We start from the raw sequence: 461,373 nt of genomic DNA, 5'->3' as shown, positions 1-461,373 counted from the left end.
TTTACTGGATGAGCATCAGATTCACGGCCTGATGTATGTTGATGACGCTATGCTTTACGAACACCCAACTGGTCACGTCGTGCGTACCTCCCGGTGGGCGCAGACCTTGCCGCCGGAGCAACGTCCGACCTTTACACAGGTCTCTTCGTTGGCGCAGGCGGCGCGCGACGTGAATGCCGTGTGGAAGTTTGCGCTTACCAATGAAGATATTCCCAGGCTACAGCGGTTCGGTCAGCATGTTGAACAGGCGCTTGGCCTGGAGTGCGAATGGTCATGGCACGATCAGGTGGATATTGCGCGCAAAGGCAACAGTAAAGGCAAGCGCCTTACCCAGTGGATAGAAGCGCAGGGAGGGTCAATGAAAAATGTGATCGCTTTCGGCGATAACTACAACGACATCAGTATGCTGGAGGCGGCAGGCACCGGCGTTGCGATGGGCAACGCCGATGAGGCGGTGAAAGCGCGCGCTGACGTTGTGATCGGCGATAACACTACCGATAGCATCGCCAAATTTATTTACACCCACCTGCTATAGTCAGGCGGTGATAGAAACGCTTTTCACCTGCGCGTAAAGCCACAGGCCAGGCTTGATATTCAGCTCATCCCTGGCCCACGGGCTTATTCGCGCCCACAGCGTTCTGCCGCCTATCTCAAGCTGGACTTCCACCTGCCCGTTATCGTCATAACAATTCGCCACTTTTGCCCGCAATACGTTGCGGATACTGGTCTGCTGCGGCGGCTGTAGTACCAGCGAGACATCCGACGCCTGTATACGAATACGCAGTGTGGATTGCAGCGGCTGATTGAGTTTATTTACCCACAGGTGCTGGTCGCCAAGCGCCAAAGCGGTCATGGCATAATGTGGGTGATGCTCCAGCACGCTAACTTTCAGAATACTGCTCTGTTGCTCTTTCGGCAGCCACGGGTGCATAACGCTGCTTCCCCAGACCTCCTCCAGCGGGCCAAACGCTTTAACCTGTCCATCCTCCAGCACCATGACTTTATCCGCCAGGTGGAGAATTTCATCGAGAGAATGGCTGACATACAGCATGGGAATATTGATTTCTCGCGCCAGCCGTTGCAGGTACGGCAGTAATTCGCGTTTACGCGGGATATCCAGCGAAGCCAACGGTTCGTCCAACAGCAGCAACTCCGGGGCAGTGAGCAATGCCCGGCCTATCGCTACGCGCTGTTTTTCTCCGCCGGACAAGCTCCCCGGCAGGCGATCAAGCAACGCTTCAATTCCCAGCAGCGACACCAGCTTATCAAACTGACCGGTCATGCTTTTCGCCATGCCGTAGCGCAAATTGCCGCGTACTTTGTAATGGGGGAACAGGCGCGCATCCTGGAAAACATAACCGATGCGGCGCTTTTCCGGCGTTAAACAGATACCGTTTTCCGCGTCATGCAACACCCGGCCATTCAGCGCGATGCGTCCTTTTTGCGGGCGAGTCAAACCGCTGATGGCATTAATCAGCGAGGTTTTTCCCGCGCCGGAGACGCCAAAGATAGCCGTGATCCCACTGGCTGGCAGCGTTTCGTTGAGGGTTAAACAGTGCGTTCCCAGCGTCTGGGAAAAATTAAGCTCCAGCATGGTTAGCGCCCCGTCCGTTCACGGCTCATCCGCGCCAGCCATTCAGAAATCAACAGCGAAATCAGCGCTAATACAATCGAAATCACGCACAGCCTCGCCGCCGCGCTCTCCCCGCCCGGCGTCTGGATCAAGGTATACATGGCGGAAGGTATGGTGCGGGTTTCGCCCGGAATATTGGAAACAAAGGTAATGGTCGCGCCAAATTCGCCAAGCGAACGGGCAAACGCCAGCACCGTACCGACAATAATGCCCGGCAGGGTAAGCGGTAAGGTGATAGTCAGAAAAACGCGCCAGCGCCCGGCGCCCAGCGTTCTGGCGGCCTGTTCGAGCTTGATATCCACCCCCTCCAGCGCCAGCCGAATAGCCCGCACCATCAGCGGGAAGGACATCACCGCCGCCGCCAGCACGGCGCCGCGCCAGCTAAAGGCAAACGTGAGACCGAACCAGTCATACAGCCACTGGCCAATAAATCCGCGTCGCCCCATCGACACCAGCAGCAGATAGCCGACCACCACCGGCGGTAGCACCAGCGGCAGATGCAGGACGCTATCAAGTAAGGCTTTGCCCGGAAACCGGCATCGCACCAGTAACCAGGCAAAAAAGATCCCAAACGGCAGGCTAAACAGCACGGCCAGGGAAGACACTTTCAGGCTAAGAAGGACAGCCTGCCATTCTGGATCGGTCAGTATCATTACTTCGTCGTAAATCCATAACGTTTAAAGATTGCCGAGGCCTGCGGTCCTTTCAGGTAATCATAGAACGCGCTGACGGTCGCATTTTTATGCCCCTCCACGATAGCGATGGGGTATTCCACTTTTTTATGTGAATCTTCCGGGAACGTCGCCACCACGTTGACCCCCTTGCTGGCGACCGCATCAGAACCGTATACAATGCCCAAAGGCGCTTCGTTACGTTCGACCAGCGCCAACGCGCCGCGCACATCCTCGCCCGGCGCCAGTTTCGGTTCAAGCGTTTGCCATGCGCCCAACTTTTGCAGCGCTTCTTTGGCATAAATTCCCGCCGGTACGTGTTGCGGATCGCCCACCGCCAGACGCCCGCCGTTCAGCAGACGAATCCAGTCCGTTTTGTTGTCGATGGTAAACGGTTTCTGCTCGCTGGCTTTCGGCGCTACCACCACCAGGCTATTGCCAAGCAATGTTTCGCGCGTCGTGGTATCCACCGCTTTTTTATCGGCTGCGTAATCCATCCATTTCTGGTCAGCAGAGATGAACAGATCCGCCGGCGCGCCCGCTTCTATCTGGCGCGCCAGCGTTGAAGAGGAGGCGAATGAGGAAACCACATCCACATTTTTCTCTTTTTTATATTCTGCCGCAATGTCTTGCATCGCGTTCGTTAGCGACGCGGCGGCGAATACGGTGATCTTGCCTTCATCCGCCAGCGCATGACCAGCGATGACGAAAGATAATGTCGCCCCTGCGACCAGGCGTAACCAGGAATGCGCCATCTGTAACTCCTTGTGCGTTTCGTTATGTAAGCGACAATATAACGATAATCTCAGGGGTTTCCCAGCGGTTATTCATACCCATTAACGATTAAACACAGAAAATATCGGCAGGAAAAGCAGGATCTTGAGTAACAAAAACGCCCGACTGAGCGGGCGTTTGGGGAAATCAGCGGTTCTGTCTGGACTGGTCTTTCTGACCGATACCGGAAAAAATGTTGAACACCTCACCCAGACCGTAAATCAGACCGAGGATGATGGCCATCACTACCGGTACCATGATGACGGCGAATACCAGACTTTTTAATAACTCTAACATGGGCAACTCCAGATATAGTCCTTTTTGTATTTTAACCGCATCACACAGAAAAGCACTCCCCTTTTGTGCGGTCGGCTTTGCGCTGACGCGCTTTTCAGTCACAATAGTCTTTTTACCAGGAGCTGGTTATGCAGGCCGAAATCCTTCTTACCCTGAAACTTCAGCAAAAGCTTTTTGCCGATCCCCGACGTATCTCTCTGCTGAAACACATTGCGCTTTCCGGCTCGATTAGTCAGGGCGCGAAAGACGCGGGAATCAGCTATAAGAGCGCCTGGGATGCGATAAACGACATGAACCAGCTTAGCGAACATATGCTGGTTGAACGCGCAACGGGCGGCAAAGGCGGCGGCGGCGCGGTATTAACCCGCTATGGCCAGCGTCTGATCCAGCTTTACGATTTGCTGGGCCAAATTCAGCAAAAAGCGTTCGATGTGTTAAGCGACGATGACGCCCTGCCGCTTGACAGTCTGCTGGCCGCTATCTCCCGCTTTTCACTGCAAACCAGCGCCCGAAATCAGTGGTTCGGCACCATTACCGCCCGCGATCGCGATCAGGTGCAACAGCATGTCGACGTGCTGCTGGCCGACGGCAAAACGCGGCTCAAAGTCGCGCTGACGGCGCAAAGCGGCGAGCGTCTCGGCCTGGAGGAGGGAAAAGAAGTGCTGATCCTGCTAAAAGCGCCGTGGGTTGGCATTACCCGGGATGCAGCCGTTGCGCGCGCCGCTGACAATCAGTTGTCGGGAACGATCAGCCATATTGAGCGCGGCGCGGAACAGTGTGAAGTGTTGATGGCGCTACCGGACGGTCAGACGCTGTGCGCCACGATACCGACTTCAGATGCCGCCACGTTAAAGGAAGGCGATGACGTGATTGCCTGGTTTAATGCGGACAGAGTGATTATTGCAACGTTGTGCTAAGCACATTGACATCCGTTGCCGAAAGACGTATCCCTGTCATTCATCGCTGCAAAAAATGGGATGCAAAATGTCATCGTTGCAAATTTCGCAAGGCACGTTTCGTCTGAGCGATACAAAAACACTTCATCTGGATTCGCTGACGCTCAATGCGGGCGATAGCTGGGCATTCGTTGGGGCTAACGGGAGCGGGAAGTCGGCGCTCGCCCGCGCGCTGGCGGGTGAACTGCCGTTATTAACAGGCGAGCGCCAGTGTCAGTTTACCCGCATTACTCGTCTGTCCTTTGAACAATTGCAAAAGCTGGTCAGCGATGAGTGGCAACGTAATAACACCGATATGCTCAGTCCTGGCGAAGACGATACCGGGCGCACTACCGCGGAAATTATTCAGGATGATGTTCACCATCCTGCCCGCTGTGCGATGCTGGCGCAGCAGTTCGGCATTTTCGCTTTACTCGACAGGCGTTTTAAATACCTTTCTACCGGCGAGACGCGAAAAGCGCTGCTGTGTCAGGCGCTGATGTCTGAGCCGGAGTTATTGATCCTTGATGAACCGTTCGACGGACTTGACGTGACCGCCCGTCAACAACTGGCGCAACGCCTGACGGCGTTGAACCAGGCGGGTATGACCCTGGCGCTGGTACTCAACCGTTTTGATGAGATCCCGGACTTCGTGCAGTTTGCCGGCGTGCTTGCCGACTGTACGCTGGCGGAGACCGGAACGACGGCAGAGTTACTGCAACGGGCGTTGGTCGCTCAACTCGCGCACAGCGAGCGTCTGACCGACGTACAATTACCCGAACCGGACGAACCTTCCGCCCGCCATGCGTTACCCGATGGCGAACCACGGATCGTACTTAACGATGGCGTAGTCTCGTATAACGATCGCCCTATCCTCCACCACCTAAGCTGGCGAGTCAATCCGGGCGAACACTGGCAGATCGTCGGTCCTAACGGAGCGGGTAAGTCTACGTTGCTTAGCCTTATTACTGGCGATCATCCGCAAGGCTACAGCAACGATCTTACGCTGTTCGGGCGGCGGCGAGGAAGCGGCGAAACAATCTGGGATATCAAAAAACATATCGGCTACGTCAGCAGCAGTTTACATCTGGATTACCGCGTCAGTACCACGGTACGCAATGTCATTCTCTCCGGCTATTTCGATTCTATCGGCATTTACCAGGCCGTTTCAGACAGGCAACGAAAACTGGCGCAACAGTGGCTGGATATTCTGGGAATCGATAAGCGTACGGCGGATGCCCCCTTCCACAGTCTCTCCTGGGGACAGCAGCGGCTGGCGCTGATCGTGCGCGCGCTGGTTAAACATCCGACAGTGTTGATTCTGGATGAGCCGCTGCAAGGGTTGGACCCGCTGAACCGCCAACTGGTACGCCGTTTTGTAGATGTATTAATTCGCCAGGGAGAGACCCAACTGCTGTTCGTTTCCCATCATGCAGAGGATGCGCCTGCCTGTATTACCCACCGGCTGGAATTTGTACCAGAGGGCGAACGTTATAAGTACGTTTCCGGACGATGCAATAATTAAATGTATTATCAGAATGGCGCCGCGCGCCATTCTGGAACCACTCTCCTTTTATTAAGAATAATAATAACGGTCGATAAGCTTACTATCTCTTGAATCGCTGACCGCCTCATTGTCATAATAATCCTGAAATTTTCGACAATGATGTCGTATGTGAATATAAGGGATTCATTATGGCTTTTCGTTTTCCACAAATAATACTATTTTTACTGGCAGCTATTTTATTTTGCCCCAGCAGTTATGCTGAGCAAAAGCCGACCGCTGCGCAGGAAGCGCGTAAAACCGCCGTTGAGGTCGCTGTTGAAGGCATGAGCCGCGCCGCCGTTGCGGGTCCGACAAAGATTAGTTTAGGTGACAAAGCCACGCTTAATCTACCGGAAGGATTTACCTGGATACCCGCAAAAGAAGCGGCGGTATTTATGCGTGAAATTGGTAACTATGTTGACGATGAATATTTTTACGGTCTCGTATTTAAAAAGGAAATGAATGGATTTATTTCTATCGAATATGATGATTCTGGTTATGTAAAAGATGATGATGCAAAAAATTGGGATGCCGATGAATTAATGGATAACCTGCGCAAAGGCACAAAAGAAGCGAATAAAGATCGTATTGCAAAAGGCATTGAGCCGATAGAAATTATTGGCTGGATCGAGAAGCCTACCTACGATGCAACCAATCATCGTCTGATCTGGTCCGCCGCCATCCATGATATCGGCACCAACGAACCACTGAATGAACAAGGCGTGAACTACAACACCTATCTGCTGGGACGTGAAGGCTATTTTTCTTTAAATCTGGTGACCGACAGAGGTTCTGTTGACCACGAAATCCCTCTGGCGAAAAGAATTCTCAGTTCCGTCAAGTTCAACGCTGGACAACGCTACGCTGACTTCAACGAATCAACGGACAAAATAGCGGAGTATGGGCTCGCCGCGCTGATTGGCGGTATCGCGGCCAAGAAAGTAGGACTGCTTGCTATGCTCGGTATCGCGTTACTTAAATTCTGGAAAGTGACCGCCATCGGCGTCGTCGCTGTCGGGGCGCTCGCCAGGAAGCTACTCTCGCGTAAAAAAGACTGACAGCTCCTGCCCCGTCCGTTTCATTCCCAGGCGCGTAACGCGCCTTTTTTTCGGATAAAAAGCAGAAGCATTCTCAAGCCAGATGATTTGTAATCATTTAATTGATATAAATGCGTAAAATCACCAGTGTGTAAACGATTCCACTAATTTATTACATGTCACACTTTTCGCATCTTTGTTATGCTATGGTTATTCCATACTATAGGCTTAACGGAGCGAATTATGAGAGTATTGGTTACAGGTGGTAGCGGTTACATTGGAAGTCATACCTGCGTACAATTGCTGCAAAATGGTCATGACGTCGTCATCCTCGATAACCTCTGCAACAGCAAGCGCAGCGTGCTGCCCGTTATTGAACGTCTGGGCGGTAAGCACCCGACCTTTGTCGAAGGCGATATTCGCAACGAAGCGCTTATAACCGAAATTCTGCACGATCACGCGATTGATACCGTGATTCACTTTGCCGGCCTGAAAGCCGTCGGCGAATCGGTCGCCAGGCCGCTGGAGTACTATGACAACAATGTCAACGGTACGCTGCGGTTGGTCAGCGCCATGCGTGCGGCCAACGTTAAAAACCTTATTTTTAGCTCCTCCGCCACCGTTTATGGCGATCAGCCCAAAATTCCTTACGTCGAAAGTTTTCCTACCGGCACGCCGCAAAGCCCCTACGGCAAAAGTAAATTGATGGTAGAACAGATCCTCACCGATCTGCAAAAAGCCCAGCCGGAGTGGAGTATTGCGCTGCTGCGTTATTTCAACCCGGTCGGCGCGCACCCGTCGGGCGACATGGGAGAAGATCCGCAAGGTATTCCGAATAACCTGATGCCCTATATCGCCCAGGTCGCCGTGGGTCGTCGCGAATCGCTCGCCGTTTTCGGCAACGATTACCCGACCGAGGATGGCACCGGCGTACGCGATTACATTCACGTTATGGACTTAGCCGACGGGCACGTCGTGGCGATGGAAAAACTGGCGGACAAATCCGGCGTACATATTTATAACCTCGGCGCGGGTGTCGGCAGTAGCGTCCTGGATGTGGTCAACGCCTTTAGTAAAGCCTGCGGCAAACCCATTAATTACCACTTCGCGCCGCGTCGCGACGGCGATCTCCCGGCGTATTGGGCAGATGCCAGCAAAGCCGATCGCGAGCTGAACTGGCGCGTCACCCGCACGCTTGACGAAATGGCGCAGGACACCTGGCACTGGCAGTCACGCCATCCGCAGGGATACCCAGATTAAGGACGTTGTTATGACCCCATTTAATCCCATCGATCATCCGCATCGCCGTTATAACCCGCTTACCGGCCAGTGGGTTCTGGTTTCGCCGCATCGCGCAAAACGCCCCTGGCAGGGGGCGCAGGAAACGCAGTCTCAGCAAATGCTGCCGGCCCACGACCCGGACTGCTTCTTGTGTGCGGGCAATACGCGTGTCACTGGCGATAAAAATCCCGATTACAAAGGGACTTACGTCTTTACTAACGATTTCGCGGCGCTGATGGCCGACACGCCGGATGCGCCGGACAGCCACGATCCGCTGATGCGCTGTCAGAGCGCGCGCGGCACCAGCCGCGTGATCTGTTTTTCTCCCGATCACAGTAAAACGCTGCCGGAGTTGAGCCTGCCCGCGCTGACGGAAATCGTCAGAACCTGGCAAACGCAGACCGCCGAGTTAGGCAAAACCTATCCGTGGGTGCAGGTCTTTGAAAATAAAGGCGCGGCGATGGGCTGTTCGAACCCGCATCCGCATGGCCAGGTCTGGGCCAACAGCTTCCTGCCGAATGAGGCCGAACGCGAAGATCGTTTACAAAAAGCCTATTTCGCCGAACAGCGCTCGCCAATGCTGGTGGATTATGTCCAGCGGGAACTGGCGGACGGCAGCCGCACCGTGGTCGAAACCGAACACTGGCTGGCGGTGGTGCCTTACTGGGCGGCGTGGCCGTTCGAAACGCTACTGTTACCCAAAACGCATGCCCTGCGCATTACCGATTTAAGCGACGAGCAGCGCGACTCTCTGGCGCTGGCGTTGAAAAAGCTGACCAGTCGTTATGACAACCTGTTTCAGTGTTCCTTCCCCTACTCAATGGGCTGGCACGGCGCGCCGTTTAACGGTGAAGAAAACGCACACTGGCAGTTGCACGCACACTTTTACCCGCCGCTGCTGCGCTCTGCGACCGTCCGTAAATTTATGGTCGGCTATGAAATGCTGGCGGAAACCCAGCGTGATTTAACCGCAGAACAAGCGGCTGAACGCCTGCGCGCGGTCAGCGACATCCATTTTCGCGAATCCGGAGTATAAAAATGAATCTGAAAGAGAAAACGCGCGCGCTGTTTGCTGAAATTTTCGGCTACCCTGCCACCCACACGATTCAGGCGCCAGGCCGCGTCAACCTGATCGGCGAGCATACTGATTACAATGATGGTTTCGTTCTGCCCTGCGCTATCGATTACCAGACCGTAATTAGCTGTGCGCCGCGCGACGATCGTACCGTACGGGTGATTGCCGCCGATTACGACAATCAGGTGGACGAATTTTCACTGGATGCGCCGATCGTGACCCACGATAGCCAGCAGTGGTCTAACTATGTGCGCGGCGTAGTGAAACACCTGCAACAGCGTAACAACGCGTTTGGCGGCGTGGATATGGTCATCAGCGGCAATGTGCCGCAGGGCGCCGGGTTAAGCTCCTCCGCCTCGCTGGAAGTGGCGGTGGGCACCGTCTTCCAGCAGCTTTATCACCTGCCGCTGGACGGCGCGCAAATTGCGCTCAACGGACAAGAGGCCGAGAACCAGTTTGTCGGCTGTAACTGCGGCATTATGGATCAGCTCATCTCTGCGCTCGGCAAAAAAGATCATGCGTTGCTGATTGATTGCCGTACGCTCGGCGCCAAAGCGGTTTCCATGCCGAAAGGTGTCGCAGTGGTGATCATCAACAGTAACTTTAAGCGCACGCTGGTGGGCAGCGAGTATAATACCCGCCGTGAACAGTGCGAAACCGGCACCCGTTTCTTCCAGCAGCCGGCCCTGCGCGATGTCAGCCTTGAGGCGTTCAATGCCGTTGCCAGCGAACTGGACCCGGTAGTCGCAAAACGCGTTCGCCATGTATTGAGCGAAAATGCGCGCACCGTTGAAGCGGCAAGCGCGCTGGAGAAAGGTGATTTGCAACGTATGGGCCAACTGATGGCGGAGTCCCATGCCTCAATGCGCGATGATTTCGAAATTACCGTCCCGCAGATAGACACGCTGGTAGACATTGTCAAAGCGACCATCGGCGATCAAGGCGGCGTGCGCATGACCGGCGGCGGCTTCGGCGGCTGTGTTGTCGCACTGATCCCGGAAGATCTGGTTCCCGCTGTTCGGCAGGCCGTTGCGCAACAGTACGAAGCGAAAACCGGAATCAAAGAAACCTTTTATGTATGCAAACCGTCACAAGGAGCAGGACAGTGCTAAATGAAACGCCCGCACTGGCCCCCGATGGTCAACCGTACCGCCTGCTAACCCTGCGCAATAGCGCAGGGATGGTGGTAACGCTGATGGACTGGGGAGCCACTCTTCTTTCCGCCCGTATTCCGCTGTCTGACGGCAGCGTTCGGGAAGCATTGCTGGGCTGCGCCAGCCCGGAACACTACCCTGAACAGACGTCATTCCTCGGCGCCTCTATTGGCCGTTACGCGAACCGTATCGCCAATAGCCGTTATACGTTTGCCGGCGAAACCGTACAGTTAAGCCCAAGCCAGGGCGAGAACCAGCTACACGGCGGACCGGAAGGCTTTGACAAGCGCCGCTGGCAAATTGTGAACCAGAACGATCGCCAGGTATTATTCGCGCTCACCTCTGATGACGGCGACCAGGGCTTTCCTGGCCATCTTTGCGCCACGGCGCAATATCGTCTGACCGATGACAATAGAATCTCCATCACTTACCGGGCAACGGTCGATAAGCCCTGTCCGGTGAATTTGACCAACCACGTCTATTTTAATCTGGACGGCGATCGGACCGACGTGCGCCAGCATAAGCTGCAAATTCTGGCGGATGAGTATCTGCCGGTAGATGAATCCGGTATTCCACGCCAGGGGCTAAAATCGGTAGCCAATACCTCGTTTGACTTCCGGATGCCAAAAGTCATTGCCAGTGAATTTCTCGCCGATGACGATCAGCGCAAGGTTAAAGGCTACGATCATGCTTTCCTGCTACAGACGCAGGGTGATGGCAAAAAGCCGGCGGCCCGTCTGTGGTCACAGGATGGAAAGCTACAAATGATGGTTTACACCACCGCCCCGGCGCTACAGTTTTATTCCGGCAATTATCTGGCGGGTACACCTTCCCGCGGACCAGAACCTTATGCCGACTGGCAAGGGCTGGCGCTGGAAAGCGAACTGCTGCCGGACAGCCCGAATCATCCTGAATGGCCGCAGCCTGACTGTATCCTTCGCCCTGGCGAGGAGTACGCCAGCCTGACCGAGTATCAGTTTATTCCGTTCTAACGATATGCCGCTACATGCCCGATGACGCAAGCTTATCGGGCCTACGCGCCATTGCCCTGCTCAAACCTCCACCACTTAAAGACAAAATCGCAACTCTGAGTTCACAAGAACCTTACACTGCGCCACTATTTTCGCTATGGTTATGCGTAAGCATTGCCGCCAACACCTCGCGGCAATATAATGAGAATTATTATCATTACATATGATTTATAGGAGTGAGAGTATGGCTGTAACTAAGCTGGTTCTGGTACGTCACGGTGAAAGTCAATGGAACAAAGAGAACCGTTTCACCGGCTGGTATGATGTTGACCTGTCTGAAAAAGGCGTAAGCGAAGCAAAAGCAGCGGGTAAACTGCTAAAAGAAGAAGGTTTCAGCTTTGATTTTGCCTACACTTCCGTACTGAAACGCGCTATCCATACGCTGTGGAACGTACTGGATGAACTGGATCAGGCGTGGCTACCGGTGGAAAAATCCTGGAAACTCAATGAACGTCACTATGGCGCGTTGCAGGGGCTGAATAAAGCGGAAACGGCAGAAAAATATGGTGACGAGCAGGTTAAGCAGTGGCGCCGCGGTTTTGCCGTGACGCCGCCGGAACTGACCAAAGATGATGAGCGTTATCCGGGTCACGATCCACGTTATGCCAAACTGAGCGAGAAAGAGCTGCCGTTGACCGAAAGTCTGGCGCTGACCATCGACCGCGTTATTCCTTACTGGAACGACACCATCCTGCCGCGTATGAAGAGCGGTGAGCGCGTGATCATCGCCGCTCACGGTAACTCATTGCGTGCGCTGGTGAAATACCTGGATAACATGAGTGAAGATGAGATCCTTGAGTTAAACATCCCGACCGGCGTGCCGCTGGTGTATGAGTTCGACGAAAACTTCAAGCCGATCAAACATTACTATCTGGGCAACGCTGACGAAATCGCCGCGAAAGCGGCTGCCGTGGCGAATCAGGGTAAAGCGAAGTAATCACCTTTGCCGGATGGCGATATAACTGCCTTATCCGGCCTACGAGCAATGGGTAGGCCGGATAAGCGCAGCGCCATCAGGCAATATGTCTTAAACAGCGATCACGCCGTCCAGCACCATCTGCAATTTCCCCTGCGAACAGCGCTCCACGCGTCCTCGTACCCGGTACACTTCAGCCAGACGCTCCGCAGTAATCACCGTCTCCGGCGCGCCGCTGGCGACCAGCCTGCCGTCTTTTAGCATCAGGACATGGTCACCATGACGCAGTGCAATATTAATGTCATGCGCCACGACTATCGTCACCCTATTTTGCGCCTGGGTATCCCGACGCACGAGATCCATTACGTGAAACTGATAGTTTAAATCCAGCGCGCTGAGCGGCTCATCCAGCAACAGAAGTTCAGGGCGACGAATCAGCGATTGCGCCAGACCCACTAACTGCCGCTGACCGCCGGAAAGCTGGTCGAGATACTGCAACGCCAGATGCGTTATGCCCAATTGCTCAAGGATAGCCAGTATCTGCGCTCTGCCCTGCGCATTGTCTCTGCCGCCTGATGCCCGCAGTACCACGATAATCGACTCCAGTACATGCAGATGTACACCCTGCGGTAATGACTGCGGCAAAAATACAACTTTCTGCGCCCGCTCGGCAAACGATAACGACATGAGATCTTCGCCATCAAGCAGCGCCTCGCCGTCGGCGTTATTCAGCCCGGCCAGCGAACGTAGTAACGTCGATTTACCACAGCCGTTCGGCCCCAGCAAAATGGTAATTTTCCCGCGCGGCAGTAAGGGAACGTTGAGATCTGCAATAACCGGCTGAGTGGAATAGCCGGCGCTAAATGAGCGGAGCATTAACCCGCGCATCAGAGACTCCCCCGATGTCGCAATACAATGCTTAAAAAGAACGGAACCCCGACCAGCGAGGTGACAATCCCCACCGGCACCATGACGCCCGGAATACTATTTTTCGCCGCAATAGAGGCCAGCGATAACACCAGCCCGCCTATCAGCACGCTGCCCGGAAGGTAGAAACGGTGATCTTCCCCCAAAAGTATTCGCGCAATATGCGGCGCAACGAGACCAATAAAACCAATCGGCCCGACGAAAGCTACCGCCAGCGCTGATAACAAGCTGATACGCAACAATGACAGCAGGCGTAAACGGCGGACATGAATCCCAAAGCTCATCGCCCTCTCTTCGCCCAGACGTAATGCCGTGAGTTGCCAGGCGCTTCGTAACGCGCAAAAAAGCACAGCAATAAACACCACGGCCAGTACGCCCAATTTTTCCCACGACGCGCGGACCAGGCTCCCCATCGTCCAGAATACCAGCCCCTGCAGCGTATCTTCATCAGCCACAAACTGCATAATGGCGACCAACGCGTTAAAGGTGAATACCAGCGCAATACCGAACAATACCACTCCGGATGCGGCGACGCCTGTCCAACGGGTAATACCGTCCAGGAGTAACGCGGATAAAAGCGCAAAGATGAACGCATTGGCCGGGATAAACCAGGCAGCAGGAATACCGGGAATACCGATCCCCAACACAATCGCCAGCGCAGCGCCAAAAGCCGCCGCGGACGATACGCCGAGGGTAAACGGCGTCGCCAGCGGATTATTTAAAATGGTTTGCATTTCGGCGCCCGCTAACCCTAACGCCATGCCTACCAGCAGCGCCATCAGGGCATAGGGTAAGCGGATATCCCAGACAATAACGTGTATGCCCGCATTCACTTTTTCCGGCTGGAAAAGCGCCTGCCACAGCGCACTGAGCGGTAAACCAGAAGACCCACAGGTTACATCCACCATCAGTGAAGCCATCATCGCCAGCGCAATAGCTAACATGAGCACGGCCCGTTTGCGTATGAGCTGGCGATAGCGTGGAATGACGGGCGTGGAAGCGAGAGCGGGGGCTAAAAGTGATTTGTCCTGACAGGTCATGGTTCGGGCTACGTTATTAATCAGAGGAGAATTATAGCGCCGAATTATTTCGTTATATATTTATTTATATTTCGATTGATGGCACGGTGGCCTATCTCACCGGTTTCCAATAAACATCCTCCGGCATAGCCCTGTCTCTTGATCAGATCTCCTGATCAAGAGACAGGGCCTGGCTGGGGTTTTTCCATAGACAAAAAAAGCGTGGAGCCATCCACGCTTGAGGCTGCTGACAACGTGTAACCAGGTGGCAATGTTCCAACCACGGACCTACAAAAAGTACGTAATCTGTTGATATTCTCATTTCGTAAGTCAGGCAAAGCGCTAGCTGCCTCTCGCAGAAATGCCAACACAACAGATAATTGTCAGCAGTCCTCATTTTTCAGTCAGCAAATATCGGTCCGGCAGGGAATTTCGCCAGAAACCCGGTGACGGCCAGCAGCGACCATAGCCCGGGCCACTCAATCTGGCGCTCCCGCAGTTCATCATCCAGCGTCATAAGCGCAAACTCACCTTTATCGCCCAGCACGCCGCCCTGCCAGAGCAGCCGCTGCGCCTGCTGCCGCGCCCAGGGAGAATCGCTCTTCCAGGCCAGCAGGTGCAGCAGAGCCTGCTGCAGGCAGACACCGTGAGAATGTTGATCCCGCAACAGCCGCCGGTAAACCGGCAGCGATATGCTGCGCACGGTATAAAAACCGCTGCGGGTTTCGCTGTCAACATCTGCCATGCCAGCACAGAACTGACTGGCCAGGTCACATAAACGATTGTGCGTCAGCGGCTGGCGCAGGGCATCCAGACGACCTGCTGCGGCACACAGCAGCCCGCTCCTTTGCCGTTCTTGTGGCAGCGAATCAGGCAAAACCGCTACCGTTTCAGCCGCCCCGGCCTGCGCATGCTGTACGCCCGCGTCATAACAACGGACAAAGAAATCATGGCTGCCACGGACGATTGACGGGTGCGCCAGCAGATTCAGCGCCGGGTGCAGTTGTTCAAGCTCGTCCAGTGACGCCAGCGTGTAATTGACAACCACATCTTTTGTCGACGCCCGGCCTTCCGGACGAAATGCTATGGTTTCATTCATCAAAGTCTCCTTATGGGACATTCCGGGAGACGATGCTGCGCATCTGTTCGGGCTACAGATCCATGCAATCCGGTAGCCCGGACAGGCGCAACGCGCCGCCTCCGGGAAAGGAACAGATTTACATCGCCAGCACGTACTTGAGCATCACCCCGGCGGCTATCGCCGAGCCAATCACCCCCGCCACGTTCGGCCCCATCGCGTGCATCAGCAGGAAGTTCTGCGCGTCCGACTCCAGGCCCACCTTGTTCGACACCCTGGCCGCCATCGGCACCGCCGACACCCCGGCTGAACCTATCAGCGGGTTGATTTTGTTCTTACTGCACAGGTTCAGCAGCTTCGCCATCAGCACCCCGGCCGCCGTCCCGATACCGAACGCAATCACACCCAGCAGCAGAATGCCCAGCGTCTGCGGCTGCAGGAACTTGTCCGCCACCAGCTTCGCGCCCACCGACAGTCCGAGGAAGATGGTCACGATATTAATCAGACCGTTCTGCACCGTGTCGCTCAGACGCTCCACCACGCCGCTTTCACGCATCAGATTGCCAAAGCAGAACATCCCCAGCAGCGGCGCGGCGTCCGGCAGCAGCAGCGCCACCAGCAGTAACAGCACCACCGGGAAGAGGATTTTTTCCCGCTTACTCACCGTGCGCAGCTGCACCATGCGGATTTTGCGCTCTTTCTCGCTGGTCAGCGCGCGCATAATCGGCGGCTGGATTAACGGCACCAGCGCCATATACGAGTACGCCGCCACCGCGATGGCCCCCAGCAGCTCCGGGGCCAGCTTGCCCGACAGATAAATCGCCGTCGGGCCGTCCGCGCCGCCGATGATGCCTATCGCCGCCGCCTGCGGCAGGGTGAAGCTGATAAGGCCGAAGTAGTTCAGCGTCAGCGCCCCCAGCACGGTGGCGAAGATACCGAACTGCGCCGCCGCGCCGAGCAGCAGGGTGCGCGGGTTGGCCAGCAGCGGGCCGAAGTCGGTCATCGCGCCCACGCCCATAAAGATGACCAGCGGCGCGACGCCGGAGCCAATCGCCACTTTATAGAACAGCGCCAGCACCCCCGGCGTGTAACCCATGTCCACCGCCAGGTTCTCCATCTGGCTCTGCACCGACGGCAGCGCCAGCGCTAATGCCTCTTTAATGGCGTGCACGTCCGGCGCGCAGTTAAGCTTCGCGGCAATCACCGCCAGCTGCCCGGCGTCGTGATGCGCCAGCAGGCTCTCCAGCGCGGTCAGCGCCATGCCCGCTTCCGGGATGTTGGAGAGCAGCCCGCCGAAGCCAATCGGCAGCAGCAACAACGGCTCGAACTTCTTCGCTATCGCCAGCCACAGCAGCAGCAGGCTGACCAGCAGCATGATGGCCTGGCCCGCGCCAAGGTGCATCAGCCCCATGCCCTGAAGCAGGGCGTTCAGACTTTCCATTTCAGTTCTCCGTTACGCCAGCGTCATCAGGGTGTCGCCCACGGAGACCGCGTCCCCGGACTTCACCGCGATGCCGCGTACCGTACCGGCCTGTGCGGCGCGGATTTCGGTTTCCATTTTCATGGCTTCCAGAATCAGCAGCACATCGCCTTCGGCCACGCTCTGGCCTTCAGCGGCAATCACCTTCCAGATGTTGCCCGCCAGCGGCGCGGTGACCGGGGTGCCGGCGCCCGCCGGAGCAACCGGGGATGCCGCCTGAACCGGCGCAGACGAAGCCGCCGTCAGCTGGCTGATATCGCCGCCGTCGCTGACCTTCACCACAAAGGCTTTGCCTTCCACTTCCACGGTGTAGATACCGGAGGCGGCAGGCTTCTCTGCTTTTGCCACCGGCTGCGCGGCTTCCGCCTGCGGTACCGGCTCAAACGCCGCCGGGTTATTGCGGTTCTCAAGGAATTTGAGGCCGATTTGCGGGAACAGCGCCACGGTGAGCACGTCGTCGATGGCGTTTCCCGCAAGCTGAATGCCCTTCTCCTGCGCCTGGCGCCTGATGTCCGCTTCCAGTTCAGCCAGTTCCGGTTTGAGTAAATCCGCCGGACGGCAGGTCACCGGGGCGCCCCCTTCCAGCACGCGGGCCTGTAACGCGGCGTTCACCGGCACCGGGGTGTGGCCGTATTCGCCTTTCAGAATGCCGGCGGTTTCTTTGGCGATGGTTTTGTAGCGCTCGCCGGTCAGCACGTTGAGCACCGCCTGGGTGCCGACAATCTGCGAGGTGGGGGTCACCAGCGGGATAAAGCCGAGGTCCTCGCGCACGCGGGGGATTTCCGCCAGCACCTGGTCGAGTTTGTCCGCCGCATTCTGCTGCTTCAGCTGGCTTTCGAGGTTGGTGAGCATGCCGCCCGGCACCTGGGCCACCAGAATACGGCTGTCGTAGCCCTTCAGCTGGCCTTCAAAGGCGTGATACTTTTTGCGCACCTCGCGGAAGTACGCGGCGATGCTCTCCAGCTTCAGGATATCCAGCCCGGTGTCGTGCTCAGTACCTGCCAACGTCGCCACCAGCGCTTCGGTGGCCGGGTGGCCGTAGGTGGCGCTCATGGAGGAAATCGCCGTGTCCACGCCGTCAACGCCCGCCTCGATAGCCTTCAGCAGGGCCATCTCCGCCATCCCGGTGGTGGCATGACAGTGCAGGTGCAGGCGCACCTCAAAACGTTTTTTGATTTCGCTGACCAGCTCATACGCCGCCATCGGCGTGAGAATGCCGGACATATCCTTGATGGCAATCGAGTCGACGCCGGTTTCCAGCAGCTGTTCGGTTAAATCCAGCCAGGTCTGCAGCGTGTGCGCCGGGCTGGTGGTGTAGGAGAGTGTGCCCTGGGCGTGGGCGCCGTGGCTGCGCACCGCCTGCAGTGCGGCTTTCATATTGCGCGGGTCGTTCATGGCGTCGAAGACGCGGAACACGTCCATGCCGTTTTTCACCGCGCGTTCGACGAAGCGTTCCACCACGTCATCGGCGTAGTGGCGGTAGCCGAGCAGGTTCTGGCCGCGCAGCAGCATCTGCAGCGGGGTTTTGGGCATGGCTTTTTTGAGTTCGCGCAGGCGCAGCCACGGGTCCTCGCCGAGAAAGCGGATGCAGGCGTCAAAGGTGGCGCCGCCCCAGCATTCGAGGGAGCCGTAGCCCACGTCGTCGAGCTGAGCGGCAATCGGCAGCATATCGTCAAGGCGCAGGCGGGTGGCGAACAGGGACTGGTGGGCGTCACGCAGGACGACGTCGGTAATGGCAATGGTCATGGATTCCTCCGTAAATTAAGGGTTAAGGCGGCGATGGTGGTGGATAGCGGCGGCAATCACCGGCTTGAGGCGGGCAAAGTCGTCAGCGGGCGCGGCGGCGGCAGGTGCCGCCTTCGGTACCGGGACCGGTTCAGGGAAGAAACGGTTGACGGCGGCGGACATGCCGCGGATGGCGAAAATCAGCAGGAACAGAAACGCCAGCACGAACCCCATGCCGAGGAACATCAGAGTGAAGCCTTCACCTAATAGCACCGAACTATTCATAATAAAGTCTCAAATTTAATAATCTAAAATAGAAAAGTAATATCAGGCATTAATAGAAGGGATAAAATACCGGTAGTAAAATCATACTAACGATAAAACAAACCAAACTAATCGCCAGTCCGGGTTTTAAGAAATCTTTAAATTTAACATTCCCCGGGCCAATAATCATTGAGTTTGCTGGAATAGCCATTGGGGTACAAACAGCAACACTACTCGCAATAAAAACAGCAATAACAACTGCACGAGGGTCTGCGCCAATAGATTGTGCGATAGTCCATCCTACCGGGCATAACAACGTACATGCTGCAGTGTTACTCATTACTTGAGTCAAAGCCCATGTAAGTATCCACAATGACGCCATAATAATCATAACGCCAGAATCTCCGGTTACTGAAATAACGGCATTGGCAATCATTTCTCCAGCACCAGTAGAATTAAGCGCGGCACCTAAAGGCATCATAAACGCAAGCATGAAAACAGTTAGCGTTTCAAAAGAATTAAAAGTTTCCTTTTGTGTTAAAACGCCAGCGAATACAAGAACAATAGCCGCACAACATGCAATAATATGCATTGGAGGCAGAAACTTAATATAATCAGTTGCCACCATTCCAGCGATAGACAGAATAAAAACGGCTAAAGTTAAATTTCTATGCCAGGCCGGAATTTGGCTATAATCCATTTGAGAATCAGATTGTGTATTTCCATCACGATCTGCGATGAGTTTTGAACCGAAGAAATAGAGAAATATAGAGCATGCAATCAGCAAAGGAATACCAATTTTAGCGTATTCGAAAAATGGCACCGACAGACTTCCCTTACTAAAAGTTTCAATAGTATTTTTAGCAATCAGATTTCCTGGCGAACCGATAATAGAAATGTCAGCACCGATTGTTGCCCCAAAAACCAGAGGCATAAGAAGTTTAATAGGCTTAATCTGACTACTGGCGGCAATACCTAAAACAATAGGAATTAGCACAGCAACTGTTCCGCTATTAGAAACAAAGGCAGACATAACTCCACCAATAAGAAAAATCAATACACTAAGGCTTCTTTCTGTTTTAGCATATTTTAGTAAAATTTTACTTGATTGCCATGCCAAACCTGTTTTAAAAAATGCCGCACCGAGTACACACATGGCGACGATAAGAATAACATTCGCATTTACGATTGAAGCAAAAATATCCTTAGCATCGATAACACCGGTAAAATAAAGTGCCATTGGGACCATAAATGCAACTAATCCCATAGGAAGACGATCGCTAACAAAGATAATTATTGCAACCACTAAAACCAACAAAGTAATAATCGCTGGTGACATGTATACGTCCTTATATTATTAGGGTACAAAAACAACTCATTACAGTCATGAATACAACTGCAACAAGCATAAATCACATGTTATACTAAAATTACATCTAATTAATTTCTATTGAGAAAGAATACACTCACATAAATAACAACACTTACCCGACAAAGGCATAACATATTCTTACTGCTTTTGTTTCTGTTTAATCAAATAATTTCCTCTTAAAATCTGTCTGTGTATAATGCTACTTATATAAATGAAACTCATCCAATGCTAATAAGGTTGCAGCTTATGCAATATCGGCATCACCTCGAACTAACATGGCTCGAAGACTGTCTGGCTCTAAAAGAAACGTTGAATTTCTCAAAAGCGTCTGCCTCAAGATATGTGACTCAACCCGCATTTAGTCGTCGGATACAATCTCTCGAAGAATGGGTGGGTACGCCCCTTTTTGAAAGAAGTAAACGGGGAGTCACCCTTACCAAAGCCGGAGAAGTATTTACAGACCAGCTTCCCGAACTGATCCACTCCTTGTACACATTGAAAAGTGATACCCTTGAGGCCGCAGGTAATAAACAACCTAGTCTTGTTTTTTCAGCAACGCATGCTTTGTCTTTCTCTTTTGTACCACATTTGTTAAAACAAAGTGATAAAATTGCAAAATTTGGTTCATTTCGTCTTTTATCTGACTCATTGAATGCGTGCGAAAAAATGATGCGGCAGGGAGATTCACAATTTTTGCTGTGTCACCATCACCCACATATGCATCTAAATTTAAATAAAAATAACTTTATGAACATTCGTCTTGGGTTTGATACATTAATTCCATTCAGTAAACCAGACTCAGAAACGTTAAAACCGTTGTGGAATATAAATAATAAGATTCAATTCCCTTACCTTTCTTTTTCATCACAATCAGGTCTGGGAAGAATAATAGCAAATACAGCGTCTATTAACAGAATTACCCATAATATAAATGTTGCCTTTGTGGCCGATCTGGCAGCAACACTATTGGCAATGGTCAGATCTGGCGATGGTGTTGCCTGGATACCTCAAAGCCTTGCCAGGCAAGATATAGAGGCTAAAACTATTGTTACTGCAGCGGAAAAAGAAAGCAATTTATGGGTCCCCATAGAAATAAGACTTTATAGACCAGCCAAGAGAATGCCTCCAGATGCCGAAGAGCTATGGGAAATTTTTGTTGAAGAACAAATATAATTATTTAATTGTAAAATGTTCTTTAATATAATCCTCAATAAATTTAATTAACGCTCTGGTTGCATATGATAAATATTTATCTTTCTTCCAGGCCAAACCAATCGTAACATAAGTCGGCTCAGTCATGGCCTTGGTTATTACTTTTTCGGCTTTAAGATCGACAGCGTCCAAAATGAAAGAAATTCCTTCATTTTTAGCAACCAGATCTATGTTGGTTTGAACCCTGTTTGATGATAGAAAAATATGAGTATGAATTCCTCGCTTTGTACATTCTTCAATAATCGTTTTTCTATGCCAGGAATCTTTTTTCATTAGTATCAATGGCTCATATTGTAGATCTTCCCAATCGATACTATCCTTTTTTGCCAGGGGATGTTTATCTGACATACATACCACGTGCTGCTGAGTCATTAATGGTACCGTAACTAATTCTTTTGGACAGTCATTAATAATAACAATAGCAAGATCCAGCTCTCCAGCAGAAAGTTTATCATGTAAACCAAAAGTCCCCTCTTCAACAAGAGAGAGTTCCATCTCTGGATAAATCTCCCGGAAATGCTTGAAGAGCGGTGAAAAAAGAAACAAACTTATCATCGGTGGGATCCCCAAAGTTACTATGCCACCATTTTCATTACGATAATCTTTCATTTCCGCTACGCTATTTTTTAACGCAATAAGGATAGGTTCAATTTTTTGTAAGAAAAACATGCCCTCCTCAGTAAGGACAAGTTTATTTTTCTTTCTATCAAATAATGTCACCCCTAATTCAGTCTCTAACTTCTTAATAGCAATGGTGATATTAGGTTGAGAAACAAAATGCCGCTCAGCAACTCTGGTTAAGTTACCTAACAAAGAAGCGCTTACAAAATATTCTAATTGTCTAATTTCCATCTATTTTTCACTACTATAAATAAAATTTATCATTTAATAAAAATAACATATTTCCTTCCTACAATGAATACGAATATCATGAAAATGTGATCAATGGATAAAACAATGCAACATAGCACTGGAGGGAGTATGAGTCGTATATTAAATACAGAAATTATCATTCCGGTTATCGAAAAACTTGTAAAAAAAGCTTGTTATGAACTGGATGATAATCTCATGTGTTCTTTTCGTAAAGCATATGATAAAGAAGAGTCAAAGATCGGCAAGGAAACCATTAAGATATTAATTGATAATGGAGAGTATGCAAAAAAAGAACAACTTGCATGCTGCCATGATACCGGCACTTGTATCGTTATAATGGAAATTGGACAACATGTATGCTGGGAAGGTAAGCCGCTTAAAGATCAGGTGAACCAGGGTGTTCGCCAGGGCTATGAAAATGGATACTTAAGAAAATCCATGGTTGCAGATCCATTAGAACGTATTAATACTAATGATAATACTCCTGCAATTTTACATACTGAAATTGTTGATGGTGACCGAGTGACAATTACCGTTATGCCAAAGGGCGGCGGTAGCGAAAATATGGGAACTTTTAAAACATTGCTTCCCGGCGATGGTATTGATGGTATAAAAGATTTTGTTCTGGAAACTGTCCGTCGTGTAGGAGGCAATCCATGCCCTCCTTATATTATTGGTATCGGCGTTGGCGGTACAATGGATCACTGTTCGTGGATGGCGAAGAAAGCATTATTACGCCCTCTTGGTGAGTTCAATGCTAAACCACTTTATGCCCAGCTCGAAGCTGAATTATTAGAGGCCGTGAATAATACAGGGATCGGCCCTTTAGGTATGGGCGGGCGTATTACGGCGTTAGGCGTGCATGTCGATTACTATCCTTGCCATATCACTGCACTGCCAGTCGCAATCAATTTCCAATGTAATGCAAGCCGCCACGCTAGTGAAATCATTTAATACCTGGAGAAGCTATGATGGAATTAACATTACCATTGACTAAAGAGAAAGCGAAAACTCTTAAGGTCGGCGATATATTATTTCTCACTGGATTTGCTTACACCTGCCGTGACGCCGCGCATAAAAAAATCGAAGTAGCGCTTAGTAACGGAGAAAAATCACCAGTCGATTTTCAAAACCAAACGATTTACTATGCTGGCCCCTGCCCTGCCAGACCTGGTTTACCTATTGGCTCCAACGGTCCTACAACGGCCGCGCGTATGGACCCATTTGTAGAAATGATGTTTCAACAAGGGGCAACTGCGTTTCTTGGCAAAGGCGATCGTGCTGATTATGTCGCTGAGCTTTGTAAAAAATACGGTGGGGTTTCGCTACTCGGGATTGGAGGAGCGTCTGCAATTAATACAAAACATGTTAAATCAGTAGAAATTGTTGCCTACGAAGAATTAGGAACAGAATCCATTAAGAAGTTATATTTTGACCGCTATAGAGTCATTGTAGGAATTGATTCGGAAGGAAATACTCTCCAGAAGCAGGAAGTACCTAAGTACGCCAAATAATAATACATTAATATTGGCAATATCGGTCCGGTAGACTGTTACCGGACCGATATGTTTTCTATCCTGCGCTTCACCACAGGATAGAAAATAAACTTAGCCGCGACGGGCTTTTACCGCTGCCGACAACTGACGAAGCAGCGCATCGGTATCTTCCCAGCCAATACAGGCGTCAGTAATGCTTTTACCGTAGGTCAGCGGCTGACCGCTTTCCAGACTCTGGTTTCCTTCTACCAGATGACTCTCTACCATCACGCCAATAATCGCTTTTTCACCGCCCGCTATCTGCTGGCAGACATCGGCGCAAACCTCCATCTGCTTTTGAAATTGCTTACAGGAGTTGGCATGGCTGAAATCGATCATGACCTGCGGCGTCAGTCCCGCTTTGGTGAGGCCTTCTTTCACCTCAGCAACATGCTGCGCGCTATAGTTTGGCGCTTTACCTCCGCGCAGAATGATATGGCAGTCGCCGTTGCCGCTGGTATTCACAATCGCCGAATGACCCCATTTAGTGACGGAGAGGAAGCAATGCGGCGCGCCGGCGGCGTTGATGGCGTCAATGGCGACTTTAATCGTGCCATCAGTACCATTTTTAAAACCGACCGGACAAGAGAGGCCAGACGCCAATTCGCGATGAACCTGGGATTCAGTAGTCCGCGCGCCAATGGCGCCCCAGCTCATCAGATCGGCCAGATATTGCGGCGTGATCATATCGAGGAATTCGCCGGCGGCAGGCAGGCCGCTGTCGTTAATATCCAGCAGCAGTTTGCGCGCAATACGCAGACCGTCGTTAATCTGGAAGCTGTTATCCATGTGCGGATCGTTAATCAGCCCTTTCCAGCCGACGGTGGTACGCGGTTTCTCAAAATAGACGCGCATGACAATTTCAAGCTCGCCTTGAAGCTCATCGCGTAGCGCCAGCAAACGGGCGGCATACTCTTTCGCCGCTGCCGGATCATGAATTGAACAAGGACCGATCACCACCAGCAGACGATCGTCATTGCCTTTGAGAATTTTATGGATGGCTTTGCGCGCGTGAGCAACGGTATTCGCTGCATTTTCCGTAGCGGGAAACTTTTCCAGCAGCGCGACCGGAGGTAATAACTCGTTGATTTCTTTAATGCGTAAATCGTCGTTCTGATAATTCATGTTTATTCCAGTGTTGCCGTGCTTATCCCAATGAATGCAATCCCTCCAATCTATCTCTTCAATTAAATAGTGTAAACGGGCTTTTACACTTTGAACGGAATAATCCTGGAATTCAGGAAAAAAACGCACAAATGTAGCGAAAAATGGGATCTAACCTACACTTTTTAACTGTAACCACTCTGTTTATGAATTATTGCAAGATTCTCTGCTGCGTTAACCCGCGGCGGCGAACGTTTTTTATCCCTTATTTGAGGATTTGACTGACACGTGCACTGTTGGAAGAGGTTATCCGACATATCCACCATAACAGGAGCATCTTATGAAAATGACAAAACTGACTACGCTTTTACTCACCGCTACCCTCGGCCTTGCCAGCGGCGCAGCGTTAGCTGCTGAATCTAACGCGCAATCCAGTAATGGCCAGGCGAACTCGGCGGCAAATGCCGGTCAGGTTGCCCCGGACGCCCGCCAGAATGTAGCGCCGAATGATGTGAATAACAACGACATCAATACCAACGGCAATACTAACAGCACGATGCAGCATCCAGACGGTTCAACCATGAATCATGACGGAATGACCAAGGATGAAGAGCATAAAAATACCATGTGTAAAGACGGTCGCTGCCCGGATATTAATAAAAAAGTGGAAACCGGTAATGGCGTCAATAATGACGTGAATACCAAAACCGACGGTACCACACAGTAATGCAGAAAAAAGTCTGATAACGGGAGAGCTTTCGCTCTCCTTTTTATTTTGTCAGCGAAAAATCAGTATGATGTCTACAGTATTGATGAGAATAACAAAGGAATGACGTTATGGCGCACTCACACTCTCATGCCGATTCACACCTGCCGAAAGATAATAATGCTCGTCGCCTGCTTTTCGCCTTTATCGTCACTGCCGGATTTATGCTCCTTGAGGTGGTGGGCGGGATACTCTCCGGCTCTCTGGCGTTGTTGGCGGATGCGGGACATATGCTCACCGACGCGGCGGCCCTTCTCTTTGCGCTGCTGGCGGTTCAATTTTCCCGTCGCCCCCCGACTGTTCGCCACACTTTTGGCTGGCTAAGGCTCACCACACTGGCGGCCTTTGTGAATGCCATTGCGTTGGTGGTCATTACCCTTCTCATTGTCTGGGAAGCGATAGAGCGCTTTTACACGCCACGTCCGGTGGCGGGCAATCTGATGATGGTGATTGCGGTTGCGGGTCTGCTGGCGAACCTGTTTGCGTTCTGGATTCTCCATCGGGGAAGCGATGAAAAAAACCTGAACGTGCGCGCTGCCGCGCTACATGTGATGGGCGATTTGCTGGGTTCCGTCGGCGCAATAGTCGCCGCGCTGATCATTATCTGGACGGGCTGGACGCCAGCGGACCCGATTCTCTCTATTCTGGTTTCGGTACTGGTGCTACGCAGCGCCTGGCGTTTGTTAAAAGATAGCGTCAACGAATTGCTGGAAGGCGCGCCGGTTTCGCTGGATATTAATGCCTTACAGCGCCATTTAAGCCGGGAAATCCCCGAAGTCCGCAACGTACACCATGTGCATGTCTGGATGGTCGGCGAAAAACCGATCATGACATTGCACGCTCAGGTCATTCCGCCACACGACCATGATGCGCTGCTGGAACGTATCCAGGATTTCCTGATGCACGAATACCATATTGCGCACGCCACGATTCAGATGGAATATCAAGTGTGTCACGGCCCGGACTGTCATCTGAATCAGACGCCATCCGGGCATGTTCATCACCATTAACGGGAAAGCGCGCGCGATCCTCGCTCCCGCGCGCTGTTTATCCACAGGCGGCTACCGTTCACGGCGATAAATGTCAGGATCAGATATTCCAGCGACATCGCATAGACGCCCTGCAAAGCAAAAATCACCACACTGATCACGTTGATTACCACCCACAGGAGCCAGTTTTCGACATATTTGCGTGTCATCAGAATCATCGCCGCGATAGACAGCACCATCATGCAAGAGTCCCAGAACGGGAAAGCGTCCGGTTGCAGTACAGGCATTGTCACCTGTAACCCCAGCATCTGCATAATGGCGACGGCCACGCGCGTCAGGACGGCGAATACGGGATCGATATATCGCGTCATCAAACCGATAACTATCACACATATCGCCAGCCATGCCATTGCTTTTGGCAACGGCAGCCAGCGGATTTTAAGCTCGGCTTGATTATCCTTTGTTTGCCGCGACCACGCATACCAGCCATAAATATTGGCGGCAAAGAAAAAGAGTTGCAGCAACAGGCTGGCATAAAGCTGGATCTGAAAGAAAATAATCGCAAACAGGGTGACGTTAACCAGTCCAAAAAAGTAGTTGCTGATCTTCTCCAGACTGGCAAGCCAAATACAGAGCAGGCCGGCGATGGTTCCTACCGCTTCGATCCACGAGAGATCGTACCCGCCAGCGCCAATCGGAATATGAATCAGTATGTTGTGCGTACTAAAAAAATCCATTCTCTCCCCCAAAGATTTCCGTCTTTACGCCCGAAGTGTAGCCGCAAAATCCAGCATCCGGTTGAGCGGCAGTAATGCGCCTTCGCGTAGCGCCGCATCAACCTGTATTTCATGCGCCGCGCCTCCCTGCTCCAGCCCTTCAGCAATGGCTTTCAGGCCATTCATCGCCATCCACGGACAGTGCGCGCAGCTACGGCAGGTCGCCCCCTCGCCAGCCGTGGGCGCTTCAAGCAGCTCTTTTTCAGGCACCGCCTGCTGCATTTTGTAGAAGATGCCGCGATCGGTCGCCACGATAAGCTGTCTGTGCGGCAGCGTTTTTGCCGCCTTAATAAGCTGACTGGTGGAGCCCACCGCATCGGCCATCTCGACAATGGACTGCGGCGATTCAGGGTGAACCAGAAGAGCGGCATCGGGATAGATTTTTTTTAAACGGGTCAACGCCTGAGTTTTAAACTCGTCATGCACGATACACGCTCCTTGCCAGCACAGTACATCGGCCCCGGTCTGTTTTTGCACGTAATTCCCCAGGTGTCTGTCCGGCGCCCAGATAATTTTTTCCCCCAAACTATCCAGATGCTCAATCAGTTCTACGGCGATACTGGAGGTCACAACCCAGTCCGCACGCGCTTTAACAGCAGCCGAGGTGTTAGCATAGACCACTACGGTTCTGTCAGGGTGCGCATCACAAAAAGCGCTAAATTCGTCTATTGGGCAGCCTAAATCCAGCGAACATTCCGCCGCCAGGGTAGGCATAAGAATGGTCTTTTCCGGGCTGAGGATTTTGGCGGTTTCCCCCATAAACCGTACGCCCGCTACCAGCAGCGTGGATGCGGCGTGCTTCGCGCCGAAACGGGCCATTTCCAGCGAGTCGGAAATACAGCCGCCGGTTTCTTCTGCCAACTGTTGAATTTCCGGATCGGTGTAGTAGTGCGCCACCATGACGGCATTGCGCTCTTTGAGCAACCGCTTGATTTTCTCACGATAAAATTGCTTTTCGTCGTCGTTCAACGGCGTTGGTTTCGGCGGGAACGGGTAGATTGCGGCTTGTGGGTCAAACATTACGCTCATCGTGGCTTCTCGTTTTACTGACTTAACGGAATGCGCGGTTTAAGGTGTATATTCACCATTACCACGGAAATATGTTTTATATGCTAAACAAGATAGCCGATTGTGGGAGAAATGTCGTGATGAATCTTTTGTTCCCTTCCGGAATCGGTGCTTCGCACCGATTCCGCGCTACCCTAATCTATCCATCCGCCAGAATAATAGAGTTGATAGGCGAGAACTTCGTCCTGCCAGCTCTGTTCGTGCCCGCTAAAAAAATCAATATTGCCTGTATAGAGATTGGTATAGTGAAGACCATTATCTCCGTAAAGAGTCAGCGGCCCTCGGAATGGCGCTTCTAAAGTCGATTTAGATAGTGCCTGTCGTAAAAAATCATAGATGATTTCGGGGCTAACTCCTTTGGAACACTTACCGGAATAACTCATCGACCAAACAGAATTCCCCTTTTGGTAAATAACCTCCTGACCAGTGAACTGCAGGGAACCAAAATAGAGATCCCGATAAAACAGCTCACCTTCTTCATACTCCAGAATTTTTGTTCCGTTAAATGGAGAAACTTTGTTTGTGATGCCACCCGAACTTGCGTAGGTGCATTGTTTCGCCTTCAGAAGAAAACTAAGTAATTGCCGCAAATTTTCTGTCATCAGAATTCCCTCCAACAGCCATGTGTACATGTATATTTGATCAGGTGTTGTGAAATGAACAGAGCCGAAATCGTACCTATTTGGCTCCAGGAGAGAGGATGGAATAAATGACTGATAGCAAAAAAGCGCCTTTAGGGCGCTTTTTTACATTGGTGGGTCGTGCAGGATGACTCGGCTTCGCCTCGCCCTACGGGCCGTCGCCGTAAACGGCTCCGTTGTCTCACTGCGTTCGACCCGAACCTGCGGCAGGTTCGAATCTTCCATATCGCAGATAGCAAAAAAGCGCCTTTAGGGCGCTTTTTTACACTGGTGGGTCGTGCAGGATTCGAACCTGCGACCAATTGATTAAAAGTCAACTGCTCTACCAACTGAGCTAACGACCCCTTGGATAAGGGTTACTGCTTCAATCATTCAGGATGGTGGGTCGTGCAGGATGACTCGGCTTCGCCTCGCCCTTCGGGCCGTTGCTAAAGCAACGTTATCCTTCACGTTCTCTACCAGTTACCACCTTGTATATTGGTGGGTCGTGCAGGATTCGAACCTGCGACCAATTGATTAAAAGTCAACTGCTCTACCAACTGAGCTAACGACCCATACGGGTGCTGCCTGAAAGATTTTACTCGGACCATCTAAAGATGGTGGGTCGTGCAGGATGACTCGGCTTCGCCTCGCCCTACGGGCCGTTGCTGACGCAACGTTATCCTTCACGTTCAACATCTGAGTTTGATGTTAAATTGGTGGGTCGTGCAGGATTCGAACCTGCGACCAATTGATTAAAAGTCAACTGCTCTACCAACTGAGCTAACGACCCGAGTGGTGGGTGATGACGGGATCGAACCGCCGACCCCCTCCTTGTAAGGGAGGTGCTCTCCCAGCTGAGCTAATCACCCGATACTACGCTGGATATTACTGACTAACCGAAGTTAGTGGTGGGTTGTGCAGGATGACTCGGCTTCGCCTCGCCCTACGGGCCGTTGCTGACGCAACGTTATCCTTCACGCTTTATTCTCGTTTCCACCGAACGATTGGTGGGTCGTGCAGGATTCGAACCTGCGACCAATTGATTAAAAGTCAACTGCTCTACCAACTGAGCTAACGACCCACTTTTACGTTGCTTTCGAGTTGTTTAATATCCCGTGGCAACGGCGGCATATATTACTGATTTCAGATTTGAGCGCAACAAAAATTTCGACGCAGAGGGCTCAACTGCTTAGGAATCGCACGACGCGACCAGAAAAAAGGCGTTTTCTGGTCGCATGGTACGCATTACATCGCGTTAAGACGCTTCTGCGCCTGTTTCGCGCCATCAGTGCCAGGATATTTGTTAATCACCTGCTGATAAACCGCTTTCGCTTTTGCCGTATCACCTTTGTCCTGCATGATAACGCCAACTTTGTACATCGCGTCCGCAGCCTTCGGCGACTTAGGATAGTTTTTTACTACCGAGGCGAAATAATAGGCGGCATCATCTTTTTTACCCTTGTTGTAATTCAACTGGCCCAGCCAATAATTGGCGTTCGGCTGATAAGTAGAATCAGGGTATTTCTTGATGAAGTTCTGAAACGCCACAATCGCATCATCCTGGCGAGACTTATCCTGCACCAGCGCAATTGCCGCATTGTAATCGGTATTCGCATCGCCACTTTGTACCGGCGCCCCTGAGGTTGCCGTACCGGCATCCGGAGCGGAGGTCGCAGCGGTTGCCGCCCCGCTCTGGTCGCCAGCCGCTGGCTGCGCTGCGCCGCCATTATTTAAACTCCCCAGCTGCAGCATAATTTGCTTCTGGCGCTCCATCACCTGATTCAGTTGATACTGATTTTCCTGGATTTGGCCGCGCAAAGAATCGATATCAGACTGATTATCGGAGAGCTGCTGCTGAAGTTGGGTTAAAAGCTGGCTGTGAGCGTTAGAGATACGCTCAAGTTGAGTGACGCGGTCTTCGACCGAGCCTGAGCCGACACTACTGATTGGCGCCTGAGCAAAAGCGGCCCAGGGGGCCGCTATGCCAACCAGTAACGACAGACTCAACAGGTGATGTCTGAAGTTACTGCTCATGCAATTCTCTTAGTAAACCAGTACAGCGCGACGGTTCTTAGCGTAAGCCGCTTCGTCGTGGCCCAGTACGGCAGGTTTCTCTTTACCGTAAGAAACGATGGAGATCTGGTCAGCGGAAACGCCTTTACCCTGCAGATACATCTTAACAGCGTTCGCACGACGTTCGCCCAGGGAGATGTTGTACTCAGGCGTACCGCGTTCGTCCGCGTGACCTTCTACGGTAACTTTGTAAGACGGGTTGCTACGCAGGAAGTTAGCGTGCGCATCCAGCATTGCCGCGAAGTCAGAACGGATATCGTACTTGTCGAGATCGAAGTAAACGATGTTGTTCTGCTGCAGCTGCTGCATCTGCAGACGCGCTTGCTCTTCAGATGACATGTTGCCGTTGCCGTTAGCGTCCATACCAGTGCCGGCGCCGTTCAGCATGCCGCCTTCGCTACCGTCATTGCTGGCGTTCTTGTTGGAAGAACATGCCGCGATTGCCATAACAGGCAGGGCAATCATCAGGCCCTTCAGCACTTTGTTCAGTTGCATTTCTTTAATTCCTTTAGTAATCAATTAATTATTATCACAGATACGGCGACCAGGCAGGCGATTTCACCTGACCATCAGTTGCCGGAAGACGCGCTTTGAAACGCCCATCTGTAGAAACCAAATTCAGCACAGATCCCATCCCCTGAGAAGAGCTGTAGATTACCATCGTGCCGTTAGGTGCCAGACTTGGCGTTTCATCCAGGAACGTTGACGACAGAACCTGTACGCCACCCGTCACCAGATCTTGTTTGGCAATGTGCTGCTGCCCGTTATTTGAGCTTACCATTACCATAAATTTACCGTCGCTGCTGACATCCGCATCCTGGTTTTGCGAACCTTCCCAGGTAATACGCTGCGCCGCACCGCCGTTAATGTTCATTTTATACACTTGCGGACGTCCAGCCTGGTCAGAAGTAAAGGCCAGAGTCTGGCTGTCCGGGAACCAGGTCGGCTCCGTATTGTTGCTACGGCCGTCCGTTATCTGACGAATCTGGCCGGAAGCAAGATCCATAACGTACAGGTTCAGACTTCCGGTTTTCGATAACGCGAACGCCAGTTTCGTCCCATCCGGCGAGAAGGCCGGCGCGCCGTTGTGACGCGGGAAGGACGCAACCTGACGCACTGCGCCGTTTGCCAGCGTCTGGATAACCAGCGCGGAGCGACCGCTTTCAAATGTCACGTAAGCCAGTTTTGAGCCGTCCGGAGACCACGCCGGAGACATCAACGGCTGCGGAGAACGGTGCACTACGAACTGATTGTAGCCATCGTAATCCGACACACGCAGTTCATACGGGAACTGACCGCCGTTAGTCTGTACCACATAGGCGATACGAGTACGGAACGCGCCCTTAATGCCCGTCAGTTTTTCAAAGACTTCGTCACTGGCGGTGTGGCCTGCATAACGCAGCCACTGCTTGTTCACTTTATAAGAGTTTTGCGCCAGTACAGTCCCCGGCGCGCCGCCAGTGTCAACCAGCTGATAAGCAACATTGTAGGAACCGTCCGGATTCGGCGTTACCTGCCCAACGACGACGGCATCAATACCCAGCGCAGACCATGCGGTAGGCTGAACTTCCTGAGCGGTGGCTGGCTGCTGCGGCAGTCGGGACCGGTCTAACGGATTAAATTTACCGCTATTGCGTAAATCTGCCGCCACGATGCCGCCGATATCTTCAGGCGCAGCGCCCGGCCCGGCCCATTTAAAAGGCACAACGCCAATCGGTCGCGCCGAGTCCACCCCCTGGGTGATCTCGATACGGACTTCTGCGTGCAGCACTGCCGCCCACAGCATCAGAAAACCAAATGCTACTCGTAATGCCTGCTTCATCATATCTCCCATACCTGGGCCTGCGACCCACGATAATTTAGCAGAATGTTAACAAACTCAAATACACAAAACCACCAGGACCAGTAACAACTCAACCGCTCCAACTTCCATAAAGAAAAGTATCTACAGTTTAAAGTCTAGTTTGGCATCCTTTATTTTCTCATAAACAGCCTGGCTTGGCGGTTTAGGAATTTTCGCGGTTTTTGCCGCCATTAACGCCGCCTGACAAAGCGCCGGATCGCCGCCCTCAGACGTAATGCTTTTTAATGAGCCATCCGGCGCCAGGCTAATATGCAAGACACATTGTTTGCCCTGATACAGGCTCGCATCATACAGACGGCTCTGAATCGCGACCTGAATCTGTTTCGCGTAGGCGCTGATATCAGCGCCTGTCGCCCCACCGTTAGCGCCCGATGTACCGCTATCTTTCGATGGCTGGCCATTCCCTTTCGCGCCGCCGCCGGTTTTCGGCGCATTCTTACCCGAGCTGAGATCGCCAAGCAGATCGTCGACGCCTTCTGCGGCGGCCGCTTTTTCGGCAGCCGCTTTCTTCTTAGCGTCCGCCGCTGCTTTCGCCGCCGCGGCATCCGCTTTCTTCTTCGCCTCCGCCGCCGCTTTCGCCGCCTCGGCATCCGCTTTCTTCTTCGCCTCCGCCGCTGCTTTCGCCGCTTCGGCTTCCGCTTTCTTCTTCGCCTCCGCCGCTGCTTTCGCCGCTTCGGCCTCTGCTTTCTTCTTCGCGTCCGCCGCTGCTTTCGCCGCTTCGGCTTCCGCTTTCTTCTTCGCGTCCGCTGCCGCTTTTACCGCCTCGGCCTCTGCTTTCTTCTTCGCGTCCGCCGCCGCTTTCGCCGCCTCGGCCTCCGCTTTCTTCTTCGCGTCCGCCGCCGCTTTCGCCGCTTCTTCGGCCTGTTGCTGCTGCTGTTGCGCCAGTTTTGCCGCTTCTTCAGCCTGCTTTTGCTGCTCCTGAGCCGCTAAACGTTCTTTCTCAAGTTGTTTCAACCGCTCCTGTTCAGCAGCCTGCTTCTGCTGCAGCTCCTCTGCTTGCTGCTGTTGCAGCTTTTTACGCTCTTCTTCCGCGCGTCTGGCGCTGGCCTGTTGATCCTGCTGACGGTTGTACTGCTGCACAACGGCGCCAGGATCGACCATCACCGCGTCGATAGCGGAACCACCGCCGCCGCCGGCAGAAGCCTCTATATGCTCATCAAACGAACTCCAGATCAGCACTGCAAATAAGATGATATGCAGCACGGCTGAAATAATTATCGCCCGTTTGAGCTTGTCGTTTTGTTCGGTTGCCTTTGACACTCTCGGTTCCCAAAAAACTGTTCGCCTGTTACTCGCCGTCTTTCAAGCCAACGGGACGCAGACTTCAGATTGGCTGCGTCATTAAGCCAACCGATTTTACGCCCGCGCTGTGTAACAAGTTCAGCGCTTTAATTATTTCATCGTACGGCACCTCTTTCGCGCCGCCGATTAAAAAGACTGTTTTCGGATTAGCCTGCAGATGACGCTTTACTTCTGCGATCACCTGTTCAGACGGCAGTTGATCCATTCGATCTTTATCAACCACTACGCTGTATTGCCCTACTCCGGAAACCTCAATAATGACCGGTGGATCGTCGTTACTACTGACCGCCTGCGACTGATTCGCCTCCGGCAAGTCGACTTCCACGCTCTGGGTAATGATCGGCGCGGTTGCCATAAAGATCAGCAGCAGCACCAACAGTACGTCGAGCAGCGGTACAATATTGATTTCGGACTTAAGTTCGCGACGACCTCGTCCACGCGTTCTGGCCATGGCTTACCCCTTGTTGCTTTCGCTTACGGTAAACGCCTGGCGGTGCAGAATCGCGGTGAACTCTTCCATAAAGTTGTCGTAATTCAGTTCCAGCTTGTTCACGCGCTGATTCAGTCGGTTGTAAGCCATAACCGCAGGGATGGCGGCAAACAGACCAATCGCCGTGGCAATCAATGCTTCGGCAATACCCGGCGCAACCATTTGCAGAGTCGCCTGTTTTACCGCGCCCAGGGCGATAAACGCATGCATAATCCCCCATACGGTGCCAAACAGACCGATATAAGGACTGATAGAGCCTACCGTGCCAAGAAACGGGATATGCGTTTCCAGCGTTTCCAGCTCTCGGTTCATGGAGATGCGCATCGCACGCGACGCCCCCTCTACCACTGCCTCCGGCGCATGGCTGTTGGCGCGATGGAGCCGGACAAACTCTTTGAACCCGCTATAAAAAATTTGTTCCGAGCCCGACAGACTATCGCGTCTCCCCTGGCTTTCCTGGTACAGACGCGATAGTTCGATTCCGGACCAGAACTTATCTTCAAACGCTTCCGCCTCACGCGCAGCGGCGTTCAGGATACGCGTTCGCTGGATAATGATGGCCCAGGATGCTATTGAAAAACCAATCAAAATCAACATGATAAGTTTAACCAGAAGGCTTGCCTTCAGGAACAAATCAAGGATATTCATGTCAGTCACTGCTTAAACTCCGCGACAATAGACTTAGGAAGCGCACGAGGCTTCATTTTGAGTGGATCAACGCAAACAATCAGAACCTCTGCTTCATTTAGCAGCGTGTTCTCTGCGTTGACAATGCGTTGCGTGAAAACCAAAGCGGTGCCACGCATTGACGTAATTTCTGTTTGAACTTCAAGCATATCGTCGAGCCGCGCAGGCGCATAGTATTCCAGCGTCATCTTGCGCACCACAAAGGCGACCCGCTCCGCCAGCAGCACCTGTTGGCTGAAGTGATGGTGACGCAGCATCTCCGTGCGCGCTCTTTCATAAAAAGCGACATAGCTGGCGTGATAAACCACACCGCCGGCGTCCGTGTCTTCGTAATAAACTCGAATTGGCCATCGAAACATATACTTATTCATCCCTGCAGCCTCTTTGTTGGCGTCATCCGCTTGCCGCCGTAATGCCTCAAGAATGCCGTTGTATATCGCCTTGTATTCACTTTACATCCCGGTAATGCAACAAAAGTAGAGCTTTTAAACGTTGCTACTATACGCGTGGGAATGAGGCTTGGGAATGGGGGGAAGTTAAGGGAGAGTAAAAATATATGGGCTTATGCAAGCCCCTATATTTTTAAGGAGGTTTCTTATTCACAAGAAGAAGAAAATCAGGCCGACGATAAGGACGATATCCGCAAGGAGCGGACAAAAAATTCCTTGCCAGTGTACGGATTCAGGGCGAAAACCCACGCCGTGGATTATGCCTGCGCAAACCGCCCACATCAGCAATAATCCGTGCCAGATTTCAAGCGTGCTGGTCCTGGCGGCAAACCGTGACGGGTCCCAGAACATACATCCTGCCAGCACTATCGCCATCACGAAGGAAAGCGCCCTTAAGGGGCGCTTGTCCATTACCGCATAAATATACTTCATCCTCTAAGCTGCCTCTTTGTTGGCTGCGGCTGCACACCCCAGTCACTTACTGATGTAAGCTCCTGGGGATTCGCAGCCTTGCCGCCGCGATGCAACTTAAATGATTTTGTATATTGCATAGCGACAATATGGGTCATTAGCTTTCTTCTTGACCGGTTTTACCCGCTTCAACGTGCTCAAGCGCCAGGGCGGTAATGATCCCGAATGCACAGGCAAGAAGCGTTCCCAGAATCCATGCGAAATACCACATTTTAAGCTCCTTACTTAGTACAGAGAGTGGGTGTTGCTTTCAATATGTTCTTTAGTGATACGACCGAACATTTTCCAGTAACACCAGCTGGTGTAGATCAGAATGATCGGTACGAACACCGCCGCAACCCAGGTCATCAGGTTCAGCGTCATCTGGCTGGATGTCGCATCCCACATGGTCAGGCTGGCATTCATCATCGTGCTGGACGGCATCACAAATGGGAACATAGCGATACCCGCCGTCAGAATAATGCAGGCCAAGGTCAGCGAAGAGAACAGGAATGCCCACGCGCCTTTCTCCATACGGGAAGTCAGGATAGTCAGCAGCGGCAGAACCACGCCCAGAGCCGGAACCAACCACAGGATCGGAGCATTATTAAAGTTCACCAGCCAGGCGCCAGCTTCACGCGCCACTTCTTTAGTCAGCGGGTTAGAGGCGGCATGATGGTCAATCGCGGATGTCACGACATAACCATCAATACCATACATTACCCAAACGCCCGCCAGCGCAAAGCACACTAATGTCACCAGCGCCGCAATCTGCGAGGTGGCGCGCGCGCGCAGGTGCAGTTCGCCAACGGTGCGCATTTGCAGGTAAGTCGCCCCCTGCGTGATGATCATCCCAACGCTTACGATACCCGCCAGCAGACCAAACGGGTTCAGCAACTGGAAGAAGTTACCGGTGTAGTACAGACGCAGATACTCATCCACGTGGAACGGTACGCCCTGCAACAGGTTGCCAAAGGCCACGCCAATCACCAGCGGCGGCACAAAGCTACCGATGAACACGCCCCAGTCCCACATGTTGCGCCAGCGCGGGTCTTCAATCTTGGAACGGTAATCAAAACCGACCGGACGGAAGAACAAAGACGCCAGCACCAGGATCATCGCTACATAGAAACCGGAGAACGCCGCGGCGTAAACCATCGGCCAGGCAGCAAACAACGCACCGCCCGCGGTGATCAACCACACCTGGTTACCGTCCCAGTGCGGGGCGATAGAGTTAATCATAATTCGACGTTCGGTGTCGTTACGACCGAGGAAACGGGTGAGCATCCCCACCCCCATGTCGAATCCATCGGTGACAGCGAAACCAATTAGCAAAATGCCAACCAGCAGCCACCAGATAAAACGTAGTACTTCATAATCGATCATTTGACGACTCCTGTCTTAGCGTGCCGGCTGAGAAGTCACGGTGGACTGCTCAAAGTGATAGCGACCGGTTTTCAGGCTGCTTGGGCCAAGGCGTGCAAATTTGAACATCAGGAACAATTCTGCCACCAGGAACAGGGTATACAGGCCGCAAATCAGGAACATGGAGAACAGCAGATCGCCCACGGTCAGCGATGAGTTCGCCACGGCTGTCGGCAACACTTCGCCGATCGCCCACGGCTGACGACCATACTCGGCGACGAACCAACCTGCTTCAACCGCAATCCACGGCAGTGGAATACCGTACAGCGCCGCGCGCAGCAGCCATTTTTTCTCACCGATGCGGTTACGAATCACGCTCCAGAAGGAAAGTGCGATGATCGCCAGCAGCAGGAAGCCGCACGCCACCATGATACGGAAAGCGAAGTACAGCGGCGCAACGCGAGGAATGGAATCTTTCGTCGCTTGCTGGATCTGCGCTTCGGTCGCGTCAGTCACATTAGGCGTATAGCGTTTCAGCAGCAGGCCGTAACCGAGATCTTTCTTCATGCTGTTAAACTGGTCGCGAACGGCCTGGTCGGTAGAACCGGCGCGCAGCTGCTCCAGCAGTTCATAGGCTTTCATCCCGTTACGGATACGCTCTTCATGCTGAACCATGAGATCTTTCAGACCAATAACCGGCGTGTCCACGGAACGCGTAGCGATAATGCCGAGCGCATAAGGGATCTGAATCGCCAGATGGTTTTCCTGTTTGTCCTGGTCAGGAATACCGAACAGGGTAAAGGAGGCCGGAGCAGGTTGCGTTTCCCATTCTGCTTCAATCGCAGCGAGCTTGGTTTTCTGCACATCGCCCATTTCGTAACCGGATTCGTCACCGAGTACGATAACGGACAGTACGGCAGCCATACCGAAGCTGGCAGCAATAGCAAAGGAGCGTTTAGCAAAGGCGAAGTCACGACCTTTCAGCATGTAGTAAGCGCTGATACCGAGGATGAACATCGCGCCGGTGACATAGCCGGACGCCACAGTGTGAACAAATTTCACCTGTGCTACCGGGTTCAGCACCAGTTCAGAGAAGCTCACCATTTCCATACGCATGGTTTCGAAATTGAAATCCGCAGCGATTGGGTTTTGCATCCAGCCGTTCGCTACCAGAATCCACAACGCGGAGAGGTTGGACCCCAGAGCCACCAGCCAGGTGACGCACATATGCTGAACTTTACTCAGACGATCCCAGCCGAAGAAGAACAGACCTACAAAGGTGGATTCGAGGAAGAAGGCCATCAAACCTTCGATGGCCAGCGGCGCACCGAAGATATCCCCAACATAGTGGGAGTAGTACGACCAGTTTGTCCCGAACTGGAACTCCATGGTCAAACCGGTAGCCACACCCAGAGCAAAGTTGATACCAAACAACTTGCCCCAGAACTTGGTCATATCTTTATAAATCTGTTTGCCGGAAAGGACGTATACCGTTTCCATAATGGCCAGCAGGAACGCCATACCGAGCGTTAGCGGCACAAACAGGAAGTGGTACATCGCGGTCAAGGCAAACTGTAAGCGCGACAGTTCGACTATATCTAACATCATGACTCCTTGCTCATCGCATGAAGACTCCGAGAGTGAACCCCGTTAGAAAGGGTCACACGCATGCCCCAATACAAATTTATTTGCGGCCTTCCATCGTACTATCCCCTCGGGAAGGAAACAGTAATGATGAAAGGTTACAAACATGTTAATAAAAAACCCAAATTGATCCCGCAAATATATTACGCCGTAAAACCCTTACAATAAACAGGTTTTTAGTGGGTCAGATTTGCTTTTTTCGACAGCGATCAATTTATGGCTAATCTATCGCTTTTCAGGGAATTTGATCACGGACAATTTAACCAGTTTTGATGCTCTTTTCCAACATTTAAATATTGATTAAAATCAATTTTTGAAGTTAATGTTAATAATGTTTATTCATTGAATGCATGGTGAATTTTTTGTTAACTTTTTGTTTTTGCAAAGAGTAACTTCAAACCCCCTGTAAAAAGAGGCTTATTCGATAAGGCTAAACATTTTGTGCGTTTTTTACTGCCCCGCATCCCGTAAAAAACATTCCACATTGATGTTCAATTATTGCTAAATAGCTCACAGATTTTTTCTGCAGATTATCAACACTTATTATTTTATACATTTAGTCTATTTTTATTTTACTTATAATTAACACCGCAAAGAAACTATCTCATTGCACACGCGCCATCATCCCACCGGGATTACCCTGTCCCAACTTCCCTTTCCCGACGACTAACGGCCAGGATCATCTTGCCAGGTTATCGTCTTAATTATCGCTAATAAGCTTTCCAGATAGCCAGAAACAAACATTTTATTCGCTAATTTTTCTTTATTTCAATAACACCGTATTTGCCTCTCTATAATTATTATAGTGAAGATTCTGTTATCACCTTCACAGATTTACCCTCAATTTCTACGTCACTCATAGTGATAATTCTGTTTATTCGCAGCCATAAATACCCTTTAAACATGATTAATCACGAACGAATAGTGTCAATAAGTTCTTAATAATTTTTAAAGTTAACCTCTTTTAACCAGCAAAAGTTCATATGATTTATTAAACGATATCTTTAATACTTCAGGGAAATAATGCTGGTACTCTTATGATTAAAATAGCTGTTTTATTCTGCCATTAAACAAGCAGTCTGTGTAAGCGCGATACATCTGAGGAGACGTGTAGTTCGCGCTCAGGCAAACATGCGCGGCCACAGAGTCAAGCGTCAATTTACTATAGAGGTTAGCGTCAACATAGTGTAATGCTGCAATGCGTTTTTTTCATGGAGAAAAGCGCATAATCCGTCTCCAGTGAGGTCGGCAGGTCTTTCACTAAGACAGCATCTATATTTGCTGAAAAAGAGTTAACCGGCAAACTGAGTAAATTTACTGCCGCTGCCAGACGGTTATTATCAATTATTTTTAGACTCCACCATGTTTTTTTACTGAGGCATCATTTTCCTATAGCTCAATATTTACAAAGCCAATAATTTTATATCCCGGATGCTTCACCCGTACTTTGCCACAAACAATAAAGCCATAAAAAAGGCCACCGTAAAGGTGGCCAACCATGTCGAAAACGGACATTTATCTGTTCCCGCAGGAACAGCGAGTTTTATTTTATAATTGCTTTCAGCGCTTCGCCGATATCGGCCAGGCTGCGAACGGTTTTCACGCCCGCGGCTTCCAGCGCGGCGAATTTTTCATCCGCAGTGCCTTTACCACCGGCAATGATGGCGCCAGCGTGGCCCATACGCTTGCCTTTCGGCGCGGTAACGCCCGCGATATAGCCAACAACCGGCTTGGTCACGTGATCTTTAATGTAAGCCGCCGCTTCTTCTTCTGCGCTACCGCCGATCTCACCGATCATCACGATCGCTTCAGTCTGCGGATCTTCCTGGAACAGTTTCAGGATGTCGATGAAGTTAGAGCCCGGAATCGGGTCGCCGCCGATACCCACGCAGGTGGACTGGCCGAAACCGTAGTCGGTGGTCTGCTTAACCGCTTCGTAGGTCAGCGTGCCGGAACGGGAAACGATACCCACTTTACCCGGCTTATGAATGTGACCCGGCATGATGCCGATTTTGCATTCGCCCGGGGTGATCACACCTGGGCAGTTCGGGCCGATCATGCGTACGCCTGCTTCGTCCAGCTTCACTTTCACGGTCAGCATATCCAGCGTCGGAATACCTTCGGTGATGGTGATAATCAGTTTGATGCCTGCGTCGATCGCTTCCAGAATGGAGTCTTTGCAGAACGGCGCCGGGACGTAGATAACGGATGCAGTCGCACCGGTAGCTTCTACCGCTTCGCGCACGGTGTTGAACACCGGCAGACCCAGATGCGTAGTGCCGCCTTTGCCCGGCGTTACGCCGCCGACCATTTGCGTACCGTAAGCAATCGCCTGTTCGGAGTGGAAAGTCCCCTGGCTACCGGTGAAGCCCTGGCAGATAACCTTGGTATCTTTATTAATTAAAACGGACATTATTTCCCCTCCACTGCGGCAACAACCTGCTGAGCTGCATCCGTCAGACTTTTCGCTGCAATAATATTCAGGCCACTGTCAGCCAGTTTCTTCGCGCCGAGTTCGGCGTTGTTGCCTTCCAGACGCACCACCACCGGAACATTCACGCCCACTTCTTCCACCGCGCCGATGATACCGTCGGCAATCAGGTCACAACGGACGATACCGCCGAAGATGTTAACCAGAACCGCTTTCACGTTGTCATCCGAGAGGATAATTTTAAACGCTTCAGTGACGCGCTCTTTGGTTGCGCCGCCGCCTACGTCAAGGAAGTTAGCCGGTTCGCCGCCATGCAGCTTAACGATGTCCATGGTGCCCATCGCCAGGCCCGCGCCGTTCACCATGCAACCGATGTTGCCGTCCAGCGCGACGTAGTTCAGTTCCCACTGTGCCGCCTGCGCTTCACGCGGGTCTTCCTGAGACTGGTCGCGCATTTCGCGCAGATCCGGCTGGCGGAACAGCGCGTTGCCGTCAGCGCCCAGCTTGCCGTCGAGGCAAATCAGATCGCCCTGCTTAGTGATCACCAGCGGATTAATTTCGATTAGCGCCAGGTCGCGCTCAAGGAAAATGGTTGCCAGGCCCATAAAGATTTTGGTGAACTGCTGCACCAGTTTACCTTCCAGACCCAATTTGAACGCCAGTTCCCGTCCCTGATACGGCATCGGGCCGGTCAGCGGATCGAGCGCGACTTTATGGATCAGATGCGGGGTTTCCTCCGCGACTTTTTCGATCTCTACGCCGCCTTCGGTAGACGCCATAAAGACCACGCGACGAGAACTACGGTCAACCACCGCGCCGAGGTACAGTTCTTTGCCGATGTCGGTCGCCGCTTCAACCAGAATCTGGTTTACCGGTTGGCCATTAGCGTCTGTTTGATAGGTCACCAGACGTTTGCCCAGCCAGTTTTCCGCAAAGGCGCGAATCTCTTCTTTGCTTTTTACTACCTTCACACCGCCCGCTTTGCCGCGGCCGCCAGCGTGAACCTGACATTTCACTACCCACGGGCCGGCACCGATTTTAGACGCGGCTTCTTCGGCTTCACGCGGAGTAGTACAGGCATAACCCACCGGCGCCGGTAAGCCATAGCGGGCAAAAAGTTGTTTTGCCTGATATTCATGTAAGTTCATGTGTTCTGTCCATCCTTCAGGTAATCGTTATCTTTAGACCTGTAGGCCTGAAAGCTGCGCGCCATCAGGCATTACACCATCGCCGGATGGCGGCGTGAACGCCTTATCCGGCCTACAGGTAGCAGGTGATGCTCTTGCTGACTACACGTCCAACAGCAGACGGGTCGGATCTTCCAGCAACTCTTTGATGGTAACCAGGAAGCCCACGGATTCGCGACCATCGATCAGGCGATGATCGTAAGAGAGCGCCAGGTACATCATCGGCAGGATTTCCACCTTGCCATCCACCGCCATCGGCCTGTCTTTAATAGCATGCATTCCCAGAATCGCGCTCTGCGGCGGGTTGATGATCGGGGTAGACATCAGCGAACCGAATACGCCGCCGTTGGTAATGGTAAAGTTACCACCGGTCAGGTCTTCTACGGTCAGCTTGCCGTCGCGGCCTTTGACAGCCAGTTCTTTAATTTTTTTCTCGATGTCAGCCATGCCCAGCGTATCCACGTCACGCAGGACCGGCGTGACCAGGCCGCGCGGCGTAGACACCGCCATGCTCACATCAAAGTAGTTGTGATACACCACGTCATCGCCGTCGATAGAGGCGTTTACTTCCGGATAACGCTTCAGCGCTTCCACTACCGCTTTCACGTAGAAGGACATAAAGCCCAGGCGGATACCATGACGTTTTTCAAACACTTCGCCATACTGCTTACGCAAATCCATAATCGGCTTCATGTTGACTTCATTGAAGGTCGTCAGCATGGCGGTGGAATTTTTCGCTTCCAGCAGACGCTCGGCCACGCGCTTACGCAGGCGGGTCATTGGCACGCGTTTTTCGCCGCGCGCGCCCAGAGCGGGTTGTGCTGCAGGTTCAACAGCGGGTGCTTTAGACTCGCCTTTCGCCAGATGTTTTTCCACATCTTCACGGGTCAGACGCCCACCCACACCAGTGCCTTTAATGGCGCTGGCTTCCAGATTGTGTTCAGCCAGCAGGCGACGGATCGCCGGGCTGAGCGCATCGTTGTTTTGTTCTTCCAGCGACGCCTGCTGGCGCTGTGCCGGCGTAGACGCTTTCTCTTCAGATTTCGCGCTGGTCTCTTTACCCGCGCTGTTGCCTTCACGCAGGCGACCCAGGATCTGGCGAGAGGTGACAGTCGTCCCCTCTTCTTCCAGAACCGCATCCAGAATGCCGTCCGCTGATGCCGGTACTTCCAGTACCACTTTGTCAGTTTCGATTTCTACCAGCACTTCGTCACGAACAACCGCATCGCCCGGTTTTTTATGCCAGGTGGCGACGGTCGCGTCCGCTACGGACTCAGGCAGGTCGGGAACAAGAATATCTACGCTACTCATTATTTATCCTTTATTTAATCGACGTTCAGCGCGTCATTAACCAGATCTTGTTGCTGTTTCTGGTGAACGGACATATACCCTACCGCCGGAGAGGCGGAGGCCGGGCGACCTGCATAACGCAGAGCGGCCCCAAACGGAATCACTTCACGGAAATGATGCTGGCTGCAGTACCATGCGCCCTGGTTGAGCGGCTCTTCCTGGCACCAGACAAAATCATGGACGTGAGCGTATGGTTGCAGCGCTTCCTGCACCGCTTTATGCGGGAACGGATAGAGCTGTTCGATGCGCACGATAGCGACATCTTTCTGGTCGTTTTTGCGACGTTGTTCCAGCAGGTCGTAATAAACCTTACCAGAACACATTACCACGCGTTTTACGGCTTTAGGGTCCAGCTCGTCAATTTCGCCAATGGCCGGCTGGAAGGAACCGTTCGCCAGTTCATCAAGCGTGGAAACCGCCAGCGGGTGACGCAGCAGCGATTTCGGCGACATCACCACCAGCGGACGACGCATCCCGCGCAGCGCCTGACGGCGCAGCATATGGTAGACCTGCGCCGGGGTGGACGGCACGCAAACCTGCATATTCTGCTCGGCGCAAAGTTGCAGATAACGTTCCAGACGCGCGGAGGAGTGCTCCGGGCCCTGCCCTTCATAGCCGTGCGGCAACAGCATCACCAGACCGCACATCCGGCCCCATTTCTGCTCGCCGGAGGAGATGAACTGGTCAATCACCACCTGCGCGCCGTTGGCAAAATCGCCAAACTGCGCTTCCCAGATAGTCAGGGTACGTGGTTCCGCCGTGGCATAACCGTATTCAAAAGCCAGCACCGCTTCTTCAGACAGCACGGAGTCCCAGACTTTAAACTGTCCCTGACCGCTGTGAATATGCTGCAACGGCGTATACGTTGAGCCGTTCGTCTGGTTGTGGATCACCGCATGACGATGGAAGAAGGTGCCGCGACCAGAGTCTTCCCCGGACAGGCGCACCGGAATGCCTTCATCGACCAGCGTGGCGTAAGCCAGATTTTCCGCGCCGCCCCAGTCAAACAATTTCTCGCCTGCCGCCATTGCCTGACGGTCGCCATAAATTTTCGCCACGCGAGACTGCATTTCAATGGCTTCCGGCACGGTGCTGATACGTTTTGCCAGTTCCTGCAGGCGCTTCATTTCTACCTTGTTCGGGTATGCTTCATCCCATTCGTGGTTTAGATACGGCGACCAGGTGAACGAGTGCATATTCATCGGACGCCACTCTTTCACCACGCATTCGCCTGCATCCAGCGCATCGCGATAGAGGTTGACCATTTCAGTGGCATCTTCCAGCGTTGCGACCTTATCAGCTTCCAGTTTGTCGGCGTAGATTTTACGCGGCGTCGGATGCTTTTTGATTTTCTGGTACATCAGCGGCTGGGTTGCGCTTGGCTCGTCGGCTTCGTTGTGGCCGTGACGGCGGTAGCACACCAGATCGATAAAGACATCGCGTTTAAAGGTATTACGGAAGTCCAGCGCCAGACGGGTCACAAAAGCGACGGCTTCCGGATCGTCCGCGTTGACGTGGAAAATCGGTGCCTGGACCATTTTACCGATATCGGTGCAGTAAGGCGTTGAACGCGCATCCAGTGGGTTAGAGGTGGTGAAGCCCACCTGGTTGTTGATAACAATACGTACCGTACCGCCCACTTCGTAACCGCGCGCTTTCGACATGTTCAGGGTTTCCTGAACCACGCCCTGGCCGGTCACCGCGGCGTCGCCGTGAATAGTGATCGGCAACACTTTGTTGCTGCTCGGTTCGTCCAGTCTGTCCAGACGGGCGCGCACGGAGCCCATCACCACCGGGCTCACAATTTCCAGATGCGATGGGTTAAACGCCAGCGCCAGGTGAACCAGACCGCCTTCGGTTTCGATATCTGACGAGAAGCCCATGTGATACTTCACGTCGCCGGTACCCAGATGTTCTTTATGCTTACCGGCAAATTCGTCGAACAGATCCTGCGGTTTTTTACCCAGTACGTTGATCAGCACGTTCAGGCGACCACGGTGCGCCATCCCCAGCACCACTTCGCGAGTGCCGCTGTTACCCGCATGGCGAACCATCTCTTTCAGCATGGGTATCAGCGCATCTCCCCCCTCAAGCGAGAAACGTTTCGCACCCGGGAATTTGGCGCCCAGATAACGTTCCAGCCCTTCAGCGGCGGTCAGTTCGTTCAGGAAGCGTTTTTTCTCGTCAGCGCTAAAGGCCGCACGACCGGATTCGATGCGCTGTTGGATCCAGCGTTTCTCTTCGGTGCTGGTGATGTGCATATACTCAGCGCCAATCGGGCCGCAGTAGGTCTGTTTGAGCGCGTCGAGCAGCTCGCCCAGCTTCATCGTCTCTTTGCCGCTGGCAAAGGAGCCGACATTGAAGGTTTCCTGGAAATCGGCCTCGGTCAAATCATGGAAAGAAGGATCCAGATCCGCCACGCGTTCTTGCTTCCACAGTCCCAGCGGATCGAGGTTTGCATGTTGATGGCCACGGAAACGATAAGCGTTGATAAGCTGCAGGACTTTAACCTGCTTCACATTGGTGTCAGGGTCGGAAATCGTAGAAGAGTGACGTGAGCCAGCCAACGCCTGCCGCCGGAAATATTCACGTGTTTTTGAATGGAGTTGATCCGGTTTGACTCCGGTACCAGGTAACTGCTGGAACGTCAAACGCCAGTTAGCGTCTACCGAGTCAGGATCGGTTAAGAAGTCTTCATAGAGCTGTTCTATCCAGCTCTGATTCGAACCAGAGAGGTAAGAAGAGTCCAACCAGGCTTTCAAAGCGCTGTTCTGCATCGTGATCCCTTAAGCATCTTTTCTGCTTATTTAATACTCTAAATAGGTCACGTTTCAGGAAGGCGGCAAGCTTGCGAATCCCTGGGAGCTTACATCCAGTAAGTGACCGGGGTGAGCAAGTGCAGCCAACGCACATGCAACGTGAACTATGACGAGTATTTCGCCGTGGATACTAACCACGCATACGCTGTATGCGTGCCGGGGTTCACTTGTTGCGGACTGTCGTGTCATCTGCGTCCGCTAAGGAACCTTTAAAAACTGTCTAATAATCTTCGCTGTTCAGGCTACGACTGCGTTGCGACCTTCGCTTACTCCGGTCACATAGTTAACTATGCTCCCGAAGATTCGTTCAGACCGCGCCTTGTCTCGCTCTGAACATCTCGATTATTACTAATCATATGGCAGTTTTTAGAGGTTTCCTGCACTTCTATTGCCTGATGGCGCTGCGCTTATCAGGCCTACGGGGTTGCGCCTGTAGGCCGGATAAGACGGTACGTCGCCATCCGGCAACCACTACAACTACTTATGCGCTACGCTGCAACAGCATCGACTTAATATGGCCGATAGCGCGCGTCGGGTTCAGTCCCTTAGGACATACACTGACGCAGTTCATAATGCTGTGACAGCGGAATACGCTGAATGCATCGCTCATCCCTTCCAGACGACTATCGGTCTCGGTATCACGACTATCGATCAGGAATCGATACGCCGCGAGCAGCCCCGCCGGACCGATAAACTTATCCGGGTTCCACCAGAATGACGGGCAGGATGTTGAGCAACAGGCGCAAAGAATACATTCATACAGCCCATCGAGTTTTTCACGCTGCTCCGGCATCTGCAGATGCTCACGAGCCGGTGGATTTTGCCCATTATTCAATAAGTAAGGCTTAATCTTCTCATATTGTGCGTAGAATTGCCCCATGTCTACCACCAAATCGCGGATCACCGGCAAACCGGGCAGCGGGCGAATCACAATCTTCTTACCCGGCTGAGTCAGCGCCGAAATAGGGGTAATACAGGCCAGACCATTCTTACCGTTCATATTCAAACCATCAGAACCGCACACACCTTCGCGGCAGGAACGGCGGAAAGAAAGGCTGGGATCTTTTTCTTTAAGCTGGATTAACGCATCCAGCAGCATCATGTCGCGCCCTTCTTCGCCTTCCAGGGTGTAATCCTGCATACGCGGAGCGTTATCGACATCCGGGTTATAACGATAAATCGAAAATTCGAGTTTCATCATCCTGTCTCCGCAATTAATAAGTACGAATCTTCGGCGGGAACGCCGGACGCAGTTTCGGTTCCATATTGACGCTTCGGCGCGTCATGGATTCCGTTTGCGGCTGATACAGGGTATGACACAACCAGTTGGCATCATCACGCTCCGGGAAATCGAAGCGGCTATGCGCGCCGCGGCTTTCCGTCCGGAAGTTGGCTGATACGGCAGTGGCGTAAGCGGTTTCCATCAGGTTATCCAGCTCCAGACACTCAACACGCTGGGTATTAAACTCGCTGGACGTGTCATCCAGACGGGCGTTTTTCAGACGCTCGCGGATCACTTTCAACTGCTCAAGCCCTTTCGCCATCGCGTCGCCTTCACGGAATACGGAGAAGTTATGCTGCATACACTCCTGCAACGCTTTGCGGATAGCCACCGGATCTTCGCCATTGCGGTTATTGTTCCAGCGATTCAGGCGCTCCAGAGAACCTTCAACGTCAGACTCGCTGGCGTCGCGCAGCACGCCCTGCTCGGCGATGGATTCCTGTAAATGCAGCCCCGCCGCGCGGCCAAAGACCACCAGATCCAGCAGTGAGTTACCGCCCAGACGGTTGGCGCCGTGAACCGATACACAGGCGATTTCGCCTACCGCAAACAGCCCCGGAATGACCACGTCTTCGCCCTGCTCGTTCACGGTCAGCGCCTGACCGGTCACTTTAGTCGGAATACCGCCCATCATGTAGTGGCAGGTCGGGATAACCGGAATCGGCTCTTTCACCGGATCGACGTGAGCGAAAGTGCGGGACAGCTCCAGGATACCCGGCAGGCGAGATTCCAGCACCTCTTTACCCAGGTGATCCAGTTTCAGTTTAGCGTGCGGCCCCCACGGACCGTCGCAGCCGCGGCCTTCACGGATTTCGATCATGATGGAACGCGCCACCACGTCACGACCCGCCAGGTCTTTGGCGTTCGGCGCATAACGCTCCATAAAGCGCTCGCCGTGTTTGTTCAGCAGGTAACCGCCTTCGCCGCGGCAGCCTTCTGTCACCAGCACGCCCGCCCCGGCGATACCGGTCGGGTGGAACTGCCACATTTCCATGTCCTGCACCGGGACACCGGCACGCAGCGCCATACCGACACCATCACCGGTGTTGATGTGAGCGTTGGTGGTGGACTGGTAGATACGGCCTGCGCCGCCGGTCGCCAGCACCGTCGCGCGGGCTTTGAAGTACACCACTTCACCGGTTTCGATGCACAGTGCGGTACACCCCACCACCGCGCCATCCTGGTTTTTCACCAGATCCAGCGCATACCATTCGGAGAAAATCGTGGTGTGGTTTTTCAAATTCTGTTGATACAGCGTGTGCAGCAAGGCGTGACCGGTACGGTCAGCCGCCGCCGCGGTACGTGCCGCCTGCTCGCCGCCAAAGTTTTTCGACTGGCCGCCGAACGGGCGCTGATAGATACGTCCATCATCAAGACGGGAGAACGGTAGCCCCATGTGCTCCAGTTCCAGAATCGCTTCCGGTCCGGTCTTACACATATATTCGATGGCATCCTGGTCACCAATGTAGTCCGACCCTTTTACGGTGTCGTACATGTGCCATTCCCAGTTATCTTCATGGGTATTGCCGAGCGCCACGGTGATACCGCCCTGCGCGGAAACGGTATGGGAACGGGTCGGGAAGACTTTCGAGAGCAGCGCACAGGTTTGGCCGCTCTGGGAAATTTGCAGCGCCGCGCGCATACCTGCGCCACCGGCGCCAATCACAACAGCATCAAATTCTCTGACTGGCAGTTTCATTACACACCCCACACCACAACAAATCCATAGATGACGTAAACCACCAGCGCAACAACAATAACGAGTTGCAGTATCAGACGCACTGCCAGTGGTTTAACGTAGTCGGTTAACACCTGCCACATGCCGATCCAGGCATGAATCAAGATGGAAAAAAGCGCCAGCAGGGTGAAGACTTTGGTGAAGGCCGATGAGAAGAAACCGGTCCAGGCTTCAAAGGTCAGCTCGCCGCTCGTGGCGAAAAAACCCACCATGTAGATGATGTATAACGTCAGAACGATAGCGGTAGCACGGACCAGGATGAAGTCATGTACGCCATTGCGTCCTAATGCGGAGGCGTTGCTTACCATACGAGGACTCCTGCGAGAAGTGAAAGCACGACAGTGATAACAAAAGAGATTTTGGCAGAGCGTTGACCCGCTTCGAATGTTTCTTCCAGATAACCAAAATCCATTAACATGTGACGAATTCCCACGATGACGTGATACGCCAGCGCGGTAAGGATGCCCCACATGATAAATTTAACGATGAAGCCGTCCATGATATCGGCGGCCTGCTGGAATCCTTCCGGAGAAGAGAGGCTGGTGCCCAGTAGCCACAGTAGTATGCCGACGGCGATGAAAGTAATCACACCGGATACGCGATGGAGAATGGACGCTATCGCTGTGATGGGGAACCGAATCGTTTGTAGATCCAGATTGACAGGTCTTTGTTTTTTCACATTTCTTATCATGAATAACGCCCACATGCTGTTCTTATTATTCCCTTAAGACTTCGGTTACAGAGGTGAATCTACCTGTAGCCAGAAAGACGACGGGATTTCCTTCCTCCGGTCTGCGTGCGGGTCAGACAGCGTCCTTTCTATAACTGCGCGTCATGTAAAACACTGCTTCCAGTAGCTAAAACGACACGTTACAACGCTGGGTGGCTCGGGATTGCAGGGTATTCCGGAGACCTGGCGGCAGTATAGGACGTTCACAAAATCATTACAATTAACCTACATATAGTTTGTCAGGTTTTATTCTGAACAGTGACACAGGTCACGATAACAACATTTTTTTAATTTTCAATCATCTGATTTGACAAACATTAAACAAAATTGTTACAAACAACACCAGAAAAAGCATATAATGCGTAAAAGTTATGGGGTCACTCTTTCACCTGTTAATAAGTTATGCAACAGTACAATGATATTGACCCATTCTTTCAGGACAGTTATTAGTGATAGACAGGTTACATTACTCGGATTGCTACGTTCCTGATTTGCTGCTAATTCGAAATTAATCAAGCCGTTACCTGCAAGCGCCCATTGCTCTGTACCCAGGTCATCCCCTCTTTCACAGAGCGGCGAGCCAAATAACAAACTGGTAACGGTTGATTGATGCATACACAGAATCTTCCCTGCACTAACGACGAGGAAGATGACGTGGAGAAGGCAAGTCTGAGTTCCGGCAGTCTTAAGCAATAAGGCGCTAAGGAGACCGTAAATGGCTGATACAAAGGCAAAAATCACCCTTACTGGTGACACTGCTATTGAACTGGATGTGCTAAAAGGTACACTCGGTCAAGATGTTATTGATATTCGTAGTCTCGGTTCAAAAGGAGTTTTTACTTTTGACCCTGGTTTCACCTCTACCGCATCCTGCGAATCTAAAATCACCTTCATCGACGGCGACGAAGGCATTTTGTTGCATCGCGGTTTCCCGATTGACCAGCTTGCTACCGATTCCAACTATCTGGAAGTCTGTTACATCCTGCTGTACGGCGAAAAACCGACGCAGGAAGAGTATGACGAGTTCAGAACGACAGTCACCCGCCATACGATGATCCATGAGCAAATCACTCGCCTGTTCCATGCTTTCCGTCGCGACTCACATCCGATGGCGGTAATGTGCGGGATCACTGGCGCGCTGGCAGCGTTCTACCACGACTCGCTGGATGTGAACAATCCGCGCCACCGTGAAATCGCGGCGTTCCGCCTGCTGTCCAAAATGCCGACCATGGCGGCGATGTGTTACAAATACTCAATCGGTCAGCCGTTTGTTTATCCGCGCAACGACCTTTCCTACGCCGGTAACTTCCTGAACATGATGTTCTCCACGCCGTGTGAAACCTATGAAGTGAATCCGGTACTGGAGCGCGCAATGGACCGTATTCTGATCCTGCACGCTGACCATGAGCAGAACGCCTCTACGTCAACGGTACGTACCGCAGGTTCAAGCGGCGCCAACCCGTTCGCCTGCATTGCCGCCGGGATCGCCTCCCTGTGGGGACCCGCGCACGGCGGCGCCAACGAAGCCGCGCTGAAAATGCTGGAAGAAATCAGCTCTGTTAAACACATTCCGGAATTTGTTCGCCGTGCGAAAGACAAGAATGATTCTTTCCGCCTGATGGGCTTCGGTCACCGTGTTTACAAAAACTACGATCCGCGCGCCACCGTGATGCGTGAAACCTGCCACGAAGTGCTGAAAGAACTGGGCACCAAAGACGATCTGCTGGAAGTGGCGATGGAGCTTGAGCACATTGCGCTCAACGACCCGTACTTCATCGAGAAGAAACTGTACCCGAACGTAGACTTCTACTCCGGCATCATTCTGAAAGCGATGGGCATTCCGTCCTCCATGTTCACCGTGATCTTCGCCATGGCGCGTACCGTTGGCTGGATTGCACACTGGAATGAAATGCACACTGACGGCATGAAAATCGCCCGTCCTCGTCAGCTGTATACCGGCTACGATAAACGCGATTTTAAATCGGTGCTGAAGCGTTAATTGACAACCGGATGGCGACGCAACCCTCGCCATCCGGTACATTTTCCCTTTTTCTTATCCTCATTATTTTATTCTTATCCCGTTACTCTCTATGATTAATTAAGGTTTCGCTAAATATCATTCAGGGAGCATGGAATGCCGATTCTGCAGTGGTTTTTGTTGTTCCTGTTATCGCTGCTCATTTCCCTTATTTTTCTCTATCTGCACCTTCCGGCGGCAATGCTGCTCGGTCCAATGATTGCGGGTATCGTGTTGAGTTTGCGAGGTAGTACGCTACAACTTCCGCGCGGTATTTTTCTCGCCGCGCAGGCAATTCTCGGCTGTATGATCGCCCAAAATCTAACCGGTTCGATATTGACCACCCTCGCCCTCTACTGGCCGGTCGTGCTTTTAGTGTTGCTGGTGACGCTGCTTTCCAGCGCGGTAGTCGGCTGGCTGCTGGTACGTTACAGCTCGCTGCCCGGCAACACCGGCGCATGGGGGTCTTCGCCGGGCGGCGCGGCGGCAATGGTAGCGATGGCGCAAGATTACGGGGCGGATATCCGCCTGGTGGCGTTTATGCAGTATCTACGGGTACTGTTTGTGGCTGGCGCGGCGGTGCTGGTGACACGCCTGATACTCGGCGACAGCGCGGCAGCGGTCAGCCAACAGGTGATCTGGTTTCCGCCACTTAGCGGTAATTTATTGACGACGCTGTTATTAGCGATCGTGGCGGGCATTGCCGGTCGCCTGATGCGTATCCCTTCCGGCACGATGCTGCTCCCCATGTTGGCAGGCGCGCTTCTCCATTCGCAAGGCATCATTGAGATTGAATTACCCGAATGGCTGCTGGCCGTGGCGTATATGGCGATAGGCTGGCGTATTGGGCTGGGTTTTGACAGACAGGTGTTTTTTATGGCGCTGCGGCCATTGCCGCAAATCTTATTGTCAATTTTCGCGCTGATGGCGATTTGCGCCGCGATGGCGTGGGGAATGGCTTACTACATGCAGATTGATTTTATGACGGCTTATCTTGCCACCAGTCCCGGTGGTCTGGATACGGTTGCCGCGATCGCGGCAGGAAGCAGTGCCGATATGGCGCTCATCATGGCAATGCAAACCCTACGGCTGTTCAGCATTCTGTTAACTGGGCCAGCAGTGGCCCGTTTTATATCAACCTATGCGCCCAAACAACCTTTGTAGGGCTGATAAGCGTCGCGCCATCAGGCAATAGCCGCTCGCCGATGGCGGTTCCGGCTATTTCTGGCAATGCGGGCACCAGTAAAACGGGCGTGAGGACAGTGTTGTCTTTTCAATAATGCCGCCGCACCGCTCGCACACTTCGCCGTCACGGTGGAAAACCTTAAAGCGAAACAGTGCGCCATGATGCTTGTTCTCATCCGCCTGACCGCGAGTCGTGTAGGAAAGGCGCGGAATATCCAACAGCGCGTGAGAAAGCGCATTCAGTTGCGCCTCGTTGAGATCTTTCGCTTTATGCTGTCCGGTTAACCCTACCTGCCAGAGGATTTCAACGCGCAGATAATTCCCCAATCCCGCCAGAAAGGCCTGATCCAGCAACAGTCCGGAAAATTGTCGGTTGCGAAAACGCGGCGACAGCAATCGAGCTTTAACCTCTTCCGGAGTAAGACGCGCGTCCAGCACATCCGGCCCGACTCGCTGTAAAAAGGGGTGCGTCGTGAGCTGCTCTGCTGTCAGCATTTCGATATCAGACGCGCTATAAAGCAGAATAGTTTTATCTGCCGTTTGTAGCCTGACGCGCAATATACGCGTGGTCTGCGGTATTTCACCAGTATCGATCACCCGCCATACGCCATAGAGTTGGTTGTGGCTGTAGAGCGTCAGGCCATTTGAAAAGTGGGTCAATAACGCTTTTCCCCGCGTCTCTATCCGGGTAACAAGTTGACCGGTAAGCTGCGATTCATACGGTTTTAACTGTGCAAAGGCAAACCAGACATCGGTTAAGGGTTTGCCTTTGATTGCCGCCTCCAGATTATCCGCCGCACGACGAATTTCCGGGCCTTCAGGCATGATAATATCCTTTGTTAACAGTTGATTAATGGACTACACCGCCTCTGACTGTCTGGAATGCACATCGAACGCCATAATGAACATCCACAGCCGTAATATAATAACTTCAATCGTCGGGCTCTCAGGCAATAACGTGTATATTACGCGCATTGAACGCGGCGCGTAACCTGCGAGCGAATGCAAGCGCATACTCGCCGTCGCCATGAATGCACACCGTTTGCGCCGTGACAGTCGTCCACACGCCAGTAACGCTTTTCACTCTCCCGGCTTGTACCATATCCAGCGTTTGCGCCAGCGCCTGCTCTTCGTCGTGAATCAGCGCGCCAGGTTGCATGCGCGGCACCAGGCTACCGTCGGCCTGATAGCCGCGATCGGCAAACACCTCCTGCCGCGTCACCAGGCGATGGCGCTCACCGGCCCGGATCAGCTCACTTCCCGCCAGTCCAACCAGTATCAGTGACGGATCATAGTCGTGTACCGCTTTCGCAATCGCCTGTGCCAGATGAGGATCTTTCGCCGCCTGGTTATAGAGCATACCGTGCGGTTTGACATGGCGCATCACGCCGCCTTGCGCCTGAACAATCGCCCCCAGCGCGCTGATTTGGTACAGCGTCTGGGCGTATACCGTTTCCGGCGGCAAAACCATCGCCGTCCGCCCAAAATTATCCCGATCCGGAAAGCTGGGATGCGCGCCGATCGCCACGCCGTTTTTCAGCGCCTCGCGCACGCTGGTCAGCATGGTTTGCGCATCACCGGCGTGAAAACCACAGGCGATATTGGCGGAGGAGACCAGCGTTAATAATTCGCTGTCGCTGGCGCAGCCTTCGCCCACATCCGCATTTAAATCAATGTTCATGCTGAAGCCGCCAGGTGAGCTGTTCCAGATAGCGCTGACGCTCGCGGCGCGCGTTGAGCGCCTCTTCCAGCGAACATTGCACAAAATGGATCGGTTGCCCTAGCGGGATCTGCGCCAGATGGTACATATCTGCCTCGATGATGCAGGCAATGCGCGGATAGCCGCCAGTTGTCTGGGCATCATTCATTAACACAATAGGTTGGCCGTTGTAAGGCACCTGTACGACACCGGGCAGCAAACCGTGCGACAGCAGTTCGCGATCCGTTGTCCGCGTTAACGATTGTCCCTGCAAACGATAGCCCATGCGATTACTTTGCGGACTGAGTTGCCACGGCGAACGCCAGAATGCTTCTTGCGAGGCGCGATCGAACTCACGGTATTCCGGCCCCGGCAGCGCACGAATACGATTCCCCCACAGTAACTGCTTCACGCCCTGCGGCCCGCTAAACTGTCGCGATGGTTTACCCGTCGCCAGCCGATCGCCATCTTTTAGCAGCCGGCCTTCCAGCCCACCGATACCGGACTTCAGATCGGTACTACACGATCCCATCACCTCCGGCACAGCAATACCGCCCGCCACCGCCAGATAGCTACGCATCCCGTGAAGCGGTCGATGCAGCGTAAGACGCTGACCCGCTTTTACCGGCAATCGCCAGCCTGTCCAGACCGGTTGATCATCCAACTGCGCCTCGCAGCCTGCGCCGGTAAGAGCGAACCAGGTCTCATTTTCAAATTCGACAACCAGTTGACCGAGAGTGATTTCCAGCGCCGGGGCATTCGCATCGTTCCCGACCAGGAGATTAGCGGTCTGAAAGGCGGGTTTATCCAGCGCACCGCAGTGACTCAGCCCCGACTGACGAAAGCCGTGACGCCCGCTATCCTGCACGGAGGTGTAAATCCCCGCGCGAATAATATTCAGCATATTCCCTCCTTTTGCGGCACAAAGCGTACGCTATCGCCAGGGCGTAGCAGAACCGGAGGCTCCCGCATCGGATCGAATAACTTCAACGGCGTGAGGCCGATCAGCTGCCAGCCGCCCGGCGTGGATAATGGATAAATACCCGTCTGCGCGCCGCCGATGCCGACAGAACCGGCCGGAACCTGCAGGCGCGGCTCCGCACGTCTGGGCATATGGAGCGGTTCTGGTAAATTCCCAAGATAGGGAAAGCCAGGCTGAAAGCCTAAAAACCAGACGACATACTCAACGGAGGCATGTAGCTCCACGACCTGCTTTTCACTCAAACCGCTGTGCCGTGCCACCGCCGCCAGATCCGGCCCGCCTGCGCCGCCATAGATCACCGGGATCTCAACCGAACGCGAGTCCGGTTCCAGCGCCTCGCTCTCTTCCCACCAGCGCTGCAGACGCTCAATCGCATCCAGCGCCAGGGTTTGCGGTTCCCGCAAGATCACGGTGATATTGTTCATCCCGGGAATGGCTTCCACCACGTTCGGCATATCGACCAGACGCTGCGTCAGACGCCAGATGCGTTTCTGGCTCGCCAGCGTAATCGGCGGTTCAAGTTCCAGGACGACCGCCGTTTCGCCTAACAGATAACAACGCGCTCGCTGCACTTTATTACCTCTCAGTTATGCCGGGTTAGGGATATCAATAAACGTCACATCCAACGCCGTGTTTTCGTTCAACCATTCGCTCAGGGCGCGAATACCGCCGCGTTCAGTGGCATGGTGCCCGGCGGCATAAAAATGCAGCCCCTGTTCGCGCGCGGAATGAATGGTCTGTTCAGACACCTCGCCGGTAATGAAAGCATCCACGCCGAAGCGGGCGGCGCTATCAATAAAACTTTGCCCGCCGCCAGTACACCAGGCGACACGCTGCACATTCTCTGGCCCGGTATCGCCGCACCATAGCGGTTTACGCCCCAGACGCGCTTCAATCCATGAGGCCAGTTCCAGCCCCGGCACCGGCATTGAGAGCTCTCCCCACGGCACCAGCGGCTCAATTTCTCCTTTCACGGTAATGCCCAATAGCGCCGCCAACTGCGCATTGTTGCCCAGCTCAGGGTGCGCATCCAGCGGCAGATGCCAACCGTAAAGGTTAATATCATTTGCCAGTAACGTTTTTAAGCGACGGCGTTTCATGCCGCGAATAACCGGAGACTCGCCTTTCCAGAAGTAACCATGATGAACAATAACCGCATCGGCCTGCAAACGCACCGCCTCATCGAGCAGCGCCTGACTTGCGGTCACGCCGGTAACGATTTTCTGTACCGTCTCTTTTCCTTCGACCTGTAAACCATTCGGCGCATAATCGCTTATTGCCGCACTGTTCAGCTTGTCGTTAATCAGTTGTTCCAGCTCGGTGTTTTTCATCATCGCTCCCTTTAACCCACGTTCTACTTTCCCGTTACGGGTTCAGTCTCCGTTAACATAGCCTTCCGTTAGCCGTTCGTCGATAAACATTTGTTTGACACATCAAGAAACAATCACCTCCGGGTTTGGCGCAAATTACTTATCAAAACACGATCGGTTTCATGTATATTTATGCAATCAGAACGCATATTGCAGAAAAAATCAGTTCTGTATCATGTTGGTAACTTTAAGGAAACACGGCGATACGGCAGGCTTAATAAGCCCACAAAGAAAGGCATTATCTGAGAATGCCGCGTTCTTGCCGCAGCGTCTCTATCCCGGAAATACGATGAATAAACAAGCATCTCAACCCCGCGCTATTTACTACGTTGTCGCCCTGCAAATTTGGGAGTACTTCAGCTTTTATGGTATGCGCGCCCTACTGATTCTTTATCTCACCAATCAGCTAAAATACGACGATAACCACGCCTATGAGTTATTCAGCGCTTATTGTTCGCTGGTCTACGTAACGCCAATTCTCGGCGGCTATCTGGCGGATAAGGTGCTTGGCAACCGAATGGCAGTCATGCTGGGCGCATTTTTAATGGCTATAGGTCATTTAGTGCTGGGCGCCAGTGAGATCGCGCCGACATTCCTTTATCTGTCGCTGGCGATCATTGTCTGCGGCTACGGCCTGTTTAAATCGAATATTAGCTGCCTGCTGGGCGAACTGTACCAGCCGGAAGATCCGCGCCGCGATGGCGGGTTCTCGCTGCTTTACGCAGCGGGTAATATTGGTTCGATCGTGGCGCCTATCGCCTGCGGCTATGTGCAAGAGGAGTACAGTTGGGCGATGGGCTTTGCGCTCGCCGCCATTGGTATGCTGGCAGGGTTAGTGATCTTCCTGTGTGGAAATCGTCATTTCACCCACACTACCGGCGTGAATAAAGCCGTGTTGTGCGCCAGAAACTACCTGCTGCCGAACTGGGGCTGGCTGTTAATTCTGCTGGTAGCGGCACCGTTGCTGATTACCGTTCTGTTCTGGAAAGAATGGTCTGTCTATGCCTTAATCGTGGCGACCGCGATCGGCCTGGTCGTGCTGGCAAAAATTTATCGTCAGGCGCAAACGGCCAAACAGCGCAAAGAACTGGGGCTGATTGTCACCCTGACCCTGTTCAGTATGCTGTTCTGGGCGTTTGCCCAGCAGGGCGGCAGTTCTATCAGCCTGTATATCGACCGCTTTGTGAACCGCGATATTCTGGGCTATTCCGTTCCTACCGCCATGTTCCAGTCGGTGAACGCCTTTGCCGTGATGCTGTGTGGGGTCGTCCTGGCCTGGCTGGTTAAAGAGAGCGTAAGCGGTAATCGCACCGTGCGTATCTGGGGCAAATTCGCGCTGGGTCTCGGTCTGATGAGCGCCGGATTCTGTATTCTGACCCTGAGCGCACGCTGGTCCGCCGCTTACGGACACTCTTCAATGCCGCTAATGGTGCTGGGACTGGCGGTGATGGGCTTTGCCGAGCTGTTTATCGACCCGGTCGCCATGTCGCAAATTACGCGCATTGATATCCCCGGCGTCACCGGCGTATTAACCGGAATTTATATGCTGCTGTCCGGCGCGATAGCTAACTATCTGGCAGGCGTCATCGCTGACCAGACCTCGCAAAGCGCCTTCGACGCCAGCGGCGCGGTTAATTACGCCATCAACGCCTATGTGGATGTTTTTGAACAGATCACCTGGGGCGCGTTAGCCTGCGTAGGGGTTGTCCTGCTGATTTGGCTGTATCAGTCCTTCAAATTCAAAAGCCGCGCGCTGGCCGTCGAATCCTGATAGCAGAATGCCCGGTAGTTTGCGCTATCGGGCCTGTATCACGCCCCTTTTCTCGCCGCCTCATAGGCGGAAAGCGTTGCGATTCTCGCCTGTTTGTGTTCAACAATAGGCCGAGGATAATCAAGCACGACTCCCGCTTTTTCTGCCCACCGCCACGGCTCGTGAATCGCTTTTCCAGGGATATCGCGTAATGCCGGTAGCCACTGGCGGATAAATTCGCCGTCGCGATCGAACCTCTCTCCCTGAGTCGTGGGATTAAAAATACGAAAATAAGGCGCGGCGTCAGTACCGGTTGAAGCGGCCCACTGCCAGCCGCCATTATTGGCGGCAAGATCGCCGTCAATAAGCTGCGACATGAAATAGCGCTCCCCCAACCGCCAGTCAATCAGCAGATCTTTTACCAGAAAGCTGGCTGTAATCATGCGTAAACGGTTATGCATCCAGCCCGTCGCGTTAAGCTGGCGCATCGCCGCATCGACAATGGGATAACCGGTTTCGCCTTTCTGCCATGCCTGAAAATAGTGCGGGTTTTCCTGCCACGCGACGCGTTTTGTCCAGCGGATAAACGGCTGGTGTTTGCATAATGCCGGATACCAGGTCATTAAATGACGGTAAAATTCCCGCCAGATGAGCTCATTCAACCAGACGCTTCCCGGTCCGCCGTCCAGCGCCTGCGGCTGCTCCGCCAGTAATCGGTGCAGGCACTGTCGCGGCGACAGGCCACCCGTCGCCAGGCTGGCGGAAAGCCGACTGGTGCCGTCGACCGCAGGGAAATCCCGCTGTGACTCATACCCGTCTGCGCCCTGCGCGCAAAACTGACGTAGCTGCGCGATGACCGCGTTTTCTTCCACCGGGAAAAGCGCGGCGTCAAACGCCTGTTGCGGGTAGTTAAGCGAGACTGGCGTTAAGGGTGTAGAAAGCGCGCCGCTCACCCGGATCTTCGGGGCCGGAACGCACGGCGGGATATCCTCTTTTAGCCGTTTCAACCAGGCGTTTTTAAACGGCGTAAAAACTTTATACATTTCATGATTGCCGGTCATCACCGCGCCGGGCGCCAGAATCACGCTATCGTCAAAGCCTTCGCAGATGACAGAGGGCAGCGTTTTTTCCACCGCCGCATCACGCTGACGCTCGTTAAACTCATACTGATAGTTATAAAACAGATGGCTGACGTCATGCTGTCGGCAAACGTTTTTGACCGTTTTAATACTGGCGTTAAAATCCGCCACTTCATGAAACAGCAGCGGAATGCCTTTCTCTGCAAGGGCCGTCTGTAGCGCATTGAGCTGCGCGCTGATGAATGCCGCCTGCCGCGGCGCCATATCATGGGCCTGCCACTGCGCGGGGGTGGAAATATAAAGCGCCAGCACCCGCGCGGATGCATCGCGGCAGGCGGCGGCCAGCGCAAGGTTATCCTGTAAACGCAGATCGCGCCTGAACCAGACTAAATGGGTGGGCATACAACTCCTGAAAGATGAAACGTCACGGCGAATAGCGTTAAACAGTGTAGACCCTGGCGCATAAAAAAACCGCCAGCGTGGCGGCTGACGGTTTTTCAGGCTGGTCGCGATTAATAAAAGTCGCAGGTGGCTTTTTCAGCCTGCGCCATCCATACCGGCTTATCACTGGTTTTCGACCAGACACGGTGCAGATAACTATAAAAACGCGCGCGGTCTTTCCAGAAGAGCATCACCGGCAGCGCCAGCACGCCTGCGATCACCGCGAAAGCACGACGGACAAAAATGACATGCGCCGGATAGTCTTTATAGTGTTCCATACATTTCCCCCCTTTATACCGACGCTACCCGCCCCGGTATAGATTGAATCAGTGAATAGCACCGAAACATTGAACCTCGTTACCTGATTAAAATAGTACCGCTTTCGGTGTAATTTTACTACTCATCCGACCACTTATTTTCACGCTTTTCCAGCAGATTTACATTCAAAGCGTAAATTAGTTACAAAAAAGTTAAATTAATACTAACCATTAGTTAAATAATGGTCTTTGCCATTTTTATACTTTTTTTACACTCCGCCCGCCAATTTTTGCGAAATCTTTGCAGCCAAAAAATTACCTTTCTCAGGAGTAAAACAATGCCACTGGAGGTGCTCTGTGAGTGCAGGCGTGATAACCGGCATCGTGCTGGTTTTCTTACTTTTAGGTTATCTGGTCTATGCCCTGATTAATGCGGAGGCGTTCTGATGGCCGCGCAAGGATTTTTACTGATCGCCAGTTTTTTACTGATTTTATTGGTACTGGCGAAACCGTTGGGTTCGGGCCTGGCAAGGCTCATCACCGCCGTTCCGTTGCCGGGCGTGGCTGGCATTGAGCGTATCCTCTGGCGGACTCTTGGCATTACCGACCACGAAATGAACTGGCGTCAGTATTTACTGGCGCTACTGACGCTCAATCTGCTGGGACTGGGCATCCTGTTTTGCCTGCTATTCTGGCAGGAGTGGTTGCCCTTAAATCCGCAGCGGCTACCGGGGCTGTCCTGGGATCTGGCGCTGAATACCGCCGTCAGCTTTGTCACCAATACCAACTGGCAAGCCTACAGCGGCGAAAGCACGCTGAGCTACTTTAGCCAGATGGCCGGGCTGACGGTGCAAAATTTCCTGTCGGCGGCGACCGGGATTGCGGTGGTTTTTGCGCTTATCCGCGCCTTTACGCGCCAGAATGTGCACACGCTGGGTAATGCCTGGCAAGATCTGGTACGCATTACGCTATGGATATTATTTCCTGTCGCGTTAATTATCGCGCTGTTTTTTATCCAACAGGGCGTACCGCAAAACCTGTCGGCTTATCAGCCCATCACCACTCTTGAAGGCGCTAAACAACTCTTGCCGATGGGTCCGGTTGCTTCGCAGGAGGCGATCAAAATGCTTGGCACCAACGGCGGCGGTTTCTTTAACGCCAACTCTTCGCATCCGTTCGAAAACCCCACCGCGCTCACTAATCTGGCGCAGATGCTGGCGATATTTTTGATTCCAGCCGCGCTCTGTTTCGCCTTTGGCGAAGCGGCGGGCGATCGCCGTCAGGGACGCGCGCTACTGTGGGCAATGTCATTCATTTTTGTGGTCTGCGTAGCGGTAGTGATGTGGGCGGAAGTTCAGGGAAATCCACATCTGTTGGCGGCGGGCGCGGACAGTAGCGTCAACATGGAGGGTAAAGAAACACGCTTTGGCGTGCTGGCCAGCAGCCTGTTTGCCGTCGTCACGACCGCGGCGTCCTGCGGGGCGGTAAATGCCATGCACGACTCGTTTACCGCTCTGGGCGGTATGGTGCCGATGTGGCTGATGCAAATTGGCGAAGTGGTCTTTGGCGGCGTCGGTTCAGGCCTGTACGGCATGTTGCTGTTTGTCCTGCTGGCGGTGTTCATCGCGGGGCTGATGATCGGTCGCACGCCGGAGTATCTGGGGAAAAAAATCGATGTGCGCGAAATGAAAATGACCGCGCTGGCGATTCTGGTCACGCCGATGCTGGTCTTGTTGGGTTCGGCGCTGGCGATGATGACGGATGCCGGACGCAGCGCAATGCTGAACCCTGGCCCGCACGGTTTTAGCGAAGTGCTATATGCCGTCTCCTCTGCCGCCAACAACAACGGTAGCGCCTTTGCGGGTCTGAGCGCTAACTCGCCTTTCTGGAACTGTTTGCTGGCGTTCTGCATGTTCGTCGGACGTTTCGGCGTGATTATTCCTGTCATGGCCATCGCCGGATCGCTGGTCAGTAAAAAAGTACAGCCGGCCAGTCAGGGAACGCTGGCGACCCACGGCGCGCTATTTATTGGACTGCTCATCGGCACGGTACTGCTGGTCGGCGCGCTGACGTTTATTCCTGCCCTGGCGCTTGGCCCGGTAGCGGAACATTTCTCTTTACCTTGAGCGATGTGGAGTACATTGATATGAGTCGCAAGCAACTGGCGCTGTTTGAACCTGTTTTACTCGTACAGGCGCTAACGGATGCCGTAAAAAAATTAAGCCCACGCGCCCAGTGGCGTAACCCGGTGATGTTTGTGGTCTGGGCCGGCAGCGTGCTAACCACTCTGTTAACGCTCGCTATGGTAACAGGACAAATAGCGGGAAGCGCCTTGTTTACAGGGGTGATCAGCCTGTGGTTATGGTTCACCGTACTGTTCGCCAATTTTGCCGAAGCGCTGGCGGAAGGCCGCAGCAAAGCCCAGGCAAACAGTCTGAAAGGAGTGAAAAAGACCGCGTTCGCTCGCCGCCTGCGCGCCCCGCGCCATGATGCGCAGGCCGATAACGTGCCCGCCGCTGAACTGCGGAAAGGCGACATTGTCCTGGTCAAAGCGGGCGATATTATTCCCTGCGACGGCGAGGTCATCGAAGGCGGCGCCTCGGTGGATGAAAGTGCGATTACCGGCGAATCCGCGCCCGTGATCCGCGAGTCCGGCGGCGATTTCGCCTCTGTCACCGGCGGCACGCGAATTCTTTCCGACTGGCTGGTGATTGCCTGTAGCGTCAATCCTGGCGAAACCTTTCTTGACCGGATGATCGCGATGGTGGAAGGCGCGCAGCGGCGGAAAACGCCTAACGAGATTGCCCTGACGATTTTGCTCATTGCCCTGACCATTGTCTTTTTACTGGCGACCGCCACCCTGTGGCCCTTCTCCGCCTGGGGCGGTAACGCGGTCAGCGTCACCGTGTTGGTGGCGTTGCTGGTGTGCCTGATCCCCACTACCATCGGCGGGCTACTCTCCGCCATTGGCGTAGCCGGAATGAGCCGAATGTTGGGCGCGAACGTCATCGCCACCAGCGGCCGCGCCGTAGAAGCCGCGGGCGATGTCGACGTGTTACTGTTGGATAAAACCGGCACTATCACGCTCGGCAACCGCCAGGCGTCCGATTTTATACCCGCCCGAGGGGTGGACGAACGCACGCTGGCTGACGCCGCGCAGCTCGCTTCGCTGGCCGACGAAACGCCGGAAGGCCGCAGCATTGTGATCCTCGCCAAACAGCGCTTTAACCTGCGTGAACGCGATGTGCAGTCGCTTCATGCCACCTTTGTTCCGTTTACCGCGCAAAGCCGCATGAGCGGGATTAATATCGATAACCGGATGATCCGTAAAGGCTCGGTGGACGCGATTCGGCGTCATGTCGAGAGCAATGGCGGCCATTTTCCCGCCGATGTCGAGCAAAACGTCGAGAACGTGGCGCGTCTGGGCGCGACGCCGCTGGTGGTCGTGGAAGGCGCGCGCGTACTGGGTGTTATCACCCTCAAGGATATCGTTAAAGGCGGCATTAAAGAACGTTTCGCCCAGCTACGAAAGATGGGCATTAAAACGGTGATGATCACTGGCGATAACCGCCTGACGGCGGCAGCGATTGCCGCCGAAGCCGGTGTGGACGATTTTCTTGCCGAAGCCACGCCGGAAGCCAAGCTGGCGCTGATCCGTCAATATCAGGCGGAAGGACGGCTGGTCGCCATGACCGGCGACGGCACTAACGATGCCCCGGCGCTGGCGCAGGCTGACGTCGCGGTGGCGATGAACTCCGGCACCCAGGCGGCAAAAGAAGCCGGTAATATGGTGGATCTGGACTCTAACCCGACCAAGTTGATTGAAGTGGTGCATATCGGTAAGCAGATGCTGATGACGCGCGGCTCGCTCACCACCTTCAGTATCGCGAATGATGTAGCGAAATATTTCGCCATTATTCCCGCCGCGTTTGCCGCTACCTATCCGCAGCTAAACGCGCTCAACGTGATGGGGCTACATTCGCCGAACTCCGCCATTCTGAGCGCGGTGATCTTTAACGCCCTGATTATTATTTTTCTGATCCCGCTGGCATTAAAAGGCGTGAGTTATAAGCCGCTTTCCGCATCGGCCATGCTGCGCCGTAATTTATGGATCTATGGTCTGGGTGGTCTGGTGGTGCCGTTTATTGGTATCAAAGTGATTGATGTGCTGCTGACCCTGCTGGGTCTGGCGTGAGGTGTATGATGATCGGTTTACGTCCTGCTTTTTCGACAATGTTATTTCTGCTGTTATTGACCGGTGGCGTGTATCCGCTTCTGACCACGGCGTTGGGGCAGTGGTGGTTTCCCTGGCAGGCTAATGGCTCGCTGATTCATAAAGACAATGTGATACGCGGCTCAGCGCTTATCGGACAATCGTTTACCGCCGCGGGTTATTTTCATGGCCGGCCCTCCGCCACCGCCGATACGCCTTATAATCCATTGGCGTCGGGCGGAAGCAACCTGGCCGCCAGCAATCCCGAACTGGATGCGCAAATACAGGCCCGCGTCGCCGCGCTACGCGCCGCTAACCCCCAGGCGAGTTCCGCGGTTCCGGTTGAGCTGGCGACGGCCTCGGCAAGCGGGCTGGATAATAATCTGACGCCCGGCGCCGCGGCATGGCAAATCCCCCGCGTGGCGGCGGCTCGCCAGCTTCCCGTTGAACAGGTCGCGCAACTGGTTGCAGAATATACGCACAGGCCGCTGGCGCGCTTTCTTGGGCAACCGGTGGTGAATATTGTTGAGCTTAATCTGGCGCTGGATGCGCTACAGGGACACAGAGCGAAATGAACGACGAACCCTTGCGTCCTGATCCGGATCGCTTGTTGGAACAAACGCCCCCGCCCCACCGGGGGAAGTTGAAAATTTTCTTCGGCGCCTGCGCAGGCGTCGGAAAAACCTGGGCGATGCTGGCGCAAGCGCAGCGGCTGCGAGCGCAGGGGCTGGATGTGGTGATCGGCGTGGTAGAAACGCACGGCCGTAAAGAGACCGCCGCGCTACTTGACGGGCTGACCATTCTGCCGCCAAAACGTCACTCGCACCGGGGGCGGCAAATCCGCGAATTTGACCTGGATGCCGCCCTCGCCCGGCGTCCGGCGCTGATTTTAATGGATGAGCTGGCGCACAGTAACGCGCCTGGCTCACGCCATCCTAAGCGCTGGCAGGATATTGAAGAGCTGCTGGAAGCGGGAATCGACGTTTTCACCACCGTGAACGTACAACATCTGGAAAGTCTGAATGATGTGGTGAGCGGCGTCACGGGGATTCAGGTGCGCGAAACCGTCCCCGATCCCTTTTTTGATGCCGCCGATGAAGTCGTACTGGTCGATCTGCCGCCCGACGATCTGCGCCAACGGCTCAACGAAGGTAAAGTGTATATCGCCGGTCAGGCGGAACGCGCTATTGAACATTTTTTCCGCAAGGGCAATCTGATCGCCCTCCGCGAGCTGGCGCTACGCCGGACAGCCGATCGCGTGGACGATCAGATGCGCGCCTGGCGCGCGCATCCGGGCGAAGAAAAAGTATGGCATACCCGCGATGCGATTTTACTGTGTATCGGGCATAACACCGGCAGCGAAAAACTGGTGCGTACCGCGGCGCGTCTGGCCTCCCGGCTCGGCAGCGTCTGGCACGCCGTCTATGTCGAAACGCCAACGTTACACCGCTTACCGGAAAAACAACGGCGGGCCATTTTAAGCGCGCTGCGCCTGGCGCAGGAGCTTGGCGCGGAAACCGCCACCCTGTCCGATCCCGCCGAAGAGAAAGCGGTCGTGCGCTATGCCCGCGAACATAATCTGGGGAAAATCGTCATGGGCCGCCCGGCGTCGCGACGCTGGTGGCGACGTGACGCTTTCGCCGACCGTCTTGCCAGGCGCGCGCCGGATCTCGATCAGGTGATCGTCGCGCTGGAAGAGCCACCAGCGCGCGCGTTGGCGCAAACGCCTGATAACCGACCTTTTAAAGAGAAATGGCGTGGGCAGATTCAGGGTTGTCTGGTCGCCGTGGCGCTTTGCGCCATCACCACGCTTATCGCTATGCAGTGGCTTGTCACCTTCGACGCCGCCAATCTGGTGATGCTCTATTTACTGGGCGTAGTGGTGATTGCGCTGCTTTACGGACGCTGGCCGTCGGTGGTAGCGACGGTGATTAACGTGGCGAGTTTCGATCTCTTTTTTATCGCGCCACGCGGTACGCTCGCCGTTTCGGACGTGCAGTATTTGCTGACCTTTGCCGTGATGCTGACGGTTGGTCTGGTGATTGGCAATCTTACTGCCGGGGTGCGCTATCAGGCGCGCGTCGCCCGTTATCGGGAACAGCGTACCCGCCATTTATATGAAATGTCTAAAGCGCTGGCCGTCGGGCGTAGCGAACATGATATCGCCGCGACCAGCGAGCGGTTTATCGCCTCGACGTTTCAGGCGCGCAGCCAAATTTTATTACCTGATGCTAGCGGTAAGTTGCTGCCTCTCACCCACCAGCAAGGCATGACGCCGTGGGACGACGCAATTGCGCGCTGGAGTTTTGATAAAGGCCAGCCTGCCGGCGCAGGCACCGATACCCTCCCTGGCGTGCCTTATCAAATCCTGCCGCTGAAAAGCGCCGATAAAACATACGGTCTGGCTATCGTCGAACCGGGTAATTTGCGTCAGTTAATGGTGCCGGAGCAGCAACGCCTGCTGGAAACATTTACTCTGCTTGTCGCCAACGCGCTGGAACGACTGACGCTGACCGCCAGCGAAGAACAGGCGCGTCTCGCCAGCGAGCGAGAAAGTATTCGCAACGCTCTGCTGGCGGCGCTGTCGCATGATTTACGCACGCCGCTGACGGTATTGTTCGGCCAGGCGGAAATTTTGACGCTGGATTTAGCCAGCGCAGGATCGCCCCACGCGCGTCAGGCCAGTGAAATCCGCCAGCATATTCTCAACACCACCCGGCTGGTGAATAATTTGCTGGATATGGCGCGTATTCAGTCCGGCGGGTTTAATCTTAAAAAAGAGTGGCTGACGCTGGAAGAGGTCGTCGGGAGCGCGTTACAGATGTTAGAGCCGGGTTTATTGCATCCGATTACATTGTCGCTGCCGCAACAGTTAACGCTTATCCATGTCGATGGCCCCTTATTTGAGCGCGTCCTGATCAACTTGCTGGAAAACGCCGTTAAGTACGCCGGGCCGCAGGCCAGTATCGGCATTGATGCTGCGGTTAAGGACGATCGTTTACAACTGGATGTCTGGGATAACGGGCCGGGTATTCCTGCGGGGCAAGAACAGAAAATTTTCGATAAGTTCGCCCGCGGCAACAAAGAGTCCGCCGTCCCCGGCGTGGGGCTGGGGCTGGCGATTTGCCATGCTATCGTAGAGGTACACGGCGGCACGCTTACCGCCTATAATCGACCGCAGGGCGGCGCCTGTTTCCGTGTGACGCTGCCGCAAGGAAAGCCACCTGAACTTGATGATTTTCATGAGGATATGTGACAAACGTTCTGATTGTTGAAGATGAACAGGCCATCCGCCGCTTTCTGCGCGCCGCGCTGGAAGGCGACGGCCTGCGCGTGTATGAAGCTGAAACATTACAACGTGGTTTACTGGAAGCCGCCACGCGAAAGCCCGATCTGATTATTCTCGATCTCGGCCTGCCGGATGGCGACGGAATCGATTTTATTCGCGACCTGCGTCAGTGGAGCGCAATACCGGTGATTGTCCTTTCCGCCCGCAGCGAAGAAAGCGATAAGATTGCCGCGCTTGACGCCGGAGCTGATGATTACCTGAGCAAGCCATTCGGCATTGGCGAGTTGCAGGCGCGTTTGCGTGTCGCGCTGCGACGGCACGCCGCCAGCCCTTGCGCCGATCCGATCGTCCGCTTTTCCGGCGTGACGGTCGATCTCGCCGCACGGTTGATCCACCGTGGCGACGAAGAAATCCATCTGACGCCGATTGAGTTCCGCCTGCTGGCGGTATTACTCAATAATGCCGGCAAGGTATTAACCCAACGGCAGTTATTAAACCAGGTCTGGGGCCCTAACGCCGTGGAGCATAGCCACTATTTGCGCATCTATATGGGACATTTACGCCAGAAACTGGAACAAGATCCCACCCGCCCACGCCATTTTATTACCGAAACCGGAATTGGCTATCGCTTTATGCCGTGAATAGCTATTCATTATTTTTAAATAACTTCTAATTTTTATGTCATTTATTTTCGGCGTCGCGAATAATTATTTTCGCGGCGATATTATATTTTATGGAGAATATAAAAAACATATAATTAACATTTAAGAAACAATCCGTTATTTCACAGCACGATATGCATAATCGCCGACTAATTATTTTTCAAATGATCGTTTTTTGTTGATCTGGTTCACAGATTGCTGGCGCTTCCTGGATAAAATATCCATGCTTTCAATAAATCAATGAAAGGACCTCAAAATGGAAAATAATAATCGTTTTATGCCCCATATAAGGCGGACAACGCATATTATGATGTTTGCCCACCGTAATAGTTTCGACTTTCATTTCTTTAATGCCCGGTAGTTTTTCTGCTACGGGTACTTCAGCATACAGGTCTTTCCGACCCTTATGTCATTCAGGTCTATTGCCTAAATAACTCGAATTGTTAAAAGCGACAGTACGGTAATTCCTTTACGCCCAGCCAGCTAACCATGTGGTTTGACAGAAGAAATTCCGACTCAGCGCAATTTTAGTTATCACGGTTTCTGCCTGTATATCGTAGTACTCAACTCCTTAAATCCTGAATTTCCTGCAACCGGACGGGTTGGGATTTATTACATCTAAAATAAAGCTAATTTACTGATTTTTTTATCAGCGGGATAGCTTTGATTTTTTCCGGAAGAATCAGTTTCTCATGCGAGAAATTGAGGGCCTGCTATTACCTGAAATAAAGAGATGAAAAATGTCAGAATTAAAAATTGCCGTTAGCCGTCATTGCCCGGATTGTTTTTCTACACACCGTAATATTGTAAATGTTGATGAGAGTCGTTTCATCGACGTGGCTGCCATCGTGTTATCCATCGACGACATTGAACACGGAAAACTCGATGAAATCGACGCAACGGGTTACGGTATTCCCGTGTTTGTCGCGACTCATGACGAAGGGCGCGTACCGCCTGAGTATTTGCCGCGTATCTCTGGTGTATTCGAATATAATGAATCCCGTACTGCCTTCTATGGTCGCCAGTTGGAAACCGCAGCAAGCCACTACGAAACGCAGTTACGTCCGCCGTTTTTCCGCGCGCTGGTGGATTATGTCAACCAGGGCAACAGCGCATTTGACTGCCCGGGGCATCAGGGCGGCGAATTCTTCCGCCGTCATCCTGCCGGTAATCAGTTCGTGGAATACTTTGGCGAAACGCTCTTCCGCTCCGACCTATGCAACGCGGACGTGGCGATGGGCGATCTGCTGATTCACGAAGGCGCGCCTTGCATTGCGCAGCAACATGCGGCGAAAGTCTTTAACGCCGATAAGACCTACTTTGTGCTGAACGGGACCTCCTCCTCTAACAAAGTCGTACTCAACGCGCTGTTAACGCCGGGCGATCTGGTACTGTTTGACCGTAACAACCACAAATCTAACCACCACGGCGCATTATTGCAGGCGGGCGCAACGCCAGTTTATCTGGAAACCGCGCGTAACCCGTATGGTTTTATCGGCGGGATCGACGCTCACTGCTTCGAAGAAGATTACCTGCGCGAGCTGATTAGCGAAGTCGCGCCGCAGCGTGCCCGCGAAGCACGTCCATTCCGTCTGGCCGTCATCCAGTTAGGCACCTACGACGGTACCATTTATAACGCCCGTCAGGTCGTCGATAAAATTGGTCATCTGTGCGACTACATCCTGTTTGACTCCGCCTGGGTCGGCTATGAACAATTTATTCCGATGATGGCCGATTGTTCGCCGCTGCTGCTGGAACTGAACGAAAACGATCCGGGTATTCTGGTGACGCAGTCCGTTCACAAACAACAAGCCGGTTTCTCCCAGACCTCGCAGATCCATAAAAAAGATAGCCATATCAAAGGGCAATCGCGCTACGTTCCGCATAAGCGCATGAACAACGCCTTTATGATGCACGCCTCCACCAGCCCGTTCTATCCGCTGTTCGCCGCGCTGGACGTTAACGCCAAAATGCACGAAGGCGTCAGCGGTCGCAATATGTGGATGGATTGCGTGGTTAACGGCATCGATGCCCGTAAATTGATCCTCGAAAACTGTCATCACATCCGTCCGTTCGTACCGGAACTGATTGATGGTAAGCCGTGGCAGTCATACCCGACGTCAGAGATCGCCAGCGATCTACGCTTCTTCCACTTCGTTCCGGGAGAACACTGGCATGCGTTTGAAGGCTATGCCGAACATCAGTACTTTGTCGACCCTTGCAAACTGCTGCTCACCACACCGGGCATTAATGCAGCGAGCGGCGAATATGAAGACTTTGGCGTTCCTGCCACGATCCTCGCCAACTTCCTGCGCGAGAACGGCGTTGTGCCGGAAAAATGCGACCTCAACTCCATTCTGTTCCTGCTGACGCCGGCAGAAGACATGGCGAAGTTACAACAGCTTGTCGCCCTGCTGGCTCGTTTCGAAAAACTGCTGGAAGCTGATGCGCCGTTAGCGGAAGTATTACCGTCCATCTACAAACAGCATGAAGCGCGTTATGCCGGCTACACCCTGCGTCAGCTTTGCCAGGAGATGCACGATCTCTATGCGCGGCACAACGTGAAACAGCTGCAAAAAGAGATGTTCCGTAAATCGCATTTCCCGAAAGTCAGTATGAATCCGCAAGAGGCCAACTATGCCTATCTGCGCGGCGAGGTCGAACTGGTTCGCCTGCCGGAAGCGGAAGGTCGTATCGCGGCTGAAGGCGCTCTGCCTTACCCGCCGGGAGTGCTGTGTGTAGTTCCGGGTGAAATCTGGGGCGGTTCTGTCCTGCGTTACTTCAGCGCCCTGGAAGAAGGGATCAACCTGCTGCCAGGCTTTGCGCCTGAACTGCAGGGCGTTTATATCGAAGAACACGACGGCCGTAAGCAGGTCTGGTGCTACGTCATTAAACCTCGTGACGCGCAGCGCTCCCTGCTGAAGGAGGAAAAATTATGAGTAAACCTAAATCCAATAAAATGGGTGTCGTGCAGCTCACAATTCTGACTATGGTCAACATGATGGGCTCCGGGATCATCATGCTACCGACCAAACTGTCTGAAGTCGGCACGATATCCATTATCTCCTGGCTGGTCACCGCCGTCGGCTCGATGGCGCTGGCCTGGGCGTTTGCGAAATGCGGTATGTTTAGCCGTAAATCCGGCGGCATGGGCGGTTACGCCGAATATGCCTTCGGTAAATCCGGCAACTTTATGGCGAACTATACCTACGGCGTCTCGCTGCTGATCGCCAACGTGGCTATCGCCATCTCCGCTGTCGGCTATGGCACCGAACTGTTCGGCGCCGCGCTGACGCCGCTCCAGATCGGTCTGGCGACTATCGCCGTATTGTGGGTTTGTACCATCGCAAACTTTGGCGGCGCGCGTATTACCGGACAGATCAGTAGCGTTACCGTTTGGGGCGTCATCATTCCGGTTGTCGGCCTGTGCATCATTGGCTGGTTCTGGTTTAGCCCCAGCATGTACGTAGCGTCATGGAACCCGCACCATGTTCCGTTCTTTAGCGCGGTCGGTTCTTCCATCGCCATGACGTTGTGGGCATTTCTTGGACTGGAATCCGCCTGCGCCAACGCAGACGTGGTCGAGAATCCGGAAAAGAACGTCCCCATCGCGGTACTGGGCGGTACGCTGGGCGCGGCGGTCATCTATATCGTTTCGACTAACGTGATTGCCGGGATTGTGCCGAACATGGATCTGGCGAACTCCACGGCGCCGTTTGGTCTGGCGTTTGCACAGATGTTCACGCCTGCGGTAGGTAAAGTGATCATGGCGCTGATGGTAATGTCCTGCTGCGGCTCGCTGCTGGGCTGGCAGTTCACTATCGCTCAGGTCTTTAAATCCTCCGCTGACGAAGGCTATTTCCCGAAAGTCTTCTCTCGTGTAACGAAAGTCGACGCGCCGGTACAGGGGATGCTGATTATTGTGATTATTCAGACTGGCCTGTCGCTGATGACCATTAGCCCGTCGCTGAATAGTCAGTTTAACGTCCTGGTTAACCTGGCGGTGGTGACGAACATTATTCCGTATATTCTGTCGATGGCCGCGCTGGTTATCATTCAGAAAATGGCGAATGTGCCGTCATCAAAAGCGAAAGTCGCTAACTTCGTGGCCTTCGTTGGCGCCATGTATAGCTTCTACGCGCTATATTCCTCCGGTGAAGAAGCCATGCTGTACGGCTCAATTGTGACCTTCCTCGGCTGGACGTTATACGGCCTGGTCTCACCGCGTTTTGAATTGAAAAATAAACACGGCTGATGGCGCGCCCGGGCTGCAGTAACGGTAGTCCGGGCATTTTCACCCTTTGAATAAGATAATAGAAATGAGTAATCCAGAACGGGAAGTCACTGATATAGCAGAAATACTGGCTATTCTCAGTAAACACGAAGTGTGTCGGATAGGGTTTAACGACAATCTCTGTCCGTATGTTGTCCCCGTAAATTTTGGCTACGAGTATCAGAACGGACGCTGGATATTTTATTTTCACGGCGCACGCACCGGGAAAAAGATGCGTCTGTTACGTAAGAACCCGGCAGTATGCATTGAAATGGACGGCGACCATGCATTACTACGTGCCGATGACCCCTGTGATTATAGCTACGCCTACACCAGCGTTTTCGCCACTGGACTGGCATCGATATTGCAAACGCGCGAGGAGATGCGCCACGGCCTGGACGTCATTATGCGCCAGACCGATCCGGGAAAAACCTTCAATTATCGGGAAGATATGATGAAAGCGGTTTGCGTGGTGCGTATCGAATGCGACGCCCTCACCTGCCGCCGACATCTGGCGACTCAGAGCGAATAAGTCAGATATCACAAGCGCCTTATCCGGCCTGGAGGCGATTTACAGGCCTGATAAGCGCAGCGCCGTTAATACAAAAAAGGAGCCTTACGGCTCCTTTTTCTTCCATATCGCCCATCAGGCGTTTTTCAATACTTCGCTAACGATTTCAACGGCTTCTTTCTCAATCTGCTTGCGATGCTCTTCCCCCAGGAAGCTTTCGCAATAGATCTTGTAAGCGTCTTCCGTACCGGATGGACGCGCGGCGAACCAGCCGTTGTCGGTCATTACCTTCAGGCCGCCAATCGATGCGCCATTACCCGGCGCTGCGGTAAGACGCGCGGTGATCGGGTCGCCTGCCAGCGTGCTGGCGCTCACCATTTCCGGAGACAGTTTAGACAATGCCGCTTTCTGGGCCGAGGTCGCTGCCGCCTGCAGACGGTTATAGCTCGGCGCGCCAAAACGCGCTGCCAGTTCATTGTAATGCTCTTGCGGGTTTTTCCCGGTAACGGCGGTGATTTCCGCCGCCAGCAGGCACATGATGATACCGTCTTTATCGGTAGACCACGGCGTACCGTCGAAACGCAGGAACGAAGCGCCCGCGCTCTCTTCCCCGCCGAAACCAAAGCTGCCGTCGAACAAACCGTCAACAAACCATTTGAAGCCTACCGGCACTTCCACCAGCTTGCGTCCCAAGTCATTCACCACGCGGTCAATCATCGCGGAAGAGACCAGCGTTTTACCGACAGCCACGTCTTTGCCCCACAGCGGACGATGCTGGAACAGATAGTTAATGGCGACCGCCAGATAATGGTTCGGGTTCATCAGCCCTGCAGGCGTCACGATGCCATGACGGTCGTAGTCCGGGTCGTTGGCGAAGGCCAGGTCAAACTTGTCACGCAGCGCCAGCAAACCCGCCATCGCACATTCGGAGGAGCAATCCATACGGATCGCGCCGTCTTTATCAAGGTGCATAAAGCGGAAGGTTTGATCAACCTGATCGTTAACTAACGTCAGGTTAAGTTTGTAATGCTCAGCGATACGTTTCCAGTATTCAATACCGGAGCCGCCCAGCGGATCGACACCCAGCGTCAGACCGGCTTTCTGAATCGCCGCCATATCAACGATATCCGCCAGCCCTTCGACAAACGGCTGTACCAGATCTACCGCTTTAACGTGGCCCGAGGCCATTGCCGCATCCAGAGAGATGCGCTTAACGCCTTGCAGGCCGCCCGCCAACAGCGCATTGGCGCGATCTTCTACCACTTTAGTGACGTTGGTATCCGCCGGGCCGCCATTGGGCGGATTATATTTAATACCGCCATCTTCCGGCGGGTTGTGCGACGGCGTAATGACAATACCATCAGCCAGCGGGCCGCCTTTTTTGTTATGGACCAGGATAGCATTTGACACGGCAGGCGTTGGCGTAAAGCCATTATTTTCCTGCACGATAACGTCTACGCCGTTTGCCGCCAGCACTTCCAGCACGGAAATGAAGGCCGGTTCCGAGAGCGCATGGGTGTCTTTCCCCACATAGCAGGGGCCGGTAATGCCATTTTTCGCCCGCTCTTCAGCAATCGCCTGGGCGATCGCCAGAATATGCGGTTCGTTGAAACTGTGACGACCTGCGCTGCCGCGATGGCCGGAAGTGCCAAATTTCACGGCATGTTCTGCATTCCCTGCCTCCGGTTTCAGTACATAATACTGCGCCGTCAGTTGGGCGACGTTAATCAAATCACTCTGTTGCGCGGGTTGTCCTGCGCGGTTGTGGATTGCCATTGCCTGGTCCTTCTAATGCAAGGATTAAATTGTTCCGCAAACCTTTTCAATCAATTCCGCCGGGAATTGCATTGACTGCATGATGTGTTCGATCATGCTGCATTTACGGCCGGTGTTGGTGTTGGTGATCACCCAGTACGGCGTGCCGGGAACGTGCTTAGGTTTAGTTTGATTCCCATTTTTCAGCAGCGTTTGTTCATCCGCCGCAAAATAGACGCGCGTGCGACCATGCAACGACTCCGTCGCCTCCGCAAACGCGTGGTGATCCAGTGAATAGAGTGTAGTCAGAATCAGCATAAAGCGGTTGACCGCTTTTTTCTGCTCGGCATATTCGTCAGACAACAGCAGCTCACGCATCGCGCGAACTTTGTCTTTTACCGGGTTAACCGGTTTCGCTTCGGCAACGGGTTGCGCCGCAGGCGTCCCCTTCACCGCTGAAGCCGTTGGCTGTGTCGTGGCGGAAAACTTCAACATACGCCGTAAAATGTCGGATGCGCTCTCGCCGATATGCTTGGTGTGGCTGGCAATATAGCTATAGAGTTCATCATCAACTTCAATCGTTTTCATCTTAATCCAGTGCGATGTCTTTGCTGAATACAAGTCATTGGGATTATAGGAACAAATCCCAACAGCGGATAGCGTTAAGCCCGGCTGACAAAAAAACTCGGAGTAAACCTTAGAGGTTGCAGCCCAGTGGCAGAATGGTCAACATAATACCCTAACCCGACAGAGCGAAAAAAAGAACTTTGCCATGAAATTAAACATCCGAGCGCAATCTGCACAAAACCTGCACAATAATTCCCCCATCGTTCTCGTTCATGGCCTGTTTGGCAGCCTGGACAACCTCGGCGTACTGGCGCGCGATCTGGTGACCGATCACGACATTATTCAGGTCGATATGCGCAATCATGGTTTATCGCCGCGCGATCCGGTCATGGATTATCCGGCAATGGCCCAGGATCTTCTGGATACGCTTGACGCGCAGCAGATTGAAAAAGCGACGTTTATTGGTCATTCCATGGGCGGAAAAGCGGTAATGGCGCTGACGGCGCTGGCGCCCGATCGCATCGATCGTCTGGTCGCGATTGATATCGCCCCCGTGGATTATCACGTTCGCCGCCACGATCGCATTTTCGCGGCCATTAATGCCGTCAGCGAATCCGACGCGACATCCCGCCAACAGGCGGCAGGGATTATGCGCCAACACCTCAACGAAGAAGGCGTGATCCAGTTTCTGTTAAAATCCTGGGCTGAAGGTGAATGGCGTTTTAATGTTCCGGTATTATGGGAGCAGTATCCGCATATCGTCGGCTGGGAAACCATTCCGCCCTGGGAACATCCGGCGCTGTTTATTCCAGGCGGTAACTCGCCGTACGTGACCGAAGCGTACCGCGACGCGCTGCTGGCGCAATTCCCTTTGGCGCGCGCGCATGTGATCGCCGGCGCGGGCCACTGGGTACATGCCGAAAAACCAGAGGCGGTTCTGCGCGCCATCCGCCGTTATCTGCACGATAAACGCTAACTGATTAAAAACTCATCGCCTGTGCGCGATTACGCGCGCGGGCGTTGGCGTCGCTTCCTCGCTGATGTATGATGGCGCGCTATCCATCCGGGCATAAGCCTGGCTGATTGTTTCCCCCGAAGTCACCAAAATCATGGCCAAAGAACAAACGGACCGTACGACATTAGATCTGTTCGCGCACGAGCGTCGCCCGGGACGACCTAAAACGAATCCGCTTTCGCGCGATGAACAGTTACGCATCAACAAGCGCAACCAGTTAAAACGCGACAAAGTTCGTGGCCTCAAGCGTGTCGAATTAAAACTCAACGCACAAGCGGTTGACGCGCTGAATGAGCTGGCCGAAGCGCGCAACATTAGCCGCAGCGAGCTCATTGAAGAAATATTAATGAAGCAGCTTATGGCGCTGCGCGGCCAGGGTTTAGTCTGAAAATAAGTTTTGTTTCATATTTCGTGTAGCAGAGCGTGCAGTCCCGCGTGATTGCTGTTTCCGCATATCTGCCTGTTCTGCTATGATTGCCCTTATCCGTGGGCAATTCGCCACCACCATTTCAATAAGTTTCAAGAGGTTATTTTACTCATGGCAATCACTGGCATCTTTTTCGGCAGCGACACCGGTAATACCGAAAATATCGCAAAAATGATTCAAAAACAGCTTGGTAAAGACGTTGCCGATGTGCATGACATTGCAAAAAGCAGTAAAGAAGACCTGGAAGGGTATGACATTCTGCTGCTGGGCATCCCAACCTGGTACTATGGCGAAGCGCAATGTGACTGGGATGACTTCTTCCCGACTCTCGAAGAGATTGACTTTAACGGTAAGCTGGTGGCGCTGTTTGGCTGTGGCGATCAGGAAGACTACGCGGAATACTTCTGTGATGCGCTGGGCACGATTCGCGACATTATTGAGCCGCGCGGCGCCACGATTGTGGGTCACTGGCCAACTGCAGGCTATCATTTTGAAGCCTCTAAAGGTCTGGCTGACGACGATCATTTTGTCGGTCTGGCGATTGACGAAGACCGTCAGCCTGAACTGACCGCCGAGCGTGTTGAAAAATGGGTTAAGCAAGTTTCGGCTGAATTGCACCTCGACGACATCCTCAACGCCTAATCTTATGCGGCGCAGCGTTATATCTGCGCCGCATCAATAGACAAGACCAATCAAAATAATTGCTACAAATTTGTAACTTTCGCACCCATCCCTGTACAATGTCCGGGTGTAATCAGGTGGCGCCAGAATTTGCAGGCAAAACCACAGTTTTATTAATATCTGCGAGAGACTTGCGGTTTTCATTTCGGCATGGCAGTCCTATAATGATACGCATTATCTTGAGTGCAATTTCTGTCACTTCTCTAATGAAGTGAATCGTTTAGCAACAGGACAGATTCCGCATGACTGACAACAATACCGCATTAAAGAAGGCTGGCCTGAAAGTAACGCTTCCTCGTTTAAAAATTCTGGAAGTTCTTCAGGAACCAGATAACCATCACGTCAGTGCGGAAGATTTATACAAACGCCTGATCGACATGGGTGAAGAAATCGGTCTGGCAACCGTATACCGTGTGCTGAACCAGTTTGACGATGCCGGTATCGTGACCCGCCATAATTTTGAAGGCGGTAAATCCGTTTTTGAACTGACGCAACAGCATCATCACGACCATCTTATCTGCCTTGACTGCGGAAAAGTGATTGAATTTAGTGATGACTCTATTGAAGCGCGCCAGCGTGAAATTGCGGCGAAACACGGTATTCGTTTAACTAATCACAGCCTCTATCTTTACGGCCACTGCGCTGAAGGCGACTGCCGCGAAGACGAGCACGCGCACGATGACGCGACTAAATAAGTGTAAATCTTTCGAAGAGCCAACCGCCCGGTTGGCTTTTTTATATCCTCCTCTTTCCTGCCGCTTGATGTTGATTTAATGTAAAAAACGCTATCGCATCTCAGGAGAGCAGGAATGGAGCTTCGCCAGTTACGCTATTTCGTGCGTATTATTGAAACCGGCAGTATGGGCAGCGCCGCACAGGATCTTGATATTGGCGTTTCAGCATTAAGTCAACAGATGTCCCGTCTGGAAAACGAGCTTGCTATCCGTCTGCTGCAGCGCACCTCGCGCGGCGTAACGCCAACCAACGCCGGGCTGGCCTTTTATTCACAGGCGCAACTCGCCCTGCGTCATGCCGACGACGCGATTCTCGCCGCCAGAGAAGCGCGCCTTTCCGGTCATGTGAGCGTAGGAATGGCCCCCAGTACCGCCTCCATACTGGGTATACCGTTTATCCATGCCATGCAGGAAAACTATGCCGATGTCCGACTGCATGTGGTGGAAAGCTTGTCCGGTAATCTGGAAAGAATGATCAATACCCGCCAGATTGATTTAGCCGTTGTCTTTCAAAAAGATAAAATCCTGCGCTGGAGCGCCAGACCGATCCTTGAAGAACAGCTTTTTCTGATTGGCTCCCATGCCCTGCTGGCGGCGCTTCCTGATAACCCGATCACACCTGAACAACTGGCAGGCATTCCGCTCATTATGCCAAGCCAGGGACACGGGCTGCGCGGCAGGCTGGACGCTGTCTGCCAGGAACATGCGCTTAACGTTGAAATCGTCGCGGAAATTGACGGCCTGGCGTTGTTGATGCGCGCCGTGCGCGACGGTCTTGGCGCCACGTTGCAGCCCGGCGCGGCGATTTCTCATCTGGATAACGACGCGCTACGCGTGATCGGCGTCCATAATCCGGTACTCAGCCGCCCCAATTTTTTAGTCAGCCTGTCGGATGATGAACTGACGCCCGCCGGCCTTGCCGCCAGAGTAGTCCTTACCAAAATTATGCGTCAGTTAGTCGACGCCGGTGAATGGCCAGGCGCAACCCTTTACGCTTACTAAACCCCTGTTTAGCGCTACCTGATAGCGCGCCGCTTATTTATCCGTATACATTCCAATTACAAATTTAACAAATAGTTAAATGGTACGGGAGTATAAGATGGTTGATGTACTGGTGATAGGCGGAGGCAATGCCGCATTATGCGCCGCCCTGACCGCACGGGAAGCGGGCGCATCGGTTCTGCTGCTGGAGGCTGCCCCGCGGGAATGGCGCGGCGGAAATTCTCAGCATACACGAAACCTGCGCTGTATGCATGATGCGCCGCAGGATGTGCTGGTAGAAAGCTATCCTGAAGAGGAATTCTGGCAGGATCTGTGGCGAGTCACCGACGGCAACACCAACGAGGCGCTGGCGCGGCTGGTCATTCGCACCTCTTCGCAATGCCGCGACTGGATGCGCAAACATGGCGTTAACTTTCAACCGCCACTATCTGGTGCGCTCCACGTTGCGCGCACCAATGCGTTTTTTATGGGCGGCGGGAAAGCGCTCGTCAATGCCTATTACCGTAGCGCCGAACGGCTGGGCGTACAGATTCGCTATAACACGCCGGTTCACGCGCTTGAACTTCATGACGGCGAATTCGTGGCAGCGCTGGCGGGTAGCGAACGTATTACCGCCAAAGCCTGCGTATTAGCGGCTGGCGGTTTCGAATCAAACCGTGAATGGCTGCGGGAAGCCTGGGGAGAAAACGCCCGCGGCGAATGGCCCGCGGATAATTTTCTGATTCGCGGCACGCGTTTTAACCAGGGCGTATTACTCAAATTTATGATGGATGCCGGCGCGGATATCATTGGCGATCCGTCCCAGTCGCACTGCGTAGCGATTGATGCCAGGGCGCCGCTGTACGACGGAGGTATTTGTACTCGCGTGGATTGCGTATCGCTGGGTATTGTCGTGAATCGCGACGCCGAACGTTTTTATGATGAAGGCGAAGATTTCTGGCCGAAGCGTTACGCCATTTGGGGGCGGCTGGTGGCTCAACAGCCAGGACAAATTGGCTATTCGATTATTGACAGCAAAGCCATCGGCCACTTTATGCCGCCGGTTTTTCCTGGCGCGCAGGCCAATACGCTGGCTGAACTGGCCTGCCAGTTGGGGCTGGACGCGGAAAAATTTACCCATACCGTCACGCAGTATAACCAGGCCTGCCAACCCGGTCATTTTGATCATACCTTGCTTGATGACTGCGCTACTAAAAACCTGACGCCGGCGAAAACCCACTGGGCGCGCCCGCTTGATGCGCCGCCCTACTACGGTTATGCGCTGCGACCCGGCATCACGTTTACCTACCTGGGCCTGAAAGTCAATGAACGTGCCGCGGTGCATTTTGCCGGTCATCCAAGCCGCAACCTGTTTGTTGCCGGCGAGATGATGGCAGGAAATGTTCTGGGCAAGGGGTATACCGCAGGCGTAGGCATGTCTATCGGCACAACCTTTGGCCGCATTGCGGGAATAGAAGCCGCCCGCGCGGCGCACAAGGAGGCGCAGCATGAAACAGCTTGAAAAATTAATCATTGAGGCCACCGTGCTTACCGAACCGGAAGCCGAGGTCGAACGCGTCATGCAAGTATGTAACGCGTGTCGCTACTGCGAAGGTTTTTGCGCGGTATTTCCGGCGATGACCCAGCGACTCGAATTCGGTAAAGCCGATATTCATTATCTGGCGAATTTATGTCATAACTGCGGCGCCTGCCTGCACGCGTGCCAGTACGCGCCGCCCCATGAATTTGCCATTAACGTGCCGAAAGCGATGGCGCAAGCCCGCCTGGAGACATATCAACAGTATGCCCAGCCCGCTGCTTTTGGCGCGTTATACCGCCGGGCGGGGATCACCGTCGCGCTGGCGCTGATAGTCGGTCTGACGCTCTTTTTATTACTGGCGATGGCGCTGAAAGGGTCGCTGATTCATCCGCCGCTGGCCGGTGACTTCTATCAAATTTTTCCGCATAGCCTGCTGGCATGGATGTTTGGCTCAGTTTTTGTGCTGGCAATCGGTTTGCTTATGGCGGGCGTAATTCGCTTCTGGCGTGAGATCTCGCCGGGCGTACCGCGTTCGGTGGAGATTGCCGAAGCGTCGCACAATGCGTTAACGCTGAAATATCTCGACGGCGGTCACGGCAAAGGCTGTAACGAAGCGGACGATGCATTCACGCTGCTGCGCCGTCGCTTTCATCACTTTACCTTCTACGGTTTTATGCTCTGTTTTGCCGCCACGGTCGTGGCGACGGGCTATCACTACGTCGCCGGTTGGGAAGCGCCCTACCCGTTCTTTAGCCTGCCGGTCATGCTCGGCACGCTGGGCGGTATCGGTCTGCTTATCGGCCCGGCCGGGCTACTGTGGCTCAATCTGCGGCGGTCGCCGTTACATGGCGATGCGCGCCAGAAACCCATGGATCGCGGCTTTATTCTGCTGCTGTTCTTAACCAGCCTTACCGGGCTGGCGCTGCTGGCAGGCAGAGACACCAGCGGAATGGGCATACTGCTGGCGCTCCATTTAGGCGTGGTGATGGCGCTCTTTCTTACCCTTCCCTACGGAAAATTCGCCCACGGATTTTTCCGCTGCGCGGCCTTACTCAAATGGGCAGTTGAGAAGCGACGCGGAAAACATGCGGGGGATACAGGCAACTGACCCGCAACATCTTACCCATAAAACAATAAAGACAGTGGAGAGCAAACCCTATGGCACAACACACACCTGCAACATCGCGCGCCGGCACGTTCGGCGCAATACTGCGCGTGACAAGCGGCAATTTTCTTGAACAGTTTGATTTTTTCTTGTTCGGATTTTACGCCACCTATATCGCCAGAACGTTTTTTCCGGCGGAAAGCGAATTTGCCTCATTAATGTTGACCTTTGCCGTCTTTGGCTCCGGTTTTTTAATGCGCCCCGTCGGCGCGATTGTGCTTGGCGCCTATATTGACAGAATCGGACGCCGTAAAGGGCTGATGGTGACGCTGGCGATTATGGGCTGCGGTACGTTGCTCATCGCCCTCGTCCCCGGCTACCAAACGATCGGCCTGGCAGCGCCTGCGTTGGTGCTGTTGGGCCGGTTATTACAAGGATTTTCTGCGGGCGTTGAGTTAGGCGGCGTCTCAGTCTATCTGTCCGAAATCGCAACGCCAGGCAATAAAGGGTTTTATACCAGCTGGCAATCCGCCAGTCAGCAGGTTGCGATCGTTGTCGCCGCGTTGATTGGTTATAGCCTGAATATCACGCTGGGACACGACGCGATATCGGAGTGGGGCTGGCGAATTCCGTTCTTTATCGGCTGTATGATCATTCCGCTGATTTTTGTTTTACGTCGTTCATTACAAGAAACAGAAGCGTTTTTACAACGCAAGCATCGCCCCGACACCAGGGAAATTTTTGCAACTATCGCCAAAAACTGGCGCATTATTACAGCCGGAACGCTGCTGGTGGCGATGACCACCACAACATTTTATTTTATCACCGTTTATACGCCGACCTATGGCAGAACCGTGCTTAATCTCAGCGCGCGGGACAGTTTGATCGTCACCATGTTGGTGGGGGTATCCAATTTTATCTGGTTACCCATTGGCGGCGCGATTTCCGACCGGATTGGCCGTCGCGCCGTGTTAATGGGCATTACGTTGCTGGCGCTGATCACCACCTGGCCCGTCATGCAGTGGCTGACCGCCGCGCCCGACTTTACCCGCATGACGATGGTACTGCTGTGGTTCTCTTTCTTTTTTGGCATGTATAACGGCGCAATGGTCGCGGCGTTAACCGAAGTGATGCCAGTCTATGTGCGTACCGTTGGTTTCTCGCTGGCCTTTAGCCTGGCGACGGCGATTTTTGGCGGCCTGACGCCGGCCATCTCTACCGCGCTGGTAAAGTTAACCGGCGATAAAAGCTCGCCCGGCTGGTGGCTGATGTGCGCAGCGTTATGTGGACTTGCCGCGACGGCGATGCTGTTTGTACGTCTGAGTCGCGGCTATATCGCGGCAGAAAATAAAGCCTGAAAAAACCACGGGCGGAAAACATTCGCCCGTGGGTGGCAAGGCAGGGTTTTATTGCACGTTATTATGACTGCGAATTTCCTGCCAGACCTTATCGCAGTCAGCCTTGACCGCCTGATCGTTACCCGTGCGCGTCGCCTGAATGCACTGCTGATAGTCCAGTACCCGCACGCTTTCTTCGTTAGCAAATTGCTGATGTTTGCGCTCTTTTTTAAGGACATTCAGTACACTTTGGCAGGCCTCTATCTTCTCAGGCGAGCCCTGTGCGGTATTGATACAGGCGCTGTACGCCTCTTTCAGCCGACTATCTTCTTCCGGCGCGGGTGATGACGCGCAGGCCGTCAAACCGGCGGTCATGCTGGCGATGAGTAAAATTTTTTTCATAGGTCGTTCCTCAACAGCGCGGCAGACCGGCAGCCTGCCGCATCTGACATCAGAAAATAGTGAATGGCGCAATAACGATAAATTTCACGTCACGTTCATCCTGGAAGATGTTGCCGTAACCACCGCCCCAGCTTGGAATATTGGAGTGGTTGTCATATTCGGTGAAGTGCAGTTTGAACATGGTGCCTTTGGCACGCCCCTCCTGCAGGGTATAGACCGCATCCAGACTGTATGAGGACTCTTCGATAGTGCGGTTTTTGTCGTAGTAAGCATCCGGGTTACTTTGCCAGGTTGCCGGTTTAGCATCCCAGGCGTAAACGTAAGACGCGCCCACAGCCCAGCCCGGCAGATTCCAGTTTTTCAGGTCATACATCGCGCCGAAGAAAACCGCCTTTTCACCGTTAGCGTTAAAGTCGGAGCGGTTATCCCACCAGATATCCAGACGACCGTTTGAAGAGGCGTAGGTTGGCGTCATACGTTGCAGAAAATAGCCCTGCTGACCGTCCGCTTTCACCCAGGTACCTTCCAGACGCAGGTCAACCACTTCCGCGACTTTGTAGCCGAAGGTCAACGCCTGCAGCCAGGCCGTACCGTCGTAAATATCATTCACGCTGCGATCGTCTACTTTGTCGCGCGCGCCGTAGAACTGGTAACTGGTGGTGAACGGATTGCCGCCTAAATCAAATTTATAGCTGGCCTTCGCGAAATATTGATCGACATAGCCTTCGGACTGACCAAACGCCGCTTCCAGCACCAGATCATTTTTGAAGTCGTACTTCGCGCCGATGGAGTGGAGGTAGTCCACATTGGTTTTTTTATCCGCCTGATAAAACTTATCCATTTCGGTATGCCACGGCGCTTTATATTCGTTAGTCCACATGTAGGAAAAACTTAACGCGCCCGCATCGCCATAGTCAAAACTGGCGCCAGCTTCCGCACCCTGATAGGTACCCGGCATAAAACTCCAGTGCGGCGCTAACAGCGTCTGACCGGTAGGCTGAATATAACCGGCGCGCGCCCAGACCGGGCCATATTTAAATTTCGCTGCGGCTTTATAAAGACTGATACCGCTCTTATCGCCGGAATAGTCTTCGTCGTAGCCTTTATTCTTTTTCGAGAAGGCAATTTCGTTTGGATGACCGCTGTCGCCGTTTTCTGCCATTTCAATCGCGGTAAACGCCGCGATATCCAGACCGAACATATCCGCAGCGTAACCAGACTGAAAATCCAGGTTAGCGTTCCAGGTCGCATGAGAAAGGTTAGTTTTATATTTGTCGCCGTCGGTCACATCTTTGCGATCGCGTTCACGCTGCCAATAATAGATGCCGCCCGTTAACGTGGAGTCGTCGAAAAAGCCGGAGGCTTGCGCCTGCGGAACAACGATCCACCCCGACATTGCTGTGATACCGGCGATAGCCAGAGCCAGCGTACTACGTTTGCCACTAAACGTACGCATAAGTTAATCCTCTTTGACGTATAAATTGCTGCCGACAAAAGCGAACAGCGAAAAAATAAAAATAAAAAGTAGCGCTGAGAAATCTCATTTACTACGTTAAATAGACTATTTTTCGCGATGCGAATTATCAATCTCTTTCTGTAACCAGTATGTAATAATATGAGCAACCGCACATATTTAATTGCTTTCTGTTACATTCGACTGCTGGTGGGGGAAGCAGACCGCCAGAAAGAAAATTGACTTGTTTTCCATAGGTATGAAAATAATTGTCTCCTGTTGACCTGACGCTTATAACATTTAGATTAATAATCATTTATCAGATCAATAATTTTCAGAGAATAATTAATTCGCCTCGCAAAAAAGAGAATCGACTTGGAAATGCAGAGAAAAAACGCCGCAAAACGCGGCGTTGATAAGGTATTTTTACAGCATTCGCCTGTAGGCGCAGTGCTTACTCGCCCGCTTTCGCCCAGGTATCACGCAGGCCCACGGTGCGGTTAAAGACCAGCTTATCGGCCGTTGCATAGCGGCTGTCGAGGCAGAAGTAGCCTTCACGTTCAAACTGGAAAGCTTTTCCTGCTACCGCCGCTTTCAGCGACGGCTCGCCATACCCCTGCTTAATCACTAATGATTCGGGGTTGATAACGGACAGGAAGTCCTCCGCGGCGCCTGGATTCGGCACGCTAAACAGACGGTCGTAGAGACGAATTTCAATCGGCAACGCATGTGCTGCGCTAACCCAGTGGATTACGCCTTTCACTTTACGCCCGTCAGCCGGATCTTTACTCAGCGTATCGGCATCATAGGTACAGAAGATGGTGGTGATATTCCCTTCGGCATCCTTCTCTACGCGCTCCGCTTTAATGACGTAGGCATTACGCAGACGCACTTCTTTGCCCATCACCAGACGCTTGTACTGCTTGTTCGCTTCTTCGCGGAAATCTGCGCGATCGATCCAGATCTCACCGCTAAACGGCACTTCACGGCTGCCCATCTCCGGTTTATTCGGATGGTTAGGCATGGTAACCATTTCGCTCTCACCCTGCGGGTAGTTTTCGATAACCAGTTTTACCGGATCGATTACCGCCATTGCGCGCGGCGCGTTTTCGTTCAGATCTTCGCGAATGCAGGATTCCAGCGACGCCATCTCAATGGTGTTGTCCTGCTTGGTGACGCCGATGCGTTTGCAGAACTCCCGAATGGAGGCCGCGGTATAGCCGCGACGGCGCAGACCGGAAATAGTCGGCATACGCGGATCGTCCCAGCCTTCGACGTGTTTGTCGGTCACCAGCAGGTTCAGCTTACGCTTGGACATCACGGTGTATTCCAGATTCAGCCGCGAGAATTCGTACTGGCGCGGGTGAACCGGAATGGTGATGTTGTCCAGCACCCAGTCGTACAGACGACGGTTATCCTGGAACTCCAGCGTACACAGAGAATGAGTAATGCCTTCCAGCGCATCGCTGATGCAGTGAGTAAAGTCGTACATCGGATAGATGCACCACTTGTTGCCGGTCTGATGATGCTCGGCGAATTTAATGCGATACAGCACCGGATCGCGCATCACGATAAACGGCGACGCCATGTCGATTTTAGCGCGCAGACAGGCTTTACCCTCTTCAAAACCGCCGGTACGCATTTTTTCAAATAGCGCGAGGTTCTCTTCGACGCTGCGATCGCGGAACGGGCTGTTTTTACCCGGCGCGGTCAGCGTACCGCGGTATTCGCGGATCTGCTCCGGCGTCAGCTCATCAACGTAGGCCAGGCCTTTATTGATCAGCTCGACCGCATAGGCGTGCAGTTGGTCAAAGTAATCGGAGGAGTAGCGAATATCGCCAGACCAGTGAAAGCCTAACCACTCGACGTCGTTTTTGATCGAATCAACGTACTCGATATCTTCTTTTACCGGGTTGGTGTCATCGAAACGCAGGTTGCACTGGCCCTGATAATCTTGCGCAATGCCAAAGTTCAGGCAGATAGATTTCGCGTGGCCGATGTGCAGATAGCCATTCGGCTCCGGCGGAAAACGGGTATGGACAGTGGTATGTTTACCACTCGCCAGATCTTCATCAATAATCTGACGAATAAAGTTAGTCGGGCGGGCTTCAGCCTCACTCATCGTGGATTCCTCAAAGCGTAAACAACGTATAACGGCATATGATCTTATAAGCCGGACAGACTGACAACCTTTAGTTACTTAAAAAGTGGCTTTGCAGAAAATATTGGGGCTAATTGCGGTAAAAAAAAGCGGCGAAGGTTTCCCTCTGCCGCTTATGTTTTCTGTGATATCGCCGGATGGCGTCTTACGCCTTATCCGGCCAGGAAGCGATTATTTGCTCTTGATCTCGTACAGCGGCGTTTTACCCGCTACCACGTGACCATCCGCTTTGATGACCAGAGCGCTGAAGTCATCGCTGTTGCTGCAAACAACCGGGCTTATCATGGAGCGCGCATTGGCATTCAGGAAATCCAGATCCAGTTCCAGCACCGGCTGACCCGCCGTGACTTCCGCACCCTCTTCTACCAGACGCTTGAAGCCCTGACCGTTCAGCGCGACGGTATCGATACCCATATGGACAACGATCTCCGCGCCTTTTTCGGTTTCCAGACAGAACGCGTGGTTAGTGTTGAAGATTTTCACGATAGTACCCGCCGCCGGAGAAACCACGGTTTTATCGGTGGGTTTCACCGCCACGCCGTCGCCGACCGCTTTGCTGGCGAAAGCTTCATCCGGTACCTGATCCAGCGCCACTACCTCACCGGTAATCGGAGAGACCAGTTCAGCGATAGTCACCGCATTCGGCACCGCCTGGGGTTTGGCCGCCGGAGCAGGTGTCGCAACGTGAGCCGCATCAGCAGACGCTGCCGCGACCGGTCCCCGCGCCACCACTTTCTTCATTTCATCGCCAATCGATTCCGCTTTCGCGCCGACAATAACCTGAATGGTCTGTTTGTTCAGTTTAACCACCCCGGAAGCGCCGAGGCGTTTGCAGGCCGCATCGTTGACGCGAGCAGAGTCATTCACGGTCAGGCGCAGACGGGTAATACACGCATCGATCGCTTTCAGGTTGTCCGTACCGCCAACCGCAGCAATATAGCTGGTCGCCAGTTGCGTTAACCCTTCTTCGGTGTTGCTGTTGGCTTCTTCCGTTACCATCTCATCAACTTTATCTTCGCGGCCCGGCGTTTTCAGGTTAAACATACGAATAACCGCGCTGAACAGCAGGAAGTAGATGATAAAGAATACAACGCCCATCACCAGCAACATCCAGACGTTATTGCTGGCCGCTGGCAGGTTATACATCAGAACATAGTCGATCGCGCCTGCCGAGAAAGAGAAGCCCGCATGGATACCCAGCAACGTCGCGACAAACAGGCTGATACCGGTCAAAATGGCGTGCAGGAGGTACAGCAGCGGCGCCAGGAACATAAACAGGAATTCCAGCGGCTCGGTTACGCCGGTCAGAAACGCGGTGATCGCGACAGACAGCAGCATACCGCCCACCATCGGACGACGTTCTTTCGGCGCGGCGAAATACATCGCCAGAGCGGCGCCCGGCAGACCAAACATCATGATCGGGAAGAAGCCGGACATAAACATCCCCGCCGTGCCGTCGCCAGCATAGAAGCGGTTGATGTCGCCGTGGAATACAGTGCCTGCGGCATTGGTGAATTCGCCAATCTGGAACCAGGCGATGGTGTTCAGTACCTGATGCAGACCGGTTGGGATCAGCAGACGGTTGATGAAGCCAAAGATACCGGAACCCAGCGCGCCTGCGGAAACGATCCATTCACCGCCCGCATGGATGCCATGCTGTACCGGCGGCCAGACGTAACCGAAAATAGCGGCCAGCACCAGACAGAAAAAGCCTGTTGCGATCGGTACAAAACGTTTTCCACCGAAGAAACTGAGAAAATCAGGCAGTTTGATACCAGACCAGCGATTATAAACCGCGCCGCCAACCAGACCGGTAATAATCCCCGCCAGCACGCCCATGTTGATTTCCGGGTTAATCGTCACCATCGCTTTGGTCATGACGAAGTAGCCCACGGCTCCCGCCAGCGCTGCCGCGCCCGCGCTATCTTTAGACCAACTGGAGGCCACGCCGATAGCGAAAACCAGCGCCAGGTTATCGAAAATAGACCCGCCCGCTTGCGCGATAAACGGCATATTCAGCAAATCTGGTTGGCCGAATCGCAGCAACAACGCTGCCACCGGCAACACGGCGATAGGGAGCTGCAACGCCCTACCCAGCCGCTGGAAAAAACCTAAAATATTCATCTTATTCCCCCTACGAGACGCCGATATGGCTTCTTTGAAGCCGTTTTTTATTGTGCTGCAAACGTTAAAAACGTGATGTTCTGTAATCGAACGGTGAGATCATCTTCTGCAGAGTGTGTGGAAAATTAATTCGCCTCGCAAATTAAACGGGTGTTTTTTGTGATTATAATCACTAAATATCGTAATCACCCCTACCATCCACTGGCTAACACGGAAAACTTATTTTATGATTCAAAAAATCAGGACGGATTGAACACGAACCCTGGATATCCAGGTTACGCTTAATACGATCCGCCAAATTTTGACATTGATTATTGAGGTGAAGAATGAGACTGATCCCCCTGAGTACCGCAGAACAGGTTGGCAAATGGGCCGCTCGCCATATCGTTAACCGTATTAATGCGTTCAAACCGACCGCCGATCGTCCGTTTGTCCTTGGACTGCCTACCGGCGGCACGCCGCTAACGGCGTACAAAGCGCTGGTTGAGATGCACAAAGCGGGCGAGGTCAGCTTTAAGCATGTGGTCACCTTTAATATGGACGAATATGTTGGCCTGCCGAAAGAGCACCCGGAAAGCTACCACAGCTTTATGCATCGTAACTTTTTCGATCACGTTGATATTCCAGCAGAAAACATCAATCTTCTCAACGGTAACGCACCGGATATCGATGCAGAATGCCGTCAATATGAAGAAAAAATTCGTTCTTACGGTAAAATCCATCTGTTTATGGGCGGCGTCGGCAACGACGGTCACATCGCCTTTAACGAACCGGCTTCTTCCCTGGCTTCCCGTACCCGTATCAAAACGTTAACCCATGATACTCGCGTAGCGAACTCCCGCTTCTTTGACGGCGACGTAAACCAGGTGCCGAAATACGCGCTGACGGTAGGCGTAGGCACGCTGCTGGATGCGGAAGAAGTGATGATTCTGGTGCTGGGCCATCAGAAAGCCCAGGCGCTGCAGGCGGCGGTTGAAGGCAACGTTAACCACATGTGGACCATTAGCTGCCTGCAACTCCATCCGAAAGCGGTTGTGGTATGCGATGAGCCTTCCACAATGGAACTTAAAGTTAAAACATTGAAATATTTCAATGAATTAGAAGCAGAGAATATTAAAGGTCTGTAATGTTGTCTCCGCCCCGCCAGTCAATGCGGGGCGGTAAATTTTTGATATCGGGGGTCGGAATGTATGCTTTAACCCAGGGCCGGATCTTTACCGGTCACGAAATTCTTGATGACCATGCGCTTGTTGTCGCTAATGGCCTGATTGACCGCGTTTGTCCGATGGCTGAACTGCCGCCGGGAATAGAACAACGCTCATTGAATGGGGCCATTCTCTCCCCCGGTTTTATTGATGTGCAGCTAAACGGCTGCGGCGGCGTGCAGTTTAACGATACCGCAGAAGCCGTCAGCGTTGAAACGCTGGAAATTATGCAGAAAGCCAATGAAAAATCGGGCTGTACTAACTTTCTGCCAACGCTTATCACTACCAGCGACGAATTGATGAAACAGGGCATTCGCGTCATGCGCGAATACCTGGAAAAACATCCGCACCAGGCGCTGGGTCTCCACCTGGAAGGCCCCTGGCTTAATTTGGTAAAAAAAGGCACCCATAATCCTGATTTCGTGCGTAAACCAGACGCTGCGCTGGTTGATTTCTTGTGCGATAATGCCGACGTCATCACCAAAGTTACACTCGCGCCGGAAATGGTGCCTGCTGACGTAATCGCTAAACTGGCGAATGCGGGCATTGTGGTTTCCGCAGGCCACTCCAACGCGACGTTAAAAGAGGCAAAAGCGGGCTTCCGCGCCGGGATTACCTTTGCGACTCACCTGTTTAACGCGATGCCGTACATTACAGGGCGTGAGCCGGGCCTTGCTGGCGCCGTTCTGGACGAAGCGGATATTTATTGCGGCGTTATCGCCGATGGTCTGCATGTCGACTACGCCAACATTCGCAATGCCAAACGCCTGAAAGGCGACAAACTTTGTCTGGTGACAGACGCCACCGCACCGGCGGGGGCCAATATTGAGCAGTTCATTTTCGCAGGTAAAACAATATACTACCGCAATGGACTGTGTGTGGATGAAAACGGTACGTTGAGCGGTTCGTCCTTAACCATGATTGAAGGCGTACGTAACCTGGTCGCGCATTGCGGCATCGCGCTGGATGAAGTGCTGCGCATGGCAACGCTCTATCCGGCACGCGCTATCGGCGTTGATAAACATCTCGGTAGCATTGCGCCGGGTAAAGTCGCCAACCTGACCGCGTTCACCCACGATTTTAAAATTATCAAGACCATCGTTAATGGTGACGAGGTCGTTGACTTGAGTAAGTGAGAATATGACACCAGGCGGACAAGCTCAGATAGGTAACGTTGATCTCGTAAAACAGCTTAACAGCGCGGCCGTTTACCGCCTGATTGACCAGCATGGTCCTATCTCGCGCATACAAATTGCCGAGCAAAGCCAGCTTGCTCCCGCCAGCGTAACGAAAATTACGCGTCAACTCATTGAACGCGGGCTGATCAAAGAAGTCGATCAGCAGGCCTCTACCGGAGGCCGCCGCGCTATCTCTATCGTCACGGAAACCCGTAACTTCCATGCCATTGGCGTTCGCCTGGGCCGTCATGACACCACTTTAACGCTCTACGATCTGAGCAGTAAAGTGGTCGCTGAGGAGCATTATCCGCTACCGGAGCGCACCCAGGAGACGCTGGAACATGCGCTGCTCAACACCATCGCCGTCTTTATTGATAGCTGTCAGCGTAAAATTCGTGAATTGATCGCTATCTCGGTGATCCTGCCAGGGCTTGTCGATCCGGAAAGCGGCGTGATTCGTTACATGCCGCACATTCAGGTTGAAAACTGGGGACTGGTCGAAGCGCTGGAAAAACGGTTTCACGTTACCTGTTTCGTGGGACACGATATCCGTAGCCTGGCGCTGGCGGAACACTACTTCGGCGCCAGTCAGGATTGCGAGGACTCGATTCTGGTGCGCGTTCATCGTGGTACAGGCGCCGGGATTATCTCCAACGGACGCATCTTCATTGGCCGTAACGGCAACGTCGGCGAAATTGGGCATATTCAGGTGGAGCCGTTGGGCGAGCGCTGCCACTGCGGTAATTTCGGCTGTCTGGAAACCATTGCCGCCAATGCGGCGATTGAACAACGGGTGCTGAATTTGCTTAAACAAGGGTATCAAAGCCGTGTTCCGCTTGACGACTGCACGATTAAAACCATCTGTAAGGCGGCAAACCGGGGTGACAGCCTGGCCTCGGAAGTCATTGAGCATGTTGGTCGCCATTTGGGCAAAACGATCGCCATTGCTATCAACCTGTTTAATCCGCAAAAAATCGTCATTGCCGGCGAGATCATTGAAGCCGATAAAGTCCTGTTGCCCGCTATCGAAAGCTGTATCAATACTCAGGCGTTAAAGGCATTTCGCAAAAATTTGCCGGTGGTACGCTCCACGCTGGATCACCGTTCTGCTATCGGCGCATTTGCCTTAGTTAAACGCGCCATGCTCAACGGAACATTGCTGCAACGTTTGCTGGAAAGTTGATGCGCTCTTATAGTATCGGATTATTCACAAATTCCCTGGGTAGTTCATGACCATCAAGAATGTAATCTGCGATATCGACGGCGTGCTGATGCACGACAACGTAGCCGTACCCGGTGCGGCGGAATTTCTGACGGGGATTCTGGAAAAAGGTCTGCCGCTGGTGCTGCTGACCAATTACCCGTCGCAAACCGGCCAGGATCTGGCGAACCGTTTTGCTACCGCTGGCGTTAACGTGCCGGACAGCGTGTTTTATACGTCAGCAATGGCGACAGCCGATTTTCTGCGCCGTCAGGAAGGTAAGAAAGCGTATGTCGTGGGCGAAGGCGCGCTCATTCACGAGCTCTATAAAGCGGGTTTTACCATTACCGATGTGAACCCTGATTTTGTCATCGTTGGAGAGACCCGCTCCTACAACTGGGACATGATGCATAAAGCAGCATTTTTCGTCGCCAATGGCGCGCGCTTTATCGCCACCAACCCGGATACCCACGGTCGCGGCTTTTATCCGGCCTGCGGCGCGCTGTGCGCAGGCATTGAAAAAATTTCCGGCCGGAAGCCGTTTTATGTCGGCAAACCCAGCCCGTGGATCATCCGCGCGGCGTTAAACAAAATGCAGGCGCACTCGGAAGAGACCGTTATTGTCGGCGATAACCTGCGCACCGACATTCTGGCGGGGTTCCAGGCCGGTCTGGAGACCATTCTGGTGCTTTCAGGCGTATCAACAATCAATGATATTGACAGTATGCCGTTCCGCCCAAGCTGGATTTACCCTTCCGTCGCTGAGATCGACGTTATCTAAACCTGTCCCCTGCCTGATGACGCGCCGCTTTCAGGCCTACGGTTCGAACAACATTGTAGGTCTGATAAGCGAAACGTCATCAGGAAAAACATAATTCAATTAAACCACGATAAAAATGAAGATCCATCAATAAATCCGCGCAATACGTAATCATTTTTCACTAATCAACAATGACGATTGCATTTTTCATTTTTCAGACCGTAATCCCCTTGCGCCTTCCACGCCTTTGCGGCATTTTTTAGTCAAGCAAACACAAAAAGTACGACGCAACAGATTAACGGAGAAGGCTATGTGTTCTATTTTCGGCGTATTCGATATCAAAACAGATGCAGCGGAACTGCGTAAAAAAGCCCTTGAACTGTCACGCCTGATGCGCCATCGCGGCCCGGACTGGTCCGGCATCTACGCTTGCGATAACGCGATTCTCGCACATGAACGTTTGTCGATTGTTGATGTTAACGCCGGCGCCCAGCCCCTGTATAACGCCAGAAAAACCCACGTGCTGGCGGTGAACGGTGAAATTTATAACCATCAAACGTTACGCGCGGAGTATGGCGATCGTTACGCGTTCCAGACAGGCTCCGACTGCGAAGTTATTCTCGCGCTATATCAGGAAAAAGGGCCGGATTTCCTTGACGATTTACAGGGGATGTTCGCCTTCGCCCTGTATGACAGCGAAAAAGACGCTTATCTGATTGGTCGTGACCATATCGGTATTATTCCGCTCTATATGGGCTATGACGAATTCGGCAACTTCTACGTAGCGTCAGAAATGAAAGCGCTGACCCCGGTCTGCCGCACCATTAAAGAGTTTCCGGCGGGCAGCTACCTGTGGAGCAAAGACGGCGAAATTCGTCAGTACTATCAGCGCGACTGGTTCGATTACGATGCGGTAAAAGACAACGTCACCGACAAAAACGCGCTGCGTCAGGCGCTGGAAGAATCCGTGAAAAGCCACCTGATGTCCGACGTCCCTTATGGCGTGCTGCTCTCCGGCGGTCTGGACTCGTCGGTTATTTCGGCAATCACCAAAAAATTCGCCGCCCGTCGCGTCGAAGATCAGGAGCGCTCCGAAGCCTGGTGGCCACAGTTGCACTCTTTTGCGGTCGGTCTGGAAGGTTCGCCTGACCTGAAGGCGGCCCAGGAAGTGGCTAACCACCTCGGCACCGTGCATCATGAAATTCACTTCACCGTGCAGGAAGGCCTTGATGCCATTCGTGATGTTATCTACCACATTGAAACCTATGACGTGACCACTATCCGCGCCTCAACGCCAATGTATCTGATGTCGCGTAAGATCAAAGCGATGGGCATCAAAATGGTGCTCTCCGGCGAAGGTTCCGATGAGGTGTTTGGCGGCTACCTGTACTTCCATAAAGCGCCGAACGCCAAAGAGTTACATGAAGAGACGGTCCGTAAGCTACAGGCGCTGCATATGTATGACTGCGCCCGCGCCAACAAAGCGATGTCCGCCTGGGGCGTGGAAGCGCGCGTACCGTTCCTGGATAAAAAATTCCTCGACGTGGCGATGCGTATCAACCCACAGGATAAAATGTGCGGTAACGGCAAGATGGAAAAACACGTGCTGCGCGAGTGCTTCGAGTCTTATCTGCCAGCAAGCGTCGCGTGGCGTCAGAAAGAGCAGTTCTCTGACGGCGTAGGCTACAGCTGGATCGATACGCTGAAAGAAGTGGCGGCGAAACAGATTTCCGATCAACAACTGGAAACCGCCCGCTTCCGCTTTCCATACAACACGCCGTCGTCTAAAGAGGCGTATCTGTACCGCGAAATTTTTGAAGAGCTGTTCCCAGTGCCGAGCGCGGCGGAATGCGTACCCGGCGGCCCGTCCGTGGCCTGTTCTTCCGCCAAAGCCATTGAGTGGGATGAAGCATTCAAAACGATGGATGACCCGTCAGGCCGCGCGGTCGGCGTGCATCAGTCGGCGTACCAGTAAATTAACGATGACGAAAGAGCCCTTAGGGGCTCTTTTTTTATAGCAAACTACTTTCGGAAAAACGATTAATAACCAATAATTGCCGAATATTGCGCCACGCTGTTCGCAACCTAACCAAACAGACACTTTCCGACGTTTTTCGATGAAAAAGAGGTTGACGCTTCAAGGCTCAATACGCATAATGCGCCCCGCAACGCCGATAAGGTAACGCGAAAAAAAGATGGCTACGTAGCTCAGTTGGTTAGAGCACATCACTCATAATGATGGGGTCACAGGTTCGAATCCCGTCGTAGCCACCATCTTTTTTGCGGGAGTGGCGAAATTGGTAGACGCACCAGATTTAGGTTCTGGCGCCGCAAGGTGTGCGAGTTCAAGTCTCGCCTCCCGCACCATTCACCGATAAGCGTTGTACGGATGGGGTATCGCCAAGCGGTAAGGCACCGGTTTTTGATACCGGCATTCCCTGGTTCGAATCCAGGTACCCCAGCCATATTTCTTCGAGTTTGCGGTTCACCGCGACGGTATTGGGGTATCGCCAAGCGGTAAGGCACCGGTTTTTGATACCGGCATTCCCTGGTTCGAATCCAGGTACCCCAGCCATCGAAGAAATCATCTGGCTACGTAGCTCAGTTGGTTAGAGCACATCACTCATAATGATGGGGTCACAGGTTCGAATCCCGTCGTAGCCACCATATTCAGAACGCGTCGAGGTATTCGACCGGTTCGAAAATAATTTGTTGGGGTATCGCCAAGCGGTAAGGCACCGGATTCTGATTCCGGCATTCCGAGGTTCGAATCCTCGTACCCCAGCCAGTTTTAAAGACGCTCTGCTAATGAGCGCAAGAAGTACGACAATTGGGGTATCGCCAAGCGGTAAGGCACCGGATTCTGATTCCGGCATTCCGAGGTTCGAATCCTCGTACCCCAGCCACCTTTAAAAAGCTCGCTTCGGCGAGCTTTTTGCTTTTCTGCGTTTATAAATTCCGAAAGAGGTTTCCCCCTCAATGCCCTGCTATCAGTAAAACGCTATGATAAAGCCTTACAGGGATCGTTCGGTAACCTCACAATGAATTACCAGTTTTGTTGGTATCTCTTTTTGCGGCCATTAACATTTTTTATGGTCGTCTTGCTCTGCGCTTTCACCTTCATTGATATCACGGCCAGCGCCGCCTGGTTGATTATTTTGGGTCTGATTTACCCCGTGGCAGTGTCAATGAGGCTACATATACTGCACCAGAAAAAGGCGGTCATGCTACGCCAGAATAGTGCGGAATGGATAGTGTATCTGCCAGGGATCCCTGTGCAAGAAAAACAAAGCGCGCTGATTAATGTCGCGTTTTCCTCGAAAACGGCGCTGCGTGGATTCTATATTCGCGCCCTGTCCAGCAAAGTCATTCTTCACATCATCACTTTTTATATTCTGTGGTTTGATGTCCAACATGCAACACTGACGTGGTATCGGATTATCGCCGCATTAATCACCCTGGCGATTCTTGTAAAATCAATGAGTTCCACATTACTGATGCTACATAAAGTAGTACGTTGCCAATACAACGTATGCACAATTGAAATGGCGTCACCTTGGTATGAGTTTGATTTAAAAGGAAAATTAGGTTTATGTGCTTTATTTGCAGTAAAGTAAGATGTCAATACGCTTACCCGACCTGCAATTGAGCGTTTTTACAAACCGGGTAAGGCATTCAACGGGTTACAACCCCAACGCATATTTCAGCGCCTGACGTTTTAGCACGCCTGCGCGCTGCGCCGCCATCAGCCCCATATTGCGTAAAATACGCAGTGGCGGCAGTTCATTGCTGAACCCGGCATAAAACAGATCCATTCCACTTTGCATCATAAAATTATCTGCCATGCGCCGCGTCTGATAGCGTTTCAACACCGAATGGCTGGCCCAGGACTCGCCATAGCTACGGGCACTCGCCAGCACATCAATCAACGCATCAACATCCCGATACCCCAGGTTGACGCCCTGCCCGGCCAGCGGATGAATGGTATGCGCCGCGTCGCCTACCAGCGCCAGCCCCGGTTGTACATACTGCAACGCGTGACGACGGGTTAGCGGAAACGCGCCCGCCGCGACAGGCATCACCGCCCCCAGACGCGCCGGAAAGTGCTGATTAATTTCCACCTGTAATTGCGTCATCGATAAACTCTGTAGCTGGCGAATACGTGCCGGAGCGTCATACCACACCAGCGACGCCCAATCGTCGAACAGCGGCAAAAAGGCGCGCGGCCCCGTTGGCGTAAACTGCTGCCAGGTGCTGTCGCCTGGCGCATTTTCACATTTGACGGTGATAAGCATACACGACTGCGCATATTGCCAGGCATGAATGCCAATTCCCGCCAGTTGCCGAACCTGCGAATTCGCGCCGTCGGCGCCAATCACTAACTTCGGCGTTACCCATTCGCCGTCGGCCAGTTCCAGCGCATAACCATCGTGGCGGCGGTGCAATGCCGCCAGTGAAGCCGGAACGCGCAGCGTCACGCCGGGGTGCGCTTCCAGCGCCTGCCACAGCGCCTGTTGCAGGACGTTGTTCTCTACCATATAGCCTAACAGCGGCAGCTTGAGTTCAGCGGCGTCGAACACCACATGGGCGTTTTCCCACTCCCAGGTCTCCAGTCGCCGATAAGGATGGCTACGCATCCCCTGCACCGCCTCCCAAACGCCCAGTCCCTTGAGCAGCGCCACGGATGCCGCGCTAATGGCCGAAATCCGCACGTCAGGCTGGCTGTCAGCCACAAACGGCGCAGGCGCGGCATGTTCTATTACCATCACCGTAAACCCTTGCTGCGCCAGACCCAGCGCCAGCGCGCCGCCGACCATTCCCCCGCCGACAATGGCAATTTCCGTTGGTTGATTTGTCATGGTCATTCATCCTGTTACGTTTTAGACAAGTTTACAGGATTTTTTACTCATTAGGGCTGACGTCAGTCATACTGGTCACAACCGCGCCAAAGCATTACACTATGCGCCCTGCTTTTCAGCCACTATTTCGCAAGAGCAAGTCGATGACTAAAAAACTCCATATTAAAACCTGGGGCTGTCAGATGAACGAGTACGATTCATCGAAGATGGCCGATCTGCTGGACGCCACCCACGGCTATCAACTGACCGACGTGGCGGAAGAGGCGGATGTGCTGCTGTTGAATACCTGCTCAATCCGCGAGAAGGCTCAGGAAAAAGTCTTCCATCAATTAGGTCGCTGGAGACTGTTAAAAGAGAAAAATCCCGATCTGATTATCGGCGTCGGCGGCTGCGTGGCTTCCCAGGAAGGCGAGCACATTCGTCAACGCGCCCATTACGTCGACATTATTTTTGGCCCGCAAACCTTACACCGCCTGCCGGAGATGATTAACTCCGTGCGTGGCGACCGTAGCCCGGTGGTCGATATCAGCTTCCCGGAAATCGAAAAGTTCGACCGTTTGCCGGAACCGCGCGCAGAAGGCCCGACCGCTTTCGTTTCTATCATGGAAGGCTGCAATAAATATTGTACTTACTGCGTGGTACCGTATACCCGCGGTGAAGAAGTCAGCCGTCCCTCAGACGATATCCTGTTCGAAATCGCCCAGCTAGCGGCGCAGGGCGTGCGTGAGGTCAACCTGCTGGGCCAGAACGTTAACGCCTGGCGCGGAGAAAACTACGACGGCACCACCGGCACCTTTGCCGATCTGCTGCGTCTGGTTGCCGCCATCGACGGCATTGACCGTATTCGCTTTACCACCAGCCATCCGATTGAGTTCACCGACGATATTATCGAGGTGTACCGCGATACGCCGGAACTGGTCAGTTTCCTGCATCTGCCGGTACAGAGCGGTTCCGATCGCGTGTTGAATCTGATGGGGCGCACCCACACTGCGCTGGAATATAAAGCAATCATCCGTAAACTGCGCGCGGCGCGGCCGGACATTCAGATAAGCTCTGACTTTATCGTCGGTTTCCCTGGCGAAACTACCGATGATTTCGAAAAAACCATGAAGCTTATCGCTGACGTCAACTTTGATATGAGCTACAGCTTTATCTTCTCTGCGCGTCCGGGAACGCCGGCTGCCGATATGGTTGATGACGTACCGGAAGAAGAGAAAAAGCAGCGTCTGTATATTCTGCAAGAGCGTATCAATCAGCAGGCGATGGCATGGAGCCGCCGTATGCTCGGCACGACACAGCGCATTCTGGTGGAAGGCACGTCGCGTAAAAACATTATGGAACTGTCTGGCCGTACCGAAAACAATCGGGTGGTGAACTTTGAAGGCACGCCGGAGATGATTGGTAAGTTTGTCGATGTGGAAATTACTGACGTCTATCCGAACTCCCTGCGCGGAAAAGTGGTGCGTACCGAAGATGAAATGGGGCTGCGCGTCGCCGAAACGCCGGAGTCCGTCATTGCCCGTACCCGTAAAGAAAATGAGCTGGGCGTAGGATTCTACCAGCCTTAATCCTGCACAGGAAAGGCAATAATGCCCGATGGCGCTACGCCTGTCGGGCTTCCTGGTCATGGCCTGTCGCCCGACGGGCCTTGCAATTTTCTCTCTTCATCCCCATCTTCATTGCAATGCTTGCGCCTTTTCCCTATGGCGTGAATAATTTCCTTAGATGCCGGTAAATGTTCAGCGTCCGGCGATACAGACACAAGAGGAACAGTTTGAATATAGACACTCGCGAAATTACCCTTGAGCCTGCAGACAACGCCCGTCTGTTGAGCCTTTGCGGGCCGTTTGATGACAATATTAAACAGCTCGAACGTCGTCTCGGTATTGAAATCAACCGCCGTGACAATCACTTTAAACTGACCGGTCGTCCGATTTGCGTGACCGCGGCGACAGATATTTTGCGAAGTCTGTATGTCGATACCGCACCGATGCGCGGCCAGACTCAGGATATCGAACCGGAACAAATTCATCTGGCGATCAAAGAAGCGCGGGTGCTGGAACAGAGCGCGGAAAGCGTGCCTGACTATGGCAAAGCTATTAATATCAAAACCAAGCGCGGCGTGATTAAACCGCGTACCCCGAACCAGGCGCAGTACATCGCCAATATTCTCGATCATGATATTACCTTTGGCGTCGGCCCAGCGGGTACCGGTAAAACGTATCTTGCGGTCGCCGCTGCGGTAGACGCCCTGGAGCGCCAGGAGATTCGCCGTATTCTACTGACCCGTCCGGCGGTGGAAGCGGGCGAAAAACTCGGCTTTCTGCCAGGCGATTTAAGTCAGAAGGTGGACCCGTACCTGCGTCCGTTGTATGACGCGCTGTTCGAAATGCTCGGCTTTGAAAAAGTCGAGAAGCTGATTGAGCGCAATGTGATTGAAGTCGCACCGCTGGCCTATATGCGCGGACGCACGTTAAACGACGCCTTTATCATTCTGGATGAAAGCCAGAACACCACTATCGAACAGATGAAGATGTTCCTGACGCGTATCGGCTTTAACTCGAAAGCGGTGATCACCGGCGACGTGACGCAGATTGACCTGCCACGCAACACCAAATCCGGCTTGCGTCATGCCATTGAAGTGCTGGCGGAAGTTGATGAAATCAGCTTTAACTTCTTCCACAGCGAAGACGTGGTTCGCCATCCGGTCGTTGCCCGCATTGTGAACGCCTATGAAGCCTGGGAAGAGGCCGAACAAAAACGCAAAGCGGCGTTGGCGGCAGAGCGTAAGCGTGAAGCCCAGGAGCAGGAACAGAAATGAACCAGGTGATCCTCGATTTACAGTTGGCCTGTGAAAACCACGCGGGCCTGCCGGATGAAGCTCAGTTTCAACGCTGGCTGGACGGCGTTATTCCGCAGTTTCAGGAAGAGGCGGAAGTCACAATCCGTCTGGTGGATGAGGCCGAAAGCCACGACCTTAATTTGACGTACCGCGGGAAAGATAAACCCACTAATGTTCTCTCCTTCCCGTTTGAAGCGCCCCCCGGCATTGAAATGCCGCTACTGGGCGATCTGATTATTTGCCGTCAGGTCGTGGAGCAGGAAGCGCAAGAACAGAGCAAGCCGCTGGAGGCGCACTGGGCGCACATGGTCGTGCACGGTAGCCTGCATTTGCTGGGTTACGATCATATCGACGATGACGAAGCAGAAGAAATGGAGTCTCTCGAAACGGAGATTATGCTTGCTATGGGCTATGAGGATCCGTACATTGCCGAGAAGATTGCAGAATAGTAGCTTGCCGGATGGCGGCGCTTGCGCCTTATCCGGCCTACATTCATGCCTTTTGTAGGCCTGATAAGCGTAGCGCCATCAGGCAAAACATGCCGTCACAGCTGAGTATACGCATGACGAGCTTTGTATTAACTAACATGAGAACCCATACGACGCCATGAGCGACGACAATTCACACAGTAGTGACACAGTAAACAGTAAAAAGGGATTTTTTTCCCTGCTACTCAGCCAGCTTTTCCACGGTGAACCTAAAAACCGTGATGAGTTGCTGGCGCTGATCCGTGATTCCGGGCAGAACGAGCTTATCGATGAAGATACGCGCGATATGCTCGAAGGCGTAATGGACATCGCCGACCAGCGCGTTCGCGATATTATGATCCCGCGCTCCCAGATGATTACCCTAAAACGCAACCAGACGCTGGACGAATGTCTCGATGTTATCATCGAGTCCGCCCACTCGCGTTTTCCGGTGATCAGCGAAGATAAAGATCACATTGAAGGGATTCTGATGGCCAAAGATTTGCTGCCGTTTATGCGCAGCGATGCCGAAGCCTTCAGCATGGACAAAGTGTTACGCCCCGCGGTTGTCGTACCGGAAAGCAAACGGGTTGACCGTATGCTCAAGGAATTCCGCTCCCAGCGCTACCATATGGCCATCGTTATCGATGAGTTTGGCGGCGTTTCCGGCCTTGTGACTATCGAAGACATCCTCGAACTGATTGTCGGTGAAATTGAAGATGAGTATGACGAAGAAGACGATATCGACTTCCGTCAGCTTAGCCGCCATACCTGGACGATTCGCGCGCTGGCGTCGATTGAAGACTTCAATGACGCTTTCGGCACCCACTTCAGCGATGAAGAGGTCGATACCATCGGCGGGCTGGTGATGCAGGCGTTCGGCCATTTACCGGCCCGCGGCGAAACCATTGACATTGATGGTTACCAGTTCAAAGTGGCGATGGCCGATAGTCGTCGTATTATTCAGGTGCATGTCAGGATCCCGGATGACTCGCCCCAGCCAAAACTGGACGAATAACAGCAATAGTGGACTAAAAATGGCATTTGCCTCGTTAATTGAACGCCAGCGTATTCGCCTGCTGCTGGCGTTATTATTCGGCGCCTGCGGAACACTGGCTTTCTCTCCGTATGACGTCTGGCCCGCAGCGATAGTGTCGCTTATCGGGCTGCAGGCCTTAACGTTTAATCGCCGCCCGCTCCAGTCTGCCGCCATCGGCTATTGCTGGGGACTCGGACTTTTCGGTAGCGGGATTAACTGGGTTTATGTCAGTATCGCGCAGTTTGGCGGCATGCCGGGCCCGGTTAACGTTTTTCTGGTGGTGCTGCTTGCAGCTTATCTCTCGCTGTATACCGGACTGTTTGCCGGGATTTTGTCGCGCCTGTGGCCAAAAACCAACTGGCTGCGCGTCGCTATCGCCGCGCCTGCAATATGGCAAATCACCGAATTTTTACGCGGCTGGGTGCTGACCGGCTTCCCCTGGCTGCAATTTGGCTATAGTCAGGTCGACGGCCCGCTAAAAGGCCTGGCGCCGGTAATGGGCGTCGAAGCGATCAACTTCCTGCTGATGATGGTCAGCGGCCTGTTAGCGCTGGCACTGGCGACGCGGAACTGGCGTCCGCTGGCTGTCGCCGTGATTCTGTTTGCTTTGCCCTTTCCGCTACGTTATATCCAGTGGTTTACGCTGGAACCGGCCAAAGCGACCCAGGTATCGCTGGTGCAGGGCGATATTCCGCAGTCGCTGAAGTGGGACGAAAACCAGCTACTGAATACGCTAAAAATTTATCTCAACGAAACCCGCCCAGAGTTAGGCAAATCACAGATTATTATCTGGCCTGAGTCGGCGATTCCGGATCTCGAAATCAATCAGCAGCCCTTCCTTCGTTCGCTGGACGAGATGTTACGCGAAAAAAATAGCACGCTGATCACCGGTATTGTCGATGCGCGTCTCAATAAACAGAATCGATACGACACCTACAATACGATTATTACGTTGGGCAAGGATAATCCATACAGTTATGACTCGCCCAATCGCTACAATAAAAATCACCTTGTACCCTTTGGCGAGTTCGTTCCGCTGGAGTCTATCCTGCGTCCGCTGGCGCCGTTCTTCGATCTGCCCATGTCCTCCTTTAGCCGCGGCCCTTATATCCAGCCGCAGTTACATGCGCACGACTATAAGCTGACGGCGGCAATCTGTTATGAAATTATTCTTGGCGAACAGGTTCGGGATAACTTCCGCCCGGACACCGACTATCTGCTGACGATTTCTAACGACGCCTGGTTTGGTAAGTCCATTGGCCCGTGGCAACATTTCCAGATGGCGCGGATGCGTTCGCTGGAGCTGGCGCGTCCGTTACTGCGCAGTACTAATAACGGTATTACGGCGGTGATTGGCCCGCAGGGCGAAATCCAGGCGATGATCCCGCAGTTCACACGCCAGGTACTGACCACCCACGTCACGCCAACCACGGGGTTAACTCCCTATGCTCGTACCGGCAACTGGCCGCTATGGGTACTGACCGCGCTGTTTGCTTTTGGCGCGGTAGTGATGAGTCTGCGACAACGACGGAAATAATCTCTCCCCAGGCCGGATAGCGCTTCATTTATCCGGCCTGAAAATTCTCCTTTATCCCCCATTCTGGCACGTCTATTGCTTTGTTAAACATGGCAAACCTGTTCTGGCTGCTTGTGCAACCTGGTCGCACCAAAATCGATCATCGGTAGCACCTGAACGGTGCAATGTAGGATTTTTGCCTCTGAACGGTGCGGCGCACTTCGCAAAAATAAACAATATCGCAGCAAAATATTTACAACAAGCCACACTAAATGTTAACAAACACACATAACACTGCACGCGCAAGTTGCAGGCAATAACAACATCACAATAGCTATCAATGCGTCGACGGCGCAGATGATAAAGGAGTTGGATATGCAATTACGTAAGCTAACCACAGCAATGCTGGTCATGGGACTGTCTGCGGGCCTTGCGCACGCAGAAGATGGCGCGCCTGCCGCTGGTAGCACCCTGGACAAGATCGCTAAAAATGGCGTGATCGTCGTCGGGCATCGCGAATCTTCTGTGCCCTTTTCTTATTACGACAACCAGCAGAAAGTGGTCGGCTATTCCCAGGACTACTCCAACGCCATTGTGGAAGCGGTAAAAAAGAAACTTAACAAGCCCGATCTGCAGGTGAAGCTGATCCCGATCACCTCGCAAAACCGTATTCCGCTGTTGCAAAACGGAACCTTCGATTTTGAATGTGGTTCAACGACTAACAACCTTGAGCGCCAGAAACAGGCCGCCTTCTCCGATACGATTTTCGTCGTCGGGACGCGACTGCTGACTAAAAAAGGCGGCGATATTAAAGATTTCCCGGATCTGAAAGGCAAAGCGGTCGTCGTCACCTCCGGGACGACCTCTGAAATTCTGCTGCATAAGCTTAACGAAGAGCAAAAGATGGGGATGCGTATTATTAGCGCGAAAGACCACGGTGACTCGTTCCGCACCCTGGAAAGCGGTCGCGCCGTCGCCTTTATGATGGATGACGCGCTGCTGGCCGGCGAGCGCGCCAAAGCCAAGAAACCGGATAACTGGGAGATTGTCGGTAAACCGCAGTCCCAGGAGGCCTACGGCTGTATGCTGCGTAAAAACGACCCTGAGTTTAAAAAGCTGATGGACGATACCATCGCCCAGGCGCAAACCTCCGGCGAAGCGGAAAAGTGGTTTGATAAGTGGTTTAAAAATCCGATCCCACCGAAAAACCTGAACATGAATTTCGAGTTGTCTGACGAGATGAAAGCCCTGTTCAAAGCACCGAATGATAAAGCGCTTAACTAACTAAAACTAAATGGGACGGGACTCCTGTCCTCTCGATTGTCGCTCAGCACGGACAGACTATAAGCCTGATGGTCGTTCCCCATCGGGCCTGAAGCCGCAAATCGCCGGGCAACAATCTTCGAGGGTAGCGCTGCTACCCTTTTTTTTCGGAGTAGATGTATGTCAATAGACTGGAACTGGGGTATTTTTTTACAGGAAGCCCCCTTCGGCAATACCACCTATCTCGGCTGGCTATGGAGTGGTTTTCAGGTCACCGTCGCCCTTTCGATTACCGCCTGGATTATCGCTTTCCTGGTAGGATCTATTTTCGGCATTTTACGTACCGTTCCCAACCGTTTCCTCTCCGGACTGGGCACGTTGTACGTAGAACTGTTCCGTAATGTGCCGCTGATCGTGCAATTCTTCACCTGGTACCTGGTGGTGCCTGAACTGTTGCCGGAAGATCTTGGCATGTGGTTTAAGGCGGAACTCGATCCCAATATTCAGTTTTTCCTCTCCTCAATGATCTGTCTGGGACTGTTTACCGCCGCCCGCGTTTGCGAACAGGTGCGCGCCGCGATTCAGTCTCTGCCTCGCGGGCAGAAGAACGCGGCGCTGGCGATGGGGCTAACGCTGCCGCAGGCTTATCGCTATGTCCTGCTGCCGAATGCCTATCGCGTTATCGTACCGCCAATGACGTCAGAGATGATGAACCTGGTGAAAAACTCGGCCATTGCCTCAACCATCGGCCTGGTGGATATGGCGGCGCAGGCAGGCAAACTGTTGGATTACTCGGCGCACGCCTGGGAATCCTTCACGGCCATTACGCTGGCCTATGTGCTGATTAACGCCGTTATCATGCTGGTCATGAGCCTGGTTGAACGCAAAGTCCGCCTGCCGGGCAACGTGGGGAGCAAATAATGTACGAATTTGACTGGAGTTCGATTATCCCCTCACTGCCTTACCTGCTGGCCGGGTTGGTCATCACGCTGAAGATTACCGTCACCGCCGTTGTCGTGGGGATAGTCTGGGGAACCATTCTGGCCGTCATGCGCCTCTCAAGCTTTACCCCTATCGCCTGGTTTGCTAAAGCGTATGTTAACGTTTTCCGTTCCATCCCGTTGGTGATGGTGCTGCTGTGGTTTTATCTGATTGTACCCGGCTTTCTGCAAAACGTGCTGGGACTATCGCCGAAAACCGATATCCGCCTGATCTCCGCGATGGTGGCATTCTCTATGTTTGAAGCGGCCTACTATTCCGAGATTATTCGCGCCGGTATTCAAAGTATTTCCCGCGGGCAGTCCAGCGCCGCGCTGGCGTTGGGGATGACCCACTGGCAATCGATGAAGCTCATTATTCTGCCGCAGGCGTTTCGGGCGATGGTGCCGCTGTTGCTTACGCAGGGCATCGTGCTATTTCAGGACACCTCTTTAGTTTATGTACTCAGCCTGGCGGACTTCTTCCGCACCGCGTCGACTATCGGCGAGCGTGACGGTACTCAGGTCGAAATGATTCTGTTCGCCGGCGCCGTTTATTTTGTTATCAGCCTGAGCGCGTCGTTGCTGGTCAGCTATTTGAAGAAAAGGACAGTTTAATGATTACCCTGAAAAATGTTTCAAAATGGTATGGTCACTTTCAGGTGCTGACCGATTGTTCAACAGAAGTGAAAAAAGGTGAGGTGGTGGTAGTCTGCGGGCCATCGGGTTCCGGTAAATCCACGCTGATTAAGACCGTCAATGGTCTGGAGCCGGTGCAAAAAGGCGAAATTACCGTTAACGGCATTATTGTGAACGACAAAAAAACCGATCTGGCGAAACTGCGTTCCCGCGTGGGCATGGTATTCCAGCACTTCGAGCTGTTTCCCCACCTGTCGATCATCGAAAACCTGACGCTGGCGCAGGTGAAAGTACTGAAACGCGATAAGGCCGCCGCCCGCGATAAAGGCCTGAAGCTGCTGGAGCGCGTTGGCCTGTCTGCACATGCCAACAAGTTCCCGGCGCAGCTTTCCGGCGGTCAGCAGCAGCGCGTGGCGATCGCCCGTGCGCTATGTATGGACCCTATCGCCATGTTATTCGATGAACCGACTTCCGCGCTCGATCCGGAAATGATCAACGAGGTACTGGACGTAATGGTCGAGCTGGCGAACGAAGGGATGACCATGATGGTGGTGACGCACGAAATGGGCTTTGCCCGTAAAGTGGCTAACCGGGTGATCTTTATGGATGAAGGTAAAATCGTCGAAGATTCGCCAAAAGAGGAGTTCTTCGCTAACCCCAGCTCCGATCGCGCAAAAGACTTCCTTGCGAAAATCCTGCACTAATCTTCCCGGCGCGCACGTCAGAGTGCGCGCTATCTCACGCTTTACTTCTTCGCTTCTCGAAACGTATCCAGCCGGGCGTTAACCTTGTCACAAAGTACCGCTTACAAGGAGCCACAATGGCACTGCCCATTATTATTGATTGCGATCCGGGTCATGATGACGCGATCGCCCTCGTTCTCGCCCTCGCCTCCCCTGAACTGGAAGTGAAAGCGATCACCTCTTCCGCCGGTAACCAGACGCCGGAGAAGACCCTGCGCAACGTGCTGCGGATGCTGACACTGCTCAAACGCCCGGATATTCCGGTGGCGGGCGGCGCGGTGAAACCTCTCATGCGCGAACTGATTATCGCCGATAACGTTCACGGCGAAAGCGGCCTCGACGGCCCGGCGCTGCCCGAGCCGTCATTCGCCCCGCAAAGCGGCACTGCCGTTGAGCTGATGGCAAAAACACTGCGTGAGAGCTCACAGCCAGTCACCATCGTCTCCACTGGCCCACAGACCAACGTAGCGCTGCTGCTGAATAGCCATCCGGAACTGCATACGAAAATCGCCCGCATTGTGATCATGGGCGGCGCGATGGCGCTGGGTAACTGGACGCCCGCTGCGGAATTTAATATTTACGTCGACCCGGAAGCGGCAGAAATTGTCTTCCAGTCAGGCATTCCGGTGGTGATGGCCGGGCTGGACGTCACTCATAAGGCACAGATTCACGCCGCCGATATCGAACGCTTTCGCGCCATCGGTAACCCGATTTCCACCATCGTCGCCGAACTGCTGGACTTCTTTATGGAGTACCACAAAGACGAAAAATGGGGATTTGTCGGCGCACCGCTGCACGACCCGTGCACCATCGCCTGGCTGCTCAAGCCCGAGATTTTCACCACCGTTGAGCGTTGGGTCGGCGTGGAAACCCAGGGGAAATACACCCAGGGGATGACGGTGGTGGATTATTATTTCCTGACGGGGAATAAGCCGAATGCGACGGTGATGGTCGATGTAGACCGCCAGGGATTTGTCGATTTGCTGGCGGAACGGCTGCAATACTACGCATAAAGCGCAAAGTAGAATCCAGGGATGAATAGCGATGTTTTGGCGTAACAATAGACCTGAAATCAGCCTGCTACAGCACGACGTAGCCCATATAACGTTTTCAGTACGTAACGGAAAAGCATTGCTTCGTCCCTGCGTTATCCACGATCCCGACTCTTACGCCGGTATTCATACGCTCTCCTGGCATGGCTCGCCGCTGATTCGTTTTTACACTGAAGCCTGGTGCCCAACCTGCGCAGAATTTGTTTATGCCGGTTTTAGCAATGATGATGAAGGCGCTGCGCAGTTTTTATCCTCACTTGCCGAGTGGAATCAGCCAGGAGTCGGGTTGAACGAAGCATTTACCGCCCTGACGCCGCTGTTTTCACTCTTTGCCGATGGCTATTACCGGCTGGAAGAACGCGAACTTTATCCCACAGATGGCAACGGACATTTTTTCTGGGCGGTGGGTAACGAAAAACAACCGAATCCCGCGACCACAGGGCAGTGGATTGCTGACGTGGACTATCACTACCAGTCCGGCGAACCCTGTTTTTTACTGCCAGGCCAGCCCCCATCGCGATTTAACCCACAACGCGCCGGGTATTACCGCGATAAGCCAGAGAGCCACGCGCTGGCCTGGCATATGAATGACACCTGGCTTTGCGTCCTGCTTGATGGTCACCATAAAGCCACCGCCGCCGCGCTGGAAGGCCGGCCCGTGAAGACCTGGGTCATCAGCCAGCCGGTGGCGATGACATGCTACGAGACGCGACAGCAATACCTGCGATTTTATGACGGCGAGCGCCTGGAAGAAGCCCAGTTTCAGCGCCGCATCCCCCTGAAAATACAGTACGAAAAACTACCGCCATCCCTTTGGGAGGATTACTTTACTCGCCATGACGGACGCTATACCCACGTCAACTGGCCGAACGCATTGGCTAACTGCGCAACGCATTATCCCGATCTTGCGGCCTGCGCAGATATTATTGCCGCAGGCGATCTGAGCGAAGCCGGCCTCAACAAAATCATGGCGCAAGGGATCACCGAAGAGGGATTTCCCGCCGTACTGTTACGCGCGCTGTTTTATACCCATTCCCCCTTGTTGATTGATTTTGTCCGTTTTCTGACTCGCGCACCCGGTTATGCTTGCCACTACCCGCTGGCGTTTCGTTTACTGGCCCAAAAACGCACGCCACAAGCCGATGCTTTTTTCCTCGATTTCGCCATCAATGATGACGGCGAGCGCCCGGAGTTGACGAACATTATGGATGAATACTTTCGCCAGGCGTGACATTGATAAAGATCACCACGCCAGAGGGTGGTGTTCTTTATTCTATAAACTCTCTTTCCCGATAAATTAAACGCAATGGATAATGCAACGTTAGCGATTGGTATCGATCTCGGCACCACTAATAGTTTAATCGCCGTCTGGCAAGACGGAGCCGCACAATTAATACCTAATAAATTTGGTGAATATTTAACACCATCCATAATTAGTATGGATGAAAATAAACAAATTCTGGTGGGAAAACCTGCCGCAGCCCGTAAAACATCTCATCCAGATAAAACCGCTGCCTTATTTAAACGCGCAATGGGCAGTAATACTCACTGGCATTTGGGTGAAGAGTCGTTTAATGCGCCGGAATTATCTTCGCTGGTTTTACGCTCGCTGAAAGAAGATGCGGAAGACTACCTTCAGCAGCCAATCAAGGATGTCGTGATCTCGGTTCCGGCTTATTTCAGCGATGAGCAGCGTAAGCATACACGCCTTGCCGCTGAGCTTGCGGGGTTAAACGCCGTGCGCTTGATCAATGAACCCACGGCGGCGGCAATGGCTTATGGCCTGCATACGCAGCAAAATAGCCGTTCGCTGGTTTTCGATCTGGGGGGCGGAACCTTTGATGTGACCGTTCTGGAATACGCTACGCCGATTATCGAAGTTCACGCCTCCGCTGGCGATAACTACCTCGGCGGCGAAGATTTCACGCATTTGTTGCTTGATGAAGTGCTGAAACGCTGGAATCTCGATAAATCAGCGCTGACGGATAGCGATCTGGCTGCGCTGTATGCCTGTGTTGAAGCCGCAAAATGCGCCAGCGGCTCCCCGCTGCGCATGAGCTGGCTTTATCAGGAGCGCGCGCTGGAAAGCACGTTTTATGACGATGAGCTGGAAGCCCTGTGGCTACCGTTGCTCAACCGGCTGCGCACGCCCATTGAGCAGGCGCTGCGCGATTCCCGACTCAAACCGGAGCAAATTGACAGCCTGGTGCTGGTCGGCGGCGCGTCACAGATGCCGCTGGTGCAACGCATCGCGGTGCGCTTATTCGGTAAATTGCCCTATCAAAGTTACGATCCCAGCACCATCGTGGCGCTTGGCGCCGCAACTCAGGCCGCCTGTCGCCTGCGCCATGAAGACGTTGAAGAAGTGATCCTCACGGATATCTGCCCCTACTCGCTGGGCGTAGAGGTCAACCGACAGGGCGTGCCTGGCATCTTCTCGCCCATCATTGAACGCAATACCACCGTTCCGGTGTCAAAAGTGGAAACGTACTCCACCATGCACCCTGAGCAGGACTCTATTTGCGTCAGGGTATACCAGGGCGAAAGCCATAAGGTGAAAAATAATATCCTGATCGATTCTTTTGACGTCATGCTGAAGCCGAACGGGCACATTCAGGCCATTGATATTCGTTTTAGCTACGATATTAATGGTCTGCTGGAAGTTGACGTGCTGCTGGAAGACGGCAAGAGTGAATCCAGAATCATCAGCCATAATGCCACCTCACTGACGACGCAGCAAATCGACGCCAGCCGCGAGCGCCTGCAGGCGCTGAAAATTTATCCCCGCGATATGCTGATTAACCGGACGTTTAAAGCGCAGTTAGAGGAGCAGTGGTCACGCGCGTTAGGCGATGAGCGCGAAATGCTGGGGGAGATTATTACCGATTTCGACGCGGCCCTGCTGTCTAATGATATGCAGCGTGTCGATGACGTACGCCGTCGCGCCTGTGAATATCTGGGTATTGACGAGCCGAAAGCGCCGTAACGGCGCTTTCACTGCCCCTGTTCAGAAAAAATGGAAGAATCGATTTAACGCGCAGACAATCAACGCGATCAAACCGACAATCTTCATGATTTTCATCACCCCGCCAGATTCCGCCTGACGGGGTGCTTCGGTTTTCGCTTCAGAAGACAATTTTTTCTCAGCCGCCAGCCTGAGCTCTTCCGCCAGCTCCTTTTTGTCGCGAATATCGCCTGGCTTCATGGCAATTTTAGATGACAATGCCTGCGTTATCAGCGCCTCCAGCGGACAGGCTTGCCCCTCCTCCAGCCGGATCAGCAGGCGAAAAAAGGGCTTTTCTTTGGGAAACGCTTCCAGCACCACCTGCTCCGCCGTCCGGTACAGATCCAACAGCGGCGTTTCGGGTTCCCCCTGGGTACTCAGCCGTGAATTTGCCCACGCCATCGCTTTTCGCTTATAAAACAGGGAGTCAACAAATGAACGCCCCAGCGGTGATAACCTACCGCTGTGCAAAATGTCGGCCCACAGTAAACGCGTGCGCGCACTTTCACCGGGCACATATTCGGCATCCGCCATACAGCGCGCTTCGACCGCCATCACCGCCAGCGGGAAGAAATCAGGCCGGTGCTGGCGGCACCAGCCCAGCAACAGGTCGTCCGCCTGCGTGGAGGGATAACGCTGCCAGAAATCGCAAAGATCGGCTAACAGGCTTTCCCCCTCGCCGCAGAGCAAACGCTGTTTGCACAGGTAATAGTGCGCATCTTCGTTATCCGGCTCTGCGGCCTGCCAGCGACGAGCAATATCGACCAGTTCCTCCATACCCCACTGCTCGGCGCTAAACCAGTGTAATAGTTTACGATGCAGCTGTTTATCATCGGGAATTATCCAGGCTCCCTGAACCTGCAGAGCGTCGGCAAAATGTTCGGGATAAAAGCGCCAGATATGCTCAAGCTTAAAAAAGTAGGCGTCAGTTTGGTCTTGAACAACAAGAGGCAATTTGGCCAGACTTAGCAGATCAAACGCATCGCCCCGCTTTACGGTCTCCAGAAATGCTTCCAGCTCTTCTCCCTCAGCATCATCTTCTGCTTCCTGCGGTTGCCAGTTCAGACGCTGCGCCAACAACGCCAGGCAAGACAGAGAGATCGTTTCCGTTTCCAGGGCGATATCGCACAGCGGCCAGCGCAGTTTATCTATCTCATCCATTGAACACTGGTTCAATTGCTGAATAAATTTCTGCCATGCCGAGGTCTGAAAGCGATCGCGCTCTGATGCCAGCAATTCTCTGAACGCCAGCAGTATTTCATGTTCGTCGCTCACTTCTTCCGTTTTTGCGTCCTCCGCAGGCGAGGCGGCCCATTGCTGCGCTTCTTCATAGGCCTGGCGCAATCGCTTAAAACCCTGCGGATCGCTCTCAGGGTGGAATGAGGGCAACAGGGCAAGATAAGCCTGACGAATGGCGTCAAGGTCGGTCGTTGGCGCAATATTGAGAATGTCCCAGCAGCTTTTCATAAGTCACTCACCTCCTTGAGCGTTTCCGGACAGGCAGGCTGTTCAGTCAGCGCCCGCCAGGGCAATTGCGCATAAAAACCTTTGGTACTTGCGACCAACTCATCAAACATCCGTTCGCCCGAAGCATCGTATTGCAGCAGGGTAAAATGCTCCTGTATCTCTTCATCAGCCTGCCAGTACAGCCGACCCAATGAATAGGCGGCAAAATATTGCATCCAGCCGTGGTAAAAATAGTGTGCCCGCTCATAAACTCGCGATTGCAGCCACAGGCTTTCTTCTTCCGTCAGCCATTGATTCAACACCCCCATCCGGCATAAAAAGCCCACACGCACATAGTCCCAGGCTTTGATGCCACCGCGCCCGCAGCATAGTGCGGTTTCGGCGACAAATCGCGCATAAATCTGGCCCTGTTCGCTAAGCTGTGCGGTGAATTCGCGCCATTGATGAGGAGATAGCGTAAACCAGCGGATATAAAAGGGAGCCAAATCTGCCGCATGGCCGTCGTCCGTCATCCGATAGATGGTTTGAATAAGATCTTCACGGTTATTAATATCCCATGAATCAGAAAGGTCGACACGGGGAATTCCGGTATACATTGCCGGAGAGGAATGCGAAGGTTTATTGCCGCTATAAAGCACCTCCATCGGCGTGGAGAGCGCAAAAAGTAAATATTGTTCTTCCTTGTCCATATTCGATATCCCTAATGCATAAACCGACTCAACACATGGCCGACAACGCCAATAAATAAAATGATTTTAATCACCTGCCAGAGGCCAAAGCCGCCGCCAGATTCCTCCGTACTCGGCGAAGTCACTGTCGTCACCGGTTCTTCATCTGCGACTACAGCTTCACACGGTGTGGCGATAGCCGCAGCCCACCCCAGCAACCCGCGAATAACCAGCGCTTCCAACGGGCAGATATCCGGCGTATCAAGCTTCGTTACCAGACTCTGTAACAATGCCGCTGACGGCTCCTCGGCGCACGCCAGGCTATCCGCCACCTGATACAACAGCCAGTATGGATGCTGACTATGCGCCTCACTCATCGCTGGCGCGCCATAATTCAAACGCCGCGCAATAAAACTTTCGCTTAGCGGCGATAATGCGCCGCTGTGCAGCGCCTCGGCCCACAGCAAGCAGGTACGCGCGCTTGAGCCGGGAATATACAGCAGCTGTTCAGCGTTAATATCCACCTGCTCACGCCCCTCAACCGCCATCACCAGCAGCGGAAAAAAATCCGGTCGATGCTGACGGCACCAGCGCAGCAACAGATCGTCAAGCTGGGTAGAAGGATGCGCCCACCACTGCGCGTAAAGTTCTGGCAGCAGGCTATCGCCTTCACCGCAAAATACGCGCTGGGCTAAGTAGTAATAACCCGGCGTTGCGTTATCGGGTTCGGCTTCCTGCCATGCCAGGGCGACAGGCAGCAGCTCCGCAATACCCCAGTGCAAGGTGCTGAACCAGCGTAACAGACGTCGTTGAAAGCGTAGATTGTCCGGGATAATCCAGGTGCCGTGCTGCGCCATAAGTTGGGCGAAATAGAGAGGATGCTCGAAAAAGGTGTTGTCCAGGGCATCATAAAAAGCAATGGTCTGGTTTTGTACCGCCACTGGCAAATGCAGCAATAGCGAATAATCAAACAGGTCGCCACGGCGGATTTCAAACAAAAGATCCTCCACCTCCTCGGCATCGACATCTCGATTATCACTCCCCTGTTCCCAGGCCAGGCGATCTGACAGCAGTTTCAGACACGAGTACGAAATAGGAAAGGTCTTCATCGCGATAGCGCACAGCCACCAGCGCGATTTTTCGACCTGTGAAATCGATAATTTATTGATCTGTTGGATAAACTCCTGCCATGCCTGCGGCTGAAAGCGCCGTTCGCCATCCGCCAGCAAATCACCGAATATCTCCCTGAGATAATTCACCCACGGGGTATCGGGATCCTCATCAACCACCGTAATGGCGGGCGATGTTGTCCCCTGCAATGCATTCTCATAGGCCTCTCGCAATTGCTTAAAACCCTGCGGATCGGTTTCCGGATGAAATGACGGCAGCAGCGCCAGATAAGCCTGACGAATGGCGTCGGTATCCGTGGTGGCCTCAATACCAAGGACTTGCCAACAGGTTTTCATAGATCGCTCACCTCCTGAAGCGTGTCCGGGCATTCAGGGTAATGGGGCAGGTAGCGCCACGGCAGCGTGGCGTAAAAACTGTCCTTCCCTGCGATCAGCTTATTCATCATACGTCGCCCCGCATCGTCAAACTCCTTACGGGCGAATGTCTCGCGTAGCAGCGGTAGGTTATCGCCATTCCGTAACTGCCAGTACAAACGCCCGGTGTAATAAGCGCTGAAATATTGCAACCAGCCGGAATAATAGCTGAGCGCACGAAGCTGTATCCGCGACTGCAGCCACAGGCTCTCCTCTTCCGTCAGCCATTCATTGAGCACGCCCATGCGGCAGAGAAATCCCATCCGCACATAATCCCAACTGCGAATACCACCTTCGCCGCAACACACGGCGGTATCAGCGACGAATCGGGCATAAATGCGATCTCCCTCGTCCAGCGCGTCGGTATACTCCTGCCACTCCTGCGGCGCATACCTAAACCAGCGGCGATATAGCCATTCCAGTTGCGTGGCATGACCGTCATCCGTCATGCGGGAAATGGTCTGAAGCAGTTCATCGCGATTTTCAATACCCCACGACGATTCAAGATCGAAACGTTTTACACCTAAATACATTTTCGGTGACGAATGTGAAGGTAAACAGTCCTCGTTCAATACTTCCATCGGCGAGGAAAGTGCAAAGAGTAAATATTGTGATTCTTTATCCATAATAAATCGCCAAAATATATTCACACCACAAATAAAAACGCAATTGAAAACTAAAATAGAGTACAACAAAGCCAAATCGCAATATATTATTAATCTAAAAAACAATGGCGGGATAAATTAAAAAATGAATCATTCCATAACCAGTCATCCCTGCGACAACGTATCTTTAGCACAATTAACCGAACTGGCGCAGTCAGGAAATAGTGAAGCTCAATATATATTAGGCCGTTTATATAATGACAACCGTATAGATGGCAGCGAAGAAGATAAGCTCTCTTTTTACTGGCTACAGCAGGCGGCTGAACAAGGACACTGCGAGGCGCAATATTGGCTCGGTTTACGATACAAAGACACGCCTACCGAAATGAAAGATAACACTCTGGCTTTATTCTGGTCAGAAAAAGCGGCCCTGCAAGGACACCGTCACGCTTTCAATACATTAGGCTGGGTCCAGGAAGGAAAGACCGGGATGGAGTCAGACTATACTCAGGCCGTCATCTGGTATCGCAAAGGGGCAGAACAGAGCCACTGTTATTATGCGCAAAATAATCTCGGCAGAATGTATGAAGCGGGTCTGGGCATCGAAAAAGATTATAACCGGGCGCTTTACTGGTATAAACAAGCGGCGTTACAGGGTAATGCCACCGGTCAGATGAATCTGGCCGATATGTATTGGGGCGGTCGCGGCACGACAAAAAACCTACGCCTGGCTACCCTATGGTATTTGAGAAGTGCGCTACAAGATAAAGCTCATTCCCAGTTCCAGCTTGGCTACGCGTATAACGAAGGGGAAGGCGTCAAGCAGGATTATCAGCAGGCAATACACTGGTATCAACAAGCTGCGGCGCAGGGAAATAGCAATGCTTGCGTTAATATCGGCTGGATGTACAAACAAGGACACGGTGTCGAGCGTGACGATGAAGAAGCGCTTAGCTGGTTTCATCGGGCGGCGGAAGCAGACAACGTTACCGCATGGTATAACCTTGGCTTTATGTACCGCGACGGGCGCGGTACCGCAGTGGATGTGAAGCAGGCGCTCTACTGGTTCCAGAAAGTGCAGCCCACGGGCGAATGGGACGTCGACGAAGAGATCCGCAAACTGGAAGCCCAACTGCACGCTTAACATGGCGGACGGCAACCGTCCGCTCACGATAATGAACCTTACGGCTCAAACGGCCTGCGCTGGAACTGATCGTGGCCACACTTCGGGCAGAGCGGCAACACATCCGGCGTGTAAACCGCCAGATGATAGTGGCATTTCTCGCACACCAGATTCCCCAATCCCACCACTTCGCCACTGTGATACACGCCGTGGTGATTCAAATCCTGGAAGACTTCACGCCATTCCAGCTGGGTTTTGTCGGTAATGTCCGCCAGTTCCTGCCAGAGACTCTCTTTAATCACCCGCAAGAAGACGCTATCTTCCTGGCTCTCTTCGTAGCTCATGGCGAACTCTTCCAGATCGCGTCTGACAGCGCGCGTCAGTTCGTCCACCTCGGTTCGCGTTAACTCCCCTGTTTGCATCACGCGCTGGCGCGCCTGCTCCACCAGCGCATCAATGTCGCGCTCGCCATTGCGTAAACGCTCGCTTAATGAGGCCACCAGTTCACGGTAATATTGAGCAACCTTGTTCATCACTTCACCTCTTGGATCGTTAACTGCCTATAATAATAGACGTTATTTGCGTTACGCTTTGCAAGGCTGTCCACAGAGTCTGTAAATTCTTGTCAGGCCGACTCACGTATCCAGCGCGTCAGCGAGGTACGATCGACATTTAATCGTTTCGCCACTAACGATTTATTATCCCTTTCCGCCTCTAATAATTTTCTCAAAATACGCAGGCGAATCGTTTTATAATCGCCAGCCAGCATCTGGCAGTCGTGGCAGGTACTTGGCTCGCGTCGGCTCCCCTCTTCCAGATCGTCCAGCAAGAGGCGGCCCTCATCCAGCGTTGCCGGGGAGTGATCAATAGAGAGCACCAGCCGTTCGATAATATTGCTTAACTGCCTGACGTTTCCGGGCCAGGCGAAGCGCTGAAGCTCTTGCCACAGCGCCGGGGTTAACGTTAGTGCCGGGCGTTTATAATGCTGGCTGAAACTAGTAAGCAGCGACAGGCCGATGGCTTTGATATCCTCCGGACGTTTGCGTAGCGGGATGGTGGTCACTTTTAATACGTTAAGCCGATAGTAAAGATCTTCGCGAAATGTCCCGTCCGCAATGAGCTTCGTTAACGTCTGATTGGTCGCCGCAATCACGCGAATATCAACAGGTATCATCTGGTCTGAGCCCAGCCGCATAATCTGCCGCTCCTGCAATACCCGTAATAAGCGCGTCTGTAGCGGTTTATCCAGTTCGCTAATCTCATCCAGAAAAATGGTACCGTGGTGCGCTAATTCAAACAGGCCTATTTTGCCTTTCGGCGACGCGCCGGTAAATGCGCCGGCGACATAGCCAAAGAGTTCGCTCTCCAGAATCTGAGGGGCCATCGCGCCGCAGTTAATGGCGACAAACGGGCCGTTGACGCGTTGGCTGGCATTATGAATACTTTGCGCCAGCACCTCTTTTCCCGTCCCGCTTTCGCCATTAATTAAGATAGTCGCGTCCGTACCGGCATAATTTTTAATGATCGCCAGACGGCGCAGCATTTCCGGGTTTTCGGTAAGCAGATCGTCGAAATGATAGCGGGCGCTCAAGCCGCGGCGAGACAGTTCCTGACGGCGAACATGATGTTCCGCCCCCTGTAAACTGGAGACGGTTTGCATCGTCAACACTACCCGGCTTAACTGTCTGGCCGCAAATACCGGATACAGATTAACCACCATCGCGCCTTGCGGCGTATCGACGACTTTCGCGCTGACGGTTTTTCCCTCACGTAATGTATGCCGCTCCTGGAGCAATACCTGTTTCAGAAAAGACGCGTCATAAATTTCACCGGAGGCGTTAACCTTAAAAAGTTGGCTCGCATATTTATTGTAGTGCAGTAACGCGCCGGTATCATCAAGCGTGATAACAGCTTTATCAAACTGATCGAGAATCAGCTGCAGATGATGGCGCTCCAGTAATTGGCTGCGAAAAGCCAGATATAATGAGCGGGCTTCTTCCAGAGCTTCGGTTATTGAGGCTGGGCTGGAATCAAGTAAACGGAATTGCGATCCCAGCGGTGAAAAATAATCCTGACAAACGGTATCGCCAACAATGCAATCTAATGGCGTGGACGCTAATTGTTGCTTCAGGCAAGAAATCGTTTCTTTATCATTTCCCTGTAAGGTAAAAATTTTATAGTTAATATTTAACTGTTCCGCTACGCGCGCGCATCCTTTGATCACACTGGAAAAGCCGACAATACCGACAGTGCCTTTTTGTCCTTTAAAAGGGATAAGCGCATCAAGAATGTCGTAGCCGGACATTTTAATTTCGACTACCGGTAATTTACTGTGCTTTTTTAATATTTCCGCACAGCCGCCACGACTAATCAGTACCTGGTGCCCACGGGACTCTAATAAAGGTAGCTCATCCAGGATACGATTAAGCGTCGTTTGATGAATAGTGACGGCGTAATCCAACTGCGCGACCAGCGCCTCGGCAGCCTTTGCCAGTTGAGGGTAAGGAGAGACAAAACAGAGAGGAGATGCGGCTATATCTTTCGTCTTATTCATCACTCACCATCCTGTTGGTTTATGAACGGGCGAGACCGCCCGTCGTGATTTATTTTCCGCCGAAACGCTAACCGCCTGCGGCGGCTGGGTTCAGTTTACGATCGTAGCGTTTTTTTATCCATACAGTCAGGAAGGGGGCGCACAGAGCGGTAATAATCGTCGAGGCCGCCACCTGCGCCGCCGCCGTCGACGCCAGGTCGGTAAAATGCGGATCGAGCAGCGCGATTGCCGCTGGCGTCGCGACGGCGTTGCCAGAGGTGGTGGAGACCGCCGCGCCTGCCACGCCGCTGCCTCCCGTCAGACGATCGGCGAAAATATTAAAAAATCCGCCAATCGCCACCGTCATGAGCCCCAGTAAAATGCCTGAAGAACCTGCCGTGATAAGTCTTGCGAAATCAATACCGTATCCTAACCCAAAGGCAAAAAAGGGAATCGTTACCACGCTGCCCTGTTTAAGAAACTTGCGCATGTCCTCATCCAGATTGCCCAAAATCATGCCAATGATAATGGGAATAATAACCGCCACCAGATTCATAAAGGGTATCGACACCATGCCTGCCGACCCTAACGCCAGCATGGTGAAAAAGGGACCATCGTTCAACGATATTACCGCAATCGCGCCGCCGTCGGTTTCATCGCCGTACTCCCCCACCAACGCGGCATATAACCCACTGTTTGAGTTGGTCATCGCCGAAATAATCGCTAAAGCCGACAGACCTAATAACCCATCCGGGCCGCAAAATTTCCCGACCAGAATGCCAATAATCACGCCGCTGGCAAATTTCGCAAAGGTGATCGCAGCGCCTTTTTTCAGCGCTTTCGGCGCGGCTTTAAACTGGATATCCGCGCCCATACAGACTAAAAACATGCCTAAAATCGCCATTGCGCCATGCGAAATAGAAGTGACAAAACCGCCTATTTCCAGCGCCTCCGGCGCAAAGGTTTTAAACAATGCGCCGATGATTAGCGGTACAACCATCATACCACCAGGAAAACGTTCCAGTGTTTTTTTAATTTTCATAGCTTATTCCCAGGAGATAACCGGACAGCTTGTGCTGCCCGATTTGATATCAGAACGTCGGCGCGATCTTATAAATAGAGAATTCGTTATGACCTAAATCTTCTGATTTAGTCGTTTTCCCATTCGCGACGCGTAAAATTTCCTGATAAATTTCCTCGCCCATTTGCGTAATAGAAGCCTCGCCAGACATAATGGCGGACACATCAATATCAATATTGTCCTGCATCATTTCCCACGTTGCTTTATTACCCGTAATTTTTATTACCGGCGCTATTGGGTTACCGGCAGGCGTTCCGCGACCGGTAGTAAAAATAACGATCTGCGCTCCCCCCGCCACCATGCCGGAAATAGATTCAATATCCTGCCCCGGGGTATCCATAATCCACAGGCCCGGATGCGTTGGGCTATCGGCATATTCCAGTACGCCCTGTAACGGCGCATGACCCGCTTTATGCATACAGCCTAACGATTTTTCTTCAATGGTAGTCAACCCGCCTTTAATATTGCCCGGCGTCGGCTGTCCCCCGCGAATATCCTCGCCCAGCGCTTTTGCTCGCGCCTCGCAGCCGACCACTAAATCAATAAGTTGTTGACCAACCTCCGGCGTCACCGCGCGTTTCGCCATCACATGCTCGGCGCCAATAAATTCCGTCGTTTCAGAAAGAATTGAGCTTCCGCCGCAGCGTATCAGCTTATCCGAGGCGACCCCGCAGGAAGGATTAGACGCCAGCCCCGATGTCGTATCTGACCCGCCGCACTCCATCGCCAGCAGCAGCTCGCTAACCGGTGCTTGCTGCGGTTTTTGCATGGAGAGTTGTTGCGCATAGTCGCGGGCCAGCGAAATCCCCCTGGCCTGACATTTAAGCGTGCCGCCCTCTTCCTGAATGGTAATGCAGGAGGTCGGTTTGCCAAATGCGGTAATCTCTTCTGCGATGCGCAGCGGCTCCGCGCCTTCACAGCCTAAGCCCACAACCACAATAGCGCCGACGTTGGGATTATTCGCCACATTAATCAATGTCTTTTCCGTCAGACGCGCATCGCCTGCTACCTGGCAGCAGCCAAAATCGTTATTCACCCATGTCGCGCCTTTTACCTGCCGGGCAATATCCTGGGCAACTTTATTCGCACAAACGCTGGTAGGTAAAATCAGTACATAATTACGGATGCCAAAACGGCCGTCAGGGCGGCGGAACCCCAAAAAAGTCTCATTGCTCATAATCATTTTCCCTTGTTTTATATTATTTCCAGTCACCACGTCCGCGTTCACTTTCCACATTGTGGACGTGCACATAGTCGCCACTTTTTATTTCCTGAGTGGCGCGGCCAATGGATTCGCCATATTTATAAACTTCGCCATGAAAAGGCACATCGCAGATGGCGAATTTGTGGCCAAATGGCACATCCTGATGTAACACAACGCTTATCTCGCGTTCGGCAATGAACATTGTGGCGGTTTCGCCGGCCTTGAGCGCCGTAATAGCCGTCGCGACGCAATCCTGAGGGTGAATCACCACTGCATTTTTTTTCACGATTAACTCCTTTGCTTTAGTCCTGTCTTCCCTAATCAAAAGACGTGCCACTTTTTAACAACATGATTTATATGACTTTATTTTCATGAGATGATCTGGCGGTGACAGGAACTGCGGTAATTTGCCTCAGTCGTGTCGCATTTTGCGTCACCTGCTCATGGACGCCTGGCGCGACAAATGTTCTACCCCCTGTTTTGACGTGCGTGTTTGGGCTATGCTATGCGGATCTAAACACCACCTCTAAAGCTACATTTGTAGCTGTATCGAAAACAGGACTACTGGCTGCCATGCAAGAGCAATACCGCCCGGAAGAGATAGAATCCAAAGTACAGCTTCACTGGGATGAGAAGCGCACATTTGAAGTGACCGAAGACGAGAGCAAAGAGAAGTATTACTGCCTGTCGATGCTTCCCTATCCTTCTGGCCGACTACACATGGGCCACGTACGTAACTACACCATCGGCGACGTGGTTGCCCGCTACCAGCGTATGCTGGGCAAAAACGTGCTGCAGCCAATCGGCTGGGACGCCTTCGGCCTGCCGGCGGAAGGCGCGGCGGTGAAGAACAACACCGCGCCGGCGCCGTGGACGTACGACAACATCGCGTATATGAAAAACCAGCTCAAAACGCTGGGTTTTGGCTATGACTGGAGCCGTGAAATCGCGACCTGCACCCCGGAATACTACCGTTGGGAACAGAAGTTCTTCACCGAGCTGTATAAAAAAGGCCTGGTGTACAAGAAGACTTCTGCCGTTAACTGGTGCCCGAACGATCAGACCGTTCTCGCCAACGAACAGGTGATCGACGGCTGCTGCTGGCGTTGCGACACCAAAGTTGAGCGTAAAGAGATCCCACAGTGGTTTATCAAAATCACCGCTTACGCAGACGAGCTGTTGCGCGATCTGGATAAGCTGGACCACTGGCCTGATACCGTAAAAACGATGCAGCGCAACTGGATTGGCCGCTCTGAAGGCGTGGAAATCACCTTCGATGTGAAGGGTTACGATAACACCCTGACCGTCTATACCACCCGTCCAGATACCTTTATGGGCGCCACTTACCTGGCGGTGGCCGCCGGTCATCCGCTGGCGCAAAAAGCGGCGGCGAACAACGCCGAGCTGGCGGCGTTCATCGACGAATGCCGTAACACCAAAGTGGCCGAAGCCGAAATGGCGACCATGGAGAAAAAAGGCGTCGACACCGGCTATAAAGCGATTCATCCGTTAACTGGCGAAGAGATCCCGGTCTGGGCGGCAAACTTTGTCCTGATGGAGTACGGCACTGGCGCGGTGATGGCCGTTCCGGGTCACGATCAGCGCGACTACGAATTTGCCTCCAAATATGGTTTGACCATCAAGCCGGTAATTCTGGCCGCTGACGGTTCCGAGCCGGATCTTTCCGAACAGGCGCTGACCGAAAAAGGCGTGCTGTTTAACTCCGGCGAGTTCGACGGTCTGGCCTTTGAAGCGGCGTTTAACGCCATTGCCGATAAACTGGCGGAAAAAGGCGTCGGCGAACGTAAAGTGAACTATCGTCTGCGTGACTGGGGCGTTTCCCGTCAGCGTTACTGGGGTGCGCCGATCCCGATGGTCACCCTGGAAGACGGCACCGTGCTGCCGACGCCGGAAGATCAACTGCCGGTTATTTTGCCGGAAGACGTCGTCATGGACGGCATCACCAGCCCGATCAAGGCCGATCCTGAGTGGGCGAAAACCACCGTTAACGGTATGCCGGCGCTGCGTGAAACCGACACCTTCGACACCTTTATGGAATCGTCATGGTACTACGCGCGTTACACCTGCCCGCAGTATCAGGAAGGAATGCTGGATTCCAAAGCCGCCAACTACTGGCTGCCAGTCGACATCTACATCGGCGGTATTGAACATGCCATCATGCACCTGCTCTACTTCCGCTTCTTCCATAAGCTGATGCGCGATGCGGGCATGGTCACCTCTGACGAGCCGGCTAAACAGTTGCTGTGCCAGGGCATGGTACTGGCGGATGCGTTCTATTATGTCGGCGAGAACGGCGAACGTAACTGGGTTTCGCCAGTTGACGCTATCGTCGAGCGCGATGAAAAAGGCCGCATTGTCAAAGCAAAAGACGCAGCGGGTCATGAGCTGGTCTACACTGGCATGAGTAAAATGTCCAAGTCGAAAAATAACGGTATCGACCCGCAGGTAATGGTTGAACGTTATGGCGCGGACACGGTACGCCTGTTTATGATGTTCGCTTCTCCGGCGGATATGACTCTGGAATGGCAGGAGTCCGGCGTAGAAGGCGCAAACCGCTTTATTAAACGCGTCTGGAAGCTGGTTTACGAACACACCGCTAAAGGTCCTGTCGCGGCGCTGAACGTCGATGCGCTGAGCGAAGATCAAAAAGCGCTGCGTCGCGATGTGCATAAAACCATTGCCAAAGTGACCGATGATATCGGCCGCCGTCAGACGTTCAACACCGCCATTGCGGCGATCATGGAGTTGATGAACAAACTGGCGAAAGCCCCGCAGGAAGGCGAACAAGACCGCGCCCTGCTTCAGGAAGCGCTGCAGGCCGTCGTGCGTATGCTTAACCCGTTCACCCCGCACGTCTGCTTTACCTTGTGGCAGGAACTGGGCGGCGAAGGTGATATCGACAACGCGCCGTGGCCGGTTGCCGACGAGCAGGCAATGGTGGAAAACACCACGCTGGTTGTCGTGCAGGTTAACGGTAAAGTTCGCGGTAAGATCACCGTTGCGGTGGATGCCACCGAAGAACAGGTGCGTGAACGTGCAGGCCAGGAACATCTGGTGGCAAAATATCTTGATGGCGTTACCGTGCGTAAAGTGATTTACGTTCCGGGTAAACTCCTCAATCTGGTTGTTGGCTAAGCGCGGGAGGAAGCGTGCGATATCTGGTAACACTGTTGTTATCTCTGGCGGTGCTGGTCACCGCCGGATGCGGCTGGCATCTGCGTAGCACTACGCAGGTTCCGGCTTCAATGAAAACGATGATCCTCGATTCCGGCGATCCGAACGGTCCGCTAAGTCGTGCGGTACGTAATCAGTTACGGCTGAATAACGTAAACCTGCTTGATAAAGACACAACGCGCAAAGACGTTCCGTCTCTGCGGCTTGGAACGGTGACTATTTCGCAGGATACGGCGTCAGTGTTCCAGGACGGCCAGACGGCGGAATATCAGATGGTGATGACCGTCAATGCCTCGGTATTGATTCCGGGCCATGACATCTATCCTATCAGCACGAAAGTGTACCGTTCGTTCTTCGATAACCCGCAGATGGCGTTGGCGAAGGATAACGAGCAGGCCATGATCGTTCAGGAGATGTACGACAAAGCCGCTGAACAGTTGATTCGTAAGCTGACCAGCGTCCGCGCGGCGGATATTCAGGCGACGAAAGAGGAGGCTACCGCCGACAATGAGACGGCGGCGCCCGCCTCTACGCCAGCACGCGTCTCCACTACGCTGAGTAACTAATGATCAGGTTGTATCCTGAACAACTCCGCGCGCAGCTCAACGAAGGGCTGCGTGCGGCATATCTATTATTGGGCAACGATCCGCTGCTGCTGCAGGAAAGTCAGGACGCTATTCGTCTGGCGGCTGCGTCGCAAGGCTTCGAAGAGCACCACGCTTTTACTCTCGATCCCAGTACCGACTGGGGATCGCTTTTCTCACTCTGCCAGGCGATGAGCCTGTTCGCCAGCCGTCAAACGCTGGTGCTGCAACTGCCGGAAAACGGGCCTAACGCGGCAATGAATGAGCAACTCGCCACCCTGAGCGAGCTGCTGCATGACGACCTGTTATTAATAGTACGCGGAAACAAGCTCACCAAAGCGCAGGAGAACGCCGCCTGGTATACCGCGCTGGCAGACCGTAGCGTTCAGGTCAGTTGTCAGACGCCGGAGCAGGCGCAGCTTCCCCGCTGGGTGGCCGCCAGAGCGAAAGCACAGAATTTGCAACTGGATGACGCCGCGAACCAACTGCTGTGCTATTGCTATGAGGGCAATCTGTTGGCGCTGACACAGGCGCTGGAACGGCTGTCGCTGCTTTGGCCTGACGGTAAGTTAACGCTTCCTCGCGTGGAGCAGGCCGTCAATGACGCCGCCCACTTTACCCCTTTCCACTGGGTGGATGCGTTACTGATGGGGAAAAGCAAACGCGCGCTGCATATCCTGCAACAGCTACGCCTTGAAGGCAGCGAACCGGTTATTCTGCTGCGCACCCTCCAGCGAGAGCTGCTGCTACTGGTAAATCTCAAACGTCAGTCCGCGCATACGCCGTTACGCGCGCTGTTTGATAAACACCGGGTCTGGCAAAACCGTCGCCCCATGATCGGCGACGCGTTGCAGCGTCTCCATCCTGCGCAGCTTCGCCAGGCCGTGCAGTTACTGACGCGTACAGAAATTACGCTCAAACAGGATTATGGTCAGTCGGTATGGGCAGATCTTGAAGGGCTGTCGCTCCTGCTCTGCCATAAGGCGCTGGCAGACGTATTTATTGATGGGTGATATGAAATCGTTACAGGCTTTATTCGGCGGCACCTTTGATCCGGTGCATTATGGACATCTTAAACCTGTTGAAACGCTGGCGAATCTGATCGGCTTATCGCGGGTGATTATTATGCCTAACAATGTGCCGCCGCATCGCCCCCAGCCGGAAGCCTCCAGCGCGCAGCGTAAATATATGCTGGAGCTGGCTATCGCCGATAAGCCGCTTTTTACGCTGGATGAACGCGAGCTACAGCGAAACGCGCCCTCTTACACTGCGCAAACGCTGAAAGCATGGCGCGAAGAACAGGGTCCCGAAGCGCCGCTGGCGTTTATTATCGGCCAGGACTCGCTACTTAACTTCCCCACCTGGCATGATTACGACACCATCCTTGATAACACTCACCTGATCGTTTGTCGTCGTCCGGGCTATCCCCTTGAAATGACGCAGGCGCAACACCAGCAGTGGCTGGAACAGCATCTGACCCATACGCCGGACGATCTGCACCAGTTGCCAGCCGGTAAAATTTACCTGGCGGAAACGCCCTGGCTTAATATCTCCGCAACCCTCATCCGCGAACGGCTGGAAAAAGGCGAATCCTGCGACGATCTGTTGCCGGAAAACGTGCTGAACTACATCAATCAGCAGGGGCTATACCGGTAAGCACATTGCGCAGCGCCGCCAGCAGACGCTCGTTTTGCGCAGCGCTGCGTATCGCCACACGATAATAGCGGCTGTCCAGCCCCGGGTAGTTAGCGCAGCTACGGATTAAAATCCGCTGCGTCAGCAACCGTCGCTGCAGATCAATATCCTCTCGCTCACAGCGTAACAACAGATAGTTTGCCCGCCCGGGATAAACCGTCAGCAGGGGGAGCTGACAAAGCGCCTGATAAAACCGGGCGCCCTCCTCCCGTAACCAATGCCAGGTCGCCTGTTGCCAGGCGCTATCCTGTAACGCTACCTCACCGGCAAGCGCCGCCAGCGCGTTAACCGACCACGGCATTTGTTGGCGACGCATCCGCGCCATCGCCGCGTCATCGCTATTGACGAGATATCCCAACCGCAGGCCGGGAATGGCATAAAATTTGGTCAGCGAACGCAGCACCCAGATATGCGGATTATCTTTAAGAGCAGGAATAAAGCCCGTCTCATGCGGAATAAAATCGATAAACGCTTCATCCAGGATCAGGTTAATGTTCAGCGATTTGCAGCGATCGGCAATGGCCTGTAATAACTGCCGCTCCGGCAGCAGGCCGGTAGGATTATTGGGCGTACACAGAAACAGGCAGTCCAGATCGGGCGTCAACGCCTCAAGAATGGCATCGGTAAGCTGCCAGCCATCCGCTTCGCGTAGAGACCAGCGACGAATTTCACAGCCACTTTGCGCCAGCGCCCGGCCATACTCCGCGAAACCTGGCGTGACAATCATTGCACAACGCGGTTTAAGACCGCTCGCCACGGTAAAGATTGACTCCGTCTCGCCATTTCCCGCCAGTATCCACGATGCTGGCACCTGATGATGACGCGCCAGCGCCTGGTGCAAATGAAAATAATCAGCGTCCGGGTAGCGCTCAATGCAGTCCAGATTGTCGATAAGCGCGCGTTTCACGCTGACAGGCATACCCAGTGGATTAATGTTTGCGCTAAAATCCAGTAACTGGTCAGGCGAGATGCCCAACACCGTCGCGGCTTCCCGAATATTACCGCCATGCGCGCTGTTGAATAACGCCATTATGCCTCCGGCCAAAAAACGCTATTTTAGTGAAAAAAACGTTGCGCAATCAGGGGCATTATCATGTTTTGCGCATTTAACCTCATGAGGAATACCATGCGATTGTGGCTGGTGCGTCATGGCGAAACTGAGGCCAATGTCGCCGGGTTGTATAGCGGACATGCTCCCACGCCGTTAACGGAAAAAGGGATTGGCCAGGCGAAAACGCTACATACTTTATTGCGCCACGCGCCATTTGACCGGGTGTTATGCAGCGAGCTGGAGCGCGCGCGCCATACCGCCCGGCTCGTACTGGAGGGCCGGGATGTACCGCAACACATCTTACCTGAGCTTAATGAGATGTACTTTGGCGACTGGGAAATGCGCCATCACCGCGACCTCACCCATGAAGATGCCGAAAGCTATGCCGCCTGGTGTACGGACTGGCAGAATGCGGTTCCGACCAACGGCGAGGGTTTTCAGGCTTTTACCCGGCGCGTAGAGCGCTTTATCTCGCGACTCGACGCGTTTAGCGATTGCCAGAACCTGCTGATCGTCAGCCATCAGGGCGTACTCAGCCTGTTGATTGCCCGTCTGCTCGCAATGCCCGCCGCCTCGCTATGGCATTTCCGGGTAGAACAGGGATGCTGGAGCGCAATCGACCTGTGCGAAGGGTTCGCCACCCTGAAAGTATTAAATAGTCGTGCCGTCTGGCGGCCTGAGTGATGAATTTTCCGTTTTTTCTCGCCGCAGCGGTTTCGCCCATTGACAGCCCCCGACAGGCTGTTATTCTCCGCAGCCAGGCTTTTTTCACCTTGCAGAGCTTTGCAGAAATTGTTTTACAAAAATGGCGATGCTTTCTGTGACGTGGGATGGGATGATAATCTGGTTTTAAACGCCGATCCGGCGACATAAGTCCCGGTATCGCCGCTGATTCAGGTATACTACACGGCGTCCCGCCGGAAGGTTAGCGTTAACTCGCAACGCCTTACCGGTCCAGCCTGTTGGCCTTTTTCTATCGTTATAACGCAATTATTCACCCAGGGGGAAAACTTGCAGGGTAAAGCACTCCAGGATTTTGTTATCGACAAAATTGATGACCTGAAAGGTCAGGACATCATCGCCTTAGATGTTCAGGGTAAATCCAGTATCACCGACTGTATGATTATTTGTACCGGCACCTCCAGCCGTCACGTTATGTCTATTGCCGACCACGTGGTGCAGTCGTCGCGCGCGGCCGGTATGCTGCCGTTGGGCGTCGAAGGCGAGAATGCGGCTGACTGGATTGTCGTCGATCTGGGCGATGTGATTGTGCATGTCATGCAGGAAGAAAGTCGCCGCCTGTATGAACTGGAAAAACTCTGGAGTTAATGCGTGAAGCTGCAACTTGTCGCTGTCGGCACGAAGATGCCCGACTGGGTTCAAACGGGATTTACGGAATATCTGCGTCGTTTTCCGAAAGATATGCCCTTTGAGCTGATCGAAATCCCTGCGGGCAAACGCGGCAAGAACGCGGATATCAAACGCATTCTCGACAAAGAGGGCGAGCAGATGCTGGCCGCCGCCGGTAAGAATCGCATTGTTACCCTGGATATTCCAGGCAAGCCGTGGGATACGCCGCAGTTAGCCAATGAGCTGGAGCGCTGGAAACAGGACGGGCGCGACGTCAGTTTGCTGATTGGCGGCCCGGAAGGATTATCTCCCGCCTGCAAAGCGGCAGCGGAACAGAGCTGGTCGCTCTCGGCGTTAACGCTCCCTCACCCGCTGGTTCGGGTTCTGGTCGCGGAGAGTTTGTACCGGGCGTGGAGCATCACAACCAACCACCCTTATCACCGTGAGTGATCGTGAAGTCTTGAGAAGATTAAGCAGCGGATGAAACGACAAAATTCTTTTCGTGACTATACGGCTGAGTCCGCACTGTTTGTGCGTCGGGCGCTGGTCGCCTTTTTGGGTATTTTGCTGCTGACCGGCGTACTGATCGCCAATTTGTATAATCTGCAAATTCTCCGTTTTACCGATTACCAGACCCGCTCGAACGAAAACCGTATCAAGCTGGTGCCAATTGCGCCAAGCCGCGGGATAATCTACGACCGTAACGGCATTCCCCTTGCGCTGAACCGCACTATCTATCAGATTGAAATGATGCCGGAAAAGGTGGATAACGTTCAGCAAACGCTGGATGCGCTACGCAGTGTGGTCGATTTAAACGACGACGATATCGCCGCCTTTAAAAAAGAGCGCGCCCGATCCCATCGCTTTACTTCTATTCCGGTGAAAACAAACCTGACGGAAGTTCAGGTCGCGCGCTTTGCTGTCAACCAGTACCGTTTTCCGGGCGTCGAAGTCAAAGGCTATAAACGCCGCTATTATCCATACGGATCGGCGCTGACCCACGTTATCGGCTACGTATCGAAAATCAATGATAAAGACGTCGAGCGTCTCGACAGAGAAAACAAACTGGCGAACTACGCCGCCACCCATGACATCGGCAAGCTGGGCATTGAGCGCTACTATGAAGATATTCTGCATGGGCAAACCGGTTATGAAGAGGTTGAAGTCAACAACCGCGGTCGCGTTATTCGCCAACTCAAAGAGGTGCCGCCGCAGGCCGGACACGATATCTACCTGACGCTGGATCTCAAGCTCCAGCAGTATATTGAAACGCTGCTGGCAGGCAGTCGCGCGGCGGTGATTGTCACCGATCCGCGTACCGGCGGCGTGCTATCGCTGGTCTCCATGCCAAGTTACGACCCTAACCTTTTCGTGGACGGCATCTCCAGCAAAGATTACTCCGGGCTGCTTAACGACCCGAACACGCCATTAGTGAACCGCGCGACTCAGGGTGTCTACCCACCCGCTTCTACCGTTAAGCCTTACGTCGCCGTATCGGCATTAAGCGCTGGCGTCATCACCCGTAACACCAGTCTTTTCGACCCTGGCTGGTGGCAGTTGCCGGGGTCTGAGAAACGCTACCGCGACTGGAAAAAATGGGGCCACGGGCATCTGAATATCACCAAATCCCTTGAAGAGTCGGCGGATACCTTCTTCTATCAGGTGGCCTATGACATGGGGATCGATCGCCTGTCAGAATGGATGGGTAAGTTCGGCTATGGTCACTATACCGGAATTGATCTCGCAGAAGAGCGCTCTGGTAATATGCCGACCCGCGAGTGGAAACAGAAACGCTTTAAAAAACCGTGGTATCAGGGCGATACGATTCCGGTGGGCATCGGCCAGGGCTACTGGACGGCAACGCCGATTCAGATGAGTAAGGCGCTGATGATCCTTATTAACGACGGTGTAGTTAAAGTCCCGCACCTGTTAATGAGCACCGCGGAAAACGGTAAACAGGTGCCGTGGGTACAGCCGCATGAGCCGCCGGTGGGCGATATTCACTCCGGCTACTGGGAAATTGCGAAAGATGGCATGTATGGCGTCGCCAACCGCCCTAACGGCACGGCGCATAAATATTTTGCCAGCGCGCCCTATAAAATCGCGGCGAAGTCGGGCACCGCGCAGGTCTTTGGCCTGAAGGCCAACGAAACGTACAATGCGCATAAAATCGCCGAGCGCCTGCGCGACCATAAATTAATGACCGCCTTTGCGCCGTATAACAATCCCCAGGTCGCCGTCGCGATCATCCTTGAAAACGGCGGCGCAGGCCCGGCTGTAGGCACAATCATGCGCCAAATCCTTGATCACATCATGCTGGGCGACAACAACACCCATTTGCCTGCGGAAAACCCGGTGGTTGCAGCGGCGGAGGACCAATAATCATGACGGATAATCCGAACAAAAAAACCTTCTGGGATAAAATTCATATCGATCCCACGATGCTACTTATTCTGCTGGCGTTACTGGTTTACAGCGCATTGGTCATCTGGAGCGCCAGCGGCCAGGACATCGGCATGATGGAGCGTAAAATCGGTCAGATTGCGATGGGGCTGGTGGTTATGGTGGTGATGGCGCAGATCCCGCCGCGCGTGTATGAAGGCTGGGCGCCCTATCTCTATATCATTTGTATCATTTTGCTGGTCGCCGTTGATGCCTTCGGCGCAATATCCAAAGGCGCGCAGCGCTGGCTCGATCTGGGAATCGTTCGCTTTCAGCCTTCGGAAATAGCCAAAATCGCCGTGCCGCTGATGGTCGCCCGCTTTATTAACCGCGACGTCTGCCCGCCCTCGCTGAAAAATACCGCCATCGCCCTGGTATTAATCTTTATGCCTACCCTGCTGGTCGCCGCCCAGCCGGACCTGGGGACGTCTATTCTGGTCGCCCTTTCCGGTCTCTTTGTCCTATTTTTGTCTGGTCTGAGCTGGCGCTTAATTGGGGTCGCCATTGTATTGATCGCTGCATTTATTCCTATTTTGTGGTTTTTCCTGATGCACGATTACCAACGCCAGCGCGTCATGATGCTCCTTGATCCGGAGACCGATCCGCTGGGCGCGGGCTATCATATTATTCAGTCTAAAATCGCCATTGGCTCAGGCGGCCTGCGCGGTAAAGGCTGGCTCCACGGCACCCAGTCGCAGCTGGAGTTTTTACCCGAGCGCCATACCGACTTTATCTTCGCGGTACTGGCGGAAGAGCTCGGTCTGGTGGGCATCCTGATTCTGCTCGCGCTCTATATTTTGCTAATAATGCGCGGCTTGTGGATTGCCGCCAGAGCGCAAACTACATTTGGTCGCGTGATGGCTGGCGGATTAATGTTAATATTATTCGTTTATGTCTTCGTAAATATTGGTATGGTGAGCGGTATTCTGCCTGTGGTTGGAGTACCTTTACCCCTGGTCAGCTACGGGGGCTCCGCACTGATTGTGCTGATGGCCGGGTTCGGGATTGTGATGTCGATCCACACCCACAGAAAAATGTTGTCGAAAAGCGTATAAGGGGTGCGCAATGCGTAAGCAGTTGCCTGTAATCTGCGTCGCGGCAGGGATAGTACTACTCGCGGCATGTACTAATGACGGCGGTCAGCAGCAAACCACCGTCGCGCCGCAACCTGCGGTATGTAATGGTCCGACTGTGGAAATCAGCGGAGCGGAACCGCGTTATGAACCTCTGAATCCGACCGCAAACCAGGATTATCAGCGTGACGGTAAAAGTTATAAAATCGTTCAGGATCCGTCCCGCTTTAGCCAGGCTGGCCTGGCCGCTATTTATGATGCGGAACCCGGCAGTAATTTAACCGCCTCCGGGGAGATGTTCGATCCGATGCAGCTTACCGCCGCCCATCCGACACTGCCTATCCCCAGCTATGCGCGAATCACCAACCTGGCCAACGGTCGCATGATCGTCGTGCGTATTAACGATCGCGGCCCCTATGGCACCGATCGGGTCATCTCCCTGTCCCGCGCGGCGGCGGATCGTCTGAATACCTCGAATAATACTAAAGTACGGATTGACCCCATTATCGTAGCGCCGGATGGTTCGCTCTCCGGCCCGGGGATGGCCTGTACGACGGTGGCGAAACAGACCTACGCTCTGCCCCCGCGCCCTGATTTAAGCGGCGGAATGGGAAGCGCCTCTTCAGCGCCTGCGCAACCGCAAGGCGACGTTCTTCCGGTCAGCAATGCCACGTTGAAAAGTGACGATACCACCGGCGCGCCGGTGAGCAGCAGCGGCTTCCTCGGCGCGCCGACTACGCTGGCGCCTGGCGTGCTGGAGAGTAATGAACCGACGCCGGCACCACAGACAGCGCCGGTTTCCGCGCCGGTGACGGCTCCAGCGACTGCGACGCCGGTGAGCGCGCCTGCTGCCGCGGCCCCGGTATCTGCCCCGGTGAGCGCGCCTGCCGCCGCGGCGAGCGGTCGTTTCGTCGTCCAGGTCGGCGCCGTCAGCGATCAAACGCGTGCGCAGCAGTACCAACAGCGTTTAAGCCAGCAGTTCAGCGTACCAGGACGCGTAATACAAAACGGCGCGGTCTGGCGTATTCAACTGGGGCCTTTTGCCAGTAAAGCCGAAGCCAGCGCATTACAGCAACGTTTGCAAACAGAAGCACAATTACAGTCCTTTATCGCCAGCGCGCAGTAACCGATCGCAGGTATCTGTACTGTCAATTTCTGTAAATGACATTAACAAAGTCACGCGGAAAGTCAGATGCCTGCCAGTTATGCTTTTGCTATAGTAGGGCTCTTTTTTTAATTTCATCACGGACGTCGTAGTTCAGACCATGAAGACCACTTTTTCCGCTCGTTTTATGCAGCGCATGGCGCTCACCACGGCGCTTTGTGCCGCGTTTATCTCAACCGCACATGCCGATGACCTGAATATCAAAACTATGATCCCGGGCGTTCCGCAGATCGATGCGGAATCCTACATCCTGATCGACTACAACTCCGGCAAAGTTCTGGCGGAACAAAACGCCGACGAACGTCGCGACCCGGCTAGTCTGACGAAGATGATGACCAGTTACGTCATCGGACAGGCAATGAAAGCGGGTAAATTTAAAGAAACCGACCTGGTTACCGTCGGTAATGACGCCTGGGCCACCGGCAATCCGGTATTTAAAGGCTCCTCGCTGATGTTCCTCAAGCCGGGAATGCAGGTACCGGTCTCTCAGTTGATACGCGGCATCAATCTGCAATCCGGCAATGACGCCTGTGTGGCGATGGCTGATTTCGCCGCCGGTAGCCAGGATGCTTTCGTCGGACTGATGAACAGCTATGTGAACGCGTTGGGGCTGAAAAATACCCACTTCCAGACCGTACACGGCCTGGACGCCGACGGACAATACAGTTCAGCTCGCGATATGGCGCTGATTGGTCAGGCGTTAATTCGCGATGTGCCTAACGAATATGCCGTTTATAAAGAAAAAGAGTTCACCTTTAACGGCATTCGCCAGTTAAACCGTAACGGTCTGCTGTGGGATAACAGCCTGAATGTGGACGGCATCAAAACCGGCCATACCAGCAAAGCGGGCTATAATCTGGTCGCTTCCGCAACCGAAGGCCAGATGCGGTTGATTTCCGCCGTAATGGGCGGACGAACCTATAAAGGCCGTGAAACAGAAAGCAAAAAACTGCTGACGTGGGGCTTCCGTTTCTTTGAAACCGTTAATCCGCTGAAGGCTGGTAAAGAGTTCGCCTCTGAACCCGCCTGGTTTGGTAATACCGATCGCGCCTCGCTGGGCGTTGATAAAGACGTTTACCTGACGATCCCTCGCGGCCGCATGAAAGATTTGAAAGCGAGCTATGTACTGAATACCGCAGAACTGCACGCGCCGCTGCAGAAAAACCAGGTGGTCGGCACCATCAACTTCCAGCTGGACGGTAAAACCATCGAGCAGCGTCCGCTGGTCGTACTGCAAGAGATCCCGGAAGGGAACTTCTTCGGTAAAATCATTGATTACATTAAATTAATGTTCCATCACTGGTTTGGATAAAAATTGAACGCTTGAAAGTGTGATTTTCGTCCCCATATACTATGCATCAGTAAAACTCCCGCCCTGTGGCGGGAGTTGTTATTTTTTTACGTAATGCCGGAGCTGACATGAAAACCAAACTTAACGAACTGCTTGAATTCCCTACGCCATTTACTTACAAAGTAATGGGGCAGGCGTTACCTGAGCTGGTTGATCAGGTGGTTGAAGTGGTACAGCGCCATGCGCCTGGTGATTACTCTCCGACGGTAAAACCGAGCAGCAAAGGCAACTACCACTCGGTCTCTATCACCATTAATGCCACCCATATTGAACAGGTTGAAACGCTGTACGAAGAACTGGGCAATATTGATATCGTGCGAATGGTATTGTAATACATCCAGACGGTTACCCGGTCTTATCCGGGTAACTCCCCGCCTCCCCCGCTGTGATATACTTTCCTCTCTTTTTTCATTCTCTACGGAGATGCCGTTTTGTATCAGGATAAAATCCTTGTCCGCCAGCTCGGCCTTCAGCCCTATGAAGCTATCTCTCAGGCCATGCATAACTTTACCGATATGCGCGATGAAAACAGCCATGATGAAATCTGGTTGGTTGAGCATTACCCGGTGTTTACCCAGGGCCAGGCCGGTAAAGCGGAACATATATTGATGCCTGGCGATATTCCCGTTGTGCAGAGCGATCGTGGAGGACAGGTGACCTATCATGGTCCGGGCCAACAGGTAATGTACGTTTTACTTAACCTGAAACGACGTAAACTGGGCGTGCGTGATTTAGTCACCCTACTTGAACAGACCGTGGTGAATACGCTGGCTGAAATTGGTATTGAGGCGCATCCGCGCGCCGATGCGCCGGGCGTCTATGTGGGTGAAAAGAAAATCTGCTCGCTGGGTTTACGTATCCGTCGCGGCTGCTCATTCCACGGTTTAGCGCTAAACGTTAACATGGATCTTTCTCCTTTCCTACGCATCAACCCGTGTGGTTATGCCGGCATGGAAATGGCCAAAATAACGCAGTGGAAGGAAGACGCTACCACGGATAATATTGCGCCCCGCTTGCTGGCGAATATTTTAGCTCTGCTAAATAATCCACCGTATGAATATATTGCTGCTTAATGCGTAAAATATAATGGCCCAAGAAATTTATGGGTCATTAATCATATATGATTTGAATGCTTTACTTCTCCCCCCGCTTTCTATATTTTCGTTATATCCCTGCTGTAGCCGCCAGGCGGCATGGCCTCTTCAGTCCTCATGATGAGGAATTTTCCGTGAACAAAATCCCGGCCTTGCTGTTACTTATCTTATTGAAATGACTAAAAATACATTCATAAGAGTAATTTTAAAACCAACCCATAAATGCAAAATATACTATTTCATCTATTATTCATAATACGAATGAATTCGGAGCCAGAGCGTGAGTGATAATAATCAGGCAGAAAGACAACCGGCCGATCAACACCTACAGGACAAACCGCAAATTTTCAGAACACTGAGAAATATTGACCTCAATCTGTTGACGATTTTCGAGGCCGTATATGTCCATAAAGGGATCGTCAATGCAGCGAAAATTCTTAACCTGACGCCGTCAGCCATTAGCCAGTCCATTCAAAAATTACGGACTATATTTCCCGATCCGCTGTTTATTCGCAAAGGCCAGGGCGTAACGCCCACGACGTATGCTACGCATCTGCACGAATACATCAGCCAGGGGCTGGAATCTATTCTTGGCGCCCTGGATCTTACGGGCAGCTATGATAAGCAACGCACCATTACAATTGGCACGACGCCTTCGGTCGGCGCGCTAGTGATGCCGATTATTTACCAGGCCATCAGGCCGCGTTATCCTCAGCTTTTGCTGCGCAACATTCCGGTAGACGATGCCGAAAGCCAGCTTAGTCAGTTTCAGACCGATCTCATTATCAATACCCATAGCTATAACAACCGGAGCATTCAGCATCACGTCCTGTTTAGCGATACGCTTGAGATTGTCTGCCGCCAGCATCATCCGTGTCTGGCGAACGCCATTACTGAAGAAAGACTGAACAGCGCGGATCACACCTTTCTGATGCTGGAGGGACAACATCTTTCCCTGCTGCGCCAGCGACTGCAGGAGACATTTCCCGATCAGCAAATCAGTTTTAGCAGCTACAATATTTTTACCATTGCCTCGCTGATCGCCAGCAGCGATCTGCTGGGACTGATGCCCACCCGCTTCTACGACTTATTTAGCCGTTGCTGGCCGCTTGAACGCCTTCCCTACGCGCCGGTGAATAGTGAACAGGTCGAGTTCTCGCTGCATTACAATAAACTGAGTCTGCGCGATCCGGTGCTGGAGAACGTCATTGATATCATCCGTGAGGCGTTCTGACAAAAATGTTGCATTCAGGTCACGGAAGATATGGGCAAACAGCACAAAACAACAACTATTTTACATTTTGCCGGGCTGTCAGGCTGCTTTATGGCCCTTATCAATGATATACTGCGTGTCACAAATTCAAAAATAGTTGATAAATACAACTTTCCCTTGAATTGAAACGCTTTCCTTCGTTATTCGCAACTGGAACACGCACGCTATGAGTAAACCCATTGTGATGGAACGCGGTGTAAAATACCGCGATGCCGATAAGATGGCTCTTATCCCGGTTAAAAATGTGGTCACAGAGCGCGACGCTCTACTACGTAAACCGGAATGGATGAAAATAAAACTTCCGGCGGATTCTACCCGTATCCAGGGCATCAAAGCCGCAATGCGCAAAAATGGCCTGCATTCTGTCTGCGAGGAAGCGTCTTGCCCAAACCTGGCTGAATGTTTCAACCACGGTACCGCTACGTTTATGATCCTTGGCGCCATTTGCACTCGCCGCTGTCCGTTCTGTGATGTCGCCCATGGCCGCCCCGTTGCGCCGGATGCGGAAGAGCCGCAGAAACTGGCGCAAACGATCGCCGACATGGCGCTACGCTATGTGGTCATCACCTCTGTCGACCGTGACGATCTGCGTGACGGCGGCGCCCAGCACTTTGCTGACTGCATCACCGCCATCCGCGCCAAAAGCCCGGAGATAAAAATAGAGACCCTGGTGCCAGACTTCCGTGGACGTATGGATCGCGCGCTGGATATCCTTAACGCGACGCCGCCGGATGTGTTTAACCACAACCTGGAAAACGTGCCGCGTATTTACCGCCAGGTTCGTCCGGGCGCCGATTACAACTGGTCGCTGAAATTACTGGAACGCTTCAAAGAAGCACACCCGGAAATTCCAACAAAATCGGGTCTGATGGTGGGCTTAGGCGAAACCAATGCGGAAATCATTGAGGTTATGCGCGACTTACGCCGTCACGGCGTTACCATGCTGACGCTTGGTCAGTATCTACAGCCAAGCCGCCATCACCTGCCGGTACAGCGTTATGTCAGCCCGGAAGAGTTTGACGAGATGAAAGCGGAAGCTCTGGCGATGGGCTTTACCCATGCCGCCTGTGGCCCCTTTGTACGTTCTTCGTACCATGCTGATCTCCAGGCCAAAGGCATGGAAGTGAAATGATCGTGTAATAGACGCTTACATTTCAGGCAAAAAAAACCGGCAACTTGCCGGTTTTTTTACTCTGCGGAGCAAGCGCGTTGCGCTATTACTCTTTATGCGAGAGTTTTTCAGCCTGAACGCTACCGTCGACGTCTTTCTTAACGCCCGCGTCTTCATCGTTCATTGCTTTCTTGAATCCTTTAATCGCCGTGCCCAGGTCTCCGCCCAGCGTACGTAACTTCTTGGTACCAAACAGCAGAACAACCAGTGCGGCAACCACCAGCAGTTTGGTAATACTAATCTCACCCATAGATACCTTCTTCACTAAAAACAGGCTGCGTAACGCGCCGGATTAACCTGAGAATATTAACGGTCTTTCGACGCGCGCACACAATAGCAATCTGTAACAAGGTGAATCAAGCTTTGCGTAAAAAAACATCATAATAATTGCGGTGGCGCAAATCGTCGTTGCTGCAAAAGAGGAAGTTGCTCCCGCACCTGGTCTATTCGTTCTCTGAATATTTCCGCGACGATCAGCGCCGGACGATCGGCTGCCGCGGCTATCGTTACCCCCAACGGATCGATAATACGACTTTGACCAATATTACGATTACCACACTCCCCGGCCGCAATCATATAGCAGGTGGAATCCAGCGCTCTCGCCGCCAGCAGCGTCGACCACTGCTGCTCTTTCAACGGGCCGCGAACCCAGCCCGTCGGCAGCGCCAATACGTCAGCCCCCTGTAAAGCCAGCGCTAACGCCATATCCGGAAAGCGCAGGTCATAACAGGTCATAAGCCCCACCTTAACCCCCTCCACGTCCAGCACAGGCGCGATAACGGTTCCGGCATCAATACTTTGGGATTCTTGCATCGAAAACGCATCATAGAGATGCAGCTTCGCGTAACGCGCGACAATGTGACCCGCCCGTAGCGCCACCAGCATATTAACCGCCCGTCCAGGCGTTGACGGGACAAGGATAGTGAATATCGTCGTCATATTATTATGAGCGCTTTCTTCCAGAAGCCGCGTCATAAACGCGCCATCCAGCGGCTGCGCGGCGCGAATCGGCAGGTCAAGGTCGATGTCATCTCGCGCTAATATCCCCTCAGGCAACACCAGAAGCGATACGCCGCGGCCCGCCGCCTGAGCCATTAACGAAACGCAAACTTGCGCATTCTCTTCCCATACAGAACTCACCACAAACTGCCCGGCTGCAACGAACATATCCCCTCCCACACCTCTGTCAGGACTCGCCAATTATGCGTGTTCGGCGTTACACTCCTCTTGTATAGCAATTAAATAAAGGATTCGGCAGTGTTACAGCTTCTTTTAGCAGTTTTTATCGGCGGTGGAACGGGGAGCGTAGCCCGGTGGATGCTAAGTATGCGTTTTAATCCGCTTCATCAGGCGATTCCCATCGGTACGCTAACAGCAAATTTGCTTGGCGCGTTTATTATCGGCATGGGGTTCGCCTGGTTTAACCGCATGACACATATCGATCCGATGTGGAAAGTGCTCATCACAACCGGCTTTTGCGGCGGCCTGACGACCTTTTCTACTTTTTCTGCCGAAGTGGTATTCTTGCTGCAAGAGGGGCGCTTTGGCTGGGCGCTGCTGAATGTGCTGATTAACCTGTTAGGTTCGTTTGCCATGACGGCGCTGGCATTCTGGCTATTTTCCGCCGCAGCGGCGCGTTAAGCGCAAAAAAAACCCGCCGAAAGGGCGGGTTTTGAAATCTTGCTGTCGGACGTATGCTTACAGAGCAGTTACGTTTGCAGCGGAAGGGCCTTTGGCACCGTTAGTGATTTCGAACTCTACGCGCTGACCTTCAGCCAGAGTTTTAAAACCATTGGTCTGGATTGCAGAGAAGTGTACGAACACGTCTTTGCTGCCATCTTCCGGAGTAATGAAACCGAATCCTTTGGATTCATTAAACCACTTAACGTTACCTTTAATCTTAGACATCAAAATTACCTTTACATGAAAAATAGACACAAATGCTGTGTCGGATACCAGTACAACAATTGTGATGCATTTTGTCCAGTCGAACTTTGCGAAAAAGTGATAAATATCGCGTTAATTTTTAGCTAACTCTATCTACTTATTGTTTTTTAAGGCTTTTTAATTCACAACAGAACAATGCCCTTCCCCGTCAAAACTGGAAACGCATCCAGGCGAAATAGACGTTTCCGTTGTTATACGAACCCGGAATGTAGGTCATCTGAAAGGTAGCGGGACCATAGCCTATCGACGCTAAAGGCAACAGCACAGGGATGGGAATATAATTCCAGTTGTCGCGCGCGGTAACGCCTGCGGTAAAGCCCAGTCCCAGACGAAAATTATCGTCTTCCAGCGGTCGCCAGGTTTTTTCCCAGCCATAACCGCCTATGGGTTCCCATTTGTTAAATGAATCTTTAAAGGCCATCATATAGAGGCCATGCCAGTTGCCTTTATCGTCCCAGCGCGACTGACCAAAACCAACGCCCCACGGCCGCTCGTTATAGCGATCCGTTTTCTCTTTATCGTAGGCAAAGCGCGCATGCCAGGTAATGGCGGGGACATACAAATCATAATGCTCAGGCTGTCGCCACGTTTCTGCGACGTTATCGGTAAACGTGTTAAACCACCCTTTATCCGCCGCAGAGACTGAAGGAATAGCCAGCCATGGCATAACAAGGAGAGCAATAATAAGAAAATACTTTCTGATAATCATCACAACAGCCATACCGTTCAAAAATTCGACTGTGATAATAACAACATTAACCTGAATAAAATCTTAACAAACTATAAACAGAGAATAATCTGAGAGAGTATCGGGTTAACGGCGTTTGATTTAGCACTCAGAACCGTCGCGCGCTCCTTAATAAGCTTTCACAAAAAACACAAAACAAAGCACAACAAATAAAACAATAAAATAACAATAAATTAATACTTATAGCGCTACAGAAAATTCGTATAAGCATATTTCATCTTTAGCGATGACATGAAAAAATAACCGCGCCGTGATTTTAATCAGTAAGGCGCCATCCTTTATTCGGTACATTTTTATACCGCTTTTGTGGCTCTTATTTTTACTCTGGGTGTCGATAAGACAGGGGAAACAATGCTAACAGTTATAGAACTCCTTATCGGAGTCGTCGTTATTTTGGGTGTAGCGCGCTACATCATTAAGGGATATTCCGCCACTGGCGTTTTATTTGTCGGCGGTCTGGTTCTGCTTATTATCAGCGCGCTGATGGGGCATAAGGTATTACCTGCCAGCGAAACCAGTACCGGCTATACCGCAACAGATATTGTTGAATACATCAAAATTTTGCTTATGAGTCGCGGCGGCGATCTTGGCATGATGATCATGATGCTGTGCGGCTTTGCCGCCTATATGACGCATATCGGCGCGAATGATATGGTCGTGAAGCTGGCGTCGAAACCTTTACAGTACATAAACTCGCCCTACCTGTTGATGATTGCCGCCTATTTTGTCGCCTGCCTGATGTCGCTGGCCGTCTCTTCCGCGACGGGGCTTGGCGTACTGCTCATGGCTACTCTCTTCCCGGTGATGGTCAACGTCGGCATTAGCCGCGGCGCGGCGGCGGCTATTTGCGCCTCTCCGGCCGCCATCATCCTCTCGCCAACGTCTGGCGATGTGGTTTTAGCCGCAAAAGCGGCGGAGATGCCGTTAATCGATTTTGCGTTCAAAACCACGCTGCCGATTTCCATCGCCGCCATTATCGGTATGGCGATTGCGCACTTTTTCTGGCAACGCTATCTGGATAAAAAAGAGAACATTTCACATGAGATGCTGGACGTGGCGGAGATTACCACCACGGCCCCGGCGTTTTATGCCCTTTTGCCGTTCACGCCCATTATCGGCGTACTGATTTTTGACGGTAAATGGGGGCCGCAGTTGCACATTATTACCATTCTGGTGATCTGTATGCTGCTGGCCGCCGTGCTGGAATTCGTGCGCGGCTTCAACACGCAAAATGTGTTTTCCGGCCTGGAAGTGGCTTATCGCGGCATGGCGGATGCGTTTGCCGGCGTTGTGATGCTGCTGGTCGCGGCGGGCGTTTTCGCCCAGGGGCTGAGCACCATTGGCTTTATCCAAAGTCTGATCTCGATTGCCACTTCTTTTGGTTCCGCCAGCATTATTCTGATGCTGGTATTAGTGATTTTAACCATGCTGGCCGCGATGACCACCGGTTCAGGCAATGCGCCTTTTTACGCCTTTGTTGAGATGATCCCTAAACTGGCGCACTCCTCCGGCATCAACCCAGCCTATTTATCTATCCCAATGCTGCAAGCCTCAAACCTGGGGCGCACGATTTCGCCGGTCTCCGGCGTCGTGGTCGCTGTCGCCGGGATGGCTAAAATATCACCGTTTGAAGTGGTGAAGCGCACGTCCGTTCCGGTCATCGTCGGTCTGTTGATCGTCATTATCGCCACGGAAATTATGGTGCCAGGCGCCTCTTCCGCCGTTACTGGCGGCTGATAGCCCGTAAGCCGGGGCGAGGGAAAACATCGCCCCGGCATCTTAAACCAGGCTTAGCCGCCGTGGTAAATACGCTGCGGCCTGCCCACTTTGCCATGAATAATCTCTGCGACAATCAGGTGCCGACTCGCGCAATATTCCAGGTAGCGTCGGGATGTGGTGCGGCTTATCGTTAAGGCCTGCGCGACCGTTTCAGCCGTATGGCGTACGGTTGGATCGGCAAACAGCTTCATCACCGCATTAAGGGTTAAGGCATCAATACCGGTCGGCAAATCCCCTTTCGGTTCGCCGCGCGCATAGGCGTTGAACATTTCATCTATCTGCTTCTGACTTGCGCTATCCGCGCTCGCCAGCATACGTCTGCGCTGTTGATAGCGGGTCAGCGTCTGCCCCAAACGCTCATAAGCAATAGGTTTGACCAGATAATCAAACGCACCGCTACGTACCGCTTCCGCTACCGTCTCCATGTCACTGGCGGCGGTCGTAAACACGACGCCGCCGGGATAGCGCGACTGCATTAATTCATGCAGCAGCGTAATCCCCTTCCCATCCGGCAGATAATTATCCAACAGAATTAATCCAGGTTTGAACCGGTCAATCATCATTCTCGCCTGCGCCAGATTGCCCGCCAGCCATATCTGGTTAAAGCCAGGAATATGGCGGATATATTCTGCGTGCATTTCCGCCAGCAGCGTTTCATCCTCAACGATCAATAGGGTTAATGGTTCTGTCATCGTTTTTTTTCACTTTCGGAAGGAATAAAGAAAATAAGGTGCCACAAGGATCATTGTCTTCCAGCGTAATGACCCCGCCACAGCGCCCCACATAACTTGCAATCAGATATAACCCGATACCATGCTCACCGGGTTCGTCGGTTCGGGTACTTACGCCCTGTTCAAAAATTTTTTCCCGCAGCGCTTCAGGAACGCCGCAGCCCTGGTCGGCGACCTCTATCACCACCTCGTCGCCCTCGTCGCTCAGGAAAAGTTCGATGGTATTGTCGCCTTCCTGTGTACGTAAACTCGCCTCAAACGCGTTATCCAGCAGATTCCCGACGATGGCGGCGAACTCCGTGCTATCCAGCCCCTCCGGCAGTTGATGTAGCTGGCTGCCGGGAACAATCACCATCTTGAGCCCCAGTTCACGCGCGCGCTGAACTTTGCCAAACAGCAAACCGGCCACCTGACGATCGGCGAAGGCGCCGCGTAAACTATCAATAAGTTGCTGCTGCGCCTGCGACTCACCCTGCACCATCTCTCTGACCCGATCATACTCTTTCATTTGCAGCAGGCCGTTCAGAGTCGACATCCAGTTCAGGTGCTCATGGCGTAGCGTGCGCAGGCTCTCAACATACTGTTTAATCTGGGTTAGCTGCGCGTTCAACGTCGCGATTTCATCTTTGCTGCGAAAACTAATAATAGCGCCCAGCAGCTCCTCGCCGGAACGGATAGCCTCACGATTGGCGATGACGCTCAGGCCATTGAAGTTGGCCATCACGTCCTGGCGTCTTTCTGCGATCTGGCAGGTAAAAAAGTCTGCCGGATTGACGACTTCCGCTATCAGCTTGCCCAGCCACTGACGCCCCGGCGACGGCAGCCCCAACATTTTTCTCGCATTGCGGTTAATCGCAGTGATATGTCCCTCCGGATCAACGGCGATCAGCCCTTCATAAACCGAGCTAAATAACGCCTCCTGCTGGCGTACCACGCGCGCAATCTGTTTCGGCTCCATGCCCAGCATTTGTCGGCGGATATGCGCGGCGAAAAACCAGGAAAGCAGCATTAATACCACCAGCAACAGGACAAAAACCCCCGCCATCGGTAATAAGAAGTCCAGCCGCCAGGAGTCGATTTTACTGACCAGATAGCCAATTGAAACAACGCCGATCACGTTGCCTTTATTGTCAAAGATAGGCGTTTTGGCGCGCATCGCCATCCCTATTGAGCCCTTACCGGTAATGAAATAACTTTCTCCTCTTTCCAGCGCGCCGGGTTTCGTAAACTGCATGGGATAGCCGATTTTTTCCGGATTCGGATGGTAAAGCCGGATCGAGTGGCGATCGCCTATCACCACATAGTCAAAATCCGTCCCGCGCTGCAGTTTATTCGCAATTATCGCCAGGCGTTTATAGTCCCGGTTTTTTACGGCAGCGATAATGCTGTCGTTAGAAGCAATAATTTTTGCCTGATTCATCGCCATATCACGAACATGGGACGCCAGATAATCTTCGAAACTGGCAGACAAATATTGTGCTAACGCTGCCACGATGAAAACAGAAACCACCAGAATGAGCAGAAAAATACGTAACGGAAACGCGAGTTGCCGAAAAAAAGGAAACAGCTTTTTATTTTTCTGATAGGACATTAAGGTTCCTTATGGGCATTTCTCTTCAGATTTATCGCAAATGTAATAAAAATGTTTTCAGCATCTTGATGCATATAAAAACCAATCGTTACAGATTCCCCACATTAAATCAATTAAACAACTAAAACCCACCGCCGGAATGGCGATTAAATTAATTAAAAAACTTAAAACCATAAAACACTTAAAAACCATCTAACGCTTTGTGAAATAAATCAAAATTTACCACCAAAATACTCCTTACGATGTATACGTCAGAGAGAAAAATAAATAACTCGTCATAAAAAAACTCCCACTCTGACTGAAAAGAAAAAGTTATCAAGTTGCAACACAGCGCAACATATACAGAAAAGTGGCAACAAGCATATCACCAGGATATTTCTTACTATGTTTGGCAATAATGTATTCACTCGGGTAAAACGCTCTGAAAATAAAAAAATGGCGGAGATCGCTCACTTTCTCAAAGAGAATGATTTAAGCGTCGATACCACTGTAGAAGTGTTTATTACCGTCAGCCGTGATGACCGTCTTATTGCCTGCGGCGGTATTGCCGGAAATATCATTAAATGCGTGGCCATTAGCGAATCAGTACGCGGCGAAGGCTTAGCGTTAACGCTGGCGACGGAATTGATTAATCTCGCCTGGGAGCGGCACTGCACCCATCTTTTTATTTATACCAAAACGGAATACGAAGCGCTGTTTAAACAGTGCAGCTTTTCGACGATAGCCAGCGTCCCTGGCGTGATGGTCTTAATGGAAAATAGCGCGACCCGGTTGAAACGGTATGCGGAATCGCTGGCGACATTGCGTCACGAGGGAAAGAAAATTGGCTGTATTGTGATGAACGCCAATCCTTTCACGCACGGCCATCGCTATCTGATCCAACAGGCGGCGGCACAGTGCGACTGGCTGCATCTGTTCCTGGTCAAAGAAGATACATCACGCTTTCCCTATGAAGACCGACTCGATCTGGTCCTTAAAGGGACTACCGATATCCCGCGCTTAACCGTTCACCGCGGCTCCGAATACATTATTTCTCGTGCGACGTTCCCCTGCTATTTCATTAAAGAGCAGAGCGTCATTAATCACTGTTATACCGAAATCGACCTGAAGATTTTCCGCCAGTATCTGGCGCCCGCGCTTGGCATCACACACCGCTTTGTCGGTACGGAGCCGTTTTGTACCGTTACCGCCCAGTACAACCTTGATATGCGTTTCTGGCTGGAGACGCCAACGCTTCCCGCCCCACCCATTACGCTGGTGGAAATAGAGCGGCTTTGCTTCCAGGAGACGCCGATATCCGCCTCATGGGTACGCAAGCTGCTGGTTAAACACGATCTCACGGCTATCGCGCCGCTGGTTCCCGACGCCACCCTGCGCTATTTGCAGGGCATGGTCGAACGCCATCCGGGCAGCGCGGCAGCCCGTCAAAAGTCCCCCGTATTAGCAACAGGTGAAAAATGAAAATAAACCAGCTAGCCGTCGCAGGCACGCTTGAGTCCGGCGATGTGATGATACGCATTGCGCCGCTCGATACGCAGGATATTGACCTGCAAATCAACAGTAGCGTTGAAAAACAGTTTGGCGAGGCCATTCGCGCCACCATCCTGGAGGTGCTTTCTCGCTACGACGTGCGCGGCGTACAACTGAACGTCGATGATAAAGGCGCTCTGGACTGCATTTTGCGCGCCCGACTGGAAACGCTACTGGCGCGCGCCAGCGGTATTGCCGCTCTGCCCTGGGAGGATCGCCAATGATTTCCGCCTCTCTGCAACAACGTAAAACCCGCACCCGCCGCAGTATGTTATTCGTACCGGGCGCCAACGCGGCGATGGTGAGCAATTCGTTTATCTACCCGGCCGACGCGCTGATGTTCGACCTGGAAGACTCCGTTGCATTACGCGAAAAAGATGCGGCGCGCCGTCTGGTATATCACGCGCTGCAACACCCGCTTTACCGTGACGTCGAAACCATCGTCCGCGTGAATGCGCTGGACTCCGAATGGGGCGTCAACGATCTGGAAGCGGTCGTGCGCGGCGGCGCGGACGTGGTGCGTTTACCGAAAACCGACACCGCGCAGGACGTCATTGATATCGAAAACGAAATTCTGCGCATTGAAAACGCCTGCGGTCGCGAACCGGGCAGTACCGGCCTGTTAGCCGCCGTGGAATCGCCGCTGGGTATTACCCGCGCGGTAGAAATCGCCCACGCCTCTGAACGGTTGATCGGGATTGCGCTGGGCGCGGAAGACTATGTTCGCAACCTGCGCACCGAACGCTCTCCGGAAGGCACCGAACTGCTGTTCGCCCGCTGCGCCATTTTGCAGGCCGCGCGTTCCGCCGGTATTCAGGCCTTCGATACCGTCTATTCCGACGCCAACAACGAAGCCGGTTTCCTGCAAGAAGCCGCCCACATTAAACAGTTGGGCTTTGACGGTAAGTCACTGATCAACCCCCGCCAGATAGAACTGCTGCACAACCTTTATGCGCCGACGCGTAAAGAGGTCGCCCATGCGCGTCTGGTCGTTGAAGCCGCAGAAGCCGCCGCCCGCGAAGGTCTCGGCGTCGTTTCCCTTAACGGCAAGATGGTCGACAGCCCGGTGATTGAACGCGCCCGTCTGGTGCTCTCCCGTGCAGAACTTTCCGGTATTCGCGAAGAATAAGGCAAAAAAATGACGCAGAAAAATGAATCTCAACGCCAGGATCGCGTAGCCGCCTGGAGCCGTCACGCTGAAAGCGAACTGAGCGCTTACCAAAGTGCGGCAAAATTGGATCTACAAGCGCAAAAACCGCGCGACCACAAACTGTGCGCCAGCCTGGAAGAGGCCATCCGCCGTTCCGGTTTACGCGACGGCATGACGGTCTCCTTTCACCACGCGTTTCGCGGCGGCGATCTGACGATTAACCGGGTGATGGAAACCATCGCGAAGATGGGCTTCAAAAACCTGACCCTGGCCTCCAGTTCGCTGAGCGACTGCCACGCGCCGCTGGTTGAACACATTCGTAACGGGGTGGTCAGCCGCATCTACACGTCAGGCCTGCGCGGCCCGCTGGCGGAAGAAATTTCTCGCGGCCTGCTGGCTGAGCCGGTTCAGATTCACTCCCACGGCGGTCGTGTACATCTGGTACAAAGCGGCGAACTCAATATTGATGTTGCGTTTCTTGGCGTGCCCTCCTGCGATGAATTCGGTAATGCTAACGGTTATACCGGCAAAGCCTGTTGCGGTTCACTGGGCTACGCGATGGTGGATGCCGACAGCGCGAAGCAGGTCGTGATGCTGACGGAGCAACTGCTGCCGTATCCGCATAACCCGGCAAGCATCTCTCAGGATCAGGTTGATCTGATCGTGCAAATCGAAGAAGTCGGTGATGCAAACAAAATCGGCGCTGGCGCGACCCGCATGACCACTAATCCGCGTGAACTGCTGATCGCCCGCAGCGCGGCGGAAGTCATTGCTCACTCCGGCTACTTCAACGAAGGTTTCTCCCTGCAAACCGGCACCGGCGGCGCATCGCTGGCGGTCACCCGCTTCCTGGAAGACAAAATGCGTAGCCGCAACATTGTGGCTAATTTCGCGCTGGGCGGTATCACCGCCACCATGGTCGACCTGCATGAAAAGGGCTTAATCCGCAAACTGCTTGACGTGCAGAGCTTCGATCGTAACGCTGCGCAATCTTTGGCCCGCAACCCGAACCATATCGAAATCAGCGCTAACCAGTACGCCAACTGGGGCTCTAAAGGCGCTTCCGTCGACCGTCTGGACGTGGTGGTACTGAGCGCGCTGGAAGTAGACACCCACTTCAATGTTAACGTGCTGACCGGCTCCGACGGCGTTCTACGCGGCGCGTCCGGCGGCCACTGCGATACCGCCGTCGCGGCGGCGCTGTCCATCATCGTCGCGCCGCTGGTGCGCGGTCGCATCCCAACGCTGGTTGATAACGTCACCACCTGCGTCACACCAGGCTCCAGCGTCGACATTCTGGTCACCGATCACGGTATCGCCGTCAACCCGGCGCGTCCGGAGCTGGCTGAACGACTGCAAGCAGCGGGAATGAAAGTGGTATCGATTGAGTGGCTGCGCGAACGCGCGCAACTGCTTACCGGTCAGCCCCGCCCTATCGAATTCACCGACCGCGTGATTGCTGTCGTGCGTTATCGCGACGGTTCAGTGATCGATGTGGTGCATCAGGTGAAGGAATAAGCCATGCGCCTGTTTCCTGAACTCGCCACCTGTCACGACGTTTCTATTCCTGAGCTGCTCGCCAGCCGGGATGAGAGACAAGCAAGACAGCGCGCCTGGCTAACGCGCCACGCCACTCCACTGGTCTCCTTTACCGTGGTGGCGCCAGGCCCGATAAAAGACAGCGCGTTAACCCGCCGGATCTTTAATCACGGCGTGACTGCCCTGCACACGCTGGCAGAAGAGTATGGCTGGACCATCCGGGAGCAGGCTGCACTGGCTTCCGCCAGCGGGCCGGAAGGGCTGCTGGCGATTGACGCGCCCGCTCAGGCGCTCAAACAGGCGACCATCGCACTTGAACAGCGTTATCCACTGGGGCGCCTGTGGGATATCGATGTCCTGACGGCGGAAGGCGAAATACTCTCCCGCCGCCATTTCGCGCTTCCCGCCCGCCGCTGTCTGCTGTGCGGGCAAAGCGCGGCTGAATGCGCGCGGGGTAAAACCCACGCGCTGACTGATTTACTGACTCATATGGAGGCGCTGCTGCATGATGCCGATTCCCGCCAACCCGACTAACGCCTCCATTCAGCCTCAGTCGCTGTATGACGCCTGGGCCGATTTGGCCTGGCGCGCCATGCTGACCGAGGTAAATTTATCGCCAAAACCCGGTCTGGTAGACCGACTAAATTGCGGCGCGCACAAAGATATGGCGCTGGCGGATTTTCACCGCAGCGCGGAGGCGATTCGACACTGGCTGCCGCGCTTTATGGAATATGGCGCCAGCTGCACGCGCCTGCCGCCAGAGTCAGTTCTGGCGGGCCTGCGTCCATTGGGGATGGCCTGTGAAGCAGCGATGTTTCGCGCAACGGCGGGCGTCAATACCCACAAAGGCAGCATTTTCTCGCTGGGGTTACTGTGCGCCGCCATTGGCCGCCTGTATCAGCTACGCCAGCCGATCGCCGCAGAAACACTCTGCGCTACCGCCGCCGATTTTTGCCGCGGCCTGACCACGCGCGAACTGCGCCAGAACAACCTACAGCTCACCGCAGGTCAGCGGCTGTATCAGCAACTGGGATTAACCGGCGCGCGCGGTGAAGCGGAAGCGGGCTATCCGCTGGTCATCCGCCACGCGTTGCCGCACTACCGCGCATTGCTGGCGCAGGGGCGCGATCCCGAACTGGCGCTGCTTGATACCTTACTGCTGCTGATGTCGCTTAACGGCGATACCAACGTCGCGTCGCGCGGCGGGGCGGACGGTCTGCGCTGGTTACAGCAGCAGGCTGCGGTCTTATTACAGCAGGGCGGCATACGGACGCCTGACGATCTCGTTTATCTCCACCGGTTCGATCAGCAATGCATTGAACGCAATCTCAGCCCAGGCGGTAGCGCCGATCTGCTGATCGTGACCTGGTTTTTAGCGCAAATTTCGCAAGTTAATCATTAACACAATTATAGAAAATATCCTTTCCGGAGAGTCATTTATGTCTTTATCCAAAGATAATATATGGAAGTTGTTGGCCCCATTAGTGGTGATGGGCGTCATGTTGCTAATTCCTGTTCCAGATGGTATGCCGCCGCAGGCCTGGCACTATTTTGCGGTTTTCGTCGCGATGATTGTCGGTATGATCCTGGAGCCGATCCCGGCGACAGCGATCAGTTTTATCGCCGTAACCATTTGCGTGATCGGCAGCAATTACCTGCTATTTGACGCTTCAGAACTGGCCGATCCGGCGTTTAAAGCCAGTAAACAGGCGCTGAAATGGGGGCTTGCCGGTTTCTCCAGCACCACGGTCTGGCTGGTTTTCGGCGCGTTTATTTTCGCGCTGGGCTACGAAGTGACCGGGCTGGGGCGCCGCATTGCGCTGTTTCTGGTAAAATTCATGGGTAAACGCACGCTGACGCTCGGCTATGCGATTGTCATTATCGATATTTTGCTGGCGCCGTTTACTCCCTCCAATACGGCTCGTACCGGCGGGACTGTCTTCCCGGTCATCAAGAACCTGCCGCCGCTGTTTAAATCGTTTCCAAACGATCCTTCCGCACGCCGCATCGGCGGTTATTTGATGTGGATGATGGTGATCAGTACCAGCCTGAGCTCTTCGATGTTTGTCACTGGCGCGGCGCCAAACGTGTTAGGTCTGGAGTTCGTCAGCAAGATCGCCGGCGTCCAGATTAGCTGGCTGCAGTGGTTTCTCAGCTTTCTGCCGGTAGGGATTATTTTACTGATCGTTGCGCCGTGGCTCTCCTATGTGCTTTATAAACCTGAAGTGACCCACAGTGCGGAAGTCGCAGCCTGGGCTGGCGGCGAGTTAAAAAACATGGGGCGTCTGTCCCGCAAAGAGTGGACGCTGATTGGCCTGGTGCTGCTTAGCTTAGGATTGTGGGTTTTTGGTGGAAAAATCATCAACGCCACTGCCGTGGGTCTGCTGGCCGTCTCGCTGATGCTGGCGCTGCATGTTGTGCCGTGGAAAGACATTACGCGCTACAACAGCGCCTGGAACACCCTGGTAAACCTCGCTACGCTGGTGGTCATGGCCAATGGCTTAACCCGCTCCGGCTTTATTGACTGGTTCGCCAATACCATGAGTACGCATCTGGAAGGTTTCTCGCCGGATGCAACCGTGATTGTACTGGTACTGGTGTTCTATTTCGCGCACTACCTGTTCGCCAGCCTTTCCGCTCACACCGCGACCATGCTGCCGGTCATTCTGGCGGTGGGTAAAGGCATTCCGGGCGTTCCGATGGAACAACTGTGTATTCTGCTGGTGCTGTCTATCGGTATCATGGGCTGTCTGACGCCGTATGCCACCGGCCCTGGTGTGATTATCTACGGCTGCGGTTACGTGAAATCCAGAGACTACTGGCGGCTTGGCGCAATCTTTGGCGTTATCTATATCGCGATGCTGTTGCTGGTGGGCTGGCCGATTCTGGCAATGTGGAATTAAACATTACGCCAACGTAGGTTAAAAATGATGCCGTTCAGGTTCACCTGAGCGGCATTTTTTATGATTAAATGGGTAACATTCATAATGTGTATAAATTATCGAATTCATCATGAACACAATATGGCATTACAGTCCGCTGCTGGCTGCCCTCTTAACTCCAATTTTTGCCGCCAACGCCGACGAACTTCAGGCGCAACAGTACGGTGATTTCACTGACTATGTGCTGGCGCTTTCCTGGCAAACCGGTTTTTGTCAAAGCCAGCATGAACGCCGCCATCGGGAACCCGATGAGTGCCGTCTGCAAAAAGAGCCAGTCAACAAAGCAGACTTTCTGACCGTCCACGGCCTGTGGCCAGGATTACCCAAATCTATCGCCGCACGCGGTGTTGACCAGCGACGCTGGCAGCGCTTTGGTTGTGCGACGCGGCCAATCCCGAATCTGCCTGAAGTCAAGGCCAGCCGGAAATGCTCCGCCCCCGCCCCCGGACTTTCGCCTGACATCGCGGCAGCGCTTAAGGAAGTGATGCCCGGCGCGGGGGGGAATTCCTGTCTGGAGCGCTACGAATATGCCAAACATGGTGCCTGTTTCGGGTTTGATCCCAATGCCTATTTCGGCACCATGATACGGCTGGATAAGGCGATAAAAGACAGCGCGCTGGGGCAGTTTCTGGCGGATAATTACGGCAAAACCGTTAGCCGCGCTGAGTTTGATAGCGTCGTCGCACAAATGTGGGGCCAGGATAATGTCAAAGCCGTTAAAGTAAACTGCCATGGCAATCCCGCCTATTTAACAGAGATTCAGTTTTCATTAAAGGCGTCGATGATTAACGCGCCGCTCTCCTCTGCCTCATTCCTGCCGCAGCCGCATCCCGGCAACTGCGGGAAACAGTTTATTATCGATAAAGCCGGTTATTGACGAAGCAGAGGTTTAAAACCGTAGCCACATTTGAGAACACGCCCGAATGTAGACTAAAATTCACTCAGGGCTATGACGTTTGAGGATTTACCCGAATGTGAACTAAATCACTTCAAAGACGGGGTAAGTCTCAGTATCATCATGAGAGTTAAACCCTCGCCGCCAGACGGTGAGGGTTTTCTTTTGGGACCATTTACCTGCACTACTCGCAGTATCGATGACATGGAGTAAGAAATGTCCAGACCCACTATTATCATTAACGACCTTGACGCCGAACGTATTGATCGTCTTCTGGAACAGCCTGCGTATGCGGATCTGCCGATTGCCGACGCGCTCAACGCCGAACTGGATCGCGCGCAAATGTGTTCCCCACAAGAGATGCCGAACGATGTCGTCACCATGAACAGCCGCGTTAAATTCCGCAATTTGAGCGATGGTGAAACACGCGTGCGGACGCTGGTGTATCCCGCCAATATGACGGATAGCAGTACCCAGCTTTCGGTAATGGCGCCCGTCGGCGCGGCGTTGCTGGGACTGCGCGTCGGCGACACCATTCACTGGGAACTGCCGGGCGGCGCCTCCACCCATCTCGAAGTGCTGGAACTCGAATATCAGCCTGAAGCCGCGGGCGACTTCCTGCGTTAAACCATCTGCATAAGCGTTAATGCGTTTACACAGAGGATGCCTGCGCATCCTCTTTCCGTTAGCCCTTTCATTGCTGCCTGTTTCAGACAACGCCGCCTGGCATCGGGTTGATTACTCCCGTCGCCTGTTTCTGCGCCGCTTGTGCCGACGTCGCTCCCGGCACCAGGATAACCTTCCGGCACTCTTCTTCGCGTTTTTCGAAAATTTCGTAGCCGCGCGCCGCCTCTTCAAACGGCATATAGTGCGTGACAATCTCCTCCGGCTTCAGCAACCCTTTTTCAATAAGCGGTAATAATTCCCCCAGCCACGCGTGAACATGGGTTTGACCCATTTTAAAAGTTAGCCCCTTATCAAAGGCGTCGCCAAATAAAAAGCCGTGAATAAAACCGGCATACACGCCGGGCACGCTGACCACGCCGCCGCGTCTGACCGCCGCGATACATTGTCGCAGCGCTTTGCCGCTGCTGCCTTCCAGTTTAAGGTTCGTCAGCACCGTCTCCGTCATGCTGCCTTTCGCTTCAAAGCCTACGGCATCAATTACCGCGTCCACGCCGCGGTGTCCTGCCGTCTGCTCAATGATTTTTTCCGCCGGATCGTTCTCATCATCGAAGTTGATCGGTATCGCGCCGTAACGTTCTTCGGCGAAACGCAGGCGCCAGGCATGGTGATCAACGACGAAGATCTGCTCCGCGCCCAGCAGTCGCGCACAGGCGATAGTCAGTAATCCTACCGGCCCTGCGCCAAAAACCGCCACGCTGGAACCTTGCTGAATCTGAGCATTTTTTGCCGCCTGCCAGGCGGTAGGCAAAATATCAGAAAGAAACAGCGCTTTATCGTCAGATAACAGCGGCGGCACCTTAAATGGACCGACATTACCTTTTGGCACGCGAACATATTCGGCCTGTCCGCCGGGAACGCCGCCATACAGATGGCTATACCCAAACAGCGCCGCCGGTGGCGGGATCTGTTTTTTATTCATCGCCGCGCCGTGTCCGTCGTTAGTGTTTTCACACGCTGAATATTGCTGTAGCCGACAGAAAAAACAGTCACCACAGGCAATGACAAACGGGATAACGACCCGATCTCCTTTTCGAATATTCTTCACATCATGTCCGGTTTCCACCACCTCGCCCATAAACTCATGGCCGAAAATATCGCCATGTTTTACCTGTGGGATCTTGCCGCGATAGAGATGCAAATCAGATCCGCAAATCGCGGTGGCGGTAACACGCAAAATGATATCGTCAGGCTGCTCAATGCCAGGATCGGGTACGTTTTCAACCTTTACGTGATGTGGACCGTGATACGTCAATGCTTTCATGCAGCCTCCGGAGTAACGGTGAATGTTGCGTTCGACTATAAAAGGGTAGCTATCCCGGAGAGACTGCCGGAAAAACAGGCGGCTTTAGGATTTTTCCTGGAAAATACACGACTTTTTTAACGTCAGGTTGTCGCAATATTTAAAATTGCCAGACAAATAGCAGAAAGAAACATTATTATATGCTTGAATAAATTCAGTATTGATTAACAGGGAGTAACGGGTATGTATAAGACAATCATTATGCCGGTTGATGTTTTTGAAATGGAACTTAGCGATAAAGCCATTCGCCACGCTGAGTTTCTGGCGCAACAGGATGGCGTCATTCATCTGTTGCATGTACTGCCTGGGTCCGCGAGCATGAGTCTGCACCGCTTTGCCGCCGACGTGCGTCGCTTTGAAGAACATTTACAGCATGAGGCGGAAACGCGTCTGCAAACGATGGTGGGACACTTCAGTATCGATCCTTCACGAATTAAAACGCATGTTCGCTTTGGTAGCGTGCGCGATGTCGTCAATGAGATGGGCGAAGAACTGGATGCGGATGTCGTGGTAATCGGTTCGCGTAATCCGTCCATCACGACACACCTGTTGGGGTCTAACGCCTCAAGCGTGGTGCGCCATGCAACGCTGCCGGTATTGGTTGTGCGTTAACTCTGGCGGCTAAAAACTGACACGCCCTGCCAGGTCACGCCTGGCAGGGCTTTTTACTGCATCATCGTTAGTACAAATGCCCGATATTCACAATAGTACTCACCGTGTCGCCAAAAAAGACCAGCCGACTCAGAAATACGCCAACGAATAACAAGACGAACAGGAGTTTCGAGCGCGAATCACCGTGACGGCTGGCGACAAAAGCGAGCGCAAGGCAGACCAGGCTTGCCAGATAAAACGGGGAAGCCAGCCATGAACGAGCCGTCATCTGCATTACCGTTCCACCGCTTAACCACACCAGCGGCGCCGCGATAAGTACCGCGATACACACCACAATTCCCTGGCGTAACGCAGGAACGGCAGGCCTGAGTTTTAACAGCGGAATCGCCGCGCAACCCATGACCCATACCGTAATAAAAAATAACAGCATGGTAAATCCATTAGCGATAGCTACCATCGCTGGCGCGGCGTAGGTCATCCCCTGCACCGCCACCAGTAACACGCCGAACACGGAGGCGATAAGAGCCATCGCTTTATGTCCCTTTGCCAGGAACGTTACGCCGACCGCTGCGCCAAACAACGTGGCGCCAAGGATTTCCCGACTTAACCAGGCATGTCGCAGGTTAATCAGCGCATTATAAGCGCGATCGGGATGCGCCAGATGCAGAATCGCGGCAATAGACGCCAGTGCCAGCACCAGCCCGGTGACCAACCAATAGAAACGCTGGCCTTCCACTTCACCACGCAGCGTACGCCATGTCAGTACCAAAGCCATCCCGACAGACATCTGGCTTAATACCGTAAAAAACACCAGCGGCAGTTCATATTTTTCCATTACTTGTCCTCCGGCTGCTTAGGCTGGCGCGCCAGAATAAAGCGCGTTCCTGGATTAAGCTGTGGCATATGCGGGAACCCTGGCGGATACTGCACCGCATTATCGGGCACAGGATCGGCATCCAAATCGATAATCGACAAGGCACCCACCGGACAGGCGTTTACGCACGCCGGATTCATACCGATATCAAGACGCTCGTAGCACATACTGCATTTTTCCGCTTTACGTGTCTCTTCATTAAAACGCGGCGCGCCATAAGGACAGTTACGAATACAGTTTTTGCAGCCAATGCAGCGCTCAGGGTTATGCACCACCACCCCATCTTCACGTTTGGTATAGGCTTCGACCGGACAGGCGGCGACGCAGGCCGGATGTTCGCAGTGGTTACAGGCCAGCGAGTAAAACGCCCGCTCTTCATGTGGATAGATGTCTTTATCCAACGGATAAACGTAGCGCCAGAAGCGATCCGGCTCCAGTTGGTTAAAGCTTTTACACGCCATAGCACAGCCGCGGCAGCCGATGCACTTATCGCTATTCACTAAAAACGCACGTCTCATGCTACGGATTCCCCTTTACCGATCAATACAACGTCAGCAAACTGACTGTGGATAGCGGCGCCCGGCGCGCCAGTTTTCATCAGCCCCATATCAGCAGGCGTATCGGCCACGACGTTTTGCACGTTGTACTGCCGTTTCGGGAACCACGCTTCATACATCACCAGAAAATCTTCCGGCACGTTGGTGGTGACTTTTGCCCGCAGCTCAACTTCACCGGTGCCATTGAAAACTTTGACCAGATCGTTCTCACTGATGCCCTTTTTCTTCGCGGAAGAAGGATGGATATAAACGAACGGTTCCGGGTAGAACACCTGCATCCAGTCCAGGTTGATAAACTGCGAGTGCAGGCCAAACTGCACGTGCGGCGTAAACAGATGGAACGGCAGTTTGCTCTCGGCTTCCGGTTTGTATTCCGGCAGCGCGGTGTGGCCGTTTTTCTCCGCCAGTTCAGATTTAAATTCATACTTGCCTGACGGCGTTTTGAACTTGCGGTCGTACCAGGCGGCAGAACTTGGCAGGATCGCTTTTTTTGGCCCGTCCAGCAGATCGTCCCAGGAAGAGATGCCGAACATTTTCGCCATACCGTCGTTGAACTCCTGATCCAGCCAGCGCTTGTGATCGAACTCTTGCGGGAAGGTACAGGAACCCGGCGCCATCTTATTAATGGTGCGCGACAGCATGGTAGCGATTTCGAGATCGCATTTTGCTTCATACATCGGCTTAATCGCCGGCTGATTAATGGAAAGCCAGTAGTGCCAGTAAGAAGCATCCACGTTCCACTCTTCAAACGCGGTGGTAACAGGCAGCACGATATCAGCGTGTTGCACCGTTTCGTTGAAGAACTGATCGGCGCAGACCACCATTTCCAGCTTTTCAAACGCTTTTTTCATCTTGCTGCGATCGAAATCCTGGGCAAACGGGTTTTTACAGGCGACCCACAGCATACGAACCGGCGGATCGTTGGCCTCCAGAATCCCCTGCGCCGTCTGGTTGATATTCAGAGAGCGATCGGAGTACTGCACGGCGTCGCTGCCAGCGGCAGCCCCGAATTCACTGGTGGTGCCCGCCGCTCCCGGTATGCCAATAGCGCCCACCGGCGGCTTCTGCAGCATGGCGTTATAGTTAAAGCCCCAGGTATGCAGATGGCCATAACGCGCGCCGCCGCCTTCGACACCGATGTTGCCGGACATAGCGACAAAGGCGTCGATAGCGCGAACGTTGGCGCCGCCGTTGACATGACGCTGCATCCCGTAACCAATCCAGACCGTGGCCGGCTTAACCGCCGTAAACTCTTCCGCCAGCTGGCGAATGACATCCGCAGACAGGCCGCAGATTTCTGCCGCCCATTCCACGGTGACGTTATTGCGCAGATAGGCTTCAAATTCCGGATAGCCATGAGCATCGTTGTTGACAAAATCCTGATCCACCAGGCCTTTATCCACCAGATGACGCGCCATTCCCAGCGCCAGCGCGCCGTCTGAGCCAGGCCGCACGCGCAGGTAGAGATCGGCTTTGGCGGCAGTCTGCGACAGCAGCGGGTCGATAACCACGACCTTCGCCCCTTTCTCGCGCGCCTGATAGATATACTTCATGCTGTGCATTGAGCACCAGGCCGGGTTGGCGCCCCAGATAATGATGTATTTCGCTTTCACCATATCTTCCGGGTCGTTACACCACATGTCGCCCATGTCGTAGTTTTGCGCGTCGATACCGGCAGGCCAGCACGGCGTACCGGCAAAACGGGTGGTGTAGCCAAGCGAGGACATCATCCCTTCAACGGCATAGTTCAGCACGCCAAACTTACCGGAATATTTGGTCAGCGCCAGACCGAGCATAGAACCGTCTTTTTTCTTAATCTCCAGCATTTTGGCGGCAATGCGCTGCATCGCCTCTTCCCATGAGATGCGACGCCAGTTGCCGCTACCGCGAACGTCCTGCGCCATGGGATATTTAATACGATCGGGGCTATAAACCCGGCGCGGATAGCTTAACCCTTTGACGCAAGGGGTACCGTGAGTAAATGTTGATTCCGGCGCGCCTTCCACGAAAGTAATGACCCCGTCCTTTACCCACGTCTTGAGGCTACAGGTGTCATAGCAGTTACGCGGACACGCGTTACGATAAATTTTGTACGTTTTAGGGTTAAAGGGAACAGGCGGCTGCGCAAGCGCGCATCGGGAGGTCAGTAATCCTCCGGGTAAAGCCGCAACGGCGCCCAGTGCCACTATCCCCTTTAAAAAAGAACGTCTGTTCAGATGTCCTGTCTCATTACTCATATTGATACTCTCGTTTTAATTCATCAAGCCAATAAAATAAGATGTCCGCCACCGTATATAACGTGGTCGTTTGTGCATGAGTTTTTATTTTTTCGATATATAATGGCACCCACTTTGTTAAATAGTTATTGATATATTGAGTGAGAGTAGAGCGGTATGGTGACGTTTGCCGGGTATTAGCCAGTAATAGTGTGGTCAATTCCAGCACGCAGGAAATATGATCGTCAGGAATATTGCTCTCCTGATTAACCGATAATCCCAACGCTGCCATAAACTCCCGTATCTCCAGCGTCGCCTTTCCCATCACCAGCGCATCATCTTCCAGATACACTGAAGCGAAAGGCGCAGCCAGCAGCTTGCCAGGGCCGACGAATAGCGCATTAAAGTCATACTCCGCTTCCAGCCACGCCCGGTCGGTAAGGTTTACCGCAGCAGAGGGATTTAATCTCACGTAGGCAGATTTCAGTGAATGACTATCATGAGAATTAAAAAAATCACGCAATGTAAGCCCTGTTTTTTCTAATTCCGTCAGTGATTCATAGATTGAATCCATGAATAAATAACCTCACATACAAATGCAATATAAATCAAGAAAAAAGAATGGGCATGTTAACGGAAGCGCTTAATCTTTCTTTGATAAAAAAACAGAAAAATTCCAGTTAAATCCGTAGAAGGCTTTTTTATTGTTTCAAAGTTTAAAAACAGAAGACCGTTGAAATAAAAAACCGTCTGTTATTAACAGACGGTTTCAGAGTATTGATAATGAAGAAGGTGTTTTACCCGGTGACGTTCCCCAGGCATAAACACCGCAGGCCCGAATAGCTTACACTATCGGGCCATTTACGATGGCCAGTTAACTGACCTTGCAGGTGTGCTTACTTCTTTTTATGCGATTTTGGTGCGAATCAGATAATCAAAGGCGCTCAACGAGGCTTTCGCCCCTTCGCCTGTGGCGATGATAATCTGTTTGTAAGGAACAGTGGTACAATCGCCTGCGGCGAAGACGCCCTTAACGCTGGTTTCACATTTGGCGTCAATAATGATCTCGCCCATGCGGTTACGCTCAAGCGCGCCTTCCAGCCAGTGGGTATTCGGCAACAGACCAATCTGCACAAAAATCCCTGCCAGCGCGACGCTATGAATATCGCCGCTGACACGGTCACGATACTCCAGCCCCACCACTTTCGAACCGTCGCCCTTCACTTCTGTCGTTTGCGCATTCAAAATGATATCGACATTTTTCAGGCTACGCACTTTGTCCTGTAGCACCTGATCCGCCTTCATCTCCGGCGCGAACTCCAGCAACGTAACATGTTCTACAATACCTGCCAGATCGATAGCCGCTTCAACGCCAGAGTTGCCGCCGCCGATGACCGCCACACGCTTCCCTTTAAATAACGGACCGTCGCAGTGCGGACAATAGGTGACGCCTTTGGTGCGATACTGATCCTCGCCCGGCACATTCATATTGCGCCATTTCGCGCCGGTGGCGATGATGATACTACGCGCTTTCAATACTGCGCCGGACGCCGTTTCAATCTGATGCAGGCCGCCTTCTGTCGCGGCCGGAACCAGTTTACTTGCGCTCTGGCTGTCGATAACGTCAACGTCGTAATCGCTGACATGCGCTTTCAGCGCGCCCGCCAGTTTTTGGCCTTCGGTTTTCGGCACCGAGATATAGTTTTCGATATCCACGGTATCCAGCACCTGACCGCCGAAGCGCTCGCCCATCAGACCGGTACGGATGCCTTTGCGCGCCGAGTAGACCGCCGCCGCCGCGCCCGCCGGGCCGGAGCCGACAATCAGTACGTCATACGCATCGCGTTTGTTCAGCGCTTCCGCCGCGCGTTTTTCTGCGCCAGTATCCACTTTAGCGACAATCTCGGTCAGAGTCATACGTCCCTGGCCGAACTCTTTACCGTTAACAAATACCGCCGGAACGCCCATCACGTTACGTTCGGTGATTTCGTTCTGGAAGGTGCCGCCATCAATTGCCGTATGTTTAATACGCGGGTTCAGCACCGCCATCAGGTTCAGCGCCTGCACTACGTCCGGGCAGTTATGGCAGGAGAGTGAATAATAAGTTTCGAATTCAAAATCGCCGTCAATATCGCGAATCTGCTCCAGCAGCGACTGCGCTTCTTTTGACGGATGACCGCCGGTCCACAGCAGCGCCAAAACCAGCGAGGTAAATTCGTGGCCCAGCGGAGAACCGGCAAAGCGCGGCCCCTGCTGAGAACCTGGATTCGTAATCAGGAAAGACGGCTTGCGCACCGGCAGAGTATTGTCTTCTTTAAACGTGACTTTGTCGGACAGCTCGGCGATTTCAGCCAGCAGTTCCTTGATTTCCGCCGATTTAGCGCTGTCATCCAGCGTGGCAATCAGCTCAACAGGTTTGGTCAGTTTCTCAAGGTAAGCCCTGAGCTGGGTTTTCATATTTGTGTCGAGCATTCTTCTTCCCTCTCTGAAAACATCATCATGCAAGCCGACTTCGCGGGACTGCATTAATGCAACTTGCGTCATGGTGCTGAAATGAAATGGGCGCAGGTGCGCCCATGACTGAAACAATTTCCAAAGTATTTCACGTCAGAGTAAGACGGCTAGCCTGAGAATCCCCGGGAGCTTACTGAAGTAAGTGACCGGGGTGAGCAGGCGACGCCAACGCAGCTATGGCGTGAAAGACGACGGAAATTTAGATTTTACCGACCAGGTCTAAAGATGGAGCCAGAGTCGCTTCACCTTCTTTCCATTTCGCCGGGCATACTTCGCCTGGGTGAGCGGCAACGTACTGTGCTGCTTTAATTTTACGCAGCAGGTCAGACGCGTCACGGCCGATACCTTCAGCGGTAACTTCGATCGCCTGGATAATACCCTGCGGGTCAACAACAAAGGTCGCACGGTCTGCCAGACCTTCATCTTCACGCATGTTGTCGAAGTTACGGGTCAGGGCGCCAGTCGGGTCGCCGATCATCGCATATTTGATTTTTGCGATAGTTTCAGAGCTGCTGTGCCATGCTTTGTGCGTGAAGTGAGTATCGGTTGAGACGGAATAAACGTCTACGCCCAGCTTCTGCAGTTCTTCGTAATGGTCGGCAACGTCACCCAGTTCAGTCGGGCAAACAAAGGTAAAATCGGCCGGGTAGAAGAAGAAGACGCTCCAGCGGCCTTCGGTATCTTTCTCGGTGACTTCAATGAATTCACCGTTTTTGAACGCCTGGTTTTTGAAAGGTTTGATTTTGGTGTTAATTAAGGACATCTATACTTCCTCCGTGTTTTCGTTGAGGAGTAAGTTAACGAAATTTTGCTGATTCGGCTAATGCGTTTCCATTATCAAATCAATAAGCGTTAACTAACAACCCGATTCGGGCGACATTGTGAACACTGCGCCCTGTCAGCCATCTAAAGTAAAAAGGCCGCCTGACAGGCGGCCCCATTACCTGAACTACCCGTAGGTAACTTCAGAGCCAGTACGACTCGTCTTGCAAATTACAGACGTATTGTCTGCAACTCGAAATCCATAGCGTATATGCTGGCTAAGTGTTGCGCTCTACATTACCTTAACAAAGGCTGTAACAGCGAAAAGGATTACATCACCCCAGCATAGAAAGGGCAATCCCGGCACGCCAGCTCTTACCTATGTCTGTGATAGGCATCATCATTAATACTCTTTTCGCTTTGATCTTAAAAGGAAAAAATATGATTAAACGTACATTGCTGCTTGCTATGCTGCCCATTCTCGCCCACGCGGAAGAACTGCCTGCGCCGGTTAAAGCCATTGAAAAACAGGGCATAACTATCCTGAAATCCTTCGAGGCGCCGGGGGGCATGAAGGGCTATCTCGGAAAGTATCAGGATATGGGCGTCACGATTTACCTGACGCCGGACGGCAAACACGCGATTTCCGGCTATATGTATAATGAAAAAGGTGAAAATCTTAGCAACGCCCTGATAGAAAAAGAGATCTATGCACCGGCCGGACGTGAAATGTGGCAGAAAATGGAAAAAGCGTCATGGATACTCGACGGTAAAAAAGACGCGCCGGTGGTGCTGTATGTCTTCGCCGACCCTTTCTGCCCCTATTGTAAGCAGTTTTGGCAGCAAGCTCGCCCGTGGGTCGAATCCGGCAAGGTACAATTACGTACGTTACTGGTCGGCGTGATTAAACCGGAAAGCCCGGCCACAGCCGCAGCGATTTTAGCCGCGAAAGACCCGGCGAAAACCTGGCATGACTACGAAGCCTCCGCAGGAAAGATGAAGCTGGAGGTTCCGGCGTCCATCCCCCCGGCGCAGATGAAAGTCATTAATCAGAATCAGCAGTTAATGGACGATCTTGGCGCTAACGCGACGCCAGCAATTTATTACATGAATAAAGATAAGATTTTGCAACAGGTTGTGGGTTTACCGGAAAAAGCGCAACTGGACGCCATGATGGGGCAGCCTTAACGCAGAAATTAGCAAGGCAGAAGCTTAACCGTACCCCGCCCGATAGCGCTGCGTTTGTCGGGCCAACCTCTTCCTGGCATTAACGCGACGCCAGACCAGCATGTCATCCGGCACAGCCTTTTTAGACTAACGGCGTGATTATAAAAGTGTACGTTATGTCCGCCTTTACTGTGATTATTTACTCGCTAAAATATTCATAACTGTGGTATTTTAGTTTAAATAAACTCTACATTAAGTTTAATAAACATAACTCTGGTAAATTATTGAGATTAAGTCATAATCATGAAAGATACCATGATTATGCCAGGAAGATACTATGGCTAACCTTTACGACCTTAAAAAATTTGATCTTAACTTGTTGGTTATATTTGAATGTATCTATCAACATTTAAGCATTAGCAAAGCAGCAGAAACACTCTATATTACACCTTCTGCCGTAAGCCAGTCATTGCAACGCCTGCGCACGCAATTCAACGATCCTCTATTTATTCGTTCAGGTAAAGGAATTACGCCTACCGTAACAGGCATTAATTTACATTATCATTTAGAAAATAACCTTAACAGCCTGGAACAAACTATTAATATAATGAATCAGTCCAGCCTGAAGAAAAAGTTTATTATCTACAGCCCACAGCTGTTGATCACCCAATATGTGATGAGATTAGTTAAATATATCCGCAAAGATCCACAGGTTGAAATTGAACATCACGACATTTTGACCACTGACGAACAGCCTGAAGATCTGCTTGCCTACCGCAAAGCAGATGTTGTGGTTTCATCGGCCCCACTGAATAATCGTTCTATTGTTTGTTCTCACTTTAATAGGATGGAATGTATCCTTGTTTGCAGTGAAAACCATCCCCGACTAGGCGACACCGCCACTATCGACGAAATTCTACAAGAGTCATTTACGCAACTCGTCGCCCGGGCAAGCGGTATAAAAGAGTATCATTCACTTATAGATGATGTGCTGGGGGAAAGAATAATTGGTTTCAGAAGCAAATCGCTGATGACCATCGCCAACGCCATCAGCTCCACGGAGCTTATTGGTTTTTTACCAGAATCACTTGTTGACTATTACTCTTCCTCTATCAAACTTAAAAAAGTCACTACACCTTTTACCATTGCTCCCATACAGCTCTATCTTATGTATAATAGAGCTTCGCTGAATAATAGTGGATTTGCTGAGCTCATTGAGCACATCACAAAAAAGCATTAATAAGAAGGTCAGATAACAGGTGTTAATATAAATTCAATGTATATATTTATGGGATATATTTATTTTACAAATATAATAAAGCATTGCAAGTTCATCTAATCCGCTTATCCTTTATGTTAATTATTTCGAATATACTGTAGTTAACACATCGGAGACTATCCAGAGATGTCGGTTTATAAAGTTCCACTTGAGCAAAATGTTCTGGAAGCGGCTCAAGAGCGTATAATGTGGACCCTGGAAACCTTACCCCGGGTCTGCGTCTCATTTTCTGGTGGTAAAGATTCAGGACTTATGTTGCACCTGACGGCAACGTTGGCGCGCAAAATGAATAAAAAGATCCATGTTCTCTTCATTGACTGGGAAGCGCAATTCTCCTGTACCATCGCCTATATTGAATCGTTACGTGAATACTACGCGGACGTTATTGAGCGTTTTTATTGGGTCGCATTACCCTTAACCACACAAAATTCCCTTTCACAATACCAGCCGGAGTGGCAGTGTTGGCAACCGGGTGCCGACTGGGTACGACAACCGCCAGAAGATGCGATTACCGATCCGGCCTTTTTTTCCTTTTATCAACAAGGCATGACCTTTGAACAGTTCGTTCGCGATTTTGCCGACTGGTTTTCAGAAAAACGTCCTGCCGCTATGCTGGTCGGTATTCGTTCCGACGAATCCTATAACCGATTTGCCGCTATCGCTAACTCGCATAAGCTGCGCTTTGCCGACGATAAGCCCTGGACCACGTTAGCCCCTAAGGGGCACACCTGGTATATCTATCCCATCTATGACTGGAAAACCGCAGATATCTGGACCTGGTTCGCCAAAACAGGTAAACCCTGTAACCCTTTGTATAATTTGATGTATCAGGCTGGCGTACCACCCCGTTACATGCGTATTTGCGAACCGTTCGGCCCGGAACAACGACAGGGGTTATGGCTGTATCATGTTATCGAACCTGAGCGCTGGGCGGCCATGTGCGCCAGAGTCAGCGGCGCACTCAGCGGAGGAATATACGCCGGACAAGACAGCCATTTTTATGGCCACCGGAAAATTTTAAAACCCGATCACCTTAACTGGGAAGAGTACGCGCTGCTCCTGCTACACAGTATGCCTGAAGTCACTGCCGAACATTACCGTAATAAAATCGCCGTTTATTTGCAGTGGTATAAGAAAAAAGGCATGAACACTATTCCACAGACGCAGCATGGCGATATCGGATCGCGCGATATTCCGTCATGGCGACGGATCTGCAAAGTATTACTGAACAATGATTACTGGTGCCGGGCGCTGTCATTCAGTCCGACAAAACCTAAGAATTACCAGCGTTATAACGAACGTATGAAAGCTAAACGCCAGGAATGGGGGATCTTATGCAACACCGACTCACAACCGAAATAACTCACTTTCTCTCTGAACTGCCTGAAGAGGAGAGGATCGCCGCCATTAATGAATTTAGAATGGCGATACATAGCGTTAGTCCTTTTCGCGATGAGCCTGTCGATTGTGTCCTGTGGGTGAAAAACGATCATATTTCACCTAATGACTACAACCCGAATAACGTTGCGCCGCCGGAGAAAAAACTGCTGCTTAAATCGATTGAACAAGATGGGTTTACGCAGCCGATCGTGGTGGTAAAGGCCGATGCCGAGGAGTACGAGATTGTGGACGGTTTTCACCGCCATGAGCTGGGCAAAGGAAAAGCGGCCCTGAAAAGGCGTCTGAAAGGCTACCTGCCGATAACGTGTCTGGACAGAGAACGTCACGAACGTATGGCGGCAACCATTCGGCATAACCGCGCGCGCGGGCGTCACCAGATCCACGCCATGTCAGAAATCGTGCGCGAACTTTCTCTGCTAGGCTGGGACGAGAGCAAAATCGGCCAGGAGTTAGGTATGGACGCCGATGAAGTCCTGCGCCTGAAACAGATCAACGGCCTGCAGGAGCTTTTTGCAGACCGTCGATTCTCCAGAGCGTGGACGGTTAAATAACTACAGTTTACACAGGCGCTCTGCGGCGGCCAGCAGCGTTGATTCCTGTTTAGCGAAACATAAACGTATAAGCTGATGCGGGAAAGAGGCGGCGCAAAAGACAGAAAGCGGAATAGCGGCGACACCGACTTCTTCGGTTAGCCACTGACAAAACTCAACGTCATTTAGCGTCGACACTGCGCTGTAATCGATTAACAGAAAATAGGTACCTTCACAGGGCAGCACTTTTAATCGGCTTTGCGCCAGCGCGTTAACCAGCACATCGCGTTTTTTCCGGTAAAAATCGGGTAACGCGCGATAGTGTTCCGGCGCGGCGCGCAGCATATCCGCCAGCGCCAGTTGCGCCGGCGTATTGACGCAAAACGTCAGGTACTGATGAACTTTGCGTATTTCGGCGCTAATGGCCGCAGGCGCAACGCAGTAACCAATCTTCCATCCTGTCATATGAAAGGTTTTACCAAACGATGAAACGGCAACCGCCCGCTCTCGTAACTGAGGGTGCGCCAATACGCTGGCATGACCTTCGACGGCAAAACAAATATGTTCGTACACTTCATCGCTTAACACATAAATTTCCCGCTCGCCGATAGCCTGCCACAGCGCCTCGATATCCTCCTGACGCCAGACGGTAGCGGTGGGATTATGCGGCGTATTGAGGATCACTAGCCGCGTGCGCTCGCTAAGCAACGCCGAAAACGCCTGCCAGTCGACGCGAAAATGCGGCGGCGTAAGCGCTATGCGTTTTAACACGCCGCCGGAAAGCGCCACGGCCGGGGCATAGCTGTCGTAACTGGGATCGAAACAGATAACCTCATCCCCTGCCCGCACCAGCGCGGTAATCGCCGCATACAGCGCTTCTGTCGCGCCCGCCGTGACGGTGATATCACTTACGTCATCGGGTCGATAACCATATATTTCCGCCGTTTTATCGGCTATGGCCTCCCTCAGCGCCTGCGCGCCTGTCATCGGCGCATATTGATTCGCGCCCTGCGCGACATGATAAGCCAACCGCTCGTGCAAATAAGAAGGACCATCAAAATCAGGGAAGCCTTGCGACAAATTTATTGCCTGATGTTTCTGCGCCAGCGCGCTCATTTGCGTAAAAATCGTGGTGCCAAGATTGGGCAATTTGCTTTTTGGAATCAGTGGGTTATTTCTCATTATCTTCATACCCGCCAGTGATGTGGTTATTGACACACTATCACAGGGTGTTAGTATTTGGCAATCAAGACGTTTAGATGTCTAAATATAATAACAACGGTGAGAAGACCCTGAGGACAACACAACATGAACCACACTGAGATCCGCGTCGTTACCGGCCCGGCGAATTATTTTTCCCATGCAGGAAGCCTCGAAAGACTGACCGACTTTTTCACGCCGGAACAGCTTTCCCACGCCGTTTGGGTGTACGGCGAACGCGCGATTGCCGCCGCCCGGCCTTACCTGCCGGAAGCGTTTGAACGTGCTGGCGCAAAGCATCTGCCGTTTACCGGCCATTGTAGCGAACGCCATGTTGCCCAACTGGTGCACGCCTGCAACGACGATCGTCAGGTGGTGATAGGCGTCGGCGGCGGCGCGCTGCTCGATACCGCCAAAGCGCTCGCCCGCCGTCTGGCGCTGCCGTTTGTCGCTATCCCGACAATCGCGGCAACCTGCGCCGCCTGGACACCGCTTTCCGTCTGGTATAACGACGCGGGACAGGCGTTACAGTTCGAAATTTTTGATGATGCCAATTTTCTGGTGCTGGTCGAACCGCGCATTATTCTGCAGGCGCCCGATGACTATCTGTTAGCTGGCATTGGCGATACGCTGGCGAAATGGTATGAAGCCGTTGTGCTTGCGCCGCAGCCTGAAACATTGCCATTGACCGTAAGGCTGGGCATTAACAGCGCGTGCGCTATTCGCGATCTCCTGCTGGACAGCAGCGAACAAGCATTAGCGGATAAACAGCAGCGTCGGCTGACCCAGGCATTTTGCGACGTGGTGGATGCGATTATTGCTGGCGGCGGTATGGTCGGCGGCCTTGGGGAACGCTATACCCGTGTCGCCGCCGCCCATGCGGTACACAACGGTCTGACCGTCCTGCCGCAAACGGAAAAATTCCTGCACGGAACGAAAGTGGCTTATGGCATTCTGGTGCAAAGCGCGCTACTGGGACAAGATGACGTGCTGGCGCAATTGATTGCAGCATACCGGCGATTTCATCTGCCGGCCCGGCTTAGCGAACTGGACGTGGATATTAATAACACCGCCGAGATCGATAGGGTAATCGCGCATACCCTGCGCCCGGTCGAATCCATCCACTATTTACCGGTGACGTTAACGCCAGACACCCTGCGTGCGGCGTTTGAAAAAGTTGAATTTTTCAGAATATAGCCTGGTGACGTTGCGTTTATCAGGCCTGGCAACCCTCAGCAGCAACGCGCGCCGCCTTTTCCACCATAGCGCGCATCCTGCCGCTCGCGGAAAAATTCTTCATAGGTCATCGGCGTCTGATCCGGATGCGTTATGCGCATATGCTCAACATAGTTGTCGTAGTCTGGCACGCCAATCATCATTTTTGCGGCCTGTCCCAGATATTTTCCGGCTTTCGAAAGCGTATCGAACATCGTTGTCACCTGTCATCCAAATGCCCTCTCCTTATTCTGGAGAGGGCTATTGATGTAAAAAGATTAGTGCGCGCCTTTCGCCTGCGTCACGATCTCATCCACATTTTCCGGCATCGGCTCATACGGCGTTTCATTCGCCGTCGGTTTATCAATTTTCAGAGCGGCCAGCGCCGTCTTAATAGAGAAGACCGCCAGCACCACGACCACCACCATAAAGAAGATGGTTAGCCCGGCATCCAGACGGTTATTGAATACCAACTGCGCGAGCTGCGATTCGGTGTACTGCGGCGGAATATTGCCGCTGTCGATCATCGCCTGGAACTTATTGGCAATGGCCAGGAAGCCGATTTTCGCATCCGGACTAAACGCTTTCTGCCAGCCCGCCGTCAGCGTACAAATCAGCAGCCAGGCCGTTGGCACCAGCGCGACCCACGCATAACGCTGACGCTTCATTTTGAACAGTACCACGGCGCAAAGCATCAGCGCCATCCCCGCCAGCATCTGGTTAGCGATGCCAAACAGCGGCCACAGGGTGTTAATACCGCCCAACGGATCGACCACGCCCTGATGGAGGAAATACCCCCACGCCAGCACGCACAATGCCGTAGCAAGCAGGTTCGCTGGCAGCGAATCGGTACGTTTCAGCCCTGGCGACACTACGCCCAACAAATCCTGCAACATAAAGCGCGCCGCACGGGTACCCGCATCCACCGCCGTCAGAATAAACAGCGCTTCAAACAGAATGGCGAAGTGATACCAGAACGCCACATCCATCATGCCGCCCAACGCGCCATGTAAAATGTAGGCCATCCCTACCGCCAGCGTTGGCGCACCGCCTGCGCGGGAGATAATGGATTGTTCGCCGACTTCATTGGCAATCTGGTGTAACGTATCCGGCGTGATAGCGAAACCCCAACTACTGACCACCTGCGCGGCAGAAGCTACGACATCCGCTGTCCCCGCTGGCGCCAGTACCGCCATCGGGCTATTCATCGCAAAGTAAACGCCCGGATCGATAATACAGGCGGAGACCAGCGCCATAATGGCGACGAAAGATTCCATTAACATCCCGCCGTAGCCGATAAAGCAGGCCTGGCCTTCGTTGGCCAACATCTTCGGCGTCGTGCCGGAGGAGATGAGCGCATGGAAACCGGAGACCGCGCCGCAGGCGATGGTAATAAACAGGAACGGGAACAGGTCGCCCGTCCAGACCGGTCCGGTACCATCAACAAATTTGGTCAGCGCCGGCATAGTCAGCGTCGGACGCATAATCAGAATCCCGACCGCCAGACCGACAATCGTACCAATTTTCAGGAAGGTAGAGAGGTAATCACGCGGCGCGAGCAGCAGCCAGACCGGCAGTACCGCCGCGACAAAACCATAACCCACCAGCATCCAGGTAAGCTGCACGCCAGTAAAATCAAAGTACGGCGCCCAGGTTGGGCTTGCCGCCACCCATCCGCCGGAAATAATAGCGAAAATAAGAAATACCAGCCCAATGACCGACACCTCGCCGATGCGCCCCGGACGCAGATAACGCAGGTAGATGCCCATAAAAATCGCCAGTGGAATAGTGAACGCGACAGTGTACGTTCCCCACGGGCTATGGGTCAGCGCTTTCACCACGATCATCGCCAGGACGGCCAGAATGATCACCATGATCATAAAGCAGGCCACCAGCGCGATCACCCCTGCCGTCGCGCCCATCTCCTCTTTAACCAACTCGCCAAGCGAACGCCCATCGCGCCGGGTCGAGACGAACAGCACCATAAAGTCCTGCACCGCTCCCGCCAGCACGACGCCCGCCAGCAGCCAGATCATCCCCGGCAGATAGCCCATCTGCGCCGCCAGTACCGGCCCGACCAGCGGACCTGCGCCAGCAATGGCCGCAAAATGGTGACCAAAAAGCACTTTCTTATCGGTCGGGACATAATCCAGACCATCATTATGACGTACCGCGGGCGTCATACGCGTTGGGTCAACCGCCAGCACTTTTTTGGCGATATAGAGCCCATAAAAACGATACGCAATAAGATAGACACAGACCGACGCCACCACGATCCATAGCGCGTTGATCTGTTCCCCACGATTTAACGCAATATAGCCCAGGGCAAACGCACCCAATACTGAGAGCGCTGTCCAGACGAGGTATTTCCCTGATTTATTCATAGTTGTTGTCCGTTTGGGTGTTCCAGAGAGATGTTACATTTTGTTTCTATAACACCTTTACCGTAATTAACAACACAACAACATGATAAAACCGTATCGTTACCCATTTTTTACATTACAGTGTTAACCAGATCACTTCCTTTCTTCGTTAATGCTGCAATTGCATTTTACTTTGCCAGAACTATCCCATTACCGCCGTTCCCAGGCGACAGGTGCAGCAGCGCCTCCCCTGCTCGTCAAAGAGCGTAATTTCCCAGCTTTGATTCTGCCGCCCCAGATGCAGCGGCAGGCAAACGCCGCGTACTTTCCCCTGCGAGACGGCGCGGTGGTGGGTGGCGTTTAACTCGGTCCCGACCACGCACTGCCCGTCGCGGGTCATCAGATAACCCGCCATTGATCCTAACGTCTCCGCCAGCGCTGCCGATGCGCCGCCGTGTAGCAGACCAAATGGTTGATGAGTGCGGGCATCGACGGGCATTTCCGCCTCCAGCACGTCATCGCCCAGACGGGTGTAAACAATGCCCAGATGCGCCACCAGCGTGTTCTGACTGGTAGCGTTCAATTCATCCAGCGTTAAGTGCCGTTTCCAGATCATCGTCAGGCTCCCAATGTTGAACCGCCGTCCACCACGATATCCTGCAAGGTAATGTGGCTGGCCAGATCGGAGGCAAGAAACAAAATGGTATTGGCTATCTCCTGCGGACGGGCGATTTTACCGAGCGGTATGCCGAGCTTAAACTGTTCGCCGAAACCGCGAATACGCTGCTGTTCGGCATCTTCACTTACCCATAACGTGCGCTGCATATCGGTGTCAGTCGAACCCGGCGACACCACATTACAGCGCACCCCGCAGCCCGCCAGCTCCAGCCCAACGGTTAGCGCCAGGCTTTTCAGCGCCGCTTTAGAGGCGCCGTAGGCGCTCATACCGATACGCGGCGTATACGCCGCATCTGAGGCTACGGTGACAATCGCCCCTCCCTGCTGACGGCGAAACTGCGCCATCGTCTGCGAAAACAGGTTAAATGCCCCGCCCACATTGACCGCAAATGTCTGCTGCCAGTCGTCGACGCTAAGCGCATCGGTCGCTCCCATACGCAAAATACCGGCGGCGTTGACCAGCACATCCAGCCGCGGCGTTTTTTGCAACACACGCTGGCACACCTGCGCGACCTGTGCGGCATCCGCCACATCCATGACTTCGGTAGCAAAGGGATAATTCTCTTGCGTAAATTCGCGATCGAAGCCGATCACCCGCGCCCCGGCGTCGACAAACGCCAGCGCCGTCGCGTAACCGATCCCTTTCCCCGCCCCGGTCACCCATACCGTTTTGTCTGAAAAATCAAAGCCGGTCATTACTCTACCCCGCGAGAAAGCAACGCCCACCAGGCGTCAATGGTCGGGTTTTTCGCCAGCATCACGAAGTCGATATCGCCGTGTACTTTACGCCAGCGCGCCGCCAGCCCCATCATGCGTACTGAATCCAGGCCATAATCAATCAGGTTTTCATCATCCAGCGGCTCGTCGGTCTCATCCAGCAACGGCAGAATCAACGCCCGCAGCGCCGCTTTACTGGCAGGAACCGGCGTCGGCAGCAGCGACTCGGTCATGACGACGCGACCGGAACGCCCCGCCACATAGTTCAGCGCCATCAGATGCTCTTCCCGGCTGAAATCCGCCAGCGCATCCGCCACCATAAACGGCTTAATGTCGCGCATAAACGCATCGGTAGCGGTGGTCATACAGCCAATATGCGCATACACGCCGGTAATGATGAGCTGATTACGTCCGGTATCTTTTAACATCTGTTCCAGCGGCGAGCGGTGAAACGCGCTATAGCGCCACTTCACCAGCACCGTATCCGCCTCATCCGGCGTTAAGGCTTCTACCACCTTCTGCTGTTCCGGAGAGCGCGTCAGTCCCGGCCCCCACATATCATTGAGTAACGCGCGATCTTCATCGCTTTGCTCTTTCGGCTGAGCGGTGTAATAGACCGGGATATGATGTTCCTTACAGTACTGGCGCAGGGCGGCGATATTAGCAATCACCTGGTCCATCATTGGGCAGTTGCGGCCCCAAAAGCTGACAAAGTAATCCTGCATATCGTGGATGAGCAGCGCAGCGCGCTCCGGCTCAAATGCCCAGTTCACTTTGTTGGTCGGGATATCCAGTGCGGTGGGCAGCGCGTAAGACTGTAGTTTCGGGATTGCCATCTCTCTTTCTCCTTCAGAGCGGTGAACGTGACGCCAACCGCTGGCGTAATTGTTTTTTATCGACTTTACCAACCGGCGTCAGCGGCAGTGACGCAACGCACTCTACGCGATCCGGTAATTTAAATTCCGCCACGCCCTGCTCTCGCAGGAAACGGCGTACCTGTACCGCTCGCAGCGGCTCTTTTACCACCAGATATGCGCAACTTTTTTCTCCCAGCAGTTCATCTTCCATGCTGACCAGCGCCGCATGGATCACCGCCGGGTGGCGCAGTAACAGGTTTTCTATCTCTTCGGCGGCTATCTTCTCGCCGCCCCGATTGATCTGATCTTTTTCACGCCCGTGAACGGTGATGTAGCCGTCTTGATCAATGGAGATCAGATCGCCGGAGCAGTAAAAACCGTTGGCGTCAAAGGCGCTGGCATTGTGTTGCGGACTGTTGAAATAGCCGCGAAAAGTATAGGGGCCGCGCGTCATCAGACGACCAATCTCGCCCGGCGGCAGTGGATTCCCGTCAGCATCCGCCACCCACACTTCGTCGTCCGGACACATGGGTCTTCCCTGGGTATTGATAATCCGTTCCGGACTATCGTCCAGCCGGGTATAATTCACTAACCCTTCCGCCATGCCGAAGACCTGCTGCAACTGACAGCCAATTTCAGCCGGAATACGGGCGGCCAGCGTCGCAGAAAGCCGCGCGCCGCCGACCTGCAATAACCTTAATGACGCCAGCGGCGTATTGCCGCCCCACTCCTGGATAGCCTGTAGCCATAGACTGACCGCGGGCGGCACCAGCGCCGTGGCATTAATCTGGTATTTTTCGATCAGCGGGAAACAGAGCGTGGCGCTGGGATCGGTCGCCAGCACTACCGTTCCTTTGGCGAGAAAAACGCCCAGCGCGCCCGGCGAACTCATGGCGTAGTTATGCGCGGCGGGAATCGCGCACAGAAAACGCGTCTCCTCGTTGAAACCGCAAATCTCATTGCTGCGGCGCACGCTGTAGTAATAGTCGTTATGGGTACGGGGAATAAGCTTTGGCGTGCCGGTAGTACCGCCGGAAAGCTGAAAGTAGGCCACTTCGTCAGCAGGTGATGGCGTGGCAGTGAAATCTTCCGCCGCCTGCCGCATCGCCGCGTCCAGGCTGTGATCGCCGTCGTCGTTGCGCAATAACACCACCCGCACAGAGCGGTGTTCAGCCACAAACGTGTTGAGAAAGTCCTCCCCGGCGAACAGCATATGTTGGCGATCGGCAATCACCAGCGTCGGCGCGATCTGCATCGCATAGGCGTTAAGTTCGGTACGTTGATGGCTAAACAGCGCCAGAACAGGCGCTACGCCAAGCTTCAACAGGGCGAAAAAGGTGATATACAGTTCCGGTACATTCCCCAGTTGTACCAGAGCGGTTTCGCCAGGTTTGATGCCCTGACGGCGTAAACTGCAGGCCAGATTATCTGCGGCCTGGTTGAGCTGGCGATAGCTGAATGCGCGCTCGCCTTCAATGACCGCCGTCTTGTCGCTGTCAGCGTGGCGGGTCAGAATATCGGTCAACGGCACGTCTTGCCAGTAGCCTTTTTCACGATAACGGCGGGCAAATTCATCCGGCCAACGGGTGAAAGGTATACGCATCATCGTTCCTTAATGCAGTCCAAAAACGTTCAACATCGTAGAGAGTTTGACGCCAGTTTCCCGCCACTCGCCGACTGGCGAAGAGGCAGGGACAATCCCGGCGCCGGCGAACAGGCGCACCTGATTACCGTGCAATTTCGCGCAACGAATCGTTACTACCCACTCGCCGTTTCCTTCGGCGTCGCACCAGCCGACAATGCCGCCAAACAGTTCACGATCGAACGGTTCCAGTTCAGCAATCAGCTTTTTCGCGACCTGATGGGGGAAACCGCTTAACGCAGGCGTTGGATGCAGCAGACAGGCCAACGTCAGCGCGTTTTCTCCGGCGTTGGCCTTGCCCTCAAACGGCGTACCGAGATGCCATAGCGTCGGCGTGGTGATCAACTGCGGAGAGGAAGGTAATTGCAGTTCCGTGCTGCGATCGCGCAGGATCTGCTTCATCGCCTGTGTCACCAGCTCATGTTCATGGCGATCTTTTTGTGAAGCTAGCAGTCGGTTTCCCGCCTCGCGATCCAGAACATCATCCGGCTGTCGGCGTGCCGAGCCTGCTAACGGCAGCGAACTAAACCGCTCGCCCTCCTTGCGTAGCAGCAATTCGGGGCTGGCGCCCAGCAGAACGCCGCCATCCGCCAGCGGCACATGGAAGTTGTAACTAACTGGATTCTGCGCAACCAGCCGCTCCAGCAATGCTCCGCTATCCACCGCCACATCAGTGGTGATATCTATTAACCGGGAAAGCACCACTTTATCGACGTCTGGCGTGGCGGTCAGCATAGCCGCGCGTGCGACCATCGCTTCAAAAGCATCCTGCTCCGGAATCGCCTTTCGCGCCGTCACCGTCAGCGGCTGATGGTCAGTAAAATAACGCGCCGTGCGCTGCTTTTGCTGGCGAGAAAAGGACTGCCACGCCATCGGGATAAATAGCGACGACGGCTGACGGGTATCAAAGGGGATCGCCCCCACCAGGATAGGGTTGGCGATGCCCTGCGATTTGGCCTCGGCAAACTGCTGGCGCAATTTCTGCTGGAAAGGGCTATCCGGCGAATCGCCGGCAACCGCAGGCTCGGTATAACGGGCGAAGCACCCGGAAGTGGTAAAACTGCGATACGGCGACATGAAGAAAAAGCGATCGGGAGCAAGCGTTGCCATTGTCTCCTGAGCGTCCTCGGCCAGTGACATATCCATATCATCCTCCAATGATAAAGGCTTATATACACTTCATCTTTCAAGCTGCCTCTTTGTTGGCTGCGCTCAGAAACCCCGGTCACACAGTTATCTATGCCCGCGGGGATTTCTTCCCTTGCCGTCGCGATGCTTCTTGAATGATTTTGTGTATAATAATGATTATTATTTCTATTTTTAGTGCGCTAACCTAAGAGTAAAACGTCGCTCTGTCAACTCTGGTCATGAGTTAAATGGCACTAAGGCTTGCATCTCGCTGCCGTTGACATGAAAATGAGAAGCATTAACTTTATTAATAACAGGACGCTATTGTGAGACTCCCCGCCTTTTATCGTTGGCTGCTTTTAGTGATTGGTATATCAATTTCAGGAATATCCTTAGCCCAGGACGCCGGTTGGCCCCGACAAATTCAGGACAGCCGCAGCGTTCATACTCTGGACCACAAACCCGCGCGTATCGTCTCTACCAGCGTGACGTTGACAGGCTCGCTGCTGGCGATTGATGCGCCCGTCGTCGCCAGCGGAGCCACTACGCCGAATAACCGCTTTGCCGACGATCAAGGGTTTATGCGCCAGTGGAGCGACGTAGCAAAGGCTCGCCATGTCGCCCGGCTGTACATCGGCGAACCGAATGCCGAAACGGTCGCCGCGCAAATACCGGATCTCATTTTGATTAGCGCCACCGGCGGCGACTCCGCGCTGGCGCTTTACGATCAGCTCTCCGCCATCGCGCCGACACTCGTCATCAATTATGACGATAAAAGCTGGCAGAGTTTGCTCACGCAGCTTGGCGAGATCACCGGTCAGGAGAAACAGGCCGCCGCGCGAATAGCGGAATTTGAGGCGCAACTGACGACGGTTAAACAGCGAATCGCCCTGCCGCCGCAGCCGGTTAGCGCGCTGGTGTATACTCCTGCCGCGCATAGCGCCAATCTGTGGACGCCAGAATCAGCACAAGGCAAGCTGTTGACGCAGTTAGGCTTTACGCTGGCGACATTGCCCCGAGGGCTGCAAACCAGCAAAAGCCAGGGTAAGCGCCACGATATCATTCAGCTTGGCGGTGAAAATCTGGCCGCCGGGTTAAACGGCCAATCTCTTTTCCTGTTTGCCGGCGACAACAACGATGTCGCGGCCCTTTACGCCAATCCGCTGCTGGCGCACCTGCCAGCGGTGCAAAATAAGCGCGTCTATGCCCTGGGCACGGAGACGTTCCGTCTGGATTATTACAGCGCAACATTGTTGCTTAACCGGCTGGCCGCCCTGTTTTAGCCTTATCGGAGTCTTATCCGACTGACCAGACCGATTTTGTCAGTCGGATAAACGCCTCTTTATCAGCCAGCATCGCTAACCGGCGGCGTCTGGCGAAAACGGCGTAGCTCGCCCAGCACTAACAGCAGCAACAAACCGATAATCACCAGCCCGAATCCACTCACGCTCGCGGAAGCGACCGGCGTCATCATTGCGCCAAGACCGCCTAACAGCGCCGCGCCGATAGCGTCTCCCGTGACGTTTTGCGCGGTCCACAGGCCGTTCATTCGCCCCAGCATATTTTCCGGCGTCTGAGTTTGCAGCAGAGTGTATTGTAATAACGAACTGATGGCGCTAAGCCAGCCAAATAGCGCCAGACAGATAACACCTGCGATCCAGACCGGCATGATGGCGAACAGCCCCACCGCCAGAAAAGAACCGACTGTCGAAACCAGCATAATGAGCCCCGGACGAACGCTATGCGCCAGTTGTCCGCTGGTCAGCGCACCAATGGCCGCCCCCAGCGGAATTGCCGCATACAGCAAACCGATTTGCGCCGCCGACATCTGCCAGCTCATCGCCAGCGCCGGATAGAGGACGCGTACCGCGCTTGCCATCGTCACCAGACCGCCAAGCAGCGCAATACCGCCGATAAGCGGACTGGCGAGCAAAAAACGAAATGCCGCCAGTAACGCGATAAATGGATTTTCCCGCGGCTGCGGAGGGACAGGCAGTCGCGGCAGCGTCAGTAACGGCAATAGCGTAATAAACGTCCCGGCGGCCGCCAGCCCATAGTTCCAGGCTACGCCGCCGCTGGCAAGCAATATGCCCCCCAACATCGGGGAAATAACCGATCCCAGACGTACCGTCAGCATGGTAATCGCGCCGGCCTGCATCAGATTTTCTCTTCCGACCAGCGCTGGCGTCGCCGCCAGTAACGCGGTCACGCCCAGAGACGCGAAAAAGCCGTCCCACAGGCCAAGGAGATATATCGCCAGCAATGATGGTTCCGGCAGCAGCGCGTTCACGCACAGGCCAATAAAGCCAATACCGCAAGTACCGCGCGCCAGCAGAATCACCTTTTTGCGTTCGTAGCGATCGGCCAGTACGCCGCCCACCATTAAGCCAATAAACATGGCGCCGCCGGTTAACGTTACCGACAGCCCTACCTGCCAGGTGGAGTGCGTCATCATTTGGATCTGTACCGGAACCGCCACGCCAAGCAGCCCCAGCGAGACAATAGAGATAAAACGGGCCAGAAATACTGCGCGAAATGCAGGGTGCGTCTTCAACAGGCTGAGATTGAGCAGCCAGGATTGTCGATTCATTACAACGCCTTAATGCGAGTTTTTTTAAATATCCATTCAATGGCTGCACATGCTAACATAACCAAATAAGATAGATAACGATAATTACTATCATTATCAGGGAAGTTACTATGTCATGCTCGTTTTCCGTGACGCGCGCGTTTGCCGTGCCCGGATTGTTGTTATTACTGAGTCTCGCCGCGGTTTTAAGCCTGGTCATTGGCGCGAAACCGCTGCCCGCCGCCGTCGTGCTGGAGGCGTTCACCGGCGTGTGCCAAAGCGCCGATTGCACCATCGTCCTGGATGCGCGTTTGCCGCGTACGCTGGCCGGATTACTGGCAGGCGGCGCGTTGGGTCTCGCCGGGGCGCTCATGCAAACACTCACTCGCAACCCGCTCGCCGACCCGGGGATTCTGGGCGTTAACAACGGCGCCAGCTTCGCCATTGTACTGGGCGCGGCGCTGTTTGGTTTCTCCACGCCGCTGGAACAGCTTTTCATGGCATTTAGCGGCGCGCTTATCGCATCGCTGATTGTCGCCTTCACCGGTAGTCAGGGCGGCGGCCAGTTAAGCCCGGTCCGCCTGACACTGGCGGGCGTGGCGCTTGGCGCGGTACTGGAAGGATTGACCAGCGGCATCGCGCTGTTAAATCCAGAGGTCTATGATCAGCTTCGCTTCTGGCAGGCGGGATCGCTGGACATTCGCAGCCTGCAAACGTTGAAAGTCGCGCTCGCGCCCGTGGTTATCGCTGGGATCGTGGCGCTATTTCTGAGCCGAGCGCTGAACAGCCTGAGCCTCGGCAGCGATACCGCGACGGCGCTGGGGAGTAAAGTGGCGCGCACCCAACTTATCGGTTTACTGGCGATTACCGTCTTGTGCGGCAGCGCAACGGCGCTGGTCGGCCCTATCGCCTTTATTGGTCTGATGATGCCGCATATGGCGCGTTGGCTGGTGGGCGCAGACCACCGCTGGTCGCTGCCAGTGACGCTACTGGCAACCCCTGCTCTGCTGCTTTTTGCCGATATTATTGGTCGTCTGTTGGTGCCGGGCGAACTCCGCGTATCGGTTGTCAGTGCGTTTATCGGCGCGCCGGTACTTATCTTTCTGGTACGCCGTAAATCGAACGGAGGCGGCCTGTGATGTTTCTTTCTCGTCGGCTTATCGTAAGTTGCCTGCTTCTGGCGGCTGGCTGCTTCGCCATTGGCTTATGGAGTCTGCAAAGCGGCGCCGTGCCTCTTGAGACCGGGCAGATTATTGCCGCGCTGCTGGGCGATGCGCCGCGTAACATCACCCTTGTCGTAACCGAATGGCGACTACCGCGCGTATTAATGGCGCTGCTGATTGGCGCTGCGCTTGGCGTCAGTGGCGCGATTTTTCAGTCGTTGATGCGTAACCCGCTAGGCAGCCCTGATGTGATGGGCTTTAATACTGGCGCCTGGAGCGGCGTACTGGTCGCAATGGTCCTGTTTGGCCAGCATCTTACCGCGATCGCGCTGGCGGCAATGGCGGGCGGTATCGTCACGTCATTGATTGTCTGGCTGCTCGCCTGGCGTAACGGGATTGAAACTTTCCGGCTGATTATCATCGGTATCGGCATCCGCGCGATGTTAGTCGCCTTTAATACCTGGCTTCTGTTGCAGGCGTCGCTGGAAACGGCGCTCACCGCCGGCTTATGGAACGCCGGGTCGCTCAACGGTCTGACATGGGCAAAAACCTGGCCTTCGGCGCCGCTGATTATTGTGATGCTGACAGGCGCCGCGCTGCTGGTGCGTCGTATGCGGCTGCTGGAGATGGGCGATGACAGCGCCTGCGCGCTGGGTGTTAGCGTGGAGCGGTCACGCCTGATGCTGATGCTGGTGGCGGTGTCGCTCACCGCTGCGGCAACGGCACTGGCTGGCCCCATCTCGTTTATTGCCCTTGTCGCGCCGCACATCGCCCGCCGTCTTAGCGGCACAGCGCGCTGGGGATTAACCCAGTCGGCGCTGTGCGGCGCGTTGTTACTACTGGCCGCCGATGCGTGCGCGCAGCAACTGTTTATGCCTTATCAGCTTCCAGTGGGCGTGGTCACCGTCAGCCTCGGCGGTATTTACCTTATCGTCTTGTTAATTCAGGAGTCCCGCAAAAAATGACCGAATCCGTAGCCCGTTTGCGCGGCGACCAGTTAACGCTGGGTTATGGCAGCTATACCGTCGCAAAAAACCTTAATGTTTCGATTCCGGACGGCCATTTTACCGCTATCATCGGCCCTAACGGCTGCGGCAAGTCGACGTTGCTACGCACGCTAAGCCGTCTGATGACGCCTGTTGACGGCCATGTCTGGCTGGATGGCGAACAGATACAGCGTTACGCCAGTAAAGAGGTGGCGCGGCGCATCGGATTGCTGGCGCAAAACGCCACTACGCCGGGCGATATCACCGTACAAGAGCTGGTCGCCAGAGGGCGTTATCCGCATCAGCCGTTATTTACCCGCTGGCGTAAGGAAGATGCCGATGCCGTCGCCAGTGCCATGCGTGCAACAGGTATCACCTCACTGGCGGCGCAAAGTGTAGACACTCTGTCCGGCGGCCAACGTCAGCGGGCGTGGATAGCCATGGTGCTGGCGCAGGAAACGTCCATCATGCTGCTGGATGAGCCGACAACGTGGCTGGATATTAGCCATCAAATTGATTTGCTGGAGTTGTTAAGCGATCTCAACCGCGAAAAAGGCTATACGCTCGCCGCCGTCCTGCATGACCTGAATCAGGCCTGCCGATACGCCACGCATTTGATTGCATTACGCGAAGGTAATATTGTCGCACAGGGCGCGCCGAAAGAGATTGTTACCGCAGATCTTATCGAAAAAATCTATGGGCTGCGCTGTATGATTATCGACGATCCGGTTGCCGGGACGCCGCTGGTGGTACCGCTGGGGCGGCGATAGTCGCCCACACAGATGACAAAGCCGGATATCGCTATCCGGCTTTTCGGGTAAATCAGACTAACCGTTCATCTATCGCCAGCGCGTTTTCCATTTTACGCGAGACCATCGCGTGACGCAGTAATACGCCGCCGCAGGCCATCATACCGCCAATCAACGCCGCCAGGATAATAATGACCGCTTTACCCGGGCCATCTTTTTTCACTGGCAAAGACGGCGACAGTTGATATTTAAACGGGGTAAACTTCACGTCGCTCACATTCATTGCCACCAGTTGTTCAACATGGTATTGACGGTTACGCAAATCACCGTTGATCTCGGCCATGTCCGTTACCCCTTTTTCAATTTCCAGTTTGCGGGAAATACCATCCGCGCCGAGAGAAATAGAAAAATCCGGATCATCTTTTACCGCCTGACCATTGCTGTAAACCGGTCTCTTAATGCCGGCGGCGTTGGCGATTTCCAGCGAATAATGGAGACGTTGAATATTGGCATCAAGCTGGTTTTTGAGACGCACTCGATCCATCGCCAGCTTTTCCTGCTCATAGCGGGTTTTGATTTCCAGCTGGTTACGAATATTTTCCAGCGTCTCTTTCACGACGATATCGGAGATGTACTGAATATAGCCAGCTAACACTTTTTGCGCTTCTTCCCGCGTCGGCGCGGTAAAACTCAGCGTCCACGACGTGAATAACGACGTTTCATTTTTCTTGCCGACATTACTGTCCACCGCTTTCATTTTTTCGCTCAGCACGACAATCGCCCGGTGAAGATCCTGCTCGTCTATTTGCGCGCCTTTTAATTGATCCATGACATACGGAGAAGAACGAAGATATTCTTCCAGCAGCGAGGGCGAGCTAAACTTTTTAATAAACAGATTAAATACGCTGCCCCGATCAACGCTTACCTCCATATCCAACACGCGCAGCGCGGTCAACGTTCTCTCCAGACCGTGCCACTGTACCGACTCCGCCGGTGTGACAATCGCCTGGCTGGTCCATTTTTGCGGCAGCAGAAAGGACAGAAGTAACCCCACGCACGCAAAGGCGAAAACGGTAGCAAGAATACGACGTTTCGCCTGCCATAACACCTCTATAAGGCTAAACAAATCGATTTCATGACTGTTGACGGGCGGCAGTGAGTAACCTGCAAATGACTGATTTTTTTCTTGTTTTACATTAAGAGATGGCATGCCGTATGACCTGAAAACTTTATCCAATGAAAGAACACATTCCTGTCAGAGATTCTAACAGCAAGTCAGAATTATCCGAAACAATCTTTACGCGCCAGTGCCCGAAAAGCTAAATATTCGGAATTAAACTTGCCTGTAGCATGTATCACTTATGTTAAAAGAATTAATAGTTGCAATAAAAAACCCATAATAATTAGTAATTATTATGGGTTTCAGGATTTAATTTGTTAAAGGCAGAAACAACGCCCGTTATTTATTAATAAGTTCGCTGATGATGGGCCCGATAGTTTCAAAAGCGGAGGGAGAAATAATATCTACATGCGCGCACGGCTGGCGATAAATAGCCAAAGACGCTATCCACGGCGACCAGCTCTGTTCAGGCGATACGCCTTCCGGCACCGTTTTATCCGCCACAAAGAGCGTAGCATGTCCATCAAACGGTACGCTATGCGCCGTCGTCAGCAAACGGACGGCATCCGCATAATTGCCTTCAATGGCGGTAAATAAGGCTTCGGAGGCATTTCCCTGCTGCGCGGCGACAAACGCAGCGCGTTCACGTTCAATTTCCGCCAATACGTCCGGATTGAGGCCATTCGCCTCTTTTTCCCGCCAGTTTTGCGTTTCCGGCGGCCAGGTGTCCAGTAACCCCAAAAACGCCACCGTTTCGCCGCGCGCGCGCAACCGGGCGGCGATCCCTTGCGCCAGCGTCCCGCCCAGCGAATAGCCTAATAAATAATAAGGGCCATGCGGCTGCCGGGCGAGCAATGTCGCCAGATGATGTTCACATACCTCATCAAGGGTGGTTGCGGTTTGCATAGGGCCAGCGGGGCGCGGCGACTGAATCCCCATAATCGACCACGACGGGCTGAGATAGCGTGATAATACGCTAAATTGCCAGGCGAACCCCGACGCCGGATGGAAACAAAATAACGTTGGACCATCGCTTTCACGCAGCGGCAACAGCGGCCCGAACCCCAGATTGCGCGAGCGTTCGTCATCGTCAGTATCGAGCAGCTTACTTAACTGCGCCACGTCAGACGCCACCATCACCTGCCCCGGCGTCACCTGGCGGTTAAACGTCTGACTTAGCTGCGCGGCCAGTTTCATCGCCAGCAGCGAATGTCCGCCCAGCGCAAAGAAATCACTTTCAACGTCGTTAATCTCACAGCCCAGCAGGCGGGAAAACGCCGCGGCGACAGCAATCTCCGTTGCGGACTGCGGCGCACGCCCTTTCACGCGCGGCGTCAGGTCCGGCAGCGGCAGGGCTTTGCGATCCAGCTTGCCATTGGCGCTAAGCGGCAAGCTGGCAAGTTGCAACAGCACAACCGGCACCATATGCGCGGGAAGTTTTTGGCGTAATTTTTCCTGCAGCGCCGGTAAATCCAGCGGCAAACCGGAGTGCGACACCAGATAGCCGACCAGTTGCCGGGCATCCCCGCCCGTCGCCGCCGCCTGATTAAAGACGCAGGCATGTGCTACCGCCTGTTCAACATCCGGCAGCGTTTGCATGACGCGGTCAATCTCGCCCAGTTCAATACGTTGCCCCCGAATTTTGAGCTGATCGTCGCTGCGCCCCAGGTATTCTACCGCGCCGGAATCCAGCCAGCGCGCCACATCTCCGGTACGGTACATCCGTTCGCCTGGCGCAAAAGGATCGGCGATAAAACGGCTGGCGGTAAGATCCGGACGCCCCAGATAGCCCTGCGCCAGTTGGATACCGGTAAGATAGAGATCGCCAGCCACGCCCGGCGGCACCGGCTGCATATGCGCATCGAGAATACGTAAACCGGTATTCCAGACGGGATAACCAATCGGGATGCTGTTGCCGTCAACAGCCGCCAGCTCATCGCCACAGGCCGGATACCAGCTCACATCCACCGCGGCCTCCGTTGGCCCGTACAGATTGTGTAGCGGCGCGTTGGTTAACGTCTCCCATTCGCGGCACAGCGCCGTCGGCAGGGCCTCGCCGCTACAGAAAACGCGCGTTAAGGAAGCGCAGCTTTTCCCAGCCGACGCTGGCGTGAGCGAGGCAATAAAGGCCGCCAGCATCGACGGCACAAAATGGGTGGTCGTGACGCCGTATTGCGCAAAGAACCGCTGCATCGCGAGCGGGTCGCGGTGCGCTTCCGGTTCAGCCATCACCAGTTTCGCCCCGGCGATAAACGGCCAGAAAAACTCCCATACTGAGACGTCAAAACTGCACGGCGTTTTTTGCGCTACTACATCATCCGCCGTCAACGGATAGTGATCCTGCATCCACAGCAGCCGGTTGACTATCGCCGTTTGTCCCACCATCACCCCTTTCGGCCTGCCCGTCGAGCCAGAGGTGAAAATGATGTAAGCGGTATGATGCGGTAACGACAGCCTCAGCGGAGTGGCGTCACTGACCGGTAGCGGTTGGCTATAACACAAATATTCCATCCCCGGAATATCGTGAAAGCGCGCCAGCTGCGCCTGAGTCGTAATTAACAGTTTCGGCTGCGCATCTTCCAGCATCATTCGCAGCCGATCGTCAGGATAACCGGTATCCAGCGGCAGCCAGGCGGCGCCCGCCTCGACAATGCCATGCAGCGCTAAGGTCAGGAAAACCGACCGCGGCAACGCCACCGCCACGCTATCGCCAGGCTGAACGCCGCGTTCCCGCAGCGCGTACGCCAGCGCTACAACCTGTTCGCGCATTTCACGGTAGGTAAAGTGATAATGCGCATCTGCCAACGCGGAAGCCTCTGGCGTTTTTTGCGCCTGCTGCGCCACCAAATCGCTAAGCGTGGCGGCGGGAATCGTTACCGCCGTATTATTAAGGTGTGTTAATTGCGTTTGTTCTTCCGCCAGCAGCATTTGCGCATCGCCGCAGCGCAGCGCCGGGTTATCAGCAAACTGCGTGATAAGCGCCATCAATCGTAAGGCATGGCGGGAGAGCGTGGCGTCATCGTAACGCTGTGCATTCGCCAGCAATTCAATATCCAGACCGCCGTTTTCATCCGGAAAAAGCGCCAGTTCAAGATCGTTAACCGGCCCCGTCGCCAGGGTATGGGTTTGCGCCTGTATGCCAGGAAGATCCAGATGATAATCAAATACTTTTATATTGAGCACCGGGCCAAATAGCGGCGTCTCCCCTGCGGCTCGCCCGCTATCGCGTACAATCTGTTCGGCGTCGTAACGCTGGTGGCGGCGCATCTTCTTTAACTGCGCCGCAAGACGCTTCGCCAGCGTTGGCAGATCTTCCGTCGCATGAAGGTTAACCGCCAGCGGCAACACGTTAAGGACAGGCCCGGTCGCCGTTAACGCCGCCGAGCCCATCCGCCGCATAAAGATAAATCCAGCGGCATAATCCATTCGCCCGCATAATCGTCCCAGCCACAACGTCACCAGCGCCAGGGCAAGATCCGCTCGCGGTATCTCAGGCATGTGCGCCGCCAGTTGGCGAAACGCCCCCGCCGGCGCGCTCAATTTCATACGCAGAATACCCGCGCTCGCCGACCGCCCCGGCAGCGGCGCGGCAGAAATTGACGCCGGGGGCGGCAGCTCGCGGCGCTGCTGCGCCCAGAAGGCGCCGTCACGCTGCCAGGCCTCGCTCTGGCGATAGCGCTGATATTCCTCGACCACATCCGCAAAGGGGGTAAAAGGCGACTCCGGCGTAGGGGCGTCGCTCTGCCAGGCGCGATAAATCGCCGCAATCTGGCGGGTTATCGCCGGGAAGCTAAAGCCATCCACCAGCAAATGGTGATAGCGCTGATACCAATACCAGCGGGTATCATCAATGCGGATTAACTGGTGAAACGCCAGCGGCTTACCGCTATCTGCGCGCAGGTTTTGCCGTAAATCCGCCTGCATTAACGCCAGCGCCGCGTGATGCGGATCGGGCTGGTCGCGTAAATCGGCAATCGGGGGCTCGCCGAAGGTGTGCTCAGGATCTATCCATTGCCAGACCTCGCCGTTCTCTTCGGTAAAACGCATCCGTAGCGTATCCGCCTGTTGCATCCCTACCGCTACCGCTTTTGCCAGCAAGGGGGCATCCAGCTCGCCATTCAGTTCCACGTAGTGCGCCACGCTCCAGGCGGAGGGTAAATCAGAGAGTTTTTCTGCCATCCAGATCCCCGGCTGGGCGGCGACTAACGGTAAACGCTGCGTCATTTCGCCTCCTGCTTATCGGCATAATGCGCCGGATTCAGTGTTGTCCAGCGCGTATTAAGCCACTGCTGGCACGCGTCCTGCGATTGCGGTTCGCATACCACGTCCCAGCCTGCGGGAAGCACGCACGCCGCTGGCCAAAGGCTGAATTGACGCTGCGCATTTTGCAGGATGTAAAACTGTCCCTGCGGATTATCGAAGGGATTACTGAATTCCATACTCAACTCCTGTCATGGACATGTGCCCGGTTAAAGCGTGTCGATAAGCGGCTGCCAAAGCAGCATCAGCCCTTGCGTTAGCCCGCCGCGCCAGCAAAGCGCATCGTGTCCGCCGTCAACCTGACGCCAGAAAATGGACTGCTGCGAAGTATTCAGTTGGGCATAAAGCGCCTGATTCGCCTGAAACACGATCGGCTCACGCACGCCGGCTTCCAGTACGATACGCAGTCCGCGCGCGCATAATGCGCCGGTTTTCAGCCGGGTAATGACTTCCCCCTCCGGCGGGGTGATGCGATGAGGCCACCAGAACGATCCTGACTGGCTTAGTACACAGCCAAAACGCGTCGGCCAGTTCAGGCCGGCATACAGCGCCGACAGGCCGCCAAAACTCTGTCCGGCGACCACCGTTCGCCCGGCATCATCGCTAAAAGGCGTCACGGCTCTGACTTGCGGCAACAGTTCCTGCTGCACCGCCAGCCAGAAGTCGGCATTGCAGGGCAACTCCTGGCTGCGGTGTTGAGTATCAATCGCGTCAATCAGCAGATAGACGGCACCGGGAAGCAGGCGTTGATGAGTCAGCGAGGCGAGTGCGGGCCAGACGGGCATATTTTCCGCCCAGAATTGACCGTCCAGCAGAATAGCCAACGGTCTTTCCTCCGGCGCCTCGTCTCCGGTCGTCAATATCCATACGCGGCGGGAGTTACCCAGACGTTCGCTATGCCACTGCATCATCAAAGGCGGCGAGTACGGCGTTTCAGGACGATCCCATCCCGGCTGAAGGGGCGCACCCGGCATTTCCAGCGCTGAAACCGCATGACCACGTCCTCCCCGCCAGCTTCGCGAATTAAGCGGGTCGGCAATCGCCTGCGGTAATAGCTGTCGCCAGCCTTCACGCAGCGCGTTCCGATCGGGCGTTTCGCCCGGCGCAAAAGCGGCAAAAACGTCATCGCGTTCGGTAGGAATAAAACAGTAGCTGCCGCGCCAGTTAGCGCTAAGCGCCGTACTCCAGCGCCAGACATCCGTTCCGGCAATACGCGCCATCGTCTGAGGCTGCGCGTTTTGATGATGATCGGTTACGCCAGTGATGTAGACCCAGACACGCCGTATCGGGGAGTGTGTTTCGTTTCCCTGCGGGTCGCGCCACCAAAAAGTGACCCGATAATTTCCGTCTTTTTCCCGTATCCATTCCGGCCCGGTTTTCGTCCTCCACCAGGCCTCACTTCCCATTGCCAGCGCCTCTTTCATTATAACCCTGTGTTTATTATGAATTTTGTATATAAAAGGTGAAATATATTGATAATATTATTGATAACTATTTGCATTTGCAATAGCGTATTGTCGCGCTATGGGACGCGCGAACACAATTTCACCACCCGGCCAATGCCTTTGACGGGCGCTTTGGCTTATGTGGCTAAAGAAAAGCAGGATATACAATGAACAAGAAGATTCATTCCCTGACCTTACTGGTCAATTTAGGGATTTACGGGGCCGCTCTGCCCGTGATGGCGGAAGACAAAACCGATAGCGCTGCGCTCACCAATGAAGACACCATCGTGGTGACTGCTGCCCAGCAAAACCTACAGGCGCCAGGCGTATCCACCATCACCGCCGATGAGATCCGCAAAAATCCGCCCGCGCGCGACGTGTCAGAAATCATCCGCACCATGCCGGGCGTGAACCTGACCGGCAACTCCACCAGCGGTCAGCGCGGGAATAATCGCCAAATCGATATTCGCGGCATGGGGCCGGAAAACACCCTCATCCTGATAGACGGTAAACCCGTCACCAGCCGTAACTCGGTGCGCCTGGGCTGGCGCGGCGAACGCGATACCCGCGGCGATACCGCGTGGGTGCCGCCGGAGATGATCGAACGCATTGAAGTGCTGCGTGGCCCTGCCGCCGCACGCTACGGTAACGGCGCGGCGGGTGGCGTGGTCAATATCATTACCAAAAAAGGCGGTAGCGAGTGGCACGGCTCCTGGAATACCTATTTCAACGCGCCGGAACATAAAGACGAAGGCGCGACCAAACGCACTAACTTTAGCCTGAACGGCCCGCTGGGCGGGGATTTCAGCTTCCGTCTGTATGGCAACCTCGACAAAACGCAGGCGGATGCGCGTAATATTAACCAGGGGCATCAGTCTGAACGTACCGGGAGTTACGCCGACACGTTACCAGCCGGACGCGAGGGGGTCATTAACAAAGATATCAACGGCGTGGTTCGTTGGGATTTTGCTCCGCTTCAGTCTCTGGAGCTGGAGGCCGGTTACAGTCGCCAGGGCAACCTCTATGCCGGCGATACTCAGAACACCAATACGAACCAACTGGTGAAAGATAATTACGGAAAAGAGACGAACCGCCTCTATCGGCAGAACTACTCTCTGACCTGGAACGGCGGCTGGGATAATGGCGTAACCACCAGTAACTGGGTGCAATACGAACATACCCGTAACTCCCGGATGCCGGAAGGCCTGGCAGGCGGCACCGAAGGGATTTTCGATCCCAAAGCATCGCAAAAATATGCCGATGCCGATTTGAATGACGTCACCCTACACAGCGAAGTGAGCCTCCCTTTTGATCTGCTGGTCAATCAAAACCTGACGCTGGGTACCGAATGGGCCCAACAGCGTATGAAAGACGAGCTCTCCAACTCGCAAACCTTTATGGGGGGAAATATCCCGGGTTACAGCAGTACCAATCGTAGCCCCTATTCAAAAGCGGAAATTTTCTCTCTGTTTGCTGAAAACAACATGGAACTGACCGACAGCACCATGCTGACGCCGGGGCTACGTTTCGATCATCACAGTATTGTGGGGGATAACTGGAGCCCGTCGCTGAACCTGTCGCAAGGTCTGGGGGATGACTTTACCCTGAAAATGGGAATCGCCCGCGCTTATAAAGCCCCGAGTCTGTACCAGACTAACCCAAACTATATTTTGTACAGTAAAGGTCAGGGTTGCTACGCGACTGGCGCGGGTACCGGCATCGGCTGCTATATGATGGGTAACGATGATCTGAAAGCCGAAACCAGCATCAATAAAGAGATCGGTCTGGAATTTAAACGCGATGGCTGGCTGGCCGGCATCACCTGGTTCCGCAATGATTACCGCAATAAGATTGAAGCGGGTACAGTGCCGTTGCAGCGTATCAATAACGGCAAAACGGATGTCTATCAGTGGGAGAACGTGCCGAAAGCGGTCGTTGAAGGTCTGGAAGGCACGTTAAACGTACCGGTTAGCGACACCGTCAACTGGACGAATAACGTTACGTATATGCTGCAGAGTAAAAACAAAGAGACCGGCGAACGCCTGTCGATTATTCCACAGTACACGCTTAACTCTACCCTGAGCTGGCAGGTACGTCAGGACGTTTCTCTGCAATCGACCTTCACCTGGTACGGCAAACAAGAGCCGAAGAAATATGATTATCAGGGTAACCCCGTTACCGGAACAGATAAGCAAGCGGTCAGCCCATACAGTATTGTTGGCCTGAGCGCGACCTGGGACGTGACCAAAAATGTCAGCCTGACCGGTGGCGTGGATAACCTCTTTGACAAACGTCTGTGGCGTGAAGGTAACGCGCAAACCGTCAGGGATACGCAAACTGGCGCTTATATGGCGGGTGCTGGCGCGTACACCTATAACGAACCGGGACGTACGTGGTATATGAGCATTAATACCCATTTCTGATGGCAACCTTCCCTCCCTCATTCGGGGAGGGAATTGGCAAAAACGATGCTGACATCTCATTTTCCCCTTCCCTTTGCCGGACACAGGCTGCATATCGTCGACTTTGATGCGAGCAGCTTTCACGAACACGACCTGTTATGGCTGCCTCATCACGATCGGCTCCGGTCTGTCGGACGCAAGCGTAAAGCTGAACATCTGGCAGGCCGCATCGCCGCCGTTCATGCGCTACGCGAGGTGGGCGTCAGGACAGTGCCCGGTATTGGCGGCAAGCGACAGCCGCTATGGCCGGACGGCCTATTTGGCAGCATCAGCCACTGTGCGACAACGGCGCTGGCCGTCATATCCCGACAGCGTATCGGCATTGATATAGAAAAAATCATGAGTCAGCACACGGCGACAGAGCTGGCGCCGTCCATTATTGATAGCGATGAGCGCCAAATTCTCCAGGCGAGCTCGCTCCCTTTTCCGCTTGCCCTGACGCTGGCTTTCTCCGCCAAAGAGAGCGTTTATAAAGCCTTTTCAGACCGCGTCACGCTCCCGGGATTCGATAGCGCAAAAGTTACCTCGCTTACCGCCACGCACATCTCGTTACATCTGCTGCCAGCCTTTGCCGCCACGATGGCTGAACGTACCGTCCGTACAGAATGGTTTCAACGTGGCAATAGCGTTATTACTCTTGTTTCTGCAATAACGCGCTTTCCCCACGACAGGAGCGCTCCCGCTTCTATACTTAGCGCAATCCCCCGATAAATGAGATCGCTATGGCGCTGAATGATTTTCACGTTTCTGAACCTTATACGCTTGGTATTGAGCTGGAGATGCAGGTGATCAATCCACCTGGCTACGATTTAAGCCAGGACTCTTCTACGCTGATCGACGCCGTTAAGCCCCAACTTACTGCGGGAGAAATTAAGCACGATATTACCGAAAGTATGCTGGAGATGGCCACGGGCGTCTGCCGCGATATTGACCAGGCGGCGGCCCAACTTTCTGCCATGCAGCACGTTATTTTACAGGCGGCGTCGGAACACCATCTCGGCATTTGCGGCGGCGGTACGCACCCTTTTCAAAAATGGCAGCGTCAGGAGGTCTGTGATAATGAGCGCTATCAACGCACGCTGGAAAATTTCGGCTACTTAATTCAACAGGCGACGGTTTTCGGTCAGCATGTCCACGTCGGCTGCGCGAACGGCGACGATGCGATTTATCTTTTACACGGGCTGTCGCATTTTGTGCCGCACTTTATTGCGCTCTCCGCCGCGTCTCCCTATATGCAAGGATCTGACACCCGTTTTGCCTGCGCGCGCCTGAATATTTTTTCCGCTTTTCCCGATAACGGTCCCATGCCGTGGGTCAGTAACTGGCAAGAGTTTGCCGGACTATTTCGCCGTCTGTCTTACACCACGATGATCGACAGCATCAAAGATTTGCACTGGGATATCCGCCCCAGCCCGGCCTTTGGCACGGTAGAAGTTCGGGTGATGGATACGCCGCTCACCCTTGATCATGCCATCAATATGGCAGGGTTGATTCAGGCGACCGCGCACTGGCTGCTGACCGAGCGTCCCTTTAAACCGCAGGAACAAGACTATCTGTTATATAAATTCAACCGTTTTCAGGCTTGCCGCTATGGTCTGGAGGGCGTGCTAACCGATGTCTATACCGGCGACCGCCGTCGCCTGGCAGATGATACGCTGCGTCTGCTGGACAACGTTACCCCCTCTGCGCGTAAGCTGGGCGCCGACAGCGCCATTGACGCGCTACGTCTGCAGGTGAAAAAAGGCGGTAACGAAGCGCAATATATGCGGGAGTTTATTGCCGACGGCGGATCGCTGATAGGTCTGGTACAAAAACATTGTGAAATCTGGGCGGGACAATAGACAGCATATTTGCCTTACCAGGCGATATCCCGGACAATGGCATTTTAACTTACGTTTAACAAAGCCATGAAACACCCGCTTGAATCATTGATGACCGCTGCCGGTATTTTGCTGATGGCGTTGCTCTCCAGCCTGCTGCTGCCCGCCCCTTCGCTCGGCCTTGCGCTGGCGCAAAAACTGGTCGGGATCTTTCATCTTATGGATCTCAACCAGCTTTATACTTTGTTGTTTTGTTTATGGTTTCTTTTGCTCGGCGCGCTGGAATATTATGTTATTCGCTTTATCTGGCGGCGCTGGTTTTCGCTGGCCGATTAAACATTTCAATGCGTACGGCCATGCTTTTCTTTACGATAAGCGCCTGGCGGCAGGTTGAACGTGCGGGTAAAAATGCGCGTAAAGGTTTGCTGCGAATCAAAACCATACTTGAGACAAATATCATACACCTTCTGGTCGGTGTCGCGCAGGTCGCGCGCCGCCAGTTTTAGCTTCCGTTCACGCACGTAGCGCCCCAGACTCTCCCCTTTGTACTGCATAAAAAGGCGCTGCAGGTGCCACTTGGAATACCCCGCATGACGGGCAATATCATCAATACGTAACGGCTGATTCAAATTATCATCAATCCACTCGACAATCGTGTCGATAACCTGAGCGGAAATGGTCATCGTGCTCTCCCCTCTATCAAACTCGTCAGCGGCTCCCGCACCGCACATTTACGGCAACAGCAATAAGCATAGTAATAACCACATAAATTGTGAGACGGCTTATCGCATGGCCTGCAATATGCTTTTCTACCACTTCATGCGGCAGCCCTTGATTATGAGTGAGTAAGCACTCATTATAAAAAGCAAAGATACGCCGTCAAGGTACTTTTCAAAGGTTGACATTCACCGTTGCGACGCGACAACGGGCATGATTCAATCATGTTTTTCCAGACATAAGGGTAACGTGTAGTGGCTCGTCCGAAGAGTGAAGACAAAAAACAAGCATTACTGGAAGCGGCAACCCAGGCGATAGCGCAATCCGGTATCGCCGCCTCAACGGCGGTGATTGCGCGTAACGCAGGTGTTGCAGAAGGAACATTGTTTCGCTATTTCGCGACCAAAGATGAGCTGATTAACACGTTGTATTTGCATTTAAAGCAGGATCTCTGCCAGTCAATGATAATGGAGCTGGATCGATCCATTACCGATGCCAAAATGATGACTCGTTTTATCTGGAACAGTTACATCAGTTGGGGTCTGAACCATCCCGCGCGCCATCGGGCGATCCGTCAATTGGCCGTCAGCGAAAAGCTCACCAAAGAGACGGAACAACGGGCCGACGATATGTTCCCCGAATTGCGCGATTTATGTCATCGTTCCGTTTTGATGGTATTTATGTCGGATGAGTACCGCGCCTTCGGCGACGGCCTTTTTCTGGCGCTGGCTGAAACAACAATGGATTTCGCCGCGCGCGATCCCGCTCGCGCTGGCGAATATATTGCGCTGGGATTCGAAGCCATGTGGCGCGCGCTGACTCGCGAGGAGCAATAATGGACGGTCAAACACTGCACGCCTGTGCAAAACGCTTTGCGCTGGAACTGCCTTTTACCGAACACTGCTGGCCTTTCGGCCCACAGTACGATGTGTTTAAAGTCGGCGGCAAAATATTCATGCTGTTCACTGAACATCACTGTCGCCCAGTAGTGAACCTGAAGTCGGATCCCCAAAAATCCCTGGTAAATCAACAAATTTACCCCAGCATTGCGCCTGGCTATCACATGAATAAGAAACACTGGATTTCAGTCTATGCGGGCGAGGATATCACCGTCTCGCTACTCAACGATTTGATAAATGACTCATGGAATCTGGTTGTAGACGGGCTGCCTAAAAGAGAGCAACTGCGCCTGCGACCGCGCTGATGCAATAACCGTTTCCGCATTTTCCTCCCTTATCTTTTTACCGATAACCCGGTACCCTGCTGATACAAAAGGGTACTAAACCAACCAGGAGCATTTATGGATATCGTTTCTGTCGCCTTACAGCGCTACTCCACTAAGGCGTTCGATCCCAGCAAAAAACTGACCGCCGAAGAAGCGGATAAAATAAAAACACTACTACAGTACAGCCCCTCCAGCACCAATTCCCAGCCGTGGCACTTTATTGTCGCCAGTACGGAAGAAGGCAAAGCGCGCGTAGCAAAATCCGCTGCCGGAAACTACACGTTCAACGAACGCAAAATGCTGGACGCCTCCCATGTGGTGGTCTTCTGCGCCAAAACCGCAATGGATGACGCATGGCTTGAGCGCGTCGTCGATCAGGAAGATGCTGATGGCCGTTTCGCTACGCCGGAAGCTAAAGCGGCAAATGATAAAGGTCGCCGCTTTTTCGCCGATATGCACCGCGTCTCGCTGAAAGATGACCACCAGTGGATGGCGAAGCAGGTTTATCTGAACGTCGGCAACTTTCTGCTGGGCGTCGCCGCGATGGGTCTCGACGCCGTCCCCATTGAAGGTTTCGACGCCGAGGTGCTCGACGCTGAATTTGGTCTGAAAGAAAAAGGCTATACCAGTCTGGTCGTGGTGCCGGTCGGCCATCATAGCGTCGAGGATTTCAACGCCGGGCTGCCGAAATCACGTCTGCCGCTTGAAACCACACTGACGGAAGTCTAATCCCCTGCCTAAGCCGGACGCCCGTCCGGCTTTTTTCACCTTTCTGCCAGGTTCCCCAATGATCAATGGCGCGAAGTGCCAGGTTTTACATCGCTAGTGTTAACTTTCTCTTTCAAGCCATTGAAAATAAATAACATTTAAAACTGGCACGCCGTTTGCCATATCTGGATACCCCCTATCTGGATGAAGGAGAAAACGGGTGAGACATGTTTATGTAGCCAGCCATGGCCCTTTTGCCCGCGGACTTATTAACAGTCTATCGCTGCTGATTGGCGACGAACACGGCGTGACACCGGTTTGCGCCTACGATGGCGATATTGTCACCACGGAGCAGCTTGAACAAACCCTCGAAAATCTGATCGCGCAAGCCAACGGCGAAGAAGTGGTGGTGTTTACCGATCTGCTCGGCGGCAGCATCAACAATAGCGCCGCGAAAGTGCTGATGCGTCACCGTCACGTTTTTGTGGTGGCTGGCGTCAACATGACCCTGCTGCTGGAGTTTTTACTCTGTGAAGAAGAAAGCACAGACGCGGCCATTACCTACGCCACCAATGCGGCGCGTGAATCCATTGTCTTTATCAACACGCTAATAACACAACCATCCGCTGACCTACAGGGAGAATCCCATGATCAAATTAGTGCGCATTGATTACCGCCTGCTGCACGGCCAGGTGGTCTTCGCCTGGACCCGGGCGCTGGATATCGACCATATCATCGTCGCTAACGCCAACGCCGCCGGCGACGCGTTTGTCTCTATGTCATTAAGTCTGGCAAAACCCGCTGGCGTGTCGCTGGACATTATCACGGTGGAACAGGCGGCGGAAAAACTCGCCAGCGGCAAGCTGGATCACAAAAAAGTGATGGTGGTGTTGGGAAATACCGCCGAAACCCTCGCCTTCGCCGAGAAAGTGCCAGGGATTAGCGTTATCAACTACGGCGGTATCGCGCAAAAAGAGGGCGCGCAGCAGTTCGGCAAAGCCATATACCTGACCGAGCAGGAGATTGCCGATAGCCAGGCGCTAAAAGCCAAAGGTATCCGTCTGGAAATGCGCCAGGTTCCGGCCCATTCCGCCGAATTGCTTAACGATAAACTCTGAACCTGGAGGTCACTATGTTGCTCACCGCAACGCTGCTCGGCCTGATTGCCGCACTGGGCATTCTTGACGGGCGTTTACTCGGCGTGTCGATGATTGACCGTCCGCTGGTGATGTGCGCCCTCACCGGTCTGGTCTGCGGCAATTTACACGAAGGCATTCTGATCGGCGCGACGCTGGAACTGATCTTTTTAGGTAATGTCGCTATCGGCGCCGCGGTACCGCCTGATGTCGTCACCGGTTCGGTACTGGCGACCGCGTTTTCAATTATGTCCGGGCGCGGGCCCGAAGCGGCGCTGACCATCGCGATTCCTATCTCTATGCTGGCGCAGACCCTCGGCGTCCTGGTGCGCGTGGTTAACGCCCGCTTTGGCCACATGGCCGATCGTTATGCGGCGCAGGGTAATACCCGGATGGTTGCCGTTATGCACCTGGGAGGCCCAACGCTGCTCTATTTTCTAAGCGGTTTTCTGCCGGTCTTTTTCGCCATTTTGCTCGGTTCTGCCGCCGTCACCTGGTTCCTCGACGCCATTCCCGCCTTTATTACCAATGGCCTGGTTGTCGCCAGTAAGATTTTGCCGGCGCTGGGTTTCGCGTTGCTGATCAGCATGATGCTTAGCAGCAAATTAATGCCTTACCTTGGGCTGGGCTTTCTGATCGCCGCATATACCAAACTGGACATCATCGCCATCGCGCTGTTTGCCGTGGTGCTGGCTTTCATTATCAGCCAGTTTCTTAACACATCCCAACAGGAGGGCTAATCATGAGTGAAGTGACGCAGACCCTGATCGACGACGCACAGGCTCACTCGCAAAGCGAAAGCCGCATCACCGCCCGCGATTTACGCAGCGTTTTCTGGCGCTCCTTTACGTTGCAAGGATCGTGGAACTATGAACGCCAGCAGCATATGGGCTATGCCTTCGCTATGTCGCCAGCGCTAAAGCGTATCTACCAGGACCCCGCCGAACTGGGGCGCGCCTTACAGCGCCATCTGGTGCTGTTTAATACCACGCCGCATCTGTCAACGTTTGTCTTTGGCCTGTCGATTGCGATGGAGGAGGAAAATCAACGCAACCCGGACTTTAACGAAGAGTCGATCAATGCCGTTAAAACCAGCCTGATGGGGCCGCTGGCCGGGATCGGCGATTCCATCTTTTGGGGATCGCTGAAAGTTATTGCCGCCGGGATGGGGATCTACTTTGCCCAGCAGGGCAGCATTCTGGGGCCGATTCTCGCCCTACTGGTCTATAACATTCCGCACATCCTCTGCCGCTGGTACGCCCTCAAACTGGGCTACCGGGCGGGGACCACCTGGCTGATGCGCCTCTGGCAAAGCGGGCTGATGGACAGGGTGACTTATATCGCGTCAATCGTCGGGTTGATGGTCGTCGGCGCCATGACCGCCAGCATGATCGACATTACAACCCCGCTGAGCTTTACCGCCGGGCAGACTACCATGAAAGTGCAGGATTTTATTGACAAAATCCTCCCTTCCCTGCTGCCGCTGCTCTTCACGCTTGGCATGTACAAACTTATCCGTAAGGGCGTGAACATTAACTGGATCCTGTTAGGCACCGTCGCGTTTGGGCTTCTTGCCAGCGCGCTGGGCCTGCTTTGACGAGAGGTAACACTATGCAAGTAGAAGACTATATGAACGAGACGCCCCTTCGCCTGCTGGAGATGCTGACGCAGACGCGGGAAGATCTCTGGCGCGCGGCGCAGGCGCTAACGGAACGCAGCGTCACCCGCATTATTCTGACAGGCTCCGGCACGTCATACCACGGCGCGCTGACCGCTCGCGCGTTTATGCAGCGCTGGTGCGCGTTGCCGGTGGATGTCTGCTGGCCGTTTATGCTTGACGACGAGACGCTTGCCCGCAGCGGCAAGGCGCTGGTTGTCGGCATCTCCCAGGGCGGCGGCAGCCTCTCAACGCTGGCGGCGATGGAGCGCGCCCGCAATGTTGGTCATATCACCGCCTCAATGGCTGGCGTGGCGCCTGCGACTATCGACCGGGCGGCGGATTATATCCTTACCGTTCCCTGCGGCGAAGAAACCGCTGGCGCGAAAACAAAAGGCTATCACTGCACGGTTCTCAATTTGATGCTGCTGGCGCTCGCCGTCGCCGGGCAGCAACAGCGGCTGGACGGCGAACAGCGCCGGTCACTGCTGCTGCGGATGGAAAAGACCTTTAACCACCTGCCCGCGCTGGTTACCGCCTCGCAGGCGTGGGCGCAAACCAATGCGTTGGCGCTGCGCGATAGCGCAGATATTCGTCTGACCGGCCCGGCAACGCTGTTCGGTACGGTGCAGGAGGGTGCGCTCAAGATGCTGGAGACGTTGCGCTGCCCGGTGTCGGGCTACGAATTCGAGGAGTTTATTCACGGTATTTACAATGCCTTTAATGCGCAATCCGCACTCATTATGCTCGACCCGCAGCCTGACGCGCGTCAGGATCGGCTGGCGCAAATACTCGGTGAGTGGACGCCGTCTATTTACCGCATCGGCCCGCAGGTAGAAAATAATGGTCTGAATCTGAATTTCCCGTTTGTCAATGATGAGGACTTTGCCGTCTTTGAATATATCATTCCGCTACAAATGCTATGCGCGATATTACCCCCGCAAAAAGGCATTAATCCGGCGATACCCAAAGATCCGCAATTCCATCAAAAAATGAAAAGTAAGCAAGAAATTTAATTTTTATTAATGCTCGTTATTATCCGCGCTGTTGCGGAGGACGCGCTACACGCTAAGGAGATAAATATGTCTGTTGCTCATGAAAATGCCCGCCGTATTATTAGCGATATTTTAGGTAAACAAAACATTGAACGTGTCTGGTTTGTCGGCTGCGGCGGTTCATTAACCGGCTTCTGGCCAGGGAAATACTTTCTGGACTGTGAAGCGTCAAAACTGGCTGTCGGTTATATCACCAGTAATGAATTTGTCCACGCCACACCAAAAGCATTAGGAAAAAATAGCGTCGTTATTCTTGCCTCGCAGCAGGGCAATACGGCGGAAACCGTCGCAGCCGCCCGCGTGGCGCGTGAAAAAGGGGCGGCGACCATCGGTCTGGTTTACCAACCTGGCACGCCGTTGTGCGAATACAGCGACTACATCATTGAATATCAGTGGGCGCGTTATCCGGAAACGGTCGACCCTGCACAACAAAAAGCCGCATACAGCCTGTGGCTGGCGCTGGAAATTCTCGCCCAAACAGAGGGCTATGCGCAATATGATGAGTTAGTCAGCGCGTTTGGGCGCTTTAGCGACGTTGTTCACGGCGCCCAACGGCAGGTACAAGAAGATGCTCAGCGTTTCGCCGCCGAATGGAAGGATGAGAAGGTGGTCTATATGATGGGCAGCGGCCCCTCTTTCGGCGCCGCGCATCAAGAGTCTATCTGTATTCTGCTGGAAATGCAGTGGATCAACTCCGCCAGCATACATAGCGGAGAGTATTTCCACGGACCGTTCGAAATCACCGAGCCGGGCACGCCGTTTATATTGCTGCAAAGCAGTGGTCGCACTCGCCCGCTGGACGATCGTGCGATTCGCTTTATTGAACGCTATCAGGGAAAACTGCAGTTGATCGATGCGGATAAACTCGGCATTCAGGATCTGTCCACCGACGTTGGCGAATACTTCTGCGGTCTGTTGCACAACTGTGTGCTGGACGTTTATAACCTCGCTCTGGCGACAGCCCGTAATCACCCACTGACCACCCGCCGGTATATGTGGAAAGTTGAATATTAATAGTTATGCCGGATGGCGGCTTCGCTTTATCCAGCCTACAAAGCGATCTGTAGGCCTGATAAGCGTAGCGCCATCAGGCCTTTCTTCTGCGGGGCGCTAGCGCCCCTTTTTTCCTGAACTACCGCGGCTACCAGCGAAAATCCTCTATCCGTAATTCGAAAATATCGTGGATATAGCCAATTTCCGCTACCGGCAGCGCCACGTTATAAAGAATTTTCAATCGCTGAAACGAATGATTTACCATCGCGATAAATTCACCATGCCGCTCGTTAAATTCCGTCATGTTTTTATAGTGGGTAATTTCATTGCGCATGACCAGTCGCTCAATCATACAACTCAAATGAACATATAAACTAATAATCAAATTATTATTAAAGCTGAAGCCCAGCGTATTTTGCCATTCGGCAATAATCGTTTCGATATGCCCTATCGTCTTATTGGCATTGAGAATGGTCAGCGAATTAACCACATTATGCAACGAAAATTCGCGAACCATATTTTTATTAATTAACGCAATTTGTTTATCGTTAAGATAACCGCTTAATAACTGACTTAAATGCGCATACCCCTGCTCGCCAAGCAGCTCTTCAATCCCCACCCAGGGAACGCCCGCCAGCTGCGGGTCAATGGTGCCGACAACCGCAATCACTTCATACTGATTCAGCAACGAGGCCGCCATCCGGCTGTTTTTCAGACGGGTATATTCACAGGCGATAATATTAATATCAAAGTCGGTCAACTGACTTTTTTCCATCAAATTTTTAAATTTAAACGCCGTCCCGATGCCGGTAATACAGGTCACCAGCAGCGCGCGCGCTTTTTTCTGCGCGGGCCAGAAGACATCCCAGCGCGACTGATTTAACGGGACGATCTCTTCGGCGATCTGTTCGATGTTTTTTTGCAGCGCGATCTCGCTGGCCACGTTCAGCGCCAGACGCGTCGTAACGTTATCGACCACCACCAGCGGGCCATGAATTACGCTCAAAAGCGCATCGGCGATCTCTTTGGTGTATCCCATATCGATCAGCACCATGACGCCTGCGCGGGTATCCGTATGCTGGAGATAATCGACAATGGCCCGGCTGACATCGCTAAACGCGACCTCCATCGGCATATCCATCGCATGATAAATCTTTTCGCCAATCAGACGGTTCGCCACGCCTGCAATGCTGCTGGCGGTCGAATAACCATGCGCGATGATAAGCGCTTTTACCTTACCGCCGCTGGTGGCGTCAATGGCATTACTGACTATGGCCGCCACGACCAGTCTGTCGAGCGTGTCGATCAACAAATCATATTTATTATTTACCACGTCCAGCAGTTTTTGCGCCACACGCTGCGCCAGCCCCGGCGCCTCCTCCAGCCAGCGCAGCATCACATGGCGAACCGATGGCGACGCCTCCACCGGCGTTAACGGCAGGCTGGTAAGGTAACGTCCAGTGAGATAAGCGAATTCCGCATTCAGTTCGAGATCGTAATGTGCAGCGATCGCTTTCCCGACATCTTCGATAAAACGCAGCCGCTTGTCCTGACGAGCGCGAGGGCTCTCTTTATTCATTAAGGCATCGAGATATAACGTGAGGTTTTGATAGACCAGCTTGTCAAACGTCCGTGCGGAAATATTCTCCTGCGCCAGCTCTTCGCACAGGCCGCAAATGTTTTCCGTCAACCGTAAATATTCCTGATGCTGACCGGAAACTCGCGGAAAAACGCCACCTTCGCGATAAATCATGACGCGTTCCGCCGTCTGCGGAACGGTAAAGGGCACCTCCATCAGCAGACGATCCGGCAGTTGCCCGGCTTTTACTTCCAGTACCCCATCGTCACGCTGGCCGAAAGTCCAGGCGCTGGCGCAAATATTACGAATGAGATTTTCCAGGCCGCCGACATTCCCTTCCAGGGTCTCCTGCATCAGTTGGCTGATAATTTCACTATCCAGCGACAAATCGTGATGAAGACGCTGCGCCTCGCGACGAAAAAAATGGTGAATAAACGCCAGCCGCTCATATTGTCCGCGTTCGGCGATAGGCAGAATTTTGACAATGACCGGTATCCGGCGAATAAATGTCGCCAGAAAGTGCTTTTCCAGATCTTCGGTAGAGGCGAATATCAGACGTACCGTGGCGCTGCGTTCATCGCTGCTTTCGCCTAAGCGACGCCAGGTGCCGTTATCCATAAAATGGAACAGTTTTTCCTGCCCTTCCGGCGGTAGACGGTGCACTTCATCGATAAACAATACGCCGCCATTACTGGTCTCAATTAACCCGGATACCGCTCTGTCTGCGCCGGTAAAAGCACCTTTAGCATGACCAAATAATTTTGACGTCAGCAATTCCGGGTTATTAGCGTATTCGGCGCAGTTAAACACGGTAAAGGGCGCCTCCGGGGGCAAAATGCCCTGCTCGATGGCATACTGCCAAAGTTGACGCGCCAAAAAACTTTTTCCTGTCCCCGTCGGGCCGCGCAGCAGCAAAGGCAAGCCCGCGCCGGGATAACTGATCGCCGCCTTACACTGACGCAGGGACTCCTGCAAGCTGCCCTGTGCGCCAATGAGCAGCTCCAGACTGTCCTGCCGCTCCGCGCACAGCGCCTGAATGGACGCGTAATCCCCCTGCCGAACCGCCAACCGGTGGTGACGACGTAGCGCCTCGACGGGCAGGAACAGCACCGGGCGGCTATTCACTTTGACCACCCGCTGCTCACGATGCAAGTTATTAAGATGGTGACTAATAATGCTGCGTTTTTGCCTGAGACTGTCGGCAATCGCCATTGCGCTAAACCCGCTTAACGCGTCGGCTGTTAGTGAACATCCGGCCAGCCGTAGCTCCAACTGACGAAATATGGACTCTTTATTCATACCTGCGCCCCGCCAAAAACGTAAACTCCGCTTATACGATAATTTACAAACGACGTCACAGGCTTCACCCACATTTTTGAAAATACTTACTTTTTATAAAACTTACCGTTGCGCTTTCGGCTCATCGTGTCACGAACGAACGGAGTTGGCCCTCCCTGGCGTGTCATCAAAATCGGGCGCTAAACCCAACGTTATAACGGGTTTGATTGCCATCGCTTAACCCTGCCGTTTGCGACAGCCCGGCGAAAGCGGACACCGTTGCCGACAGCGGAAAATCTGCGCCAATCGCGATATCAACCCAGTTTTTATCCTGCGCTTTTCCGTCGCGGCTAAACGTCAGAGCGGTCGATTTAAGGCCGCCGTTCGCCACATACGTATCATCGCCAAACTGACGGCGATAATTAATCTGCGCCCAGGAGTGAATGATGCTGTGGCGGAGATCCAGACGCCAGCCAGCGCCACCCACCTGCGAATGGGCGTTTTGGTCGCCAAAACGCATTGATGTACTGGTATTGAGCTTCTCGCTATAGCCATTAACGTGGCTGTAATCCCATGCATATTGCAGCATCGGTCCGGTCGTTAACCACGGCATCATGACAAAATCATAACCACTGGTTAACCTCGCGCCCCACAGCCGACCGTTGGTTTCGCCCTCTTCCACCCGTCTTAGCGCACCGAGCGTGATACTGCGCTGAATGTTACTGAATTTAGCGGACAGGTAGTGTAAATCGCTATCCAGCCACGCCTGACCGGCGCGTAAATGGCTGAATACGGCGGCCTGAAAACCGCGGGCATCATAACGATAATTATCGTCAGGATGTTGCTTATCCAGAGAACCGGCTATCAGCCCTCCCAGCAGTACCTGCTCGTTAAGCTGATAATCGACGCCAACCGTCAGATTATTATGATTACCGCTCCCGTCGGCCTCATTATTATCATAACGTTGATATCCCCCGCTGTATCCACCGAACATGCCCAGTGAACCAACAGGATTTTCCCCCTGGCGAAGCTGCTGATAACGGCTGTCAAGCGTGGTACGACTACCTTGCGCCATCGACTGAACGCTTTGGTTCAGATATGTCGCCTGTACCGGCGCGGCAATGATCGACTGGATATATTGCGCAATAATGGTATGGACCTGCGGACCGGGATGTAAATGATCGGCAAACAGATAGTCCTGCGACGCATTAAATCCAGGCATTGCCGAGGAGCACGCCGAAGCGGATACGCCCGGCGGGCAGGCCATACCTACGGTATTTGTCAGACCAAACGCCTGCGGGTGGGCAAGAATTTCCTTAAAGAGGCCGTTGATATCGGCACGGGCTATATTGCCGCCGTGTTGCTCCAGCCCCTTCTCTTCCATCTGATTATAATAATCGGTCAGAGCTGACGCCTGCCCTGCCGCCTTTTCATAGCCCGCCAGCAGTTGCTCAACGAGCAGTTGCTGAATAAACGGATTGCTGCTTACCGTTGCAGCCGCCGCCAGCAACGCCTTGCGGATCGCCTGTTGCCGACTGGCGAAATCGGGCGTAGCGCCCTCCGCCAGCGCCTCTAACGCCGCTTTTAGCGCCGGGGGCGCCGCTGCGCCCAGCCCGGCGGTGATTACCGCCTCCAGAAGCATTGGCGTCGCACTAATATCCGGTACGTTTGGCACCACGACCAGCCCGGCGCCGGCATCCAGTAACAGCCCTACCTGCGCCGCCGCGCTAGTGGCGCTATTACCGGCTATTTGCTGTGCCATGGCAGGTCGCGCGATGGCCGCCGCCAGATCGTTTCCGCCGACCCAGTGAATATACAAACCGTTGTGGTCGGCTTTTCCCCCCGTTTTGGCAAGCCACTGCCGTACCTGATCGGCGGTATTATCCTGCGGGTTTAATTCCGGGGTCGCCGTCGCGCCGCCGGCGGCATAATTAGAGCCGCCATTGCTGGAAGGGCTTAATTCCAGCCCATATCGTTCGGCCAACTGTTCGTCGTAGAGCTTATTTTGACCACTATCCCAGGTCCAGCGACCGTTATTCCCGGTATCGCTAAGGCTATCGCCAATTACCGTAAGAGAATCAAACGCACAGGCAGATAATGGCGCGGCCAGCGCCAGCGAGAGTATGCCGTATTTTAGCAGGGTACGCTTTTGGGTCATCCGATGTTCCTTAATGTTATTGTTGATAGGTACGACGGTGCTAATCATTATCCGACAGAGATATTGCAATCGTTTTAAACATTCTGGTTAAAAAGTTTTCATTCATTGTTGACGGACTGGCGCCTGTTCAAAAAGAGGGAACCGCGTAAAATAACGACGTTTATAGGGCGCTGGATAAAATATAGCGTATGGATAACCCCAGAGGCGCTTTTACCCGTCTGTTGCTGATTATGCCTGAAGCGCAGGCGTCCTGATTTGCATAAATGCCATTCAGCAGTCATCATAGGCTGCTGTTTATAAAGGAGAGATTATGCAGGAATTGATATCCCAGGTAGAAGATTTAGCGGGAATTGAAATGAATCACACCACGTCGCTGGTGGTGATATTTGGTATTATTTTTCTGACAGCAGTTGTCGTGCATATTATTTTGCACTGGATAGTACTGCGCGCTTTCGAAAAACGCGCCAGCGCCAGTTCCCGCCTGTGGCTGCAAATTATTACCCAGAATAAATTATTCCATCGTCTGGCTTTTACGCTGCAAGGCATCATTGTCAATATTCAGGCCGCGCTCTGGCTACAAAAAGGCAGTGAGGCTGCGGATATCCTGACGACCTGCGCGCAGTTATGGATTATGACCTACGCCCTGCTGTCGTTATTTTCTCTGTTGGACGTGATTTTCAATCTATCGCAAAAATGGCCCGCCGCCTCTCAGTTGCCGCTAAAAGGAATATTTCAGGGCATTAAGCTCATCGGCGCAATTATCGTCGGCATTCTGATGATCTCACTGCTGATTGGCCAGTCACCAGCAATTTTAATCAGCGGGCTGGGCGCGATGGCCGCGGTATTAATGCTGGTCTTTAAAGACCCGATTCTTGGCCTGGTTGCCGGTATACAGCTTTCCGCCAACGATATGCTCAAACTGGGCGACTGGCTGGAAATGCCAAAATATGGCGCAGATGGCGCGGTCATTGATATTGGCTTAACCACGGTAAAAGTACGAAACTGGGATAATACCATCACCACCATTCCCACCTGGTCGCTGGTTTCCGACTCGTTCAAAAACTGGAGCGGCATGTCTGCGTCCGGCGGACGCCGGATTAAACGCAGCATTAATATTGACGCGACCAGTATCCATTTTCTGGATGATGATGAAAAACAGCGGCTGTTAACCGCGCAACTGTTAAAGCCGTACCTTACCAGCCGTCATCAGGAAATCGATGAATGGAATAAACAACTGGATGCGCCGGAATCAGCCTTAAATCACCGCCGAATGACCAATATCGGGACATTTCGCGCCTATCTGAACGAATATTTACGCCACCATCCGCGCATCCGTAAAGACATGACGCTGATGGTACGCCAACTGGCGCCTGACGATCATGGTTTGCCGATAGAGATCTACGCCTTTACCAATACCGTCGTGTGGCTGGAATATGAGAGCATTCAGGCCGATATTTTCGACCATATATTTGCGGTGGTGGAAGAGTTCGGCTTGCGTATTCATCAGACGCCGACCGGCAGCGATATTCGCGCGCTGTCAGGGACATTGCGCCATTAATGGATTGCCCGATCGCATGAGCATGGGATCGGGCAAAAAAGTTAATGAGCCTTACGGCGCAAAACGGTAAACGCGATAAACAGGAATACAATCCATACCGGCAGCAAAATCGCCGACAATCGCATATCGTCCATCGTACACATTAACACCAGAATCAGCGCCAGAAACGCAATGCACAAATAGTTTCCGGCGGGATAGAACAGCGCCTTAAATTGCGTCTCGCGCCCTTTACGACGCATCGCCGCGCGAAAACGTAAATGCGCGAGACAGATCATTATCCAGTTTAGCAATAGCGTCGCGACAACCAGCGCCATCAACAGGCTAAACGCTTTTTGCGGCAACAGATAGTTGATCAGCACCACCAGCGAGGTAATCGCTCCGGAAAGTATCAGCGAGTTCACCGGTACGCCGCGATGGCTGACGCGGGTTAAAAATTTCGGCGCGTTGCCTTGTACGGACAGGCCGAACAGCATTCGGCTATTCGAATAAACGCCGCTGTTATACACCGAAAGCGACGCGACCAGGATAACGAAATTCAGCGCCGAAGCCACCACATTACTGTCCAGGTTATGGAAGATCATCACAAAAGGGCTGCTATTGGATTTCACCTCTACCCACGGATAGAGCGCCAGCAACACCACCAGCGAACCAATGTAGAACAGCAAAATACGGTATACCACCTGATTCACCGCTTTCGGGATGCTTTTTTGCGGATCGCGCGCTTCCGCCGCAGTAATGCCGATCAGCTCCAGTCCGCCAAAAGAAAACATAATCACCGCCAGCGACAGAAGCAAACCATGCCAACCGGTAGCGAAGAAACCGTTATAACGCCAGAGGTTATCAATGCTGGCATGTTCGCCGCCGTGGCCGGAGAACAGCAGCCACAGACCAAAACCTATCATGCCGATAATCGCCAGCACTTTAATCAGCGCGAACCAGAATTCCGTTTCGCCATACAGACGAACGTTCACCAGATTCACGGCATTAATGATAATAAAAAACGCCGCCGCCCATACCCAAGTTGGTACGTCAGGCAGCCAGTACTGCATATAGATGCCCGCCGCGGTCAGCTCCGCCATCCCGACCAGCACAAACATGACCCAATAGTTCCAGCCCGACAAAAAGCCCGCAAACGGCCCCCAATATTTCCAGGCGAAGTGGGCAAACGATCCGGAAACCGGCTCTTCCACGACCATTTCACCCAACTGGCGCATAATGAGAAAAGCAATAATCCCGGCAACGCCATAGCCCAACAAAACAGCCGGCCCCGCCATTTGAATCGCCGGGCCGATGCCCAGAAACAGTCCGGTGCCAATGGCGCCGCCCAGGGCGATTAGCTGAATATGGCGGTTTTGCAACCCCCGTTGAAGCGTCGGTTCATTCTTCGACGCGGCATCCGACACGCTGGCGCCGGATGCAGTTGACGCGTTTTTCACGTCCTACCCCTGTATCGTTTTTATTGAGGGGCACCTTTTAACATTTCGCTCTCGCTGCCGCAAGGCGCAATCGTTTGTCAAGGCTCAACTCCGGACGTTAACGTTATCGTGTAAAAAAAGATGTCGCGGGCAGTAAAAAGAAAAGAGTGCGCGCCGATATAGAACGTTACGGGTGACAGACGCCGAGTATAAAATATGTGAATAACTCTGGACGAAAAGTACGACACCCTACAGAATACATTTAGTATTTTTTCAGTATTTTCAAAAAGGTGAATCAGACCTGGTATCTGTTATCCGTTTTTGAGCCACGCCAGGCATCAACGTCATGAATAAGATCATCAAACGTTTAGAGATCATCAAAAGCGCCATCGAACTTGAGGACGAAGAGATTATCCGTCAGCAGCTCATCTACCTGAAAAATGAGCCGCAGGATGCCGTAATCAGCGCGATTGCCCAGGCGATTGAAGCTCGTCGATTCAGTGACGCCATGCAAGAGATCGCCGCCTGGCTACAGGCTCAACGGGCGCTCTCGACGTGGCAAGATCCCTCTATTGCCGCCAGTAAACTGGAGCTGAAAGCGCTTGAAGCCCAACTTCGCGATCTGATTGACAAACGAAATGCGCGGGTACAAATCCTCGACGATTTCAACGACCTCTATCATCTGCGCCTCGGGCCGTTGATGAGCCGTATTCTGGAGTTGCGTAAACAGCTCGCGGTGAGTATGCAGCGTAAGCAAGAAGCCGAAATAAAACGCCGGGAAAAGGATTATCAATCCTGCCTGCAATTTATTTCCCAGGCCGTGGATCAACTGGCAACGCTAAAACAGCAGTGGACAGGATTGAATGCCGCCTCGCGCGAAGCGGTGGGCATCCGTCAGCGAATCCAGCAGCAGACGGAATTAATTACCGCGTTGCTGGCGGAAATTCGCGAGCTGGAAGCGGATTTTTCCCATCAGGACGACAGCGCATTCCGCCAGGCGCAGGAAAATGCGGAACAGGACTATCACCAGTACCGGGAGCAGCAGCAGGAAGCGCAATTCCGCTACGCCCGCGATCAACGTTTGTCGGCTGACGAACGCAGTGAATTAAAACGTTTGTGGCGTCAGGCCAGCCGCCTGTGTCACCCGGATGTGGTCGCCGATGAATTGAAAGAAAAAGCGCACCAGATGATGGTACAGCTTAATCAGGCGCGGCAGAATGCCGATCTGGCGGCAATTCGCGCGTTATTGACGCAGCTGCAAAGCGGCCTGGAACCGATGATGGCAAGCGACAGGCTCAATAACCTGGAACATCTGCGCCATAAAATACGCCAGCTCCGCACGCAAATCGACGCGCTGTTGAAAGAGATAACGCAACTGGAAACGGAAAATGCCTGGCGGCTCGCCTCTTCCGTTGCGGATAAGGAAGCCTATTTCTCCGAGCAGGAACGGGCGCTAACCGAAATTCGCAATACGCTGGAGGCGCAAGTTCAACAGGTGGAACAGGAACTTCTGTCAGGGTAGTCCATCATTCATCAACACATTGTCGGATGGCGCAAGCGCCACCCGACGAATCGCGGCATAAAGAGGGTAAGAGGGTCGCTACTGTCGCTGTAAAAGTAACGAACGGGCGGAATCCGCCATGATCATCACCGCACCTGCCAGCATTAACGTATCTTTTAATACCAGCCGCCCGGCGCCCGATAAATACGGAAAACCATAATGCGCATCGCCCAGCGGCATAACCCAGGCCTCCGGCGTAGTGATTAAAAACGACAGCGTGACAAATGGCGTCAGGAATGCCAGCACGCCGCCTGCCAGCCCTAACCAGCGGCTGACAGGGTTAGCCAGTACCAGCGCCGCGATAATCAATTCCACCACGCCCAGACCATCCGAAAACGCATACGTATTATTGGCGGTTTGCCAGGCGCGTTCCTCCGGTTTTAGTTCGCCCTCATGAGTCAGATGCTGACGATATTCTTCAGGATGTTCATAGAAAAAAGACATAAACGGGCTGTTCGCCACAAACGGGGTAATACTGTCTGCCTCATAGGGCACAAATTTTAGTAGTCCAATCCAGATAAAAACGATGGCGATACTCAGGCGAATTAATGTTAACCCCAGCCGATCCCCCTGACTTAACAGGCGAAGATATTTATCCATCTCAGACTCTCCTTATTTATATAATATCGCAGTGGCGTAACCCGTATTATCAATACGCATTGACGTAATTTTCCATGACGACGCCTGTTTACTTTGCGCCAGTCTGGCAATAGCGTCTTCAAGCATTGACGGCGTTGCTGACACCGCAGAAACGCTGATATATTCAACGTCGGTTAGCGGCTGGGCGGAAGCGGAAAACGCCAGCGGCGCAGCCAATAATGAAGCAATAAGTGTGGTAATTTTTAACATCGAGATTTCCAGTCGTGGGTTATTTCAATGGTGTTATAATACGTTATGCCTGACTAAAGCCTTTTCTTTCAGACGCCAGCATATTTGTTCTGGCGTATTTTTATAGCCTGACAGGCAAAAAAAAGCCCTGATTAACAGGGCTACGTTATTTATGTTTTACTTAATGAGAGAGAAGAGATCGTTTAAAGACTCACTCATTGTAGGATGGGTAAATATCTGGTCGCGTAACACCGTATAAGGTAAATCTGCATCCATAACGGTTTTAACGATATTAATCATTTCATGAGAATCAACGCATAACAATGACACCCCTACAATACGCTGCGTATTCACGTCCACTACCGCTTTTAGTACGCCACGGGTATCGTTCATAACACGGGCGCGAGGGATCGCCGCCACCGGTAATGTCACCACCTGCACCGTTGCGCCGCTTGCCCGCGCTTGTTCTTCCGTCAGCCCGACACGAGAGAGCGGCGGCGTCATAAAGACGGAATACGGGACGTTCTGGCGATCGCGGGTACTGCGTTTGCCATCTCCCAATAACCCGTCGCGTACAATACGAAAATCATCCAGTGAAATATAGGTAAACTGCAACCCACCGGTAACATCGCCCATCGCCCAGATATTGTCCGCCGTGGTACGCAGGTAATCATCCACGATGATCCCGCCGCGTTCGTTCACCGCCACGCCGGCGTTCTGCAACTGTAAGCCAGCCGTCGCCGGTTTTCGCCCCGACGCCACCAGCAGGGCATCCACAAGATGCGCGCCTTCCGGCGTTTCTACTTGTACCGCGCCCTCCCTTGAGGATACGGCCTGTACGTTGGCGTTTAAAATCAGCTCGACGCCCTTTTCCTGTAAAATGCGGGTAATTGCCTGCGCGATATCCCGATCTTCACGAGGCAGGAATTGCGGCGCTGCTTCAAAGATAGTGACCTTCGTACCGAAGTTGGCGAACATTGAGGCAAATTCAAGGCCAATATAACCGCCGCCTAAAATCCCCAGCCGCGCCGGACGCTGGCTCAGGCTGAGTAGCCCGGTGCTATCGAACACCCCTGCCGTCGTTGTTAAGCCCGTAATAGCCGGGATCACCGACTCTGCGCCAGTATTAATGAAGATCTTTTCTCCCCGTAACACCCGCTCGCCGTCCGCCTGAAATACCCGTAAGGTATGGTTATCAATAAACTCCGCCCTTCCCTCAATCACATCGACATTGTCCAGGTCGGCAAGATTATGAAAATTTTTGTCGCGTAAAAAATTTACGACCGCCGCTTTGCGTTGCATGGCGACAGAAAAATCGCCCTCACGTTCCGCGTCATGCACCAGCGTTTTCGTTGGAATACAGCCAATGTTGATGCAGGTTCCGCCGAACATACTGGCGGACTGTTCGATAATCGCCACGCGCCATCCCGTCTTCGCCAGAGTTGCCGCCAACGTTTTTCCTGCCTTGCCAAAACCAATAATGAGCGCCTGATACTGTGTCATCTTCTTTCTCCGCCAAATCACCATCTGTTTGTCAGGACAAGTATAAATAACGTCAAAAAAGACAGGGTTATCCGCAACGCGTCATTTTTTGTCTTATCGTCTAAATTGGCGGTTAGCAAAAACAAGAGTAGAAATGACATCAAGTCCGAAATATAGTGACAATAGACAGAAATGGTTATCCCTATTTTTGAAAAAGAATCTGTTCTGGAGTCTATATGGATGCGCTTAGTCGGCTATTGACGCTTAACGCCCCTCAGGGCTCAATCGACAAGAATTGCCCGTTAGGCGGCGACTGGCAGTTGCCGCACGCCGCTGGCGAGCTATCGGTGATTCGCTGGCATACCGTTACGCAGGGCGAAGCGCAACTGGAAATGCCTACCGGCGACGCCATGACGCTTACGCCGGGAAAGGTAGTGATTCTGCCGCAAAACTCCGCCCACCGTTTGCGCCAGTCTGGCGAAGCACCGACACATATCGTGTGCGGTAGTCTACGTCTGCACACAACGTCACGTTATTTCCTTACCGCGTTGCCGGAAGTGTTATGTCTTGCCCCGCCGCCGCATAGCCCCGCCAGTATCTGGATTAACGCCGCCATTTTGCTGTTACAGCAGGAGTCAGAACGCCATTTACCTGGCGCTGATGTCTTATACAGTCAGCAGTGCGCCACGCTGTTTACCCTCGCCGTTCGCGACTGGCTATCGCAGGCTGGCACGGCGAAAAGCGTGCTCAATTTATTGCTGCATCCCCGGCTGGGCCGCGTGATCCTTCACATGCTGGAAACACCGGCGCATCCCTGGACGGTCGAAACGCTGGCGCAACGGGTACACATGTCGCGGGCGAGCTTCGCCCAGCTATTTCGCGACGTGTCCGCTACAACGCCCTTAGCCGTGTTAACAACGCTGCGCCTGCAAATCGCCGCCCAGACCCTGTCGCGTGAAGCGCTGCCGGTGATGGTGATTGCCGAGTCGGTAGGTTATGCGAGCGAATCTTCTTTTCACAAAGCTTTTGTCCGTGAATTCGGTTGTACACCAGGCGAGTACCGCAAACGGGTCAACGCGCTCGGACGATAAGCGTACGCTGAACCCGCCTACAGTTTGACGCCGCAGGCGGGGTGCACACGTTATGCCGCAAGGCGACGATGCCTGCGCAGCCACATCAGCTTGTAGACTGCCGGAATGATGAACAGCGACAGCAACGGCGCGGTAATACGGCTCATCACCTCAGAACCCGCGCCTTTTCGATCGTTTTTATCGGGTTGATCCCTCCCGCCAGCGTAAAGGGGAAGGCAGCGGTATAGGCCTGGCAATTGTAAAATCCATCGTCATTGCGCATCAGGGAAAAGTTTCTGTCACCTCGATACGCGCGCTCCTCGTTTTATTTTGACATTACCCAAACACCTCCGTTGAACTGTAGCGATAGTGAAAGGCGCTATCACTAGCCAGCAAAATAATCTGATATAATCGTCATTATCCCGTCACGCGCCAGACCCAACGACTGTTTTATTATTTCTCTTATTAACCCACACCGGAGAAATAAGTTGAATAAGTTTACATCCCTTTTAGCTGTCGTTTTTTTATTTCAGCTGGCGTAAAAGTCGCAGAGAAAATGGAATCCCGCCAATTATCCGCCACCGCGCATGAGATGATGAATAACGGTGACGCCTTCGCGCATCAGCAAATGGCTCAGACACAGAAAACCAGCGCCCCGACTACTGTGGAAATGCGACACCCTTTTCTGAAATGGACGACTATGAAAAAGCAATGGTCATCCATCAATCGATGAATAATGCCCATTCTTTCGCCCACGAGATCCAGGCTGAGGAGCACCATAAACAGATTAAACGCAATTAGTTATTTGCATATTAGCGTCATGTACTGCGGATGGCGCAACGTCGCCGCCGCAGAAGCTTACGGATTAACGTAATTTTGAGAGGTTAAATGGCGCGCCCTGCAGGATTCGAACCTGCGACCCACGGCTTAGATGTTCCTGGAACTACTTGAGCTAACAACAAGTTATCCCATTACTACGACACTCACACTCGCCCCATCTTCGAAAAACATGCAAAGCCTTGCAAGCCGATGCAAAGCTTTGTGTGTGCTGTTTTTGTCCCAAATAACTTAGCAATCAGCAACACCAATTGATCGGTAATAACGATCAATCAACAAGCAAATAATAATTTTAAGCTATCAAAAATTGCATTATTGATCGTTTATATCGATCAAAACAATTTGTAGTGCTACACTCCAGACCTTTCCGAATCCGCTGATTTTCATAATGTTGAAGTTATTCGCTAAGTACACATCGATCGGTGTTCTTAACACGCTCATTCATTGGGGCGTATTTGCTTTTTGTGTGTATGGGATGCATACGCATCAGGCGCTGGCGAACTTTTCCGGTTTTGTTGTCGCTGTATCGTTCAGCTTCTATGCCAATGCGCGCTTCACCTTTAACGCCAGCACCACCACGCTTCGCTACATGATGTACGTGGGATTTATGGGAACACTGAGCGCCGTTGTTGGCTGGACGGCTGACAAATGCTCCTTGCCACCACTCCTTACTCTTATCACCTTTTCAGCTATCAGCCTGATATGCGGATTCATTTATTCAAAGTTCATTGTCTTTAGGGATGCGAAATGAAAATCTCGTTAGTCGTTCCGGTCTTCAATGAAGAAACCACGATACCTATTTTCTATAAAACGGTTCGCGAGTTTGAAGAGCTAAAACCGTATGAAGTTGAGATTGTTTTCATCAACGACGGAAGCAAAGATGCGACTGAATCAATAATTAACAAAATAGCTGCATCTGATCCGCTCGTTATTCCGCTTTCGTTTACGCGAAACTTCGGTAAAGAACCTGCTCTTTTCGCGGGTCTCGACCATGCAACCGGGGATGCGGTCATTCCTATTGATGTCGATTTACAGGATCCGATAGAAGTTATCCCCCATCTCATTGAGAAGTGGCAGGCTGGCGCAGATATGGTGCTGGCTAAGCGCTCAGACCGCTCAACTGACGGGCGCATGAAGCGTAAGACAGCTGAATGGTTTTATAAGCTGCATAACAGAATAAGCAGCCCGCAGATTGAGGAAAACGTAGGAGACTTCCGCCTGATGTCTCGTGAGGTTGTAGAGAACATCAAGCTCATGCCTGAGCGCAACCTGTTTATGAAAGGGGTTTTATCATGGGTTGGGGGTCGCACTGAAGTTGTTAAATATGCACGTGCTGAACGAATTGCCGGGGTGTCAAAGTTTAATGGATGGAAATTGTGGAATTTGGCTATAGAGGGGATCACAAGTTTCTCTACGTTCCCGCTACGTATGTGGACTTATATCGGATTAACCGTTGCTGGAATGGCGTTCCTTTACGGAGCATGGATGATATTTGAAACATTGGCATTCGGTAACCCTGTCCGTGGTTATCCATCAATTCTGGTTTCAATTCTTTTCCTGGGAGGAGTTCAGTTGATTGGAATTGGGGTGCTTGGAGAGTATATAGGTAGAATATATATAGAAACAAAATGCCGCCCAAAGTACTTAGTAAAAAAACAACCAAAATAAATAACGGAATATTTTATGATTTCCTTCAATAAATCTAAAATTTTAACATGTGGTTTATTTGCAATTATATCTGCAATTTCACTTTACTTTTTTTTAGTTTCACATCCAACAGTGATCATATCAGGAGATGATTGGGGAAACCTGACATCTACTAGAGCATTATATCCTCAATGGGGGATCGCTAACCCAATTAAGGTAATGCCAGAGCTAGGCTACCCTTTATTTGCAAAGTTATCCACTGCGCTTATAATGCCGCTTGGTTTTGGATTTCTTGAATCATTTTCAATCATAACAGCCATTTTCATCACTATACTTTTGTCTTTGTTCTTACATCAACTATTCCAGCTATTTAATGTTAATCTCTCAGCTGGATTTTTACGATCATCTATTTTTGTTGTTTTTTTCTACGCTTCAATTTTTTTCATTTTCTTGAAAGAGGGCAATCATGAGAACTTATACATGCTATGGGAGGTAAACATAACATGTTTTTATCATTATATAGCACCTGCTTTAATTAACTCTGCGCTATCAATATTTGTAATAAGAAATTATAGAAATTTCGATGTTAACATCTTAAAGAGAAATGGTGTTTGGTATTCTTCGTCGATATTTTTTGCTTCATATATTGCAGTGTTTTCCAGCATGTTCGCTAATATTATATTAGCGATAACTTGCGGAGTGACACTACTGTTCTCGCTCATTAATAATAAACTATCAATAACGCAGACAATAAAGGAAAGCACCTTACAAATATTCACACTAACCGCTTGGGTTGTTGCTGTGATTTATGAGGCCAACGGTGGAAGGGCTGCCAGCCTTGGTTCTGGCTCACTTGATATATATGGCACATTAAGCGTATTAAATTACCTAATAGAACAAGTCCAACCAGCTTTTAAATATTCAGCAACCGCACTCGTTTCAATTGGAATAATATCATCATTGTATTCATTAATAAAAAATAAAAATAGAGACCAAAGTATTGTTTTCTTTATTGTGTTTATTTCAGGAGTGCTGTCATTAATAGCGCTTGTTCTTTTGTGCGCCAGAGCAGGAAGTTATTATGCTGCTCGACCTGTTGTGATGTGGGGGGGATTCCTGTATGTAAGCATGGCGTCTTTCATCACAATTGACATTCTGGCCAAGGACAGAACAAAACTGATAAATGCATTGCTGGCTTTTTGTACAATTATTTTAGTCTATAAAGGGCTGACTTCTAACTCTACTCTTAAGCAGTCAATAAATCTTAACTTAAGCTATAGCCAAGCTAAAGCGGTAAGCCAGAATATAATAGATCAGGTTATATCAACCGACAGGAATAATGGCACAAACATGATTCTTTATGTCCCTAAAGGTGATGATCACGATAACTGGCCATTCCCTATTTATGAAGGACCATTCATAGGGAAGGCATTAAAGAATTATGGCATAATACAAAATGATATATATATTGAGGTTAAGCCTGATATTTATTTGAACCAGAAGATGTCTGTCCCGATTAGTTAACATAATTAGCGGCAGGGGCGCCCTGCCGAAATCTACAAGGCTTTATGGGTACGCCACCACCGAGCCGGAAGTGTTGTAATTATTAGCCACTCTTGGTAACAATATCAGTTGTTGACAACGTTCCTCCTAACGTATTGAAAACGTTTCCCTAATAACTTAAGAAGTGCTTTCCACTTGTTGGAGTAGTAATGACCTTGGCCCAAATTCAGTACAGTGCTAAATCAGAGCTCTTCGTCTTTCCGGAGACTTCGGATAAATTCAGCCGGAGTCATGTCATTTAATGATGAATGCGTTCTCTCATGATTGTATTCCCTGCGCCAGTTGTCGGGTTTTTCCTGCGCATCTTCCAGTGACAGGAACCAGTGAATGTTCAGGTATTCATCCCGCAGACTGCCGTTAAATGATTCAATAAACGGGTTATCTGTCGGCTTTCCGGGGCGCGAGAAGTCCATTGTGACGCCGTGTTCATACACCCATTTATCCAGACTTTTTGAAATAAACTCGCTGCCGTTATCCGTCTGGATACGTACCGGCAGCCGCTTATCCGGCACCCGCAGTGCCTCCATTATTCTGACCACATCCTCGCCTTTTAACGATTTTCCGGCATGGATCGCCAGGCATTCCCGACTAAAATTATCCACTACAGTCAGCGCCCGAAAACGCCGCCCGTTAAACAGATTATCTGACACAAAATCCATACTCCAGCACTGATCGACATGCGTCAGGACCGGGCGCTGCTACGGCGTGCTGCACTGACATGTCTGCGGGGCGTTTTCTGCGCAGGTTCAGGCCTTCCGGACAATAAATCCGGTGGGTTTTCTTGTGGTTAACAGGCCATCCCCGCCGGACGCTGATACGGTAAGCCTCCAGCAAAAATATCACCGCCAGGCGCTTCTGAGCCGGCCTCAGAACTTTTGCTTCAGTACCTCCTGCAGCATCTCCTTGTCCAGACTCAGCTCAGCGACCAGCTTCTTCAGCCGCTGATTCTCATCCTCCAGTTGCCGCAGACACCGCAGTTCGGTCACGCCCGGCCCGGCAAATTTTTTCTTTCAGTTTTAAAATGTGGCCTCAGAAATTCCCATTTTTCTGCAGACTTCCCCGACGCGGGTGCCGGTTTCAGCCTGTTTCAGGGCAAATGCAATCTGTTCTTCGGTATAACGGGTCTTTTTCATGGCAATGCGCCTCTCTGTGAGATGGAAGAAAGACCGGAAACTTCTGTTTAGACTGGCACTGTTTACAGGGGGAAGGTCAAGGGAAATAAAACAGCACCCGTAACGACACCTGTTGCGAGATTATTGATAATTAAAAACGTAAGGTAACAGCTTGATTTATCAATGGCGCGCCCTGCAGGATTCGAACCTGCGACCCACGGCTTAGAAGGCCGTTGCTCTATCCAACTGAGCTAAGGGCGCCTTGTGAAGTGAAGACTTCGTGTAGACGAAACGCGAGAATTATACGGTCAGGCACTCCTGAGTCAATGGCTTTTGTTCTGGTTGCTGACTAAGTGTACGAATATCGTCTTTTCTGGCGCAATGCCAGGTTCCAGGAAATCGCCTGGACACATCTCAGCACGCATAAAGTGGGAATTAAGGCCGCCAGTATTTAGATAATCAATCAGTTTCTTTAATATTTCACCATGATTCACCTGCCGTGTAGGATTTTTTTTATGCTGCGTATCGCTATTAAGGAACAAAACAGTCACTTTGAGCATGGTTTGAAAATCATCATGACGCGTCTGGCGAATCAATGGCAGCAGAAAATTGACTTTCTGCCGCCAAAAGAGATAGATAATGCCGATATCGCTTTCCTGGCCCTGGATGATGATTGGTTCAGCGCAGGCTGTTACCAGATACCTATGCATACCCAACATCAGCTACGGGTGATTATTTGTAATAAATGCGATAAAGAAAAGCTCATGTTCAGACCATGTCTGTATATGCTGCCGCATATTTATCGGGAAGATGATGTTGAAGAAATTACCCGGAAAATGATATTGATCTTACATAAGCGAGCGCTTCGACATAGCGTCCCTTCTGGCATTTGCCACTACTGCACGACTCGTCATTTTTCAGTAACAGAACGTCACCTGTTAAAACTGATCGCCAGCGGTTATCATTTAAGCGAAACGGCTGCTTTACTTTCACTTTCTGAAGAGCAGACAAAGTCACTCCGCCGGAGCATTATGCGCAAATTACATGTTAAAACGGAGCAGCAGTTTTTAAAGTATATTAGAGTTAACCTTCATTTCTTACTCAGTAAGTAAACTCACTTAACTTTTTACAAGGCTTACGAAATATCTCACCAATAATTAAGTAACGATACCTACAGGCATTTTTTTAACGCTGCCACAATGATGCCCATAATATCCTGATAGATTCAGGGGTCAAAAATATATGGCTGTATCATAAATGCCTGGAGGAGTGTTTGGTGGCACAGGGTACTTTATTAAAGGAAAGGATAAATCCCCCACACCTGGCGTCTTCGCCAACACGCCATTCATATCTCAACAGCGGATTGTTAAAATCAGAGCCAATCGTTCATCTCTCAACTGCGCAATTAATCGGCTATGAGGTCCTGACGCAACTTCCGTCAGAACATGATAGCGAAGTTTTTTTTCAGCAGTTAATGCTGATGGAAGGCATTGAAACATCAGAGCAACGAGGCATTGCTTTTTACGCTGGTGCAACGATGGGACAAGGTTATTTATGGCCAGCCATATTACCAGATATATATTAGAGCAATGGAAAAAGCAGGATGCGCAGCGTACCACGCAGGGAAAGACACCGCCGTTTAAGAAATGCCAAAGACTGCGCCTGCCGTTATCACTCTCCAACGCCGCAGATATTTGATCGCCTTGAGTTACTGGACCAACAGCTTAATTATGCCTTGCCGGTTGGTATCATTTCCCAGGCAATAATTACAACTGATAACTACCTCGGCTATTCATTGAGTCACTACTTATTTTCCGGAAAACGTACCGCTGCATTCCGCTCATTAGATGACATTTCTTTGTGGATTGAAAAGGGGTCGCTCAGACAACTGATTGTAGATATGGAGGCGCTACCTGTCTCCTGTATTGAGGCGCTTAACCAGCTACGCGCGCTCAGTTGGCAACAAAGCGATATCCAGATTTACCTGCTGGTATCAGATAAAACCCCCGCTATAACACAGTTTATCCGTATGGCTGGGCGTTTTTTTGTCCTGTCGCGACGACAAAATCTGGCCTCAGTACGCGAAGCCTTGTTATCAGCCGCCAAACCTCGCTTATCGGAAAGCTTTAGCCGTACTGACTGGTTGATGATTGAAACTTTAGCGCAAGGTGCCTCTTTAAAAGAAATAGCACGTCAGCAAAGCGTACCTTATCATCGTGTAGTTTACCGGCTTAAACAACTTATCACCCTCCTTAACCTTCCCCACAGGCAAAGCTTTCTTCGGCTGGTCCAGCAGTTAAACGTTACTTTCCACGATATTTTTTAACGGAGTAACGTTTTGGTGAATAAGATTTTTTAAGAAATTACTTATTTTCACTTCCATTAAATGTAAATATTTCACATAAAATTAATATTTACAACTCGTCCTGGTAAGCGATAAAAATTTTTTTCTTACATCGTCCCCTATCCCTCCTCGTTTTTTGAGGTCTCCAGCGTCAACATCTTTCTGTTATTACATAACAAATACTAAACAATTAGTCTTTCATATTATTTTTATACTTAAAAACAACAGTTTAAACTGCTCAATGTCAACTCTAAAGAAAATAGCTCCACCACGAACAAATTTTCTATAACGCCACAGAACATCCTACCCGCTATCCATAATTCGCATTTCGCAAGACTTTTCCGAGAAATCAGACCAGGTATAATCCATATTGTTTTTACTTAATCAGAAATTTCTTTTTTGTTGGTGCGAAATGGATATTCCACATATTTATTACTCTTACGCAAAATAGCCAGTCAACAGGGAGGTCTCATTCTTTATTATTGCTCCACTGTGTGGTGTGTAGATCTGGCTATTTCACAATCTTTAAGGTGTCTGACGCTTATTCTAAAACGAAGGACGCATAACAGTCTGAGGCATACAACAATGAAACCTGCATCTGTTATCATTATGGACGAACACCCTATTGTAAGAATGTCGATCGAAGTTTTACTCGGTAAAAATAGCAATATTCAGGTTGTCCTGAAAACGGATGATAGCCGAACAGCGATAGAGTATCTGCGCACTTATCCTGTTGACCTTGTCATTCTGGATATTGAATTACCGGGCACCGACGGCTTTACCTTACTTAAACGAATCAAATCTATCCAGGAACATACCCGGATACTTTTTTTATCGTCGAAATCAGAGGCTTTTTATGCCGGAAGAGCAATAAGAGCGGGCGCAAACGGATTTGTAAGTAAACGCAAAGACCTCAATGATATTTATAATGCGGTAAAAATGATTTTATCCGGCTATTCTTTTTTCCCATCTGAGACGCTTAATTTCATCAGTAATACCCGTACCCCCAAAGGCGGGCACCATGATATGCCACTATCTAACCGCGAAGTTACCGTGCTGCGCTATCTGGCCAATGGAATGTCTAACAAAGAAATTGCCGAGCAACTTTTATTGAGTAACAAGACTATCAGCGCGCATAAGGCCAATATATTTTCTAAACTTGGCCTTCACTCTATCGTTGAGCTTATCGATTACGCCAAATCACACGAATTATTGTAAATGTACTCCCGGCGAATTATCGTTCGGGAGCCACAATAACGGACACTAATTGTAATTGATCAGGAAGGTCGCATCCGCGTTAGCAAGTCCGGGCTGCACGCCATCGGCTAAGGCGATATAGTTCGCATAGAATTTCAGGGTAGCATTGCCGTTGTTGTCAATATCAACGGCCTTGCTGGCCTGTTCAAGTGGCAATCGACGTTGATCGCCATCGCGAATTTCAATCGCCAGTTTTTGCGCCATTGCCGTATCAGCAAGCGCCAGTAATGCCGTGCCGGGCGCTGGCGTCCCGGAAAACGTTATAGACGCCGACCCCGGCGGGCAGCCTTCAAGTTTTAGGCTAAAGGCTACCGGTTGCGTGGCGTCACCGGCGGCGTGAAGCTGTTTTGTCGGCCAGGTGCCGAGGTTAACCGATTTGTTACTGTCGCCCGCCACCACGGCGCAGGTAAAATCCACCACGTTACCGCGCAGTTCAATATTCACTTCGCCCAGAGATGAGTTGGCCTGACTCAGCGGGCTGAACAAAACACAACCGATAGCGATGAAAACGCGCCGAAAGATCATTATGCCTCCTTAATCATAATCGACTCGTAGATAGCCGCGCGCAGTAAACGGCCCTTCCGCCGGTTTATTCCCCGTCACGCTGATCGGCCAGGCGCGAATACCTACGCGAGCGGCGGCGTTATCATCAAGATGAAACGGAATTTTACTCGACAAATTATTGGGTGTGAGCGGCGTACCGTTGCTATTAGCAACCACAAAGCCTAAATCCGGATTATCGGACACCATCGCCTGCCCTGAGGCCTTTTCGGCTTCAAGCCGCATAGATAAATAGGCCTGCGCCGCGACGTTGGTACATTTAATAGCGATAGTTTTCGTTTGCGGCGTGACGCCTTGCGGACGATTACCCGCCCCCGCCTGACTAAATAACGACGCGCCGATATCGCCGAAATCAAACTCCACGACCTGTCCGGCATTCACTTCACAGTTTTGCGGTACTTCCACTTTGCCGCTGTAGCTAATGGTATATACCGGCGTGCTCAACGCGTCGCCGGTAGAGGTCGTCACATAGACAGTAAACATTGTCTGGCGAGGGATCGTCACCATATTAATAAAAGGCCGTATCACTTTTAATTTAAAAACCAGCTTTGAGTCCTGCACGCCAAACGGCATTTGCTGCGACACGTTAGAGTCGACGCCCATGCGAATATAGTTACGGGGCGGATAAAATACGCCAGCGACACTATCGGTGATGCTCATCGCGCCCAGAAGGTAGTCATTCAGCTTGAGGTATTTAAAATTTCCTTCGGTGCTTTGTACCGGTAATTCTGATACATAGCTTCGGTAGGTATAATTTACCGTTGTCCCCGCCGGGCACGTCGCGTTTACGCCGACCCAACCAGATTTTTCCGGCAGCGTAACCACCTGTCCCGGCTGATTATTGCCGCTGGTGAAAACATCTGACAGGTCGTAAAAGATATCGGTCACCGTCCCGTTTGAATTACGGCAAACCGTCGCCAGCGCGGGATGGGTGAAAAAGAGCGCGGTCCCCGCCAGCAATAGCGCTGAGTATATTTTCATCTCTATTTTTCCTTTTATGACGACGGACGGATACAGGTCGCGCTGGCTACCGTAATCGCCTGCTTCAGGCTATCCTCCACCAGGGCGTAAGGGGCGATACAACGCGCGTTTTTCCCCTCTCCCCACTGGATGAACAGTTCACCTTTTAGCGGCAAGCCGCTCAGATAAATTTGCCCGTCATCGCCGACCATACTGGTAATGCCGCTGGCGGTTTCTCGTACTATCGCGCCAAACGGTAACGGACGTCCGCCAAGCCTCGCGGTAATGATTGCCCTTACGCCTATCCGCGTATCAAAAGCAGCCCGCACCAGCGCGCCCTCTGTCGGCACTACGCTGCTGACGTTATTTTCGACATCGGTATGGTTGTCCATCGTGTTGGTATCTAACGCGACGCGGTTATAGCGATATACCGTGGCGTAGGGCATTACCGCATAGCCCCGCCAGTCCGTTTTCACGCCGGTCTGGTTTTCGATGCGCACGCCTTTCGCTCCCGGCGCTTTAATCAAGACATTGGTATCGCCCAACGGTTGGCTAAACGTAATACCATCCGCATGACCGACCACGCCGCCGGAAAGTTGCCAGTTATAGTCATGCTGATCGCGATCGTAGTTATATCCCACGCCCAGCGTGCCATACGTCGCCTGCCAGCTAGCGCTGGCGCTGCCGCTATAACCATTGCTACTGCTACGCCCTTGCGTCACGCTGTAGCTCAGATTACGTCCTTCCAGAAGCGTGCCGCCCACGCCGGTCTGCCAGCTATTGTCGCCGTCGCGGTTGCGGTTGGCGTTAAACGTGGCATAAGTACGATCAAGAATAGTGTCGCGCGCATAGCGCCGTCCGGTCAGAACGCTAAACGGAACGGACATATTGAATGCCAGAATGCGGTCGGCGCCTGAGATCCCCACCGACTCGCTCCACGACCATGACAGCGAATAACTTATGCCTTGCCATCCACTGGCGTATCCCAGTTGATACCAGGTATTGGTATCCGCCGTATTCCAGTAATTTTGTTGACTGCCGGAAAGATACAGTGACCCGTAATCCCCCAGATTTTGCGAAATATTGACCTGAAAGCGGCCTTTTTTGCTGTAACGGAGATTGTGGTAGCTCTGCGCCACCGGCACTTTATGGCGGCGTCCGTCGCTATCGTATTCGTAGTCGTACCCTTCCATACTGCGGTATGCCACATCATCCAGGGTGTAAAATCCGCGCGTGGAATAGCGGTAACCCAGCAATTGAAAATTAGTCCCGTAATTATTCAGCGATTTGGCGTACAGAAAACGCAACGATTGCCCCTGATGGGTGCTGTCATCTGCCAGTTGGCTACGCGCATGTGTGACATCGACCGACACGGCACCCCAGTCACCCAAATTTCGCCCCGCCCCGACCACCACGGCACGGTAACGATCGGCAAGTTGCGTACCGCCGTAAGCCGTCAGCCCCGCAGGCAGGCCGGCAATCACCGTTCCCTGGAAAAAGAATGGCGAAGACTGCTGACTATTGCCGCTGCGAAAATCCCCGGCCACCAGGTCATACTTCACCCTGCCCTCACGCTGCAATAGCGGAACGGTAGAGTAAGGCACCGTGTAACGTTGTTGGCTACCGTCTTTTTCATCTACCGTCACCTCAAGGTCGCCGCTGGAAGAGGTAGGATTAAGATCGGTAATCGCAAACGCGCCCGGCGACACATAGCTTTGGTAGATAACATACCCGTTCTGTCGTATCGTCAGCTTTGCCGCCGTCCGGGCGATTCCTCTAACCGTGGGGGCGTAGCCCTGCAGGCTATCGGGATACATATTGTCAGAAGAGTACAGCCGCGCTCCGCGAAAGCCGACGCTGTCGAAAACATCGTTCCCGGTATTGCTGTCCCCCATGACCAGTTCGCTTTTTAGCGGAATGATGGCGCGCTGTACCCAGGTGCCAATGTTGTTCCAGCGTTGCGAATGATAGCCATCCCCTTTCGAATAGTTCCAGGCTCCGTTATTACGCAGCCGCCAGGGGCCATAGTTCAAGCCGCTCGACAGACTCAAAAAATAGCTATCGCTGTCTGTTCCGCGGCTACCGGTAAAACTGTAATTAATGAGTGCGGCGGGTATCCCTTCATCCCACTCTTCCGGCGGGATATAGCCACGCGCGCTGTTGAGCAATGACGCCTGCGGCAAGCTAATATTTAAGCGCATCGACGCGAAATCAAACGCGACCTCCGCGCCCGGAATTTTCTCAGGAAGGTGAATACACGTGGTATCGACGCCTTTATCTGAGACAGGGAACGCCGCGGTATTCACGCCCAGCCGTTTAATCCACTCCGGTGTAAAACAAGGCATCAGGCCGCCGGATTTATCGTCGGCGCCCACGGCGCCCGCCTCAAAACGAATATCCTGCGTCGCTACGAATTCGTCGTTACGCCAGATATCCACCCGGTAAATACCGGGCGGCTGATGATTACCTTTTTCAAAGCGAGATAAATCCGCCACGGACGCGGTATCCGCCGACAAAAACGCAGGGTTGAAATAACTTTCGCCGCGGCTCGTCAGCGGACACAGCGCCGCCAGCACCGACAGCGCCACGCCGCTTAACGGTGATACATAGCCGGGAAATCGCCCTGCAAACCAGGTTGTCTTCTTCATCGTGTTCTCGTGTGGCTTCACGCTCTCTGCTTAACCGAGACTGGCCGTTGTCGCCGACGTCAATGCGCCGTAATCATTGACGGTCTGAAATGTCACGCTGCCCTGCGCGCCAGTCGGTAAGGGAATTTGCATGTCGCTTTTTGGCGCGATCATCACGTTATCAATCTTTTTCGCGCCCACGCTGATATTGACCAGCGTGAGGTAATAAGCAGATGGGTTGGTTATCTTGAGATGGTTGCCGACACGGGAAAATTTCAGCAAGGTCGGCGCGTCTTCCGGCGTCTGCGGCAAATTCGCCGGACGCACGAACAGTTTGATGCGCGACAGAATCGCCAGTTGCAGAACGTTTTTTCCTTCAATATGACTTTTATCGACCGACGGGATGGCTTTCACGTTCATCCAGAATAACGACTCCCGATCCCCGGGTAGCGGTTGCCCGGCGTAGATAATACGCAGCGTGTTTTCGCTTTTGGGTTCGCTGACGAATAAAGGCGGCGTAACGATAAACGTTTTTTCTTTCTGCCCGGCGCTATTTTCGATCCATGAATTGACGAGGTAACGTTCTTGAGTATCGCTATTACTGATTGCCAGAGAAGTCTGTTTCGCCGCCGAGGGATAAATAACTCGCGTGGCGCCTAATGCAATCCCCCCCGCCGCCTGTACGTTCAACGAAGTAAATAACGTGAGAAGAACAATAAAGCCTAATTTTATACTATTCAGCATGGTAAAAAATACCTTTTGCATTGAGTCACGTCGGCAAGAAAATTCATGGGTAAACCAGCGTAAACCACACTTCTGAATGAATTCGTCCCGGCGTCATATTTTCTGAAATTGCCCGATAGCGGGCGGTAAAATGCAAAGTCATTTCTGACGTTAAAATGGGCGTGTAATGAAGCGGTAACGTGTTAGGTATGATTTGCCGCTGCTGGTCATCAAATAATGCCAGGCCGATTCCGGCATTACCGATACCCTCGCCGCTGGCCAGAAAAACATGGGGATCTTCCGCAGGTGTAACGCCGGCAAACGCAATGCCGACATGACGCCAGACCTCCGCGCTACAGGAGATTAACCGTAACGAAAATGGAACGCTGACGGGAGCGAAGCTGCCAGGACCGGTAAACGCATTCGTGCGGTACTGTCCCATCAGTACGCGCAAATCCTGGCTTTCTGTGGCGACAGCGCAGCCGCCATTGACCAGTTGTCCGCGCAGGTGAACACGCCCGCTCTCTACCATTACCGGCTGCGCAATAACGGGCGACATCAAAACAAGCCCCACTAGCGCCGCGCCTTTCCTTATCATCTGCTATGTTCTCTTTTATCCCCGATAGCCTCTTCCGTTGAGGCGCCTCCCTTCCCTGGCGTTCCCAGACGGGATTATTCGTATTTCATGATAAAGGTGGCGTCGGCATTAGCCTGGCCTGGCGTCGTGGCGGTGGCGGTTGCCTTATAGCGTGCGGTAAAACGCAGCGTATTGGTGCCTTCAACCAGCGCCTGCTTCGCCGAGAAGGTCGCGCCGTCCGGCTTCAACGGTGAAGAGGTATTATCAAGAATCTCAATCCCGACGCCGGTTGCGGTAGTGCTATTGTCCGCAGAGGAGACCGCCAGCAAATTAGGGTTGGTGTTATCTGCCTGACCAGAGAAAGCCACGGCAGCGGTGGCCGCCACTTTCGGATCGCAGTCATTCAGGACGATGGAGAAAGGCACCTGCGCAGTCGTATTACCAATCGCCGTAAAGCTGGCGGTACGGTATTGACCCAGCGTCACCGTTTGATCGGCGGATTTAGTGCTGACGGCACAGGCTGCATTAACCAGTTTACCTTCGAAATGAATAGTACCGCCACTCACGCTCACCGGAGTAGGATCAGCCGCAACCGCTGCGCCAGCGACAAACATCAGACTCGCAATAGTAGAGGTCATTAATTTATGTTTCATGGATTTCCCTTGAATTACACACACCCGGTTTCGGCATCCTGTCGGCTCCGTTTGAATTATTATCGACATAGCATGTCAGAAAAGTTATCTCTGCATCCTGTAAAGATAGATATCGCAGATTAATTAGTTTTCTGTTTCTCCCCTGAGTATCAGACGCAGTAATTAATCTTTGCGAATATGACATTTCGTCACGGTAATAAATTAAACATTTCGCTAAATAAAAAATAGCCGCAAACTCTTTTAATGACCTAAGCTAATTCTTATTGGGATATAAGAAGGGTCTAATCTTATTTTGTATAAAATGTCGCATTATGCCGCCCGATGCTATTAACGGCGAGGGATTACGGTAACCATAGCCAGGGTGATGAATTGTTTCTTTTTGGTTAATCATGGCGCGCTTACTGGTCACGTCTCAGCATCGGCAACGAACGGGGGAGACGTCGCGTTTGCATCGGAAACACAAACGTTAACTGACAGCGAGGCCCGCTTCTGACAAAATAGCGTCATCCCCTTTGACTTGAAGTAACAGATGGAATCTTCTCTCTGATGGCAGCAAAGATTATTGACGGTAAAACGATTGCGCAGCAGGTGCGATCTGAGGTTGCTCAAAAAGTTCAGGCACGCGTCGCAGCAGGGCTTCGCGCTCCCGGCCTGGCTGTGGTGTTGGTCGGCAGCAATCCGGCCTCACAGATTTATGTCGCAAGCAAACGTAAAGCGTGCGACGAAGTGGGATTCGTCTCCCGCTCCTATGACCTGCCAGAAACCACCAGCGAAGCCGAACTGCTGGCGCTTATCGATACTCTGAATGCAGATAACACGATCGACGGTATTCTGGTGCAGTTGCCTTTACCGGCAGGCATCGACAACGTTAAAGTGCTGGAGCGTATCGCGCCAGATAAAGACGTAGACGGTTTTCATCCTTATAATGTCGGTCGTCTGTGCCAGCGTGCGCCGCGCCTGCGTCCCTGTACGCCCCGCGGTATTGTGACCCTGCTTGAGCGTTACAATATTGATACCTACGGCCTGAATGCGGTGGTCATTGGCGCGTCCAATATCGTTGGACGCCCAATGAGCATGGAGCTGCTGCTGGCTGGCTGTACGACTACCGTTACGCACCGCTTTACCAAAGATCTGCGTCACCATGTCGAGCATGCTGATTTGCTCATTGTCGCCGTAGGTAAACCGGGCTTTATTCCCGGCGAATGGATTAAAGAAGGCGCAATTGTGATTGATGTCGGTATTAACCGTCTGGAAAATGGCAAGGTCGTTGGCGACGTCGTGTTTGACGAAGCCGCGGCGCGCGCGTCATACATCACGCCAGTACCGGGCGGCGTCGGCCCGATGACGGTCGCCACGCTTATCGAAAACACGCTGCAGGCGTGCATTGAATATCACGATCCACAAGGAAAATAACATGGCGACATTCTCTTTAGGCAAGCACCCGCACGTCGAGCTGTGCGATCTGCTCAAGCTGGAAGGCTGGAGCGAAAGCGGCGCGCAGGCGAAAATCGCCATTGCCGACGGGTTGGTGAAGGTTGATGGCGCGGTTGAAACGCGTAAACGCTGCAAAATTGTCGCCGGGCAAACCGTTAGCTTCGAAGGCCAAAGTGTGAACGTCGTGGCCTGATACAGAGTGCCGGATAGCGACGCAAAGCGTCTTATCCGGCCTGATTACGCTGTCTTTTCAGATAATCATCCACTTAATCCTCTGCGTTCCAACTGCTAGCATAGCTATTTCCCTGTGAACCATCGCTATGCCTACCGTTATCACCCACGCCGCCGTTCCTCTGTGTCTTGGCGCAGGCTTAGGCCTGAAAGTTATCCCTCCTCGCCTGCTGTTTGCCGGTGTTGTGCTGGCGATGCTCCCCGATGCCGACGTGCTGGCCTTTAAATTTGGCGTCGCCTACGGCAACGTATTTGGACATCGCGGATTTACCCACTCTTTACTTTTCGCATTCGTCCTCCCCCTGTTGTGCGTACTCGCGGGACGACGATGGTTTCGAGCTGGGCAGGTGCGCTGCTGGCTGTTTTTAACCGTTTCATTGCTGTCGCACAGCCTGCTGGATTCGATAACCACGGGTGGGAAAGGCGTCGGATGGCTGTGGCCGTGGTCAGATGAACGTTTTTTTGCGCCCTGGCAGGTGATTAAAGTCGCGCCGTTCGCGCTTTCAAGCTACATCACGCCGTATGGACATCAGGTCATTCTCTCAGAATTGCTGTGGGTGTGGTTGCCGGGAAGTATTTTAGTGTTATTTCTATGGGTACTTAAAACGCATATTAAAAGGAATCAATATGAATAAAATGACATTCGCCGCCGCGGTCGTCTGTTTCTCATTTTCCCACGCCAGCTATAGCGAAGAAATGTCTGCCACTGGATGGTATGCGGCATCGTCTGCGGTTGTCAGCGTGGGCAGTTCCGCACTGGTTAGCGGAATTATACTCTCCCCCGTACTGCTGCCTCTCAACCTGAGCATTGGATCTGTTGTCGAAAATAAAAAGCAAAAAACCGCGCTGTTAACCACTAAGTCCCCCGATAACAAAGACATTAAAATGCAAGTTCCGCTAAATGTCGTCAAAGAAGGCAACCTCAAAGCAGGTGATAAAGTCACTCTGGAAAAAACGCAGGAAGGCACCGGCGCTTATTTGAAAAAAGAGGGCAAGGTCCTTGCCCATATGGTAAATCAGGACGACGCAGGACTTTCCAGCAACCAGACGGTACCGGCCAAATGAAGCGGTTCGCGTTTGCCCTGTGGCTCAGCGCAATCTCGCTCAACGCTTATGCAGACAGTGCTAACTGTCACCAAAAAGCAAACACGCCGGAGAGCATCGCAGCGACAATGGATCAGGCGCTACAGCTCAAACAACAGCTTAACAGTCAATCCGATCCGGTCGTCATTCTGGTTCGCCAGGGGCAAGATATGTCGAGCCGACATTTAACCTGGTCACATGCTGGCTATGCCATGCGCCAGCCAAACGGAGACTGGCGGGTTTACCATAATCTGAATACTTGCGGAACCGCTGAATCAGCGCTCTATATACAAGGTCTGTATGAGTTTCTGGCTGATGACCTGGTGAATCAGAGCATTGCCGTTTTGCGCCCGCGTTCAGATATCGCGACGGCATTACAAACGCTCTTACATAGCGCTACCAAACTCAATCTCTTCCACAGTCCCCGCTATAACCTGATTGCGTGGCCTTTTTCCGGCCCTTATCAGAATTCGAATGGCTGGCTTCTCGAAGTGTTTGCGCGAGCAAACGATGCGCAGGTTTGGTCACGTAATGATGCCCGCCGCTGGTTGCAGCTTCAGGGTTATCAACCCTCTATCGTTAGTGCTGGCACTTTTGAACGATTAGGCGCAAAACTGTTCACCCCTAACGTTTTCACCGACGATCAGCCAGCAGAATTGCTGCGAAAAGGAAATGTGGGGCTAAACAGCGGCGACAGCGTCATCCGCTTTATTGCCCATTACAGCCGGGCAATACCCGGGTGTGAACATCAGAATCTGGGGGAGTCGGTGTGTGTTTATCTTTCGCCCGGCGCGAAAAAATAAAAAACAGGCCGTTCTATGCAAATAGAGCGGCCTGTAAAAGCGCTTACTTACGCCGCCAGGTGGTGCCCTGCGGGCCATCTTCCAGAATAATACCCATTTCAGCGAGACGATCGCGCGCCGCGTCCGCCGCCGCCCAGTCTTTCGCTTTACGGGCATCCAGACGCTGTTGAATCAAGGCTTCAATTTCCGCAACTTCACCGTCATCCGCCTGCGCGCCGCTTTGCAGGAAAACATCCGGCTCCTGCTCCAGCAGTCCCAGCACGCCAGAAATCTTCCGCAGATGAGACGCCATCGCATTCGCGGCGGTCATATCCTCGCCCTTCAGACGGTTGACTTCACGCGCCATATCAAACAGGACGGAGTAGGCTTCCGGCGTGTTGAAATCGTCATTCATCGCCTCCACGAAACGCGCTTCAAACGCCTCGCCGCCCGCCGGGGCCGCTGATTTATCCGTTCCACGCAATGCAGTGTATAGCCGCTCCAGCGAGGCGCGCGCCTGCTTGAGGTTCTCTTCGCTGTAGTTCAGTTGGCTACGGTAATGCCCGGACATCAGGAAGTAGCGCACAGTTTCCGCATCGTAGTATTTCAGCACGTCGCGCACGGTAAAGAAGTTGCCCAGCGATTTGGACATCTTCTCGCGATCCACCATCACCATACCGGAGTGCATCCAGTAGTTGACGTATTCGCCGTCATGCGCGCAGGTAGACTGGGCAATCTCGTTTTCATGGTGCGGGAACATCAGATCGGAACCGCCGCCGTGAATATCAAAATGGTTGCCCAACTGCTTGCAGTTCATCGCCGAACATTCAATGTGCCAGCCCGGACGCCCTTCGCCCCACGGCGACGGCCAGCTCGGCTCGCCCTCTTTCGACATTTTCCACAGCACGAAGTCCATCGGGTTACGCTTCACGTCAACGACATCCACGCGCGCGCCCGCCTGAAGCTGCTCAAGATCCTGACGGGAAAGCTGCCCATAAGTCGGATCGGTCGGTACATCGAACATCACATCGCCGTTATCCGCCACATAGGCGTGCCCTTTCTCGATTAAGGTGCGGGTGAGCTCGATAATTTCCTGAATATGGTGCGTCGCACGCGGCTCGCTGTCCGGACGCAGAATATTCAGCGCGTCGAAGTCCTGATGCATTTCCGCAATCATTCTATCGACCAGCGCGACAAAACTTTCGCCGTTTTCATTGGCGCGTTTAATAATTTTATCGTCGATATCGGTAATGTTACGCACATACTTCAGCTTATAACCGAGAAAACGCAAATAGCGCGCGACAACGTCAAAAGCGACAAACGTGCGTCCGTGGCCAATGTGGCAGAGATCGTAAACGGTGATACCACACACGTACATGCCGACTTCCCCGGCATGAATGGGTTTGAATTCCTCTTTTTGGCGCGTCAGTGTATTAAAAATTTTTAACATCGAAGATTCCGTATAGACGTGTGTGGGTAATAATCTCTGTATGATACATATTATTCGTAATCGAAGCAGCACACTTTGCAAGGTGATCGCAGCTTACGGTTATGCTATAACAAGCCCCTATATGTGCCCCATTGCGGGCTAAAGCACCACTCTCTTGGAACAGGATGCAAAAATGGTTACTTTCCACACTAATCACGGCGATATCGTAATCAAAACCTTTGATGATAAAGCGCCTGAAACAGTTAAAAACTTCCTGGACTACTGCCGCGAAGGTTTTTACAACAACACCATTTTCCACCGTGTGATTAACGGTTTCATGATTCAGGGCGGCGGCTTTGAGCCGGGCATGAAACAGAAAGCCACCAAAGAGGCGATCAAAAACGAAGCCAACAATGGTCTGAAAAATACCCGTGGTACGCTGGCAATGGCGCGTACTCAGGCGCCACACTCGGCTACCGCGCAATTCTTCATCAACGTGGCAGACAACGACTTCCTGAACTTCTCCGGCGAAAGTCTGCAGGGCTGGGGCTACTGCGTCTTTGCGGAAGTCGTAGAAGGTATGGACGTGGTAGATAAAATCAAAGGCGTCGCCACTGGCCGTAGCGGTATGCACCAGGACGTACCAAAAGAAGACGTCATCATTGAAAACGTGACCGTCAGCGAGTAATCGTGGCGACACTGTTTATTGCAGACTTGCATCTGCAAACGGAAGAACCGGCGATCGTCGCCGGTTTTCTGCGTTTTTTAGCCGTAGAAGCCCGTCAGGCCGACGCGCTGTATATTCTTGGCGATCTCTTCGAGGCCTGGATTGGCGACGACGACCCCAATCCGCTACATCGTGAAATGGCCGTTGCCATTAAATCGCTGGTTGATTCCGGCGTCCCCTGCTTCTTTATTCACGGTAACCGTGATTTCCTGATTGGCAAGCGATTTGCCCGCGAAAGCGGCATGATTCTACTGCCGCAGGAAAAAGTGCTCAACCTGTATGGCCGCAATGTGTTGATTATGCACGGCGATACGCTCTGTACCGATGATGCCGGATATCAGGCGTTTCGCGCCAAAGTCCATAATCCGTGGGTGCAACGACTGTTCCTTACCCTGCCGCTGTTTATCCGCCGCCGTATCGCCGCCAGAATGCGCGCCGGCAGTAAAGCCGCCAACAGCAGCAAATCGCTGGATATTATGGACGTCAATGCGCAGACCGTCGTCGCCGAAATGGAAAAACACCGCGTACAGTGGCTGGTTCACGGTCACACCCACCGCCCGGCAGTGCATGAACTTTCCGTCAACGACCAGCCCGCATTCCGCGTGGTGTTAGGCGCATGGCATCATGAAGGTTCAATGGTAAAAGTCACGCCGGATAACGTGGAGTTAATCGCCTTCCCCCTGTAAATGTTCGTCGAATCGTCCGTTACGGCGCACACGCAACCGTTTTCCTTGCCTGATTATCATGCTATTCTCTGATACCTCAAAAGCAGCGTGTCCCGCACCACAGGAGTTTTAAGACGCATGTCTTCCCGCAATAATCCGGCGCGTGTCGCCATCGTGATGGGGTCCAAAAGCGACTGGGCTACCATGCAATTCGCCGCCGAAATTTTTGAAATTCTGGATGTCCCGCACCATGTAGAAGTGGTTTCCGCCCATCGCACCCCCGATAAACTGTTCAGCTTCGCCGAAACGGCGGAAGAGAACGGATATCAAGTGATTATTGCCGGCGCGGGCGGCGCGGCGCACCTGCCGGGAATGATTGCGGCAAAAACGCTGGTCCCGGTACTCGGCGTGCCGGTACAAAGCGCTGCGCTAAGCGGCGTGGATAGCCTCTACTCCATCGTGCAGATGCCGCGCGGCATTCCGGTGGGTACGCTGGCGATCGGTAAAGCCGGTGCCGCTAACGCCGCCCTGCTCGCCGCGCAGATTCTGGCGCAACACGACGCGGAACTGCATCAGCGCATTGCCGACTGGCGCAAAGCGCAAACCGATGAAGTTCTGGAAAATCCCGATCCGCGGGGGACGCTATGAAGCAAGTTTGCGTTCTCGGCAACGGACAACTGGGCCGAATGCTGCGCCAGGCGGGCGAACCGCTGGGTATCGCCGTCTGGCCGGTTGGTCTGGATGCAGAGCCTACCGCCGTGCCGGTACAGCAGAGCGTCATTACCGCAGAGATTGAGCGCTGGCCGGAAACCGCGCTTACCCGCGAGCTGGCGCGCCACCCGGCATTCGTCAATCGCGATGTATTTCCGATCATCGCCGACCGTCTGACACAAAAACAGCTTTTCGATAAACTGGGACTCGCGACCGCGCCGTGGCAGCTGCTGACCAGCGCCGACGAGTGGTCCGGCATCTTTGACCGTCTGGGGGAACTGGCGATTATTAAGCGTCGCGTTGGCGGCTACGACGGTCGCGGGCAGTGGCGTCTACGCGCGGACGAAACCGGGCAACTGCCGGATGACTGCTATGGCGAATGTATTGTTGAGCGCGGTATCCATTTTTCCGGCGAAGTGTCGTTAGTCGGCGCGCGCGCTCATGACGGCAGTACCGTGTTTTACCCGCTAACGCACAATTTGCATCAGGACGGCATCTTGCGGACCAGCGTCGCGTTCCCACAGGCGAACGCCGAACAGCAGGAGCAGGCGGAATCGATGCTGTCAGCAATTATGCAGGCGTTGAACTACGTCGGCGTAATGGCGATGGAATGTTTTATCACGCCGGAAGGCCTGTTAATCAATGAACTGGCGCCGCGCGTGCATAACAGCGGACACTGGACGCAAAATGGCGCCAGCATCAGTCAGTTTGAATTGCATTTGCGCGCGATTACCGGCCTGCCGTTGCCCGCGCCGGTGATTAACGCCCCGTCGGTGATGATCAATCTGATCGGCAGCGAGCTGAATTACGACTGGCTGAAGCTGCCGCTGGTACATCTGCACTGGTATGATAAAGCGGTACGTCCGGGGCGAAAAGTCGGCCATCTGAATCTGACCGACAGCGATACGTCACGTCTTAGCGCCACCCTGGAAGCGCTCTCTCCGCTCCTGCCAGGCGAATACGCCAGCGGCATTATCTGGGCGCAAAGTAAGCTTAAATAAACAGCGTGGGCGGCGCATTCTCTGTCGCCGCCCGTCGCGATCACAGACAGATGCAGGTTCCCGCTCTGCCCGCCAGGGTATCGTCAATACGCGACAATGCGCCAATCCATGCCGGCTTTCCGCACCGCTTCACATATCCGCTTACCGCGGTCACCTTCGGTCCCATCGCGCCATCGGCTTTGGCAAACGGCGCCAGCTCATCGGGCGAAGCCTGACGAATAGCGCGCTGCTGCGGCGTTCCCCAATGTTCATACACCGCATCCGCATCCGTCAAAATGATCAGACCATCGGCCGCTATCTGCTCTGCCAGCAATGCCGCCGCCAGGTCTTTATCTATCACCGCCTCGACCCCTTCGCCCTCGCCGGCAACAGGTACCCCGCCACCGCCGCTGCAAATCACCACATGGCCCTCTTTTAGCAATAACTCAATAGCGGCGCTTTCGATAATCTGACGCGGCGCCGGGGAAGCGACGACACGGCGCAGATATTTTCCATCACGTTTCATATGCCAACCATAAGTCGCTTCCAGCGCCATTTGCTCTTCTGGCGAATAAACGGGACCAATAAACTTTTCCGGTTCAAGAAAAGCAGGATCGTCCGCCGATACCTTTATCCGCGTTAATACTGTAGTCACCGGCGGCATATCGGGTTCAAGCGCCAGACGCTGCGCCAGCATATAGCCGATCATGCCCTGACTTTCCGCTACCAGCACATCCAGCGGATAAGGCTCAACGGCTTTCCAGGCAAGGTTCTGTAAAGCCAACAGGCCGACCTGGGGGCCGTTGCCATGTACTATCGCCAGCCGATACGAGCGGGCAAGTCGCGCCAGCGCAGGCACTGCGTCGGCAATATTGCGATATTGATTCTCTGCCGTTAGCGCTTCTCCGCGCTGCAATAATGCGTTGCCGCCAAGAGCAACTACCAACGTTTTCATTCCCTATCCTTTTACTATTTGTTGTCCAAGCCAGAACCCCAGCAGCGTATCCGCGCCAGAGGTGTGCCCCAGCGCCAGCAGTCCGTCAATCGCCGTTTCTGTGCGAGCATCTCGTCGCAGCGCATGAATAAAGTGGAGTAAAGGCGACGCGAAATAACCCATAGCCGCATAGCGTAAATAACTGACGCTCACGAGCGTCGTCGCCCGATCAAGGCTGCCGGATTGGGCAAAAAAATTACGCCCGGCGCGTTCATCTATGGCGCCAAAATACCAGGCCGCCAGCAACATTCCCGTCAGCGTGTCGTCATGACTGGGCGTTAAGCCCGGCCCTTTACCCAGCCATAGCCGCCAGTCAGTCGCAGCACCTGCAAGCGCCGACTGAAAGCAGTGACAAAACTGGCGAAGTTCCGGACATAGAGGCTGAGCTGCGGCGACGGTTAACGGCCCAAACAGTCCCGTCTCCTCACTACGCTGCATGTACGTCGCGTTAAGACGCGGCGACGCAAGATAGCGTGGAACCCGCAGCGAACAGCGCCTCTCCGGCTCGCATAAAAGAAACTCGCCAATCTGAATACCGGCAGCGGTTGACTGCGGTTTTTCGCCATCGGTGAGCACATCGCGCAATGCGTCAAAATCGCCGCCGCGCAGTATCCACCCTCCCGGACTGAAGCCGCTCCCCCGACGGTGAAGCGTTAATAACTCACCGCTTTTCGCCACAAAATTAATAGAGCGACGCCATACCCCTGACATCTGCCAGGGTTGCCGATAATCCGCCGATTGTCGGCTTGCCATAAGAGGATGGATACGTTTCATGAGACGCTCTCTTAACTTACGCCCATGCTTTCCGCCAGCGCTTCCAGCGCCTGCTCGAAACAGGCCAGCGGCGCACGGACGGTTCCCGCGCCAATCTGTCCAATCCCCGCCTCTTTATGCGCGATACCCGTGTTAATCAGCGGCGTAATTCCGGTCTCGACCACGCGGCGGATATCCAGTCCCAGACAGGCCCCCTGAAAATCCCAGCCGGGGATTTGTAGCTGCATGTTGCGTTCGAGATAAATTTCAGCCATCTCTTCAGAAACAGATTTCGCCGCTTCCATTCCCCCGGCACCGACAAAACGCGTTACGCCAGGCGCGGCAATCATCGCAGCGCCGCCAATACCAAACGTTTCAGTAATGGCGCTGTCGCCCATGTCCGGGTTGGCCTGATCCTGCGAAAAACCGGTAAAAAATAGCCCCTGCGGCGTATTAACAGGCGCGGTGAACCAACGGTCGCCCAGACCGCTAACCCGAATGCCAAACATATCGCCATTACGGGTCATCGCCGTCACAATACTGCCGGCGCGAATCTGCGCGCCCGCGTCCATGGCGGCTTTACAGTAGGCCATCGCCAGATTAAGGAAGAATTGATCGGTGACGCTCAGAAAATCCATCACTTCCGCTATCTGCTGCTTATCATGTTCCAGACGGGCGATATGCGGCGCCAACGTGCGCATCAGCAATGCGGAAGAGGCGATATTGCGCTGGTGGAATTCATCTCCCATCGTAATGCCCTGCGCCATCATTGCGGTCAGGTCGAGCCCCCGCTCCAGACGTCCCAGCGCCGCGCTTAATACCGGCATCAGCACATCGCGCATCCAGCGCAAACGTTGCTGAACATCCTCGCCATAGGCGCCGAAACGCATCACTTTGCCGATCCCTTCGTTGAGATTGCAGTACGCGCGATTGCCGTCGGTGATATTTTCCACGACCAGCATCGGCATACTGGCTGACGTAATACCGCCCATCGGCCCCACGGCGTTAACGTGATGGCAGGGAATAAAGTTGACCTTTCCCTGCTCTAACAGCGCGAGCGCGCTCATTTCATCTTTGGCCCATCCTTCAAACAGGCATGCGCCGATACAGGCGCCTTTCATCGGGCCGGTCATCTCTTGCCAGCGCATCGGCGGGCCGGCATGAAGAAGCGTTTTCCCTTGATTGAGCACGCTAATTAATGAAGAGGCTGGCTTCACATCCAGCCAGTGCGGACGTGCGCGACGAATTTGTTCGATGACTGCAGCGTTGGCTTGCGCCACTGATGTAAACATGGGAACCCCTTATTGCAAACGTTCTAACAGACGAGCCAGTTTTTTATTACCGCCAGCGACAGGCGCCCACTGGTAGTGCACCACGGGCATACCGGCAGCCTGTAAATCCAGCGCGAAGCTACGTAACCCGGCATTAATCACCGCTACCGCTTCCAGTAACCGGGGAGCTGATGGATGAGTGGAAGAGAGAGTGGGTCGAATCAGTTCCGCGGCCAACAGAGTGGCTTCGGGAAGAGAATCCACTACCGTGATGCCGACATCTTCGAGCGCGGCGATTTGTTGCGAGCGGCACTGAGGATCGCGTTCCGTTCCGGTGACGGTTGCGATGGCGAACAGCGGCTGGTCGCTGGCACGTGCGGCACATGCCTTCTGCCAGGCCTGAATCAGCGATGCGGCGGGATCGGCGGTCGCGCCAAAACCAATAACGACGTCCACTAATAACACGCGTACCTGCGGCTGTGCGCCAAGCCCGGCGATAAGCTGATTACGTAACGCCGGGTCAATCATCGGATGTGGTCGCCCAACGGTATAAAAGTCATCGCCCAGATCGATAATCTGGTGGCCATCAGCGTCAAGCATCATGCCATGGTGATGTTCCGTATCCGCCGCGACGCCCAGATAGCTGGCCAGCAGTCCCGCCGCTTCCGCCGCCAGCGTTCCGCCGGTATAGAGACCACGAATCACGCCGCCTGTTGAAACCATTTCTTTACGCTGCGACGTCACGCGAGACAATAAACATGCCAGTCGGGCGGCTTCATCCAGCGTCGAGGCAAACCAGACGTTTTCCTCACGCGCAACGGGAGAGGAAAACCCTAAGAACAGCGCTACAACGGGTTTCCCGGTGGCTTTCATCGCCGCGATAATATGCTGACGAACCGCGTCGGCAGGCGGTTTGGAGACAAAGGCCAGCACCTGGCTCTTTTCATCCGCGCTGAGTATGTCCAGTGCCGTTAGCGCGCTGATCCCGCCGACCTCGGCGCTCAAATCGCGTCCGCCAAGCCCGATGGCATGGGTAATCCCTTCCCCCGCCAGCGCAATCTGTGAACAGAGCTCCTGAATACCGGTGCCGGAAGCGCCAATCACCCCGATGTTGCCCTCTGGCATGACGTTAGCGAAAGCCAGCGGCGTATTGGCGATCATAGCGGTGCCGCAATCCGGCCCCATGACCAGCAGTCCTTTATCACGCGCCCGGCGTTTTAGTCTGATTTCATCGTCCAGCGTGACATTATCGGAGAAGATCATCACGTTCAACGAACGATCCAGCGCCTGCTCTGCCAGTTCCGCCGCATATTCGCCGGCCACCGATACCAGCGCCAGATTCGCCTCTGGCAGTTTCTGACAGGCGCTTTCCCAGCGTCTGACCTGGATTAACGACTGGCTGCCGCTGCTTCCCTGCGCCAACTGCTGCAATGCTTCTTCGAGCTGTTGCACAATCACCTGCGTAATGCCGTCATCTACCGCTTCGGTACGAATCGCCACGCAAATGTCATTGGGCGTAGCGCCATGAAAATCGTCATGCCAGAAACCGGTAGTTTCCAGCAGCGACTTATTCGCAGGCGTTCCCATCATTACCGATACATCATCAACATTTTCGGACTCACTCAGCTTTCGAGAAATAATCATTAAGCTGACAGAGTCCTGAAAACACCCTTTTTTAATAAAGGCGTGGATCATAACAACTCCTTAATAATTGCACCCATTGCAATTGCACGAGCAGTGTTAATGTGCGCTTCACGGTATATATCCGGGAGGGTAAATAGAGTGATTAACGTCACATCAAATTTATTAACAAAAGAATTCAAACAACGGCTAAAGGATTAGTTATGATTTTCTAAAAAAGCTTTTTATTTAAGCAAAAAGATAAAACCCGCCTGATTATCAAATAAATTCTAATTATATTTTTTTGCCTGTCTGGATCACATAATCATTTTATTTTCCCGGTATGTTAATCGCAGTCATGCTTCACACCGTCGTTAAAAAGGAAGACAGATGAAAATCAGTCGGGAAACACTCCATCAGCTTATCGAAAATAAGCTTTATAAAGCCGGACTAAAACGTGAGCACGCCGCCATCGTCGCCGACGTACTGGTTTATGCAGATGCCAGAGGTATTCACTCACATGGCGCCGTACGCGTTGAATATTATGCCGAACGAATTTCAAAAGGCGGCACCAACCGGGAGCCGACGTTCCGCATTGAGAATACCGGTCCCTGTACGGCGATACTGCATGCCGATAATGCTGCCGGACAGGTCGCAGCCAAAATGGGAATGGAGCATGCTATTGAAATAGCGAAAAAAAATGGCGTCGCGGTTGTCGGCATTAGCAGAATGGGCCATAGCGGCGCCATCTCTTATTTCGTCCGCCAGGCTGCTCGCGAAGGCCTGATCGGTCTGTCTATCTGTCAGTCCGATCCTATGGTCGTGCCGTTTGGCGGGGCGGATATTTACTATGGCACTAATCCGCTGGCCTTTGCCGCGCCGGGCGAAGGCGATGACATCATTACCTTCGATATGGCCACCACCGTGCAGGCCTGGGGAAAAGTCCTCGATGCACGGTCCCGCAATGAGTCCATTCCGGAGAGTTGGGCCGTCGATAAAAATGGCGCGCCGACACATGATCCTTTTGCCGTCAATGCGTTATTACCCGCCGCAGGCCCGAAAGGTTACGGCCTGATGATGATGATCGATATTCTGTCCGGTATTCTGCTGGGGCTGCCGTTTGGCCGCCAGGTCAGTTCGATGTATGAAGATTTACACGCCGGACGCAATTTAGGACAACTTCATCTGGTCATTAATCCGGCGTTCTTCTCTTCCTGTGAATTATTCCGCAAACATATTAGTCAGACCATGCAGGAACTCAATTCCGTGAAGCCCGCCCCCGGTTTTAAACAGGTTTATTATCCTGGACAGGATCAGGATATTAAACAGAAAAATGCCGATATGAATGGTATCGATATTGTTGATGATATTTATCAATATCTGATTTCCGATGCCCTCTATCTCAAGTCATACGAAACAAAAAATCCCTTTGCCCAATAATTATTGAAACAGGAATTTTCTATGATAAAGCATTTTCGCCACGCGATAGAAGAAACATTGCCCTGGCTCTCTTCCATTGGAGCCGATCCTACGGGCGGAATGACGCGTTTACTTTATTCGCCTGAGTGGCTGGAAACACAGCAGCAGTTTAAAAAGCGAATGGCAGAAAGCGGTCTGGAAACACGCTTTGATGACGTCGGAAATTTATATGGCCGCCTTTGCGGCACACAATTTCCGGAGCAGGTGATTTTAAGCGGTTCGCATATTGATACGGTCGTCAACGGCGGCAATCTGGACGGGCAATTTGGCGCGCTTGCCGCCTGGCTGGCGCTCGACTGGCTAAAAGCGACCTACGGCGCGCCGCTGCGCACCGTCGAGGTAGTATCAATGGCTGAGGAAGAAGGCAGCCGTTTCCCTTACGTTTTTTGGGGCAGCAAGAACATTTTTGGCCTGGCGAATCCTGAAGAGGTACGCCATATCCAGGACGCCAAAGGCACAGGCTTTGTCGACGCTATGCAGGCGTGCGGATTTACCCTTCCCGCCGCGCCGCTCGCTGCGCGAACCGATATCCGCGCCTTTGTTGAATTGCATATTGAGCAAGGCTGCGTTCTGGAGAGCAACGGACAGTCGATTGGCGTCGTCAACGCCATCGTCGGGCAACGTCGCTACACGGTGACGCTCAACGGCGAGTCCAACCATGCAGGCACAACGCCAATGGGCTATCGTCGCGATACGGTGCACGCCTTCAGTCGTATTTGCAGTCAGTCCATTGAAAAAGCCAAACAGCATGGCGATCCCCTGGTATTAACGTTCGGCAAAGTTGAGCCGCAGCCGAATACGGTCAATGTAGTCCCTGGAAAAACCACATTTACAATCGATTGCCGGCATACGGACGCCGCCGTACTTCGCGAATTTACCGAACAGTTGGAAAACGATATGCGCGCCATCTGCGATGAAATGGATATCAGCATCGATATCGATTTGTGGATGGACGAAGCGCCGGTGCCGATGAACGCCGAACTGGTCGCGGCCCTCACCAGGCTGTGTGAAACCGAACAACTGAACTATCGCATAATGCATAGCGGCGCAGGTCATGACGCGCAAATTTTCGCGCCGCGCGTCCCTACCTGTATGATTTTCGTCCCCAGCATTAATGGTATCAGCCATAACCCGGCGGAACGTACCAACATTAATGACCTTGCTGAAGGGGTCAAAACTCTGGCATTAATGCTGCATCAACTTGCCTGGCAAAAATAAGGAGCCATCAATGGGATATCTGAATAACGTCACGGGTTACCGCGATGATTTACTGGCGAACCGCGCCATTGTGAAACACGGTAACTATGCGCTCTTAACGCCGGACGGTCTGGTGAAAAATATTATTCCCGGCTTTGAAAACTGTGACGTCACCATCCTTTCGACGCCGAAGCTGGGGGCTTCTTTCGTCGATTATCTGGTCACCTTACATCAGAATGGCGGCAACCAGCAGGGCTTTGGCGGCGAGGGGATTGAAACTTTTCTCTATGTCATTACGGGAAATATTGAAGCTAAAGCAGAAGGAAAAACATTCTCTTTAACCCAGGGCGGATACCTCTATTGTCCACCGGGCGAGATGATGACCTTTAGCAACGCTCAAACGGAAGACAGCCAGCTATTTTTATATAAACGCCGCTATACTCCTGTCGAGGGGCATGCCCCGTGGTTGGTTTCCGGCAATGCCAGCCAGCTGGAGCGTATTCATTATGAAGGCATGGAAGATGTTATTCTGCTGGATTTCCTGCCTAAAGAGCTGGGCTTCGATATGAATATGCATATTCTGTCGTTCGAACCGGGCGCCAGCCACGGCTATATTGAAACCCACGTCCAGGAACATGGCGCTTATATCCTTTCCGGCCAGGGAGTTTATAACCTCGACAACAACTGGGTGCCGGTGAAAAAAGGCGACTACATCTTCATGGGCGCTTATTCCCTGCAGGCCGGATACGGTGTAGGTCGTGGCGAAGCATTCAGCTACATCTACTCCAAAGACTGTAACCGCGACGTTATGATTTAACGGCGGGCAGCCCTCCTGATTATTTTTTATTTAGCTATGTTGGATTTTGCCACGGTGAGAACCGTGGCTTTTTTTATGCTTAATGAGTCCCGATGTCCTGGCCAAGTTTGATGACGCGGGCAATATTACAGGCGCTGTGGTAGAGATTTTGTTCACCGTTCGCCAGAACTTCCGGCAAAGGCGCCAGCCGCGGCAAAATACTGAATACGGCATCAATACCGTGGCGATGGACCACTTCCACGCCGTCGCCCAGTACGCCGGCAATGCCGATAACCGGGACGTGATGCCGTTTCGCCACTGACGCAACGCCTATCGGCGCTTTTCCTCCCGCCGTTTGCGAGTCGATTCGCCCTTCTCCGGTAATCACCAGCGAAGCCTCTTTTACCGCCTCCTCCAGCTTCACCGCCTGCATAACAATCTCAATACCGGGCTTCATTTCCGCTTCCAGGAAGACGATAGCGGCAATCCCCATTCCTCCGGCCGCGCCACCGCCCGGTATTTGAGACATGTCGCGTCCGGTCAGAGCATGTAAGACACGGGCATAATTACGTAATCCATTTTCCAGCGTCTCGACCATTTCAGGCGTCGCCCCTTTCTGCGGACCGAATACCGCCGCCGCGCCGCGTGGCCCCACCAACGGGTTATCAACATCACAGGCGACCTCAATACGACACTCTGAAATACGCGGATCGCACCCCTGCAGGTCAATGCTCGCCAGGCGCGATAAATTGCCCCCTCCGGCGCCAAGCGGCGTTCCCTGCGCGTCCAGAAAACGCACACCGAGCGTCTGCGCTACTCCCATTCCGCCATCCACCGTGGCGCTGCCGCCGATACCCAGAATAATATGGCGAATCCCCGCGTCTAGGGCGTGACGAATCAATTCGCCGGTGCCGAAACTGGATGCCAGCAGCGGATTACGCGCCTCGGGCGCCACCAGCATCAATCCGCTCGCCGCCGCCATTTCAATAATCGCCGTTTTGCCGTCGCCGGTCAGGCCATAAAATCCGTTTACTTTTTCCCCCATCGGCCCGCTAACGTCCACAGAAACCCGTTTCCCGCCGGTCGCAGCCACCATCGCGTCCACGGTTCCTTCTCCACCATCGGCGATCGGTAAACAGACATAGCGCGCATCAGGAAATACGGTTGAAAATCCCGCTTTAATAGCCTGACAGCATTTATCAGCGCTTAAGCTCTCTTTAAATGAATCTGGCGCAATTACAATCTTCATCATGTCTCCTTGTTTTCTCATGTTATTTAATGCGTTCCCACGGAATAAGATTTTCCATAAGCACTGCCAGTAAGATTCCCACCAGTAATCCGTTGCTAAGCAGAGGACGAATCATCAGTGGAAGATCCTGTAAATAGACCGGAGGAAGCCCCATCAAAAAAATGCCGACAAAAAGCGGTAATGCCAGGCGATAAATATTCCGCGCGGTAAACGTAATTTGCTGGCTAAAAACCAAACCGGAATAAAGTAAAGGTAAATAAGAGACCAGCATAACGGCGCTGCTGATCGCCAGTGGAATAGCGCAAAATAAGCGGGTTAACGGCGTTATAATGGCAACCAGCAGACACAGCGCGCTACCGCAGATAAAGGATTTGCGAGAACTGTCGCCGGTTTGCGTTAATAAACCAATGGAAGATACAAAAGGCGAAAAAGGCACGACCGCGAAAGGCACCGTCACTAACGTCATCAGTCCGGAAATCATAAAGCTTCGGCGATAACGAGAACTGCCCGACCCTTGATGCAGATAAAAGATATCGGTACCGCGGATGGCGCCGTAAGTGTTGCTGATGTTGACTAACCCCGTCATCACCGCCGTCACAATAATACCCGGCATCAGCGTGCCGTGGCTGCCCAGCGGAAACCATCGCCAGCTTAATTCACCCGGCGGTAAGTGTGATGAAGGAAAGCATAACCGCCATAGCCCCCACCCGACCACGGTCCCTACCAGTAACGCGTAACGGGAGATACGCTGTTGTAGGAAAATAATCATCGCGAGGATAAAACACATCACCGCGACCGCCAGCCCAAAGGGGGCCAATTTGATTCTGGCGCTGGTATCGGCAATACCAAAAGGCAGCCCCAGCATGCCTTTAAAAAATATTGAGGTCAGCTGCGCGCCCAAAAGCAGCATGAAAAAAACCATTACCGCCGGCGTAAACAGGCGAGCCAGACGGTGTCCTAACCCGCTAATGCCGATAAATATCGTCACCATTGCGGAGATCGCGATCCCGACCGACAGGCTGGAAGCGATATCGTTCAGCGGCGTGCCGCGAGACGCCTCGCCAAGCGTAATCGTAAGAATAGCGCCCCACCACAGCCCTGTCGGCCCTTCCATAATGGCGCGGCGATGGCCGCAAAATGCCTGAACCAGGCAGGCCAACGCGGTGGTCAAAAAAGCGTATTGTGTGAGCATTAACAGGTTATCAGCGGGAAGATGAAAAGCGGACAGCAAGGTAGGGGGAACCACAACCGTGTTACAGAAAATAAAGAAAAACCACTGAAAGCCGGACAATACACTTTCGCGGTTAATAACAGGGAACATATCCACACCTTAAAATAGAGAATGCCCGTCGTGACGACGGGCATTAAATCACACCGGATTACTGCTGATGTTTAAGGATAAACTGACCTTTTGGCGGCACAGGGAAGCCATGCTCGATGTCATAAATAACATCGCCGCGCAAAATCGTTTTGGTAATACGCGCGCCAATAGTACGGCCAACATACGGACTGACTTTATGGCGATATTCCAGATCTTCATTTTTCAGAACATAGCTGCTGTCAGGCTGAATAAAGACCAGGTCAGCATCTTTGCCGGGGGCAATACGTCCTTTATGTTTCAGACCAAAAATATCGGCGGCGTTGGTCGCCATTAATTTGCCAAACATCGGCAACGACATACCGCGTTTTTGCACCGCTTCATCAAACATGACGTCCATGCAGTTTTGCAGTCCGGCAATTCCGCCCCATGCTTGCATGATATTGCCTGCTTTCATTTCCGGAGGGCATGGAGAGTGGTCGGATACCAGGCAGTCGATTTCGCCGTTAAACAGTTTTTCCCACATCCCTTTCTGGTTTTCCTGGTCGCGAATTGGCGGAGAACATTTTGCCAGGGTGCCAATCTCTTCGAACTGATCGGTATCGAGGACAAAATAGTGCGGGCACGATTCACAGGTGACATCCTGACCTTCCTGACGCGCGCGCGTTACTTCCTCTACCCCCTCCGGGCTGCTGATATGGCAAACGTGCAGACGGCAACCTGCCGCTTTCGCCAGATACAGCACGCGACGAATGGCTTCCACTTCAGTAAATACCGGACGTGAGGCGACATAATCATGCGCCGTTACGCGTCCTTCGCGTTTAGCTTCTTCACCCAGCTCATCGCAAATCAGAGCATTTTCGCAATGTACCAGTACCGTCTGGTCCATTTCCCCCAGTTTTTGCGCGCCTTTGTAAAACTGCCAGTCATTAACGTCGCGAAAATCATTATCGATGCCACGATCGCCGCAGGTGGCGACAAAGCACTTGAAGCCGACAACGCCCACTTCGTCCAGCTCATGCAGCCGATCCAGGTTATAAGAAACCAAACCGCCCAACTGCGCGGCGTCGATGGTCAATTTACCTTTTGCCGCGTCAAACTTGAGTTCAATCGTCTCACGATCGACCGTCGCCGGCAGCTGATTGAGCGGCATCTCAATCATCGTGGTAATACCGCCTTTCGCCGCCGCGCGGGTACCGGTTTCATAGCCTTCCCAGTGGGTACGGCCCGGTTCAGAAATGTGGGTATGCGCGTCAACCATGCCCGGCGAAACGATCAATCCCGTCGCATCCAGCACATTTTTCGCTTCCCCCAGGTTTTCGCCAATCGCGGCGATTTTTCCGCCCTGGACGGCGATATCGATAACTCTCGCTTCGTTTTCTAAGATGACAGTACCGTTCTTAATAATTAAATCAAAAGACATAACAAACTCCTTGTATGGATACAGATAGTTTTTAAATAGCGCACACTTCATTAAATACGCTTAATGCTTTTTCAATATTTAACCTGCGAGTTTTTGCTCTCCTGTATTTTCAAAACCCGTGCGTTTCTTCAATAGCGCATAAGCAACGAACGCAACTATTACGCCTACAAACCAGGACACGCGGGATAAAGGCTCCATAAATGGTATAAACTTGCCGCCTAATGACAGAATGACTGCGACCAGGGTGACTGAAAATGCAGTCAGGTTAAATCCATTATCATAATATTTGTAATCACCGCTGGCGGTGTACAGCTCATCAAGATTAATTTTTCCACGCATTACCACAAAATAATGAGCTAACATTACGCCGATTACCGGGCCAAGCATACCGCCGATAATATCGAGGAACAGATAAATACTGTCCTGATTCTCCATTAATTTCCATGGGCAAATCAGTAGACTGATAATACTGGCAATCATTACGCCATTTTTATAGTTAAGCTTTGTCGGGGCAAGCGCCGCAATTTGATACCCCGCAGGTATAATATTACCGGTGGCGTTGGTTGAAATTGTCGTCATCAGAATCACCAGCACCGCAAAGAATGAAGCAAACAGGCTGTCCCAGCGCTGCACAATATCCAGCACGTTCCAGGTATCCATACCATAATGAATACTGGCTCCGGCAATAATGCACACGCTGGCTACGGCGAATAATATATACGCTACGATAAGCCCCAGTGTTTGTCCCAATGCCTGAGCGCGAAATGAATGCGCGTTTTGCGTGAAATCGGACGCGCTTACCGCTGGCGCAGCCCAGACGGCGACTACGGCGTTAATCACCACCAGGAACAGAAAGCCGCTGTGCTCTGCTTTTTGCACGCCTGAAGGCAGATAGTCCAGAATCGGGCCAATGCCGACCAGCGATATTGCCCAAATAGCCATGCCGCCAAAGACAATGTAAATACATGGATTGAGGATAGCGGTAAATTTATTTAATACTTTACCACCGCCAAAACCGATGCCAACGTTAATAATCCAAAAAATTAGAAAAGTAATTAGTCCTGGCAGTGAAAGACCCAGCAGCTTGAAATCTCCGCCTAATGTCAGAAATCCTGGCCAGATCTTCCCAATCAAAATAAGAAATGCCAGCGATCCCGCGTAACACTGCAAGCCGAACCACATAATTGCCGCGATTCCCCCTCGTAATAATCCAGGGAATAGCGCGCCGCGGACGCCGTAAGAACCTCGCAATATCATAGCAAAAGGAACGCCATATTTGCTGCCTGCCGCGCCATTCATTACCATCGCTGCCGCAATAAATAATGCGCTGATAATAATGGCCAACATGATATTAAATGTTGATAGCCCCAGTATAAAAAAACCGCCGACCATAACGTAATTTGGCACGTTATGTACAGATCCCATCCATAAGGTGAAATAGTTAAATGCTTTCCAGTTTCGTTGGGTTTCTGTTTTAGGTAATAAGTCTTCGCTATAACCGCGCTGCTGGTATAGCTCTCTTTGATGTTCCATAAATCCCTCTTTTCACGCATCGGATAACGTTGTTATGGGTTTAGCTATGAGGAACAAATAAATATAAAATAAAGAAACAGTAGATATAATTATTTTTAAGCTGAAGCAATACGTTGTGTTGCTTTCTTTTTATATAAAGTGACGACAGCAAAGATCAGCGTTCCGGTAACCACTAAACATGCTGAAATCACAAAACTGATCTCCTTCGACCCCGTTACATCCGAAATAAATCCGGTCAACGTTGGAGCGACAACCGCTGAACTCATGCCAAAGAAGTTAAAAAGGCTGAAAGCTCTTCCCAGACTTTTTGCCGAAGCCTGTTCAGATACAAAGGAGATCAGGATCGGGTCTACCGCCATTTTCCCCAGCAAGCCGTATAGCGTCAGGCTGACCATCAGCATCGTGGTATTCGGGGACAAAACCGTAAACGCCAACATTGCAGCCGCCACAATTTCCAGACCGAGAATAACCTTAACTTTACTGTTACGGAATTTATCTGACAGATGGCTAAAAAATAATGCCCCCGGTACGCCAACCACCGCTACCAGCGCTGATGCCAGCCCGATAGCTCCGCCATCAAATCCTCTTTCAGTCTGGAGATAAGAGGGCAGCCAGGTCACTATCAAATAATAACCGTAGCAGGTACAGAAATAGAGGAAGTAAACGCTACACAATAAACCAGAGAATAAAGGCGCGCGTTTCTCATCTTCCGTAACGGTTTGGGTTTGCTTTTCCGCTTGCGCAGAGTCGCTTTTGGCTTTACCGCGAATGATCAGCGTAAAGACGCACAGCATGATTACTAATATCGCGGCCACGATATACAGTACATTCTGCCAGGCCATGCTCATGTTTTTTACTAACACGCTGGAACCGATTAAGCCAATCCCCATCCCTATAGCCGACCCGCTGTTGATAATCGCGTTGGCTAATGCCCGACGGGCCTGCGGCACGTTTGCCGAAGAGAGTGAATAAGCCGAGCTAAAGAAAGAAGCGCATCCGCCACCTGCCATTAGCGACCCTATATAGATCATGGTCAGGCCATTGGCTTTCGCGATACAGAGTGTACCAATAATAAAAAGCGTAAATCCGGCCATCAGCATGATTTTTTGACCGAATTTATCGACCAATATTCCGCAAGGGATTTGCATACTGCAGTAAGCAAAAAAGTAAAAACTTGCAATGGCGCCTATTTCAGCATTACTTACATTGTCTAAAGATGCCTGAATTTCTGGATAAATTGGCGTAAGCACGGTGCGATAGATCCAAATCGCTACCCAGCCCAGACTCATTACGACAACAATTTGTTTCCAGTAATCAATTCCGGATTTTTTAGTTTCACTCATGTTCTTCACCTTTACAGAGTGTTCCTTGTGAACAGGTATCGCTGCAGCCGCAGCGATACACATAATTAGGACAATTTATGATTGGCCATTAATTCCAGCGCCTGTACCATTGCCGAATGATCAAGCTGGCTCCCGCCATTTGCCGCACAGGTATTGAATAATTCCTGGCAGGTCGCCGTATTCGGTAAATTCAGCGCCAGCGCTTTTGCGCTTTGCAATGCAAGATTAAGGTCTTTCTGATGAAGCGCGATTTTGAAACCAGGCTCGAACGTCCGGTTGATCATCCGCTCGCCGTGAACTTCCAGAATGCGTGAAGAGGCGAACCCGCCCATTAACGCCTGGCGCACGCGTACCGGATCGGCACCTGCTTTTGAAGCAAACACTAAGGCTTCAGAAACCGCTTCAATATTCAGCGCAACAATAATTTGGTTAGCCACCTTACAGGTTTGCCCATCCCCATTGCCGCCCACCAGGGTGATATTTTTTCCCAGGATGTCAAAGAGCGGTTTAACGCGGTCAAAGACTTTCTGCTCGCCGCCGACCATAATCGACAGAGTGCCTTCACGCGCCCCGATTTCTCCCCCGGAAACCGGGGCATCCAGGTAATCAGCGCCCATTTCATTAACGCGCTGGGCAAAACGTTTGGTTTCGATAGGAGAAATAGAACTCATATCGACGATGGTTTTTCCCTGAAGCGATGTTTTAGCGCAACCGTGTTCGCCAAATAACACGTCTTCAACCTGCGGCGTATCCGGCACCATTATGAAGATGATGTCTGCAAATTCAGTTACCTGACGTGCAGTCTCAACATTTACCGCCCCCAGCGAGAGCAGTTCGTCCGCGACCGGACCAATAGTCGTAACGTGTAATTGATGACCGGCGCGTGCCAAATTGATAGCCATTGGCGAGCCCATAATTCCCAGGCCAATAAATCCCAGTTTCATATACAACCTCTTTTATTGCTTTCGGTGTTTCCAGATTCAGGCAACACAATCCCCTTCCAACACAGTGGAAAAAAAAGCGCTGCCCGAATTATTCTGCGTTTTAACGGTACTGATTAATCCACGATAATCCCGCTTCCGTGGTAGTCAGTGGTTTATATTCACAGCCAACCCAGCCATCATAACCAGACTGTTTAATGACATTAAAAATAAAGTCATAATTAATTTCCCCTGTCCCCGGCTCGCCGCGACGCGGGTTATCAGCAATCTGTAAATGGCCTATTTTATCGGCCCATGCCGTCATGGTTTGCGTTAATTCCCCTTCCATGCGTTGCATGTGATAAATATCATACTGAATTTTGATATTATCGCTGCCGATATCCTTAATTAATGCTAACGCCTGTTGAGTGCCGGTGAGATGGAATCCCGGCATATCAAAGTGATTAATAGGTTCGATAAGTAATAAAATGTCTTCTTTCGCCAGCATATTTGCCGCATAGCGCAGGTTTTCGACCAACGTGTCGTGGATCTCCGTTGCGGAGAATCCTGACGGCGTTTTACCCACCAGACAATTTATTTTCTTATTGCCTAACGCACGTGCATAGCGGATTGCGGCCGCTACGCCATCGCGAAACTCTTCTTCGCGCCCAGGAATACAGGCAATTCCACGTTCGCCAGCCGCCCAGTCGCCAGCCGGTAAATTATGTAACGTATGTTCCAGATTATTATCCCTGAGCTTACGTTTTAACACTTCGATGTCGTTATCGTAGGGAAACATGAATTCCACGCCGCGAAATCCCGACAACGCCGCTTTATCAAAGCGTTCCAGGAAATCATATTCCGTAAACAGCATAGAAAGATTGGCAGAGAAACGTAACATCGATTACCTCCCTTACTCATATTTCATAAAACAGGTTTCTGTTGGCGCATCTTTCGCACTATCCGCAACCTCTTCAAACTCGGTTACGTTATCCAGTTCGCTGCCCATGGAAATATTGGTTACGCGTTCCAGAATGACTTCCACCACCACCGGAACGCGATATTGCGCCATTAGCGCTTTGGCTTGTTCAAATGCAGGCGCAATATCTTCCGGTTTAAAGACACGAATGGCTTTACAGCCTAACCCTTCCGCCACTTTTACATGGTCAACGCCATAGCCATTCACTTCGCTGGAGTTGATATTTTCAAAGGCGAGCTGTACGCAGTAGTCCATGTCAAATGCGCGTTGCGACTGGCGAATCAGGCCAAGATAAGCGTTGTTAACCAGCACATGGATATACGGAATGTTAAACTGCGCGCCGACGGCTAACTCTTCGATCAGGAACTGGAAGTCGAAATCGCCGGAAATCGCCACCACATTGCGTTGCGGATCGGCAGCACATACCCCTAATGCCGCTGGGATTGTCCAGCCAAGAGGCCCCGCCTGGCCGCAGTTGATCCAGTGTCTGTCTTTAAACACATGCAGCATCTGCGCTGCCGCGATTTGCGACAATCCAATGGTGGTGACATAGCACACATCGCGACCAAAGGCTTTGTTCATCTCTTCATAGACGCGCTGCGGCTTCACTGGCACGTTGTCAAAGTGGGTTTTACGCAGCAAAGTCCGTTTACGCTGCTGGCATTCGTCCACCCAGGTCTTCCGGCATGGCAAACGCCCCGCCTTTTGCATCTCCTGCGCGACATCGATCAGCAACGTTAGCGCCGCTTTGGCGTCCGAAACGATGCCCAGATCCGGGCACAACACGCGGCCAATTTGCGTCGGTTCAATATCGATATGGATGATTTTTCGCCCCTGAGTATATTTCTCAACGGACCCCGTATGACGGTTGGCGAAACGGTTACCGATGCCAAAAACCATATCAGATGCCAGCAGAGTGGCGTTGCCGTAGCGATGCGCCGTTTGCAGGCCGACCATCCCCGCCATTAAGGGGTGATCGTCCGGGATACAGCCCCAGCCCATCAGAGTAGGGATCACCGGTACGCTGGTCAGTTCGGCAAACTGCTGCAGCAGTGGCGCGGCGTCGGCGTTAATAACCCCGCCGCCCGCGACAATTACCGGACGCTCGGACTGAATCAGCATCTCCAGCGCCTTTTCAATCTGTACTCGGCTGGCGGCTGGCTTATATACCGGCAACGGCTCATACATATCCGGATCGAATTCGATCTCCGCAACCTGGACATCAAACGGTAAATCAACCAGTACAGGACCTGGGCGGCCTGAGCGCATCAGATGAAAAGCCTGCTGTAATACGCGCGGCACCAGCGCCGCCTCACGAACCGTCACTGCCATCTTGCTGACTGGTTTTGCAATCGCTTCAATATCGACTGCCTGGAAATCTTCCTTGTGCAGACGCGCTCGTGGCGCCTGGCCGGTAATGCATAAAATCGGGATAGAGTCGGCAGAAGCGGAATAGAGCGCGGTGATCATGTCGGTTCCCGCCGGGCCGGAAGTGCCCAGGCAGACCCCAATATTACCTGCAGCCGCACGTGTGTAGCCCTCAGCCATATGCGAAGCGCCTTCCACATGACGCGCCAGTATATGGCGAATGCCTCCATGCTTACGCATTGCAGAATAGAAGGGGTTGATTGCAGCCCCAGGAACGCCGAATGCTGTGGTGATACCTTCTTTTTCCAGCACATACATTGCCGCATCCACGGCTCTCATTTTTGCCATTTTATTGCTACCTCTTTTTATTGGAAAAAGTTTCCAACTTTTAAAAATTTTAAAAAAGTCCCGCTCCAGCGAGCGGGATGCGGCTCAGGCTACAGGGGGTTTTAGCCCAAGCGCCGTACTGATGTCTTTCGCAGTATCCCGTACCAGTTCACCCTGGCTGATAAAGCGATCTTCCGTCAGCCGGGAAGCCGGTCCCGATATTGAGATAGCGGCGACCACGCTGCCCGCATCGTCATAGATAGCGGAGGCGATACAATTCAGCCCGACAACATGTTCTTCCTGGTCAACGGTGTAGCCCTGTTCACGCGCCTGTTCCAGATTTTTAAGCAGGATAGGTAAATCCACCAGAGTGGTCGGCGTAAACCGCCGCAAACCGGTATTGACGACGATCCCCACCAGCTCTTCTTCGGTGAGCGGGTAAAGCAGCGCTTTTCCGGCGCCGGAAGCATGTAACGGCAGACGACTCCCTAAGGGCGCGCACATTCTGACCATCGATTTGCACTCCTTTTGACCGATTAACACCGCTTCATTACCGTTGCGAATCGCTACGTTGACCGTCTCGCCAGAAAGCAGCATAAGTCGGTGCATAAAGGGTCCGGCCACCGAGAGGACATCGCGATTATGAATATACGCAGAGCCCACATTAAATACGCCTAAACCAATATGCCACCAGCCAAGCTGGCTATCCTGGTACACAAAATCAGCCGCTTGCAGTACCTTTAACAGGCGAAACGTCGTAGAAAGCGGTAAATCCAGGCTGCCGGAAATATCGCTAACTGATGAACTGCCGCCGCTTCTTTCGAGATATTGCAATATCGCTATGCCCCTCTCCAGCGCCTGAGCGCCTTTCTGCGCAGTCGGCTCTGCCTGTCCTGGCCTGCCGCGTCGTCTTACTTCCGTCATATTTACGTTAACTCCGGCCCAAAATATGAGCATAAACAATGAACAATATGTTCATCTTATGCAAGAAGGCCAATAGCGTCACGCAAAACAGAGTTCATGTGTCGGGATACTTTCAACATCACAGTTATCGCTGCCGCCGCGATCCACCGTCAGAAAATCGGTAACCGTCTGCCACGCAAACAGCGGGTGATGCCATACATTACGGTGATAATTGACGCCCTGCCGTCCATTGCTAATAAACGCCCGCAGCGTGGAGAGATCGGGTTTATCATCGCCGAGCGCGACAATAACGACAAAAGCCTCGCCGTTCATCGGCACAAACGCCTGCGTACCTAAAGGATGACGTTCCAGTTCATGTACCACAATAGGCATCGCTGCCGGTTGCGCCCTGTTAATACTGATCAGCGTGCGATCCTGCTCCAGAACTTCAACCTTCGCCAGGTCGTGATATCGCTCAACTAACCCGTTGTTTATATGAAAAAAGTCACGTTCCTGCGTCTCAATAACATCGCCATAAGCGCTGAACGTCTTCTGATCTAACGGTAATACCTCAAGTTTCATTATTTTTCCCTTGTAGCTCGATTCCGTTTAACCGCGGTTTGGACTCTGTCCGGTTTCAATACCATGCAATCTAAAACCTTCGGGATTTAACATCAACATAAAAGTTGGAATATTTTTCCAAAAGTAGATTTAGACCACAAATCAAACATGGCTATTATGTAAAACTACTTAAAAATCATAGGAAAACAATTCTGGTTTTATCAGGATCGTAAGGAGGCGTCTGACGATGTTTGACCCGGAAACACTGCGTACCTTTATCAGCGTTGCCGAAACGGGGAGTTTCTCCAAAGCGGCGGAGCGCCTGTGTAAAACCACGGCAACCATTAGCTACCGCATCAAACTGCTGGAGGAAAATACCGGCGTAGGGCTGTTCTTTCGCACAACGCGAAGCGTCTCGTTGACGGCGGCGGGCTCTCACCTTCTCTCTCAGGCAAAAGACTGGCTTGCGTGGCTGGATAGCATGCCTGACGAGCTACGCCAGGTTAACGACGGCGTAGAGCGTCAGGTCAATATTGTGGTGAATAACCTGCTCTATAGCCCGCAAGCGGTCGCCAGTCTCTTATCGTGGCTTAATGCGCGTTACCCTTTCACTCAGTTTCACTTTTCCCGGCAAATTTATATGGGCGTCTGGGATTCGCTCCTGTATGAAGGTTTTTCGCTGGCGATTGGCGTAACTGGCACCGAGCCGTTGGCTAATACCTTTATGCTCGACCCTTTAGGTTCCGTACAATGGCGTTTTGTGATGTCCGCGGATCATCCTTTAGCTCACGTCAGCGGGCCTCTAACAGAAGCGCAGCTGCGCCGTTTCCCGGCAATTAATATCGAAGACAGCGCGCGTACGCTGACCAAGCGGGTAGCCTGGCGCCTTCCGGGGCAGAAGGAAATTATCGTGCCTGATATGGAAACCAAAATCGCCGCTCATCTGGCAGGCGTCGGTATCGGTTTTGTCCCGCAGCCGCTTTGTCAAACGCTGATCGACAAAAACGAACTGGTGAGCTGTACCATTCCGACGATGCGTCCGCCCTCACCGTTAAGCCTCGCCTGGCATAAATTTGGCGGAGGCAAAGCGGTAGAAGACATTGTGAAATTATTTACCCAACGACAGCCCGAAATAGCCGGTTTTTTATCCATTTTCAACACGGTACGCTGTTAAAAATCAAGCCACTTTGCGAATTGGCGCGTAAAATAGCGCAAAGGATGATTTAAGGTTACGTTTTACGTTATGCAAGACAGACAAAAAGCACAGGACTATCGCGCGCTCCTCCTTGCCGATACGCCTTTAATTGATGTACGCGCGCCGATTGAGTTTGAACAGGGCGCCATGCCGGGCACCATCAACCTGCCATTGATGATGGACGACGAGCGAGCCGCCGTCGGCACCTGCTACAAACGTCAGGGCGCGGATGCGGCGTTAGCGTTGGGGCATCGGCTGGTTTGCGGCGACATTCGCCAGCAGCGGCTTGAGGCCTGGAAAGCCGCGTATCAACGTTTCCCCAATGGGTATCTGTGCTGCGCGCGCGGCGGTCAGCGGTCACATATCGTACAACGTTGGCTGAAAGAAACAGGGATTGACTGCCCGCTTATTGAAGGCGGCTATAAAGCGCTGCGCCAGACAGCAATTCAGGCGACCTGGCAACTGGCGCAAAAACCGATACTTTTAATTGGCGGCTGTACGGGCAGCGGCAAAACGCAACTGGTGCGACAACAGCCCAACGGCGTGGATCTGGAAGGTCTCGCGCGTCATCGCGGCTCCTCTTTTGGCCGCACGCTGAAACCCCAGCTCAGTCAGGCCAGTTTTGAAAACAAGCTTGCCGTTGAATTGCTGAAAATTAACGCGCGTCAGACGCTAAAAAGGTGGGTACTGGAAGATGAAGGGCGAACGATCGGCGCCAACCATCTGCCTGAGTGTTTACGCGAAAGAATGGCGCAGGCCCCCATTGCGGTAGTGGAAGATCCGTTTGCGCTTCGTCTGGAACGACTGCGTGAAGAGTATTTCATCCGTATGCATCACGACTTCACCCACGCCTACGGCGATGAAGCCGGTTGGCAGGCGTATAGTGAATATCTTCATCATGGACTGTTCGCTATTCGCCGCCGTCTGGGGTTGCAACGCTTTGCCGAACTGACGGACACGCTGGATAGGGCGCTGGCGGAACAATTATCCAGCGGCAGCACCGACGGCCATATGGCATGGCTGGTTCCGCTACTTAACGAATATTACGACCCAATGTATCGCTATCAACTGGAGAAAAAAGCCGCGAATATCGTTTTTCGCGGCCCATGGCAAGAGGTTGCCAACTGGCTAAAAGCGCAATAGCTTATTTTTATTGCCGGCTGACGCTACATTGAGCCGGCTTAGTGTCTGTCGCGCTTGTCGGCACGTTTTGCCAGCCAGTCGCCCAGCATCTGAACGACCTGAACCAGCACAATCAGCGCCACCACGGTAACAACCATCACTTCGGTTTCGTAACGGTAGTAGCCATAGCGAATCGCCAGGTCGCCTACCCCGCCGCCGCCGACAATCCCGGCCATCGCCGAGTAGCCGATTAAGCTTACCAATGTAATCGTCAGGCCGCGCAGCAGCCCTGCGCTGGCTTCCGGCAACAGTACGGTACAGATAATACGCATCGGACTAGCGCCGAATGCCAGCGCCGCCTCAATAATCCCTTTATCGACTTCACGGAGCGCGCTATCTACCAGGCGTGCATAAAACGCGATTGCGGCCACCGACAGCGGGACGGAGGCTGCAATCGGGCCAATCGTATTACCCAGCAAAAGCTGCGTTAGCGGTAGTAACAGCACCAGTAAAATAACAAATGGCACCGAGCGGATAATATTCACCAGAACCGAGGCGACGAGATAAATAAAACGGTTCTGCCAGAACAGATGACGATCGGTGACAAAAATCAGAAAACCGAGCGGTAGACCGCCAAGAATCGCCAGCACCGTTGAAATACTCAACATCTGGAAAGTTTCATTGAACGCCAGCGTTAAATCCGGCAATAAATCATCCACGGATCACCTCCACCTGTGCAGTACGTTGACGGATATGCTCCACGGCGGCCGCCACCGCCGTTGGATTATGCGGCGCGGTTAATTGCACCACCAGAATGCCCAACGCGCGTTCGCCGATATACTCAATCTTGCCATGCAGGATATTGACCGCGACGCCAAACTTGATCGCCACCTCTGACAGTACCGGCTGCTCCGCCGAATCGCCGATAAACAAAATTTTCAGCAACTGCCCGGGCAGGTGTTCCCGTAAACGTTCCGGCAGGGTCAAATTAAGGGTATGAGACACCAGTTGCTGTGTGAAAGCGTGTTGCGGGTGGGCAAACACATCAAACACCTCGCCCGATTCCACAACCTTACCGCCCGACATCACCGCCACGCGATCGCAAATAGATTTGATCACGTTCATTTCATGGGTGATCAGCACAATAGTAATCCCAAGCTGTGCGTTGATCTGTCTGAGCAGGGCCAGAATCGTGGCGGAAGTTTCCAGATCCAGAGCGGAAGTCGGTTCATCACACAGCAAAACATCCGGATGGTTAGCGATGGCGCGGGCTATCCCCACCCGCTGTTTTTGCCCGCCGCTGAGCTGTACCGGAAAACGGTTCGCTTTATCGGCAAGGCCCACCAGCGTTAAAATTTCCGCCACCCGCGGCGCGATTTTGCTGCGTTCCCAGCCAGCCGCTTTCAGGCTAAACGCCACGTTTTGCGCCACTGTCCGGGTATGCATTAAGTTAAAATGCTGGAAAATCATACCAATACGCTGCCGCGCCTGGCGTAACGCTTTTCCGTCCAGCGCCGAAATTTCCACGCCGTTGACGTTGACGCGCCCCTGACTGGGACGCGTTAAGGCGTTCAGGGTACGCAGCAGAGTGCTTTTTCCTGCGCCGCTGGTACCGACAATGCCAAAAATCTCGCCCGTGGCGATATGCAGGCTCACATCATCCACCGCGCGCGTGGGGGTACCGCGACCGGCGGTAAAATCGACGCAGACTTTTTCTATTTCAATCATATTCACCTCAGAAATTGGGGATGGCCACCGCTGCGATCAGGGTGTCGCGGTCATCCATTCCGGTTTCTGGAAGGCGCTATAAATATTCTTTGGATCGTCGATAACCGCGCGATAAGCCGGCGATTTCACCGCCTCGACAATATCTTTGGCAAACGGCTTATCGGCATCTTCACTGCGTACCGCAATGATATTTTTCAGATTCTCATCCAGGTGTTCCTGCTTAATCGCGCTGGAGAGATCGAGTCCTGCCGCCACCGCAAAGTTCCCGTTAACCAGCGCGCCGGTCACGCCATCCAGCGTGCGTGGTAGCTGTGCGGCTTCCAGCGGTTTGAAAACCAGTCCTTTTGGATTGCTGGCGATATCTCGTTCAGAGGCTTTGGTCGGATCGATATTGTCCTTAATCGTGATAAGCCCCAACGATTGCAGGAAGCGAAGGCCGCGCGCCAGGTTGGTCGGATCGTTGGAGAGGGTAATAATGTCCCCTTTTTTAAGCGCATCCAGGCTGTTGATTTTACGTGAATAGAAGCCCATCCCGGCGGTCGGTACCACAATAAGTTTGCTGAGCTTCAGCCCTTTGTCAGCGGTGAATTTGTCAAAATAGAGGGTATGTTGAAAGAGGTTGGCGTCGATGCTGCCGTTAGCTAACGCCATATTGGGCTGGACATAGTCGCTAAACTCGCGCACCACGACCTTATACCCTTTTTCTTTTAATGTCGGCGCAATCGCCTGCTTCACCATGTCGCCATACGGCCCTGGCGCGACGCCAAATACGATCGTTTGCGGGGAACCATCGGCATGGGCAAACTGTAATCCGCAGGCCAGTAATAGCGTGCTGGCCGCAATGCGTAAACTCTGACGCAATCCCATAATTTCTCCATTTTAAATAGTGTGATGCTGTGCCGGATGCCGTTCATGCGGCATCGTCTGTTTTGGCCCAAACGAAAGGCTATTTCTTAACATGACACAGATCACAGCCTGCTGTCCTTGAAATTATTTCATGATGTTTCCTGGTGTGTCGTTAAATGTACGAGGCAGGCGCTCAGGCGTGTGTCAGGCGGGAATGGCGTAAAGGGAAATGCCGGATAAGAGGTCTTAACGCCAACATCCGGCACAGGAAAACGCTTTAGAAATCGTAACGCAGACGCACCAGGTTCATATCGCCCAGATTGTCAGTGCTGGAGGTGAAAACATGTTCATAATCAACGCGGAAACCATAATCCAGTTGGAAGGTGATCCCCACGCCGTTATCGGTGCGCAGATAATCGCGGCCATTCACATATTCAATGCGGTCGCCCATAAAGTACGGTTGAATAGCTTTCACGGCATACTGACCAATCGGGAAAGCGTAACCGACAAAATATTCCAGACCCCACGCATCGCCGGCAAAGTAATCATTCACAGACACTTTTTTGGTCGTCATAAAGTTCTGATACCAACCGCCGCCTGCGGCGATAGTCCAGTTTTCCGGCGTCCAGCTTAATGCGGTACCGACAATATTTTGATCGTAAGTTTTATTGCCGTTGCCGCGCATCTCCGCACGGGTATAGTTCCATGCCGTCCCCCAGGTCAGATCGTCGGTGAGATGGTAATCCGCGCCTAAAGAACCGCCGCCTTTACGTTTGTAATTCAGGCCGTTATTGGCATTATAATCGTCGCTGAACAGATAAGACGCGTAGAGATCGATATTGCCAATTCTTTTCTTATACTTCAATGACTTACGCGTGCGATAAGAACCATCGTAGTCGCCGTTAATCCCGTTGCCCGGCGCCTGACCTATCATGTCGTAATCCCAGATATCGGTTTTTACGCCCACCACATCGTAATAAATGCTGTTCTGTTGACCGAAGGTCAGCGTTCCCCACGTCGCGCTCTTGAAGCCGGTATACAGCATACGGCGAGTGGTATCAGTCGCGCCCTTCGCATAATGGTTATCCCAGTCAAATACCGCAGGGATATTGACGCCCAGCTCGTAATAGCTAATCCAACTGATATCATCAAACAGATAATAATCCGCGGCGAAGCGGAAACGCGTCCCGCCATCAAAACCATTACGTTTATAACCGTTCGCGCCGTCATTGCCGGTCATATTCTGGAACTGCGGACGTATACTCCCGCCGACGGTGAAATTGAGTCGGCTGAGTGGATTACCCGCCTGGGGATCTTGTTTTAAAACGGTGATTTCCGCCTGAGTGGCGAAAGGCATGAAAGCCATTGCCGCGCCGATCGATGCCGCCAACGCTGTTATTTTAATTGTCATTATATTTTCCTTGATAGATAGCCAATCCAAATCATTTAGCAGGCAAATAATAACTGTTATAAAACCTTACGTGTTGTGTATTTTTTAATGATTTGTGCTACTAAAAATCAAGGAGTTAGCAATTTGTGCGACTAAAAAAGTACGCGCCGTTTTAAAAACCGGCGCGAAATTATTCACATCATGAATCATCCGTTAAACTGTCGGAATAGCGCTTTGCCTTTCAGCAAACGAACGCCAAGCCAGCCGCCGCATACGGAAAGCAGCAGCGCGCCGCAAAACGGCAGTGCGCCCCATAAACGCCAGTCCGGCTCCCAGGGGAAATCAAAAACGTTAATTTGTAAGATCGCCAGCGCCGTCTCCGCGCCAATCGCGGCGACCAACCCGGCAACTAACCCCAGCATGGCGAATTCGCACCAGAGTGTGGTACGCAACAGTTTCTTTCCGGCTCCTAACGTGCGCCACACCACCAGCTCCTGATGGCGCTGACGCATCCCGACCTGTACCTGGGCCAGTAATAGCAACATGCCGCAGAGGGTGACTAGCACAACCATCACCTCCAGCGCCCGACTGACCTGCTCCAGCACCTGTCCCACCTGTTTCAGGATCGCCCCGATATCTAACAGGCTGACGGTAGGAAACTCGCGGTTAAGCTGCGTTAACATGCCGTTGCCATTCTCCCAGCGAAAACTGGTCAACCAGCTTTGCGGTTGCCCGTCCAGCGCCCCGGAAGGAAAAATGAAGAAAAAGTTGGGCCGCAGGCTTTCCCAGTCCACTTGACGCAGGCTGGTGACTTTAGCGCTAAATGCCTGGGTATCGCCCATAAAGGTTACGCTATCGCCGAGTTTGACGTTCAGCCGCTTCGCCAGCCCCTCCTCCATAGAGACTTCGCCCGATTTTGGCGGCCAGTGACCGGCGACCAGCGGATTATGCGCCGGGCGCGTATCCTGCCAGGTCAAATTCAGTTCACGGTTGAGCGACTCATCCTGCTGACCTTCCGTCGGATTACCGTTTATCTTCGTTAACCGCGCCCGCACAATCGGATAAAACGTCTGCGGAATCACCTGATGTTCCGCCAAAAAGGCTTTCAGCGGCGCGACCTGCTCTGAAGCAATATTGATAAGGAAATAGTTCGGACTTTCCGGCGGGAGCTGCTGTTGCCAGCGATCAAGGAGGTCGCCGCGCAGCACCAGCAAGAGCGCCAGCAGCATAAACGAAAGCGAAAACGCCGAAAGCTGACTCAACGTTGACCACGGCTGACGCAGAAGTCGGCTGACGGCCAGACGCAGCGGTAGCGACGTCAACGTCATGCCGCGCAGCACGTTAAGCAGCATCCAGCCCACCAGACCGCACAGCAGCGCCAGTATCACTGCACCCGCCAGAACCGCCCACAACAGCATACTTCCGCCCATCAATCCGGCGAGCAGCGCCACCACGACGGCGCAGGCGACAGGCAAATAAATTTTTAACGGCCAGACGCGAGCGACAACATCGCGGCGCAGCACCCGTAGCGGCTGGGTCGCCAGCAACAATCGATAAGGCCGTAAACCGACCAGCAGAGAGATGACCGTCATCGCACCCAGCGCCCACAGCCAGGGCCACAGGCTGGCGGGCGGCAAATCGGCGGGCAATACCGGTTTTAGCAGCACCAGCAATATGTTTTCAAACAGTAACCCAATCGCGCCTCCCGTGACGGCGGAAAGCCCCAGCACCATCAACCACTGTCCGATAATAAGTTTACGCAACTGGGCCCGGCCCGCGCCCAACGTTTTTAAAATCGCCACCAGATCGTAGCGGCTACGACAGTAATGGCTCATCGCCACCGCGACGGCAGCTACCGCCAGCAGTAGCGTTAATAACGCCGAAAGCAGCAAAAACTGCTGCGAACGTTCGAGCGATTTCCCCAATGCCCCGTCATCCTGTTCCAGTCCGTACCAGCGATGTTCCGGTTTAAGCTGCGGTAACAGCCAGCTTTCATAGCCAGCAAGCTGTTGCGGCGTTCCGCCGAATTTATACCGCCACATCACGCGACTCCCCGGCTGTATCGCACCGGTTTTTGCCACATCGGCCATATTCATCATCAGACGCGGCGCCATCTGAAAAGGGTTAAACCCGGAATCCGGCTCCTGCACCACTTCACCGGCAATACGCAAGGTCACGTCGCCGACATCAATGGTATCGCCCGTTTTTAAATTAAGCAGCGCCATCAGACGCGGCGCCAGCAGTACGCTACCCGGCTGCGGTTTCACTCCGCCAGGACGGGTTTGCAATTCGCCGTACATCGGATAAACGCTATCTACCGCCTTCACGCTGGCCAGTTGCGGCGTATCGCCTGCAAACGTCATGGTCGCAAAGGTTAACTGCTCGCCCACGTTAAGGCCGCGTTTACGCGCCTCTTCAAGCCAGGCTTTCGGTACCTCCCGCGAACTTTGCAGCGTCCGATCGCCTGCCATAAACTCACGGCTTTGCTGACTTAACCCTTTTTCCATCCGGTCGCTGATACTGCCGAGCGCCAGTACGCAGGCCACCGCCAGACTCAACGCCAGCCAGACAATAATCAGCGACGGCGAGCGCCATTCGCGCCAGAACCAGCGAGCTATCATGCCTCCTCCTGTAACTGACCGTTGACCAACCGCAGCCGCCGGTCGCAGCGCGCCGCCAGCGCCGGGTCGTGCGTCACCAGAATCAGCGTGGTGCCGTGCTCGCGGTTAAGCGAAAATAGCAGGTCGGCGATTTTATCTCCGGTCTGACGGTCAAGGTTGCCCGTCGGCTCATCGGCAAACAGCACATCAGGACGCCCGTTAAACGCGCGCGCCAGCGCTACGCGCTGCTGTTCGCCGCCGGAAAGCTGTGCCGGAAGGTGGTCAAGCCGTTTTCCCAGTCCCAGTTGTTCGAGCAGCGCTTTCGCCCCCGCCTTACTCTGACCGCTGTTTTCACCGCGTAGCAGGGCCGGTAGCTCAACGTTTTCCAGCGCGTTAAGCGTAGGAATAAGCATGAAGGATTGAAAAACAAAACCGACATGCTGAGCGCGAAGCTGCGCCCGCGCCTCTTCGTCCATCTGGTGAAGCGGTTTCCCCACCAGACTGACCTCTCCGCTACTGCCGTCATCCAGTCCGGCGAGAATCGCCAGCAGCGTAGATTTTCCCGATCCTGATTCGCCAATCAGCGCAATGGTTTCACCGCGTTTGACAACCAGTTCAACTCCGGTAAGGATGGAAAGCTCATGCTCACCCTGACCGACGGACTTCCTGAGACGATGAACTTCAACACTGTTTTCCGCTGGCATTTGCCCTTCCTGTTTTTGATCCTGTTAACTTTCCGTGCCGCCGCCGCAGACACCTTATTAATTCTGGGCGATAGCCTCAGCGCCGGTTACCGTATGGCCGCCAGCGCGGCATGGCCGTCGCTCCTTAATGATAAATGGCAAAACAAAACGTCGGTCGTTAATGCCAGTATAAGCGGTGATACCTCGCAGCAGGGACTGGCGCGTTTGCCGGCGCTGTTGCAACAGCATCACCCGCGCTGGGTAGTGGTGGAACTTGGCGGCAACGATGGCCTACGCGGTTTTGCGCCTGCGCAAACCGAACAGACGCTACGTAAAATCATTCAGACGGTGAAAGCCGCCGATGCCCAACCGTTACTGATGCAAATTCATCTGCCCGCTAACTACGGTCGCCGTTATAATGAATCCTTTAGCGCCATTTATCCTAAGCTCGCCAAAGAGTTCGATATTCCTCTGTTACCGTTTTTTATGGAAGAGGTATATCTGAAACCGCAGTGGATGCAGGATGACGGCATTCATCCCAACCGCGACGCCCAGCCGTTTATTGCCGACTGGATGGCGAAGCAGTTGACCCCTTTTCTCTCCTGAATAATTCGAGTTGCATGAAGGCGGCACGTAAGAGAATTTCCAGGAGCATAGATACCTATGTGACTGGAGTAAACGAACGCACAGGCAACTTGAAGTATGACGGATATAGTTAACCACGACTCTTAAATCAACGGAGATCCTGACAGGTAAAGTTATGCAAAAATCGGTCTTAATAACAGGATGTTCCAGCGGAATCGGTCTGGACAGCGCGCTTGAACTTAAACGCCAGGGCTTTCAAATCCTGGCGGGCTGCCGCAAACCTGATGATGTCGCCCGGATGAACAGTATGGGATTTACCGGCGTGTTGATCGATCTCGACTCCCCTGAAAGCGTGGATCGTGCCGCCGATGAAGTGATCGCCCTGACCGATAATCGTCTGTATGGGATCTTTAACAATGCCGGCTACGGCGTGTATGGCCCCCTTTCTACCATCAGCCGTGAGCAGATGGAGCAACAGTTTTCCAGTAATTTTTTCGGCGCGCATCAGCTTACTATGCGCTTACTTCCCGCCATGTTGCCGCATGGCGAAGGACGCATTGTGATGACCTCATCGGTGATGGGGCTGATTTCCACCCCAGGGCGCGGCGCTTATGCCGCCAGCAAATATGCGCTCGAAGCCTGGTCTGACGCGCTACGTATGGAGCTACGGCACACAGGCATTAAAGTGAGCCTGATAGAACCGGGGCCGATTCGTACCCGTTTTACGGATAACGTTAACCAGACGCAGCGTGATAAACCGGTAGAAAATCCCGGCATCGCCGCACGTTTCACCCGCGATCCTGACGCGGTAGTAGCGAAAGTGCGTCATGCTTTTGCAAGCGATAAACCCAGGCTGCGCTATCCCGTTACGCTGGTCACCTGGGCGGTGATGGCGCTGAAACGCCTATTGCCGGGCCGGGTGCTGGATAAAATTTTACAAAGCTGAGTTGAAGCGCGCCAGTCAGCCCCCATGTAAACGTGACACAGACAAAAGAGAGCGACGCCATGTCCGTACAGAACATTGTCAATATTAATGAATCCAACCTGCAGCAGACCTTAGAGCAGTCCATGACCACGCCGGTACTGTTCTATTTCTGGTCTGAACGCAGCCAACACTGTCTGCAATTAACGCCAGTGCTGGAAAGTCTGGCTGCCCAGTACCACGGTCAGTTTATTCTGGCAAAGCTGGACTGCGACGCCGAACAGATGATCGCCGCTCAGTTTGGTCTGCGCGCCATCCCGACAGTCTATCTGTTCCAGAATGGCCAACCGGTCGATGGTTTCCAGGGGCCGCAGCCGGAAGAGGCGATCCGCGCTCTGCTGGATAAAGTACTGCCGCGTGAAGAAGAGCTAAAAGCGCAACAAGCGATGCAGTTAATGCAGGAGGGCAACTACATTGACGCGCTGCCGTTGCTCAAAGACGCCTGGCAGCTCTCTTCGCAGAACAGTGAGATTGGCCTGTTACTGGCGGAAGCGCAAATTGCGCTGAACCGCTCTGAAGAGGCCGAAGCGGTGTTAAAAACTATCCCGCTACAGGATCAGGATACCCGTTATCAGGGGCTGGTTGCGCAGATCGAACTGCTTAAACAGGCGGCGGATACGCCGGAAATTCAGCAACTTCAGCAGCAAGTCGCGGAGAATCCGCAGGATGCGGCTTTGGCAACGCAACTGGCGTTGCAGTTGCACCAGGTCGGACGTAATGAAGAAGCGCTGGAATTGCTGTTCAGCCATCTGAGAAAAGATCTTGCCGCCGCCGAGGGACAGACGCGCAAAACCTTCCAGGAGATCCTTGCCGCGCTCGGCACCGGCGACGCGCTGGCGTCGAAATACCGCCGCCAGTTGTACGCGCTACTGTATTAATCCTCTCTTGCCTGATGGCGCGCTTATCTGGCCTACCTGTCGTCCTCAGGCCGGATAAGGCGCTTGCGCCATCATCCGGCCACTATCATGATTTCTTGAGCGGCATCACTACCAACTGATGACGCGAATTATAGAACTTCCGGTAGGTTAAATAGCAGGCAATGATGGTAGACAGGCTGGCTGTCGACAACAGCATAAACGTTACCATAATTTGATATTTAATCGCTTTTACCGGATCGATCCCGGCAAAAATCAGCCCGGACATCATCCCCGGCAGGCTCACCAGCCCAACGGTCTTTGCCGAGTCGATCGTCGGGATAAGCGATGCGCGGATGCTATCGCGGATAAGCCCGGCGGAAGCCATTTTCGGCGTTGCGCCCAAACTTAATTTTTCCTGGATTTGCTGCTGCTCGCTATGAAAACGCAGCCCCAGTTGGTTGTAGCACAGCCCTACCGCCACCATCGCATTGCCGGCAACCATGCCAGCGATGGGAATCACCTGCATCGGCGCAAATTCAATCGAACCGGTAAGCACCAGTACCGTCAGCGTTAGTCCGGCGCCGACGGTGATGGCGATAAACGAGGAGAGAAATGCCTTATCGATATATTTACTGCGCTTTTGCGCGTTCCAGGCGGCGTTAAAACAGATGAACAGCACCATCAGCAGCGTCAGGGCGGCATGATTAACGCCAAAGATGTATTTCAGTACATAGCCGACAATAATGAGCTGTATCACCGCCCGGCATACGCTCCACAGAATATCTTTTTCCAGCGCCAGCTTTTCCTTGTGACTGATGAGCATCGCGACCACCACCAGCAGCATCGATAACGCCAGCGAGGTATTGGTAATATTATGCTCGTTCATAACGCGCCTCCTGCATCTCTCCGGCAGATGGCGTTAACGTTATCACCTTATCCGCGTGTTGAATTTCATCTTTATCATGCGTTACCCACAAGACAGCGACCTGCTTATCGCGAACATAGCGATGAATAATATCATTTACATTCCGTTTGTTATGTTCATCCAGCGCGCTGGTTATTTCGTCGAGTAACAGTATTTTCGGCAGAAACTGTAGATTACGAATTAGAGCAATACGCTGTTTTTCTCCGCCGGAAAGCGCGGTAATCGGTTTTTGCAGAATCGTCTCCGGCAGTTCAAAACGCGCCAGATCGTCTGCGAAGGCTGTCGGCTGCGGGCGCTGATGGCGAATTTGCCAGGGAAAAATCAGGTTATCGTAAACCGTATCACCAAATAGCGCTGGCGTCTGAGCGCAATAAGAAACCTGCTGGCGATAGGCTTCCGGACTCAGAGTAGTAATATCCTGCCCCTCAAAAAGAATCACGCCGATATCAGGGCTTATTAACGAGGCCACCATTTTCAACAACGTACTTTTTCCGCAGCCAGAAGGACCGGTAATTAACTTAAATTCGCCGCGTTGCAGCGTAAAACTGATGTTATTCACTATTTTTGTCGTCGCAGTCCGGTAACCGACCTGCTTTAACTCAAGCAACATGCTACGTTCTGTCATTTATTGCGCATCCGTTGTTCATATTTTTATAGCGATAGTGTATCCCTGTAATTAATAAGGGGGGAACATGCTTTACTGAATCAGGTATAATTCGCTTAATTCGTCAGCAAAATCGGTTTATGGACAACGCAACAGGAGGTTTAGCTATGCTCATTCTTATCCCTATTCTCATTTTCGTCGCGCTGGTGATCGTCGGCGCGGGCGTCAAAATCGTTCCGCAGGGATACCAGTGGACGGTGGAGCGCTTTGGACGTTACACCAAAACCCTGCAGCCGGGATTAAGCCTTGTTGTACCGTTTATGGACAGAATTGGCCGCAAGATCAATATGATGGAACAAGTGCTGGATATTCCGTCGCAGGAGGTGATCTCAAAAGATAACGCCAACGTCACTATCGATGCGGTCTGTTTTATTCAGGTTATCGATGCGCCGCGCGCCGCCTATGAAGTCAGTAACCTGGAACTGGCGATCATTAACCTGACCATGACCAATATCCGTACGGTGCTCGGTTCGATGGAGCTGGATGAAATGCTCTCCCAGCGCGACAGCATCAACACGCGGCTGCTACATATTGTCGATGAAGCCACCAATCCGTGGGGAATTAAAGTTACCCGTATCGAAATTCGCGATGTCCGCCCGCCCGCGGAATTGATCTCCTCGATGAACGCCCAGATGAAAGCGGAACGTACCAAACGCGCCTATATCCTTGAGGCCGAAGGGGTACGTCAGGCGGAAATCCTGAAAGCCGAGGGGGAAAAACAGTCGCAGATTCTGAAAGCCGAAGGCGAACGTCAGTCCGCTTTCCTGCAGGCGGAAGCGCGCGAACGTTCCGCCGAAGCGGAAGCCCGCGCTACGCAGATGGTGTCTGAAGCCATCGCCGCCGGGGATATTCAGGCGATAAACTACTTCGTGGCGCAGAAATACACCGAAGCGTTACAGCAAATCGGCTCGGCGAATAACAGCAAAGTGGTCATGATGCCGCTGGATGCCAGCAGTCTGATGGGCGCTATCGCCGGGATCAGCGAGCTGGTTAAGGACAGCGCCAGCGAACGGAAAAAAGCATGATAGCGATGATTCTGGTACATCCGCATATCTTCTGGCTTAGCCTCGGCGGCCTGTTGTTGGCTGCGGAAATGCTCGGCGGTAACGGCTATTTGCTGTGGAGCGGCGTGGCGGCAGTGATTACCGGCTTAACCGTCTGGCTCTTACCGCTCGGCTGGGAATGGCAGGGCGTGCTGTTTGCGGCCTTAACGTTGCTGGCGGCCTGGCTTTGGTGGCGCTGGCTGGCGCGTCGCGTGCGGGAACAGAAGCCGGCCGACAGCCGCCTTAACCAACGCGGACAACAACTGGTAGGCCGCCGGTTTATGCTTGATGCCGCGTTAGTGAACGGACGGGGTCATATGCGTGTCGGCGACAGCTCGTGGCCGGTATGCGCTGACGAAGACCTGCGCGCAGGTACGCATGTCGAAGTGATCGCCGTGGAAGGCATCACCTTACGCATTCGTGCCGTTTAATCAACGTGGCTTTTGCGCCTTGTGATGACAGCAGCCGGAAAGATTATCAATAATCGGGCAGTCGGCGCTGTCATCGCCGGGACAACTCTCCGCCAGCGCCAACAGTTGATCGCGCATTGATTGCAGCTCGCTGATATGGCGTTCGATCTCCGCGACCTTTTCCAGCGTCCGCTTTTTCACATCTGCGCTATGGCGTCGCGGATCGTTAAACAGATTGACCAGTTCGCCACACTCTTCCAGATTAAACCCCACCTGCCTCGCCTGTCGCAGCAACGTCAGCTCGTTTAAATGCTTCTGCGTGTAGGTGCGATAACCATTTTCGCTACGTAATGGCGGCGTCACCAGCCCTTTCTCTTCATAAAACCGAATGGCTTTGCTGGTTAAACCGGTTTTTTTCGCCACATCGCTAATATTCATATTTCCCCCTTGACCTTAACCTTGCTGGAAGGTTTAACCTTTATCACAGTGAGTCACTACGATTACTAAGGTCAATGAATTGATGACCAATCATAAAGGAGTTTTTACTATGTCTCAAACTATCGACCTGACCCTGGACGGTTTGTCCTGCGGTCATTGCGTTAAACGCGTGAAAGAAAGTCTTGAACAACGTCCGGATGTTGAGCTGGCGGACGTTACCGTAACCGAAGCGCACGTTACCGGTACCGCCAGTGCGGACGCGTTAATTGAAACCATCAAACAAGCCGGGTATGGCGCGACGTTAAGCCACCCAAAGGCTAAACCGCTGACGGAGTCATCAATCCCGTCGGAAGCACTGGCAGCGGTTCCTCATGAGCTTCCGGTAGCGACGGCCGATGAAGAAAGCCAACAGTTGCTGTTAAGCGGCATGAGCTGCGCCAGTTGTGTCACCCGCGTACAACATGCGCTACAAAGCGTACCGGGCGTCACGCAGGCACGGGTAAACCTGGCGGAACGCACTGCGCTGGTGATGGGCAGCGCGTCCGCCGCTGATTTAGTGCAGGCGGTGGAAAAAGCCGGCTACGGCGCAGAAGCGATTGAAGATGACATCAAACGCCGCGAGCGCCAGCAGGAAACCGCCATCGCCACCATGAAACGTTTTCGCTGGCAGGCCATCGTCGCCCTGGCGGTCGGTATACCGGTCATGGTCTGGGGGATGATCGGCGATAACATGATGGTGACCGGCGACAACCGCAGCCTGTGGCTGGCTATTGGCCTGATCACGCTTGCGGTGATGGTCTTTGCGGGCGGTCACTTTTACCGTAACGCGTGGAAAAGCCTGCTGAACGGCACGGCGACGATGGATACGCTGGTGGCGCTCGGCACCGGGGTCGCCTGGCTCTACTCCATGAGCGTCAACCTGTGGCCGCAGTGGTTCCCGATGGAAGCGCGGCACCTCTATTACGAAGCCAGCGCGATGATTATCGGTCTGATTAATCTCGGACACATGCTGGAAGCGCGCGCCCGTCAGCGTTCCTCAAAAGCGCTGGAAAAATTACTCGATCTCACCCCGCCCACCGCACGCGTCGTGACAGAAGACGGCGAAAAAAGCGTCCCGCTGGCGGACGTTCAGCCTGGGATGCTGCTGCGGCTCACTACCGGCGATCGCGTGCCGGTGGATGGCGAAATTACCCAGGGCGAAGCGTGGCTTGATGAAGCCATGCTGACCGGCGAACCTATTCCGCAGCAAAAAGGCGAAGGCGACAGCGTTCATGCCGGCACCGTCGTCCAGGACGGCAGCGTCCTGTTCCGCGCCAGCGCGGTGGGCAGTCATACCACGCTGTCACGCATTATTCGCATGGTACGCCAGGCGCAGAGCAGTAAACCGGAAATTGGCCAACTGGCCGATAAAATCTCCGCGGTATTCGTTCCCGTCGTCGTGGCCATTGCGCTGTTCAGCGCCGCTATCTGGTATTTCTTTGGTCCGGCACCGCAAATTGTTTATACGCTGGTCATCGCCACCACCGTACTGATTATCGCCTGCCCTTGCGCATTAGGCCTGGCGACGCCAATGTCGATTATTTCCGGCGTAGGCCGCGCTGCCGAATTCGGCGTGCTGGTACGCGACGCCGATGCCCTGCAACGCGCCAGTACGTTGGATACCCTCGTTTTTGATAAAACCGGGACGCTGACGGAAGGCAAGCCGCAAGTGGTGGCGATAAAAACCTTTAACGGCGTTGAGGAAGCTCAGGCATTACGTCTGGCTGCCGCGCTCGAACAAGGCTCCAGCCACCCGCTGGCCCATGCGATTCTGGAAAAAGCCGGCGATGATAAACTGCCGCAGGTGAACGGTTTCAGAACTCTGCGCGGACTGGGCGTCAGCGGTGAAGCGGAAGGTCATCAACTGCTTCTGGGGAACCAGGCGTTGCTGAACGAACAGCACGTCGCCACGGATGATATGACGGCGGAAATCACCGCGCAGGCCTCGCAAGGCTCGACTCCGGTCCTGCTGGCGATTGACGGTAAAGCGGCGGCGTTACTGGCGGTACGCGATCCATTGCGCAGCGATAGTATTGCCGCGCTTGAACGCCTGCACAACGCCGGATACCGTCTGGTAATGCTCACCGGGGATAACCCAACGACGGCTAACGCGATTGCCAAAGAAGCGGGCATTGATGAAGTGATTGCGGGCGTTCTGCCGGATGGCAAAGCCGATGCGATTAAACGTCTGCAAAGCCAGGGTCGTCAGGTTGCGATGGTCGGCGATGGTATCAACGATGCGCCCGCGCTGGCGCAGGCGGACGTCGGTATCGCGATGGGCGGCGGCAGCGATGTGGCGATTGAAACCGCGGCGATTACGCTGATGCGCCATAGTCTGATGGGCGTGGCGGATGCGCTGGCCATTTCGCGCGCGACGTTGCGCAATATGAAGCAAAACCTGCTTGGCGCATTTATCTACAACAGCATTGGTATCCCGGTGGCCGCCGGTATTCTGTGGCCGTTTACCGGTACCTTGTTAAACCCGGTAGTAGCGGGCGCGGCAATGGCGCTGTCTTCCATTACCGTCGTAAGCAATGCCAACCGGCTATTGCGCTTTAAACCGAAAGCGTAAAAACGCTATATCAGGCAGCATCAGCTGCCTGATATATTATTAAGCCATCAGTAATTTACCGTATCAATATATAAAAATTTAACCGCACATCCTGTAGAAAAATAAAAATCAACATTTTATAATGTTTTTTTGAATCATAAGGATGTGTTATTTATGTTTAGAAAAGCAGTTACGCTTCTTTTCCTGCTTTCTCCCGCCGTCAGTTATGCAGGGTTATTTGATTCCACTCCAGAGTTAAAATGTGGCAACGATAATGCAGTCACGGCGGCAAAAGAATGGATTTACAATGAAGCATTAGGTCGTTTACAGCAAGACTATATTAAAGAGCCCTCCACGCTTTTCTTCGATATCCCCCAAACTCAATACGAGCAACAACTCCGGGCTATTCCTGTTCAATTCAGTGATGTAATCACGCAGAACCCTCAACCAGAAAATGCCAACTTACGAACTTGCTCGGCTACCGTCGCCATGGGTATTCCTCAGCCATTATTTAAATTAATGAAAGACTTACCAAACACTCTATTCTATATTTCACAAGGGGATGGACAAGTAATAAACAATACGGTGACCTGGAAACAGGTTAACTACAATATTCAGCTAGCAGACAACAACAAAGATATTGTTGTCACCCCTGTGCAAAAAACCGATAAATTGGCGCGGTCTATTTATGTAATGGCAAGAATGACGGTATCTGGTGATAGCATTATAAAGAAAAAAAATAACTCACTGATTGAAATCGCAGCAAAGAAATTTGAGAGTAGAGATCGCGAGCTTAATCAGGTCTGGAAATCGCTACCCACTTCTGCCCGAACGGCATTAAAACAAGAGCAGCGAGTCTGGGTGACAAAAAAAGAGCAGCAGTGCGGCAAACTTAGCGATGCCAAATCCGAGGCCATACCCGCTGAAAAGCGCATCAGTATTTATAAATGCCAGCTTGAAATGACCATCGCCAGAACGGCCTATCTCGACGGCAGCGAATAACCCGACCGATCGTTGACGTCCCGTCAGGGCGCATTGCGCCCTTTTCTCCAACGCGCTAGCATGAGCTTTTTCAAAGGGAGCGCGTATGGAGTTATTAAATCAACTTAAACGTTTATGGCGCGCGCTGCGTGGTACCCCAAATAGTTGGCCTGCTATCGATCTCTCCCTGCCCGGCGGTCGTCATCTGCATCTGGTTGGCAGTATTCATATGGGGACGCGCGATATGGCTCCTCTTCCAGCAAAGCTGGTGAAAAAGCTACGCCAGGCCGACGCGCTGGTCGTTGAAGCGGATATTTCTGGTAACGAAACGCCATTCAGCAATCTCCCCAAATGCCCGCCGTTGGTCGAACGTCTCAGCGCCGGGCAGCTAAGCGCACTGGAAAAACGGGTCAGCGAGTTGGGTATGCCGCTGATCCATTTTGATAATCAACCTTTATGGCAGATAGCTATGGTGCTACAGGCCACGCAGGCGCAACGGCTGGGATTGCGTCCGGACTATGGCATTGATTATCAGCTATTACAGGCTGCCCGCGAAATGTCACTGCCGGTGCAAGAGCTGGAAGGGGCGAAACACCAGCTCGAACTACTCTGCGATCTGCCCGATGGCGGGATGGCGCTGCTCGACGACACGCTGACACACTGGCACACCAACGCACGGCTTTTGCAGGTGATGATCGGCTGGTGGCTTGAACAGCCGCCGACCAGCGTCGGCGCTTCGCTCCCCAGAACGTTTAGCCAACCGCTGTATGATGTACTGATGGTAAAACGCAATGAAGCCTGGCGCGACGCGCTGCTGGCACTGCCGCCGGGACGCTACGTGGTAGCCGTAGGGGCGCTACATCTGTACGGCGAAGGCAACCTACCGCAAATATTGAAATAAAAAAATGGCCAATATCGCTATTGGCCCGTCAAAGAGGAATTTCATCGTTATTATTATCCCGACGCTTTCGCTTCGGATCTTCAGATTGTCGCTCAAAGTTGCCGCAACTGCCAAGACCTAATGCACAAGATTATACTATTTTTTAGTCCGCTTTCGGGCGTATGCTGATGGCAAATCACGTCTGTAGTAAGAAGGAACGTTATGACACCCGCAGTTAAGTTACTCGAAAAAAACAAGATTCCGTTTAACATTCACACCTACGATCACGATCCGAATGAAACTAACTTTGGCGATGAAGTGGTGCGTAAGCTCGGGCTAAACGCCGATCAGGTGTATAAAACGCTTTTGGTCGCCGTGAATGGCGATATGAAGCAACTGGCCGTCGCCGTGACGCCTGTAGCCGGGCAGCTGGATTTGAAAAAAGTCGCCAAAGCTCTGGGCGCGAAAAAGGTCGATATGGCCGACCCGATGGTGGCGCAACGCACCACGGGATATCTGGTCGGCGGGATCAGTCCGCTGGGACAGAAGAAACGGCTGCCCACGCTGATTGACGCGCCTGCCCGCACGTTTGCCACTATTTATGTTTCCGGTGGTAAACGCGGGCTGGATATTGAACTGGCGGCTGACGATTTGGCCGCCATACTGGGTGCTAAATTCGCTGATATCGCGCGTCGGGATTAAGCCTGCGTAAAATACATTGCCGGATAGCGGCGCAAACGCCTTATCCGGCCTACAGCAGACATAATCCGTAGGCCTTAAGGCTGCGCGCCATCAGGCAGTGATGGCTATCCGTACCGCTACAGCCAGCTCACCTCGCCTTTTGGCGTAAACGCCGCCGCATCCAGCGGTGAATTCTGCTGAATAAACTCTTTCAGCACTTCCGCGTCAATAAACCCGGTATTCACGTATCCCGGTTTGTTATCGATGCGCGGATAACCATCGCCGCCCGTGGCGTTGAAACTCAGCGTCGCCATGCGATAGGTTTTAGCCGGATCAACAGGCTCGCCTTTGATTTTCAGATCGGTGAGCTTGCCCTCTTTGGCGACAAAGCTCACATTGGCGAACTGTGGATAGGCGCCGGAGTCCGGTTTCATCTGCGCTACGGCGGTGAGATAATCAACCACCTCTTTGCCGCTCATATCGGCATACACCACAATATTGCCGAACGGCTGTACCTTGAGCACGCTTTTATAGGTAATATCTCCCGCCTCAATCGAGTCGCGAATACCGCCGCCGCTCATCACGCCAAAATCGGCGCCGGTGCGCGCGATCTGCGCAGCCAGAATCACCCGTCCCATATTGGTCTGGACAAATCTGACCTTACTGCGATCGCCTTCAAGAAGGCCATTCACGCTACCAATTTTCACCTCCAGTTGCGCTTTACCTTTATTCTGGAACGGCGTTAATAACGAGAGCATTTGCGGATTTTCGGCGATTTCCGGCGTGTAAAGTACACGCTCGCTTTTCCCGTTATCCCAGGTCACTTTTTTCTTGAGATTTACCGGAATAAGCTGGTAGTTAACCATTTTCATCTCGCCGTTACGGAATTCGAAATCCGCGCGGCCCACATATTTACCCCACTCATGCGCCTGCACGATCCAGATGCCATTTTGCTTATCCGGCGCGCAGGGCGTTCCCGGTACGTAATTCACCTGTTTTTTATTTTCCGACGCCATGCATACCGGGTCTTGTGAGTGACCGCCCACAATCATCGCCAACGAACCGGCAGGCAGGCTACGCGCCATCTCAACGTCGCCCGGCGCGTTCGAACCGTGATCGCCGTTGTCATAATGCCCCATATGCGTGGTCGCGATAATCACGTCCGGTTTTTCATTCATATTAAGTTCCTGAATCACCACCTTTGCTTCTTCAGCAGGTTTACGAAACTCAATATCGGTGAAATATTCCGAGTTGCCTATTTTCGCCGTGTCATCGGTGGTTAAGCCGATTACCGCGATTTTTATATCCTGGCGTGTAAAAATAGCCCACGGCTTAAACAGACGCTCGCCGGTACTTTTTTGATAAATATTGGCGGAAAGAAAGGGAAACTTCGCCCACTTTTCCTGCTGGCGCAATACGGTGAGCGGATTATCAAATTCATGATTACCGACGGCCATAGCGTCGTAGCCAATCAGATTCATCCCGCGGAAATCGGGCTCCGCATCCTGGAGATCGGATTCCGGCACCCCGGTATTAATGTCGCCGCCGGATAACAACAGGACGCTTCCCCCCTCTTGCGCCACCTCTTTACGGATACTGTCCACCAGCGTTTTTTGCGCCGCCAGACCATATTCGCCATATTCGCTGCGCCAGAAGTGACCGTGGTGATCGTTGGTATGCAGGATAGTAATTTTATAGGTTTTATCTTTTTCGTAAGCCTGTGCAGGCTGAGTCGTCAGCGCGAACGCCGCCAGTAACGCCAGCGCCACACCCCGTTTCAAAAATTTCATCTTTCTCTCCCTGACTCAATATCAACCGCAGAAATTACCTTTCCTTGCAATAATAGACAAATATGTTTTCAGAATTGAGACTTCCTTCAAACACATTTCACAGGTATGTTAGGCAAGTAATAATTACACATCCTACTATCTCCAACATCGCATAAAATTTAAGTGACTTTCTATGGCCATGAGTGAACCAACCCAGCCGTTAGCCGGCGCGCCCGCAGCGGCCGCTAAAGCACGTACTTCGTTTGGTATTTTGGGCGCGATCAGTCTTTCCCATCTGCTGAACGATATGATCCAGTCGCTAATCTTAGCCATTTATCCCCTGTTGCAGGCGGAGTTTTCGCTGACTTTCGTCCAGATAGGTTTGATCACCCTGACGTTCCAGCTCGCCTCATCGCTGCTGCAACCGGTCGTCGGCTACTGGACGGATAAATATCCCATGCCGTGGTCGCTGCCTGTCGGCATGTGTTTTACCCTGAGCGGGCTGGTACTGCTGGCAATGGCGGGAAGTTTTGGCGGCGTATTGCTCGCTGCGGCGCTGGTGGGTACCGGCTCGTCCGTTTTTCACCCGGAATCGTCCCGCGTGGCGCGCATGGCCTCCGGCGGACGTCATGGTCTGGCGCAGTCTATCTTCCAGGTCGGCGGTAACTTCGGCAGTTCGTTGGGTCCGCTGCTGGCCGCCGTGATTATCGCGCCCTATGGCAAAGGGAATGTCGCCTGGTTTGTGCTGGCTGCGCTGCTGGCGATCGTGGTGCTGGCGCAGATCAGCCGCTGGTATGCAGCCCAGCACCGGATAGCGAAAGGCAAGCCAAAAGCGATAATCGCTAACCCGCTGCCGCGCAATAAAGTCGTGCTGGCGGTCAGCGTATTATTGCTACTCATTTTCTCGAAATATTTCTATATGGCGAGCATCAGTAGCTACTACACCTTTTATCTGATGCAAAAATTCGGATTATCAATACAAAACGCGCAGCTCCATCTGTTTGCCTTCCTGTTTGCGGTGGCTGCCGGGACGGTAATCGGCGGGCCGGTGGGCGATAAAATCGGCAGGAAATATGTGATTTGGGGCTCTATTCTCGGCGTCGCGCCGTTTACCCTTGTTTTACCCTACGCCACGCTGTACTGGACGGGGATTTTAACGGTGATTATCGGCTTTATTCTCGCGTCGGCGTTTTCCGCCATTCTGGTGTATGCCCAGGAGCTGCTGCCAGGACGCATCGGTATGGTTTCCGGCCTGTTTTTCGGGTTTGCATTCGGGATGGGAGGCCTGGGCGCAGCGGTGCTGGGGCTGATTGCCGACCATACCAGTATCTATTTAGTTTATAAAATATGTGCTTTCCTGCCGCTTCTGGGGATACTGACCATATTCTTACCTGATAATCGACATAAAGCGTGATTTTATGGCGGTTAAAGGTACGCTTTAACCGCCTGTACATCCCGATGCCATCATGCTTTGCCTATCCCATACTTATCCCTTTTCCGTTCCGTGCTCTTTTTACCTTCAGATCGTATCTTTTTATAAAACACAACCATTTTTTATAAACATCCTGATTGAAATTGTCATAAACTATTACCCGGAGTTTTGGAGTCCAGCAACCAAAGGAGACGGAATGCATCACGCTACCCCGCTTATCACCACCATTGTCGGCGGCCTTGTGCTCGCTTTTATTCTCGGCATGATTGCCAACAAATTGCGTATTTCTCCACTGGTGGGATATCTGTTAGCGGGCGTTCTGGCGGGACCTTTTACCCCGGGTTTTGTTGCGGATACCAAACTGGCGCCGGAGCTGGCGGAGCTCGGCGTGATTCTATTGATGTTCGGCGTCGGGCTGCATTTTTCGCTGAAGGATTTGATGGCGGTAAAGTCTATCGCCATTCCCGGCGCTGTCGCTCAGATAGCGGTGGCGACGCTGCTGGGTATGGCGCTTTCCGCCGTGCTGGGATGGTCATTAATGACCGGCATCGTTTTTGGGCTCTGTCTGTCTACCGCCAGTACCGTCGTCCTGCTGCGCGCGCTTGAGGAGCGACAACTCCTTGATAGCCAGCGCGGGCAAATCGCCATCGGCTGGCTGATTGTCGAAGATCTGGTGATGGTGCTGACGCTGGTCTTGCTGCCCGCCGTTGCCGGCATGGTGGAAAAAGGCGATGTCGGCATAGCCTCGCTGGCAGTCGATATGGGGATAACCATTGGTAAAGTGGTGGCGTTTATCGCCATCATGATGCTGGTCGGACGCCGCCTGGTGCCGTGGATTATGGCCCGCAGCGCCGCCACCGGCTCGCGCGAATTATTTACCCTTTCCGTACTGGCGCTGGCGTTAGGCATTGCGTTTGGCGCGGTAGAACTGTTTGACGTCTCTTTTGCGCTGGGCGCGTTCTTCGCTGGAATGGTACTTAATGAGTCGGAACTGAGTCACCGGGCGGCGCACGATACGTTGCCGCTGCGCGACGCCTTTGCCGTCCTGTTTTTTGTTTCCGTCGGCATGTTGTTCGATCCGTTAGTCTTGATTCAACAGCCGCTGGCGGTGTTGGCGACGCTTGCCATTATCGTCTTTGGTAAATCGATCGCTGCGTTTTTCCTGGTGCGTATGTTCGGCCACTCGCCGCGAACCGCGCTGACCATTGCCGCCAGCCTGGCGCAAATCGGCGAGTTCGCCTTTATTCTCGCCGGACTCGGCATGGCGCTCAATCTGCTGCCGCAAGCGGGACAGAACCTGGTGCTGGCAGGCGCTATTTTGTCGATTATGCTTAATCCCGTACTGTTTACCCTGCTGGAGAAGTATCTGGCGAAAACCGAAACGCTGGAAGAGCAAACTCTGGAAGAGGCTATCGAAGAAGAGAAGCAAATTCCGGTGGATATCTGTAATCATGCCCTGCTGGTGGGTTTTGGCCGCGTAGGCAGTCTGCTGGGAGAAAAATTACTGGCGGCGGGGATTCCGCTGGTGGTTATCGAAACGTCCCGTACCCGCGTGGATGAGCTGCGCGAACGCGGGATTCGCGCCGTGCTGGGCAACGCCGCTAACGAAGAAATCATGAATCTGGCGCATCTGGACTGCGCCCGCTGGCTATTATTGACCATCCCCAACGGTTACGAAGCCGGCGAGATTGTCGCCTCAGCGCGGGAAAAAAGTCCTGATATCGAGATAATCGCCCGCGCGCACTATGATGATGAAGTGAAATATATTACCGAGCGAGGAGCCAATCAGGTAGTGATGGGCGAGCGAGAAATTGCCCGGGCGATGTTGGAACTGCTTGAAACGCCGCCCGCAGGTGAAGTCGTCGCCAGTTAAGGGTTTGCCGGACGGCCCGATGCGCACAGCGCCATCGGGCAAGCCAGATTAGCGATCCCAGTACGACTCTTCCAGGCTGTCCTCACGCTCCGGCAGCCCGCGTGTCAGACGCGGAGAATGCTGGTTCAGTACCTGATAACTGACACGGTTAGCATATTTACACACCTGCGCCAGCGACGAATAGGTCAGCCAGGTGAATTTGTGCTTACTGGAGTTCGGTACGTTGCTACGATGGTAACTGTTCGCCGTAATATCGTGCAGCAGCGCCGCCAGCGCGCCATCGCCCGCGCCGTTGGTGTTCATGATTTTTTCCGGCCCGCCCATATACGGCGCAATATGCGAATAAACGCGTAGCGGATTAATACAATCTTTATGGCGCATTGCCCGGCTAAATTCATACTGGTTAAATTCAGCAATAGCCCCCGGCAGCAGCGGATGCTGGGTTTTACGTTTTGCTTCCTCTTCGGTGAAGCCTGCCATATATAACCCTATCGGCCCGGCGGTGCATAACACCAGGTCGACCCAGTCCAGCGCCTTATCCGCCGCCAGCAGCGGGTCGTTTTCGCCGGTCAGCGCTTCCGCTTCTTCTTCATTCATTGCCAGAATCGAGACATTCTCTTTGAGAAACGCCTGCCACCACTGCGGATTATCGGCGATCACAAATTTGGTGCCCAGCGTCATGACAACCGGCACGTTATGCTTTTTCGCGTATTCGATCGCTTTCATCGTCGCGTCAGGCATCGGTTCGCCAGGCTTACAGCGCACCAGATATGAGGTCAACACCAGCGCGGAAGCGCCAGCGATCACCGCTTCCGGAATACTTTCCGCCCGTAGCTGATTCATATGGCCGGGGCTGATAGCGAAGGTACGCTCGCCGGATTCGCCAATCAGCGTGAAACAGCGGCCAATCGGGCCATCTACCGCTTGCAGATAATTCAGGTCGGTACGGCTGGAAGTATTACACAGGTAGCGATAAGCGTAGCTGCCAATCTCAATGTTGCTGCACATCACGCCCAGTAACACCGAACGGTCATCCGCCAGTACCGAGTAATTGTGCATCGTATTGCCTATGGTGCCGCCAGCAAACTGATGGGTGATCAGATTTTCCCGCGTCAGTTCCTGATACAGCTTCTCCGCCACCTCGTCTTCTATCACCAGAGAATGCCCGGCGCTTAATCCATAGCGTGTAATAAAATCGTCATCCACTTTCGCCTCAATATCCACCAACGTCTGGTCGATACCGACGACCCAGGAGGCGTTGGTTTCCTGTTCTGGCTGAATTTGTTGCAACAACGGGTCACGCGCATTGACGGGAAAATAGTGTTTGGATTTACGTTTACCGGGAAATTTCATGATTGTGCTTACGGATGAATAACGGAGCGCTGCATGGTAGCACATTCCCCCTGCTGCGCGCGACGGACGATGGCGTTTCAATATCGGACGACGAGATCGCAGTTTCTCCAGCCGCGTTTTTTACAATGGTTCACTTTCACAAGGAGCGTTTTATGAAGCCGGAAAATAAAATTCCCGTACTCACCCGACTATCTGACGAAATGACAGCCGTCGTAAACTTCCAGCAACCAGGCCTTCCCCCCTGGCCTGCCGATGGCGATATTGAGACCCAGCGTCAGTATTATCTTCTTGAGCGCCGTTTCTGGAATGCCGACGCGCCGTCCATGACCACCCGGACCTGTGCCGTCCCTACGCCTTATGGCGATGTAACAACCCGGCTCTACTTGCCGCAGCCGACCAGTCAGGCCACTTTATACTATCTGCACGGCGGCGGATTTATCCTCGGTAACCTGGATACGCATGACCGGATAATGCGTCTGCTGGCGCGTTATACCGGCTGCACCGTGATCGGCATTGATTATTCGCTGTCGCCGCAAGCGCGTTATCCGCAGGCCATTGAAGAAACCGTCGCGGTATGCAGCTACTTCTCTCAACATGCCGATGAATACTCGCTCAACGTGGAGAAAATCGGTTTCGCCGGGGATTCCGCAGGCGCCATGCTGGCGCTTGCCAGCGCGCTCTGGTTACGTGATAAGCACATTCGCTGCGGTAACGTTATCGCGATTCTGTTGTGGTATGGGTTGTATGGGTTGCAGGACTCGGTAAGCCGCCGTCTGTTCGGCGGCGCGTGGGACGGCCTGACGCGTGAAGATCTGGACATGTACGAAAAGGCCTATCTGCGTAACGATGAAGATCGGGAATCGCCCTGGTATTGTCTGTTTAATAACGATCTCACGCGCGATGTGCCGCCCTGCTTTATTGCCAGCGCGGAGTTTGATCCGCTCATTGATGACAGCCGCTTGCTGCACCAGACATTACAGGCGCACCAGCAGCCCTGCGAATACAAAATGTATCCCGGCACACTGCACGCCTTCCTGCACTATTCGCGAATGATGACAATCGCCGACGATGCCTTGCAGGACGGCGCACGCTTCTTTATGGCGAGGATGAAGACGCCGCGTTAACAGTACGGCGCCGTGAGTTTCAGCATCATATCAATATGTTCCGGCGTCGCGTTCAGCGCCGGAATGTACGCATATTTTTTACCGCCCGCTTCAAGGAAAATCTCGCGGTTCTGTTCCGCTATCTCTTCCAGCGTCTCCAGACAATCCGCGGCAAATCCCGGACACATAACCTGAATATGGCCAGTCCCCTTTTCACCCAACATTTTTAGCGTTTCATCGGTGTACGGCGTCAGCCACGGTTCACGGCCAAAGCGCGACTGGAACGTCATCATTACCTTTTCCGGCGGCAGCCCCAATGCGGAAACCAGTTCACGCGTGGTATCGCGACAGCGCTGCGGGTAGTCATCGCCTTCATCCGCATAACGTTGTGGAATGCCGTGATAGGAGAGCAGAAGCACATCGGGCTCGCCGTGCCTGGCGAACGACTCACGCGCGCTTTTCGCCAGCGCATCGATATAAGCGCCGTCATCCGCGTAATCGCGAATAAATGAGATACCGGGAATACGGCGTTTACGCGCCAGTATCCGCCCCAGTTCGTCCCAGACTGCGCCCACCGTTGAGCAAGAGTATTGCGGGTACAACGGCAGCACGACGATATGGTCGACGTCGCTTGCTAACAGTTCATCGACAGCGCTTTCCAGCGAGGGCGAGCCGTAGCTCATCCCCAGCGCGACGGGCGTATCTGGCAACCGCGCGGCCAGCGCCTGTTGCTGTTCGCGGCTATATACCATGAGCGGCGAACCGCCATCCATCCAGATAGATTGATAGAGTTTCGCGACGCGCGGCGAACGCAGCGGTAAAATAACGCCACGCAGCAGCGGCCACCACAGCAGACGAGGAGTATCCACCACGCGTCTGTCGCTTAAAAATTGTTTCAGGTAGCGCTTTACCGCTTCAGGAGTTGGGGCATCTGGCGTGCCAAGGTTAGCCAGCAGGATACCGGTTTTCGTCTGACGCATTGCCGCCTCTTATCTATTCAAATTGTTGATAATTGTAGCGGAAAAGCGATAAAGAAGAACTAATTGCTGCGAGAGGTAAGACGAGAATTTGCCGAATGGCGCTAACGATGCCAGTAGGCCGGATAAGGCGTTCAGGCCGCCATCCGACACCGATTGCCTGATGGCGCTACGCTTATCAGGCCTGCGGGATAATGGCAGGCCTGATAAGCGGTTCACTACGCGAAAAAATTAACCGAGGATTTTTTCCAGCGCTGCGCGCACGTCGGCAACGGCCTGCGTACCGTCAACTTTAGCGTATTTGGTGTTGCCCGCTTCCGCTTCTTTCTGGTAGTAGCCAATCAGCGGCGCGGTCATCTGATGATATTCCACCAGACGTTTGCGAACGGTCTCTTCCTGATCGTCTTTACGGGTGGTCAGATCTTCACCGGTGACGTCATCTTTGCCTTCTACTTTCGGCGGATTAAACTTAACGTGGTAAACGCGGCCAGAGGCGGCGTGCACGCGACGACCCACAATACGGTCAACGATCAGTTCGTCCGGTACGTCGAATTCCAGCACGTAATCCACCACAATACCCGCTTCTTTCATCGCGTCAGCCTGCGGGATCGTGCGCGGGAAACCGTCCAGCAGAAAACCGTTACGGCAGTCTTCCTGGGCGATACGCTCTTTAACCAGCGCAATCACCAGTTCATCGGTCACCAGTTTACCGGCGTCCATGATATCTTTCGCCTGTTTGCCCAACTCGGAGCCTGATTTCACTGCGGCGCGCAGCATATCGCCAGTGGAGATTTGCGGAATACCATATTTCTCCATGATGAACTGAGCCTGAGTTCCTTTACCCGCGCCCGGAGCGCCAAGCAGAATAATACGCATTACGAAAATCCCCTCAAAGGTTGTCGATATTTTTTAAAAAGCGCTAAACGATACCACCATCACGCATTTCGCTCAAGGAAGCCGCCTGATGCTGAAACGGTTAACGAAGAGAAATCCAGAAAAGAGAAGGTATTATAAAAAATGCCGGATGGCGCTGGCGCTTATCCGGCCTACAAACAGTACTCGCCGTAGGCCGGATAAGACGCTTCGCGTCGCCATCCGGCAGTCACAAAACAGTACCCGTCCGTAGGCCGGATAAAACGTTTCACGTCGCCATCCGGCAGTCACAAAACAGTACTCGCCCGTAGGCCGGATAAGATGCTTCGCGTCGCTATCCGGCAATCAGATGAGCGTTATCAGGACACCAGCAACTGGTTCATACGGCGGATAAACTGGTTCGGATCTTCCAGCGTACCGCGTTCAGCGAACAGCGCCTGATCCAGCAGCAGCTCGACCCACTCTTTAAACTGCGCTTCATCCTCGGTATCGGCAGTGCGTTTGACCAGCACATGATCCGGGTTGAGCTCAAAGATGTATTTCACTTCCGGCACGGACTGACCGGCCGCGGCGAACAGTTTCGCCATCTGGGTGCTCATTTCATCCGCATCGGTGGTGACAATCGCCGGCGTGTCGGTTAAACGATGCGTCAGACGCACCTCTTTCACGCGATCGCCCAGCAGGGTTTTGACACGCTCCACGAACGGCTCAAGCGCCTTTTCCGCTTCTTTCGCGTTTTCGTCGACTTCATCCGCCAGTTTTTCGATGGACTCATCGGCTTTAGCGACCGACTGGAATGCTTTACCGTCAAACTCGGTCAGGTAGTTCATCATCCACTCGTCGATGCGATCGGAGAGCAGCAGCACTTCGATGCCTTTCTTACGCAGCAGTTCCAGGTGCGGGCTGTTTTTCGCCGCCGCATAGCTGTCTGCGGTGATGTAGTAGATTTTTTCCTGCCCTTCTTTCATCCGGGAGACGTAATCTTCCAGCGACACGGTCTGGGCGGAAGAGTCGGTATGGGTGGAGGCAAAGCGCAACAGTTTAGCGATCGCTTCCTGGTTGGCGTGATCTTCCGCCGGGCCTTCTTTCAGCACCAGACCGAACTGTTTCCAGAAGGTTTGGTATTTTTCCGCGTCGTCTTTCGCCAGTTTTTCCAGCATTTGCAGAACGCGTTTGGTTAGGGCGCTGCGCAGATTACGCGTTACTGTGCTGTCCTGCAGGATTTCACGGGAGACGTTCAACGGCAGGTCATTAGAATCAATCAGGCCGCGCACGAAACGCAGATAGTTCGGCATGAACTGCTCGGCATCGTCCATAATGAACACGCGCTGTACGTACAGCTTCAGACCATGTTTGTGATCGCGGTTCCACAGATCCCACGGCGCCTGCGACGGGATATACAGCAGGCTGGTGTACTCCTGCTTACCTTCCACGCGGTTGTGGCTCCAGGTCAGCGGATCGGTGAAATCATGCGCGATGTGCTTGTAAAACTCGTTGTACTCGTCGTCTTTAATTTCCGACTTGTTGCGGGTCCACAACGCCTGAGCCTTGTTGATTTTCTCCCAGGAAATCACGGTTTCGCCGTCTTTTTCTTCCCGTTTTTCAATCTCTACCGGCAATGCGATGTGATCGGAATATTTACTGATAATTGAGCGTACGCGCCAGTCATCGAGGAATTCATCTTCGCCTTCACGCAGGTGTAAGGTGATTTCCGTACCACGGTCATTTTTGGTGATATCGGCAACGGTGTATTCGCCTTCGCCTGCCGATTCCCAGAACACGCCATTTTCCGGCTTGTCGCCTGCCGCACGAGTACGTACGGTCACTTTATCGGCCACAATAAACGCGGAGTAGAAGCCTACGCCAAACTGACCAATGAGCTGGCTATCTTTCGCCTGATCGGACCCCATTGATTCGAGGAAAGATTTGGTGCCGGACTTGGCAATGGTGCCTAAGTGGTCAATCACCTCATCACGATTCATCCCCACGCCGTTATCGGCAATGGTCAACGTACGCTTATCTTTATCGAAAGAGACGCGCACATGCAGCTCGCCATCTCCTTCATACAGGTCCGGGTTTGACAGAGCGCGGAAACGCAGCTTGTCCGCCGCATCTGAGGCGTTAGAGATGAGTTCACGCAGGAAGATTTCTTTATTGGAATAAAGAGAATGGATCATCAGGTGCAGAAGCTGTTTAACTTCTGACTGAAAACCACGCGTTTCTTGTCCTTTCATGTGGATAGACCTCAACAATGCCATTTTTAATGGTAAAAATACGTTGAGGGTGAGATGGGGACAAGCGGGTGTGATTTCAAGCGGAGGCCGCGAATGCCGCCTCCGTTTGTTCAGAAAATAATCTTATGGCGTCCCGCCAGCGAGTGGGACAGCGTCGTACCGTCGACCATCTCCAGTTCGCCGCCAACCGGCACGCCGTGGGCGATACGACTGGCTTCGACGCCGGCCTCCGCGCACAGCTCGGCAATATAGTTCGCGGTAGCCTCTCCTTCAACCGTCGGGTTGGTCGCGAGGATCAGCTCACTGATTTTTTCTGACGCCAGCCGCTGTTCCAGACGATCGAGACCGATATCATCCGGCCCGATGCCGTCCAGCGGCGACAGGTGGCCCATCAGCACGAAATACCGCCCGGAAAATTGCCCGGTCTGCTCAATGGCGTAGATATCCGCAGGACTCTCCACCACGCAAATCTGGCCGTTTTCCTGACGCCGCGGGTTCGAACAGATATTACAAACATCCTGCTCGGTAAAGGTGCGGCAGTCGGCGCAGTGGCCGATTTCCGACATCGCCCGGGTCAGCGCCTGCGCCAGGCGCATTCCGCCGCTGCGATCGCGCTGCAACAGGGTAAACGCCATCCGTTGCGCCGACTTAGGGCCGACGCCCGGAAGGCAGCGCAACGCTTCCATAAGCTGAGTTAACAGCGGACTGGTTTGCATCAGAATGGCATCTTAAAGCCTGGCGGCAGTTGCATACCGGAAGAGACAGAGGCCATCTTCTCTTTTTGCGTCTCTTCAATGCGGCGCGCCGCATCGTTGAAGGCCGCAGCGACCAGATCTTCCAGCATCTCTTTGTCATCTTCCAGCAGGCTTGGGTCAATTTCCACGCGGCGGCAGTTATGCGCGCCGTTGATGGTAACCTTCACCAGACCCGCGCCGGATTCGCCGGTCACTTCCAGCTGCGCAATCTCTTCCTGCATTTTCTGCATTTTTTCCTGCATCTGCTGGGCCTGTTTCATCAGATTGCCCAGACCGCCTTTTCCAAACATAAGCTCTCTCTCTTGATGGTTCACAATCGCAAGCCGGGCTTACGATCAAATGGGGCGGATACTCTCTTCATCCAGCTCGGCGTCGAAGAATCGACGCAGCGTCTGAATGTTATTATCCGCAATAATTGACTCACGCGCTTGCGCGAGTTTCTCTTCATAAATGGCCTGACGCCATTCCAGCGGCGTACGCACCGCGGGATTATCATCTTCAACGATGGTCAGTTCAACCGTCGTTCCCGTCAGATCGCTGAGCGCTTGCGCCAGCTTTTGCTGCGCGCCGCTGGAATTGAGGTGCCGCTGCGTCGAGCGCAGATGCAGACAAACCGCGTTGCCGTTCTGCTCCTTCCAGGCATTGAGCGCCACCTGCTCCACCAGCTTAGGCAAAGAAAGCTGGCTTACCTGCGCCGCCCACGGATCGCGCTCAATCGCTTCCGCCGCCAGTTTAGCCGCCAGCTCCGGCGTTTTTTCATGCTCCAGAGCTTTCTTAAGCGCTTTTGGCGTAGCCACCACTTCTTTGGTTTGTACTACCGGCGTGGTGGCCTTCCAGCGATAAGCCTCTTTCTTTACTGGCGCCGTTTCCAGCGCAGACGGCGCCGGGCGCGCCTGTACGCGCTCCGAAACCGAGGCCAGCCGCTCCAGCGCAGAGTTATTCACCGGCCGCGCGCGGGATGCGGCTGCCGGTTCACTCTTTTTTGTTTTGGTTACTCCCTGCGCGCGCTGTAGCTGATTGCGCGCCGCCAGCACCTGACTGGTAGACGCCGGCAGCGGCGCTGGCGATGTCTGCGGCGCGGGCGCCGACGGCTGCTGCACCTGCGGCGGCGTCATTACCGCCGTTGGGGCCACGGGCGCAAAAGACTGCCGCGGCGTTTCAGGCTCCGGCAAGGGCATACGCGGGTGAAACGCCAGCGCACGCAGTAACGTCATTTCAACGCCCATCCGCCGGTCCGGCGCCCAGGGCAATTCTTTGCGACCAATCAACAACGTCTGATAATAGAGCTGAAGATCGCCGGGAGGCACCGTCCGGGCAAGTTCGCGCATCCGTTGCTCGATAGCCGCCATATCGCTGCCTAACGCGGCAGGCGAAAGTTGCACCATCGCAATACGGTGCAGCAGGCTAAGCATTTCGACCAGCAGCGCTTCCCATTCAATACCGCGCGCCGCCGCCTCGTTGATAAGCGACATGACGCGTTCGCCGTTAGCGTCAACCACCGCCTCGACTAATGACAAAGCCTGGTCGTCGTCCAGCGTACCGAGCATGGCGCTTACCGCCTGCGTCGAAACCTGCCCGTCGCCGCTGGCGATCGCCTGGTCAGTCAGACTTAATGCATCGCGCAGGCTGCCGTCAGCCGCGCGTGATAACAACTGCAACGCGCGGGGTTCGTGAGCGATATGTTCCTCATTGAGAATATGCTCAAGCTGATGGCGAATCTGTTCAACATCCAGCGCTTTGAGATGAAACTGTAGGCAGCGCGACAAAATGGTCACCGGCAGCTTCTGCGGATCGGTGGTCGCCAGTAAAAATTTCACATGCGCTGGCGGCTCTTCAAGCGTTTTAAGTAGCGCATTAAAGCTGTGGCGCGACAGCATGTGGACTTCATCGATCAGATAGACTTTAAAGCGACCGCGCGCAGGCGCGTACTGGACGTTATCCAGCAGGTCGCGGGTGTCTTCGACTTTGGTACGCGATGCGGCGTCAATCTCAATGAGATCGACAAAACGCCCCTGCTCAATTTCCCGACAGTTATCGCAAACGCCGCACGGCGTCGCGGTAATACCGGTTTCGCAGTTCAGCCCCTTCGCCAGCAGCCGGGCGATAGAGGTTTTACCGACGCCGCGCGTGCCGGAAAAAAGATATGCGTGATGAATGCGCCCTAACGACAAGCCGTTCGCCAGTGCGGTCAGCACATGTTCCTGGCCGACGACGTCAGCAAAGGTTTGTGGGCGCCATTTTCTGGCTAAGACCTGATAACTCATTGGCAGGCTCTGAAACGCTGGAAGGTGGATTCATAGAAGGGTAATGCTAACACAACCTCGCCGATACAGCGAGGTTGTCTCTCTGGCTAAAATAGCAGTGCGGATAGCCTGAATCAATGCCCTGGAAACGGCACCAGGCTGTAACAGGTAATCCCCTGCTTTTCCAGACGCTGCTCGCCGCCCAGATCGAACAAATTGATGATGAACGCCGCATCGGTGACTTTCCCGCCCAGACGACGGATCAGCTTCACGGTCGCCTCAATGGTGCCGCCAGTCGCCAGCAGATCGTCCACGACCAGCACGTTGTCGCCAGGTTTAATCGCGTCGACATGGATTTCCAGCTGATCGGTGCCGTACTCTAATTCATAGGTCTCGGCAATAGTTTCACGCGGTAATTTGCGCGGTTTACGTACCGGAACAAAACCAACGCCCAGCCCAAGCGCAACCGGCGCGCCAAACAGGAAGCCACGCGCTTCGGTGCCGACCACTTTGGTGATACCCGCATTTTTATAACGCTCAACCAACAGTTCAATACTGAGCGCGTAGGCTTTCGGGTCTTCCAGTAAGCTGGTGACATCACGGAAAAGAATGCCCGGTTTCGGGTAATCCTGAATGCTTTTGATGCTGTTTTTGAGAAACTCAAGCTGCTGTGCAGTCGCGGTCATGGATATATGCCTGCTAAGTACGGTGTTACTCACGGCGCAATACTTTTCAGTCAGGGGTAACGCTCGGTTACTCTTTGACCGCCTGCGCCTGTGCTCGAAAACGGTCGAATTTACTGGCTGTGAACGACAATTGCAACAGCGATTCGTGTGCTTCAGCGCTTTTGTTGCTTTTCATCAATCACCGGTATCCGCCACATAAAAATCAGCAGACAGGCCAAAATAACCAACAGCAGCACCCGCACCCACATCATATTCACCAGCCACAGCGAAATACCAAAGGTCAGCAATATCAACGCGATCGCTCGCGGTTTCGCTCCCGGCGGCATGGCCCGATAGCGCTGCCAGTGGCGCAGATAACCGCCAAACCATGAGCGGTATAACAACCAGGCATGGAAACGAGGCGACGAGCGGGCGAAACACCAGGCCGCCAGTAAAATGAACGGCATAGTCGGCAACAGGGGCAAAACCACGCCCAATGTCCCTAATACTACCGCCAGCCAGCCAATGATGATTAAAATAGTACGTTGCATAATGCGAATCGTTATCAAACAGAAGGCTACTGTAGCACAGCCTGTCTTATTTTCATCGGGGTGTTGAATTGAAAACCGCTATGCTGTTACAGACGCTGGAAGAGAAGCTGGCGACGCTACGCCAACGCTGCGCGCCGCTGGCGCAACATGCGACGTTAAGCGCGCGCTTTGACCGACACCTTTTCCGTACCCGCAGTACTCTGTTGCAGGGATATCTGGAAGAGGCTGACGCCAATCTCGCCGCGTTGCGTCAGGCGGTAAAACATGAGCAACTGCCGCAAGTCGCCTGGCTGGCGGAACATCTGGCTTCGCAACTGGAGGCGATATCGCGTGAAACCGCCGCCTGGTCGCTGCGCCAGTGGGACGCCGCCGCGCCAGGGCTTGGCCGTTGGCAGCGCAGACGAATACAGCATCAGGAGTTTGAACGTCGACTACTGGCGATGACACAGGAGCGCAAAATCCGTCTGGCGCAGGCGACCGGCCTTGTCGAACAACAAACGCTGCAAAAGGAAGTCGAGATCTATGAAGGACGGCTGGCGCGCTGCCGACATGCGCTGGAGAAAATAGAAAACGTACTGGCGCGTTTAACCCGTTAATCCTGGAGAAAGTATGTCGCTTGAAAATGCCCCTGATGAAGTCAAACTGGCCGTGGATTTAATTGTGCTGCTTGAAGAGAATCGCTTACCGGCACGAACGGTGCTACGCGCGCTGGAAATAGTTATGCGTGATTATGAAAACAAGTTAAAAAGTACGGAAGACGACTCGCAAACAGAATAATTGCCCCCTGGTTTGTCCTCGTTGTCGCTGACAAAGTGGTCGCTACAGTCAGGCAACAAGGGACGGGTCATGGAACGTCTACCCACCACGCCGCACGATGCGGTATTTCGACAAATGCTGATGCAAAAAGAGGTCGCCCGCGACTTTCTGGCTCTCCACATGCCAGAAGACTTTCTTGCAATCTGCGATCTGGATTCACTGAAGCTGGAGTCGGGGAGTTTTGTTGAAGACAATTTACGCAGCCGCTATTCAGATATTCTCTACTCTCTGCATACCCAACACGGCCCCGGGTATGTTTACGCGCTCATTGAACATCAGAGCAAATCAGACCGGCTGATGGCTTTTCGCCTGATGCGTTACGCCATTGCCGCCATGCAGCGTCATCTGGATGCCGGTCATGATACCTTGCCGCTGGTGGTGCCAATCCTTTTTTATCACGGTCCGGAAAGCCCGTGGCCCTATAGCCTTAACTGGCATAATATGTTTGTGAAACCGGATATGGCGAAGGCCTTATACAGCCGTGATTTTGCGCTGGTCGACCTGACGATAATGCCGGATAATCAGCTTTTGCAGCATCGGCGGATAGCGATGTTAGAGCTCCTGCAAAAACATATTCGTCAACGCGATTTAAGCGAACTGCTCGACCCCCTTATCACGCTTTTAACGCAGGATCATTTGACGGACACGCAGCTCAGTGTGTTGATCAACTATATGTTGAAAGCAGGAAACGCCGCAGAACCCGGGGCGCTAATTCGTCAACTGGCGCAGGGCGCGCCGCAGTATAAGGAACAACTGATGACAATAGCGGAATGGCTGGAAGAAAAAGGCCGAACGGAAGGGTTGCAAAAGGGCCTGCAAAAAGGCCTTGAGCAAGGGTTAGCACAAGGCCGAGAGGCCGAAGCGCGCGCTATTGCCCGCAAAATGCTTGCCAACGGGCTGGAACCCGGGCTCATCGCCAGCGTCACCGGCATTACGCCGGAAGAGCTTTCTACGCTTTCACATTAGCGGCGCCGCGCGCACTCATAAAGCGCGCGGCCCACCGCCTTTTAGCTTGCCGTAGGCGCCAGATCGCCGCCGTTGAGATCGCGCTTCACTTCAGTGACTTCGTCGCCCTTCGCGTTATGCAGATGCACCTCAAGCTGGTTAAAGGCGATATTGATATCATTTTCACGGCACAGTCGATCGATCGCGCGGTTCAGTTCATCCACCGTATGGCTACGATCGCGCAATTCACGCACATACAGACGCAGTTCATGATCCAGAGTGCTGGCGCCAAAGGTGGTGAAGAATACGGCAGGTTCCGGATCGTGCATCACCTTCGGATGCTCCATCGCCGCCTGTAGCAGGACTCTTTTCACTTTCTCCAGATCCGAGCCATAGGCCACGCCAAGCCGGATCACCAGACGAGTCGTGGTATCGGAGAGGGACCAGTTAATCAACCGCTCCGTCACGAACGCTTTGTTCGGAATGATCACTTCTTTACGATCAAAATCGGTAATAGTGGTGGCGCGAATACGAATCTTACTGACCGTGCCGGAATAGGTGCCGATCGTTACCGTATCGCCAATGCGTACCGGACGTTCGAAGAGGATGATTAAACCCGAGACAAAGTTACCGAAGATCTCCTGTAGCCCAAAACCGAGACCCACCGACAACGCCGCCGCCAGCCACTGGAGTTTATCCCACGAGACGCCGAGCGATCCGAATACTGTCATCGCGCCAACAGCGATAATGACGTAGTTAAGGATCGTGGTGATCGCATACGAAGCCCCCTGGCGCATATTGAGGCGTGAAAGCACCAGCACTTCCAGCAGGCCGGGTAAGTTGCGGATGAGCGCCCAGGCCACCATCGCGGCAATAATGGCGAATAGCAAGCTGCCCATCGTCACGCTTTTCACCACCGCAGCGCCAGCTTCGGAGCCGTTGTAGTGCCACAGCGTGATGCTATCAAGATAGCTGAATACGGTGATCAAATCGGACCAAATCGCCCAGAACATAACGCCGAACAGGGCAAGCATTAGCAGCATCGTGATACGTAATGTTTGCTGGTTAATCTGCTCCAACGCGATGGCGGGTTCTTCCTGTGGCTCCGCGCCTTCCGCTCCCTCTTTTACCAGGTTCTGACGACGAGCCAGCGCGCGTCGCCAGGCAATCCGGCGCGCCGCTACGCTTAACCCGCGCAGCACCGTTTGATAAAGCAGGTTCCAGATAATGACCAGATAGACGGTTTCAATCCAGCGCCCCGCCAGGCGCAGGGTGGTATAGAAATAGCCGGTCGCCGTTAATACCATTAACGCCACCGGAATAATGGAAAGAATCGTCACGGTCACCAGTCGAATGCCGTGAGATTCTTTATCGCGCCAGCTTTCCCGGCACAGTGGCCACACCAGCAATGTTATGACCAGCAGATTGAGGAAAATAACCGCCTGCCCCAGCACGTCATCCATCAGATTCAGCGGCGACAACTCCGCCACCACAGACCAAAAGTGCAGCGGCAGCAATGCGAGGCTAATGCGTACAATCTGGCGACGCCAGTGGCTGGTCAACTGCGCTGGCATACCGAAATGGCGTATTGCCACGCCCTCTTTTTCCAGCACCTTCCAGCACAGCCCAAAGACCAGCCAGAACATTGCGAGCTTTTTACTAAAGGCCCAGAGCAGATCGCTGATATTTAGCTGCATGGTCAGCAGGATCAGTCCAAGCGCGAGGATAATCAGACACACCGGCAGCGCGCGGATCAGATCGATCAGAATAGCTTTTGGCGTATTGAGTTGACTATCGTTACGCAACGATCCCACGGCGGCGGCCAGCTTCTGTTGATACGCTTTTAACCATTTCAGACGCCAGCGGATTAAACCGGCGATGAGCAAGAGCGGCAACCCGGCCAAAAAAGCAATAAATACCGCGGGCCAGGCTTTTTGCCAGTTCACCGTGATTTTCATGGCGCTGAATTGCTCTTTTAACGTTTGGGGGAACGCTTTAAGCCAGTCCCAGTCCATAGGGCGGTTACTGTTCACCCAAAAAATCTGCTGCGTCAGAATGGCTTTCAGATTTTTCGAGACGCTCATCAACTGCTGCTGGTTAACTTGCAGGTTAATCGCCATCATCAGCTGGTTACCCAACTGTTTATTTAGCTGATCCAATAGCTCACGGCGCATCTCCACCACCTGAAGCAACGCATCATGAACTTCATCATTTACCTCGCTGGTATGCCCCTCCTCCAGCTTGTCGACAAAGGCATCGCTTTGGAATAAGGCATCACGCTGCTGGTTGATTTCAAACTGCTCCAGACGCAAATCCGCAATACGGTTGGTCATATCTTCGAGTTCGTCGGCGGAGGGCAGGGTTTGCTGCTGTTGATAAAGAATACGCGACAGCAACAGGCTGCCTTTTAAGACGGCAATCTGTTCTTTGATATTTCTTTCCGACTGCAGCGCGCGATCGAGCCAGTTTTTTACTTTAATGTTTTGCTGCATCAACATATTGCCGTTTTCGGTCGCGACAATCAGACGCTGGCTGAGTTGATGGTTAATATCCAGTTCCTGTTTTACCAGCGGGTTCGCCTGGATACGCGCCGTTTCGTCCGGCGAAATGGCCTCCTGGGCCGTTTTTTCCGTTAGCGTAAGTCGTTTACTGTTGACCGCCTCCTGTAAAAGTTGAAGCTGATGTTCAAGGCGATTACTGTTGGCCGTCACGTAATCCCGCTGTTTTTGCAGGGTGTCCTGCAAAACGGTATTCCCTTCAAGACTCTTACGTTGCTGGTCGATCTGCGCATTAAGCAGCGCCTGTTGTGCCTGTAATAACACCTGTTGGCTGGGGCGAAGCGCGGCTTCGCCGACGTTATTGCCGTCCAGACGGTTACGGATTTGCTGTATTTGCTGTGAGGCGGTATACATGGCGTTTTGCACGCGCTCAGGCTGGGTCTGTAGCGAAACAAGCTGGCTGTTATAAGCGGCAAGATCGTTTTGCGAATTTTGCAAATCATCCAGTACCTGCGCCACGCGCAGCTCAAGCTGACGTAGCGAAAGCGCACTCAGCGTTTTTCGCATTTCATCATCATTATCGACGTCGCTCAGCGCATTCAACGCAGCCGTCGCCTGACGCATTTTTTCAGGCGCCTGCGCCACCTTCTGCCGTAGCTGTACGGTCTCCTCTTTCACCCGCTCGATTTTATCCAGCGTAGCTAACGTATCAATAAGGTCTTGCTGGACGAGCTTATCCTGGGCGGAGAGATCTTTTTGCTTATTCAGCGTATCCAGCTGGTTTTGTACATCCGCTTTTGACGGCAGGTCGCCATTCGTTTGCCCCCGGGCAAATGCCAGAGACTGACAGGACAGCAGGATAATAAGGACGCTAATTGTAATAAAAACAAAATGCTGTGAACGTTTATAAAGCTGCAACATAGTCATGAGAATGAAGTGTCTGAACCGGCAAGCAGACCGGAAATAATTGAGTCGCAAGAATATCACGCCTGTAACAAACAGAATAGCGACACAGAAAATGTCCAGGAGTTTTCCTGGAATATTATCAGGGGGAGCCGTTGACCGTCGACGCGCGCAGCGTCGGACACAATTGATACATCTCCAGCAGGATCGTGACGTAGGCGCGAGCTTCTTTTTTTAAATCAAACGATTGCGGAGCAAATAACCAGTTTTCCATGAGCCCTGAAATAAAGCTGCGCATCAGTATCGCCGCACGACGAGTCAGCAGATTTTCAGGCAGCATTTTAGCATTAATACAATGTTTTAACGTTTGTTCAATCCGATCGTAACTTTCCAGACAAAGGCTACGTTGCGCCTGTTGAACCACAACCATTTCTCCGACAAACTCACATTTATGGAATATAATCTCCATCAATAAGCGGCGTCGTTCTTCTGTTACAGTAGCTTCAAGAATATGAACTAAAATTTCTCTTAATACAGATAGTGGATCGTCGGGGAATTTTGCCTGATACTCAATCTCAAGCTCACCAATATTGGATTCTGATAGCTCCCAGATCTCACTGAATAAATCCGACTTATTTTTGAAATGCCAATAGATTGCGCCGCGCGTCACGCCAGCAGCGTTCGCAATCTCCGCCAGCGAGGTTGCTGATACGCCTTGCTGCGAGAACAAACGCAGGGCCACATCCAGGATGTGTTGTCGTGTCTCCAGCGCTTGTTGTTTGGTTTTTCGTGCCATATGTCGGTGAATTTACAGGCGTTAGATTTACATACATTTATGGATGTATGTACCATAGCACGACGATAATATAAACGCAGCAATGGGTTTAAGGACCTTTGACCATTGACCAATTTGAAATCGGACACTCGAGGTTTACATATGAACAAAAACAGAGGGTTAACGCCTCTGGCGGTCGTTCTGATGCTCTCAGGCAGCTTAGCGCTAACAGGATGTGACGACAAACAGGACCAGCAAGGCGGCCAGCAGATGCCAGAAGTTGGAGTTGTCACACTAAAAACGGAACCACTGCAAATCACAACTGAACTTCCGGGTCGTACCGTTGCTTACCGTATCGCCGAAGTTCGCCCACAGGTAAGCGGCATTATCCTGAAGCGTAATTTCGTTGAGGGAAGTGATATCGAAGCGGGAGTCTCTCTCTATCAGATTGATCCTGCGACCTACCAGGCGACTTACGACAGCGCTAAGGGCGATTTGGCAAAAGCGCAGGCCGCCGCGAATATCGCTGAACTGACGGTGAAGCGTTATCAAAAGCTGCTGGGTACGCAGTACATCAGTAAGCAGGAATACGATCAGGCGCTGGCTGACGCGCAACAAGCGACTGCCGCCGTTGTCGCAGCAAAAGCCGCCGTTGAAACCGCACGTATCAACCTGGCGTATACCAAAGTCACCTCGCCGATTAGCGGTCGTATTGGTAAGTCATCCGTAACGGAAGGCGCGCTGGTACAGAACGGTCAGGCGTCGGCGCTGGCGACAGTGCAGCAGTTGGACCCTATTTATGTCGATGTGACCCAGTCCAGCAATGATTTCCTGCGCCTGAAGCAGGAGCTGGCAAATGGTTCGCTGAAGCAGGAAAACGGCAAAGCGAAGGTCGACCTGGTGACCAGCGACGGTATCAAATTCCCGCAGTCCGGTACGCTTGAGTTCTCCGACGTGACCGTTGACCAAACCACCGGATCTATTACTTTGCGCGCCATCTTCCCTAACCCGGATCACACCTTATTGCCAGGAATGTTCGTTCGCGCACGTCTGCAGGAAGGGACAAAACCGACGGCATTACTGGTTCCACAACAGGGCGTTACCCGTACTCCACGCGGCGATGCCACGGTGCTGGTGGTTGGCGCTGATAACAAAGTGGAAACCCGCCAAATCGTCGCAAGCCAGGCGATCGGCGATAAGTGGCTGGTGACTGACGGGTTGAAAGCGGGCGACCGCGTAGTCGTCAGCGGGCTGCAAAAAGTACGTCCTGGCGCACAGGTTAAAGTGCAGGAAATTACCGCGGATAACAAACAGCAAGCCGCAAGCGGTGATCAACCTGCTCAGCCCAGGTCTTAACTTAAACAGGAGCCGTTAAGACATGCCTAATTTCTTTATCGATCGCCCTATATTTGCGTGGGTGATCGCCATCATCATCATGTTGGCAGGGGGGCTCGCGATCCTCAAATTGCCGGTAGCGCAATATCCGACGATTGCGCCACCAGCAGTGACGATCTCCGCAACCTACCCTGGCGCTGATGCGAAAACGGTACAGGATACCGTCACGCAGGTTATCGAACAGAATATGAACGGTATCGATAACCTGATGTATATGTCCTCCAACAGTGACTCCACGGGGACCGTGCAGATTACGCTGACCTTTGAATCCGGCACCGATGCGGATATCGCGCAGGTTCAGGTTCAGAACAAGTTGCAACTGGCAATGCCGTTACTTCCCCAGGAAGTACAGCAACAGGGCGTGAGCGTTGAGAAGTCCTCAAGTAGCTTCCTGATGGTAGTGGGCGTCATTAACACCGACGGCACCATGACCCAGGAGGATATTTCGGATTACGTTGCCGCCAATATGAAAGATCCGATCAGCCGTACCTCTGGGGTGGGCGACGTTCAGCTGTTTGGTTCGCAGTATGCGATGCGTATCTGGATGAATCCGACAGAGCTGACCAAATACCAACTGACGCCGGTCGACGTGATTAACGCGATCAAAGCGCAGAACGCCCAGGTCGCGGCAGGTCAGCTCGGTGGTACGCCGCCGGTAAAAGGCCAGCAGCTTAACGCATCGATTATTGCCCAAACGCGTCTGACCTCAACGGATGAGTTTGGCAAAATCCTGCTGAAGGTGAATCAGGATGGCTCTCAGGTTCGTCTGCGGGATGTAGCGAAAATTGAGCTTGGCGGCGAAAACTACGACGTCATCGCGAAATTTAACGGTCAGCCAGCGTCAGGTCTTGGCATCAAACTGGCTACCGGCGCCAACGCGCTGGATACCGCTACCGCTATTCGCGCCGAACTGAAAAAAATGGAACCGTTCTTCCCGCCAGGGATGAAAATCGTCTACCCGTATGACACCACGCCGTTCGTGAAGATCTCTATTCATGAAGTGGTAAAAACTCTGGTCGAAGCGATTATCCTCGTGTTCCTGGTGATGTACCTGTTCCTGCAGAACTTCCGCGCGACGTTGATTCCGACTATTGCGGTTCCGGTGGTGTTGTTGGGAACCTTTGCCGTGCTTGCGGCATTCGGTTTCTCGATAAACACGCTGACGATGTTCGGGATGGTGCTCGCCATCGGCTTGCTGGTGGATGACGCCATCGTGGTGGTCGAGAACGTCGAACGTGTTATGACGGAAGAAGGCCTTCCGCCGAAGGAAGCGACGCGCAAATCCATGGGCCAGATTCAGGGCGCATTGGTGGGTATCGCGATGGTACTGTCGGCGGTATTTATTCCGATGGCCTTCTTTGGCGGCTCAACCGGGGCAATTTATCGTCAGTTCTCTATCACCATCGTATCGGCGATGGCGCTGTCGGTGCTGGTCGCGCTGATCCTGACGCCTGCGCTGTGCGCGACGATGCTCAAACCCGTCGCCAAAGGCGATCATGGCGAAGGGAAAAAAGGCTTTTTCGGCTGGTTTAACCGCCTGTTTGATAAGAGCACGCATCACTACACCGATAGCGTAGGCAATATTCTGCGCAGCACCGGGCGTTATCTGCTGCTCTATCTCATTATCGTCGTCGGTATGGCTTATCTGTTCGTTCGTCTGCCAAGCTCTTTCTTGCCGGATGAAGACCAGGGCGTATTCCTGACAATGGTCCAGCTCCCCGCCGGCGCGACGCAAGAGCGCACGCAAAAAGTGCTGGATGAGGTCACGGATTACTATCTGAACAAAGAGAAAGCCAACGTTGAATCGGTATTCGCCGTCAACGGCTTCGGTTTTGCAGGGCGCGGTCAGAATACCGGTATTGCATTCGTGTCGTTGAAAGACTGGGCCGATCGTCCAGGCGAAAAAAACAAGGTTGAAGCGATTACCCAGCGGGCAACCGCAGCGTTTTCACAAATTAAAGATGCGATGGTCTTCGCCTTTAACCTACCGGCGATTGTTGAACTGGGCACCGCAACCGGGTTTGACTTCGAGTTGATTGACCAGGCGGGACTTGGTCATGAAAAACTCACCCAGGCACGTAATCAGTTGTTCGGCGAGGTGGCGAAATATCCTGATCTGCTGGTCGGCGTTCGACCTAACGGTCTGGAAGATACGCCGCAGTTTAAAATCGATATCGACCAGGAAAAAGCTCAGGCGCTGGGCGTGTCTATTAGCGACATTAATACCACGCTGGGCGCAGCATGGGGCGGCAGCTATGTAAACGACTTTATCGATCGCGGTCGTGTGAAGAAAGTTTACGTGATGTCCGAAGCGAAATACCGCATGTTGCCGGATGATATTAACGACTGGTACGTTCGTGGTAGCGATGGTCAGATGGTGCCGTTCTCCGCATTCTCCTCTTCCCGCTGGGAATATGGTTCGCCGCGTCTGGAACGCTATAACGGTCTGCCTTCGATGGAAATTCTGGGTCAGGCGGCGCCAGGCAAGAGTACTGGTGAAGCGATGGCGATGATGGAGGAACTGGCCAGCAAGCTGCCGTCAGGCATTGGGTATGACTGGACCGGGATGTCCTACCAGGAACGGTTGTCCGGCAACCAGGCCCCTGCCCTGTATGCTATCTCGCTGATCGTCGTCTTCCTGTGTCTGGCGGCATTGTATGAGAGCTGGTCTATCCCGTTCTCCGTAATGCTGGTTGTTCCGCTTGGGGTTATCGGCGCGCTGCTGGCCGCGACCTTCCGCGGACTGACTAACGACGTTTACTTCCAGGTGGGCCTGCTCACAACCATTGGGTTGTCGGCGAAGAACGCGATACTTATCGTCGAATTCGCCAAAGACTTAATGGATAAAGAAGGGAAAGGTCTGGTAGAAGCGACGCTGGAGGCCGTCCGGATGCGTTTGCGCCCGATTCTGATGACCTCGTTAGCGTTCATGCTGGGGGTTATGCCGCTGGTTATCAGTTCCGGCGCGGGTTCCGGCGCGCAGAATGCGGTAGGTACTGGCGTACTGGGCGGGATGGTAACGGCAACCGTACTGGCTATTTTCTTCGTACCGGTCTTCTTCGTGGTGGTACGCCGCCGCTTTAGCCGTAAAAGCGAAGATATTGAGCATAGTCATTCGACAGAACATCGCTGATTTGTTCACTGTTGATAAGGCCGCGCAAGCGGCCTTTTTTACGCAAAAATCATAAAATACGCTTATTGTTAGATTGATTATTTTTTGCCATATTAATAAAAGGTATAATCCTTACTGCGTTAAAGGCTTTTCTTAGGAAAGTTGGCCATTTCTTAATTCAGCCATTAATTAAGAAATATTAAGAATATTCCTGGCTATTTTCTCCTGTCAGAGTCTATTGTTTTAGCCTGAAAAGCTAAAAAACGTTAACCCAATGATTACACAAACAATAAAACTGGTTCCTTTTTAGGCGACCGACGATCACTGTTAAAATTCGAAAAAGTATGGCAACACGCGGCTTTCACGCAATTGTAATTTTTCGTAATATGACGATGAAAAGTTTTTTAGAGTAGATTATAGTTAAATCATAAGGTGACGTGGGAAGTACCAGGTTAGTTAGTTGTATCCATCCCGAAGGTGTTCGGTTAGTTTAAGCCACTAAAAAGGGGATGCATTATGGACGAATACTCACCCAAAAGACATGATATAGCACAGCTTAAATTTCTTTGCGAAACCCTGTATCATGACTGTCTTGCAAACCTTGAAGAAAGCAACCATGGCTGGGTTAATGACCCGACCTCAGCAGTCAACCTGCAGCTCAATGAGCTGATAGAGCATATTGCAACTTTCGCGCTTAATTATAAAATTAAGTACAATGAAGACAATAAATTGATTGCGCAGATAGATGAATACCTGGACGACACCTTTATGTTGTTCAGCAGCTATGGTATTAATACGCAGGATTTGCAAAAATGGCGTAAATCGGGCAACCGCCTGTTCCGTTGTTTCGTCAACGCCACCAGGGCTAATCCTGTTAGTTTGTCTTGTTAAAAATTATTACAATCATAGGTAGAATTTATGTCTGATAAACCATTAACTAAAACTGATTATTTGATGCGTTTACGGCGCTGTCAGACAATTGACACTCTGGAGCGCGTCATTGAGAAAAATAAATATGAATTGTCCGACAATGAGCTGGCTGTATTTTACTCAGCTGCGGATCACCGTCTTGCAGAATTGACGATGAACAAACTCTACGACAAGATCCCCTCTTCAGTATGGAAATTCATTCGTTAATCACGCTACATTACTTTTTAGAGAACACGCAGGTGTTATCTGCCTCCTCGTTCTGGCTAATAACACAACGGGCTATTATAGAACAGTGATATAGATCACATACCAATAGCAGGGAACGTTCCCTCTAATACTCTATTATTGCTTCTATTGCGATAATATCCATCAAGGGGAGCGCGCGATGAGTGACGAAAAACAAAAAATGATCGCTGGGGCACTGTATTGCCCGACCGATGAAACTTTATGCCAGGATCGACTGCGGGCGCGTCAACTCATCCATCAATACAATTATACTACGCCTGATGAAATAAATAAGCGTCAGGCGATTTTACGCGACCTGTTGGGTCGATGCGAAGACGCCTATATTGAACCTTCCTTCCGTTGCGACTACGGCTATAATATTTTTCTTGGTCACTCCTTTTACGCTAACTTCGACTGCGTCATGCTTGATGTTTGCCCAATTCATATTGGCGATAATTGTATGCTCGCGCCAGGGGTACATATCTATACCGCCACGCACCCGCTGGACGCCGTCGAACGCAACAGCGGCAGAGAATTAGGTAAACCCGTCACTATCGGAAATAACGTCTGGATAGGCGGACGAGCCGTCGTTAATCCTGGCGTAACCATCGGCGATAACGTCGTCGTCGCTTCAGGCGCTGTGGTGACAAAAAACGTACCGCCAGACGTCGTGGTAGGTGGAAACCCGGCGCGAATCATTAAAAAATTGTAGTTAAAATGATAACTGTTATGCTAATTCGTGGTTAATCTGTTACTTTTTTCACGTGACACCTCCCTTTAAAATGGGCTGTTACTACCCCTATGTCGCAGAAATCATGAAGGCAAAAGATGACAGAGATACAGCGCCTGCTTAGCGAAACTATTGATGACTTAAACGTCCGTGAAAAACGCGATAACAGGCCGCGTTTTAGTATCAGTTTTATCCGCAAGCATCCTGGGTTATTTATCGCGATGTATGCAGCCTGGTTTGCGACGCTGGCGGTCATGCTGCAATCAGAAACGCTGGTGGGGTCAGTGTGGCTGTTAGTGGTGTTATTTATCGCATTTAATGGCTTCTTCTTTTTCGACATCGCCCCGCGTTATCACTATAACGACATCGATGTGCTGGACCTCCGGGTCTGTTACAACGGCGAATGGTACAACACCCGCTTTGTTCCCCCCACGCTCATTGAGACGATTCTTCAGTCTCCACAGGTGGATAATGAACATAAAGTCCAGCTGCAAAAAATGGTTGCCCGTAAGGGCGAACTTTCCTTCTACGATATTTTTACGCTGGCCCGCGCAGAAGCCAGCCGGTAATAAAAAAGTGCGCACCCTCCCTGGTACGCACTGCTTTCCCTGAACTGTTGGTTTTTTAACGTCTTTTTTTACGCCCCTGAACCGCCTTAAAACGCGGATTTGTTTTACAAATCACGTATAAGCGTCCTTTGCGTTTGACTATCTGGCAATCCGGATGCCGTTGTTTTGCATTGCGAAGTGAGTTTAACACCTGCATTTCATTTACCCCCGTTTAGCGCCGATAAAATGACCAAAACGTTTCTGGAAGCGTGCGGCGCTACTTTCGCTATCAAACGTTTTCTGTCTACCGGTATAAAAAGGATGCGATTTTGATGACACATCAATAGTGACATACGGATATGTCACGCCGTCCAGTTCGATTTCACGTTCAGTTTTGATAGTTGATCCCACTTTCACATATTCATTTGCGCTGGTGTCGTGAAATACGACGGTGCGGTATACAGGATGAATATCAGGTTTCATTGCGCTCTCTCAATTATGTTATAACATAACAATAAAATACGCTATCAACGCTCCTTTTTCAACCGGTAAACATTCACGATCTCTTCCTGGCGGCAAAAGCAACGTGGCGTAACGCGTTAGTCTGGCCCCTGTATCTGTAAAATCGATAAAATAGCTTTATCATTCGAGGGCGCGATTTACGATCGGATATACTTTCTCTACGCTGTGTTTATAAGGACATCACTGTGACAACACGACATCTGGTCAGCCTGGTAACGGGAGTGCTTATCCTGTCTGTCCTTTTCCCGATAGGATTGAGCCTGTGGCTGGCGCACCGTCAAGTTGAAAAAAGGTTTAACGAAGAGCTGGATATCTTCTCGTCCCGGGTGGCGCTACGTACAGAAAGGGTCAGTGACCAGGCAAAAGCCGCGTTAACGCATATTGCCTCCTTTAAAGGCGAGCCCTGCAGCAGCGCCCATTTACTCGCCATGCGCCGCGTGTCTTATAGCTTTCGGTATGTCCAGGAAGTTCTGTATCTTAAAAATTCGATTCCCGTTTGCTCCTCACTTGAAAAAGAGAGCCATATTCCCGCGTTCCCTCCGCCCATGAAAATCACTCGCGATGGTTATCGCGCCTGGTTTACGGCGCAAAACGATCTGGGTATAAAACGCTATATGGCGGCACTCGGGAGCGACAGCTATATCGTGATGATCGACCCGGCGTCCTTTATCGATGTGATTCCGTTTGGCGCATGGCCGATTGACGTCGCTATTATTGGCCGGGAACGCAATACTGTGGTTGCCAGCAGCGGTAACCTTGACCCCGCTATTCTTCCGCTCATTCACCATGAGACGCCCCTGCGGCTGGAAAACCGAGGCATTCAGTATGCTATCCACCCCTTTCCGGAAATGGGCATTACTATCGTAAGCTGGGCACCGACCGCTCCGCTGGAAAGGAGCTGGTATCGACAGGCGTTTATCTGGCTACCGGCGGGCATCGTAACGGGTCTGCTGGCCGCGGCCTTTATTCTGCGTATTTTGCGTCGGCTACAGTCGCCCCGCCACCGTCTCCAGGATGCGATCGACAATCGCGAAATTAACGTACACTATCAGCCTATTGTCTCCCTGAGCAGCGGAAAAATTGTCGGTGCCGAAGCCTTAGCTCGCTGGCAACAGGCGGACGGCACTTTCCTTTCGCCGGAAATTTTTATCGCGCTGGCTGAACAAACCGGGCTCACGGAGCCGCTAACCCGGCTAATCATCGAAACCGTTTTTGAAGACATGGGGAGTTGGTTAAAGTCCCATCCCGAACAACATATTTCAATCAATCTTGAGGCATCCGATCTGGCGTCGGAAACGTTGCCGACGCTGTTAAGCACGCTGCTGAACCGTAGCCAAATTTCTCCGTCGCAAATCGCGCTTGAATTAACGGAACGCGAGTTCGCCGATCCGAAAACCAGCGCGCCCATTGTCGCCAGATACCGTAACGCGGGACATTCCATTTATATTGATGACTTTGGCACCGGCTATTCCAGCCTCAGCTACTTACAAAATCTGGATGTGGATGTCCTTAAAATTGATAAATCTTTTGTCGATGCGCTGGAATATAAAAACGTCACGCCGCATATTATTGAAATGGCGAAAACGCTCAAACTTAAGATGGTCGCAGAAGGCATCGAAACGACCAGGCAAGAACAGTGGCTACGCCAGCATGGCGTACATTATGGTCAGGGCTGGTTATACAGTAAGCCCCTACCCGCTACGGCATTTATTCTTTGGGCGGAACAGCGGCTATAACGTCGCACAGCAGAAAAGAACAGTGTGGAGAGGCACAAATGGGTGGGGGCCCTGCCAGCTACATCCCGGCACACGCGTCATCTGCCTTGGCTGCTTCCTTCCGGACCTGACCTGGTAAACAGAGTAGCGTTGCGGGAGAACCAACAGAGCCCCCATTGAGAGCGTTGTGAACCAACGCGCAGGCGCATTATCACTGCTATATCGTGCAATTGCAACCCATCAGGCATCGGATGCTGGTTTCTTGCGCATCCGGGCTTTCCTCCCCCCTTATTCCAGATTATCCTGAAGCATTAACGCAGGATTCTATTATGGATATTCAGGACACATTTCCTCAACGCGTCTGGCAAATCGTCGCCTCGATCCCGGAAGGATTTGTCACGACCTACGGTGATGTCGCCCGGCTTGCCGGTTCCCCTCGGGCGGCGCGTCAGGTCGGCGGAGTTTTAAAACGTCTGCCGGAAGGCAGCACTTTGCCATGGCATCGGGTGGTGAACCGCCACGGCGCGATATCACTTACCGGGCCGGATCTACAGCGGCAACGTCAGGCATTACTGGCGGAAGGCGTGGTGGTGTCGGGAAGCGGACAAATCGATTTACAACGCTATCGCTGGGTGTATTAACCCTCTCCGTAACGGAGAGGGTTGGCGCAGGATTAATACTGGGTAGGCGCAGGAACGGCAGAAGACGGATTGACCTGGGTCGGCGAAGTCGATGGAACCGTCGTCGTCGCACCACCGCTGGCCTGCACAGGTACCGCCGTTTGCTGTACCGGTACCAGCGTAAGATCCGCTTTAGTGCCGCCATTGTTAATCACCGGTTTCACGCTATCGGTAATAAATACCAGCTTATTATCAACGGTGATGGCCGCGCTCAGGAGAATGCGCGCGTTAGGTTGAATATCTGATGGGTTAAACGGCAACACAAAACTGAAAGGCGCCTGTTTACCTTCGGTACGTACCGCTTTTTGCGACAGCACCTTAGACGGCGCATCAGCCAGCGAAGCATCTGAAAGCGTCACGGTCAGCACCGCATCTGGCGGCAGAGCGACCTTCTGGCGGATCCAGACGGTACCGGAAACATTGGGTTGCTGAATAGTAGACTGGTTAGCTGTAATCGACATGTTAGGGTTTGGCGCAGGCGTCTGGATATCAGCGCTTTTATCAGCGCAGGCCGCCAGAGATATCGCAACCGCTAAACCACTTACGATGTGCACGAGTTTCATTCAATTCTCCTTATCATCAATGCACCAGCAGGCCTTTCCCCCCGCCGGAAGAGTGGTTAACAGAAACATAACGTGATTAAGTGTGGCACATGTCACTCATTTTTGCCTGGAATTGGTCTGTTATTCAGACTTTTGTACCCATCGGACCACTTACAAAATTGCGTTATACTCTGCCCTACCTCGCTTCGGCATCGTTGTCACCTGGAGAGTATGTATGAGTCAGACACTGAATAATTTGCTGACATTATTGAATCTGGAAAAAATTGAAGAAGGACTCTTTCGGGGCCAAAGTGAAGACTTAGGGCTGCGCCAGGTATTTGGTGGTCAGGTGGTGGGCCAGGCGCTCTATGCCGCCAAAGAAACGGTGCCGGAAGCGCGACTGGTACATTCATTCCACAGTTATTTTCTGCGGCCAGGCGATAGCCAAAAACCCATTATCTATGACGTAGAAGTGCTGCGCGATGGGAACAGCTTCAGCGCCCGCCGCGTTGCCGCAATTCAGAACGGGAAACCCATCTTTTACATGACCGCCTCATTCCAGGCGCCGGAACCGGGTTTTGAACATCAAAAAACCATGCCGACAGCAGTCGGGCCGGAAGGACTACCGTCAGAAACGGAAATCGCGCAATCGCTGGCGCATTTACTGCCGCCGATTCTGAAAGAAAAGTTTCTCTGCGATCGCCCGCTGGAAATTCGTCCCGTCGAATTTCACAATCCGTTGAAAGGTCACGTCGCCGCGCCTGTGCGTCAGGTATGGATTCGCGCCAACGGCACCGTTCCGGATGACATTCGCGTCCATCAATATTTACTGGGATACGCCTCGGATCTGAATTTCCTTCCCGTCGCGCTTCAGCCTCACGGCATCGGTTTTCTGGAAAAGGGCATTCAGATCGCCACTATCGATCACTCTATGTGGTTCCATCGTCCGTTCAATTTTAATGAATGGCTACTTTATAGCGTGGAGAGCACTTCCGCCTCCAGCGCCCGGGGCTTTGTTCGCGGCGAGTTTTATACTCAGGATGGCGCGCTGGTCGCTTCAACCGTGCAGGAAGGGGTAATGCGTAATCACAATTAAAAAACATGCCGCTATGCGGCGTTAATGGCCTGATGACGCTGCGCTTATCCGGCCTACGGTAAACTGGATAAGCGCAGCGCCATCAGGCATGTTGCGCAATCACGCGTTATACGCATTCTCGCCGTGACTGTTCACATCCAGCCCCTCGCGCTCCTGCTCTTCCGGTACACGCAGTCCAACAAGGATATCCGCCAGTTTGTAACCAACAAACGCGACAACGCCGGACCAGACGACCGTAATAGCAATACTTTCCAGCTGTACCATCACCTGATGTCCCATCGTAACGCCGTCGACAAAGCCAACGCCGCCCAGCGAACTGGCGGCAAAAACGCCGGTCAGGATACAGCCGACTATTCCGCAAACACCGTGAACGCCAAATACGTCGCACGGATCATCTACCCGTAACAGACGTTTAAGCATGGTGACTCCCCACAATCCCGCCAGACCCGCAATAACGCCGATAACCAGCGCGCCGCCAACGCCAACATAGCCACAGGCTGGCGTCACGCCGACCAGACCGGCAATCGCGCCGGAACACGCTCCCAGCAGGGAAGGCTTACCGCGTAGCGTCCACTCGCCGATAATCCACCCCAGAATCGCGGCGGCGGTCGCCACCACGGTGTTCACAAAGGCCAGCGCTGCTATCTCGTTTGCGCTACCAGCAGAACCCGCGTTAAATCCAAACCAGCCGATATACAGAATCGCAGTACCGGTAAAGACCATCGGCAGGTTATGGGGTTTAAATGCTTCTTTCCCAAAGCCGACGCGTTTGCCAATTAAATAAGCCCCCACCAGCCCGGCGATAGCGGCGTTAATATGCACCACCGTACCACCGGCAAAATCCAGCGCGCCGTGAGCAGCCAGCAGGCCGCCGCCCCACACCATGTGCGCAATCGGAATATAAGAGAGCGTGAACCACACCACGACAAAAATCAGTACCGCCGAAAAACGAATACGCTCCGCCAGCGCGCCGACAATCAGCCCGACGGTAATACAGGCGAAAGATCCCTGAAACGCGACATGAATATACTGATAAATCGTACCCGTTACCGCCGTCAACGCGATATTCTTCAACATCGCCCCATCGGCATTACCGAAGAAATGATTCCCTTCGCCAAAAGCCAGCGAATAGCCGTACACCACCCATAAAATACAGACCAGCGCAAAGGTGACGGTCACTTGCGTTAACATTGACAGCACGTTCTTGGCGCGAATTAATCCGCCGTAAAACAGCGCGATACCCGGTATCGTCATGAACAGCACCAGCGCGGTGCAAATCATCATAAAAGCACTATCCGCTTTATCGGCAACCGCCGGCGCGGCTATCGTTAGCCCAGGCAGCAGCGCCAGTGAAGCCAGTGTGGTTTTTATCATCGCTATCTTCATTTTTTCATTTCCTGTTGCTGTGTGGCGGGTCTTACAGCGCTGCTTCGTCAGCTTCGCCGGTACGAATCCGAATAACGCGCATGAGCTCCGCGACGAAAATTTTGCCGTCGCCAATTTTTCCGGTGTAAGCCGCTTTACTGATGATATCGATCACCTCTTCCAGTTGGTCGTCGGCGATAGCCACATCAATTTTGACCTTCGGCAGGAAATTCACGCTGTACTCCGCGCCGCGATACAGTTCGGCGTGTCCTTTCTGACGGCCAAACCCTTTCACTTCGGTGACGGTCAGTCCCTGAATGCCAATGGAAGAAAGCGCCTCCCGCACGTCCTCCAGCTTGAACGGTTTGATAATCACAGTAACCAGCTTCATAGAACCCTCCAGTCAGAATTAGGTAACGGCTGCCGCCGCGCATGGACTCTTCAGGATGGATATTGCAAAGGATGTGCCAGAAGCTGGCGAGCGAGGAAAAGCGCGGTTAGCGGCGCGTCTTTATATTGACGCGCCCCAAAATCGAAGCAGGGAAAGAAAAACGCACCACGACGGTGCATGATGGGCGAGGCTTTGCCCTGTGGTGCCAAACCTTATGCCGCAGGGCCGGGTTCTTCGTGTACGCTGGCGGCTAACTCCTCGCCAACTAACTGTAATTGATACATTTGCCAGTAGCGCCCTTGCGCCGCCAGCAATTGTTGATGCGTCCCGCGCTCCACCGCCTGGCCGCGATGGAGAACCAGAATGGTATCCGCCTCCACGATTGTCGATAGCCGATGGGCAATAACCACCAGCGTGGTGCGCTCGCGAATCGCCGCCAGCGCCTGCTGTATCGCCTGCTCAGTGCCGGAATCAATGCTGGCCGTCGCCTCATCAAGAATTAATATTTGCGGGGCGTCAACCAGCACGCGCGCCAGCGCCAATAGCTGTTTTTGCCCGACGGACAGCGTATTTCCCTGCTCGCCGAGATGCGTATGCAGCCCGTCGCTCAGGCCGCGCGCCAGATCTGCCAGTTGTACCGTTTCCAGCGCCTGCCACACCTGCGCCTCGGAGACATCGCGCCCCAGCGTCACATTAGCCAGAAAGGTATCCGCCATCACTACCGGGTCCTGTTGAACCATCGCCACGCCCTGGCGTAAAACGCGATGATTAAGAGAGGCGATTTCTCGCCCATCCAGCCGAATTTCGCCTTGTGTCAGGGGGTAATACCCCATTAATAAGCTGGCGAGCGTGCTCTTCCCGCTGCCGGTGTGCCCCACCAGCGCCACAAAGCTACGGGACGGTACTGAGAGCGTAATGTCCTGTAAAACAAGATTATCGTCGCGGTAAGCAAACGACAGATGATCAATATCAATCGCCCCGCTTTGTAACGGCCTGTCGTCGCTGCCATAGCGCTGGCGCGGGCGATCCATCAGTTCAAAAACACGTTCTCCCGCCACAACCGCCTGCTGTAGCATGGATTGCTGGGTGGTCAGTTCAATGAGCGGCTCGTTCAGACGTGACAAATAGCTAATGAACGCATACAGCACTCCGACCTCAATCGTGCCGGCAGACGTAAAGCTGAAAAGCATCAACAGACCGCACAAAATGAGCGCAGAAAAGAGGCTAAGCAGCGGACGCAATAAAAAGCCGTCTAAGCGTAGTGTCTGCATCCGCGCCATGTAGTGCGAGCGGCTGGCCTCGCCCATGCGTTCGCCGAAGCGCGCCTGCTGGCGAAACTGCTGGATTACGCTCATCCCGTTGATGATTTCGTTAAAGCCGTCGTTAATATCCGCCAGGTATGCCCGCACGCGGCGTACAATCGGCGTGCTGTAGCGCTGATAAATGACCATCACGGTCAATACCGCCGGAAAAATCAAAATCGCCACCAGCGCCATCCGCCAGTCAAGGCTGAACATAGCGACCAGCATGGCGCCGATCAACGCCGCGCTACGTAATACCGTTGCGACGACCGTGACGTACAGATCGCGGATGACTTCCGTATCGTTGGTCACACGTGAAATTAATTGTCCGACAGGCTGCGTGTCGAAGGCGCTTAGCGGCTGGCGCAAGGCGGCATCCATGACGTCCGTGCGCAAAGACTGAACCACGCCAACGGCCGCCCGGTTAAATAATAAAGACTGGGCGTAATGCAGACCCGCCGCCAGAAACTGTAGCCCTACATAGGCGGCCGCCAGCCCCGCGACCTTGCCCAACGGTAAATGGTGGCGGGCCACCATGTTATCAATGAAATAGCTGATCAGCAGCGGACCGCTAACCTCCGCCGCTGCCGCAATCCACAGCATCATCACCGCGACAGAGAGCGGTTTTCGCCATGGCGAGCCATACGCCAGCAACCGTTTCAGCGTCGGCCATAGCTGTCCAAAACTACGCATTCGCCGCCTCCTCGCCGCGTTCCGGCGCGTCATCCAGAGCGGCCTCCAGTTGCTGATAGCGATACATATCGCGATACCAGCCAATCTGCTGCGCCAGTTGATTGTGATCGCCGCGCTGAACAACATGACCATGTTGCATAACGATAATTTCATTGGCGTCGGTCAGCGCGGATAAACGATGCGCGCTGATGATGACCGTACGCCCTTCGCCCCACTGGCGCAAATTATGCAAAATCTGATGCTCTGTACGACCATCTACTGCTGAAAGCGCATCATCGAGAAGCAGAATTTCCGCATTTAACAGCAGCGCTCTGGCAATCGAGATACGCTGTTTTTGCCCTCCCGATAACATGACGCCACGTTCACCTACCTGCGTGTCATAGCCCTGAGGCAAACGGAGAATATCCTCATGTACGCTGGCTAAACGCGCCACCCGTTCAATCTCCTCTTGAGTCGCCTCCGGGCGTCCGAGCGCAATATTATTGGCAATAGAGTCCGAGAACAAAAACGGCGTCTGGCTGACGACCGCCAGTCGGCTACGCCAGCTATCCAGTTGCAGATGCGTCAACGGCATGTCATGGAATCGGATTTCTCCCTGCGTCACATCAAAATGGCGCTGGATAAGCGACAATATTGTGCTTTTCCCCGCGCCGGTCGGACCGCATATCCCCAGCATCTGACCCGGTTTAAGACGAAAGTTCACATTCTCCAGCGCCGGATGCGTCGTTTGCGGATAGCAAAACTCACGAATGGCCGCCGTCAGTTCGCCACGCCCCGCCGGGACCGGCTCTTCGCCATCCTTAACTACCGGCGCTTCCGCCAGCATGGCGCGGATGCGGCTGTAAGCGGCGCTACCCCGCTCCACGATATTAAACATCCAGGCCAGCGCCAGCATCGGCCAAATCATCAACCCCAGATACATCATAAAGCTGGTGAGTTCGCCCAGCGTCAGGCTGCCGTTAACCACCATCCAGCTTCCGCCGCTAATCGCAAGCAGGTTCGCCATGCCAATGGCGATGTAAATGGTTGGATCAAAACGCGCGTCAATACGCGCCACGCGCATATTTTTCTTGCCGGTATCTTCGGCATCCGCCGCAAACAGCGAAGACTGGCGATCCTCCAGACCAAACGCTTTGATCATGCGGATGCTGGTCAGACTCTCCTGCGTGCGATCGTTCAGGCTGGAGAAGGCGGCCTGCGCCAGTTTGAAATAATCATGCAGCCGATCGCCGTAACGTTTGATCATCAGCGCCATAATCGGCATCGGCAACAGCGCTAATAGCGTTAGCTGCCAGCTAATTTGCGTCGACATGACAATCAGTACCGCGCAGCCCATTACCAGCGAGTCAACCAGCGTCAGAACGCCCTCACCCGCCGCAAATACGACGCGATCCACATCATTCGTCGCGCGCGCGATAAGATCGCCCGTCCGATGGCGCTGATAAAATTCAGGATGCTGACGACTCAACTGGCGATAATAATCTTCACGCAGTTCGACGGCTAATTGATAAGAAGCGCCAAATAGCAGCACGCGCCAGACATAGCGCAACAAATAGACCACTACGGCGATCAGGGCAATGGTGCCAATCCACATCGCTATTCGGCCTGGAGTAAAATGCTGTGCGGTTACGCCATCCACGACAATCCCCACCACTTTGGGCGGGATCAGCTGAAGCATCGCAATAAGCATAAGCAGGGCCACCGCGCCAAGATAGCGACGCCATTCTCGGCGAAAGTACCAGCTTAATTGAGCAAATAATCGCACGCGTTATTTCCTGATATGATTTCCGGCAATACCGGGAGAATTATTCAATGGGCAGAGAGGTGGTGTACTTAATCTGTTCCATCGCAAAACTGGAGGTGACGTCTGACAGTCCTGGGACGCTATTGACCAGACGTTTATAGAAGTCGTCATACCGCTTCATGTCGGCCACCTGAACTCGCATCAGATAGTCGTATTCCCCCGCCATCCGCCAGAAGCCAAGCACTTCCGGCATCTCAGAGACGACGGTCACGAACCGACAGTACCATTCACTGCTGTGGTGCTGCGTTTTTATCAACACAAAAGCGGTTAATCCCAGCCCCAGTTTTTCCGGGTCCAGCAGCGCGACCCTGCCAAGCAGGATACCGTCATCTTCCAGGCGTTTAAGCCGCTTCCAGCAAGGCGTTGTCGTCAGATTAACGGCATCCGCCAGCGCCTGCAAAGAGAGGGTACAGTCCTGCTGCAATAAGCAAAGCAGCTTACGGTCAATTTTATCTAACATACCCACTCCATAGAGAATATTTTTCTCCTTACATTGTAATTTAAAGGTCAAATAGCAACAATTTTTTCCGTACTTTTCGCTACTCTTGGCACAAAATGATAAATGGATATTAATGATGAGTAGCAATTGGGTTAAAAATGCCATTAATGAAATTAACGCTGACCACCAGCGCTCGGCGGATACGCATCTTATTCGTTTGCCCCTGTCGGCATTTCCAGGTATCCAGCTTTACCTGAAAGACGAAAGCACGCATCCCACCGGTAGCCTCAAGCATCGTCTGGCGCGCTCGCTGTTCCTTTATGGGCTGTGCAATGGCTGGATTAAAGAAGGCACTCCGATTATTGAAGCGTCATCAGGCTCAACGGCGATTTCCGAAGCCTGGTTCGCGCGTTTACTGGGACTGCCGTTCATCGCCGTCATGCCCGCCTGTACCGCAAAACGTAAAATCGAACAGATTCAATTTTACGGCGGCCACTGTCATTTTGTGGAGAGCGCCTGCGAAATTTATGCCGCCTCCGAGCGGCTGGCGCATGAACTGAACGGTCACTATATGGACCAGTTTACCTACGCAGAACGAGCTACCGACTGGCGGGGCAACAATAATATTGCCGACAGTATTTTCCGCCAGATGCGCAACGAACCCCATCCAGTACCGCGATTTATCGTCATGAGCGCCGGAACGGGCGGAACCTCTGCGACGATTGGGCGCTATATTCGCTGCCAGGGCTATGATACTCAGCTCATGGTGGTGGATCCGGAAAATTCCGTCTTTTTACCTTACTGGCAGGATCGCGACGCTTCATTACGCAGCCCGGTGGGCAGTAAAATTGAAGGAATTGGTCGTCCGCGAGTAGAGCCTTCTTTTATTCCGGATGTCGTGGATGAGATGCTGCGCGTGCCGGACGCCGCCAGCGTTGCCACCGCACACTGGCTGGAAACGCAGCTAGGCCGTAAAGTCGGCGCCTCTACCGGCACGAATATGTGGGGAGCGCTGCAGCTTGCGGCCCGGATGCGCGAGGCTGGAGAAACCGGCGCTATCGTGACGTTATTGTGCGATAGCGGCGATCGCTATCTGGATACCTATTACCATCCGTCCTGGGTTAGCGACCATATCGGCGATTTGACGCCGTGGTCAGCGGCCATCGCAAAATTACTTACCGGCGACTAAAAACCAAAAAAAAGCCAGACTGAATGTCTGGCTTGCTGGAAGAGATCTCTCATTCGGGGGAATAAGGTAGATGCGGATTGTCCAGCCAATGCGTCAAAAAGTGTGATACCGCTTGATTACCACAATGTCCGATAACCGAAAGGTGTGGCAGCGCGGCGATAAGCTGCGGCATGGCATTGCCCATAATGAGCCCCCGCCCGACGCTGCCCAGCATTTCCCGATCGTTCATCGCGTCGCCAAACGCCATGCAATCTGCCAGTGAAAGCCCTAAATGGTTGCTCAATACCGCCAGCGCCGATCCTTTATTGCACCCCAGCGGTAGCACTTCCAGGCAGTCGACGGCAGAGAAACAGAGGTGCGCGCGTTCTTCCAGCGCCTCATTGAGCTGAATGCGCAAACGGATCAGATCGTCATGATCGCCGCAAAAACAGATCTTCGTCACCTGATGGGCCGGAATACTTTTTATATCGATAACCTGATAACGAAAGCCGCTGTAGACGTGCGCCTGGAGTAGCGCGGGGATCTCCTGGCCTGTAAACCAGCCGTTGTCATTAAACACATGCATACTGGCTCGGGTATCCCAGGCATGGTGCATCACCGTATCGGCAACCTGAGGATCGAGATCCTGACGATGCAGCACGTCGCCTTCCAGCGAGTGAATTCGCGTCCCGTTACCGGTAATAAGATAAGCATCCAGTGAAAGCGTCCCCAGAATATGCCGCATTTCCAGCACATGACGACCCGTAGCGAATGTCAGGGTGATATCGCGTTCGCGCAGACGCGACAGCGTGGCGATCGTTTCTCTACCCAAATGGTGATCGGGCATTAATAACGTGCCATCCATATCAAATGCTGCCAGACGGGCCATCTCTTTCTCCACACTGTGACGCGGTTAACTTGTTGTTCAGTATTACCTGAGATATACGGAAGTAATAGTGAACAGATAAAAGGAAGTGTTCCGGGTTTCTATGAGGCTACTGAATCGGCTTAATCAATATCAACGCCTCTGGCAGCCTTCCGCCGGGGAAACGCAACATGTCACCGTTAGCGAACTGGCCGAACGCTGTTTTTGTAGCGAGCGCCATCTGCGAACGCTGCTGCGTCAGGCCCAACAGGCAGGTTGGCTAAGATGGGAGGCGCAGTCCGGGCGCGGGAAACGTGGACAGCTCCAGTTTCTGGTCACGCCGGAATCGCTCCGCACCGCCATGATGGAGCAGGCTCTGGAAAAAGGGCAGCAGCTCAACGTACTGGAACTGGCGCAGCTGGCGCCTGGCGAGTTACGGGCGATGCTCCAGCCTTTTATGGGCGGCCAATGGCAAAACGATACGCCGACATTGCGTATTCCCTACTATCGTCCGCTTGATCCGCTGCAGCCGGGTTTTCTGCCAGGACGCGCGGAACAGCATCTCGCAGGGCAAGTTTTTTCCGGGTTAACGCGCTTCGACCGCGATAGCCAATATCCTTGCGGGGATTTGGCGCATCACTGGAAGGTTTCCGCCGACGGTTTACGCTGGGATTTTTATATTCGCTCCACGCTGCACTGGCATAATGGCGATGCGGTGGATACCGCGCAGCTACACGAACGCCTGGAAAGGCTGCTTACCCTACCCGCGCTAAGCAAATTGTTTATTAGCGTCGCACGGATCGAAGTAACGCATCCTCAGTGCCTGACCTTTCTCCTTCACCGACCTGATTACTGGCTGGCGCATCGTCTGGCGAGCTATTGTAGCGGTCTGGCGCATCCTGACCTGCCGCTTATCGGCACCGGTCCTTTTCGCCTGGCGTTGTTCACGCCGGAACTGGTGCGTCTGGAAAGTCATGACCATTATCACCTCAGCCATCCGCTGCTGAAAGCGATTGAATTCTGGATCACCCCGCAACTGTTTGCCCAGGATCTGGGCACCAGTTGCCGCCATCCGGTGCAGATTGCCATCGGCAAACCGGAAGAGCTGGCGACGCTGAGTCAGGTAAGTAGTGGTATCAGTCTTGGCTTTTGTTATTTAACCCTCAAAAAGGGCTCACGGCTCAACGTACAGCAGGCGCGGCGTCTGATACATATTATCCATCATACTTCGCTGCTGAAAACCTTACCGGTAGATGAGAACTTGATTATGCCAAGTCAGGGGCTGCTACCCGGCTGGACAATCCCGCAATGGCAGGACGTTGATGAAACGCCATTGCCGAAAAAACTTACCCTGGCGTATCACCTTCCCGTAGAGCTGCATACGATGGCGGAACAGCTTCGACATTACCTGGCGACGCTCGGCTGTGAGTTAACGTTGATTTTTCATAATGCCAAAAACTGGGATAACTGCCCTGCGTTGGCGCAAGCGGATCTGATGATGGGCGACAGGCTGATCGGCGAAGCGCCGGAATATACGCTGGAGCAGTGGCTACGTTGCGATCAGATCTGGCCGCATGTCCTTGACGCGCCTGCGTTTTCCCATCTGCAGGCTACGCTTGACGCTCTGCAAATTCAGCCCAATGAAAAAGATCGCCGCGCCGCGCTACAACAAGTTTTTGCCAACCTGATGGATGACGCCACACTTACGCCACTATTTAATTATCACTATCGCATCAGCGCCCCACCGGGCGTTAACGGCGTTCGACTCACCCCTCGCGGCTGGTTTGAATTTAGCGAAGCCTGGCTTCCTCCGCCTTCGCCGTGAAGAAGCTGGTCGGGATTATCCGTACGCGTTACCATATTGGCTTTCGTCATTGATCAGGATAACTATGAAACGCGCCGTTGTTGTATTTAGTGGAGGTCAGGACTCCACCACTTGTCTGGCGCAAGCGCGGCATCAGTATGATGAAGTGCATTGTGTCACGTTTGATTATGGTCAGCGCCACCGCGCAGAGATTGATGTCGCGCGCGCACTGGCGTTAAAACTTGGCGCACGCGCGCATAAAGTGCTGGATGTCACTTTGCTGAACGAACTGGCGGTCAGCAGCCTGACGCGGGATAGCATTCCGGTGCCGGACTATGAACCGAACGCTGACGGTATCCCCAATACTTTCGTACCGGGACGCAATATTCTCTTTCTGACGCTGGCGGCGATTTACGCTTATCAGGTCAAAGCCGAAGCGGTGATCACCGGCGTTTGCGAGACCGATTTTTCCGGCTATCCAGACTGTCGCGATGAGTTCGTCAAAGCGCTGAATCACGCGGTGAATCTGGGCATGGCGAAAGATATCCGTTTCGAAACGCCCTTAATGTGGATTGATAAAGCTGAAACCTGGGCGCTGGCCGATTATTGGGGCCAACTGGATTTAGTTCGCGAAGAGACGCTGACCTGCTATAACGGCATTAAAGGCGATGGCTGTGGTCATTGCGCAGCCTGTAATCTGCGCGCTAACGGCCTGAATCATTATCTGTCGAATAAAGCGGCGGTGATGGCGGCAATGAAGCAAAAAACCGGGTTAAGGTGATTGTTTTGCCGGATGGCGGCGCATGCACCTTATCCGGCCTGGCGATATGCACCATGGTCAATATCGCCAGGCCGGACAAGTTCAACGCCATCAGACTGCGAAGCGTTATTGCACCATCTGTTCCAGCTTTTCACGCAATTCGCCTTCCAGCGGCAGCGCTTTTTGCGTTTTTAAATCAATACAAACAAACGTGATGAGCGCATCGGCCACCACCTGTCCTTCTGGCTCCAGCGTAATCGTCTGGCTTAATACGCCGCTTTTACCGTTAAGCTGTTGTACCTGGCTGGTCACGGTCAGTAGATCGCTCAATACCGCCGGGCGACGGTAATTTATATTGATGTTTACCACCACAAAGGCAATATTGCGGGCCGTCATCCACTGAAAGCTGTCGCTGTTTTCCAGCCCATCCCAACGGGCCTCTTCCAGAAACTCCAGATAGCGGGCATTATTAACATGTTGATAAACATCAAGATGATATCCACGAACTTTGATTTGTGTTTGCATAGCGCAATAACCTTACGTTGTTGTTATAAGTAAACGACAAGTACAGAGGTCATAACTGGTATGACCTCTACAGTCTGGCAAATTTTGGCCACTGTGCAAGTGATTACAATGTTAAAACTGCCAGATTACGCTCCACCAGCGCGCTTCCCATTCCCGGCACCTGCTTTAAATCATCCACCGTTTTAAAAGGACCATACTCCTCCCGATAGCTCACAATAGCCTGCGCTTTTTTCAGCCCAACGCCGTTCATCACCCGCGCCAGATCCTCCGCAGACGCGGTATTAATGCTCACCCTGGTACCTTCATCATCGCTGGCTTTAGCAGGTAATGCCGCTTTGGCGGAGGATGAAGAAGGCGTATCCGCTTTTGTTTCCACCGCTGCATTTTTTGCGACAGGCGTCGCCGCCAGCGCGCTATGGGCCATGCCTGCGCAGGTTAAAGGAAGCGTAATAAGCAGTGCTTTAATTCCGTGTTTCATACTGTTTTCTCCTTGTTTGTTAACAGTGCAGCCACGATAGCGGGGCGGAGAAAAACGAACAAACGGCAATTCTCAGAAATGGAAAAGGCCGCGAAAGCGGCCTTTGTGGGATACAACGTTTTGCAATTTTTTGCGAAGCGCCTCGACGATTACTGCTGTTCCAGAGCGTCGCCGATTTTGATTTTCGCCTCTTTACGCAGATTGCTCATCAGCGCCTCAAAGACAATTTGCGCATTGTTCTGCGTGATGCCCTGCACCATCGCTTTTTTCTGCGCTTCCGGCATGGCGCCCGCTTTCACCTCGTCAAACGCCAGCAGAACGACGTTACCCTGCATATCGTTCGCCACGCCATAAACTGGCTTATCTTTCGTCGGAAGGCTTAACGCAAAGGCCGCCTGACTCACCGGATCCTGACTGGTACGACTTAACGTTTTAGGCTCGCCAAAACTCAGACCCGCCGCTTTCATCGCTTCCGCGCCTTTGCCCGCTTTCAGCTCGACCAGCAGTTTTTCCGCATCCAGCTTCGCCTGTTGTTCCGCTTTGTTATGCTTCACCAGGGCAGTGACCTGTTCCTTCACTTCTGCCAACGGCTTCACGGCTTCAGGTTTATGTTCGCTCACGCGCACAACAAAAGCCCGGTCGCCATCTACGGTGATAATGTCTGAATTCGGCCCCGGCGTACCGTTTTCGCCTACCAGGCCGCCATTAAAGATAGCATCGGCTACCGGTTTGAAGTTCAGCTCTTCCGGTAAGGTGTCATGACTAAACCAGCCGGTTTCAACGGCTTTTACGCCAGCGACCTGTTCAGCGCCTGCTAACGACTCATTGTCGTTGCTTGCCGCATCGCTCACCTTCTGCTGCAACGCATAGTAAGCATCCAGCGCTTTTTCTTGTTTCACTTTCGCGGCAATGTCGTCGCGAACCTCGCTTAACGGTTTCACTTTGGCAGGCTGAATATCATCCAGACGCGCCACCAGAAAACCGACAGACGACTTAATCACGCCAGATATCTGGCCTTTTTCTTTTAATCCGGCGTTTTTCAGTTCCGGCACCGTGGCAGACTCTTCCAGCCAGCCCATATCGCCGCCATTACGCGCAGAGATGATATCGGTAGATTTCTCTTTCGCCAGCGTGGCGAAATCTTCGCCCTTGTTCAGCGCATCCAGTACCGCTTTCGCATCATCTTCCGTTTTGGTCTGAATAATGCTGTAACGAATACGCTCCGGCTGAGTAAACTGATCTACATGCTGGTCATAATAGGCCTGAATATCCGCATCGCTGACCGGTGCCTGCATCGTCGCGGCATCCAGCTTGATATAGCTTACGCGGAACTGTTCCGGCGTCATAAAGCGGACTTTATTCTGATCGTAGTAGCTGGACACTTCCTGATCGGTCACCTGCTGCTTCGCCGCCAGCGCGTTGACATCAATAACGGCTTCACGCACCACGCGCTGTTGAGAGACTAATGCCGCCAGTTCGTCGGTTTCCCCTTTCAGCATAAAATCAGTACCGGCCACGCCGTTGATCAGTTGCTGAGTGGTAAGCTGGTTACGCAGCGCCTGAGCGTACTGATCGGCGGTCATTCCCATCTGATTCACAATCGCGTTATAGCGGTTGTTGTCAAACTTACCGTCCACCTGAAAAGCGGGAGTGGCGAAAATCGCCTGCTTTACCTGCTCATCGCTGATGCCCAGTTTCAGTTCGCGGGAATATTGATCCAACAGCGCTTCATCTATCAGACGATTCAGCACCTGCTGGCGCAGGCTTTTCATATAACCTTCGTTGGCCGCCAGTTCAGAATACCTGTCGCCCAACTGCTGCTGCATACGGTTACGTTCGTTATTAAACGCATTCTCAAACTGTGCCCGGCTGATTTCCTGGCCATTCACTTTTGCGGCGTAGTTATTGCTTCCGCCAATCAGGTAACCACTAACGCCGGTCAAAATGAACGACACGATAATGATAACGAAAATAATCTTGAGCACGAGACTGTTTGCAGCCGTGCGTAAGCTGTCCATCATGGTGTAACCACACTCCGCTGTAGGTGACTTTACACTTTATCTTTCAGGCGGCTTCTCCGCTGGCTACCGAGTGATTCGCTCAGTTGCCGCGTCGACGCAACCTGAATGATTTGCGTATAGAGACTTCACGCGCATCGCATTTTCTGAACGCGGCGCACAAAAGCCTATTGTGACAAGAAACGAGGGCAATTGTCAGCCCGCAACGCACAGAAAGTCCCGAATCGCCAATAAAAAAGGCACATCAGTTGATGCGCCCTTGTACTTTGTCACATCCCCCGAGGGGATCACGCTTAGTTTACCGCGTCTTTCAGCGCTTTACCTGCACGGAAACTCGGCACTTTGGCAGCGGCGATGGTGATCTCTTTACCTGTTTGCGGGTTGCGACCAGTACGGGCAGCACGCTCTTTAACAGCAAAAGTACCAAAGCCTACCAGTGCAACGTCATCCCCTTCTTTCAGAGATTCGGTAACAGAAGCAATAATCGCATCTAACGCACGTCCAGCCGCAGCCTTAGAGATATCAGCCCCTGCAGCAATTTTTTCGATCAGTTGAGATTTATTCACTCTTCTCTTCCTCTTTATAATTTATATCGCACCTGAATCCTTCGAAGTACGACCGCGCAGCAGTTATATCAGGCCTGCCACGCCCTTACAACACCCGTTAATGGTGGCAGACCCAATCAACCATCTAAATTAGCTATACAAAAAAAGGCTGGCAAGTCCGAAATAGCCTGCCAGCCCTGTTTTTATTAGCGCTATTTGCGCGAGGTCACTATTTTGCGGTTACAACCTGCATTCCAGACGGTTCGTTTTGCAGAGCAAGCGTCAGAACTTCCTCAATGCGCTTAACCGGGTGAATATCCAGATCGGCAATCACGTTGTCCGGAATCTCCTCCAGGTCACGTTTATTTTCGAATGGAATTAAGACCGTTTTAATCCCGCCGCGATGCGCCGCCAACAGTTTTTCTTTCAGGCCGCCGATCGGCAACACCTGACCACGCAGCGTGATCTCACCGGTCATTGCCACATCTGCGCGCACCGGATTACCGGTCAGGCAGGAAACCAGCGCGGTACACATCGCGATACCGGCGCTTGGACCGTCTTTCGGCGTTGCGCCTTCCGGCACGTGAACGTGGATATCGCGTTTTTCGTAAAAGTCCGGATTAATACCCAGTTTTTCCGCGCGCGCGCGCACCACGGTCAGCGCCGCCTGAATAGATTCCTGCATCACTTCACCGAGCGAGCCGGTGTAGGTCAACTTGCCTTTGCCCGGGACGCAGGCGGTTTCGATGGTCAACAGATCGCCGCCCACTTCCGTCCACGCCAGCCCTGTCACCTGACCTACGCGGTTTTCGCTATCCGCGCGGCCATAATCAAAGCGCTGGACACCGAGGTAGTCGTGCAGATTATCACCGTTAATTTCGATATGTTTTAACGACTTATCGAGCAACAGTTGTTTAACCGCTTTGCGGCACAGTTTGGAGATTTCACGCTCCAGACTACGAACGCCCGCTTCACGCGTGTAATAGCGGATAATACCGATAATCGCGCTATCGTCGACCGTCAGTTCGCCTTTCTTCAGCGCGTTACGCTCGATCTGCTTCGGCAGCAGGTGACGTTTAGCAATATTCAGCTTCTCGTCTTCGGTATAACCGGACAGACGGATCACCTCCATACGATCCAGCAGCGGCGCCGGAATGTTCATGGAGTTGGAAGTGGCGACAAACATCACATCGCTGAGATCGTAATCCACTTCCAGGTAATGATCGCTGAACGCCACGTTCTGCTCCGGATCCAGCACTTCCAGCAGGGCGGAAGCCGGATCGCCGCGCATGTCAGAAGACATTTTGTCGATCTCATCGAGCAGGAACAGTGGGTTTTTAACCCCCACTTTGGCCATTTTTTGGATCAGTTTACCCGGCATAGAGCCAATGTAAGTCCGGCGATGACCGCGGATTTCCGCTTCATCACGCACGCCGCCCAGCGCCATACGGATGTATTTACGCCCTGTTGCTTTAGCGATGGACTGGCCCAACGAGGTTTTACCTACCCCCGGCGGCCCCACCAGACACAGGATCGGCCCCTTGATTTTATTTACACGGCTTTGAACCGCGAGATACTCAAGGATGCGGTCTTTCACGCGCTCCAGACCATAATGGTCAGTATCGAGGATTTCCTGCGCCTGACGCAGGTCTTTTTTGACCTTGCTACGCGCATTCCACGGCACCTGCACCATCCAGTCGATGTAGCCGCGCACCACGGTCGCTTCCGCCGACATCGGAGACATCATTTTCAGCTTCTGCAGTTCCGCTTCCGCTTTCTCTTTCGCCTCTTTCGGCATTTTCGCCGCGTCGATCTTACGCTTCAGCGCTTCGTTTTCGTCCGGCGCGTCGTCCATCTCGCCAAGCTCTTTCTGAATCGCTTTCATTTGCTCGTTCAGATAGTACTCGCGCTGGGATTTCTCCATCTGCTTTTTCACGCGGTTGCGAATGCGTTTCTCAACCTGCAGCAGATCAATTTCAGATTCCATCATCGCCATCAGATATTCCAGACGTTCGTTAACGTCGGACATCTCCAGTACGGACTGTTTATCCGCCAGTTTCAGCGGCATATGCGCGGCGATGGTGTCAGCCAGACGTGCAGGGTCGTCAATGCTATTGAGTGACGTCAGCACTTCCGGCGGAATTTTTTTGTTCAGCTTGATGTAGCCTTCGAACTGGCTGATAGCGGTACGCACCAGCACTTCTTGTTCTCGCTCATCAATGGCTGGCGAATCAAGGTACTCCGCCTTCGCGGAGAAATGTTCGCCGTTGTCAGACAGCGCGGAAATACGCGCGCGCTGTAACCCCTCGACCAGCACTTTTACGGTGCCGTCAGGCAGTTTCAACATCTGCAAAATAGAGGCCACGGTCCCGACGGTGAAAAGATCGTTTACACCCGGCTCATCCGTTGATGCTTCCTTCTGGGCGACCAGCATGATTTTTTTATCATGGTCCATAGCCGCTTCCAGACAACGGATAGATTTTTCCCGCCCTACAAATAAGGGTATGACCATGTGCGGATAAACCACCACATCGCGCAAGGGCAATACGGGGATTTCAATGCGTTCAGAACGCTCAGGATTCATAGAGCTCTCTCTTAGTTTAGTGTCCGCCAGGTAATCAGATAGTATAGCTGTGCTCCATACCACCTATAACATGTACGTCAGTATATGGGGATGTTTCCCACACATTCAACGGCGTGTTTACAGGAAAAACGAAAGGGGAGATAAAATCCCCCCTTTTTTGGCTAACTGATTGTATGAATGTTTAATTATTCGCCAGAAGCCTGCGCTTCCGGTTTGCCGTAAATCAGCAACGGCTTACTCTGACCGGCAATAACGGACTCGTCGATCACCACTTTTTCGACGTCTTCCATAGATGGCAAATCGTACATGGTATCCAGCAGCGCTGCTTCGACGATAGAACGCAGACCACGGGCACCGGTTTTACGCGCCATTGCTTTCCTGGCGATAGCGTCCAGCGCTTCGTCACGGAATTCCAGATCGACGCCTTCCAGGTTAAACAGCGCCTGATACTGCTTGGTCAGCGCATTTTTCGGCTCTTTCAGGATTTGAATCAGCGCTTCTTCGCTGAGTTCGTTCAGCGTCGCTACCACTGGCAGACGACCGATAAACTCAGGAATCAGACCAAATTTGATCAAATCTTCCGGTTCAACCTGCGACAACAGCTCGCCTTCGCTGGCTTTGTCGGACTTCGCTTTCACCGTCGCGCCAAAACCAATGCCGGAGCCGGTTTCAACACGGTTAGCGATCACTTTATCCAGACCGGCAAACGCGCCGCCGCAGATAAACAGAATCTTAGAGGTATCTACCTGTAAGAACTCCTGCTGCGGATGTTTGCGACCGCCCTGCGGTGGAACCGCGGCGACGGTGCCTTCGATCAGTTTCAGCAACGCCTGCTGTACGCCTTCGCCGGAAACATCGCGGGTAATGGACGGATTGTCTGATTTACGCGAAATCTTATCGATTTCATCAATGTAGACAATCCCACGCTGCGCTTTTTGCACGTCGTAGTCGCATTTCTGCAACAGTTTCTGAATGATATTCTCGACGTCTTCACCAACGTAACCCGCTTCGGTTAGCGTGGTCGCATCCGCCATAGTGAACGGCACATCCAGCAAGCGCGCCAGCGTTTCCGCCAGCAGCGTTTTACCGGAACCGGTCGGTCCAATCAGCAGAATGTTGCTTTTGCCTAACTCGACGCCATTGCTGGTATCGCCGTTACGCAGACGCTTGTAGTGGTTATAGACCGCCACCGCCAGCACTTTTTTCGCCTGCTCCTGGCCGATAACGTAATCGTCCAGGTGGGTACGAATTTCATGCGGCGTCGGCAGCGCACTACGTTCACGGTGCGGAGCAACTTCTTTAATTTCTTCGCGAATAATGTCGTTACATAAATCGACGCATTCGTCGCAGATATACACGGATGGACCGGCAATCAGCTTGCGCACTTCATGCTGGCTTTTGCCGCAAAAAGAGCAGTACAACAATTTGCCCGAGCCATCTTTGCGTTTATCTGTCATGAGTCAAAACCTCTTCTTTGTTCTTTGTGCCGCACACGACGACGCAAATGCCATTCTCAGGCGCAAGCCGCTAATCAGCGTTGTGCCGCCCTTCATTAGTATATACACAAAATCATTCGAGCTACATCAAGGCGGCAACTCGGCGACTCCGCAGGCGCTTACATAAGTAAGTCACCGGGAGGCGCGCTGGCAGCCAACACCGAGGTAGCGTGAAGGATGAAGTGTATAGCGGCACACTTGCGTCCAGGGCATCAATTACGATGGGTCAAAATTGAGTCAACCAAACCGTACTCTACCGCTTCAGGCGCGGAGAGGAAGCGATCGCGCTCAGTATCACGTTCAATCTGCTCAAGAGATTGACCCGTATGATGCGCCATAAGTTCATTCATGCGCCCTTTTACTTTCAAAATTTCGCGGGCGTGAATTTCAATATCCGTCGCCTGGCCCTGGTAGCCGCCCAGCGGCTGGTGGATCATGACGCGAGAGTTCGGCAAGCAGAAACGTTTGCCTTTCGCCCCGGCAGTCAGCAGAAACGCCCCCATAGAGGCCGCCTGTCCCATACAAATGGTGCTGACGTCTGGCTTAATAAACTGCATGGTGTCATAGATGGACATCCCCGCAGTAATTACGCCGCCAGGAGAATTAATGTACAGATAGATATCTTTTTCCGGGTTTTCCGCTTCCAGGAACAGCATCTGCGCCACGATCAGGTTAGCCATATGGTCTTCGACCTGGCCGGTCAGAAATATGACGCGTTCCTTAAGTAGACGAGAATAGATATCAAAAGAGCGCTCACCGCGTGAGGTCTGTTCAATGACCATCGGCACCAGCGCCATATGAGGGGCCAAATTATCTCGTTCTCCGCTGTATGACATTTCCGTCTCCTGGATAAAAATTGAAAAAACCTGCTGTACTGATTGTAACCTGATGGACGGATTATCAGCCAGTCCCTCTGTAATGGGTACGGCATCGCCATAATTCAAGCATAACAATCTTTTGCTCTAACGCTAACACTGAAACGCGGTTTTCGCACCCTTACCATGCAAAATGCGTGACAAAAAAAACCCGTCACTGAAAGGTGACGGGTTTTTGTGCAAATTTCGTGCTTTTAACGCGAAAAATTACGCCTGCTGGTTCATCAGCTCATTGAAGGAAGTGGCTTTTTCAGACACTTTCGCTTTTGCCAGAACCGCTTCAACAGCCTGTTCTTCCAGAGCGACGTTACGCATATTGTCCATCAGCTCTTTATTTTTGCTGTAGAACTCAATCACTTCTTTCGGATCTTCGTAAGCAGACGCCATCTCTTCGATCAGGCCTTTAACGCGTTCTTCGTCCGCTTTCAGCTCGTTGGTACGAATGACTTCGCCGAGCAGCAGACCGACAACTACTCGACGCTTAGCCTGTTCTTCGAACAGTTCGCGCGGCAGCTCCAGAGCCTGTTTCTCGTTACCACCAAAACGCTGCGCAGCCTGACGACGCAGAACGTCGATTTCGCTGTCGATCAGCGCAGACGGTACGTCGATGTCGTTAGCTTTTACCAGACCTTCGATCGCCTGAGACTTAACGCGGTTACGCACCGCGCCTTTCAGCTCGCGTTCCATGTTTTTACGTACTTCAGCGCGCAGACCGGCTACGGAACCATCTTCAACGCCGAAACGTTTGATGAATTCTTCGGTCAGTTCCGGCAGTTCGCGTTCTTCAACTTTCTTCAGGTTGATAACGAACTTAGCCGCTTTACCTTTCAGGTTTTCAGCGTGGTACTCTTCCGGGAAGGTCACATCGATAGTGAACTCTTCGCCAGCTTTGTGGCCTTTAACGCCGTCTTCAAAGCCCGGAATCATACGACCCTGGCCCATCGCCAGAACGAAATCGGTCGCTTTGCCGCCTTCGAACTCTTCGCCGTCTACAGAGCCGGTGAAGTCGATGGTCACGCGGTCTTCCGCATCAGCAGCGCCGTCTTTTTCTTTCCAGGTCGCCTGCTGCTTACGCAGGGTGTCCAGCATCACATCAACGTCAGCGTCGGTGACTTCAACAACCGGTTTTTCAACTTCGATGGACTCGAGTCCGGTCAGCTCAACTTCCGGATAGACTTCAAACTCGACGGAGTAAGTGAAGTCTTCACCCACTTTGTATTCGCCCGGAACATAGTTCGGCGCGCCTGCCGGGTTAATTTTTTCTTTGATGATCGCGTCAACGAAGTTGCGGCTCATCAGATCGCCCAGCACGTCCTGGCGAACAGAAGCGCCATAACGCTGAGCGACGATATTCATCGGTACTTTGCCTTTACGGAAGCCGTCAATACGTACTTTTTTCGCTACGTTGACCAGCTCGCTTTTTACAGCGGTCTCGATGCTGTCAGCAGCGATTGTAATCGTTACACGGCGGCCAAGGCCCTGAGTGGTTTCAACTGAAACTTGCATCTTGTTACCTCAAAAAATCACAGTGCTCGGTCAACTCTACTCCGCAAGCACGTGCTATTTGCTTCGCGGAACCGGGATGTTCTCATAATCAATCACATTCCCTGTCGTCAGAATCATCCCGAAGACGTTCATATATAAGACGGCGCATTATAGCGGCATCACTTTTGTGAGTCGAGAACGGTGATTGTGCGATGCTGCGGCGGTTTTCACAATTCTCGGCTAATTTTTGTCTGAATACTGTACGACACGCTCAAAATTCAGACAAAACAAAACGGCCCGCAGGCCGTTTTCACATAATTCTGTAGCAACATACTGGAAAAGCGGAGGTAGTTGCAAATCCGTTTTGCTACGCGATGCTTCCCGCGCCGCGACAAGGAGGCGACGCGAAGATAGTATCCTGCAATCCTTCCCATTCTTTGAGGGTATAAGTATGCAGTGCCAGCGCATGTACGGTTGTGGAAAGTTCCGCCGTTAACGTACCGTAAATCATCCGATGACGATTCAGAAAACGTTCGCCTGTAAAGCGATCGCTCACCAGCACGACCTTAAAATGGCTTTCCGATCCTGCTGGAACATTGTGACGATAGCTTTCATCCACAACTTCGAGAAACACGGGGTCGAACGCTGTCCTTAATTTTTCTTCTATTTGCTCACGTATCATCATGAAAATCTCCTCCGACAACGCTGTGATGTCACCCATCCCTTTAAATACTAGCCGCTTTTACCGTTTCCATTACAGCATGACAACAAAAATTTAGCTTTCGTCTGATTATTTCAGCCAAACGTATGAAGTTTACTGCCTTAATCATTCTTTTAGCGCTCAAAATCCCCGCTCGCGCCGTTATCAATACCAAATCGGACATTACGACGAATTTACCTGCGTTGACCACTTCCCCTCGCCGTTAGCGGTGTTATGATGGCGGGAATTTTTACCTATCACGTTTTAAGCGTCATTGAGAGCCTGAATATGTTAAAAAAACTTCTCTTTCCGTTAGTCGCTCTGTTTATGCTGGCAGGATGCGCCACACCGCCGACGACCATTGACGTCGCGCCGAAGATCACCTTGCCACAGCAGGACCCGAGCCTGATGGGCGTCACCGTTAGCATTACCGGCGCGGACCAACGCCAGGATCAAGCGTTAGCGAAAGTCACGCGTAACAACCAGCTGGTAACGTTAACCGCCTCCCGCGATTTACGCTTCCTGTTACAAGAAGTCCTGGAAAAACAGATGACGGCACGGGGCTATATGATCGGGCCTAACGGCGCGGTTAATCTGCAGATTATTGTTAACCAACTGTATGCTGATGTTTCCCAGGGCAGCGTGCGCTACAACATCGCGACCAAAGCGGATATCGCGATTATTGCGACCGCGGCAAATGGCAGCAAGATGACCAAAAACTATCGCGCCAACTACTCTATTGAAGGGGCGTTCCAGGCCTCTAACCAGAATATTGCCGACGCAGTGAATAGCGTTCTGACCGATACCATTGCTGATATGTCTCAGGACACCAGTATTCACGATTTTATCAAGCAAAATGCCCGTTAATAGCAACAACAAGACCCGGCAGAAGCCGGGTCTGTAGATGCCTATGTCAAGTCAATATTTACGTATTTTCCAGCAACCGCGTTCAGCCATTCTGCTGATATTGGGTTTTGCCTCTGGCCTCCCGCTGGCGCTCACCTCCGGTACGCTACAGGCGTGGATGACCGTCGAGAATATCGATCTTAAAACGATTGGCTTCTTCTCGCTGGTTGGTCAGGCCTATGTGTTTAAGTTTCTCTGGTCCCCGCTGATGGACCGCTACACGCCGCCTTTTTTAGGTCGTCGTCGCGGTTGGTTACTCGCCACCCAACTGTTATTACTGGCGGCGATTGCGGCGATGGGATTTCTTGAACCCGGCACGCAGCTACGCTGGATGGCGGCGCTGGCGGTGGTGATTGCTTTTTGCTCCGCCTCGCAGGATATCGTGTTCGACGCCTGGAAAACCGATGTTTTACCCGCAGAAGAACGCGGCGCTGGCGCGGCAATCAGCGTGCTTGGCTACCGGTTGGGGATGCTGGTTTCCGGCGGACTGGCGCTATGGCTGGCCGATCGCTGGCTCGGCTGGCAGGGCATGTACTGGCTGATGGCGGCATTGCTGATCCCCTGCATTATCGCCACCTTACTGGCGCCGGAACCGACCGATACTATCCCCTCCCCGAAATCGCTGGAACAGGCCGTCGTCGCGCCGCTACGCGATTTCTTTGGCCGTAATAACGCCTGGCTGATTTTACTGCTCATTGTGCTTTATAAACTGGGTGACGCCTTCGCCATGAGCCTGACCACCACCTTTTTGATTCGCGGCGTCGGCTTTGACGCCGGCGAAGTCGGCGTGGTCAATAAAACGCTGGGCCTGCTGGCGACGATCGTCGGCGCGTTATACGGCGGCATATTAATGCAGCGTCTTTCGCTGTTTCGCGCGCTGCTGATTTTCGGCATTTTGCAAGGCGCGTCCAACGCCGGTTACTGGTTGCTCTCCATTACCGATAAAAACATGTTCAGCATGGGCGCGGCGGTCTTTTTCGAAAATCTGTGCGGCGGGATGGGTACTGCCGCCTTTGTCGCCTTATTAATGACGCTATGTAATAAGTCGTTTTCCGCAACACAGTTTGCCCTACTGTCGGCTCTCTCCGCAGTAGGCCGCGTTTATGTTGGTCCTGTGGCGGGCTGGTTCGTTGAAGCGCACGGCTGGCCGACATTCTACCTCTTCTCGGTTGTTGCCGCCGTTCCCGGGCTGTTACTGTTGCTGGTCTGTCGGCAAACGCTGGAATATAGCTGGCAGAGCGAGCGTTTCATTCCCCGCACGCAATACCGTGGCGCCTACAATTTCGCGCTTTCAATCCTGCTCGCGGGCGTCGCTTTGCTGGCGGTATGGGTACTCCTGCTGACCATGAACGCGTTGGATTACACTAACTTCTCATTCCTGTCCGGATTGCTTGAGACTGCGGTAGCGATTGCCGTGTGCGGCATTGTCTTTGGCGGGTTGCTGGACTACCTGGCGCTACGAAAAACACGCCTGCTCTAAAACATTATTTGCCGTTGTAATAACGACCCGGAATTATAACGGCTAAATAACCATCAATTGATAAAAAATATATTTGTCTTTTTGTGCGCAACAGAATTTTGGAAATTATTGGTAATTTCTACGCTACCTATTTTCTTTACACGATTCAGCCGATTAAATTTAAATTTCTGCCGTTGATTGTCCTTTTATTGATAATAAATTGTTAAGTAATTGTTTTATTTTTACATTGGTTATACCAATTATCCCTCAACATCCCACTTACAGACCTCATCCGTTATAACGCAAAGTTTCAACAGTGTCTTAAAGTTATTTCGACATACTTGGCAACATATGTGACATGCGCGGCAGAACTTGGTAACACAGAACCAATCATGTTTACAGTAATGTAACCTTACCGTAAAATGCCCCTACACTTTAAACGCCACCAGGTCCCGTGGAATTGAGGTCGTTAAATGAGACTCAGGAAATACAATAAAAGTTTGGGATGGTTGTCATTAATTGCAGGCACTGCATTACTCAGTGGCTGTAATTCTGCGCTGCTGGATCCCAAAGGACAGATTGGACTGGAGCAACGTTCGCTGATACTGACGGCATTTGGCCTGATGTTGATCGTCGTTATTCCCGCCATCTTGATGGCTGTTGGTTTTGCCTGGAAGTATCGTGCGAGTAATAAGGATGCGAAGTATAGCCCGAACTGGTCACACTCCAATAAAGTGGAAGCCGTGGTCTGGACGGTGCCTATCTTAATCATCATTTTCCTTGCCGTACTGACCTGGAAAACCACGCACGCGCTTGAACCAAGCAAGCCGCTGGCGCATGACGAAAAACCGATCACCATCGAAGTGGTTTCCATGGACTGGAAATGGTTCTTCATCTATCCGGAGCAGGGTATCGCCACCGTCAACGAGATCGCCTTCCCGGCGAACACGCCGGTTTATTTCAAAGTGACCTCCAACTCCGTGATGAACTCCTTCTTTATCCCGCGTCTGGGTAGCCAGATTTATGCCATGGCCGGTATGCAAACACGTTTGCATCTGATCGCCAACGAACCCGGAACCTACGATGGCATCTCCGCCAGCTATAGCGGCCCGGGCTTCTCTGGTATGAAGTTTAAAGCTATCGCCACCAAAGACCGCGCAGAATTCGACCAATGGGTCGCAAAAGCGAAGCAGTCTCCGAACACCATGAATGATATGGCGGCGTTCGAGAAAGTGGCTATGCCAAGCGAGTACAACAAGGTGGAATATTTCTCCAGCGTGAAACCAGATTTGTTCAAGGACGTTATTAACAAATTCATGGACCACGGTAAGAGCATGGACATGACCCAACCTGAAGGTGAGCACAGCTCGCATGAAGGAATGGAAGGTATGGACATGAGCCACGCGGAATCCGCCAACTCCAAGGGTTGAGGAAGATAAGATGTTCGGAAAATTATCACTGGATGCAGTACCGTTCCATGAACCTATCGTCATGGTAACGATCGCTGCAATTATCGTCGGGGGACTGGCGATACTGGCAGCGATTACTTACTTCGGTAAGTGGACCTACCTATGGAAAGAGTGGTTAACGTCGGTTGACCATAAACGCCTCGGCATCATGTATATCATCGTCGCGATTGTGATGCTGTTACGTGGTTTCGCCGATGCCATCATGATGCGTAGCCAGCAGGCGCTTGCCTCCGCCGGCGAAGCGGGTTTTCTACCGCCGCACCACTACGATCAGATCTTTACCGCTCACGGCGTAATCATGATCTTCTTCGTGGCGATGCCCTTCGTTATCGGTCTGATGAACCTGGTGGTTCCGCTGCAGATCGGCGCGCGCGACGTTGCGTTCCCTTTCCTGAACAACCTGAGCTTCTGGTTCACCGTTGTCGGCGTTATCCTGGTTAACCTCTCGCTGGGCGTGGGTGAATTCGCGCAGACAGGGTGGCTGGCTTATCCGCCGCTATCGGGAATAGAGTACAGTCCCAGCGTCGGGGTCGATTACTGGATATGGGCGTTGCAACTCTCGGGTATTGGTACGACGTTAACCGGTATCAACTTCTTCGTGACGATCCTGAAGATGCGTGCGCCGGGTATGACAATGTTCAAGATGCCGGTCTTTACCTGGGCCTCTTTGTGCGCCAACGTACTGATCATCGCCTCTTTCCCGATTCTGACGGTTACCGTCGCGTTGCTGACCCTGGATCGCTATCTGGGCACCCATTTCTTTACCAACGATATGGGCGGCAACATGATGATGTACATCAACCTGATTTGGGCCTGGGGCCATCCGGAGGTGTACATTCTGATTCTGCCGGTCTTCGGGGTATTCTCCGAAATCGCAGCGACCTTCTCGCGTAAACGTCTGTTCGGCTATACCTCGCTGGTTTGGGCGACCGTCTGTATTACCGTACTGTCGTTTATCGTTTGGCTGCACCACTTCTTCACGATGGGCGCAGGCGCGAACGTTAACGCCTTCTTCGGTATCACCACCATGATTATCGCCATCCCGACCGGGGTGAAGATCTTCAACTGGTTGTTCACCATGTATCAGGGCCGTATCGTCTTCCATTCCGCAATGATGTGGACCATCGGCTTTATCGTGACCTTCTCGGTCGGCGGTATGACCGGCGTGCTGCTGGCGGTACCGGGCGCGGACTTCGTCCTGCACAACAGTCTGTTCCTGATTGCGCACTTCCATAACGTGATCATCGGCGGCGTGGTGTTTGGCTGCTTCGCGGGTATGACCTACTGGTGGCCGAAGGCGTTTGGCTTCAAGCTGAACGAAACCTGGGGTAAACGCGCCTTCTGGTTCTGGATTATCGGTTTCTTTGTAGCCTTTATGCCGCTGTACGTACTGGGCTTCATGGGCATGACCCGTCGCCTCAGCCAGCAAATTGATCCGCAGTTCCATACGATGCTGATGGTTGCCGCCGCCGGCGCCGCGCTGATTGCGCTGGGTATCCTGTGCCAACTGATTCAGATCTTCGTTTCTATTCGCGACCGCGATCAGAACCGCGATCTGACCGGCGACCCATGGGGTGGCCGTACGCTGGAGTGGTCAACCTCGTCTCCGCCGCCGTTCTATAACTTTGCCGTTGTGCCGCACGTTCACGAACGTGACGCCTTCTGGGAAATGAAAGAAAAAGGCGAAGCGTACCAACAGCCTGGACAGTATGAAGAGATTCATATGCCGAAAAATAGCGGTGCCGGTATTGTTATCGCCGCCTTCGCGACGGTATTTGGCTTCGCCATGATCTGGCATATCTGGTGGCTGGCGATAGTGGGTTTCGCAGGCATGATCATCAGCTGGATTGTAAAAAGCTTTGATGAAGATGTGGATTACTACGTGCCGGTCCCGGAAGTCGAAAAACTGGAAAACCAGCATTTCGATGAGATTACTAAGGCAGGGCTGAAAAATGGCAACTGATACTTTAACGCACGCGACTGCCCACGCGCACGAACACGGGCACCATGACGCAGGCCAGAACAAAATCTTCGGATTTTGGGTCTACCTGATGAGCGACTGTATTCTGTTCTCTATTCTGTTTGCTACCTATGCCGTTCTGGTGAACGGCACCGCTGGCGGCCCGACAGGTAAGGACATTTTCGAACTGCCGTTCGTTCTGGTTGAAACCTTCCTGCTGTTATTTAGCTCCATTACCTACGGCATGGCGGCGATCGCCATGCACAAGAACAACAAGAGCCAGGTTATCTCCTGGCTGGCGTTGACCTTCTTGTTCGGTGCCGGATTTATCGGGATGGAACTCTATGAATTCCATCACCTGATTGTTAACGGTATGGGCCCGGATCGCAGCGGCTTCCTGTCTGCGTTCTTCGCGCTGGTCGGCACGCACGGTCTGCACGTCACTTCCGGTTTGATCTGGATGGCGGTGCTGATGGTGCAAGTTGCCCGTCGCGGTCTGACCAGCACTAACCGTACCCGCATCATGTGCCTGAGCCTGTTCTGGCACTTCCTGGATGTGATTTGGATTTGCGTATTCACTGTTGTTTATCTGATGGGGGCGATGTAATGAGTCATTCTACCGAGAGCGGCGGCGCATCCCACGGCAGCGTAAAAACGTACATGACCGGCTTTATCCTGTCGGTCATCCTGACGGTTATTCCATTCTGGATGGTGATGACCGGCGCTGCCTCTCCGGCCGTTATTCTGGGATCTATCCTGGCAATGGCAGTGGTGCAGATTTTGGTGCATCTGGTGTGTTTCCTGCACATGAACACCAAATCTGATGAAGGCTGGAACATGACGGCCTTCATCTTTACCGTGCTGATCATCGCCATCCTGGTTGTGGGCTCCATCTGGATTATGTGGAACCTCAACTACAACATGATGATGCACTAAGAGCGGCGAGTATGATGTTTAAGCAATACCTGCAAGTAACGAAACCAGGCATCATCTTTGGCAACCTGATCTCGGTGATCGGGGGATTTCTGCTGGCCTCAAAGGGCAGCATTGACTATCCCCTGTTCATTTATACGCTGGTCGGGGTGTCACTGGTTGTGGCGTCGGGTTGTGTATTTAACAACTACATCGACAGGGATATCGACAGGAAGATGGAAAGGACCAAGAATCGGGTGCTGGTCAAAGGCCTGATTTCTCCTGGCGTCTCGCTGGTATACGCCACCCTGCTGGGTATTGCTGGCTTTATGCTGTTGTGGTTTGGCGCCAATCCTCTGGCCTGCTGGCTGGGGGTAATGGGCTTCGTGGTCTACGTTGGCGTGTACAGCTTGTACATGAAGCGTCACTCCGTTTACGGCACGCTGATTGGTTCTCTCTCCGGCGCAGCGCCGCCGGTGATTGGCTACTGCGCCGTAACGGGCGACTTTGACAGCGGCGCGGCGATTCTGTTGGCTATTTTCAGCCTCTGGCAGATGCCGCACTCTTACGCCATCGCCATTTTCCGCTTTAAGGACTATCAGGCGGCCAATATCCCGGTTCTGCCGGTGGTAAAAGGAATCTCAGTCGCTAAAAACCACATCACGCTATACATCATTGCGTTTGCCGTTGCAACGCTAATGCTCACGTTGGGCGGTTATGCTGGTTACAAATACCTGGTGGTCGCCGCGGCGGTCAGCGTTTGGTGGCTCGGCATGGCGCTACGCGGTTACAAAGTGGAAGATGATAAGGTCTGGGCGCGCAAGCTGTTCGGCTTCTCTATCATTGCGATTACCGCGCTGAGTATCATGATGTCCGTTGATTTTATGGTGCCGAATTCGCAGAATCTGCTGACTTACGTCTGGTAAGACTTTTGATGGCGTATCGCTTGATACGCCATTATTTTCGCTCGCAGTTACAGAAAAACGCCTGCCTTAAGCATATCCATCTCTTTACCGTTAACCATTCCCGTCACAGCAGTCACACTATAGCTATCAACATCGCAAAATTCCGGCTGATAGATAGGTTGTAATGTCGATTCACGTAGCGTATCAGACTTATACCCTTGTAAATTGCGGTCCTGCGTATTTAGCCCAAAAGGCTCAAATGCGATAACCTGCTGTGACATCGCCCCGGCCTTATTTTTCAGCGCCAGTGAGACGCGTAAATTCTCTATACTGCTGATTCTGTCCGTTTTGACGACAAACTCCAGCTCGCATGCATAGCCGCTGCCCTGGCTCGCACCGAAAACACGATCACGATTGAAGGTTAACTTCGGCAAATTCTTTTCACGCATTGCCACAGCTTCAGCGCGGGCCTGTCGGTCTTTTTCGCAGGTCACCTGAAAATGGGGATCGTCTGCAAAACTTGTTCGCCCCTGAGCAAACAACTCCGCTGCCTTCCGGCAATCCGTGTCGACAAACTGACCGTTGGTATACATCCAGGCAAGATAGTTTAAAGCGCGAGACTTGCCCATCTTCGCCGCCCGATCAAAGAATTCAAACGCCCGAGCGTAATCAAGCGGAACCTGCGTCCCGGAGTAATAGATCTCACCAAGATTTATGAGCGCATCGGCATTACCCTGCGCAGCCGCCAACTCGTACCACTGCACCCCCTTCTGCAGATCGCGCTTAATCCCTCGTTTTCCATTCAAGTAGAAGTAACCGAGTATATTCTGCGCATCAGCCTGGCCCAATTCAGCAGCCTTGCGGAACCATTGCAACGAACGCGCCTCTTTATCGCCGACCTCAACAAAACCAGAGTCATAGAGGCTACCAACGATAAAGTTAAGTTCAGGGTCTCTCTCCTGCGCCCACAGCTCCGCAAGGTGCAGGATATCCGCCTTTGAATAACCCAGGCGTGTGATGAGCGCGGCCATCGCGCTCCCGCCGCTGGCATACTGGCGTAATGTTTCAATAAACCGGGAACGCTGAGTAATATCGCTTTCCGCGGCTTGCTTTGCCGTATCTATTTCGTCGGCTATCAGGCGCGTCACCGTCTGCGCATCAGTATCGATGTCTGCTTTACTGGTTTTACCCGCAAGCTCTTTTGCCAAAACGTCATCCTGCATCACCCCCAGGCCATGCAGATAAAAATAACGAGCGTTGTAGCAGCCATAGGGTTCTTCAACATGACAAGCCTGCTCATAATACTTGATAGCCTGTATCGTATCTTTCGGCACAGCAACGCCGTACTCATAAATAAACCCCAACTCCGCCAGCGCTTGAGCGTTATTATCTTTGGCTAACGCCTTTAGCTCATTTAGCGCCTGAACATCTTTCTGCGCAATACGGCTATACAACGCGTCAATATCATCACCTGCCTGGCATACCGATGCGAAAGAAAGCCCAAGCAGAAGCAAAAGATTCCATTTCCGTTTTATCATTTTTCATTCCCTTATTCTTTATCTAAAAAGCGCACACTGTCAGCTTTCAGTAAATCGACATTCTTACCGTTAATCGTTGCCGTAGCGGATTTCAGCGTAAAATGGATATCGCCGATCCCGTGACAAAAATCTTGCGTATACAGCGGGAGATCGTATGGGGTAACGAGAGGATCAACATCATGATTTTGCATATCTATCCCCAGAGTATTCAAACCGAATGGCGGAATCATTAACGTTTCCTCAGTTGCCATTCCATCATCATTTTTCAGCTCAAGCGTAATATGCAAATTCGCCATGTTACGGATTTTATCTGTGCCAATCTGAAAAATTAATGCACATTCTTTCGGTTTAGCCGTTATCCCGCGAGAGAAAATCCTCTCTTTTTTTAGGGTTACTTTGGGTAAAGCATCCGCGTTGTTTTTTCGACTCTGAATATCCGCTGCGCATTTACTTAAAAATATTTTTTCCTCAACCTTCTTACCTACATATCGAGATGCTTTCTTGTAATACGACCAGGCTTTATCACAATCAGGTGCAGTACCTAAACCGTTATAATACATCCAACTCAACGGCATCGTTGAGCGCGAATTAGTACCATCATTTTCAACCTGCGTAAATAATGCCAGCGCTTTAGCGTAATCAGTGCGCCCTGTTGCGCCAGAATAATAGATTTTACCTAGCGCAATCTGTGCATCGCTGTCACCCTGCTCAGCCGCCTGCCCATACCATTTTTGTGCTTCCTGAATGTCTGGCTTAATTCCCCACTCATCGCCCTCTCCCCCCGAATAAATACCCCCCAAGAGAGATTGGGCCTCAACGACGCCTTTTTCCGCGGCGGCGCGAAACCATTTCAACGAGGCTGGCCTGGCCTTATAAGGCTCATCCACATAATGACCAGAGAAATCATTAAGGGTGAGTAACCCCAGTTGATAATCCATTTGTGGATCGCCGTCCTGTACCCATAGCGTAGCAAGGCGGAACGTTTTTTCCTGATTAAATCCGATACGACTAAAAAAAAGCGCATCGCTCTCTGGCCTATTATTTAGAAGATTAAATAGTGCATTAATAAATTCTGGCCGCTGCGATTTATCCGTATCGGCCAATGCTTTTGCCGCGTAAATTTCTTGCGAAAACTTATCGATATAGTCTTGCTCAATCAATAAATTATCCAGATTCATTTTCTTAGCATACTTATTGGCCTGAGCGCTATCTTTCGCCACTCCGTCGCCATACTGATAAGCATACTTCACATTATAGCAACCATAGTTACCGCCAAGTTCACAGGCCTGCTTGTAATACTGCAACGCCTGTTCGCGATTCATCGGCACACCAAGGCCGTATTCATGAATAAACCCCAGTTCATCCAGAACCGAAGCTCTTTTTTCCACAGGCAAAGCATCAAGATCCTTCTGGGTAAGCGCAGCATATTTTACATCATCTTTACCGTTGTTCTCTGAAGCATTTACCTGGCTAACAAATAAAATACCCACCAAAATACATAATGATAAATATTTAATTTCCATAACGAATTCACTCCTTGAATAATATAATAAATGCGACTGCTGACGAACCTTCTGCCTGATAAACGCGCGCCATCACGCAGAAAGTTTGCTATCAGTCTCGGCGTTGTTGAATAAATCAAATTATCAGAAGATGGACGAATCTGATCATTGCAGTCGTTTCAGAATCGGGTTCCTATGGCAAAGCAAAAGTTTAAAATCACCCACCGGCCAGCCACACTCAGGCAGCGCGGTTCGCTGACAGTCTGGCTTGACGAGTTCTGCTATTGCAACAGGGAGCAACAGCGCACACAGCCTGAAGGCCGTGGCTAACCGCTACACTATACTGATATGGCTCAGATAGCCACTACAGCTCAAGGAGATCGGAATATGAATGAGCACAAGGCTATGCTGGCTCTCCCGATCGCCCCTATCGTGTTAACAATTTATCTCTTTTTTAGCTCAACTGTTTCAAAAACATAATATTTGCTAATTAACCCTCTATTTACCCGACACACTCCCCGCACTACACTACTCCCAGCTTTTATACAGAGGTGGCAATGAACGATTATAAAATGACGCCAGGGGAGCTGCGCGCCACATGGGGTTTAGGGACCGTCTTTTCGTTGCGTATGCTGGGTATGTTTATGGTTCTACCAGTACTGACCACATACGGTATGGCGCTACAGGGCGCCAGCGAAGCATTAATCGGCATTGCGATCGGCATTTACGGGCTGGCGCAGGCTATCTTTCAAATTCCCTTTGGGCTGCTGTCCGACCGCATTGGCCGTAAGCCGCTGATTGTCGGCGGACTGGCGGTATTTGTCGCGGGTAGCGTCATTGCCGCGCTCTCTCACTCAATCTGGGGCATTATTCTGGGGCGAGCGCTACAAGGGTCCGGTGCTATTGCCGCCGCCGTCATGGCGCTTCTGTCTGATCTCACCCGAGAGCAAAACCGTACCAAAGCGATGGCGTTTATCGGCGTCAGCTTTGGTATCACCTTCGCGATTGCGATGGTATTAGGGCCGATCGTTACCCATAGTCTGGGATTGAACGCGTTGTTCTGGATGATCGCCGCCCTCGCCACTCTGGGCATTCTTCTGACGATCTGGGTGGTTCCCAACAGTACTAACCATGTGCTGAATCGCGAATCCGGGATGGTCAAAGGCAGCTTCAGTAAAGTGCTGGCGGAGCCGAGGCTGCTCAAGCTCAATTTCGGCATTATGTGTCTGCATATTTTATTGATGTCCACCTTTGTCGCCCTGCCCGGCCAGCTTGCCGATGCTGGTTTCCCTGCCGCCGAACACTGGAAGGTGTATCTGGCAACCATGGTGATCGCCTTTGCCGCCGTCGTGCCTTTTATTATCTATGCTGAAGTCAAACGGCGGATGAAGCAGGTATTCCTGTTCTGCGTGGGACTCATTGTCGTCGCAGAAATCGTGTTGTGGGGAGCGGGCCAACATTTCTGGGAGCTGGTGATTGGCGTACAACTCTTTTTCCTCGCCTTTAATCTGATGGAGGCGCTGCTGCCTTCGCTGATTAGCAAAGAATCGCCCGCGGGGTATAAAGGAACGGCGATGGGCGTCTATTCTACCAGTCAGTTTCTTGGCGTGGCGCTTGGCGGTTCGCTGGGCGGCTGGATAGACGGCACGTTTGATGGGCAAACCGTTTTCCTTGCCGGGGCCGTACTGGCGATGGTATGGCTGGCGGTGGCAAGTACCATGAAAGAGCCGCCCTATGTCAGCAGCCTGCGCGTGGAAATTCCAGCGGATATCGTTGCTGACGACAGGCTAAAACAGCGACTGTTGGCAATGAAAGGCGTAAGCGAAGCGCTGATCGTGGCGGAAGAGCATTCCGCTTACGTCAAAATCGACAGCAAAGTGACCAATCGCTTTGAAGTTGAACAGATTATCAGCAAAGGATGAATACTGCATTGCCGGATGGCGGAGAGGCTCTATCCGGCATAACAACTTAATCGCGGAAGTTTTTGAACTGGAACGGCTGGCCCAAATCGCCGCCGCGAACCAGCGCCATTACCGATTGCAGATCGTCACGTGATTTGCCCGTCACGCGAATCTCTTCCCCCTGAATTTGCGCCTGCACCTTCAGTTTGCTGTCTTTAATCAGCTTGACGATTTTCTTCTGCACGGCGCTTTCAATGCCCTGCTTCAGCTTCGCTTCCACATACCAGGTTTTACCGCTATGCACGAACTCGTCCGGTACATCCAGCGAAGCGCCTTCAATACCGCGTTTAAGCAGCTTGGCGCGCAGAATATCGAGCAACTGATTGACCTGGAAATCGGACTCGCTCAGCACCTTGATGGTTTTATTGGCATCGTTCAGTTCAATAGTCGCCTCTACGCCACGAAAGTCAAAACGAGACTCAACCTCGCGAACCGCGTTATCCACGCCGTTACGCGCTTCCTGCAGATCAACTTCAGAAACAATATCGAAAGATGGCATCTTTTCTTCTCCCTTCATTTTCGTTGCGTTGCATAATACCTGCAACGAGGCTTAACGAGAAGCTTAGCTGATGACGCTATAATTAGCGCCATAACACCTGGCGCTGTTGCAGGTGAGGAGGAACAATGAAAATTACTGTACTGGGATGCGGAGCCTTAGGACAACTTTGGCTTTCGGCACTGTGCAAACACGGACATGACGTACAGGGCTGGCTACGGGTGCCACAACCTTATTGCAGCGTAAATCTGATCGATACCGATGGTTCCTTTTTCAACGAATCACTGACGGCAAACGATCCGGATTTTTTGGCGAAGAGCGAACTGTTGTTAGTCACGCTGAAAGCGTGGCAGGTTTCCGACGCAGTACGAACACTGGCGTCAACCCTACCGGTGACGTCGCCTATCCTGCTCATTCATAATGGAATGGGAACCATAGAAGAACTGCAAAATATCCAACAGCCGATGTTGATGGGGACTATCACCCATGCTGCGCGCCGCGACGGTAATATCATTATTCATGTCGCTAACGGTACTACACATATTGGCCCGGCACGCGAGCAAGACGGCGATTACAGTTATCTCGCCGATATCCTGCAGGGGGTACTGCCCGATGTCGCCTGGCATAACAATATCCGCGCAGAGATGTGGCGCAAACTGGCGGTCAACTGTGTTATCAACCCGCTCACCGCGCTTTGGAACTGCCCGAACGGCGAGCTGCGCCATCATACTGATGAAATTAACGCAATTTGCGAAGAGGTCGCCGCCGTGATTGAACGTGAAGGCTACCACACATCGGCAGACGATTTACGCTATTATGTTGAGCAAGTGATTGACAGTACGGCAGAAAACATCTCATCCATGTTGCAGGACGTGCGTGCCATGCGCCATACCGAAATTGACTACATCACCGGTTATTTACTCAAGCGCGCCCGCGTGCACGGTCTCGCCGTTCCGGAAAATAGCCGCCTGTTTGAAATGGTAAAGCGAAAGGAGAGTGAGTATGAGCGCTCAGGCACTGGTATGCCTCGCCCCTGGTAGTGAAGAGACCGAAGCGGTCACCACTATCGATCTGCTGGTTCGCGGCGGAATCCACGTCACTACCGCCAGCGTCGCCAGCGATGGCAACCTGACGATTGTCTGCTCGCGCGGCGTGAAGCTACTGGCGGATGCGCCGCTGGTTGAAGTTGCCGACGGCGATTATGACATCATCGTGTTGCCCGGCGGAATTAAAGGCGCCGAGTGCTTTCGCGACAGCCCGTTGCTGGTCGAAACCGTAAAACAGTTTCACCGCTCCGGGCGCATTGTCGCAGCCATTTGCGCCGCAGCCGCTACAGTGCTCGTGCCGCACGATATCTTCCCTATCGGCAATATGACCGGTTTTCCGGCGCTGAAAGATAAGATCCCCGCCGAACAGTGGCAGGATAAGCGTGTGGTGTGGGATGCGCGGGTAAAATTATTAACCAGCCAGGGACCGGGTACCGCTATCGATTTTGGTTTGAAAATCATCGACCTGTTGGTTGGTCGTGAAAAAGCGCATGAAGTGGCTTCGCAACTGGTGATGGCGGCGGGGATTTATAACTACTACGAATAAGAATGATTGCCGGATGGCGGCGTAAACACCTTATCCGGCCTACAAAACGGTACAGTCTGTAGGCCGAATAAGCGGCAGCGCCATCCGGCAGTTATTTTACGGGCGTTCGCCCTGCGCCAGACGCGCATTAATATGCGCAATCACCCCAGGTAAATCCGCCAGTGAATCCACCACGTAATGCGCCCCGGCGGCGTACAGCTTGCTGGCCGCGTGCTCGCGGCGGACCGCAACGTCCTCTTTCGACATAGTCTGATAGGCGTCCCATGTTGCGCCGAATTCGTTACCCGATACCGCCAGCCCCACCGTCCACATCCCCGCGTTAAGCCCCTCGCTAATGCCCGGCGCGGCATCATCTACCTTCACACAGTGCGCGACCGCATCAATGCCCAGCGCAATCACGTTTTGCAGCGCCATCCACGGCCCCGGGCGGCCACCCGCGGCCAGGTCGTCCGTTGCCACCCAATGATCCGGACAATAGCCATGCCCGGCGGCGGCGGGGACCAGGCGCTCCATCACCGCTCGTGGGTAACCGGAGCAGGAGCCTATCTTAATGCCCTCGGCTCGTAGCGCCGCGATCGTGTCGATAACTCCGGCAATAGGAGAAGAAAAATCGACAACTTTAGCAATCTGTAACGGCATGAAGGCGGCATAGATGGCATCAATATCTGCTGCGTTCATGGGGCGGCCAAACTTTGCCTGCCAGCGCGCGTCAACAGCAGGTAATTTTCCCAGCGCTTCAATGTGTTGCCATTTACCCAGCCCCATTGGCACGCGTGCTTCGGCGAGGGTGATCTCCACATCAAATGCCTGACGGAACGCCTCAACGAAAATTTGCGTCGGCGCGAAGGAGCCAAAATCGACGGTGGTGCCCGCCCAGTCGAGAATAACAGCGTGAATACGGTTCATCATGGTTCCTTATTTCGTCCAGTACATGGCGGTACGAATGGCGGTCAGCAGGGCAGTGATATCGGCGGCATATACTTCGCCAATGTTGCCGATGCGAAAGCAGTCGCTTTGCGACACTTTGCCAGGATAGATAACAAAGCCCTGCTCTTTGAGGCGGCGATAAAATTTGCTAAAGCGATACTGCGGGTCTTCCGGTGAATAAAAGGCGGTGATAATGGGCGAGTGAAGTTCGTCATCCAGCAGCGTGTTAAAGCCCAGCGCCCGCATTCCGGCCACCAGGCTGCGCTGATTTTGCTGATAGCGTTGATGACGTGCCGCCACGCCACCTTCTTCCGCCAGCTCTTTCAACGCCTGGGCAAACGCGAGGACGGTATGAGTGGGCGAAGTAAAACGCCATTTGCCGTGGTTATCCTCCATGCAACGCCACTGGGCGTAGAGATCTAACGACAGCGAGCGGGAATGCCCTTTGCACGCGGCCAGTTTTTGCTCGCGGGCAATCACGAAGGCAAAACCCGGCACGCCCTGAATGCATTTATTGGCGGAGCTGATCAGATAGTCGATGTGTAATGCTGCAATATCCATGGGGATGCCGCCGAAGCTGCTCATGGCGTCAACGATGTAGGTTTTGCCATAGCGATGCGCCAGAGCGCCCACCTCATCAATGGGGTTGAGCATCCCGGTGGTCGTTTCGCTATGCACCATGGCGATATGGCTGATCGTCGGGTCGGCGTTGAGGATCGCGTCGATCGCCTGCACGTCCGGGCGCGCAACTTCGCCGCAGTCGTAAGCGTGATGGGCGATACCCATAAGGCCGGCCATCTCGACCATTCGTGCGCCGTATGCACCGTTGCTGACGATCAGCACCTTATCCTGCGGCCCCAATGCGCTGCCCAGTACGGCTTCCACAGCATAGCTACCGCTGCCTTGCAGTAGTACGGAGGTGTAGCCTTCGGAGGCCGTTGCCAGTGCGGTCAGCTGCTGGCGGATCTGTTCCACCACGCCGATATTGTAATCATCATCCCAGGTACAGCTATCGAACAACATCGCTTCTTTCACGGTGCGAGAGGTGGTGAGTGGGCCAGGAGTCAGCAGCAGATAGTTACGCGAAGTCATGTTATTTACCTTTGGTCTATACCAGATTGCATTTATCATGACGATCTTTGCCGCGACGGGTCAAAGAGAAAATCGCGCTGCAACAAAAAATTCATCTCTGCTTGTATAATGGCGGCAGGCAAAACGGAAGCGAGTAAGCATGAAATCTATCCCGGGCGATATGCCGCAGTACCTGTTGATCAAGGCGCAGCTTCAGGCGCGTATTCAGAGCGGTGCGTTGAAAAGCGGTGATAAACTGCCGTCTGAACGCGAACTGTGCGCGATCTTCAACACCACGCGCATTACTATTCGCGAAAGCCTGGCGCAGCTGGAGTCCAGTGGGCTTATCTGGCGCGCCGATCGTCGCGGTTGGTTCGTTACGCCGGAACGCCTGTGGCTGGATCCGACCCAGAATACCAACTTCCATAAGCTGTGCCGCGAGCAGGGGCGGGAGCCAAAAACCGCGCTACTGAGCGGCGTGTTAACCACCGTGCCTGTCGAGGTCATGGAGCCCCTCCAGCTCCAGCCGTTTGATCAAATCTATCTGCTGACCCGTCTGCGTTACGCCGATGGCCGCGCCGTGTGCTACTGCGAAAACCATTGTTTGCCCACCCGCGTGCCTGAGCTGCTGCAGTACGATCTCAACGGCAGCCTGACCGAGGTATACGAGTCGCACTACAACCTCGTCTATACCAGCATGCATCTGTCGTTCTACCCCACCGCCATGCCTGCGCAGGCCGCACAGGCGCTGGGAGTTATGGAAGGACGCCCGGCGCTGTTGCTGCGCCGTCTGAACTACGATCAACACGGGCGAGTGCTGGATCTGGATATCGAATACTGGCGTCACGACAGCCTGCGTATTGAGGTAGATACCCACTAGCGGGTGCGCGGATGTTGGCTGCGGGCCTTATCCGGCCTGTCAATCGTATCGTCTCACGGCTATCCGGATAAGCGCAGCATCATCCAGCGTGGACTGATTTATTTCTCTTTCATCGTTTTGTCATATAAGCCGTTTAGCGTAAAAAGCAAACCTGGTATAGGCCAGAAAATGCAACGTACGCTATGAGGCTATTACGATGAAACTTTCCCGACTTGCTCTGCTGTCTGTCTTCGCTCTCGCCAGCGCCCCGTCATGGGCGGAATCGGTGGTCACGGTGTACTCCATCGACGGGCTGCACGATGGCGATAACAGCTGGTACCAGGTGCAGTTTGACGCATTCACTAAAGCGACCGGCATTACCGTACGCTATGTTGAAGGCGGTGGTGGCGTGGTAGTGGAACGTCTGGCAAAAGAGCGCACGAATCCACAGGCCGACGTGCTGGTAACCGCGCCGCCATTCATTCAGCGCGCCGCCGCCGAAAAGCTGCTGGCGAACTTTAACACCGACGCCGCCTCGGCTATCCCCGATGCCAACAACCTTTATTCGCCGCTGGTAAAGAACTATCTGAGCTTTATCTACAACAGCAAGCTGCTGAAAACTGCCCCGGCGAGCTGGCAGGATCTGCTTGACGGTAAATTCAAAAATAAACTCCAGTATTCCACGCCAGGTCAGGCCGCTGACGGCACGGCGGTGATGCTGCAGGCTTTCCACAACTTCGGCAGTAAAGATGCCGGTTTTGCGTATCTCGGCAAGCTGCAGGCCAATAACGTCGGGCCATCTGCCTCTACCGGCAAGCTAACCGCGCTGGTTAATAAAGGTGAAATCTACGTCGCTAACGGCGACCTGCAAATGAACCTCGCGCAGATGGAACGTAACCCGAACGTGAAAATCTTCTGGCCGGCCAACGACAAAGGCGAGCGCAGCGCGCTGGCCATCCCTTATGTCATTGGCCTGGTCCAGGGGGCGCCGCAGAGTGAAAATGGTAAAAAGCTGATTAACTTCCTGCTGAGTAAAGAAGCGCAGACTCGCGTCAGCGAACTCTCCTGGGGAATGCCGGTACGCAGCGACGTGACGCCGAGCGACGAACATTACAAGGCCGCCACTGCCGCGTTAGAAGGCGTGCAGAGCTGGCAGCCAAATTGGGATGACGTAGCCGTTTCGCTGTCGGCAGATATTAGCCGTTGGCACAAAGTGACCGAAAGCGAGTAAGCCTGATGCTGATGAAAACGACCGCCGTTCACGCCCCTGCATCGCAGGGGACATCGGGGATAGTCCTCGACTCGCTGCGCGTTGCGTATCACGGCAACGTGGTGCTTAAACCGCTCTCTTTGACGATTGAACCTGGCGAAGTGCTGGCGCTGATTGGCCCATCAGGATCTGGAAAAACGACGGTGCTGCGTGCGGTTGCGGGCTTTGTGCAGCCTGCAGGCGGTCGTATCCTGATTGGCGATACGGACGTCACCCATCTGCCACCCTATAAACGCGGGTTGGCGATGGTGGTGCAGAACTACGCCTTGTTCCCGCATCTGAAAGTGGAAGACAACGTCGCTTTTGGCCTGCGTGCGCAGAAGCAGCCAAAGGCGCTAATTAATGAGCGTGTAACGCAGGCGCTGAAAACGGTTGGCATGAGTGATTACGCCGCCCGTTATCCGCATCAACTTTCCGGCGGCCAGCAGCAACGCGTGGCCATCGCCCGCGCGATTGCCGTGCGCCCGCGCGTGCTGTTGCTGGATGAACCACTGTCAGCGCTGGACGCACAGATTCGTCATAATATGGTGGAAGAAATCGCCCGTCTTCACCGTGAGCTGCCGGAACTCACTATTCTCTACGTCACCCACGATCAAACGGAAGCACTCACTCTGGCCGATAAAATCGGCATTATGAAGGATGGCTCGCTGATTGCTCACGGCGAAACCCGCGCGCTATATCAGCATCCGCCCAATCGTTTTGCCGCCGAATTCTTAGGTCGCGCCAATATTCTCTCCGCCATCGCGCTGGGGATAACGGAGGTTCCGGGGCTGGTGGACGTCAGCTGCGGCGGTGCGGTGATTCGCGCGTTCAGCCGGGGCAGCCACCACGGTTACAACAAACTGCTGTGCATTCGTCCTCAGCACCTCAGCCTGACGCCGCGTTCGGCCTACAGCAACCGCTTCAACGCCACACTGCAATCGGTGCACTGGCAGGGCGATTTAACCCATCTGCTGTGTGACGTTGCTGGCGAAACGGTGCGGATGGTGTTGACGCATGTCAATCCGCTGCCGCGCGTGGGCGACAAGCTGGCGCTGTGGTTCGAACCGGATGATGCGGTCCTGATTGAGGTATAACCATGTCACTCATTTTACCTCTGGAAAAACCGGCGCTTAACCTACGCCCGCTGCTGTGGCTGCTGCTCCCGTTGCTGGTGCTGGCGACGCTGTTTTTCTGGCCTCTGTCGCTCATCGTTGAACAGGCGCTACGCGGTGCCAATGGCGAGATCGGGCTCGAGACCTTCCGCCAGGTGGTCGACTCGAAACGCTTTGTCGGCGCGTTGCTGAACACGTTGCAAATCGCCTTTTTCGCCACCGCCGGTTGCCTGCTGCTGGGCAGCGTGATGTCGCTGATTCTGGTGTTTATTCCTTTCCCCGGCAGCGAGTTGATTGGTCGGGTCGTCGATACTTTTATTGCGCTGCCGACCTTCCTGATTACGCTGGCGTTCACCTTTATTTATGGGTCAGCGGGTCTGCTCAACGGTACGCTGATGAGCCTGTTTGCCTTTGAGCTACCGCCGGTGGATTTTCTCTACTCGATGCAGGGCGTCATTCTGGCGGAGATCACGGTGTTCACTCCGCTGGTGATGCGGCCACTGATGGCCGCGCTGCGGCAAATTGATAAAAGCCAGCTAGAGGCAGCCAGCATTCTGGGGGCGCACCCGTTACGGGTGATTGGGCAGGTGATTTTCCCGGCGGCGCTACCGGCGCTGATGGCTGGTGGCAGCCTGTGCCTGCTGTTGACCACTAACGAGTTTGGCATCGTACTGTTTATTGGCGCGAAAGGGGTTAACACCCTGCCGATGATGGTTTACAGCAAAGCGATTCTGGAGTCCGACTATACGGTCGCCTGCATGATTGCGTTGATTAACATTGTCTTGTCGCTGGGGCTGTTCTCCCTCTATCGCCTGGCGGCATCACGTACCGGCGTAAGGAGCTAACCATGCTAATTTGGTCACCTAAAGGACGCGCAGCGGCGGGCGTTGTGGCTAGCGTACTGTTTATCGTGTTCTTTTTCCTGCCGTTGGCGGTGATTCTGATGTCCAGCCTTAGCCAGCAGTGGAACGGTATTCTGCCGAGTGGCTTCACGCTGAACCACTTTGTTAACGCTCTGCACGGTGCGGCATGGGATGCCCTACTTGCCAGCCTCACGATTGGCTTTTGCGCCAGCCTGTTTGCGCTGCTTTGCGGCGTTTGGGCGGCGCTGGCGCTGCGTCAATATGGGGTGAAAACGCAGAAATGGTTAAGTATGGTGTTCTATCTGCCGAGTGCGATTCCGTCAGTATCCGTGGGCCTGGGCATTCTGGTTGCTTTCAGCCAGGGGCCATTGCAAATGAACGGCACCCTATGGATTGTGCTGACAGCGCACTTTGTGCTGATTTCCGCCTTTACCTTCAGTAACGTGTCGACCGGACTGGCGCGAATTTCCGCCGATATTGAAAACGTCGCGTCGAGTCTGGGGGCATCGCCCTGGTATCGTCTGCGTCACGTGACGTTGCCGTTATTGATGCCGTGGATGATGTCAGCGCTGGCGCTGAGTTTATCGCTCTCCATGGGGGAGTTGGGCGCGACGATGATGATTTATCCGCCGGGCTGGACGACGCTGCCGGTGGCTATCTTTAGCCTGACCGACCGTGGAAATATCGCCGACGGCGCGGCGCTGACCATTGTGCTGGTGGCCATTACGCTGCTGCTGATGATGAAGCTGGAGCGCATTGCAAAACGGTTGGGGCAGAAATAAAACGATAGGCCGGGTAGGACATAGCCGCCACCCGGCAAAGGAATTACGGGCGATACACCTTCACATTGGCAAACCCCTGCTCGCGTAGATAGAGCGCCTGCAGGCGACTCATTACGCCGCGTTCGCACCATAGCAGCCAGGTTTTGCTCTGATCGAGGTCGCCAAATTTAGTGCTCAGCTTGTAGAAAGGCAGCGAAACGACGTCGACGCCCTCCACTTTCAGCGGCTTGTCATCCTGCTCATCGACAGAACGGATATCCAGAATCACATCGTTGGCGCCAAAACCGCTCACGGTTTCTACTTCCACCACCTCCTGCTGGGTCTGCTGGGCGATTTCACGAATATCGACGTTGCTCGCTTCTTCTACCACCTTATCGAGAATACTGAAGTCGAAATTTTCTTCTTCGGCTTCAATTTTCGCTTTAATGGCTTTCACCGTCGGACTTTTTGAAATCACGCCACAGTATTCCGGCATCGTACGGGCAAAATCTTCCGTACCAATCTGGCGCGCCAGGTTGATAATGTGCTCTTTATCGTAAGAGATCAGCGGGCGCAAGATCAGCGTGTCAGACACGTTATCGATCAAGCGCAAATTGGTTAGCGTCTGGCTGGACACCTGGCCCAGCGCTTCGCCGGTCACCAGCGCCTGTACGCCGTAACGTTCCGCCACTTTCGACGCCGCGCGTACCATCATACGTTTGAGCACCACGCCCATCTGGCCGTCGTCAACTTTCTCCAGAATCTCGCCGACCACTGGTTCGAAGTTAATCGCCACAAAACGCACGCGATGGGAGCTGCCAAAGCGGTTCCACAGGTAATGCGCCACCTGGCGAACGCCGATTTCATGCGCCGCGCCGCCAAGGTTAAAGAAGCAGTAGTGTACGCGACAGCCGCGACGCATCAGCATATAGCTGGAGACGCCGGAGTCAAAACCGCCGGAGATCAGCGACAGCACATCTTCCTGGGTGCCAATCGGGAAACCGCCAATACCTTCATAACGCCCTTTGATCAGCAGCAGGCGATCATCTTCCACTTCCAGATGCACCGTCACATCCGGGTTAGTGAGCTTCACGCGCGCCGATTCAATATGCTGATTTAATCCGCCGCCGACATAGCGCTCCACCTCAATGGAACTAAACTCATGCTTACCGCGACGTTTTACGCGCACGCAGAAGGTTTTACCTTCAAGCTGCTCGCGATACTGCGCCAACGCTTTCTCGAAAATGTCGTGCATATCGGTGAACGGCACATCTTCGACTTCAAGAATATGGTGAATCCCCGGAATGCGGGTCAGCGCGTCGCGAATCGCCAGACGCTGGTTTTCATCTTTGGCGCGAACTTCAATGTTATCCCAGTGACGGACAACCGCGAGGGTCTCATCGTAGTGCTTTAAAACGTTACGGATGTTCCCGGTTAAAATTTTTATAAAGCGCAAACGCACAGATTGGCTTTTGATAGTGATTTCCGGGAACAATTTAATGATAAACTTCATGGCGGCAATGGTTCTTTAGCAAGCTATCTAAGGCTTGTCGTGGAGAAATAGTACAGCAGCCCATACCTACGGCTGCATCCAGGCGCGGAAGTATATCACTATCACGGACATCTTGCGCATTTCCCCTTACCATTGCGCGTTATTTGCTTATCAGTGTGAGTCCGTTACCATAGACTTGTGCTGCCATTACAGAGAGTCAAACAGTCATCATGCCGAAGAAAAATGAGGCGCCCGCCAGCTTTGAAACTGCGCTGAGCGAGCTGGAACATATTGTTACCCGCCTGGAAAGCGGCGATTTGCCGCTGGAAGACGCGCTGAATGAATTCGAGCGCGGCGTACAACTGGCGCGTCAGGGGCAGGCAAAACTGCAGCAGGCGGAACAGCGCGTGCAAATTTTGCTGTCTGATAATGAAGAGGCTTCACCTGAGCCTTTTATCGCGGATAATGAGTAAATGGACTTTACGCAGCAGCTACAGGCTTGCGTAACGCAAGCGAATCAGGCGCTGAGCCGTTTTATCGCGCCACTGCCCTTTCAGAACACTCCCGTGGTCGAAGCCATGCAGTATGGCGCATTATTAGGCGGTAAACGCCTGCGGCCATTTCTGGTTTACGCCACCGGTCAAATGTTTGGCGTCAGTACGGCAACGCTGGATGCGCCAGCTGCGGCGGTCGAATGCATTCATGCCTATTCGCTGATCCATGACGACCTGCCAGCAATGGACGATGACGATTTGCGTCGCGGCCTGCCGACTTGCCATATTAAATTTGGCGAAGCCAACGCAATCCTGGCGGGAGACGCGTTGCAGACGCTGGCGTTTGCCATTATCAGCGACGCGCCGATGCCGGAAGTCGCCGATCGCGATCGTATCGCGATGATCGCCGAACTGGCGAACGCCAGCGGTATCGCCGGTATGTGCGGCGGTCAGGCATTGGATCTGGCGGCAGAAGGCCAGCGGATCACTCTGGACGCGCTGGAACGCATTCATCGCCATAAGACCGGCGCGCTCATTCGCGCCGCCGTTAGACTTGGCGCATTGAGCGCGGGCGATAAAGGACGGAATACTCTGCCGATACTTGACCGCTATGCAGAGAGTATCGGCCTTGCCTTCCAGGTTCAGGATGACATTCTGGATGTGGTGGGCGATACTGCAACGTTAGGTAAACGTCAGGGCGCAGACCAGCAGCTTGGCAAAAGTACCTACCCTGCACTTCTGGGTCTTGAGCAAGCCCGGAATAAAGCCCGGGACCTGATAGAGGACGCCCGTCAGTCGTTACATCAGCTGGCCGCGCAATCACTGGACACCTCGGCACTGGAAGCGCTAGCGAACTACATAATCCAGCGTGATAAATAAACCCCATATCCAATGAGCTTGCGATGAGTTTTGATATAGCCAAATACCCTACCCTGGCATTGGTCGACTCCACCCAGGAGTTACGACTGTTACCGAAAGAGAGTCTGCCGAAACTCTGCGACGAGCTACGCCGCTACTTACTCGACAGCGTAAGCCGTTCCAGCGGGCATTTCGCTTCCGGGCTGGGCACGGTAGAACTTACCGTGGCGCTGCATTATGTCTACAACACCCCGTTTGACCAGCTAATCTGGGATGTTGGACACCAGGCTTATCCACATAAAATCCTTACCGGTCGTCGCGACAAAATCGGCACCATTCGCCAGAAAGGCGGTCTGCATCCGTTCCCGTGGCGCGGAGAAAGCGAATACGATGTGCTGAGCGTTGGGCATTCCTCCACCTCCATCAGCGCCGGTATCGGTATTGCCGTAGCGGCGGAGAAAGAAGGCAAAGATCGCCGCACCGTCTGTGTGATTGGCGACGGCGCCATCACCGCCGGTATGGCGTTTGAAGCAATGAATCACGCAGGCGATATCCGGCCCGACATGCTGGTCATTCTGAACGACAATGAAATGTCGATTTCGGAAAACGTCGGCGCGCTCAACAACCATCTGGCGCAGCTACTTTCCGGTAAGCTTTACTCTTCTCTGCGCGAAGGCGGAAAAAAGGTCTTCTCCGGCGTACCGCCAATTAAAGAACTGCTCAAGCGTACCGAAGAACATATTAAAGGCATGGTTGTGCCGGGCACACTGTTCGAAGAGCTGGGCTTTAACTACATCGGGCCGGTCGATGGTCACGATGTCATGGGGCTTATCAGCACATTGAAGAACATGCGCGACCTGAAAGGGCCGCAGTTCCTGCATATCATGACCAAGAAAGGCCGCGGCTATGAGCCCGCGGAAAAAGATCCGATCACTTTCCATGCGGTGCCTAAATTTGATCCTTCCAGCGGATGTTTGCCGAAAAGCAGCGGCGGTCTGCCCGGTTATTCAAAAATCTTCGGTGACTGGCTGTGTGAAACCGCCGCCAAAGACAGCAAGCTGATGGCGATCACCCCGGCAATGCGCGAAGGTTCCGGCATGGTGGAATTTTCACGTAAATTCCCGGATCGCTATTTTGACGTCGCCATCGCCGAGCAGCATGCCGTCACCTTCGCCGCAGGTCTGGCGATTGGCGGCTATAAGCCCGTCGTGGCGATCTACTCTACTTTCCTGCAACGCGCCTACGATCAGGTCATCCATGACGTCGCTATCCAGAAACTGCCGGTCATGTTCGCCATCGATCGCGCCGGTATCGTTGGCGCGGATGGACAAACGCACCAGGGCGCGTTCGATCTCTCTTATCTGCGCTGCATCCCGGATATGGTGATCATGACGCCAAGCGACGAAAACGAATGTCGCCAGATGTTATTTACCGGGTATCACTATAACGACGGCCCGACGGCAGTACGTTATCCACGCGGTAATGCGCAGGGCGTGGCGCTAACCCCGCTGGAAAAACTACCTATTGGTAAAGGCCTTGTGAAGCGTCATGGCGAAAAACTGGCGATTCTGAACTTTGGCACCTTAATGCCTGAGGCGGCGAAAGTCGCCGAAGCGCTGAACGCCACGCTGGTCGACATGCGCTTTGTTAAGCCGCTGGACGACACGTTAATTCTGGAGATGGCCGCGCAGCATGACGCGCTGGTGACGCTGGAAGAAAACGCCATTATGGGCGGCGCTGGCAGCGGCGTAAACGAAGTGCTAATGGCCCATCGTAAACCTGTACCTGTGCTGAATATCGGTCTTCCGGATTTCTTTATCCCGCAAGGAACGCAGGAAGAAGCCCGCGCTGAACTGGGGCTTGACGCCGCAGGCATTGAAGCCAAAATCAAGGCCTGGCTGGCATAATCCCCTCTTTGCTCCTGCTATGCTTGAAGAGTGACGGGTATAACAGGAGCGGAGTCATGCAATACAACACGTTAGGAAATACAGATCTTCGGGTGTCCCGCCTTTGTCTGGGCTGCATGACATTCGGCGAGCCGAGTCGCGGCAATCACGCCTGGACGCTTCCCGAAGAGAGCAGCCGTCCCATCATCAAGCGCGCCCTGGAGGGCGGCATTAACTTTTTTGATACCGCCAACAGCTACTCCGACGGCAGCAGCGAAGAGATTGTCGGTCGCGCGCTGCGTGATTTCGCCCGGCGCGACGAGGTGGTGGTAGCGACGAAAGTCTTCCATCGCGTCGGCGATCTGCCGGAAGGATTGTCCCGCGCGCAAATCCTGCGCTCTATTGACGATAGCCTCACCCGTCTGGGAATGGAGTATGTCGATATCCTGCAAATCCACCGCTGGGATTACACCACACCGATAGAAGAAACTCTGGAAGCGCTAAACGACGTGGTGAAGGCGGGTAAAGCCCGCTATATCGGCGCTTCCTCAATGCACGCCTCACAATTTGCCCAGGCGCTGGCGCTACAAAAACAACACGGCTGGGCGCCGTTTGTCACCATGCAGGATCACTATAACCTGATCTACCGCGAGGAAGAGCGTGAGATGCTACCGCTGTGCTGGCAGGAAGGCGTCGCCGTGATTCCGTGGAGCCCGCTGGCGCGCGGGCGCTTAACTCGCCCCTGGGGAGAAACCACGGCCCGGCTGGTCTCGGATGACGTGGGCAAAAATTTATACGCTGAAAGCGATAAAAATGATGCGCAAATAGCGGAACGGCTGGCTGGCGTCAGCGAGGCGCTTGGCGCAACGCGAGCGCAGGTCGCGCTGGCCTGGCTACTCAGTAAACGAGGCGTCGCCGCGCCGATTATCGGCGCTTCGCGTGAAGAGCAGTTAGATGAGTTGCTGAATGCCGTTGATTTAACGCTCAAACCGGAGCAGATTGCCGAACTCGAAACACCGTACAAACAACATCCGGTGGTGGGATTTAAATAATCTGCCATTGCCCGATGGCGCGGCGCTTATCGGGCCTGCGAAATCGACATATTGTTCGGGGATAGGCCGGATAAGGCGTTTACGCCGCCATCCGGCAAACCCTTTAAATAATACCGAGCGGCCAGTGATGACCGATAAAATACAGTATGCCGGCGGATATCACCCCGGCGACGATATCATCGATCATAATCCCCATGCCGCCGTGCACGTTGCGATCAAACCAACGGATCGGCCAGGGTTTCCACATATCCAGAATGCGGAAAATAACGAACCCGGCAGCCACCCACTGCCAGTCCGTCGTCGGCAACGCCATTAGCGTTATCCACATACCGATAAATTCATCCCAGACAATACTGCCGTGGTCGTGTACGCCCATATCTTTCGCCGTCTGATGGCAAAGATAAACGCCAATGCAGATCCCAAACATCACGACCAGCGAATAAAGCTGCCACGGCAGAAACGTCATCAAATACCAGAAGGGGATCGCCGCCAGCGAGCCCATCGTGCCCGGCACCACGGGGCTCAGCCCGCTGCCAAAGCCGGTAGCGAGCAGATGCCACGGATTGCGCAAATTCAGGCGGCTTTTCGCAACATCTTTATGGCGTGGCAAAATGGTCATATCCTTTCCAGTCAAAAGTGACAGGTTCTCCGTCACGCACAAAGGCGATCCCTTCGATATCCGCCGTCATTTGCCCGATACAGGTAAACGGCACGCCCAGATGACCAAGCGCGACATCCAGCGCGCCACGGTTCAGCTCCGGGACGGTAAAGCACAGTTCATAATCTTCGCCGCCGGATAACATCCAGCGAAGCTTTTGTTCGGGATCATTGGCATGTCCCCACAGTTCTTCGGAGTCAGGCAGCGCCTCCAAATCGATTCGCGCGCCGCAGTTGCTGGCTTGAAGAATGTGACCAAGATCGGAGATCAAACCGTCGGAAAGATCGATCGCTGAACTGGCGAGATCGCGTAGCGCCTGCCCTTGTAAAATACGCGGCGTCGGGCGCAGATGGCGTTTGACCAGATAGTCGGCATCTCCCCAGCTTCCCACGCGAAAATCACCCCGTAGAATCGCCAGCCCGGCAGCGCTATCGCCCAACGTGCCAGTAACATAAATCCAGTCGCCCGGTTTTGCGCCAGAACGTTTCAGCGCCCGACCGGCTGGCACAAGGCCATGAATACCGAGCGTCATCGACAGCGGGCCGCGCGTGGTATCGCCGCCAATGAGCTGCATGTCGTAGTAATCCAGTTGTTCAAACAGGCTGTCGCTGAACGCGGCAAGCCACGCCTCATCGACGTCAGGAAGCGTGAGCGCCAGCGTTAACCATGCCGGATCGGCGCCCATCGCCGCCAGATCGCTTAAATTCACCGCCAGCGCTTTATACGCCAGATCGGCAGGATCGATATCGGGTAAGAAATGGATGCCCGCCACCAGCGTATCGGTACTGATCGCCAGGGTCTGCTTTTCAGGAATATTCAGGAGCGCGCAATCGTCGCCAATACCGGTTTCAACATCAAGACGAGAGCTTCTTACACGGTCAAAATAACGGGCAATCAGGGAAAACTCGCCACATGCCATACGTTATGCCTCAGCAGAAAAAAAGAAAAGGCCGGAGACGGCGGGTATCATCCATCGCCCGCTATCTTTCCGGCCTGTGAATCACTTTTTGTTGGGACGAATCACCGGAGCTGCTTTATCCAGTACGCCGTTGACGAATTTGTGGCTGTCTTCAGCGCCAAAGGTTTTCGCCAGTTCAATCGCTTCGTTGATGGCCACTTTATAAGGCACATCGCTGCGTTTTGACAGCTCAAACAACGCAATACGCAGCACGGCTTTTTCAACCTGTCCCAGCTCTTCAAGCAGGCGGGACAGATACGGTTTCATTAAACCATCCAGGTACGCGCTGTTAGTCGCCACCCCGGACAGCAGTTCACGGAAATAGAGAACGTCGACGTCTTTTACGTCCTGTTCCGCCAGGAACTGGTATTCAACATCAGCGATGTCGTTCTGGGACAACTGCCAGGAGTAAAGCGCCTGGACGGCACACTCACGGGCGCGGCGACGAGCAGCAGGTTTCACGGAATTCCCCTTACAAAAAATCAGGCCTTAATGGCTTTCAATACATTAATCATTTCAAGCGCGGTCAGCGCAGCTTCTGCGCCTTTATTACCGGCTTTTGTACCAGCACGTTCGATGGCTTGTTCAATACTCTCGGTGGTCAGAACACCAAAGGCTACCGGCACGCCGCTGTCCTGGGCAACGCTTGCCAGGCCATTGCTGGCGCCGCCTGCCACATATTCAAAGTGCGCAGTCCCCCCGCGAATCACGGTTCCCAGCGCAACCACGGCGTCATATTTACCGCTTTTCGCCAGCGCTTCGGTCGCCAGCGGCAGTTCATAGGCGCCAGGCACCCACACTACGGTAATATTATCATCTTTTACCTGACCAATACGCGTCAGGGCATCAACCGCGCCATCCAGCAGGCTGTCGTTGATAAACTGATTGAAACGCGCAATAGTGATGGCGACACGAGCGTCAGGGGCTGCAACGTTAGCTTTAATAATGTTCATATTCTCTCTTCCAGGGTTCATTTGGCCCCGCAGGGGGGCGGATTTTATCATAATAATTTGAGCGCTGCTCCCCTTTCGACGGGAGAACTCATGCGCTCACCATATGCAGGCAAACATCCGGGCCGACATGGCGTATTTCGCTGAAGGTAAATTGCGGCGCGTCGGCGAGCTTCTCAAGCCCCGGCAATTCGCATAATCCCCGCGCCTGGGTTCCCAACAATTTAGGCGCGACATAGACAATCAGTTCATCCACCAGCCCGGCTTGCAGCAACGCGCCCGCCAGTCCCGGTCCGGCTTCAACCCATATGCTATTAATCTGCTGCCTGCCTAACTGCATCATCAGCACAACCAGATCCAAATGTCCGTTGTGCGCCGGCACGCTGATAGTACGAACCGAATCGGGCCACGCGCGGCTATCTTCCTGGGTACGCGCAATCCACGTTTCGCCAGGCTGCTGCACAATACGATGCGCAGGCGTTACCCGGTTTTGGCTGTCGATAACAATTCGCACCGGCTGGCGCAGATTTTCCTGCGGGTAAGACGCCTGCGTAGAGGCATCTAACTCCGCCCAACGCACCGTCAAGGCCGGATCGTCAGCCAATACCGTCGCGCTACTGGTTAAGATAGCGTGACTTTGCGCACGCAAGCGCTGAACGTCGCGCCGGGCCTGCGGCGAGGTGATCCACTGGCTTTCGCCGCTGGCCATCGCCGTCCGTCCGTCGACGGAGGCGCCCAGTTTAAGCTGAAGATAAGGGAATCCGGTACGCATCCGCTTGAGGAAGCCTTTATTGAGCGCCTCCGCTTCACTCATCATTAACCCGTGGCTGACCGCAATACCCGCCTGTTGCAGGCGATACAGCCCGCGCCCGGCGACCTGTGGGTTCGGGTCCTGCATCGCGGCGACCACGCGCGCGACGCCGGCCGCAATCAGCGCATCGCAACATGGCGGCGTTCGCCCATGATGGCTACAGGGTTCAAGCGTGACATAGGCGGTTGCGCCTTTGGCTTTTGCGCCCGCCATCCGCAGCGCATGGACCTCGGCGTGCGGCTCTCCGGCACGATGGTGATAACCTTCGCCGACGATGTCGCCATTGTTAACAATGACACAGCCGACATTAGGGTTCGGGTGAGTGGTGAAACGTCCACGCTGCGCCAGTTTTAGCGCCCGCGCCATGTAAAACTCATCCTGCATGGCTTAGTCCTGTAGGCGAGCGATTTCTTCGCCAAAGTCTTTGATATCTTCGAAACTGCGATAGACGGAGGCAAAGCGAATATACGCGACTTTATCGAGTTTTTTCAGCTGCTCCATGACCAGGTTGCCAATCATCTTGCTGGGAACTTCACGCTCCCCAGTGGCACGTAATTGTGACTTAATATGGTTCAATGCCATTTCAACATCATCTGCGCTGACGGGTCTTTTTTCCAGCGCTCTCAACATGCCGCTACGCAGCTTATCCTCATTAAAGGGTTCGCGCACATCGTTGCTTTTTATCACGCGCGGCATGACCAGTTCAGCCACTTCAAAGGTCGTAAAGCGTTCATTACACACCAGGCACTGCCGACGGCGGCGCACGGACGAGCCCTCGCCTACAAGACGAGAGTCAATGACTTTGGTATCTACGGCGAAACAAAATGGGCAATGCATACGGCGTCCTGACCAGATGATTTAGGAAATGCTATTTTACCCTGAACTGGCGCGACAACAAAGGCGGAGCGCTTTTGAGATAAAGGATCGGTGCCTTTGTGCGTATAGCGCACTACCATTACGCTATCGAACCATGAAGGAAATGATCGACATGACAAGACGTTACCTAAGAATTCTCCTGGTGGGAAGTCTCTTGAGCCTGACCGCCTGCGCGCCGCAGAGCGAAGTTCGCCAGATGCATCAAAGCATTAGCACCCTGAATAAAGAGATGACCCAACTGAATCAGGAAACGGTAAAAATTACCCAACAAAATAAGCTGAATGCGGAGTCAACCCGCGGCGTCTATTTGTTGCCTGGCGCCAATACGCCTGCCCGGCTGGAGAGTCAGATCGGTACGCTACGTATGACATTGCTGGAGATTACGCCTGTCGCAGACGGCGCTCACGCAACGTTACGCATTCAGGGCGAGTCCCGCGATCCGCTGCCGGCATTCAGCGCTACCGTAGAGTACGGGCAAATTCAGGGCACTACGGAGAACTATCAGGAGGTGAATGCACAGAGCCTTCTGGTAAATGCCCCTGCCAGTTTGCTGGCGCCCAGTGATGTCAATATTTCGTTACCGTTGAAGGGGATCACACCGGCGCAGTTAGGCTTCATTCGCATCCATGATATTCAGCCTGTTAATCAATAAACGTTCTGGCGGAGCGTTTTGTGCGTTCCGCAACATCCCCCGCGCGACTTTTGTTGCCCTACTGACATTTCCGTCATTTATGGCATGAATTGGTAATATTCATGAAAGATAGTACTGTCGCCGCGTCTAAAATGCGCAAACGTGAACGCAATCGATTACGTAAATGATAGATATGTGAAACAAGACATATTTTTGTGAGCAATGATTTTTATAATAGGCTCCGCAGAAACACGAAATATTTAGAAACGCAAATTGCGTTCTTTTCACTCCCGTAAGGGATTTCAAACAGTGGCATACATATGAAAAAAACTTTACTCGCAGTCAGCGCAGCGCTGGCGCTCACCTCATCTTTTACTGCTAACGCAGCAGAAAATGATCAGCCGCAGTATTTGTCCGACTGGTGGCACCAGAGCGTAAACGTGGTAGGCAGCTACCATACCCGTTTCTCGCCGAAATTGAACAACGACGTCTATCTGGAATATGAAGCATTTGCCAAAAAAGACTGGTTTGATTTCTACGGCTATATCGATATTCCCAAAACCTTTGATTGGGGTAACGGCAACGATAAAGGTATCTGGTCCGACGGTTCTCCGCTGTTCATGGAAATCGAACCGCGTTTCTCAATTGATAAGCTGACCGGCGCAGACCTGAGCTTCGGCCCGTTTAAAGAGTGGTATTTCGCCAACAACTACATCTACGATATGGGCGATAACAAAGCCAGCCGCCAGAGCACGTGGTATATGGGTCTGGGGACCGATATCGACACCGGCCTGCCGATGGGCCTGTCGCTGAACGTGTATGCGAAATATCAGTGGCAAAACTACGGCGCGTCCAATGAAAACGAATGGGACGGCTACCGTTTCAAAGTGAAATACTTCGTCCCCATCACCGATCTGTGGGGCGGTAAACTGAGCTATATCGGCTTTACCAACTTTGACTGGGGATCTGATTTAGGCGACGATCCGAACCGTACCAGCAACTCCATCGCTTCCAGCCATATCCTGGCGCTGAACTACGATCACTGGCACTACTCGGTCGTTGCGCGTTACTTCCATAACGGCGGACAGTGGCAGAATGGCGCAAAACTGAACTGGGGCGACGGCGATTTCAGCGCGAAATCTACCGGCTGGGGCGGCTACCTGGTCGTGGGTTACAACTTCTAAACCTGCAAAAAAGGCCAGAGGTCGTCCTCTGGCCCGTTTCGGGCGCATGCTGCCATGCGGCGGCGAGTCGCGCCCACTTCACATTACTTCCGGCGATGCCACCAGCCTAAAAACAGACCTGTCGCAATCCCGACCAGCGTTGGTGCCGCCAGATCGTGCCAGATAGTAATGCTCAACTCTGTGAGCGTCATATTGCCGCCTTTGTTGCAATGGCAACGGTTCGCGGCTATCCTCAACTTGTCTAGGGTCAAGTTAGCCCCCGTAATGTTGCCGGTGAATACCGAACAATGTGCGGGGGTTTTCTCTTTCCAGCGACAAGGCCACCGGGGATCAAGCCCCCGCAACATTGCGCCTCACCGGGTTGCCCCGGCTTACCGCTGATTCTACTCTGCTCGCCAGTATCGGCAGGACTTAAAAACAAAAAAATCCCAACCTTGCGATCGGGATTCCAGTGACAATGTATGCGTTACAGGACGTTTGGGGCTGGCGACAAACTCCGGGGCTGAAAAAATGTCGGATTGCATCCGATCTACGAAAACCAATAGTTCATTTATATTGCGGATTCCGTTGGGTGGAGCGAAGCGTAACCTAACATTCAACAGCACCAACAACTTTGTCAGCAGCCTGCTTATTTCTTTTTGTTCATCATCGCTTTCAGATCGGCAAACGGGTTATAAGTCGCCTCGCCGACATCTTTTTGCGCATCTTCCCCGGCAATGACCGTCGAACCGTACTGATCGGCTTCGGTATATTTGGAATGCTCGTGATCGTGGCAGTAGAGGCACAATAGCTCCCAGTTGCTGCCGTCTTCCGGATTATTGGTGTGGTCATGATCGATATGATGCACCGTCAGCTCACGCAGATTTGAATACACAAACTCACGGGAACAACGTCCGCATACCCACGGAAACAGCTTCAGCGCTTTTTCACGATAGCCGCTTTCCAGGCGCGCGTAGTTTTTTGGGATGATAGCCATGATAGTTCCTCATGCAATCGAGTTTATTCTGGATAATAAAAAGCCGCAGCACCCTGCGATGTTGCGGCTTTTTTCAGTCATGTTTAACGCCAGCTTACGGCAGAATGGACGGCTGATCCGCCCCTTCTTTTTCGACTTTCTGCTGCAGCATATGCTCGCGCTTCATACCGAGTTTCAGCGCCAGCGCCGATGCGACATAGATAGAAGATGCCGTACCAATAGAGACACCGATCAGCATCGTCAGCGAGAAGCCTTCCAGTACCGGACCGCCGAAGAGGTACAGCATCAAAATTACCACTAACGTCGTACCGGAGGTAATCAACGTACGGTGTAGCGTCTGGGTCAGCGACACGTTAAAGATTTCGTAAGGCGTCCCGCGACGGATTTTGCGGAAGTTTTCACGAATACGGTCGGAGACCACGATACTGTCGTTCAGCGAGTAACCGATCACCGACATCAACGATGCCACAATGGTCAGGTCAATCTCGATATGGAAAAGCGACAGTATCCCCAGCGTAATGATCACGTCGTGCGCCAGCGCGATGACCACCCCTGCCGCCAGTCGCCACTCAAAGCGGAAACCGACATAAACGAGGATAGAGATCAACGCCACCAGCAGCGCCATAGCGCCGGTTTGCGCCAGATCGGCGCCCACGCTTGGCCCCACGAATTCAATACGCTTCACGGCCGCGTTCTGGTTGGTGGCTTCATTAATGATCGTCACCACTTTGCTACCCAGTACCTGACCGCCGGTTTCACCTTCGGTTGGCGGCATACGCACCATAATGTCGTGACTGCTGCCAAAGTTCTGCAACTGCGGCTCTTCATAGCCCGCTTTTTGCAGCGCTTCGCGCATCACGTCCATTTCAGCCGGTTTTTCCAGCGTGATTTCAATTACCGTACCACCGGTGAAATCCAGCCCCCAGTTAAACCCGCGTACGCCCATAATGACAATGGCCGCGATCAGCAACAGCCCGGAGATGCCGAATGCCCAGAAGTCCCAGCGCATAAAGTCATAGACTTTACGGCCGTGGTTTAGTTGTTCAACAGTGTATTCCTGTGCCACATCGCACTCCTCAGATTGACAGCTTAGTGACGCGCTTGCCGCCATATAGCAGGTTTACGATAGCACGCGTACCGATAATCGCGGTAAACATCGACGTCGCCACACCGATACCGGTCGTAATCGCGAACCCTTTAATTGCCCCGGTACCGACAGCATACAGAATGATGACTTTAATCAGCGTCGTGATGTTCGCATCGAAGATGGAACTGAACGCGCCGGCATAGCCTTCGTTTATCGCCTGCTGTACCGTGCGGCCATTACTCAACTCTTCTTTGATGCGTTCGTTAATCAGAACGTTGGCGTCGACCGCCACCGCAAGGGTTAACACGATACCCGCAATCCCCGGCATACTGAGCGTTGCCCCCGGCAACAGCGACATGATACCGACAATCAACACCAGGTTAGCCACTAACGCGCTGGTCGCAATCAGACCAAACTTCTTATAGAAGAAGATCATGAACAGGATGGAGACCACCAGACCGGCCAGACAGGCTTCCAGGCCCTGCTTAATATTTTGCATACCCAAAGTCGGGCCAATGGTGCGCTCTTCAACGATCTGAATCGGCGCAATCAGGGCGCCCGCACGCAGCAACAACGAGAGCTGACGCGCTTCGTTCGGGTTGCTGATACCGGTAATACGGAAGCTGTTACCCAGCCGAGACTGGATGTTGGCAATGTTAATCACCTCTTCCTGTTTCACCAGTACGGCGCGACCGTTAGCGTCTTTCTTACCGCTGTCTTTATACTCCACAAACAGGGTCGCCATCGGTTTGCCGATATTGTCCTTAGTGAAGTTAGACATGATATTGCCGCCTGCGCTATCCAGCGAGATGTTAACCTGCGGTTGGTTATATTCATCCTGGCTGGACGTCGAGTCGGTGATATGGTCGCCGGTGAGGATCACGCGTTTGTACAATACCACCGGCTGACCTTCGCGGGTCTGTTTCACTTCGGAATCGCCCGGTACGCGCCCGGCAGCAGCGGCGGCCTGGTCAACGTTGGTATTCACCAGACGGAATTCCAGCGTCGCGGTCGCGCCGAGAATTTCTTTCGCGCGAGCGGTATCCTGGATACCCGGCAGCTCAACCACAATACGGTCTGCGCCCTGACGCTGTACGACTGGCTCCGCGACGCCCAGTTGGTTAACACGGTTACGCAGAATATTAATGTTCTGCTGAACGGCGTATTCGCGCGCTTCGCTCAGGCGCGCATCGGTCATTACCGCGCGAAGTTGATTGCCGCTCTGGCTGGAAATCACCAGGTCACGATGACGCGGCGTCAGATAGGCGATCGCCTCATCACGCGCTTTGCTGTCACGGAACGTGATGCTCAGCCCATAATTATTTTCTTTACGAACGGTGGTATAAGGAATGCCTTTTTCACGCAGATCGCTGCGCAGGCTATCGATATTTTGTTCCTGGAGTTTACCTAACGCGGTATCCATATCCACTTCCATCAGGAAGTGAACGCCGCCGCGCAGATCAAGACCGAGCTTCATCGGATCGGCGTGAATAGCCGCCAACCAGCGCGGCGTAGCCGGCGCAAGGTTAAGCGCCACGACATATTTATCCCCCAGCACGCTCATCAGCGCTTCACGGGCGCGTAGCTGGGTATCGGTGGTGTCGAAGCGCGCAAGAATAGCGCCCTCTTCCAGTGCCACAGACTTAGCGGGAATTTTTTCTTCTTGTAACGTTTTCTGGACCTGGATCAGCGTTTGCTCACTGGCGGCGACGCCGCGCACGCCAGTGATTTGAACAGCCGGATCCTCACCATACAGGTTGGGAAGTGCGTAAAGCAGGCCGACGATAATCACGACGACCAGCATGATGTACTTCCACAAAGGATAACGGTTTAACACGGCAGTTCCCTTTGGGAAAACGAAATATTACAGCGCCTTCATGGTGCCTTTCGGCAGAACGGCAGCTACGAAGTCACGTTTGATAACCACTTCCGTGGTGTCATTCAGCGCGATGGCAATGTAGCCGGCTTCCGCTACTTTGGTCACTCGACCGACCAGACCGCCATTCGTCAGAACTTCATCACCTTTCGCAATGGAGTCCATCAGCTTTTTGTGCTCTTTGGTGCGCTTCTGCTGCGGGCGCAGGATCATGAAATAGAAAATCAGACCAAACACCACCAGCATTAAAATCAGAGACATCGGGCTGCCCTGCGCCGGAGCACCTGTTGCCGCTACCGCATCAGAAATAAAAAAGCTCATTCAAATTCCCTCATTATTAAAATTAATCAACGTTCAAAGGTGGAACGGGTCGCCCCTGACGTTGGTAAAACTCGGTTACGAAGCTCTCTAATTTACCCTCTTCAATAGCCTTGCGTAAACCCGCCATCAAACGCTGGTAGTAACGCAAGTTATGAATGGTATTGAGACGCGCACCTAATATTTCGTTGCAACGGTCGAGATGATGCAAGTAAGCGCGTGAATAATTGCGACAGGTGTAGCAATCGCACTCGGCGTCAAGCGGGCTGGTGTCGCTTTTATGCTTTGCATTACGAATCTTCACCACGCCGTCGGTCACAAACAGATGACCATTACGGGCATTTCGCGTTGGCATGACACAGTCAAACATATCAATACCGCGACGCACCCCTTCCACCAGATCTTCCGGTTTACCCACGCCCATCAGGTAACGCGGTTTGTCAGCCGGGATCTGCGGGCAAACGTGCTCCAGAATGCGGTGCATATCTGCTTTCGGCTCACCGACAGCCAAACCGCCGACAGCGTAGCCATCAAAGCCAATCTCTACCAGACCTTTCACCGAGATATCGCGTAAATCTTCGTAAACGCTACCCTGAATGATGCCAAAAAGCGCATTCTTATTGCCAAGGCTATCAAAACGGTCGCGGCTACGCTTCGCCCAACGCAACGACATCTCCATCGAGCGTTTAGCATAGTCCCAGTCTGCCGGGTACGGCGTACATTCATCAAAGATCATCACGATATCGGAACCGAGATCGTACTGGATCTCCATCGACTTTTCCGGATCGAGGAAAATCGGATCGCCGTTGATCGGGTTACGGAAGTGCACGCCTTGCTCGGTAATCTTACGAATATCGCCGAGGCTGAAGACCTGGAAGCCGCCGGAATCGGTGAGAATCGGCCCTTTCCACTGCATAAAATCGTGCAGATCGCCATGCAGCTTCATGATTTCCTGACCCGGGCGCAGCCACAGGTGGAAAGTGTTGCCGAGAATAATCTGCGCGCCGGTCGCTTCCACTTCTTCCGGCGTCATGCCTTTTACCGTACCGTAAGTACCCACAGGCATAAAGGCTGGCGTTTCCACTACGCCACGATCAAACACCAGACGACCGCGACGCGCGCGACCATCGGTGGTATCTAACTCAAATTTCATTATCACTCCTGCGTCAGAAAAACAGTCCGACGTTTAACGACTCGCTACGGAATGATTCCATAGCTAATAAATTCCCGAAGGCGTCATCGGCGCAGCCAGTTTGGGGTCGACCAGCGCACAACCACCGGAGCGTACACGCAGTACGTGAGGATGGTGAGCACTGCCCGGCGTCAAAATGGCAAGTGAGATAGCCTTCTTACGGACGCTCAGAAATAGCCTGCGGATTGTACGTGATAAACATCGCGTCCCCGTAGCTAAAAAAGCGATATTTTTGTTCTACCGCAGTCTTATAGGCATTCATGGTGTGTTGATAACCGGCAAATGCGGAAACCAGCATAATCAACGTCGATTCCGGCAGATGGAAGTTGGTGATCAGCGCATCAATCACTTTGTATTGATAACCTGGATAAATAAAGATTTGCGTATCGCCGAAGAACGGCTCTATCAAATCGCTTTTTGCCGCCTGCGCCGCGCTTTCCAGCGAGCGTACCGAGGTCGTGCCGACGGCGATAACCCGGTTGCCGCGCGCTTTCGCCGCCAGCACCGCGTCGACCACCTCTTGCGGCACCTCAGCATATTCGGAGTGCATGATGTGATCTTCAATGGTATCGACACGCACCGGCTGGAAAGTGCCCGCGCCGACGTGTAGCGTAACAAACGCCATTTCGATACCTTTCTCACGAAGCGCCGCCAGCAGCGGCTCATCAAAGTGCAGCCCGGCGGTCGGCGCGGCGACGGCGCCCGGTTTTTCACTGTAGACCGTCTGGTACAGTTCGCGGTCGGCGTCCTCGTCCGGGCGGTCGATGTACGGCGGCAACGGCATATGGCCGATGGCGTTAAGAATATCCAGCACCGGACGCGGGTCATTAAACTCAACTTCAAACAGAGCGCCGTGACGCGCGGTCATGGTCGCGTGAATACTTTCGTCGTCGCCCAGCAGCAGTTCCGTACCCGGTTTTGGCGCTTTAGAAGCGCGAATATGCGCCAGGATGCGTTTATCATCGAGCATACGTTCGACCAGCACTTCTATCTTGCCGCCGCTGGCTTTACGGCCAAACAGCCGCGCCGGGATCACGCGGGTATTATTGAAGACCAGCAAATCGCCAGGGTTGAGCTTATCGAGCAGATCGGTGAAAGTACCGTGCGTCAGCGCGCCCGTCGGCCCCTCTAATGACAGCAAACGGCAGCGACTGCGTTCCGGCTGTGGGTAGTGGGCAATCAGGGATTCGGGTAGTTCAAAGGAAAAATCGGTAACGCGCATGACTCTGACTCAGACTAAAATAAGAGGCGGGTAGTCTAGTGCCGGGGCGTTCCCGCTGCAACCGTTACCCGCTTTTTGGACAGAGAATCAATAATGAATTTTCTTGCTCACCTGCATCTGGCGCACCTTGCCGACAGCTCGCTTTCCGGTAATCTTCTGGCCGATTTTGTCCGCGGTAACCCGGCAACGCATTATCCTCCTGACGTGGTAGAGGGTATTTATATGCATCGGCGTATTGACGTCATGACCGACAACCTGCCGGAAGTTCGTGAGGCGCGAGAGTGGTTCCGCCATGAAACTCGGCGCGTGGCGCCCATTACGCTGGACGTCATGTGGGATCATTTTTTATCGCGCCACTGGACGCAAATCTCCCCTGATTTTCCACTTCAGGCGTTTGTCGGCTACGCCCATGCGCAGGTCGCGACGATTCTGCCCGACTCCCCGCCGCGCTTTGTCAACCTGAATGATTATCTTTGGTCAGAAAAATGGTTAGAGCGGTATCGCGATATGGGTTTCATTCAAAACGTGCTGAATGGCATGGCGAATCGCCGTCCCCGGCTGGATGCCTTGCGTGATTCCTGGTACGATCTGGACGCGCACTACGACGCGTTAGAAGAGCGCTTCTGGCATTTTTATCCGCGTATGATGGCACAGGCCGCCCGCAAAGCGCTGTGACGGCCTGATAGCGAGGGCGTGCGTCAGATCCGCCGTTGGCAGAAAGATGGTTCGCTGTCATAAAGGGGTCATCATTACGATTTATAATGACCCGATCGATAGGCAAAAGCTGTCTCATTGATTGTCAAGACCGCATTGTTTTGTCGCTTCGCCCTCCCTATACTGCCCGCGTTGCGTTCTAAAACCCTTAATATTGCAGGAGAATTATTATGGTACTGGTTACTCGTCAGGCCCCGGATTTCACCGCTGCGGCGGTACTGGGTAGCGGTGAGATTGTTGATAAATTCAACTTCAAACAGCACACCAATGGTAAAACGACCGTTCTGTTCTTCTGGCCGATGGACTTCACTTTTGTTTGCCCGTCTGAGCTGATCGCCTTCGATAAACGTTATGAAGAATTCCAGAAGCGCGGCGTTGAAGTGGTTGGCGTTTCTTTCGACTCTGAGTTCGTCCACAACGCATGGCGTAACACCCCTGTCGATAAAGGCGGCATTGGCCCGGTGAAATACGCAATGGTCGCCGACGTGAAGCGTGAAATTCAGAAAGCTTACGGTATCGAACACCCGGACGAAGGCGTTGCGCTGCGCGGCTCTTTCCTGATTGACGCTAACGGTATTGTTCGCCACCAGGTCGTAAACGATCTGCCGCTGGGTCGTAACATCGACGAAATGCTGCGTATGGTCGACGCGCTGCAGTTCCACGAAGAGCACGGCGATGTCTGCCCGGCGCAGTGGGAAAAAGGCAAAGAAGGCATGAACGCCTCTCCGGACGGCGTGGCTAAATACCTGGCTGAGAACATTTCCAGCCTGTAAGTCAGTGCATTGATAAAAGGCTCGCGAATGCGAGCCTTTTTTATGCGTGCGGTGTTACGAACCACCTCGCCTCAACGATTCATCCATACCGTCGCGGAAATCGCGGGTAAACGAAGTCTTCCCTCGCGGATGTCACCGCTTCCCGTTTTACATTGCCATCCGGCCACGTTCAGCAACGGCAACGCTTCCAGCGCCACTTCACAGGCCTCGCCCCGGTTAATCGCCACCAGCGCCCGCTGCTGCTGATAAACTCGCACGAATACCACTACGTCACCTTCGGCATACAGCGCCTGGCATCCGCCACGACGCAGCGCCAGACTGCGCTGACGCAGTTTCGCCATACGCTGGTACAGCGCCAGCAAGTTGCCGTCCTGCTTGCGTTCATCCCACGGGAACGGTTTGCGGCACATGGGGTCATTTGCGCCGTCCACGCCGACTTCATCGCCGTAATAAATACATGGCACGCCGGGCCAGGTAAACAGCCAGACCACCGCCAGCGGCAGGCGCGCCGCGTCTTTACCGAGCAAGGTTTTAAAGCGCGCAGTATCATGGCTGTCGAGTTGATTAAACATGCGTAGTTGCTGCTGGTGCGATAATCCGGCGCGGTAGTTATCCATCCACGCGATACAGGTCCGGGCATCGATATGCTGTGGTTCGTAAGCGATATCAGTATTGGCGAGAAATCCCCACAGCGGGAAGGTGAAGCCGCGATAATTCATGGCGGCATCTTCCGCATCGGCCTGTAGCCACTGCCGCGCATCGCCGAAATGTTCCCCCACAATATAGGCTTCGGGCTGCGCTTCTTTTGCCGCCCGGGTAATACCGGCGACGTGCTGCAAATTATGACGCGCCCCGCCCGCCTCGCCCAGCATATGTACGACATCCAGCCGCCAGCCGTCCATATTCCACGGAGCCTTTAGCCAGTGACGAACGATACTGTCCTCACCGCGATAGATCTCATCCACCAGCGTTTCTGATTGATAATCGAGTTTCGGCAGGCTCGGATAACCCAGCCAGTCCAGCGCCACGCCTTGTGGTGAAAAGGAGTACCAGTCGCGCCACGGCGAGTCCGGGTGATGGCACGCGCCGCCAGTGCTGCGGTTATGCCTGTCAAACCACGCATGCGAGTCGCCGCTATGATTAAACACGCCATCCAGCACCAGCCTCATGCCCTGCGCCTGGGTTTCACGCCGCAGGCGTAGCAGCGCCCGATCGCCGCCAAATTGCGGATCGACATGGCGATAATCTTCCGTGTCGTACTTATGGACGCTCGGCGCGGTAAATACCGGATTCAGATATAGCGCTGTGACGCCCAGTTTTTTCAGATACGGCAGCTTCTCACAAATGCCATTCAGACAGCCGCCGTAAAAGGTGGAACCGCCCGCCTGGGGGGTTAAAGGATCGTCCCAGTCGCGCAGCACAATCTCCTGACCTGCGGCATGATGGTAGTACACCCGGTCCTGATCGGCTTCACGCGTCGCGCTGCGGGCAAAACGATCCGGGAAGATCTGATAAAAAATTTGATCGGCGACCCACTGCGGGCCGCTGTCCGGAACATCAACGGCAAATTGTTCCAGACGCGCCGGTGGGAAGCGGTTAAATCCCTGCGGCGTAAACCAAAGCTGGCGGTCGTGCCAAAGCAATTTAAAGCTGTAACGGCGACGGGGTTGCCCTAACGCGATATTGAGCGTCGCTCGCCACGCCGTCACGCCCGGCTGCGGCTGGCGGCGCTGTTTGCGCATCGCCAGTGAGATTTCTTCATTATCGAATTCTGAGCGCAACGTCACGCGAGACGGCGGATTTTCTCCGCTCAGCCACAGCGTAATGGTTAATTTATCGTTATGTTGCTTCACAAATGGGGCAACCGGTAAGTGCCAGGCATTCAACATCTCGTATCCCCTCTACTGAAAATGGGGCCACCTTGCCACAGAGATTTAAAGGATAACTCATCATCCAGGGGTTTATTAGGGGAGGAGGCTCCAGGAGGAGAAGCGGCTCCGCTTATCCGGTCTACCGTTGCCTGCAGACCGGATAAGGCAGAGAAAAACGACTACGCCTGCGCCAATTGACGGTCGCGACGGCGTTTAAATATCCAGCCAATCAACAGCAGAACTATCCAGGCGAAGCCCACATACAGTGAGATGCGGGTATCCGGATGGTAGCCGATAAGCGCAATAATGAAGACCAGGAAAATCAGACCCGCTATCGTCGTTACGACACCGCCCGGCACCTTAAACTTCAGCGCTTTTACCTCTTCCGGCGGTAAACGACGACGGAAAGCGATTTGCGACAGCAGGATCATAATCCATACCCATACCGTCGCAAACGTCGCCAGCGAAGCAATCACCAGGAAGACGTTTTCCGGCATGATGTAGTTCAGGTAAACCGCAAACAGCAGCGCAATCGTCATCACCAGCACAGTAACCCACGGAATACCACGGCGTGACGTTTTGGCAAAGACTTTCGGCGCGCTCCCCTGCTCCGCCATACCATGCAGCATACGGCCTACGCCAAACACATCAGAGTTGATAGCGGAAAGCGAGGCGGTCAATACCACAAAGTTCAGAATGCTGGCGGCAAAGGTAATCCCCATATGCTGGAACGTCAGCACAAATGGGCTGCCGTTTGTGCCGACCTGATTCCACGGATAGATAGACATAATGACGAACAGCGTGCCGACATAAAATACCAGGATACGCATCGGTACTGAGTTAATGGCGCGCGGAATGGATTTCTCCGGGTCTTTCGCTTCCCCGGCGGTGATACCGATAATCTCAATCCCGCCGTAAGCGAACATCACCATTTGCAGCGACATGATCATTCCCAGCCAGCCATTGCTGAAGAAGCCGCCGTTGCTCCACAGGTTATGAATGCCGGTCGGCTGCCCACCGTTGCCAATTCCCCACACAATGATGCCGATACCCGCGACAATCATGATAATAATGGTGGCGACTTTGAAGAAGGAGAACCAAAACTCCAGCTCGCCGAACACCTTGACGCTCATCAGGTTGATGGCGCAAATGATCAGCACCACGCTAAGTACCCAAATCCAGTGCGGCACGGCGGGGAACCAGACCCCCATATAAATGCCGAACGCGGTCACGTCGGCAATGGCGACGATCAGGATCTCAAAACAGTAGGTCCAGCCGGTAATGTAGCCCGCAAGCGGGCCGAGGTTTTCTTGCGCATAGCGCGAAAATGAGCTGGCGGCAGGGTTGTGAACGGACATTTCCCCCAATGCGCGCATAATGATATATGCCGCGACCCCGCCAATAATATAGGCCAACAGCACGCTCGGCCCCGCCATTTTGATGGCGTCCGCCGAGCCGTAAAACAGGCCGGTGCCGATTGCCGAACCTAATGCCATAAAGCGAATGTGCCGGGTGCTCAGCCCACGCTTTAGCTTATTATTGCTTTCCATCAATTTCTGACCTATCAACACAATAAAAAACCACGGGGCGTTAAGCCCCGTGGTGTACACATATGTCAGCGATTTTAGTGAGCGCTGGAGGTCACCTGCCGACCCGCCGCGCGATCCCAGATAATCGCCAGGATCACCATCACCACCGTTGGCATCAACCACGCCAGTCCCTGTTCCGCCAGCGGCAAACGCTGACTCCAGGCTGGCAGCATATCGCCAAAGGCAGATGCTTTGATGCCGTCAAGGATACCAAAAAGCAGACTGATAAACATGGCCGGCGCGATGATGCGGGTGGAATTATGCCACCATGAGCGGGTAAAACTTAATACAACCAGTGCGATACACGGCGGATAGATAGCCGTCAGCACCGGAATGGAGATTTGAATCAGATGGCTCAGTCCGAGGTTTGACACCACCATAGAGAAGCCGCCGAGAATAAAGACCAGCGTGCGGTAAGACAGCGGAATATACTGCGCGAAAAACTCAGCGCAGGCGCAGGTCAGCCCCACCGCCGTCACCAGACACGCGATAAAGATCAGCGCCGCCAGCAGGAAGCTTCCCGCGCCGCCAAAGGTATGCTGAACGTAGGCATGAAGAATCGCCGCGCCGTTCGCTGACTGATCGACCAGCGTCGCGCTATCAGAACCTAAGCGGAACAAGGCAAGGTAAAGCAGCGTCAGCCCCACGCCCGCCATCAGGCCGGCCCAGACCGTGTAACGCGTCAACAGGCGCGCTTCGGTCACGCCGCGAGAACGCGCCGCGTTCACAATAACGATACCAAACACCATCGCGCCCAGCGTATCCATCGTCAGATAGCCATTCACAAATCCGTTAGAAAAGGCCGCATTCTGATAAGCGTCCAGGGCGTTGCTGATTGGACCGGCAGGCCAAACGATAGCCGCGACGGAAAGGATGACCAGCGCAATAATTTTCAACGGCGCCAGGAAATTCCCTACCGTATCCAGCAGCTTACCCGGATAGAGGGAAACCAGAATAACGATAGCGAAATAGACCACGCTGTAAATCAGCAACGGCATTGCAGAATCGCCGGTCAACGGAGCGATACCGACCTCAAACGACACCGTCGCGGTACGCGGCGTCGCAAATAACGGCCCGACGGCCAGATAGCAAACGGTCGCCAGCAGGAGTCCCGCCACTTTACCAATCGGCGTACTGAGGCTGTCTACGCCGCCGCCGACTTTCGCCAGCGCCACAACAGTAAGAACCGGTAGCCCTACGGCGGTAATCAGAAAGCCAATAGCGGCTGTCCAGACGTGTTCACCCGCCTGCAAACCGACCATAGGAGGAAAGATAATATTGCCTGCGCCAACGAACAGCGCAAATGTCATAAAGCCCAGGGCGATGATATCGCGCGATTTTAACTGATGGGTCATAAAGTCTTACTGCCTGTGGATGGTGATGTTGTAAACATTAAAATTTTTGCCTTTCCCGGAGGATTATAAAGCGGCGTTTTTTATCAATTTCAGCGGGAAAAGCTCCCGGACCGATGCGGCGAAGAATTGTTTTTCGATTTACCGCGCAAATGCAGTCGTAATGACAGCACCTGAAGCGCAATTTAAACGCTTATAACGTTTTAAAGCAAGGTGGGATCTAAAAACCAGATGAATATAGCGATATGAAATTTACAACCAGAATAAAACACCATTCTCATGAAAAAGTTATGGCTAATCATGCGAACAAAAAATCACCAAACGTTGAATGTTTCAACGAGCCCGTCTTAACTGCAAAGAAAATAAGCCAGCATCCGCTGGCTTATGGAAAGTTATACTTACGAAAGGCAATTAATCACTATTTTTGGCAAGTAAACGTTCCGGCAGCACAAAGCTAAATCGCGTTCCTTTGCCAGGCGAACTGTCGATTTCAAGGCGGCTTTCATGGTGATTCAACGCATGTTTCACAATCGCCAATCCCAGGCCGCTGCCGCCCGTTTGCCGCGAACGCGCTTTATCGACGCGGTAGAAGCGTTCGGTCAGACGAGGAATATGCTCGGCAGCAATCCCCGGACCGTTATCTTGAATGCAAAATTCAGCGCCATGCGCGGCACGTCGCCAGCTCACCGTAATATGCGTTCCCGCCGGCGTATGGTTTACCGCGTTATACACCAGGTTTGAGATCGCGCTACGTAGCTGCTCTTCATTACCCAGAACGCTAAGACTATCGTCGACCTCAAACGTAAAGGTATGTTTCTGCTGGCTGAGCGTCTGCGCTTCACGCTCCACGACCCGCAGCATCATCGGTACATCCACTTTTTCATTTAATAACAGCGCCGGGGCCGCCTCAATTTTAGACAGCGTAAGCAGTTGTTTTACCAGCCCTTCCATACGATACGTTTGCTCGCGCATCGTATGCAGCGCTTTCTCTCGCGTCGCCCCCTCCAGCGCCTGTTCCTGCATCATTTCCAGATAGCCTTGCAATACCGTCAATGGCGTACGCAATTCATGGCTAACGTTGGCGAAAAAGTTACGTCTGGCGCCTTCAAGCTGATGCATTTGCGTCACATCGCGCGCCACCATCAGGAGTTGTTTATCGGTATAAGGCATGACGCGGATCTCCAGGTGCCGCCCGGTATTGAGCACCAAATGAAGCGGACGGGTGAAATCACGCGTTTTTAAATACTGGGTAAACTCCGGATAACGCAGTAGATTGAGAATATTCTGCCCGTTGTCATCCGGCCAGCGTAGCCCCAGTATCTGTTGCGCCAAACCGTTACACCAAAAAATGCCGCCCTCTTCTGTGGTCAGTACCACGGCATCAGGCAGCGACTCCGCGCCGCTGCGAAAACGTTTAATCAGGTTCCCCAGCTCGCGGCGACGCTTCTTATTTCGCAACTGCATCTGGTGTAAACCGTATAACAGCGGTTCCCAACTTCCCCGTCCCGGCGGCGGCGTCATACTTCTGTCGACCCAAAGCCACCAGGAGAGGCGTAATAAATTCCAGAAATGCCAGACAAGCAGTCCCGTCACCGCCGCCAGTAAAAACCACGGCAGATAACCAAAAAAAGCGCTAAGGATAAGCGCGGGGATGCAACAGAGCACCAGCTCCAGCACCAGCCTTTTCCATGACAGCCGTTCCAGCACGCGTCATACTCCCTCAAGAATGGAAAGCCTTCTCCGCCAGAAACCTGTGATCAACTGGCGGAAAAGGCATTAAAAGCGGGTCGAAAAACGATACCCTGTCCCGCGTACCGTTTGCACCATCCGGTCGTGGCCGCTGTGCTCCAGCGCCTTACGCAAACGGCGAATATGCACGTCGACCGTCCGGTCTTCAACGTACACATTGGTGCCCCAGACATGATTGAGCAGCTGTTCGCGGCTGTAAACCCGTTCCGGGTGCGTCATAAAGAAATGGAGTAATTTAAATTCGGTCGGCCCCATATCCAGCGGGCTGTCGCCGGTCATCACGCGGTGAGAGCCAGGATCAAGGCTCAGTCCCTGCATCTCGATCACCTCTTCGACCGCCATCGGCGAGATACGCCGCATAACGGCTTTAATGCGCGCCACCAACTCCTTGGGGGAAAACGGCTTGGTAATGTAATCGTCAGCGCCGGTTTCCAGCCCGCGCACACGATCTTCTTCCTCACCTCTCGCGGTCAGCATAACCACCGGAATATCCCGGGTCATGGCCTCACGTTTGAGATGTTTAATAAACTGTAACCCTGACCCGCCGGGCAACATCCAGTCAAGAAGGATGAGATCCGGCCAGGGTTCATTAAGTTTATTCACCGCACTGTCATAATCTTCGGCTTCTACGGGCTGAAAGCCATTTTGTTCGAGCACGAAGCACACCATTTCACGGATCGGCGCCTCATCTTCTACGACCAGAATACGTCTCGCCATAATTTGCCCTGTTAGTCGTTAGTTATCAATGCCGCGCCATTATGCGTCAGATTTATGACAGATTTATGAAAAAAAAAGGCGGCATTGACAGCATGTTGATGATTTATGACACCAGTGAAACCGTGCATTACCGTGTACCGGCGGTAAATTGCGCCCAAAAATGGAGGGGATGACGTGTATAATCCCGTTTACGCTTTTTTTGCATGGAACAATTATGCGCATCCTCCACACCTCTGACTGGCATCTGGGACAAAACTTCTACAGTAAAAGCCGCGCCGCGGAGCATCAGGCTTTTCTGGACTGGCTGCTGGAGACCGCGCAGGCCCATCAGGTGGATGCCATTATTGTCGCTGGCGATATTTTTGATACCGGTTCGCCGCCAAGCTATGCCCGAGAACTTTATAACCGTTTCGTCGTTAATTTACAGCAAACGGGCTGTCATCTGGTGGTGCTGGCCGGTAATCATGATTCCGTCGCCACGCTGAACGAGTCGCGCGACATTCTGGCGTTTCTCAATACAACCGTGATCGCCAGCGCGGGCTATGCGCCGCGGCTACTTCATCGTCGCGACGGTTCTCCGGGCGCCGTACTGTGCCCCATTCCCTTTTTGCGCCCGCGCGACATTATTACCAGTCAGGCGGGGTTATCCGGCAGCGAGAAACAGCAGCAACTTCTTCATGCGATTGCCGATTATTATCAACAGCAGTATCAGGAAGCGTGCCTGCTACGCGGCGAACGAAAGCTGCCGGTTATCGCGACGGGACATTTAACCACCGTCGGCGCCAGCAAAAGCGATGCGGTTCGCGACATTTATATCGGTACGCTGGATGCCTTTCCGGCGCAGCATTTCCCCCCAGCGGATTATATCGCATTGGGACACATTCACCGCGCGCAATGTGTCGGCGGCACAGAGCATATCCGCTATTGCGGCTCGCCCATCGCCCTCAGCTTTGATGAGTGCGGCAAAAGCAAATGCGTGCATCTGGTGACCTTCGAGCAGGGGAAATGGCAAAGTACCGAAAGTCTGGCTGTCCCCGTGACTCAACCGTTGGCGGTTTTAAAAGGCGACCTGGCGTCAATTACCGAACAGCTTGAGCAGTGGCGCGACGTTGAGCAATCGCCCCCCGTCTGGCTGGATATTGAAATCACCACCGATGATTATCTGCACGATATCCAGCGCAGAATACAGACATTAACGGAGTCACTCCCCGTAGAGGTATTACTGGTGCGCCGTAGCCGCGAACAGCGCGAGCGCTCGCTGGCGAACGAGCGGCGGGAAACATTAAGCGAGCTTAGCGTGGAAGAGGTTTTTGCGCGGCGTCTGGCGCTGGAAGCGTTAGATACCCCGCAGCGCGAGCGCCTGAATCAGCTCTTTTCCAGCACGCTCTACGCGTTGAATGAGGAGCACGAGGCATGAAAATTCTCAGTTTGCGTCTGAAAAACCTGAACTCGCTGAAAGGAGAATGGAAGGTCGATTTTACCGCCGAACCGTTTGCCAGTAACGGGTTATTCGCCATTACCGGCCCGACCGGCGCGGGAAAAACCACCTTGCTTGACGCCATCTGCCTGGCGTTGTACCACGAAACGCCGCGCCTGAATACGGTATCGCAATCGCAAAACGATTTGATGACGCGCGATACGGCGGAATGTCTGGCCGAAGTGGAGTTTGAGGTAAAAGGCGAAGCCTGGCGCGCGTTCTGGAGCCAGAACCGAGCCCGAAATCAGCCTGACGGCAATCTCCAGGCCCCACGCGTGGAGCTGGCGCGGTGTTCAGACGGAAAGATCTTTGCCGATAAGGTAAAGGATAAACTGGAGATGATCGCCACGTTGACCGGGCTGGACTACGGGCGCTTCACCCGTTCGATGTTGTTATCACAGGGGCAGTTCGCCGCCTTTCTTAACGCCAAAGCGAAAGAGCGCGCAGAGCTTCTGGAGGAGCTCACCGGCACTGAGATTTACGGGCAGATCTCCGCACAGGTATTTGAAAAACATAAATCAGCCCGTCTCGAACTGGAAAAGTTACAAGCGCAGGCCAGCGGCGTCGCCCTATTGGCGGACGAACAGTTACAGCAACTGGAAGTCAGTTTGCAGGCGCTTACTGACGAAGAGAAACGCCTGCTGGCCGACCAGCAGGGACAGCAGCAGCACCTTCACTGGCTGACCCGAAAAAACGAGCTCCACACTGAATTACACGCCCGGCAGCAGGCGCTGTACGCGGCGCAAGAGGCGCGAGAAAAAGCGCAGCCGCAGCTCGCGGCGTTGACACTGGCGCAACCCGCTCGCCAGTTGCGCCCGCATTGGGAGCACATTCAGGAACAAACCCGCGCCGTTGAGCGTGTTCGCCAGCACAGTGATGAAGTGAATGCTCGCTTACAAAGCGCGTATCGCCTGCGCCAGCGTATCCGCGCCTGCGCGCATCGACAATTCACACAACTGAACGCCACAGGGCAGCGGTTGAAGACATGGCTGGCGGAACACGACGGCATCCGCGTCTGGCGCAGCGAACTGGCGGGGTGGCGAGCATTATTAACACAACAATCCCACGATCGGGCGCAACTGAGCCAATGGCAACAGCAGTTGCTGAGCGATACGCGTCAGCGTGATGCGCTACCGCCGCTCACGCTCGACCTCACGCCACAGGCGCTGGCGGAAGCCAGAGCATTGCATACCCGGCAGCGTCCGCTACGCCATCGTCTCGCCGCGCTTCAGGGGCAAATTCTCCCGAAACAAAAGCGTCAGGCGCAGCTACAGGCAGCTATCGCGCGTCATCATCAGGAGCAGGCGCAATACACCCAACGTCTGGCGGATAAGCGTTTGAGTTATAAGACTAAAGCGCAGGAGCTTGCGGACGTTCGCACTATTTGCGAGCAGGAGGCGCGCATCAAAGATCTGGAAAGCCAGCGGGCGCACTTACAGTCCGGCCAGCCGTGTCCGCTTTGCGGCTCGACGACGCACCCCGCCATCGCCGCCTATCAGGCGCTGGAACTGAGCGCGAATCAAACCCGCCGCGACGCGCTGGAAAAAGAGGTCAAAACGCTGGCGGAAGAAGGCGCGGCGCTGCGAGGACAGTTAGATGCCTTAACGCAACAATTACAGCGGGATGAAAGCGAGGCGCAGTCGTTGTTGCAGGAGGAGCAAGCGCTTACTGAGGAATGGCAAACGCTGTGCGCTACGCTGGGCGTTCAGCTCCAGCCGCAAGAAGACCTCGCGGGCTGGCTGGCCGCCGCGGAAGAGCATGAGCAACAGTTGGATCAGCTCAGCCAGCGTCATGCTCTACAAACGCAAATCGCGGCGCATACTGAACAGGTAGCGCGCTTTACCGCGCAGATTGCGCAGCGTCAGGCGTCGCTGACGGCTGATTTGGCGCAGTATACGCTTTCCCTTCCAGCGCCAGAAGACGAGGCTTCGTGGCTGAATGAGCGCGCCGACGAAGCGAAAATATGGCAACAGCGTCAGACCGAGTTCGCGGATTTGCAAACGCAGATCGACAGGCTTGCCCCGTTGCTGGAAACGCTACCGCAAACGGATACCGCGGATTCCGACGACGACGTGCCGCTGGATAACTGGCGGCAGGCGCATGATGAGTGCGTGTCATTACAAAGCCAGTTGCAAACCCTGCAGGAACAGACGACGCAGGAACAGCAGCGCGCCGCCGAGGCGATAGCGCACTTTGATGCGGCGTTAAAAAATAGCCCGTTTGACAGCCAGGCAACGTTCCTGGCGGCGTTGCTGGATGAAGAGACCGTGACCCGTCTGGAAAAACAACAACAAACGCTGGAAAGTCAGCTACAACAAGCGAAGGCGTTAAGCGCGCAGTCCGCGCAGGCGCTGGCTGACCATCAGCAACAGCCGCCCGCCGGTCTGGACCCAACGTGTACGGCGGAGCAGCTCGCGCAACGGCTGACGCAGTTGGCGCAACAACTGCGCGAAAACACGACACGCCAGGGGGAAATCCGCCAGCAAATTAAACAGGATGCAGATAATCGGCAGCGCCAACGCGCGCTGATGGCGGAAATGAAGCAAACCTCTCAGCAAGTGGAAGACTGGGGCTATCTCAATGCGCTGATCGGCTCTAAAGAAGGTGATAAGTTCCGCAAATTCGCCCAGGGACTGACGCTGGATAATCTGGTCTGGCTGGCGAATCATCAGCTCACCCGCCTGCATGGCCGCTATTTATTGCAGCGCAAAGCCAGCGACGCGCTGGAACTGGAGGTTGTCGATACCTGGCAGGCCGACGCCGTGCGCGATACGCGAACGTTATCAGGCGGCGAAAGTTTCCTGGTCAGCCTGGCGCTGGCGCTGGCGTTATCAGATTTGGTCAGCCATAAAACGCGCATTGATTCTTTGTTCCTCGACGAAGGCTTCGGCACGCTTGATAGCGAAACGCTGGACGCCGCGCTGGATGCGCTCGACGCGCTGAATGCCAGCGGGAAGACCATCGGTGTGATTAGCCATGTGGAAGCCATGAAAGAACGTATCCCCGTGCAGATAAAAGTGAAAAAAATCAATGGGCTTGGTTATAGCAAACTGGACAAAGCGTTTGCTGTGGAGTAACGCGAGTGTCATCCTGCGCACAGCATACTGTCATGACATAGCATAATAATGAATACACAAAGACGGATAAGGAATGGTATTACCTCGCGCTTATCCGCAAGCTATACGTTGATTGGCTGTGACAATTCACAGCCACAGCGCGCAACATGCGCCTTTATTTTCGGCAGGTGGTATGAAAAAAGTTATTTTTTCTTTGGCGCTGGGTACGTTCGGACTGGGGATGGCCGAGTTTGGCATTATGGGCGTGCTGACGGAGCTGGCACGCGATGTCGGGATAACGATTCCCGCCGCCGGGCATATGATCTCGTTTTACGCCTTCGGCGTCGTGCTGGGCGCGCCTGTTATGGCGCTCTTTTCCAGCCGCTTTTCGCTTAAACATATACTGCTGTTTCTGGTCACGCTGTGCGTGATGGGCAATGCCATATTTACCTTTTCCTCGTCATATCTGATGCTCGCCGTCGGCAGACTGGTTTCCGGCTTTCCGCACGGCGCCTTTTTTGGCGTCGGCGCCATTGTCCTGTCAAAGATTATCCGCCCCGGGAAAGTCACCGCCGCCGTCGCGGGTATGGTTTCAGGAATGACGGTGGCGAATCTGGTGGGCATTCCGGTCGGCACTTACCTGAGCCAGGAATTTAGCTGGCGCTACACCTTTTTATTGATCGCGGTTTTCAACATCGCTGTGCTCACCGCAATTTTCTTCTGGGTGCCGGATATCCGTGACAAAGCCCAAGGCAGCCTGCGCGAGCAGTTCCACTTCTTGCGTAGCCCCGCGCCGTGGCTCATTTTCGCCGCCACGATGTTCGGCAATGCGGGCGTTTTTGCCTGGTTCAGCTATATCAAGCCATTTATGATGTACATCTCCGGTTTTTCGGAGACGAGCATGACGTTTATTATGATGCTGGTCGGGCTGGGGATGGTGTTAGGCAATCTGTTAAGCGGCAAACTCTCCGGCAGATATACGCCGCTGCGCATCGCGGTAGTGACTGACCTCGTTATCGTGCTCTCTCTCATGGCGCTCTTTTTCTTCAGCGGATACAAAACGACATCGCTGACTTTCGCGTTTATCTGCTGCGCTGGTCTGTTTGCGCTCTCTGCGCCGCTGCAAATCCTGCTGCTGCAAAACGCCAAAGGCGGCGAACTGCTGGGCGCGGCGGGAGGGCAAATCGCCTTTAATCTCGGTAGCGCGATTGGCGCCTGGTGCGGCGGGCTGATGCTGACGCTAGGTTTTGCGTACTACTACGTGGCGCTTCCCGCCGCCCTGCTCTCGTTTTCCGCCATGTCGTCGTTGCTGGTATACGGACGTCTAAAACACAAGCAGCCATCGGTCACGCCGGTTGCCGGATGACGCCATCCGGCTAAAAACGTTACGCCAGCGGCCACAGCCAGGCCGCGCCGCGCACGCCGCTTGAATCGCCATGCCGCGCCTTACGTACCGGCGTCTCGCACTCGCCGCCAAAAACAAACGATTTCATCAGCGACGGAACCGTCTTGTACAGGCGCTCAACATTGCTCATTCCGCCGCCCAGCACAATGACATCCGGATCCAGAATATTCACGACATGAGATAATGCTTTCGCCAGCCGTAGCTCATAACGGCTTAACGCCAGTTCCGCCACGGCGTCCTGCACGTCGACCAGACGAATAATCTCATCGCCTTTTAGCGCTTTACCGCTCAAACGCTGGTAATCCGTGGCAAATCCCGTACCGGAAATAAAGGTTTCGATACAGCCTTGTTTACCGCAATAACAGGGAATTTCTTCGCGGTAACGCAACTCATCGTCATCCATCCACGGCAACGGATTGTGACCCCATTCACCTGCCGTACCGTTGCCGCCGATGTGCGCCCGGCCATTTAGCGCTACGCCCGCGCCGCACCCGGTACCGATAATCACCGCAAATACCGTTTGCGCCCCCGCCGCCGCGCCATCTACCGCTTCCGATACCGCCAGACAATTGGCATCGTTGGCTAACCGCACTTCACGCTTCAGACGACGGCTCACATCGCTATCGAACGGCTGGCCGTTAAGCCACGTAGAGTTAGCGTTTTTTACCACGCCGGTGTAAGGCGAGAGAGAACCGGGGATGCCAATGCCGACGCTACCGGTCTGGCCGGTCGCCTGTTCCGCCATGTCGACCAGCGTAGCGATGGTTTCTATCGTTTGCTGATAATCCTCCCGCGGCGTAGGCAGACGATGGCGAAACCGCTGCTCTCCTGCATCATCAAGCGCAATGACTTCCGTTTTTGTGCCGCCTAAATCGATACCAATACGCACATACCGCTCCTCATTTTTTGGGAATATCAACAGGGTAGAATTCACCGTTCTGATTGGCAATGCAAGCCTGCCGACAATTCGTTACTATACCGCCTGGATTTAACGACAAGGCCGTGGAAATTATCATGCTGTGGTTCAAAAATTTAATGGTTTACCGTCTTAGCCGCGATATCACATTACGCGCCGAAGAGATGGAGAAACAGCTCGCCTCAATGACGTTTACCCCATGCGGTAGCCAGGATATGGCCAAAATGGGCTGGGTTCCGCCGATGGGCTCTCACAGCGATGCGTTAACGCACACCGCCAATGGCCAAATTATTATTTGCGCGCGCAAAGAAGAGAAAATCCTGCCATCGCCAGTGATCAAACAGGCTCTGGAGGCGAAAATCCAGAAACTGGAAGCCGATCAGGGACGCAAGCTGAAGAAGACGGAAAAAGATTCCCTGAAGGATGAAGTGTTGCATTCGTTGCTGCCGCGCGCGTTTAGCCGCTTCAGTCAGACAATGATGTGGATTGATACCGTTAACGGCCTGATTATGGTTGACTGCGCCAGCGCGAAAAAAGCGGAAGATACTTTGGCGCTACTGCGTAAAAGTCTTGGCTCGCTGCCGGTCGTCCCGCTGGCGCTGGAAAATCCGATTGAGCTGACGCTCACAGAGTGGGTGCGCTCCGGTACGGTAGCTCAGGGTTTCCAGTTGCTGGACGAAGCCGAATTGAAAGCGATGCTGGAAGATGGCGGCGTGATCCGCGCGAAAAAGCAGGATCTGGTCAGCGACGAGATCGCCGTTCATATTGAAGCGGGTAAAGTGGTCACGAAGCTGGCGCTCGACTGGCAGCAGCGCATTCAATTCGTCATGTGCGACGACGGCTCCATTAAGCGTCTGAAATTCTGCGATGAGCTGCGCGATCAGAACGAAGATATCGACCGGGAAGATTTTGCCCAACGTTTTGACGCGGACTTTATCCTGATGACCGGCGAGCTGGCGGCGCTGATTCAAAGCCTGGTGGAAGGATTAGGCGGCGAAGCGCAGCGCTAACCAGAGGGTCCCTCTCCGCCGGAGAGGGGACTCACCGTTACAAATAGCGGCACAGATACGAGGTGGGCTCAGCGACCTGGAGATGAAACTCGCTGTGGCCAGGCACGTTAAACACCTCACCGGCTGTATACACTTTCCATTCGACAGTTCCCGGCAACAGTACCTTCAACGCGCCGCTCACAACCGTCATCTCTTCGGGTTCGGCGGTGCCAAAGGTATACTCCCCTTCCGCCATCACACCAACGCTGGCCCGGCCGGTGCTACTGCTGGTAAATCCAATAGACTTCACTTTCCCGGAAAAGTATTCATTGCTTTGTAGCATAATCAGGCCCCGTCTCATTATTAAATTAACACCCAATATAGAGTCCTGACGTTCGGCCTGTCACGTAAAATTAGACAAGCAGTTCTGAAGCTAACCGCGCAATCAAAACGTTAGAGAGTAAAACCGGCACATCCAGCGCCTGCTGTAAAATATCCCGATGACGCTGATGAAAACCCAGACAATCCAGCATAATGACGTCCGCGCCTTGATCCAGTAGCGCCTGTCCGGCATCAATTAACTGTTGCTCAGAACCGTGAACCGGATTCGCCAGCGAATACACCGGCGGCATTTGCAATACCTGCCATTTTTTCTCCTGGGCCGCCAGAAGTTCTGCAACAGGCACAATCACGCCAACCTGATGTCCATCCACAATAGAGGCGACAAGCGGTGGAATAATACGCAGCGGTTCAAGCAAAATAGAATTACGGGCTGCCATACTTTTAATCGCCGCGGTGCTCATCAGTATAATGACATCATAACCCTGGTTATCCAGCACCTCGACAACGCTCTGTAAATCTCGCTCCACTTTCTGGCGGGAAACATGGGCTATCTGGTTATCATTCAGCAACGTCAAAAGCGGATCGTCGCCAGGCTCTACAGCGTAATCCGCCATAACGTCTTCCCGGCTCATTTTTCCCAGCAGGCTATGATGGGTGATGTGTTGTTCGTCGATGTATTCCGTCAGAAGCGGTAACACTTCGCTCATTGGCACAACGCCGATTGTGAGGATTGCCAACGACGCACTCATTTTTATTCCACCTTATTACTTCGTCGTAATTCCCGGGCAAATATTCACACGCTCACCGCGCTACCTGCCCTACAAATCTCAGAAAGCGTAGCAGCAGATGAGCAACGTATTGTGTAAAGATTCCAAATAACTCCAATATTGTATTGTTATCGCTTAATTTACGGTTTTAGTTGCCAGTATAAATGTTTCAAGAATGTGATGGAGATACAATTTAGGGGTACCCGGAATCCCTTCCGAGTGGTTCATGCGTCTATGATTTATCCGGATCTTCGTAACGTTTTTTCGCATCCATCGCTTCTTCTGCGGTCGGATGCTCGCTGATGAGCGAATCAGGTTTTGGATGGTCAGCCCGTAGCTGATACCACGTCACCGTCTGGCCCGGCGTGCCTTTTTCAATGGTGACGATATAAGCTTCCCGCGGATAAGGTGGTCTGGTTGGCATAGCGTTTCCTTTATTCTGGGTGAGCGTTAAGTATAGACATCTCCCTGTAACCGTTGCGTCGAGGGCGGCAGCGCCGCAATAATTTCAGAAACGACCTGGGCCGGCGCTTTCGTCGCGTCAATAATGTAATGCGCCGTTTCGCGATACAACGCGTCACGCTGCTCAAGCACTTCCCGAACCTCTTCGCTCAACGGCTTGCCGGTGAGGGTCGGGCGCAGATCCGCTTCAGGTTCAGCCTCAAGCCGGTTAACCAGCGTGGATACCGGCGCGCACAGATAAATCACTACGCCAACACGGTGCATATAACGTCGGTTATACTCCGTGAGAATAATACCGCCTCCCGTCGCCACGACAGTCGAAGGCGCGCTTACCGCCTCCAGGGCCGCGGTTTCCCGGGCGCGGAACCCTCCCCAGCCTTCTTTTTCAACGATATCAGCGACGCTCATCTGCACGTGCGATTGCAGCCAGCGGTCGGTATCTGCAAACCGAAAACCGGTTGCCTGCGCCAGCGCCATACCGATGGTGGTTTTCCCACAGCCCCGCGGGCCAACAAGATAAAGAGGTTGCATCATAGCAGGCGTTCCCCCAGGAACTGCGCATACGCAGGATTTGATATCAGCAATGTTATAATCATATCATCTAACTAGTACAACGCATAAATGTAAATAATAATTTACACAAAGGTACTAAAGTCACAATATTAGTACTATAGCAAGAATCAGAAATGAATAAACTGTAAATTTTTCATTACACGATTTATTTTTTACGCTGGCTTTCCAGCCACCACTTATCCAGCTCGGCGGCAAAATGCTGACGATCGCGCGGCGAGAGACTGTTTGGTCCCCCCGTTTGTACGCCGCTGGCGCGTAGCGTGTCCATAAAGTCACGCATCGTCAGACGTTCGCGAATCGTGGCGTCGCTATAGCGTTCTCCCCGGGGATTAAGAGCCGCAGCGCCTTTTTCCAGCACTTCAGCCGCCAGCGGAATATCCGCGGTAATCACCAGATCGCCCGCTTCGCATTGACGCACGATTTCATTGTCCGCCACGTCAAACCCGGCGGCCACGCGGAGCGTGCGGATAAAACGCGAAGGCGGCACGCGCAAGGCCTGATTGGCAACCAGAATAAGCGGCAACTGCATCCGCTCGGCGGCGCGGTACAAAATTTCTTTAATGACATTCGGACACGCATCCGCATCCACCCAGATGGTCATAATGTCTCCCGTACGGTATACAATCTTTTATTGTCTCGCGCTTTTGCCTTTCATCAAAGTGCTGTTTCTCCTTCTGCCCGTTTTCAATCCGCGTTAAGCTAACCATTCCCCATAACACACAAACATAGGGAGTGACGAGATGGAGAAGAAAATCGGTTTTATTGGCTGCGGTAATATGGGCAAAGCCATTCTTGGCGGACTGATTGCCAGCGGTCAGGTACTTCCCGGCCAGATCTGGGTCTACACCCCCTCCCCCGATAAAGTTGCCGCCCTGCATGACCAGTACGGCATTAATGCGGCGCAAAGCGCGCAGGAGGTCGCTCAGGTCGCGGATATCGTTTTCGGCGCGGTAAAACCGGGCATTATGGTGAAAGTGCTCAGTGAAATCTCCTCCAGCCTGAACAAAGACTCGCTGGTGGTCTCTATTGCCGCAGGCGTAACGCTTGATCAGCTTGCGCGCGCGCTGGGACACGACCGTAAAATCATTCGCGCTATGCCGAATACGCCGTCGCTGGTCAACGCAGGAATGACCTCCGTCACGCCCAACGCGCTGGTCACACCGGAAGATACGGCTGATGTGCTGAATATTTTCCGCTGCTTTGGCGAGGCGGAAGTAATTGCTGAGCCGATGATCCATCCGGTGGTTGGCGTGAGCGGATCTTCGCCGGCCTATGTCTTTATGTTTATCGAGGCGATGGCGGACGCTGCCGTTCTGGGCGGTATGCCTCGCGCTCAGGCTTATAAATTCGCCGCGCAGGCCGTTATGGGATCGGCGAAAATGGTACTCGAAACCGGAAAGCATCCCGGCGAACTGAAAGATATGGTGTGCTCGCCTGGCGGAACGACGATTGAAGCCGTACGCGTTCTGGAAGAACGTGGCTTCCGCGCTGCGGTAATAGAAGCGATGACGAAGTGTATGGAAAAATCAGAGGCGCTCAGTAAATCCTGAAGCCCGGCTGGACGTCATGCCGCCACTTCGGTGCGGTTACGTCCGGCATTCTTTGCTTTGTAAAGCGCCATATCCGCAGACTTTAACCATTCCCGATAATGACCGATTTGTGGCGTTAACGGCGCCACGCCCACGCTGATACGTAACATGACCTGCGGCGCGCCCGGCAAGCGTAAGGTATTTAGCCGTTCATGCACTCGCGACATGGCGGTAATCGCGCTGTCTGCCGGCGTTCCGCACATAATCACCGCAAATTCGTCGCCGCCAAAGCGCCCGATAATATCACTCCCGCGTAGCGTTATCTGTAATTGACGCGTCAGGGCGATAATAGCCTCATCCCCAACATCATGTCCCCAGGTGTCGTTAATGCTCTTAAAATGATCGATATCGATAATCAACAATGTCGCCTCCCGATGGTGGCGTCGGCTGTGATCGAATTCATTACGTAATAAAATTTCCCAGTGGCGTCGGTTATAGACGCCGGTCATGCCATCCCGCGAGCTCATCGCCTGCAAGCGTCGCTTATGTTCCGCTAATTTAATGGCCGTTTGGTAACTTACCCAGGCGAACAGAAGCGGATACAACATAATGACGGGCAAAGAGAGCGTGACTTCCAGCGACGAGCTTCGCATCGCGACGGGTAGCCCGGTAAGCTGCAACGTCACCAGACATGACGCCAGCAAAAGGCCCATTCCGACAGTGAATAGCCGCCGCCCGCCAGCGCCCATCAGATTCATGCTCATCATCATAAACAGCGCGGCGGCAGGCAACATATTGACGCCCATCAGCGCGATCCACATGCCGGAGAGGATCGCATCCACTTTCAGGTTGTAAATTTCCTGGCGTAGCGGATCAAGGGCTTTCGCCGCCCACTGCCATGCCAGATGCGGCCAGACAAAAGACCAGCCGACCAGCAATAGCCACCAGCCGCCAAAGACAGGTTGCGTCACTAACACGGCGGCCACCGGTAAAAACATCCCCCCTAACCCCACCGCGCGCGGTAGCCTGATGCGCCGGGCGAAGCGCAATCCGGAGCGCTGACGATCATCAGAAGGGTCAGGCGGCGCTACCGCCTGTTCAACCGCTTTTCGGTAAAAATTTTCATCATTCATTATTTTTGGGAACATTTAGAAACAATTTTCCCAAATTATAGAAACAGAGCGCATGGAGGGAGTATGAAATTTCGGGTGAGTGTTTTTCAGGGCTCACCCGATAGCACTACGCCGCTTTTTTCAGGCAGGCGCTCATAAACTTGCTACGGTCATCGCCTTTCAGTGATTGTTCCGTCGCCTGAACATTGCATTCACGCATTTTCTGCTGTTGCGGCGTCAGGCTTTTCTCGCCAGGGGCTGACTGACTGTTTTTCAGGCAGTCGCTAAGGTAGGTTTTACGCGCATCGCCTTTCAACGCTTGCGCTGTCGCCTGCTGATTACAGGTCGTCATGCGCTGCTGTTGCGGCGTTAACGGTTTCTCGGTTGCGCCGACGGCGGTTAAAAAGACCAGGCCAAAAAGTAAAGTCACCAGTAATGTTATTTTCATAGCACCATCCTTTTGTCAGTGTACACATTACACGTTGTCCCTTTGGGAAATATCCCAGGGACTTTATATAAGTCTGGCTGTTACTGGCAAAAATACCACCCGGCTGTAAAAGTATTACTTACCGTTAGCAATAGATGTTTTATTGATTGACAAACCGTAGGCTAATGTGCAATTCGATTATCCACAGTCACACTGGCAGGATGCAGAAGAACAGCGCATAACGTTACACTGTTATTACCATAGCCGCTTCGTTTTTATTTTGCTCTGTATTACCCAGAAGAAAATAAAAACGAAGCGGCTATGTTATTTCATAAAAGTAACGTTATAACAACTGTGTTGTTTTAAAATACGATTAGTGCCGGGGGTGTCTCAGCAACTTTTTTACATATTGGCGCAGCAATTCCGTATCGTGATCAGGAACGCTGGCATCCGGCTTTACGCCTTCAAGTGCCCCCTCTACCTGACGTATCAACATCTCCTGCTCGTTTTGCGCCATGTTACGTAACATTGCTGTGACGATAATCTCTAACGCTTCTACCTGAGCAACCAGTTCTTTCGACTCTTCTTCTTTTTGGGCTAGCTTAAGCAACAACTCTGCTATGAGATTTTTCATGACCATATTTCCTTATTAGTTCCAGGGTGACGTTATCACTATGAAGAACCACTGCCTAGAGGCTGAAAGTACTATTTTTATGATACAGGAAGAACTTTACACAAATAATTATCACTGTCGCCGCAGCGAAACGTTTCTCAGACCGAAAACGAGACGATAATAAACCATCAAAAAACAATAATCACGCTATATCATAATTTAAGGTTATGCCATCTATAGAAAAACTTCACGGATAAAGAATATATCTTTTAATTTAAACCATATCGTAACGGCAGAAGCGCCGTTACGATGCACCGCTATTGGCCTTTCGCTTTTTGCGCGTTACGCCGACGACGTAACGCCAGGGTCAGTTGCCCAATATTGATCAACACGATCGCCGCCGTAGCGATAAAAACCCAGCGGAAACCGGCCATCGCCGATACCGTCGCGCCCATCAACGGCCCAACCACGTTGCCCAGGTACATAAATGACTGGTTGTAGCCAAAAATACGTCCGGTAATTTGGTCACTGGAGTATTTCACCAATAACGTTTGTACGGCGGGTAACATCGCGCCATCGGCAAAGCCTAACAAGAAACGCAACAGCCCCAACTGGAACGGCGTGGTGACCCAGGACATCGCGAAGAAAAGCAGCACTGCGCAGATAAGCGTGGCCATCAGAATTCTTTCCGTGCCGATTCTGTCGCCAAGTTTTCCCAGGCGAGGCGCGGAGATAAGCGCGGAGATACCGGGCACCGAGGCGATTAACCCGCTAAGAAAGGCGATGTTATTACTGTCCGGCATCATTGATTTGATAAACAGCGCCAGGATTGGACTGATGGAACCATTACAGAGTTGAATGACCATCGTGGTAAAAAACAAACTGATCACCAGCGCAGGATAAGGTAACGACGCAAAAACGGCTTTACCACTCAGGCGTTCGCTTTTCCTGATGACCGGACGCACGCCTTCTTTAATTAAAAATAGCGTGACCAGAAAGCTCACCACCAACAGCATGGCGGTAATCAGAAATACCGCCCGCAGCCCGATATGATCCGCGACAAAGCCGCCCATTAACGGCCCGCCGATAACGCCGCTGATCTGCGCGGTAGAAAGCGTACTGAGCGCCCAGCCGCTACGTTCGCGTGGTACCTGAGAGGCTACCAGCGCCATGGCATTGGGGATATAGCCTGACGTTAACCCCATGATTCCGCGCAGCAGGAAAAGTTGCCAGACATGGGTCGCGAATGCCTGCAGTAGAATAGCTATCGCCATCCCGAGCGACGCGCGCAATAGCATCAGTTTACGCCCTTTACGATCGGCGAGACTGCCCCACATCGGCGACACAATGGCGGAAATAAGAAACGTGATGCTAAACGTTAACCCGGACCACATTGATAACGCTTCATGGGAAGAGACGCCAAGCTGGGAAATATAAAGGGGTAAGAATGGCAGGATTTGGCTGATTGCCAGCCCGGTAAAAAAACATCCAAACCAAACGGAAATTAGATTAACTTTCCAGGATTCCATAAGACTCGTAACGGTAAGTAGCTGAAAATACGCGTTAGCTTAGCAAGTTCTCTTTTTCCTGGTGGTTCCAGAGGTGCGATACGTCACACTTTGCTATTTTGTCTCCCCGTTCATCATTTTTGTGAAACATGTCACATTATATAGCCGCGCAAGGCAGACGTTTATGCTTTAACGACACACGCCGTAGCCCCGCATTCCAAGATGAAAATGGTTAGCATGAGCAGCGTTATAGTCAGGCCCGAGCCCATTGCCATAATAATGGCAACTGGCGTTTAACATAGCGCGTAACCAGGGCCCCGTCTCCTGACGCCCCCAGCCGCGCAGAACAGTGATTTTTCGGCCATCTGATAGCTGAAACCCGCTGACATCCAGCGCTTCTGCGCTGGCATGTTCACTGCGACGCGCATCCGGGCGGTGATAAATATTACGGCAGACATAGCTGCCCAGATGTTCGATGCGGGTCAGGCGGTGCTTCATCCACGTTTCTGTTAAAGGTTTTGCCTGCTGTTCGACAAACAGCGCGGAGCGCAGCGCCAACGGGCAGGAGGCTAAAAAACTGCTGCTCAGTTTGACCTGGCCAAAATCTCTGACGCGCACAACATGGGACAAGGGACATTCACCAGCGCTATCCGCAACAGGTTGTGATGAAATTAATCCCTGTTGATTGGCCGCCGTCAACAGCTCCCGGCACTGCGACGGCGTCAGGCGCTGTAGTTTGAAGGTAGTGATCCAGCCTGGCGGATCGGCAAGTTGTAGCGGAGCAAAAGGATTATAATAAGAGGGAAGATAACGATATCCCAGCCCGCCAATGCCGCCCAACAGCACAATAATCAGAAAACCCTTACCTCTCACGCGGCCTCCGTTCTCACATCCCATAAACATTATGGCAGAACCCCGCGAAACCCGCGTTTTGTCGTGGTAATGTATACGCTTTGCATTCGATGGAATGGGTTTTTAAGATGGCGAAATTGCGGGTAGGAATAGTATTTGGCGGTAAGTCGGCGGAACATGAAGTGTCTTTGCAATCAGCGAAAAATATCGTTGATGCGATCGATAAAACCCGCTTCGACGTGGTGCTGTTAGGGATAGATAAGGCGGGACAATGGCATGTTAACGATGCGGAAAATTATTTGCAGAATGCAGACGATCCGGCACATATCGCGCTACGTCCTTCGGCAATCAGTCTGGCCCAGGTGCCTGGCAAACATCAACACCAATTGATTAACGCCCAGAACGGGCAGCCGCTACCGACGGTAGATGTTATTTTTCCTATCGTCCACGGTACGCTGGGCGAAGACGGCTCATTGCAGGGGATGCTGCGCGTCGCAAACTTACCGTTTGTCGGTTCAGACGTGCTGAGCTCCGCAGCCTGCATGGATAAAGACGTCGCCAAACGACTGCTACGCGATGCAGGACTGAATATCGCCCCGTTTATTACACTCACCCGAACGAATCGTCACGCGTTTAGTTTTGCCGAGGTTAAATCCCGTCTGGGACTGCCGCTGTTCGTTAAGCCCGCCAATCAGGGCTCTTCGGTCGGCGTCAGTAAAGTCGCTAACGAAGCGCAATATCAGCAGGCGGTCGCGCTGGCTTTCGAATTCGATCATAAAGTGGTGGTGGAACAAGGGATCAAAGGGCGCGAGATCGAATGCGCCGTATTAGGTAACGATAACCCACAGGCCAGTACCTGCGGCGAAATCGTACTGAATAGCGAATTTTACGCCTACGATACTAAGTATATTGATGATAACGGCGCACAAGTTGTCGTGCCTGCACAGATCCCTTCCGAGGTGAATGACAAGATTCGCGCGATCGCGATCCAGGCTTATCAGACGCTGGGGTGCGCGGGTATGGCGCGTGTCGATGTCTTTTTAACGGCAGACAATGAGGTCGTGATTAACGAGATCAATACGCTGCCAGGTTTTACCAATATCAGTATGTATCCAAAACTCTGGCAGGCGAGCGGATTGGGCTATACCGATTTGATCAGCCGTCTGATTGAGCTGGCGCTGGAACGCCATACGGCGAATAACGCCTTAAAAACCACGATGTAATAGCGCACGCCCGATAGCGCAACGTTTATCGGGCGTCTTTTACCTCGTCATCTTCGCGCCGGCGAATGATGAACCCCGCCAGCCAGAAGCTAATAATCCACGTTACCAGCCCAACACCATAGGTTTGCCATCCTTTCGCCTCAAATCCCAGCAATCCTACGACGCCATTCAAAATAAAGATAAGGCCAATAGAGAAGGCATAGTAGTGCCAGTCACGACGAATTTTTACAGGCAAACGCATAACGACTCCGACGTATTAACAGCAACAAAAACGTATTTTTGCATACTTCTGGCGGGCGAGTCTGTGGGGGATACGGAATTTCTTAAATGTTAATTGATTTTGATAAAAGTGATCGTTTTGTGACAACTAACAAAAATTTACGCGATGGATACATTCCGTATGTGAAATTACCATGATTCTGATATTGACAAACACAATGACCTGTCAGACTTCACAGTAAGCCGATGGCATAACGCCAGATCGTAGCCGATCATCCTGGAGGTCTTTATGGCTGATTTCACTCTCTCAAAATCGCTGTTCAGCGGGAAGCATCGAGAAACCTCCTCTACGCCCGGAAATATTGCTTACGCCATATTTGTACTGTTTTGCTTCTGGGCCGGAGCGCAACTCTTAAACCTGCTGGTTCATGCGCCGGGCATCTATGAGCATCTGATGCAGGTACAGGATACAGGTCGACCGCGGGTAGAGATTGGGCTGGGCGTCGGGACGATTTTTGGCCTGGTGCCCTTCCTCACGGGCTGCCTCATTTTCGCCGTTATCGCCGCGTTTTTACGCTGGCGTCACCGTCACCAATAAACCTTAGCGCGCTGGAGAAAATATCCCAGCGCGAAATTTATCGCCCCATACACCGCGCCCGCCGCTCATCAACTCGTTTAGCAAACCAGGCGGTCGTCAGCTTGCGCGTGATCTTCGGGCTTTCCAGTTGAATACCGGGCAACATTTCCCGCGCAAGCGTCTTGCCCGTTTTGGCCTCGGCCAGTTTATAGACTTTCTTGTAGAGCGCCGTTTTTTCAAACGCCAGGCTATCGCCTTTCTCCAGTTGGCTGCGAATTTCACGCTCACTCATTCCCAACTGCCCTGCCAGTTTGCGCACCGCTAACTCTGTTTTGCCCGGTTCCTTGCTGTTATAACGAATCAGATCGCCATCCAGCGCCAGTTTTACCCCACTGGCTTTACTGACGGCATTCTGGAACGCAGCGTTACGGCTGGCGTACCATCCCGCGTTGAAGTCGGCGAAGCGGAAAACAGGCGCGCTGTAGTTCGCCGGGTAATTCAGCAAATGGTAGGTTCCAAACCACAACCCGCCACGGCGCGTAAAGACCTCCTGACGTACCGTACCCGTCATCTTCCACGGATAGCCTTTCGCGTGCTGTTCGGCAAAGGCAATGCTGACCTGCATCGGGCCGCCCGTATGCACCGGGTTATATGAGCCAAATAGCGTCTGCCCCATAGGGACCATATTGATAAAGTCGTCAAAAATAGCGCTAAGCTGTTTTTCGGTTTTTACCGTGTCCAGGCGTTCGCTATAGCTTTTGCCGTTGGGGGAGTTAATTTTCAGCGCGGTGTGCACCAGAAACAGCGGAATGTGTAGTCGTTCAGCACGGCGATCAATCTCCTGCCAGGCGATTTTACTTAGCCCCGGCACGACAGGATCCGCCTGATAACCGGACTCCTGCTGGGCGACAGCCAGCACCGAACAGATATTTTCTACCGTCGGCGCCAGCCCCTGGCTCTTAAACGTTGTCGCGATATCTTTCGCCCAGGCCTCTCTGTCTTTGACACTGGCCGGCATTTTCTGACGTACTACGCTTGCCACGTCGACAGGCTTCTCGCCCTTGCTCACCGGCTGCCCGGATTGACTACTACAGCCAGCCAATATGGCGACCGCCAGAAAAGGCAGAGGATAAAGACGGGACGCCGCCGACATAACGTTTCCTTCTGTTAGCTAAAAGAGTGGGTCACTTCCTGAACTGGCTGACCATCCAACTGACGTTCAAAGCTACGCAAACGTTTATAAATAGACATCAGCTCCACCAGAGTCGTCCAGGAGTTAATCAAATACTGGAACGAACCGCGCACCTGGCCAAACACGTTGGTGATTTGCGTCATCAGCCCCAGCGTAATCGTACCGGCAACAATGGAAGGAAACAGCAGGAACAAACCGAAAACGTTATCGACCTGCAAATAGAGAATGCGCGCGATGTTGAAATACATATAGTGAAAGTAGAGACGGAAGTAGTTATGGCGCACCGCGCTAAACAGTTCACGGACGGTGGGCGGCGTGGCGCGGCTGGCGTCATCTTCACCGTAGACCAGCTCCTTACGATAAGCGGCTTCCACTCGCTGATTTTTAAATTCCAGCCCCGGCAATTTGATCCCGACGACCGCCAGCAGGCCCGTCCCCATTAATGACCAGACTATAGCGGCAATGACCAGGCCGTAAGGGATATGTCCTACGATGGGTAAATCCGGCACATGCGCTGACAGGGTGACCAACACCGGCAGAAAGGCGATGAGCGTCATGATGGCATTGATAAAACTCACGCCCATATTCTCCAGTGTAGAGGCAAAACGCATGGTGTCTTCCTGCACACGCTGGGCGGCCCCTTCGATATGGCGCAGGTACTGCCAGTGCGCCATATAGTGCTCATTCATTGCGGTACGCCAGCGAAATACATAGTGGCTGACAAAGAAGTTGTTCAGCACACCGATCACCACGGCGATAAGCGCAATACCGAGAAACACCCCCACTTCATGATAAAATTGACCAAGAGTGACCTTGTGCGGCGAGCTGAGCGCCGTTTGAATCAAATCATAGAATGGTGCGTACCAGGCGTTAACCGCAACGCCAACCTCCACCAAAAACCAGGTGACAAAAATAATGAGCGAGGTGCCAAGTATCGACCAGTACTGCCAGCGGTGCGGGCTATAGATGAACCAGAACGTTGCAAATAATCCCACGCAAATCAGGTAATAAGCATAAAAAATCAGATAGTCCAGCGACCAGAAGCGCGCTGCGCTGATAGGCACTTCATCGGATGCCCCCACAAGTCGCGCCACCCAATCTCCTCCTCCCGCCTGCCAGAAAATGACGGCGATCAGCGCCCAAACAAACGCCGACATGAAAAACGGCCCTGGCTTTGGGAAAAAAGATTTAAACATCATGCTCTCCTGCTAACTTCTTATCTTTATTACGGCTGCTGTGACGGCGGCAATAGCACGCCATGCCCACGCAAATGAAAGGGCTAAACCAGGCATTGTGACCTACGTTGTGACGCTTAGTTCGCATTTCTGCTCAACAGAATTGTTTCGACGAGTTTCATACACAGCAGGCACGCTGACGCTATCAGGTTATCACAAGCGCTCTATCACAAAAGTAAACATTCTCCATCACGAAAACCCGCCGTTACGTTTTTTCACCCACTTTTTTCTCTTTAACGTTTTGCAATGTGCCGCCGGGTAGTATAAATACGCATAACCACCGTTATTTCACTTATGGACATCACCGTTGAAACGTAGTCTGCTTTTTACTGCCATGCTGTTTGCGGCATCACTTACTTCTGTCCAGGCGGCTCAGCCGATTGCCGATCCGGTTTTTGCCTCTGATATCGTTGATCGTTATGCCGAGCATATCTTTTATGGTAGCGGCGCCACGGGCATGGCGCTGGTGGTGATCGACGGCAATCAACGCGTATTTCGTAGTTTCGGTGACACCAGACCGGGCAATAATGTTCGTCCACAGCTTGATTCGGTCATTCGTATCGCTTCTCTCACCAAGCTCATGACCAGTGAAATGTTGGTAAAATTGCTCGATCAGGGAACGGTAAAATTAAACGATCCTCTCAGCAAATATGCGCCTCCCGGCGCGCATGTCCCGACGTATCAAGGCACGCCGATTACGTTGGTCAACTTAGCGACCCACACCAGCGCGCTTCCGCGAGAACAGCCCGGCGGCGCGGCGCATCGTCCGGTATTTGTCTGGCCAACCCGCGAACAACGCTGGAACTGGCTCTCCACAGCAACGTTAAAAGTCGCGCCAGGCTCGCAGGCGGCCTATTCCAATCTGGCGTTCGACCTGTTAGCCGACGCGCTGGCGACCGCCTCCGGCAAACCTTATACGCAACTGTTTGAAGAAAAGATTACCCGCCCGCTGGGAATGAAAGACACCACGTTTACCCCTTCTCCCGATCAGTGTAAGCGTCTGATGGTGGCAGAAAAAGGCGCAAGCCCCTGTAATAATACGCTGGCAGCCATTGGCAGCGGCGGGGTCTATTCTACGCCAGGAGATATGATGCGCTGGATGCAACAGTATCTGTCGTCAGATTTCTATCACCGTAGCCAACAGGCCGATCGTATGCAAACGTTGATTTATCAGCGCACACAGTTAAAGAAAATCATTGGGATGGACGTACCGGGTAAAGCCGACGCGCTCGGTCTGGGTTGGGTCTATATGGCGCCAAAAGACGGACGTCCTGGCATTATCCAGAAAACAGGAGGCGGCGGCGGTTTTATTACCTATATGGCGATGATCCCGCAATATAATATTGGCGCTTTTGTGGTCGTAACCCGTTCCCCCCTCACTCGTTTTACCAATATGAGCGACGGGATTAACGATTTGGTTACTGAGCTAAGCGGCAATAAACCGATTGCTATTCCTGCATCCTGAGTCGTCGCGCCTCGCGCTATATCAGACGAGGCGCAACATTTTTGTTAATATTCGGAGGGCAAACGGTTAATACTGATCAGTTTGCCTTTATTCATTTCAATGTAATTACCCTTACGCAGGGCCGCGAGAACTTCCGCCACCACCGATCGCGATACGCGCGTTCGTTGATGAATATAATTCATAACACCAATACGTGAGCGAAGCTCTTCATCCCACTCAATCATTGTCATTAATGTCGCACGAATCTGGTCGTAAGAATTATTACCAATGAGCTGCTTGTCACGAAGTTCCAGTACTTGACTTTTCCATACTATCCAACAAAAAGCTTCACGCCACAGTTGGTTTTGCTCAATGATGGCAAGAGTTTGTGATGATGAGAGGCGATAACCAATGCAACCGCTCTCCGCAATTAATTTATATTGTGCCTCTTTTTTCGCCACACCATCGGCTAAACCGAAAATAAAGGGGGCCTGCACAATACCAATAAGAACTTTATCACCCCGAACTAACGAAACAACTCCCTCTAAAATAACAAAGGTATGGGTATTACTTTCATCAGGTGAACAGATAATCTCTTTATCATTAACAAACTCGAAACGCGTACCATGCTTAGAAAGGCATTTATCGAGTCTGTAGAATTCCTGTAGTGGCTTGCTTAAAGATAACATATGCATTCCTTGCAATAATGCCCGTCAAGTCCTTGACGGGCATTTTTCAGTTTAAATTACCTTTATTTCTCCTGAGAGAAAATGATTACCAGGTATATTTAACACCAACGTTTGCAGACCAGTCTTGATCAACATCACCGCCACCGAGGTAGTTAGCATCGGTGTAGGCGCTGAAGTTCTTCGTGAAGCTGAACTGAGTACCCAGACCAACACGTACCGCAGAACCTTCTACGCCGTTGTCGATAGAGTCGCCGTTTACGTCAGCATCGTTGTTGGAGTCGTCGTAAACGTAAGCCAGTTTGAAGTACGGGGTCAACGCCTGATCTTCGCTGTAAGTGAAGGTATAACCTGCATCTACACCGAGTTCATAACGCATGCTGTCGTAAGACTGACCGTCAACTTTCATGTCGTTGCTCAGCTGGTAGTCGTCGCCAGACTGGAACAGACCGGATACGCTGCCGTAAGGCGTTACGTAGCCTGCATCACCCAGCTTCAGATCATAACCCAGTTTCAAGCCGAAGCCCCAGGCGTCAGAAGAGGTGTTGCCGTCAACGTAAGTACCGTCGCTCATGTTAGCAGACAAATCGTTGTTGAAGTGAGAGTAGCTCAAGTTACCGTCAACAAAGATGTTGTTTGCGAAACGAGCGGAAGAGTAGATGTAGGCAGACTGGCTGTCCTGATCCACCTGACCGGTACGATCGCTCAGATCGCCTTTCGCGAAACCTGCTGCCGCACCAACGATCCACTTAGCGTTGTTACCATCAACTTTGGTATCAACACCGACCATGATGCCATTAACATCCTGATCGTAGTTAATGGTGCCGTTGTCGCCGTTGAAGTTACCGCCGAAGTAGCTTACCCATGCGCCGCCGTTATCCGCCAGGCCATGACGAGCGTTGGTCAGACGAGTACCAACGGTGTCTTGTTCCAGGTTCCAGATATTGGTGTTCGCAGAAGGAATGCTCAGCGCCATGTTAGCGTAGTCGGTCAGTTCCATCTGTTCCAGCACGACAGTGTTGCCTTCCTGCTTAGCCTGATAGGTGTAAGCACCCAGGTCAGCTTTGTTTGCTGCAGAGAAGGTCGCGTCGGTGTTTATGTCATTGACATAAATCAGCTCGTTGCCTTTGTAATCCGCAACAGAACCGGCACCAGTAGCGTTGTCGATGCGCACTTTATAGTTACCAGTTGCGGCTACAACGTTGTCAGTGGTGCTACTTGCATCAGCCTCGTCACCATTGTTGATATCGCCGTTACCATTGATAGTCAGGTGACCGTCAGAGTTCATCGCAACAACGCCGTAACCGTAGTTAGCCTGAGTAGTATCCCAGGTACGGTCGTTCACCAAATCGGCATTTAGGGTATAGTCATTGCTATGAATGTTGAGCACACCAGCATAAACATTGCCATTATTATCCGCAACGTTACTGCTAGTCAGTTCTAACGTATCAGTATCAATGACGCTATCTGCGTTTGTATTGTTGGTTTGAATATCTAACATACCACCGTGAGTTACGGTAATAGTATTAGCGTACAGTGCATCATCACTCCATGCACTGCTGACATCATCAGCCAAAGTAACTGTACTGAAAGTATCAACGGTCAGGTGATCAGTATCAACGTAGCCACCTTCCCCGATGTTCATAGCTGAACCACCGTTTAGAGTAATGGTATCAGCGGTTAAACTGGAGCCATTAGCAACATCAACCTGAGAGCCGCTATTTACTGCTAAGGTATCTATTACAGATGTTTTTGTGGTATCCCACTCAGATCCATTATTCAAGCTGACGTCAAAGATACCGCTCTGGAAGGAAGCAGCACTATTAACACGTCCCCAGGCATCATAATTAGTCGAGTCTGGATCTAAGCCATTGGCATCAACATCATAGAATTGCACTGGATCCATTGACTGTGAATCATTAAACGCCGCACCAACCCATTTAGTGTTATTCAGGGTCAATGTCAGGTGATCAACGTTTTGATCATCATCTGCCCAACCACCATTCGTATAGACGGTAGTGGAATCATCGACTAAACGGCCGTCAGAATAGAAATTATAATTCCAGGAGCTCTGAAGGACGACATCCCCCAGTAACTGCGAGTCGGTAAACGTAACGTTGTTTACCATACGGTAATTTGAATAAGGATCGTCAACAAAAGCTAAAGCAACATCATCTTTATTCCAACCATTGCCATTATAATCGCTTGGTTCACTTGAATTGCCAAAATGGCCTTGTTCTTCATCTTCGGACACGGAGCCTGAAGTTACAGTTGAATTCGCTACGTTAATAGTGTTATCCCACTGATGTGCTTCGGTTGTATATGTTGAATTGCCAAGATCTTTTTGGTAAAGAGCAATACCAGCCACATGAGAATTGTTAGTAATATTAATATTACTTTCAACATCAAGGGTTATAGCAGTGCCTAAACCAGCAGTAACCAATTTGTCATAATCGGTTTTGACTGTTTTTCCATCAGAATCGAGATAGGTATCAGTGAAGTAAAACGCCTCAAAGTCATCATCGATTGTAGAATTAGAAATGTTTAGATTAAAAGTATCATCATCAACCCAATCATGGGTCGTATAATCACTACCGTTAGTCCAAACATATTGACCGTAGCCAATCTGGTCAGAAGTAATCATACCATGAATGGTTGAGTTGGTAACATCCAATGTATTCGCAGTATCATTGGCGTAATCATGATTCAGATAAAAAGTTGAAATGACGCCATTTACAGTGTCACCAGTAAATTTTGTATCAAAATAGCCGCTATCACTAGCTGGGGTGTTGTAGACATAACCACCATAAGTTAGATAGTCATGATCGTTGGTATTATCCCAGCCAAAAACAGTGGCTGCATCGTCATGGTACCCAAAAGTATCATATGTAGTAGCATTCGCCTGAGAAGTGATTGCCAGAGTGCAAGCCAATGCTAATTGTGAGACTACAAGTTTCTTTTTCCAGGAGTGCATTTGTCATCCCTCCTCAGGGACGTAATATAGTTGATCCATCAATTATCCATGCATAAAAACATAGAGATGTTTAGCAAGAAGGATTATGCGGCGTCATTGCTAAAAGGTTCAATTATTCTTTATCCTCAGTCCGGATTCGGACATGAATTAAAAAGACGTAATAAAAGTAAACTTTATAATTGAAAAGCATTCTTTTTCATGACCTTACAAGAAAATAAAAAAACAAAATACATATAAGATAAATATGGATTAAAGAAAAACAAAATAAATATGAATAATGTTAAAACCCACATTTACTTAAATGACGATGAAATAAAACTAAAAACAACGTAAAACTAATTCTTATTTAAAATGATATAGTGCCTGAGGTATTAATCTTCGGTATATAAAAGAAGCGCCATGTTCTGCCGCCGCCGGGGCTGCGCCTGCTACGTTAAGGACCGTTTTCGTAAAACATCTGCCTGCAGATTCAGGTATACTGGGCCTTCGATTCCACAAACATCAGGCAGACCATGACAGACCTTATCCATCGCCCTCGCCGCCTGCGCAAATCCGCTGCGCTGCGCGCTATGTTTGAAGAGACAACACTTAGCCTGAACGACCTGGTGTTGCCGATCTTTGTTGAAGAAGAACTCGACGATTACAAAGCTATTGATGCCATGCCCGGCGTAATGCGTATCCCGGAAAAGCAGCTGGCGCGAGAGATTGAACGTATCGCAAATGCTGGCATTCGTTCCGTTATGACCTTCGGCATTTCTCACCATACTGATGACACCGGCAGCGATACCTGGAAAGAAGACGGCCTGGTGGCAAGAATGTCCCGCATCTGTAAGCAAACCGTGCCGGAGATGATCGTCATGTCCGACACCTGCTTCTGCGAATACACCTCGCACGGCCACTGCGGCGTGTTGTGCGAACACGGCGTGGATAACGATGCGACGCTGGCCAACCTCGGCAAGCAGGCCGTTATCGCGGCGGCGGCTGGAGCAGATTTTATTGCGCCCTCCGCGGCCATGGATGGACAAGTCCAAGCTATCCGCCAGGCGCTGGATGCCGCCGGTTTTACCGATACGGCAATAATGTCCTACTCCACTAAGTTCGCCTCTTCTTTCTACGGCCCCTTCCGTGAAGCAGCGGGTACCGCGTTAAAAGGCGACCGCAAGACGTATCAAATGAATCCGATGAACCGCCGTGAAGCGATTCGCGAATCACTGCTCGACGAAGCCCAGGGCGCGGATTGCTTAATGGTGAAACCGGCCGGCGCGTATCTGGACGTGCTGCGTGAAATCCGCGAACGCACAGAGTTGCCGCTTGGCGCTTACCAGGTGAGCGGTGAATACGCCATGATTAAATTTGCTGCTATGGCTGGCGCCATCGATGAAGAAAAGGTCGTGCTGGAAAGTCTGGGCTCGATTAAACGCGCCGGCGCCGATTTGATTTTCAGTTACTTCGCGCTGGATCTGGCTGAGAAAAATATTCTGCGTTAATTCTGTTACAGGGCGGCGCGCTGCCGCCGCCCTTTCCCGACTTTACACCCCACTATTCAGTCGCTGAGTCTAACCCGTTGCCGGACGCGGCTTATCCGGCTTACGGCTATTCCTCGATCGCCTGGCGAATTTGCTGCAACGACGCGGGATCGTCAATGGTTGTCAGATCGCCCGGATCGCGGCCTTCGCAGATCGCCTGGATCGTGCGGCGAAGCATCTTTCCGGAACGCGTTTTGGGGAGCTGCGAGACAAACCAGACATGCGCCGGACGACCAAAGTGACCGATCTGGTTGTCCACCAGCGCCATAATCGCGTTTTCCTCGTCGCGCGCCGCCTCGCGATCCGCCAGCGTATCGCTCTGCTTCGGAATGACAAACGCCACCGCTACCTGCCCTTTCAGAGCGTCTTTTATCCCCACTACCGCCACTTCCGCTACGTTCGGGTAGCTGGAGATACTTTCTTCTATTTCTCGCGTCCCCAGCCGATGACCCGCAATATTAATCACATCATCGGTACGGCCCAGAATAAAGTAATACCCCTCGGCGTCGCGGATCCCCCAGTCGAAAGTGGCATAAACCTGACGGTTAAACAGCGACCAGTAAGTCTTCACAAAACGCGCATCGTCGCCCCAAATAGTCTGAATACAGCCCGGCGGCAGCGGCCCTTCAATCACCAGCATTCCCTTTTCATTTATGCCGCAGGGCTCGCCGGTGACTTCATTGAGTAGCTGGACGTTATAACCGTACATCGGCACGCCGGGACTTCCCAGACGCGACGGCCTGTCGTCCAGCGCGCGGGCCAGCGCCATGATCGGCCAGCCGGACTCCGTCTGCCAATAATTGTCGATGACCGGTACGCCCAGCGTTTCCGTCACCCAACTGGCCGTCGGCTCGTCCAGCGGCTCACCGGCCAGATAAAGCGCCTCCAGCGAGGAGAGATCGTGATTGCGGATTTGCGCCGTCGGGAATTTTTTCAGCACGCGAATCGCGGTCGGAGCGGAAAACATCCGGTTAACCTGGTATTTCTCGACAATTTTCCACCAGACCCCGCAATCCGGGTACGTCGGCAGTCCTTCGTAAACAATAGTCGCCATGCCTGCCAGCAGCGGCGCGTAAACGATATAGGAGTGGCCGACGACCCAGCCGATATCCGATGCGCAAAAGAATACGCCGCCCGCCTTGCCACCAAAAATGGTGTCCATCGAGGTTGCCAGCGCCACCGCATAACCGCCGACGTCGCGCTGGACGCCTTTCGGTTTGCCGGTAGTGCCGGAGGTGTAAAGAATGCACGAGGTTTCATTGGATTCCAGCCACGCCACCGGCACGCTCGCGCCGAGATGCTGCTGGCGCAACGTGGCAAAATCCAGATCGCGCCCATCCACCCACGCCATTTTCGCCAGCCCTCTGTCCACCAGCAGAACGTGTTTCGGCTGATGCTGCGCCTGCGCAATAGCGTCATCGAGCAGCTTTTTATACGGCAGGATTTTACCGCCCCGCGCTCCGGCATCCGCCGACACAATCAGCGCCGGTCTGGCATCGTCAATGCGCGCCGCCACGCTGTGCGAGGCAAAACCGCCAAAGACCACCGAATGGATCGCGCCAATGCGCGCGCAGGCCAGCAGCGTTATCTGCGCTTCGGCAATCATCGGCATATAGACCAATACGCGATCGCCACGCTGCACGCCCAGCGACAGCAGCATAGCGGCCACAGCGTTGACTTCATCATGCAACTGGCTGAAGGTAAATGTGCGCTCTTCATCGGTCTCTGATGAGACGGCAATCAGCGCCAGCGCCTCCGGCTGTTTATCCAGCCAGCGGTCGACGGCGTTATGACATAAGTTAGTGGTGCCGCCGCAAAACCAGCGGGCAAACGGTGGACGGCTATGATCCAGCGTCTGCGTAAACGGCTGTCGCCAGTCGATACGCCGGGCCTGCTCGGCCCAGAACGCCTCCGGTTCGTTAATGGAACGCTGATAAAATTCGCTAAAAGACATCACGCTCTCCTGTTGAACTTACGCCTTATTGCTGGCTGGCTCAGATGACATATAAATCGAGGTATTCGTTAACCGGCATCTGCTCCAGGCGGGCTCTGTCCAGGGAGACATCCAGAATGCGTTGCTGCTGGCGAGTCGGGAACTGACGCGCCAGGTTAATTTTAAATTTTTCGATAAGCTTCGGAATACCGTCGGCGCGGCGACGCGCATGACCAATCGGATACTCCACGACAACCTCGCCAAAGCGTGAGCCATCAGTAAACTCCACGGTGATCGCATTGCCGATAGCACGTTTTTCCGGGTCGTGATAGTCGGCGGTAAAAGCCGGGTCCTCATAACACACGATTTTCTCGCGCAGGGCGTCAATACGCTTGTCCTGCGCCACCTCGTCTTCATAATCCGCCGCGGTTAACCGTCCGAACAGCAACGGCACGGCGACCATATACTGGATACAGTGATCGCGGTCCGCCGGGTTATTGAGCGGGCCTTTTTTATCGATAATGCGAAGACAGGCTTCGTGGGTACGGATGGTCACTTTCTCGATATCCGCTGCCGTTTTGCCCGCGGCCTGCATCTGCTCGTACAGCGTCATCGCCGCTTCGACGGCGGTTTGCGAGTGGAATTCTGCCGGGAAAGAAATTTTGAACAGCACGTTTTCCATCACGTAGGAGCCGTAAGGACGCTGGAAACGGAACGTTTCACCTTTGAATGAAACGTCGTAGAAGCCCCAGGTTTTGGCGGTGAGCGCCGAGGGATAGCCCATCTCGCCGGTTTTCGCCATCAGCGCCAGACGTACCGCGCGCGAAGTCGCATCGCCCGCCGCCCAGGATTTGCGCGTACCGGTATTCGGCGCATGACGATAGGTACGCAGCGACTGGCCATCCACCCACGCCAGCGATACCGCGTTGAGGATCTCATCGCGCGTCAGCCCCAGCATTTCAGCGACCACCGCGGTCGAGGCCACTTTGACCAGCAGCACATGATCAAGCCCGACACGGTTGAAGGCGTTTTCCAGCGCGATGCAGCCCTGAATTTCATGGGCTTTGATCATCCCGCTCAATACCTGTTTCATGGTCAGCGGCGCTTTGCCGGCGGCGACGGCGTTGCGTGACAGCCAGTCAGCAATCGCCAGAATACCGCCCAGGTTATCAGAAGGATGGCCCCACTCGGCGGCAAGCCAGGTATCGTTAAAATCGAGCCAGCGGATCATCGCGCCAATGTTAAAGGCTGCCTGTACCGGATCGAGCTGAAACTGGGTGCCCGGCACGCGTGCGCCGTTGGGCACCACCGTGCCTGGCACGATCGGCCCAAGCAATTTTTTACAGGCCGGGTATTCCAGCGCTTCCAGACCACAGCCGAGCGTGTCGAGCAGGCAATAATGCGCGGTGTCGTACGCCACCTTTGAGGTGATGTCGTAGTTCATCACGTAATCCACGATATCGACGATTTCGCGGTCAAATTCCGGGCGGATGTTCAGTTCTTGGGTAGACATAGGGTACGTTTCCTGCGTTTTATTTTTAATAAGAGTGAGTTAGCAACGATCGTCTATCGAGACAAACTGGCGATCTTCCGGCCCGGTATAGTTGGCAGAGGGGCGAATAATCTTGTTGTCCTGACGCTGTTCAATAATGTGCGCCGCCCAGCCGGTTACGCGGGCGATGACAAACAGCGGGGTGAACATTTCGGTAGGGACGCCCATCATGTTGTAGGAGACCGCCGAAAACCAGTCGAGATTCGGGAACATCTTTTTTGTCTCCCACATCACCGTTTCCAGACGGTCAGCGATGTGGTACATCTTCAGCGAGCCGCCTTCTTCTGAAAGCTGTTTCGCCACCCGTTTGATCACCTGGTGGCGCGGGTCGGCGATGGTGTAAACCGGATGTCCAAAGCCAATCACCACCTCTTTGTTTTCCACGCGTTTACGGATATCCGCCTCTGCCTCGTCCGGCGTTTCATAACGCTGTTGAATTTCCAGCGACACCTCATTCGCCCCGCCGTGTTTCGGGCCGCGCAGCGCGCCAATCGCGCCGATAATCGCGGAGTAGACATCCGAGCCGGTTCCGGCAATCACCCGGCTGGTAAACGTCGAGGCGTTGAACTCATGCTCGGCATACAGCACCAGCGAAATATGCATCGCCTTTTCCCAGCTTTGGGTTGGCTTTTCACCGTGCAGCAGATGCAGGAAATGGCCGCCGATGGAATCATCGTCGGTTTCCGGCTGAATACGTTCGCCGTTGTGGCTGTAGTGATACCAGTAAAGAAGGATAGAGCTGAGCGAGGCCAACAGCTTATCGGCAATATCGCGCGCGCCGGAGACGGTATGTGCCTCTTTTTCCGGCAGGGTGCAGCCCAGCGCGGAAACGCCGGTACGCATCACGTCCATCGGGTGCGAGGCCGCCGGTAACGCTTCCAGAACGGTACGGACATTGGCGGGTAATCCGCGCAGCGCTTTTAATTTGCTTTTATACGCGTTCAGCTCGTCGCGGGTCGGTAATTTTCCGTGGATCAGTAAATGCGCGACTTCTTCAAATTCGCAGTGCTCCGCCAGATCGAGAATGTCGTAACCGCGATAGTGCAGATCGTTACCGCTTTTTCCCACGGTACACAGAGCGGTATTTCCGGCAGGTACGCCGGAAAGCGCGACCGATTTTTTGGGCTTAATGACATGCGTGTTGTTTTGCAGGATCGTCGTGTCTGTCATATTGTCCTCGTCATTATTGTAATGTGTAGGGTATTGAGGCGTGTAGGCCGTACCGTAGGCGGGTTAAACGTAGTGCCATCCGGCATTGCCTGATGGCGGCTTCGCCTTATCAGGCCTACAGGCTACGATTTTTTATTCCTGTACAGCGCGTCCAGCTTCTCTTCGAACTGGTAGTAATTGATGCTTTCGTACAGCTCGTTGCGGGTCTGCATGATGTCGATCACGTTCTTTTGCGTCCCTTCCTGGCGCAGCACGGTATAGACTTTTTCTGCGGCGCGGTTCATGGCGCGAAACGCCGACAACGGATAGAGCGCCATCGCCACGTTTGCGCTGCGCAACTCGTCGGTCGTAAACAGCGGCGTCGCGCCAAACTCAGTGATGTTGGCGAGGATCGGCACCTGCGCCACGTCGGCGAACTGGCGGTACATCGACAGCTCGGTGATCGCCTCCGGGAACAGCATGTCAGCCCCCGCGTCCACGTAAGCCTGCGCGCGATCGAGAGCCGCCTCCAGCCCTTCCACCGCCAGCGCATCGGTACGCGCCATGATCACAAAGTTCGGATCGGTGCGCGCATCCACTGCCGCCCGAATTCGGTCTACCATCTCCTCTTTCGAGACGATCGCTTTGTTGGGACGGTGTCCACAGCGCTTAGCGCCAACCTGGTCTTCAATATGCAGCGCGGCGGCGCCCGCTTTGGCTATGGACTTTACCGTCCGCGCGACATTAAAGGCGGAGGAACCAAAGCCAATATCCGCATCCACCAACAGCGGCAGCGGGCAAACATCCGTGATGCGCCGGATATCGGTTAACACATCATCCAGCGTCGAAATCCCCAGGTCCGGCAGTCCGAGCGAGCCCGCCGCTACGCCGCCACCAGAAAGATAGATAGCCTGATACCCGGCCCGTTGGGCCAACAGAGCATGGTTAGCATTGATAGCGCCGACAATTTGTAATGGATTCTCTTTAGCGAGCGCGGCGCGAAATGCCTGCCCCGGCGAATGTAAAGACATATCTCGTCCTCATGTTAGTAAATTGTTACTCAGAATGTATTCACCAAAGCAAAGGCTATGCCAGGCAAAGAGGCTGCGAGAAAATTAAATACAATGAGATTTAAAAACAGGTAATTACAGTCATTCCTGTTATGAATAAACGCGATTAAGGGAAAAGAAAAACGTGTCAGCTAACGTTTCATGAAACGAATCACCCTGTTTCATTGCAACATTTATGAAACGCGTTTAAAACAAAAAATCGCCCCTTAAAGATGAGCCTACTGCGATGACGACTGCTCACAGCGCTCCGCGCGATAATAGCGATAAACCGGTGATCTGGACGGTCTCCGTAACGCGTCTGTTCGAACTGTTTCGGGATATCAGCCTGGAATTCGATCATCTGGCGACCATCACGCCTATTCAACTCGGCTTTGAAAAGGCGGTGACCTACATTCGCAAAAAACTGGCGACCGAGCGCTGCGACGCGATTATCGCGGCGGGTTCGAATGGGGCCTATTTAAAAAGTCGCCTGTCAATACCGGTGATCCTCATCAAGCCCAGCGGATTCGATGTATTACAGGCGCTGGCGAAAGCGGGAAAGCTCACCTCGTCTATCGGTATCGTGACCTATCAGGAGACCATTCCGGCTTTACTTGCCTTTCAGAAAACGTTTCACCTCTGTCTTGAACAGCGAAGCTATGTCACCGAAGAGGACGCGCGCGGGCAAATTAACGAACTTAAGGCCAACGGTATTGAAGCCGTCGTCGGCGCGGGATTAATTACCGATCTGGCGGAAGAAGCGGGAATGACCGCCATCTTTATTTATTCCGCGGCGACCGTTCGTCAGGCTTTCCATGATGCGCTGGATATGACCCGTCTGACACGGCGCCAGCGCGTGGATTACCCATCCGGCAAGGGATTACAAACCCGGTATGAACTGGGCGATATACGCGGCCAGTCGCCGCAAATGGAGCAGCTCCGCCAGACGATTACGCTCTATGCTCGCTCCCGTGCGGCAGTGCTGATTCAGGGGGAAACAGGGACCGGAAAAGAGCTGGCGGCGCAGGCGATTCACCAGACGTTCTTTCACCGCCAGCCTCACCGTCAGAATAAGCCATCCCCTCCCTTTGTCGCCGTCAATTGCGGCGCGATTACCGAGTCATTGCTGGAGGCGGAACTGTTTGGTTATGAAGAGGGCGCGTTTACCGGTTCACGACGAGGAGGCCGGGCGGGGCTGTTTGAAATCGCACACGGCGGCACGCTGTTTCTGGATGAAATCGGCGAAATGCCCTTGCCGTTACAAACCCGACTTTTGCGCGTACTGGAGGAAAAAGCCGTCACTCGCGTCGGCGGACACCAGCCGATCCCGGTGGAGGTCCGGGTGATCAGCGCTACGCATTGCGATCTGGATCGGGAGATAATGCAAGGACGTTTTCGCCCCGATCTCTTTTATCGCCTGAGTATTCTGCGTCTGACGCTTCCTCCTTTGCGCGAGCGGCAGGCTGATATTTTGCCGCTGGCGGAAAGCTTTTTAAAACAGTCGCTGGCGGCGATGGAAATTCCGTTTACCGAATCGATACGTCATGGATTGACACAGTGTCAGCCGCTTTTGCTGGCCTGGCGCTGGCCCGGTAATATTCGCGAACTGCGTAATATGATGGAGCGCCTGGCGCTTTTTTTAAGCGTCGATCCCGCGCCAACGCTGGACAGGCAATTTATGCGGCAGTTATTACCTGAGCTTATGGTGAACACAGCAGAGCTGACGCCTTCAACCGTGGATGCGAACGCGTTACAGGATGTACTGGCGCGCTTTAAGGGCGATAAGAGCGCCGCGGCGCGTTATCTGGGGATTAGCCGCACCACTCTGTGGCGTCGTTTAAAAGCTGGTGCCAAAGACCAGTCGGATAATTAAGACAAATGACCGCGTCCTGAATGCCTGATGGCGCTACGTTTACTGCAGGCCGTCATCCGGCAAAACGGATGCCGGTTGCCAGGAATAAAAATACCCGCCGGAAACCCAGGCGGGTATTTTTATGATGCAACGCTTTTATTTCTTTTTATAAATATCAGCCGTACCATGAATTTTATTTTCTGTCTGCCCGGACGTCAGCACCACCACATCCGCCCCTTTTTCATCCGCCTTTTTGATTAAATCTTCTCTGGCGTCCAGCGGCGACATTTCCCCGGTGGTGGAAATCGTGCCAATTTTCGTGTATTCGGAGGCGACTTTATCAAAGTCCGTTTTTTTCATGATTTCTGCGGCATAAACGTTTGTCACGACAAACGCTAATGCGCCAAGCATAACCTTGTAGCCAGTTTTCATAGCAAAACCCTCGTTTTATTATTACGCCATCATCGCTTTATCAGAACAAAAAGGCCGTTCGGACTGATTAAATAAGTAGTGTAGATTGCTGGAAAAATCCAGTCAGCCCCCGCTCAGTCGGCGTAACAACGCGGATTAAAACGCCCCTGCTTTGTGATCTCACTCGCAATCATCTGGTTTGACTATTAATAAGATGAACGTTATTTCTTGAGGCTATGGGAAGAGTTGTCTATGGAGCCGTTTCACGCCGTTGTGCTTACCGTCAGTCTGTTTGTGTTAACCTTTTTTAATCCCGGCGCGAATTTGTTTGTGGTGGTGCAAACCAGCCTCGCATCAGGACGCCGGGCGGGAGTCATCACCGGCCTGGGCGTCGCCACGGGAGACGCCTTTTATTCCGGGCTGGGGCTTTTCGGTCTGGCGACGCTCATTACGCAATGCGAAGCGGTATTTTCTCTTATCAAAATTGTCGGCGGCGCCTATTTATTATGGTTCGCCTGGAACAGTATTCGCCACCAGGCGACGCCGCAAATGAGCACGCTCCAGACGCCGATTGCCGCCCCGTGGACAATTTTCTTTCGCCGGGGATTAATGACCGATTTATCCAATCCGCAAACCGTACTGTTTTTTATCAGTATTTTTTCCGTAACGCTTAGCGCAGAAACGCCCACATGGGCAAGGTTAATGGCCTGGGCCGGAATTGTGCTGTCATCCGTTATCTGGCGTATTTTTCTCAGCCAGGCCTTTTCGCTCCCCGCAGTCCGCCGCGCTTATGGACGAATACAGCGCATTGCCAGCCGTGTTATCGGCGCCATTATCGGGATGTTTGCGCTCAGACTTCTCTATGAAGGCGTGACGCACCGCTAATGTTTGTCCGGTAGCCTTTGCTACCGGACGATAAGCGTTATCAAAACGCCCATGACACGCTGCCTACAATGCTACGCTCGGCGCCAAAATAACAATAAGAGAGCGAATTACAGGCAGCGACATAGCGTTTGTCCGTCAGGTTATTTACGTTGAGCTGGGCGCTCAAGCCATTTAACCCAATGCTGGATAAATCATACCCTACCACCATATCGACCAATGTATAGGACGGCAAGGTGTGGGTATTCAGGCGATCGCTGGTCACGCCGTTGACGTACCGGATGCCGGAGCCCAAAGTCAGCCCCTCTAACAGACCGCTTTTCACATCGTAGCTTAGCCAGGCGCTGGCCTGGTTCCGTGGAGCATAAACCGCGCGCTTACCCTGCTCTTGCGGGCTACTTTTCTTATAACGGATATCAGTATAGGTATACGCCGCCTGCAAACGGACGCTATCCGACAAATGGCTAATGGCCTCCAGTTCCACCCCTTTAGACTCAATTTCACCAATCGAGCGGTACGGATCGGTAGGTTCTTCTTTGGTCGCGATATTGGTCTGGTTAATACGATACACGGCGGCGCTAAACTGGCTGTTCCCCCCCAGCGGTTCGTATTTTACCCCCGCCTCCCACTGCTTGCCTTTCATCGGTTCCAGCACATTGCCGTTTTCGTCGGCGAAGCTGGTCGGCGTAAACGCGGTAGAATAACTGAGATAGGGGGCGACGCCATTGTCGAACAGATAAAGCAACGCAGCACGGGTGCTGACGTTGTTTTTATCGAGATCGCTGCGTGAATCATGAAGTTTGTCGATGTTAGACACGCTGACCCGATCGTAACGACCGCCCAACGTAAAGCGCCATCGATCCCATGACATCTGATCCTGTAAATAGTATCCGGTCTGCCGCAGCTTATGTTTTTCACGGCTATACAACGTAATGTAATCCGGCTGAGCGCCATAAACGGGGTTGAAAGCGTCAATCGGCGGAAACGCGCCATAATAGCCAGTAGTATGATTACTGCGATCCTGATAATCGATCCCCACCAGCAGACGATGATTAATCGCCCCGGTATCCACACTGCCGTCGAGCTGATTATCCAGCGCGATAGCCGACATTTTCTCCCCGGAGCCGGAATAGCCGCGATTCAGCGCCGTTTCATTCAACCAACCTGCGGCATAGACCTGATTCAACGTCACTTTAGTATGCAAATAGCGCAATTTTTGCCGTACCGACCAGCCGTTATCGAACAGATGCTCAATGTTATAACCCACCATATTTTCACGGCGATCGTATTTGTCGTAGTCATCTTCACCTTCAAAGAAAGTGTTAGAAATTTTTCCGCCGTTATAAGGTACAACCGTGCCTTGATAAGGCAGTCCGGAGTGGCTACCGCCTTCCGGATCACGGTGCAGATAGGCCATAAGATCAAGACGCGTCCGATCGGTAATTCGCCAGGTCAGGCTCGGCATCAGCGCATAACGTTCCTCTTTCAAGGGGGTAAACTGCGAATCGGCGTAACGTGTCATGCCGCTAAGACGCGCCGCCACACGTTCATTGTCATCCAGTGGGCCGGTCACATCAAAAGCCGCCCCGCGCTGGTTGTGATTGCCGGCAAACAGCTTCACCTCTCCCCCGGCATCAAACGCCGGTTTTCGCGACGTCAACGCGACAATGCCGCCTGGCGATGAACGTCCATACAGAACGGACGCCGGGCCGCGTACCACCTCGATATCTTCCAGAAACCAGGGGTCAACCACCAACGAACTGTGCGAATTGGTGTCGCCCATCATTTTTAACCCGTCGAGATAGACGTTATCCAGACTACCGTCCGAAAAACCACGCAATACGATGTAATCAAAGCGGTTAGAGGCGCCTATCTGATTACTGTATACGCCTGGGGTGTAGCTGACCGCCTGACGCACGCTGGTTGCGCCCTGCTCTTCAAACTGCTGGCGGGTAATAATGGATACCGACTGCGGCGTTTCAATATCTGGCGTCGCCAGCTTAGTCGCGCCACTCTGAACGGGCGAGGTGACAATGACGGTATCATTTTTTGTGGTTTCCTGGGCAAAAAGAGGAAAAGTCGCGCCGCCGATAGCTCCGCCTATCAATAGCGCCATACGCGTTGTCGCAAACATGAACATCTCCAAAGGCATCTTTATTGTAAATAAGAATTATTACCTTTTAGAGATAACGGACCACTATGCGTAACGCCAGATTGCCTATGCGCAATGATAAAAAATCACCCAAAGCGGCAGAAAACCGGGTTAGCGGCGGATATTACCGCTCTGGCGGGGCGCGTTACGCACAGTGGCGGGACGCCGTCAGAGACGCGTCACGCAGCTCGCCGGGCGAGCAGCCATAACGCCGACGAAATGCCGTCGCAAAGTTTGTGGCATGTTGATAGCCTGACATCCAGGCGGCCTGCTGCACGCTGTATCCCTCCATCAGATAACGACGCGCGCGCGCCAGGCGGCAATCGCGCAGATAATCAAACACGGTACACCCATAGGCATGGCGAAACTTGCACCGCAGGCTACTCGGACTCATTGCCGCCCGACGCGCCAGTTCGTTCAGCGTGTAGGCTTTTTCCGGCGTCTGCTCCAGTAAACGCCGAATGAGCTCCAGCCGCTGATATTCACCGGTGACGGGAAGCCCGCGTTTTTGCGTTGCGGGCTGACATAGATTTAGCGCATAGCCCAGCAATTGCAGCATGATGCCTTCCAGCATTAACTGGCGTGACGCCGCATGAGGTCCGGGCTGCTGCGCATAACGTAGCCCCGAAAGCAGAAACTCCGGCACCTGCCAGACCCTCGCCGAGGCCGCGCGATGTTCCCACTCGTCTGCCAGCGAGACAGGCAAACGCTCCCGCCATCCGCCGTCCGGGTACATTCCCAGCGACAAGGTGCGCAATTTACTGTCTGCGCCGTGATGGGCGCGTATCGTCTGCTGCTCACTCAGTTGCGAGCAAAACGCCATCCCCGCGCTCAATAAAAAGGTCTGCTCATTGACAGCCAGCGCGACGTTACCTTCCAACACCACCAGCATATACAGCGGACTGCTATGGCGAGAGGTGGTTTCATAAGGTTGTAACACGTGAACATCCGAGCGTGTAATGCAAATCCCGCCGGGAAGCGCTATCTCTTCGATATCGCCATGAAGTACGGGACTACTCTGCGTATACTGCGGTAACGCAGGGAAGCGGTAATCAATGCCATAACGCTCGCCAAACGCGATGAAGTCGCTGACGGAAAAGATCTTTTTCATCGCCGGGGCGGCGGAAGAGTGACAGGAGATCGGAGACATTATCAATACCGTTTATCTGCGTTATACCAGAGCGTTAGCCACTGTGTAACCATATCACTGCGGCCCGGGAACGACAATAAAGATGAGAATAATTATCAACCGCTATTGAGGGGAGAGATAAGGCGAGCAAAGGTGATCGATAAACGCCGATCTGTCAATAAAAACGCGCTTTCGCGAGAGATGAAAGCGCGTCCGGGGGGTATCAGTCAGGAGCGAAATCCTGCGGAGGTCATGAGCAGTCTGAATAACATTCCGACGCCCGCCAGCAGAAGCACGCTGGCGCACCATATCGCGACCATCCATACGACTCGCCGCGACCATTTTTTCACTTTAACCATCAGTGATATCCCTCTCCATGTCGCACTTTTCCACGGAAGACGTAGTAGCTCCAGAAGGTATAAGCCAGAATAATCGGGATAATTATCAGCGCCCCAACCAGCATAAAGCTTTGACTTTGCGGCGGCGCGGCGGCGGCATACAGCGAAATATCCGGTGGAATAATATTCGGCCAAATACTGATGCCTAACCCGCTGAACCCCAGAAAAATCAACCCTAGCGTGAGAATAAATGGACGCGCATGGGATTCTGGTTTTTTCACGCTGCGCCATAGCCAGATGCTAAAAGCCAACACCAGCACAGGCACCGGCAGGAAGTAGTATAAATTGGGCAGCGTGAACCAGCGCTCGGCGATGTCGTCGTGGGTGAGCGGCGTCCACACGCTGACGCCTCCCATCACCAACAACAAGACGATCAACAACGGGCGCGACAGCGCGCACATCCGGCTATGCAGCGGATCTTCGCTTTTCATAATCAGCCAGGTAGCGCCCAGCAGCGCGTAGGTGACAACCAGACCGACGCCGCAGAACAGGTTAAACGGCGTCAGCCAGTCAAGCTGCGAACCGCTAAAGGTTCGCCCTTCCACCTGAAAACCGCTCACCACCGCGCCCACCACAACCCCCTGGGCAAAGGTCGCCAGGATTGACCCGACGATAAAGGATTTATCCCAGAACGCGCGATGCGACTCGGTGGCTTTAAAACGGAATTCAAAAGCGACGCCGCGAAAGATAAGACCAAGCAGCATAACCACCAGCGGGATAGTCAGCGCGTCGGTGATGACAGCATAAGCCAACGGGAAAGCGCCAAAAAGCCCGGCCCCGCCCAGCACCAGCCAAGTTTCGTTCCCGTCCCATACCGGCGCGACCGAGTTCACCATAACATCGCGATCGTGTTTATCGCGAATAAACGGAAACAGGATACCGACGCCCAGATCGAACCCATCCATTACGATATACATCAGCGTGGCGAACACGATAATAGCAAACCAGATAACCGGAAGATCGATGGTCATTCGCGTTTCTCCTGCTCAAGCGATTCTCCCACGGCAGAGATAGGACGCGCGGGTCTGCCATCGGTTTCAGCGGTCGGTGTCTCCGTCGGCTGCGGCCCTTTCTGGATAAGGCGAATCATATAAATATAGCCAACCCCAAAGACCAGGGAATAGACCACAAAGAAGGCCAGCAAACTGATGCTCATCTGCAAGGTGCTGTGCGCGGAAACCGCATCACGCGTTCGCAGCAGGCCATAGACCACCCACGGCTGACGTCCTACTTCAGTCGTCACCCATCCGGCAAGGATGGCGATAAGCCCGGACGGCCCCATCCACAGCGCAAAGTGCATAAAGGGCCGCGAATGATACAGTCGGCGTCGGTAGCGTAGCCACAGGCTGGCCAGCCCCAGGAAGATCATCAGTACGCCCATGCCCACCATCAGACGGAAAGACCAGAACACCACGGTAGAGTTGGGGCGATCCTCTTTGGGATAATCTTTTAGCGCAGGCACCTGTTTGTCCAGGCTATGCGTCAGGATCAGACTGCCCAACGCCGGGATCTCAAGCGCATAGCGGGTCCGTTCCGCCTCCATATCCGGCCAGCCTACCAGCGTAAGCGGCGTTGGCTCGCCGGGCGTATTTTCCCAGTGCCCCTCAATCGCGGCGATTTTGACCGGCTGATGCTTCAGGGTGTTAAGGCCATGCATATCGCCAATCAATGCCTGAACGGGCGCCACCACGACCGCCATCCATAACGCCATCGAGAACATACGGCGGATAGCCGGCGTATCGTTACCTTTCAGTAAATGCCAGGCAGCGGACGCGCCGACAAACATCGCGCTACTTAAAAACGCCGCAACGGACATATGCAACAGGCGATACGGGAACGACGGGTTGAAAATCACCGCGAACCAGTCCACCGGGACCACCTGACCGTTATGAATTTCAAATCCCTGCGGGGTATGCATCCAGCTGTTAGACGCCAGAATCCAGAACGTCGACATTAACGTGCCCAACGCCACCATACAGGTAGACAAGAAATGCAGGCCCGGCCCGACTTTGTTCCAGCCAAAAAGCATCACGCCTAAGAATCCCGCTTCCAGGAAGAATGCGGTGAGCACTTCATAGGTTAATAAAGGCCCGGTGATACTGCCGGCGAACTGGGAGAAACCGCTCCAGTTCGTTCCGAACTGGTAAGCCATGACCAGACCGGAGACCACGCCCATCCCGAAGTTGACGGCAAAAATTTTGAGCCAGAACTGATAGAGCGAGCGCCAGACAGGATTACGCGTTTTTAGCCATAAACCTTCCAGTACCACCAGGTAACTGGCTAAGCCAATCGTAATCGCGGGGAAAATAATATGAAAAGAGACGGTAAAGGCAAACTGGAGTCTCGCTAAAAAGAAGGCATCAAACTCCATGTTCCCTCCCGTTTATATATAGTCACTTCGTGTAAAATATTCACTGTTCGCAACCAGGTTGAAACGAAACGGTTATTTTCCCCAAACGTAAAAACGTCGGGGAATATCCAGATAAATTACGATTTTTTTTGCGGCTGGCTGTCAGGCTTATCGCCCGACTCTGGCGCTTCGGAGGGGTCGTCTTTTTCGACAGCGAAACGGTAGTATCTATTTAGCATAACATGTCTCCCTTAGTTACATTCACTTGGCGATATCTACCTGGCCGTTATAAAAATAACGGCAAAACAAAAAAACAGCGTCTTCAAGACTATTTGCAATTTCAGCAAAATACGCTTAGCTGAAAGTTAAGAATAGACGTAAAACGATAACCTTCAAGTCAACGCGGTTTACGGGACGGGGGATTAGTACAGGGAGAATGACCGCAACGCTCGCTGCGCGGCGGCCATTTTATATGGTCTATCAAAAAGATAACCGTTAAGGTCCATTCAAACCCGTTAGTTTGCCTTCCCCTCAATCAAGCCATTGATCGTAGAAAATACCGCTGGCGCGCTGGTCGCTTCCGCAAACTCGACATTAATATTTTGCCGACGCAGCATATCGAAGAATTTACGTTGCGCATCAAGAATAACCTGATCGCCTACGCGCATATTTTCTGCTTTAGTTTCAACCAGTAAATAAACGCTGTCGGCGTCCTGACGCTCAATACGGTACACAAAATCCGGCGTAGTAGAGCCCCCCGTATATTTGGGGATCTGAATGGCCCGCTTAGGCAGTTTGCCAAACACAGAAACCTGTTGCGGATAATCGTATTTTAATAGCGGCAATTCTGGATCGACGCTGTCATAACGCAACGGCGGTATTTGATAGAGAGAACGAGGATCGTCTATCGCATTCTCATCCACATTTTTTCCCACAATTTCAGCGCTAATCTCCTCTCTGAACTGCCGTGCCGTGGAATCAAATACCGACGTTGAAGCCTGAAAATCGAGAGGCAGATAATCGTGGCGCTGCGCAAAATGCGCATTAATCCGCGTCTGTAATGCGCGGGTCATATTGTCCAACGAGATCTCGCTTAAATAGCGTGAATCTCCGTGCAAAACATCACGCAGCATCGCCATTAACACCGGGTGCAGGACGTTAACCGGCAGACTGGTGCGTAACGCCAGTTGCTTAAGAAAATGGCCATATTTCATGCCTGCCATAAATTCGCTGGCGGCTAATTCGCCTTCCCGCTGCGCCACTTCAAAACGGCCATTATCTTCATTCGATACCAGCCGTTGTTGCACCTGGCTTGGCTTCTGGCGTATATACAGCGCCGGATCGCGCAGCACCTCGGCGGCAATCTGTTCCAGAGAAGCGCCGCTACGCTCGAATTGCAGCATATAACGGCGGGAAAACTGCTCCCAGATACTGCTAAGTTGTTCCCAATTCTCTTTGCGTAACCTGACTCGCAGTCGGGAGGCGGGCTTATTGTCACGAATGCGATCCGCTCGCACCCGCGCCTGCGTCAGCTCAGGGTAGAACTCCAGTAGCCACGCAAAACCACTTTTGGTTTCCCCGTTAAGCGTGACGCTGGGTTTAAACTCATTACTCCGGTTGATCAGTTTTTTATCATCCAGATCTTCCAGCAAACGAAGCTCCGTAAACGCAGGATCGACTTTTTGCCGCTCGGTGACGATGAGAGTGATCATCGCCTCATCCAGTTTCTGCTCGTTAAGCTGAACTTTGCTGTCGCGATTAATCTCATCAACCAGCATACTGGCAAACGCTTTTTCATCATAACCAATCAGAAACGACAGTCGGGACGGCCACTCTTCCTGATGAACGCGATGGCCGTTTTCATCTACCGGTAGCCGCAGGCCGCGCCCCACTTCCTGAATTTTGCTCGACTCGCTACCGGAAGAACGTAATTTAGCAATGACAAAAACATTCGGGTTATCCCAGCCTTCGCGAAGCGTCCATTTTGAAAACAGAAAGCGGCGCGTTTCCCAGTTGCCGTGATGGTCTGAAAAACTGAGCAACTTCTCTTTATTTTTCAGAATATCATCTACCTCAGCCTGGATCGCCTCATCGCCGCTTCCGCGGTCTTCGCCAAAGTAACCAGCGTGGACGTTTTGGTTATCCGAGTGCAGGCTGGCGAGCGTGGCCTGCAGAAACGACAGATACTCCACTTCTCGCGGCAGGGTCTTGCGCTGATACTCGTCAATCAGTTGCGTCAGTTTCTTTTTCAGCAAACGCTCAAAAGTGACTTTCAACCAGCCTTCGTCATCACGATAGCTTTTAATACTGTCAATAAAGAAAAGGCTTAAGGTCTTAATACGCGGGGCATTATTTTCTGGCTCATTGCTGCGTAAGAAATTTGCCTGCTCGGTGTCAAAATGCTTATCAATGGCGTCCTGAATAATCAGTTCCTGGTAGCTCGCGCCAAAGGTTCCTGGCACCAGCGCCATCCCTGCCTCCAACTCCAGATCGTTCGACAACATTTTACTGCCGGCATATTCAATACTGCCCTCAAATCCTGCATCGACATCGGCGAGATTTTCGCCCACGCCAACCTCGGCAATTTTGCTCCCCCGTCGGAGGATTAATTTCTTTGCCGTGACGCTGTCAACGATATAACGATTGTTGGCCTGTTCTTCGGGGAGATTCGGGTAATAAATATCAATACCTTTCACCAAACCATCGTTAAAACTGTCCACCGCGTTGAGATCAAACTGCGGTTGCCGGCGATAGTAATCTTTACGTACACATTTATTTTTACCCTTACCTTCGACAATATCCGGGAAGGTAGCGCCAAAGCGGACGATCATTTGCGGCTGAATAGCCTGAATCGCTCGATAAAATTTGTTATCTCGCGCAAAACGATGCGGTTCATCAATAATGACCACCGGTCGCGTCATTTGCAGCCCTTTAACAGGCGACGTCAGCCCGCCCAGGAGCGTTTGATCGTAATCGTCTCGCGTCATACTGGCGGAATTGAGCATTTGCGCATTGATCAGCAAAACCTGAATCGTATGGCTATCACGACGGCTGGCATCAGTAAAACTTAATAGCTGGGCCGGAAAATTTTTACGCCCCGACTTTACTTTAAAATCACCGGCGTTGATGGTGCAAAGTTCCATCCGCGTATTTTCGTAGAACTGTGAAAAATGCTGTCTGGCGTAATCGCTGGTAATAAAGTTCCGCGCGCCTTCTTTAATGGCTGGCGTCGGCACCACCAGCACAAATTTGAAGAGGCCATACTTCTGATGCAATTCATACATCAACCGGGTATAGACATAGGTTTTACCCGTCCCGGTCTCCATTTTAACGTCAATATTGGCCTTATCGTCGTAACGTTCCTTAATCAGCGGATTAGCATAGTGATTATGATCGGCTTGCGCGTGATCGATACCGGTGAAACTCGCCAGAATCGCCGCTAACGCCTGTTCCTGATGGGGAAGTTCTTCCAGTAAAATATTCATCATCATCCCCTCTTAATAACGCTTCACCAGGTTCACTTTTTGATCAAGCTGTTTTAAGCCGATTTCCAGTTCACGAATGGATTCAAGGTCGAAAGAGTAGCCGTAAATGACAATGGTCTGAACCGGAAGCTGGTGCGTACCAATGTGGTTGAGAAGATCGCGGGTCTGCTCTGTTCCCCATCGTTCATCAATCAGATACAGGCGCGTATTATCAACATACCTGGCGCAATAGCCGGAAAAATCAATGGTCTGTACGTCAATATCCATTTTATAACCATCGGCGACCAGCCATGTCGTTAATAAGGTCTCTTCGCCGCTTGCGCCGCCCGGCACGCCCAATCCTCTGGCGGAAAAAGGATTGATCATGTCGGTAAATCCTGACTCGGTGAAAGCGGCCAGTTGACCGCTGGTATTGATAAAATGGCCGGTAGCAATATCGAAGCTATCCAGATCGTCCAGCGTCTGCTGTGTCGGAGTGGCAAAACGATAATGTTTAAAACCGAGATCGCTATTGGTCGCGGGATTGTTGGCGCGGATCTTCGCCGCAACGCGTGTAATTCGCTCGCGGCTGATTTCATCAATAGTGTTATAACCTGCTTTTTTCGCGATAGTGTTATTGCTTAATGCCTGATCGATAGTGCACAGAATAAACGTGCGCTGCCCCCCATCTTCTTCATTCAGCGCCATTACCGCATGGGCCGTGGTGCCGGAACCGGCAAAAAAGTCCAGAACGACGCCGTCTTTATCGATAGCGAGCTTAATGATTTTCTTCAATAATGCGGTCGGTTTCGGCGTATCAAAAACGTTGTCGCCGAAGAGATCCAGAATCTCCTTTTTCCCCTCTTTATTCGACGCTACGTTATCCCAGTAATTGGTCGTTGGCTGCCCTTTACTGTGATGCGCGTACATGACTCGCTGGGGAATACCGCCGTTATCTTTGCCAAAATAGACCAGATTATCGGCCACCAGTTTTTGGTAACTGGCTTCAGGATAAGCCCATAGTCTTTCGTGTACCGTACCGTTCGGCGTGGTAATTTTATAGGTATAGCCGCCGCCGCTCAGCCCTTTTGACACCGTTAACGGCACCGGGCGCCATTTCCCTTCTGGAAACTGTTCGGTCGGTTCTTTATAGGATTTCTGAATATACTCTTTAGAAAGCGGTTCTAAACGTAAAGCGCCCTGACCGGTTTTGGCGTAAACAAGAATGTATTCCCCCTGGATGGAAACGTTATCAGAGTCGTTAGAAATCTCTTTTTTGCGCTTCCACATCACATTGGTGACAAATCCGCCTTCGCCAAAAATCTCATCCATCATTAATTTAAGATTGGCGTACTCATTATCGTCGATAGAGATAAAAATAAATCCGGTATCTTTCAGGAGCTTCCTGGCCAGGAAAAGACGCGGATACATAAAAGATAACCACGCGGAGTGCGTCGATTTACCCTGAATGGATTTTAAACGTGCTAGTTCAGTATCATTAAGACCAAACATATCCTGCAACGCCCGATCGCTATATTCAAAATGATCGGGATAAACAAACCCGTCCGATCCGGTGTTATAAGGGGGATCGATATAGATCATATCGACGGTATCGGCGTAATTATTTTGCAGATGGCGTAAAACATCCAGATTATCCCCGGTCAGAAAAAGATTATGGCTGTTTTTATTTTCTGCCAGAGTATTGTGTTCCACGTCAGGAACGATAACGGTAACGGATTTTTCACCCGCCTGTTTTTTTGCGTAATCTTTGCCAATAAAATCAATCTGATAACCGCTAGTCAGCTCATCAATATTACGTGCTTTCAGCGCGCGCTCAAATTTGGCGAGATCAAATCCGCCTTTCGCGATCAGTTCGCCCTGCTCGTTATAGCGATCGGCGGTAAAAAATTCCGGTAATGCACGTTGTAACTCAGACAGAAAGGCGCTATTCGGGGCAACAGACTCGTTGTGTTTTTGGTTATCTTTCAACATGATATCTTCGCTCCGTTGATAATTTTAAGGTCCAACAATCAATTTCTTATAAAGAAAAAAGTAAGCGATGATTGTAATGGTCACGAAAGGCAGATGCCATCATTAACCTTTGTTGTTCGTTGAAAGGGCGTGAAAACGACGGGGGGAAGGCGTGCTCCCGGCGACAGTATGCGCCAGGAGCGTAGTGTTTACGTGCGATGACCGATGGCCGACTCCGGGAGGGCGTCGCTATCTGTACCGGAGATGACGACTCCCCGGGTCTCGCGACCAAATGCCACAAATACACAGATTAAAATAGCCACCGCGCCAGCCACGATCGCCATTGCCAACCCGTAATTTCCACCATGCGTTTCCGCGATGCGGGCCTGTAACGTCGCATTAACCGACGCCAGTAAATTACCCAGTTGGTAAACAAACCCTGGCAGTACGGCGCGCGCATTCGCCGGAACCAACTCGTTCAGCCAGGTCGGCACGACACCCCAGGCGCCCTGCACCATAAACTGCATCAGGAACGCGCCCAGGCCAATCGTGAATGATCCGCTGGAAAATGCCCATAGCGGGAGTACCGGAAGCGCAAGAAAGGCGGCGATCATGATCGCTTTTTTACGCCCAATACGTTCCGATAGCGTACCGTAGAAAATACCGCCGAGCATGGCGGCAATGTTATAAAAAATCGCAATGATACTGATCAGATGCGGATCAAAACCATGCTGCATCTTCAGGAAGGTAGGATAGAGATCCTGCGTGCCGTGACTGAAAAAGTTAAAGAACGCCATGACCAGCACCAGATACAGACACAACTTCCACTGTTTGCGCAGAACAGGAAGCAGCGCGGTATTCTCTTTACGCGCTCTGGCCGCCAGCCAGACGGGGGATTCCGGCACTTTAAACCAGATATAAGGCAGTAAGACAACAGGCAGGGCGCCAATCAGGAACATACCGCGCCAGCCTACCATACTGTAGAAGAGGCCAAAAATAACCGAGGCGAACAGATAGCCGCAGGGATAGCCCGCCTGAAAAATGCCCGACATCAGGCCACGCGAACGATCGGGAATGGTTTCCATCGCCAGTGATGACGCAACGCCCCATATCCCGCCCATCGCCACGCCGTACATGACCCGAAAAATCAGAAATGCCATGAAGGTGGGCGACCAGGCGGAAAGCAGTTCAAACACCGTGAAGAACAGAATATTGAGCATCAGTATCGGTCGACGTCCGTACTTTTCCGCCATTCGGCCAAATAGCAGCGCGCCAATGGGACGTACCGCCAGGGTCAGCATAATCGCAATGGAAACGTCCGATACGGAAGCGTGAAACCATTCGGCGAGATCGCTAAGTACAAAGACAAGGATAAAGAAATCAAACGCATCCAGCATCCAACTGGTAAAGCTGGCAAACGCCACATGTCGTTGTGTCGTCGTCCAGTTCAGGGGGGTGTACATAGGTAGTGTCCTGCATCAAAAAATAACATCAAGCTTTGAAGCGGCGAAACGCTGGAGCGCTCCCGTCGTCAAAGCGACGTAACAAGGTAGCGTTGCGCTACTTATTTGTTATCTTTTTGTATATAGCAGGTAAAATGTTAGCAAAAATAGACAAATCATTACATATTATTAACAAAGCTTACTGGCACATGATTTGTCACACTTTTTATGGGGATTATCTCATGCAAAGAAAAGCGAAGCGTGGCTAGCGTATCGCGACCGGCCTGTCGCCAGACCGATCGCCATTGACGATTACCTTTCGCGCGGCGGGAAACCGGCCTTTTGCAGGGCGGCGGCAATCTGCTCCGCGGATAGCGACGTTTCAACGTCAACCAGACGCGTCGCCGGGTCAGTTCTCACCGTCGCATTAGCATCGAGAGTCAGAATCGTCTTTTTTACCGTACTGGCGCAGCCGCCGCAGGTCATGTCATCAATATGGAACTGCATAGTGAACTCCTTTTGTGTGGGAACTGTTGCCAGTCTGGGCCTTGCCAGTGTTGGAAGGTCAAGCGTAATCTCAGGACTTACAGACGCTTTGCCAGTCCGTGGCGACGAGGACGGCGCAATACCGCTCCGGTACGCGCCTCCGGCTCGCTATCGTCAGGTTGTCCAAGCGTATGCAGAATGGGGCAATCTGGCAGCGCGTCGCCGGCGCAGCAGTGAATCAGCGCTTTGAGGGTTTGCGCCATGTGCTGCATGTTCTGGATACGTCTGTCCAGTTCATCAATGTGCGTCTGCGCCAGGCGTTTGACGTCAGCGCTTTGCCGCGACTGGTTATTCCAAAGATTCAGTAAGTCGCTGATTTCAGCAACTGAAAAGCCGAGGTCGCGCGCGCGGCGTATAAAATGCAATTGATTAACATCAGCCTGGGTATAGGCCCGATAGCCGGAATCCGTCCGACTTGCCGCGGGAATCAGACCAATCTGTTCATAGTAGCGAATCATTTTGGCCGAGACTTTCGATGCTTTAGCTGCTTTACCGATGTTCATGACGCTCCTCCTCATGTCGTGGATGTGTCGGATGGGGTTGCCATCGGCGCCCGGAAACGGCGCAGCCGCAAAGCGTTGCCCAGCACGAACACGCTCGACATCGCCATCGCCCCTGCGGCGAATACCGGGGACAATAATATGCCCCAGACCGGAAATAGCGCGCCTGCCGCGACAGGAATCAGCGCCGTATTGTAAGCAAAGGCCCAGAACAGATTCTGGTGGATATTGCGGATGGTCGCTTTAGACAGCGCGATAGCATTCGGCACGCCTTGCAGGTTGCCGGACATTAGTACGACGTCGGCGGATTCCACCGCCACATCGGTGCCGGTGCCAATCGCCAGCCCCACGTCGGACTCCGCCAGCGCTGGCGCATCGTTGATGCCATCGCCGACAAACGCCACCTGCCCATACGCCGCTTTCAGGCGCCGTATCGCCTCGACTTTCCCTTCTGGCAATACCTCGGCAACCACATCATCAATTCCTAACTGTCTGGCGATAGCCTGTGCCGTGCGGGCATTATCGCCAGTGATCATGGCGACCTTAATGCCGAGCTGATGTAAAGCGTTAATTGCGGCGGGCGTACTGGGTTTGATCGGATCGGCCACGGCGATAATCGCCGCCAGTTGACCGTCAATAGCCGCATAGAGCGGCGATTTCCCTTCCTGTCCTAACCGTTCGGCGGTGGTGGCGAAGCTGCTAATATCCACGCCAATTTCGCGCATATAGCGATCGGCCCCCACGTCAACACGTGTACCGGCAACGGTAGCGTATACGCCCATCCCGGTCACCGATTCGAAGCCGTTCATGCCTGGTAGCGCGATCCCTTCCTCTTCTGCCGACACGACAATCGCACGGGCAATCGGATGCTCTGAACGCGATTCTACCGCCGCGACTTTCGCCAGCACCTCACGGCGCTCAAAGCCGCTGGCCACGTCGAGATCGGTCAGTACCGGGCGGCCTTCGGTAAGCGTCCCGGTTTTGTCTACGGCCACCACCTTAGCGTCTTTGAGTAGCTGTAACGCCTCCCCCTTACGGAACAGCACGCCCATTTCCGCCCCACGACCGGTTCCCACCATAATGGAGGTCGGCGTCGCCAGGCCCATCGCGCAAGGACAGGCGATAATCAGAACCGCAACACCATTGATCAGAGCGAAAGTCAGCGCAGGCGACGGCCCAAACGCCAGCCATACCACAAAGGTCAGCGCAGCAATAAGCATCACCATCGGGACAAACCACAGCGTCACTTTATCCACGACGGCCTGAATGGGCAGTTTTGAACCCTGCGCCTGTTCCACCAGACGAATGATTTGCGCCAGCATGGTCTGTCCGCCGACGGCGGTCGCCCGCAGCGTGAGCGCGCCTTTTTGGTTTACGGTACCGCCCACCACCGCGCTTCCTGCGGATTTCTCTACCGGTATCGGTTCGCCGGTAATCATCGACTCGTCAACGAAGCTGCGGCCTTCGGTCACTTCGCCGTCAACCGGGATCCGCTCGCCTGGCCGAACCTCCACACAGTCGCCCAGCACAACCTCGTCGACAGTGATATCCACGATGCGGCCCTCGCGTAACACATGCGCGACCCGCGCCTGTAGCCCCACCAGACGTTTAATCGCTTCGGAAGTCCGCCCCTTCGCCCTTGCCTCCAGAAAGCGCCCCAGCAGAATAAGCGCGACAATCACTGCGGCGGCCTCGTAATAGACGTTTACCGTCCCTTCAGGCAACAGGTCGGGCGTAAAGGTCGCCACCAGCGAGTAGCCGAATGCCGCTGCGGTTCCCACGGCGACCAGCGAGTTCATGTCCGGCGCCAGACGCGCCAGCGCCGGGAACCCTTTAAGGTAAAAACGGCGACCGGGGATCGTCAGCACCAACAGGGTCAGTGCAAATTGCCAGTACCAGCTTTGTTGCAGGCCAATCGTTTTTATCACCCACTCGTGCATACCAGGAATAAGGTGCGAGCCCATTTCAAGCACAAAAACGGGGAGCGCCAGCACGCTGGCGAGAATCAGATCGCGCTTCAGCCTGACGCGCTCGGCCTCTTTTTTCTCTTCAGAGTCGTCTTCGCCCTGCCCCGCCGTCTCTATCGGTCGCGCCTTATACCCCGTTTTTTCAATCGCCGCGATCACCGCCTCCGCCGACGCCGTCCCGCGGACGGTGGCGCGCTCCGTCGCCAGATTCACCGTAGCGTCCGTTACGCCAGGCACAGCCTTAATACCTTTTTCAACGCGAGCGACGCACGACGCGCAGGTCATACCTTCAATAAGTAAGCTTATCGTGTCGTGACGATTTTCTGACTGACTCATGACGACTTCCCCATCCTGACTATTCGGTATCAGAAAGCCTAAAGCTTGCCATTGTGGGAAGGTCAAGCGTATTCAGGCTGCACGGTTCGGCGAGAATGTGAGATGGCTCATAAAAGAGGATGATGCGAGACATTTACGCCACGATGCCGACCCACGCCCCGTAAAAAACCGTCAGGAACGCTTGACCTTTCCTTCGTTGTAACGCCTAGCCTTTGCCAAAAATTCTGCGGCAGCGTTGCGGAATGGCCGACACGCTGCGGTAAAGAGGGAAACGACATGCGTAGAACATTCAAAATTATGTTGATAGCCGGCGTCATCGCCGCCATCGGGGGCGTGATTTACATGGCCGGCGAAGCACTATGGGATAAAGACAACGCCGTCGGCCCCCCGGCCAGCGCGCCGCCTCCACCGTCGGTACCGGTTGCTAAAGCCCTTAGCCGCACACTCGCGCCTACGGCGGAATTCACCGGTTTTCTGGCCGCGCCGGAGACCGTGGAGCTGCGTTCGCGCGTGGGAGGAACCCTTGACGCCGTCAGCGTTCCGGAAGGACGTCTGGTAAGCCGCGGACAACTGCTGTTCCAGATCGATCCGCGCCCGTTCGAGGTCGCCCTCGACACCGCCGTCGCGCAATTACGTCAGGCTGAAGTACTGGCCCGCCAGGCGCAGGCGGATTTCGATCGCATTCAACGACTGGTCGCCAGCGGCGCCGTATCACGTAAAAACGCTGACGATGTCACCGCCACGCGTAATGCGCGACAGGCGCAGATGCAATCGGCCAAAGCCGCCGTCGCCGCAGCGCGCCTTGAACTCTCCTGGACCCGTATTACCGCGCCCATTGCCGGACGCGTTGACCGCATACTGGTGACCCGGGGCAATCTGGTCAGCGGCGGCGTAGCGGGTAACGCCACGCTTCTGACGACTATCGTGTCTCACAATCCCATGTATGTGTATTTCGATATTGACGAAGCCACCTGGCTGAAGGCGTTACGGCATACCCGCTCCGACAAAAATCCACCGGTAGTCAACATGGGGTTAACCACCGATAACGGGCTGCCTTATCAGGGCGTACTCGACTTTATGGGCAATCAGATGAACCGCAGCACCGGCACTATCCGGGCACGCGCCGTGATTCCTGACCCCGACGGAATGCTTTCTCCCGGCCTGTTTGCCCGAATCAGTTTGCCCATCGGCGAGCCGCGGGAAACCGTGCTAATTGACGATCTGGCGGTGAGCGCCGATCAGGGCAAAAACTATGTGCTGATCGTCGGCAAGGAGAATCAGGTGGAGTATCGTCCGGTTGAGCTGGGACAAATGGTCGATGGACTCCGCGTCGTTACACAGGGAGTACAGCCGGGAGAAAAAATCATCCTCAAGGGGCTGGTGCGTCCTGGCATGACCGTTGCGCCGCGTCTGGTGCCGATGCGGCAGAATGTGACCGATAAACAGACCGCGACATTGACTAAAGCGGACGGCGACAGTGCGCCGAAGGCGGTGCGCCAATGAAATTCACCCACTTTTTCATTGCACGACCCATCTTCGCCATCGTCCTGTCGCTGTTAATGCTGCTGGCTGGCGCTATCGCCTTTTTAAAACTGCCGCTGAGTGAATATCCGGCCGTTACGCCGCCCACGGTACAGGTTAGCGCCAGCTACCCCGGCGCTAACCCGCAAGTGATTGCCGATACGGTAGCCGCGCCGCTGGAACAGGTGATCAACGGCGTTGACGGCATGTTGTATATGAATACCCAGATGGCCATTGATGGTCGCATGGTTATCTCTATCGCCTTCGAACAGGGAACCGATCCTGATATGGCGCAAATTCAGGTGCAAAACCGGGTATCCCGCGCGCTGCCTCGCCTGCCCGAAGAAGTCCAGCGAATTGGCGTTGTAACGGAGAAAACGTCACCCGATATATTGATGGTGGTCCATCTTGTCTCGCCGCAAAAACGCTATGACTCGCTTTACCTGTCTAACTTCGCCATCCGGCAGGTTCGCGACGAGCTGGCCCGTTTACCCGGCGTCGGCGATGTTCTCGTCTGGGGCGCGGGCGAGTACGCCATGCGCGTCTGGCTGGACCCGACGAAAATCGCCAACCGCGGTCTTACCGCCAGTGATATCGTTACGGCGTTGCGGGAACAAAACGTACAGGTCGCCGCCGGTTCCGTCGGGCAACAGCCGGAGGCCTCCGCCGCTTTTCAGATGACGGTAAACACGCTGGGCCGCCTGACCAGCGAAGAACAGTTCGGCGAGATTGTGGTAAAAATCGGCGCTGACGGCGAGGTGACGCGTCTGCGTGATGTCGCCCGCGTCACGCTGGGCGCAGATGCCTATACGCTGCGCAGTTTACTGAATGGCGAAGCGGCGCCAGCGTTACAGATTATTCAAAGTCCGGGTGCCAATGCGATTGACGTTTCTAACGCGATTCGCGGCAAAATGGATGAGTTGCAGCGAAACTTCCCGCAGGATATCGAATACCGGATTGCCTATGATCCTACGGTCTTCGTGCGCGCATCGCTACAATCGGTGGCGATTACGTTGCTGGAAGCCCTCGTGCTGGTCGTCCTTGTCGTGGTGCTGTTCCTGCAAACCTGGCGGGCGTCCATTATTCCTCTGGTGGCGGTTCCCGTTTCGCTGGTCGGCACCTTTGCCTTGATGCACCTGTTTGGCTTTTCGCTGAATACGCTTTCGCTGTTTGGTTTGGTCCTGTCGATAGGTATCGTTGTCGATGACGCCATCGTTGTGGTCGAAAACGTGGAACGGCATATCTCGCAGGGCAAAAGTCCCGGAGAGGCGGCAAAGAAGGCGATGGATGAAGTCACTGGTCCCATTCTTTCTATTACCTCGGTGCTAACGGCGGTCTTTATCCCTTCCGCATTCCTGGCGGGCCTGCAGGGTGAGTTTTATCGTCAGTTCGCGTTGACCATCGCTATTTCGACCATCCTTTCGGCCATTAACTCGCTGACGCTCTCCCCTGCGCTGGCTGCCATTTTGCTAAGACCGCACCACGATACTGCGAAGGCTGACTGGCTAACGCGGTTGATGGGCACGGTCACTGGCGGTTTTTTCCATCGCTTTAACCGTTTCTTCGACAGCGCGTCGAACCGCTATGTTAGCGCCGTCCGTCGGGCCGTGCGCGGCAGCGTCATTGTGATGGTGCTCTATGCTGGCTTTGTGGGGCTGACCTGGCTTGGCTTCCATCAGGTGCCGAACGGGTTTGTGCCTGCGCAGGATAAATACTATCTCGTCGGCATCGCCCAGCTCCCAAGCGGCGCATCGTTGGATCGCACAGAGGCGGTCGTGAAACAGATGTCCGCTATCGCGCTGGCGGAACCCGGCGTTGAAAGCGTCGTCGTCTTCCCCGGTCTGTCGGTTAACGGCCCGGTAAATGTGCCAAATTCGGCGCTGATGTTCGCCATGCTGAAACCCTTTGACGAGCGTGAAGATCCTTCGCTTTCCGCTAACGCTATCGCCGGAAAGCTAATGCACAAATTTAGCCACATTCCCGACGGGTTTATTGGCATCTTCCCGCCGCCGCCGGTTCCAGGGCTTGGCGCGACGGGCGGCTTTAAATTGCAGATTGAAGATCGTGCGGAACTGGGATTTGAAGCGATGACAAAGGTGCAAAGCGAGATTATGTCTAAGGCGATGCAGACGCCCGAACTGGCCAATATGCTGGCCAGTTTCCAGACGAACGCCCCGCAATTACAGGTGGATATCGACCGGGTAAAGGCGAAATCAATGGGGGTATCGCTCACCGACATCTTTGAAACGTTGCAAATTAACCTCGGCTCGCTTTACGTCAACGATTTCAACCGATTTGGCCGTACCTGGCGGGTGATGGCGCAGGCCGATGCGCCATTCCGTATGCAACAAGAGGATATCGGCCTGCTTAAAGTCCGCAATGCGAAGGGCGAGATGATCCCGCTTAGCGCTTTCGTCACGATTATGCGCCAGTCGGGGCCAGACAGAATCATCCATTACAACGGCTTCCCCTCGGTAGATATTAGCGGTGGACCGGCTCCGGGCTTCTCCTCCGGACAGGCGACGGACGCGATTGAAAAGATCGTGCGTGAAACGTTGCCGGAAGGGATGGTCTTCGAATGGACCGATCTGGTTTATCAGGAAAAACAGGCCGGCAACTCTGCGCTTGCTATCTTTGCGCTGGCGGTGCTGTTGGCCTTCCTGATCCTGGCGGCGCAGTACAACAGTTGGTCGCTGCCCTTCGCCGTCCTGCTTATTGCGCCTATGTCATTACTCTCAGCCATTGTCGGCGTGTGGGTATCTGGCGGAGATAACAATATCTTTACGCAGATTGGTTTCGTGGTGCTGGTCGGCCTGGCGGCCAAGAACGCCATTTTGATTGTCGAGTTTGCCCGCGCCAAAGAACACGACGGCGCAGACCCGCTGACCGCCGTACTGGAAGCGTCCCGCCTGCGTCTGCGTCCTATCCTGATGACCTCATTCGCCTTTATCGCAGGCGTAGTACCGCTGGTACTCGCGACGGGTGCCGGCGCGGAAATGCGACATGCGATGGGCATCGCCGTGTTTGCCGGAATGTTGGGCGTCACGCTCTTCGGCCTGTTATTGACGCCTGTATTTTACGTGGTGGTTCGCAGGATGGCATTAAAGCGTGAGAACCGCATTGATTCGCATGATCAGCAAGCATAATGATGGGAATGGCATAATGAAGATCACTTTTACAGGCTATCGGCAGACCGCCACGCTGGCGACGCTTGCTTTCGTCACCACGCTTGCTGGCTGTACGATGGCGCCGAAGCACGAACGCCCCGCATCGCCGACTGCGATGATCTATCCCTACGCAACGTCAACCGTTTCTGGCGCGCCGGATGCCGCTGACATTGGCTGGCGTGATTTCTTCCACGATCCGCTTCTACAGGAACTGATTGCGATCGCGTTACGCAATAATCGGGATTTACGCAAGGCAGGGCTCAATGTTGAAGCCGCCCGGGCGTTATACCGCATTCAGCGCGCGGAGATGCTGCCGACGCTCGGCATCGCCACCGCCATGGACGCCAGTCGCACTCCCGCCGATCTCAGCGTCACGGACGAGCCTGAGATTAACCGACGCTACGAGGCGGCTGGGGCGACGACGGCCTGGGAACTGGATCTCTGGGGGCGAGTGCGAAGCCTTAGCGACCAGGCATTAGCCGCCTATATGGCGCTTGATGAGACGTACATTGCGGCGCGAATGAGCCTGGTTTCCGAAGTCGCCAGCGCCTGGCTGACGCTACGGGCTGACCGGGAGCTGCTGCGCTTAACCGAAAATACGCTGGCCGCACAAAAAAGTTCATACACATTGACAACCCAGCTTGCCCGGACAGGCAACGCCACACAGCTCGATCTGCGTATGGCGGAGATCGCGCTGCGTTCTGCCGAAATCAATCGCGCGGCGTATACGCGACAGTTGGCGCGGGATCGTAACGCGCTGGAATTGCTGTTGGGCCAGCCGCTCACGCCTGAACTGTCGCGTCGACTAAACGAGGCGGTCACGCTTACGGAAGGCGCGATCCCGACCACTCTGCCAGGCGGATTACCGTCAGATCTGCTGGTACGCCGCCCGGATATTCGCGCCGCCGAGTACAGGCTGCGTGGCGCAAACGCCCGGATAGGCGCAGCGCGCGCCGCCTTCTTCCCGACCATCAGCCTGACAGGCGCGGCGGGAACGGCCAGCGCGTCTCTTAGCGGACTCTTTGAACCGGGATCGGGAAGCTGGCGCTTTCTACCGCAAATCACCTTGCCTCTCTTTTACGGAGGCGCATTACGCGCTGACCTGGATAGGGCGCATGTCCAAAAACAGATTGAAATCGCCAGCTATGAAAACGTTATTCAGCAAGCCTTTCGCGATGTGGCGGATGGTCTGGCGGGACAGCGTACGCTGAATGACCAGGTGCAATCAGAACAACGCGCGGTTGAAGCCAGTCAAATCGCCTATGAGCTGGCCGGACTCCGTTTTCAGGAAGGCGTCGATGACTACCTTACGCTGCTTGATACCCATCGTATGCTTTATGGCGCGCAACAGCGCCTGGTACGCACACGGCTCATGCAACAGCTAAATATCATTAATCTGTATAAAGCATTAGGCGGCGGTTGGCGGGAATACAGCGAGAAAAAGCAAGGTTAGCCCAAATAGCGCGCGCGTCGCCAGTGCGGCGCGCGCGCTAAACAGGCATATATTGCCTGCAAAATAAGGTTAACGAGGGCAACGATAAACGTTCCCGCTTAACGTGACATTCGTTTGTTTGCTTGAGCCAGAACCGTGCCATGAACTTCCTGTCTGGCCTGCACGCTGGGTTAACAGGACTACCGTATTTCCGCCCATTTTATAAGCTTTGTTTTTCAGATCGTTACGGGCACCCGTTTCCAGGTTACTGTTGGAAGTCCAGCCACCGGTAAAGAAATTCCCCTGGCTGCCCGTGATATCCCCTAAGTAGCTGCATTCCTTACCTGGCTCGCTGGTCATCACCCGTACCTGTTCAGCGCCATAATTCAACGAATTAGCGCTACATGCGGTTAAAGCCAAGCCGACGAAACATACTAAGATCTTTTTCATACTAATACCTGGTCTATTAATCATTAAATAATAACGCGTTCTTGCTTCTGAACGCCGTCAAGGAACTATATTTAAGATGTAACGAATGTCTTTCATTTGCTGAAGAAAAGTCTCTGTCATGATGCTATCATGTATGCTTGAGGCTATTTCTTGTTCAGTTTTTTCAATATGCTCTCTGAGTCTTATTTTTGTTTTTTCGTCAAGCGCCGAGATAAGTATCTTAATGGCAAGCAGCATAGTAGGATTGATGCTTTCACACTCTCTCATCGTTAACTTTTTCATCTTGTTTGCTTCAAGCCTGATCGGCGTTTTTGTCTACACGGCAAATTTTAGATGCGAAGATATGGCGACTTCTTTGGTAAATAAATAGCAAATGGAAAAAGCGTTTGAAGCCATATTTACGACAGATACGCAATCTATGAATGTACAAAGTCTTACGACTCATGCCATAGCTACTGGCGATCTGACTCATCGACTTTTTATATAAAAAGTGCCATAACAACTCCTCCTCCTTTTTTGTCAACGGCGCAAGTTCACCGACCGCTACTTCGTTTGCACAAGCGTATTTAATGAAATGCTCAATAAAAACAGGCTTTGCCAAATCGGGATCGATATCAGGATCTCTATCGCAGCCATGTGGATAAAGTTTTCCAATATCTCTGCGCGTGAGCCAGATTCGACGAGCATGTGGATAATGCTGCATGAGCGCCTTAAAACCTTTCCAGACCCCCTGAATCAAAACTCGTCCATCAATAATAATTATGATATCTTCGCTAGCTGATATCTGACACGAATTATATTCTCCATTGAGTGGGAACATAAAGCACTTCCCATCCTCAAAGAGTGAAGCGATGCCTAAATAAGTATAATAATCATCCGTTAAAACTATACCTATCGTTTTTAACGGAAGTTGTTCCGATAGTGAATTTATCATAATTTCATCAATAGAATAACGCTACGGTGAGTGTTTTATCTTCCTCTTAAGATTACCTGAGCGCTCATAACCATCCCTATTCTGTAGCAGCGCCATATTATTTTTAATTCCTTGCCATAAACGTAACGCTTATAATTTTAATGTCAGAAGCGATAACCTACGCTGACACCAAATGTATTGGTATCCACAGCGAAGAAACGACTGGCTTCCCATGATGCATCGATAGATATACTCTTAACTGGATTAAATATTACGCCAGCGCCGTAGGCAAAGGAGTCTTCTTTTGAGTGTTTATTAAATTTCATCGTCGCTATACCCGCATTGCCGTACAGGCTCACATAGTCATTAAAACGATATGTTGGTCCAAACATCAAAGAACCATAGTCTACAGAATCGGAACCATTTTTATGCAATTTTCCCTCTTTCCAGGTGTAGTTCTCCATTTCATTGCGCGTCGCGGTGAATGAGCCTAACATCCCCCAGGTCTCATTAAACTCGTAACGATATTTAAAATTAAAGCCTCGCAGATCTTTGCTATCGCTATTTTTCAATGAACTGAGATGAGTTTGTGCATAACCAAACGATACGGTGTGCTGATCGTTAGCCAAAGCTAAAGGTGACGCTAATAATAAACCTAAAAAAACAAGGAACGAAGACCGTCTTTTCATTAAAACCACTCCATTTTTGATATATAATTAAGGCGGTACCGGAACTTATGGCACACAAATAGCATTTAGATTAAGAGCACCTAATGCGCTTATTACCAGTCATGCCAACTGCGGAGGTAATATAACCTGATATATTCGATAATGGATATGAAATCAGTCTTACAGAGTTCTTACTTTTTTATTAATAGCGGATTCATAGTTGCTTCAGACCCGATCCTGGCATCGCATCCGTCGGGCGGACTGCGAGAGGTTATCAGCGAGTATCAGTTACCTACCTGACGAGCCAAAAACTCATAACCCATTGTTTTTCATGCACTTTAACTGGTAATAGAGTTAACCTTTACCCTTGCGGAGGGCAATTTCGCAACTCGCTTTCTGACGCATTCAGACAACATTCAGATCTACTGCGCGGTACAAACGTTATAAAGCTGCCGATTAAGAGAATAAAAAAAGGTTTTCTCACCCACTTTAGATATTCGAATCTCATTAGCCGCTTCCGGATGCAGAACCCGTAAATATGATAACAGATCGCCAGCCGTGTCCGTGGCAAAGACTTTTACCTGGGATACTTCGAACGTATAAACACCAGGCGCTGTTCGATGTAAATTTTTCATATACACGTCCCGGTATAATATTTTTACACCGTTATCTTTTGTTTTTATTTCATATTGAAGCGTAATTCTCTTCATCTTAAAATCAAGAACAAGACTGCCATCGGCATGGATATCTTTAGGCTGTATCGTCGTTACCGTTCTTGTCGTGCATAAAAATTCATTAGTATTAATAGAACTATGGCTACTGTTTCGTACCCAAACTACCATCAGTACGACTGAAACAGCCAACATACCAAGCGTCGCCACGCTTAATAACGTTCTTTTATGGAAATGCATTTCGGCTCCGCTATATCAAGTTGGTTAAGACACTGGACAAAAATATTTGTATTAGGAACGCGAATGTAATAAATGATTTTTCCGTTTTGTTTATGTATTTCATTACTCATCTCAGAGTACGCTTCAACGATATCCGTCAGATGGGTTTTATCATGCCCGACACTATAAAAAGTGTATCCATCATACGAACCCTGGAGGGTAAAGTAATCAATATTTTCACCCTTAACTTTATACATCATAAAAAACATCAGAAGCGCGGCCAGGCAAAAGTAGAGCCAATCTTTTTTATTCACAGCGCCCGGTATTGGGGGGATAATAGTGTCATCGCGTCGCACTTCAACTGTCGATAATTCTGTTTCAGCAACAGCAGGCAACGGCGTATTTTGCGCCTCATCACTCAACGGTTCAATGGAAACTGAGAGTAAAACACCCACGCGAGGGCGAGTCACAACAGATGCCCCCTTAAGACCAATTTTATCAAATGATCCTCGTAGCTGGTTAATCAGTTTATAATAACTGGCATCAGAGACCACGACACCTTTGCGCCCCCAGACATAGTTAATTAAATCATCTTTTTTAAAAAGGCCTTCATGAAAAGCGATAAGCAAACTGCGTTCCGATTCAGATATCGTTATCGACTCTCCGGCGCAGGAAAGCGTCATTCGTTCACAATCAAGAATAACTCTTTTGTCAATCAGATAATTGTTCTGACTCATAAAAATATCCGCCCCAGTGCTATCACGTTTCTTCACGGCATAAACATATTACCAGGATATATCGCGCTATTGAATTTTTTTCCGTAGCGAGCTCCTGTATTATTCAGCCACCAGGCCACTCGCAGATTCGTTTTCCCCCTTGAGCAGACCATTTTGCCTCTGGGCCGACTTGCCAAGCCAGCTCATAAAGTCATTAGCCTCCATCGGCCTGGCATAAAGAAATCCCTGAACGAATCCTACCCCGTGGCTTAAGATATAACGCAATTGGTGCTGGGTACTGACCCCTTCGGCAACCACATTGAGCCCCAGTCGCTGACTCAGCGTAATGATAGTATCCAGGACAGGAACATCATTGCTGCTGGTATCAATGGTATCGATAAACGTTCTGTCTATTTTAAGAGAGTCTACAGGTAATTGTTGGAGATAGGAGAGTGAGCAATAGCCGGTCCCAAAATCATCAATCGCTATTAACACGCCTTTTTCACGGAGCGTTGAAAGTTTTTCTGCGACCTGTGAAGGTTCTACAATCAGGCTACGCTCGGTGAGCTCCAACATAAGCGTTATCGTTCCCAAACGAGTCCTGAGCGCCTCTATATCTTGTATAAAACCGTCATCCATAAGATGCGCAGGCGATATATTTACGCTGATATAGAAATCATCCGGTACAGTCCAGTTTATCACGTCATGAGCAATCAGTTCGAACAGATGACGAGAGAGTGGAATAATCATGCCTTCATTTTCTGCGGCGGTAATAAAAATATCCGGGGTTATAAAACGGCCATCCGGTTGCGGCCAGCGCATTAGCGCCTCCACGCCGCCGCAACTACCGTGTTTAACATTAAAAACAGGTTGATAATGTACCGTAAACTCATTGTGCGTTATTCCCCTGGCAATCTCCCGGGCCAGAGATAAACGTTTTAAATACCAGCGCCTGTAGAACAACATCATCCCTACAGAAAGACACAATGACAGCGGAACAAAAATAAAAAGGTTTTGTAACCAGTATGCCGATAACGTTGAGAAAGGGGTTCGCACCATCAGCTGGATAGTGTGATCGGTTGAGGTGAAGCGCTGCGTTAAAAACGCCTTACCGCGCAACGTCGCAGCGCTGGTAATCGCCTCCCCTGCGCCGAATGTCAGGCTAAAGGCTGATGCTCTCTCTGCAGCCAATATCTCTATGAGCTCCTGGACATACTGCGAATCCACAATGACGAAAGCCGCTTTATTCGCTGCTACTTTTTTCACATAAACCACAACAAGGCGATCGGGTCCTTCGGCCATACTACCGATAGATCGCAACCACCGTTCCGGATAAGAAGCAGGTAAAGAAAGCCCTGCCAGCCGGGAAAAATGATAGCGTTCGGTTCCTGTGACAAAGGAGCAAGTGATATCACCATTTTCCAGAAACCCAATGTCACGTACATAAGGAGTGAAGGCCCGCGTTCTGGACAGTTCTTTCAGCGTATCAGTGCAGGAACTCTCAGCCAGTCTGGCGGCTTTTCCGGCGACTTGCCAGGAGGCGGCAGATATATCCGCGCTAAACCGCAGCAGCGTATTGGCGCTGACGGCGATATCTCGTTTTAGCTGGAAGATACCCGCGAGTAACCCCACCAATATCATTACGATCAGTGGAACGGCAATAAACAACATCAGAAATAGCTTTCTTACTTTCAAATCATTGCCCTCTTACCGGCCTTCCTTTTGCCACTGTACGCTTTTATAGGATAACTAAAGTAACATTAATATAGAAAAGCAATATTGAGAGATAGGTTATACGTTCTTAATGATAGCAAGATGGCACTCCCTGTGCCGAAAATAGACAAGAAAATATCAATACCCAACAGGTGCAGGATACTATCGTTAAAATAAGCGATAGCAGATATCTAAATTCAATATGTTAGCCAGATGCCAGGTTCGCTGCCTGATGAGGCATAACCATCACGGAACGAATTCCCATCAATACAGGGATTATTGGCTACAACTCAACGTTACTACTGGTGGTACACACATTATACAAATGTCGATTAAGCGAAAACATGTAGGTATTTTTCCCAATTTTGACCATCTTTAACTCATTAATCGTACCAGGCTGTAACAGTCTCAACCAGGAAAACAAATCGCCAGCAGTATCAGACTCAAAAGTCTTAACTGAATTGACTTTAAAAGTATATGTTTTCATACCCGTTCTGCGCAGTTTGCTGATGCAGATATCACGAAAAAAAAGCCGTTTCTCTTTCGTATCGGTAGTAACATCGTAGTGTAGGGTAATCCTGCCGGATTTAAGATCCAGCACAAGTCCACCATCCATGTACAATTTTCGTGGTTCAATATACGCTTCTGATTTTGTCGTGCATATAAGATTATTGGTTCTATAAGAGTCACGATTTACCCACTCAAGCGCTATTACCGATCCGATTGCGACAATGGCGATAAATATTACAAATATAATCAGTAACGTTCTTTTACTGTAATACATTTTGGCACCGCCATTTCAACAGGATTTAAGCATTGCAGAAAAATATTCATGTTAGGCTCCCTGATATAATAAAGATGGCGTCCATTTTGCCGGTAAATTTTAATTTTTAGAGAGTTAAAAGCAAAAACTACTTCACTTAATGTGACCTTATCCTCTTTTGTTTTATAGATTGCATAATCGTTATATTCGCCAAGATATGTAAAAAAACTATCAGGGCTGTTACGAACAGGCGCTTTATATATAGTAAATACACCATAGAGCAATGCCAAAAGAATGGCTCCTGTTAATACCACAAATACGCTGTGACGTTTAATTTTGTAAAATATGTTCTCCCGAGTCGGGGTGCCTTTAACGTTTTCATCACTCACCTTTAGGGAGGTGATTTTTTTTATAGGTTCAATGGCAACAGACAGCGACACCCCCACCCGAGGGCGAGTTACGATATCAGATGGCTGTAGACCGATGCTACTAAAATCATTTCTCATTTGATTAATGAGTTTATAGTAACTTGATTCTGAGACGCAGCCTCCACGATTTTCCCAAACAAAATGAATAATATCTTCTTTTTTGTAAAGACCATGCCAAAAAGCAAGAAGCAGATGGGTCTCAGCTTCTGATATTCTGATTATCTCATTACCATGCGATAAGGTCATCTTCGTACTATCAAATACAACACGCTTATCAAGTAAAAATATGCTTTCATTCATGACAATCCTAAAGGTAACTGCATCCATCATTCAGACGACATATTATCATGCTCAAAAAAGAATTCAGCCCCCTAATTAACCTGAGTTTAACTTATAAGTCTCACTTATAGTAAACAATAATTGACACAAGTATTACCTGCACATTACAAATCAAACAGTTATAGGCAAATCTGAACACTTCTCTTTACCTTAACGCAAACTCAGGAAACTTCTGAAAGGCCAAAAGTAAGAAAAAAGTAAGACTAATTATACTGTTTCAGAAGCACATTTCAGAAAATTTACCTTAATCTCACCATCGTATTATCCATCGGGAGGTTTAACTGATGCGGATTTTACATAGCAAAAATGTGCAGGTTTGTATTGCAACATAGTCTATCTATTCAGACGCGGAGAGAATTGTTATCGGATTACACTCAATCAAATGATAACACTATCAGTTGTACTAATGAGATGCATGGACGAAAGCGCTTATCGCTCTATTTCATGATAAGAGAAATAAGTCTGTTTGTTTTATATCGCATTATCAATAGTCAGGAGGGTATAGCTCACATCCAAAAATAGAGTTAATGATCGTTATTTTTACCACTCCTCCATAAGCACGAAACATTCGGGCGAATTGCACTCGTCCTGAAAAAGTAAAGATTAATACAGGAACATTATCATATGTCTATGAAAAAATATTTAGCAATGATCACAGGCTCACTTCTTGTCTCCAGCAGCGCGATGGCTGTTTCTGATAACACCATCACCTTTCAAGGGGAAGTCTCTGATGAAACATGCTCTGTCGTGATTAATGGTAATCAGGCTAAACCCGTCGTGTTATTACCAACAGTAAGTACTAAAGATTTATCAGAACAAGGGAAAACCGCGGGGCCAATAACGTTTGATATTGGGCTGTCCGGGTGTACCGGCTCTCAGGACAAAACAACAAAAATTTCCACTGTCTTTGTCGGTAATCAGGTCACCAGTAACGGTAACCTGGGTAATACTGGCAGCGCGAAAAATGTTGAAGTCCAATTACTCGACACTTCAGGGGAGCCAATCAATCTGACCGGCGGCTTTACTGGCGACGGCGACCTACAGCTGGAACCAAATGCTTCTGAAGCGAGCGCGACTTATACCGCGCGGTATTACTCTACCGGGAAAGCAGAGGCTGGGACAGTCGCTGCCACCCTTCAATACGCCGTTTCGTATAAATAATTGTCGCTACGGTCTGGCGTTGAAACGCCAGACCATTTTCAATCGCCAGGGAGTTGTTGAGATGAAAATGGATACCCGACATTCCGCATTATATTACTTAATAGTTTTTCTATTGCTGGCCCTACCCGCCACAGCATCGTGGGCGAGCGTTACTATTTTGGGTAGCCGAATAATTTACCCATCAACAGCCTCCTCCGTAGATGTGCAGTTAAAAAATAATGATGCAATACCTTATATCGTACAAACCTGGTTTGACGATGGCGATATGAATACCAGCCCGGAAAATAGCAGCGCGATGCCGTTCATTGCCACGCCGCCGGTATTTCGTATTCAACCCAAAGTAGGCCAGGTGGTACGTGTAATTTATAACAACACGAAAAAATTGCCGCAGGATCGTGAGTCAGTATTCTGGTTTAACGTATTACAGGTACCACCAACGAATATTGGCAGCGACGGCGGGCAAAATAAAATGTTGGTGATGCTGCGCTCAAGAATAAAACTTTTCTATCGTCCTGACGGGCTAGGTAAACCTGATAATCTGGCGAAAAAACTACAGATTAAAACGGTAAATAAGGGTTCCGGAAAAAGCGGTATTGTTATTGTTAATCCGCAGCCCTGGTTTGCCTCTTTAAGTAACCTGAATGTAAAAGTGAACGGCGCTTCGTATAACCTGGATGCTGACATGATTGCCCCTTTTTCCAGTCAAACCTGGTGGCTGCCGGGCAAACGGTCACTCAAATCCTTCTCCGGTACAGTCACCGTTACTTTGGTTAACGACCTGGGCGCAAGGATAAGCGAGAGCTACGATGTCCCCCACCATTAATTTGAACCGCAAAAGCCTTGCGCTATTGATCGCCATAGTTTGCTCAGGCTCCGCGCAGGGTGAAGAGTATTATTTTGATCCTGCGCTACTTCAGGGGGCCACTTACGGACAAAATATTGCCCGTTTTAATGAACAGCAAACGCCTTCCGGAGACTATCTTGCCGACGTTTACGTTAATGGCACGCTGGTAACAGCGAGCACTAATATTCGATTTGATGCTGTAAAAGAGGGTCAACAGACGGAACCCTGCCTGCCCTTATCGGTGATGAAAGCGGCACAGATAAAATCACTCCCCGCGACCGGCGCTGCGACCGAGTGTCGCCCGCTCAGGGAGTGGGTACCTCATGCCGGCTGGCAATTTGATAGCGCCACACTTCGCCTGTTGCTGACGATTCCAATGACCGAACTTACGCACAAACCGCGCGGTTATATCTCCCCTTCAGAGTGGGATAGCGGCGCGCTGGCGCTGTTTTTACGCCATAACACAAACTGGACCCACACCGAAAATACCGACAGCCATTATCGCTACCAATACTTATGGAGCGGTTTAAACATGGGCGTTAACCTCGGACTTTGGCAGGTCCGTCATCAAAGTAATCTGCGCTATGCCAATAGCAACCAGAGCGGAAGCGCCTGGCGCTATAATAGCGTTCGAACCTGGGTGCAAAGACCTGTCGCGTCTATTAACAGTATTCTGTCGCTGGGCGATAGCTATACGGACTCCAGCTTATTCGGCAGTCTGTCTTTTAACGGAGCTAAACTAGTCACCGACGAGCGGATGCGCCCGCAGGGCAAACGCGGTTATGCGCCGGAAGTTCGGGGCGTAGCGGCCAGTAGCGCGCACGTGGTAGTAAAACAACTGGGGAAAGTGATTTATGAAACCAACGTTCCGCCGGGCCCATTTTATATTGACGATCTGTACAACACCCGTTATCAAGGCGATCTGGAGGTAGAGGTTATCGAGGCCAGCGGTAAAACCTCACGTTTCACCGTGCCTTATTCTTCCGTGCCGGATTCGGTACGTCCCGGTAACTGGCACTATTCGCTGGCCTTCGGCAGGGTCCGTCAGTACTACGATATTGAAAATCGTTTCTTTGAGGGAACGTTCCAGCACGGCGTTAATAACACCATTACCCTCAACCTCGGTTCACGAATTGCGCAGCGTTACCAGGCATGGCTGGCGGGCGGTGTCTGGGCCACCGGTATGGGCGCGTTCGGCCTTAACGCCACCTGGTCGAATGCGCGCGCAGAGCATAACGATCGCCAGCAAGGCTGGCGCGCGGAACTCAGTTACAGCAAAACGTTTACCACCGGCACTAACCTGGTACTGGCGGCTTATCGTTATTCAACCAACGGCTTTCGCGATCTTCAGGACGTGCTCGGCGTACGCCGGGAAGCAAAAACGGGGATTGATTACTACTCCGACACGCTGCATCAGCGCAATCGCCTGTCCGCGACGGTAAGCCAGCCGTTAGGACGGCTTGGCACGCTTAACCTCAGCGCCAGCACCGCAGACTACTACAATAACCAATCGCGTATAACACAGCTACAAATGGGATATAGCAACCAGTGGCGGAATATAAGCTACGGGGTGAATATCGCACGACAGCGCACCACCTGGGATTACGATCGCTTTTATCACGGCGTTAACGAACCACTGGACGTGAGTAGCCGACAAAAATATACCGAAACCACAATGTCGTTTAATGTCTCTATACCGCTGGATTGGGGCGAAAACAGAACGTCTGTCGCCATGAATTATAACCAGTCCAGTCAAAGCCGTTCCTCAACCGTATCCATGACCGGCAGTAGCGGTGAAAACAGCGACCTGTCATGGTCGGTTTATGGCGGCTACGAGCGTTATCGCAATAGTAATAGCGATAGCAGCGCGCCAACGACGTTTGGCGGTAATCTACAACAAAACACCCGGTTTGGCGCACTTCGCGCCAACTATGACCAGGGTGATAACTATCGTCAGGAAGGGCTGGGCGCGTCCGGCACCCTGGTACTTCACCCTGGCGGTCTGACGGCTGGCCCCTATACCAGCGATACCTTTGCGCTTATTCATGCCGATGGCGCGCAGGGCGCGATCGTACAAAATGGCCAGGGCGCTGTGGTTGATCGCTTTGGTTACGCCATTCTGCCTTCGTTATCTCCTTACCGCGTCAATAACGTTACGCTCGACACCCGTAAGATGCGCAGCGATGCCGAACTGACGGGAGGAAGTCAGCAGATTGTGCCCTATGCCGGCGCCATCGCGCGTGTCAATTTCGCCACTATCAGCGGCAAAGCGGTGCTGATCTCCGTGAAGATGCCGGATGGCGGCATACCGCCAATGGGCGCTGATGTTTTCAACGGTGAAGGCACAAACATCGGCATGGTCGGCCAGAGTGGGCAGATTTATGCCCGTATCGCCCATCCGTCGGGTTCTCTACTGGTGCGCTGGGGAACAGGGGCAAACCAGCGTTGCCGGGTTGCCTACCAACTCGATCTTCACACCAAAGAACCGTTTCTCTATCTGAACAAAATCTGCGAGAAGGAATAGCACAATGCTTTTTAGTTTCCGAACGCTATTGTTTATCACCAGCCTGTTCGTCAGCGCCGGAACATGGTCGTCATGTATCAAAGTCACCGATAAGAGCGCGCTCTCTGACGCGGCGATAAAAGCGGGCTACACGGCGCAAAACTGGATCGGCGCAACTGACACGAATACCGGTAATATCGGTTTGCCAACGGTGATTAGCATCAGTAATAGTGAAACATTTCAACCCTCCGGCACACTATTGGCCAGTGGGATCGGTAACTTCCTGACGGCTGCCACCGGCACGCCCTATTCCAGTAAACAGGTACTTTACCGCTGCGATTCCGCCGATGCCGGGAAGCTCTATGAGATGTATTCGACAAATGGCGATAGCGCTTTTGCGGGGGCATTTTTTACTCCCGAAGTAGAAGGCGCTTATTATGATGTGGAGCGTAATGTTGCTGTCCGTATGACAAACCTCAGTACCGGCGAATATTACAGCCGTTTCTGGAAAGAACGCCAACTTACCGCAGACAGTTGGTTTCAGGATGACAAATATATTTATATTCCTGCCAGCGCGTTTAGCAACGTGCTATATGAGATGTTTAAAATTGACTCAAGAAAATATTTTGCCTACCAGAATCCAATGGACCGAGATACCTGGACGCAGCCTCGGGGTTATATCGCGTTTAAAGGCCCAGGCTTGATTACCGAGCGGATCAAAGCGGGACTGGATCATGCCAGCGATTATTATGGCTGGCCCAGCTATTGGCCCGGGGCATGGAGTACATATAATAGCGTCACCTATGTTCGCGGCGCGTTATGTAAAATCACAGATTATCCTGCGATCGTGAAAATTCCCCCTGTCGCCGTCGGCATATTAGCCGCCGGAGGCAATAGCCAGGCGCCTTTCCACGTCAGCCTGGAATGTGAGTCCGGCGCAGTGTCCAGTGCCCTCCCGTCCACCAGCGCCGCTAATGTCGCAATGGGGTTTGTCGTTAATCAACCCACCGCCGTGGCGGCGGCGCGTCGCCTGGGGCTAACCACATCCGCAGGCGGTCTGTCGTGGCTACTGGACACCCATTATGGCGAACCTGGCGTAGCTTCCGGAGTGGGTATCCGCATCTATAACGATGCCGGTACGCCGATTAACCTGTTACCCGATCGGATCAAGACAGGCACTGGCAACGCCCGAGGCTGGTATGGCTATAAAGATTTAACCACACGGGTATCATCCGGTTCAGTAGAAACCTACAGCGGTGATTTTACTGCCTCGCTTGAGGCGATCGGCGGACAAACAGTAACGGCAGGAAGCGTGAATGCGCAATTACAGGCAGTGGTTAGTTTTCAGTAAAGTCATATTAACGCTACTTGGGTTGACGGGATGGTATGGCCCGGCACAAGCCGCCGTTAATATTGACAGAACCCGAATTATTTTTGCTTCAGATGAGGTCGCTCAATCGTTGACATTATCCAACGATAATACAACGCCGATGCTGTTACAGGTATGGACCGACGCCGGAAACATTGACGCCTCTCCGGATAACAGCAAAACGCCGCTAGTGGCGCTGCCGCCGGTATTTAAAATGCAGCCAGGAGAACTGAGAACGCTTCGCCTGCTCCTGAGTTCCCGCCAGCAGCTTGCAACGGACCGGGAGAGTCTCTTCTGGCTAAACATTTATCAGATACCGCCACTCCCCCATGACATTAAAAACCACCCGCGAAAACTGGTATTACCGCTTCGTTTGCGACTAAAAATTTTAATTCGCCCGACCGGATTAAAAGCGCCAACGGAAGCGGAGGAGAAAAAATTACGCTTTATTGCTAAAGAGAATACTATACGGATAGTTAACCCCACCTCGTGGTATATGAGTTTAACGTTAACGATGGATAACAAGAAAAGTATCGGCGATATCATGGTTGCGCCGAAAACAGCACTTGATGTGCCGCTAACACGCTCGCCAACGCCGGGAGCATCGATAAATTATGCAGTAATCAATGACTCCGGGAACTGGCGACAATATACCGCCATACTGGAAAAATATATTAGTGAGAATGATTTTACTCCTGAGTTTTGATGGGAAATATTCAGGGATACGATCGTATCCCTGAGGCAAGCCAGACTCAGCATGTACCATTGTCAAAAATAGCATTAAGCTGATATTTTACTTTTTGCACGGTATCTTTGTTCTGTTGAGTTCCCTTCTCCTCAACAGACATATCCCATACGTTTTTATTATCTGATTCAATTAATGTGTAGGACGTATTATTATTACGCATCATATAACCACGAAAATTATTTTCGATGCCCGTTGTCACAGGCTTAGCACCCCCTGAAATAACAGACTCCGTCTCTTTATTGAAAAGCTGATATTGAATATTTGCGCAGTTTAAATCACAGGGGGAACATTTAAGATTTAAAACAAGCAGTATCGTGTTATTTTCAAAAACAAGGGCATAATGATTGCTGGCAGATGAACATAACGGGAATAGCGCGAGAAGGAGAATTATTATCAATTTCATATACTTATATAGACTCCATCAAAGAAAACTTTCATTTCACCCCCCTGAGAATAGCGAAAGGCATACCATGCAGAACGAATACTTTGCGGACTGACGTCCTCATAGACATTTATACCATGCTCAGCAAGTATGCGAGAAAGAAAATGAGAAGATTGTTATGACAGAAAAGGTTGTAACGATAACAGGAACAATACCTGTTTCATATTCATTTAATTAATAATATTAATTTTCTATTTCATCTTTGGTAATACCCCTAATGGATTTTCCGCCTATAATGCTGCACAGGTAGCTGCTTCTCTTTTGCTGTGAGAAAACATTACATTGGTATAACTAATGAGAATGAGCAGAGGCATTAAGTCACGTAATATTGCGTTTCCTCTGTTAAGGCTTTTGTGTGAAAAGAGCATTACTTTTAGTCAGTCAGGTAGCATTACATAAGCATAACTAAATTTGAGAAAACCTCGAAAAATCAGCATATTGAATTGATGTATGGTATTGTTTTTTAAAAGGATTTTAATTGCCAACCTGCGATAATACGCTTAAGATGAACACATATCTATTGAGCTAAAGTAGTCGCTCAATCAATCTGATTGTTATGGAGTGAGTGTGTGATACTTACAATGCCATCCAGCCGATACCAATAGAATCCTCAACCTCCGATAATCGTCACCCAAAAATCAGGAGATAAAATATGACGTTAAAACCAAGTGAGAAATCCGGTAATAATGGAGGTATCTATGTGGAGGTTGGGCCGCGTGGTGGGATAAAAGATAACTTCGCCACGATAGCGGAAACAAAACCGCGCCACCAACGCAACGCCCTAAAAGCTACTGGGTGCTGGCAAAAAGAACACCTAACAGTAAACGTAAGTCAGAGCATCTGGCGCCACGACAGTTAGCGCCGACTGATCACAGTACGCCCGGTGCTTTACCGCCTGGCAAGCATTGTGCAAGATGCTCCGTGAGGAAATCAATGCAGATTTTGATACGATCAGAACTTGATGAACGCCGGGTATATACAGCCCAAATATTCGCTTCCTGATACCACTGAGGCAACACGCGAACCAGCTCACCTCGTTCAATATACTGCGCAACATCCCATTCCGACCGCAATGTAATGCCATGGCCTTTCAGGGCCCAAATAAGCACCACACTGCCGCTGTTGGAAGAATGAAAACCGTTTAGTCGGCAATGTGTCTGCTGCTTACCGTCCGTTAATATCCAATTGCCAAATGCCGAGTTTTTTTCCTGAATCATTAGGCAATCGTGCTGCACAAGCGCACTAACAGACTCTGGCTTGCCGTGGCGTTCGAGGTATTCAGGGGAAGCACACAGGATCCGTCGATTAGTGGCTAACTGCCGTGCGATATACAATTCGTTGATATCATCCCCAACGCGAATTTCAATATCGACTCCCTCTTCCACCAGATCCACTTCACGATCCGTTAGCGTGAGTTTTACCGTAATATCAGGATAGGCGATCATAAATGACGACAGCGCCTCTGCGACATATTTATGCCCAAAACCAAATGAGCAGTTGATGGTGATATTACCAGCCAACACACCACGTTGATTATCCAGACGACTGACAAAACCATCCATTTCACTGACGACCTGCATAGCCCCACACAGCGCATTTTCGCCTTCCGGTGTGAGACGCATCACTCTGTTATTTCGAAAAAAAAGCCGGGCGTTGAGACATTTTTCAAGGATAGCGATACGTTTGCTGATATAGGAGGGAGATAACCCCAGTTCCAGCGCTGCCCGGGCAAATCCACCGTTGCGAGCAACGGTGACAAAAACGAAAAGATCTTCAACAGAAGGCCAGCCCTCAAGGGGCTGGCGATGTTTTTTTCCTACAGGTGTCGTTTTCATAGCATCAGTGCGAAGTTGCAAAGGATGACCGAGTTATAACACTGAATGTAAAAAGGACTGAAGTTTCTGGATAAAGTACTCAGGACACTCTTCCTGCGGGGAGTGTCCGCAAGGCAATGCTTCCCCCTGAACGTTTAGCGCCTTTTCTTTCCAGGTACCAACCACATCATATAGTTGCCCTACCGTTCCCAGCCCTCCCCACAGCAACTGTAACGGACACCGGATACGCGCCGACGTATCTGCGGCATCATCGTCCAAATCAATCGTCGCAGCAGCCCGGTAGTCCTCACAGATCGCGTGGATCATCTCAGGGTTCTGGTAACAGCGCAGGTATTCATTGAATGCTTCCTGCGAGGTCGCGCCCTCTATTTTTAGCTGGCCAGAAATATGCTTACGCAGAAAAAATGCCGGATCGTGCGCAATCATCGTTTCGGGTAACGGGAAAGGTTGAATCAGGAAAAACCACCAAAAGTAACGCGTAGCAAAGGATTTATCGGTCAAGGCGTACATCGTCGCGGTTGGAGCAATGTCGATAAAAGTACAACAGGTCACACGATCCGGATAATCCAGCGCGAGCCTGTGTCCTACGCGTCCGCCACGATCATGCCCTACGAAGGCAAAACGGGAAAAGCCGAGCGCGTCCATTAACATGACGATATCCTGCGCCATGGTGCGCTTTGAATAGGTACGGTGCGCCGGATCGCTCGTTGGTTTATCGCTGTCGCCATAGCCACGCAAATCCGGCAAAATGACTGTATGATTTTGCGCCAATGTCGGTGCGACTTTCCGCCATGTTGTATGATTCTGCGGATGCCCATGTAGCAGTACCAAAGGTGAACCGCTGCCTCCGATAGCCACTCTTACCGTCAGACCATTTTCCAGACGAACATCCTTGAGCGCAAACCCCGGAATAAACGGAGAGGCGCCGCATTCAATCAGTGTACTCATCACTTTCTCCCATCATGCCAGCTAACAGATGATGTTAAATAACGGCTATCCCGGACGACATTACGCAGGGTTCCAATATGTTCAATCTCAACTTCAATAACATCACCATCGTGTAAAAACAGCGGTGGAACGCGTTTTTTGCCCACTCCACCAGGCGACCCTGTGAGGATCGTGTCGCCAGGGGAAAGCAGAGTAAAGGTGCTTATATAAGCAATGAGTGAAGCGATAGGATGGATCATATTTGCCGTAGATTCGTTCTGCACCTCCCGCCCGTTTAGTCGTGTCAGTAAACGTAGCATCTGGGGATCGGGAATGTCGTCTGTGGTCACCAGACACGGACCGAATGATCCTGTCGAAGGCCAGTTTTTTCCAGCCGTAAACCAGCTATGCTGCCAGTCCCTCACTGAACCATCCATATAGCAGCTGTATCCGGCGACATAATCTAAAGCATCCTCAGCGCTGACCCGGGAGCATCGCCGCCCAATCACTACGGCTAATTCACCTTCGTAGTCGAACTCATTGGTATTTTCAGGCTTCAGCAGCAGGCCATTATGCCCGGTCTGAGAATCCGCAAAGCGGACAAAAAGGGTTGGGGCCGGGTTGGTTTCATTAAACTCAATACGCTTATCGGCGTAATTCATTCCGACACAGATGATCTTCTGCGGATCGTCAATCACCGGCAGAAAAGTGACTTCCTGGTAGTAATAATCCGCCGGCTCATCACACCATAACGCCGCATCCGTCAGCGCATTAGCGCACAGTAGAGATTTCAAAGTGGGATATTTGTCGCCAAGCCGCTGCGAGAGATCAATTATTCCGGTTTCCTGCATAATGCCGTAGCGTTTGCCACCGTTCACAAGATATTGAACCAGTTTCATTGCAGTCTTCTTCCTTAACCGCGCGGAGATGCAGGGCGTTTTAACCACGGCCGCCGTGAATAATGCGCAACCTCAAAATTTTCAATCTCCGGCAAGTATTGCAATGTCCAGGCTATCGCATCTTCGCCTGCGGCCAGCATCGCCCGTTTGAGTTCACTGATCACAAAGGAGATCGTTTCCTCTGCCGTCGTAATTTCGCAGCGATCGAGTGAAACAGTGATAGAATTGGTATCAGCACTCGCGGCAAGCTGCGCCAGGCGCGCCAAAGCAGGTTCATCTAATGAGACCGTGAGGATCCCGTTGCGTTGGCAGTTATCATCGAAAATGCCTGCAAATGTGCTACCTATCAGCCCCCGTATTCCCAGTTGTTTTAATCCCCATACGGCGTGTTCACGACTCGATCCACAGCCAAAATTGGGGCCAACCAGCAGGAATGTCGCGCTCTGCCAGCCCGGCATGTTCAGAATAAAATCAGGATTTGGTTGGCCGCCAGCCATAAAGCGACGATCGAAAAACACCCCTTTATCCAGCCCCTGGCGATCGCTCCCTTTCAGGAACTGTTTTGGCATAATCACATCAGTGTCGATATTCGGTTCCAGCATCGGCGCAATTCGCCCGCTGATTTGCTTAAACGTATCCATCTTATTCCCCTGCCTGAAGTAATGACCGAACATCGACCAGATGCCCCGCTACCGCCGCCGCCGCAACCATCGCCGGGCTCATCAAATGCGTTCTTGCTCCAGCGCCCTGTCGTCCAGGGAAATTACGGTTCGTACCTGATGCACAGCGATCGCCGGGCGACAACACATCTTCATTCATCGCAAGGCACATTGAGCAACCCGACTGCCGCCATTCAAAACCGGCAGCAATAAAGATTTTCGCCAGTCCTTCTTCTTCCGCCTGGCGTCTTACCATTGTTGAACCAGGCACAATGATCCCGCGAACATGGCTGGCGATTTTGCGCCCTTCAAGCACCTTCGCAACGGCACGCAAATCCTCAATGCGACCATTTGTGCATGAACCAATAAAAGCGTGAGAGATACGAATATCTTTCAGCAACATGCCAGCCGTTAATCCCATGTAATGAAGGGCCTTCTCAAGCGCCAGGCGTTTAAGCGGATTGGTTTCCTGTTCCGGGAAAGGGACACGTCCGGTGATGGAACCTGTTTGATCCGGACTGATTCCCCAGGTGACTTTAGGCTCAAGATCATGGCAGTTGATCGCCACCGTCTTATCAAATACCGCATCAGCATCGCTGCTCAACTGTGACCATTCCAGCAATGCCTGCTGCCAGAGTTCACCTACAGGCATTTGCGGTTTACCGTAGATATAGTCAAAAACCTTTTTATCCGGCGCAATAATGGCACCACGCGCCCCCGCTTCTACCGCCATGTTGCAGAGCGTCATTCGTCCTTCAACGCTCAACGCGCTGATGGCCTCACCCACAAATTCAATGGCATATCCCGTCGCGCCATCAGCGCCAATACGTTCAAGCAATTCAAGAACAATATCTTTTGCGGAACAGGCGAAAGGTAGCTCTCC

Annotated in this window: 420 protein-coding genes, 13 tRNA genes, 2 other RNA genes, 10 pseudogenes and 1 other annotated feature (2 of these 446 running past the window's edge); of the genes and pseudogenes, 208 read left to right on the top strand and 237 right to left on the bottom strand. The window is 52.8% G+C overall.

Features of this window, described 5'->3' with window-relative positions; all coding sequences use genetic code 11:
• On the top strand, window positions 1-535 hold the 3' portion of the coding sequence (locus tag ACLJQJ_RS02560) for a pyridoxal phosphatase (protein ID WP_031622333.1). 284 nt of this gene lie to the left of the window's left edge; only the last 535 of its 819 coding nucleotides appear in the window; the start codon falls outside the window, past its left edge; its stop codon occupies window positions 533-535.
• Here the strand turns inward: ACLJQJ_RS02560 and modC are convergent, their stop codons facing one another.
• From modC to ACLJQJ_RS02540, 4 genes are all read right to left on the bottom strand, one after another.
• Complete coding sequence (gene modC / locus ACLJQJ_RS02555) at window positions 536-1,594, bottom strand: molybdenum ABC transporter ATP-binding protein ModC (RefSeq protein ID WP_000891710.1); 1,059 nt, start codon at window positions 1,592-1,594, stop codon at window positions 536-538.
• A gap of 2 nt (window positions 1,595-1,596) precedes the next feature.
• Window positions 1,597-2,286 (bottom strand): molybdate ABC transporter permease subunit, encoded by a 690-nt coding sequence (modB, locus tag ACLJQJ_RS02550; protein WP_023258605.1) that lies wholly within the window; start codon window positions 2,284-2,286, stop codon window positions 1,597-1,599.
• Window positions 2,286-3,059, bottom strand: coding sequence for a molybdate ABC transporter substrate-binding protein (gene modA, locus ACLJQJ_RS02545; protein WP_000951416.1), 774 nt, complete (start codon window positions 3,057-3,059; stop codon window positions 2,286-2,288). The genes modB and modA overlap by 1 nt, the downstream gene beginning before the upstream one ends.
• 166 nt (window positions 3,060-3,225) lie before the next feature.
• A complete protein-coding gene (locus ACLJQJ_RS02540) occupies window positions 3,226-3,375 on the bottom strand; it encodes an AcrZ family multidrug efflux pump-associated protein (protein ID WP_000891513.1) in 150 nt (49 codons plus the stop codon).
• A 128-nt stretch (window positions 3,376-3,503) separates the two neighbouring features.
• On the opposite strand from ACLJQJ_RS02540, the gene modE reads away from it, so the two are divergent.
• The 8 genes from modE (at window position 3,504) to gpmA (ending at window position 12,371) form a co-directional block, all read left to right on the top strand.
• A complete protein-coding gene (gene modE, locus ACLJQJ_RS02535) occupies window positions 3,504-4,292 on the top strand; it encodes a molybdenum-dependent transcriptional regulator (RefSeq protein ID WP_001147418.1) in 789 nt (262 codons plus the stop codon).
• Window positions 4,293-4,359: 67 nt separating this feature from the next.
• Complete coding sequence (gene modF / locus ACLJQJ_RS02530) at window positions 4,360-5,835, top strand: molybdate ABC transporter ATP-binding protein ModF (protein WP_063809659.1); 1,476 nt, start codon at window positions 4,360-4,362, stop codon at window positions 5,833-5,835.
• Window positions 5,836-6,005: 170 nt separating this feature from the next.
• The gene (locus ACLJQJ_RS02525; RefSeq protein WP_000885512.1) at window positions 6,006-6,914 is read left to right on the top strand and encodes a DUF2167 domain-containing protein; all 909 of its coding nucleotides are present in this window, start codon (window positions 6,006-6,008) and stop codon (window positions 6,912-6,914) included.
• A 222-nt stretch (window positions 6,915-7,136) separates the two neighbouring features.
• Window positions 7,137-8,153, top strand: a complete 1,017-nt coding sequence (gene galE, locus ACLJQJ_RS02520; protein WP_001265465.1) for a UDP-glucose 4-epimerase GalE — start codon at window positions 7,137-7,139, stop codon at window positions 8,151-8,153.
• Between the two features lie 10 nt (window positions 8,154-8,163).
• Window positions 8,164-9,210 carry a galactose-1-phosphate uridylyltransferase gene (galT, locus tag ACLJQJ_RS02515; protein WP_063809660.1) on the top strand — a complete coding sequence of 349 codons (1,047 nt, stop codon included), beginning with the start codon at window positions 8,164-8,166 and terminating at the stop codon, window positions 9,208-9,210.
• Window positions 9,211-9,212: 2 nt separating this feature from the next.
• Window positions 9,213-10,361: a galactokinase gene (gene galK / locus ACLJQJ_RS02510; RefSeq protein WP_063809661.1), complete on the top strand. Its 1,149-nt coding sequence runs from the start codon at window positions 9,213-9,215 to the stop codon at window positions 10,359-10,361.
• On the top strand, window positions 10,355-11,395 hold the full coding sequence (galM, locus tag ACLJQJ_RS02505) for a galactose-1-epimerase (RefSeq protein ID WP_000931428.1): 1,041 nt from the start codon (window positions 10,355-10,357) through the stop codon (window positions 11,393-11,395). Before galK ends, galM begins: the two co-directional genes overlap by 7 nt.
• 223 nt (window positions 11,396-11,618) lie before the next feature.
• Window positions 11,619-12,371 (top strand): 2,3-diphosphoglycerate-dependent phosphoglycerate mutase, encoded by a 753-nt coding sequence (gene gpmA, locus ACLJQJ_RS02500; RefSeq protein WP_000301554.1) that lies wholly within the window; start codon window positions 11,619-11,621, stop codon window positions 12,369-12,371.
• A 90-nt stretch (window positions 12,372-12,461) separates the two neighbouring features.
• On the opposite strand, the gene ACLJQJ_RS02495 is transcribed toward gpmA, so the two are convergent.
• From ACLJQJ_RS02495 to ACLJQJ_RS02465, 7 genes are all read right to left on the bottom strand, one after another.
• Window positions 12,462-13,238, bottom strand: coding sequence for an ABC transporter ATP-binding protein (locus tag ACLJQJ_RS02495; RefSeq protein ID WP_063809662.1), 777 nt, complete (start codon window positions 13,236-13,238; stop codon window positions 12,462-12,464).
• Window positions 13,238-14,317: a FecCD family ABC transporter permease gene (locus tag ACLJQJ_RS02490; RefSeq protein WP_023244999.1), complete on the bottom strand. Its 1,080-nt coding sequence runs from the start codon at window positions 14,315-14,317 to the stop codon at window positions 13,238-13,240. The genes ACLJQJ_RS02495 and ACLJQJ_RS02490 overlap by 1 nt, the downstream gene beginning before the upstream one ends.
• Window positions 14,318-14,696: 379 nt before the next feature.
• Window positions 14,697-15,395 carry a triphosphoribosyl-dephospho-CoA synthase gene (locus ACLJQJ_RS02485; RefSeq protein WP_001005993.1) on the bottom strand — a complete coding sequence of 233 codons (699 nt, stop codon included), beginning with the start codon at window positions 15,393-15,395 and terminating at the stop codon, window positions 14,697-14,699.
• Between the two features lie 118 nt (window positions 15,396-15,513).
• Window positions 15,514-16,815, bottom strand: a complete 1,302-nt coding sequence (locus ACLJQJ_RS02480) for an oxalacetate decarboxylase subunit beta (RefSeq protein ID WP_000444885.1) — start codon at window positions 16,813-16,815, stop codon at window positions 15,514-15,516.
• 12 nt (window positions 16,816-16,827) lie between these two features.
• On the bottom strand, window positions 16,828-18,600 hold the full coding sequence (oadA, locus tag ACLJQJ_RS02475) for a sodium-extruding oxaloacetate decarboxylase subunit alpha (RefSeq protein WP_108679500.1): 1,773 nt from the start codon (window positions 18,598-18,600) through the stop codon (window positions 16,828-16,830).
• Between the two features lie 15 nt (window positions 18,601-18,615).
• On the bottom strand, window positions 18,616-18,864 hold the full coding sequence (locus tag ACLJQJ_RS02470) for an oxaloacetate decarboxylase subunit gamma (RefSeq protein WP_001089087.1): 249 nt from the start codon (window positions 18,862-18,864) through the stop codon (window positions 18,616-18,618).
• A gap of 49 nt (window positions 18,865-18,913) precedes the next feature.
• Window positions 18,914-20,182: an SLC13 family permease gene (locus tag ACLJQJ_RS02465; protein ID WP_000074129.1), complete on the bottom strand. Its 1,269-nt coding sequence runs from the start codon at window positions 20,180-20,182 to the stop codon at window positions 18,914-18,916.
• 222 nt (window positions 20,183-20,404) lie between these two features.
• Here ACLJQJ_RS02465 and ACLJQJ_RS02460 point away from each other — a divergent pair, with 222 nt between their 5' ends.
• Entirely contained in the window at window positions 20,405-21,388 is a 984-nt protein-coding gene (locus ACLJQJ_RS02460; protein ID WP_077950923.1) for a LysR family transcriptional regulator, read from the top strand.
• On the opposite strand, the gene ACLJQJ_RS02455 is transcribed toward ACLJQJ_RS02460, so the two are convergent.
• Window positions 21,389-22,279 (bottom strand): LysR family transcriptional regulator, encoded by an 891-nt coding sequence (locus ACLJQJ_RS02455; RefSeq protein WP_000405927.1) that lies wholly within the window; start codon window positions 22,277-22,279, stop codon window positions 21,389-21,391. It abuts the gene before it with no gap.
• A gap of 129 nt (window positions 22,280-22,408) precedes the next feature.
• Between ACLJQJ_RS02455 and ACLJQJ_RS02450 the strand changes: the two genes are divergently transcribed.
• Both ACLJQJ_RS02450 and ACLJQJ_RS02445 read left to right on the top strand, forming a co-directional pair.
• Window positions 22,409-23,254: a fumarate hydratase gene (locus tag ACLJQJ_RS02450; protein ID WP_000086831.1), complete on the top strand. Its 846-nt coding sequence runs from the start codon at window positions 22,409-22,411 to the stop codon at window positions 23,252-23,254.
• A gap of 14 nt (window positions 23,255-23,268) precedes the next feature.
• A complete protein-coding gene (locus ACLJQJ_RS02445) occupies window positions 23,269-23,814 on the top strand; it encodes a FumA C-terminus/TtdB family hydratase beta subunit (RefSeq protein ID WP_000970374.1) in 546 nt (181 codons plus the stop codon).
• Window positions 23,815-23,907: 93 nt separating this feature from the next.
• On the opposite strand, the gene aroG is transcribed toward ACLJQJ_RS02445, so the two are convergent.
• Window positions 23,908-24,960 carry a 3-deoxy-7-phosphoheptulonate synthase AroG gene (aroG, locus tag ACLJQJ_RS02440; protein ID WP_001109234.1) on the bottom strand — a complete coding sequence of 351 codons (1,053 nt, stop codon included), beginning with the start codon at window positions 24,958-24,960 and terminating at the stop codon, window positions 23,908-23,910.
• 319 nt (window positions 24,961-25,279) lie between these two features.
• On the opposite strand from aroG, the gene ACLJQJ_RS02435 reads away from it, so the two are divergent.
• Window positions 25,280-25,666: a YbgS-like family protein gene (locus tag ACLJQJ_RS02435; protein WP_000784380.1), complete on the top strand. Its 387-nt coding sequence runs from the start codon at window positions 25,280-25,282 to the stop codon at window positions 25,664-25,666.
• 110 nt (window positions 25,667-25,776) lie between these two features.
• Window positions 25,777-26,715, top strand: coding sequence for a CDF family zinc transporter ZitB (zitB, locus tag ACLJQJ_RS02430; protein ID WP_000951247.1), 939 nt, complete (start codon window positions 25,777-25,779; stop codon window positions 26,713-26,715).
• Here the strand turns inward: zitB and pnuC are convergent.
• The 29 genes from pnuC to ACLJQJ_RS02285 all read right to left on the bottom strand — a co-directional run bounded on the left by pnuC (window position 26,712) and on the right by ACLJQJ_RS02285 (window position 51,637).
• Window positions 26,712-27,431 (bottom strand): nicotinamide riboside transporter PnuC, encoded by a 720-nt coding sequence (gene pnuC, locus ACLJQJ_RS02425; RefSeq protein ID WP_000345373.1) that lies wholly within the window; start codon window positions 27,429-27,431, stop codon window positions 26,712-26,714. The genes zitB and pnuC overlap by 4 nt on opposite strands.
• A 24-nt stretch (window positions 27,432-27,455) precedes the next feature.
• Window positions 27,456-28,499, bottom strand: a complete 1,044-nt coding sequence (gene nadA, locus ACLJQJ_RS02420) for a quinolinate synthase NadA (protein WP_000115343.1) — start codon at window positions 28,497-28,499, stop codon at window positions 27,456-27,458.
• 173 nt (window positions 28,500-28,672) lie between these two features.
• A complete protein-coding gene (locus ACLJQJ_RS02415; protein ID WP_063808903.1) occupies window positions 28,673-29,140 on the bottom strand; it encodes a DUF5680 domain-containing protein in 468 nt (155 codons plus the stop codon).
• Window positions 29,141-29,290: 150 nt separating this feature from the next.
• Window positions 29,291-29,418, bottom strand: a non-coding RNA gene (locus tag ACLJQJ_RS02410) — RtT sRNA.
• A gap of 29 nt (window positions 29,419-29,447) precedes the next feature.
• A tRNA-Lys gene (locus ACLJQJ_RS02405) sits at window positions 29,448-29,523 on the bottom strand.
• A 134-nt stretch (window positions 29,524-29,657) separates the two neighbouring features.
• Window positions 29,658-29,733, bottom strand: a tRNA-Lys gene (locus ACLJQJ_RS02400).
• A 142-nt stretch (window positions 29,734-29,875) separates the two neighbouring features.
• A tRNA-Lys gene (locus ACLJQJ_RS02395) sits at window positions 29,876-29,951 on the bottom strand.
• 3 nt (window positions 29,952-29,954) lie between these two features.
• Window positions 29,955-30,030: transfer RNA gene (locus ACLJQJ_RS02390), tRNA-Val, on the bottom strand.
• A gap of 136 nt (window positions 30,031-30,166) precedes the next feature.
• Window positions 30,167-30,242: transfer RNA gene (locus ACLJQJ_RS02385), tRNA-Lys, on the bottom strand.
• 164 nt (window positions 30,243-30,406) lie between these two features.
• Window positions 30,407-31,195, bottom strand: coding sequence for a cell division protein CpoB (gene cpoB, locus ACLJQJ_RS02380; RefSeq protein ID WP_000097551.1), 789 nt, complete (start codon window positions 31,193-31,195; stop codon window positions 30,407-30,409).
• A gap of 9 nt (window positions 31,196-31,204) precedes the next feature.
• Entirely contained in the window at window positions 31,205-31,729 is a 525-nt protein-coding gene (pal, locus tag ACLJQJ_RS02375; RefSeq protein WP_001176621.1) for a peptidoglycan-associated lipoprotein Pal, read from the bottom strand.
• 34 nt (window positions 31,730-31,763) lie between these two features.
• A complete protein-coding gene (gene tolB, locus ACLJQJ_RS02370; protein WP_001562341.1) occupies window positions 31,764-33,056 on the bottom strand; it encodes a Tol-Pal system beta propeller repeat protein TolB in 1,293 nt (430 codons plus the stop codon).
• A gap of 123 nt (window positions 33,057-33,179) precedes the next feature.
• Window positions 33,180-34,358 (bottom strand): cell envelope integrity protein TolA, encoded by a 1,179-nt coding sequence (gene tolA, locus ACLJQJ_RS02365; RefSeq protein WP_000030589.1) that lies wholly within the window; start codon window positions 34,356-34,358, stop codon window positions 33,180-33,182.
• A 64-nt stretch (window positions 34,359-34,422) separates the two neighbouring features.
• Window positions 34,423-34,851 carry a colicin uptake protein TolR gene (gene tolR, locus ACLJQJ_RS02360; RefSeq protein ID WP_000124676.1) on the bottom strand — a complete coding sequence of 143 codons (429 nt, stop codon included), beginning with the start codon at window positions 34,849-34,851 and terminating at the stop codon, window positions 34,423-34,425.
• Window positions 34,852-34,854: 3 nt separating this feature from the next.
• Entirely contained in the window at window positions 34,855-35,547 is a 693-nt protein-coding gene (gene tolQ, locus ACLJQJ_RS02355) for a Tol-Pal system protein TolQ (protein ID WP_000131318.1), read from the bottom strand.
• Entirely contained in the window at window positions 35,544-35,948 is a 405-nt protein-coding gene (gene ybgC, locus ACLJQJ_RS02350) for a tol-pal system-associated acyl-CoA thioesterase (protein ID WP_001046240.1), read from the bottom strand. Before ybgC ends, tolQ begins: the two co-directional genes overlap by 4 nt.
• A 228-nt stretch (window positions 35,949-36,176) precedes the next feature.
• Window positions 36,177-36,458 carry a cyd operon protein YbgE gene (gene ybgE / locus ACLJQJ_RS02345; RefSeq protein ID WP_000875305.1) on the bottom strand — a complete coding sequence of 94 codons (282 nt, stop codon included), beginning with the start codon at window positions 36,456-36,458 and terminating at the stop codon, window positions 36,177-36,179.
• A gap of 136 nt (window positions 36,459-36,594) precedes the next feature.
• Complete coding sequence (gene cydX, locus ACLJQJ_RS02340) at window positions 36,595-36,708, bottom strand: cytochrome bd-I oxidase subunit CydX (RefSeq protein WP_000270278.1); 114 nt, start codon at window positions 36,706-36,708, stop codon at window positions 36,595-36,597.
• A 14-nt stretch (window positions 36,709-36,722) separates the two neighbouring features.
• Entirely contained in the window at window positions 36,723-37,862 is a 1,140-nt protein-coding gene (gene cydB, locus ACLJQJ_RS02335; RefSeq protein ID WP_000568258.1) for a cytochrome d ubiquinol oxidase subunit II, read from the bottom strand.
• Window positions 37,863-37,877: 15 nt separating this feature from the next.
• Window positions 37,878-39,446, bottom strand: a complete 1,569-nt coding sequence (gene cydA, locus ACLJQJ_RS02330) for a cytochrome ubiquinol oxidase subunit I (RefSeq protein ID WP_000884369.1) — start codon at window positions 39,444-39,446, stop codon at window positions 37,878-37,880.
• Window positions 39,447-41,028: 1,582 nt separating this feature from the next.
• Entirely contained in the window at window positions 41,029-41,898 is an 870-nt protein-coding gene (gene sucD / locus ACLJQJ_RS02325) for a succinate--CoA ligase subunit alpha (protein WP_000114631.1), read from the bottom strand.
• On the bottom strand, window positions 41,898-43,064 hold the full coding sequence (sucC, locus tag ACLJQJ_RS02320; RefSeq protein ID WP_001048590.1) for an ADP-forming succinate--CoA ligase subunit beta: 1,167 nt from the start codon (window positions 43,062-43,064) through the stop codon (window positions 41,898-41,900). Before sucC ends, sucD begins: the two co-directional genes overlap by 1 nt.
• A 141-nt stretch (window positions 43,065-43,205) precedes the next feature.
• Complete coding sequence (gene odhB / locus ACLJQJ_RS02315; RefSeq protein WP_000099858.1) at window positions 43,206-44,414, bottom strand: 2-oxoglutarate dehydrogenase complex dihydrolipoyllysine-residue succinyltransferase; 1,209 nt, start codon at window positions 44,412-44,414, stop codon at window positions 43,206-43,208.
• A gap of 14 nt (window positions 44,415-44,428) precedes the next feature.
• Window positions 44,429-47,230 (bottom strand): 2-oxoglutarate dehydrogenase E1 component, encoded by a 2,802-nt coding sequence (gene sucA / locus ACLJQJ_RS02310; protein WP_001181500.1) that lies wholly within the window; start codon window positions 47,228-47,230, stop codon window positions 44,429-44,431.
• Window positions 47,231-47,753: 523 nt separating this feature from the next.
• Window positions 47,754-48,470 carry a succinate dehydrogenase iron-sulfur subunit SdhB gene (gene sdhB, locus ACLJQJ_RS02305; RefSeq protein ID WP_001537859.1) on the bottom strand — a complete coding sequence of 239 codons (717 nt, stop codon included), beginning with the start codon at window positions 48,468-48,470 and terminating at the stop codon, window positions 47,754-47,756.
• A gap of 16 nt (window positions 48,471-48,486) precedes the next feature.
• Entirely contained in the window at window positions 48,487-50,253 is a 1,767-nt protein-coding gene (sdhA, locus tag ACLJQJ_RS02300; protein ID WP_000775561.1) for a succinate dehydrogenase flavoprotein subunit, read from the bottom strand.
• Window positions 50,253-50,600, bottom strand: coding sequence for a succinate dehydrogenase membrane anchor subunit (gene sdhD, locus ACLJQJ_RS02295; RefSeq protein WP_000254356.1), 348 nt, complete (start codon window positions 50,598-50,600; stop codon window positions 50,253-50,255). The genes sdhA and sdhD overlap by 1 nt, the downstream gene beginning before the upstream one ends.
• Complete coding sequence (gene sdhC / locus ACLJQJ_RS02290; protein WP_000263340.1) at window positions 50,594-50,998, bottom strand: succinate dehydrogenase cytochrome b556 subunit; 405 nt, start codon at window positions 50,996-50,998, stop codon at window positions 50,594-50,596. The genes sdhD and sdhC overlap by 7 nt, the downstream gene beginning before the upstream one ends.
• Window positions 50,999-51,391: 393 nt before the next feature.
• Window positions 51,392-51,637 carry a hypothetical protein gene (locus tag ACLJQJ_RS02285; RefSeq protein ID WP_001539488.1) on the bottom strand — a complete coding sequence of 82 codons (246 nt, stop codon included), beginning with the start codon at window positions 51,635-51,637 and terminating at the stop codon, window positions 51,392-51,394.
• Window positions 51,638-51,737: 100 nt separating this feature from the next.
• Here ACLJQJ_RS02285 and ACLJQJ_RS02280 point away from each other — a divergent pair, with 100 nt between their 5' ends.
• Window positions 51,738-53,021 carry a citrate synthase gene (locus ACLJQJ_RS02280; RefSeq protein WP_000785812.1) on the top strand — a complete coding sequence of 428 codons (1,284 nt, stop codon included), beginning with the start codon at window positions 51,738-51,740 and terminating at the stop codon, window positions 53,019-53,021.
• Between the two features lie 135 nt (window positions 53,022-53,156).
• A complete protein-coding gene (locus ACLJQJ_RS02275) occupies window positions 53,157-54,203 on the top strand; it encodes an AbrB family transcriptional regulator (protein WP_023206683.1) in 1,047 nt (348 codons plus the stop codon).
• A 54-nt stretch (window positions 54,204-54,257) separates the two neighbouring features.
• Here ACLJQJ_RS02275 and nei read toward each other — a convergent pair whose 3' ends face one another.
• From nei to ybgI, 5 genes are all read right to left on the bottom strand, one after another.
• On the bottom strand, window positions 54,258-55,049 hold the full coding sequence (gene nei, locus ACLJQJ_RS02270) for an endonuclease VIII (protein ID WP_001113968.1): 792 nt from the start codon (window positions 55,047-55,049) through the stop codon (window positions 54,258-54,260).
• Between the two features lie 121 nt (window positions 55,050-55,170).
• Window positions 55,171-55,905 (bottom strand): 5-oxoprolinase subunit PxpA, encoded by a 735-nt coding sequence (gene pxpA, locus ACLJQJ_RS02265; protein WP_063808905.1) that lies wholly within the window; start codon window positions 55,903-55,905, stop codon window positions 55,171-55,173.
• Window positions 55,895-56,827: a 5-oxoprolinase subunit PxpC gene (gene pxpC / locus ACLJQJ_RS02260; RefSeq protein WP_000932044.1), complete on the bottom strand. Its 933-nt coding sequence runs from the start codon at window positions 56,825-56,827 to the stop codon at window positions 55,895-55,897. Before pxpC ends, pxpA begins: the two co-directional genes overlap by 11 nt.
• Window positions 56,821-57,477 carry a 5-oxoprolinase subunit PxpB gene (gene pxpB / locus ACLJQJ_RS02255; RefSeq protein WP_001188371.1) on the bottom strand — a complete coding sequence of 219 codons (657 nt, stop codon included), beginning with the start codon at window positions 57,475-57,477 and terminating at the stop codon, window positions 56,821-56,823. Before pxpB ends, pxpC begins: the two co-directional genes overlap by 7 nt.
• Before the next feature lie 15 nt (window positions 57,478-57,492).
• Window positions 57,493-58,236: a radiation resistance protein YbgI gene (gene ybgI / locus ACLJQJ_RS02250; protein WP_000798844.1), complete on the bottom strand. Its 744-nt coding sequence runs from the start codon at window positions 58,234-58,236 to the stop codon at window positions 57,493-57,495.
• Between the two features lie 328 nt (window positions 58,237-58,564).
• Between ybgI and ACLJQJ_RS02245 the strand changes: the two genes are divergently transcribed.
• Window positions 58,565-60,046 (top strand): MFS transporter, encoded by a 1,482-nt coding sequence (locus ACLJQJ_RS02245; protein ID WP_001041123.1) that lies wholly within the window; start codon window positions 58,565-58,567, stop codon window positions 60,044-60,046.
• Between the two features lie 38 nt (window positions 60,047-60,084).
• Here ACLJQJ_RS02245 and phrB read toward each other — a convergent pair whose 3' ends face one another.
• Together phrB and ACLJQJ_RS02235 are read right to left on the bottom strand one after the other, a co-directional pair.
• On the bottom strand, window positions 60,085-61,506 hold the full coding sequence (phrB, locus tag ACLJQJ_RS02240) for a deoxyribodipyrimidine photo-lyase (protein WP_063808906.1): 1,422 nt from the start codon (window positions 61,504-61,506) through the stop codon (window positions 60,085-60,087).
• Between the two features lie 110 nt (window positions 61,507-61,616).
• The gene (locus tag ACLJQJ_RS02235) at window positions 61,617-61,823 is read right to left on the bottom strand and encodes a YbfA family protein (RefSeq protein ID WP_000401437.1); all 207 of its coding nucleotides are present in this window, start codon (window positions 61,821-61,823) and stop codon (window positions 61,617-61,619) included.
• Window positions 61,824-62,159: 336 nt separating this feature from the next.
• Between ACLJQJ_RS02235 and kdpF the strand changes: the two genes are divergently transcribed.
• The 10 genes from kdpF to ACLJQJ_RS02185 all read left to right on the top strand — a co-directional run bounded on the left by kdpF (window position 62,160) and on the right by ACLJQJ_RS02185 (window position 74,771).
• A complete protein-coding gene (gene kdpF / locus ACLJQJ_RS02230; RefSeq protein ID WP_001670793.1) occupies window positions 62,160-62,249 on the top strand; it encodes a K(+)-transporting ATPase subunit F in 90 nt (29 codons plus the stop codon).
• Window positions 62,249-63,928: a potassium-transporting ATPase subunit KdpA gene (kdpA, locus tag ACLJQJ_RS02225; RefSeq protein WP_063808907.1), complete on the top strand. Its 1,680-nt coding sequence runs from the start codon at window positions 62,249-62,251 to the stop codon at window positions 63,926-63,928. The genes kdpF and kdpA overlap by 1 nt, the downstream gene beginning before the upstream one ends.
• 20 nt (window positions 63,929-63,948) lie before the next feature.
• A complete protein-coding gene (kdpB, locus tag ACLJQJ_RS02220) occupies window positions 63,949-65,997 on the top strand; it encodes a potassium-transporting ATPase subunit KdpB (protein WP_063808908.1) in 2,049 nt (682 codons plus the stop codon).
• Window positions 65,998-66,005: 8 nt separating this feature from the next.
• Window positions 66,006-66,590, top strand: a complete 585-nt coding sequence (gene kdpC / locus ACLJQJ_RS02215; RefSeq protein WP_000579804.1) for a potassium-transporting ATPase subunit KdpC — start codon at window positions 66,006-66,008, stop codon at window positions 66,588-66,590.
• Window positions 66,587-69,271 carry a two-component system sensor histidine kinase KdpD gene (kdpD, locus tag ACLJQJ_RS02210; RefSeq protein ID WP_023182239.1) on the top strand — a complete coding sequence of 895 codons (2,685 nt, stop codon included), beginning with the start codon at window positions 66,587-66,589 and terminating at the stop codon, window positions 69,269-69,271. Before kdpC ends, kdpD begins: the two co-directional genes overlap by 4 nt.
• Window positions 69,268-69,945, top strand: coding sequence for a two-component system response regulator KdpE (kdpE, locus tag ACLJQJ_RS02205; protein ID WP_000186053.1), 678 nt, complete (start codon window positions 69,268-69,270; stop codon window positions 69,943-69,945). The genes kdpD and kdpE overlap by 4 nt, the downstream gene beginning before the upstream one ends.
• A 277-nt stretch (window positions 69,946-70,222) precedes the next feature.
• A complete protein-coding gene (gene speFL / locus ACLJQJ_RS02200) occupies window positions 70,223-70,327 on the top strand; it encodes a leader peptide SpeFL (protein ID WP_015632840.1) in 105 nt (34 codons plus the stop codon).
• A 379-nt stretch (window positions 70,328-70,706) separates the two neighbouring features.
• Window positions 70,707-72,905: an ornithine decarboxylase SpeF gene (gene speF / locus ACLJQJ_RS02195; RefSeq protein ID WP_001292402.1), complete on the top strand. Its 2,199-nt coding sequence runs from the start codon at window positions 70,707-70,709 to the stop codon at window positions 72,903-72,905.
• Complete coding sequence (gene potE / locus ACLJQJ_RS02190; protein WP_000042658.1) at window positions 72,902-74,221, top strand: putrescine-ornithine antiporter; 1,320 nt, start codon at window positions 72,902-72,904, stop codon at window positions 74,219-74,221. Before speF ends, potE begins: the two co-directional genes overlap by 4 nt.
• Before the next feature lie 64 nt (window positions 74,222-74,285).
• On the top strand, window positions 74,286-74,771 hold the full coding sequence (locus ACLJQJ_RS02185; RefSeq protein ID WP_020898552.1) for a pyridoxamine 5'-phosphate oxidase family protein: 486 nt from the start codon (window positions 74,286-74,288) through the stop codon (window positions 74,769-74,771).
• Between the two features lie 114 nt (window positions 74,772-74,885).
• Here the strand turns inward: ACLJQJ_RS02185 and pgm are convergent, their stop codons facing one another.
• A complete protein-coding gene (pgm, locus tag ACLJQJ_RS02180; RefSeq protein ID WP_000974385.1) occupies window positions 74,886-76,526 on the bottom strand; it encodes a phosphoglucomutase (alpha-D-glucose-1,6-bisphosphate-dependent) in 1,641 nt (546 codons plus the stop codon).
• Window positions 76,527-76,550: 24 nt separating this feature from the next.
• Window positions 76,551-77,093, bottom strand: a complete 543-nt coding sequence (gene seqA / locus ACLJQJ_RS02175; protein ID WP_000848395.1) for a replication initiation negative regulator SeqA — start codon at window positions 77,091-77,093, stop codon at window positions 76,551-76,553.
• Between the two features lie 184 nt (window positions 77,094-77,277).
• Between seqA and ybfF the strand changes: the two genes are divergently transcribed.
• The 9 genes and pseudogenes from ybfF to tcuC all read left to right on the top strand — a co-directional run bounded on the left by ybfF (window position 77,278) and on the right by tcuC (window position 84,913).
• The gene (gene ybfF, locus ACLJQJ_RS02170; protein ID WP_000773245.1) at window positions 77,278-78,048 is read left to right on the top strand and encodes an esterase; all 771 of its coding nucleotides are present in this window, start codon (window positions 77,278-77,280) and stop codon (window positions 78,046-78,048) included.
• Window positions 78,049-78,181: 133 nt separating this feature from the next.
• Window positions 78,182-78,475: a LexA regulated protein gene (gene ybfE, locus ACLJQJ_RS02165; RefSeq protein ID WP_001040939.1), complete on the top strand. Its 294-nt coding sequence runs from the start codon at window positions 78,182-78,184 to the stop codon at window positions 78,473-78,475.
• Window positions 78,476-78,625: 150 nt separating this feature from the next.
• Window positions 78,626-79,156 (top strand): flavodoxin FldA, encoded by a 531-nt coding sequence (gene fldA / locus ACLJQJ_RS02160; protein WP_001018621.1) that lies wholly within the window; start codon window positions 78,626-78,628, stop codon window positions 79,154-79,156.
• A 203-nt stretch (window positions 79,157-79,359) separates the two neighbouring features.
• Window positions 79,360-79,445: pseudogene (locus ACLJQJ_RS02155) on the top strand (ryhB-regulated fur leader peptide).
• Window positions 79,438-79,890, top strand: a complete 453-nt coding sequence (gene fur, locus ACLJQJ_RS02150) for a ferric iron uptake transcriptional regulator (RefSeq protein ID WP_000131699.1) — start codon at window positions 79,438-79,440, stop codon at window positions 79,888-79,890. Before ACLJQJ_RS02155 ends, fur begins: the two are co-directional and overlap by 8 nt.
• Window positions 79,891-80,004: 114 nt before the next feature.
• Entirely contained in the window at window positions 80,005-80,931 is a 927-nt protein-coding gene (gene tcuR, locus ACLJQJ_RS02145) for a tricarballylate utilization LysR family transcriptional regulator TcuR (RefSeq protein WP_042948010.1), read from the top strand.
• 97 nt (window positions 80,932-81,028) lie between these two features.
• Window positions 81,029-82,432 carry an FAD-dependent tricarballylate dehydrogenase TcuA gene (gene tcuA / locus ACLJQJ_RS02140; protein ID WP_000228705.1) on the top strand — a complete coding sequence of 468 codons (1,404 nt, stop codon included), beginning with the start codon at window positions 81,029-81,031 and terminating at the stop codon, window positions 82,430-82,432.
• Window positions 82,419-83,558 carry a tricarballylate utilization protein TcuB gene (tcuB, locus tag ACLJQJ_RS02135; RefSeq protein WP_001525430.1) on the top strand — a complete coding sequence of 380 codons (1,140 nt, stop codon included), beginning with the start codon at window positions 82,419-82,421 and terminating at the stop codon, window positions 83,556-83,558. The genes tcuA and tcuB overlap by 14 nt, the downstream gene beginning before the upstream one ends.
• Window positions 83,559-83,608: 50 nt before the next feature.
• Entirely contained in the window at window positions 83,609-84,913 is a 1,305-nt protein-coding gene (gene tcuC, locus ACLJQJ_RS02130; RefSeq protein ID WP_063808909.1) for a tricarballylate/proton symporter TcuC, read from the top strand.
• A 48-nt stretch (window positions 84,914-84,961) separates the two neighbouring features.
• Here the strand turns inward: tcuC and chiQ are convergent, their stop codons facing one another.
• The 4 genes from chiQ to nagE all read right to left on the bottom strand — a co-directional run bounded on the left by chiQ (window position 84,962) and on the right by nagE (window position 91,032).
• Window positions 84,962-85,294, bottom strand: coding sequence for a ChiQ/YbfN family lipoprotein (gene chiQ / locus ACLJQJ_RS02125; protein WP_000722260.1), 333 nt, complete (start codon window positions 85,292-85,294; stop codon window positions 84,962-84,964).
• Between the two features lie 49 nt (window positions 85,295-85,343).
• Complete coding sequence (gene chiP / locus ACLJQJ_RS02120) at window positions 85,344-86,750, bottom strand: chitoporin ChiP (RefSeq protein ID WP_001258803.1); 1,407 nt, start codon at window positions 86,748-86,750, stop codon at window positions 85,344-85,346.
• A 451-nt stretch (window positions 86,751-87,201) separates the two neighbouring features.
• Window positions 87,202-88,869 carry a glutamine--tRNA ligase gene (gene glnS, locus ACLJQJ_RS02115; protein WP_001287181.1) on the bottom strand — a complete coding sequence of 556 codons (1,668 nt, stop codon included), beginning with the start codon at window positions 88,867-88,869 and terminating at the stop codon, window positions 87,202-87,204.
• Window positions 88,870-89,079: 210 nt separating this feature from the next.
• A complete protein-coding gene (nagE, locus tag ACLJQJ_RS02110) occupies window positions 89,080-91,032 on the bottom strand; it encodes a PTS N-acetyl glucosamine transporter subunit IIABC (RefSeq protein WP_001023068.1) in 1,953 nt (650 codons plus the stop codon).
• Window positions 91,033-91,358: 326 nt separating this feature from the next.
• On the opposite strand from nagE, the gene nagB reads away from it, so the two are divergent.
• The 13 genes from nagB (at window position 91,359) to ACLJQJ_RS02045 (ending at window position 98,993) form a co-directional block, all read left to right on the top strand.
• Complete coding sequence (gene nagB / locus ACLJQJ_RS02105) at window positions 91,359-92,159, top strand: glucosamine-6-phosphate deaminase (RefSeq protein ID WP_001237059.1); 801 nt, start codon at window positions 91,359-91,361, stop codon at window positions 92,157-92,159.
• Window positions 92,160-92,218: 59 nt separating this feature from the next.
• On the top strand, window positions 92,219-93,373 hold the full coding sequence (nagA, locus tag ACLJQJ_RS02100; protein ID WP_000271186.1) for an N-acetylglucosamine-6-phosphate deacetylase: 1,155 nt from the start codon (window positions 92,219-92,221) through the stop codon (window positions 93,371-93,373).
• A 4-nt stretch (window positions 93,374-93,377) separates the two neighbouring features.
• Window positions 93,378-94,598, top strand: coding sequence for a DNA-binding transcriptional regulator NagC (nagC, locus tag ACLJQJ_RS02095; protein ID WP_000187578.1), 1,221 nt, complete (start codon window positions 93,378-93,380; stop codon window positions 94,596-94,598).
• Between the two features lie 46 nt (window positions 94,599-94,644).
• On the top strand, window positions 94,645-95,397 hold the full coding sequence (gene nagD / locus ACLJQJ_RS02090; RefSeq protein WP_000153143.1) for a ribonucleotide monophosphatase NagD: 753 nt from the start codon (window positions 94,645-94,647) through the stop codon (window positions 95,395-95,397).
• 289 nt (window positions 95,398-95,686) lie between these two features.
• Window positions 95,687-97,351, top strand: a complete 1,665-nt coding sequence (gene asnB, locus ACLJQJ_RS02085) for an asparagine synthase B (RefSeq protein ID WP_000337034.1) — start codon at window positions 95,687-95,689, stop codon at window positions 97,349-97,351.
• 222 nt (window positions 97,352-97,573) lie between these two features.
• A tRNA-Met gene (locus ACLJQJ_RS02080) sits at window positions 97,574-97,650 on the top strand.
• Between the two features lie 8 nt (window positions 97,651-97,658).
• Window positions 97,659-97,743: transfer RNA gene (locus ACLJQJ_RS02075), tRNA-Leu, on the top strand.
• 23 nt (window positions 97,744-97,766) lie between these two features.
• Window positions 97,767-97,841 (top strand) — tRNA-Gln (locus ACLJQJ_RS02070).
• 35 nt (window positions 97,842-97,876) lie between these two features.
• A tRNA-Gln gene (locus tag ACLJQJ_RS02065) sits at window positions 97,877-97,951 on the top strand.
• Between the two features lie 15 nt (window positions 97,952-97,966).
• A tRNA-Met gene (locus ACLJQJ_RS02060) sits at window positions 97,967-98,043 on the top strand.
• 46 nt (window positions 98,044-98,089) lie between these two features.
• Window positions 98,090-98,164 (top strand) — tRNA-Gln (locus tag ACLJQJ_RS02055).
• Between the two features lie 43 nt (window positions 98,165-98,207).
• Window positions 98,208-98,282: transfer RNA gene (locus ACLJQJ_RS02050), tRNA-Gln, on the top strand.
• A 135-nt stretch (window positions 98,283-98,417) separates the two neighbouring features.
• Entirely contained in the window at window positions 98,418-98,993 is a 576-nt protein-coding gene (locus ACLJQJ_RS02045; protein ID WP_063808910.1) for a hypothetical protein, read from the top strand.
• Window positions 98,994-99,059: 66 nt separating this feature from the next.
• Here the strand turns inward: ACLJQJ_RS02045 and ubiF are convergent, their stop codons facing one another.
• Window positions 99,060-100,235, bottom strand: a complete 1,176-nt coding sequence (gene ubiF / locus ACLJQJ_RS02040; RefSeq protein ID WP_063808911.1) for a 3-demethoxyubiquinol 3-hydroxylase — start codon at window positions 100,233-100,235, stop codon at window positions 99,060-99,062.
• 143 nt (window positions 100,236-100,378) lie between these two features.
• Between ubiF and miaB the strand changes: the two genes are divergently transcribed.
• From miaB to hscC, 12 genes are all read left to right on the top strand, one after another.
• On the top strand, window positions 100,379-101,803 hold the full coding sequence (gene miaB, locus ACLJQJ_RS02035; RefSeq protein WP_001519200.1) for a tRNA (N6-isopentenyl adenosine(37)-C2)-methylthiotransferase MiaB: 1,425 nt from the start codon (window positions 100,379-100,381) through the stop codon (window positions 101,801-101,803).
• Between the two features lie 206 nt (window positions 101,804-102,009).
• Window positions 102,010-103,056, top strand: coding sequence for a PhoH family protein (locus ACLJQJ_RS02030; protein ID WP_001018045.1), 1,047 nt, complete (start codon window positions 102,010-102,012; stop codon window positions 103,054-103,056).
• Window positions 103,053-103,526: an rRNA maturation RNase YbeY gene (ybeY, locus tag ACLJQJ_RS02025; RefSeq protein WP_001077547.1), complete on the top strand. Its 474-nt coding sequence runs from the start codon at window positions 103,053-103,055 to the stop codon at window positions 103,524-103,526. Before ACLJQJ_RS02030 ends, ybeY begins: the two co-directional genes overlap by 4 nt.
• Before the next feature lie 157 nt (window positions 103,527-103,683).
• Window positions 103,684-104,562, top strand: a complete 879-nt coding sequence (corC, locus tag ACLJQJ_RS02020; RefSeq protein ID WP_001278612.1) for a CNNM family magnesium/cobalt transport protein CorC — start codon at window positions 103,684-103,686, stop codon at window positions 104,560-104,562.
• Between the two features lie 19 nt (window positions 104,563-104,581).
• Complete coding sequence (gene lnt, locus ACLJQJ_RS02015) at window positions 104,582-106,120, top strand: apolipoprotein N-acyltransferase (RefSeq protein WP_001749116.1); 1,539 nt, start codon at window positions 104,582-104,584, stop codon at window positions 106,118-106,120.
• Window positions 106,121-106,474: 354 nt separating this feature from the next.
• Window positions 106,475-107,383 carry an amino acid ABC transporter substrate-binding protein gene (locus ACLJQJ_RS02010; protein ID WP_001518176.1) on the top strand — a complete coding sequence of 303 codons (909 nt, stop codon included), beginning with the start codon at window positions 106,475-106,477 and terminating at the stop codon, window positions 107,381-107,383.
• Window positions 107,384-107,542: 159 nt separating this feature from the next.
• Window positions 107,543-108,283 carry a glutamate/aspartate ABC transporter permease GltJ gene (gene gltJ / locus ACLJQJ_RS02005; RefSeq protein WP_000020930.1) on the top strand — a complete coding sequence of 247 codons (741 nt, stop codon included), beginning with the start codon at window positions 107,543-107,545 and terminating at the stop codon, window positions 108,281-108,283.
• Complete coding sequence (gltK, locus tag ACLJQJ_RS02000; protein WP_000272802.1) at window positions 108,283-108,957, top strand: glutamate/aspartate ABC transporter permease GltK; 675 nt, start codon at window positions 108,283-108,285, stop codon at window positions 108,955-108,957. Before gltJ ends, gltK begins: the two co-directional genes overlap by 1 nt.
• Complete coding sequence (gene gltL, locus ACLJQJ_RS01995) at window positions 108,957-109,682, top strand: glutamate/aspartate ABC transporter ATP-binding protein GltL (protein WP_000631369.1); 726 nt, start codon at window positions 108,957-108,959, stop codon at window positions 109,680-109,682. The genes gltK and gltL overlap by 1 nt, the downstream gene beginning before the upstream one ends.
• Before the next feature lie 116 nt (window positions 109,683-109,798).
• Window positions 109,799-110,734: a pyrimidine-specific ribonucleoside hydrolase RihA gene (rihA, locus tag ACLJQJ_RS01990; RefSeq protein ID WP_001207428.1), complete on the top strand. Its 936-nt coding sequence runs from the start codon at window positions 109,799-109,801 to the stop codon at window positions 110,732-110,734.
• Window positions 110,735-110,765: 31 nt separating this feature from the next.
• Complete coding sequence (locus ACLJQJ_RS01985; RefSeq protein ID WP_063808912.1) at window positions 110,766-112,004, top strand: hypothetical protein; 1,239 nt, start codon at window positions 110,766-110,768, stop codon at window positions 112,002-112,004.
• A 75-nt stretch (window positions 112,005-112,079) separates the two neighbouring features.
• Entirely contained in the window at window positions 112,080-113,759 is a 1,680-nt protein-coding gene (gene hscC, locus ACLJQJ_RS01980; protein ID WP_000368026.1) for a molecular chaperone HscC, read from the top strand.
• A gap of 21 nt (window positions 113,760-113,780) precedes the next feature.
• Here hscC and ACLJQJ_RS01975 read toward each other — a convergent pair whose 3' ends face one another.
• The 4 genes from ACLJQJ_RS01975 to ACLJQJ_RS01960 are packed head-to-tail and all read right to left on the bottom strand — an operon-like array spanning window position 113,781 to window position 118,082.
• Entirely contained in the window at window positions 113,781-115,244 is a 1,464-nt protein-coding gene (locus ACLJQJ_RS01975) for a J domain-containing protein (RefSeq protein ID WP_063808913.1), read from the bottom strand.
• Window positions 115,241-115,933 (bottom strand): DUF1266 domain-containing protein, encoded by a 693-nt coding sequence (locus tag ACLJQJ_RS01970; RefSeq protein ID WP_063808914.1) that lies wholly within the window; start codon window positions 115,931-115,933, stop codon window positions 115,241-115,243. Before ACLJQJ_RS01970 ends, ACLJQJ_RS01975 begins: the two co-directional genes overlap by 4 nt.
• Window positions 115,934-115,944: 11 nt before the next feature.
• Window positions 115,945-117,378, bottom strand: a complete 1,434-nt coding sequence (locus ACLJQJ_RS01965) for a J domain-containing protein (RefSeq protein ID WP_063808915.1) — start codon at window positions 117,376-117,378, stop codon at window positions 115,945-115,947.
• Window positions 117,375-118,082, bottom strand: coding sequence for a DUF1266 domain-containing protein (locus ACLJQJ_RS01960; protein ID WP_001534204.1), 708 nt, complete (start codon window positions 118,080-118,082; stop codon window positions 117,375-117,377). The genes ACLJQJ_RS01965 and ACLJQJ_RS01960 overlap by 4 nt, the downstream gene beginning before the upstream one ends.
• A gap of 124 nt (window positions 118,083-118,206) precedes the next feature.
• Between ACLJQJ_RS01960 and ACLJQJ_RS01955 the strand changes: the two genes are divergently transcribed.
• Window positions 118,207-119,205, top strand: a complete 999-nt coding sequence (locus ACLJQJ_RS01955) for a tetratricopeptide repeat protein (protein ID WP_063808916.1) — start codon at window positions 118,207-118,209, stop codon at window positions 119,203-119,205.
• Window positions 119,206-119,243: 38 nt separating this feature from the next.
• Here the strand turns inward: ACLJQJ_RS01955 and ACLJQJ_RS01950 are convergent, their stop codons facing one another.
• The 5 genes from ACLJQJ_RS01950 to ACLJQJ_RS01930 form a co-directional block, all read right to left on the bottom strand.
• Window positions 119,244-119,717 carry a zinc ribbon-containing protein gene (locus ACLJQJ_RS01950; protein ID WP_001044885.1) on the bottom strand — a complete coding sequence of 158 codons (474 nt, stop codon included), beginning with the start codon at window positions 119,715-119,717 and terminating at the stop codon, window positions 119,244-119,246.
• A 92-nt stretch (window positions 119,718-119,809) separates the two neighbouring features.
• Window positions 119,810-121,738: a sigma-54 interaction domain-containing protein gene (locus tag ACLJQJ_RS01945; protein ID WP_063808917.1), complete on the bottom strand. Its 1,929-nt coding sequence runs from the start codon at window positions 121,736-121,738 to the stop codon at window positions 119,810-119,812.
• 67 nt (window positions 121,739-121,805) lie between these two features.
• Window positions 121,806-122,759 carry a 2-keto-3-deoxygluconate permease gene (locus tag ACLJQJ_RS01940; RefSeq protein WP_000694477.1) on the bottom strand — a complete coding sequence of 318 codons (954 nt, stop codon included), beginning with the start codon at window positions 122,757-122,759 and terminating at the stop codon, window positions 121,806-121,808.
• Between the two features lie 49 nt (window positions 122,760-122,808).
• Complete coding sequence (locus tag ACLJQJ_RS01935; protein ID WP_001670689.1) at window positions 122,809-123,981, bottom strand: UxaA family hydrolase; 1,173 nt, start codon at window positions 123,979-123,981, stop codon at window positions 122,809-122,811.
• A 16-nt stretch (window positions 123,982-123,997) separates the two neighbouring features.
• Window positions 123,998-124,339: a UxaA family hydrolase gene (locus ACLJQJ_RS01930; protein WP_077950922.1), complete on the bottom strand. Its 342-nt coding sequence runs from the start codon at window positions 124,337-124,339 to the stop codon at window positions 123,998-124,000.
• A gap of 236 nt (window positions 124,340-124,575) precedes the next feature.
• On the opposite strand from ACLJQJ_RS01930, the gene leuS reads away from it, so the two are divergent.
• From leuS to nadD, 4 genes are read left to right on the top strand one after another with little or no spacing between them, the layout of a single operon-like run.
• Complete coding sequence (gene leuS / locus ACLJQJ_RS01925; protein WP_001157916.1) at window positions 124,576-127,158, top strand: leucine--tRNA ligase; 2,583 nt, start codon at window positions 124,576-124,578, stop codon at window positions 127,156-127,158.
• Window positions 127,159-127,172: 14 nt separating this feature from the next.
• Window positions 127,173-127,763 carry an LPS assembly lipoprotein LptE gene (gene lptE, locus ACLJQJ_RS01920; RefSeq protein ID WP_001269950.1) on the top strand — a complete coding sequence of 197 codons (591 nt, stop codon included), beginning with the start codon at window positions 127,173-127,175 and terminating at the stop codon, window positions 127,761-127,763.
• The gene (gene holA / locus ACLJQJ_RS01915; RefSeq protein WP_001728672.1) at window positions 127,763-128,794 is read left to right on the top strand and encodes a DNA polymerase III subunit delta; all 1,032 of its coding nucleotides are present in this window, start codon (window positions 127,763-127,765) and stop codon (window positions 128,792-128,794) included. Before lptE ends, holA begins: the two co-directional genes overlap by 1 nt.
• Before the next feature lies 1 nt (window position 128,795).
• Window positions 128,796-129,437 carry a nicotinate-nucleotide adenylyltransferase gene (gene nadD / locus ACLJQJ_RS01910; RefSeq protein WP_001518902.1) on the top strand — a complete coding sequence of 214 codons (642 nt, stop codon included), beginning with the start codon at window positions 128,796-128,798 and terminating at the stop codon, window positions 129,435-129,437.
• Here nadD and cobD read toward each other — a convergent pair.
• Entirely contained in the window at window positions 129,412-130,506 is a 1,095-nt protein-coding gene (gene cobD, locus ACLJQJ_RS01905; protein ID WP_063808919.1) for a threonine-phosphate decarboxylase CobD, read from the bottom strand. The genes nadD and cobD overlap by 26 nt on opposite strands.
• A 96-nt stretch (window positions 130,507-130,602) precedes the next feature.
• Here cobD and ACLJQJ_RS01900 point away from each other — a divergent pair, with 96 nt between their 5' ends.
• The 11 genes from ACLJQJ_RS01900 to lipA all read left to right on the top strand — a co-directional run bounded on the left by ACLJQJ_RS01900 (window position 130,603) and on the right by lipA (window position 141,407).
• Window positions 130,603-131,211: an adenosylcobalamin/alpha-ribazole phosphatase gene (locus tag ACLJQJ_RS01900; RefSeq protein ID WP_001241923.1), complete on the top strand. Its 609-nt coding sequence runs from the start codon at window positions 130,603-130,605 to the stop codon at window positions 131,209-131,211.
• A gap of 327 nt (window positions 131,212-131,538) precedes the next feature.
• Complete coding sequence (gene rsfS, locus ACLJQJ_RS01895) at window positions 131,539-131,856, top strand: ribosome silencing factor (RefSeq protein ID WP_001161670.1); 318 nt, start codon at window positions 131,539-131,541, stop codon at window positions 131,854-131,856.
• 3 nt (window positions 131,857-131,859) lie between these two features.
• The gene (gene rlmH / locus ACLJQJ_RS01890; protein ID WP_000776107.1) at window positions 131,860-132,327 is read left to right on the top strand and encodes a 23S rRNA (pseudouridine(1915)-N(3))-methyltransferase RlmH; all 468 of its coding nucleotides are present in this window, start codon (window positions 131,860-131,862) and stop codon (window positions 132,325-132,327) included.
• A 30-nt stretch (window positions 132,328-132,357) separates the two neighbouring features.
• Window positions 132,358-134,259, top strand: coding sequence for a peptidoglycan DD-transpeptidase MrdA (gene mrdA / locus ACLJQJ_RS01885; protein WP_000828700.1), 1,902 nt, complete (start codon window positions 132,358-132,360; stop codon window positions 134,257-134,259).
• A 2-nt stretch (window positions 134,260-134,261) separates the two neighbouring features.
• Window positions 134,262-135,374 (top strand): peptidoglycan glycosyltransferase MrdB, encoded by a 1,113-nt coding sequence (gene mrdB, locus ACLJQJ_RS01880; protein WP_000131713.1) that lies wholly within the window; start codon window positions 134,262-134,264, stop codon window positions 135,372-135,374.
• Between the two features lie 10 nt (window positions 135,375-135,384).
• A complete protein-coding gene (gene rlpA / locus ACLJQJ_RS01875) occupies window positions 135,385-136,518 on the top strand; it encodes an endolytic peptidoglycan transglycosylase RlpA (RefSeq protein ID WP_023201922.1) in 1,134 nt (377 codons plus the stop codon).
• Between the two features lie 139 nt (window positions 136,519-136,657).
• Entirely contained in the window at window positions 136,658-137,869 is a 1,212-nt protein-coding gene (dacA, locus tag ACLJQJ_RS01870) for a D-alanyl-D-alanine carboxypeptidase DacA (RefSeq protein ID WP_000858711.1), read from the top strand.
• A gap of 107 nt (window positions 137,870-137,976) precedes the next feature.
• Window positions 137,977-138,240 carry a DUF493 family protein YbeD gene (gene ybeD / locus ACLJQJ_RS01865; RefSeq protein WP_000850547.1) on the top strand — a complete coding sequence of 88 codons (264 nt, stop codon included), beginning with the start codon at window positions 137,977-137,979 and terminating at the stop codon, window positions 138,238-138,240.
• A 99-nt stretch (window positions 138,241-138,339) separates the two neighbouring features.
• Window positions 138,340-138,981: a lipoyl(octanoyl) transferase LipB gene (gene lipB / locus ACLJQJ_RS01860; protein ID WP_000284009.1), complete on the top strand. Its 642-nt coding sequence runs from the start codon at window positions 138,340-138,342 to the stop codon at window positions 138,979-138,981.
• 301 nt (window positions 138,982-139,282) lie between these two features.
• Entirely contained in the window at window positions 139,283-140,236 is a 954-nt protein-coding gene (locus tag ACLJQJ_RS01855) for a YbeF family transcriptional regulator (protein ID WP_001282817.1), read from the top strand.
• 205 nt (window positions 140,237-140,441) lie between these two features.
• Window positions 140,442-141,407, top strand: a complete 966-nt coding sequence (gene lipA / locus ACLJQJ_RS01850) for a lipoyl synthase (protein ID WP_000042640.1) — start codon at window positions 140,442-140,444, stop codon at window positions 141,405-141,407.
• Between the two features lie 85 nt (window positions 141,408-141,492).
• On the opposite strand, the gene tatE is transcribed toward lipA, so the two are convergent.
• Together tatE and ACLJQJ_RS01840 are read right to left on the bottom strand one after the other, a co-directional pair.
• Complete coding sequence (gene tatE / locus ACLJQJ_RS01845; RefSeq protein ID WP_000503938.1) at window positions 141,493-141,696, bottom strand: twin-arginine translocase subunit TatE; 204 nt, start codon at window positions 141,694-141,696, stop codon at window positions 141,493-141,495.
• A 128-nt stretch (window positions 141,697-141,824) separates the two neighbouring features.
• A complete protein-coding gene (locus tag ACLJQJ_RS01840) occupies window positions 141,825-142,613 on the bottom strand; it encodes a deaminated glutathione amidase (protein ID WP_001523350.1) in 789 nt (262 codons plus the stop codon).
• A 90-nt stretch (window positions 142,614-142,703) separates the two neighbouring features.
• On the opposite strand from ACLJQJ_RS01840, the gene crcB reads away from it, so the two are divergent.
• Window positions 142,704-143,087, top strand: a complete 384-nt coding sequence (gene crcB / locus ACLJQJ_RS01835) for a fluoride efflux transporter CrcB (protein ID WP_000939753.1) — start codon at window positions 142,704-142,706, stop codon at window positions 143,085-143,087.
• Between the two features lie 57 nt (window positions 143,088-143,144).
• Here the strand turns inward: crcB and cspE are convergent, their stop codons facing one another.
• Together cspE and pagP are read right to left on the bottom strand one after the other, a co-directional pair.
• Window positions 143,145-143,354: a transcription antiterminator/RNA stability regulator CspE gene (gene cspE / locus ACLJQJ_RS01830; RefSeq protein ID WP_000034826.1), complete on the bottom strand. Its 210-nt coding sequence runs from the start codon at window positions 143,352-143,354 to the stop codon at window positions 143,145-143,147.
• A gap of 187 nt (window positions 143,355-143,541) precedes the next feature.
• Entirely contained in the window at window positions 143,542-144,114 is a 573-nt protein-coding gene (gene pagP, locus ACLJQJ_RS01825; protein ID WP_001623090.1) for a lipid IV(A) palmitoyltransferase PagP, read from the bottom strand.
• Between the two features lie 378 nt (window positions 144,115-144,492).
• Here pagP and dcuC point away from each other — a divergent pair, with 378 nt between their 5' ends.
• A complete protein-coding gene (gene dcuC / locus ACLJQJ_RS01820; RefSeq protein WP_063808920.1) occupies window positions 144,493-145,878 on the top strand; it encodes an anaerobic C4-dicarboxylate transporter DcuC in 1,386 nt (461 codons plus the stop codon).
• Between the two features lie 53 nt (window positions 145,879-145,931).
• Here the strand turns inward: dcuC and dpiA are convergent, their stop codons facing one another.
• Window positions 145,932-146,612, bottom strand: coding sequence for a two-component response regulator DpiA (gene dpiA, locus ACLJQJ_RS01815; protein WP_000138786.1), 681 nt, complete (start codon window positions 146,610-146,612; stop codon window positions 145,932-145,934).
• Window positions 146,581-148,242: a sensor histidine kinase DpiB gene (gene dpiB, locus ACLJQJ_RS01810; RefSeq protein ID WP_023206859.1), complete on the bottom strand. Its 1,662-nt coding sequence runs from the start codon at window positions 148,240-148,242 to the stop codon at window positions 146,581-146,583. Before dpiB ends, dpiA begins: the two co-directional genes overlap by 32 nt.
• Window positions 148,243-148,626: 384 nt before the next feature.
• Here dpiB and citC point away from each other — a divergent pair, with 384 nt between their 5' ends.
• The 9 genes from citC to rnk all read left to right on the top strand — a co-directional run bounded on the left by citC (window position 148,627) and on the right by rnk (window position 156,925).
• A complete protein-coding gene (gene citC, locus ACLJQJ_RS01805) occupies window positions 148,627-149,703 on the top strand; it encodes a [citrate (pro-3S)-lyase] ligase (RefSeq protein WP_000467872.1) in 1,077 nt (358 codons plus the stop codon).
• Window positions 149,700-149,996, top strand: coding sequence for a citrate lyase acyl carrier protein (citD, locus tag ACLJQJ_RS01800; RefSeq protein ID WP_000700679.1), 297 nt, complete (start codon window positions 149,700-149,702; stop codon window positions 149,994-149,996). The genes citC and citD overlap by 4 nt, the downstream gene beginning before the upstream one ends.
• A complete protein-coding gene (gene citE / locus ACLJQJ_RS01795; RefSeq protein ID WP_000622342.1) occupies window positions 149,993-150,901 on the top strand; it encodes a citrate (pro-3S)-lyase subunit beta in 909 nt (302 codons plus the stop codon). Before citD ends, citE begins: the two co-directional genes overlap by 4 nt.
• A 9-nt stretch (window positions 150,902-150,910) precedes the next feature.
• A complete protein-coding gene (gene citF / locus ACLJQJ_RS01790; RefSeq protein ID WP_063808921.1) occupies window positions 150,911-152,440 on the top strand; it encodes a citrate lyase subunit alpha in 1,530 nt (509 codons plus the stop codon).
• Window positions 152,441-152,443: 3 nt separating this feature from the next.
• Window positions 152,444-152,995, top strand: a complete 552-nt coding sequence (citX, locus tag ACLJQJ_RS01785; RefSeq protein ID WP_001236064.1) for a citrate lyase holo-[acyl-carrier protein] synthase — start codon at window positions 152,444-152,446, stop codon at window positions 152,993-152,995.
• Window positions 152,967-153,863 (top strand): triphosphoribosyl-dephospho-CoA synthase CitG, encoded by an 897-nt coding sequence (gene citG, locus ACLJQJ_RS01780; protein ID WP_000982657.1) that lies wholly within the window; start codon window positions 152,967-152,969, stop codon window positions 153,861-153,863. Before citX ends, citG begins: the two co-directional genes overlap by 29 nt.
• A 37-nt stretch (window positions 153,864-153,900) precedes the next feature.
• On the top strand, window positions 153,901-155,364 hold the full coding sequence (citT, locus tag ACLJQJ_RS01775; protein ID WP_000059029.1) for a citrate/succinate antiporter CitT: 1,464 nt from the start codon (window positions 153,901-153,903) through the stop codon (window positions 155,362-155,364).
• A gap of 109 nt (window positions 155,365-155,473) precedes the next feature.
• Window positions 155,474-156,280 carry a ribonuclease I gene (gene rna / locus ACLJQJ_RS01770; RefSeq protein ID WP_063814069.1) on the top strand — a complete coding sequence of 269 codons (807 nt, stop codon included), beginning with the start codon at window positions 155,474-155,476 and terminating at the stop codon, window positions 156,278-156,280.
• A gap of 234 nt (window positions 156,281-156,514) precedes the next feature.
• Window positions 156,515-156,925 (top strand): nucleoside diphosphate kinase regulator, encoded by a 411-nt coding sequence (gene rnk, locus ACLJQJ_RS01765; protein ID WP_000089748.1) that lies wholly within the window; start codon window positions 156,515-156,517, stop codon window positions 156,923-156,925.
• Window positions 156,926-157,007: 82 nt separating this feature from the next.
• Here rnk and ACLJQJ_RS01760 read toward each other — a convergent pair whose 3' ends face one another.
• Entirely contained in the window at window positions 157,008-158,246 is a 1,239-nt protein-coding gene (locus ACLJQJ_RS01760; protein WP_000646118.1) for a zinc-dependent alcohol dehydrogenase, read from the bottom strand.
• 222 nt (window positions 158,247-158,468) lie between these two features.
• On the opposite strand from ACLJQJ_RS01760, the gene uspG reads away from it, so the two are divergent.
• Window positions 158,469-158,897: a universal stress protein UspG gene (gene uspG, locus ACLJQJ_RS01755; protein ID WP_000278499.1), complete on the top strand. Its 429-nt coding sequence runs from the start codon at window positions 158,469-158,471 to the stop codon at window positions 158,895-158,897.
• A gap of 67 nt (window positions 158,898-158,964) precedes the next feature.
• Here the strand turns inward: uspG and ACLJQJ_RS01750 are convergent, their stop codons facing one another.
• The 6 genes from ACLJQJ_RS01750 to ahpC all read right to left on the bottom strand — a co-directional run bounded on the left by ACLJQJ_RS01750 (window position 158,965) and on the right by ahpC (window position 165,821).
• Window positions 158,965-159,732 (bottom strand): dimethyl sulfoxide reductase anchor subunit family protein, encoded by a 768-nt coding sequence (locus tag ACLJQJ_RS01750; protein ID WP_063814067.1) that lies wholly within the window; start codon window positions 159,730-159,732, stop codon window positions 158,965-158,967.
• Window positions 159,732-160,289 carry a 4Fe-4S dicluster domain-containing protein gene (locus ACLJQJ_RS01745; RefSeq protein WP_001250381.1) on the bottom strand — a complete coding sequence of 186 codons (558 nt, stop codon included), beginning with the start codon at window positions 160,287-160,289 and terminating at the stop codon, window positions 159,732-159,734. Before ACLJQJ_RS01745 ends, ACLJQJ_RS01750 begins: the two co-directional genes overlap by 1 nt.
• Window positions 160,286-162,565 (bottom strand): molybdopterin-dependent oxidoreductase, encoded by a 2,280-nt coding sequence (locus ACLJQJ_RS01740; protein ID WP_023244775.1) that lies wholly within the window; start codon window positions 162,563-162,565, stop codon window positions 160,286-160,288. Before ACLJQJ_RS01740 ends, ACLJQJ_RS01745 begins: the two co-directional genes overlap by 4 nt.
• Window positions 162,558-163,118, bottom strand: coding sequence for a molecular chaperone (locus tag ACLJQJ_RS01735; RefSeq protein ID WP_000377428.1), 561 nt, complete (start codon window positions 163,116-163,118; stop codon window positions 162,558-162,560). Before ACLJQJ_RS01735 ends, ACLJQJ_RS01740 begins: the two co-directional genes overlap by 8 nt.
• Before the next feature lie 332 nt (window positions 163,119-163,450).
• Entirely contained in the window at window positions 163,451-165,016 is a 1,566-nt protein-coding gene (ahpF, locus tag ACLJQJ_RS01730) for an alkyl hydroperoxide reductase subunit F (protein ID WP_000887644.1), read from the bottom strand.
• Window positions 165,017-165,257: 241 nt separating this feature from the next.
• Window positions 165,258-165,821, bottom strand: a complete 564-nt coding sequence (gene ahpC / locus ACLJQJ_RS01725) for an alkyl hydroperoxide reductase subunit C (RefSeq protein WP_000052802.1) — start codon at window positions 165,819-165,821, stop codon at window positions 165,258-165,260.
• Window positions 165,822-166,261: 440 nt separating this feature from the next.
• Here ahpC and dsbG point away from each other — a divergent pair, with 440 nt between their 5' ends.
• The 4 genes from dsbG (at window position 166,262) to ACLJQJ_RS01705 (ending at window position 170,218) form a co-directional block, all read left to right on the top strand.
• Complete coding sequence (gene dsbG / locus ACLJQJ_RS01720) at window positions 166,262-167,008, top strand: thiol:disulfide interchange protein DsbG (RefSeq protein WP_000597122.1); 747 nt, start codon at window positions 166,262-166,264, stop codon at window positions 167,006-167,008.
• A 316-nt stretch (window positions 167,009-167,324) separates the two neighbouring features.
• Complete coding sequence (gene citR, locus ACLJQJ_RS01715; protein ID WP_023216076.1) at window positions 167,325-168,227, top strand: DNA-binding transcriptional repressor CitR; 903 nt, start codon at window positions 167,325-167,327, stop codon at window positions 168,225-168,227.
• A 165-nt stretch (window positions 168,228-168,392) separates the two neighbouring features.
• Complete coding sequence (locus ACLJQJ_RS01710) at window positions 168,393-169,628, top strand: phosphoadenosine phosphosulfate reductase (protein WP_023182267.1); 1,236 nt, start codon at window positions 168,393-168,395, stop codon at window positions 169,626-169,628.
• Entirely contained in the window at window positions 169,601-170,218 is a 618-nt protein-coding gene (locus ACLJQJ_RS01705) for an IbrB-like domain-containing protein (RefSeq protein WP_001164755.1), read from the top strand. The genes ACLJQJ_RS01710 and ACLJQJ_RS01705 overlap by 28 nt, the downstream gene beginning before the upstream one ends.
• Here ACLJQJ_RS01705 and ACLJQJ_RS01700 read toward each other — a convergent pair whose 3' ends face one another.
• Window positions 170,219-171,379: a pyridoxal phosphate-dependent aminotransferase gene (locus tag ACLJQJ_RS01700; RefSeq protein ID WP_063808923.1), complete on the bottom strand. Its 1,161-nt coding sequence runs from the start codon at window positions 171,377-171,379 to the stop codon at window positions 170,219-170,221.
• 126 nt (window positions 171,380-171,505) lie between these two features.
• Between ACLJQJ_RS01700 and ACLJQJ_RS01695 the strand changes: the two genes are divergently transcribed.
• Window positions 171,506-172,594, top strand: a complete 1,089-nt coding sequence (locus ACLJQJ_RS01695; protein WP_063808924.1) for an oxidoreductase — start codon at window positions 171,506-171,508, stop codon at window positions 172,592-172,594.
• Window positions 172,595-172,629: 35 nt separating this feature from the next.
• Here ACLJQJ_RS01695 and ACLJQJ_RS01690 read toward each other — a convergent pair whose 3' ends face one another.
• From ACLJQJ_RS01690 to entC, 7 genes are all read right to left on the bottom strand, one after another.
• Window positions 172,630-172,827 carry a YbdD/YjiX family protein gene (locus tag ACLJQJ_RS01690; protein WP_000460619.1) on the bottom strand — a complete coding sequence of 66 codons (198 nt, stop codon included), beginning with the start codon at window positions 172,825-172,827 and terminating at the stop codon, window positions 172,630-172,632.
• A gap of 63 nt (window positions 172,828-172,890) precedes the next feature.
• The gene (gene cstA / locus ACLJQJ_RS01685; protein WP_001043108.1) at window positions 172,891-174,996 is read right to left on the bottom strand and encodes a pyruvate/proton symporter CstA; all 2,106 of its coding nucleotides are present in this window, start codon (window positions 174,994-174,996) and stop codon (window positions 172,891-172,893) included.
• Between the two features lie 181 nt (window positions 174,997-175,177).
• Complete coding sequence (gene entH / locus ACLJQJ_RS01680; protein WP_000637966.1) at window positions 175,178-175,591, bottom strand: proofreading thioesterase EntH; 414 nt, start codon at window positions 175,589-175,591, stop codon at window positions 175,178-175,180.
• A gap of 2 nt (window positions 175,592-175,593) precedes the next feature.
• The gene (gene entA, locus ACLJQJ_RS01675; protein ID WP_063808925.1) at window positions 175,594-176,349 is read right to left on the bottom strand and encodes a 2,3-dihydro-2,3-dihydroxybenzoate dehydrogenase EntA; all 756 of its coding nucleotides are present in this window, start codon (window positions 176,347-176,349) and stop codon (window positions 175,594-175,596) included.
• The gene (locus ACLJQJ_RS01670) at window positions 176,349-177,206 is read right to left on the bottom strand and encodes an isochorismatase (RefSeq protein ID WP_001007166.1); all 858 of its coding nucleotides are present in this window, start codon (window positions 177,204-177,206) and stop codon (window positions 176,349-176,351) included. The genes entA and ACLJQJ_RS01670 overlap by 1 nt, the downstream gene beginning before the upstream one ends.
• A 13-nt stretch (window positions 177,207-177,219) precedes the next feature.
• Window positions 177,220-178,830, bottom strand: coding sequence for a (2,3-dihydroxybenzoyl)adenylate synthase EntE (gene entE / locus ACLJQJ_RS01665; protein WP_063808926.1), 1,611 nt, complete (start codon window positions 178,828-178,830; stop codon window positions 177,220-177,222).
• A 9-nt stretch (window positions 178,831-178,839) separates the two neighbouring features.
• Window positions 178,840-180,015, bottom strand: a complete 1,176-nt coding sequence (gene entC, locus ACLJQJ_RS01660; RefSeq protein ID WP_000367596.1) for an isochorismate synthase EntC — start codon at window positions 180,013-180,015, stop codon at window positions 178,840-178,842.
• Window positions 180,016-180,323: 308 nt separating this feature from the next.
• Here entC and fepB point away from each other — a divergent pair, with 308 nt between their 5' ends.
• Window positions 180,324-181,280 (top strand): Fe2+-enterobactin ABC transporter substrate-binding protein, encoded by a 957-nt coding sequence (gene fepB / locus ACLJQJ_RS01655; protein WP_063808927.1) that lies wholly within the window; start codon window positions 180,324-180,326, stop codon window positions 181,278-181,280.
• 62 nt (window positions 181,281-181,342) lie between these two features.
• On the opposite strand, the gene entS is transcribed toward fepB, so the two are convergent.
• The gene (gene entS, locus ACLJQJ_RS01650; protein WP_001081661.1) at window positions 181,343-182,587 is read right to left on the bottom strand and encodes an enterobactin transporter EntS; all 1,245 of its coding nucleotides are present in this window, start codon (window positions 182,585-182,587) and stop codon (window positions 181,343-181,345) included.
• Between the two features lie 110 nt (window positions 182,588-182,697).
• On the opposite strand from entS, the gene fepD reads away from it, so the two are divergent.
• From fepD to fepC, 3 genes are read left to right on the top strand one after another with little or no spacing between them, the layout of a single operon-like run.
• Complete coding sequence (gene fepD / locus ACLJQJ_RS01645) at window positions 182,698-183,705, top strand: Fe(3+)-siderophore ABC transporter permease (protein ID WP_001277879.1); 1,008 nt, start codon at window positions 182,698-182,700, stop codon at window positions 183,703-183,705.
• A complete protein-coding gene (fepG, locus tag ACLJQJ_RS01640; RefSeq protein ID WP_000480064.1) occupies window positions 183,705-184,694 on the top strand; it encodes an iron-enterobactin ABC transporter permease in 990 nt (329 codons plus the stop codon). The genes fepD and fepG overlap by 1 nt, the downstream gene beginning before the upstream one ends.
• The gene (gene fepC, locus ACLJQJ_RS01635; RefSeq protein ID WP_063808928.1) at window positions 184,691-185,485 is read left to right on the top strand and encodes an iron-enterobactin ABC transporter ATP-binding protein; all 795 of its coding nucleotides are present in this window, start codon (window positions 184,691-184,693) and stop codon (window positions 185,483-185,485) included. Before fepG ends, fepC begins: the two co-directional genes overlap by 4 nt.
• A gap of 52 nt (window positions 185,486-185,537) precedes the next feature.
• Here fepC and wzz(fepE) read toward each other — a convergent pair whose 3' ends face one another.
• The 4 genes from wzz(fepE) to fes form a co-directional block, all read right to left on the bottom strand.
• Window positions 185,538-186,674, bottom strand: a complete 1,137-nt coding sequence (gene wzz(fepE), locus ACLJQJ_RS01630) for an LPS O-antigen length regulator Wzz(fepE) (protein ID WP_063808929.1) — start codon at window positions 186,672-186,674, stop codon at window positions 185,538-185,540.
• 249 nt (window positions 186,675-186,923) lie between these two features.
• A complete protein-coding gene (gene entF / locus ACLJQJ_RS01625; RefSeq protein ID WP_063808846.1) occupies window positions 186,924-190,808 on the bottom strand; it encodes an enterobactin non-ribosomal peptide synthetase EntF in 3,885 nt (1,294 codons plus the stop codon).
• Window positions 190,805-191,023: an MbtH family protein gene (locus ACLJQJ_RS01620; protein ID WP_000396014.1), complete on the bottom strand. Its 219-nt coding sequence runs from the start codon at window positions 191,021-191,023 to the stop codon at window positions 190,805-190,807. Before ACLJQJ_RS01620 ends, entF begins: the two co-directional genes overlap by 4 nt.
• Before the next feature lie 30 nt (window positions 191,024-191,053).
• Entirely contained in the window at window positions 191,054-192,268 is a 1,215-nt protein-coding gene (fes, locus tag ACLJQJ_RS01615) for an enterochelin esterase (RefSeq protein ID WP_063808847.1), read from the bottom strand.
• A gap of 188 nt (window positions 192,269-192,456) precedes the next feature.
• On the opposite strand from fes, the gene ACLJQJ_RS01610 reads away from it, so the two are divergent.
• The 4 genes from ACLJQJ_RS01610 (at window position 192,457) to ACLJQJ_RS01595 (ending at window position 196,907) form a co-directional block, all read left to right on the top strand.
• Window positions 192,457-194,712 (top strand): TonB-dependent siderophore receptor, encoded by a 2,256-nt coding sequence (locus tag ACLJQJ_RS01610; RefSeq protein WP_001034949.1) that lies wholly within the window; start codon window positions 192,457-192,459, stop codon window positions 194,710-194,712.
• 45 nt (window positions 194,713-194,757) lie between these two features.
• Window positions 194,758-195,462 carry an enterobactin synthase subunit EntD gene (gene entD / locus ACLJQJ_RS01605; protein WP_063808848.1) on the top strand — a complete coding sequence of 235 codons (705 nt, stop codon included), beginning with the start codon at window positions 194,758-194,760 and terminating at the stop codon, window positions 195,460-195,462.
• A gap of 11 nt (window positions 195,463-195,473) precedes the next feature.
• Window positions 195,474-196,592, top strand: a complete 1,119-nt coding sequence (locus ACLJQJ_RS01600) for a YbdK family carboxylate-amine ligase (RefSeq protein WP_001196910.1) — start codon at window positions 195,474-195,476, stop codon at window positions 196,590-196,592.
• Between the two features lie 66 nt (window positions 196,593-196,658).
• Complete coding sequence (locus ACLJQJ_RS01595) at window positions 196,659-196,907, top strand: DUF1158 family protein (RefSeq protein WP_000682497.1); 249 nt, start codon at window positions 196,659-196,661, stop codon at window positions 196,905-196,907.
• A gap of 5 nt (window positions 196,908-196,912) precedes the next feature.
• Here ACLJQJ_RS01595 and ACLJQJ_RS01590 read toward each other — a convergent pair whose 3' ends face one another.
• A complete protein-coding gene (locus tag ACLJQJ_RS01590) occupies window positions 196,913-197,254 on the bottom strand; it encodes a RamA family antibiotic efflux transcriptional regulator (protein WP_000155633.1) in 342 nt (113 codons plus the stop codon).
• A gap of 288 nt (window positions 197,255-197,542) precedes the next feature.
• Here ACLJQJ_RS01590 and ACLJQJ_RS01585 point away from each other — a divergent pair, with 288 nt between their 5' ends.
• The 9 genes from ACLJQJ_RS01585 (at window position 197,543) to ACLJQJ_RS01545 (ending at window position 204,083) form a co-directional block, all read left to right on the top strand.
• Complete coding sequence (locus ACLJQJ_RS01585) at window positions 197,543-198,124, top strand: TetR/AcrR family transcriptional regulator (protein WP_000113609.1); 582 nt, start codon at window positions 197,543-197,545, stop codon at window positions 198,122-198,124.
• Window positions 198,124-198,492, top strand: coding sequence for an MmcQ/YjbR family DNA-binding protein (locus tag ACLJQJ_RS01580; RefSeq protein WP_000348989.1), 369 nt, complete (start codon window positions 198,124-198,126; stop codon window positions 198,490-198,492). Before ACLJQJ_RS01585 ends, ACLJQJ_RS01580 begins: the two co-directional genes overlap by 1 nt.
• Window positions 198,493-198,588: 96 nt before the next feature.
• The gene (gene nfsB / locus ACLJQJ_RS01575) at window positions 198,589-199,242 is read left to right on the top strand and encodes an oxygen-insensitive NAD(P)H nitroreductase (RefSeq protein ID WP_000355879.1); all 654 of its coding nucleotides are present in this window, start codon (window positions 198,589-198,591) and stop codon (window positions 199,240-199,242) included.
• 199 nt (window positions 199,243-199,441) lie between these two features.
• On the top strand, window positions 199,442-199,891 hold the full coding sequence (locus ACLJQJ_RS01570; protein WP_001216659.1) for a PTS sugar transporter subunit IIA: 450 nt from the start codon (window positions 199,442-199,444) through the stop codon (window positions 199,889-199,891).
• Window positions 199,869-200,339: a PTS sugar transporter subunit IIB gene (locus tag ACLJQJ_RS01565; RefSeq protein ID WP_000594175.1), complete on the top strand. Its 471-nt coding sequence runs from the start codon at window positions 199,869-199,871 to the stop codon at window positions 200,337-200,339. Before ACLJQJ_RS01570 ends, ACLJQJ_RS01565 begins: the two co-directional genes overlap by 23 nt.
• Before the next feature lie 14 nt (window positions 200,340-200,353).
• Window positions 200,354-201,097: a PTS mannose/fructose/sorbose/N-acetylgalactosamine transporter subunit IIC gene (locus tag ACLJQJ_RS01560; RefSeq protein WP_000927523.1), complete on the top strand. Its 744-nt coding sequence runs from the start codon at window positions 200,354-200,356 to the stop codon at window positions 201,095-201,097.
• 2 nt (window positions 201,098-201,099) lie between these two features.
• Window positions 201,100-201,954 carry a PTS system mannose/fructose/sorbose family transporter subunit IID gene (locus ACLJQJ_RS01555; protein ID WP_000005802.1) on the top strand — a complete coding sequence of 285 codons (855 nt, stop codon included), beginning with the start codon at window positions 201,100-201,102 and terminating at the stop codon, window positions 201,952-201,954.
• A 32-nt stretch (window positions 201,955-201,986) separates the two neighbouring features.
• On the top strand, window positions 201,987-203,030 hold the full coding sequence (locus ACLJQJ_RS01550; RefSeq protein ID WP_077942343.1) for a glutamine--fructose-6-phosphate aminotransferase: 1,044 nt from the start codon (window positions 201,987-201,989) through the stop codon (window positions 203,028-203,030).
• A 66-nt stretch (window positions 203,031-203,096) separates the two neighbouring features.
• Complete coding sequence (locus ACLJQJ_RS01545) at window positions 203,097-204,083, top strand: SIS domain-containing protein (RefSeq protein WP_050068248.1); 987 nt, start codon at window positions 203,097-203,099, stop codon at window positions 204,081-204,083.
• Window positions 204,084-204,210: 127 nt separating this feature from the next.
• Here ACLJQJ_RS01545 and ACLJQJ_RS01540 read toward each other — a convergent pair whose 3' ends face one another.
• Window positions 204,211-206,940 (bottom strand): sigma 54-interacting transcriptional regulator, encoded by a 2,730-nt coding sequence (locus ACLJQJ_RS01540; protein WP_001031467.1) that lies wholly within the window; start codon window positions 206,938-206,940, stop codon window positions 204,211-204,213.
• A gap of 166 nt (window positions 206,941-207,106) precedes the next feature.
• Window positions 207,107-209,077, bottom strand: a complete 1,971-nt coding sequence (locus ACLJQJ_RS01535) for an autotransporter outer membrane beta-barrel domain-containing protein (protein ID WP_063808857.1) — start codon at window positions 209,075-209,077, stop codon at window positions 207,107-207,109.
• 310 nt (window positions 209,078-209,387) lie between these two features.
• On the opposite strand from ACLJQJ_RS01535, the gene ACLJQJ_RS01530 reads away from it, so the two are divergent.
• Window positions 209,388-210,635 (top strand): mechanosensitive ion channel family protein, encoded by a 1,248-nt coding sequence (locus ACLJQJ_RS01530; RefSeq protein ID WP_001156971.1) that lies wholly within the window; start codon window positions 209,388-209,390, stop codon window positions 210,633-210,635.
• 41 nt (window positions 210,636-210,676) lie between these two features.
• Here ACLJQJ_RS01530 and pheP read toward each other — a convergent pair whose 3' ends face one another.
• The gene (gene pheP / locus ACLJQJ_RS01525) at window positions 210,677-212,071 is read right to left on the bottom strand and encodes a phenylalanine transporter (RefSeq protein ID WP_000786288.1); all 1,395 of its coding nucleotides are present in this window, start codon (window positions 212,069-212,071) and stop codon (window positions 210,677-210,679) included.
• A 325-nt stretch (window positions 212,072-212,396) separates the two neighbouring features.
• On the opposite strand from pheP, the gene ACLJQJ_RS01520 reads away from it, so the two are divergent.
• Entirely contained in the window at window positions 212,397-213,572 is a 1,176-nt protein-coding gene (locus tag ACLJQJ_RS01520; protein ID WP_001033457.1) for a DnaJ family molecular chaperone, read from the top strand.
• 78 nt (window positions 213,573-213,650) lie between these two features.
• Here the strand turns inward: ACLJQJ_RS01520 and rclC are convergent, their stop codons facing one another.
• The 3 genes from rclC to rclA all read right to left on the bottom strand — a co-directional run bounded on the left by rclC (window position 213,651) and on the right by rclA (window position 215,942).
• Complete coding sequence (gene rclC, locus ACLJQJ_RS01515; RefSeq protein WP_000362177.1) at window positions 213,651-214,211, bottom strand: reactive chlorine resistance membrane protein RclC; 561 nt, start codon at window positions 214,209-214,211, stop codon at window positions 213,651-213,653.
• A gap of 12 nt (window positions 214,212-214,223) precedes the next feature.
• On the bottom strand, window positions 214,224-214,460 hold the full coding sequence (gene rclB / locus ACLJQJ_RS01510; RefSeq protein WP_000913122.1) for a reactive chlorine resistance periplasmic protein RclB: 237 nt from the start codon (window positions 214,458-214,460) through the stop codon (window positions 214,224-214,226).
• 156 nt (window positions 214,461-214,616) lie between these two features.
• A complete protein-coding gene (rclA, locus tag ACLJQJ_RS01505; RefSeq protein ID WP_001654985.1) occupies window positions 214,617-215,942 on the bottom strand; it encodes a reactive chlorine resistance oxidoreductase RclA in 1,326 nt (441 codons plus the stop codon).
• A 215-nt stretch (window positions 215,943-216,157) separates the two neighbouring features.
• Here rclA and rclR point away from each other — a divergent pair, with 215 nt between their 5' ends.
• Complete coding sequence (gene rclR, locus ACLJQJ_RS01500; protein WP_000339618.1) at window positions 216,158-217,012, top strand: reactive chlorine-specific transcriptional regulator RclR; 855 nt, start codon at window positions 216,158-216,160, stop codon at window positions 217,010-217,012.
• A 50-nt stretch (window positions 217,013-217,062) separates the two neighbouring features.
• Here rclR and ACLJQJ_RS01495 read toward each other — a convergent pair.
• A pseudogene (locus ACLJQJ_RS01495) lies at window positions 217,063-217,176 on the bottom strand (hypothetical protein); the annotation flags it as partial.
• Between ACLJQJ_RS01495 and ACLJQJ_RS01490 the strand changes: the two are divergent.
• The 4 genes and pseudogenes from ACLJQJ_RS01490 to ACLJQJ_RS01475 form a co-directional block, all read left to right on the top strand.
• Window positions 217,170-217,348, top strand: a pseudogene (locus ACLJQJ_RS01490) (ATP-binding protein); the annotation flags it as partial. The pseudogenes ACLJQJ_RS01495 and ACLJQJ_RS01490 sit on opposite strands and share 7 nt — an antisense overlap.
• Before the next feature lie 868 nt (window positions 217,349-218,216).
• Window positions 218,217-218,579, top strand: coding sequence for a GtrA family protein (locus ACLJQJ_RS01485; RefSeq protein ID WP_000915529.1), 363 nt, complete (start codon window positions 218,217-218,219; stop codon window positions 218,577-218,579).
• Window positions 218,576-219,496 carry a glycosyltransferase family 2 protein gene (locus tag ACLJQJ_RS01480; protein WP_063808858.1) on the top strand — a complete coding sequence of 307 codons (921 nt, stop codon included), beginning with the start codon at window positions 218,576-218,578 and terminating at the stop codon, window positions 219,494-219,496. Before ACLJQJ_RS01485 ends, ACLJQJ_RS01480 begins: the two co-directional genes overlap by 4 nt.
• A gap of 15 nt (window positions 219,497-219,511) precedes the next feature.
• The gene (locus ACLJQJ_RS01475; RefSeq protein WP_063808859.1) at window positions 219,512-220,999 is read left to right on the top strand and encodes a hypothetical protein; all 1,488 of its coding nucleotides are present in this window, start codon (window positions 219,512-219,514) and stop codon (window positions 220,997-220,999) included.
• Window positions 221,000-221,223: 224 nt separating this feature from the next.
• Here the strand turns inward: ACLJQJ_RS01475 and ACLJQJ_RS01470 are convergent.
• Window positions 221,224-222,171, bottom strand: a pseudogene (locus ACLJQJ_RS01470) (transposase); the annotation flags it as partial.
• A 163-nt stretch (window positions 222,172-222,334) separates the two neighbouring features.
• Window positions 222,335-222,411: transfer RNA gene (locus tag ACLJQJ_RS01465), tRNA-Arg, on the bottom strand.
• 254 nt (window positions 222,412-222,665) lie between these two features.
• Here ACLJQJ_RS01465 and fimW point away from each other — a divergent pair.
• The 4 genes from fimW (at window position 222,666) to fimZ (ending at window position 225,712) form a co-directional block, all read left to right on the top strand.
• Window positions 222,666-223,262: a fimbria biosynthesis transcriptional regulator FimW gene (gene fimW / locus ACLJQJ_RS01460; RefSeq protein WP_063808862.1), complete on the top strand. Its 597-nt coding sequence runs from the start codon at window positions 222,666-222,668 to the stop codon at window positions 223,260-223,262.
• A 161-nt stretch (window positions 223,263-223,423) separates the two neighbouring features.
• Window positions 223,424-223,735 (top strand): diguanylate cyclase, encoded by a 312-nt coding sequence (locus ACLJQJ_RS01455; protein ID WP_000226497.1) that lies wholly within the window; start codon window positions 223,424-223,426, stop codon window positions 223,733-223,735.
• Window positions 223,736-223,753: 18 nt separating this feature from the next.
• Window positions 223,754-224,476, top strand: coding sequence for a fimbria biosynthesis regulator FimY (fimY, locus tag ACLJQJ_RS01450; protein WP_023201977.1), 723 nt, complete (start codon window positions 223,754-223,756; stop codon window positions 224,474-224,476).
• Between the two features lie 603 nt (window positions 224,477-225,079).
• Entirely contained in the window at window positions 225,080-225,712 is a 633-nt protein-coding gene (fimZ, locus tag ACLJQJ_RS01445; RefSeq protein ID WP_000801273.1) for a fimbria biosynthesis transcriptional regulator FimZ, read from the top strand.
• A 45-nt stretch (window positions 225,713-225,757) separates the two neighbouring features.
• Here the strand turns inward: fimZ and sfmF are convergent, their stop codons facing one another.
• From sfmF to fimA, 6 genes are all read right to left on the bottom strand, one after another.
• On the bottom strand, window positions 225,758-226,276 hold the full coding sequence (sfmF, locus tag ACLJQJ_RS01440; protein ID WP_000577507.1) for a fimbria assembly protein: 519 nt from the start codon (window positions 226,274-226,276) through the stop codon (window positions 225,758-225,760).
• Window positions 226,277-226,285: 9 nt separating this feature from the next.
• Window positions 226,286-227,293 carry a type 1 fimbria D-mannose specific adhesin FimH gene (gene fimH / locus ACLJQJ_RS01435; protein WP_000708669.1) on the bottom strand — a complete coding sequence of 336 codons (1,008 nt, stop codon included), beginning with the start codon at window positions 227,291-227,293 and terminating at the stop codon, window positions 226,286-226,288.
• Between the two features lie 14 nt (window positions 227,294-227,307).
• Window positions 227,308-229,920 (bottom strand): fimbrial biogenesis usher protein, encoded by a 2,613-nt coding sequence (locus ACLJQJ_RS01430; protein ID WP_063808864.1) that lies wholly within the window; start codon window positions 229,918-229,920, stop codon window positions 227,308-227,310.
• A 30-nt stretch (window positions 229,921-229,950) separates the two neighbouring features.
• Window positions 229,951-230,643, bottom strand: a complete 693-nt coding sequence (gene fimC / locus ACLJQJ_RS01425) for a type 1 fimbria chaperone FimC (RefSeq protein WP_001519112.1) — start codon at window positions 230,641-230,643, stop codon at window positions 229,951-229,953.
• A 43-nt stretch (window positions 230,644-230,686) separates the two neighbouring features.
• A complete protein-coding gene (gene fimI, locus ACLJQJ_RS01420) occupies window positions 230,687-231,220 on the bottom strand; it encodes a type 1 fimbrial protein subunit FimI (RefSeq protein WP_000619618.1) in 534 nt (177 codons plus the stop codon).
• A gap of 74 nt (window positions 231,221-231,294) precedes the next feature.
• Window positions 231,295-231,852: a type 1 fimbrial protein subunit FimA gene (gene fimA, locus ACLJQJ_RS01415; protein WP_000681034.1), complete on the bottom strand. Its 558-nt coding sequence runs from the start codon at window positions 231,850-231,852 to the stop codon at window positions 231,295-231,297.
• 546 nt (window positions 231,853-232,398) lie between these two features.
• Here fimA and folD point away from each other — a divergent pair.
• The 5 genes from folD (at window position 232,399) to ACLJQJ_RS01390 (ending at window position 235,403) form a co-directional block, all read left to right on the top strand.
• Window positions 232,399-233,265: a bifunctional methylenetetrahydrofolate dehydrogenase/methenyltetrahydrofolate cyclohydrolase FolD gene (folD, locus tag ACLJQJ_RS01410; protein WP_000729165.1), complete on the top strand. Its 867-nt coding sequence runs from the start codon at window positions 232,399-232,401 to the stop codon at window positions 233,263-233,265.
• A gap of 1 nt (window position 233,266) precedes the next feature.
• Window positions 233,267-233,479, top strand: coding sequence for a ribosome-associated protein YbcJ (gene ybcJ, locus ACLJQJ_RS01405; protein ID WP_000190278.1), 213 nt, complete (start codon window positions 233,267-233,269; stop codon window positions 233,477-233,479).
• A 127-nt stretch (window positions 233,480-233,606) separates the two neighbouring features.
• Window positions 233,607-234,152, top strand: coding sequence for a metal-dependent hydrolase (locus tag ACLJQJ_RS01400; RefSeq protein WP_001143571.1), 546 nt, complete (start codon window positions 233,607-233,609; stop codon window positions 234,150-234,152).
• A complete protein-coding gene (locus tag ACLJQJ_RS01395; protein WP_001038581.1) occupies window positions 234,145-234,582 on the top strand; it encodes an STM0539 family protein in 438 nt (145 codons plus the stop codon). Before ACLJQJ_RS01400 ends, ACLJQJ_RS01395 begins: the two co-directional genes overlap by 8 nt.
• On the top strand, window positions 234,579-235,403 hold the full coding sequence (locus tag ACLJQJ_RS01390) for a DUF2145 domain-containing protein (RefSeq protein WP_000819123.1): 825 nt from the start codon (window positions 234,579-234,581) through the stop codon (window positions 235,401-235,403). Before ACLJQJ_RS01395 ends, ACLJQJ_RS01390 begins: the two co-directional genes overlap by 4 nt.
• A 43-nt stretch (window positions 235,404-235,446) precedes the next feature.
• Here ACLJQJ_RS01390 and cysS read toward each other — a convergent pair whose 3' ends face one another.
• Window positions 235,447-236,832 (bottom strand): cysteine--tRNA ligase, encoded by a 1,386-nt coding sequence (cysS, locus tag ACLJQJ_RS01385; protein ID WP_000912376.1) that lies wholly within the window; start codon window positions 236,830-236,832, stop codon window positions 235,447-235,449.
• Window positions 236,833-237,004: 172 nt separating this feature from the next.
• On the opposite strand from cysS, the gene ppiB reads away from it, so the two are divergent.
• The 4 genes from ppiB (at window position 237,005) to purK (ending at window position 239,915) form a co-directional block, all read left to right on the top strand.
• On the top strand, window positions 237,005-237,499 hold the full coding sequence (gene ppiB / locus ACLJQJ_RS01380; protein ID WP_000255991.1) for a peptidylprolyl isomerase B: 495 nt from the start codon (window positions 237,005-237,007) through the stop codon (window positions 237,497-237,499).
• A 2-nt stretch (window positions 237,500-237,501) separates the two neighbouring features.
• A complete protein-coding gene (lpxH, locus tag ACLJQJ_RS01375) occupies window positions 237,502-238,224 on the top strand; it encodes a UDP-2,3-diacylglucosamine diphosphatase (protein ID WP_063808865.1) in 723 nt (240 codons plus the stop codon).
• 117 nt (window positions 238,225-238,341) lie between these two features.
• Complete coding sequence (gene purE / locus ACLJQJ_RS01370; RefSeq protein WP_000098736.1) at window positions 238,342-238,851, top strand: 5-(carboxyamino)imidazole ribonucleotide mutase; 510 nt, start codon at window positions 238,342-238,344, stop codon at window positions 238,849-238,851.
• A complete protein-coding gene (gene purK / locus ACLJQJ_RS01365; RefSeq protein WP_000815601.1) occupies window positions 238,848-239,915 on the top strand; it encodes a 5-(carboxyamino)imidazole ribonucleotide synthase in 1,068 nt (355 codons plus the stop codon). Before purE ends, purK begins: the two co-directional genes overlap by 4 nt.
• 40 nt (window positions 239,916-239,955) lie before the next feature.
• Here the strand turns inward: purK and ACLJQJ_RS01360 are convergent, their stop codons facing one another.
• The 4 genes from ACLJQJ_RS01360 to ACLJQJ_RS01345 are packed head-to-tail and all read right to left on the bottom strand — an operon-like array spanning window position 239,956 to window position 244,607.
• Window positions 239,956-240,849, bottom strand: a complete 894-nt coding sequence (locus ACLJQJ_RS01360) for a carbamate kinase (RefSeq protein ID WP_000855343.1) — start codon at window positions 240,847-240,849, stop codon at window positions 239,956-239,958.
• A gap of 3 nt (window positions 240,850-240,852) precedes the next feature.
• Entirely contained in the window at window positions 240,853-241,662 is an 810-nt protein-coding gene (locus ACLJQJ_RS01355) for a DUF2877 domain-containing protein (RefSeq protein WP_000821191.1), read from the bottom strand.
• A gap of 11 nt (window positions 241,663-241,673) precedes the next feature.
• Window positions 241,674-242,933 (bottom strand): DUF1116 domain-containing protein, encoded by a 1,260-nt coding sequence (locus ACLJQJ_RS01350; RefSeq protein WP_000495330.1) that lies wholly within the window; start codon window positions 242,931-242,933, stop codon window positions 241,674-241,676.
• A gap of 9 nt (window positions 242,934-242,942) precedes the next feature.
• Window positions 242,943-244,607 carry an acyl-CoA synthetase FdrA gene (locus ACLJQJ_RS01345; protein ID WP_063808866.1) on the bottom strand — a complete coding sequence of 555 codons (1,665 nt, stop codon included), beginning with the start codon at window positions 244,605-244,607 and terminating at the stop codon, window positions 242,943-242,945.
• A 315-nt stretch (window positions 244,608-244,922) separates the two neighbouring features.
• Between ACLJQJ_RS01345 and allD the strand changes: the two genes are divergently transcribed.
• Genes allD through allE form a run of 3 tightly spaced genes read left to right on the top strand, consistent with a single transcriptional unit; the run spans window position 244,923 to window position 248,025 of the window.
• Window positions 244,923-245,972: an ureidoglycolate dehydrogenase AllD gene (gene allD, locus ACLJQJ_RS01340; protein ID WP_000703936.1), complete on the top strand. Its 1,050-nt coding sequence runs from the start codon at window positions 244,923-244,925 to the stop codon at window positions 245,970-245,972.
• Between the two features lie 21 nt (window positions 245,973-245,993).
• A complete protein-coding gene (allC, locus tag ACLJQJ_RS01335) occupies window positions 245,994-247,229 on the top strand; it encodes an allantoate deiminase (protein ID WP_000589769.1) in 1,236 nt (411 codons plus the stop codon).
• Window positions 247,230-247,239: 10 nt separating this feature from the next.
• Window positions 247,240-248,025, top strand: coding sequence for a (S)-ureidoglycine aminohydrolase (gene allE, locus ACLJQJ_RS01330; RefSeq protein ID WP_000540985.1), 786 nt, complete (start codon window positions 247,240-247,242; stop codon window positions 248,023-248,025).
• Between the two features lie 79 nt (window positions 248,026-248,104).
• Here the strand turns inward: allE and glxK are convergent, their stop codons facing one another.
• The 10 genes from glxK to allA all read right to left on the bottom strand — a co-directional run bounded on the left by glxK (window position 248,105) and on the right by allA (window position 259,949).
• Window positions 248,105-249,253, bottom strand: a complete 1,149-nt coding sequence (gene glxK / locus ACLJQJ_RS01325) for a glycerate 3-kinase (RefSeq protein WP_063808867.1) — start codon at window positions 249,251-249,253, stop codon at window positions 248,105-248,107.
• Between the two features lie 22 nt (window positions 249,254-249,275).
• The gene (locus tag ACLJQJ_RS01320; RefSeq protein ID WP_000484505.1) at window positions 249,276-250,574 is read right to left on the bottom strand and encodes a uracil/xanthine transporter; all 1,299 of its coding nucleotides are present in this window, start codon (window positions 250,572-250,574) and stop codon (window positions 249,276-249,278) included.
• Between the two features lie 58 nt (window positions 250,575-250,632).
• A complete protein-coding gene (gene allB, locus ACLJQJ_RS01315; protein ID WP_000006865.1) occupies window positions 250,633-251,994 on the bottom strand; it encodes an allantoinase AllB in 1,362 nt (453 codons plus the stop codon).
• A 78-nt stretch (window positions 251,995-252,072) separates the two neighbouring features.
• Window positions 252,073-253,527: an allantoin transporter gene (locus ACLJQJ_RS01310; protein WP_000401064.1), complete on the bottom strand. Its 1,455-nt coding sequence runs from the start codon at window positions 253,525-253,527 to the stop codon at window positions 252,073-252,075.
• Between the two features lie 95 nt (window positions 253,528-253,622).
• Entirely contained in the window at window positions 253,623-254,870 is a 1,248-nt protein-coding gene (locus ACLJQJ_RS01305; RefSeq protein ID WP_000005070.1) for an MFS transporter, read from the bottom strand.
• A gap of 65 nt (window positions 254,871-254,935) precedes the next feature.
• A complete protein-coding gene (glxR, locus tag ACLJQJ_RS01300) occupies window positions 254,936-255,814 on the bottom strand; it encodes a 2-hydroxy-3-oxopropionate reductase (protein WP_000765810.1) in 879 nt (292 codons plus the stop codon).
• A gap of 100 nt (window positions 255,815-255,914) precedes the next feature.
• The gene (gene gip / locus ACLJQJ_RS01295) at window positions 255,915-256,691 is read right to left on the bottom strand and encodes a hydroxypyruvate isomerase Gip (protein WP_000943591.1); all 777 of its coding nucleotides are present in this window, start codon (window positions 256,689-256,691) and stop codon (window positions 255,915-255,917) included.
• A gap of 12 nt (window positions 256,692-256,703) precedes the next feature.
• A complete protein-coding gene (gene gcl, locus ACLJQJ_RS01290) occupies window positions 256,704-258,485 on the bottom strand; it encodes a glyoxylate carboligase (RefSeq protein WP_001096868.1) in 1,782 nt (593 codons plus the stop codon).
• A gap of 84 nt (window positions 258,486-258,569) precedes the next feature.
• Complete coding sequence (gene allR / locus ACLJQJ_RS01285; protein ID WP_000141265.1) at window positions 258,570-259,388, bottom strand: HTH-type transcriptional repressor AllR; 819 nt, start codon at window positions 259,386-259,388, stop codon at window positions 258,570-258,572.
• A 78-nt stretch (window positions 259,389-259,466) separates the two neighbouring features.
• Window positions 259,467-259,949, bottom strand: coding sequence for an ureidoglycolate lyase (gene allA, locus ACLJQJ_RS01280; RefSeq protein WP_000764659.1), 483 nt, complete (start codon window positions 259,947-259,949; stop codon window positions 259,467-259,469).
• Between the two features lie 226 nt (window positions 259,950-260,175).
• On the opposite strand from allA, the gene allS reads away from it, so the two are divergent.
• Entirely contained in the window at window positions 260,176-261,102 is a 927-nt protein-coding gene (gene allS, locus ACLJQJ_RS01275; protein WP_000460169.1) for an HTH-type transcriptional activator AllS, read from the top strand.
• A 69-nt stretch (window positions 261,103-261,171) separates the two neighbouring features.
• Window positions 261,172-262,266 (top strand): tRNA 2-selenouridine(34) synthase MnmH, encoded by a 1,095-nt coding sequence (gene mnmH, locus ACLJQJ_RS01270; protein ID WP_063808868.1) that lies wholly within the window; start codon window positions 261,172-261,174, stop codon window positions 262,264-262,266.
• A 38-nt stretch (window positions 262,267-262,304) separates the two neighbouring features.
• Here the strand turns inward: mnmH and ACLJQJ_RS01265 are convergent, their stop codons facing one another.
• From ACLJQJ_RS01265 to ybbA, 6 genes are all read right to left on the bottom strand, one after another.
• Window positions 262,305-262,964 carry a methionine ABC transporter permease gene (locus ACLJQJ_RS01265; protein WP_000342247.1) on the bottom strand — a complete coding sequence of 220 codons (660 nt, stop codon included), beginning with the start codon at window positions 262,962-262,964 and terminating at the stop codon, window positions 262,305-262,307.
• Window positions 262,957-263,973: a virulence-associated ABC transporter ATP-binding protein SfbB gene (gene sfbB / locus ACLJQJ_RS01260; protein WP_063808869.1), complete on the bottom strand. Its 1,017-nt coding sequence runs from the start codon at window positions 263,971-263,973 to the stop codon at window positions 262,957-262,959. Before sfbB ends, ACLJQJ_RS01265 begins: the two co-directional genes overlap by 8 nt.
• Window positions 263,974-264,009: 36 nt before the next feature.
• The gene (locus ACLJQJ_RS01255; protein WP_000524311.1) at window positions 264,010-264,840 is read right to left on the bottom strand and encodes a MetQ/NlpA family ABC transporter substrate-binding protein; all 831 of its coding nucleotides are present in this window, start codon (window positions 264,838-264,840) and stop codon (window positions 264,010-264,012) included.
• A 256-nt stretch (window positions 264,841-265,096) separates the two neighbouring features.
• Window positions 265,097-266,230, bottom strand: coding sequence for a porin (locus ACLJQJ_RS01250; protein WP_063808870.1), 1,134 nt, complete (start codon window positions 266,228-266,230; stop codon window positions 265,097-265,099).
• 185 nt (window positions 266,231-266,415) lie between these two features.
• The gene (gene ybbP, locus ACLJQJ_RS01245) at window positions 266,416-268,830 is read right to left on the bottom strand and encodes a putative ABC transporter permease subunit YbbP (protein ID WP_039518843.1); all 2,415 of its coding nucleotides are present in this window, start codon (window positions 268,828-268,830) and stop codon (window positions 266,416-266,418) included.
• The gene (gene ybbA / locus ACLJQJ_RS01240; protein ID WP_001110598.1) at window positions 268,827-269,513 is read right to left on the bottom strand and encodes a putative ABC transporter ATP-binding protein YbbA; all 687 of its coding nucleotides are present in this window, start codon (window positions 269,511-269,513) and stop codon (window positions 268,827-268,829) included. Before ybbA ends, ybbP begins: the two co-directional genes overlap by 4 nt.
• Here ybbA and tesA point away from each other — a divergent pair.
• The 3 genes from tesA to cnoX all read left to right on the top strand — a co-directional run bounded on the left by tesA (window position 269,484) and on the right by cnoX (window position 271,937).
• Window positions 269,484-270,098 carry a multifunctional acyl-CoA thioesterase I/protease I/lysophospholipase L1 gene (gene tesA / locus ACLJQJ_RS01235; RefSeq protein ID WP_001010574.1) on the top strand — a complete coding sequence of 205 codons (615 nt, stop codon included), beginning with the start codon at window positions 269,484-269,486 and terminating at the stop codon, window positions 270,096-270,098. The genes ybbA and tesA overlap by 30 nt on opposite strands.
• 154 nt (window positions 270,099-270,252) lie before the next feature.
• Complete coding sequence (locus ACLJQJ_RS01230) at window positions 270,253-271,023, top strand: SDR family oxidoreductase (protein WP_023182324.1); 771 nt, start codon at window positions 270,253-270,255, stop codon at window positions 271,021-271,023.
• A 59-nt stretch (window positions 271,024-271,082) separates the two neighbouring features.
• On the top strand, window positions 271,083-271,937 hold the full coding sequence (gene cnoX, locus ACLJQJ_RS01225; RefSeq protein WP_000116060.1) for a chaperedoxin: 855 nt from the start codon (window positions 271,083-271,085) through the stop codon (window positions 271,935-271,937).
• Window positions 271,938-272,022: 85 nt separating this feature from the next.
• Here the strand turns inward: cnoX and fetB are convergent, their stop codons facing one another.
• Window positions 272,023-272,802: an iron efflux ABC transporter permease subunit FetB gene (fetB, locus tag ACLJQJ_RS01220; protein WP_001002130.1), complete on the bottom strand. Its 780-nt coding sequence runs from the start codon at window positions 272,800-272,802 to the stop codon at window positions 272,023-272,025.
• Window positions 272,789-273,466 carry an iron efflux ABC transporter ATP-binding subunit FetA gene (gene fetA / locus ACLJQJ_RS01215; protein WP_000140195.1) on the bottom strand — a complete coding sequence of 226 codons (678 nt, stop codon included), beginning with the start codon at window positions 273,464-273,466 and terminating at the stop codon, window positions 272,789-272,791. The genes fetB and fetA overlap by 14 nt, the downstream gene beginning before the upstream one ends.
• Window positions 273,467-273,612: 146 nt before the next feature.
• Here fetA and ACLJQJ_RS01210 point away from each other — a divergent pair, with 146 nt between their 5' ends.
• Window positions 273,613-274,530, top strand: coding sequence for an SPFH domain-containing protein (locus ACLJQJ_RS01210; protein ID WP_000906146.1), 918 nt, complete (start codon window positions 273,613-273,615; stop codon window positions 274,528-274,530).
• Window positions 274,527-274,979 carry an NfeD family protein gene (locus ACLJQJ_RS01205; RefSeq protein WP_000561172.1) on the top strand — a complete coding sequence of 151 codons (453 nt, stop codon included), beginning with the start codon at window positions 274,527-274,529 and terminating at the stop codon, window positions 274,977-274,979. The genes ACLJQJ_RS01210 and ACLJQJ_RS01205 overlap by 4 nt, the downstream gene beginning before the upstream one ends.
• On the opposite strand, the gene cueR is transcribed toward ACLJQJ_RS01205, so the two are convergent.
• Window positions 274,980-275,396: a Cu(I)-responsive transcriptional regulator gene (cueR, locus tag ACLJQJ_RS01200; protein WP_001026760.1), complete on the bottom strand. Its 417-nt coding sequence runs from the start codon at window positions 275,394-275,396 to the stop codon at window positions 274,980-274,982.
• Between the two features lie 109 nt (window positions 275,397-275,505).
• On the opposite strand from cueR, the gene copA reads away from it, so the two are divergent.
• From copA to ybaK, 4 genes are all read left to right on the top strand, one after another.
• The gene (copA, locus tag ACLJQJ_RS01195; RefSeq protein WP_000083909.1) at window positions 275,506-278,007 is read left to right on the top strand and encodes a copper-exporting P-type ATPase CopA; all 2,502 of its coding nucleotides are present in this window, start codon (window positions 275,506-275,508) and stop codon (window positions 278,005-278,007) included.
• Between the two features lie 153 nt (window positions 278,008-278,160).
• Window positions 278,161-278,988, top strand: a complete 828-nt coding sequence (locus ACLJQJ_RS01190; protein ID WP_063808871.1) for a lysozyme inhibitor LprI family protein — start codon at window positions 278,161-278,163, stop codon at window positions 278,986-278,988.
• A gap of 85 nt (window positions 278,989-279,073) precedes the next feature.
• Complete coding sequence (locus ACLJQJ_RS01185; RefSeq protein ID WP_000421861.1) at window positions 279,074-279,868, top strand: TraB/GumN family protein; 795 nt, start codon at window positions 279,074-279,076, stop codon at window positions 279,866-279,868.
• 201 nt (window positions 279,869-280,069) lie between these two features.
• A complete protein-coding gene (gene ybaK / locus ACLJQJ_RS01180) occupies window positions 280,070-280,549 on the top strand; it encodes a Cys-tRNA(Pro)/Cys-tRNA(Cys) deacylase YbaK (protein ID WP_000186618.1) in 480 nt (159 codons plus the stop codon).
• Between the two features lie 116 nt (window positions 280,550-280,665).
• Here ybaK and ushA read toward each other — a convergent pair whose 3' ends face one another.
• The gene (gene ushA / locus ACLJQJ_RS01175) at window positions 280,666-282,318 is read right to left on the bottom strand and encodes a bifunctional UDP-sugar hydrolase/5'-nucleotidase UshA (RefSeq protein WP_063808872.1); all 1,653 of its coding nucleotides are present in this window, start codon (window positions 282,316-282,318) and stop codon (window positions 280,666-280,668) included.
• Window positions 282,319-282,490: 172 nt separating this feature from the next.
• Between ushA and ACLJQJ_RS01170 the strand changes: the two genes are divergently transcribed.
• Both ACLJQJ_RS01170 and ybaL read left to right on the top strand, forming a co-directional pair.
• Window positions 282,491-283,711 (top strand): MFS transporter, encoded by a 1,221-nt coding sequence (locus tag ACLJQJ_RS01170; RefSeq protein ID WP_001251593.1) that lies wholly within the window; start codon window positions 282,491-282,493, stop codon window positions 283,709-283,711.
• 214 nt (window positions 283,712-283,925) lie between these two features.
• Window positions 283,926-285,602 carry a YbaL family putative K(+) efflux transporter gene (gene ybaL, locus ACLJQJ_RS01165; protein ID WP_000546202.1) on the top strand — a complete coding sequence of 559 codons (1,677 nt, stop codon included), beginning with the start codon at window positions 283,926-283,928 and terminating at the stop codon, window positions 285,600-285,602.
• A gap of 48 nt (window positions 285,603-285,650) precedes the next feature.
• Here the strand turns inward: ybaL and gsk are convergent, their stop codons facing one another.
• The gene (gsk, locus tag ACLJQJ_RS01160; RefSeq protein WP_000671592.1) at window positions 285,651-286,955 is read right to left on the bottom strand and encodes an inosine/guanosine kinase; all 1,305 of its coding nucleotides are present in this window, start codon (window positions 286,953-286,955) and stop codon (window positions 285,651-285,653) included.
• Window positions 286,956-287,107: 152 nt separating this feature from the next.
• Here gsk and aes point away from each other — a divergent pair, with 152 nt between their 5' ends.
• On the top strand, window positions 287,108-288,079 hold the full coding sequence (aes, locus tag ACLJQJ_RS01155; protein WP_023231698.1) for an acetyl esterase: 972 nt from the start codon (window positions 287,108-287,110) through the stop codon (window positions 288,077-288,079).
• Here aes and hemH read toward each other — a convergent pair.
• The 8 genes from hemH to ACLJQJ_RS01115 form a co-directional block, all read right to left on the bottom strand.
• A complete protein-coding gene (hemH, locus tag ACLJQJ_RS01150) occupies window positions 288,076-289,038 on the bottom strand; it encodes a ferrochelatase (RefSeq protein ID WP_063808873.1) in 963 nt (320 codons plus the stop codon). The two genes, aes and hemH, sit on opposite strands and share 4 nt — an antisense overlap.
• Before the next feature lie 228 nt (window positions 289,039-289,266).
• On the bottom strand, window positions 289,267-289,911 hold the full coding sequence (gene adk / locus ACLJQJ_RS01145; protein WP_001220237.1) for an adenylate kinase: 645 nt from the start codon (window positions 289,909-289,911) through the stop codon (window positions 289,267-289,269).
• A gap of 356 nt (window positions 289,912-290,267) precedes the next feature.
• Window positions 290,268-292,142: a molecular chaperone HtpG gene (gene htpG, locus ACLJQJ_RS01140; protein WP_063808874.1), complete on the bottom strand. Its 1,875-nt coding sequence runs from the start codon at window positions 292,140-292,142 to the stop codon at window positions 290,268-290,270.
• A 110-nt stretch (window positions 292,143-292,252) separates the two neighbouring features.
• Window positions 292,253-292,858: a recombination mediator RecR gene (gene recR / locus ACLJQJ_RS01135; RefSeq protein ID WP_001195023.1), complete on the bottom strand. Its 606-nt coding sequence runs from the start codon at window positions 292,856-292,858 to the stop codon at window positions 292,253-292,255.
• Window positions 292,858-293,187 (bottom strand): YbaB/EbfC family nucleoid-associated protein, encoded by a 330-nt coding sequence (locus ACLJQJ_RS01130; protein WP_000467098.1) that lies wholly within the window; start codon window positions 293,185-293,187, stop codon window positions 292,858-292,860. Before ACLJQJ_RS01130 ends, recR begins: the two co-directional genes overlap by 1 nt.
• Before the next feature lie 45 nt (window positions 293,188-293,232).
• Window positions 293,233-295,161, bottom strand: coding sequence for a DNA polymerase III subunit gamma/tau (dnaX, locus tag ACLJQJ_RS01125; protein ID WP_000121967.1), 1,929 nt, complete (start codon window positions 295,159-295,161; stop codon window positions 293,233-293,235).
• Window positions 293,836-293,900: a sequence feature (DnaX frameshifting element), on the bottom strand. It overlaps the preceding gene by 65 nt.
• Before the next feature lie 113 nt (window positions 295,162-295,274).
• Window positions 295,275-295,826, bottom strand: a complete 552-nt coding sequence (gene apt / locus ACLJQJ_RS01120; RefSeq protein WP_000127350.1) for an adenine phosphoribosyltransferase — start codon at window positions 295,824-295,826, stop codon at window positions 295,275-295,277.
• Window positions 295,827-295,978: 152 nt separating this feature from the next.
• Entirely contained in the window at window positions 295,979-296,356 is a 378-nt protein-coding gene (locus tag ACLJQJ_RS01115; protein ID WP_063808875.1) for a DUF454 family protein, read from the bottom strand.
• 68 nt (window positions 296,357-296,424) lie between these two features.
• Between ACLJQJ_RS01115 and priC the strand changes: the two genes are divergently transcribed.
• The 3 genes from priC to ACLJQJ_RS01100 all read left to right on the top strand — a co-directional run bounded on the left by priC (window position 296,425) and on the right by ACLJQJ_RS01100 (window position 298,138).
• Window positions 296,425-296,952, top strand: coding sequence for a primosomal replication protein N'' (priC, locus tag ACLJQJ_RS01110; RefSeq protein ID WP_063808876.1), 528 nt, complete (start codon window positions 296,425-296,427; stop codon window positions 296,950-296,952).
• A 13-nt stretch (window positions 296,953-296,965) separates the two neighbouring features.
• Window positions 296,966-297,133 carry a pleiotropic regulatory protein RsmS gene (gene rsmS / locus ACLJQJ_RS01105; RefSeq protein WP_000051161.1) on the top strand — a complete coding sequence of 56 codons (168 nt, stop codon included), beginning with the start codon at window positions 296,966-296,968 and terminating at the stop codon, window positions 297,131-297,133.
• A 69-nt stretch (window positions 297,134-297,202) separates the two neighbouring features.
• Window positions 297,203-298,138: an Rpn family recombination-promoting nuclease/putative transposase gene (locus ACLJQJ_RS01100; RefSeq protein ID WP_063808877.1), complete on the top strand. Its 936-nt coding sequence runs from the start codon at window positions 297,203-297,205 to the stop codon at window positions 298,136-298,138.
• Between the two features lie 41 nt (window positions 298,139-298,179).
• Here the strand turns inward: ACLJQJ_RS01100 and mscK are convergent, their stop codons facing one another.
• On the bottom strand, window positions 298,180-301,542 hold the full coding sequence (mscK, locus tag ACLJQJ_RS01095) for a mechanosensitive channel MscK (RefSeq protein ID WP_000178232.1): 3,363 nt from the start codon (window positions 301,540-301,542) through the stop codon (window positions 298,180-298,182).
• Window positions 301,543-301,660: 118 nt separating this feature from the next.
• Window positions 301,661-302,314 (bottom strand): multidrug efflux transporter transcriptional repressor AcrR, encoded by a 654-nt coding sequence (gene acrR, locus ACLJQJ_RS01090; RefSeq protein ID WP_000101755.1) that lies wholly within the window; start codon window positions 302,312-302,314, stop codon window positions 301,661-301,663.
• A gap of 141 nt (window positions 302,315-302,455) precedes the next feature.
• Between acrR and acrA the strand changes: the two genes are divergently transcribed.
• From acrA to ACLJQJ_RS01060, 6 genes are all read left to right on the top strand, one after another.
• Window positions 302,456-303,649 (top strand): multidrug efflux RND transporter periplasmic adaptor subunit AcrA, encoded by a 1,194-nt coding sequence (acrA, locus tag ACLJQJ_RS01085; protein ID WP_001039202.1) that lies wholly within the window; start codon window positions 302,456-302,458, stop codon window positions 303,647-303,649.
• A 22-nt stretch (window positions 303,650-303,671) separates the two neighbouring features.
• Entirely contained in the window at window positions 303,672-306,821 is a 3,150-nt protein-coding gene (gene acrB, locus ACLJQJ_RS01080; protein WP_001132508.1) for an efflux RND transporter permease AcrB, read from the top strand.
• 495 nt (window positions 306,822-307,316) lie between these two features.
• Window positions 307,317-307,691, top strand: coding sequence for an Hha toxicity modulator TomB (gene tomB / locus ACLJQJ_RS01075; protein ID WP_000344807.1), 375 nt, complete (start codon window positions 307,317-307,319; stop codon window positions 307,689-307,691).
• Window positions 307,692-307,718: 27 nt separating this feature from the next.
• Window positions 307,719-307,937, top strand: coding sequence for an HHA domain-containing protein (locus ACLJQJ_RS01070; RefSeq protein ID WP_001280991.1), 219 nt, complete (start codon window positions 307,719-307,721; stop codon window positions 307,935-307,937).
• Between the two features lie 178 nt (window positions 307,938-308,115).
• The gene (gene maa / locus ACLJQJ_RS01065; protein WP_001278793.1) at window positions 308,116-308,667 is read left to right on the top strand and encodes a maltose O-acetyltransferase; all 552 of its coding nucleotides are present in this window, start codon (window positions 308,116-308,118) and stop codon (window positions 308,665-308,667) included.
• Window positions 308,668-308,783: 116 nt separating this feature from the next.
• On the top strand, window positions 308,784-309,254 hold the full coding sequence (locus ACLJQJ_RS01060; RefSeq protein ID WP_000136183.1) for a YlaC family protein: 471 nt from the start codon (window positions 308,784-308,786) through the stop codon (window positions 309,252-309,254).
• A gap of 55 nt (window positions 309,255-309,309) precedes the next feature.
• Here the strand turns inward: ACLJQJ_RS01060 and ykgO are convergent, their stop codons facing one another.
• Together ykgO and ACLJQJ_RS01050 are read right to left on the bottom strand one after the other, a co-directional pair.
• A complete protein-coding gene (gene ykgO, locus ACLJQJ_RS01055; protein ID WP_001197749.1) occupies window positions 309,310-309,450 on the bottom strand; it encodes a type B 50S ribosomal protein L36 in 141 nt (46 codons plus the stop codon).
• A 5-nt stretch (window positions 309,451-309,455) separates the two neighbouring features.
• Window positions 309,456-309,716 carry a type B 50S ribosomal protein L31 gene (locus tag ACLJQJ_RS01050; RefSeq protein WP_000801415.1) on the bottom strand — a complete coding sequence of 87 codons (261 nt, stop codon included), beginning with the start codon at window positions 309,714-309,716 and terminating at the stop codon, window positions 309,456-309,458.
• A 224-nt stretch (window positions 309,717-309,940) separates the two neighbouring features.
• Between ACLJQJ_RS01050 and ACLJQJ_RS01045 the strand changes: the two genes are divergently transcribed.
• The gene (locus ACLJQJ_RS01045) at window positions 309,941-311,491 is read left to right on the top strand and encodes an EAL domain-containing protein (protein WP_000213145.1); all 1,551 of its coding nucleotides are present in this window, start codon (window positions 309,941-309,943) and stop codon (window positions 311,489-311,491) included.
• Window positions 311,492-311,540: 49 nt separating this feature from the next.
• Here the strand turns inward: ACLJQJ_RS01045 and ffs are convergent.
• Window positions 311,541-311,637, bottom strand: an RNA gene (gene ffs, locus ACLJQJ_RS01040) — signal recognition particle sRNA small type.
• Between the two features lie 84 nt (window positions 311,638-311,721).
• Here ffs and ACLJQJ_RS01035 point away from each other — a divergent pair.
• On the top strand, window positions 311,722-312,111 hold the full coding sequence (locus tag ACLJQJ_RS01035; RefSeq protein WP_000961285.1) for an MGMT family protein: 390 nt from the start codon (window positions 311,722-311,724) through the stop codon (window positions 312,109-312,111).
• A 32-nt stretch (window positions 312,112-312,143) separates the two neighbouring features.
• Here ACLJQJ_RS01035 and ACLJQJ_RS01030 read toward each other — a convergent pair whose 3' ends face one another.
• Complete coding sequence (locus tag ACLJQJ_RS01030) at window positions 312,144-312,713, bottom strand: YbaY family lipoprotein (RefSeq protein ID WP_000779802.1); 570 nt, start codon at window positions 312,711-312,713, stop codon at window positions 312,144-312,146.
• A gap of 214 nt (window positions 312,714-312,927) precedes the next feature.
• Here ACLJQJ_RS01030 and tesB point away from each other — a divergent pair, with 214 nt between their 5' ends.
• On the top strand, window positions 312,928-313,788 hold the full coding sequence (gene tesB, locus ACLJQJ_RS01025; protein WP_000084176.1) for an acyl-CoA thioesterase II: 861 nt from the start codon (window positions 312,928-312,930) through the stop codon (window positions 313,786-313,788).
• A gap of 99 nt (window positions 313,789-313,887) precedes the next feature.
• On the opposite strand, the gene amtB is transcribed toward tesB, so the two are convergent.
• From amtB to decR, 5 genes are all read right to left on the bottom strand, one after another.
• Window positions 313,888-315,174: an ammonium transporter AmtB gene (amtB, locus tag ACLJQJ_RS01020; protein WP_000684912.1), complete on the bottom strand. Its 1,287-nt coding sequence runs from the start codon at window positions 315,172-315,174 to the stop codon at window positions 313,888-313,890.
• A 31-nt stretch (window positions 315,175-315,205) separates the two neighbouring features.
• The gene (gene glnK / locus ACLJQJ_RS01015; protein WP_000780341.1) at window positions 315,206-315,544 is read right to left on the bottom strand and encodes a P-II family nitrogen regulator; all 339 of its coding nucleotides are present in this window, start codon (window positions 315,542-315,544) and stop codon (window positions 315,206-315,208) included.
• Between the two features lie 212 nt (window positions 315,545-315,756).
• Complete coding sequence (locus tag ACLJQJ_RS01010; protein ID WP_001256078.1) at window positions 315,757-317,538, bottom strand: SmdB family multidrug efflux ABC transporter permease/ATP-binding protein; 1,782 nt, start codon at window positions 317,536-317,538, stop codon at window positions 315,757-315,759.
• Entirely contained in the window at window positions 317,531-319,303 is a 1,773-nt protein-coding gene (locus ACLJQJ_RS01005; protein ID WP_020839526.1) for a SmdA family multidrug ABC transporter permease/ATP-binding protein, read from the bottom strand. The genes ACLJQJ_RS01010 and ACLJQJ_RS01005 overlap by 8 nt, the downstream gene beginning before the upstream one ends.
• Before the next feature lie 40 nt (window positions 319,304-319,343).
• Window positions 319,344-319,802: a DNA-binding transcriptional regulator DecR gene (decR, locus tag ACLJQJ_RS01000; protein ID WP_000884593.1), complete on the bottom strand. Its 459-nt coding sequence runs from the start codon at window positions 319,800-319,802 to the stop codon at window positions 319,344-319,346.
• A gap of 112 nt (window positions 319,803-319,914) precedes the next feature.
• Between decR and cdsH the strand changes: the two genes are divergently transcribed.
• The gene (gene cdsH / locus ACLJQJ_RS00995; RefSeq protein ID WP_000987850.1) at window positions 319,915-320,970 is read left to right on the top strand and encodes a cysteine desulfhydrase; all 1,056 of its coding nucleotides are present in this window, start codon (window positions 319,915-319,917) and stop codon (window positions 320,968-320,970) included.
• A gap of 49 nt (window positions 320,971-321,019) precedes the next feature.
• Here cdsH and cof read toward each other — a convergent pair whose 3' ends face one another.
• Complete coding sequence (gene cof, locus ACLJQJ_RS00990) at window positions 321,020-321,838, bottom strand: HMP-PP phosphatase (RefSeq protein ID WP_000113040.1); 819 nt, start codon at window positions 321,836-321,838, stop codon at window positions 321,020-321,022.
• Window positions 321,839-321,938: 100 nt separating this feature from the next.
• Here cof and ACLJQJ_RS00985 point away from each other — a divergent pair, with 100 nt between their 5' ends.
• Window positions 321,939-323,639: an SgrR family transcriptional regulator gene (locus ACLJQJ_RS00985; RefSeq protein WP_063808878.1), complete on the top strand. Its 1,701-nt coding sequence runs from the start codon at window positions 321,939-321,941 to the stop codon at window positions 323,637-323,639.
• A 64-nt stretch (window positions 323,640-323,703) separates the two neighbouring features.
• Window positions 323,704-324,399: a 7-cyano-7-deazaguanine synthase QueC gene (queC, locus tag ACLJQJ_RS00980; RefSeq protein ID WP_000817201.1), complete on the top strand. Its 696-nt coding sequence runs from the start codon at window positions 323,704-323,706 to the stop codon at window positions 324,397-324,399.
• 105 nt (window positions 324,400-324,504) lie between these two features.
• Here queC and fadM read toward each other — a convergent pair whose 3' ends face one another.
• From fadM to bolA, 9 genes are all read right to left on the bottom strand, one after another.
• Entirely contained in the window at window positions 324,505-324,903 is a 399-nt protein-coding gene (gene fadM / locus ACLJQJ_RS00975; RefSeq protein WP_001194543.1) for a long-chain acyl-CoA thioesterase FadM, read from the bottom strand.
• 103 nt (window positions 324,904-325,006) lie between these two features.
• Window positions 325,007-325,381 carry a helix-hairpin-helix domain-containing protein gene (locus ACLJQJ_RS00970; protein ID WP_063808879.1) on the bottom strand — a complete coding sequence of 125 codons (375 nt, stop codon included), beginning with the start codon at window positions 325,379-325,381 and terminating at the stop codon, window positions 325,007-325,009.
• A gap of 149 nt (window positions 325,382-325,530) precedes the next feature.
• Window positions 325,531-327,402, bottom strand: coding sequence for a peptidylprolyl isomerase (gene ppiD, locus ACLJQJ_RS00965; protein WP_000969432.1), 1,872 nt, complete (start codon window positions 327,400-327,402; stop codon window positions 325,531-325,533).
• A gap of 290 nt (window positions 327,403-327,692) precedes the next feature.
• Window positions 327,693-327,983, bottom strand: coding sequence for a nucleoid-associated protein HU-beta (gene hupB / locus ACLJQJ_RS00960; protein ID WP_254888479.1), 291 nt, complete (start codon window positions 327,981-327,983; stop codon window positions 327,693-327,695).
• 190 nt (window positions 327,984-328,173) lie between these two features.
• Entirely contained in the window at window positions 328,174-330,528 is a 2,355-nt protein-coding gene (gene lon / locus ACLJQJ_RS00955; protein WP_001067723.1) for an endopeptidase La, read from the bottom strand.
• Between the two features lie 185 nt (window positions 330,529-330,713).
• Window positions 330,714-331,985 (bottom strand): ATP-dependent protease ATP-binding subunit ClpX, encoded by a 1,272-nt coding sequence (gene clpX / locus ACLJQJ_RS00950; protein WP_000130314.1) that lies wholly within the window; start codon window positions 331,983-331,985, stop codon window positions 330,714-330,716.
• 251 nt (window positions 331,986-332,236) lie between these two features.
• Window positions 332,237-332,860, bottom strand: a complete 624-nt coding sequence (gene clpP / locus ACLJQJ_RS00945; protein WP_000122257.1) for an ATP-dependent Clp endopeptidase proteolytic subunit ClpP — start codon at window positions 332,858-332,860, stop codon at window positions 332,237-332,239.
• Window positions 332,861-333,106: 246 nt separating this feature from the next.
• Entirely contained in the window at window positions 333,107-334,405 is a 1,299-nt protein-coding gene (gene tig / locus ACLJQJ_RS00940) for a trigger factor (protein ID WP_001198406.1), read from the bottom strand.
• Window positions 334,406-334,751: 346 nt separating this feature from the next.
• On the bottom strand, window positions 334,752-335,069 hold the full coding sequence (gene bolA, locus ACLJQJ_RS00935; protein WP_000973433.1) for a transcriptional regulator BolA: 318 nt from the start codon (window positions 335,067-335,069) through the stop codon (window positions 334,752-334,754).
• A 303-nt stretch (window positions 335,070-335,372) separates the two neighbouring features.
• On the opposite strand from bolA, the gene ACLJQJ_RS00930 reads away from it, so the two are divergent.
• The 7 genes from ACLJQJ_RS00930 (at window position 335,373) to cyoE (ending at window position 342,716) form a co-directional block, all read left to right on the top strand.
• Complete coding sequence (locus ACLJQJ_RS00930; RefSeq protein ID WP_001537832.1) at window positions 335,373-335,951, top strand: lipoprotein; 579 nt, start codon at window positions 335,373-335,375, stop codon at window positions 335,949-335,951.
• A gap of 43 nt (window positions 335,952-335,994) precedes the next feature.
• Entirely contained in the window at window positions 335,995-337,470 is a 1,476-nt protein-coding gene (gene ampG / locus ACLJQJ_RS00925; RefSeq protein WP_000098478.1) for a muropeptide MFS transporter AmpG, read from the top strand.
• 452 nt (window positions 337,471-337,922) lie between these two features.
• Window positions 337,923-338,879 carry a cytochrome o ubiquinol oxidase subunit II gene (gene cyoA / locus ACLJQJ_RS00920; protein WP_001239448.1) on the top strand — a complete coding sequence of 319 codons (957 nt, stop codon included), beginning with the start codon at window positions 337,923-337,925 and terminating at the stop codon, window positions 338,877-338,879.
• A gap of 10 nt (window positions 338,880-338,889) precedes the next feature.
• Window positions 338,890-340,881 (top strand): cytochrome o ubiquinol oxidase subunit I, encoded by a 1,992-nt coding sequence (cyoB, locus tag ACLJQJ_RS00915; RefSeq protein WP_000467158.1) that lies wholly within the window; start codon window positions 338,890-338,892, stop codon window positions 340,879-340,881.
• Window positions 340,871-341,485 carry a cytochrome o ubiquinol oxidase subunit III gene (locus tag ACLJQJ_RS00910; protein WP_000179833.1) on the top strand — a complete coding sequence of 205 codons (615 nt, stop codon included), beginning with the start codon at window positions 340,871-340,873 and terminating at the stop codon, window positions 341,483-341,485. Before cyoB ends, ACLJQJ_RS00910 begins: the two co-directional genes overlap by 11 nt.
• On the top strand, window positions 341,485-341,814 hold the full coding sequence (locus ACLJQJ_RS00905; protein WP_000019878.1) for a cytochrome o ubiquinol oxidase subunit IV: 330 nt from the start codon (window positions 341,485-341,487) through the stop codon (window positions 341,812-341,814). Before ACLJQJ_RS00910 ends, ACLJQJ_RS00905 begins: the two co-directional genes overlap by 1 nt.
• A gap of 11 nt (window positions 341,815-341,825) precedes the next feature.
• On the top strand, window positions 341,826-342,716 hold the full coding sequence (gene cyoE / locus ACLJQJ_RS00900; protein WP_000971352.1) for a heme o synthase: 891 nt from the start codon (window positions 341,826-341,828) through the stop codon (window positions 342,714-342,716).
• Window positions 342,717-342,763: 47 nt separating this feature from the next.
• Here the strand turns inward: cyoE and ACLJQJ_RS00895 are convergent, their stop codons facing one another.
• Together ACLJQJ_RS00895 and ACLJQJ_RS00890 are read right to left on the bottom strand one after the other, a co-directional pair.
• Window positions 342,764-344,233, bottom strand: a complete 1,470-nt coding sequence (locus ACLJQJ_RS00895) for a tetratricopeptide repeat protein (protein WP_063808880.1) — start codon at window positions 344,231-344,233, stop codon at window positions 342,764-342,766.
• Window positions 344,234-344,244: 11 nt separating this feature from the next.
• Window positions 344,245-345,756 (bottom strand): SEL1-like repeat protein, encoded by a 1,512-nt coding sequence (locus ACLJQJ_RS00890; RefSeq protein ID WP_063808881.1) that lies wholly within the window; start codon window positions 345,754-345,756, stop codon window positions 344,245-344,247.
• Between the two features lie 174 nt (window positions 345,757-345,930).
• On the opposite strand from ACLJQJ_RS00890, the pseudogene ACLJQJ_RS00885 reads away from it, so the two are divergent.
• Both ACLJQJ_RS00885 and ACLJQJ_RS00880 read left to right on the top strand, forming a co-directional pair.
• A pseudogene (locus ACLJQJ_RS00885) lies at window positions 345,931-346,062 on the top strand (IS5/IS1182 family transposase); the annotation flags it as partial.
• 230 nt (window positions 346,063-346,292) lie between these two features.
• On the top strand, window positions 346,293-347,657 hold the full coding sequence (locus ACLJQJ_RS00880; RefSeq protein ID WP_063808882.1) for an MFS transporter: 1,365 nt from the start codon (window positions 346,293-346,295) through the stop codon (window positions 347,655-347,657).
• A gap of 46 nt (window positions 347,658-347,703) precedes the next feature.
• Here ACLJQJ_RS00880 and ACLJQJ_RS00875 read toward each other — a convergent pair whose 3' ends face one another.
• Window positions 347,704-348,195, bottom strand: coding sequence for a YajQ family cyclic di-GMP-binding protein (locus tag ACLJQJ_RS00875; RefSeq protein ID WP_001138913.1), 492 nt, complete (start codon window positions 348,193-348,195; stop codon window positions 347,704-347,706).
• 125 nt (window positions 348,196-348,320) lie between these two features.
• On the opposite strand from ACLJQJ_RS00875, the gene panE reads away from it, so the two are divergent.
• Window positions 348,321-349,232, top strand: a complete 912-nt coding sequence (gene panE / locus ACLJQJ_RS00870; protein ID WP_000705816.1) for a 2-dehydropantoate 2-reductase — start codon at window positions 348,321-348,323, stop codon at window positions 349,230-349,232.
• On the top strand, window positions 349,195-349,785 hold the full coding sequence (gene yajL / locus ACLJQJ_RS00865) for a protein deglycase YajL (protein WP_001275809.1): 591 nt from the start codon (window positions 349,195-349,197) through the stop codon (window positions 349,783-349,785). Before panE ends, yajL begins: the two co-directional genes overlap by 38 nt.
• A gap of 8 nt (window positions 349,786-349,793) precedes the next feature.
• Here the strand turns inward: yajL and ACLJQJ_RS00860 are convergent.
• The 3 genes and pseudogenes from ACLJQJ_RS00860 to phnW all read right to left on the bottom strand — a co-directional run.
• Window positions 349,794-349,876, bottom strand: a pseudogene (locus ACLJQJ_RS00860) (hypothetical protein); the annotation flags it as partial.
• Window positions 349,877-349,881: 5 nt separating this feature from the next.
• Window positions 349,882-350,691, bottom strand: a complete 810-nt coding sequence (gene phnX, locus ACLJQJ_RS00855; RefSeq protein ID WP_063808883.1) for a phosphonoacetaldehyde hydrolase — start codon at window positions 350,689-350,691, stop codon at window positions 349,882-349,884.
• Window positions 350,692-350,700: 9 nt separating this feature from the next.
• Window positions 350,701-351,804, bottom strand: a complete 1,104-nt coding sequence (gene phnW / locus ACLJQJ_RS00850; RefSeq protein WP_063808884.1) for a 2-aminoethylphosphonate--pyruvate transaminase — start codon at window positions 351,802-351,804, stop codon at window positions 350,701-350,703.
• Between the two features lie 139 nt (window positions 351,805-351,943).
• On the opposite strand from phnW, the gene phnR reads away from it, so the two are divergent.
• The 5 genes from phnR to phnV all read left to right on the top strand — a co-directional run bounded on the left by phnR (window position 351,944) and on the right by phnV (window position 356,651).
• Window positions 351,944-352,663: a phosphonate utilization transcriptional regulator PhnR gene (gene phnR / locus ACLJQJ_RS00845; protein WP_063808885.1), complete on the top strand. Its 720-nt coding sequence runs from the start codon at window positions 351,944-351,946 to the stop codon at window positions 352,661-352,663.
• Window positions 352,664-352,859: 196 nt separating this feature from the next.
• The gene (phnS, locus tag ACLJQJ_RS00840) at window positions 352,860-353,873 is read left to right on the top strand and encodes a 2-aminoethylphosphonate ABC transporter substrate-binding protein (protein ID WP_063808886.1); all 1,014 of its coding nucleotides are present in this window, start codon (window positions 352,860-352,862) and stop codon (window positions 353,871-353,873) included.
• A gap of 5 nt (window positions 353,874-353,878) precedes the next feature.
• On the top strand, window positions 353,879-354,988 hold the full coding sequence (gene phnT, locus ACLJQJ_RS00835; RefSeq protein ID WP_020437364.1) for a 2-aminoethylphosphonate ABC transport system ATP-binding subunit PhnT: 1,110 nt from the start codon (window positions 353,879-353,881) through the stop codon (window positions 354,986-354,988).
• A gap of 2 nt (window positions 354,989-354,990) precedes the next feature.
• Window positions 354,991-355,851, top strand: coding sequence for a 2-aminoethylphosphonate ABC transporter permease subunit (gene phnU, locus ACLJQJ_RS00830; RefSeq protein ID WP_000052716.1), 861 nt, complete (start codon window positions 354,991-354,993; stop codon window positions 355,849-355,851).
• Between the two features lie 2 nt (window positions 355,852-355,853).
• Window positions 355,854-356,651 (top strand): 2-aminoethylphosphonate ABC transport system, membrane component PhnV, encoded by a 798-nt coding sequence (gene phnV / locus ACLJQJ_RS00825; RefSeq protein ID WP_000909791.1) that lies wholly within the window; start codon window positions 355,854-355,856, stop codon window positions 356,649-356,651.
• A 43-nt stretch (window positions 356,652-356,694) separates the two neighbouring features.
• Here the strand turns inward: phnV and thiI are convergent, their stop codons facing one another.
• Complete coding sequence (gene thiI, locus ACLJQJ_RS00820) at window positions 356,695-358,143, bottom strand: tRNA uracil 4-sulfurtransferase ThiI (RefSeq protein WP_000668655.1); 1,449 nt, start codon at window positions 358,141-358,143, stop codon at window positions 356,695-356,697.
• Window positions 358,144-358,352: 209 nt separating this feature from the next.
• Between thiI and xseB the strand changes: the two genes are divergently transcribed.
• The 5 genes and pseudogenes from xseB to ACLJQJ_RS00795 all read left to right on the top strand — a co-directional run.
• Window positions 358,353-358,595 carry an exodeoxyribonuclease VII small subunit gene (xseB, locus tag ACLJQJ_RS00815; RefSeq protein ID WP_001124944.1) on the top strand — a complete coding sequence of 81 codons (243 nt, stop codon included), beginning with the start codon at window positions 358,353-358,355 and terminating at the stop codon, window positions 358,593-358,595.
• Window positions 358,596-359,495, top strand: a complete 900-nt coding sequence (gene ispA / locus ACLJQJ_RS00810) for a (2E,6E)-farnesyl diphosphate synthase (protein WP_000348074.1) — start codon at window positions 358,596-358,598, stop codon at window positions 359,493-359,495.
• A 23-nt stretch (window positions 359,496-359,518) separates the two neighbouring features.
• Complete coding sequence (gene dxs, locus ACLJQJ_RS00805; protein ID WP_000006777.1) at window positions 359,519-361,381, top strand: 1-deoxy-D-xylulose-5-phosphate synthase; 1,863 nt, start codon at window positions 359,519-359,521, stop codon at window positions 361,379-361,381.
• Between the two features lie 56 nt (window positions 361,382-361,437).
• Complete coding sequence (locus tag ACLJQJ_RS00800; RefSeq protein ID WP_001199869.1) at window positions 361,438-362,412, top strand: aldo/keto reductase; 975 nt, start codon at window positions 361,438-361,440, stop codon at window positions 362,410-362,412.
• Between the two features lie 7 nt (window positions 362,413-362,419).
• Window positions 362,420-362,511 (top strand): annotated as a pseudogene (locus tag ACLJQJ_RS00795) (hypothetical protein); the annotation flags it as partial.
• Between the two features lie 4 nt (window positions 362,512-362,515).
• On the opposite strand, the gene pgpA reads toward ACLJQJ_RS00795, so the two are convergent.
• From pgpA to nrdR, 6 genes are all read right to left on the bottom strand, one after another.
• Window positions 362,516-363,031, bottom strand: coding sequence for a phosphatidylglycerophosphatase A (pgpA, locus tag ACLJQJ_RS00790; protein ID WP_000154063.1), 516 nt, complete (start codon window positions 363,029-363,031; stop codon window positions 362,516-362,518).
• Window positions 363,009-363,989 carry a thiamine-phosphate kinase gene (gene thiL, locus ACLJQJ_RS00785; protein WP_000752133.1) on the bottom strand — a complete coding sequence of 327 codons (981 nt, stop codon included), beginning with the start codon at window positions 363,987-363,989 and terminating at the stop codon, window positions 363,009-363,011. Before thiL ends, pgpA begins: the two co-directional genes overlap by 23 nt.
• 81 nt (window positions 363,990-364,070) lie before the next feature.
• Window positions 364,071-364,490, bottom strand: a complete 420-nt coding sequence (nusB, locus tag ACLJQJ_RS00780; RefSeq protein WP_000801129.1) for a transcription antitermination factor NusB — start codon at window positions 364,488-364,490, stop codon at window positions 364,071-364,073.
• A gap of 20 nt (window positions 364,491-364,510) precedes the next feature.
• Window positions 364,511-364,981, bottom strand: coding sequence for a 6,7-dimethyl-8-ribityllumazine synthase (gene ribE, locus ACLJQJ_RS00775; protein WP_001021372.1), 471 nt, complete (start codon window positions 364,979-364,981; stop codon window positions 364,511-364,513).
• An 88-nt stretch (window positions 364,982-365,069) separates the two neighbouring features.
• Window positions 365,070-366,173, bottom strand: a complete 1,104-nt coding sequence (gene ribD, locus ACLJQJ_RS00770; protein WP_001150218.1) for a bifunctional diaminohydroxyphosphoribosylaminopyrimidine deaminase/5-amino-6-(5-phosphoribosylamino)uracil reductase RibD — start codon at window positions 366,171-366,173, stop codon at window positions 365,070-365,072.
• Between the two features lie 3 nt (window positions 366,174-366,176).
• Entirely contained in the window at window positions 366,177-366,626 is a 450-nt protein-coding gene (gene nrdR / locus ACLJQJ_RS00765) for a transcriptional regulator NrdR (protein WP_000543533.1), read from the bottom strand.
• Window positions 366,627-366,777: 151 nt separating this feature from the next.
• Here nrdR and ACLJQJ_RS00760 point away from each other — a divergent pair, with 151 nt between their 5' ends.
• Both ACLJQJ_RS00760 and ACLJQJ_RS00755 read left to right on the top strand, forming a co-directional pair.
• Window positions 366,778-367,317 carry a DUF3251 domain-containing protein gene (locus ACLJQJ_RS00760; RefSeq protein ID WP_000198486.1) on the top strand — a complete coding sequence of 180 codons (540 nt, stop codon included), beginning with the start codon at window positions 366,778-366,780 and terminating at the stop codon, window positions 367,315-367,317.
• Window positions 367,318-367,616: 299 nt separating this feature from the next.
• Complete coding sequence (locus ACLJQJ_RS00755) at window positions 367,617-368,480, top strand: nucleoside-specific channel-forming protein Tsx (protein WP_000752021.1); 864 nt, start codon at window positions 367,617-367,619, stop codon at window positions 368,478-368,480.
• Window positions 368,481-368,563: 83 nt separating this feature from the next.
• Here the strand turns inward: ACLJQJ_RS00755 and ACLJQJ_RS00750 are convergent, their stop codons facing one another.
• The 7 genes from ACLJQJ_RS00750 to queA form a co-directional block, all read right to left on the bottom strand.
• On the bottom strand, window positions 368,564-368,671 hold the full coding sequence (locus ACLJQJ_RS00750; RefSeq protein WP_000176312.1) for a type I toxin-antitoxin system toxin Ldr family protein: 108 nt from the start codon (window positions 368,669-368,671) through the stop codon (window positions 368,564-368,566).
• Window positions 368,672-369,108: 437 nt separating this feature from the next.
• A complete protein-coding gene (yajD, locus tag ACLJQJ_RS00745) occupies window positions 369,109-369,456 on the bottom strand; it encodes an HNH nuclease YajD (RefSeq protein WP_000974818.1) in 348 nt (115 codons plus the stop codon).
• Between the two features lie 94 nt (window positions 369,457-369,550).
• Entirely contained in the window at window positions 369,551-370,522 is a 972-nt protein-coding gene (secF, locus tag ACLJQJ_RS00740; protein WP_000046629.1) for a protein translocase subunit SecF, read from the bottom strand.
• A gap of 10 nt (window positions 370,523-370,532) precedes the next feature.
• The gene (secD, locus tag ACLJQJ_RS00735; protein WP_000934811.1) at window positions 370,533-372,380 is read right to left on the bottom strand and encodes a protein translocase subunit SecD; all 1,848 of its coding nucleotides are present in this window, start codon (window positions 372,378-372,380) and stop codon (window positions 370,533-370,535) included.
• 27 nt (window positions 372,381-372,407) lie between these two features.
• Window positions 372,408-372,740 (bottom strand): preprotein translocase subunit YajC, encoded by a 333-nt coding sequence (gene yajC / locus ACLJQJ_RS00730; RefSeq protein WP_000007628.1) that lies wholly within the window; start codon window positions 372,738-372,740, stop codon window positions 372,408-372,410.
• 22 nt (window positions 372,741-372,762) lie between these two features.
• Complete coding sequence (gene tgt / locus ACLJQJ_RS00725; RefSeq protein ID WP_000667305.1) at window positions 372,763-373,890, bottom strand: tRNA guanosine(34) transglycosylase Tgt; 1,128 nt, start codon at window positions 373,888-373,890, stop codon at window positions 372,763-372,765.
• A 196-nt stretch (window positions 373,891-374,086) separates the two neighbouring features.
• Window positions 374,087-375,151: a tRNA preQ1(34) S-adenosylmethionine ribosyltransferase-isomerase QueA gene (queA, locus tag ACLJQJ_RS00720; RefSeq protein ID WP_001266525.1), complete on the bottom strand. Its 1,065-nt coding sequence runs from the start codon at window positions 375,149-375,151 to the stop codon at window positions 374,087-374,089.
• A gap of 93 nt (window positions 375,152-375,244) precedes the next feature.
• On the opposite strand from queA, the gene acpH reads away from it, so the two are divergent.
• Together acpH and ACLJQJ_RS00710 are read left to right on the top strand one after the other, a co-directional pair.
• Entirely contained in the window at window positions 375,245-375,826 is a 582-nt protein-coding gene (acpH, locus tag ACLJQJ_RS00715; RefSeq protein WP_023202233.1) for an ACP phosphodiesterase, read from the top strand.
• 209 nt (window positions 375,827-376,035) lie between these two features.
• The gene (locus ACLJQJ_RS00710; RefSeq protein WP_000244731.1) at window positions 376,036-376,638 is read left to right on the top strand and encodes a peroxiredoxin; all 603 of its coding nucleotides are present in this window, start codon (window positions 376,036-376,038) and stop codon (window positions 376,636-376,638) included.
• Window positions 376,639-376,709: 71 nt separating this feature from the next.
• On the opposite strand, the gene malZ is transcribed toward ACLJQJ_RS00710, so the two are convergent.
• From malZ to phoB, 5 genes are all read right to left on the bottom strand, one after another.
• Entirely contained in the window at window positions 376,710-378,527 is a 1,818-nt protein-coding gene (gene malZ / locus ACLJQJ_RS00705; RefSeq protein ID WP_063808887.1) for a maltodextrin glucosidase, read from the bottom strand.
• Between the two features lie 161 nt (window positions 378,528-378,688).
• A complete protein-coding gene (gene proY, locus ACLJQJ_RS00700; protein WP_001555879.1) occupies window positions 378,689-380,059 on the bottom strand; it encodes a proline-specific permease ProY in 1,371 nt (456 codons plus the stop codon).
• A 74-nt stretch (window positions 380,060-380,133) separates the two neighbouring features.
• Window positions 380,134-381,453: a branched-chain amino acid transporter carrier protein BrnQ gene (brnQ, locus tag ACLJQJ_RS00695; RefSeq protein ID WP_000149625.1), complete on the bottom strand. Its 1,320-nt coding sequence runs from the start codon at window positions 381,451-381,453 to the stop codon at window positions 380,134-380,136.
• Between the two features lie 408 nt (window positions 381,454-381,861).
• A complete protein-coding gene (phoR, locus tag ACLJQJ_RS00690) occupies window positions 381,862-383,157 on the bottom strand; it encodes a phosphate regulon sensor histidine kinase PhoR (protein ID WP_023232055.1) in 1,296 nt (431 codons plus the stop codon).
• 69 nt (window positions 383,158-383,226) lie between these two features.
• Window positions 383,227-383,916, bottom strand: coding sequence for a phosphate response regulator transcription factor PhoB (gene phoB / locus ACLJQJ_RS00685; protein WP_000113921.1), 690 nt, complete (start codon window positions 383,914-383,916; stop codon window positions 383,227-383,229).
• 214 nt (window positions 383,917-384,130) lie between these two features.
• On the opposite strand from phoB, the gene sbcD reads away from it, so the two are divergent.
• From sbcD to araJ, 3 genes are all read left to right on the top strand, one after another.
• A complete protein-coding gene (sbcD, locus tag ACLJQJ_RS00680; RefSeq protein ID WP_063808888.1) occupies window positions 384,131-385,333 on the top strand; it encodes an exonuclease subunit SbcD in 1,203 nt (400 codons plus the stop codon).
• Window positions 385,330-388,470 carry an exonuclease subunit SbcC gene (sbcC, locus tag ACLJQJ_RS00675; RefSeq protein ID WP_063808889.1) on the top strand — a complete coding sequence of 1,047 codons (3,141 nt, stop codon included), beginning with the start codon at window positions 385,330-385,332 and terminating at the stop codon, window positions 388,468-388,470. The genes sbcD and sbcC overlap by 4 nt, the downstream gene beginning before the upstream one ends.
• 172 nt (window positions 388,471-388,642) lie before the next feature.
• A complete protein-coding gene (gene araJ, locus ACLJQJ_RS00670; protein WP_063808890.1) occupies window positions 388,643-389,815 on the top strand; it encodes an MFS transporter AraJ in 1,173 nt (390 codons plus the stop codon).
• 19 nt (window positions 389,816-389,834) lie between these two features.
• Here araJ and mak read toward each other — a convergent pair whose 3' ends face one another.
• Window positions 389,835-390,743 (bottom strand): fructokinase, encoded by a 909-nt coding sequence (mak, locus tag ACLJQJ_RS00665; protein ID WP_063808891.1) that lies wholly within the window; start codon window positions 390,741-390,743, stop codon window positions 389,835-389,837.
• A 125-nt stretch (window positions 390,744-390,868) separates the two neighbouring features.
• Between mak and rdgC the strand changes: the two genes are divergently transcribed.
• Window positions 390,869-391,780, top strand: coding sequence for a recombination-associated protein RdgC (rdgC, locus tag ACLJQJ_RS00660; RefSeq protein WP_000964305.1), 912 nt, complete (start codon window positions 390,869-390,871; stop codon window positions 391,778-391,780).
• A 37-nt stretch (window positions 391,781-391,817) separates the two neighbouring features.
• Here rdgC and ppnP read toward each other — a convergent pair whose 3' ends face one another.
• From ppnP to ACLJQJ_RS00635, 5 genes are all read right to left on the bottom strand, one after another.
• Complete coding sequence (gene ppnP / locus ACLJQJ_RS00655) at window positions 391,818-392,102, bottom strand: pyrimidine/purine nucleoside phosphorylase (protein ID WP_000941953.1); 285 nt, start codon at window positions 392,100-392,102, stop codon at window positions 391,818-391,820.
• A 70-nt stretch (window positions 392,103-392,172) separates the two neighbouring features.
• Window positions 392,173-392,850, bottom strand: a complete 678-nt coding sequence (locus ACLJQJ_RS00650) for an AroM family protein (RefSeq protein WP_001276437.1) — start codon at window positions 392,848-392,850, stop codon at window positions 392,173-392,175.
• A 250-nt stretch (window positions 392,851-393,100) separates the two neighbouring features.
• On the bottom strand, window positions 393,101-393,292 hold the full coding sequence (gene yaiA / locus ACLJQJ_RS00645; protein WP_001143161.1) for a protein YaiA: 192 nt from the start codon (window positions 393,290-393,292) through the stop codon (window positions 393,101-393,103).
• Window positions 393,293-393,318: 26 nt separating this feature from the next.
• Window positions 393,319-393,864: a shikimate kinase AroL gene (gene aroL, locus ACLJQJ_RS00640; RefSeq protein ID WP_000983569.1), complete on the bottom strand. Its 546-nt coding sequence runs from the start codon at window positions 393,862-393,864 to the stop codon at window positions 393,319-393,321.
• 184 nt (window positions 393,865-394,048) lie between these two features.
• Window positions 394,049-394,504, bottom strand: coding sequence for a YaiI/YqxD family protein (locus tag ACLJQJ_RS00635; protein ID WP_000158134.1), 456 nt, complete (start codon window positions 394,502-394,504; stop codon window positions 394,049-394,051).
• A 139-nt stretch (window positions 394,505-394,643) separates the two neighbouring features.
• Here ACLJQJ_RS00635 and proC point away from each other — a divergent pair, with 139 nt between their 5' ends.
• Window positions 394,644-395,453, top strand: coding sequence for a pyrroline-5-carboxylate reductase (proC, locus tag ACLJQJ_RS00630; RefSeq protein WP_000412193.1), 810 nt, complete (start codon window positions 394,644-394,646; stop codon window positions 395,451-395,453).
• A 14-nt stretch (window positions 395,454-395,467) separates the two neighbouring features.
• On the opposite strand, the gene adrA is transcribed toward proC, so the two are convergent.
• From adrA to ACLJQJ_RS00605, 5 genes are all read right to left on the bottom strand, one after another.
• Complete coding sequence (gene adrA, locus ACLJQJ_RS00625) at window positions 395,468-396,580, bottom strand: diguanylate cyclase AdrA (RefSeq protein WP_063808892.1); 1,113 nt, start codon at window positions 396,578-396,580, stop codon at window positions 395,468-395,470.
• A gap of 91 nt (window positions 396,581-396,671) precedes the next feature.
• Window positions 396,672-396,992 carry a phosphate starvation-inducible protein PsiF gene (psiF, locus tag ACLJQJ_RS00620; RefSeq protein WP_000705165.1) on the bottom strand — a complete coding sequence of 107 codons (321 nt, stop codon included), beginning with the start codon at window positions 396,990-396,992 and terminating at the stop codon, window positions 396,672-396,674.
• Window positions 396,993-397,344: 352 nt separating this feature from the next.
• The gene (gene iraP / locus ACLJQJ_RS00615) at window positions 397,345-397,605 is read right to left on the bottom strand and encodes an anti-adapter protein IraP (RefSeq protein WP_001518423.1); all 261 of its coding nucleotides are present in this window, start codon (window positions 397,603-397,605) and stop codon (window positions 397,345-397,347) included.
• 296 nt (window positions 397,606-397,901) lie between these two features.
• Window positions 397,902-399,113: a multidrug efflux MFS transporter gene (locus tag ACLJQJ_RS00610; protein ID WP_000446772.1), complete on the bottom strand. Its 1,212-nt coding sequence runs from the start codon at window positions 399,111-399,113 to the stop codon at window positions 397,902-397,904.
• Between the two features lie 168 nt (window positions 399,114-399,281).
• Complete coding sequence (locus ACLJQJ_RS00605; protein WP_063809062.1) at window positions 399,282-399,995, bottom strand: extensin family protein; 714 nt, start codon at window positions 399,993-399,995, stop codon at window positions 399,282-399,284.
• A 77-nt stretch (window positions 399,996-400,072) separates the two neighbouring features.
• Between ACLJQJ_RS00605 and ddlA the strand changes: the two genes are divergently transcribed.
• On the top strand, window positions 400,073-401,167 hold the full coding sequence (gene ddlA / locus ACLJQJ_RS00600) for a D-alanine--D-alanine ligase (protein WP_063809061.1): 1,095 nt from the start codon (window positions 400,073-400,075) through the stop codon (window positions 401,165-401,167).
• Between the two features lie 25 nt (window positions 401,168-401,192).
• On the opposite strand, the gene ACLJQJ_RS00595 is transcribed toward ddlA, so the two are convergent.
• Window positions 401,193-401,408 (bottom strand): DUF2754 family protein, encoded by a 216-nt coding sequence (locus ACLJQJ_RS00595; protein WP_001239240.1) that lies wholly within the window; start codon window positions 401,406-401,408, stop codon window positions 401,193-401,195.
• 267 nt (window positions 401,409-401,675) lie between these two features.
• On the opposite strand from ACLJQJ_RS00595, the gene ACLJQJ_RS00590 reads away from it, so the two are divergent.
• Window positions 401,676-401,984: a YaiY family protein gene (locus tag ACLJQJ_RS00590; protein WP_000763139.1), complete on the top strand. Its 309-nt coding sequence runs from the start codon at window positions 401,676-401,678 to the stop codon at window positions 401,982-401,984.
• A gap of 37 nt (window positions 401,985-402,021) precedes the next feature.
• Here the strand turns inward: ACLJQJ_RS00590 and yaiW are convergent, their stop codons facing one another.
• Window positions 402,022-403,116: a surface-exposed outer membrane lipoprotein YaiW gene (yaiW, locus tag ACLJQJ_RS00585; protein WP_001271421.1), complete on the bottom strand. Its 1,095-nt coding sequence runs from the start codon at window positions 403,114-403,116 to the stop codon at window positions 402,022-402,024.
• Between the two features lie 14 nt (window positions 403,117-403,130).
• The gene (gene sbmA / locus ACLJQJ_RS00580; protein ID WP_000477023.1) at window positions 403,131-404,351 is read right to left on the bottom strand and encodes a peptide antibiotic transporter SbmA; all 1,221 of its coding nucleotides are present in this window, start codon (window positions 404,349-404,351) and stop codon (window positions 403,131-403,133) included.
• A 346-nt stretch (window positions 404,352-404,697) separates the two neighbouring features.
• Here sbmA and ampH point away from each other — a divergent pair, with 346 nt between their 5' ends.
• Entirely contained in the window at window positions 404,698-405,855 is a 1,158-nt protein-coding gene (ampH, locus tag ACLJQJ_RS00575) for a D-alanyl-D-alanine-carboxypeptidase/endopeptidase AmpH (protein WP_000830777.1), read from the top strand.
• Between the two features lie 44 nt (window positions 405,856-405,899).
• On the opposite strand, the gene iprA is transcribed toward ampH, so the two are convergent.
• Window positions 405,900-406,523 carry a hydrogen peroxide resistance inhibitor IprA gene (iprA, locus tag ACLJQJ_RS00570; protein ID WP_000950242.1) on the bottom strand — a complete coding sequence of 208 codons (624 nt, stop codon included), beginning with the start codon at window positions 406,521-406,523 and terminating at the stop codon, window positions 405,900-405,902.
• An 85-nt stretch (window positions 406,524-406,608) separates the two neighbouring features.
• The gene (locus ACLJQJ_RS00565) at window positions 406,609-409,494 is read right to left on the bottom strand and encodes an autotransporter outer membrane beta-barrel domain-containing protein (RefSeq protein ID WP_063809059.1); all 2,886 of its coding nucleotides are present in this window, start codon (window positions 409,492-409,494) and stop codon (window positions 406,609-406,611) included.
• Window positions 409,495-410,006: 512 nt separating this feature from the next.
• On the opposite strand from ACLJQJ_RS00565, the gene hemB reads away from it, so the two are divergent.
• Complete coding sequence (hemB, locus tag ACLJQJ_RS00560; protein WP_000130724.1) at window positions 410,007-410,981, top strand: porphobilinogen synthase; 975 nt, start codon at window positions 410,007-410,009, stop codon at window positions 410,979-410,981.
• Between the two features lie 106 nt (window positions 410,982-411,087).
• Here the strand turns inward: hemB and prpE are convergent, their stop codons facing one another.
• The 4 genes from prpE to prpB form a co-directional block, all read right to left on the bottom strand.
• A complete protein-coding gene (prpE, locus tag ACLJQJ_RS00555) occupies window positions 411,088-412,974 on the bottom strand; it encodes a propionate--CoA ligase (protein ID WP_020839543.1) in 1,887 nt (628 codons plus the stop codon).
• A gap of 40 nt (window positions 412,975-413,014) precedes the next feature.
• Window positions 413,015-414,466 carry a bifunctional 2-methylcitrate dehydratase/aconitate hydratase gene (locus tag ACLJQJ_RS00550; RefSeq protein WP_000107076.1) on the bottom strand — a complete coding sequence of 484 codons (1,452 nt, stop codon included), beginning with the start codon at window positions 414,464-414,466 and terminating at the stop codon, window positions 413,015-413,017.
• Window positions 414,467-414,505: 39 nt separating this feature from the next.
• A complete protein-coding gene (prpC, locus tag ACLJQJ_RS00545) occupies window positions 414,506-415,675 on the bottom strand; it encodes a 2-methylcitrate synthase (protein WP_063809058.1) in 1,170 nt (389 codons plus the stop codon).
• 122 nt (window positions 415,676-415,797) lie between these two features.
• Window positions 415,798-416,685, bottom strand: a complete 888-nt coding sequence (gene prpB / locus ACLJQJ_RS00540; RefSeq protein ID WP_000052223.1) for a methylisocitrate lyase — start codon at window positions 416,683-416,685, stop codon at window positions 415,798-415,800.
• 265 nt (window positions 416,686-416,950) lie between these two features.
• Between prpB and prpR the strand changes: the two genes are divergently transcribed.
• Complete coding sequence (gene prpR / locus ACLJQJ_RS00535) at window positions 416,951-418,576, top strand: propionate catabolism operon regulatory protein PrpR (protein ID WP_063809057.1); 1,626 nt, start codon at window positions 416,951-416,953, stop codon at window positions 418,574-418,576.
• Window positions 418,577-418,711: 135 nt separating this feature from the next.
• Here the strand turns inward: prpR and yahO are convergent, their stop codons facing one another.
• A complete protein-coding gene (gene yahO / locus ACLJQJ_RS00530) occupies window positions 418,712-418,987 on the bottom strand; it encodes a DUF1471 family periplasmic protein YahO (protein ID WP_000848026.1) in 276 nt (91 codons plus the stop codon).
• A 231-nt stretch (window positions 418,988-419,218) separates the two neighbouring features.
• Here yahO and ACLJQJ_RS00525 point away from each other — a divergent pair, with 231 nt between their 5' ends.
• Window positions 419,219-419,851: a LysE family transporter gene (locus ACLJQJ_RS00525; RefSeq protein ID WP_000433131.1), complete on the top strand. Its 633-nt coding sequence runs from the start codon at window positions 419,219-419,221 to the stop codon at window positions 419,849-419,851.
• 40 nt (window positions 419,852-419,891) lie between these two features.
• Here ACLJQJ_RS00525 and foxA read toward each other — a convergent pair whose 3' ends face one another.
• The 13 genes and pseudogenes from foxA to golT form a co-directional block, all read right to left on the bottom strand.
• A complete protein-coding gene (foxA, locus tag ACLJQJ_RS00520) occupies window positions 419,892-422,000 on the bottom strand; it encodes a ferrioxamine B receptor FoxA (protein ID WP_001127717.1) in 2,109 nt (702 codons plus the stop codon).
• A gap of 145 nt (window positions 422,001-422,145) precedes the next feature.
• Window positions 422,146-423,150, bottom strand: coding sequence for a ferrioxamine uptake transcriptional regulator FoxR (gene foxR, locus ACLJQJ_RS00515; protein WP_000074598.1), 1,005 nt, complete (start codon window positions 423,148-423,150; stop codon window positions 422,146-422,148).
• Between the two features lie 95 nt (window positions 423,151-423,245).
• A pseudogene (locus tag ACLJQJ_RS00510) lies at window positions 423,246-423,438 on the bottom strand (hypothetical protein).
• A complete protein-coding gene (locus ACLJQJ_RS00505) occupies window positions 423,357-423,542 on the bottom strand; it encodes a DUF2474 domain-containing protein (protein ID WP_305954967.1) in 186 nt (61 codons plus the stop codon). The pseudogene ACLJQJ_RS00510 and the gene ACLJQJ_RS00505 overlap by 82 nt, the downstream one beginning before the upstream one ends.
• Window positions 423,488-424,498, bottom strand: coding sequence for a cytochrome d ubiquinol oxidase subunit II (gene cydB / locus ACLJQJ_RS00500; protein ID WP_000151045.1), 1,011 nt, complete (start codon window positions 424,496-424,498; stop codon window positions 423,488-423,490). The genes ACLJQJ_RS00505 and cydB (ACLJQJ_RS00500) overlap by 55 nt, the downstream gene beginning before the upstream one ends.
• Window positions 424,495-425,898 (bottom strand): cytochrome ubiquinol oxidase subunit I, encoded by a 1,404-nt coding sequence (locus ACLJQJ_RS00495; protein WP_061379777.1) that lies wholly within the window; start codon window positions 425,896-425,898, stop codon window positions 424,495-424,497. Before ACLJQJ_RS00495 ends, cydB (ACLJQJ_RS00500) begins: the two co-directional genes overlap by 4 nt.
• A 116-nt stretch (window positions 425,899-426,014) precedes the next feature.
• Window positions 426,015-426,116 carry a small effector SsaA gene (gene ssaA / locus ACLJQJ_RS00490; RefSeq protein WP_000934834.1) on the bottom strand — a complete coding sequence of 34 codons (102 nt, stop codon included), beginning with the start codon at window positions 426,114-426,116 and terminating at the stop codon, window positions 426,015-426,017.
• Window positions 426,117-426,392: 276 nt separating this feature from the next.
• Complete coding sequence (locus ACLJQJ_RS00485) at window positions 426,393-429,365, bottom strand: type III restriction-modification system endonuclease (RefSeq protein ID WP_077942322.1); 2,973 nt, start codon at window positions 429,363-429,365, stop codon at window positions 426,393-426,395.
• 9 nt (window positions 429,366-429,374) lie between these two features.
• Window positions 429,375-431,333, bottom strand: coding sequence for a site-specific DNA-methyltransferase (locus ACLJQJ_RS00480; protein WP_023204768.1), 1,959 nt, complete (start codon window positions 431,331-431,333; stop codon window positions 429,375-429,377).
• A gap of 188 nt (window positions 431,334-431,521) precedes the next feature.
• Complete coding sequence (locus ACLJQJ_RS00475; RefSeq protein WP_000288502.1) at window positions 431,522-432,775, bottom strand: MFS transporter; 1,254 nt, start codon at window positions 432,773-432,775, stop codon at window positions 431,522-431,524.
• 291 nt (window positions 432,776-433,066) lie between these two features.
• A complete protein-coding gene (golB, locus tag ACLJQJ_RS00470; protein ID WP_001159470.1) occupies window positions 433,067-433,261 on the bottom strand; it encodes a gold resistance metallochaperone GolB in 195 nt (64 codons plus the stop codon).
• 77 nt (window positions 433,262-433,338) lie between these two features.
• Window positions 433,339-433,803: an Au(I) sensor transcriptional regulator GolS gene (gene golS, locus ACLJQJ_RS00465; RefSeq protein ID WP_001020583.1), complete on the bottom strand. Its 465-nt coding sequence runs from the start codon at window positions 433,801-433,803 to the stop codon at window positions 433,339-433,341.
• Window positions 433,804-433,814: 11 nt separating this feature from the next.
• Window positions 433,815-436,103, bottom strand: a complete 2,289-nt coding sequence (gene golT, locus ACLJQJ_RS00460; protein WP_063809056.1) for a gold/copper-translocating P-type ATPase GolT — start codon at window positions 436,101-436,103, stop codon at window positions 433,815-433,817.
• A 276-nt stretch (window positions 436,104-436,379) separates the two neighbouring features.
• Between golT and mdsA the strand changes: the two genes are divergently transcribed.
• The 3 genes from mdsA to mdsC are packed head-to-tail and all read left to right on the top strand — an operon-like array spanning window position 436,380 to window position 442,244.
• Entirely contained in the window at window positions 436,380-437,606 is a 1,227-nt protein-coding gene (gene mdsA, locus ACLJQJ_RS00455) for a multidrug efflux RND transporter periplasmic adaptor subunit MdsA (RefSeq protein ID WP_023193432.1), read from the top strand.
• A complete protein-coding gene (gene mdsB / locus ACLJQJ_RS00450) occupies window positions 437,603-440,770 on the top strand; it encodes a multidrug efflux RND transporter permease subunit MdsB (RefSeq protein WP_063809055.1) in 3,168 nt (1,055 codons plus the stop codon). Before mdsA ends, mdsB begins: the two co-directional genes overlap by 4 nt.
• Before the next feature lie 16 nt (window positions 440,771-440,786).
• On the top strand, window positions 440,787-442,244 hold the full coding sequence (gene mdsC, locus ACLJQJ_RS00445) for a multidrug efflux transporter outer membrane subunit MdsC (protein WP_063809064.1): 1,458 nt from the start codon (window positions 440,787-440,789) through the stop codon (window positions 442,242-442,244).
• A gap of 69 nt (window positions 442,245-442,313) precedes the next feature.
• Here the strand turns inward: mdsC and ACLJQJ_RS00440 are convergent, their stop codons facing one another.
• The 9 genes and pseudogenes from ACLJQJ_RS00440 to ACLJQJ_RS00400 form a co-directional block, all read right to left on the bottom strand.
• On the bottom strand, window positions 442,314-442,673 hold the full coding sequence (locus ACLJQJ_RS00440; protein WP_000722978.1) for a DUF4156 domain-containing protein: 360 nt from the start codon (window positions 442,671-442,673) through the stop codon (window positions 442,314-442,316).
• A 57-nt stretch (window positions 442,674-442,730) separates the two neighbouring features.
• Entirely contained in the window at window positions 442,731-442,955 is a 225-nt protein-coding gene (locus ACLJQJ_RS00435) for a membrane protein (protein ID WP_000737127.1), read from the bottom strand.
• A 10-nt stretch (window positions 442,956-442,965) separates the two neighbouring features.
• Window positions 442,966-443,607, bottom strand: coding sequence for a helix-turn-helix transcriptional regulator (locus ACLJQJ_RS00430; RefSeq protein ID WP_000610827.1), 642 nt, complete (start codon window positions 443,605-443,607; stop codon window positions 442,966-442,968).
• 143 nt (window positions 443,608-443,750) lie between these two features.
• Window positions 443,751-444,275: an Ail/Lom family outer membrane beta-barrel protein gene (locus tag ACLJQJ_RS00425; RefSeq protein WP_000830237.1), complete on the bottom strand. Its 525-nt coding sequence runs from the start codon at window positions 444,273-444,275 to the stop codon at window positions 443,751-443,753.
• Between the two features lie 401 nt (window positions 444,276-444,676).
• Entirely contained in the window at window positions 444,677-445,165 is a 489-nt protein-coding gene (locus ACLJQJ_RS00420; RefSeq protein ID WP_000545426.1) for a hypothetical protein, read from the bottom strand.
• On the bottom strand, window positions 445,138-445,881 hold the full coding sequence (locus tag ACLJQJ_RS00415; RefSeq protein ID WP_000081365.1) for a transcriptional regulator: 744 nt from the start codon (window positions 445,879-445,881) through the stop codon (window positions 445,138-445,140). The genes ACLJQJ_RS00420 and ACLJQJ_RS00415 overlap by 28 nt, the downstream gene beginning before the upstream one ends.
• A 99-nt stretch (window positions 445,882-445,980) precedes the next feature.
• Window positions 445,981-447,555 (bottom strand): EAL domain-containing protein, encoded by a 1,575-nt coding sequence (locus ACLJQJ_RS00410; protein ID WP_074182091.1) that lies wholly within the window; start codon window positions 447,553-447,555, stop codon window positions 445,981-445,983.
• Window positions 447,556-448,056: 501 nt separating this feature from the next.
• Window positions 448,057-448,357, bottom strand: a pseudogene (locus ACLJQJ_RS00405) (hypothetical protein).
• The gene (locus ACLJQJ_RS00400) at window positions 448,330-449,064 is read right to left on the bottom strand and encodes a transcriptional regulator (protein WP_023195648.1); all 735 of its coding nucleotides are present in this window, start codon (window positions 449,062-449,064) and stop codon (window positions 448,330-448,332) included. The pseudogene ACLJQJ_RS00405 and the gene ACLJQJ_RS00400 overlap by 28 nt, the downstream one beginning before the upstream one ends.
• A 663-nt stretch (window positions 449,065-449,727) precedes the next feature.
• Here ACLJQJ_RS00400 and ACLJQJ_RS00395 point away from each other — a divergent pair.
• From ACLJQJ_RS00395 to stbE, 5 genes are all read left to right on the top strand, one after another.
• Window positions 449,728-450,264, top strand: a complete 537-nt coding sequence (locus ACLJQJ_RS00395) for a fimbrial protein (RefSeq protein ID WP_000062035.1) — start codon at window positions 449,728-449,730, stop codon at window positions 450,262-450,264.
• Between the two features lie 61 nt (window positions 450,265-450,325).
• Complete coding sequence (gene stbB, locus ACLJQJ_RS00390; RefSeq protein WP_063809053.1) at window positions 450,326-451,087, top strand: fimbrial biogenesis chaperone StbB; 762 nt, start codon at window positions 450,326-450,328, stop codon at window positions 451,085-451,087.
• On the top strand, window positions 451,071-453,632 hold the full coding sequence (locus ACLJQJ_RS00385; protein ID WP_063809052.1) for a fimbrial outer membrane usher protein: 2,562 nt from the start codon (window positions 451,071-451,073) through the stop codon (window positions 453,630-453,632). Before stbB ends, ACLJQJ_RS00385 begins: the two co-directional genes overlap by 17 nt.
• A 4-nt stretch (window positions 453,633-453,636) precedes the next feature.
• Window positions 453,637-454,962, top strand: coding sequence for a fimbrial usher protein StbD (stbD, locus tag ACLJQJ_RS00380; RefSeq protein WP_000899090.1), 1,326 nt, complete (start codon window positions 453,637-453,639; stop codon window positions 454,960-454,962).
• Entirely contained in the window at window positions 454,928-455,686 is a 759-nt protein-coding gene (stbE, locus tag ACLJQJ_RS00375; protein ID WP_063809051.1) for a fimbrial biogenesis chaperone StbE, read from the top strand. Before stbD ends, stbE begins: the two co-directional genes overlap by 35 nt.
• Before the next feature lie 46 nt (window positions 455,687-455,732).
• On the opposite strand, the gene ACLJQJ_RS00370 is transcribed toward stbE, so the two are convergent.
• Window positions 455,733-456,131 (bottom strand): hypothetical protein, encoded by a 399-nt coding sequence (locus tag ACLJQJ_RS00370; RefSeq protein ID WP_023259676.1) that lies wholly within the window; start codon window positions 456,129-456,131, stop codon window positions 455,733-455,735.
• Between the two features lie 691 nt (window positions 456,132-456,822).
• Here ACLJQJ_RS00370 and ACLJQJ_RS00365 point away from each other — a divergent pair.
• Window positions 456,823-457,095 (top strand): annotated as a pseudogene (locus ACLJQJ_RS00365) (cytoplasmic protein).
• Here the strand turns inward: ACLJQJ_RS00365 and ACLJQJ_RS00360 are convergent.
• The 5 genes in view from ACLJQJ_RS00360 to leuC are tightly spaced (at most 33 nt apart) and all read right to left on the bottom strand, a layout consistent with a single transcriptional unit that may run on beyond the window.
• Window positions 457,040-458,005, bottom strand: coding sequence for a LysR family transcriptional regulator (locus ACLJQJ_RS00360; protein WP_058821337.1), 966 nt, complete (start codon window positions 458,003-458,005; stop codon window positions 457,040-457,042). The pseudogene ACLJQJ_RS00365 and the gene ACLJQJ_RS00360 sit on opposite strands and share 56 nt — an antisense overlap.
• A 33-nt stretch (window positions 458,006-458,038) precedes the next feature.
• Entirely contained in the window at window positions 458,039-458,953 is a 915-nt protein-coding gene (locus ACLJQJ_RS00355; RefSeq protein WP_000105592.1) for an alpha/beta fold hydrolase, read from the bottom strand.
• Entirely contained in the window at window positions 458,953-459,831 is an 879-nt protein-coding gene (locus ACLJQJ_RS00350) for a fumarylacetoacetate hydrolase family protein (RefSeq protein WP_000780210.1), read from the bottom strand. Before ACLJQJ_RS00350 ends, ACLJQJ_RS00355 begins: the two co-directional genes overlap by 1 nt.
• A gap of 14 nt (window positions 459,832-459,845) precedes the next feature.
• Window positions 459,846-460,472: a 3-isopropylmalate dehydratase small subunit gene (gene leuD / locus ACLJQJ_RS00345; protein ID WP_063809050.1), complete on the bottom strand. Its 627-nt coding sequence runs from the start codon at window positions 460,470-460,472 to the stop codon at window positions 459,846-459,848.
• 1 nt (window position 460,473) lies between these two features.
• Window positions 460,474-461,373: the 3' portion of a 3-isopropylmalate dehydratase large subunit gene (gene leuC / locus ACLJQJ_RS00340; RefSeq protein ID WP_001274861.1), read on the bottom strand. Its footprint extends 522 nt past the window's final position; 900 of the gene's 1,422 nt are visible here — the last part of the coding sequence; the start codon falls outside the window, past its right edge — the gene reads right to left on this strand; its stop codon occupies window positions 460,474-460,476.

Origin of the sequence: Salmonella sp. SAL04202, from assembly GCF_046550775.1 — a bacterium.
Lineage (GTDB): Bacteria > Pseudomonadota > Gammaproteobacteria > Enterobacterales > Enterobacteriaceae > Salmonella > Salmonella enterica.
This window is presented reverse-complemented; position numbering and strand designations above follow the sequence as displayed.

What these genes read in the sequence shown, in the direction of transcription:
- modC (WP_000891710.1), bottom strand. Translation starts at nt 1,594, where the DNA reads ATGCTGGAGCTTAATTTTTCCCAGACGCTGGGAACGCACTGTTTAACC.
- modB (WP_023258605.1), bottom strand. Translation starts at nt 2,286, where the DNA reads ATGATACTGACCGATCCAGAATGGCAGGCTGTCCTTCTTAGCCTGAAA.
- modA (WP_000951416.1), bottom strand. Translation starts at nt 3,059, where the DNA reads ATGGCGCATTCCTGGTTACGCCTGGTCGCAGGGGCGACATTATCTTTC.
- ACLJQJ_RS02540 (WP_000891513.1), bottom strand. Translation starts at nt 3,375, where the DNA reads ATGTTAGAGTTATTAAAAAGTCTGGTATTCGCCGTCATCATGGTACCG.
- modE (WP_001147418.1), top strand. Translation starts at nt 3,504, where the DNA reads ATGCAGGCCGAAATCCTTCTTACCCTGAAACTTCAGCAAAAGCTTTTT.
- modF (WP_063809659.1), top strand. Translation starts at nt 4,360, where the DNA reads ATGTCATCGTTGCAAATTTCGCAAGGCACGTTTCGTCTGAGCGATACA.
- ACLJQJ_RS02525 (WP_000885512.1), top strand. Translation starts at nt 6,006, where the DNA reads ATGGCTTTTCGTTTTCCACAAATAATACTATTTTTACTGGCAGCTATT.
- galE (WP_001265465.1), top strand. Translation starts at nt 7,137, where the DNA reads ATGAGAGTATTGGTTACAGGTGGTAGCGGTTACATTGGAAGTCATACC.
- galT (WP_063809660.1), top strand. Translation starts at nt 8,164, where the DNA reads ATGACCCCATTTAATCCCATCGATCATCCGCATCGCCGTTATAACCCG.
- galK (WP_063809661.1), top strand. Translation starts at nt 9,213, where the DNA reads ATGAATCTGAAAGAGAAAACGCGCGCGCTGTTTGCTGAAATTTTCGGC.
- gpmA (WP_000301554.1), top strand. Translation starts at nt 11,619, where the DNA reads ATGGCTGTAACTAAGCTGGTTCTGGTACGTCACGGTGAAAGTCAATGG.
- ACLJQJ_RS02495 (WP_063809662.1), bottom strand. Translation starts at nt 13,238, where the DNA reads ATGCGCGGGTTAATGCTCCGCTCATTTAGCGCCGGCTATTCCACTCAG.
- ACLJQJ_RS02490 (WP_023244999.1), bottom strand. Translation starts at nt 14,317, where the DNA reads ATGACCTGTCAGGACAAATCACTTTTAGCCCCCGCTCTCGCTTCCACG.
- ACLJQJ_RS02485 (WP_001005993.1), bottom strand. Translation starts at nt 15,395, where the DNA reads ATGAATGAAACCATAGCATTTCGTCCGGAAGGCCGGGCGTCGACAAAA.
- ACLJQJ_RS02480 (WP_000444885.1), bottom strand. Translation starts at nt 16,815, where the DNA reads ATGGAAAGTCTGAACGCCCTGCTTCAGGGCATGGGGCTGATGCACCTT.
- oadA (WP_108679500.1), bottom strand. Translation starts at nt 18,600, where the DNA reads ATGACCATTGCCATTACCGACGTCGTCCTGCGTGACGCCCACCAGTCC.
- ACLJQJ_RS02470 (WP_001089087.1), bottom strand. Translation starts at nt 18,864, where the DNA reads ATGAATAGTTCGGTGCTATTAGGTGAAGGCTTCACTCTGATGTTCCTC.
- ACLJQJ_RS02465 (WP_000074129.1), bottom strand. Translation starts at nt 20,182, where the DNA reads ATGTCACCAGCGATTATTACTTTGTTGGTTTTAGTGGTTGCAATAATT.
- ACLJQJ_RS02455 (WP_000405927.1), bottom strand. Translation starts at nt 22,279, where the DNA reads ATGGAAATTAGACAATTAGAATATTTTGTAAGCGCTTCTTTGTTAGGT.
- ACLJQJ_RS02450 (WP_000086831.1), top strand. Translation starts at nt 22,409, where the DNA reads ATGAGTCGTATATTAAATACAGAAATTATCATTCCGGTTATCGAAAAA.
- ACLJQJ_RS02445 (WP_000970374.1), top strand. Translation starts at nt 23,269, where the DNA reads ATGATGGAATTAACATTACCATTGACTAAAGAGAAAGCGAAAACTCTT.
- aroG (WP_001109234.1), bottom strand. Translation starts at nt 24,960, where the DNA reads ATGAATTATCAGAACGACGATTTACGCATTAAAGAAATCAACGAGTTA.
- ACLJQJ_RS02435 (WP_000784380.1), top strand. Translation starts at nt 25,280, where the DNA reads ATGAAAATGACAAAACTGACTACGCTTTTACTCACCGCTACCCTCGGC.
- zitB (WP_000951247.1), top strand. Translation starts at nt 25,777, where the DNA reads ATGGCGCACTCACACTCTCATGCCGATTCACACCTGCCGAAAGATAAT.
- pnuC (WP_000345373.1), bottom strand. Translation starts at nt 27,431, where the DNA reads ATGGATTTTTTTAGTACGCACAACATACTGATTCATATTCCGATTGGC.
- nadA (WP_000115343.1), bottom strand. Translation starts at nt 28,499, where the DNA reads ATGAGCGTAATGTTTGACCCACAAGCCGCAATCTACCCGTTCCCGCCG.
- ACLJQJ_RS02415 (WP_063808903.1), bottom strand. Translation starts at nt 29,140, where the DNA reads ATGACAGAAAATTTGCGGCAATTACTTAGTTTTCTTCTGAAGGCGAAA.
- cpoB (WP_000097551.1), bottom strand. Translation starts at nt 31,195, where the DNA reads ATGAGCAGTAACTTCAGACATCACCTGTTGAGTCTGTCGTTACTGGTT.
- pal (WP_001176621.1), bottom strand. Translation starts at nt 31,729, where the DNA reads ATGCAACTGAACAAAGTGCTGAAGGGCCTGATGATTGCCCTGCCTGTT.
- tolB (WP_001562341.1), bottom strand. Translation starts at nt 33,056, where the DNA reads ATGAAGCAGGCATTACGAGTAGCATTTGGTTTTCTGATGCTGTGGGCG.
- tolR (WP_000124676.1), bottom strand. Translation starts at nt 34,851, where the DNA reads ATGGCCAGAACGCGTGGACGAGGTCGTCGCGAACTTAAGTCCGAAATC.
- ybgC (WP_001046240.1), bottom strand. Translation starts at nt 35,948, where the DNA reads ATGAATAAGTATATGTTTCGATGGCCAATTCGAGTTTATTACGAAGAC.
- ybgE (WP_000875305.1), bottom strand. Translation starts at nt 36,458, where the DNA reads ATGAAGTATATTTATGCGGTAATGGACAAGCGCCCCTTAAGGGCGCTT.
- cydX (WP_000270278.1), bottom strand. Translation starts at nt 36,708, where the DNA reads ATGTGGTATTTCGCATGGATTCTGGGAACGCTTCTTGCCTGTGCATTC.
- cydB (WP_000568258.1), bottom strand. Translation starts at nt 37,862, where the DNA reads ATGATCGATTATGAAGTACTACGTTTTATCTGGTGGCTGCTGGTTGGC.
- cydA (WP_000884369.1), bottom strand. Translation starts at nt 39,446, where the DNA reads ATGTTAGATATAGTCGAACTGTCGCGCTTACAGTTTGCCTTGACCGCG.
- sucD (WP_000114631.1), bottom strand. Translation starts at nt 41,898, where the DNA reads ATGTCCGTTTTAATTAATAAAGATACCAAGGTTATCTGCCAGGGCTTC.
- sucC (WP_001048590.1), bottom strand. Translation starts at nt 43,064, where the DNA reads ATGAACTTACATGAATATCAGGCAAAACAACTTTTTGCCCGCTATGGC.
- odhB (WP_000099858.1), bottom strand. Translation starts at nt 44,414, where the DNA reads ATGAGTAGCGTAGATATTCTTGTTCCCGACCTGCCTGAGTCCGTAGCG.
- sucA (WP_001181500.1), bottom strand. Translation starts at nt 47,230, where the DNA reads ATGCAGAACAGCGCTTTGAAAGCCTGGTTGGACTCTTCTTACCTCTCT.
- sdhB (WP_001537859.1), bottom strand. Translation starts at nt 48,470, where the DNA reads ATGAAACTCGAATTTTCGATTTATCGTTATAACCCGGATGTCGATAAC.
- sdhA (WP_000775561.1), bottom strand. Translation starts at nt 50,253, where the DNA reads ATGAAACTGCCAGTCAGAGAATTTGATGCTGTTGTGATTGGCGCCGGT.
- sdhD (WP_000254356.1), bottom strand. Translation starts at nt 50,600, where the DNA reads ATGGTAAGCAACGCCTCCGCATTAGGACGCAATGGCGTACATGACTTC.
- sdhC (WP_000263340.1), bottom strand. Translation starts at nt 50,998, where the DNA reads ATGTGGGCGTTATTCATGATAAGAAATGTGAAAAAACAAAGACCTGTC.
- ACLJQJ_RS02285 (WP_001539488.1), bottom strand. Translation starts at nt 51,637, where the DNA reads ATGCATCAATCAACCGTTACCAGTTTGTTATTTGGCTCGCCGCTCTGT.
- ACLJQJ_RS02280 (WP_000785812.1), top strand. Translation starts at nt 51,738, where the DNA reads ATGGCTGATACAAAGGCAAAAATCACCCTTACTGGTGACACTGCTATT.
- ACLJQJ_RS02275 (WP_023206683.1), top strand. Translation starts at nt 53,157, where the DNA reads ATGCCGATTCTGCAGTGGTTTTTGTTGTTCCTGTTATCGCTGCTCATT.
- nei (WP_001113968.1), bottom strand. Translation starts at nt 55,049, where the DNA reads ATGCCTGAAGGCCCGGAAATTCGTCGTGCGGCGGATAATCTGGAGGCG.
- pxpA (WP_063808905.1), bottom strand. Translation starts at nt 55,905, where the DNA reads ATGAACATTGATTTAAATGCGGATGTGGGCGAAGGCTGCGCCAGCGAC.
- pxpC (WP_000932044.1), bottom strand. Translation starts at nt 56,827, where the DNA reads ATGCTGAATATTATTCGCGCGGGGATTTACACCTCCGTGCAGGATAGC.
- ybgI (WP_000798844.1), bottom strand. Translation starts at nt 58,236, where the DNA reads ATGAAAAACACCGAGCTGGAACAACTGATTAACGACAAGCTGAACAGT.
- ACLJQJ_RS02245 (WP_001041123.1), top strand. Translation starts at nt 58,565, where the DNA reads ATGAATAAACAAGCATCTCAACCCCGCGCTATTTACTACGTTGTCGCC.
- phrB (WP_063808906.1), bottom strand. Translation starts at nt 61,506, where the DNA reads ATGCCCACCCATTTAGTCTGGTTCAGGCGCGATCTGCGTTTACAGGAT.
- ACLJQJ_RS02235 (WP_000401437.1), bottom strand. Translation starts at nt 61,823, where the DNA reads ATGGAACACTATAAAGACTATCCGGCGCATGTCATTTTTGTCCGTCGT.
- kdpA (WP_063808907.1), top strand. Translation starts at nt 62,249, where the DNA reads ATGGCCGCGCAAGGATTTTTACTGATCGCCAGTTTTTTACTGATTTTA.
- kdpB (WP_063808908.1), top strand. Translation starts at nt 63,949, where the DNA reads ATGAGTCGCAAGCAACTGGCGCTGTTTGAACCTGTTTTACTCGTACAG.
- kdpC (WP_000579804.1), top strand. Translation starts at nt 66,006, where the DNA reads ATGATCGGTTTACGTCCTGCTTTTTCGACAATGTTATTTCTGCTGTTA.
- kdpD (WP_023182239.1), top strand. Translation starts at nt 66,587, where the DNA reads ATGAACGACGAACCCTTGCGTCCTGATCCGGATCGCTTGTTGGAACAA.
- speFL (WP_015632840.1), top strand. Translation starts at nt 70,223, where the DNA reads ATGGAAAATAATAATCGTTTTATGCCCCATATAAGGCGGACAACGCAT.
- speF (WP_001292402.1), top strand. Translation starts at nt 70,707, where the DNA reads ATGTCAGAATTAAAAATTGCCGTTAGCCGTCATTGCCCGGATTGTTTT.
- potE (WP_000042658.1), top strand. Translation starts at nt 72,902, where the DNA reads ATGAGTAAACCTAAATCCAATAAAATGGGTGTCGTGCAGCTCACAATT.
- ACLJQJ_RS02185 (WP_020898552.1), top strand. Translation starts at nt 74,286, where the DNA reads ATGAGTAATCCAGAACGGGAAGTCACTGATATAGCAGAAATACTGGCT.
- pgm (WP_000974385.1), bottom strand. Translation starts at nt 76,526, where the DNA reads ATGGCAATCCACAACCGCGCAGGACAACCCGCGCAACAGAGTGATTTG.
- seqA (WP_000848395.1), bottom strand. Translation starts at nt 77,093, where the DNA reads ATGAAAACGATTGAAGTTGATGATGAACTCTATAGCTATATTGCCAGC.
- ybfF (WP_000773245.1), top strand. Translation starts at nt 77,278, where the DNA reads ATGAAATTAAACATCCGAGCGCAATCTGCACAAAACCTGCACAATAAT.
- ybfE (WP_001040939.1), top strand. Translation starts at nt 78,182, where the DNA reads ATGGCCAAAGAACAAACGGACCGTACGACATTAGATCTGTTCGCGCAC.
- fldA (WP_001018621.1), top strand. Translation starts at nt 78,626, where the DNA reads ATGGCAATCACTGGCATCTTTTTCGGCAGCGACACCGGTAATACCGAA.
- fur (WP_000131699.1), top strand. Translation starts at nt 79,438, where the DNA reads ATGACTGACAACAATACCGCATTAAAGAAGGCTGGCCTGAAAGTAACG.
- tcuR (WP_042948010.1), top strand. Translation starts at nt 80,005, where the DNA reads ATGGAGCTTCGCCAGTTACGCTATTTCGTGCGTATTATTGAAACCGGC.
- tcuA (WP_000228705.1), top strand. Translation starts at nt 81,029, where the DNA reads ATGGTTGATGTACTGGTGATAGGCGGAGGCAATGCCGCATTATGCGCC.
- tcuB (WP_001525430.1), top strand. Translation starts at nt 82,419, where the DNA reads ATGAAACAGCTTGAAAAATTAATCATTGAGGCCACCGTGCTTACCGAA.
- tcuC (WP_063808909.1), top strand. Translation starts at nt 83,609, where the DNA reads ATGGCACAACACACACCTGCAACATCGCGCGCCGGCACGTTCGGCGCA.
- chiQ (WP_000722260.1), bottom strand. Translation starts at nt 85,294, where the DNA reads ATGAAAAAAATTTTACTCATCGCCAGCATGACCGCCGGTTTGACGGCC.
- chiP (WP_001258803.1), bottom strand. Translation starts at nt 86,750, where the DNA reads ATGCGTACGTTTAGTGGCAAACGTAGTACGCTGGCTCTGGCTATCGCC.
- glnS (WP_001287181.1), bottom strand. Translation starts at nt 88,869, where the DNA reads ATGAGTGAGGCTGAAGCCCGCCCGACTAACTTTATTCGTCAGATTATT.
- nagE (WP_001023068.1), bottom strand. Translation starts at nt 91,032, where the DNA reads ATGAATATTTTAGGTTTTTTCCAGCGGCTGGGTAGGGCGTTGCAGCTC.
- nagB (WP_001237059.1), top strand. Translation starts at nt 91,359, where the DNA reads ATGAGACTGATCCCCCTGAGTACCGCAGAACAGGTTGGCAAATGGGCC.
- nagA (WP_000271186.1), top strand. Translation starts at nt 92,219, where the DNA reads ATGTATGCTTTAACCCAGGGCCGGATCTTTACCGGTCACGAAATTCTT.
- nagC (WP_000187578.1), top strand. Translation starts at nt 93,378, where the DNA reads ATGACACCAGGCGGACAAGCTCAGATAGGTAACGTTGATCTCGTAAAA.
- nagD (WP_000153143.1), top strand. Translation starts at nt 94,645, where the DNA reads ATGACCATCAAGAATGTAATCTGCGATATCGACGGCGTGCTGATGCAC.
- asnB (WP_000337034.1), top strand. Translation starts at nt 95,687, where the DNA reads ATGTGTTCTATTTTCGGCGTATTCGATATCAAAACAGATGCAGCGGAA.
- ACLJQJ_RS02045 (WP_063808910.1), top strand. Translation starts at nt 98,418, where the DNA reads ATGAATTACCAGTTTTGTTGGTATCTCTTTTTGCGGCCATTAACATTT.
- ubiF (WP_063808911.1), bottom strand. Translation starts at nt 100,235, where the DNA reads ATGACAAATCAACCAACGGAAATTGCCATTGTCGGCGGGGGAATGGTC.
- miaB (WP_001519200.1), top strand. Translation starts at nt 100,379, where the DNA reads ATGACTAAAAAACTCCATATTAAAACCTGGGGCTGTCAGATGAACGAG.
- ybeY (WP_001077547.1), top strand. Translation starts at nt 103,053, where the DNA reads ATGAACCAGGTGATCCTCGATTTACAGTTGGCCTGTGAAAACCACGCG.
- corC (WP_001278612.1), top strand. Translation starts at nt 103,684, where the DNA reads ATGAGCGACGACAATTCACACAGTAGTGACACAGTAAACAGTAAAAAG.
- lnt (WP_001749116.1), top strand. Translation starts at nt 104,582, where the DNA reads ATGGCATTTGCCTCGTTAATTGAACGCCAGCGTATTCGCCTGCTGCTG.
- ACLJQJ_RS02010 (WP_001518176.1), top strand. Translation starts at nt 106,475, where the DNA reads ATGCAATTACGTAAGCTAACCACAGCAATGCTGGTCATGGGACTGTCT.
- gltJ (WP_000020930.1), top strand. Translation starts at nt 107,543, where the DNA reads ATGTCAATAGACTGGAACTGGGGTATTTTTTTACAGGAAGCCCCCTTC.
- gltK (WP_000272802.1), top strand. Translation starts at nt 108,283, where the DNA reads ATGTACGAATTTGACTGGAGTTCGATTATCCCCTCACTGCCTTACCTG.
- gltL (WP_000631369.1), top strand. Translation starts at nt 108,957, where the DNA reads ATGATTACCCTGAAAAATGTTTCAAAATGGTATGGTCACTTTCAGGTG.
- rihA (WP_001207428.1), top strand. Translation starts at nt 109,799, where the DNA reads ATGGCACTGCCCATTATTATTGATTGCGATCCGGGTCATGATGACGCG.
- ACLJQJ_RS01985 (WP_063808912.1), top strand. Translation starts at nt 110,766, where the DNA reads ATGTTTTGGCGTAACAATAGACCTGAAATCAGCCTGCTACAGCACGAC.
- hscC (WP_000368026.1), top strand. Translation starts at nt 112,080, where the DNA reads ATGGATAATGCAACGTTAGCGATTGGTATCGATCTCGGCACCACTAAT.
- ACLJQJ_RS01975 (WP_063808913.1), bottom strand. Translation starts at nt 115,244, where the DNA reads ATGAAAAGCTGCTGGGACATTCTCAATATTGCGCCAACGACCGACCTT.
- ACLJQJ_RS01970 (WP_063808914.1), bottom strand. Translation starts at nt 115,933, where the DNA reads ATGGACAAGGAAGAACAATATTTACTTTTTGCGCTCTCCACGCCGATG.
- ACLJQJ_RS01965 (WP_063808915.1), bottom strand. Translation starts at nt 117,378, where the DNA reads ATGAAAACCTGTTGGCAAGTCCTTGGTATTGAGGCCACCACGGATACC.
- ACLJQJ_RS01960 (WP_001534204.1), bottom strand. Translation starts at nt 118,082, where the DNA reads ATGGATAAAGAATCACAATATTTACTCTTTGCACTTTCCTCGCCGATG.
- ACLJQJ_RS01955 (WP_063808916.1), top strand. Translation starts at nt 118,207, where the DNA reads ATGAATCATTCCATAACCAGTCATCCCTGCGACAACGTATCTTTAGCA.
- ACLJQJ_RS01950 (WP_001044885.1), bottom strand. Translation starts at nt 119,717, where the DNA reads ATGAACAAGGTTGCTCAATATTACCGTGAACTGGTGGCCTCATTAAGC.
- ACLJQJ_RS01945 (WP_063808917.1), bottom strand. Translation starts at nt 121,738, where the DNA reads ATGAATAAGACGAAAGATATAGCCGCATCTCCTCTCTGTTTTGTCTCT.
- ACLJQJ_RS01940 (WP_000694477.1), bottom strand. Translation starts at nt 122,759, where the DNA reads ATGAAAATTAAAAAAACACTGGAACGTTTTCCTGGTGGTATGATGGTT.
- ACLJQJ_RS01935 (WP_001670689.1), bottom strand. Translation starts at nt 123,981, where the DNA reads ATGATTATGAGCAATGAGACTTTTTTGGGGTTCCGCCGCCCTGACGGC.
- leuS (WP_001157916.1), top strand. Translation starts at nt 124,576, where the DNA reads ATGCAAGAGCAATACCGCCCGGAAGAGATAGAATCCAAAGTACAGCTT.
- holA (WP_001728672.1), top strand. Translation starts at nt 127,763, where the DNA reads ATGATCAGGTTGTATCCTGAACAACTCCGCGCGCAGCTCAACGAAGGG.
- nadD (WP_001518902.1), top strand. Translation starts at nt 128,796, where the DNA reads ATGAAATCGTTACAGGCTTTATTCGGCGGCACCTTTGATCCGGTGCAT.
- cobD (WP_063808919.1), bottom strand. Translation starts at nt 130,506, where the DNA reads ATGGCGTTATTCAACAGCGCGCATGGCGGTAATATTCGGGAAGCCGCG.
- ACLJQJ_RS01900 (WP_001241923.1), top strand. Translation starts at nt 130,603, where the DNA reads ATGCGATTGTGGCTGGTGCGTCATGGCGAAACTGAGGCCAATGTCGCC.
- mrdA (WP_000828700.1), top strand. Translation starts at nt 132,358, where the DNA reads ATGAAACGACAAAATTCTTTTCGTGACTATACGGCTGAGTCCGCACTG.
- mrdB (WP_000131713.1), top strand. Translation starts at nt 134,262, where the DNA reads ATGACGGATAATCCGAACAAAAAAACCTTCTGGGATAAAATTCATATC.
- rlpA (WP_023201922.1), top strand. Translation starts at nt 135,385, where the DNA reads ATGCGTAAGCAGTTGCCTGTAATCTGCGTCGCGGCAGGGATAGTACTA.
- dacA (WP_000858711.1), top strand. Translation starts at nt 136,658, where the DNA reads ATGAAGACCACTTTTTCCGCTCGTTTTATGCAGCGCATGGCGCTCACC.
- ybeD (WP_000850547.1), top strand. Translation starts at nt 137,977, where the DNA reads ATGAAAACCAAACTTAACGAACTGCTTGAATTCCCTACGCCATTTACT.
- lipA (WP_000042640.1), top strand. Translation starts at nt 140,442, where the DNA reads ATGAGTAAACCCATTGTGATGGAACGCGGTGTAAAATACCGCGATGCC.
- tatE (WP_000503938.1), bottom strand. Translation starts at nt 141,696, where the DNA reads ATGGGTGAGATTAGTATTACCAAACTGCTGGTGGTTGCCGCACTGGTT.
- ACLJQJ_RS01840 (WP_001523350.1), bottom strand. Translation starts at nt 142,613, where the DNA reads ATGTTCGTTGCAGCCGGGCAGTTTGTGGTGAGTTCTGTATGGGAAGAG.
- cspE (WP_000034826.1), bottom strand. Translation starts at nt 143,354, where the DNA reads ATGTCTAAGATTAAAGGTAACGTTAAGTGGTTTAATGAATCCAAAGGA.
- pagP (WP_001623090.1), bottom strand. Translation starts at nt 144,114, where the DNA reads ATGGCTGTTGTGATGATTATCAGAAAGTATTTTCTTATTATTGCTCTC.
- dcuC (WP_063808920.1), top strand. Translation starts at nt 144,493, where the DNA reads ATGCTAACAGTTATAGAACTCCTTATCGGAGTCGTCGTTATTTTGGGT.
- dpiA (WP_000138786.1), bottom strand. Translation starts at nt 146,612, where the DNA reads ATGACAGAACCATTAACCCTATTGATCGTTGAGGATGAAACGCTGCTG.
- dpiB (WP_023206859.1), bottom strand. Translation starts at nt 148,242, where the DNA reads ATGTCCTATCAGAAAAATAAAAAGCTGTTTCCTTTTTTTCGGCAACTC.
- citC (WP_000467872.1), top strand. Translation starts at nt 148,627, where the DNA reads ATGTTTGGCAATAATGTATTCACTCGGGTAAAACGCTCTGAAAATAAA.
- citD (WP_000700679.1), top strand. Translation starts at nt 149,700, where the DNA reads ATGAAAATAAACCAGCTAGCCGTCGCAGGCACGCTTGAGTCCGGCGAT.
- citE (WP_000622342.1), top strand. Translation starts at nt 149,993, where the DNA reads ATGATTTCCGCCTCTCTGCAACAACGTAAAACCCGCACCCGCCGCAGT.
- citF (WP_063808921.1), top strand. Translation starts at nt 150,911, where the DNA reads ATGACGCAGAAAAATGAATCTCAACGCCAGGATCGCGTAGCCGCCTGG.
- citX (WP_001236064.1), top strand. Translation starts at nt 152,444, where the DNA reads ATGCGCCTGTTTCCTGAACTCGCCACCTGTCACGACGTTTCTATTCCT.
- citG (WP_000982657.1), top strand. Translation starts at nt 152,967, where the DNA reads ATGATGCCGATTCCCGCCAACCCGACTAACGCCTCCATTCAGCCTCAG.
- citT (WP_000059029.1), top strand. Translation starts at nt 153,901, where the DNA reads ATGTCTTTATCCAAAGATAATATATGGAAGTTGTTGGCCCCATTAGTG.
- rna (WP_063814069.1), top strand. Translation starts at nt 155,474, where the DNA reads ATGAACACAATATGGCATTACAGTCCGCTGCTGGCTGCCCTCTTAACT.
- rnk (WP_000089748.1), top strand. Translation starts at nt 156,515, where the DNA reads ATGTCCAGACCCACTATTATCATTAACGACCTTGACGCCGAACGTATT.
- ACLJQJ_RS01760 (WP_000646118.1), bottom strand. Translation starts at nt 158,246, where the DNA reads ATGAAAGCATTGACGTATCACGGTCCACATCACGTAAAGGTTGAAAAC.
- uspG (WP_000278499.1), top strand. Translation starts at nt 158,469, where the DNA reads ATGTATAAGACAATCATTATGCCGGTTGATGTTTTTGAAATGGAACTT.
- ACLJQJ_RS01750 (WP_063814067.1), bottom strand. Translation starts at nt 159,732, where the DNA reads ATGGAAAAATATGAACTGCCGCTGGTGTTTTTTACGGTATTAAGCCAG.
- ACLJQJ_RS01745 (WP_001250381.1), bottom strand. Translation starts at nt 160,289, where the DNA reads ATGAGACGTGCGTTTTTAGTGAATAGCGATAAGTGCATCGGCTGCCGC.
- ACLJQJ_RS01740 (WP_023244775.1), bottom strand. Translation starts at nt 162,565, where the DNA reads ATGAGTAATGAGACAGGACATCTGAACAGACGTTCTTTTTTAAAGGGG.
- ACLJQJ_RS01735 (WP_000377428.1), bottom strand. Translation starts at nt 163,118, where the DNA reads ATGGATTCAATCTATGAATCACTGACGGAATTAGAAAAAACAGGGCTT.
- ahpF (WP_000887644.1), bottom strand. Translation starts at nt 165,016, where the DNA reads ATGCTCGACACAAATATGAAAACCCAGCTCAGGGCTTACCTTGAGAAA.
- ahpC (WP_000052802.1), bottom strand. Translation starts at nt 165,821, where the DNA reads ATGTCCTTAATTAACACCAAAATCAAACCTTTCAAAAACCAGGCGTTC.
- dsbG (WP_000597122.1), top strand. Translation starts at nt 166,262, where the DNA reads ATGATTAAACGTACATTGCTGCTTGCTATGCTGCCCATTCTCGCCCAC.
- citR (WP_023216076.1), top strand. Translation starts at nt 167,325, where the DNA reads ATGGCTAACCTTTACGACCTTAAAAAATTTGATCTTAACTTGTTGGTT.
- ACLJQJ_RS01710 (WP_023182267.1), top strand. Translation starts at nt 168,393, where the DNA reads ATGTCGGTTTATAAAGTTCCACTTGAGCAAAATGTTCTGGAAGCGGCT.
- ACLJQJ_RS01705 (WP_001164755.1), top strand. Translation starts at nt 169,601, where the DNA reads ATGCAACACCGACTCACAACCGAAATAACTCACTTTCTCTCTGAACTG.
- ACLJQJ_RS01700 (WP_063808923.1), bottom strand. Translation starts at nt 171,379, where the DNA reads ATGAGAAATAACCCACTGATTCCAAAAAGCAAATTGCCCAATCTTGGC.
- ACLJQJ_RS01695 (WP_063808924.1), top strand. Translation starts at nt 171,506, where the DNA reads ATGAACCACACTGAGATCCGCGTCGTTACCGGCCCGGCGAATTATTTT.
- ACLJQJ_RS01690 (WP_000460619.1), bottom strand. Translation starts at nt 172,827, where the DNA reads ATGTTCGATACGCTTTCGAAAGCCGGAAAATATCTGGGACAGGCCGCA.
- cstA (WP_001043108.1), bottom strand. Translation starts at nt 174,996, where the DNA reads ATGAATAAATCAGGGAAATACCTCGTCTGGACAGCGCTCTCAGTATTG.
- entH (WP_000637966.1), bottom strand. Translation starts at nt 175,591, where the DNA reads ATGATCTGGAAACGGCACTTAACGCTGGATGAATTGAACGCTACCAGT.
- entA (WP_063808925.1), bottom strand. Translation starts at nt 176,349, where the DNA reads ATGACCGGCTTTGATTTTTCAGACAAAACGGTATGGGTGACCGGGGCG.
- ACLJQJ_RS01670 (WP_001007166.1), bottom strand. Translation starts at nt 177,206, where the DNA reads ATGGCAATCCCGAAACTACAGTCTTACGCGCTGCCCACCGCACTGGAT.
- entE (WP_063808926.1), bottom strand. Translation starts at nt 178,830, where the DNA reads ATGCGTATACCTTTCACCCGTTGGCCGGATGAATTTGCCCGCCGTTAT.
- entC (WP_000367596.1), bottom strand. Translation starts at nt 180,015, where the DNA reads ATGGATATGTCACTGGCCGAGGACGCTCAGGAGACAATGGCAACGCTT.
- entS (WP_001081661.1), bottom strand. Translation starts at nt 182,587, where the DNA reads ATGAATCGACAATCCTGGCTGCTCAATCTCAGCCTGTTGAAGACGCAC.
- fepD (WP_001277879.1), top strand. Translation starts at nt 182,698, where the DNA reads ATGTCATGCTCGTTTTCCGTGACGCGCGCGTTTGCCGTGCCCGGATTG.
- fepG (WP_000480064.1), top strand. Translation starts at nt 183,705, where the DNA reads ATGTTTCTTTCTCGTCGGCTTATCGTAAGTTGCCTGCTTCTGGCGGCT.
- fepC (WP_063808928.1), top strand. Translation starts at nt 184,691, where the DNA reads ATGACCGAATCCGTAGCCCGTTTGCGCGGCGACCAGTTAACGCTGGGT.
- entF (WP_063808846.1), bottom strand. Translation starts at nt 190,808, where the DNA reads ATGACGCAGCGTTTACCGTTAGTCGCCGCCCAGCCGGGGATCTGGATG.
- ACLJQJ_RS01620 (WP_000396014.1), bottom strand. Translation starts at nt 191,023, where the DNA reads ATGGAATTCAGTAATCCCTTCGATAATCCGCAGGGACAGTTTTACATC.
- fes (WP_063808847.1), bottom strand. Translation starts at nt 192,268, where the DNA reads ATGAAAGAGGCGCTGGCAATGGGAAGTGAGGCCTGGTGGAGGACGAAA.
- ACLJQJ_RS01610 (WP_001034949.1), top strand. Translation starts at nt 192,457, where the DNA reads ATGAACAAGAAGATTCATTCCCTGACCTTACTGGTCAATTTAGGGATT.
- entD (WP_063808848.1), top strand. Translation starts at nt 194,758, where the DNA reads ATGCTGACATCTCATTTTCCCCTTCCCTTTGCCGGACACAGGCTGCAT.
- ACLJQJ_RS01600 (WP_001196910.1), top strand. Translation starts at nt 195,474, where the DNA reads ATGGCGCTGAATGATTTTCACGTTTCTGAACCTTATACGCTTGGTATT.
- ACLJQJ_RS01595 (WP_000682497.1), top strand. Translation starts at nt 196,659, where the DNA reads ATGAAACACCCGCTTGAATCATTGATGACCGCTGCCGGTATTTTGCTG.
- ACLJQJ_RS01590 (WP_000155633.1), bottom strand. Translation starts at nt 197,254, where the DNA reads ATGACCATTTCCGCTCAGGTTATCGACACGATTGTCGAGTGGATTGAT.
- ACLJQJ_RS01580 (WP_000348989.1), top strand. Translation starts at nt 198,124, where the DNA reads ATGGACGGTCAAACACTGCACGCCTGTGCAAAACGCTTTGCGCTGGAA.
- nfsB (WP_000355879.1), top strand. Translation starts at nt 198,589, where the DNA reads ATGGATATCGTTTCTGTCGCCTTACAGCGCTACTCCACTAAGGCGTTC.
- ACLJQJ_RS01565 (WP_000594175.1), top strand. Translation starts at nt 199,869, where the DNA reads ATGATCAAATTAGTGCGCATTGATTACCGCCTGCTGCACGGCCAGGTG.
- ACLJQJ_RS01560 (WP_000927523.1), top strand. Translation starts at nt 200,354, where the DNA reads ATGTTGCTCACCGCAACGCTGCTCGGCCTGATTGCCGCACTGGGCATT.
- ACLJQJ_RS01555 (WP_000005802.1), top strand. Translation starts at nt 201,100, where the DNA reads ATGAGTGAAGTGACGCAGACCCTGATCGACGACGCACAGGCTCACTCG.
- ACLJQJ_RS01550 (WP_077942343.1), top strand. Translation starts at nt 201,987, where the DNA reads ATGAACGAGACGCCCCTTCGCCTGCTGGAGATGCTGACGCAGACGCGG.
- ACLJQJ_RS01545 (WP_050068248.1), top strand. Translation starts at nt 203,097, where the DNA reads ATGTCTGTTGCTCATGAAAATGCCCGCCGTATTATTAGCGATATTTTA.
- ACLJQJ_RS01540 (WP_001031467.1), bottom strand. Translation starts at nt 206,940, where the DNA reads ATGAATAAAGAGTCCATATTTCGTCAGTTGGAGCTACGGCTGGCCGGA.
- ACLJQJ_RS01535 (WP_063808857.1), bottom strand. Translation starts at nt 209,077, where the DNA reads ATGACCCAAAAGCGTACCCTGCTAAAATACGGCATACTCTCGCTGGCG.
- ACLJQJ_RS01530 (WP_001156971.1), top strand. Translation starts at nt 209,388, where the DNA reads ATGCAGGAATTGATATCCCAGGTAGAAGATTTAGCGGGAATTGAAATG.
- ACLJQJ_RS01520 (WP_001033457.1), top strand. Translation starts at nt 212,397, where the DNA reads ATGAATAAGATCATCAAACGTTTAGAGATCATCAAAAGCGCCATCGAA.
- rclC (WP_000362177.1), bottom strand. Translation starts at nt 214,211, where the DNA reads ATGGATAAATATCTTCGCCTGTTAAGTCAGGGGGATCGGCTGGGGTTA.
- rclB (WP_000913122.1), bottom strand. Translation starts at nt 214,460, where the DNA reads ATGTTAAAAATTACCACACTTATTGCTTCATTATTGGCTGCGCCGCTG.
- rclA (WP_001654985.1), bottom strand. Translation starts at nt 215,942, where the DNA reads ATGACACAGTATCAGGCGCTCATTATTGGTTTTGGCAAGGCAGGAAAA.
- rclR (WP_000339618.1), top strand. Translation starts at nt 216,158, where the DNA reads ATGGATGCGCTTAGTCGGCTATTGACGCTTAACGCCCCTCAGGGCTCA.
- ACLJQJ_RS01485 (WP_000915529.1), top strand. Translation starts at nt 218,217, where the DNA reads ATGTTGAAGTTATTCGCTAAGTACACATCGATCGGTGTTCTTAACACG.
- ACLJQJ_RS01480 (WP_063808858.1), top strand. Translation starts at nt 218,576, where the DNA reads ATGAAAATCTCGTTAGTCGTTCCGGTCTTCAATGAAGAAACCACGATA.
- ACLJQJ_RS01475 (WP_063808859.1), top strand. Translation starts at nt 219,512, where the DNA reads ATGATTTCCTTCAATAAATCTAAAATTTTAACATGTGGTTTATTTGCA.
- fimW (WP_063808862.1), top strand. Translation starts at nt 222,666, where the DNA reads ATGCTGCGTATCGCTATTAAGGAACAAAACAGTCACTTTGAGCATGGT.
- fimY (WP_023201977.1), top strand. Translation starts at nt 223,754, where the DNA reads ATGCGCAGCGTACCACGCAGGGAAAGACACCGCCGTTTAAGAAATGCC.
- fimZ (WP_000801273.1), top strand. Translation starts at nt 225,080, where the DNA reads ATGAAACCTGCATCTGTTATCATTATGGACGAACACCCTATTGTAAGA.
- sfmF (WP_000577507.1), bottom strand. Translation starts at nt 226,276, where the DNA reads ATGATCTTTCGGCGCGTTTTCATCGCTATCGGTTGTGTTTTGTTCAGC.
- fimH (WP_000708669.1), bottom strand. Translation starts at nt 227,293, where the DNA reads ATGAAAATATACTCAGCGCTATTGCTGGCGGGGACCGCGCTCTTTTTC.
- ACLJQJ_RS01430 (WP_063808864.1), bottom strand. Translation starts at nt 229,920, where the DNA reads ATGAAGAAGACAACCTGGTTTGCAGGGCGATTTCCCGGCTATGTATCA.
- fimC (WP_001519112.1), bottom strand. Translation starts at nt 230,643, where the DNA reads ATGCTGAATAGTATAAAATTAGGCTTTATTGTTCTTCTCACGTTATTT.
- fimI (WP_000619618.1), bottom strand. Translation starts at nt 231,220, where the DNA reads ATGATAAGGAAAGGCGCGGCGCTAGTGGGGCTTGTTTTGATGTCGCCC.
- fimA (WP_000681034.1), bottom strand. Translation starts at nt 231,852, where the DNA reads ATGAAACATAAATTAATGACCTCTACTATTGCGAGTCTGATGTTTGTC.
- folD (WP_000729165.1), top strand. Translation starts at nt 232,399, where the DNA reads ATGGCAGCAAAGATTATTGACGGTAAAACGATTGCGCAGCAGGTGCGA.
- ybcJ (WP_000190278.1), top strand. Translation starts at nt 233,267, where the DNA reads ATGGCGACATTCTCTTTAGGCAAGCACCCGCACGTCGAGCTGTGCGAT.
- ACLJQJ_RS01400 (WP_001143571.1), top strand. Translation starts at nt 233,607, where the DNA reads ATGCCTACCGTTATCACCCACGCCGCCGTTCCTCTGTGTCTTGGCGCA.
- ACLJQJ_RS01395 (WP_001038581.1), top strand. Translation starts at nt 234,145, where the DNA reads ATGAATAAAATGACATTCGCCGCCGCGGTCGTCTGTTTCTCATTTTCC.
- ACLJQJ_RS01390 (WP_000819123.1), top strand. Translation starts at nt 234,579, where the DNA reads ATGAAGCGGTTCGCGTTTGCCCTGTGGCTCAGCGCAATCTCGCTCAAC.
- cysS (WP_000912376.1), bottom strand. Translation starts at nt 236,832, where the DNA reads ATGTTAAAAATTTTTAATACACTGACGCGCCAAAAAGAGGAATTCAAA.
- ppiB (WP_000255991.1), top strand. Translation starts at nt 237,005, where the DNA reads ATGGTTACTTTCCACACTAATCACGGCGATATCGTAATCAAAACCTTT.
- purE (WP_000098736.1), top strand. Translation starts at nt 238,342, where the DNA reads ATGTCTTCCCGCAATAATCCGGCGCGTGTCGCCATCGTGATGGGGTCC.
- purK (WP_000815601.1), top strand. Translation starts at nt 238,848, where the DNA reads ATGAAGCAAGTTTGCGTTCTCGGCAACGGACAACTGGGCCGAATGCTG.
- ACLJQJ_RS01360 (WP_000855343.1), bottom strand. Translation starts at nt 240,849, where the DNA reads ATGAAAACGTTGGTAGTTGCTCTTGGCGGCAACGCATTATTGCAGCGC.
- ACLJQJ_RS01355 (WP_000821191.1), bottom strand. Translation starts at nt 241,662, where the DNA reads ATGAAACGTATCCATCCTCTTATGGCAAGCCGACAATCGGCGGATTAT.
- ACLJQJ_RS01350 (WP_000495330.1), bottom strand. Translation starts at nt 242,933, where the DNA reads ATGTTTACATCAGTGGCGCAAGCCAACGCTGCAGTCATCGAACAAATT.
- ACLJQJ_RS01345 (WP_063808866.1), bottom strand. Translation starts at nt 244,607, where the DNA reads ATGATCCACGCCTTTATTAAAAAAGGGTGTTTTCAGGACTCTGTCAGC.
- allD (WP_000703936.1), top strand. Translation starts at nt 244,923, where the DNA reads ATGAAAATCAGTCGGGAAACACTCCATCAGCTTATCGAAAATAAGCTT.
- allC (WP_000589769.1), top strand. Translation starts at nt 245,994, where the DNA reads ATGATAAAGCATTTTCGCCACGCGATAGAAGAAACATTGCCCTGGCTC.
- allE (WP_000540985.1), top strand. Translation starts at nt 247,240, where the DNA reads ATGGGATATCTGAATAACGTCACGGGTTACCGCGATGATTTACTGGCG.
- glxK (WP_063808867.1), bottom strand. Translation starts at nt 249,253, where the DNA reads ATGAAGATTGTAATTGCGCCAGATTCATTTAAAGAGAGCTTAAGCGCT.
- ACLJQJ_RS01320 (WP_000484505.1), bottom strand. Translation starts at nt 250,574, where the DNA reads ATGTTCCCTGTTATTAACCGCGAAAGTGTATTGTCCGGCTTTCAGTGG.
- allB (WP_000006865.1), bottom strand. Translation starts at nt 251,994, where the DNA reads ATGTCTTTTGATTTAATTATTAAGAACGGTACTGTCATCTTAGAAAAC.
- ACLJQJ_RS01310 (WP_000401064.1), bottom strand. Translation starts at nt 253,527, where the DNA reads ATGGAACATCAAAGAGAGCTATACCAGCAGCGCGGTTATAGCGAAGAC.
- ACLJQJ_RS01305 (WP_000005070.1), bottom strand. Translation starts at nt 254,870, where the DNA reads ATGAGTGAAACTAAAAAATCCGGAATTGATTACTGGAAACAAATTGTT.
- glxR (WP_000765810.1), bottom strand. Translation starts at nt 255,814, where the DNA reads ATGAAACTGGGATTTATTGGCCTGGGAATTATGGGCTCGCCAATGGCT.
- gip (WP_000943591.1), bottom strand. Translation starts at nt 256,691, where the DNA reads ATGTTACGTTTCTCTGCCAATCTTTCTATGCTGTTTACGGAATATGAT.
- gcl (WP_001096868.1), bottom strand. Translation starts at nt 258,485, where the DNA reads ATGGCAAAAATGAGAGCCGTGGATGCGGCAATGTATGTGCTGGAAAAA.
- allR (WP_000141265.1), bottom strand. Translation starts at nt 259,388, where the DNA reads ATGACGGAAGTAAGACGACGCGGCAGGCCAGGACAGGCAGAGCCGACT.
- allA (WP_000764659.1), bottom strand. Translation starts at nt 259,949, where the DNA reads ATGAAACTTGAGGTATTACCGTTAGATCAGAAGACGTTCAGCGCTTAT.
- allS (WP_000460169.1), top strand. Translation starts at nt 260,176, where the DNA reads ATGTTTGACCCGGAAACACTGCGTACCTTTATCAGCGTTGCCGAAACG.
- mnmH (WP_063808868.1), top strand. Translation starts at nt 261,172, where the DNA reads ATGCAAGACAGACAAAAAGCACAGGACTATCGCGCGCTCCTCCTTGCC.
- sfbB (WP_063808869.1), bottom strand. Translation starts at nt 263,973, where the DNA reads ATGATTGAAATAGAAAAAGTCTGCGTCGATTTTACCGCCGGTCGCGGT.
- ACLJQJ_RS01255 (WP_000524311.1), bottom strand. Translation starts at nt 264,840, where the DNA reads ATGGGATTGCGTCAGAGTTTACGCATTGCGGCCAGCACGCTATTACTG.
- ACLJQJ_RS01250 (WP_063808870.1), bottom strand. Translation starts at nt 266,230, where the DNA reads ATGACAATTAAAATAACAGCGTTGGCGGCATCGATCGGCGCGGCAATG.
- ybbP (WP_039518843.1), bottom strand. Translation starts at nt 268,830, where the DNA reads ATGATAGCTCGCTGGTTCTGGCGCGAATGGCGCTCGCCGTCGCTGATT.
- tesA (WP_001010574.1), top strand. Translation starts at nt 269,484, where the DNA reads ATGAACTTCAACACTGTTTTCCGCTGGCATTTGCCCTTCCTGTTTTTG.
- ybbA (WP_001110598.1), bottom strand. Translation starts at nt 269,513, where the DNA reads ATGCCAGCGGAAAACAGTGTTGAAGTTCATCGTCTCAGGAAGTCCGTC.
- ACLJQJ_RS01230 (WP_023182324.1), top strand. Translation starts at nt 270,253, where the DNA reads ATGCAAAAATCGGTCTTAATAACAGGATGTTCCAGCGGAATCGGTCTG.
- cnoX (WP_000116060.1), top strand. Translation starts at nt 271,083, where the DNA reads ATGTCCGTACAGAACATTGTCAATATTAATGAATCCAACCTGCAGCAG.
- fetB (WP_001002130.1), bottom strand. Translation starts at nt 272,802, where the DNA reads ATGAACGAGCATAATATTACCAATACCTCGCTGGCGTTATCGATGCTG.
- fetA (WP_000140195.1), bottom strand. Translation starts at nt 273,466, where the DNA reads ATGACAGAACGTAGCATGTTGCTTGAGTTAAAGCAGGTCGGTTACCGG.
- ACLJQJ_RS01210 (WP_000906146.1), top strand. Translation starts at nt 273,613, where the DNA reads ATGCTCATTCTTATCCCTATTCTCATTTTCGTCGCGCTGGTGATCGTC.
- ACLJQJ_RS01205 (WP_000561172.1), top strand. Translation starts at nt 274,527, where the DNA reads ATGATAGCGATGATTCTGGTACATCCGCATATCTTCTGGCTTAGCCTC.
- cueR (WP_001026760.1), bottom strand. Translation starts at nt 275,396, where the DNA reads ATGAATATTAGCGATGTGGCGAAAAAAACCGGTTTAACCAGCAAAGCC.
- copA (WP_000083909.1), top strand. Translation starts at nt 275,506, where the DNA reads ATGTCTCAAACTATCGACCTGACCCTGGACGGTTTGTCCTGCGGTCAT.
- ACLJQJ_RS01190 (WP_063808871.1), top strand. Translation starts at nt 278,161, where the DNA reads ATGTTTAGAAAAGCAGTTACGCTTCTTTTCCTGCTTTCTCCCGCCGTC.
- ACLJQJ_RS01185 (WP_000421861.1), top strand. Translation starts at nt 279,074, where the DNA reads ATGGAGTTATTAAATCAACTTAAACGTTTATGGCGCGCGCTGCGTGGT.
- ybaK (WP_000186618.1), top strand. Translation starts at nt 280,070, where the DNA reads ATGACACCCGCAGTTAAGTTACTCGAAAAAAACAAGATTCCGTTTAAC.
- ushA (WP_063808872.1), bottom strand. Translation starts at nt 282,318, where the DNA reads ATGAAATTTTTGAAACGGGGTGTGGCGCTGGCGTTACTGGCGGCGTTC.
- ACLJQJ_RS01170 (WP_001251593.1), top strand. Translation starts at nt 282,491, where the DNA reads ATGGCCATGAGTGAACCAACCCAGCCGTTAGCCGGCGCGCCCGCAGCG.
- ybaL (WP_000546202.1), top strand. Translation starts at nt 283,926, where the DNA reads ATGCATCACGCTACCCCGCTTATCACCACCATTGTCGGCGGCCTTGTG.
- gsk (WP_000671592.1), bottom strand. Translation starts at nt 286,955, where the DNA reads ATGAAATTTCCCGGTAAACGTAAATCCAAACACTATTTTCCCGTCAAT.
- aes (WP_023231698.1), top strand. Translation starts at nt 287,108, where the DNA reads ATGAAGCCGGAAAATAAAATTCCCGTACTCACCCGACTATCTGACGAA.
- hemH (WP_063808873.1), bottom strand. Translation starts at nt 289,038, where the DNA reads ATGCGTCAGACGAAAACCGGTATCCTGCTGGCTAACCTTGGCACGCCA.
- adk (WP_001220237.1), bottom strand. Translation starts at nt 289,911, where the DNA reads ATGCGTATTATTCTGCTTGGCGCTCCGGGCGCGGGTAAAGGAACTCAG.
- htpG (WP_063808874.1), bottom strand. Translation starts at nt 292,142, where the DNA reads ATGAAAGGACAAGAAACGCGTGGTTTTCAGTCAGAAGTTAAACAGCTT.
- recR (WP_001195023.1), bottom strand. Translation starts at nt 292,858, where the DNA reads ATGCAAACCAGTCCGCTGTTAACTCAGCTTATGGAAGCGTTGCGCTGC.
- ACLJQJ_RS01130 (WP_000467098.1), bottom strand. Translation starts at nt 293,187, where the DNA reads ATGTTTGGAAAAGGCGGTCTGGGCAATCTGATGAAACAGGCCCAGCAG.
- dnaX (WP_000121967.1), bottom strand. Translation starts at nt 295,161, where the DNA reads ATGAGTTATCAGGTCTTAGCCAGAAAATGGCGCCCACAAACCTTTGCT.
- apt (WP_000127350.1), bottom strand. Translation starts at nt 295,826, where the DNA reads ATGACCGCGACTGCACAGCAGCTTGAGTTTCTCAAAAACAGCATCAAA.
- ACLJQJ_RS01115 (WP_063808875.1), bottom strand. Translation starts at nt 296,356, where the DNA reads ATGCAACGTACTATTTTAATCATCATTGGCTGGCTGGCGGTAGTATTA.
- rsmS (WP_000051161.1), top strand. Translation starts at nt 296,966, where the DNA reads ATGTCGCTTGAAAATGCCCCTGATGAAGTCAAACTGGCCGTGGATTTA.
- ACLJQJ_RS01100 (WP_063808877.1), top strand. Translation starts at nt 297,203, where the DNA reads ATGGAACGTCTACCCACCACGCCGCACGATGCGGTATTTCGACAAATG.
- mscK (WP_000178232.1), bottom strand. Translation starts at nt 301,542, where the DNA reads ATGACTATGTTGCAGCTTTATAAACGTTCACAGCATTTTGTTTTTATT.
- acrR (WP_000101755.1), bottom strand. Translation starts at nt 302,314, where the DNA reads ATGGCACGAAAAACCAAACAACAAGCGCTGGAGACACGACAACACATC.
- acrA (WP_001039202.1), top strand. Translation starts at nt 302,456, where the DNA reads ATGAACAAAAACAGAGGGTTAACGCCTCTGGCGGTCGTTCTGATGCTC.
- acrB (WP_001132508.1), top strand. Translation starts at nt 303,672, where the DNA reads ATGCCTAATTTCTTTATCGATCGCCCTATATTTGCGTGGGTGATCGCC.
- tomB (WP_000344807.1), top strand. Translation starts at nt 307,317, where the DNA reads ATGGACGAATACTCACCCAAAAGACATGATATAGCACAGCTTAAATTT.
- ACLJQJ_RS01070 (WP_001280991.1), top strand. Translation starts at nt 307,719, where the DNA reads ATGTCTGATAAACCATTAACTAAAACTGATTATTTGATGCGTTTACGG.
- maa (WP_001278793.1), top strand. Translation starts at nt 308,116, where the DNA reads ATGAGTGACGAAAAACAAAAAATGATCGCTGGGGCACTGTATTGCCCG.
- ACLJQJ_RS01060 (WP_000136183.1), top strand. Translation starts at nt 308,784, where the DNA reads ATGACAGAGATACAGCGCCTGCTTAGCGAAACTATTGATGACTTAAAC.
- ykgO (WP_001197749.1), bottom strand. Translation starts at nt 309,450, where the DNA reads ATGCAGGTGTTAAACTCACTTCGCAATGCAAAACAACGGCATCCGGAT.
- ACLJQJ_RS01050 (WP_000801415.1), bottom strand. Translation starts at nt 309,716, where the DNA reads ATGAAACCTGATATTCATCCTGTATACCGCACCGTCGTATTTCACGAC.
- ACLJQJ_RS01035 (WP_000961285.1), top strand. Translation starts at nt 311,722, where the DNA reads ATGCTGGTTTCTTGCGCATCCGGGCTTTCCTCCCCCCTTATTCCAGAT.
- ACLJQJ_RS01030 (WP_000779802.1), bottom strand. Translation starts at nt 312,713, where the DNA reads ATGAAACTCGTGCACATCGTAAGTGGTTTAGCGGTTGCGATATCTCTG.
- tesB (WP_000084176.1), top strand. Translation starts at nt 312,928, where the DNA reads ATGAGTCAGACACTGAATAATTTGCTGACATTATTGAATCTGGAAAAA.
- amtB (WP_000684912.1), bottom strand. Translation starts at nt 315,174, where the DNA reads ATGAAGATAGCGATGATAAAAACCACACTGGCTTCACTGGCGCTGCTG.
- glnK (WP_000780341.1), bottom strand. Translation starts at nt 315,544, where the DNA reads ATGAAGCTGGTTACTGTGATTATCAAACCGTTCAAGCTGGAGGACGTG.
- ACLJQJ_RS01010 (WP_001256078.1), bottom strand. Translation starts at nt 317,538, where the DNA reads ATGCGTAGTTTTGGACAGCTATGGCCGACGCTGAAACGGTTGCTGGCG.
- decR (WP_000884593.1), bottom strand. Translation starts at nt 319,802, where the DNA reads ATGTTAGATAAAATTGACCGTAAGCTGCTTTGCTTATTGCAGCAGGAC.
- cdsH (WP_000987850.1), top strand. Translation starts at nt 319,915, where the DNA reads ATGATGAGTAGCAATTGGGTTAAAAATGCCATTAATGAAATTAACGCT.
- cof (WP_000113040.1), bottom strand. Translation starts at nt 321,838, where the DNA reads ATGGCCCGTCTGGCAGCATTTGATATGGATGGCACGTTATTAATGCCC.
- ACLJQJ_RS00985 (WP_063808878.1), top strand. Translation starts at nt 321,939, where the DNA reads ATGAGGCTACTGAATCGGCTTAATCAATATCAACGCCTCTGGCAGCCT.
- queC (WP_000817201.1), top strand. Translation starts at nt 323,704, where the DNA reads ATGAAACGCGCCGTTGTTGTATTTAGTGGAGGTCAGGACTCCACCACT.
- fadM (WP_001194543.1), bottom strand. Translation starts at nt 324,903, where the DNA reads ATGCAAACACAAATCAAAGTTCGTGGATATCATCTTGATGTTTATCAA.
- ACLJQJ_RS00970 (WP_063808879.1), bottom strand. Translation starts at nt 325,381, where the DNA reads ATGAAACACGGAATTAAAGCACTGCTTATTACGCTTCCTTTAACCTGC.
- ppiD (WP_000969432.1), bottom strand. Translation starts at nt 327,402, where the DNA reads ATGATGGACAGCTTACGCACGGCTGCAAACAGTCTCGTGCTCAAGATT.
- lon (WP_001067723.1), bottom strand. Translation starts at nt 330,528, where the DNA reads ATGAATCCTGAGCGTTCTGAACGCATTGAAATCCCCGTATTGCCCTTG.
- clpX (WP_000130314.1), bottom strand. Translation starts at nt 331,985, where the DNA reads ATGACAGATAAACGCAAAGATGGCTCGGGCAAATTGTTGTACTGCTCT.
- clpP (WP_000122257.1), bottom strand. Translation starts at nt 332,860, where the DNA reads ATGTCATACAGCGGAGAACGAGATAATTTGGCCCCTCATATGGCGCTG.
- tig (WP_001198406.1), bottom strand. Translation starts at nt 334,405, where the DNA reads ATGCAAGTTTCAGTTGAAACCACTCAGGGCCTTGGCCGCCGTGTAACG.
- bolA (WP_000973433.1), bottom strand. Translation starts at nt 335,069, where the DNA reads ATGATGATACGTGAGCAAATAGAAGAAAAATTAAGGACAGCGTTCGAC.
- ACLJQJ_RS00930 (WP_001537832.1), top strand. Translation starts at nt 335,373, where the DNA reads ATGTTAAAAAAACTTCTCTTTCCGTTAGTCGCTCTGTTTATGCTGGCA.
- ampG (WP_000098478.1), top strand. Translation starts at nt 335,995, where the DNA reads ATGTCAAGTCAATATTTACGTATTTTCCAGCAACCGCGTTCAGCCATT.
- cyoA (WP_001239448.1), top strand. Translation starts at nt 337,923, where the DNA reads ATGAGACTCAGGAAATACAATAAAAGTTTGGGATGGTTGTCATTAATT.
- cyoB (WP_000467158.1), top strand. Translation starts at nt 338,890, where the DNA reads ATGTTCGGAAAATTATCACTGGATGCAGTACCGTTCCATGAACCTATC.
- ACLJQJ_RS00910 (WP_000179833.1), top strand. Translation starts at nt 340,871, where the DNA reads ATGGCAACTGATACTTTAACGCACGCGACTGCCCACGCGCACGAACAC.
- ACLJQJ_RS00905 (WP_000019878.1), top strand. Translation starts at nt 341,485, where the DNA reads ATGAGTCATTCTACCGAGAGCGGCGGCGCATCCCACGGCAGCGTAAAA.
- cyoE (WP_000971352.1), top strand. Translation starts at nt 341,826, where the DNA reads ATGATGTTTAAGCAATACCTGCAAGTAACGAAACCAGGCATCATCTTT.
- ACLJQJ_RS00895 (WP_063808880.1), bottom strand. Translation starts at nt 344,233, where the DNA reads ATGATAAAACGGAAATGGAATCTTTTGCTTCTGCTTGGGCTTTCTTTC.
- ACLJQJ_RS00890 (WP_063808881.1), bottom strand. Translation starts at nt 345,756, where the DNA reads ATGGAAATTAAATATTTATCATTATGTATTTTGGTGGGTATTTTATTT.
- ACLJQJ_RS00880 (WP_063808882.1), top strand. Translation starts at nt 346,293, where the DNA reads ATGAACGATTATAAAATGACGCCAGGGGAGCTGCGCGCCACATGGGGT.
- ACLJQJ_RS00875 (WP_001138913.1), bottom strand. Translation starts at nt 348,195, where the DNA reads ATGCCATCTTTCGATATTGTTTCTGAAGTTGATCTGCAGGAAGCGCGT.
- panE (WP_000705816.1), top strand. Translation starts at nt 348,321, where the DNA reads ATGAAAATTACTGTACTGGGATGCGGAGCCTTAGGACAACTTTGGCTT.
- yajL (WP_001275809.1), top strand. Translation starts at nt 349,195, where the DNA reads ATGAGCGCTCAGGCACTGGTATGCCTCGCCCCTGGTAGTGAAGAGACC.
- phnX (WP_063808883.1), bottom strand. Translation starts at nt 350,691, where the DNA reads ATGAACCGTATTCACGCTGTTATTCTCGACTGGGCGGGCACCACCGTC.
- phnW (WP_063808884.1), bottom strand. Translation starts at nt 351,804, where the DNA reads ATGACTTCGCGTAACTATCTGCTGCTGACTCCTGGCCCACTCACCACC.
- phnR (WP_063808885.1), top strand. Translation starts at nt 351,944, where the DNA reads ATGAAATCTATCCCGGGCGATATGCCGCAGTACCTGTTGATCAAGGCG.
- phnS (WP_063808886.1), top strand. Translation starts at nt 352,860, where the DNA reads ATGAAACTTTCCCGACTTGCTCTGCTGTCTGTCTTCGCTCTCGCCAGC.
- phnT (WP_020437364.1), top strand. Translation starts at nt 353,879, where the DNA reads ATGCTGATGAAAACGACCGCCGTTCACGCCCCTGCATCGCAGGGGACA.
- phnU (WP_000052716.1), top strand. Translation starts at nt 354,991, where the DNA reads ATGTCACTCATTTTACCTCTGGAAAAACCGGCGCTTAACCTACGCCCG.
- phnV (WP_000909791.1), top strand. Translation starts at nt 355,854, where the DNA reads ATGCTAATTTGGTCACCTAAAGGACGCGCAGCGGCGGGCGTTGTGGCT.
- thiI (WP_000668655.1), bottom strand. Translation starts at nt 358,143, where the DNA reads ATGAAGTTTATCATTAAATTGTTCCCGGAAATCACTATCAAAAGCCAA.
- xseB (WP_001124944.1), top strand. Translation starts at nt 358,353, where the DNA reads ATGCCGAAGAAAAATGAGGCGCCCGCCAGCTTTGAAACTGCGCTGAGC.
- ispA (WP_000348074.1), top strand. Translation starts at nt 358,596, where the DNA reads ATGGACTTTACGCAGCAGCTACAGGCTTGCGTAACGCAAGCGAATCAG.
- dxs (WP_000006777.1), top strand. Translation starts at nt 359,519, where the DNA reads ATGAGTTTTGATATAGCCAAATACCCTACCCTGGCATTGGTCGACTCC.
- ACLJQJ_RS00800 (WP_001199869.1), top strand. Translation starts at nt 361,438, where the DNA reads ATGCAATACAACACGTTAGGAAATACAGATCTTCGGGTGTCCCGCCTT.
- pgpA (WP_000154063.1), bottom strand. Translation starts at nt 363,031, where the DNA reads ATGACCATTTTGCCACGCCATAAAGATGTTGCGAAAAGCCGCCTGAAT.
- thiL (WP_000752133.1), bottom strand. Translation starts at nt 363,989, where the DNA reads ATGGCATGTGGCGAGTTTTCCCTGATTGCCCGTTATTTTGACCGTGTA.
- ribE (WP_001021372.1), bottom strand. Translation starts at nt 364,981, where the DNA reads ATGAACATTATTAAAGCTAACGTTGCAGCCCCTGACGCTCGTGTCGCC.
- ribD (WP_001150218.1), bottom strand. Translation starts at nt 366,173, where the DNA reads ATGCAGGATGAGTTTTACATGGCGCGGGCGCTAAAACTGGCGCAGCGT.
- nrdR (WP_000543533.1), bottom strand. Translation starts at nt 366,626, where the DNA reads ATGCATTGCCCATTTTGTTTCGCCGTAGATACCAAAGTCATTGACTCT.
- ACLJQJ_RS00760 (WP_000198486.1), top strand. Translation starts at nt 366,778, where the DNA reads ATGACAAGACGTTACCTAAGAATTCTCCTGGTGGGAAGTCTCTTGAGC.
- ACLJQJ_RS00755 (WP_000752021.1), top strand. Translation starts at nt 367,617, where the DNA reads ATGAAAAAAACTTTACTCGCAGTCAGCGCAGCGCTGGCGCTCACCTCA.
- ACLJQJ_RS00750 (WP_000176312.1), bottom strand. Translation starts at nt 368,671, where the DNA reads ATGACGCTCACAGAGTTGAGCATTACTATCTGGCACGATCTGGCGGCA.
- yajD (WP_000974818.1), bottom strand. Translation starts at nt 369,456, where the DNA reads ATGGCTATCATCCCAAAAAACTACGCGCGCCTGGAAAGCGGCTATCGT.
- yajC (WP_000007628.1), bottom strand. Translation starts at nt 372,740, where the DNA reads ATGAGCTTTTTTATTTCTGATGCGGTAGCGGCAACAGGTGCTCCGGCG.
- tgt (WP_000667305.1), bottom strand. Translation starts at nt 373,890, where the DNA reads ATGAAATTTGAGTTAGATACCACCGATGGTCGCGCGCGTCGCGGTCGT.
- queA (WP_001266525.1), bottom strand. Translation starts at nt 375,151, where the DNA reads ATGCGCGTTACCGATTTTTCCTTTGAACTACCCGAATCCCTGATTGCC.
- acpH (WP_023202233.1), top strand. Translation starts at nt 375,245, where the DNA reads ATGAATTTTCTTGCTCACCTGCATCTGGCGCACCTTGCCGACAGCTCG.
- ACLJQJ_RS00710 (WP_000244731.1), top strand. Translation starts at nt 376,036, where the DNA reads ATGGTACTGGTTACTCGTCAGGCCCCGGATTTCACCGCTGCGGCGGTA.
- malZ (WP_063808887.1), bottom strand. Translation starts at nt 378,527, where the DNA reads ATGTTGAATGCCTGGCACTTACCGGTTGCCCCATTTGTGAAGCAACAT.
- proY (WP_001555879.1), bottom strand. Translation starts at nt 380,059, where the DNA reads ATGGAAAGCAATAATAAGCTAAAGCGTGGGCTGAGCACCCGGCACATT.
- brnQ (WP_000149625.1), bottom strand. Translation starts at nt 381,453, where the DNA reads ATGACCCATCAGTTAAAATCGCGCGATATCATCGCCCTGGGCTTTATG.
- phoB (WP_000113921.1), bottom strand. Translation starts at nt 383,916, where the DNA reads ATGGCGAGACGTATTCTGGTCGTAGAAGATGAGGCGCCGATCCGTGAA.
- sbcD (WP_063808888.1), top strand. Translation starts at nt 384,131, where the DNA reads ATGCGCATCCTCCACACCTCTGACTGGCATCTGGGACAAAACTTCTAC.
- sbcC (WP_063808889.1), top strand. Translation starts at nt 385,330, where the DNA reads ATGAAAATTCTCAGTTTGCGTCTGAAAAACCTGAACTCGCTGAAAGGA.
- araJ (WP_063808890.1), top strand. Translation starts at nt 388,643, where the DNA reads ATGAAAAAAGTTATTTTTTCTTTGGCGCTGGGTACGTTCGGACTGGGG.
- rdgC (WP_000964305.1), top strand. Translation starts at nt 390,869, where the DNA reads ATGCTGTGGTTCAAAAATTTAATGGTTTACCGTCTTAGCCGCGATATC.
- ppnP (WP_000941953.1), bottom strand. Translation starts at nt 392,102, where the DNA reads ATGCTACAAAGCAATGAATACTTTTCCGGGAAAGTGAAGTCTATTGGA.
- ACLJQJ_RS00650 (WP_001276437.1), bottom strand. Translation starts at nt 392,850, where the DNA reads ATGAGTGCGTCGTTGGCAATCCTCACAATCGGCGTTGTGCCAATGAGC.
- yaiA (WP_001143161.1), bottom strand. Translation starts at nt 393,292, where the DNA reads ATGCCAACCAGACCACCTTATCCGCGGGAAGCTTATATCGTCACCATT.
- aroL (WP_000983569.1), bottom strand. Translation starts at nt 393,864, where the DNA reads ATGATGCAACCTCTTTATCTTGTTGGCCCGCGGGGCTGTGGGAAAACC.
- ACLJQJ_RS00635 (WP_000158134.1), bottom strand. Translation starts at nt 394,504, where the DNA reads ATGACCATCTGGGTGGATGCGGATGCGTGTCCGAATGTCATTAAAGAA.
- proC (WP_000412193.1), top strand. Translation starts at nt 394,644, where the DNA reads ATGGAGAAGAAAATCGGTTTTATTGGCTGCGGTAATATGGGCAAAGCC.
- adrA (WP_063808892.1), bottom strand. Translation starts at nt 396,580, where the DNA reads ATGTTCCCAAAAATAATGAATGATGAAAATTTTTACCGAAAAGCGGTT.
- psiF (WP_000705165.1), bottom strand. Translation starts at nt 396,992, where the DNA reads ATGAAAATAACATTACTGGTGACTTTACTTTTTGGCCTGGTCTTTTTA.
- iraP (WP_001518423.1), bottom strand. Translation starts at nt 397,605, where the DNA reads ATGAAAAATCTCATAGCAGAGTTGTTGCTTAAGCTAGCCCAAAAAGAA.
- ACLJQJ_RS00610 (WP_000446772.1), bottom strand. Translation starts at nt 399,113, where the DNA reads ATGGAATCCTGGAAAGTTAATCTAATTTCCGTTTGGTTTGGATGTTTT.
- ACLJQJ_RS00605 (WP_063809062.1), bottom strand. Translation starts at nt 399,995, where the DNA reads ATGTTTATGGGATGTGAGAACGGAGGCCGCGTGAGAGGTAAGGGTTTT.
- ddlA (WP_063809061.1), top strand. Translation starts at nt 400,073, where the DNA reads ATGGCGAAATTGCGGGTAGGAATAGTATTTGGCGGTAAGTCGGCGGAA.
- ACLJQJ_RS00595 (WP_001239240.1), bottom strand. Translation starts at nt 401,408, where the DNA reads ATGCGTTTGCCTGTAAAAATTCGTCGTGACTGGCACTACTATGCCTTC.
- ACLJQJ_RS00590 (WP_000763139.1), top strand. Translation starts at nt 401,676, where the DNA reads ATGGCTGATTTCACTCTCTCAAAATCGCTGTTCAGCGGGAAGCATCGA.
- yaiW (WP_001271421.1), bottom strand. Translation starts at nt 403,116, where the DNA reads ATGTCGGCGGCGTCCCGTCTTTATCCTCTGCCTTTTCTGGCGGTCGCC.
- sbmA (WP_000477023.1), bottom strand. Translation starts at nt 404,351, where the DNA reads ATGTTTAAATCTTTTTTCCCAAAGCCAGGGCCGTTTTTCATGTCGGCG.
- iprA (WP_000950242.1), bottom strand. Translation starts at nt 406,523, where the DNA reads ATGTTATCTTTAAGCAAGCCACTACAGGAATTCTACAGACTCGATAAA.
- ACLJQJ_RS00565 (WP_063809059.1), bottom strand. Translation starts at nt 409,494, where the DNA reads ATGCACTCCTGGAAAAAGAAACTTGTAGTCTCACAATTAGCATTGGCT.
- hemB (WP_000130724.1), top strand. Translation starts at nt 410,007, where the DNA reads ATGACAGACCTTATCCATCGCCCTCGCCGCCTGCGCAAATCCGCTGCG.
- prpE (WP_020839543.1), bottom strand. Translation starts at nt 412,974, where the DNA reads ATGTCTTTTAGCGAATTTTATCAGCGTTCCATTAACGAACCGGAGGCG.
- ACLJQJ_RS00550 (WP_000107076.1), bottom strand. Translation starts at nt 414,466, where the DNA reads ATGTCTACCCAAGAACTGAACATCCGCCCGGAATTTGACCGCGAAATC.
- prpC (WP_063809058.1), bottom strand. Translation starts at nt 415,675, where the DNA reads ATGACAGACACGACGATCCTGCAAAACAACACGCATGTCATTAAGCCC.
- prpB (WP_000052223.1), bottom strand. Translation starts at nt 416,685, where the DNA reads ATGTCTTTACATTCGCCGGGGCAGGCATTTCGCGCCGCGCTCGCTAAA.
- prpR (WP_063809057.1), top strand. Translation starts at nt 416,951, where the DNA reads ATGACGACTGCTCACAGCGCTCCGCGCGATAATAGCGATAAACCGGTG.
- yahO (WP_000848026.1), bottom strand. Translation starts at nt 418,987, where the DNA reads ATGAAAACTGGCTACAAGGTTATGCTTGGCGCATTAGCGTTTGTCGTG.
- ACLJQJ_RS00525 (WP_000433131.1), top strand. Translation starts at nt 419,219, where the DNA reads ATGGAGCCGTTTCACGCCGTTGTGCTTACCGTCAGTCTGTTTGTGTTA.
- foxA (WP_001127717.1), bottom strand. Translation starts at nt 422,000, where the DNA reads ATGCCTTTGGAGATGTTCATGTTTGCGACAACGCGTATGGCGCTATTG.
- foxR (WP_000074598.1), bottom strand. Translation starts at nt 423,150, where the DNA reads ATGTCTCCGATCTCCTGTCACTCTTCCGCCGCCCCGGCGATGAAAAAG.
- cydB (WP_000151045.1), bottom strand. Translation starts at nt 424,498, where the DNA reads ATGACCATCGATCTTCCGGTTATCTGGTTTGCTATTATCGTGTTCGCC.
- ACLJQJ_RS00495 (WP_061379777.1), bottom strand. Translation starts at nt 425,898, where the DNA reads ATGGAGTTTGATGCCTTCTTTTTAGCGAGACTCCAGTTTGCCTTTACC.
- ssaA (WP_000934834.1), bottom strand. Translation starts at nt 426,116, where the DNA reads ATGCTAAATAGATACTACCGTTTCGCTGTCGAAAAAGACGACCCCTCC.
- ACLJQJ_RS00485 (WP_077942322.1), bottom strand. Translation starts at nt 429,365, where the DNA reads ATGATGAATATTTTACTGGAAGAACTTCCCCATCAGGAACAGGCGTTA.
- ACLJQJ_RS00480 (WP_023204768.1), bottom strand. Translation starts at nt 431,333, where the DNA reads ATGTTGAAAGATAACCAAAAACACAACGAGTCTGTTGCCCCGAATAGC.
- ACLJQJ_RS00475 (WP_000288502.1), bottom strand. Translation starts at nt 432,775, where the DNA reads ATGTACACCCCCCTGAACTGGACGACGACACAACGACATGTGGCGTTT.
- golB (WP_001159470.1), bottom strand. Translation starts at nt 433,261, where the DNA reads ATGCAGTTCCATATTGATGACATGACCTGCGGCGGCTGCGCCAGTACG.
- golS (WP_001020583.1), bottom strand. Translation starts at nt 433,803, where the DNA reads ATGAACATCGGTAAAGCAGCTAAAGCATCGAAAGTCTCGGCCAAAATG.
- golT (WP_063809056.1), bottom strand. Translation starts at nt 436,103, where the DNA reads ATGAGTCAGTCAGAAAATCGTCACGACACGATAAGCTTACTTATTGAA.
- mdsA (WP_023193432.1), top strand. Translation starts at nt 436,380, where the DNA reads ATGCGTAGAACATTCAAAATTATGTTGATAGCCGGCGTCATCGCCGCC.
- mdsB (WP_063809055.1), top strand. Translation starts at nt 437,603, where the DNA reads ATGAAATTCACCCACTTTTTCATTGCACGACCCATCTTCGCCATCGTC.
- mdsC (WP_063809064.1), top strand. Translation starts at nt 440,787, where the DNA reads ATGAAGATCACTTTTACAGGCTATCGGCAGACCGCCACGCTGGCGACG.
- ACLJQJ_RS00440 (WP_000722978.1), bottom strand. Translation starts at nt 442,673, where the DNA reads ATGAAAAAGATCTTAGTATGTTTCGTCGGCTTGGCTTTAACCGCATGT.
- ACLJQJ_RS00435 (WP_000737127.1), bottom strand. Translation starts at nt 442,955, where the DNA reads ATGAAAAAGTTAACGATGAGAGAGTGTGAAAGCATCAATCCTACTATG.
- ACLJQJ_RS00430 (WP_000610827.1), bottom strand. Translation starts at nt 443,607, where the DNA reads ATGATAAATTCACTATCGGAACAACTTCCGTTAAAAACGATAGGTATA.
- ACLJQJ_RS00425 (WP_000830237.1), bottom strand. Translation starts at nt 444,275, where the DNA reads ATGAAAAGACGGTCTTCGTTCCTTGTTTTTTTAGGTTTATTATTAGCG.
- ACLJQJ_RS00420 (WP_000545426.1), bottom strand. Translation starts at nt 445,165, where the DNA reads ATGCATTTCCATAAAAGAACGTTATTAAGCGTGGCGACGCTTGGTATG.
- ACLJQJ_RS00415 (WP_000081365.1), bottom strand. Translation starts at nt 445,881, where the DNA reads ATGAGTCAGAACAATTATCTGATTGACAAAAGAGTTATTCTTGATTGT.
- ACLJQJ_RS00400 (WP_023195648.1), bottom strand. Translation starts at nt 449,064, where the DNA reads ATGAATGAAAGCATATTTTTACTTGATAAGCGTGTTGTATTTGATAGT.
- ACLJQJ_RS00395 (WP_000062035.1), top strand. Translation starts at nt 449,728, where the DNA reads ATGTCTATGAAAAAATATTTAGCAATGATCACAGGCTCACTTCTTGTC.
- stbB (WP_063809053.1), top strand. Translation starts at nt 450,326, where the DNA reads ATGAAAATGGATACCCGACATTCCGCATTATATTACTTAATAGTTTTT.
- ACLJQJ_RS00385 (WP_063809052.1), top strand. Translation starts at nt 451,071, where the DNA reads ATGTCCCCCACCATTAATTTGAACCGCAAAAGCCTTGCGCTATTGATC.
- stbD (WP_000899090.1), top strand. Translation starts at nt 453,637, where the DNA reads ATGCTTTTTAGTTTCCGAACGCTATTGTTTATCACCAGCCTGTTCGTC.
- stbE (WP_063809051.1), top strand. Translation starts at nt 454,928, where the DNA reads ATGCGCAATTACAGGCAGTGGTTAGTTTTCAGTAAAGTCATATTAACG.
- ACLJQJ_RS00370 (WP_023259676.1), bottom strand. Translation starts at nt 456,131, where the DNA reads ATGAAATTGATAATAATTCTCCTTCTCGCGCTATTCCCGTTATGTTCA.
- ACLJQJ_RS00360 (WP_058821337.1), bottom strand. Translation starts at nt 458,005, where the DNA reads ATGAAAACGACACCTGTAGGAAAAAAACATCGCCAGCCCCTTGAGGGC.
- ACLJQJ_RS00355 (WP_000105592.1), bottom strand. Translation starts at nt 458,953, where the DNA reads ATGAGTACACTGATTGAATGCGGCGCCTCTCCGTTTATTCCGGGGTTT.
- ACLJQJ_RS00350 (WP_000780210.1), bottom strand. Translation starts at nt 459,831, where the DNA reads ATGAAACTGGTTCAATATCTTGTGAACGGTGGCAAACGCTACGGCATT.
- leuD (WP_063809050.1), bottom strand. Translation starts at nt 460,472, where the DNA reads ATGGATACGTTTAAGCAAATCAGCGGGCGAATTGCGCCGATGCTGGAA.